Here is a 350,307-nt window from a genome sequence, read left to right as displayed (position 1 = left end):
CTTACCATTCCGAACAGGGAAGTTAAGCCCGTCTGCGCCGATGGTACTGCTACACCAAGTGGGAGAGTAGGTAGCCGCCTTCTTCGAAAGCCCCTTCACATCAAGTGAAGGGGCTTTTTTTATGAGGCGAATTCAATAGAAAATATTCAAATTACCTTTTTACTATATTTGAGTAAAATCAAAAGAATGTTTTTTAGGAATTGCACTCCACTACTTATTTCCTTTTTCTTACTTCTCTTTAGTTGTAAACAAGAATCGCCAACCGCCAAGAAAAAACCAAATGTTGTTTTTATACTAGTAGATGATTTAGGATTGATGGACTTAGGTATTACGGGAAGCAAGTATTACGAAACTCCCAACATAGACAGGCTGGCTAAAGATGGTATGATATTTACCCAAGGGTATGCAGCTAGTAGAGTATGTAGTCCATCGAGGGCAAGTATTATGACTGGAAAATTTACCGCAAGACATGGAATAACCGATTGGATAGGTGCAAAGACTGGAACCCAATGGCGAGACCATGGCAGGCATGACAGATTACTTCCCCCAGAATATATACATAATTTACCGAAAGAAGAAATAATCCTTGCCGAGGCAATGAAAAAGGCAGGTTACAAAACCTTTTATTCAGGAAAATGGCACCTGGGAAAAGAAGGATCATGGCCAGAGGACCACGGATTCGATATTAATGTTGGTGGATGGGACAAAGGGAGTCCGATTGGGGGCTACTTTTCACCTTGGGAAAACCCCAAATTGGAGAATCAAGTTGATGGCGAAAACCTTTCAATGCGTTTGGCAAAAGAGACGGCCTCATTTATAAAAAAGCATAAAGATTCTAGCTTTTTTGCTTTCCTTTCTTTTTATGCTGTCCATGGTCCTATTCAAACGACAAATTCCAAATGGAAGAAATACCGGGAAAAAGCAGTTAAAAGAGGAATAGCTGAAAGTGGTTATATAATGGAAACCGTACTGCCAATTCGACAAGAACAGGATAATCCAATTTATGCGGGACTAGTCGAAAGCATGGATGACGCTGTTGGAGTTGTTCTGGATGAGTTGAGAGATCAAGGTATAGATAATGAAACTATTGTGATATTTACATCAGACAATGGAGGAGTAGCTTCTGGTGATTCTTTTTCCACATCCAACCTGCCTCTAAGAGGAGGAAAAGGATATCAATGGGAAGGTGGAATTCGTGAACCGTATTTTATCAAAGTACCATGGTTAAGAAATAATGGAGCAGAAAATAACTATCCAGTGACAGGTGCGGATTTCTATCCTACAATTTTAGATTTAGCAGATATTGATTTGCTACCGAATCAGCATGTTGATGGTATTAGTTTAAAACCATTGTTGGAAGGGGAAAAAATAGCTCTAGAACGTCCTTTGTATTGGCATTATCCACATTATGGCAATCAAGGAGGCGAACCTTCATCTATTATACAAGAAAATGGGTGGAAGTTAATTCACTATTGGGAAGATAATAGGGAAGAACTTTACCAATTGAACACTGATATTGGAGAGAAGAACAACATTATTGAGTACCATTCTTCGGTTGCTCAGCGGATGAGCGAAAAATTGATAGCTTGGTTAAATGATGTTGATGCCAATAGGCCCACATTCGACCCTGAATTTAAAGAGAGGCTGGCTGAGCAGCGTCGCGATATGTTGGTGAATGAAAAATGGCCATCCTTGGAAAAAGATAGAATAAAAATACTTTCGGAAGATTTCAAACCAAATGGGGATTGGTGGGGAAGTCAATTGACGAAAGACTAATTATTTTTTTACACCCTTGGTAAATCTCCTTCTCCCTTAAAAGGTAAATATGATTCTCCCATTAGGAAAGTATCAATGTGATATGCTGCTTGTCTACCCTCTGAAATAGCCCAAACAATCAAAGATTGTCCTCTCCGTTGATCTCCGGCAACAAAAACACCGGGAACATTTGTCATGTAATTATTCTCGTACGCTCTAATATTCGTTCTTGCATCAGCTTCCAAACCTAATTGTTCTGCTATGGTCATTTCAGAACCTGTAAAGCCCATGGCCAATAGAGCTAATTCACATTTCCATTCTTTTTCTGTGCCTTCAACTTCTTTTAAAATAGGACGTTGACCAGCTTGTTTAATCCATTCAACTTCTGCGGTAATCAAGCCTTTAAGATTTCCATCTTTATCACCGATAAATTCCTTTGTGGAAATACTAAAAAAGCGTTCGGCTCCTTCTTTATGAGAAGAACTGGTTCTGAGTCGCATAGGCCAAAAAGGCCAAGGCTGACCTGCTGGACGCTCTTCCGTTGCCATGGGCATAATTTCAAAATTTGAAACTGATTTAGCACCATGGCGTATTGATGTTCCTATACAATCCGAACCTGTATCACCACCACCTATTACAATTACATCTTTATCTGTAGCGAGAATTTCATTTTCAAATTTCTTTACACCATCTACACGTCTATTGTTTTGAGGTAGAAAATCCATCGCTTGCACGACACCTTTTAAATTTGAACCTTTGATAGGCAGATTTCTTCGTACGGTTGCTCCCCCACAGAGAACAACAGCATCAAAATCATTTTTCAGTTCTTCTGCATTTACATCGACTCCAACGTGCACGCTGCATTTGAATTCGATACCCTCTTCTTCTAGAACCTTTAGTCTTCGGTCAATAACATGCTTTTCCATTTTGAAATCTGGAATTCCATAACGTAATAATCCACCAGGTTTTTCATCTCTTTCGAAAACGGTAACAGTATGTCCTGCTCTGTTTAATTGTTGGGCAGCTGCTAGCCCAGCTGGACCTGAACCTATAATAGCCACTTTCTTTTCTGTTCTGGTCGCCGGAGGCTGTGCGATAATCCATCCTTTTTCAAAAGCAGTTTCTACAATGTTTTTTTCAATATTTTCAATCGAAACAGGGTCTTCATTAATCCCTAAAACGCATGCCTCTTCACACGGTGCTGGGCATAACCTTCCTGTAAATTCTGGAAAGTTATTGGTTGAATGCAAGATGCCTGCAGCCTTTTCCCATTTTCCTCTGTAAACCGCATCATTAAAATCAGGAATCAGATTTCCTAAGGGGCAACCACTATGACAGAAGGGAATACCACAATCCATACATCGGGCGCCCTGCTCCTTAAGTTCCTTTTCTTTCATGGGAACGGTAAACTCCTTGTAATTTTTTACACGTTTATCAACGTCTTGGTAACTTTCTACTTTTCTATCGAATTCCAAAAATCCTGTTATCTTTCCCATGTTTCGATTTATATAGTTTGTAGTTTTTCTTCTTCTAAGCGAATCAATGCTTGACGATATTCTTCTGGGAATACCTTCACAAAATCAGGTAAACATTCTTCCCAGTTTTCAAGAATTCGTTGTGCTAGAGGGCTCATTGTGTAATTGTAATGGCTTTCAATTAATTCGCGCAATTGTTTGATATCTTGTTCCTCTTCAACCGCTAATAAATTCAAACCTTCTTTGCTGCAATTCTTTTCGAATGTTTTGTTCTTATCGTAAATGAAGGCGATTCCACCGCTCATGCCAGCACCAAAGTTTCGGCCTACTCCGCCTAGAATAACGGCAACTCCACCGGTCATATATTCACAACCATGGTCTCCTATACCCTCTACTACCGTTTTTGCCCCTGAATTACGGACACAAAAACGTTCACCTGCTTTTCCGTTTATATAGGCTCTTCCTGCAGTAGCTCCGTAAAGCGTAACGTTACCTGTAATAACATTTTCTTCGGGAACAATGGTTGATCCATCAGGAACTTTAATCACCAATTTGGCCCCAGATAAACCTTTTCCTAAATAGTCATTTGTATTTCCATTCACGGTCATTGTCAAACCTCTGGTAGCGAATGCTCCAAAACTCTGTCCTGCGGACCCTGTAAAGTTTAGGCGCAATGTGTTTATTGGCAGACCTTGAGCACCATATATTTTTGAAATCTCATTGCTGATTATAGCTCCAACCGCTCTATCTGTGTTACAAATAGGAAAATCTAAAACGGCTTTTTCTTTTCTAAACAAAGAAGGATTTGCCTTTTCGATAATTTCAAACTCAATGGATTTATCAACATCATGCACTTGCTTTTGCGTATTGTAGAATTTTGTTCCAGTAGGAACATCTACCTGATGTAAAATTGGAGTCAAGTCTATACCATTTGCCTTATAATGGTCAATAGCTTTTTTACGATCTAGTTTTTGAACTTGGCCTACCATTTCATTGACGGTTCTAAAACCAAGTTGAGCCATGATTTCTCGTAGTTCTTGAGCAACAAAATACATGTAGTTCACCACATGTTCTGGCTTGCCTTTAAATTTTTTACGCAATTCAGGATTCTGAGTGGCAATACCGACTGGGCAGGTGTTCAAATGGCAAACACGCATCATAATACAGCCAGAAGCAACCAACGGTGCTGTTGCAAAGCCAAATTCTTCTGCACCAAGTAGACAGGCAACTGCAACATCACGACCGGTTTTTAACTGTCCGTCGCATTCCAAAACAATTCGATTTCTCAAATCGTTCATTACCAAGGTTTGTTGGGCTTCAGCAATTCCTAGTTCCCATGGTAATCCTGCATGTTTTAAAGAGGTCAATGGTGAAGCTCCTGTTCCACCATCAAAACCGGAAACGAGAACAACATCTGCTTTCGCTTTTGCTACCCCTGCGGCAACAGTTCCAACCCCTATCTCAGAAACCAATTTCACATTGATTCTTGCCTCACGATTGGCAGATTTTAAATCAAAAATCAGTTGTGACAAATCCTCAATCGAATATATATCGTGATGTGGAGGAGGGGAAATTAGTCCTACATACGGAGTAGAGTTTCTTGTTTTCGCAATAGCAGGATTCACTTTGGGTCCTGGTAATTGACCTCCTTCACCCGGTTTGGCACCTTGTGCCATTTTTATCTGTATCTCTTTGGCATTGGTTAAGTAATCGGAAGTTACACCGAAACGTCCAGAGGCTACTTGCTTGATGGCACTATTTCGCCAATCACCTGTCGCATTTTTGTAAAATCGTTCAGCATCTTCACCACCTTCACCAGAATTACTTTTTCCACCAATTCTATTCATGGCAATGGCCAAATTCTCATGCGCTTCCTTGCTAATAGAGCCGTATGACATCGCTCCAGTTTTGAAGCGTTTTACGATTTCTGTCCAAGGTTCTACTTCATCTAAAGGAATTGGGTCATAATTTGAAAATTCAAACAATCCCCGAATGGTCATAAGATTTTTTGATTGCTCATTGACCATTTCTGAGAACTCCTTGTAACTATCTGTTTCATTACTTCGGACAGCCTTTTGAAGTTTCGCAACTGATAAGGGGTTGAACATGTGTTTCTCCCCGTCACGTCTCCATCTGTATTCACCACCCATAGGTACATCCAAATTGGCAGCGACCTCTTTCTTGGCAAATGCCTTAGCGTGACGTTTAGCAATCTCTTTCTCTATCTCATATAAGCCAATACCTTGAATTCGAGTTGGTGTATTAGGGAAGTATTTACCAACAACTTTGGTATTGATACCGATACACTCAAACAACTGAGACCCTCTGTAGGAGTTCAAAGTTGAGATACCTATCTTATTCATTACCTTGAGAATACCCTTGCCAATCGCCTTGTTGTAATTCTTAATCGCTTCGTCAAAAGTATACTCTGTAATGTCATGTTCCTCTATTTGCTCACCTATGATTTCATTTACCAAATAAGGATTGATTGCACTGGCACCAAAACCAAAAAGCAAGGCAAAATGATGTACTTCACGAGGTTCAGCTGATTCTATTATGATGCTCAGTTTTGAACGTTTTCCTAGTTTTTGTAATCCACTATTTACAAATGAACATGCTAACAAGGCAGGGATAGGCGCTTGTGTGCTACTAACATTTCTATCCGATAGAATAATTATGTTTGTTCCTTCGTCAACTGCTTTTTCGGCTTGTTTTAATATGGATTCCAATGCATCCTCCAAACCATTGTGGCCTCTTTCGATATCGTATAAAGTAGGAATGGATACTACTTTGTAATCCGGACTGGCATCATAATTCTTGATTTTATCCAAATCCTCTTTCGATATTACCGGATTCTGAATTTTCAATTTTCGGCAATGTAATTCCGAGAAATCGAAAATATTATGGTCGCTACCTAATGTAAGACTGATATCTGTTATCAATTCCTCGCGTATACCATCCAAAGGAGGATTAGTAACCTGTGCAAACAATTGCTTAAAGTAATTGTATATAAGCTGTGGTTGTTCTGAAAGGACTGCAATAGGTGTATCCGAACCCATCGAGCCAATCGGCTCTTTGGCTGTTTTTCCCATGGGAAGGATAATCGTATTGATGTCTTCAAGAGTATAACCAAAAGCAGCTTTTCTTTTGTCTAATGAAGCTTCTCCTAAGAATAACGGACAATCGTTATAGGGGATATCCTTTAAATGAACAAGATTCTCATCTAACCATTTTTGATATGGATGGCGCTTTGCAATCTCATCTTTTATTTCCTCATCGTTGATAATTCGACCCGCTTCCATATTTACCAAGAACATCTTACCTGGCTCCAGTCTTCCATGGAATTCTACATTTTCTGGAGCGATATCTACCACACCAACTTCCGATGACATAATAACATAATCATCTTTGGTTACGGTGTATCTTGAAGGTCGAAGTCCGTTTCTATCTAAAACGGCACCAATATAGTTTCCATCAGTAAAAGGAACTGATGCAGGCCCATCCCATGGCTCCATCATACAAGAGTGATATTCATAAAAAGCTCTTTTAGCTTCAGACATATCAGGATTTTTCTCCCATGCTTCTGGAACTAAAATCATCATTACTTCAGGCAACGAACGGCCTGTCATCAACAACAATTCTACAACCATATCCATAGTGGCAGAATCCGATTTCCCAGGAAGTATGACAGGAATGATATTTTTAATCTCTTCACCAAACCAATCGCTTTCCAATAATTCCTCTCTAGACCTCATTCTGGAGACATTGCCACGAAGTGTATTTATTTCCCCGTTATGGCACATGTATCTAAAGGGTTGGGCCAAATCCCATGTTGGGAAGGTATTCGTAGAGAATCTTTGGTGTACTAGAGAAAGTCTAGTAACAACCCGAGGGTCCATCAAATCTTTATAATAAAGGCTTATGTCTTTAGGCATCAACAAGCCTTTGAAAATGATAATTTTTGTCGAAAGACTAGGGACATAGAAAAAACCACTTTCCGAAAGTTTAGAATTGATAATGGTATGCTCAGTTACTTTTCTCGCAATGAAAATTTTTAAATTGAAATTGAACTCCTCTTGCTCAGCATTTTCTTTGGCAATGAAAAGTTGTTTAACGAAAGGCTCAGTTTCCATAGCAATCCTCCCAGGAACTGACCGGTTTACAGGAACATCCCTCCAGCCTAAAAGTTGAAGGCCTTGCTTTTCAATATTTTCTTCGAAGACATCGATGCAAAATTGACGTTGATTTTCTTTTTGAGGTAGAAAAACATTGCTAACGGCATACTGCCCGGGTTCTGGTAATTCAAAATCGCAAACCGAATTGAAAAAGTCATGGGGAATATCAATAAGAATTCCAGCGCCATCACCGGTCTTACCATCGGCACTTACCGCACCACGATGTTCTAACTTATCTAGAATCTCAAGTGCCTTGTGAATAATGTCATTCGATTTCTTTCCTTTCAAACTACAAATGAATCCTGCACCGCAGTTATCATGCTCAAATTCCGGTAGGTATAGCCCCTGTTTTTCTAGCCTCATAAATTATCGTATTTCTCCAAAAATAACCTTTTTGTTGAGCTATTTTTATCGATTTAAGTGAAATGAATAAAAATATTTAACGATATCAAATAATCGTTAAAAATTATGCAAATAAGGATTTTTCGATAGCTTAAATTATCAATCTGATAAATTTAAGTCATTCGGAGTCTATTTAAGATACATTTGAGGGGGTAAAAAGCCTTGATTATTGATTTATAACAAAAAACCCATGCAATAGTGTTGTCTTAACAGTATTATGATGAGTTTTAAACAGACCGCCCCTCCAAAAAGAGGGGCGGTCTGTTTAAAACTATAAAAACCTTTTTAATCTTTCAGAACACTTCTTGAAATTACAATTTTCTGTATTTCTGAAGTGCCTTCATAAATCTGCGTAATCTTGGCATCACGCATCAGTCGTTCCACATGATAGTCTTTTACAAAACCGTTACCGCCATGTATTTGTACCGCTTCAACTGTAGTTTCCATAGCAACTTGCGAGGCATATAGTTTTGCCATGGCCCCTGATAAGTCGTAGTTGTTGTCTTGGTCCTTATCCCATGCGGCTTTATAGACTAAATGTCTTGCGGCTTGAATTTGAGTATGCATATCGGCCAGCTTAAATGCAATGGCCTGATGGTTGCTAATTTCGGTACCAAAAGCTTTTCGTTCTTTGGAATATTTTAAGGCTAATTCATAAGCTCCTGCGGCAATACCCAAGGCTTGGGCGGCGATACCGATTCTTCCACCAGAAAGTGTTTTCATTGCGAATTTAAAGCCGAAGCCATCTTCGCCGATTCTATTTTCCTTAGGAACCTTGACATCATTAAATATTAAGGAATGTGTATCACTACCACGAATTCCCAACTTATTTTCCTTAGGGCCGATTTCAAATCCTTCAGCTCCTTTTTCTACGATTAGAGCATTGATCCCCTTATGTCCTTTTTCTTTATCGGTTTGGGCAATGACCAAATATACTTCTGCCGAGTTCCCATTGGTAATCCAGTTTTTGGTGCCATTGATTATATAATGGTCTCCTTTGTCAATTGCTGTAGTTTTTTGAGAAGTCGCGTCACTACCAGCCTCCGGTTCGGATAAACAAAAAGCTCCAATGATTTCGCCTGAGGCCAGACGTTTTAAATATTTCTCTTTTTGTTCTTCCGTGCCATAGGTTTCTAAGCCGTAACAAACCAAAGAGTTATTTACCGAAACGACTACAGAAGCTGAAGCGTCCACCTTTGAAAGTTCTTCCATAGCTATCACATAGGACATCGTGTCCATTCCGCTGCCATTATATTTTGGGTCTACCATCATTCCCATAAACCCGAGCTCCCCCATTTTTTTTATCTGTTCTGTAGGAAATCTTTGTTCATCATCTCTCTCAATAACTCCTGGGAGCAATTCATTTTGGGCAAAATCCCTTGCCGCTTCTTGTATCATTAGGTGTTCCTCCGAAAGTGAAAAATCCATAGCCAATATCTTTTGTGTTTTTCTTTTGGTAAAGATAAGGGTAAGATGGAAATTAAGTGATACAATTAGGTAGGTATTCGGGTTAAAAGTGACCCTTTTACAGGACGAAAAACTTTTAAACCCAGTGCAAATTTTTATATTTGTTACTTCGATTTTTCGTATCGATTAAATATAAAATTATGGACCAGCAGTAACCCCGTTTCGGGGAAAAGTAAAATTTCAAACGTAAAACGAATGAAAAGAATATCACATAATTTTATAAGTAACTTGTAATGAAGGAATTACTAAAAGCATACGAAAACAAACAGCCAGAAATCGTTTTTAATTGGAAAGACCCAGAAACTGAGGCAGAAGGTTGGACGGTCATTAATTCCCTGCGCGGAGGAGCTGCAGGTGGCGGAACCCGAATGCGTGAAGGTCTTGATATGAACGAAGTACTTTCTCTGGCCAAGACGATGGAGGTGAAGTTTACCGTATCAGGCCCCCCGATTGGTGGAGCGAAATCAGGAATAAATTTTAACCCCAACGATCCAAGAAAAAAGGGGGTTTTAGAACGTTGGTATAGGGCCGTGGCACCATTATTGAAAAACTATTATGGTACCGGTGGGGATTTAAATGTTGATGAAATTCATGAAGTCATCCCCATAACCGAAGATGCTGGTGTCTGGCACCCGCAGGAAGGAGTTTTTAATGGCCACTTCAAACCAACCGAAGCTGACAAAATTAACCGTATTGGTCAATTGAGAATGGGGGTCATTAAAGCTATCGAGACTGATAAATTTTCGCCTGGAGTAGGTAGAAAATATACTATCGCTGACATGATTACTGGCTATGGTGTAGCGGAAGCGGTTCGCCATTTCTATGATATCTATGGCGGCAATGTTGTCGGTAAAAAAGCTGTTATACAAGGCTTTGGAAATGTAGGTAGTGCAGCGGCTTATTATTTAGCGCAAATGGGTGCGAAGGTGGTTGGAATTATTGACAGGGCAGGAGGAGTAATAAATGAAGACGGTTTTAATTTTGAAGAGATTCAACGGTTTTTCTTGAATAAAAAAGGAAATAGTTTGATGGCCGATGCCAATCAGTTGATTCCCTTTGAGCAAATCAACGAACGTATTTGGAACTTACCTACAGAAATTTTTGTTCCTTGTGCCGCATCTCGATTGATTACTAAGGAGCAAATCACTCAAATGATTGATACAGGTTTAGAAGTGATTTCTTGTGGGGCTAATGTGCCTTTCGCAGATAAAGAAATCTTTTTCGGACCTATCATGGAATATACAGATGGAAGAGTAAGTCTTATTCCTGATTTTGTTAGCAACTGTGGAATGGCGAGGGTTTTTGCTTATTTTATGGAAAAAAGAGTAGGAATTGACGACGAATTGATATTTAAAGATACTTCTGATACCATTCGGAAAGCAATTTTAAATATCTTTAAGCAAAATCCTTCGAAAACTAATTTATGTAGCTCCGGATTTGAAATCGCACTGAAACAACTAATATAAACCAACCACTATATGGAATCAGCAATTATACTCGTATTCGTCCTCGGTTATTTGGCTATAACTCTTGAACACAATTTAAAAATCGATAAACTTATACCAGCCTTGGTCATGATGGCTATTTGTTGGGCGTTAATCGCTTTGGGTATAGATGGTTTCACAACATGGTTTGATTCGGGTGCACATGCGCTGGTCGACAATTTTGCTGGAATGGGGCATGAGGATAAACTTCATCTTATGGAGGAAACCTTACTGCATCACTTAGGTAAAACTGCTGAGATTTTGGTATTCCTTTTAGGAGCAATGACTATTGTTGAAATCATTGATTATTTTGACGGTTTCGCTACAATCAAAGGGTTTGTAAAGACCAAGAGTAAGAGTAAAATTCTTTGGATTTTCTGTATTCTTGCCTTCATCCTTTCCGCAATCATTGACAACCTTACCGCAACGATTGTTTTGATTTCAATTTTACAGAAAATCGTTAAAGAGCGAGATGTCCGTATATGGTATGCTGGCTTAATAATAATTGCAGCCAATGCGGGAGGTGCTTGGTCACCTATTGGTGATGTTACTACGACAATGTTATGGATTGGGAACAAAGTTTCGACTTTAAAATTAATTAGCTATCTATTGATTCCATCATTAATCTGCATGTTGGTTCCTGCTTTTATCGCTTCTTTTTTACCAGCGTTTAAGGGACAGTTGAATACTTCGAATGAGGAGGATACACCAGCTGGAAAACTAAGTGCTAGAATGTTATACCTAGGTTTAGGAGCAATCGTTTTCGTTCCCATTTTTAAAACGGTTACTCATTTACCTCCTTATGTTGGTATGATGCTATCTTTAGGTGTTGTAGCGACATTTGCCGAAATCTACAGTAAGAGTAAATTTAATATTAGTAGCGTTGATGATTCAGATGGAGAACATATGTCAGCGCATCATAGCCCGGTTCATAGCTCTTTGTCAAAAATTGAGTTGCCCAGTATTCTCTTTTTCTTGGGAATTCTTATGGCTGTAGCCGCTTTGGAATCACTAGGTCAACTCTTCGGATTTGCATCTTGGTTACAAGATAGTACACCGATGCTAGGAAGTGAAATGGCCGGTACACGCGTTTCTGATTTAGTAGTGCTTTTATTAGGTGTAGGTTCGGCAGTTATTGATAATGTTCCATTGGTCGCAGCGAGTTTGGGAATGTTCTCCGAAGCATTGGATGACCAACTATGGCATTTCATCGCTTATTCAGCTGGAACGGGTGGTAGTATGCTGATTATAGGCTCTGCTGCAGGGGTTGTTGCCATGGGTATGGAAAAGATTGATTTCTTCTGGTATTTAAAGAAGATTACATGGCTCGCCGCAATCGGATTTTTAGCTGGTGCAATTGTCTTTATTTTATTACGACAATTTATCTAAATCGTATACTTTTATCGATAAACTACCGTTATAAGGGCAACTATACACATTAAAGAATTCTATGTTATTATTCCAAGACCTTGCGCAAGATCCTGAAATGGGTGATGTGCTATCCGAAGAAAAAACACTCTCAGTAATTGATTTGATTTTTAATGGCGGTACTGGTAGTGTGGTTATCATATCAGTCCTTTTCATTATGTTATTTGTGGCATTATATATCTATTTTGAGCGCATTTTCGCCATCAAAGCGGCCTCCAAAATCGATAGTAACTTCATGAATCAAATACGTGACCATGTAAGTGGTGGTAAATTAGATGCAGCAAAAATGTTGTGCGCACAAACCGATTCACCTGTTGCTAGGTTGACAGAAAAAGGAATTTCCCGAATTGGAAAACCTTTAGATGATATCAATACGGCAATTGAAAATGCAGGTACCCTCGAAGTATATAAACTGGAGAAAAATGTTAGCATTTTGGCTACGGTTGCCGGAGCTGCCCCTATGATTGGTTTCTTAGGAACTGTAATTGGTATGATTTTAGCATTCCATGAAATGGCCACGAGTGGTGGACAAGCAGAAATGGGATCATTGGCCTCTGGTATCTATACCGCGATGACAACCACTGTTGCTGGTTTGATTGTTGGTATTATCGCTTATATCGGATATAATCACTTGGTGAATCGAACGGATAAAGTGGTACATAAGATGGAAGCCAATGCGGTTGATTTCTTAGATCTTTTGAACGAACCACTATAAGCTGGTATTATGAAGCTAAAGGGAAGAAATAAAGTGAGTCCTGACTTTAGTATGTCGTCAATGACAGATATTGTATTTCTGTTATTGATATTCTTCATGTTAACGGCAAACTCGCCAAACGCATTAGACTTGCTTTTGCCAAAAGCTAAAGGGAAGTCCACCAATACGCAAAATGTTTCCGTAAGTATCGATAAGAACTTGCAGTATTTTGTGAACAATGAAAGAATTAACGGAGACTATATAGAAATTGAATTAAAAAAGGCACTAGTAGGACAAGATAAACCCACAATTATTCTTAGGGCAGAAGAAAGCGTAGCTATTAAAGAAGCTGTAAACGTTATGGATATTGCCAATAGAAACAATTACAAAGTTATTTTGGCCGTGCGACCTAATTAGGTACGACCGCATGTCATTCTTAGATACGAGACACAAGAAAAAATCTTTTACACTCACAACACTTCTGTTGAGTGTACTACTCCTTGTACTTTTTTATATAGGACTTACCTATATGGACCCACCCATCGAAAACGGAATTTCCATAAACTTTGGAACAACTGATTTTGGTAAGGGAAGAGTGCAGCCAAAAGAGAAGATACGTTCAGAACCGGTAAACAAACCGCCTGTAGAACCTACAAAGCAGGAGGAAGTTAAGGAAGAGGTGGTAGAAGAAGAAGTTGTTGAAGAAATACCTGAAAAAAGCCAACCGAAAGAGGCGCCTTCTGAGAAAGTATTAACCAGAGAAAGTGAAGAAGCCATAAAAATCCGACAGGCAAAAGAAGCAAAAAAAAAGGCTGAAGATGCTGCAAAAGCAGAGCAACGAAGGAAGGAGGAGGCTGTTAAGAGGGAAAAAGCAAAAGCAGCCAAAATAGCACAACAAAAGAAGGAAGCGGAAGAAAGAGCCAGAAAAGAACAAGAAGCAAAAAAGAAGAAACTTGATGAGTTGATGGGCGGACTAAACAAGTCTGACGGAACGGCATCTGGTTCAGAAGGTGACGATGACCGAGCAGGAGATAAAGGTCAACCAGGTGGAGATCCGTATGCAACCAGTTATTATGGGAGTCCGGGCTCAGGAAGCGGTACCGGCGGTTACGGATTAAATGGACGCTCTCTAGTTCGAAAAGGAAAGGTACCTCAGGAATGTAATCAGGCCGGTAGAGTGGTGGTCAAGATTGTTGTAGATAGAAACGGTAATGTAATAAGTGCAACCCCTGGAGTAAAAGGAACAACCAATAATGATCCGTGTTTGCTAGAACCGGCAAAGAAAACCGCATTTAAGCATAAATGGAATTTAGATTCCAACGCACCTAGTTCTCAGGTAGGTTTTGTGGTCGTGAATTTCAAGTTAGGAGAGTGACCTACAAAGCGACTTTAGAGTGGATGTTCGGGCAACTTCCTATGTATCAAAAACTGGGAAAAAATGCACTTAATCACAAGCTTGATAAAATACTGCTGTTTTCACAACATTTGGGCAGTCCAGAGAAAAAATTTAAAAGCATTCATGTTGCTGGAACCAATGGAAAAGGGTCTAGCAGCCATATGCTCGCTTCGATTCTACAAGAAGCAGGTTATAAAGTCGGACTATATACCTCACCCCATTTAAAAGATTTTCGAGAGCGTATACGTATCAATGGAAAAACCATAGGTAAGAAATTTGTAGTAGACTTTATTTCAAAAAACAATTCATTTTTTGAGGATAATAAACTTTCGTTTTTTGAAATGACTGTTGGAATGGCTTTTGATTATTTCGCAAAAAAGAAAGTCGATATTGCTATAATTGAAGTGGGACTTGGAGGCCGATTTGATTCCACGAATATTATAACTCCCGAAGTTTCTCTAATTACCAATATAGGTATGGACCACACAGATATTCTTGGCGATACCTTGGGCAAAATCGCATTTGAAAAAGCAGGAATCATCAAAGAAGGAGTTCCTGTTATCATTAGTGAATATCAGGAAGAAATAGCTGAAGTCTTCCAAGAAATGGCCAAAATAAAAAAGTCAAAATTGGTTTTCGCCCGTAAAAAAGGCATAACCGAATTCAAAACTTCACTTTTAGGAAAATATCAATCTAAAAACATAAAAGGTGTGATTGGTGTTTTAGAAGCTCTGGAAGGATTTTCTGTAGAACAAAGGCACATCAAATCAGGATTAAAAAATGTGGTAAAAAACACAGGACTTTTAGGTAGATGGCAAGTTTTGCAAGATTCTCCTAAAATGATTTGTGATACAGCACATAATTACGAAGGGCTATCGCTCGTTTTGGACCAAATAGCAAATCAAATATTTGACAAGTTACACATTGTACTGGGTTTTGTAAAAGATAAAAACTTGGCTTCGGTTCTACTTTTGTTTCCAAAAGATGCGAGTTATTACTACTGTAAACCAGATATACAAAGGGGGCTTGATGCTAAGATTTTGAGAGATAAAGCAAATGATTTTGGTTTAAAAGGAGAAGTTTATGATTCTGTTTCAAATGCCCAAAAAGCTGCTTTAAATAACGCGAAAGAAAGTGATTTTATCTTAATAGGCGGCAGTAATTTTGTCGTGGCTGAGGTTCTATAATATTTTCTTATTTTTTCTTTTGGAGTAACTAAAACTATTCTATATTTGCAATCCCTTTTTAGGGCTCTTAGCTCAGTTGGTTCAGAGCACCTGCCTTACAAGCAGGGGGTCACTGGTTCGAATCCAGTAGGGCCCACAAAAAAAAGCTCCCGATTTATCGGGAGCTTTTTTCATTTAATCAATTCATTAGTTATTTGCGAACCAAATGTTTGGGAAAATCCTGAACTTTCTCACAACAAATTTGCTCCATTACCTGTTTCAATTGTGTTTTTAAAAGCGAAATGGTATGGTCACCTCCTTTATTTCCGAGAGCTGATACACCGTACATAAAAGAACGGCCCATAAAAGTGAATTTAGCCCCACTGGCAATGGTTCTAGCAATGTCTGGTCCAGAACGCATTCCACTATCCATCATAACTGTTATTTGATTTCCATAAGCTTTAGCAATTCTAGTAAGTGGTTTTATGGTTGATTCCCCAGCATCAAGTTGTCTGCCGCCGTGGTTTGATACAATGACGCCATCCAATCCCAAAGAAATTGCCCTTTCGACATCTGTTTCGGTTGCAACTCCTTTTAAGACCAATTTCCCTTTCCATAAATCTCGAATTGGTTTTATACGTTCCTCATTCAGCCTTCCAGAGAAAGTATAGTCCATGAATTTCCCCAATTGTTTTAAATCCAAATTTTTGGGCATGTAAGGTTTCAAAGTCTCAAAATTTGGTTGGCCATGTTTTAGGGTTTGCAGAGCCCAATTGGGTTTACCCAGTATTTGGAGTATATTCCTGAAGGACATTTTAGGTGGCATCGCTAGTCCGTTTCTAATGTCCCTTGGGCGAAATCCAAATGTAGGTACATCTGATAAAATAACTAGAACGGGACACTCAGCAGCCTCCGCTCTTTTGATAATATCATCACGCAAATGGGCCTCTTTTGGATGGTACAACTGAAACCAAGCTCTGCCCTCTGTAATTTCTGAAATTCGTTCTATACAACTCGTACTGACAGTACTTAGTATAAAGGGAATATTATGTTCAAATGCCGATTTTGCTAAGATTTCGGGGGAGTTTGGCCACATCATCCCCTGTAGCCCAACAGGAGCAATCCCAAATGGAGCGTCATAGGTATGACCAAATAGTTCGGTCTCTAATTTTGATTCTGTATGTTGATTAAGATAATAAGGCAGGAGTTCAACCTCTCTAATTTCAGCGGTATTCTTGCGCAGATTAATATCTTCATTACAGCCCCCATCCAAATATTCAAAGGCGAATTTCGGGATTCTACTTTTTGCTTTTTCCCTTAAATCCTCAACCGACGGATATCGGCTATCAAACTGAATTACCTTTTTACTTTTGGTCATATGGTTTTCTAACCTTCACCTATGATTACTTGAAGTTCTTCTTTACTTTCTTCCAATGATTTAGCATCTGCTGCCATAACTTTAGTTTCCCATAGGTACACTCTTTTCAGGCCTTCCATCTTTTCTAAATCCGACAGACAAGTATTGGTAACTCCAGTGCCATAAAGATTGAGTGCTTCTAAGTGTTTTAAATCTGTAAGAGCCGCGACACCCTTGTCGGTAATCAATGTCTTCTCCAATTGTAACCTTGTCAAATTCTCAAATTGAGAGATAATTACAAGTCCTTCATCCGTAACATTCGTTCTTGCCAGTGATAGCCACGTTATATGCTTGGCAGCCGGTTCAAGGCTTCTCAATTGTTCTGCAGTTAATTCTTTCCCTGAAAATTTTACGTCTAAAAGAGGATTATCCCCGCCTAAAACATTGACTGTAAAACCACTCTGTTCTAATGCCATAATTTGAACACTGTCTAAAGGAGCAATATTTACCATTTCATAATAGGGACGCGGATTTGTATCAAGATTATAGCGTCGCAGAAGGGTCGGTTTTACACTTTCAGCGACTTCAATATCACTGATTGCGGCATCTGGAGACGCACCTTGTTCTATCCACCATTCTACAATTTTTATTTCATCATAGGTTAATGGGTCACCTACAGGAGGCATAAATTTTATGTTTTTCTGCGGAAGTGTTATACGTCTAAATAACTCACTTTCTTCAACATTACTTGCTAAAAATGCAGGGCCTCCGTCACCGCCTACCAACATCGAATCAATCGAAGCCATATTCAATCCTCCTCGTTGCACTTCATTGTCGTGACAGGCAAAACATTTTTGTTGAAAAATGGGCATTACCAAATTATTGTATACCAAAACAGAATCAGCTTTCGAAAGGTCAGTTATTTCAGCCTTTTCGTTCAACATCATATTTCGAATTCCTTCTGGGGCATATTCAAATAAATATTCCTCGCCATGGGTTAGATTTCCTCCTAAATGACCTTCAAAAGAAATTAGGGCAATTAGCAATATGTTGGCACCTTGATGAACAAGGTTGGAATACTTTTCAGGATTTTTCTTAACCCACCATCCTGCAAAGGACAGAATTACGATTGCAATACCAATCCAGCGATGCAGAAATAGGTCATCTTCGAAGTATAAACCTGTTTCACCTAGCCACCATCCGCAGAAAGCGGCAAAAGCACCCCCAATTCCTCCTAAAAACCAGGCATAACCAATTAGGTTACTGAGTTTTTCAGTCTTACGAATGCGTTGGTACCATTCCATCAAAACACCCAAAATCAAAAAACCAATCGGTAAATGGACAAAAAGAGGATGAAAACGGCCTATAAAATTGGTAAAATCAAAGGCTAGGAATAGATTCATTTGCAGTAATTAGATACGATTTAATTTAATTGGATAGGTTTTTCCAGATGCCCATTGTGGCACATAAAGATTTTCATCATTGTCTACTAGAACATCATGCGGATTTCTGAAGGTTTTTCCATCAAAAAGAGGAGCAGTTAGTTTTCCATTCAAGTATTCTGGAGAACTTCCGCCAGGTAAGGAAATAACTTTGTTATTTTTGTCTAGCACAGCTATCATTCCATCCCAAGAGTCCCAGGTTTTGGTAACTATCACAGCGAAATATATGTTTTCTCCGTGAATTACAGGACGACAAATGGAACAACCTGGAAGCGAAATGGTTTCCAAATGTTTTCCATCCAAAGAGAAACGCTTGAATTCTTGACTAGCTCTAGACGTAATCAACAAAGTTGTGTTTGAGGCATCTCTAGTATCCAGAGTGATGCCATGACAACAATTGAATTGACCGTCTTCGGTTCCGCTGCCTCCAAAATGGTTCAAATACTCACCTTTGGCATTATAATGAATGATATAATTCTTACCATAGCCGTCGGCAACATAAAAATCACCATTGGGCATTATTGCGGTTTCAGTTGGTAAGAATTGGTCATCACTAGTATATCCTTCGACTTCTCTCGGACGGTTTAGCGTCATCATAATCTTTCCATCCAAAGTTGTTTTATGAACTTGATGGCTATCAGGATCAGTGATGAATAAAAATTGGTCGCTTCCCTCTCCTGCAATCGATAGCCCATGTGCTCCTGGGAATTCAGTTCCCCAAGAGGATAAAACCTTTCCTGACTTATCATAAATAATAATGTTATTGTTATCTGCGCCGGTCGTTGTCATAAAAATACGTCCTTGAGTATCCAATACCATTTCGTGGCAGTCATTCACGGGAATCTTCGAAGGGTCTTGTACGCCCCATTCCTTGTCAACGGTATATTTAAAAGCTCCATGGCCAACGATTTCTTTTTCACTTTTCGAGTGAATAATCCCAAAAGTATAATTTGGTAAAACAATTCCTGCCGTTGCAGCGGCAGCTGTTTTCTTTAGGAATTTTCTTCTATTTTGCATGGTCATATCTTTTTGGTTTTAAGCAAGTATTTCTTTCACAACTTCACCATGAACATCAGTAAGTCGGTATCGCCGACCTTGTGATTTGAAAGTAAGACGTTCATGGTCAACGCCCAATAAATGCATTAGTGTGGCTTGAAAATCATGGACATGAACGGGTCTTTGCACCACATTATATCCAAAATCATCTGTAGCTCCAATGGAGAATCCTTTTTTAATTCCGGCCCCAGCCATAAAAAGGGTAAAACATTTTGGATGATGATCTCGCCCGAAATTTGTGTCAGTCAACTGTCCTTGAGAATAATTAGTTCTTCCAAATTCCCCTCCCCAAATTACTAAGGTATCTTCTAATAATCCCCGTTGCTTCAAATCTGTAATTAAAGCAGCCGTAGCCTGATCGGTTTCTTTACATTGCACTTTAATTGCATTTGGTAAATTACCATGTTGATCCCAACCTTGATGATACAATTGTATGAACTTTACATCACGTTCAGCCAATCTTCTTGCAAGAAGGCAGTTCGCAGCAAAAGTGCCGGGCTTTCTACTATCTTCTCCATACATTTCGTAGGTCGCATCCGATTCATCGGAAGTATCCATGATTTCAGGTACCGAGGTCTGCATACGAAATGCCATTTCGTACTGCGCCATTCGTGCTAAAATTTCCGGATCGCCGACATCCTGATGATTTATCTTTTCGAGTTTTTGAAGTTGATCCAACTGTTCTCTTCTACTTACTCCATCAATTCCCGGAGGATTCGTTAAATACAGCACTGGATCTTTACCTGACCGAAACTGTACACCTTGATGCTGCGAGGGTAAAAAACCATTCCCCCAAGAACGGGAATATAAAGGTTGACCATATTTGTCTTTTGTAACTAAAACAACAAATTCAGGAAGATTCTTATTATCCGTACCTAAACCGTAGCTTACCCATGAACCCATGGAAGGTCTTCCCGGTAATTGCGACCCTGTTTGAAAGAATGTTACTGCAGGATCATGATTTATAGCCTCGGTATACATTGATTTGATAAAGCAAAGTTCATCAACGATTTTGGCAGTGTGTGGCATTAAATTACTCATCCAAGCGCCACTATCACCATGCTGCTTGAAGGTAAACGGTGATCCTGCAATAGGTAAGCTAGCTTGCCCTGAAGACATCCCAGTGAGTCGTTGACCTTGTTGAACGCTTTCCGGCAAATCTTGCCCATTCATCTTATTCAATAAGGGCTTATAATCAAACAGATCTAACTGAGAAGGTGCTCCACTTTGAAACAAATAGATTACACGTTTCACCTTTGCTGGAAAATGAGGTTTTCCCAATACGCCACCACCGTCATTCGGATTTAAAATCAATGATTTTTCCTTGGCAAATAAGCCCATCGGGTCAAGCATTGAAGCCAACGAAAGTGCTCCCATACCCAAACTTGTTTTGGTCAAGAAATCACGTCGCGAATAATTTTTATTTTCGTTATGAGTGCACATAATATTATCGCTTCATATAAGTTTCGTCATGATTCAACATTGTATTGGCTACTATCGTCAATGCAGCCGTTTTAACTTTGTCCAAGGCTTGGTCTACTTGTTTTTTACCAACGGAAAGCAAATCCTTAGCCTCCTTTGGTTTTTTACTGAAACGCGATGCCTGTTGATTATATAGTTCTTTTAATATCTCTTTTTCTTCTTCCTTAGGGTTGCGACTTACCGCAAGACGAAAGCCATATGCAATTTGATCATCCAAGGAATTTCCACCCTCTACTTGCATACGTTGTGCAAGTACTTTAGATGCCTCCACAAACTGAGTATCATTTAAAAGCACCAAAGCCTGTAGAGGTGTATTGGTATTTTCTCGTTTGACAATGCAAACTTCACGACTGGGAACATCAAATGCTGTCATCGCAGGATGTGGAGAGGTTCTTCTGATAAAAGTATAAAGTCCCCTTCGATAAAGGCTGTCCCCTTCAGACTCTTTGTAATTCAAAAGTTTATGAGAGAAGCTATTCTTCTCAATCCAAAGTTTACCAGGCTGGTATGGTTTGACACTTTCACCACCCAAATGCTGAACCAAAAGCCCACTTGCAGCAAGTGCATTATCGCGAATCATTTCAGCAGGCAAACGATAACTATTGCTTCTCGCCAAAAAGATATTGTTTGGGTCTTTTTCTTGCAGTTCTTTTGAGGATTCAGATGATTGCCTGTAGGTATGTGACATTACCATGGTTTTAAGCAGTGCCTTTACATCCCACCCACTTTCCATAAACTCAACTGCCAGCCAATCAATTAATTGTGGGTGAGTTGGCAAAGCACCTTGTACACCGAAATCTTGTGGAGTGCTTACCAAGCCGTTTCCAAATAGCATTTGCCAATAACGGTTTACAGTTACCCTAGCGGTAAGTGGATTATCATCGGAGAAAAGCCATTTTGAAAGCCCTAATCTATTTTTTGGATACTCATCAGGGAAGGTCGGAAGTACCTCAGGAGTCATCGCCTCAACTTCGTAAATGGGTTGGGTGTAGTCGCCACGGTCATACGCAAATGCTTGTCTTTTTTTAGGCATTTCTTCCATAACCATAACTTCCATGACGTTTTCCATCAATTCAAGTCGATTTACACGAAGCTTCTGGAGCTCTTTTTGAATGGCATCAACTTTTGGAGATTGATTGATGGAAAATTTCGCAACTAGATTTTTCGGTATGGGTTTAGCAGAAGATTCTTCTCCTATAAGAATCATCATCTCAGCCTCGCTTAACGCGCGATCATACAATCGGATTTCATCAAGAGCACCTTTAAATATGCCATTTTCTCCTGTAAAACCGCGATAACTCTTTGCAACTCTTACGGGTTGATTATAGACCGTATGTACGGCGGAACGAACTGTTTTAATCGATTTGTAGAGTTTATCATATGCAATCTCAGTATCTGTCTTTTTTCCATCAATAAATAGGGACAGCCCTTTCGCGTTTCCTGAACCATCATAGGAAAAGGCAACATGTTTCCATTCATTTACTTTAATAGAATCTTTTGATTTTACATGAATGTAGTTATGTGGAAGTGAGTGGATTAAACGAGCATTTAAATAGTTTAGGCTATCTAGGTAAAAATCCCATCCACGCCAAAAATTATTTTTTTCTCCCGAAGTACCAATGAGTTGTTGTGTTTTAAGCTTTTCGCGTTTGGAAGTATTCATCCAAAGAGCCCCAGAGAAAGCATCAGTAAATTCGAAATTGGGTACGTTCCTTAGAAATACATCATCATATTCTCCTGTAAACACTAATGCATTCCCTTTTTTTCCTTTAGTTAGTTCGGGCGCTTTTGAACTGGTAGCATGTTTGTTATTATCTACCCAGTAAGTATTTCCTTTTTTAGTTAATCTATCCAAAGGATAGTAATCAACTAGTCCATCAACTTTTATATTTTTCGGTAGGTCATTTATGTATGTATTTAAATCCGCTAGCTCTTTTTTGGTCAGTTGTAATTGTTTTTCTTTCGACTGAATAGATTCTTCAAGCGATTGTAACTTCTTTTCGGTTTGTTCATCCGGCAAGGCTAACATAGGACCGTAATTACCATCATCACCAGTCATGCCCAATTCTTTTACATTGTTGAAAAAGGCGGTTAATTGAAAATAATCTTTTTGGGAAATAGGATCGAACTTATGATCATGACAACGAGCGCAGGCAACAGTTAAGCCCATAAGAGCGGTGCCAACGGTTTCAGCCCTATCCCAAACATAATTTAGGCGAAATTCTTCCTCAATAGCTCCCCCTTCCGCGGTCATGGGATGATTTCTATTGAAGGCAGTGGCCAATTTTTGTTCTTTAGTGGCATCGGGTAAAAGATCACCAGCCAACTGCCATGTCACAAATTGGTCATAAGGCATATTCTCTTTAAACGAATTGATAACCCAATCACGCCAAGGCCACATTAATCGCCAGCCATCCGCATGCAGGCCATGGGAATCAGCATAGCGGGAAATATCTAACCAATCTACCGCGAGGCGTTCGGCAATTGCATCAGTTTCTAATAATCGGTCTACAACTTTTTCATAAGCTTCTGGGCTATTATCTTTTAGAAAAGCATCAATTTCTGATATGGTAGGAGGTAAGCCAGTGAGATCTATACTTACCCTTCGAATCAGCCTTTCTTTATTGACCTCAGGAGAAGGCTTAAATCCGTTTTGTTGAAGTTGTCTTTGTATGAAGTAATCAATTTCATTATTGGCCTTCCAAGCTACATTTTCTAATAGTCTGGATTCCGGTTTTACTGGTTTTGCGAAAGCCCAATGCGCTTTCCATTTAGCACCTTGTTCAATCCACTTAATAATCAAAGCCTTTTCCCTTGAGGAAAGGGTAAGGTTCGATTCAGGCGGTGGCATTTGAATTTCAGGGTCGTCACTTAAAATTCTATTAACACTCTCACTACTTCCTGATTTTCCTGAAACAAAAGCACGTTTACCACTTGCCAATTTTTTAAAAGCCTCTTCTTCTATATCTAAGCGGAGTCCCGCCTGACGGCTATTCGCATCTGGACCATGACAGCTATAACAACGGTCGGAAAGAATGGGTTTTACGTGGAAATTAAAATCTACTTCATCAGGTAGAGATTGGTATGCAACTTCTACTTCTTCAGGCATACTTGGACCGCAGGACAAGGCAAGCGTCATTAGGCAAAGTAATCCGATTTTGAGTATTTCAATATTTTTAGACATACCAGCCTAAAAATACATTTTTTTGGCCAATATGTGCGATATTCAACCTCGATAGCTCAAATCAGTTATCTTTTTGAACATTTGTGAGGAAGGGAGCAGGTTCCATCCGATTATTAGGAGTGAAAATATGAAGTTAAGCTGGGTTCAAATAAGTTTTCAGAATTCTAAATAAGTTTTACCTTAGCAGACTTTAAGGGGTTATTAGCTCAGTTGGTTTAGAGCGCTGCCTTGACAGGGCAGAGGTCACTGGTTCGAATCCAGTATAACCCACTTTTTTGTTCTTAGATAAAGTCCAGAAGACGTTCTAAGGCCATTCCTCTTGATCCTTTTATCAGTAAATCAGCTTCTTCCTTCAAAGGATGTTCCTTTAGGTAAGTTGCGGCAGAGTCAAATGACACGAATGTTTTCATAGAAGTTCTTACACCATTGAAATTCTCACCTATCAAATAAACATCGGCAAAATCACATTGTTTTGCCAAATCTGCAATGTTCTGATGTTCTTTAGAAGCAGTTTCACCCAACTCAAACATGTCACCTAAGAAAGCTATTTTATGTTTGCCCTCTATTTCTTTGAAATTTTCTAAAGCGGCCTTCATGCTTGTTGGATTCGCATTGTAGGCATCCAAAATAACCCGATGTCCGTTTTTTTCTAAAATTTGGGATCGATTATTTTCAGGGATGTATGATTCGATAGCATCCTTGACATCATTCATAGGAACTCCAAAGTATTTCCCTATGAGAACTGCAACCGCGCAATTTGTGAAATTGTAGCTCCCGATTAATTGGGAATTGATGCTAATATCTTCAGCTTTAATTTTCACAAAAGGATTTGCCCCCAAAAATTCAATCTTATAAAACTGATGCTTTTCTGTGCTAAAACCAAACTTCTTGATATAACTCCCTAACTTTTCAAGCTGTATGGGGTCATCTGCGTTCAGAAAAACATTTCGTTCATGAGATAGCAGATAATCGTACAACTCACTTTTCCCCTTGATTACACCTTCTTCACTTCCAAAGCCTTCTAGGTGGGCTTTTCCAAAGTTTGTAATGTATCCAAAATCTGGTTGCGCAATTCCACATAAAAATTCAATTTCCTTTTGATGATTGGCACCCATTTCTACAATCGCAATTTCAGTATCGTTTTGGATGGAAAGCAAAGTAAGTGGAACGCCTATATGGTTGTTGAGATTTCCAACTGTGGCAATGGTTTTATATCTTTTGGAGAGTACCACATTGATGAGTTCCTTGGTTGTAGTTTTACCATTGCTTCCAGTAAGGCTGATAACTTTTGCTGAAGATTGGTTTCGATGATATGTCGCTAATTCTTGAATCGTTTTCAAGACATCATCGACTAAAATATGCGCATCAGATTCAGCGTATTCTTTTTCATCAATAACTACATATTTGGCTCCTTTTTGTAGCGCATCCGAAGCAAATTTATTTCCATTGAAATTATCTCCCTTAAGGGCAAAGAAGATACAGTTTTCGGTAATTTTTCGGGTGTCGGTACAAACGTTGGGGAACTCCAAAAAAATGGAATGTAAATCGGCTATGTTCATAAAACAAAAGTATAAAAAAAGCCCCGACATAATTGTCAGGGCCTTCTATCTTTCTATAGCAAATTCTTATTTTGCTTTCTTACCTCTAGGAGTTTTGTTCTTTGTTTTTGACTTAGAACCTACTCTAGACATTGCACATCTAAAGCCAATGTAATCTGTAGCCATATACTGTGGCAAATATCTGCGTTGTGCAGGATCTAACCAATATGCTCTATCTCTCCATGAACCTCCTTTGAATACGCGGACCTCGTCGTTAATCAAAGTTGTTCTGTTGTTAGACTGGTCATACTGACGTGTTATTTTTCCTGCAGAATCACGCTCGACCTTATGTTTCGGTGAATCATACATTTTTCTTTGACTCTCCTCGTCTTCTTCGTCATTAAATTGGTCAAAGAATCTTGAAGAACCTGGGTCACCATCTCTGTAAGCTCTGTTATCGCTAGAGTCAAAGTTGGTTCTTAAATACGTTTCTTCCTCATCAACAGCAACCATTTTAATCTCACCTGGAAGGTTTACAGCTACTACTTTACCATTTGGTAGCGTGTCATAAACAACTGAGTCCCTTAAGATATTCACTTTACCATCTTCTCCAATTGCTGTTTTCATATAGATGTTACCTCTGTAGTAGTTGAAATCACTTACTTCATCATCAACAATTGGTCGGTATACATCAGAAACCCATTCAGCGACGTTCCCAGCCATATCATACAATCCAAGATCATTCGGCTTGTACGACATAACTTCTGCAGTAATATCGGCACCATCATCAGACCATCCTGCGATTCCTCCGTAATCACCTTTTCCTTGTTTGAAGTTAGCTAACTGGTCACCTCTACCAACACGTTGTCCGTTTCTCGTGTAGTCACCTTCCCAAGGATATTTTTTTCTTCCTCTGTAATTGTTGTACTCACGTGAACCTTGATTCGCCTGAGCAGCATATTCCCACTCAGTTTCAGTTGGTAATCTATATTCAGGCGAAATAATTCCTGTACTTCTATTTGCGAATGTGTTTACACTATCCTTTTTCATCTTCCCTTGTAAAGAATCGATTTGGCCATTGTAAACAGATTCAGGTCTGTTCAAATATGCCTCAGTACTAAAGGTACCTTCAACTTCACCAGATGCAGCTTTATATTTCGCTTCAGGAGCTAAATATCCTTCTTTTTCTAACAGTACCTCGTTGACACGATCTGTTCTCCATTCTGCAAATTGAGTAGCTTGAATCCAGTTTACACCAACCACAGGATATTCTGCATAAGCTGGGTGACGTAAGTAGTTATTTGTCATTGTTTCGTTGAAACCTAATCTGTTTCTCCAAACCAAGGTATCAGGTAAAGCACCTTTGTATATGTTCGTATATTTAGGATTTTCTGGAGGATAAACACTTTTCAAGTAATCTAAATATTCAAGGTACATCACATTCGTCACCTCAGTTTCGTCCATATAAAAAGATTGAACGTGTTGTGAAGTCGGTGTGTTATTCCAATCATGCATGACATCGTCTTGCACCTTACCTTTTGTGAAAGTACCTCCTTCAACGAACACTAGACCTGGGGCAGTTTCTTGCTCTTTAAAATCAGTGTTAAATTGGAAGCCACCTTCTTTATCATTTATTTTCCAACCTGTAGCTCTTGATACGCTCTTAGAAGAAGATGATTTTTTACAGCTGGTGACTGTAAAACCTCCTGCTATTACTACACAAGAAAGTACAACTTTGATAAACTGTTTTTTCATAATTAGGACTTGAGATTCAAATAAGTATACTACTTTTTAAGGTAGTTTGTGATTTGGATTTTGATTAAATTAAGTATCACTTTCGGCATATAAAACGACGATTTAGGCATAATATTTCATTGCTTTGAAAATATTTTTTAAATACCATTTAACCGCGTTATAGCCCATCAAGTAATGCTATTTAAAACCATAACGGCATAATTTTCTTTCTAGTATGGTTAACCTTTGCTTTTCTTAAGAGATTAAGCTTTGATAGATAATTACGACTAAGCCTGTTTATTTGGGTATTCATAAGAAGTTTTGGGTTTTTTCTGAACAGGAGTTGAAAATCTCAAAAATAATGGTGCTCTTATATAAGATATCCTCAAAATACCCGTTTACGTGTCATACAACCGACATATTTTGATGATCGTTGATCTTTGTAATAATTACCAATTAAACCTATTCTTTAAGAAATGAAGAAATTATCAATATTAGTTTTATTTGCCTTCGTATGTCAGTTATCAGCCCAAGATAACAATAGGGTAATTACAACCGCAGTTCCTTTTTTAACTATTGCAGCTGATGCAAGGTCTGCTGGTATGGCAGATATGGGTGTAGCAACTTCGGCTGATGCTTTCTCACAACAATGGAACCCTGCCAAATTTGCTTTTGCGGAACGAAAAATGGGAATAGGTGTTAGTTATACGCCATATTTAGAAAGTATCATTACCGATATTTCACTTTTAAACGCCACTTTTCATAATAAGATTGATGATCAAAGTGCTTTCGGAATTGGTATACGCTACTTTACACTCGGGGAGATTGAATTGCGACAGTTTGCAAATGACCCTGGTACTATAGCTAAGCCAAACGAATTGGCCCTGGATGGCTCATATTCTAGAAAACTTAGTGAGACCTTCTCAATGTCAGTAGGCGGCCGATATATTCGCTCTAACCTAAGACTCCCTCAAGATAATAATGTTGATTCCCAAGCTGCGAGTTCATTTGCAGTAGATGTGTCCGGTTTTTATCGTTCAAGAGAAAAGGCGTACAATAGTTTTGATGGCCGGTGGAGAGCTGGTTTCAATTTTTCCAACCTTGGTGGAAAAATTCAATATGATGCGGGTGGACAAGAAAATTTCTTGCCTGCTAATTTAGCAGCAGGATTTGGTTTTGATTTTATCCTAGACCAAGATAATGTAGTAGGAATTACAACACAGTTTAATAAATTATTAGTGCCAACACCTCAAGATTTTAATGGGGATGGTGTTTTAGATAGGGCTGACAACGACGAGTACCAAGCAATTGGGTTTTTCGAAGGCATCGGGAAGTCTTTCGGCGATGCACCTGATGGTTTCGGTGAGGAGTTAAAAGAATTTACCTGGGCACTTGGTGCTGAGTATACCTATCAAGATTCCTTTATGATTCGTACCGGATACTTTAATGAAAGCGAAGAGAAAGGATCTAGAAAGTATTTTACGCTTGGAGCTGGTTTTGCTTTCAAATCTGCACAGATTGATTTATCTTATTTGTTCTCCACTTCACAAGTACGTAATCCATTGGAGAATACATTACGCTTTTCACTTACCTTTAGTTTAGGAGAAGAGTATTTTAATGATTAAGGAAAACTATACAAATAAAACAAAACCTGCTTTCGAGTGGGTTTTGTTATTTTTAGCATCTACTTGTTTAAATTCAAGCAATGAAAAAACAGAACATCGCTTTCGAACTTGAGATTTATGAATCAATCGATGAGCTTCATGAGGTCGACCAAAAGTTGATGATAGTGGCAGTTGAAGCTCGAAAAAATGCTTATGCCCCCTATTCTAATTTTCAAGTTGGAGCGGCTTTGCTTTTAGAAAATGGAGAAGTTGTCATCGGTAACAATCAAGAGAATGCATCGTATCCATCAGGGTTATGTGCAGAGCGGGTTGCTATATTTCAAGCAGGGGCCAAATATCCTGGTGTTGTAATTATATCTATTGCGATTTCTGCAACTTCCATAAACTACAAAGTTGATACACCAGCAGCGCCATGTGGTAATTGTCGACAGTCGATTTCAGAATATGAAGTGAAACAAGACCAACCAATACAGATCTTAATGATGGGTGAAGTAGGTGAGGTTTTAAAGTGTAATTCAATTGCTGATATTCTTCCGCTTGCCTTCAATAATTCCTTTTTAAAATAGCTTCGGTTTTTAAGGGAAACATACATTTTTCTACGCCTTTGTTACAGACGTAATTTTCAATAAAGCTTTTTCTTCAATTTTTTCCCACTATTGATTTAATATGTATTTTTGTTTTTCGTTTCACCGAAATTTTACAAATACATTAATTGATGGAAAAAATCACCAAAGAGGTCTACTTAAAGTGGTACGAAGACATGTTGTTTTGGCGTAAGTTCGAAGATAAACTTGCAGCTGTATACATTCAACAAAAAGTCAGAGGATTTCTACACTTATACAATGGTCAGGAAGCTGTTTTAGCAGGGGCTTTACACGCCATGGACTTGACTAAAGACCGAATGATTACCGCGTATAGAAATCATGTCCAGCCAATTGGCATGGGAGTTGACCCTAAAGCAGTAATGGCTGAGTTATATGGTAAGGTTACAGGTACCTCCAAAGGAATGGGAGGCTCTATGCATATCTTCTCAAAAGAACACCGTTTTCACGGTGGTCATGGTATTGTTGGTGGTCAAATTCCATTAGGTGCTGGAATGGCATTTGGTGACAAATATGCAGGGAGAGATAATGTTACACTATGTTATATGGGTGACGGCGCAGTGAGGCAAGGTGCTTTTCATGAAGCCCTTAACCTCGCGATGCTTTGGCAATTACCCGTAGTTTTTATTTGTGAGAACAACGGATATGCCATGGGAACATCAGTTGAAAGAACTTCATATTCAACAGATATTTGGAAATTAGGTCTGGGTTACGAAATGCCTTGTGGACCTGTAGATGGAATGAACCCAGTTACGGTTGCTGAAGAAATGAGCAAAGCTATCGAGCGCGCTCGAAGTGGTGGCGGTCCAACTTTCTTAGAAATGAAAACCTATCGTTATAGAGGTCACTCTATGTCAGATGCCCAACATTATAGAACCAAAGCAGAAGTAGAGGAATACAAAAAAATCGACCCAATAACACAGGTTTTGGATATCATCAAAGAGAATGAATATGCTACGGAAGATGAAATCAAAGCGATTGACAAAGGGGTGAAAGCAAGAGTTGCCGAGTGCGAGAAATTTGCTGAGGAATCAGATTACCCGCCAGTACAACAATTGTACGATATGGTATACGAGCAAGAGGATTTTCCATTTGTAGAACATAAATAAGAGATAGATGGCGATAGTAGTAAATATGCCCCGTTTAAGTGATACCATGGAAGAAGGCACCGTTGCCGCTTGGTTGAAAAATGTGGGAGATAAAGTTGAAGAAGGTGATATTCTAGCTGAAATCGAAACCGATAAGGCTACAATGGAATTTGAATCCTTCAACGAAGGAACCTTATTACATATTGGTGTTGCCGAAGGTGATACCGCTCCGGTTGATGTTCTATTGGCAATTATCGGAGAAGAGGGTGAAGATATTTCAGGATTATTAAATGGAAGTGCTGCACCTGCGGAAGTAAAAGAAGAAACTGCGGTCCAAACGGAAGCTGTTTCAGAGGTTCCAGCTGCAAGTTCGGAAGCTGCCGAAATTCCGGAAGGTGTTGAGGTGATTACGATGCCTCGTTTAAGTGATACCATGGAGGAAGGTACTGTTGCTGCTTGGTTGAAAAAAGTTGGTGATACAGTTGAAGAAGGAGATATTCTTGCTGAAATCGAAACTGACAAGGCGACAATGGAGTTTGAGTCTTTTTACTCAGGTACTCTATTGTATATAGGTATTCAAGAAGGAGAATCTTCTCCTGTAGATGAGGTTCTAGCCGTAATCGGTCCAGCAGGAACTGATGTAGATGCAGTCCTAAACGGTAGCACAACTAGCACTGCTACAAGTGCTCCATCCGAAGAAAAGAAAACAGAAAAAGCTGTTGAAGCTAAAACGGAAGCCCCAGTAGCAAACGTTTCTGCAAATGACGGACAACGCATATTTGCATCGCCATTGGCAAAGAAAATGGCAAAAGACAAAGGTGTAAACCTAGCTGATGTAAAAGGCTCCGGAGACCATGGAAGAATCGTAAAGAAGGATATCGAGAATTATCAGCCCGCTGCGCAAACTGCTCCTCCGGTTGCCGCTACTCAAGAAGTGTCAACTAGCAATGCTCTCGCTGCCTCACCCATCATTAACCTTCCCGTTGGTCAAGAAGGCAGTGAAGAGGTGAAAAATTCGCAAATGCGTAAGGTGATTGCAAAACGACTTTCCGAATCAAAATTCACAGCTCCGCATTACTATTTGAATATCGAAGTTGATATGAGTAATGCTATCGCTTCCAGAAAGAAAATTAACGATTTGCCAGAAACTAAAGTTTCTTTCAATGATATGGTAGTTAAAGCCTGTGCGATGGCTTTGAAAAAACATCCGCAGGTAAATACAACTTGGGGTGATGCTGCTATGATTTATAACCAACATGTTCATATTGGTGTCGCTGTTGCCGTACCTGACGGATTGATGGTACCCGTATTAAAGTTTGCTGACCAAATGACATTGACGCAAATCGGAGCTTCTGTGAAAGATTTAGCTGGCAAGGCCAGAAATAAAAAGATTGCCCCAGCAGAAATGGAAGGGAGCACTTTTACGGTTTCTAACTTGGGTATGTTCGGTATTACTGATTTTACATCAATTATCAATCAACCGAACTCTGCAATTTTATCTGTAGGAGCAATTGTTGAAAAACCGGTTGTTCGAAATGGGGAAATCGTAGTTGGCAATACTATGAAAGTAACCTTGGCCTGCGACCATAGAACTGTAGATGGTGCGACTGGAGCGCAATTTTTATTGACGCTAAGAGCGTATTTAGAGAATCCGGTGACAATGTTGGCATAAGCTAGATTATTGGAAATAATAGTAAGAAGCATCCGTCTTTGGCGGATGCTTTTTTTATCTTTAAAGCTTTCTAAACCAGATATTATGAAGTACTGTTTTTATATGATTATTCTTTTGACTGTGGGGTGTAAATCGTTGCATGAACCAGCAACAAGCGAACGCATTGGTGAAATTATGAATTTCTTGGCTTCTGATGAGCTTCAAGGTCGAGAGGCCGGTACAGAGGGTATTGCATCCGCAGCAAATTATATTGAGACTATATTTAAGGAGAATAAAATAAAGCCCTACTTCAAAACATATAGAGATACGCTTACCAATTTCGATGGATTGGCCTATAACATGGTTGGTTTTATAGAAGGAAAGGATAAGGACTTGAAAAAAGAGTTTGTTATTCTTGGGGCTCACTATGACCATATTGGAAGAATAGAACCAAAAGACGGTGATGCAATTGCGAATGGGGCAAATGATAATGCTTCAGGTACGACTACCGTTCTGGAGCTTGCGCGCTATTTTGGAAATGCAAAAGCAAATAAGCGTAGCATTATTTTCGCTTTGTTTAGTGCGGAGGAAAAGGGACTTTTAGGTTCGAAGCACTTGGCGAAGAAATTAAAAGACACAGGACTCAATCTATATGCGATGTTGAATTTTGAAATGGTTGGTGTTCCACTTCAAGACAAAGACTATTTAATGTATCTAACGGGATATAACTTATCAAATTTAGCCGATATTAGTAATGAGTATTCAGAACAAACCGTGGCGGGATTCCTTCCAAAGGCAAAGGAATACAATTTATTTAATAGATCTGACAACGCTCCTTTTCATGAAATCTATAATGTGCCCTCCCACACTTATAGTACGTTTGACTTTACAAACTTCGACCATTACCATCAAGTAGGAGATGAGGCTGAAGCTATGGACTTTGGTCATATGGCAAACGTTGTCAACGTATTAATACCTGTAATGGAGGGTATTATCAATTCCCCAGAACAAGAAATAAAATACAACTAAATGGCAAATGTTATTGTTACAGGCTCTAGTAGAGGTATTGGATTTGAACTCGCTAAACTTTTTGCAGATGAAGGGCATCAAGTATTGGCCTTGTCGAGAAATGACAAACCAATCTCTGATTTAAATCATAAGAACATTATTTCCTTTCCTTTTGACCTTTCTAAGGAATCAGATTTGGATAAATTAGCAGACTTTCTTGAAAACTTGAAATCCGTTGATATTCTTATTAATAATGCTGGAAAGCTTTTGAATAAACCTTTTTTGGAAACTAGTACATCTGAATTTGAAGAGGTTTACAAGGTAAACGTATTCGGTGTGGCAAGTGTGACACAAGCTGTTCTGCCCAAAATGCCAAAAGATGGTCATGTAGTTACTATAAGTTCTATGGGAGGAGTACAAGGAAGTGTGAAATTTCCCGGACTCTCGGCATATAGCTCTAGCAAAGCCGCAGTTATCACATTGACGGAATTGTGGGCAGAAGAATTTAAAGAAACAGGTCCGTCTTTTAATGTACTGGCTTTGGGTGCCGTTCAGACCGAAATGCTTGAAGAAGCTTTTCCAGGTTATCAAGCCCCAACAACCGCTTTAGAAATGGCAAAATATATAAAAGGTTTTGCACTTACTGGAAATAAAATGTACAACGGAAAGTTGTTACAAGTCTCAAGCAGCACACCTTAGTGATATGAATCAGTTTCAAGAAGGAAGGCAATTAGTGAACCGCTGTACCCCTTGGCATCACTTGAAATGCGTTTACATTACGGGCAAAGAAGTTTTTAAGGATGGTAGGGAGGGAAAGTCTACAAGACATTGGTGGCGTATGTCATATATTGGGAGAGCATGTGTTGACCAATACGGTAAATTCTTAGGAACTATTTACGAAGCACTATTTGCCGTTCCTCATTATTTGGTAATGGGTGTCGCAAATCTTGTCGGTCTCGGGGTTTGTTTTTTTGGTAAAATAAAGACGGATTGATGAACACTTAGTTTTTAATAAAATATACTTTTTGAATCAAATCTAACTTCGGGAACTCTTCAAAATACTTTTCCCTGTTGGTGTATAATACATCCGTTTTTTGTGCTGAGTTACCGCCGTAACCAGAATAGATTTTTGAAACCACATCCATACCCTGAATTACTTTTCCAAATGCAGGAAATCCTACTACATCATTGTAATTAAGAGTATCTAGACGGGAGTTATCTTGTAGATTGATATACAAGTCGGTTGTTCTTGTTTCTTTACCGCCTCGGGCAAAGCTCAAAGTTCCTTTTTCGTTGCCTAAAATTACTTTTTCATCAGGTATCTTTAATCTATTCCAAGCTTTGGTAGCTGACGTATCACTATTCCCAAATTGAGCAACAAACTCAGGGACTACCCTATAAAAAACCCCATCATCAAAATACTTGTATTTCACCAATTGGTAAAAGCGGTCTGCCGCTTTTGGACTCCATTCCCGCTTCACTTCGATATCAAAAATCCCTTTGGTAGTTTCAAATCGCGCGATATAGGTTTTAGGAGCGATTTCTTTCGTCCATTTTGATTTGAATATGGCTGGGCTGCAACCAATTATCAAAGTCAGTAGTAATGCGATGCTTAATTTTTTCATCTCTGTAATTTGGAAATGCTGAAATGTTGAAGATACTATTTTCTAAATATAAATTTTACCATTCTCTGGATATGAATATAGGCAAACGAGTTTCTGACGTTTTTAAAATATAGTTCCATAATCTGCAAAAATGAGAGCCAAAAAAAGAATACAAGCATTTTAAAACCAGATATGTGTTTTATTCTATTGACTTTGTGCTTATTTTTAAAGAAAACATCTAGTATTCATGACTAGGACATTCACTTACACTGTTGTCATTATTTGTGTATTCTTTTTTACACAAAATGGCAATGCACAAAACCCTTTTGAAAAAGAAACTGATGTATTTGCAAACGCCGCAGATGCCGAAAAAATATACTTACAACTTTCCGGAACCACTTTTAATACTTCTGAAACCATTTGGTTCAAAGCAATAGTAACAAATGTATTTGACCATAAACCCACACAAAAAAGTGGTGTTCTTCATTTAGAGTTGATTGACCCACTGAATAAACGTATAGTAGACAAAAACCTTCTAAAGATAAATGGTGGTACCTCAAATGGATTTTTTCAATTGCATTCAAGTTACAGAGAGGGAAATTATATTATTAGAGCATACACGGAATGGAACAAAAACTTTGGTTCTGATTTTATTACTTCTGTACCCATCACGATATATCGGCTTCAAAATTTTGCTGGTAAACCCAACCCCATTCGAGATGTAGTATTTAGTAAAGACCTCACTTCCAATAAGTTTTCCATATCGTCCACCATTGCTGTTAATGAGTTGGACAGTCTTCATACTGGTGAAGCTGTACTTTATATGAATTGGAAAGGTGGTAAAGATTCTATTTTGATAAAGCAAAAAAGAAGGGAGCCTAATATCAATGTGCAACATAAAGTTTCTCTGAACATACCGATAATAAATTACAGGTTGAAGACCAATAATGAGGTATTCACAAAGTCAATAGTTCTAGACGATGAACACGGTTCACTACAATTTTTTCCTGAAGGAGGTTCTTTGGTAGAGGGTTTACAAAGTGTTGTTGGATTCAAGTATTTGAACTATCGAGGAAAGGGCATTGAGATCCAAGGAACGATTGAAGATGAAAACAATACGAAAGTTGCTGAATTCAAAAGTAACCCTTTAGGGATGGGCAAAGTAGTCCTAACCCCTGAAGCAGAAAAAACCTATTATGGTATTTTGACAACTAATAATGGGAATACATTTAAGTATGAATTGCCCAAGGCGAAAAAGATGGGTCAGGTTTTGAGCTTAATCCACAAAGAATCTGACAGGGAACTTAGAATTTGGAATAAGGAAAAAAATAGCGATAGTGTTTTCGTTAAGTTTTTTAATAGGGGCAAGAATCTTTTCTTTCTAAAGGCACGATTTGTAGGTGGAATGTTTTCTTATAAATTTCAACCAAAAGATTTACCCCAAGGTGTAATTGGACTCACAGTTTTCGATAAACACTTTAGACCTGTGGCGGAGCGTCATTTTTTTAATAAACTAAAAGAGGAAAATCTTGATATAATAGTTGAAACGGATAAGAATCACTATTCTGTTCGAGATAGCGTTCAAGTTTCCATGTCGACAAGGCTAAACAACCGACCCGTACCGTCATCAATATCTATTATGGCTGTCGACTCTAGTTATTTTTATAGCACCAATCTGGACAGAAATACTATTATCTCCTACTTTTTATTACAATCTGATATAAAGGGAACAGTTGAAAACCCAGCTTACTATTTTGAAAATAGCGAAAACTTGACCGAACTCGACTATTTGATGCTGTCCCAAGGTTGGACGAACTATAAATACAAGGATAAGAAAAAGCCGAGATCTTTTAACGCGGAAAATGGTTTGGAAGTCAAAGGCACTGTTTATGATATACAGAGCGTAAGTAAGAAGGGCAGACGAAAGAAAAATAAGTATGAGTTAAATATGCTTCTAATGGGTGAGACGAGTGAAGCTTATCTACAAGAGACCGACAGTACAGGGTACTTTAGGTTCGCATTAAACGATAGCTATGGTCTTGGCAGAAAGTATGTAATAGAACCTACTGATTCAAGCAACAAAAGTTCTGTCCTAAAGGTAAATATCAAAAAGTACGAAGCCCCAGAAATCGCATATGAATCGGAAAAAGTTATTGTTCCAATAGATAGTATTATCGAAAAGAAAATGATTCAAAAGATAGAACAAGATATAAAACTAGATCCTTATCTCTATGCAAATACCATAACCTTAAATGAAGTGGTTGTAAGTGATTATATAGTTACCCCGAAACGGGCAAAAATGGTAGAACTGCATGGGATACCCGATGTGGTAATTGATAGTCAAGAGTTGCTAAATAGACAAGAGAAATGGACAAACAATCTCTACAGATGGTTGCTTTTTAATTACCCAAAAGAGATACGAGTTGACCGTTTTGGCAGTGCGGCAGGATTCGAATTAGCTTATGTTTATGGAGCGGAGTGGACGTACGTGGTTATCGATGGTATTCCCATACATGAGCGAGACTATGGTCTTATCGGCAATATTCCAGTAAGAGCGGTTAAAAGTGCAGAAATCATTCGAAATACAAATACGGCAAATAGATACCACAGTCAAGTTTTTGATTGTGCACCAATATGTAATCCTCCCACTTTTCCTGCTATACTTGCCATTTACACCCATTCAGGCAAAGGCCTATCCGGTGCTTTTCCAAAATACAAAAAGACCAACCTAATCAATGCCACAGCTCCGCAATATTCTCCAATTCGCGAATACTATGTACCTCAATATACCGAACCTTCAAAAATAGATTGGGATGTTCCTGATAGACGAACACTGCTTTATTGGAAACCGAATATCGTTACCGATAGTAAAGGTCAGGCGAAAACAAGTTTTTTCAATAGTGATATAAGCGGTAAAATGGTAGTTATCTGTGAGGGAATTACATCAATTGGAAAAGTAGGATATTCAGAATTGTTTTATGAAGTCGAATAATCTCTCTGACAAAATTAAACTAAACCATGAAACATTATAAATGTATCATCTTTGATTGCGATGGAGTTTTAGTAGATAGTGAAGTGCTAGGAAATCAGGTCATGGTAGATTTAGCTAATGAATATGGAGCAAATATCAATCTTTCATTTGCTCTTGAAAATTTTAAAGGAGGTTTTTTGAAAGACTGCATTCAACAAATTGAATCTATAGTGGGTAAAGTATTACCAAAGGATTTTGAGCGTGAATACCGCAAACGCTCCTTTGAAATATTTAAAAACAATTTGCAGCCCGTAACTGGAGTAGAGGATGTTTTGAAAGAGTTGAATATTTCTTTTTGTGTTGCTTCAAGTGGCCCTCAAGAAAAAATAAGATTAAACCTAAAGACCACGGGGCTGTTATCCTATTTTAATGAAAATATTTTTAGTTGTTATGATATTGAAAAGTGGAAACCCGACCCTGCCGTCTTTCTTCACGCTGCCACGACAATGGGTTATACTCCTAAAGAATGTCTTGTAATTGAGGATACCCCTATTGGAGTCGAAGCTGCAAAGTCTGGAGGGTTTGATGTTTTCGGCTATTCCCCTAATGGTATCCAAGAAAATTTTCAGGATAATGTAGACAAAATATTTTATTCTATGGATGTACTTTTACCTATGATTTCCGGGAATCGCTAAACTTGAACTATTTTTGTGTTCAATGGATGATATCCTAAAAAAATACTTACCGGAAAGAGCGGTTGCTTCATGTCTTGAACTAATTCAGAATACCGAGGTCCACTTGAAAATCGTGAACGAAAGAGTTACACGCCATGGTGATTACCGCAGAATGCCAGATGGAAGACACCAAATTACGGTCAATGCTACTTTAAATAAGTATCGATTTTTGATTACACTAGTTCATGAGATTGCTCATTTAGCAGCTTTTGAAAAGTATGGTTGGCAAATAAAGCCCCATGGCAAAGAGTGGAAACATACCTTTCAACATTTGATGCTTCCTTTTATTCGGCCAGAAGTTTTTCCTCCAAAATTACTTCCCCTATTGGCGCGTCATTTTAGAAATCCCAAAGCAAGCAGCAGTACTGATGCACAGTTATCAGTAGCTTTGAAAAGCTATGATGAGCAACAAAGCGATAAATCCTACGTTTTTGAATTACCTTTGGGGAGTGTTTTTCGCCTTTACAATGGCAAAATCTATAAAAAAGGTAATCGGCGGGTGAAACGCTATGAGTGTGTTGAAATGGCTAGTGGTAAAATGTACTTGTTTCAACCCAATGCTGAGGTTGAGCTAATCAAGAGCTAGAATAGCAATTGATCGTAAAGTGTCATCCTAAGTGCAGTTGCAGGGTAACCTAATGCCGAATTTGAATTAATAACAAGTTGAATTGAAATAAGCAATGAACAAAAATTACTACGCAGTTTTAATGGCAGGTGGAGTTGGATCTCGATTTTGGCCGATAAGTACATCTAGTTACCCAAAACAGTTTCACGATATGCTGGGTACCGGTGACACTCTGATTCAGAAGACCTTTAAGCGATTGAATAAGTTTGTGCCGACTGAGAATATTTTGATTCTGACCAATGAGCGTTATAATGACTTGGTTTTAGAGCAATTGCCTTTGGTAAAACAGGAGCAAGTAGTTTTGGAGCCAGCGATGCGCAATACGGCACCTTGTATTTTATATGCAGCAATGAAGATTCAAAAAATGAACCCTGATGGAGTGATGATAGTTGCACCAAGTGATCACTGGATTGAAGATGAAGAAGCTTTTGCAAAGGATGTTACGACTTGTTTTGAAAAATGCCAGAAAGAAGAGGTGCTTTGTACTTTAGGTATAAAACCTTCCTTTCCGAATACGGGCTTTGGCTATATTGAATATGAAAGAGATAGTGAAGCCGGACTCAAGAAAGTGAATCAGTTTAGGGAAAAACCGGACTATGAAACGGCAAAAGAGTTTCTGGCACAAGGTAATTTTCTATGGAATGCGGGCATTTTTATGTGGAGTGTAAAAACTATAGTAAACGCCTTTGAAAAGTATCAAAAAGAACAATTCGACTTGTTTGAATCAGGAATGTATTGTTACAATACTGGTGAGGAATCAGCCTTTATTAAAGAAAACTATCCGAAGGCGGAAAATATTTCTATTGACTATGCCATACTAGAAAACTCTAAATCCATTTTTGTCCTTCCAGCTACTTTTGATTGGAACGATTTAGGTACGTGGGGTTCGCTTTATGATAAAATGAATGATGGAGAAACGGAAAACGCCGTGGTTGGGGCTCAAGTTCTGGCTGAAGACGCTTCCGGTAATATGATTCGTTCTCCCAAAGGCAAAGTCGTTGTCGTAGACGGATTAAATGATTATATTATTGTAGACAAAGAGGAAGTGCTTCTCATTTATCCCAAATCGAAAGAACAAGATATCAAACAAGTTTTAAACAAAGTAAAAGATACATTTGGAGACCAATATGCCTAACCATGAGTGAAGAATTAGAACCAGATAATTTATCACATTTAGAAGAACCTGTTGAAAGTAAAGAAGAAGTTAAGAAGGACTTTCAGGGATTGCTCGGAAGCACTAAAAAGTTTCTTGTCGAGCTCTTAGATATTAGGAGCAATACGGACCAAGATGCTACGAAGGAGGCTATCATCGCTGATATTCCAATGAAAGGGCATACCTCTTGGATTCTAATCTGCTCTATTTTTATTGCATCTGTTGGTTTGAATGCCAATTCAACGGCTGTGGTTATCGGTGCGATGTTAATTTCCCCTTTGATGGGACCTATTTTGGGTATGGGGATGTCTCTTGCGATTAATGATATTGATACCTTAAGAAGGTCACTTAAAAATTTGGCTGTAATGGTTGTTTTAAGTGTATTAACCGCCTTTTTATTTTTCTATGCCTTTCCTTTACAAGAGGAGTCTTCTGAGTTATTAGCCAGAACCAAACCAGATATTCGTGATGTATTAATTGCTTTTTTTGGTGGTCTAGCTTTGGTAATTGCCCGAGCCAAAAAAGGGACTATTGCTAGTGTGATTTTCGGGGTTGCAATTGCTACAGCTTTAATGCCTCCGTTGTGTACTGTAGGTTTTGGTTTAGCGATAGGGAGGTGGGATTATGCCGGAGGCGCTTTATTGCTTTTCGGAATAAACACCATATTTATCGCGTTGGCCACTTTTTTGGTTTTGAAAATATTACGTTTTCCTATGGTACGCTATGCAAATTCGGCCAGAAGAAGACTAATAGCGCGATTGGTTTCTTTAACGGCTTTGGCTGTAATGATTCCGGCCGGTTGGATTTTCTGGGGGGTTTATCAAGAATTCAAGTTTAAAAGTGATGCAAGTGCTTTTATTCAGGAAAATATTACTCCGTATAAATTCACCAAAGATGGTAGATTTTTGAAGGATTTATCGGTTTTACAATACAATCGCGATGAGCCTTCTGCCATTGAATTGATTTTTATGGGAAATGAAGGTGTGCCAGAGGGTGTTGTTGCTACCTGGAAAGCGAATATGAAATCATATGACGATTTAGAAGACAGTGAACTTAAGATTATTCAAGGCTCTCAGAGTGAACAAGGAAATCAAATTGAGATGATGGAAGAACTTTATAAATCTCAAAAGAATGAACTCTTAAGTAAAGATGAAAAAATTCGATTACTAGAATCTCAGTTGCAACGTTTGAATAAATTGAACGCAAAACAAATTCCATTTCAAGATATCAGCGCCGAGGCACAATCAAACTATGAGAACTTAGAGTATTTAGCTTTTTCAAATGCCATTCGAACAGATTTTAAAAAATTAGATACCGTCTCGGTTTTTGAGGCAAAATGGAAACGTGATGCGAAAAGGGTAGAAATTGTGAAAGACGCAAAGAAACTCCACAATTGGTTAAGAATACGATTAAAAGATAGTACGATATTATTAACTGAAATCATTCAAGATTGATGTTTTATCAATAAATATTGAATGATTTAATTCCGCTCTTCAATATACATCTGCCGTACCTTTTTGAAAAGTTCGGAGGAGTACACAAAATTAGTTACTGCTTCATTATCGGTTTTAAAAATTTCATGTTTTGTACCTTCCCATTCTTTGAGCCCGTCTTTGAGGAATAGTATTTTTTCCCCAATCTCCATCACCGAATTCATATCATGTGTATTGATAACAGTTGTAATATTATATTCCTCGGTAATCTCTTTGATAAGATTATCAATTACAATGGCGGTTCTTGGGTCTAATCCTGAATTAGGTTCATCACAGAACAAATATTGAGGATTCATAACAATAGCTCTAGCAATAGCCACCCTTTTTTGCATACCTCCTGAAATTTCTGATGGGTATTTATGATGCGCATCAACAAGATTGACCCTATTTAAAACAATATTCACGCGGTCTTCCATTTCAGACTTGGAGAGTTTTGTAAACATTTCGAGCGGAAACATTACGTTGCCCGCTACAGTGAGGCCGTCAAAAAGAGCGCTTCCTTGAAAAACCATGCCCATATCTTCCTTTAGCGCCCGTTGTTCTTGACTTGAGAGTTCCGAAAAGTTTTGTCCGTCATAACAGATTTTACCTTCAGTTGGTTCAAATAACCCTAATAAACACTTTAGGAAAACCGTTTTTCCTGATCCACTTTGTCCGATGATAAGATTCGTCTTTCCGGTATCAAAAGTAGTCGTTATTCCCTTTAAGATATGAGCATCATCAAAAGACTTATGTATGTTTTCTACTTCAATCATTAGGTAAGTAATAGTTGGGTTAGAACATAATTTGTGATAATAATGACCACACTCGTCCATACAAAGGAAGTTGTACTTGCCTTTCCGACCTCAAGAGCACCACCTTTCATATAAAATCCATGGTATGATGGAATTGTGGCTAACAGAAATGCGAATACAAAGGTCTTTATAAAAGAATACGTAACATGAAAAGGAATGAAATCCATAGTAACTCCTTCTACAAAATCTGCACTAGTAATAAACCCCCCAAAAACCCCAGCGAACCATCCACCGAAAATACCGACATACATAGCTACTGAAATGATGAATGGATATAACATCATGGCAACGATTTTTGGAAAAACAAGATAATTCAAGGCATTAACACCCATGACTTCAAGCGCATCTATTTGCTCTGTTACACGCATAGTACCTATACTAGAGGTAATAAAAGAACCCACTTTACCGGCCATGATTACAGAACAAAAAGTTGGTGCGAATTCTAAAATAATGGACTGACGTGTAGCAAAACCTATTAAGTTCTTTGGGATTAAATCGCTAGTAAGGTTCATGGCAGTTTGAATTGAAACAACCGCACCAATAAAAAAGGATATAAAAACAATAATACCTAACGACCCGAAGATGAGTTCATCTATCTCCTTGAGAATCAAATTCTTCATGATTCTCCATTTGGTAGGCTTTTTGAAAAGGTCAATGACCATAATCGCGTAGCCCCCAATATCAGTTAAATACTTCATCAAATGAAATTAGACATCTTGATGTAAAAATAAGAATAAAACATTCTCTTAACTGTGATTTAGATTTTAAAAGAGGTATTTTATTTACTTTTACTCTTTCAACAAATGGCAATATGCAAAAGAAAAATCAACTATTACTTGTAGTACTATGTCTCATTCTTTTCGGGACTCTGAATGGTTTCGGGCAAAAAAATCAAAAGAACAATGAGAATACCAATCTAAAGACTTCACCCAAGTTAGTAGTAGGCATTGTTGTGGATCAAATGCGATATGATTATCTCACTCGATTTTGGAACCATTTTGATGAAGGTGGATTTAAACGTTTGGTCAATGAGGGTTTCAATTGCAAGAACAATCATTTCAATTATGCACCTACAAGTACGGGCCCTGGGCATACTTCAGTGTATACTGGGGCGGCACCTGCGACTCATGGCGTGATAGGTAACAATTGGTACGACAAGGAAGCCGGTATCAGTGTTTATTGTGCTTCAGACGACCGTTATACATCTGTTGGTACTGCTTCGGAAGCAGGTAAAATGTCTCCACATAGAATGAACGTGACAACTATTACTGACGAGTTACGACTGCATACCCAAATGAGAGGAAAGACAGTTGCGGTTGCTTTAAAAGACCGAGGGGCAGTTTTGCCAGGTGGACATACAGCGAACGCGGCTTATTGGTTTCATGGAGCAGATGAAGGCGATTGGATTACAAGTACGTATTATATGCAGGAACTTCCAAAATGGGTAAATGATTTCAATGCCTCTGACGCGGTAGAAAAATATAAGAAGCCTTGGAATACGGCTAAGGTCATCAATACGTATTTGGAAAGTGGAAGTGACAATAATACCTATGAAGGATTATTTGAAACTGAAAAAACACCAACTTTCCCTCATAGCACGCCTAATCTTTTGGATAAGAAGAAAGATTTTGAGATTATAAAATATACTCCGTATGGTAATCGTATAACTACGGATTTTGCCCTTGCTGCTATAGAAGGCGAGGATTTAGGAAAGGATGAGGCAACCGACTTCTTAGCCATTAGTTATTCAAGTACCGATTATATTGGACATAAATTCGGTGTGAACTCGAAAGAAGTTCAGGATACTTACATTCAATTGGATGTCGATTTGCAAAATCTTCTTAATACTTTGGATAGAAAAGTAGGGAAAGACGAGTATACTGTTTTTCTTACCGCAGATCACGGAGCAATAGATGTACCTGCTTATTTAAGTGATCAAAAAATTCCTGCTGGCTATTTCGTTTATGATTCCATTAAACCAAAGTTCAATGCGTTTTTGCAATACAAATTTGGAACGGCCAATGTGGTTAAAAATTTCTCGAACTATCAATTCTTTTTAGATCATAAGGTGATTAAGAATATGGATATCGAAGTAGCTAAGGTGCAAGAAACCATTGCAAATGAATTGTTGAATTATAAAGGTATTGACCGTGTATATACAGGGCACCAGATGATGCAAAATAATTATACCAAGGGAATACCTTATATTCTCCAAAACGGATATAATCAAAAGCGTTCAGGTGATGTTTTGGTAGTCTTAAAACCAGGAGTTATAAGTTATCCAAGAACCGGTTCTACCCATGGGTCACCCCAGATTTATGATACCCATGTTCCCTTATTGTTTTATGGAAAGGGTATTCGGAAGGGAAGCATGGTTAATAGAACGGAAATCCCTGATATTGCTCCTACAATAGCTACACTTTTAGGTATTGCCTTTCCGAATGGAACAACGGGTGAACCTATCGCTGAGGTGCTGGAATAATAGATAGTTCATGAACAATCGTCCCATAGGTATTTTTGACTCGGGTGTTGGAGGAACTTCCATCTGGAAGGAAATCAACGGACTACTGTCCAATGAGGATACTATTTACCTAGCTGATAGTAAGAATGCTCCTTACGGGGAAAAATCCGAAGAGCAAATTTTACAATTGAGTATAAAGAACACCGAATTTTTGCTAGCAAAAGACTGTAAGTTAATTGTCGTTGCTTGTAACACGGCTACCACAAATGCTATATCCTATTTGCGGGAAAATTATGATGTGCCATTTATCGGAATTGAACCAGCGATAAAACCAGCTGCTTTACAATCACAGTCTAAAAAAGTGGGAGTTTTGGCAACAAAAGGGACTTTGTCCAGTAGCCTTTTTCATTATACTTCTAAAAATCATGCTTCGGGAATTCAGATAATCGAACAGGAGGGGACGGGTTTAGTAAAATTAATCGAAGCTGGTATGGCCAATAGCGCTATGAGTAAGCGTGTTCTTGAAATAAAATTGGCTCCAATGTTGGCTGCTGAAATTGATTACTTGGTTTTAGGATGTACACATTACCCATATCTGATTCCAGTTTTAAGGGAAATGCTTCCAGAAAACGTAAAAATCATAGATTCTGGTGAGGCGGTTGCAAGACAAACAAAATCAGTTTTAGAGCAAAATGGTTTGAGCAATCCATCCGAAGGAAAAGGAAAACATCATTTTTTCACAAATGCAGATGTTAGGATTTTGGAAAGCTTTCTGAAGGGAGAAAAGTCAAATGTGAAAACGGCATTTCTGGACTTCTAATTCTACCTGCGAACGTACGTTAAATAGGTAAAATCATATTGATGTTTCTCATCACGAGGATGGTACTCTTCTTCGATAAGTTCCCAATCATTCAAATCAATTTCAGGAAAAAAAGTATCTGCTTCAAAGGCTTTGTGAACCCGTGTAAGTTCAATTTTAGTAGCAAATTTTTCACCTTGTCGATAGATTTCACCTCCACCAATGATATAAGAGATTTCATCATTCTGCACTAGTTTTAATGCCGCTTCAATAGAGTGGACTACGATACACTCTTCAAAAGAAACAGTATACTCCTTATCTCGCGTAATGATGATATGGGTTCTATTTGGTAATGGCTTAGGAAAACTTTCAAAAGTCTTTCTTCCCATAATGATTTTATGACCCGTTGTAAGCTTTTTAAATCGCTTGAAATCATCGGGTAAATGCCACAATAAATCATTGTCTTTGCCTAGGGCATTGTTTTTTGAAGCAGCTGCTATCAAGGTTATGGTATTCACGGTATTGTATTGTATTTTTGGTTTGTACTATCGCAAAAAACAGACCAATTATATGTGTTGGTAAGACACTATCTATTTTATAGCATAAACTTACTCCTTTTTATTGATCTTAGAGAGTGGAAAATCGGTTTCAATTTCCTTTTGCAATTCTTTGATTTTTGTTCTTTGTTTGGCTACTAATTTTTCGCGTTGAGAACGTTCCCAGTCCTTTCCCATAAATTTTTGGGTGATAAAAACATTAAAGGCGTGAATTACGAAAAGAAAAGCCCAAAAGGTAATTGCCCAGATAAACCAATTATAGGTTTCACCATACTTCAAGATTTTATTTATGAGGATAAGAAAGACACTACCAATCAAAAAAATAACGAAATGTGTAAAAAGTCTTTTCTTTTGCTTGATTCGCTTCTGTGCAGTTTCAAGCAATTCGTGCTGTTCGAGATCTATTCCCGCGGTATTTTTATTTTTGGTGAGCATTCTATTGGCTAACTTTACGTATTAAAGATACCACAAAACACTTTTATCCTTCGTATGGAAAATATTCGAAAGCAATTCCCAATTTTAGGTCAATATATCTATGTAAACACTCCCGTTCTTGGTCCTATGTATGATGATCTACTGGATTGGCGGCAAGAGCGTGACCTTGATGTATTGATTCATGCTACGGAAATGCCTAAAAAACGAGGGCATCTTCTTGAAGAAACAAGAACGACGATTTCTGAAGTTTTTGAATGCAAGCAAGAAAATGTTGCCTTGATAAACAACTTTTCAACGGGAATGAATTTTTTGCTTGAGGGTTTAAGTGAATCTTCAAAAGTATTGGTCTTAGAAAATGATTACGCATCAGTAAATTGGCCTTTTGAACGGCGAGAATTTGAAATGCACTATGCAGTAATTGACGAAAATGTAGAAGATACGATCGCTGAAATTATAGAAAAAGAACAAATAAATGTAATGGCCTTTGCTATAGTGCATTGGCAAAACGGAATCAAAATAGACTTAGAATTCATAAAGCAATTAAAATCAAAATACCCTGACCTTTTGATTATTGCTGACGGGACACAATTTATGGGTACTCAAGAATTTAATTTTGAAAACTCAGGTATTGATGTTTTAGGGACAAGTGGTTATAAGTGGATGTTAGGTGGTTACGGAAATGGTTTTATGCTGTTTAGCGATTTTGCTGAACAGCGTATAGTGGTAAAGTCTATTGGTGATAATACCGCCAGTGTGACAATAAAACAAGAAGGCGCCATTCCTTTTGCAAAGTATTTTGAGCCAGGTCATTTATCAGGACATAGTTTTGGAAGCCTACAGTTTTCTCTTAACTTTTTTCAAGAAATAGGAATGTCTGCCATTACCACTCAAAATCAAGTTTTAAGCGAAAAAGCTATGTCTGTTTTTAGAGATATGAGTTTATTAGAAACTAAGGTGACCAAACGAAAATCACATAGCACCATATTTAATATTAAAGGTGATGATGCTCTTTTTCAATATCTCATTGACAATGGCGTAATGTGCGCCAAACGTGGAAATGGAATTCGGTTTGGATTTCATTTTTATAACACTATTGATGAGATTACCCAAATTGCCGAGCTTATTGAAAAACGATAGGCTCCTTTTGTTCCAATTTATGCATTACTTGGAATGAAGGAATCCTAAAAGTTGTATCGCAACATTTACTTACTTAAGAATTTAAGTCTGCTTTTTTTATCAAGGAGGTGTTAATTGTTATCTAAATATTACGAAATCGACAAAAATGATATTAGTCATTGTAAATGAGCGTTTTAATGCTTTAGATTTGCACTGAATTTAACCACAGTTAGGTCTAAAAATTTAGTATCATGGGAATAGCAAAACAGTATTTAAAAACAAAGCCGGTATGTAAAGTTACTTTTACAGTGCCAGCGGAAGAAGCAAAAAAAGTAACGGTAGTTGGCGATTTCAATAACTGGAAAGCAAACAAAGCAAGCACTTTGAAAAAGTTGAAAAACGGAACTTTTAAAGGTACTTTTGATTTGCCAAAGGAGAATGCTTACGAGTTTAAGTATATTATTGATGGTAATTACGTAAACGAAGCAGAAGCTGATCGTTACCAATGGAACGATTATGCAGGTTCTGAAAATGCAGTTTTAGAATTGTAGGAGGGACTTGAAAAAATTGAAGCCAAGGTGTTTATGACATCTTGGCTTTTTTATTTTAAAAAGTTTCTATTTTTGTACCGTAACCCCTTTCCAAAAGGCGACTCTTCCTTTGATGCCTTTAGCAAGTTCGCTCACCTCAGGATAGAACCAGGCCGCATCGGTATTTTCTTTTCCATCAACTATTAGAGAATAGTAATGTGCTTGCCCTTTCCAAGGGCAGGTAGTATGCGTTTCAGAACCTTTAAAGAATTCTTTCTTAATGCTATCAGCTGGAAAGTAATGATTGTTTTCTACAACAACGGTATCGTCACTTTCTGCTATTACGGTGTTATTCCAAATTGCTTTCATAAATAGGTTATTTATTGTTATTCTCGCGAAGGCGGGAATCTGTTATGCTCTTATAAATACGTAGTTCTTATACTGATTTTTCGAATCAGTAAATTGAGTTTCTACTTGTAAGCCTGACTTTTCAGCAAGCCATTCTATGGTTTTGTCGTCATATTTCTGAGAAATTTCAGTGTGAATAGTTTCCCATTGCGCAAATTCAACCTCTAAATCAAGTTTCTTTATCGCAATCACCTGTGTCTCTTTGGCCACCAAATAACTCTTGGCAGTACCAGTCTCAGGGTCATATACTTCCCAATGGAGGAATTTGTCTAAATCAAAGTTGCCCTCTAATTCGGAATTAATTCGTGTAAGCACATTTTTATTAAAAGCAGCTGTAATTCCTGTTGAATCATTATAAGCATCAAGTATGGTTTGCGGATTTTTCTTTTGGTCAAAACCAACAAAAAACAAATCATCTTTGTGCATAAGTTCTCGAACCTGTGTCAAAAAATCAATGGCCTGTGGATGTAGAAGGTTGCCAATATTAGACCCAAGAAAAAGAATCACCTTTTTTTCATCGGTAAGAGAAGCTATATTTTCTAAGGCTTCAAAATAGGTGCCTTGTTCCGGTTTAACAACTACTTCTGGAATTTCAGTCTTAAGGGAACTTGATAATTGGTCCAGCACATTTGGACTGATATCAATTGGGAGGTATTTAAAATTGGCTTTATTTTCAACCAGATTTTGTAATAAAATTTTGGTTTTCTTTCCGTCTCCCGCGCCAAGTTCAATGAGATTGAAACTTTCGGAATCCTTGGAAAAAAGCTGAGTTATTTTCTCGGTTTTAGTCGAAAAAATATCAAACTCCGCATCTGTAAGATAATATTCAGGCATATTCATAATATCCTGAAATAGTTTATCCCCTTTTTCGTCGTAAAAGTATTTTGAGGAAAGATGTTTGGGGTAATCGGTTAGTCCTGTATGAACTTCTTCCTCAAATGGAGTTTCAAATAGCGTTTCTGTTTGTTCTTGCATAAAAAATATGTCGTTCTTTCTGGTAAAACTATACGTTGTGGGGCTGAAATTATTTTGCCAATCGAAAACCGGTGAATTGCCAACGTAAATTGGTTTGGAAAAAGTTACGATAAGTTGATCTCGTATGTTTTATCGGAGTTGCTACCGAACCGCCTCGAAGTACTTTCTGATTTACCATGAATTTACCATTATATTCTCCTAAAGCACCATCGGCCTTGGTATAATTGGGATAAGGCAGGTAGGCGCTTTCCGTCCATTCCCATCGTTTTCCCCAGGGAAAGAATCGCTGGGCAGCTTCCCATTCAAATTCGGTGGGTAACCTACATCCTTTCCATTGAGCAAAAGCAAAAGCTTCGAAATAAGAGATATGAGTTATAGGGGCATCCAATTCTACTTTTTGTAATCCCTTTAGGGAATAATAATGCCAATCTCCGTTTATATCATGCCAATACAAAGGTGCTTCGATTTTGTTCTTCAAAACCCAATCCCAGCCCTCGGCATGCCAGAGGTCAAATTTCTTGTATCCTCCTGCAGAAATGAAATCTATATATTCTTGATTAGTAACCAGTTTATTGGATATCTCATAGGAATGTAAATAAACCTTATGTCTTCCTAATTCATTGTCATAACAGAAGTCTTCGGAATTGTGTCCGATTTCATAAATACCTTCTTCTAAAGAAATCCATTCTTGATGCTGTTTTTCTATGGGATGTTCTTGAAAATCATTTGAGTATGTAGGCAACAAAGGATTATTCCCGAGAATAAACTTGATATCGGTCAACAATAATTCTTGATGTTGTTTTTCGTGATGAATACCAATTTCAAGTACATCATGAAGATCCTGATTCTGGTTCTCAGAAAACAATTCCTTCATCGCCGAAGTCACATAATGGCGATAATCATATACTTTCTGGACAGACGGCCTAGATAGGTTTCCACGGTCAGAACGGACGACGCGTTTGCCTACGGTTTCATAGTAGCTATTAAAGACAAAAGAGAAATCTTCGTCGAAAATTTGATACCCTTTCGCATGGGTTTTGAGGATAAATTCCTCAAAAAACCATGTCGTATGCCCTAAATGCCATTTGGGGGGAGAAACATCGACAATGGGTTGCACCACATAATCTTCAATTTCTAAAGGGGTACAAATGTCTTCGGTATGTTTTCGGGTTTCTAGAAAGAAATCGAGTAGGGAATCGGTAAGAATCATTAAGACAATTTTACCCTAAAGATAAGAAAATGCCGATGTACGGAAAGTTTCTAAAGTTAAGAGCCTGTTAAACCGCAACAACCCCTTTGATATGTGGATGCGGGTGATAATCCAGAAGCGTGAAATCTTCAAATTTAAAATCGAAGATATCTTTTACTTCAGGATTCAGAATCATTTTAGGAAGTGCACGTGGTTCACGACCCAATTGCAATTCCACCTGTTCCATATGATTATTATAAATATGGGCATCGCCAAATGTATGGATAAATTCCCCTGCTTCATAACCACAGACTTGTGCCATCATCATCGTGAACAAGGCATAAGAAGCAATATTGAAAGGAACGCCTAAAAAGATATCGGCGCTTCGTTGATATAACTGACACGAAAGTTTCCCGTCCGCTACATAAAACTGAAAGAAAGCATGACAAGGTGGAAGTGCCGCTTTTCCATTCGCAACATTGTCGGAGAAAGATTTCGATGTATCAGGCAGTACGCTTGGGTTCCATGCAGAAACCAACATACGCCTGCTATTCGGGTTGCTTTTTAGGGAGGCAATTACTTCTTTGATTTGGTCAATTTCATCACCATTCCAGTTACGCCATTGATATCCATAAACGGGACCTAAATCTCCATTTTCATCGGCCCATTCATTCCAAATACGTACTCCGTTTTCTTGAAGGTATTTAACGTTGGTATCCCCCTTTAGAAACCACAATAATTCATAAACTATAGATTTCAAATGCAACTTCTTTGTCGTCACCATAGGAAAACCTTCGCTAAGGTCAAAACGCATTTGGTGTCCGAAAACGCTAACGGTTCCCGTACCTGTGCGGTCGCCTTTTTGGTTTCCGGTTTCTAGGACATGTTTAAGAAGATCATGATACTGTTTCATCGCGGTCTTTTTTGTGGATGACTAAAGTAGAAAAACGATGACTGAAAAGAAGTTTTTTTATACTGATTTTATCAAAAGGTTATCAACGAAGTTTAACCCAATATCATTCCAGCAATTGTTGCTGATAGTAGAGATGCAAGAGAGCCTCCTAATACAGCTTTTAAGCCAAATTCTGAAAGTGTTTTTCTTTGGCTAGGGGCAAGAGAACCGATTCCTCCAATTTGTATTCCGATTGAAGCAAAGTTTGCAAATCCGCAGAGCATATAAGTCGCCATGATTACTGATTTGTTGAAAGTGAAATGAGTTGTATTTGACATATTTTTAAGTTCAGCCAATTGTGTATAACCTACAAATTCGCTGGATGCCAGTTTGATGCCTAAAAGTTGTCCCATCAACATAATATCTTCTTTTGCAACACCTATTAACCACATTAGAGGAGCAAAAATAGTACCTAGTATAGCTTCTAGAGAAAGTTTGTCGTATGCTGAATTTTCAGCTACCCATTCATTAATAGATGTAATATCTCCAAACCAACCGAAAATTCCATTTAACATGGCAATAAAAGCAACAAATACAAGAAGCATAGCGCCTACATTTACGGCCAGTTTTAATCCTTCCGTGGTACCATTAGATATAGCATCCAAGAGATTAGAGCCTATCTTTTCATTCGAGACGCTGATATCCGTGTTAATAGATTCTGTTTGAGGGTAAAGTATTTTTGAAATTACAATTGCTCCGGGAGCAGCCATTACTGATGCTGCAATTAAATGCCTTGCAAATTCTAATCGCAGTTGTTCATCGTTACCTCCAAGAAAACCAATATAAGCTGCTAATACCCCTCCAGCAACCGTGGCCATTCCACCAATCATTACCAGAAGAATTTCCGATTTGTTCATCTTTTCTAAATAGGCTTTAATCATGAGGGGTGCCTCCGTTTGACCAAGAAAAATATTTCCCGCTACGGAAAGACCTTCGGCTCCAGAAATGCCTAATGATTTGGTTAGTAACCAAGCAAGACCCTTGACAACTTTTTGAATAATTCCTAAATAAAAAAGTACCGAAGTTAATGCAGAAAAGAATATTATAGTTGGGAGTATTTGAAAAGCAAAAATATACCCAATATTTGGGTTGTCGAGATTCAGAAGATTTCCCAATAAAAACTCACTTCCTGCAATCGTAAAATTCAATATTTCATTAAATATTTTACCAAGGAAAGAGAAAATATCTCTTACAAAAGGTATTTTTAAAATGCCAATTGCTAGCAATAACTGAATGCCTAAACCAATAGCCGCTGTTTTCCAATTGATTGCTTTTCTATTTGAACTAAATGCAATAGCAACTAATAAAAGAACTATCATTCCCAAAATTCCACGCCACAAACTACCGATGGAAAATCCCTCATTCGGATTTATTTTTTCAACATCATTACTGGCCGCAGTTTCAATTAAAGGCATAACCTCAGTATGAACACTATCTTGGGCAATCGATGGAAAGCAAATGAATAATACAAGCAGAAGAATCCATAGTCGGGTTTTCATAAATACTTGCGTTGATTGGTTTAGTTTCGTTTGGAAATCTCGTCCCGTAGTTTGGCAGCTTTTTCGTAATCTTCATTGGCCACTGCTTTGTCTAGCTCTTTATTCAGCTCATCTATGGTAAGCTCAGTGTAACCATCAGTAGCACCTTGTTCGATTTCAACAGTTTCCCCTTCCTGTAAGATTTCATCGACCATAATACTATCGTCATTCTCATCTTTGTCTTTATCCTTAGAAGAAAACTTCAAGAAGATTCCGGCCTTATCTAAAATCGTTTTGTAAGTAAAAATGGGCGCACTGAAACGCAACGCTAATGCTATGGCATCACTTGTGCGGGCATCAATAATTTCTTCAATCTTATCACGTTCGCAGATAATACTTGAGTAGAAGACCCCATCTACCAATTTATGAATAATGACCTGTTTGATAACAATATCAAATCGGTCAGAAAAGTTTTTGAATAAGTCATGAGTCAATGGTCGCGGGGGTTTGATTTCTTTTTCCAAAGCAATTGCAATGGATTGCGCTTCAAAAGCACCGATGACGATAGGAAGTTTTCGGTCTCCTTCAACTTCATTCAAAATAAGGGCATAAGCCCCATTTTGGGTTTGGCTATAGGATATACCTTTTATTTTTAACCGTACTAGACTCATAGACGTTTTAAACTAAGAAAGGCTGTTCAAACAAAAAGGGATGACCAATTAGTTTGAACAGCCCTTTATGAGGGGCAAATTAACAAAATTTAAGCGTTTTGCGCTTTAAATTCCTTTAATTTTTCGATAAGCTGTGGTACAACTTCGAAGGCATCACCCACAATACCATAATCAGCTGCTTTAAAGAAAGGAGCTTCCGGGTCTGTATTAATGACTACTTTTGTTTTCGAAGAACTTACTCCTGCTAAATGTTGAATCGCACCAGAAATTCCTATAGCAATATAAAGGTTACTGGCTACTGGTTTTCCCGTTTGACCTACGTGTTCTCCGTGAGGCCGCCATCCCAAGTCGGAAACTGGTTTCGAACATGCCGTTGCTGCGCCTAAAACATCAGCCAATTCTTCTATCATTCCCCAGTTTTCAGGACCTTTCAATCCTCTTCCTGCAGAAACAACGATATCGGCATCTGCAATAGTCGCTTTTCCAACTACCTTGTCAACTTCTACCGATTTTGTAGAGAAGTCGGCGTCGCTTAATGATGGACTAAAATCTTCAACTGAAACAGTATCTCCATTTTCGTGAGCACCAAAAGAATTATTTGAAACACCTATTATCTTTATGTCTGAACTGATTTTGGTGTGAGCGAAACCTTTGTTACTAAAAGCCGTTCGTTTCACCGTAAAGGGACTCGTTCCTTCCGGAGCAGCAACAACATTAGGAACGTAACCTGCTTTCAATTTTCCCGCAACCAAAGGAGCAAGAAACTTTGTATCTGTACTCGAACTTACAATGAGTACAGAAGCACCTTCTTTTGTTACAGCTTCACTTATCGCATTTGCATACGCCTTAGCGTTAAAGGTATTTAAGTTGTCACTGGAAACATTTAAAACTTTTGAAACCCCGTAGACGCCTAGACTATCATTCTCTGAACTATTGAACGAAATTGCAGTGACAGAAGTGCCTAATTGGTCAGCAACTGCTTTTGCATACGATGCAACCTCAAAAGCATTCTTCTTAAATTTTCCGTTTTCTGATTCTGTATATACTACTACTGACATAATTTTTTAGATTGCTTTTGCTTCGTTATGAAGAAGGTTAATTAAATCATCTACATTATCAACCAATTTGACAGCGCCTTTCGCAGCTGGCTTTTCGAATTTGGCATCTTGGGTAGCTTTGGCAGCATCAACAGGTTCAATTACGTTGAGCGCTTTTTTTCTTGCCATCATTATACCACGCATGTTAGGTATTCTCAAGTCACTCTCCTCAACCAAGCCTTTTTGACCACCTATTACTAAAGGTAGACTTGTGGAGATTTTTTCTTTTCCTCCATCTATTTCGCGCATGGCGGTTGCATTGTTTCCATCAACTTCCAGGCTGATGCAGGTATTTACAAAGTTCATATCAAGTAAAGTAGCCAAAATGCCAGGTACCATACCTCCATTATAATCAATTGATTCACGACCTGCGATAACCAAATCATATCCTCCATTTTTCACAACCTCTGCTAATTGCTGAGCTACAAAAAAACCATCTGTTGGTTCCGCATTTACGCGAATTGCTTCATCGGCACCAATGGCAAGTGCTTTTCTAATGGTGGGTTCAGTAGTCGGTCCTCCAACATTTGCCACATGAACCGTAGCACCTTGTTTTTCTTTAAACCACATGGCTCTTGTAAGCCCGAATTCATCATTAGGATTGATTACAAACTGTACTCCGTTGGTATCGAACTTTGTGTCACCATCGGTAAAATTTATTTTGGATGTTGTATCCGGTACATTACTAATACACACTAATATTTTCATAGATAAATAGTCTTTAAAAATGACCGCGCTAAGATAGGTATTAATTTCTGAATTTACTATGCATGCATAGTAAATTTTGTAACTTTTTTTGAATTGAAGCAGCAGTTTTTTGACATATATTTTCCTATTTTTGCGTGCGTTTTTAGTTCAAACAAGAAACCTATTTTATATGAAGACATTACAGTTCCGAGAAGCCGTTTGCGAGGCCATGTCAGAAGAAATGAGAAGAGACGAGTCCATTTACCTTATGGGCGAGGAAGTTGCCGAATATAATGGCGCTTACAAAGCTTCAAAAGGAATGCTAGATGAGTTTGGTGCGAAAAGAGTTATTGATACTCCCATCTCAGAACTTGGTTTTGCGGGAATTGGCGTAGGTTCTACAATGACTGGTAACCGACCTATCATAGAATTCATGACTTTCAATTTTGCCCTTGTTGGTATTGACCAGATTATTAATAATGCTGCTAAAATTCGTCAGATGTCTGGCGGACAGTTTCCTTGTCCTATTGTTTTTAGAGGTCCGACGGCTTCCGCTGGCCAATTGGCGGCAACGCATTCTCAGGCTTTTGAAAGTTGGTATGCAAATTGTCCTGGATTGAAAGTAGTGGTTCCCTCGAATCCGGCGGATGCGAAAGGTTTATTGAAATCAGCTATCCGTGATGACGATCCAGTTATTTTTATGGAATCTGAACAAATGTACGGTGACAAAGGAGAAGTTCCCGAAGGAGAATATACGATTCCATTAGGAGTGGCAGATATCCGAAGAGCTGGAACCGATGTAACTATCGTTTCCTTTGGAAAAATTATAAAAGAAGCGGATAAAGCCGCCGATGAACTTGAAAAAGAGGGCATCAGTTGTGAAATCATTGATTTACGTACCGTAAAACCGATGGATTACAATGCTATCTTAACATCGGTAAAGAAAACAAATAGATTGGTAATTCTAGAGGAAGCTTGGCCTTTTGGTAATGTTGCAACCGAGATTACCTTTCATGTGCAACAACATGCTTTCGACTATTTAGATGCTCCGATTCAGAAAATAAATACCGCAGATACACCTGCGCCTTATTCTCCTGTTTTATTGGCGGAATGGTTGCCAAATCATTCGGATGTCATAAACGCTGTTAAGAAAGTGTTATATAAGTAAGACAACTATTTTTGTAACGATACCTTTGCTTCGTCGACTTAAAGTTGGCGAAGCATTTTAATTTTAAAAGAATCAGGCTCCTTTATGCAACTGTTGTTAACATCTGCTGTATTTATGGTATAAACATTGGTACACTATTTGTTAAAGCAGTATCGAGAACATGAAAACCAAATGAAATATTTTCTTTTTAGCCTAGCGGTATTCTTTTCGGTAGTCGTTCATGCCCAAACTAAAGTAAGTGGTATGGTCATAGATGAGACTAGTGAACCCGTTGCTTTCGCCAATGTTATATTCAAAGATTCCAATGAGGGAACTATTACCAATGATAATGGTGTTTTTTATATGGAATCTGACAGTACTTACCAAACACTTATCATTTCGTTTATCGGCTATGAAGACCAAGAAATTTCTTTGACTTCAAAGGTGAATTACGATATGAAAATCACCATGGTCGAAGCCACTGAGCAGTTACAAGGAGTAACCGTTATTTCTGGGAAACAGTCCAAGAAGAACAACCCAGCAGTTGACATTTTGAAGAAGATATGGGCAAAAAAACGTATCAACGGACTGCGACGGTTTGACCAGTATGCGTACGATAAATACGAAAAGGTGGAGTTTGATTTGAATACTATCGATAGTGCCTTGATGAAGCGAAAGATTTTCAAGGGATTGGAATTTGTTTTTCAAGACCTAGATACTTCCCGAATAACCGGAAAGACCTACCTGCCGATTTTCTTGAATGAAACCTTCTCCACTGTACATGGAGATAATATCCTTAAAGAAGAGAAAGAAAACATACTAGGAAATAAAAACTCCGGTTTTGATAACAATCAGGCTATAATTGCTTTCGTCGCTGATTTATATCAAGAATATGATATCTACGACAACTACCTAAAGTTTTTTGATAAGAGTTTTACTAGCCCCCTATCTAGAACTGGGGTTGATACGTACAACTACGCATTACGTGATAGCGCCTATATCGATAACAAATGGTGTTACAATATTGTATACTATCCGAGACGTAAAAATGAATTGACTTTTAAGGGGGATTTTTGGGTAAATGATTCGACCTACGCTATAAAGAACATTAATCTTGAGGTAACTAAAAGTGCCAATATCAACTGGGTGAAGGAAATTTATATCGAACAGGAATTTGATGTGGTCAACGATTCTGTTTTTCTTTTGAAGCGCGATTATATGTTGAGTGATTTCAGTTTCCAGAAAAAGGAAAAATCACGAGGGGTATACGGTAAAAGAACAACCGTATTTGATAATTACAAGTTTGACGAGGAGAAGCCGAAGGAATTTTATAAGGCAGATAAAAACCCTTTTGATCCTCTGGATATCGTGCAAGATGATTCCTTTTGGGAAAAGAATCGATTAGAGGACTTGAATAAGGATGAATCCGGAATTTACAAACTGCTAGACACATTAAGAACGGTTCCAAAGTTTAAATCGTTCTACAATATAGCTAGTATCTTGGGTTCTGGCTATGTTGAAATCGACAAATGGGATATGGACATCGGCCGAGTTTATGATGTCTACGGATTTAATCAAGCCGAAGGACATCGCTTTCGACTCGGAGCAAGAACCTATAGAGGCCAAAATGACCTTTGGCGATTAGAAGGTTATGCTGCTTACGGATTTTCAGACCATAAATTTAAGCATGGTCTAGCAGGAAAGTTTTTATTGGATAGAAAAAGCAGACTGATTCTGTCCGGGGGAAATCGAAGGGATATTGAACAACTAGGCGTTAGTTTGACGGCAACCAATGATGTTTTGGGTAGAAGCATCGCTTCGTCTACAGTATTGACAGTTGGTGCAAATAATAGATTGACCAATATTAATCTGAGTGCAGCTAGCTTAGAAATGGAGCCCATTACTAACCTAAGAATTGGGGTAGGAGGTACTTTTCGGACTTTGAGTTCTGCGCTTCCCGATGATTTTAGTCTGGAATATATAGATGGAGATTCCCCAACGGGAATAGCATCAGAGATTCGACAATTTGATTTTAATGCCTTGCTGATTTATACTCCTGGTAAGAGAACCATAGGTTATGGCGTCGAACGTAGAGACATTAATGACAATTACAGTACTTTGTTATTAAAGTATACGAAAGGAATTGAAGGTGTTTGGGATAGTGACTTTGATTATAGTAAGCTTCAATTTTCCTATTCGCAACCTTGGCAAATAGGGGGTTTCGGAAGGCTTTTTAGCACCATAGAAGTCGGAAAGACCTTCGGAGAGGTTCCACTAGGGCTTTTAAATGTTATCCCAGGAAACCAGACAATTTTCTCAAATTACGGGACCTTTACAAATCTCGATTTTTATGAATTTGTAAGTGATACGTATGCATCATTGCATCTGCAGCATAATTTCAACGGACGCTTGTTTTCTAGAATTCCCTTTTTACGAAAGTTAGATCTTCGTGAGATTGTTGCCCTACGAGGAGTTTGGGGCGAACTCTCTGACGCCAATATCGCATTGAGCGCTCCGGCATCTATCAATACTCCCTTGCAAGCCCCATCTGATAGAATCTACTACGAGTATTCTGTGGGGGTTGGTAATATATTTAGAGTGTTGCGCATAGACTTTAATTTCAGAGGGAACTATTTAGACAGTCCGGCTGCAAGACCTTTCGGCATAACAGGAACTTTCGGATTTAGTTTTTAAAAGAGTCTCCCCTCTCCCATGAGGGGGATTAAGGGATGAGTGTACAAGCAGTAAAAGTCACACACTTATTTAACCTACATTTAATATAGATACCAATTCTCTAAACTGAGCGTTAGATTATCTTTGCACCCCTAAAAATAATAGCAATGTCTAAAAAAGAAATCACCTTTGATGTACTAGTTGAAATCCCAAAGGGAAGTAGAAACAAATATGAATATGATTTTACCTTAAATAAAATCAGGTTTGATAGAACCCTTTTCTCATCGATGATGTACCCTGGTGATTATGGGTTTATTCCAGAGACCTTGGCCCTCGATAAAGACCCTTTAGATGTTTTGGTCATGTGTACAGAGCCAACTTACCCAATGGTGGTTGTTGAGGTGAAGCCTATTGGAGTTTTTCATATGGCCGATGAAAAAGGACCAGATGAAAAAATAATCTGCGTGCCTGTTTCCGACCCAATATGGAATCAGAAGAATGACTTATCTGATTTAAACCCGCATAGAAAAAAAGAAATTGAGCATTTCTTCCAAGTTTATAAAGATTTGGAAAAAAAGAAGGTTGATGTTGGCGGCTGGGGAAATGCAGAGGAAGCTAGAAAAATTTACCATGAATGTGTAAAACGCTATGATGAAAGCGAGCATAAAAAGAAACGGACATTTACCATATAGGTAATTTTCACATGTTAAAAAGCCACTTTTACTAATAAAAGTGGCTTTTTTTATTCTATTTGATTTTAGTACTTTAGCAGCCGTTAAAAAAAACTTAAAAACAACTAAACAAAATGGAATTAGTAATTCAATTATTACCAGTATTTGGAGTAGTGGCTCTGCTTTTTGTATTTGTCAAGAACATGTGGGTTTCCAAGCAAGAAGTAGGTGACGACAAAATGGCAAGAATAGCAAAAAACATTGCGGATGGTGCCATGTCTTTTTTAAAGGCAGAGTATAAGATTCTTTCAATTTTTGTGGTAGCGGTAGCTATTCTTCTGTATTTCAAGGGAAGTAATGAAGTAGGATCAAACGGAATGGTTGCCGTATCATTCATAGTTGGGGCAATTTGTTCTGCTTTAGCAGGGTTTATTGGAATGAAAGTTGCCACCAAAGCCAACGTTAGAACAACGCAAGCTGCTAAAACTTCATTAGGAAAGGCCTTGGAAGTTGCTTTTGCCGGAGGTGCCGTTATGGGACTTGGTGTTGTAGGATTAGGTGTTTTAGGATTGAGCGGCTTATTCATGGCTTACCAGTCAATTTGGCCTGGTGCTGAAAACTTAGGTTTGGTATTGAATGTTCTTTCTGGATTTTCTTTGGGTGCATCTTCTATCGCACTTTTTGCTAGAGTTGGTGGAGGTATTTATACGAAAGCTGCCGATGTTGGTGCGGATTTAGTAGGTAAGGTTGAAGCAGGTATTCCTGAAGATCATCCTTTGAACCCTGCTACAATTGCAGATAATGTAGGTGATAATGTAGGTGATGTTGCCGGTATGGGTGCTGATTTATTTGAATCGTATGTAGGTTCTATAATAGGTACTATGGTATTGGGTGCATTTATTATCACTCCTGATTTTGCAGGTTTAGGTGCCGTATATCTTCCATTGGTATTAGCTGCGGTAGGTATTTTGATGTCTATAATCGGAACTTTCTTTGTAAGAGTTAAGGATGGTGGAAATCCGCAAACGGCATTGAATATTGGAGAACTTTTGTCAGCCGTACTTATGGTTGCTGCTTCATATTTTATTATTAATGCTTTAATTCCTGAAAGTGTTGAAGGATTACCTCATGGTGCAATGGGAATTTTTTGGGCCACAATAGCTGGTCTTGTTGCCGGTTTAGGTGTTGGGAAAATTACGGAATATTATACGGGTACAGGTACAAAACCAGTGAACTCAATTGTTGCACAATCTGAAACAGGGGCTGCTACAAATATTATTGCCGGTTTAGGTGTAGGTATGATGTCTACTATGATTCCAATTATATTGATTGCTGCGGCAATTTTAGTCTCGCATCACTTTGCAGGTTTATATGGTATAGCAATTGCTGCGGTAGGTATGTTAGCAAATACAGGTATTCAATTAGCTGTTGATGCATACGGACCAATTTCTGATAATGCCGGTGGTATTGCAGAGATGGCGGAATTAGATCCTGAAGTACGTGAGCGTACTGATAAGTTAGATGCTGTTGGTAATACAACTGCTGCAATAGGTAAAGGTTTCGCAATTGCTTCTGCTGCTTTGACTGCATTAGCTTTGTTTTCTGCCTTTATGAAAGTAGCAAACGTAAGTTCAATTGATGTATCACAGCCAAAAATTATGGCGGGATTATTAGTTGGTGGAATGCTTCCTTTTGTATTCTCTGCCTTGTCAATGAACGCCGTAGGTCGCGCTGCAATGGCCATGATTGAAGAAGTTCGTCGTCAGTTTAGAGATATTCCTCAATTAAAAGCTGCACTTGAAGTAATGAGAGCTGTTGATTCTGATATGTCAAAAGCTTCAGCTGAACAACGTGCTATTTTTGATGCAGCTGACGGAGTTGCTGAATACGACAAGTGTGTTGATATTTCTACAAAAGCATCTATCAAAGAAATGGTATTGCCAGGTTTATTGGCTATCGCTGTTCCTGTTGCTGTTGGATTTATCGGAGGAGCTGAAATGTTAGGTGGACTTCTTGCAGGTGTAACTACTTGTGGTGTGCTAATGGCAATCTTCCAATCAAACGCAGGTGGTGCATGGGATAATGCAAAAAAAATGATTGAATCTGACGGACGTAAAGGTTCTGACGCTCACAAAGCTGCCGTTGTTGGTGATACGGTAGGAGATCCATTTAAAGATACATCAGGTCCTTCTTTGAACATCCTTTTAAAGTTGATGTCTGTTGTAGCTTTAGTAATCGCGCCGAGTATTGCAATGAATGCCACGGGAGTTGCCGACTATGTGAATGACAAAGAAAAGGCAACGGTTGAAATTACCATGAATGTTGAAAGTGCTGATATGGCTGAAGCTACAATCACTACTACTTCAACGGTAAATGGTAAAGAAGTTTCTGAAAAGAAAATTTTAAAGGGAAGCGAAGCTGAGGTAAAAGCAGAGCTTGAAACTTTGGAAAATGCTTCAGTAAAAACGAATGGTGATAAAACTGAAATCACAGTCGAAAAGGAAGTCAATAAATAAAACTTCTTTTCTTAAGATATATTTAAAAACCATCAGCGAGTTAGCTGATGGTTTTTTGTTTTGGATAGTTTTTCTTCATAACAGTTTCCCTCTTAGAAAGGAGGGATTAAGGGAGGTGTAGTTCGTTGCGTTTGAAATTCAATACCCCAAATCAAAACCATTAGTATCAGCAATAGTTTTCCACTCCAAAGCAATATAAATTAGAACTAATATCACTACTAGTCCCAATACAAAGTACAAACCACTTTTTCGATTCAAATCTTTGTCTAAATTCTTTTTTGGTCTCATATTTTAGATTTAGCTGGATAAAAAAACCATCCCTCGGATAGCGGGATGGTTTTATAATGCTCAATGATTATGCCAATTACTTATTGAAGCTCGAAGGTGATTGGAATGCTAAAAGGCACTCTTACTGCATTCCCTCGTTGCTTACCTGGTATCATTTTTGGCAATTTGTTTATGATTCTTGTAGCTTCTGCACCCAAATTTTTATCGGGACTGCGGACTATTTGAACATTTCCAATATTCCCGTCTTTTTGTATGATAAAATGCATATGAACTTTACCTTGAATTCCCATTTCTTGGGCTATCTCAGGATATCTAAAAGTTTTCTTGATATGTCTTAACATTTTAGTATTAAAACATGCTCGTTTATTAGATGCATTTTCACAGCCAGGAAACACCGGCGCGTCTTCTACAAGGATAAAGGGGACATCTACTTCTTCCGGTACTATCTGAAAATCCAAATCTTCGAGTATAGCTACTTCCGTAGCCTGGTTTGGTTCTGGTAAATCGATGAATGATTCGATAATAGGGTCATCATCTTCCACAACTTTAATTTCCTTGGGCGCAACCGGAGGTGGTGGAGGTGGCGGAGGTGGTTCTAAACGAATAATTGGTACCTCCTCTACTAACTCTAAAATAATGTTTTCACTAACATCATATTCTTTTCCGTAAAACGTTTTCCATTCTAAAGCAACATATGTCAAAGCTAACACCATTACCATTCCTGCAGCAAAGAAAACTCCACTGCTTTTGTTCAAATCTTTCTTAGGATTCTTTTTTGCTTCCATAACCAACAGGTTTAGTTGCTCAATTTAAAAGTAATCGGAATTGCAAATGGAACCCGAACAGGAGTACCTCTTTGATTACCTGGCGTCATCTTAGGCAACTTACCGATGATTCGAGCAGCCTCTTTCTCCAAATTCTTATCTGGGCCACGCATTCTTACATTTCCAATGCTTCCATCTTTTTGAATCGTAAACATTACGCTGACTCTGCCTTGAACTCCCATTTCTTGCGCAATTTCAGGATAACGAAAGTTCTTGACAATGTGTTTTTGCATCATCGTATTGAAACAAGCGCGTTTGTCTTTTTCGTTCTCACATCCTGGAAAAACAGGCACATTTTCGATTACCGCAAACGGCACCTCAACATCGACGGGTTCCTCTTCAAATTGAACATCTTCTACTTCCATGACCTCTGTATCTTCATCACTTTCTGTTGATTCAATAACAGATTCTTCAACTTCTACTTCATCTTCAACGACTTCGATTACTTCAGGAGCAGCTTGTTGCTCTGGTGGTTTAGGTTGCTCTATTTCAAATAACTCTAACTCTTCAATCAGCTCTTCGTCAACATTTTGGGCGACATTTATGAATTCTGTTCCATAAAATGTTTTCCATTCTAGGGCAACATACGTAAGAGCAAGCACCATGGCTAGTCCAGCAGCAAAGAAAACACCGCTGCTTTTGTTCAAGTCTTTTTTTGGATTCTTTTTTACTTCCATCATTTAAGGTTTTTGTTCGCCAATTGGCGAAATGGTTTAACATTGAATCCTGAATTCATTTCAGGACCTTAATAGCGCTATACGAGTATCCGGAATTGATATAGCTAGTTTTTAGGCTTGTTAAATGTTTCAGATAAATCTAGCACAAGAAAAGTGCCGAAAGAATACGGAATGAGGGAACTTGGCTTTTCAATGAGCGAAAGGCGTTTTTCGGAAAGGGAAATAATTTTAGGAAATCGAAAATTTTCTACTTGAGGTAATCCAATGCAGTTTCAACCTCAATTTCATAAGGTGTCTTATCTTTTTCAAAACCCCGCGCGGTTAGTCCCTCGCCCTTTAAAACAATTTGTTGATTTTGAATCCGAATCCAGCTACCTTCTCGTAAACCTATAACGGGAATGTCATTGAATTGGTGAAATTCTTTGATTCGGGTTTCTCTGGTTTCCCCTTTGTGCTTTGAATTCGGAATAGGGTCTAAATAGTGCGGATTAATATTAAAGGGAACAATACCCAAAGTAGCAAAGCTAGGCGGGTATACAATGGGCATGTCGTTAGAAGTCCGTATACTTGGTCCGGCGATATTACTTCCGGCACTGGTCCCTAAATATGGAGTGCCACTGTTGATTACTTCCTGGAGTGCTGGAATCAGATTTTGATTATAAAGCTCTGACACCAAAACAAAAGAATTCCCGCCTCCAGTAAATATGCCTTCTGCATTGCGAATAGCTTGAACTGGATTTTCAAAGGTGTGGATTCCTCGAATGTGTTTCCCAATTTTTTGAAATGCGATTTCTGCTAAACTAGTGTATTCAGTGTAAGTTATTCCGCTAGGTCTTGCGTAGGGTATGAAAACTATCTCCTCTACTTCTTGGTAAAGATTTTTAAGAGAGTCAAAAAGATAATCTAAATAGGTGCCACCATAAATCGTAGATGTACTGGCAAGTAGGCTATTCACCATTTTAGAATAAACCGTTGATTTCGGCGTCGATTTTATTGATTATCTCACCTAAATCTTCTGGCTTGTCAACAAAATCCAAATCATCGACATCAATTACTAAAAGATTTCCCTTTTCATAACCATGAACCCATGCTTCGTAGCGTTCATTCAAACGACTCAGATAGTCGATTGAAATCGTATTTTCATATTCGCGACCGCGTTTATGTATCTGTTTAACTAGATTCGGAATTGAACTCCTTAAGTAAATCAACAAATCAGGCGGTTGAACCAAGCTTTCCATCAATTCAAAAAGGCTTGAGTAGTTGGTGAAATCGCGATTGGTCATTAAGCCCATCGCATGTAAATTCGGTGCAAATATATAGGCATCTTCATAAATCGTACGATCTTGAATAATACTTTTGCCCGATTCGCGTATTTTAAGAATTTGGCGGTAGCGATGGTTTAGGAAATAGATTTGAAGGTTGAAACTCCACCGTTCCATTTGGGTATAGAAATCATCTAGGTACGGATTATCGACAACATCTTCGAAGTGAGCTTCCCACTTATAATGTTTCGAAAGTAATTTTGTTAAAGTGGTTTTTCCTGCTCCGATGTTTCCCGCAACTGCAATGTGCATACCTATTTTTTAAAGGGTTGGTTGGTTTGTTTCAACAAAAATGTTGGGCATACAATATACGAATGATCTTGGGTTGGCGAAAGAAATCAGTGTTGAAATACTAGGTAAATAAGTTAATGTGATTTTTTCATCTTTACTTCTTGATTTTATTCCCAATAGCATAGAACTGGCAAAAGACAACTTTTCACATATGGTTTTTTATAAATCTTACAATAATGACTTTGGCAACGAAACTATTTTCCTATTTTTGTTACTATAAATAAGAGGAAGGATTTGACTGATTGCAACCTCATTAAAAATGCTAAAGCAGTTGATTATGCTCATCATAATTATACTACTCTAGTCATCTCCGTCAAGTTCTCGCTTTTTTAAAATAAAAAATATGTCGTATTTGTTTACTTCCGAATCCGTTAGTGAAGGACACCCAGATAAGGTTTCAGACCAGATTAGTGATGCTTTGCTTGATAATTTTTTAGCCTTTGACCCTGAGAGTAAAGTGGCTTGTGAAACTTTGGTTACCACAGGTCAAGTAGTTTTGGCGGGAGAAGTGAAAAGTAATACATATCTCGATGTTCAAAACATTGCCAGAGATGTCATTAATAAAATAGGATATACGAAAGGCGAGTATCAATTTAGCGGAGATTCTTGTGGTGTAATTTCCTTAATTCATGAGCAATCTCAAGATATCAACCAAGGAGTTGACAGAGGTTCTAAAGAGGAGCAAGGAGCCGGCGACCAAGGAATGATGTTTGGCTACGCTACCAAGGAAACAGAGAACTATATGCCTTTGGCTTTAGATATTTCACATAAAATCCTACAAGTATTAGCTGAATTACGAAGAGAAGGAAGCGAAATCGATTACCTGAGACCAGATGCTAAGTCGCAAGTAACTATTGAGTACTCTGATGATAATGTGCCTCAACGAATAGAGGCGATTGTTGTTTCAACCCAGCATGATGCTTTTGATGCTGATGACGAGAAAATGTTAGCGAAAATCAAATCGGATATTGTTTCAATTCTAATTCCGAGGGTGAAGGCACAATTACCTGTCGGAATTCAGGACTTGTTCGATGACCAAATTGTATATCATATCAATCCGACAGGAAAGTTTGTAATTGGAGGTCCTCACGGAGATACCGGTTTAACTGGCCGTAAAATCATTGTTGATACCTATGGAGGAAAAGGTGCTCATGGTGGTGGAGCTTTTAGCGGAAAAGACCCGAGCAAAGTAGATAGAAGTGCTGCTTATGCCTCTAGACATGTAGCTAAGAACTTAGTTGCTGCGGGAGTTTCTGATGAGATATTGGTACAGGTGAGTTATGCTATTGGGGTAGTTGAACCAACCTCTATTTTTGTTGATACCTATGGTACGGCAAATGTGGATTTGACCGATGGACAAATCGCTGATAAAGTGGCAGAGCTTTTTGATATGCGTCCTTTTGCGATTGAAGAAAGGTTGAAGTTGCGTAACCCAATTTACTTAGAAACTGCAGCGTATGGACATATGGGTAAGGAGCCTAAAACGGTTACTAAAGTATTTGAATCTCCGTATAACGGAAGAGTGGAAAAACAAGTTGAACTTTTTACTTGGGAAAAGCTTGATATGGTTGATGCCGTCAAGACTGCATTCGGTTTATAAAGAAAATTTCAAAACAGTTAGAAAGGGAATCCGGATAGGGTTCCCTTTTTTTTATTTTCGAGACTTACCGATCTTTAGTAGCTTTAGAGTCTAACTAAGTTTCAATTATGCCTAGATTTTTTAGAACTCTTACGATAGTTTTTCTTTCATTGACTTTTATGGTTACCTCATGTACGAAAACCACAAAGACTGAAAAGACTGAGGTTGTAGATACCTATGTTGCGGATAACTATACCAAACAAGAGGTAGCTATCGAAATGCGTGATGGTGTAAAATTGCATACGACCATATATTCGCCAAAGGATACTTCAAAAAAGTACCCAATCATTATGCAACGGACTCCCTACAGTTCAAGACCTTATGGTGAAGGTGAATTTAAGAAGCAAATCGCACCTAATATTCACATGATGAAAGAAGGCTACATCGTAGTCTATCAAGATGTTCGTGGGCGTTGGTTGAGCGAAGGGCATTATGAAAATATGCGCGCTTACATATCGAATAAAACTTCGGAAAAAGATGTTGATGAAAGCTCAGATACCTACGATACTATCGAATGGTTGGTAAACAATGTAAAAAACAACAATGGAAATGCTGGGATCTGGGGCATATCCTATCCTGGGTTCTATTCTACCTATGCAACAGTAGACGCCCACCCTGCCTTAAAAGCTGCCTCTCCGCAAGCAAGTATTGGTGATTTCTTTTTTGACGATTTTCATCACAACGGAGCCTATTTATTAAGCTATTTCAGAGCTACTTCGCTGTTTGGAACTCCAAGACCAAATGGCGATATGCCTATTGATACAGCTTGGTACAAATTACCTGATTTGCAGACTGAAGACCAATACCAGTTCTTTTTGGATAAGGGACCGCTTAAAAATCTAAACTCCTTTTTTGAATATGATTTAAAGGATGAAATCTCTATCGTGCCAGATGAGGAGACCGATGATTTCTTTTGGAATGAGCTCAAAGAGCACCCAAACTATGATGAGCTTTGGCAGAGTCGTGGCCTTATTCAGCACTTAAAAAATGTGAAATCTCATGTAGCCACTATGGTAGTAGGTGGATGGTTTGATGCAGAGGATTTATATGGTCCTTTGGAAACTTATAAGAACATTGAAAATTACAACGAAGGAAATTACAATACGATGGTCTTTGGCCCATGGGACCATGGCAGATGGTCAAAAAGAGATGGCCGTACCGTAGTTGGGAATTATTATTTTGGGGACGGAATCTCAGAATTTTTCCAGGAAAATATCGAGACAAAATTCTTCAATCATTTCTTAAAAGGACGTGGTGATATAAATAGCGGACTCCCAGAAGCCTATGTTTTTGATTCCGGTAGAAAGGAATGGAAACAGTACGATTCTTGGCCACCGGAAGGAACAGTAAAACAAGACATGTTCTTATCTGAAAATCAAGAACTGACTTCTGAATTGAAAAGTACAAAAGGCATTCAATTTATTAGTAATATCAAAAAGCCAGTCCCGTATTCCGAGGATGTAAAATCAGTTTTCACGCCTAGAAAATATATGACTGACGACCAACGTTTTGCAGCTCGCCGCTCTGATGTGTTAGTTTTTGAAACAGATGTTTTAGAAGAAGATTTGACTCTAGCAGGCGATATATTGGCTAAGCTAAAAGTGGCCACTACAGGAGATGCTGCTGATTGGATTGTGAAAGTTATTGACGTACACCCAGCTACAACGGAAACCAACGAAGAAATGCAAGACCATCTAAAAATGAGCAACTATCATTTGATGGTTCGAAGTGAAGTGCTTCGCGGACGATTCAGAAATAGTTTTACGAATCCCGAGCCTTTTGTTCCAAGTCAAAAAACAGATGTAACCATAAAACTTCAAGATGTTTTTCATACGATACAAAAGGGACATAAACTTCAAATTCAAGTGCAAAGTACCTGGTTTCCATTAATTGATTTGAATCCACAGACCTATGTGGAGAATATCTTTAAAGCTGACGAAGAGGATTTTAAGACGCAGACCCATACAGTTTTTACCGATTCTAGTATTGAATTCAGTATTTTATCCCACTAAAACACTAGGATTTTGTGAAATTATTCTAAATAATTAGGTTTTAAAATAATTCTGACTTTTATTTGTTCTCTCAAAGTTCAAACACGTATTGAATAGTTATCAAGAAAGGTGGAGGGATTAGACCCTTTGAAGCCTTAGCAACCCTTGACTCCCATAGTCGAGAAGGTGCTAAATTCTACCCTTTCCTGAACTCGTTTCAGGATATGTTGAATTCATTTCGACATTTTGGGCAGATAACGCAAAACAGATTGTACAAACAATCTATTCGCTTTCTTATAACTTTTTGATTTACCGCTTTACATGTCCGTGAAGATGGGTTTGACTTTTAATTATTTGTATAACAATTAAAAATCGAAAAATCATGAGTAATCCAAAATTGGCTACGAACGCCCTTCATGCTGGGCACGACACAACGCAAACAAGTGGTACAAGGGCAGTACCTATTTTTCAGTCCACATCCTATGTGTTCAATAACACGGACCATGCAGCGAATTTATTTTCGTTAGCGGAATTAGGCTTTATTTACACAAGGTTAAATAACCCAACCAATCAGATTTTACAAGAACGTTTGGCGGCAATTGAAGGCGGAGTTGGCGCCGTAGTTTTCGCCTCGGGTACAGCAGCTATCGCGACAGGATTAATGACTCTATTACGAGCAGGTGACCATATTGTGGCATCAAGCAGTTTGTATGGTGGGACTTTCAATTTATTAAATGTAACCTTACCAAGATTAGGTATAACAACCACTTTTGTAGACCCAGATGACCCAACTAACTTTGGAAAAGCAGTACAAGAAAATACAAGAGCCATATTCGTAGAATCTTTAGGAAATCCAAAATTAGATGTGCTAGACTTAAAAGGAATTTCTAAAGAAGCACAAGCCGCTAAAGTTCCTTTTATTGTTGACAATACGGTAGCTACACCGGGACTTCTAAATCCTATTGAGCATGGAGCCAATTTGGTGATTCATTCGTTGACTAAATATATTAATGGAAACGGTACCGCATTAGGCGGAGCAATTATAGATGCCGGAACTTTTGACTGGACGAACGGTAAATTCCCAGAATTCACTGAGCCGTCTGCTGGTTACCACGGTTTGGTATACAGCGAAGCTTTAGGTGCCGCAGCTTTTACCTTCAAATTGATTTTGGAAGGTTTACGAGATTTCGGAGGAGCATTGAGTCCGTTTAATGCATTTCAAATCATCCAAGGCTTAGAAACCCTGCCTATCCGAATTAAACAACATAGTGAGAACGCACTGGCCTTGGCAGAATGGTTACAAGATAGAAAAGAAGTAGCTTGGGTAAATTACCCAGGACTTAAAGGAGGGAAGTACTATGAGCTTGCTCAAGAATATTTACCGAAAGGTCAAAGTGGTTTGGTAACTTTCGGTGTAAAAGGTGGTTTTGAAGCTGCCAAGCAATTGACCGACGCAACGAAAGTATTTTCTTTATTAGCGAATATAGGAGATACAAAATCCTTAATCATTCACCCTTCTAGTACAACCCATCAACAACTGACGGAAGAACAGCAACTAAGCGCTGGAGTTTCACAAGATTTGATTCGTTTGTCAGTTGGATTGGAAGACATTTCTGATTTGAAAGAAGATTTAGAACAAGCTTTTGCGGCAATTGATAAATCAGTTTTAGCTTAAAATTTCTGTCACATCGAGCGGAATGGAAATGCGTTCCATAAAGATTCTCGACTCCGCTCGAACTGACAGTATTCACTTATTTGAAAATTGAAATGCTTCACCACCTAAAAATAAAAAATTACAAAACCATAAGTGGCGTAGTACAAGATATTGACTTGTCATACCAGCTTTTTGGTAAAGAGCTACATTCGGCCCCCATTGTTTTGGTAAATCACGCCCTCACAGGCAACTCCAACGTTACGGGAAAAGAGGGTTGGTGGTCTGCTTTAATTGGCGACGGAAAGTGTATTGACACAAAGAAATATACTATCCTATCCTTTAATATTCCCGGTAACGGACATGATAAGTTTGTTATTGAAAATTATAAAGATTTTGTAGCTGGCGATATTGCCCATATTTTTCTAAAAGGCCTAAAACAAATCGAAGTAGAACGGCTGTTTGCTATTATTGGTGGTTCTTTAGGAGGTGGTATCGCATGGGAGATGGCGGCTTTAAATCCTAACTTGACAGAGCATTTGATTCCGGTTGCTTCCGATTGGAAATCCACCGATTGGTTGATTGCGAATTGCCAGATTCAAGAGCAATTTTTAGTGAATTCCAAACAGCCTGTTCATGATGCCAGAATGCATGCAATGTTATGTTACCGTACTCCGGAATCTTTTAAAGAGCGTTTCAAACGCAGCACAAATGAAGAGCTTCAGGTTTTCAATGTAGAAAGTTGGTTGATGCATCATGGAGAGAAGTTGCAAGAGCGTTTTCAGCTTTCAGCTTATAAACTCATGAATCAGCTTTTAAAGACTATTGATGTTACAAGAGAGGGAAATGCCAATTTCAAGAAGCTCGAAAATAGCGACACCAATATTCATATCATTGGCGTAGATTCCGACCTCTTTTTTACTGCTAAGGAAAACAAAGAAACCTTTAAGCAAATTGCTCAGGCCAATAGTAATGTGACCTACGGCGAGATACAGTCGCTTCATGGACATGACGCTTTTTTGATTGAATTTGAACAATTACAAAAATTGCTTGATGAGGTTTTCAATGTAAATGGAAAATCAGGTAAAGTAAAGGTCTTGAAGTTTGGTGGCAAATCTTTGAGCAACGGCGAGGGAATAGGTCGAGTTTTAGAGATTATCACTTCAAAGGTAAAAGAGGGAGAGAATATCGCGGTGGTACTTTCGGCCCGTGAAAAAGGTACGGATCAGTTAGAAGCGATGCTCGAAAAAGCGGCAAAGGGCAAGGATTACATTAAAGATTTTGAAGCCTTCGAAAAATATCAGCAGCATACTTTCGGAAACGTTAATCTTTCAAAGGAATTTAAAGATTTAGCAAAGCTATTTGAGGGTGTTTCATTATTGGGGGATTACAGTCCTAAAATTAAAGATGAGGTTTTGGCCTATGGAGAGTTAATCTCAGGAAAATTACTAACCAAATTACTAATTGGTAAGGGAGTTAAGGCAAAATTCATCGATTCAAGAACTGTATTAAAAACAGATGATACTTTCGGTGATGCCAAGCTAATTGAAGGGACATCTAAGGAAAATGTATTATTGAAGTACAACAAGCTTTCCTTTGATGCCGTTCCTGTATTTACAGGCTTTATCGCTTCCACTTTGAACGGAGAAACCACAACCTTGGGAAGAAATGGAAGTAATTATTCCGCTGCGCTTTTAGCAAACTTCCTAGACGCCGAGGAGTTGCAGAATTACACTCATGTAGACGGAATTTTCACGGCCAACCCCGATTTTGTTTCAGAAGCAAAACGATTATCAAACCTATCTTATGAAGAAGCGAATGAGTTGGCCAATTTCGGAGCGACTATTCTTCATGCAAAAACGATTATTCCCTTAATTGAAAAAAATATTCCGCTGCGTATTCTCAATACCTTCAATGATGATAGTAAAGGTACTTTGATAAGTGCGAAGTCCAGTAAAGAAGGTATCAAATCACTTTCGATCATCGAAGATGTAGCCTTGGTAAATCTTGAGGGTAGGGGACTCCTAGGAAAAGTGGGAATCGATGCTCGAATTTTTAAAGCCCTTGAAGAGCGAAACATCAATGTTAGCATCATTTCCCAAGGTTCTTCGGAACGTGGAATTGGTCTGGTTGTCAATGAGAATAATGCACAAAAAGCGAAGCGAGCTTTGGAAAAGGAGTTCTCGAGAGACTTCAAATCCAAAGACATTAATATGATTACTGTAGTCAATGATGTTTCTGTGGTATCCATTGTTGGGCAAGATTTGAGTACGTTTCACAAACCATACAATGCCTTAATCAAAAATCAAATCATTCCTTTATTGTTTAATAATACGATCTCGGGAAAGAATGTGAGTTTAGTTCTGAAAAAGGCCGATTTGCATAAGGCTTTGAATGTAATGCACGGTCAAATCTTCGGAATTAGCAAGAAAGTAAACCTAGCAATTTTTGGACATGGAAATGTTGGTGGCACATTAATTGACCAGATATTAAAATCTTCTGAGACTATTGCAATACGAAAAGGAATTGATCTAAATGTATTTGCAATAGCTAATTCTCGGAAGCTTTTAATAAATAAAAAGGGTATACCAAAATCATGGAAATCAGCTATTGATACAAAAGGAATCGCATATAAAGTAGAAGACATCTTTGAATATGCAAAAGAGCACCATTTAGAAAACCTGATTGTGGTTGATAATACTGCCAGTGAGGATTTTGTAGCAAACTATTTTGATTTCGTGGAAAATGGTTTTGACTTGGTTTCCTCAAACAAAGTAGCAAATACGCTAGGTTTCGATTACTACCAGTTACTACGTGAAGAGTTGGTGAAAAATCAAAAGCAATATTTATATGAAACCAATGTGGGTGCAGGTTTGCCGCTAATTGATACCATTAAGCTATTGCACCTTTCAGGAGAGAATATCACAAGAATTAAAGGTGTTTTCTCAGGAAGCCTAAGTTATATTTTCAATACATTTTCGGAAGTCAATGCACCCTTTTCGCAAATCCTAAAGGATGCGATGCATCAAGGCTTTACCGAGCCAGACCCAAGGGAAGATTTATCAGGTAATGACGTGGGAAGGAAACTTTTGATTTTAGCAAGAGAACTTGATTTAAGCAATGAGTTTTCCGATATAAAAATCCAAAATTTGATTCCCGAGCAATTGCGAAAAGGAAAACCTGAACACTTCCTTAAAAATTTGGGGATGCTAGATGATAAGTTCAACGAAATCAAGAAGAACCAAAAAGAAGGTCATGTCTTGCGATATGTGGGAGACCTCCATGGTAACCTCCAAAAAGAGAAAGGATTGTTAGATGTCCAATTGATTTCCGTTCCTAAAGAAAGCGCTTTGGGGCAAGTAAAAGGTTCAGATTCAATAATTGAGATTTACACAGAATCGTATGAAGAAAACCCTCTGGTAATCCAAGGAGCAGGAGCAGGCGCCGCCGTAACCGCCAGAGGCGTCTTTGGTGATATCTTAAGAATAGCAGAAAAAGGGTGATAAAGGTAGGAGGTACAAAGTTAGAAATACGAAGTATACCAAATTTGAAACTAGACTTCCCCTCTTGCCAGGAGTGGTGAAACCGGGGTTTGTCCTAAGGAACAAGAAAATTTCCCCTTAAAAAACATTTGGAAAAATAATAAACAGATTCCTGTCTTCACAGGAATGAAAGTCAAAGAATGAGCAACAAATTCGAAACCAACGCCATAAGAACACAACTCGTGCGTTCACAAAACTTAGAACATTCAGTACCCTTGTACCTCACTTCGAGCTTTGTCTTTGAAGACGCAGAGGACATGCGTGCATCCTTCGCAGAGGAAAAGGAGCGAAATATCTATTCGAGATATTCAAACCCGAATTCATCGGAGTTTGTTGATAAAGTATGTCAAATGGAAGGTGCCGAAGCAGGATTCGCTTTTGCCTCAGGAATGGCAGCGGTATTTTCAACCTTCGCAGCATTATTGGAAAGTGGCGACCATATTTTATCCGCTAGAAGTATTTTTGGGTCGACGCATTCCTTGTTCAACAACTTCTTTCCCAAATGGAATATCTCACATACTTATTTTAAAATTGATGAACTAGAATCAGTTGAGCGTTTGATTACGACTCATACTAAGATTATTTATGCGGAGTCACCAACCAATCCGGGAGTTGATGTTTTGGACTTGGAAGCTTTAGGCAAAATTGCTAAAAAGCATAATTTAGTCTTAGTGATTGATAACTGTTTTGCTTCACCTTACTTGCAACAGCCCATTAAATTTGGTGCTGATTTGGTAATTCATTCCGGAACTAAATTAATGGATGGTCAAGGCAGAGTTCTTGCTGGAGTTACTGTTGGAACCGCAGAATTAATTGATAAAATATATCGCTTTTCGAGAATTACAGGTCCAGCGCTATCACCATTCAATGCTTGGGTACTTTCTAAAAGTTTGGAGACTTTGGCGGTTCGTGTCGACCGTCATTGTGAAAATGCACTTAAGTTAGCTGAATTTTTAGAGGGACATGAAAAAGTAAATTGGGTGCGCTATCCTTTTTTAAAATCACATCCGAAGTATGAAATCGCTAAAAAACAAATGAAGGCTGGCGGGTGCGTAGTTGCTTTCGAAGTCAAAGGCGGATTGGAAGCGGGTCAGAAATTCTTTGATTCCATTAAGCTCTTATCACTTTCAGCCAACTTGGGTGATTCAAGAAGTATAGTTACCCATCCTGCGTCGACAACACATAGTAAACTATCCACAGAAGAAAGAGCAGAAACAGGTATCACCGATGGAATGGTTCGCGTATCAGTTGGCCTTGAGCATGTTGATGATATTATTCGTGATATTCATCAGGCTTTGAGTTAGGAAAAGGATAACGAGATAGATAACATCTTCTTAGTACACCCCGTCCAGTTAATGGCTCTAAATCAGAACCATTAACTGGACGGGGTGTTTCATTTTATTAAGGAAATAATTCGCAAAAAACTTTGAATAAGTGTAACCTTATTAAAAAAGGATAGTCTTTAGGTTAGAAGGTTAAAAGTTCAAATAGGTATATATATTACTAATAATCAAATAGTTAAAGTATTTTCGATATTCGAACTCTTACTTGAAATGTTAAATAATCTATAAAATAGTACCTTTTTATACATAGTACTGTAACAAAATCAAAACTCCTTCGTCTAGTAAGTGTAAGTCAATTAAAAAACAACAATCAAAAAACAAAAATCATGAAAGCATCAATCACAAGAACAGTAACAGAATCAAAGTCAGGGCAGTATTTTTCTTCGTTAAGAAACAGTAAAAGAGCACAATGGGCTCAGTCAAGGAATTTTAATCGCTAAAACCTGTTGGAAAGAAAATAATTACAATTGAGACTCTAAAAAATACAGCTCGGTAATTTCAATTTTCTTTCTCTGGTAAATCGAAACATCTTTGTACCATCATTAAACAACAAACAATTTTAAAACATAGAAATTATGAAAGCATCAATCACAAGAACAGCAACAGAATCAAAATCAGGACAGTATTTTTCTTCGTTAAGAAACAGTAAAAGAGCGCAATGGGCTCAGTCCAGAAACTTTAATCGTTAATCACGACACAAAAAACAATCATCAACAACATCAAAAAACAAAAAATCATGAAAGCATCAATCAGAAGAACAGCAACAGAATCAAAAACAGGACAGTACTTTTCAACTTTTAGCAGCAGCAAAAGAGCGCAATGGGCTCAGTCCAGAAACTTTAATCGTTAATCACGACTCTGAAACAAGTTCAGGGCAAAAAAACAATCATCAACATCAAAAAACAAAATCATGAAAGCATCAATCACTAGAACAGCAACAGAATCAAAATCAGGACAGTATTTTTCTTCTTTAAGAAATAGTAAAAGAGCGCAATGGGCTCAGTCCAGGAACTTTAATCGCTAATCACGATTTGACAGTACATCAATCATCAAAAAACAGTCATGAGAACATTCATCAATCAATCACCCACAGAATCGAAAAGATTCCTGTTTCTTACCAAGCTACTGGAGCATAAGAAGTTTCGTTGTACGGAACAAGACTATAGTTTGCAATAAGAACTAAGCACAAATATTAAAGGGATACACTTCATCAATGTATCCCTTTTTTATTGATATGGGCTTACTTTCAGTTAGGATAATGATGATGTTTTTAGTCGAGGAAAATTATTTAATTGGTTTTAAAGCTCATTCTTATAAACCTTGCCATCTTTCATAATCAATTTAAGGTGTTTTTCTGGATGGGCGACAATTTCAATATCTTCAAGAGGATTGCCTTCGTAAATCAATAAATCTGCATATGCCCCGACCTCAATAACACCCAGTTTACCATCGGTGTAGGGATTTATTTTTCCTGAAAGGGAAAATAGACGTGCATTTTCTGAAGTAGCCTGTTTTAAGATTTCCAAAGGCGAAAACCATTTTGCTCGCGAAGTAAATTCGGTCAAGGCATATGATTCATAACCCAAATCCCCATAAGCATCGGAACCAAAGCCTACATTGATATCGTATTTTTTTGCTAATTTGAAAACAGTATCTGTTCCTTCTAGAACAGGTTTTATTTTTTTGTTTAAAGCATCAGGAATTTTATCGCTACCTGGCACCCAAAAACTTGCAGGCGTATCATTCCAGAAAGCTTGAGGCACCAACCAAGCATCTTTTTCTTTTATCAATTTTATAACTTCCTCGTTGAGAAGATGTCCGTGGTCTAAACATTTTACACCGGCATTTAAAGACCGAATGGCTCCTTTGGATTCATAAATATGAACCGCGACATAAGTATCCCAATCAGCAGCTGCTTGAACGGCAGCTTCTAATTCTTCGGTTGTGAATTGCACCGAATGAATCGGGTCAAAATCGGAAGCAATTCCTCCACCGGCCATTACTTTGAGTTGGGTAGCTCCCTTTCTTAAATTTTCACGAGAAGCCTTTAGTACTTCGGGCACTCCGTCAACAACAAAAGCCCAGCCAAGAGCAGTATCAGATGAATGCATTTGCCCGCCCGATAATGAAACACTTGGTTCGTTGGCGTTGCGAAAATCTCCATGCCCTGATGTCTGGCTGATATAGGCTCCTGAGGGATAAATACGTGGCCCAGGAATTAGGCCTTCATCCACCCCTCTTTTAATGCCAAAAACAGGACCTCCCAAATCTCGTACTGTGGTAAAACCTAGCATCAAAAAATTCTCCGCAGCTTTGGCTGTCCTGATTGATGTGTACATCCAATGAGCTTCATTTCTTGTTTCGTTATCACTCATAGTGGCGGATAAATGAACATGGGCATCTGACAGTCCCGGTATAAGTGTTTGGCCTCTACCATCAATTATGGTAGCTTCGTTAGATTCGGATATGTTTTTTCCTATTTTGGTAATCAAATTGTCCTGAATAAGAACATTTACATTTTTGTTGAGTTGATTGCTGGTGCCATCCCAGACATTTACATTTTTAATGAGAATTTTATTTTGAGAAAATCCGGAGTAGCTGATAGCTAAAAAAAGAAATAGAAGAACATTGGCTCTCATACAGTATTGGTTTTGGTTAGTACTTTGAAATCTAAGAAAGAAAGGTAACCATTTAGTTTAATAACTCAGTTTTTGCTTTTTCATCGCTCGTCTATAATTCATCGCTATAGCATCAAATTTCAAATGCAATTCTTCAGTAAAGTCAAAAGGCACTTGTTCGGGTCTCTGCGATTCAACTATACGTTTGTCTTGGTCGAATATTACTTGTTCAAACTCTTGTAAAACAGTATCTGGTTCCTCGTGGTCATAATTTCGCCCGATAATACAAAATCCTCGACATTTGTTGTTTGAGATAGGTTGCGAGGTAAAAAAGTACACCATGCCTTTTTCGCCGCCCCATCCTAACCGTAAAACAATGGTATAAGGTAGATGTAATTCATAATTACTTCTTCGTTCTGGTTTTACGACATCATCATTCGCAAAAATTGGAAAGTCATCACTGTTCGTTGCTTCAGGTCGAACGACGGAATAATGTAAAACAGAATCTTTTACGGTCACTTTACAATCAGGAACTTTGGGTCGCTCGGGATCTCCTAATAGTCCGGGGTGTACCCAGGGGAAATGTCCGAAATCAGTAAAATTTTCTACTTGTCTTGAGCTGTCGCTTTTCCAGTCAAACGGCCCTGTATTGACCAATTTCCAATTAGAACTTTCATATTCTGGTACATCCGGCAGGTCATATGCAGGTGCTGCTAAAGCAACCCAAACCAAGCCGAACTTTTCTTGACAATGATAAGCTGGAGTTTTTGCTTTTGGTGGAATAGCTACATCAGGATCCTGCGGAATCTTAACACAATCCCCTTTTTTATCAAATTGCCAAGCATGGTAGGGGCAAACTAAGCAATCATCTTTTATCCATCCTAAGGACAAAGCCGTGCCTCGATGGATACAAACATCCCTCATGGCATGAACCTCCCCATCGGAAGTTCGCCAAACGACTATAGGTTCATCTAATAGAAAAGTACCGAAAGGTTTGTCCGCTTCGATTTCGTTGCTGTATCCAACGGGGTGCCAGCAAGCGAAAAGTTTTTCTGGAAAAATTTTATGATTATAATTCATTATAATTTTTTACATGAGCATTTGCTCATGTAAAAATAAAAAACTCGTTATAATCCGCAAACTTTTATTTCTTTTGCTCCGACTAACTAAAAGAAGATGAAAAAAAGTGTAAAGAGAGAACGGTTTTTAGCGGTGGTATTAGGACTCATTCACAAAAAAGGTTTTAAGGCAACTACTGTCCGAGATATGGCACAAGAATTAAATTGCGAAGTCTCCAATGTCTATAATTATATTGATTCTAAGCAATCATTACTAGAGGAGTATCTTTTTGATGTTCAAAATAAATTTCTTATCGCTATTGACGCTATTTTAGATTCACGTTATTCTCCCGATGAAAAATTACGACATGTTATTTCTTCTTATATCCAAATTACTCTAAAGCACCCTTACGAACAAGCGTTACTTGTGAACGAATGGCGAAATTTAGAAGAACCACGACTTCAGGAATTTGTTGAACGTAGAATTTCGTATGAAAGCAAATTGCAACATATTATTAGGAATGGCATTGGGCACGGTCAGTTCAAAGTGCAAGATGAGGAATTGACAGCACAAACTATTTTGGCCACATTACGCTGGCTTCACAATAAACACCTTGATTCTAAATCTATCAGTAACCCAATGGAAATAGAAAAACAGTTGATGGATTTTATCTTCACTGGAATTTCAAGAAGGGTATAAACATTATGTGGACTCTAGTATTTGAACCCCTTTCTCTATTTTCGCTATCTTAGCTCTATGCTCTCTAAAAAAACAAAATACGGACTAAAGGCACTCGCTTTTTTAGCTTCACAGAAAGGGAAGGAACCTGTTCAGATTGCTGAAATAGCCAAACAGGAGAACATCTCTCAAAAGTTTTTAGAAAGTATTTTATTATCCTTAAGAAAGACAGGTTTTTTAGGCTCCAAAAAAGGAAAGGGTGGGGGATATTATCTTATTAAAGAGCCAAAAGAAGTTTTAATGACGGATATCATGCGTGTTTTGGAAGGTCCTATAGCAATGGTACCCTGTGTGAGTCTTAATTTCTACGAAAAGTGCGATGATTGCCCTAGTGAAGAAAATTGTTCGGTTCATATGTTAATGCTCAAAGTACGTGATAGTGCTTTGGAAGTATACCGCAACAATACCTTGGCTGACTTAATAGCATAACCCATTTTCGTAGCGGAAGGACCAGGAATCCTTCAAACTTCAATATCCCATCCCTTAAATCATATTTTTTATTGAGTATTTGGCAATAAAAACAATTAAATATTATTAATCTACTAAATCTATAGGTTAATAGTAATTTTATAATCCTTTTAACGTTTCGGAATAATAAATAATTCTATTTTTGAAATTCCTATTAAATCTATAGGATAATTTATTTTTAATATTCAGAATGATTTTAGACCAAATTTTACAACAAAAGCCAGCAAAGAAAAAGAGCTTCTCCGAAGACAAAAGCTCTGAGAAACCTATTCGAAGTGTTGCCAAAGCAGTGAGTTGGCGTATTATCGGAACATTAGATACTTTGTTGATTTCGTATCTGCTAACGGGCAAAGTAGTTTTGGCGGCTTCCATCGCTTCCATTGACTTTGTAACTAAAATGTTTCTCTATTTCTTTCATGAAAGACTTTGGAATAAAATCAACTGGGGTAAATAATAGAAGGTATGACATCGAACGAAGAACTAATTAGTACATTGAACATTAGATTCAGAGGTATATCACCCGAAGAAATTATTTCATGGGCTATCGGGAAAGCTAATAATCCTGTAGTTACTACGAATTTTCGTCCCTATGAGGTGGCCATTTTGAATGCCGTTTCCGAGGTTAAAAATGACATACCAGTAGTTTGGTGTGATACAGGTTATAATACCCCTAGCACTTATAAACATGCAGAAGAGTTAATTCGAAAATTAGGACTGAACATTGATTTATATGTTCCTAAGCAGACATCTGCTCATAGGGATACTACGATGGGAATACCGCAAATTGATGACCCGAGGCACGCTGAATTTACCGAACAGGTAAAATTAGAGCCATTTCGCAGAGCAATGCAAATTCATAAACCAGATGTTTGGTTTACGAATTTGCGAAAGGGACAAACAGCATTGCGCGATAGCCTAGACATTTTAAGTTTAAGCAAAGACGGAGTTTTGAAAGTGAGTCCATTTTATCACTGGAACGATACACAGCTAGATACCTATTTGAAGGACAGAAACCTCCCAAACGAGCACAACTATTTTGACCCGACCAAAGTGTTGGAAAATCGCGAATGCGGTTTACACACCTAATTTAATGGATAACAATTTTGAGCTTGAACCCTCCTACGACGGGCGGGCTTGATACTTGAATTTGAACTTTTATGAAAGACACATCACATATAAATCCACTTGAAAACGAAGCCATCTACATTTTTAGGGAAGTAGCCGCGCAGTTCGAGAAGCCCGTACTTTTATTTTCCGGAGGGAAAGATTCTATCACATTGGTACGACTGGCTCAAAAGGCATTTTGGCCAGCGAAAATACCCTTTCCCCTAATGCATATAGATACGGGCCATAACTTTCCGGAAACTATAGAGTTTCGAGATAGGTTAGTCAAGGAATTGGGATTGGAACTAATTGTTAGAAACGTACAAGATTCTATTGATGCGGGAAAAGTTAAAGAAGAATCAGGGAAATATTCAAGTCGTAACTCCCTTCAAACCACCACACTTTTAGATGCTATCGAAGAATTCAAATTTGATGCTTGTATTGGCGGTGCGCGAAGAGATGAAGAAAAAGCCCGTGCCAAAGAACGCATATTTTCAGTCCGAGATGATTTCGGGCTATGGGATGAAAAAAATCAAAGACCTGAACTTTTTGATATGCTGAACGGACAAATCGAATTAGGGCAAAACGTTCGGGTCTTTCCAATTTCCAACTGGACCGAATTAGACGTTTGGTCTTACATTGAAAAAGAAGGTATTGAAATTCCGTCTATCTATTTTGCACACAAGCGAAAGGTATTTTTAAGGGACGGATTGATTTGGTCACATTCTGATTATGTATTCCAAGAAGAAGATGAGGAAGTGTTGGAACGCATGGTGCGATTTAGAACGGTGGGAGATATGAGTTGCACTGCAGCCGTATTCTCAGAAGCGACTGATATCGAATCTGTAGTACAAGAAATACGAGATTCAACTATTTCTGAACGAGGAGCCCGAATCGATGACAAACGTTCAGAAGCTGCGATGGAAAAAAGAAAACAACAAGGATATTTTTAGTGAAAAGTAAACAGTATGAAGTGAACAGCTAAATGTTGTTTCCGGAGACTAATTACTTTTTACATAAGACTAGAAAAAATGGAAGTACTAAAGATAGCAACAGCAGGAAGTGTGGATGATGGTAAAAGTACCTTGATTGGAAGACTTTTATACGACACAAAATCACTGACAACTGATAAGTTGGAAGCGATTGAAAAGACAAGCAAACAAAAGGGGTACGATTATCTAGATTTCTCTTTGGCCACCGATGGTCTAGTCGCAGAACGGGAACAAGGAATCACAATTGATGTTGCCCATATATACTTTGCAACAAAGACAAAAAGCTATATCATAGCGGACACTCCTGGTCATGTAGAGTATACGCGAAACATGGTTACTGGAGCTTCTACTTCGCAAGCGGCCATTATTTTAATTGACGCGAGAAAAGGAGTGATAGAACAAACAAATCGCCATTTTTTTATAAACAACTTACTACGGGTTAAAGAGGTCGTAGTGGCGATTAATAAAATGGATTTGGTTGATTTTTCGGAAGAGAGATACAATGAAATTAAAGCAGATTTTGAGCAATTAATGGCTAAGCGTGATTATGAAGAGCAGAAAATTACTTTCATTCCCGTAAGTGCTTTGAAAGGTGATAATGTGGTTCATAAATCAGAGAATACGCCTTGGTATGAAGGCGAGACTTTATTAGAGCATTTAGAAGGTCTTGATATGGCGGCCGTATCAAATGTGGGAACACCAAGATTTCCTGTACAGTATGTAGTTCGTCCAAAGACAGAAGAGTTTCATGATTTTAGAGGTTTTGCGGGTAAAGTCTATGGTGGAGAATTGAGTGTAGGAGATGAGATGGTAGCGCTTCCTTCACAAACAAGATCTAAAATCAAAGACATTTATTTCTATGATAAGAAATATGAGACTGCCTCAAGGCGCTCTTCGGTTACCATTACCTTGGAAGATGAAATAAATGTGAGCAGAGGAGATATGTTGGTGAAAGTTGATGATTTGCCAACAATGGAAAAGCAATTCACCGCTACCATTTCTTGGATGGATTCGCAACAATTGTCTTCAGGAAGTAAATACATCGTCCAGCATGGTGTAAATAAAGTGCTGGCAAAAGTGGAAACTATTCATCATAAAATCAATCCTGACTATTCCGGAATTGATGAAAATGCAAATGACTTGGGCATGAATGATATTGCTCAGGTGACCTTTAAATTAAATAAGCCGATTTTTTACGATAAATTCAAGGAACATCGAACTAACGGTTCGTTTATTTTAATTGATACACAATCGAATAATACCGTTGGTGCGGGGTTTATTAGCTAGGTGTTGTATTGCAATCCCAAGCCTGTGGTGAGAGTTTTAAAGTAGAGGTTGGAATCTTTTTTATGAAATTAACAGTTTAATTATTCCTATTTAATCTATAGGAAAAATATAATTTAAATCTAGCGTCTTACGCCAGAGTCTAAAATTTAATTTGATGCAAAGTTTCAGAACAGAAATAGAAAATCCAGTAGTTGAAAAAGACATTCTTGAATTGGAACGTAAGATTAACGAGTTCCATAACGGGAAGCTGGACGAGGAGAAATTCCGAAGCCTTCGTTTGGCACGTGGGGTATATGGGCAGCGTCAACAAGGCGTTCAGATGATTCGAATTAAATTACCCTATGGAAAGGTTACATCAAAGCAGCTGAAGGGAATTTGCGATGTTTCTGATGAATACTCCACTGGGCGTTTGCATATTACCACACGACAAGATATTCAAATCCATTATGTGGACTTGGACCGAACTCCTGAACTATGGGCTCAATTGGAGAAAAATGAGGTTACCCTAAGAGAGGCCTGTGGAAATACAGTGCGTAACGTTACGGCAAGTGAAACAGCTGGTATTGATGTTGATGAACCTTTTGATGTCTCTCCGTATGCCGAGGCCCTATTTAAATATTTTCTTAGAAACCCTATAAGTCAAGAAATGGGAAGAAAATTCAAGGTTTCTTTTTCATCAAGTGATGCGGATACCGGACTCTCATATATGCACGATTTAGGTTTCATCGCTAAAACCAAAGATGGTGTTAAGGGCTTTAAAGTACTATTGGGCGGCGGATTAGGTTCGCAGCCAAGGCATGCCGATGTGCTATTCGAGTTTTTGAATTCCGATAAAATAATTCCTTTAATGGATGGTGTGATTCGCGTTTTTGACCGTTATGGCGAACGAAAGAGTAGGGCAAAAGCCAGAATGAAATTCCTTTTAAAAGATATTGGTCTTGAAGGATTTAAGAAGTTACTTGAAGAGGAACAAAATGCGGTTCCACACAAATCAATTCCTATTGATGCTTTGGCCTATCCTAGAGTAAAAATTTCAAAAGCGGTAGCACCTAAAGTAGAAATTGAGGATAAGGATGCCTTTGAAAAATGGAAATCCACCAATTTAATTCCCCAAAAACAAGGTGGTTTTGTCGCTATCGGAATCAAAGTTCTACTTGGTGATTTCTATACGGATAAAGCAAGGTTATTGGCAGACTTGGTGGAAAAGTATGCGGCTGGGGAGATTCGTTTATCCCTCCGACAGAACATTTTGATTCCCTACGTAAAGGAAGAATTAATTCCTTTTTTCTATACGGAATTAGCAAAATTAGGTTTCGTTGAAGCTGGTTACAATAAGGCTTTGGATATCACCGCATGTCCCGGAACGGACACTTGTAACCTAGGGATTGCCAGCAGCACTGGAATTGCCGAAGAACTGGAACGAATAATAAAAGCAGAATATCCTGAGTATATCAGCAATCCTGATGTGGTTATTAAGATTAGCGGCTGTATGAATGCCTGTGGGCAACACAACATGGCCAATATTGGATTTCAGGGCATGAGCATCAGAACCAAAGATAAATTGGTTGCTCCGGCATTGCAGGTATTGTTGGGGGGAGGAAATGATGGAAATGGAAATGGCCGTTTTGCAGACAAAGTGGTAAAAGTACCAAGTAAGAGAGGCCCAGAAGCATTACGTCTAATTCTTGATGATTTTAACGCCAATGGAAAAGGAAACACCTTTGCGGATTACTATGCAGAAAAGGGCGAGCATTATTTCTATGATTTTCTAAAACCATTAACAGCGATTGACAATTTGACTCAAGAAGATTTTATCGATTGGGGCAATAACGAAAAATATAAAAAGGAAATCGGAATTGGTGAATGTGCAGGTGTTGTTATTGATTTGATTGCGACGCTGCTATTGGAGAGCCAAGAAAAAATTCAAAATGCAGAAGAAACTTTTAACCAAGAGAAATGGGCCGCGAGTATTTTTCACAGCTACTCTTCCATGGTTAATTCGGCAAAAGCTTTGCTCACCGCTGAAAAGACCAAAACGAATACACACTCAAGTATTATTAAAGATTTTGATGAAAAATTCGTGAGATCGGGCAGAATTTCGTTGTCGGAAGGATTTGAAGAATTGGTCTTACAACTGAATAAAAATAAGCCTACAAAGGAATTTGCGACAAGCTATATGAAGGATGCAAAAACATTTTTAGGAAAGGTGGAGACATTTAGAAAATTGGATTTGGAATATGTATAAAACCCCAAAATTGACGGTAGTAGGTGCAGGTCCTGGCGATGTAGAACTCATTACGCTAAAGGCCATCAAAGCCTTGCAGAACGCTAGCGTGATTCTTTACGATGCTTTGGTGAACAAGGAATTATTGGAATACGCACCCCAAGCGGAACATATTTTTGTGGGGAAACGCAAGGGGTGCTACTCCTATCAACAAGAACAAATCAATGAGTTGATTGTAAGTCGGGCCAAAAGCCATGGCCATATCGTACGCTTAAAGGGAGGAGACCCTTTTGTTTTCGGACGAGGTGCCGAAGAACTGGAATACGCCGCTGAACAAGGACTAGAAGTGGAGATGGTTCCAGGAATATCATCTTGTCTTTCTGTACCGGCAGCACAAAACATTCCGGTGACCAAGCGTGATTCAGCGGAGAGTTTTTGGGTAATTACCGGGACGACGAAAGAGCATAAACTATCAAATGATGTTCGTCTGGCGGCAAAGTCAAGTGCGACGGTAGTTATTTTGATGGGAATGTCAAAACTCTCGCAAATTGTTGCCCTTTTTAAGAAAGAAGGAAAATCTGAAACACCTATTGCTATCATTCAAAATGGCACTAGAACGGATGAAAAAGTGGGAGTAGCTACAATAGCATCCATAGAAAAAGAAGTAGAACGGCAAGAATTGGCAAACCCAGCAATCATTATTGTCGGCGAAGTAGTTCGTCATCGTGAACGAATTTTAGAGATTCAAGAAAAGTATATTGAACCTGAACTAGTCCTTTGATTATGGAGAGAAACAATCTATATCCAGTTTTTCTAAAGACTTCAAATCTTCATATTCTGATAGTGGGCGGAGGAAATGTAGCCGAGGAAAAATTGACCTTTTTGACAAAGTCAAGTCCTGATGCTAAGGTTACTATGGTTTCTCCCATTTATCGAAAAGTAACAAGGCAATTGGCCTTACGGTTTGATGTAGAGTTAATTACTGATTCGTATCAAGCGAAATATTTGATGGGAAAGCATATGGTGATTGCAACTACCGATGTACCAGAAGTAAATATTCAGGTATATAACGATTGTAGGTCTTTTGATAAATTGGTAAATGTGGCAGATAACCCTCCTTATTGTGATTTTTATATGGGCGGAATAGTCACCAAAGGAAACGTGAAAATTGCCATTTCAACGAATGGAAAATCCCCTACAACGGCAAAAAGATTACGCCAGTTTTTTGAGGACGTTATTCCGGATGACATTACCAAAATGGTGCAAAATTTGAACGATTACAGAAAAACAATAAAGGGTGATTTTGAACAAAAAGTGGATAAAATGAACGAAATAACTCAAAAATTGGTTGAAAAAGTATAAAAAATGATAAAAACAGATATATTAATTATAGGCGCAGGTCCAACTGGACTCTTTACGGTTTTTGAAGCGGGATTACTAAAATTGAAATGCCATTTGATTGACGCTTTGCCACAACCGGGCGGACAATGTTCTGAAATCTATCCGAAGAAACCTATTTATGATATTCCTGCATTTCCAGAAATCTTGGCAGGTGATTTGGTAGATAATCTCATGGAACAAATAAAACCTTTTGAAGCAGGTTTTACTTTAGGAGAACGGGCGGAAACTTTAGAAAAGCAAACAGACGGGTCGTATATAGTTACAACAAACAAAGGTACAAAGCATCAAGCGCCCGTTGTTGTAATTGCTGGTGGTCTGGGTTCTTTTGAACCAAGAAAACCGCCTATCGAAAACATTCAAGATTTCGAAGACAAAGGAGTTGCCTATATAATTAAAGACCCAGAAGTATATCGAGATAAAAAGGTAGTTATCGCCGGTGGAGGTGATTCGGCCTTAGATTGGGCGATTTATCTAACCGATGTGGCTTCAGAAGTTTCCTTGGTGCACCGAAGAAATGAATTTCGTGGCGCATTGGACTCCGTGGAAAAAGCCTCCGAATTGGCAAAGTTGGGAAAAATCAAGTTATTCACTGAAGCACAAGTAAAAAAGCTTTACGGTGATGAACAGCTGGAAGCCGTTGTGGTAAAGCATAATGATTCTGATAAAGGTGAAAGCTATTTAGAAGTAGATAATTTCATTCCTCTTTTCGGACTGTCTCCAAAGTTAGGTCCTATAGGCAATTGGGGATTGGAAATAGAGAAAAATGCAATTAAGGTGAACAACGCTAAAGATTATCAGACAAATCTTCCTGGAGTATTCGCTATTGGTGATGTGAACACCTATGAAGGAAAGTTGAAGTTGATTCTTTCTGGTTTTCATGAAGCCGCAATAATGTGTCAGTATGCGTATCAGCTTATTAATCCGGGTAAACGCTATGTAATGAAGTATACCACAGTTGGCGGAGTTGAAGGTTTTGATGGCACGAAAAAGGAAGCTAAAAAAGAGGTTGTACAGAGTATTGCTTGAAAATTTGCTATGATTACCGGTTAGCTATTACCTCTAAGTCAATTTTTGATTTGGAGGTTTTTTTGTTCTGAATATGAGACCCAAAGTCAGAAATTCCAATAATTTTTTTTTACGTTCATAATTTACAAAAGGTTTTTCCGTTTAACATGAAATTGAAAAATGACGTAAAAAAAGAAAATTATGAACTGGTACTTAAAAGTATTAAAACAATATGCCGATTTCAGTGGTAGAGCTAGAAGACAGGAATACTGGATGTATACTCTATTCAACGCTATAATTGTTATCTCACTTGTTTTTTTATCCAGTATGCTTGGGGAAGCAGTAGGTGATTCTGAAGGTTTAATAATGATTCCCATGGTGCTATATATATTAGCAGTTTTTATTCCGACACTTGCTGTCGTAGTGAGGAGATTGCATGATCAAGACAAGAGCGGATGGTATATTTTAGTCCGTTTCATCCCTATTATCGGCCCAATTTGGTTATTGGTGCTATTGTGTACAGACGGTAGTCCAGGTCCAAATCAGTATGGTCCTGATCCTAAAAACCTACCCTCAGAAATAAATGATATTGGTGTTACTGAAGCCTAGATTAGCTGATAATCAGTATTTAACAAATTTTGCAAATTGATTTTTCAATAATATTTTCTTTTTTTCGTTCATAAATGATTATCCCAAATCCCTAAAACGAAATTTATGAATTGGTATTTAAAAGTATTAAAACAATACGCCGATTTTAACGGTAGAGCTAGAAGACAAGAATACTGGATGTTTTACCTGTTCAATTTTATTTTTAGCTTCCTTATTGGAATTATAGATGGCGCCCTTGGTATGGAGGAATTGGGTATAGGTACGGTATATAGTTTAGGTGTACTCATACCAACTATTGCGGCCGGTGTTCGCAGGATGCATGATCTCGGTAAGAGTGGCTGGTATATACTTATTCCCATTTACAACTTCATCCTACTCTGCACGGATGGGGAATATGGACCGAATCAATATGGCCCAGACCCTAAAAATCCGTACAATGAAATTGATGATATCGGTGTTTCGGAAGCCTAAACCTATTGATAATCAGCATTGGATTAAGTTTGTCTATTGATTTTCAATAATATTTCCTTTTATTCGTTAGTTAAATAATTAACCCAAACCCCTAAAAACTAAATTTATGAATTGGTATTTGAAAGTATTAAAACAATACGCTGATTTTAAAGGCAGAGCAAGAAGAAAAGAATATTGGATGTTTTTCTTATTCAACATTATTATTTCCTATGGAATTACATTCATAGCATTGGGGCTAGAGATGCCTGAACTTTCTATTGTTTCAACTATTTATTCTTTAGCGGTACTTATTCCTGGTATTGCAGTAGGAGTTAGGCGAATGCATGACGTTGGTAAGAGCGGATGGTATTTGTTAATCCCTATTTATAGCTTAATCTTGGCTTGCACAGATAGCGAAGAAGGACCTAATAAATGGGGCCCAAACCCTAAGAATCCAAATACCGAACTGGATGACATCGGTGTAGCAGAAGCATAAACTTTAAAATATAAAGTTTATATTAAAAAGGAGCGAAAGGCATATTTCGCTCCTTTTTGGTTTTACATATCCTTTGTGAAGTGGTTATAATCATTTATTATAGTCCGAATAAAGTTTTCAGTGGTAATATCAGGGTCTGGTCTTTCCTCTATTACATTGATGATTTTTTCCTTTAGTGTCAACATGGTTTTATGGTCTTTGTTCTTAATTGCTCGTAGAAAGTTTTCCTTAACGATTCTTACATCATTGTCAGATAGTTTAATAACCGAAAAATACGTTGGTTTATAGTCTTCCTTGATTTCCTGAAGGATAGTATTATTAATACCGATTTTATTTTTCAAGGTTATTACTGCTGTACCAGATGCCATTCCTCCTAGGCGTTGGTGTTTTTTAGAGATTCCAATGGCAACGAGGGCAGGAATACCCCAAAAAAGACTGATTTCCGCAAGTCGCATTGCCCATCGAATGAAGTAGTCTAAAAACGACGCACGATACCCATCTATTTTCACGACTCTGATATTGACTACTTTTTTTCCCAAAGTTTGCCCCATAAGAAGTGTTTCGGATACGATAGTGTAAAAAATAATTGGGGAACATATTAGTATCAATATCGCCATTACACTCCATGGGTCATTGGCGAAATCGTCTTCAATCATCCTATCTAATGGGTTAGAGGCTAGTGTAAAAAGAAAGGAAATAAAAAATAAATAAGCAATTTTGATAACTAGGTCAATAATATAAGCTAGAATACGTTCTCCTACTTCAGCAGCTTTAAAATTTATTGTTACGTTCTGAGTAGTGGTAATTTGTATTTCTGCCATTATATAATTTTATTTGTAGCGTATGAGGGAAGTGGCTTTTATCCGACAAAATAAAGAAAAATGGTTGCAATTTGAAAAAGCAATTTCTCAAAAGAAGATTGAAAATCCAGACCATCTTTCTGACCTATATCTGCATTTAATTAATGATTTAGCATACGCCCAAACTTACTACAAAAAGAGTAAACTTGTTGTCTATTTGAACAACTTGGCGGTAAATGTCTACCAAAAGATTTATTTGACCAAAAGGGAGGAATCGAATCTGCTGGTCTATTTTTTCACAGTAGACGTTCCCATACTGTTATATCGTTATCGCAGGTATTTGTTATATGCTTTTTTATTCTTTCTCACCGCCGTTGCCATTGGTGTTGTTTCCGCGGCCAACGACGATTCTTTTGTTCGCTTAATACTGGGAGACGCCTATGTGAATGAAACGCTTCAGAATATTGAAAATGGAGACCCTGTGGCTATCTACAAAGGAGGTAGCAACTGGGGAAGCTTTATTGGTATAACCTTCAATAACCTGAAAGTAGGGTTAACAGGATTTGCATGGGGCTTATCAGGAGGGGTAGGCACCGCATATATACTACTTCAAAACGGAATAATGGTAGGCGCTTTTCAGTATATGTTCGAAAAGCAGGATGTGCTATGGGAAAGCGCAAAAGGAATATGGATTCATGGCGCAATGGAAATTTTCGCAATTGTCATAGAGGGCGCAGCCGGTTTTATATTAGGAGCTAGTATTTTATTTCCAAAAACCTTTTCTAGGTTAGTATCCTTTAAAAGAGGAATGAGGGATGGAATAAAAATTGTTATAAGTACCTTCCCGTTTACTATTGCTGCAGGTTTTTTAGAAGGTTACATAACCAGATATTCTGATACAATGCCCAACTTTTTGGCATTATTTATCATTTTAGGAACCTTAGGTATTATCTCATATTACTATCTTATTTATCCCTTTCGAGTCAATAAAAAAATAACCAGTACTAGCTTTGAGAAATAAGACACCTTTTCTTTATGCATTTTGGTTTGCCCTGGGCATGGTAGTATCCAATGCGCAAGAAATTGAAGTGCCAGATGTACCAGAAGAGGTTCGAGTATTGCCGAATACCTTCAAAGAAAACTATACCGGCAAAGCCTATGATTATGTTGAAACCACTTCTTCACTAGCCCGTTTTAGAAGCTGGCTTGGTGACTTGTTTTCAAGTTGGTTTAGAATAGAAAGTGAAAGTGCGGGAAATATCATCAGTGTCTTTTATTACTTGTTTTGGATTTTGGTGATTTTATTGGTCATCTATTTGATTGTAAAGGTTGTTCTGAACAAGGAGATTAGGTGGATTTTCAAAAGAAACAAAGAAGAGACCCAAAACCTGAATTTTGATATTGGAGAGAATATACGTGAGGTAGATTTCAATAGTTTGATTTCCGAAGCGGTATCCAATGCAGATTATAGGTCGGCCATACGATACTATTATCTTTTTTTATTAAAGAAATTAGACCAATTTGAGGTCATAGACTATGATGCGCAAAAAACCACTTTTGATTATCAATTAGAAGTTGAGGGGTCAAAATACGCCCCTGGTTTTAGTAAGGCAACCTATTACTACACCTATATATGGTATGGTGAATTTAGCATAGATGAAGGCGAGTATAAGCAAACATCCTCCGTTTACAATGAACTTCTAAAACAGTTTAAAGGATGAACAGAAAAGGAATTTTAGTCTCCAGCTTTGTCATCTTAATGATTGTATTGGTCTTTGCCAATAGAAGTCATACCGTAAATTGGACTCCTACGTTTAATGAGTTTGAAACAAAGCCGATGGATACAAAGGTGTTTTTTGACCAGTTACCCTTTTGGTTTCAAGGAAAGTCAGTTAAGAAAATACATACTACATTTTACGAATATGATCAGTATTTAAGGGATCAACCAGTCGATTCTACTAAGAACTATATCAGCATCTCTAAACACTATGATATAGACAACACCTCTTTTGAAGCTTTGTTGGAATATGTTGCCTATGGAAATGATGCTTTTATTTCCGCGTACAGCTTTCCATATTACGTTAAAGATACCCTAGGTTTTAAAACTGCATTTGAGAATACCGATATCACGGAGACAGAGAATACATTGTTTTTTGAATTTGCTAAAGATTCATTAGTTTATACTTCAAAGATTCCAACCGGAACCTCATATGTGAAGGATAGTACTGCTGGAAAAAAACTAGGATACTTTATATCTGATAAAGGTAAAAAGAGAACCAATTTTGTTGGAATTCCGTATTACGATGGAATTTTTTACATACATACAGCTCCTGAGGTTTTTACCAATTACCAAATGTTAGAAGCATCTGATACGCGTTATGTAAGCACGGCTATTTCATATATGCCCCAAGTGCCTTTTCTTTTGGATAAAGCAGTAAAGACCAATCCCGAGATTAGCGACAGCACCTTGCGTTATATCATGTCCAAAGAACCCTTGAAATGGAGTTGGTACTTATTGCTATTGGCTCTAGCCCTTTTCATTTTCTTCAATGCAAAGCGTAGACAAAGAATAATTCCCATTATAGAGCCTCTAAAAAATACTACAACAGAATTTGTTCACACCGTTAGTAATTTGCATTATGAAGCAGCTGATTACAATGGTATTATTCAGAAAAAAATCATTCACTTCTTAGAGTCCATACGTAGCAAATACCATCTGTCGACCGAGAATTTGAATGAAGATTTTGTAAAGAAGCTAGCGTTGAAATCTGGTAACCAAGTAGAGCAGGTACAACAATTAGTTACTCTTATTTTGAAAATGAAATCGCATAATTTTATGACCAAAGAACCCCTAGTAAAACTTAATAAAGAGATAGAGAATTTCTACAACAAAGATAAAAATTAACCCATGGAAAATAATGATATTGAGTTTGGTAATCGGCTAGACCTAAGTGAATTACAAGCAAGTGTCCTTCAGATAAAAACAGAACTTTCTAAAGTAATTGTTGGGCAAAAACATCTAGTAAACCTATTGCTAACGGCTTTATTGGCCGAAGGCCATGTTTTATTGGAGGGTGCCCCCGGAGTTGCCAAGACCATTACAGCAAAATTATTGGCAAAGGCTTTGGCTGTAGATTTTAGTAGAATACAGTTTACTCCGGATCTTATGCCTTCAGATGTATTAGGGACTTCTATTTTTAATTTGAAGAAATCTGAATTCGAGTTTAAGAAGGGGCCTATATTTTCTAATATTGTTTTGGCTGATGAAATTAATCGGGCCCCCGCAAAAACGCAAGCTGCTTTATTTGAGGTAATGGAGGAAAGACAAGTAACCATGGATGGAGAGAAGTACCTATTGGATGCGCCTTATATCATATTGGCTACTCAAAATCCCATTGAGCAAGAAGGAACCTACAGATTACCTGAGGCGCAATTAGATCGTTTTCTTTTCAAAATAACTATTGATTATCCCAATTTGGAGGAAGAGGTGGAGATTATAACAAGAGAGCATGCCTTGAAAACAACAAAGTTGGAGCAAATTACCAGTAGTTTGAGTAAGGAGAAAATTGTGGCTTTTCAAGCTTTGATTTCTCAAATTATTGTTGAACCGCACCTCATAAAGTATATCGCAGAAATCATATTGAATACTCGTACGAACCCCTTTTTGTATTTAGGAGCCTCTCCTAGAGCCTCAATAGCGGTTTTAAAAGCCAGTAAGGCTTTTGCGGCGATAAACGGAAGGGACTTTGTAACTCCAGAAGATATAAAACAAATTGCAATTCCTGTATTGCAGCACCGTGTTATCATAACACCAGAAAGGGAAATGGAGGGGATTACTTCAACACAAATAATCAATGATATTCTACAGAGTGTTGAAATTCCAAAATAATTGGGTTTAATGGCAGAAACTAAAACATCAGAGGCTTCCAAAACTCTTCCCATAGTGCGGTTTTTTAAAGAATTATTTTTAAATAATCGTTTTTTCTATGTGATGTCCGGGATAATCGTACTCTTTATTCTTAGTTTTATCTATCCTGCTTTATTAGAGTTTGCAAAACTTTCCTGTCTTATTTTTCTGGTAGTTGTTATTGTAGATAGTCTTATTCTTTTCGGGACTAAAAAAGGAATCAAAGCGAACCGAATTCTACCTGAAAAGTTTTCTAACGGAGACCGTAATAAAGTTGCCATTGAGATTACTAATGGTTTTTCATTAAAGATGTCTTGCTTAATAATAGACGAACTGCCCTTCCAGTTTCAGCAACGTGATTTCAATCTAAATAGGGATATTCCTGCAAACTCAAAAGAGTCTATCTATTATGAAGTTGTCCCTAAGGAACGTGGCGAATATAAGTTTGGCGAATTGCATCTATTTGTTTCAAGTCGAATAGGCTTTGTAATGCGGAAGTTTTCCTTTGACGCTTCACAAATGGTAAAGACATATCCTAGTTTTTTACAGCTCAAGAAGTACGATTTAATTTCATTGAATCAATTTAATCTTCAGTTTGGAATAAAGAAAATCCGTAGAATTGGAAATTCATTCGAGTTTGAACAGATTAAAGATTATGTACAAGGTGACAACATAAAAGATATTAATTGGAAGGCGACAGCCAAACGCAATCAACTGATGGTGAATCAATTTCAAGATGAAAAGTCACAGCAGGTATACTCTGTTATTGACAAAGGCAGGGTAATGAAGATGCCATTTGAAGGGCTCAGTTTGCTGGATTATGCGATAAATTCAGCTCTGGTAATCAGTAGCGTAGTAGTCAGAAGGCATGACAAAGCTGGGGTTTTTTCATTTTCCAGAAAACCAGAAAATTTCGTTGTAGCTGAACGCAGAAATGCACAAATGAATTTAATACAAGAGTCACTTTATAATGTAAATACAGATTTTAGCGAATCCGATTTTGGCAATTTATACAGCTTGATAAAGCGAAAAGTAACTACAAGAAGTTTGTTATTGTTGTACACCAACTTTGCCAGCCTAGATGCGGTAAACAGACAGATTGGATATTTGAGAGCGATTAACAAAAGTCATTTGTTGGTAGTGGTATTTTTTAAAAACACAGAACTAGAACATCTCAAAAACGAAGAAGCAAATACTATTCAAGAGATTTTTGATAAAACCATTGCAGAAAAATTCAGCTATGACAAAAAATTAATAGCGGCTGAGTTAAATAAATATGGAATACAAACCATTTTGACCTCTCCGAGTAACCTTACCATAGATACCATAAATAAATACTTAGAAATAAAGGCGAAAGGTTTACTTTGATTCAATATCAATTTTTATCTGAATAACTTGGTTTTCATAAGCTTGTAGCTTTACTTTGCACTCAGTTCATACAAACATTGAAATCGTTATCAAGAAAGGTGGAGGGATTAGACCCTATGAAGCCTTAGCAACCCTTTAACTTTAAAGAAGGTGCTACATTCTACCTGTCCTGAACTCGTTTCAGGACCTTTTGAGTAAATTTAAAGGGTAAGGCAGATAACTAAGAAAGACATTTTGTCTTACACTTCTCCTTACTTGATAATTTATAAATCGAATACATAGTATTTGGAAATTTTTATGGTAAATATCAAGGACATATTAAAAGAACGAATTCTAGTTTTAGATGGCGCTATGGGCACTATGCTCCAACGTTACAAATTCACCGAAGAAGACTTCCGCGGAGAGCGGTTTAAACATTGGGAGCACCCACTGCAAGGAAATAACGACCTATTATCCTTGACTCAGCCAGAGGCCATTGCCGAAGTGCATCGCAAGTATTTTGCCGCCGGAGCGGATATTGTTGAAACGAATACCTTTTCAGGAACTACCATCGCCATGGCCGATTACCATATGGAAGATTTGGTCTATGAACTGAATTACGAGTCTGCGAAAATTGCAAAAAAGGTAGCCGATGAATTTACTGCTAGAGAATCTCATAAGCCAAGGTTTGTTGCGGGAAGTATGGGGCCGACAAACAAGACGGCAAGCATGTCGCCAGATGTAAATGATCCCGGATTCAGGGCGATTTCTTTTGATGAATTACGGATTGCGTACAAACAGCAAGCAGAAGCTTTGTTAGATGGAGGTTCAGATATTTTGCTTGTAGAAACCATTTTCGATACGTTAAATGCGAAGGCGGCCCTTTTTGCTATCGAAGAAGTCAAAGAAGAACGGAATATTGACGTTCCGATTATGGTCAGTGGTACGATTACAGATGCCTCTGGTAGAACCTTATCAGGTCAAACTGCCGAAGCATTTTTAATATCTATTTCTCATATCCCGATTTTGTCAGTAGGGTTTAATTGCGCCTTAGGAGCGAATCAATTGGTACCACATTTGGAGGTCTTATCTAGCAGAACGCTACATGCAATTTCCGCCCACCCCAATGCTGGGCTACCTAACGCGTTTGGAGAATACGATGAAACTCCTGAACAAATGGCAGCTCAAATCAAGGAATATGTGGAAAAAGGACTTGTAAATATTGTAGGAGGCTGTTGCGGAACAACTCCTGAGCATATTACTGCGATTGCTGACTTGGTGAAAAAGTATGATCCAAGGAACCTAATAGTTGAAAAAGTTTAAATGGCCGAACTCAAACCAAAATATTTAAAACTAAGTGGTCTTGAACCACTTGTGGTTACTCCTGAAACTAATTTTATAAATGTTGGGGAGCGGACGAATGTGGCAGGTTCCAAAAAATTCCTTCGCCTCATTAAAGAAGAAAAATTCGAAGAAGCTTTGGATGTAGCACGACATCAGGTAGAAGGTGGTGCCCAAATCATCGATATCAATATGGATGACGGACTCATCGATGGCAAAGAAGCAATGGTGAAGTTTTTGAATCTTGTTATTGCCGAACCAGATATTGCCCGTGTCCCGATTATGATTGATAGTTCAAAATGGGAAATCATAGAAGCGGGACTTCAAGTGGTGCAAGGCAAATGTGTGGTAAATTCCATTAGTCTAAAAGAAGGTGAGGAAGAGTTCATACGTCATGCAAAGCTCATAAAACGATACGGAGCTGCCGTAATTGTTATGGCATTTGATGAGGTAGGACAAGCGGATAATTATGAGCGACGGCTTGAAATTTCGAAACGCTCCTATGATATTTTGGTAGACAAAGTTGGTTTTCCTCCAGAGGATATCATTTTTGATCTGAATATTTTTCCTGTTGCTACGGGTATGGATGAGCACAAACTAAATGCGCTCGATTTTATAAACGCCACCAAATGGGTTCGCGATAACTTGCCCCATTGTAGTGTTAGTGGAGGCGTGAGTAATGTTTCTTTTTCATTTAGAGGCAACAATCCTGTACGAGAAGCGATGCATTCGGTGTTCTTATATCACGCGATTAAAGCCGGAATGAATATGGGTATTGTCAACCCGACGATGCTAGAAGTATATGATGATATTCCGAAAGACTTACTAGAGCATGTGGAAGATGTTATGCTCAATAGGCGTGATGATGCAACCGAAAGACTGCTTGATTTTGCAGAATCTGTTGTTGGAAAAGCTAAGGAGAGTAAAGTCGATTTATCTTGGCGTGAAGAGCCGTTACAAGAAAGAATAACTAGAGCATTAGTTAAAGGGATTGACCAATATATTGAGGAAGACGTAGAGGAAGCGAGACAAACAGCTGACAAACCCATTGAAGTTATCGAAGGCAATTTGATGACAGGAATGAATGTCGTAGGTGACCTCTTTGGAAGTGGAAAAATGTTCTTGCCGCAGGTAGTGAAATCTGCTCGAGTAATGAAAAAAGCAGTTGCTTACCTATTGCCATATATTGAAGAAGAGAAGTTGTTGAACCCGCAAGAAGGGGATTCTGATGGAGCAGGTAAAATATTGATGGCTACCGTAAAAGGTGATGTTCATGATATTGGAAAAAACATCGTAAGTGTAGTTTTGGCATGTAATAATTATGAGATTGTAGATTTGGGGGTAATGGTGCCACCAGAGAAAATTATCGCTTCTGCCATAGAACATAATGTAGATGTCATCGGTCTAAGTGGATTGATTACCCCATCATTGGATGAGATGGTACATTTGGCCAAAGAAATGGAACGTAAAAACTTTACGGTTCCTTTATTAATTGGCGGAGCTACTACAAGTAAAGCGCATACTGCGGTAAAGATAGACCCTCAGTATAGTCAGGCTGTTGTGCATGTAAACGACGCTTCCCGAGCGGTGACCGTTGTTGGTGATTTGTTACAGAAAGAAACATCCGATAGATATAAAAAATCCATCAAAGAAGATTACGATGTCTTTCGAGATAAATTTTTGAAACGCTCCGTTCAAAAGGAATACAAATCCATAGAAAAAGCGAGAGAGAATAAGTTTAAGATTGATTGGAATACTTCCGAAATCGTAAAGCCAAACCGTCTAGGAATTCAAATCATTGACGATATGGATATGGAAAAGCTTGTCCCGTTTATTGATTGGACACCTTTTTTCAGAAGTTGGGAGCTCCATGGAAAATACCCTGATATCCTAACGGATAATATAGTCGGCACCCAAGCAACCGATTTATTTGCGGATGCCCAAAAGATGTTGAAAGAAGTTTTATCGGAAAAGAAACTAAAGGCAAAAGCTATATTCGGATTATTCCCAGCGAATACAATCAATGACGATGATATCGAAGTAGGCCCTCTTTCTGTCAGTTCGAACGGCGTCGAGAACACAGAAAGTAACGAAAGATTTGTCTTCCGAACACTACGTCAACAATTACAAAGAAGAGAAGGTGTGCCTGATTATGCTTTGGCAGACTTTATAGCTCCCAAAGAAAGAAAGAAACAAGATTATATGGGTTGTTTCTGTGTGTCCACGGGATTTGGAACGGCAGAACTAGCGGCAGTTTATGAAAAAGAGCTGGACGATTACAGTTCCATAATGATAAAAGCATTAGCAGACCGTTTAGCGGAAGCGTTCGCAGAGTATTTACACAAAGAAGTACGCACCAAACATTGGGGTTATGCTGTAAACGAAGATTTAAGCAATGAAGATTTAATACAGGAATCGTATAAGGGAATTCGCCCAGCACCAGGTTATCCAGCTTGTCCTGACCATTTGGAGAAATTGACGATTTGGGAAATACTTCAAGTAGAAAAGAAAATAGGAGTAAAACTGACTGAAAGTTTAGCGATGTGGCCAGCAGCATCCGTTTCAGGGTACTATTTTGGTAATCTGGATGCTCGTTATTTCGGACTTGGAAAAATAAAAGAAGACCAGGTAGCTGATTTTGCGAATAGAAAAGGAATACCAATTGCTGAAGCCACAAAATGGTTGGCTCCTAATATTGCAGATGATTAATAGAATTTAGAAAAAGTATACATGAAGGTTACTGAACATATAGAAGCAGCCAAAGGAAAAACGTTGTTTTCCTTCGAGATTATTCCACCGGTCAAAGGTCGAAATATTCAAGAATTATACGATAATATCGACCCTTTGATGGAGTATAACCCTCCATTTATTGATGTCACTACTTCTCGTGAAGAGTACGTATATATAGACCGCTCAGGGCTTTTAGACAAAAAATTGACACGTATGCGCCCAGGGACGGTAGGTATCTGTGCATCGATTAAGCACAAGTATAATGTAGATACCGTTCCTCATGTTCTGTGCGGTGGATTTACCAAAGAGGAAACAGAATATTTACTTGTTGATTGCCACTATTTGGGAATCGAAAATGTAATGGCTTTACGAGGAGATGCCATGCGAGAAGAAAAATATTTTGAGCCAACCAAAGGTGGTCATCCTTTTGCAATCAATTTAGTGGAACAGATTCAAAACCTAAACTGTGGAAAGTACTTGCATGAAGTTATAGAAACGGATGATTGTGCAGATTTCTGTATCGGCGTGGCCGGATACCCAGAGAAACATTTGGAAGCACCATCCTTGAAATCAGATTTGAAGCGACTCAAAGAAAAGGTTGACGCCGGTGCCGATTACGTAGTAACGCAAATGTTCTTTGATAATCAGAAATACTTTGAATTTGTTGATGCGGCAAAAGATGCAGGAATCAATGTTCCTATCATTCCGGGAATCAAACCAATTGCTGTAAAACGACATTTACAACTTTTACCCCAGGTGTTTCGAATAGATTTACCGCAAGATTTGATTGATGCAGTAGATGATTGTGAGAATAACAAATCGGTTCGTCAAGTAGGCATTGAATGGGCAATTCAACAGTCAAAAGAATTGAAAGAGGCAGGTGTTCCGGTGTTACATTATTATTCCATGGGAAAATCAGACAACATTCAGGCGATTGCGAAAAGTCTATTTTAGACCCTTACCAAGAGTATAAAGTTTTCAAACTTCGTACCTCGTATTTCGAACTTCGTACTTACCTTTGATTTCCATGAACCTAAGGGTATTCCTACTTATCATATGCTTTACAGGATTTTGCTTTGGGCAGAATGACAATAAGCTATCCAACTACACCTTTGACGCGAACGCGTTTTACGGTTCTATCATATTGCATAATCCAGATATTAATCATTTGATTACCAAGCATCCTGAAGGTTTGATTTTTGCCTATAATCGAAAAACCTATGGTTCGGAAGATTGGGAGCAGTGGTACAACTACCCAGACTTGGGAGCTTCATTTATTTTTCAAAGGTCGAACAATCCCACTTTAGGCGATAATTTAGGATTGTACGCCCATTTCAATTTCTATTTTTTAAATCGTAATGTTCAACTTCGAATAGGGCAAGGGATTTCTTATGCTACGAACCCGTATGACAGAGTTAAAAATTTTAGAAATAATGCCTACGGGTCCAGATTATTAAGCTCCACTTTTCTAATGTTGAATTATCATAAGGAAAATATTTTTGAAGGTTTGGGTTTTAAAGCAGGAATCTCTGTTGTGCATTATTCAAATGCCAATGTAAAAGCACCAAATACATCAACAAATACTTTAGCGTTCAATGCCGGATTGACCTATACCTTAAAACAAGACGAGCCAAATTATATCAAACGAGAAAAGACAAAAATCACTGAGCCCTTTAAATATAATTTTGTTTTCCGATCGGGTATTAACGAGAGTGATGTTATTGGCTCAGGCCAGTTTCCGTTCTATATTGTTTCCGCTTATGCTGATAAACGTGTTGGAAGAAAAAGTGCATTTCAATTGGGAACCGATGTGTTTTTCAGTAATTTTTTAAAGGATTTGATTCGGTTTCAGTCGACCTCATTCCCTGAGAATAACGTTGCTGCAGATACAGATTATAAACGGGTCGGTGTTTTTGTCGGTCACGAACTGTTTATCAATAAATTATCCATTGAAACTCAATTGGGTTATTACGTATATTATCCGTTTGATTTTGAAGGGAAAGTATATAACCGCTTCAGTTTAAAAAGGTATTTCGGAGACAAGTTTTTTGGAGCGGTAAGCTTGAAGTCCCATGGAGCAGCGGCTGAAGCCGTTGAGTTTGGAGTAGGAATTAGATTGTAAAAGTTATGAGTTTATATTCAAAATTGAATTTCTGGTATTCCCCTTTTGAAGCGGGATTAAAGGGGATGTTATTGCGGCATGTAAGACGGTTATTACCGCTGCTATGTCTTTTCTTGACCTCATGCAATTCTGAATCCGCTCCAGACTGCTTCCAAAGTGCTGGAGACCTCGTTCGAGAAGAAGTTTCAGTTGCTGATTTTAATAAAATCACGGTTTTCGAAAACGTAGGCCTAGTATTAAAGCAAGGACCCGAAATCAAAGTTGAGATAGAGACAGGGGAAAATTTGCGCAATGAAGTTGAGGTGACGGTAGAAGATGGTCGTCTACTTTTGCGTAATACAAACGATTGCAATTACTTCCGTGAGTATGGTTTAACTAAAATCTATGTTACAGCGCCTAATATTGGGGAAATACGAAGTAGTACAGGTCTTAAAATAGAAAGTGATGGTGTACTTGCCTATCCGATTTTAAGGTTGATATCAGAAAGTTTTAATAATCCAGAAAGCGAAACCACAGATGGCGAGTTTGACCTTGAACTGGATACTGATGACGTCACGGCACTAGTAAATGGAATTGCCTATTTCAGGCTTCGTGGAAGAACCGAATTTTTTGGTGCCACCATAGCGGCCGGTGATTCCCGAATAGAGGCACAGAACTTAAGAGCTAATTTAGTAGATGTCGATCATCGTGGATCAAATGATATTCTTGTAAATCCGCAACAGGGAATTAAAGGTGAAATTCGTGGTACGGGTGACGTAATCAGTTTTAATGAGCCTTTTCTAATCCAGGTTGAGGAACTTTTCAAAGGAAAGTTGATTTTCAAAGATTAATCATATTCAAGTTGCTTTTATTTTGAATCCGATAACCAAATATTTAAAAAATCTTTTTGCTCGAAAGAGAGTAATAGGTGATACAACAGAACTTCAAGGCTTATTGAAGGCTGATGCTTTACTTAACAATTTGGTTAATGCAAGTAAAGTGCCGGGATTAGGCATTACAGTTTTGAAAGATGGAATGGCTGTACTTCAGAAAGGATATGGCTATGAAGATTTAGAGCATAAAACTCCGATAATTCCTAAGGAAACCATTTTTAGAATTGCAAGTGTTTCCAAACCAATTGCAGCAACAGCTCTGGCTTATATAGTGCTTGATGGTTTAATAGATTTGGATGCTTCCTTTTACGAATATGTGCCTTACTACCCAAAAAAACAATGGGACTTTACGATTCGTCAATTGGCAAGTCACACTGCAGGTGTTAGAGGGTATCAAGGCACCGAATACGGACTCAATAAACCATATTCCATAAAAGAGAGTATCGAAATTTTTAAAGATGATGACCTACTTTTCGAACCAGGAACGGACTATTTGTACAATAGTTTTGGTTGGGTTTTGATTTCTCTGGCCCTGCAGGAAGCCAGTGGTATTCCTTTTGAAGAATATGTGAAAGAAAAGGTTTTGAAGCCCTTGGGACTGGTAAATACATTTGCCGAATGTCACCCTGAGCGAAGTCGAAGGGCTTGGAACACAGAAACGGCTTCGACTGCGCTCAGCCTGACAATTTTCTACTCCAAAAACCGCCTAGGTTTCCGCAAAGCAATTCCCGTAAATAATTTCTACAAACTTGCCGGTGGCGGATATCTGTCCACAACTGAGGATATAGCCAAATTCGGGCAAGCCTATTTGGATGGTAAAATCTTAAACGAAGAAGTACTTTCCCCATTTTTGACTTCTGAAACGATTAACGGAAACAAAACCTACTACGGACTCGGCTGGCAGGTAAGTAAAGATAAAAAGGGAAGAAATTACTATGGGCATGTAGGCAATGGAGTAGGGGGGTATTCCAACTTTTTTGTATATCCGAAACAGCGGATGGTTTTTGCTATTCTAATCAATTGTACCAACCCGAATGTGCAAGAGGAATTAGATGAGGTAGTAGACGTTTTGATGTCTGAAACGAGCGAAGAAGCGTTTACTTAAGCTTCGATATTTTATCTTCTTTTCTAGTTTATTGGTATATTTAAGTTGTTTGCCATCAACACCTTATGAATAATGAGAAATTCGCTAGTTCTGTTAAGCGCCATCATCAGTTTTGCGGCTTGCAAGTCTGATAAAAAACACAAGTCCTCAGAAGATGCTACAAAGGCTACCATAGAACAACAAGCAATTAAGAAGATAGATGTTCATGCGCACTATAAGTATGAACGGGACTATCTGGCTGACTTCTTCAAAAAGTGGAATATGCAAGGTGTATTGGTTGATGTTTCCATTGCGGATTCTGTAGGTGTGAATAGAAGTTGGAAAGAATATCTAGACCATGTAAAAACCGAACCAGACTTGTTTTATCTCTGTTCTTCATTGATAGGAGTAGGCATTGACAATCCTGATTTTGCACAAAAATCTATTGAAAAATTAGAGCAGGAAATACGCTCTGGAGCACGAATGGTAAAAGTATGGAAGAACTTCGGAATGGTAACCAAAGATGCATCTGGAAAGTTTATCCAAATAGATGATTCACGCCTTCAACCCATTTGGGATTTTCTAAAAGAACGTAAAATTCCGGTAATGGCACATATTGGAGAACCTGTTCAAGCATGGCGACCCCTTGATGACCCAAATAACCCCCATTTTGGCTACTATACCGACCACCCCGAGTATCATGCGTATCAACACCCCGAAATACCATCCTATGAAATGATTATTACTGCGCGTGATAATTGGATTGAGAATAATCCCGGTTTAAAGATTTTATGCGCTCACCTGGGGAGTATGTCGCACGATGTTGATATGGTTGCCAAGCGTTTGGATAAATTCCCAAATATTTACGTGGAACCTGCAGCGCGCTTCGGTGATTTGGTTGGTCAAGATTCGGATAAGGTAAAGGCCTTCTTTGAAAAATACCAAGATCGAATTCTATTCGGAACGGACTATGGGACTTCAAGTCCACAAACTGAAAAGACAGCGGGTGAATTAAAGGGAGAGGAGCAAAACCTAGAAGAAAGTTATCGTCGGCTATGGACCTACTTAAGTACTGCAGATTCCTTGGCGTTGCGAGGGCAGAAAAATAGAGGTTTGGCGCTCTCTGAGCAGGTTTTGAAAAAGTTCTATTATCAGAACACTGCTGATTTTTTGAAGTTAAATTAGTGAAGAACTCCAAGGTTTCTTTATTGGGGAATTCGTATTTTAGTCAAGCTTATTGGCGGTCTATATGAAGAAATATTATCTGTTTGTCCAGCTGTTCTTAATCTGTTACGGTCTGCTTGCCCAAAACGGCATATCAGGATTTATTGACATAGAAAATGATGAGTTAGCTACAGAAATTCATTTATCGGAAATTGCTTTAGAAGATATTTCAGAGACGAATAAAGCGAAATACATTACTTCGACATCTATTGATGAGAACGGTTATTTCCAGTTCAGAAAAAGCCTAATTTCAAAGAAAGAGGCAATCTATCGACTGCACATCACTCGTTTCGAAAAAGCCTTGAGGGATACAATCCAAGTTGGTCAATTGTTTTTGCTTTCCAATCGGGATAGTATCCATTTTAAAAAGAGCAAAATGCCCTTTACTGAATATACCAATACTAGTTTGGCTGATAAAGAATGGCAAAAATTACTGCGGTTTGAACGTCAATTGCGAAAAACTGATTTAAAAAAAGAAGACAGTCTTTCCGAAGCATATATCGGTAGTCTGAAAATGTATACAAAGGATTCCCTTGAAATTCTCATGGTAAAGTTGATAGGCATCAAACAGCTTGATAATAAGGATTTGTTGGAGAAGGATATTGCCAAAAATTCGGACTACTACATAGCTCTGTTAGAAGAACTCAAGGAAAGTCATATCGAACGATCTGAGTATCTGTTTTTGGAAAACAAATTGGCTTTTTTAACAACAGAGGTGGCTGAAAGTAAATACGCGACCAGCAAGATTGTGATTCTTCTCTTAGGCTTGGTGGTGGCAGGTTTGCTATTCTTTGTTTTCCGATTGATACGAAGAAAAAACCAGCAGGCGATTGCTGACTTAAGCAAACAAGAAAAGAACATTCAAGGTCTTATTGTAGAGGGTAAGAGCAATAAAGAAATTGCTGGTGAACTCTTTATCAGCTTGAGTACGGTAAAAACTCATATTACCAATATTTATAGTAAGTTGCAGGTATCTAGTCGGCAAGAATTACTTCGAAAAGTAAAAAATTAGTACCGGTACTAGTACCTAAATCCTACCACCTAAGGTTCCATTTTTAATTGGTCTGAGAGTTCTTTGTAGAAAGAATTTCTGAATGACCAAGTTTGATTTTAGGCGATGGAATATCCTTTTAGGCTGGTCCGTTTTTGCAATTTCATTTATCGTATATGCCCTCACCGTAGAACCTACGGTTAGTTTTTGGGATGCTGGAGAGTATATCGCCAGCTCTGCAAAGCTTCAGGTGGCACACCCACCAGGGGCACCACTTTTACAAATGCTAGGAGCCTTCTTTGCTCTTTTCGCAACGGATAAATCACAGATAGCCTTAATGGTCAATTATGTTTCTGTGGTTTCAAGTGCTTTTACCATTCTATTTCTTTTCTGGACGATTACCAATTTGCTCCAAAATTTGACAAAAAAAACAAAGACAAGTTTAGAGAAAGACCTTGCGATTTTAGGAAGTGGTTTCATTGGTGCGTTGGCGTTTACGTTTTCCGATAGTTTTTGGTTCAATGCTACAGAGACCGAAGTCTATTCCACGGCAAGCTTACTGATGGCTTTGCTTTTATGGTTGGGATTGAAATGGACGGATGACCTGAATTCTCCCAGGAGCAATAAATGGTTACTGCTGATTTCATTTGTTGTGGGTCTTACTTTTGGAGTTCAATTTATGGGCTTTTTGGCGATTCCCTCCATAGTGCTGCTCTACTATTTTAAAAAGGATAAGACAGTCACGGCTGCAAAATTTATAGTTGCCAATATTGTCTCCGTAATTATCTTAATGCTCGTCTTCAAGTTTGCACTGACCTACGTACTTAAACTTTTTGGATGGAGCGAAGTTTTTTTTGTGAATTCCTTCGGATTACCCTTCAATTCAGGGAGTCTTATAATGGGCTTATTCATTGCAGCTTCTTTTTACTTTTTACTTCGTTACACCAGGAAAAAAGGATACAAAAAGGCAAACTTAATAGTTCTTTCCGTACTGTTTTTGTTTTTAGGATTTTCGTCTTGGCTATCACTTCCAATACGTGCTAGCGCAAAAACCGTTATTAACGAAAATGATCCTTCTGATGCACGTTCGCTGTTGGCTTACTTCAATCGTGAGCAATACCCGGCAACGGATAGCCCATTTTATGGCGCATATTACTCTGACAAATTCGCAAGTGAACATCCCGATAAGGATGACCGCCCTAAGTATGAAAGAGACGAAAAGATAGGCAGGTACACGATTGTAAATGAATATAAAGGTGCATTGCGAGGTTCAAGTGAAAAACATATGGGGTGGCTACCCCGGATGTGGAGCGAGCAAAACGCGGAGAACTACATGCGCTATTATGGGGTATTGAAATTCTCTATTAAACCTCAGTTTCGTAGTAATAAAGATTTGCAGTCCGCAGTAAAGAATATGCGACAAAAGTTGAGTGACGGTGAAGTCGATGTTGTTGGATATATCAAGTTTTTGACAGATATCAGTGATTATATTGATGTGCACCCACCCACGCTCGGGCAGAACATCGAATACCTCTTTCATTTTCAATTCGGCTATATGTACTGGCGCTATTTCATGTGGAATTTTACTGGAAGGCAAAACGATGAACAGGGGCGATTTGATGGCAATGGCGAATGGATTTCTGGCATAACAGTTTTAGACAGCTTACGTTTAGGTAGCCAAGAAAATTTACCAAAAGAGGTATTGGAAAATAAAGGAAGAAATACCTATTTCTTTTTCCCACTAGTATTGGGTTTAATAGGATTAGTTTTTCAACTGCAAAAAAACTGGAAGCAGTTTTGGGTACTTTTTGTTTTCTTTTTATTTACAGGATTGGCAATTCAATTCTATACGAATCCACCTATATTCCAACCTCGTGAAAGGGATTACTCGCTAGTAGGCTCTTTTTATATTTTTACCATTTGGATAGGCTTTGGTGTATACGGAATGTATGAGCAGCTTAAAAATTATGGCAAGCCAAGGACCATACTGCCAATTGTTCTTGTAGTTTGTTTTTTGGCCGTACCCTTCCTCTTGGCACAACAAAATTGGGACGACCATGACCGTTCAAATCGATATACGGCATTATCAATGGCCAAATCGTATTTAGATTCTACTGAGAAGGATGCGGGTTCTATCTTATTTACAATCGGAGATATTGATACTTTTCCACTTTGGTATGCGCAAGATATAGAAGGGTACCGTACTGATACACGTGTTGTAGTGACTACTTATTTTGGTACAGACTGGTATATCGAACAGATGAAACGCAAAGCCTATGAGAGTGAGCCAATTCCCTCACAGTTGACATATGATTTATATCGCTATGGTTCTCGAGATGCAATTTATTATGCCCATGTTACTGACAAACGTTGGTCGATTCAAGATTTTATGAAATGGGTGAGCAGTGATGCTCCTCAAACGAAGGTGAAAAGTCTTTTGGAGCAACAGGGGCGTGATATTAGCGGCTACTCCGATAGTTATTTGGATGCTGTTTTTTATCCTACCTATAAAATCCGTGTTCCAGTGAATAAGAAAAAAGTCTTGGAAACAGGATTGGTAAAAGCGAAGGATTCTGCAGAAATCGTTGACTATATTGATATTGATTTACCACAATCGGGAATTGGTAAATCAAGTCTTTTAATGTTGGATATTATAGCGAATAATGACTGGGAGCGCCCTATTTATTTTTCCGGTGGAAGTTTCGACGAACAAGAATATATATGGATGACGGACTATCTGCAACTAGATGGTCTAGTTTACAAATTAGTACCCATCAAAACTGAAACGGAAAGCATTTTTGACAAGGGACGTATTGATTCTGAATTGATGTACGATATTGTCAAAAAATGGGAATGGGGCAATTCTGGAAGTCCCGATATCTATCACGACCCTCAAACCAGAAAGCAAGGTGGCGTGACATACCGAATAACCCTAGCGCGCTTACTAGAAAAACTCTTGAAAGAAAAGAAAATCGAAAGGGCCAAAGAAGTAATTGAAATAGCGATGACGAACATTCCCGTAGAGCACTTCGAATTTTACACATATGTGGAACCTTTTTTTGATGGCTATTATAAAGTAGGTGAAACAACGAAGGCTAGAGATGTTTATTCCAAATTGAAAACCGTTTACCAAGCACAATTGTTCTATTATTCAGAAATGCCCCTTGATGAACAATACAAGAATTTCGAGGCTATTTATGGGGCTATAAGAGGGTATCAAAGAAACATTGATATTCTTTTGCAAAATGATAATACGGAATTGGCGGAAAAAGAAACCTCAGAATTCAACGAGCATATAAATAGATTTGGGCAATTTTTGGAATGATTTTAACTTTTTGTTTAACAAATAATAATTATCTTTAAACAAAAATTTATAACATGAAAAAATTAGTAGTTGCCATTTTATTTTTAGGTATGTGCACAACGAGTTTGAAAGCTCAGGAGATAACTGTTTTTACAGGAACTTGGGGACCTGAATTCTATCAAGACCAGAAGAAATTGAATTGGAAAGAAGTAGATGCTTTGATGATGGGAAATACAGTTTCTGAAATGCATTGGAAAAAATCGAAGAAGAACCTCTTAGGTACTATGGTATTTGGAGCGGTTAATTTCGGTGCCGGAATTTGGGCAATATCAAACGAAGTAAACAATAAACCATTAACTGAACCTGCAATTGCTTTCGGAGTAAGTGCTTTGATTGGTTCTATTTTCGGACAGTCAGCAATGAAAAACAAAAAGATGGCTATCTTAAAGTATAACGATAGTTTAGGTAAAGAAACTTCTTTTTACTTGGTGCCTACCAGCAATGAAAATGGACTAGGTTTGGCTTTGAAATTCTAAGACCGCAGGAATTACTTTTCTGTTTCCCCCTTAAAAGGATAAAGACTATTTTAGTAGTTATAGAACTACTACTATGAAGTACTTTGTCCTTTTTTTATGTATTCCATTTTTGCTTTCTTCTCAAAAAGATTCTGAGCTAGATAAGCTTTCCAGTAAGTATGCTAAAAAATCCTTTCCAATTCTTAAGGAGTTGTTAAGTATTCCAAACGATGCTTTTTATCCGGATGAAATAGAACGAAATGTGGTTTGGTGTGAATCAGCTTTTAACCAAAGAGGGTTTAGTACCCAACGAATTGAAACTTCCACAGTTCCTTTACTTTTAGCAGAGCGGATACACAAGAAAGCCAAAAAGACGGTTTTAATTTATTTGCAAATCGATGGGCAGCCTGTCGATAGTACTCGTTGGTTTCAGGAAAGTCCGTACAAACCAGTTCTAAAAAAGATGGACTCAGAAGATAAATGGGAGGTCATTGCTTGGGATATGATTAAGGATTATGAGGACGATTGGCGTGTGTTCGCACGTTCGGCCAGCGATGCCAAAGGTCCGGTTGCGATGTTCTTGGCTGCTTTGGATGCTGCTGCCGAAGCTAAAATAGTGCCCAACTACAATATCAAAGTCATTATGGATTTTGAAGAAGAAATGGGTTCTCCAAGGTTACCTGATGCGGTGGTTAACAATGCAGAATTGCTCAGTGCTGATATGCTCATTATTTATGATGGCCCCAGACATATTACCAATCGACCTACATTGACATTTGGAGCAAGAGGTATTGCGACCATACAGTTAACTACTTATGGTCCTTCTGTACCACAACACAGTGGCCATTTTGGGAACTACGTACCCAACCCAGCCTTACGTCTTTCAAAGTTGTTAGCTTCAATGAAAAATGAAGATGGTAAAGTAATTATCCCAGGTTTTTATGATGGAATAACTATTAATCCAGATACTGAAAAGATACTTAGAGCCGTACCTGATGATGAAGCTCAAATCAAGAAAAGGCTGCGGATTGTGGAAGCTGATAAAGTGGGTAGTTATTATCAGGAGGCAATCCAATATCCTTCATTAAACATTCGCGGTATGCAATCAGGTTGGATCGACGAGAAAGTCCGGACGATTATTCCTGGTTGGGCAAGAGCAGAAATCGATGTGCGATTAGTTCTGGAATCGGATCCAGAGCGACTGCTAGAACTCATAAAAAATCATGTCGCTAACCAAGGCTATTATGTAATTGACAAAGAGCCAACCGAGGAAGAACGCTTAAAACACAACAAGATAGCTACGTTTACATCTGAGATATCCTATCAATCGTTTCGTACCGATTTTGACTCTGAGGTGGGACTTTGGTTAAGAAGTGCTTTACAAAATGCCTTTGGCGAAGAAGCAATTATGATTCGTATGAGTGGGGGTTCCATTCCGATTTCTCCTTTTGTTACAACTTTGGGAGTTCCAGCGGTTACCGTTCCAACCGTGAATAGGGATAACAATCAACATAGTCCGAATGAGAATATCCGATTAGGCAACTATAGAGAAGGAATTAAAACGATGATTGCGATTTTGAAGGAAAAATTGTGACTCCCAAATTCTATACTTGTGGCGCAGATAATATGATTCAACGGTATATTTTAACAAAATGTAATCAAATCGAAAAAAAATCGATGAAAAAGGAGATTTTTAAATTTAATTCATACATTAGTCGCAGTTTAAGTGTATAATGACTAAGCAATATTTCTATAACGGATTCTTTTTTTACTTCTTTTTTAAGAGAGGTACAGGACTGTTATAGTATATTCAAGTTAGATATAATATAGAAGTCCTGCGAAAAGCAGGACTTTTTTTGTTCTCAAATTCTCTGAATTTGAGAACCCTGAATTTATTTCAGGGTCTATTGTAAATACTGGAGTAACTAAAGAGTATGAAATTGAAAGTAGCCATACAAGGAATTCAAGGTTCAAACCACCACCAAGTGGCAAAGGACTATTATGGGGATAACATTGAATTGGTAGAATGTTTATCATTTCATGGCTTGGTAGATCAATTGTTGGATGGCACGGCTGATAAGGGAATAATGGCAATTGAAAATTCTATTGCTGGCTCCATAATTCCCAATTATGCCCTTGTATATGACAAAGGTTTGCATATTATCGGTGAACATTATCTGAATATCCATCATCATCTCATGGTATATAAGGGTCAGGATTTACAAGATATAGAAGAGGTTCGTTCGCACCCTATGGCACTTTTACAATGTCGTGAATATCTAAAGACCAAACCGCATATAAAAATGGTTGAAGATGTAGATACCGCTGAGACTGCCAAGCAAATTCAAAAGCATGGTTTGAAAAATGTTGCGGCAATTGCGCCTAAGGTTGCAGCCGAGTTATATGATTTGGACATCGTAGCATCCGACATACAGACGATTAAGAATAATTCAACTCGATTTATCATTGTAAAAACTAAAAACAAGGAGCTTCCAAAGGAGGTTATTAACAAAGCATCCGTACGTTTTATAACTGACCACAAACGCGGTAGTTTGGCCGCTATGCTTAATGTTATGAGTGATTGCAATTTGAACTTGACGAAAATTCAAAGTCTTCCTATTATTGAGACCCCTTGGAAATATGCCTTTTTTGTTGATGTGACTTTTGAAGGTTATGCCAATTTTAAAAAAGCAAAAGCGCTGTTGAACATCATGTCAGAAGATTTTAAAGTATTGGGTGAATATAAAAATGCCAGAGAATGATACAGACGGCTGATAGACTTGAAACGGTTCAGGAATACTACTTCTCTAAAAAGTTACGAGAAGTACGCGGACTTATGGCCGATGGAAAACCGATAATCAATATGGGTATTGGGAGTCCTGATTTAGTCCCATCTACAGCCGTGATTAAAACAATTCAGAATGCAGTTAATGATTCCGGGGCACATCAATATCAGAGCTACCAAGGTTTGCCCGAATTACGGGAAGCGATTGCGAAATTCTATGCATCAAAATTTGGCGTCGAAGCAGATGCTACAACCGAAATTCTTCCGTTGATGGGTTCCAAAGAAGGTATCATGCATATTAGCATGGCTTTTTTGAATGAAGGAGATGAGGTGTTGATTCCGAATCCAGGTTATCCCACGTATACCGCTGTGAGCAAATTAGTTGGTGCCGTTCCGCAGTATTACGATTTGGTTGAAGATAAAGATTGGTTTCCTGATTTGGAGCAGTTAGGGAAAGAAGATTTATCCAAAGTAAAACTCATGTGGACGAGCTATCCACATATGCCAACAGGGGCAAAGGCTACTAAATTGCAGTTTGAAAAATTAATAGCTTTTGCACAACGGAATAATATCCTATTAATCAATGATAATCCATACAGTTTTGTTTTGAATGACAATCCGACAAGCATTCTCAACATAAATGGTGCTAAGGATGTTGCTTTAGAACTGAATTCCCTGAGTAAAACTTTTAACATGGCCGGATGGCGCGTGGGGATGGTTCTTGGGAATGAAAAAAACTTGAAGTCCATTCTGAAAGTAAAAAGCAATATGGATTCCGGAATGTTCTACGGAATTCAAAAAGGGGCTATTGCGGCTTTAGGAAGTACTCAAGATTGGTTTGACAATTTGAACAAGGTCTATTCAGGACGAAAGGAGTTGATGTTGCAATTGGTGAAAAAATTAGGATGTACTTATGATTCCACTTCCGTGGGAATGTTCATTTGGGCAAAGTTACCTTACGGTGTGCCATCCGCAGAAAAGTTTATTGACGATATTCTGTATGACAAAAATATTTTTATTACGCCGGGAACCATTTTCGGAAGCAATGGAGAAGGATATATACGATTTTCCTTATGTGTGCCCGAGGACAAGATTCAAGAAGCAATAGACAGGTTTTGATATGAACGTTTTTATAATCGGTATTGGATTAATAGGAGGGTCTTTCGCGAAGGACATTAAACGCATTATGCCGGAATCTAAGATTTATGGCATTGATGCCAACGATGCCCATTTAGAAGAAGCTTTTACTTTGAATCTTATTGATGTGAAATCAAACTATGAAGATTTAGGATTAGCCGATATGGTGATTGTATCTATTCCTGTAGATGTTTTGGTAACAGAGCTTCCCAAAATATTGGATGCTGTAAATGATGATTGTGTCGTTTTTGACGGCGGTTCTACAAAACAATTGATTTGCAAACAGTTGGATAATCATCCGAAGCGAAGAAATTATTTAGCAGCACACCCAATTGCAGGTACGGAATTTTCCGGCCCGTCGGCAGCTATTGAAGGTTTGTACGAAGGAAAGACGAATATCATTTGTGAGGTAGAAAAGACCGCTTTCAAATTGCAGGAAAGGGCCTTAGAGTTGTTCCAAAAGATGGGAATGCGAATTCGATATATGAATCCTGAGGCACATGATAAGCATATCGCTTATGTGTCGCATTTGTCGCATATCAGTTCATTTATGTTAGGGAAAACAGTAATTGAAAAAGAGAAAAACGAACGGGATATTTTTGATATGGCAGGGTCTGGTTTCGAAAGCACCGTGCGTTTGGCAAAAAGTTCACCAGCAATGTGGGCGCCTATTTTTGAACAGAATAAAAAGAATGTTGTAGAAACACTCGAGGAGTATATTCAAAATTTGGAAGAATTCAAACAAATGCTTTTAGAAAACGACTTTGAAGGCATTTATAATGAAATGAATAACACGAATAAGATTAAAGAAATATTAAACGGAATACCACTAAACAAAAAGTAATGGAGAATACAAAAGAAATGAGAACATGGTTGGATGATATGGGTTTAGACCATCCACTAGTGATAGCAGGGCCATGTAGTGCTGAAACCGAAGAACAGGTGTTAGGAATTGCGCATAGCCTAAAAGATACCGATGTCAATTACTACCGCGCAGGTATCTGGAAGCCTAGAACACGACCAGGAAACTTTGAAGGTGTTGGCGCCTTAGGTTTGAAATGGCTCCAAAAAGTAAAAACAGAAACAGGTTTAAAGACGGCCACAGAAGTAGCGAACCGTGCTCATGTAGAACTAGCTTTAGAACATGATATTGATTTGTTGTGGATTGGTGCACGCTCAACGGTGAGTCCGTTTATCATGCAAGAACTGGCTGATGCGTTGGCTGGTACCGACAAGATTGTTTTGGTAAAGAACCCAGTAAATCCTGATTTAGCGCTTTGGTTAGGGGGAATCGAACGTTTGCATACCGCTGGAATCAAGAAATTAGGAGCGATTCATAGAGGGTTTTCAACCTACGAAAAGTCGAAATACAGAAACATTCCAGAATGGCAATTGGCGATTGAGTTTCAGAATAAATTCCCTGATTTGCCATTAATCAATGACCCATCGCATATTACTGGAAAGCGCGATATGATTTTTGATGTTTCGCAAACTGCATTAGATTTGAATTTTGACGGATTGATGATTGAAACACATCACGACCCTGATAATGCTTGGAGTGATGCTGCGCAGCAAGTAACTCCGGATAGATTAGTTCAGATTATGAACGATTTGAAAATCAGAAAAGAATCAGACCCAGAAGCAGAATACAACAGCCAATTGAGTGGTTTAAGAGCTCAAATTGATGTTATTGACAATCAATTAATCGATACTATGGGTAAGCGAATGAAGGTTGCAGACAGTATTGGTAAATTAAAGAAAACCCGAAACGTAGCAGTATTACAGTCCAACCGTTGGAATGAGATTTTAGGAAAGATGATTCTTGAAGGCGAAACAAAAGGATTGAGCGAAGAGTTTGTACTTAAAATGTTTAAAGCGATTCACCAAGAGTCCATTAACCACCAGAATAAGATTGTAAAAGCATAAATAGAATACTCTGTCGATTCGAGCCGAGTCGAGAACCTTAGTTAGGAGGTATCTCGACTCTACTCGATGTGACAGTTATCTCAATCTTTCTTAAAAATATAACGAGTAATAAAAATACCTTGTCCATCGTCGCCCCCAGCATCCGCTTCAACACCGCTGGTTACAAATATGAGTTCCCATCCATCTTTTATCATGGAAGTTAATTTTGATGATATAACCGCATCGTTTGCGGCAATATTCTGAAAACGGATTCCAGCAATGTTGTAAAAATTAAGCAACTTGGTTTCCTCGAAATTCTTAACTCGAATATCACCTCTTTTTGATTTGTTTCTTGTGTTGTCCTCTTCGGTTTGCGTAGTAGTATATTCACCAAAATTCTTTTCCTCTTGGGCATCGACAATACGTGAACGGCCCAAACCATTGGGCACAATTGATTCTACACTAGTGACTACTTTGATTTGTTGTGCGTTAACTTCAAGGCTAACAAGCAAAACTAAGCTTGCAATAAGTACAATTTTCTTCATGATTTAATATTTATATGTTAGTATTTAAAGACAATAGGTTTGTGGAAGGGTTGCATCAAATTACAACTTTTTGAAGTCGTACAAATCATATACAGGATGTTACTACCCTCTGAAAGACAGTAATATAAAAGTATTGCTTTTCTTTGTAAACTAAATCTAATGAATGCGAGGGGTTGTCTATAAATCAACGGGAAGCTGGTACACTGTTAAAATCGAAGATGGTACGTTCTACGAATGTCGTATTAAAGGGAAATTTCGTATTCAAGGGATTAAAAGTACCAATCCAATTGCTGTGGGCGATGTTGTGGTATTTGAGATTGAAGAATTAGGTGATGCTACTGTCGGAACAATTTCTGCAATTGAGGAACGCAAGAATTATATTATCCGTAAGTCAGTGAATCTCTCTAAGCAAACACATATTATAGCAGCAAATCTAGACCGAGTTTTTTTATTGGTTACATTAAATAATCCGAAGACGTATGCTGTCTTTATTGATCGGTTTCTAGCTACTGCCGAAGCCTATGATATTCCTGTTATCCTACTTTTTAATAAAGTTGATACCTACGATGAAGAAGAATTACTAGAGGTAAAATATTTGGCTGCACTTTACCGAAGCATAGGTTATGAATGTATAGGAATATCGGCAACAACGGGAAAAAATGTAGATAAGGTTAAAGAGCTTATGATAGGAAAAACGAGCATGTTTGCGGGGCATTCGGGTGCTGGAAAATCTACTTTAGTCAATGCCTTAGAGAAAACCTTAGAACTCAAAACAAGGGAAATTTCCGAACAGCATTTGCAAGGGCAACATACAACCACTTTCGCCGAAATGTATGACTTGAGTTTCGATGCCCGGATTATTGATACGCCAGGGATCAAAGGTTTCGGAATTGTCGACATGGAGAAAGAAGAAATCGGAGATTACTTTCGAGAATTCTTTAAATTGAAAATTAATTGCAAGTTCAATAATTGCCTTCATTTAGATGAACCTAAATGTGCCGTAAAAGAGGCTCTGGATAATGATGAGGTGGCATGGAGTCGATACAAAAGCTATGTGCAAATGATTACAGGTGAAGAAGAGAATTATAGAATGGACATATACGGAGAGAAAAAGTGAGAGCGGTAATTCAAAGAGTTTCTAGGGCGAGTGTTACCGTTGAAGGAAAAATCACTTCAATAATCGAAACAGGATTACTTATTCTTTTGGGCATTGAAAATGAAGACTCCAAAGAAGATATAGAATGGCTTTCTCGTAAAATCGCCAATCTCCGTATTTTTAATGACCACGAGGGGGTGATGAATAAATCGATTCTTGAAATAAAGGGAGATGCTATTGTAGTGAGCCAGTTTACCTTGCATGCATCGACCAAAAAAGGGAATCGCCCTTCTTATCTAAAAGCAGCAAAACCGGAGGTTTCTATACCGCTGTACGAGAGCTTTGTGAAGCAGCTTAAAGCGGATTTAGGTAAGAATGTTGGGACCGGTATTTTTGGTGCGAATATGAAGGTAGATTTATTGAATGATGGCCCTGTTACTATTATAATAGACACAAAAAACAAGCAATAATGGATATACACGATTCTCAAAAGGCTGTAGACAATTGGATTAAAGAACACGGAGTTCGCTATTTCAATGAGCTCACCAACATGGCTCAACTTACCGAAGAAGTAGGAGAGGTAGCTCGTATTATTGCCCGTAGATACGGTGAGCAAAGTGAAAAAGAATCGGACAAAAATAAAGATTTAGGTGAAGAACTTGCTGATGTTCTGTTTGTTGTGTTATGTCTTGCAAATCAAACCGGAGTAGATCTTCAAGAAGCCTTTTATAAGAAACTTGACCTTAAAGCGAAGCGTGACCACGACCGGCACCACAATAACAAAAAGTTGAAATAGTGTTATCTTTGCCCCTTAATTTCGGTTGGTCCTTTGGATTGTTTTGATTTGCAGACTCCCGATATTTAGAAACCTTCAAAAGAGAACACAATCTTGAATTTATACCTATCTGGCCCGTCCAGCAAACTTCTAAAAGCAGCTATTCAAATTACAGGTTCTAAAAGTGAATCTAACCGTTCCTTATTGTTACGGGCATTATATTCAAATGTTACCATAAGCAACATCTCAAATTCTGATGATGCTGAGGTAATGGAAAAAGGTTTGAAAATTTCCAAAGGTATTGTCGATATTCACCATGCAGGTACTGCCATGCGTTTTCTTACGGGTTATTTTGCTTCACAAGAGAGCAAAGAAGTGGTATTGACAGGTTCGCAGCGAATGACCGAGAGGCCAGTTAAAGTTTTGGTTGATGCTTTAAGAAACTTAGGTGCCGATATTGAATATGAGAAGAATGATGGGTATCCACCAATTCGTATCAAAGGAAAGAAACTTAAAAATCATTCGGTGAGTCTTCCCGCTGATATTAGTAGTCAATATATCTCGTCTCTACTGCTAATCGCTCCGAGTTTAGAAAAGGGCTTAGAATTAAACTTGATTGGTAAAATTACTTCGGTGCCATATATAAAAATGACACTGGCACTTTTGAATGAGATTGGAGTCGAAACTTCCTTTGACGGGAATACGATTATAGTAACTCCAACAACTTCTGTAGAACCAACAAGTTTGGTCGTGGAATCTGATTGGAGTTCCGCATCTTATTTTTATAGTATTGTGGCACTTTCCGCCGTGGGTACGGTAATAAAATTATCAGCATACAAAAGGAATAGCCTACAAGGTGATAGTGTACTTTCGGAAATTTATCAGAAACTAGGAGTTTATACTGTTTTTGAAGAAAATACCATCATTTTGAGCAAAACAGCTGACCTGAAACCCGGCAACTTAAACCTTGAGCTTTCTGATGCACCTGACATAGCGCAAACTATTGCAGTCACTTGTTTTGGACTTGGAATTGGTTGTCATTTAACGGGCCTGCATACCCTTAAAATAAAAGAAACAGATCGTCTGGAAGCTTTGGACATTGAATTGTCGAAACTAGGGGCCAGTATTTCGGTTACAGATAAGGCGTTGACATTAGAACCTACCGAAAATATAACTGCCGATGTCGCTATTGACACCTATAATGACCACCGAATGGCTATGGCTTTTGCTCCTTTAGCCATGAAAACTACAATTATAGTCAATGATGCGGAGGTTGTCTCAAAATCATATCCTGATTACTGGAAGGACCTGAAACAACTGCAATTTTCTGTAAAAGAATTATAATCTGTATTTAATCCTTGTTTTACTTGACAACCCCTATCTCCGGGTCGTATATTTGCAGCCGAAAAAAAATAGAACTAAACCACTGTAAATGAAATTATCACACTTCAATTTTGAGCTTCCTGATAACTTGTTGGCGGAGTATCCTTCAGAAAATAGAGATGAATCCAAATTGATGGTAATCCATAGGGATTCTGGAAAAATTGAGCATAGAATGTTCAAGGATATGATTGACTATTTTGATGAAGATGATATTATGGTCATCAACAATACAAAAGTATTTCCGGCAAGGTTGTTTGGAAATAAGGAAAAAACAGGAGCGCGTATTGAAGTGTTTTTGCTTCGCGAGCTCAATGAAGAACAACGACTTTGGGATGTACTTGTAGATCCCGCAAGAAAAATACGTATTGGCAATAAATTGTATTTTGGAGACGATGAGACTTTGGTAGCAGAGGTCATTGATAATACCACTTCCAGAGGTAGAACATTACGATTTCTTTATGATGGTTCATATACCGACTTCCGAAGAAAATTGAAGGAATTGGGTGAAACACCATTACCTAAATACATTAAAAGGGATGTAGAGCCTGAAGATGAAGAACGTTACCAAACAATTTATGCCAAGCACGAAGGCGCTGTTGCAGCACCAACAGCTGGTCTACATTTTTCAAAACACCTTTTGAAGCGTTTAGAAATCAAAGGAGTTAAATTTGCGGAGCTTACCTTGCATGTTGGTTTAGGTACCTTTAATCCTGTTGAGGTTGAAGATCTTTCAAAACATAAAATGGATAGTGAGGAGTTGATTATTGATGAAAAAGCGACGGAAATTGTAAACAATGCCAAGGCAAATAAACGAAGAATTTGTGCGGTGGGTACTACTGCGATGAGAGGCTTAGAGAGTGCTGTATCTTCGCAACACACTTTGAATACTCATGATGGATGGACAAACAAGTTCATTTTCCCTCCTTATGATTTTAGTATTGCTAATGCCATGGTAACTAATTTCCACTTACCTAAGTCTACCTTACTAATGATGGTTTCTGCATTTATGGGACATGATCTGATGAAGAAAGCATATAAGGAAGCGATTTTAGAAAGCTATAAATTCTACTCGTATGGTGATGCGATGTTAATAATATAATTATATTCTTTCCTTGGAAGGAATCTTTAAAACCCCTCTTTACATTGGAAACAGCATAAAGAGGGATTTTTTTATCTATCCGCTAAGTGGAAACAAAAAAGAAAGACATACGTGCTTTAACCCGTGAGCAATTGCGTGATTTCTTCGTGAAAAACGGAGATAAGGCTTTTCGAGGGAATCAAGTGTATGAATGGCTTTGGCAGAAATCTGCACATTCTTTTGACGTGATGACTAACATTTCTAAGGAAACGCGGGATATGTTGGAAGCTAATTTTGTCATCAATCATATCAAGGTTGATGTGATGCAGCGCAGTACGGACGGGACTATTAAAAACGCAGTACGCCTACATGACGATTTAATTGTAGAATCTGTTTTGATTCCTACCAAAACAAGAACAACGGCTTGCGTTTCTAGTCAAGTAGGTTGCAGTTTAGATTGCAAGTTCTGCGCTACGGCGAGATTAAAACGCATGCGCAATTTGAACCCTGATGAGATATATGATCAGGTAGTGGCTATTGACAATGAAAGCCGATTATATTTTGACCGCCCGTTAAGCAATATCGTTTTTATGGGAATGGGAGAGCCTCTTATGAATTATAACAATGTGTTGAAAGCCATTGACAAGATTACTTCTAAAGACGGATTAGGAATTTCTCCGAAACGAATTACAGTTTCTACTTCAGGAGTTCCCAAGATGATACGAAAAATGGCAGATGAAGAAGTGAAATTTAATCTTGCCGTATCGCTTCATTCGGCAATAGATGATATTCGAACCTCGATTATGCCATTCAATGCAACGTTTACTTTGGCTGATCTTCGGGAAGCTTTAGCGTATTGGTATAGTAAAACAAAAAGCAGAATCACATACGAGTACGTAGTTTGGAAAGGAATCAATGATAGACAAAAAGATGTGGATGCTCTGGTGAATTTTTGCCGGTTTGCACCATCAAAAGTGAATTTGATTGAGTATAACCCCATTGATGACGGAGAATTTCAGCAAGCCTCGAATACCGCCATAGAAATGTACGTAAATGCTCTGGAGCGAAACAACATTATTGTAACCGTACGTCGCTCGAGAGGAAAAGATATAGATGCTGCCTGTGGGCAATTAGCTAATAAGACCTAGTGTTTTAGTACTAATTACTAAGGTGCAACGACTATTTACTCCCTCCTTTTGCCTAATTTTATACTTCCGAACAAAAGTATTGGCAAAACAGCATATGATTTGAAGATAGTATCGCAAATAAAAGATCCGATTCGCCCTGAAATGGAACTCTTTGAGTCAAAGTTTCGAGAGGCGATGTCTTCAAAAGTTGCACTTCTCAATCGAATTACCCATTACATTGTAAATAGGAAGGGGAAGCAGATGCGACCTATGTTCGTTTTTCTTACTGCAAAAATGCTCAACAATGGAGAGATAAATGATCGTACCTATCGCGGTGCTTCCGTAATTGAATTGATTCATACAGCTACTTTGGTACATGATGATGTGGTTGATGAAAGTAACAAACGTCGCGGATTCTTCTCTATAAATGCCTTGTGGAAAAACAAAATTGCCGTTTTAGTCGGAGACTATTTGCTTTCCAAAGGACTATTACTATCCATTGATTATGGAGATTTTGATTTATTACGTATTATTTCTGTCGCTGTTCGTGAGATGAGCGAGGGAGAGTTGTTACAGATTGAAAAAGCAAGACAATTAGATATTACAGAAGAGGTATACTATGATATTATCCGCCAGAAAACAGCAACTTTAATTGCCGCTTGCTGCGGATTAGGAGCTTGTTCAGTAAAACCCGACTCTGAAGATGTTGAAACATTTAGAAAATTCGGAGAACTATGCGGTATGGCGTTTCAAATAAAAGATGACCTTTTCGATTATGGAAGCACTGCAATAGGAAAACCCACTGGTATCGATATCAAAGAACAAAAAATGACGCTTCCATTGATTCATGTATTGAATATTTGTTCTAAGGATGAAAAGAAATGGCTGATAAACTCCGTAAAGAATTACAACAAAGACAAGAAGAGAGTCAAAGAGGTTATTGCCTTTGTAAAAGAAAAAGGCGGGTTAGACTACGCCGTTGAAAAAATGTTGGCCTACAAAAACCAAGCGTTAAGCTTACTAGGGGGCTATCCAAAGTCGGATTATAAAGATGCTTTGGAACTTATGGTCAATTATGTAGTTGACCGAAAAAAATAAATTTCTACTTTTTTTCCTTCTTGGGCAACGGACTTGAAATATTACGCGTCTATGCTAATAGAAGATAACCAAAACTGTTTTGAAGATTATACCATTCTATAAAAATGAGAAGCAGCTGATTAAAAAATCAGCATCTGGAAATCGAGAGGCACAGCAGCATCTTTACGAAAAGTATGCGCCCAAGATGCTAGGTGTATGCAGGCAATATATCAAGGATATTCATTTTGCCGAGGATGTTATGGTCAACGGTTTTGTAAAAGTTTTTACACATCTGGATAGTTTTCGATTTGATGGAAGTTTTGAAGGATGGATACGCAGGATTATGGTTCGAGAAAGTATTAGCCACCTGCGAAAGCGACAATTTGTGGTCTACGATGATAGTATTTATGATAGAACGGTATTGGAAAGCAGCCCTTCGTCTTCGGAATTGGATGTAGCGCATATTCAAAATTTGATTGACGCACTTCCAGAGGGATACAGAGCCGTATTTGTACTATTTGCTATTGAAGGCTATTCCCATGCGGAGATAGCAGATATGCTAAGCATTTCTGAAGGGACATCAAGATCGCAATTATTCAAATCAAGAAAAATGCTCAAGGAAAAATTAAAGCAACAAAATATTATAGGGTATGGCACCGAATAAATTTGAAAAACATATGAAGAAGCAGCTTCAGGAGCGAGAAATAAAGCCCTCTGCGAATGCCTGGGAGACCTTGTCCGAAAGACTAGATGCTGTTACTCCACAATCTAAAAGGAGAAATTATTTCTGGTATGGAATAGCCGCTAGCTTCATCGGATTTTTGATTATTTCTATTGTTTATTTTAATTCAAATAATGCTTTAAATGGTCCTGATGTAAAAGTGGCTGATACAGATGAAGAAACTATAGAAGCTAAAACAAATTCAGATTCAATTGATGATAGAAAAACCGAGGAAGTAATTGTTGAAAATGAAAAAAGTGAACTAGTTCCCAGTCAAGAGGTGGAAGCGGTAATTCGTAATGAGAATTCCGAATTAAGTAATCAGATTACTTCAGTAGCCAAAGTTGATAAGGTTGTTGGATCACTTAGCGAAAAAGCAATCAAAACAAACGATTTTAAAGAGGAAATTATCAATGATAAAATATTGGAAATAGTCGCTACTGTTGACTCCTTAGAACAGAATAACGCTGCTTTGACAGATGCTGAGGTAAACCATTTACTGCGAAATGCACAAGAAGAAATACTTCGAGACAAGCTTTTTAATCAAAATGGTTCAGTTGACGCGATGGCTTTGCTGACTGAAGTTGAGGACGAATTGGACAGATCCTTTAGAGATCAAATCTTCGAATCTTTAAGAACAGGGTTTTTAAAAGTACGTACGGCCGTTGCCGACCGCAACAAATAGATATTCATCAATCATTAATTCAGTCTCTATACACTCCTCTTAAATAAAGAGGGGTGGTAAGAGACATCTAAATCAAAATTATTATGAAAACGATTACAAGGTATTTTTTACTGCTTATCTTGACTTTAATGTCACAAAACCTAAGCGCGCAAGAGGAGCAGTATCAAAGGAAAATAGAGGTTCTTCAGAACCTAAAGGACGATATAGTCGCACAAGAAAAAAAGGCTTTGAAAGAGGAAGTAGAAACAATAAATGGGCAACTTGAAAATGAAGATATTACTGCTGAACAAGCCAAGGTTTTAAAAGAAGAAGCAGCTAAAAAGCATGCTTTGAATATTGAAAATAAGGTCGCTATTGTCGACAACAAAATTGCCCTTTTGAAACGTAATGAAGATGATGTTATAGCTATCGAAAAAACGGACCAGTATGATGATGATGGAATGTTCAAAATTGATGTGAATGGAGAACGTGTAGTATCTATCAATTCAAAAGACTGGAAGAAAGAAATAAAGTATGATCGTCGTACTTATGTTGACCCCGTAATTGCAGTTGGCTTTAACAATGCAATTATTGAGGGACAATCTTTAGAAGATTCTCCATATAAATTAGGAGGAAGTAGGTTTGTCGAATTGGGTTGGGCTTGGCGCACCCGCGTATTTAAGAATTCAAATTCACTTCGCTTGAGTTATGGAGTTTCCTTTCAATTTAATAGTTTGAAGCCAAAAAATAATCAGTATTTCGTTGTTGATGAAGGGGAAACTGAACTACAGGAGTTTGAGTTTGATTTAAGAAAGTCGAAGTTTCGTATGGACAACTTGGTGTTTCCTGTACACTTTGAATTTGGACCTTCAAAATTTAGCAAAACGGAAAAAAGAATTCGGTATTCTATTCGTAATCAATTTAGACTGGGTATCGGAGGATATGGAGGTTTCAACATAGGGTCTAGACAAAAACTAAAATATAAAAATGCGGAAGGCCGAAATGTAAAAGATAAACTCAAAGGTGGTTACGATACTTCTAGTTTTGTATACGGACTAAGTGCATATGTAGGTTTTGACGGAGTTCAACTTTATGCCAAATACGATTTGAATCCTATTTTCAGAAACGCTGCAGTCGAGCAAAGGAACATCTCATTAGGGGTAAGGTTTGATTTGGACTAATTTGAAAAACGCCTTAAAGCGGATTTCTTAAACGTCCACTCCGGAGTACGTAATTCTTTTAATATTTCAGAAACCCCATACCATGGACTCAAATCTATGTTATTGGGGTTTTTAAGCACCTGAATTTCCTGAGCCGGCATATAGCTTTGAGCCAGTAGAAAAACTTTTTCATTTGTAGTTTGATTGATGGCTATATCAACTATTATTACAGCATGCCCTGGAAAACCACCTTGAATGAAAACATCACCAATCTGCATTTCTTCAATGGAAACGGGTTTCATTTCTTTTTCCAAAGATGCGGTACCCGCATAGCTAAAAACCATTTCGAGATATTTCCAGAAGTCTTTGGGTGAATCGGAATGGTGAGAAGTTCGTTTCCAATCGACTTGGTTTCCCTTTACAATAATTCGTTTTCCCATTCGCCAGTTGGCGTAATCTGCTTTGAATCCGTTGGTAAAATTGAAATGAATACTATCGAACTTCTTATTTTGAAAAAGATATTCGGCCCTCAAGCGCATAACCGCATCTGCACACTGATGTAAATCTCTTTTCCCAATCGGTAAATCAACTACGGCGTCATAAACATTTCTATTCGGTTTAAGCTCACCGTTGTAGTAAGTGACTAGTGAACCGTTGGGTTTTAAAGGGAGGTTTCTAAGGTAAAATGAGAAGGAAGTACTATCCGAAGAAATTCTTGTATATCCTTTGGGTAAACTAAACCTTGTCATAATAGTGTTTCCATTAGTATTGATTTCTAAGGGAACATCCACCTTTGATACTAACCGTTCACCTTCAGGTGTTTTTTGTCGGCAAGTGTAAGACATCCAGCAAAGACATCCTAAAAAGAAAATTATTTGAAATTTAGAATTCATAAAAGTTCAAAACTAATAGTGACGCGGTATTCGCGCGTAACTAAGTAATCCATAGAGTAAAACCCATCAATCGTTTTTTGAAGATTATGGTCATCTATGATAAGAATACGGCCTAATTTTCTTTCAGTGCGTTCTGCGAGAGCGGAAGCCTTGTCTTGTGCATCAAGAAAAGCAGAATGTGCATAATCGGTCATCTGTTTTTTCGTCAATTCAGAAGTAAAGGTTGATTCCGATTTCATCACTCCATTTGATTTGACCATCAAGAATTTTTGTGCCATATCTAGGGAATCAGTAGCATATGAAATCACTGTCCCTTCTTTTTCATAACCCAATAGGGAATAAGAAAGAAGGTCTTCTTTAAGCTCGCCTTTTTGGGTTCCGGCAATGCCAGCATCTACCAATTTTTCAGCATAGGCGTCTTTTATTTCTTTTAGTGAAAGCTCTGAACCAGTCTCATACCCATCATAAATTACATTTTGAAGACTTACAATCATTTTTGTGGAATATGTGCCTTTTAAATCATATTCATGAATTCCCGTCACGGTAATTTTATCGGTTGTATGTTCCATTTTGAATTTTCCTGGTTAATGCTATTGTGTATTTTTTGGAGGAATAACTGATGAAAACCCTACAAGTTATACTAACCTGCAGAGTTTTCAATAAACAACCAACTAAAATTCGTTATTGCAATTCAAAGGAAACAGATATATAATAATCCCTTTTGTCCTTGGCGTTCCCATAGTACATAGATTCTGATATTTTCTTGGTATTCGTATCGCTTAGGTAAATAGCTTTGCCAATTGTTCTACCAATTTTTGCTGCAACAGCATTGGCTTTTGTTTTTGCATTGTCAAAAGCGGCCTTTGCAAACTCAGCCATTTGGGCATCTGTTAATTCCATCTCTAAGGTGGTATCTGAACGTGTTACCCCGATTGACTTCACATTTAGAAACTTCTGCATTTCCTCTAGAGAATTCGTTTTGAAAACGATGATAGTGCCCTCTTTCTCATATCCGAGAAGTGCGTAGTGTAAATTATCTTCCGTTATACGATCACTACTAATACCTACTTTGGCCAGTTTGTCTAAATAGCCCGATTTGACCTCAGACATACTCATGGTTTGTGAGTCGTAATAAACGTTGTTCAAACTAACTATCATTTTGCTTGAATACTCAGGACTTATGCTATAAGAGTGGGTCCCGTTGACGGTTATATTGTTTTGATAATTTTGAGCCATTGCTGTCATTGTTATAAGAACCATTGCTAAAGTTGCTACTACCTTTTTCATAGTGATAATTTTTAATTGTTGTTTTGATTTTCCAAACAGAAACTTTTCAACGTTTGGAGTTTAGATTATTAGTTAAAATTCTAACGTTTTATTTGATATAAACTTATGCCACCGTCCACATAAATGAGGCGACAATCATCCAAATGCCTACGATGATACCCACGATGCCTAATTTACCTTGTTTAGGAGCTATTTTTTGTCTTAATTCTTCAGCTTTTGCTTTCGCAGCTTCATTTTTGGAAAGGAATAATTTATTGATCAATCCTGAGCCTAACATAAACCCAAGTGCTGCCGATACAATATTTCCGACCAAAAGGGTAACCCACCAAATTGGAGCGATGCTCAACCAATTTAGGTTTAAGACTGCGGTAATAATTCCCCAAACTCCCCAAAAGCAGAAAACCAATCCTATCCATCCTTGATAGGGTTCTACTTTTTCTAATAATTCTTTTGCGTTTGGTTTTTTAGACAGTATCAATGATGGTACTGCGATAATGCTTAATAATATTAATGTAATTCCCCAGATCATAATTTTTGTTTTAAGGTTATTAAAAGGGTTTGTTATTCTTCGATACAAAGTTGCAGCAGTTTAGATGCTGATTTTACCCTTCTGCTAGCGAAAAAGCACTCCCTGAAAATGGGGGTGGGGTTTTACAAGGAATCAATTTATCTTATATTTACCGATACTGGTAATTGTACTCATTAATAAAGAAAGGACGAATTTGATTTCAAAATCCACCATAGACCAAGTATATGAAACAGCGCGCCTAGAAGAGGTGATAGGGGATTTTGTGCAATTGAAAAAGTCCGGATCGAATTTTAAAGGTTTGAGTCCGTTTACCGATGAACGTTCTCCGAGTTTTATGGTGTCTCCGGTAAAACAAATTTGGAAGGATTTCAGTAGTGGTAAAGGTGGAAATGTTGTCGCCTTTTTAATGGAACATGAGCATTTTACCTATCCGGAAGCCATCAAATACCTCGCAAAGAAATATAACATTGAAGTAGAAGAAACTGAACGGACTGACGAACAGAAGCAAGAGGCGAATGAACGCGAAAGTATGTACCTGGTTTCTGAATATGCACAGCAGTATTTTTCAGATATTTTATGGGAAAGCGAGTTAGGGAAGGCCATCGGACTTAGCTATTTCAAGGAAAGAGGTTTTACCGATGAGACCATTAAAAAGTTTCATTTGGGATACTGCTTAGATCAATGGGATGGATTTACCATGGCTGCCCTTGAAAACGGTTATCAGCTCAACTATCTCGAAAAAACAGGGTTGACAATCATCAAGGAAGATACTTCTAACCCTAATAACTCAAAAAAGTTTGACCGTTTTAAAGCACGGGTTATGTTTCCTATTCATTCCATGAGTGGGCGAGTTCTCGGTTTTGGAGGGCGAATTTTGACCAATGACAAAAAGGCGGCTAAATATTTAAACTCCCCAGAAAGCGATATTTACCATAAAAGTAAAGTGCTCTATGGCATCTATTATGCGAAACAGTCTATTGCCAAAGAGGACAATTGTTATTTAGTTGAGGGCTATACTGATGTAATTCAGTTTCACCAAAGAGGAATTGAAAATGTGGTCGCCTCTAGTGGAACAGCCTTGACACCCGAACAGATTCGACTCATAAATCGTTTGACCAAAAACATTACGGTACTATTTGATGGTGATGCTGCGGGACTGCGTGCTTCTTTGCGCGGAATCGATTTGATTTTGGAGCAGGGCATGAATGTAAAGGTCTGTACCTTTCCTGAAGGAGAAGATCCAGATAGCTTTGCCAAGAATAACGATTTAGAAGAGGTTCAAGAATATTTGAACTCAAATTCAAAGGACTTTATTCAATTCAAGGCAAACCTATTAGCTGAAGAAGCTGCTGACGACCCAATTAAGCGTGCGGATACGGTTCGTGATATTGTAAATAGTATTGCAAAGATTCCCGATGCAATAAAGCGGGAAATCTATATCCAGGAATGTGCCAATATTATGAAGGTTTCTGAGGGAGTTTTATTTAGTACCCTCGCTCAAATCGGAAAAAAGGACATTGCCGATGCTTCTAAAAAAGTAAAACAAGAGCAAAAAGCCTTTGATGTAGTAAAGAATGAAGTAGCGGTTGAAAAGGTAGATGTTCAATATGAACTAGAACGTAAAATAATCGAGATTCTATTACTATACGGAAAGGAAGAACAAGAATTTGAAGATTTAGTACTAAAGGAAAATGAAGAGGGTGATTTGATTTTGGAACCAGAATCACTAGAAATAAAGGTGTACGAAAAGATATTCTTGGATTTACAGGATGATGAAATTGAACTGACAAATGAAAAGTTTAGAAATATTTACCTTAAACTCATCGCTGAATTGAATGAGAAAGAAGATTTTACAGTAAGTACTTTTTTGGCCGATTTAGATCAGGAAATGGTTTCTGAAGTTTCTTCAATTATGATGGAAGAAGAGAAGTACGTTCTTCACGATTGGGCTCGCAAAGATATTTACCCGAAGGAAAAGGAAACCGTCATTTCGCAACTAGTGAGCGAGACCATATTGACCTTACGTTGCTATTTGATTAAAAAGAGAATGCAGACGCTACAAAAAGATACAGAAGATAAGAGCGAAGACAATCGGGAGACGCTAGAAGAAATTATGAATTACCTCCAATTGAACACTCTTTTGAATAGAAAATTAAATAGAGTTCTTTCTTAATAAAAAAATTGGAAATGATGTGTAAATAAAAAAGCCCAACTTGCGTCGGACTTTTTTATGAGACTTTTATCAAGCATTTTTAATATAATTCTAACGCTTTTGCTTGCTGTAAGAGGTCAACCATATTGTCGACGTTCAATTTCTTCATTAAACGTGCCTTGTACGTACTTACAGTCTTTTCATTCAAATTAAGGCCTTGGGCAACATCTTTGTTGCGTTTTCCGCTGGCTAACAATTTCAATACTTCAACTTCTCTTGTAGAGAGTTTTCTGAAGAATCGACGAGGTTTTTGCGTGCCTTCATCGAAAGCTAATCGCTGGGCAAGTTCATTTGTAATGAACATGTTACCTTCACTAACCTTTTTAACTGCTGATATGATATAATCAATATCAGAAGCTTTAGATAAGTAACCAAAAGCACCTGCTCTAATTGTGCTCAATGCGTAAACATCTTCCGATTGTCCACTGTACATCAACACTTTAATGTCTGGGTACTCTTTTTTGATTTTTCGTAGAGTAGCTATTCCATTAATTTCCGGAATATCCATCTCTAACATTACTACATCTGGAGTTACTTTTTCCAAACGCTCAAATAATTCGGCTGTGTTCGAAACAGCGTCCACGACCTGAAAACCGTTTGCGGAATCCAATACGTGTTTAACCCCCATCCTAATGATTGGGTGGTTGTCTGCAATTAGTACTTTAATCATTTTTGATTATGTTTTTGGGACAAAAAACCTTGGTTGCTCGGTCTGTCTATAATTACTGACACGCAATGTAAGGCTTAATTATCATATTCATGAACAAAAGTTGAATTTTTTTTACAAAAAACACAATTTTCGTGATTTTATTCGACTTAAACACAACTATTTAGGTCAAAACGCTAAATTAGTGTGCTTGGAATCTTACAAATAGGTATAGGAATCATCTTATGCATATTGGAAGAATTAAATCTTTTGTAGATTTTAAACACTTCTTTTTCCCTGCCTTCAAAATCATCTATTTTTTTATTTTGGTCGTCCATTTTCATCGCCCATTCCAATTCCGGATATGAAGCACCAATTTGGTCCTCATCAGTTCGGTCATCACCCCAAAGTCCGTCCGTGGGTGCGGCTTCCTGAATATCCTTGTTAATTCCTAAGAACTTTGCAATTTCATATACCTGAGATTTATATAAGTCCGCAATAGGGCTTAAATCAACCCCGCCATCTCCATACTTGGTGTAAAAACCTACTCCAAAGTCTTCAACTTTATTTCCAGTACCCGCTACAAGGTATCCTTTTAAGGCAGCAAAATAGTACAAAGTTGTCATTCTGAGTCGAGCGCGTGTATTGGCCAAAGACATAAAGCGGTCTTCTTCGTTTTTTACTGTAGGAATATTCGCAACAAAACTGTCGAAAACTGGAGTTAGATTTACAGGTTGACGCGATACATTGGGGAAATTTAATTGCAACCACTCAATATGTTTTGCGGCCCTCGTTTCCTGATTTGGAGCTTGATGAATTGGCATTTCTAAGCACAATAGTTCAAGACCTGTTTTGGCACAGAGTGTTGACGTTACTGCAGAATCTATACCTCCAGAAATACCAATGGTAAAACCTTTGATATTTGCATTTACTGCATATTCTTTAAGCCAATTGACAATATGGTCTACTACTTTTTCAGTTTGCATGGATCACTTGTTTATATAATCGATTAACTTTGTGCCTAAAAATAAACCGAACTAGTCTAATAATAAAATGATACGGAAATTACTTTTTATGAAAAGACCTATTTTTATCGTTTTGCTAATCTCACTTGCTTTTTTTGGATGTAATGATACGGACAAGGTAGAGGCCGAAATTGGCAAAATTCCTATAGAAGTAAATGTTTCGAGGTTTGATAGGGAGTTTGCATCAGCAGAATCAACAGACCTTCCAAAGTTAAAAGCTAAATATCCTTATTTATTCCCCGCACAGTACACCGATAGTGTTTGGGAAGCTAAACTTCGAGATACGATACAAATCGAACTTTTTGATGAGGTAGCGAAGGCCTTTCCAAATTTCGATGATGAATCTAAAGAACTAAAAAGCCTCTTTCAACATATCAAATATTATTTTCCTGAATTCGAGGAGCCTAGAGTCATTACCTTGACCAATGAAGTGCAGTATAATTATCGGGTTATTTTGGCTGATTCTTTATTATTGATAGGATTGGATAATTATTTGGGTCCTGAACACCATTTTTACGTTGATATTCAAAATTACATTTCCGAAGGATTGGATAAAAAGTATATAACAGCTGATGTTGCAGATAATTTTACGCGCAAAGTTGTACCTCGATTACGAGACCGAACTTTTTTAGCTGATATGATTTACTATGGAAAGCTTTTATACTTAAAGGATAAGTTATTGCCAACGGCAGATGACACCATTAAAATAGGATACACTCAAGACCAACTCGATTGGGCCATTGCTAACGAAGAACCCATTTGGAGAAACTTTATTGAGCAAGAACGTTTATATAGTACGGATGGTGAATTGCGATTGCGCTTTTTAGAACCAGCGCCTTTTTCAAAATTTGGATTGGAACTAATAGATAATGAGTCTCCTGGCCGAGTAGGCCAATATATAGGATGGCAAATTGTACGTGCCTTTATGGACAAAAATGAGATTACCCCGCAACAATTGTTAAATATACCGGCCGAGGAAATCTTTAAGAAAGCAAACTACAAGCCCACCAAATAATATCCTGCGGATATTAAATTTCAATAAATTAAATTCCAAATCCCAATAGATAATCCTGGGTAAAAAAAATACAGAATATTATGGCAGAGCTACATACTTCAGAAATCACTTTAACTGTTGGTTTGGATGAAAACCGCGTTCCGGAAACCCTCAATTGGTCCGCTCAGGATGGGGGAGTGGACAATGAAGAGGCAAAAGCAATGCTCTTATCGGTTTGGGATAGTAAAAACAAAGAATCTTTGAAAATTGATTTATGGACGAAAGATATGCCTGTCGATGAAATGAAAATCTTCTTTCATCAGACCCTGGTATCGCTTTCTGACACCTTTATGAAAGCTACACAAGATGAAAAAATGACCGCCCAGATGAAAGATTTCTGTGCATATTTTGCTGAGAAGTTGGAGTTGAGGTAACGGTCTTGGCTATGAGTAGTTGCGTCGGTTAGCATTTAACTTTGCAAGTGCGCACCGAGTTGGGAATTCCGCAGGAATTTCCAAAGTAAGCGAGAACAAGCAATTACTTATAGCCATTGTTGTACACTGGCCTTTTAATTATTTGTAAATTTATATGTTGCAATTGGTGCTGTTATTGGTCGTCTTTCTTTTTCTCCTGAATTTGAAACAGCCGAAATATAATATTCTATAGTTTCACCAGAATTATAATTCGGAATTTCAGCAGAGAAAAGGTTTTCTGTATCTGTTGGTGAAAGCGTAATAGTTTTCCATTCAGTTTCTCCTGCTATTCTCCATAATAGCTCATTTTTATTCTCAACTAAACCCTTTTTACTATAGTCGATTAATGTTGCGAATACTTTTTTCTTTTGATTTGAATCGACTTCAGGCGAAATTTTATTTACACTTATAAAAAGCATTTCTGGATTCCAAATTGCTCTTGTTCGGCAATGCAGGGCATCTCCATTATTCCAGCCATAAGTTCCGTAATGCTTTCTTAATTCTTCTGTTACGAAAGGTTCGTCATCCAAGGCGTATTTGAACCCTTTGATTTTATATCCTGGCATTACATCACTCCAAGTTTTTAATGCAATTGAATCTTGTGGTATATCAAAAAGCGGAACATAAACCGTTTTGTTTAAAATAAGAGAATTAGTATAAGCAGCCAAACGCTCCTCTTTATATCGTTCAGTCTTTATTTTTAATATTTTATAAGGATTATCATAAGGTGTTTTTAAAATCGAAAGCTCCTTGGTGACAATTTCATTGTAGATATCGTATAGTTCGTGGTCATTAGGTGGTTCTGCGACTAAAATAGTTTCTTCGTCTATAAGTTTTAGTAAGCAATCTATATGCTGAATTCCGTAAGTTTCAAAGTTAGAAATGATATTATATTTTTGAAAGCCTAGTAAAGAATCATTTAGTTTAAGAAAATTTTCACTGTCAATTCCGTGATATTTATTTTCATTGAGGATAATGCAAGTAGAGAAAGCTGTTCCCAATCCATCGGTCAATACACTTCCTCCTGTATTGTTAATAGGCAAATCCAAAATTTCAAAACCTAATTGTTCTGAAAGGGGAATTGTTGCATCATCATCAATTTGCGTTAGTTTTACTTTATTGTTTTCATCTTTATAGAGGAATTGCAATGAATCGTTACAAGCTAAACCAGTTACAGGTGTTGAATAAATGTATTTCCCATCTGCTAATTTGTACTCTTTTTTGTTTGTGAAAACTGCACTTGGTCCCCAATCTCTTGTCCACCATGCGTCAACTCCTTGTTTTGCATAAATAAAAGTTACATTTTCTGGATTTATGCGCCATTCTTTAAACCATTTTTCCGCTTCTTTTCGAGAGTCCTCATTTTCCACCATCGTAAATAGATGATTGTCATACGCTAGTTCGATTACCAATTTATGAGGAATACTCAATGGCCAAACAAATAATGTGCCTAAAGCTGGTTCCCATTCTGCAGCAGTTCTATTATTAAGCCCTTGTGAATAAAAATTGGGTTCAACTATTTCTGAATCCTTTTTGGAATTATTTGAACAGGAAAAGAGAAATAATAGGATTAATATTTTAAGATGATTTAATTTGTTCATAGTTTCTCTTTTGTTCGGCTTGTGTACAACTAGTGTATAAACGCAATAGTTCAAAAATCTCATAAACTTTATAGAAAAGCAATATAAATCGGTAACTACTGCGGTGTAAATGCTTACAAACAAGTACAAACGTTTTTAAATATTTAAATAAATCAAAAAGGCTAGTCTACACCTACCGTAATCGGCCATCCCTCAAACTGCTGAGCATCTTCTTTAGTAACATCAACATACCTTGGCCAACATTCAAAAGTCACCGTTTCTTTTTTCTTATCAAAAAGTATCAATCCGTATCCACCACCTTTTGATGGACTTTCAGGATTAACATAAGCCATCATACTAATTTTGTTATTAAAGCCATCTAAATAGTCGCCTGTCCAAGGTAAAGAAGTATTTGGGTTGGGGTTATCGCCGGCTTTTTCATCTTCGGGCCACCACCAGCGGCTGTAATAGTCATTTACTATTGCAGGAACTACAAAAGCCCAAGGGCCATCACCAAATTCATTGATGCCTTGTTTGATTACGGTTGCCAAATGTTGATCTCCAGCGATATGAACAGCATTTGCTTTTTGAATCAATGTCAAAGCTTTATTGCGGCCAGTCTGAGGCCAGCCGTTGGAGTCTAAATCGGCATGAAGGCGATTCTCAAGATTTCCATGAATATGGGCGCCTCCACAAAAACCAGTTTGGGAAAGAACTACTTTGATGGCTTCTTTGTTGGTATCTGCCCAATGCTCTAAAAATTGCAATTGACGGTCTCCTAATAAAGTAAGTCCGGGTAAATCTATTGAGGCAGGGTCGTATTCAGGATTCCGAATGTGGTCAGGTCGCGGACCTTGTTGCGGAATTTTTCCTTCAGGTCCTGATTTGAATTTTCGGTCTTCGAGAATGGCGAAGTCAACTCCGCCTAAAAGCAGATTTGTATAGTATACGCCAATGCCCCGCTCAACGGGAGTAGGGTCATACGGGTCGGGCAAATGAGCGGTTTGACAACGTTCTACCATTTTTACATACGCGGTATGATAACGGTAACCGCCATCGGGACTACCCTTGGTAACTGATAATTTTCCATTTTCTCCCCAAAGATTGCCTTGTCCTATATCGTGGTCATCCGGAATGGTGATTGCAGGGCGATTGCGAAAAGTTTCGCGAAACTGGAGTCCGAATTTCAACCAAGCAGCTGTATGTTCTGTATGGTCGTAGGATTGGTCTCCCGCAAAGAATATCAAATCGGGGTTTTGATAATTGATATTACGAACATAATTTTCACGCATGCCACGATCCTTGTTAGAATTGCAGGAAAGCGCTGCTATTGATATGGTTTCTTTGTCTGCGGGGTCTTTCCGAATCAATCCTTCAAATTGCGCTTTTTCGCCATGGCGAATCCGATATTTTATATCTTTTGTAGTATCCCAATTTTCAACTCGAAATAAAGCGGACCATCCGATATCATTGATTTGTTGTTTCTGGATTTCCTCCCAATTCCCATAATTCTCAATTTCCAAAAGTACCTCACGTGACTCATCTGGGTATAAGGGGTATAACTGCGCAGATAGCTTTAAGGTTTGGTTAGAAACGGTATAAATCCCAAAGGAAACTACACTATCCCTATCAACTTTCAAATTGATAATAGGATTGTCGGCTCGATTCCACCAATCATTAATCGCCAAGGTATCCACATTATCAAAAGGAGCTATAACTAGTGGGGTTTGTTCCTTTGGCTTTTCAGCCTTTTCGTTACATCCTAATATTAGTAATACTATCAAAATACATTTCAGTGTATTTTTCATATCAATTGGTTTTAAAGAGTTCTTCAGTATAATCTAGGAGTTCTATTCCGCCAGGCTTACCATGACCGGGCACAACCATCTTTAAATTGGGGTAATTCTTTTTTATGTTCTGAATGGTATTACTCCATTCTGTAACATTAGCATCTTCAAGATTTCCTTTTGAAGCATTTACTGTTTTTACCATGCAACCCCCATAAATCAGTTCCTCACTTGGAATGTAACTTACGATATTGTCTTTTGTATGGGCTTCCCCAAAATGTTTATTAATAATTGTAGCGCCACCTATTTCCAATTCGTTTTGAACTTTGAAACCTACTTGTGGTACGGTTTCGTTATCTTTTTTAGCCAATTCTATGGTTTCTTCATTGGCATAAGAAGGAATATTATGATTGTGAAAAACAGCAAGTCCCCCTAAACAATCAATATGAAAATGATTGACTACAATTGCTTTTGCAGTAGCTTTTTTTTCGTTAGCCAGCCATGCTATTAGCTCCTCTGATTCCTTATTATGGGTTGGCGTGTCAAACACTATGGCTTCATTATTTTTTATGAAAATAAGACCATTGCAGGCTACCTTACCAAAATCTTGGGTTTCCAGGTAGGAAACATGTCGGAAGACGTTTTCAGATAAAGGTATAATTTTTAGAATCTCAGAAGTGTAAGCTACGTCTGTTTTCTGTGACTTACACTGTAATTGAAACAGGATTAAGAAAAGGAGGAGATTGATGCTTTTAAGAGACATAAATTGTTTTTAAATAGTAAATAACTGGGCAAACCCGCCAGGCATTAAAAGGAAAATTAACTTTGATTTCGACGCAAGCGTCGGAGCATTTTAAACCTGCCCGTCCGGCAGGCGGGTCTCAATTATCGAGTAAAATGGTTTAATCCACTTTATCATAAATATATAGCTTTACCTTGCAAAAATAAAGGATACCAAATTGCAAAAACTAATTTTTATCTATAATGCCGATTCAGGAATACGAAATATGATTATGGATAGTGCACATAAAATATTTAGTCCTGATACCTATGAGTGCAGTCTTTGTGATATTACCTACGGGGCTTTTACCGAGAATTCGATTTGGAAAAAATTCAGAAAGGAGACTGATATTAAAATGGAGTTTTTGCATAAAGATGAATTTGCGAAGGCTTATGCTTCAAAGTTTGGGCACAAGTTTACTTTTCCAATAGTATTGAACGAAAGTGGAAAAGGGTTAGAGGTGTTCGTTAGAACTGAAGAGTTGAATGAAATGCAAAGTGCTGAGGATTTGATTACTTTAATTGGTGTGAGGTCCTATTTTTGAGGTTGATTAAAATGAGGTTTGATGCACGGTGCACGGTGTTGGATGCTCGATGTTTTATATTTTTTTATTAGATTTTGTTTCTGAAAGCTACCATCATATTCATAAGTTTATAGGCTTCATTGTAATATTTATTAAACTCCTTTAATTTTAAGTAATCCCTATTTTTAGCTTTATAAAGACAAGTCACTACCTCTGCTAACGACCTGATGGCATATCCCATAAATTTTCTAAATTCTGATTTTGACTGTAAAATAGAACCCTCAGAAATATTTAGGGCTATTGAGTCAGCAGCTCTCCGGATTTGAGAAGAAAGGTTATATATTTCTTTCTTTGGAAACTCTTCAGCCAAACCATTCATTTCCTCTCCCATTTTCATAGCATCCTGCCAAATGATGAGTTTTTCAAACTTAAATTTCATAGGAACTTCCATAAACACGAAAGTAGTATTTTTCCTATAAAAACATAAAATGTTTTTTTACTCCTTATTCGCCCTTCATAAACATCGAGCTTCGAGCTCAGAACATCAACCCTTTTTCTCTTTAAAGAACTGTAGATTAATTTCTTGAATAAAACTGAGCAATTCATCTCTTCCCGTACCATTGGAAGAAGAAGTGACGAAGTGTTGTGGAGCTTCCTCCCAAATACCATCGATTAACTCTTGTAAATAGTCGTCTACTTGCCTTTCAATCACTTTGGGTTTTAGTTTATCCGCCTTGGTAAATATGATGCAAAAGGGAATGCTGTTTTCGCCCATCCACTCCATAAATTCCATGTCTATCTTTTGGGGCTCATGTCGAATATCTACCAAAACAAAGGAACAGACCAATTGTTTTCGCTGTTCAAAATAATTGGTGATGTATTTTTGGAAAGTGTTTTTGTCTTTTTTCGAAACCCGCGCATAACCATAACCTGGCAAATCAACTAAAAACCAATTTTCATTGACTTTAAAATGGTTAATAAGCTGTGTTTTACCTGGTCTACCTGATGTTTTGGCTAAATGTTTGCGGTCCATCAGCATATTGATTAGTGAAGATTTCCCAACATTAGATCTTCCGATAAAAGCATATTCGGGTAATTTTTCTGAAGGACATTTGGTCACATCAGAATTACTCATTACAAAGTTGGCAGATTTGATTTTCACGACAGTGCTTGTATTGTGAGTAGATGAGAAGTCTATTTTTCTCCTAAGAAACCACGTTTTTCCAACCAGGCATCCAAAATAGTATTGAATTCTTCAGGATGTTCCATCATTGGAGCATGCCCACATTTTTTCATCCAAAATAAATCAGAATCGGGGAGGAGTTCGTGAAACAAGTCGGCTACGTCAGGTGGTGTAACCCCATCATTTTCTCCCCATATGATACACGTAGGTGTTTTCATTTTAGGCAAGTCTTTTGCCATATTATGCCTGATGGCACTTTTAGCAATGGCAAGGGTCTTTACAATTTTACTTCTATCGTTTACTGTGGCAAAAACTTCATCAACGATTTCCTTGGTCGCTACCGCGGGATCGTAAAAAACGTTTTGTGCCTTTTTCTTAATGAATTCGTAGTCACCCCTTCTTGGGTATCCATCACCCATAGCACTTTCATACAGTCCTGAACTTCCGGTAATCACCAGGGCCTTAACCATTTCAGGGTATAGTTTGGTGTGTAGAAGACCAATATGTCCGCCCAGCGAATTTCCTAATAGAATTACATCTTTCAACCCCTTGAACTCGATGAATTTTTCCAAAAACTTTGCGAATTGTTTCACATTGGTTTTCATCATTGGCATATCGTAAATCGGCAATTCAGGAATAAGAACCTTATATCCCTTCTTTGGAAAGTGATCAGTGACTCCATGAAAATTACTCAAGCCCCCCATAAGACCATGTAAAATGATAATAGGGGTTCCTTCCCCTATTTCAACATACTTGAATTTTCCTTCGGTAATTAGTTTTTCTTCCATTCAGGGGCACTTCTGTCGCTGCAGGCAAATATACGATTTCCCTTATTAAAAGCAGGCTTGGTTAGCTGGGGCAAAAGATAGCTGTTTTCTTTTGAAATGCAAGAAAGTGATTCGAAAATCGATTTTTCGAATGACAATTTTAGGTCATGTTTTGATGCAGTTCATCTAAAAAAGGTCGTTTTTTATAAGAAAGTGGTAAAATGTGGTAAAATGTGGTAATAAAATATATATATTTGAGTTATTAAATGAAAACCAAACTTTTAAGTGATCAATTTCATTGGAACATACGACTGCAAAGCCGATGCCAAAGGTAGGGTAATGTTACCTGTTGCCCTAAAAAATCAGATGGCGCCTGTTCTGAAAGAGGGATTTGTCATAAAAAGGTCCGTTTTTCAGCCTTGTTTGGAATTATATCCCATGGCGGAATGGAATCTTCTTATGCAGAAGATGAACAAGAAGAACCGCTTCAAAAAGAAGAACAATGATTTTATCAGACGTTTTTCTGCGGGAGTTAAAATGATAGAGATTGATGCTACCGGAAGGTTACTTATTCCGAAAAATTTAGTTGCGGTGGCAGGAATTGCAAAAGAAGTGGTTTTGAGCTCAGCAATAAACATTGTTGAGATATGGGATAAAGACAGCTACGAAAAAGTATTGGATGAAACGGCGGAGGACTTTGCAAGTTTAGCAGAGGAAGTGATGGGTGATGATGGCGATGACTCAGAAGATGTATCATAATCCGGTTTTATTGAAGGAGTCCGTTGATGGACTAGCAATAAAAACGGATGGAATATATGTTGATGTAACCTTTGGTGGCGGTGGCCATTCCAAGGAAATTCTGAAACGGCTCGGAGAGAAAGGCAAGTTGATTGCTTTTGATCAAGATGAAGATGCTTTGGCGAATGCTCTAGAGGATGATCGGTTTACACTGATCAATGAAAATTTCAGATACATCAAACAGTTTTTAAAGTTCTATGGCATTCGGAAGGTTGATGGAATCTTAGCCGATTTTGGTGTTTCATCACATCAATTTGATAAAGCGGAACGTGGGTTCTCAACACGTTTTGATGCGGATTTGGATATGCGTATGAGTAAGAAGAACCAAATATCCGCTTATGATGTGGTCAACAACTATGAATTTGAAGAATTACGGAATGTGTTGTTCAAATATGGTGATTTAAGAAGTGGTGGAGCAATGGCAAAAGCCATACTAGCTGAAAGAGAGGAGAGTCCTATTCAAACTACCGAACAATTGAAAGAAGCGTTGCGCCAATTTTTGCCCAAGTCAAAAGAGCATAAAATTTTAGCACAGGTCTACCAAGCCATTCGTATTGAGGTGAATCAGGAGATTGCGGTTATCGAGGAGTTTTTAATGCAAATTCCCGATTTATTAGATCAAGGCGGAAGATTAAGTGCTATCAGTTACCACTCCTTAGAAGACCGTCTAGTAAAACGGTTTATAAGAGCAGGTCAATTTGAAGGTGAACCTGAAAAAGATTTCTACGGAAATATTGATGTTCCGTTTAAAAAGGTAGGAGGCTTGATAGTTCCTTCAAGAGAAGAAATAAAAGTCAATAATAGAGCAAGAAGCGCAAAGTTGCGCATAGCAGAACGAATATAATTATGGTTAAAAAAGGAATCTTAGACATTTTGAAAGGAAAGTTTTTGGTGAGTGGTGATGCTCCCAAAAATTGGCTGTTTATCATATTCGTCTCCTTTCTAGCTGCGGTAATGATTGGTAGTTCGCATAGTGCGGATAAAAAGGTGCATCAAATTGCAGCTTTAAATGAAGAAGTGAAAGAATTGAATAGTGAATTCGTAGATGTGCGCTCCGATGTTCAAAAGTTAAAGTTGGAATCAAAAATAACTGAGGTGCTTCAAGAAAAAGAATTGTATCCCTCGGAAACTCCTCCAAAAAAAATTAAAGTAAAAGCAAAGAAAATAGAGTAGTGGCGGCAAGTGATAAAAAAATATTGACCCGTTTGTATGTGGTAGCCGGTGGCCTCTTCCTATTTGCCTGCGTTGTAGTTTTTAAGCTGGTCAGCATTCAAATGGTAAATGGTGAAAAGTACCGCGACCTTGCCGAAAAGCGAACTACAAAGATGTTTACGATTGCCCCGAATCGAGGTAATCTAATTTCAGATGATGGTAGTTTGTTGGCAACCTCCGTTTCCCGATATACTATTCGATTTGATGCGGTTACGGTAAAAAAAGAAGATTTTCAAGAAAACATAAAACCTCTTTCGGCAAAATTATCAGAGTTGTTGGGTAAACCAACGTCACATTATCAACAGATCTTACGGAAGGCCAAAGCAAACAAAAATCGCTACACCTTAATTGCCCGGAATTTAGATTACTCCGATTACATGGAAGTGAAGAAATTCCCTCTTTTTAATAAAGGGCCATATAAAGGCGGACTAATCGTCGAACAAAAAACCGTCCGCGAACATCCGTTAGGGAAAATCGCTGAGCGAAGTGTTGGTTATGAAAATGTTGATGAAAACGGTTACTATAGTGGAGTTGGTCTTGAACGCGCTTTTGGAGAATACCTACGCGGGATAGAGGGAAAACGCCTAAAACAAAAAATAGCGAAAGGGCAATGGAAGCCTATTGGGTGGGACAATATAGTAGAACCCAAGGATGGTTATGATTTGATTTCAACAATTGATATCAATATCCAGGATATTGCACATCATGCTTTGCTCGGTCAATTGGAAAAATACAAGGCAGATCATGGTTCTGTCATTGTAATGGAGCGAGAGACGGGAGAAGTCAAAGCGATTTCCAATCTTGGAATTACGAAAGAGGGGAAATATTATGAGCGCCTAAATTATGCCATAGGTGAATCGCACGAACCAGGTTCTACTTTTAAATTAATGAACCTAGTTGCCGCTTTAGAAGATAAGATAATAGATACGAGTTCGGTAAAAGATACGGGTAAGGGATCTTGGAAAATATATAGACATCGGGTAAAAGACACAAAACATGGTGGTCATGGTAAAATTTCAATGGCAAAGGCATTTGAAGTTTCTTCCAATGTCGCATTTGCTCAAATGGTCCACGAGGGTTATAAAGAGAAACCTTCAAGATATGTGAATCGGTTAATGAGCATGAATCTGGGCAAAGAAATCGGCCTCCCCATTAAAGGTGAAGGAAAGCCCCTAATACGTTATCCTGGTGACAAGGGCTGGTCAGGTCTCTCCTTGGCACAAATGGCTTATGGTTATGAGGTATCTATGACGCCGCTTCAAACATTGACATTTTATAATGCCATTGCAAATGATGGGGTAATGGTAAAACCGCGAATGATAAAAGAAGTGAAAGAGTGGAACAAGACTATTCAAAAGTTTGATAAGGAAATTATCAATCCTTCAGTCTGTTCTAGGGAAACGGCTAAGCAAGTGCAGCAATTATTAAAGAATGTAGTTGAGAAAAAGCATGGTACAGGTCATCGTATGTATTCTCCTAATTTTTCCATGGCCGGAAAAACAGGTACTGCTCAGAAAAACTATCAAGACAAAACCAGTGATAAATTCGGATATATTTCCACGTTTGCCGGATATTTTCCAGCAGATGAGCCTAAGTATTCTTGTATCGTGGTGATTCACGAACCTGATAAAAGTGTGGGCTATTATGGTGCGGATGTTTCTGGTCCGGTTTTTAAATCGATTGCCCAAAAAGTATACGCCACATCACCCTTGGTTGATGAGGTCGATATGTTTCAGGCTAAATATGCAGGTTTGGATAATGCCTATCAAGAATATTTTGCAGAAGCACAAAAGAAACATAGCAAAGTGCCCAATGTAAAAGGAATGAGCGGAATGGATGCAGTTTCCATTTTAGAAAACTTGGGCTTGCAAGTAGAGATTAAAGGGAATGGAAAGGTCAAAAAACAATCCGTCTCTCATGGTACGGATATTAAAAAATCTAAAAAAATAGTGCTCGAATTATCGTGAAGTTGCTGAAAGATATATTATATGGAGTTGGTCTTAGGGCAGTAAGTGGCTCTACAAATGTCATGGTCAACGAAATTCATTTTGACTCTCGAAATGTCAAGATGGACGATGTCTTTATTGCTGTTCGCGGAACGATTACTGACGGACATAAATATATTGAAAAGGCAATCAACTCTGGGGCAAAAGCTATTGTTTGTGAGGAGCTTCCGGAACAGCTGGTCAATGAAATCACGTATGTAGAAGTTCATGATTCGAACCAAGCCTTAGCGATAATGGCTTCCAATTTTTACGACAATCCATCTAAAAATTTAAGACTAGTAGGTACAACAGGTACCAATGGAAAAACAACCGTCAGTAGTTTGTTGTATCAGTTGTTTAAAAAGGCAGGTTACAAGGTTGGTTTGCTTTCAACCATAAAGATAATGGTTGATGATACAGAATATAAGACAAGTCATACTACACCAGATCCTTTGGTTATAAACAAACATTTGAGTTTGATGAACGAGGCAGGGGTGGAATTCTGTTTTATGGAAGTAAGCTCACACGGTATTCATCAAAAAAGAACGGAAGGGTTAGTCTTCGAAGGGGCGATTTTCACGAATCTGTCTCACGATCATCTAGACTACCATAATACCTTTGCCGAATATAGGGATACTAAAAAGCAGTTGTTCGATAGCCTCTCCAAAAAGGCATTTGCTTTAACCAATATTGATGATAAGAATGGTTTAATAATGCTGCAGAACACAGTGGCAAGAAAGAAAACCTATGCTCTAAAAAATTATGCCGATTACCGTGCTCAAATATTGGAGAATCAGTTTGATGGTCAATTGTTGAAAATTGATGACAACGAACTTTGGTCTAAGTTAATTGGTCATTTCAATGCCTATAATATGTTAGCGATTTACGCTACGGCAGACTTATTAGGGTTGGAAAAATTAGAGATTTTAAGATTGTTAAGTGAATTGGAAAACGTTGATGGGCGATTCCAATATTTTATATCGAAAGAGAAAATTACAGCAATAGTCGATTATGCCCATACACCGGACGCGCTAAAAAATGTGCTTGAAACTATCAACACATTGAGAACTGGAAATGAAAACGTCATCACCGTTGTGGGGTGTGGTGGCGATAGAGACAGATCTAAGCGGCCGGTTATGGGTCATATCGCTTCAGAAATGAGCAACAAGGCAATTTTTACCTCAGATAATCCCCGTACAGAGTCCCCGGCGACTATTATCGAGGAGATGGAAGGTGGTGTCGAGCCTCAAAATGTAAAAAAAATACTATCCGTAGAAAATAGAAAACAAGCAATTAAAACTGCTTGTCAACTCGCTTCTGCCAATGATATTATTCTAGTGGCAGGTAAGGGCCATGAGACCTATCAAGAGACGAACGGTGAGCGTATCGATTTTGATGATTTTAAAATGGTAAAAGATTTTTTGAAAAGTCTTGATAAGTAGAATAAAGAAAAGAGAGTAAAGATAAAAAATGTCACCCTGAAGCAGTTGAAGGGCTACAAAGCTAAAAGAGAGTAATGCTATACTATCTATTCGAGTATTTAGAAACACAATACCAAGTGCCTGGGGCTAGTTTGTTCCAGTTCACAACGTTTCGTGCGGCTATGGCAATCTTATTTTCTTTGATTATTGCTACGGTTTATGGAAAGCGTATTATCCTCTTTTTACAGAAAAAACAAATTGGAGAGACCGTTCGTGATTTAGGCCTTGATGGTCAAAAGCAGAAAGCCGGAACTCCAACTATGGGTGGGTTAATTATCATTTTGGCGACTTTGATTCCGGTGTTGCTTTTTACAAAATTGGATAATATTTATATCATTCTGTTAATTGCAGCTACCGTCTGGATGGGTGTTATTGGCTTTCTAGATGATTATATAAAGGTATTCCGTAAAAATAAAGAAGGACTCAAAGGGCGGTTTAAGATTTTAGGTCAAATTGGTCTCGGTCTTATCGTTGGTGCTACGCTTTATTTTCATCCCGAGGTGACTATGCGCGAGCATAGCAAAACTATAATTACAGAACAATTTACAGTTGAAGAAGTAAGGGGCCAAGAAATCAAATCCACCATGACAACAGTTCCTTTTTTCAAAAATAACGAATTTGATTACGGAGATTTAATTGGTTGGGCTGGTGATGGAGCTAAGGAATATGCATGGTTGATTTTCATTCCCATAATTATTCTAATTGTCGCAGGTGTATCTAATGGTGCGAATTTAACAGACGGTATTGATGGACTTGCCGCTGGAAGTTCGGCAATAATCGTGTTTACTCTTGGTGTTTTTGCCTTAGTTTCTGGTAATATTTTCTTCTCGGAATATCTAGATGTCATGTATATACCCGGTTCTGGAGAGCTGTTGGTTTTCGTAAGCGCATTTGTAGGATCCTTAGTCGGATTTTTATGGTACAATACCTTCCCTGCGCAAGTATTTATGGGCGATACGGGTAGTTTGACTATTGGTGGTATTATCGCGGTTTTGGCAATAATCTTGAGAAAAGAATTACTGATTCCGGTGTTATGCGGAATCTTTTTTGCCGAGTCGCTTTCCGTGATGTTACAGGTGGGATATTTCAAATACACACGAAAGAAATTCGGAGAAGGAAGACGCATTTTTTTAATGTCACCCGTACATCATCATTTTCAGAAGAAAGGATATCACGAAAGCAAGATAGTAACTCGCTTCTGGATTGTCGGTATTTTCTTGGCAATCATGACTATAGTGACACTAAAAATCCGCTAGTATGAAGCGATTGGTAGTGCTTGGTGGAGGTGAAAGCGGAGTTGGTACGGCCATTTTAGGGAAAAAGAAAGGATACGAAGTTTTTGTATCCGACAAGGGAAAGATTAAAGACAAGTATAAAAAAGTTCTTGAACATTTTGAGATTGATTGGGAGGATGAAACCCATACAGAAGATAAGATTCTCAATGCCGATTTGGTAATGAAGAGTCCGGGTATTCCTGATACGGTTCCATTAGTAGTGCAGCTTACGAATAAAGGGATTTCAGTGATTTCTGAGATTGAATTTGCATCTAGATATACAGATGCAACCATCATAGGAATAACCGGAAGCAATGGTAAAACCACTACAACGATGTTGACAAATCATATTTTTAAACAAGGTGGATTGAACGTCGGTATGGCGGGCAACATTGGTGATAGTTATGCGAAAATGGTTGCTGAAAACGATTTTGATTCCTACGTTTTGGAAATCAGCAGTTTTCAATTGGACGGTATAAAGGATTTCAGACCGCATATAGCAATCCTCACCAACATTACACCGGATCATTTAGATCGGTATGAGTATCAATTTGAAAACTATATCGCATCTAAATTCAGGATTGCCGAAAATCAGAAAAGTGAAGATTATCTGATTTATGATGCGGATGATGAAGTAATTGTGAATTGGTTAAAACACCATCCCGTTCAATCCAAATTGATGCCTTTTTCCATCCAAAGAGAAGTGGAGGAAGGTGCATATCTCGAGAACAACGACATAATAATAACAACTAATAACGATAGCATTCAAATGACGACAGACCATTTAGCACTAGAGGGAAAACACAACTTGAAAAATACAATGGCAGCTTCAATGGCGGCGAAGCTTGTTAGTATTCGAAAGGAAACTATTCGAGAGAGCATCATGAATTTTCAGGGAGCTCCACATCGATTAGAGAAAGTGCTGAAAATCGGACATGTTCAATATATCAATGATTCAAAGGCCACAAATGTAAATGCCACATTTTATGCCTTGGATAGTATGAGTGCCCCCACAGTTTGGATTGTTGGCGGTGTCGATAAAGGCAATGATTATAAAGAATTGATGCCATTGGTTCGTGAAAAAGTGAAGGCAATTATTTGTTTGGGAATGGATAATTCCAAAATAAAAGATGCTTTTGGTAATGTGGTGGACCTTATGGTTGAAACCTTCGCCATGGAGGAAGCTATTAAGGTTGCCTATAAAATTGCAGAACGCGGTGATACGGTTTTATTGTCGCCTGCCTGCGCCAGTTTTGACCTTTTTGATAATTACGAGGACCGTGGAAATCAATTTAAAGAAGCGATTAAAAATTTATAATACGTGTTAGCATTATTTAAAAATATAAACGGAGATAAAGCACTTTGGGCAGTTGTTGCCTTATTAGGCCTATTCTCTTTTTTACCTGTTTATAGTGCTAGTAGCAACTTGGTATATGTTGTAGGCAACGGCACACCAATTGGTCATTTGGTAAAACATGCCGTCTTTTTAATTTTTGGCTTCGGGATTATATATGGTATACACAGAATTCCAACACACTTTTTCAAAGGCTTGTCATTGATTGCCATGCCAATTGTAATCGTGTTGCTTGTAATCACTTTATTTCAGGGTTCTTCCGTAGATGGAACCAATGCCAGCCGATGGATTCGCTTGCCTTTTGTGAAGTTTCAGACATCCACTTTAGCGGCGGTTGTGCTTATGATTTATGTGGCACGGTATCTTACAAAAATCAAAGATGAAGCGATTAACTTCAAGGAGAGCATTGTGCCTTTGTGGCTTCCTGTATTTGCAGTGGTTGGTTTGATTCTACCTGCTAACTTTTCTACTGCTGGAATCATATTTACTATGGTTCTTGTACTATGTTTTATTGGGGGTTATCCTTTTAAATACCTAATGGGAATTGTTGGGTCTGGACTATTAGCACTGACATTCTTTATTCTAGTGGCCAAAGCCTTCCCAGATGCTTTTGCAAACCGTGTTGATACTTGGGAAAATAGGTTCGAGAATTTCATGAATGGAGAGGATACCGAAGCTGATTACCAAATCGAAAAAGCAAAGATTGCTATAGCAACAGGTGGAATTGTTGGGAAGGGAGCTGGGAAAAGTGTACAGAAAAATTTTCTACCACAGAGTTCTTCGGATTTTATTTATGCCATTATCGTCGAAGAATATGGATTGGTTGGAGGTGTGGTGTTAATGCTGTTTTTCTTGTTCCTATTGTTTCGAATCGTGGTAATTGCCAATGGCAGTCCCACAACTTTTGGAACCTTACTGGCGCTTGCTGTGGGTTTACCTATCATATTTCAAGCAATGATAAATATGGCTGTTGCTGTTGAGTTGTTTCCTGTTACGGGACAGAACTTACCCTTAATCAGTAGCGGTGGAACATCCGCATGGATGACCTGTCTTGCTATTGGAATAGTTCTTAGCGTAAGTAATAAACAACATAGAAAGAGTAAATCGAATTTGAATATTAATGAAACCAATCCTTTAGAAATATTAAGTGGGCAGCTATAGGTTTATTCTTTCTGGAGGTGGTACAGGCGGGCATATTTATCCCGCGATTGCGATAGCAAATGAGTTGAAAAAGAGGCATCCGGATGCTGAGTTTCTTTTTGTGGGAGCTGAGGATAGAATGGAGATGGAGAAAGTGCCTTTGGCAGGATATAAAATTATTGGATTGGAAATTTCAGGGTTTCAACGAAAGTTGACCCTAAAGAATTTGTCATTCCCTTTTAAAGTGATAAAAAGTTTGAGAAAAGCTGGTAAAATCGTTTCCGAGTTCAAACCTGATGTCGTCATTGGCACAGGTGGGTTTGCCAGTGGTCCGGTTTTACGGGTGGCTTCAGGTAGAGGTATTCCATGCCTGTTGCAAGAACAAAACTCATATGCAGGAGTGACCAATAAACTTTTAAAAAATAAGGTTGCCAAAGTATGTGTGGCCTATGATGGTATGGAGAAGTTTTTTCCGGCAGCTAAGATTATAAAGACGGGTAATCCCATTCGAGCAAGTTTAGCTGAAATGAAAGTGGATAAATCTCAAGCCGCGGGCTTTTTTATGTTGAACCCCAGAACGCCAACAGTATTAGTTTTGGGGGGCAGTTTAGGCGCACGAAGAATAAATCAATTGATTGAAGACGAATTGACATTCTTCAAGAAGTTCGGTATTCAGATCATATGGCAATGTGGCAAACTATATTATGATGACTATAAGAAGTATAGTTCCGATTTAGTGAAAGTGGAGGACTTTTTAAACCGTATGGACTTTGCTTACACCGCTGCGGATATTATTATTTCAAGGGCAGGAGCGGGCTCGGTCTCCGAACTCAGCGTGGTTGGGAAGCCTACCATTTTTATTCCTTCACCAACTGTGGCAGAAGACCATCAGACCAAAAATGCGCAGGCTTTGGTTGATAAGAATGCGGCTGTCATGCTAAAAGAAGAGAACTTGGACGATGATTTTGAGACCGTCTTTTGTGAAATTTTTGATGCGCAGGAAAGGCAACAAGAGTTGAGTGAAAATTTTAAGAAAATGGCATTACCAAAAGCCACAGAACATATAGTTGACGAAATTGAAAAGTTATTGAATTAGCCAAAGGTTAGTGCGCCTTCCTCTCCCCAAGGGAAGGTAGCTTCTAACTTAACTTTAAAGAACAAGAACATTGTAAAATGAATTTGAAAAGCATACATAAGGTCTACTTCATAGGTATCGGAGGCATCGGTATGTCTGCTCTAGCCCGCTATTTCAAGTTCATAAAAAAGAATGTTGCAGGCTACGATAAAACGGAAACTCCCTTAACAAGGGAATTGACAAAATTGGGAATCGATATTCACTATCATGATAAAGTAGAATTGATTTCTCCGGAATACTTTGATTCAGATACCACTTTAGTGGTGTATACTCCTGCAGTCCCCAATACCCATATTGAATATCAATACTTTTTAAATGCCGGATTCGATATCAAAAAACGATCGGAAGTACTGGGATTAATCACTAAGGATACCTTCTGTTTTGCCGTTGCAGGAACTCACGGAAAAACCACAACTTCAAGTATTCTAGCACATTTGCTAAAAGAAACTGGCACTCCGTTGACGGCATTTCTCGGAGGTATTTCAGAGGATTTCAACAGCAATTTTTTATTAGAAGGAACTGAGTTTTCAGTAGTAGAAGCGGACGAATTTGATCGTTCTTTTTTAAGACTGTCGCCAAATGTAGCCTGTGTTACCTCAATGGATGCAGATCATTTGGATATCTATGGCAGTGGTGAGGAATTGCACAAATCCTTCAGGGATTTTACTAACCGTCTTAAACCAGGCGGAAAATTATTCGTGCGAAAGGGGTTGCCTTTAGAGGGCATAACCTATGGAATAGAAGATGGTTCCGACTACTGTATTACAAATTTAAGAATTGAACATGGCACCTACATATTTGATTTGAACACTCCTGAAGCTACCCTATCAGGAGTTAAGTTCAATAAACCTGGAAGGCATAATTTATTGAATGGTTTAGTAGCTTTTGCGATGGCGGTGGAATCAAATTCCCCCGCTCACCGCCTAGCTGAAGCACTAGAAACTTTTAAAGGGGTGCAGCGTCGATTTTCGTACAAAATTAAGAATGATGATTTTGTTTTTATTGATGATTATGCGCATCACCCGACAGAAATCAATGCAGTTTATGATGCAATTTCTGAGATGCATCCCGATAAAAAAGTGCTGGCGATTTTTCAGCCACATTTGTTTTCAAGGACTAAAGATTTTGCTGATGATTTCGCAGAAAGCCTGTCAAAATTCGATGCGATTATCCTATTGGATATCTATCCGGCAAGAGAATTACCTATGGAAGGAATCACTTCTGAATGGTTGTTGGGAAAAATAGAAAATCCGAAGAAAAAAATAGTTCAAAAAGAAGAATTAATTGAAGAAATAAAAAGACAAAATCCTGAATTACTGGTCACTATGGGCGCTGGTGATATAGGATTGGAAGTGCCTAAATTAAAAAAAGAATTAGAGTATGCGAATTAATTGGAATTACATAAAGATAATTGCCTTGTTGGTAGTAGTAACGGGGCTTTATGCATTTTCGAATCATAGGAGTGATGTTAAGAAAATCAATGAAATAAACATTGAATTCGTTGGTAGTCAGAACCTTTACATAACTGAAGCTATGGTTAATAAATTGTTAATACAAAATTACGGTAGCTTCAAAAATGTGCCCAAAGAAAAATTAGTTTTGAATAAGATCGAAAAAATCATTGAGACCAATAAAATGGTCAAAAATGCACAAGTTTATCTAACCATTGATGGTGAACTTGAAGCAAGAATTGAGCAGCGTAAGCCAATCGGAAGAATAGAAGGAGAAAGTAAATTTTATTTGGACGAAGATGGTAAACGCATGCCTTTATCTATGAGTCATTCGGCAAGAGTGCCCATTATTACGGGTAATGTTACAGGTAAAAGTTTAGAAGATGTCTATGAAATTTTGAAGTATATCAATGAGGATCAGTTCCTTAGGAAAAATGTAATCGGCATTCATGTCGAAGATGTGGATAAATACCAACTGCGTTTTCGAATGGAGCAGTTTACGGTCCATTTAGGAGGAATTGACGGTTTGGAAGAAAAGTTTAACAATTTTAAAGCTTTTTATACCAAAGCGAACAGAGATAAAACTTTAGACAATTATAACATCGTCAGCTTAGAATTCAACAACCAAGTAGTGTGCACTAAAATATAAATCAATCAAATGGAACAGGGAAAATATTCAGTCGGTCTTGACATAGGAACTACGAAAATCGTCGCCATCATCGGTAGGGAAAATGAGTATGGCAAAATTGAGGTTTTAGGTATTGGTAAATCGAAAAGTTTAGGTGTTCACCGTGGAGTAGTGAACAATATCACTCAGACAATTAAGTCGATTCAACAGGCTGTTGAAGAGGCGGAAGTAAATTCTGGATTGAAAATTGGATCTGTTGTGGTCGGTATTGCGGGGCAGCATATTAGAAGCTTGCATCACAGTGACTATATTACACGAGCAGATTCTGAAGAAGTTATTAATGAGGATGATTTAGATAAATTGTGTAATCAAGTATATAAGTTGGTTATGCTTCCAGGGGAAGAAATTATCCATGTTTTACCTCAGGAATATAAAGTAGATGGCCAAGCAGAAATCAAACAGCCGATTGGAATGTATGGTGGACGATTGGAAGCTAATTTTCATGTTGTGGTTGGTCAGGTATCCTCAATTAAAAATGTAGCACGCTGTATTAAAAGTGCCGGATTGGATTTAGGAAACATTACCCTAGAGCCCCTAGCATCTTCTGAAGCTGTATTGAGTCAAGAAGAGAAGGAAGCCGGTGTTGCATTGATTGATATAGGAGGTGGTACTACGGATTTAGCAATTTTCAAAGACGGAATCATTAGACATACCGCAGTTATTCCATTTGGCGGAGGAGTCATTACGGAAGACATTAAAGAAGGGTGTTCCATTATCGAAAAGCAAGCTGAACTTTTAAAAATGAAGTTCGGTTCTGCCTGGCCAGGAGAGAATAAGGATAATGAGATTGTTTCAATACCTGGTTTAAGAGGTAGAGAGCCGAAGGAAATCACTTTGAAGAATCTTTCCAAGATTATACATGCAAGGGTTGTAGAAATCATCGAGCAAGTATATGTGGAGATTAAAAATTACGGTCACGAAGAACAGAAGAAGAAATTAATTGCAGGTATCGTCCTTACGGGTGGTGGAAGTCAATTAAAGCACCTCAAGCAGTTGGTGGAATACATCACCGGAATGGATACTCGTATCGGTTATCCGAATGAGCATTTGGCCGGAGATTCAGATGAGGCGGTTGCAAGCCCGTTGTATGCAACGGCAGTTGGTCTTTTGATGAATGCTATTCGAAACGAAGGCAAAGAGCAAACAACTGAGGAAGAAGAAATGGAATTTGCTGAAGAAGAAGCTGTACTTGCAGGTCATGAAGGTGATACACAAACTGCATCCAAAGTTAGAAAAGAACGTAAATCAGTATTTGATAAATGGTCTGAAAAGTTGAAAGACTTTTTAGATAACGCAGAATAAAGGTCCTAATAGTAAGAAAAGAATTCACCCATAAACCAGTAATAAAAATAGTATGAGCAACAACACGGAATTTGAAGGAATAGCTTTCGATTTGCCCAAAAATCAAAGCAATGTAATAAAGGTCATCGGAGTAGGTGGTGGTGGTAGCAATGCCATTAATCATATGTTTCAGGCAGGAATCAACGGTGTTGATTTTGTAATCTTGAATACGGACTCTCAAGCATTGACAAATAGTTCTGTACCTAATAAAATTCAATTAGGGGTTTCCCTTACGGAAGGACTTGGTGCTGGCGCCAATCCTGAAGTTGGAGAGCAGGCGGCGATTGAAAGTACAGAAGAAATCAAAGGAATGTTGGATGTTACCACAAAAATGGTATTCATAACTGCCGGAATGGGTGGGGGGACAGGTACTGGTGCTGCTCCCGTTATTGCTAAAATGGCTAAGGAGATGGATATTTTAACTGTGGGAATCGTTACGATGCCATTTCAGTTTGAAGGAAAAATGCGATGCCAACAAGCTCAGTTGGGTATCGAAAGACTTCGAAACAATGTGGATTCTTTAATTGTAATCAATAATAACAAGCTTAGGGAAGTTTACGGAAATCTAGGCTTTAAAGCTGGATTCTCGAAAGCAGATGAGGTTTTAGCTACTGCTGCTCGTGGAATTGCTGAAGTTATTACACATCACTATACACAAAACATCGATTTACGTGATGCTAAAACGGTACTGTCGAATAGTGGTACTGCTATCATGGGCTCTGCAATCGCTACAGGTTCATCAAGAGCAAACGAAGCTATTATGAAAGCTTTGGATTCTCCATTATTGAATGATAATAAGATTACCGGAGCAAAGAACGTACTATTACTTATCGTTTCAGGTTCTCAAGAAATCACGATTGACGAGATTGGAGAAATCAATGATCACATACAAACAGAAGCCGGTCATGGCGCTAACATCATTATGGGTGTTGGTGAGGATGAAGACTTGGGTGAATCAATTGCGGTTACTGTTATTGCAACGGGTTTTGATGTAGATCAACAAGATGATATCGTAAATAGTGAAGCAAAGAAAATTATACATACCCTTGAAGAAGGTCAAAAGGCGGTTCAAGATTTGACTCCAAAAAATATCGTTCATCAATTGATTGAGGAAGAAGAGGTTGTTCAAGAGCCAATTCTGAAGCATACCCTAACCGATGATTTAGATGAATACGACTTGATTCCGACTACAAACTATATTCGGAATTTCAATGTTTTCTATGAAGAAGTTGTTGAAGAAGTAGCAGTTGAAAATGTGTCTGAGGATGATTTCATTATTATCGACTCAACTAAGTTACATGATATTGATGTCGTTGACCATGAAGTAGTCTCCAGCGGCAAGGAAGTTGAAGAAGACCAATTTGCGATGAGTTTTGAATTACCTATTGTAACGCCTAATGAGGAAGAAAAGGAAGATGAGAATGTTATTATGTTCGACCTATCCGAAGATGTGAGTGATATGGATGTCAATGATCATATTGAGGTGATTCCTGTTTTAGAGTATAATAAGGAAGGTGAGACACGCTATAGTTTGGACGATTATATGGAGTTGGAAAACCAGCTAACCGGAGCTAAATCTAAAGCTGAGGAGTTCGAGCCAAAGATTGTTGAAGATGAATTGGTTTTTGAGAAGAGAGTAGTTGCTGAGGAAACAAGTGAAACAGTAAAGGAAATCGACCCAATGGAAACACCCCTTGAGGAGTTACTAAAGGAGAGAGCTGATGAAAGAAGAAGAAAATTAAAGGACTTCAACTATAAGTTTCAGAACAGTCTGAGTAATATTGATGAAATAGAAAAAGAACCGGCTTATAAGCGTCAAGGTGTTGATTTAGACAATACACCTGCTGAAAAAAAGGTGTCTCGAACGACGCTGAGCGAAGATAGCAATGATGAAATTCAATTACGTTCGAATAACTCTTTCCTACATGACAATGTAGACTAACTCAATTAGTGCTACTCCACTACTTAAACCCGGAAGTAAGTTTTACTTTCGGGTTTATTTTTTATCTTCGCAATCCGAAAAAACAATTAAGTTATGGGCTTACAACAGCAAGTAATGGAAAAGATGAAGGAAGCAATGAAAGCCAAAGACAAGGTGGCTTTAGAATCGTTACGAGCAATCAAATCCGCTTTGTTGCTGGCAAGTACTGAAGCTGGATCTGATGGGGAAATGAGCGAGCAAGCAGAGATACAGTTAGTGCAGAAGTTGGTGAAACAACGTAAGGATAGTGCAGCCATTTTTATTGAGCAAGGACGACAAGATTTAGCCGATCCCGAATTAGCTCAGATAGGTGTTATTGAGCAGTTTTTGCCAGAACAGATGTCTGAGGAGGAGGTAGAAAAAATAGTAGTTGAAACAATCGCCTCGACTGGCGCAGAAGGAATGAAAGACATGGGAAAAGTAATGGGAATCGTTTCCAAAAAATTAGCTGGACAAGCTGATGGGAAGACGATTTCGACTATTGTTAAAATTAAATTGATGTAATAAAACGGCCGCGTGGCGCAACTGAATAGCGCATCAGATTTCGGCTCTGAGGGTTGGGGGTTTGAATCCCTTCGCGGTCACAAAAGGGTCTTGCTTAGCAAGACCTTTTTTTAATTTCAAGTATATTTTCTACGTTAATAATTTGAGAAGCCGGTATGATTTCACTCAATTTTTTAATCTTAATGTCCTTCCCTTAGCAGGGGAGGACCAAATATGACGCACTTTTTGTTATACAAAAAAACCTCCTATTTCCAGGAGGCTTTTAACCAAAATAATTAACAACCAAATCGTCCCTTTTGACATCCTACTGGCAAAAGGGTGATACTTTAATTCTATAATTTTAATTTTATAAACACTTCATGTGTTCCTTGGGATGCAGCTTGTACAGGGCTGTCATATGCCGATTCGTAGGCATAGCCTAGATCTACCCACTCGGCTACATTGAATAGGAATAGCCCTCCAAAGCCTTCGTCTAATCTATAGAGCCCTCCTAGTTCGATACGGTCTTTTATTCTGATAGCAGCGGTAAAGTTGTAGCTCCGTTACGTGCTGCAACCGTAACATCTGCAGAAGATGGTCCATTTATCGTTCTACGTGATGCTTTGAATTTAACATCATAAGTAAGTCCTGCTATGGTGTTAACATCTTGATATCCTTGTGAACCTAAATCAACTTCTAAAACCTTGTTTGCTCCATTTGTTCCGCCATACGTTGTTTCAGGACCGGTTTCAAAACCTAAGGTTCCAGTAGAAGTCCAAAATGTGGTTGCATTGTCAAATCCCGCATCATTTGCTAAATCTGCAGACACACTTATCGAGAAATCCTCTAAATCTTCAGGTGTGGTATCTCCGATAATTGGAATAGAAATTGTACCTGATGTACTGCCTTGCGGAATAGTAATTCGATCTCCGGGTACGATATAGTCCGTTCCTTCGGTAGCCGTATTTGCCGTGATATCATACAGAATGGTCACTCCACCAACAGGAGCTGCAGAAGGTAGCGTTACCGTTAGAACTGCATTAGAGCTACCGGAATTTCCTTCGATTATCGAGATATCTTCTACTGTTGCCTGTGCAAAAAGCGATGTGTTTCCTAAAAAAAGTGAAAAAATTATAATTGCTAGTAGCTTGTAAAATTGCTTCATCATGGTAAATTTGGGTTTCCTTCAAAAATTTAATAGATGACAATAACTTACTTTTATGTAGTATAATTCTTACAAATGTTGTGTAATGATGATGTTTTGTTGTGAAAGCATCGATTATGTGTGTGGTTGTTTGGGTGAAAGGGGTTGTTGGATGGTTGGATTGTGGGATGGATGCTTGAAGCTCGATGCTCGATGCTCGGTGCGCGAAGTCGGATTGTTGGACTATTGGATTTTTCGAAGAATAGATTATTGAGTATTTGCTACCCCAAGCTCTATGGAGCGGTTCTTCATTTGTGGGATTTTCTGGACGAAACTGCGACTTGAAAAATATTTAAATACAAAAAACGGATTGGTGAGCCCATCCGTTTTTTGTACTCTTGAAATAGAAGTGTTTTCTTATTTTGCGTTTAGGGGGATGATTTTGAAAATGGAATCATCGCCTTTGGTCATGTTTTCTGATAGGGCTTGGAATGCTTCTGCTTCGGGGTCGTTTTCATTCCAGTCTATTCTTCCTTTGTTGAAATCTGTATAATAGGCATCCCAAGTTGGGTATTTTTCTCTTGCAAGAGGCAGAACTTCTTGTGTCATGCTAATCACTTCGTCTTTACTTAAATATCCTGCCGCGTAACCCATACAGGCATTGTTTACGATACGTGCATAATCCCACGCTTTGAATTCGTGTTCTCTGGTTTTTAAATCCTGAATTGTTTCTACAAGAGAGGCTTTATTGGTTACGTCCCACATTTCTCTAAACATACTTTTGATACCCGCTGCTTGTGATTTTTCAAACGGAAATTCTAGAATTTCTTTATAGCCGCTAACTAAATCAGCATTGCTCGTATAGCCTGCATCACTCATCATAGATTTTACTTCATCTGCGCCGCCATATCCATTAAAGAAATAAATTCCGCCAAGCATAAAACCGCTCAGTTGTTCATCTTTTATCTGTGAATCTGAAGAGCCACAAGATGTTATTACTAAGGCAAAAAGGATGGCGAATACAGTTATAGAAGTTTTTTTTAATACATTCATTTTTTTGTGGTTTTTAAAGGTTATTTACTCGTATTATTTGCAATTCAACTAAAGCCTCTTTAGAAAGGGACAAGGTCTTCAGGTAGTTTAGATATTGGACTGATTATTTCAGTTGGTGTTTCACTAATTTTTCTGAAAGCACAAAACTTTTCTAATATTGTATCAACTTTCATGAGATCTTTTTGATTATCATATGACTTAAGAAATATTCTTTTTCTTGAATCTATACAAATGCTAATTTTCCCAATGGTAGCTGTCAACTCCGCATGAAGTTCTCCATCTTTCCAAACATTTTGGTTTGTAATAACCTGGTAATTATACATTCCTAAAATCTGTAGTAAATCTTTTAAGAATTCGATATGCTCATTTACTAAATCAAACTGAATATATGATTGCCCTTGGTCATTTGTAAAAAGGGAATACGTATAAAGAGTTTTCATAGGAATTGGAGGTTTAGGATTTATATCCCCGCAAGGGTATCATCTTTGATTTTCTGATAGTCCAATTCATCTATAAAGAAGCCATCTACTACTTCACGAATATGTACTGCCTGCAATGTGGAATTGGCGGTTTTGTATTCCGTTTGAATTAGTTCCTTTGCAGGAAATGTTTCGCAATACAATTCGGCTCCATCGGCATTAACAACTTTAATGGTTGCGGTACTCTCTAAAATAGTTTTTCCTGAAAGAGTAAGGTAGGCTAAATCACTATGATGCATTCCGGAAAAAGGTTTGATGGCAGAACTTTGCAAAAGAACATCTGACTTTAAAATTGATACTTGTTTTGGAATTTCGGTCATCTTTTTATCATTGCTACAAGAGATAAAAAAAACTGCAGTTGCGAATAAAAGGGCTTTTAGTTTCATAGTTGTTGTGTGTTATTGTTTTACACTTCAAAGATGAAGTAAAGGCTAAGGTAGAAGTAGGCTTAAAAACGTGAAATGGGACTAGCTGTTTTCAGGGGGGATTTAACCGAGTTAGGATAATTCGAAATTTGTGTTCCTAGGGTAACCACCCCGCCCTGCGGGCACCCCTCCTTGAAAAAGGGGGACCTGAAGAAAGTGGATTTTTAAGAAATCGGAGTTCTAAGAATCCAAAAGGCCCATTTTGATGGCATGTTTGGTGAGGCCGGCTAGGTTTTTTACTTGTAGTTTTGAGATAAGGTTTTTGCGGTAGCTTTCGATGGTGTGCTTGCTCAAGAAAAGTGTATCTGCGATTTCTTGTGTGGTGTTCTCCTCGGCGATAAGTTTTAATACTTCTTTTTCGCGTTCGGTCAGATTTACCTCTTCTTGTTTTTTATTTTCGAACATGGCGTCGGTATAGGCTCTTTTGATTTCGGCCGAAAAGTATTTTTCACCTTTTATGATAGTGCGAATGGCATCTAAAAGCTCATCTTTTTCTGCATTTTTTGGTACATAGCCATCGACATTATTGCGGATGAGTTTATCAATCATTTGCCCATCAATATGCATACTTACCACCAAGGTTTTTAAAGAAGGGTATTTCTCTTTGACAATCTTGTTCAATTCAATACCGTCCATTTCTGGCATGGTTAAATCGGTAACTAAAAGGTTTAAATCATCAACTCCGTTGATGTCTAAGTATTTTACTACTTGCGCACCATTTTTGAAGGTAGTTGTTACCGAGAATTCAGGTGCATCTTTTAAGATGCTCATGAGTCCGTCAATAAACATTTTATGGTCGTCGGCGATTATTAGATTGTAGTTCATGATTCTTTGGTTTTTATGGGAATTTCTATAGACACCACCGTTCCACGTTCTAGCGTAGAATCGATATGCAAAATTCCGGATAATTCTTTTATTCTGTTTTTTATATTTTGAAAACCTATGCCATCGGAAGAAGTTGTCGTTTTAAAGCCCTTTCCGTTATCCTCAAACAAAAGGGAAAGTTCGTTCTCGATGAGACTCAAATGAATATCCACTCTTGATGCGGCAGCATGTTTTAGGGTATTGGTCATTAACTCTTGAATAATCTTATAGATTTCCATCAGATGCTTTTCGTCAATAGCATTGATTTCCTTTTCTGGATGCGGATGGAAAGCTACTTCCAATTCTCCTGTATTTGAAATGGATTTGATGTATTCCTTAATTAATTGGGTAAAAGCATTTTCCTTAAATTTCTTAGGAATCAATGTATGTGAAATATCACGTACTAGCTGATAGGTTTCATCAATTTGTCCTGTTAAGGACTTTAGTTTTTCCGAATCCCCTTCCATACTGGCGAACTGCAGTTTAATTCCGGCAAGATTTCCACCAATACTATCATGTAGTTCTTGAGCAATTCGTTTGCGTTCTTCATCTTGCCCTTCAATAGAAGCTTTGATTAAATTCAGTTCTTGCTCTTGCTTCAAAGACTCCACTTTTTGGGTATTGATTTCCTCTTGTTTTTTTGCTAATTCACTCTGTGCTTGAATCTTTTGATAGTAAACATATAGCAAGGCCATAACTGGTATCAGGATAATTAAGAAACCAATTAGAAAAGCATTTTTAATCGTTTTTTGTCTTTTTAATTCGGCCTCTCGCACCAATTTTCCCTCTTCCAATTCTACGATTTCTTTTTCTTTTTCTAAGGTTTCGTATTGAATTTCAAGCTCTTTGATAATGGCCTTTTGCTGCTTGGAATTCTTTGCGCCAACCACTTGAAATAGTTGTGTTATTACGGCGTAGGCATTTTTATAATCCTCAAGTCTGGCATAACTTCGGGCCTGAACGCTGAGCGCATCTTTTTGAAATTCAAGATTCTCACGATCAATGGCGTTGATGTAGGCAAAACTCAAGGCGATATTGGCGGTTTCATACATGCCTTCTTTATAATAAAGCTTGCCTAAAAGTAAAGACCCTTCAAAATAGATGGCGGTATAGCCTTCTTTTAAAGCGCGTTCGCGAATATCTTCATAATCGGTAAAGGCTTTTCCAAGGTCATCATTGGCTTCCGCTAATTTTGCTTGTTCAAGGCTTACGGTTAACTCCATTTCTAAATCACTAAAATCAATGGACATTTTTAAGGCCTCATCATAATAGTTTCTCGCTTGGTCGTAATCCTCTTTTTTCAAATAGGCATTTCCTAATACCACAAGAACTTGATTGGTGGTTTTAGTAAACTCAGTACTGAATTGAGGTAAGGATTCTTCAAGTATGGAAATGGCTTTGTCTGTATCCCCTTTTGCCAAATACGCCTTAGCGAGACCTAACTTATTTTTGTATTCGTAGGCTCTGAAATTTCCTTCCTTTGCTGATTGAACGCCTTTGATATGCCATTTGGTTGAGTTTTCTAGAAGTCCGTTGAATGCATTTCCAACTCCCATGAAATAATGGGCTTTGGCAAATTCGCGGTTTTTTTCTTCTTCAGTTTTATCCCAATTTCCCAATTCCTTTTCATAGAGATTGGCATATTTTAGAATAGAATCAGTTTCTCCCTTTTTAATGTACGCCTCGGCAAACTGTTCAAAAATGGAAAAACGCTGTACTCCGAATGAAGCTTTCTTCAATTCTTTATAATAGGGTTCCAGTGATTTTTGTTTGGTATTCGGAATAGTAGAAAAGGTAATGCGCTTTGTTTCTTGGACTGTATCAGTTTCTGTATTTTGAGAGAAGACAGAGGCCGTAAAAAGACAAAGCCAACCCAACATAACTATTTTATTAGCACGCATTTTAGTATATGAAAAATTTGGTTCCTTTCTCAGAGGTATTTTTTTTGTTTGGTAATCAACTTGGTTTGTATTGAGGAACTAATAGTTCTTCTCAATGTACAAAATTAGCCTTTTAGCTATAACGCAAATACGCACATAATAGTGAATATGCACCCCCTGAAAACCGTGATATTCTAAAATTAGGGACTTTTTTCCCAGGATTGTTTTGCTCGGATATGCTTCACAATAATCTTTGCATGAATACGAGAGTTCTCGATAAACCATTTATGCGTTTCCATTCCACCGCAAATAACACCCGCTAAATAGAGTCCGGAAACATTACTCTCCATAGTGTCCGGATTGTAATTCGGAAGCTTTTTTTTATCTTCTGAAAGTTCAATACCCATTTTTTCTAAAAATTCGAAGTTGGGCATATAACCAGTTAGAGCCAAAACAAAATCATTTTCAAGGGTCATTTCACCGTTAGGAGATGCAATGATGATTTCATCTTCCTTGATTTCTTTTACCGTGGAATTGTAATAGGCCTTTATACTGCCTTCCTCAATACGGTTAATAATATCAGGACGTACCCAATATTTTACGCGCTTACCAACTTCGGGTCCACGAATAATCAAAGAGACTTCTGAACCTTTTCGGTAGCATTCCAATGCAGCATCAATCGCGGAATTACTAGCACCGATAACGGCGAGCTTCTGACTCGCATAAAAATGAGGGTTGTTGTAGTAATGTGAAACTTTGGGCAAATCTTCTCCCGGAACCTTCAAAGTATTTGGCAAATCATAAAAACCAGTTGCCAAGACGACATTCGAAGCGGTGTAGGTTCCTTTGTCCGAAACAATTGTAAATAAATCATCAGATTCACTGACACTTTCGACTTTTTCAAAAAGATGAATGTTCAACTTGTTCGAGGTGACAATTCTTCGGTAATATTCCAAAGCTTCATCGCGTTTTGGCTTTGCTTCGTTGCTGATAAAGGGAATATCATCGATTTCCAATTTTTCCGAAGAAGAGAAAAACTGCATGTTTGAAGGATAGTTGAAAAGGGAGTTGACAATCGGTCCTTTTTCGATAATAAGATAGTTCAGGCCTTTCTTTTGGGCTTCTAAACCGCAAGCGATTCCTATGGGGCCACCTCCAATAATAACAAGGTCGAATGATTTCATTACCCTGCAATTGCTTTTAAATCTAGAATGGTCTGGGTCGGGTTTGCGCTTTTGAAAACAAAGCTGCCTGCAACTAAAACATCAGCGCCGGCATCTGTTAAAGATTTCGCATTTAAGGACGTAACACCACCATCAATTTCAATTAAAGTACTAGCGCCTTTTCGTTGAATCATTGCTTTCAATTGCTTTACTTTCTCATAGGTGTTCTCAATAAATGATTGTCCCCCAAAACCTGGGTTCACACTCATCAAACAAACCACATCGATATCTTGAATGGTATCTTCCAATAAAGCAACACTTGTATGTGGATTCAAAGCCACTCCAGCTTTCATGCCCTCCGCTTTTATCGCTTGTAGCGTTCTGTGTAAATGCGTGCATGCTTCGTAGTGCACACTAAGTACGTCAGCGCCTAACTCCGAAAAAGTCTTTATGTAGCGGTCTGGGTCCACAATCATCAAATGCACATCCAAGGGTTTTGCGGCGTGTTTGGCTATTGCTTTTACGACAGGCATTCCGTAGGAAATATTCGGAACGAAAAGACCGTCCATGACATCAATATGATGCCAATCAGCTTCACTTTGGTTGACCATTTCAACGTCGCGTTGCAGATTACCAAAATCGGCGGCCAGGAGGGAAGGGGCTATTTTTGTACTCATTATATAGAATCTTCAGAATTCAATACAAAAGTACGTAATTGGATGGCTATGGAATATACCTGAAATCAATAGATTTAAGTTTATTCCTTAAAGTATTCAATGATATCGCCTTCAGCTGCGATGTAGCCGAAGGAATTCTAAGACTTGCTCTCAACTAAACTGCTCATCATTTCCTTTGCTTTTTCCTTATCATCATTATAGAAATACCAATTGGCAATTCCATAAAGTATGGCATCGTTGGAAGGACTTCCCGTTTTCGTCTGTAAAAGGGTATCCACAGGAATCAGGCCTTTATATAGTTTACAGAGTTCATGATAGCTTTGATTTTCAATGACATCCATTTTAACTTCAATTGGTTCCAGCATTTTAGTAGCCAATATTGAATCTCCGAGGCGTTGTTGTATCATATAAAGCCAGTGCGTACTTGAAACGATATTATCAGGAAGTTTTCCTGAAGCTCTACATTTAGTATAAGCTTCAAATGCTTTTTCGTAATCATGTGTCAGGTAATAGGCTAATCCCAAGTGATACCAAATATTGCCGTGTAGAGTGCTTACAGGAATATTCATTGCATTGGGCATTCCGTCAGGTTCGATTTCATTTTCAGTCCCTTCGATTAGTTGACCTGCTTTTTCTAAATCGGCGATGGCCTTATCAAATTTTCGCAGGGAGATATAACGGTGACCACGATGTCGATATAACTTTGCATCCTTGGGAAACTTCTTGATTCCCTTAGTGTATATGGCTATGGCATCTTCGTACTTTCCTAAATATGCCGTTCTTCTACCATACCAGATTATCTTATCTACATCATCGGGATTTGTCTCATAATCCTCTTTGGCTATAGTGTATTGACCCAATGATTTTTCGTAAGGTTCTGGCAAGATGATTTCTTTGCCCAAAGGCGTTATAAAATCTATCTGAGGTTCGGCGGAAGTGACCTCCTCTTTTTTTGCTTCCCGACAGCTAGAGTGAACGAGCAATACTAGTAGAACTATTCCGAGCTTTTTCATGTGAGTTTTGATTATATTTTTTCCGCAATAACTTCCACCATCAAACAGGGGCATATGGTTGCTCCATCAATTTTTTCTAATTCTTCCAAATCAAGAAGTGCTTCATTAACTTCTTCTGGAGTAAGATATTTTTGGGGAATGAGTCGCGGAAAATAGCTTTGAAAAAAGGTTTTTGGCCATTGCCAGACACCGTTTTTTGGAGTGGCTATTTTTGCCATGGGTCTAAGGCCAATTACTTTCATGCCAATTTCAGGAAGTATAGTTGGCAAATGTCTTCCTATATCAATTTCATTATCTGAATCTTTAAAACTTTTTAAAGCCATACAAATAGCTTTGGCTAGCGCTTCTTTTCTGGGTTCAGTTTGCAGCAACCCCCAATCATAGTATTCTTGAATAACCATTCTACCGCCAGGTTTCAATGCCGTAGAAACTTTTTTAAGTATTTCCTTTGGGTTTGGAATCCATGCCAAGGCCCACCTACAATACATGGCATCTAAGCTATTCGGTTGCAATTTCATTTCGCCGAAATCACCATGAATTGTTTCAATATTGAGATTGTATTGTTGGGCAATGGAATCTAAGAATTTGATGTACTTCTCTGATTTATCGATTGCGATTACCTTACCTTTCTCACCTGCTAGAAACGAAAGTTCTTTGGTGCAATATCCTGGTCCGCAACCTAAATCAAGAAATGTTTGTCCTGCACTAAAATTTGCCAGACGCCATCCACGCTGTGCTTCTTCCGCCCAGACTTGGTGTTGCACCCCTAATCTGAAAAGTTCTTCTTCATCCGCTCCTAAAATGTATGCTTTTTCTTCTGTCAAAACCTGTATTTAGTTAAATGTCTTTTATAGTAATTGATGGCCACCATATAAATAGTCCATATCTGGTTTTTCGGTGGCAAAGTAATGTACCCAAATATACACATGGCAAAAGCCACTCGCCAATAAAGCAGCCGAAGAGTTAAAAGCAATTGCAATTCCCCAGAACATTAAAAATCCAAAAACGTACATACTATTTCCAGAATATTTGAACATACATTTTTTGACTAATGGCATGTTTCGATAATTCAAATCGAAGTGGTCTCCACCAGCGGCCCTAATAAAACCGAAATATTTATTGACACTATACATCGCGTAAATAGCGGGTACAAGAAGTGCTATAGCAACTATTATTCGAGGGACTAGACCTAGTCCTAAACTTTCGCCATCGGCCCATGCCAAAAGTAGCACAAGAATTGGTCTCGCTACCAGCAATACAAAGAAGATGATTAAATAGTTTGTAAATCCGATGGAGTTGCTAACTGCCTTTGATTTTAGTTCTATCCTCCAGCCAATCCATACAAAAACTTGATGTGCAATAGGAACACCTATAGATAACCAAAATAGAACAGGAAACGGCTGGCCTATTTTCACCCACAAGAACCAGGTCAATGGCAAAAGTAATATCAGGACAGCAAAATGTAGAAGCTGGCCCGACCATAAACTAGGTGGTTGATGGTTATTCATTATTGGATTTTTTCGGAATAGACTTCATGACTTTCATCACCACCTGCCTGTAAATATGCGAAAAGGTCCTTTATCTCTTTCGGGTTTAAACGGTTTAGGAGACCTGATGGCATGGGTGAAAGCGGAGAAGGTTCCCTTTTGGAAATATTCTCTTTGGCAACATCTACCGTATAACTTTCATTAAATGGATTGGGCATTACTATAACTGTACCATCATTCTCCGATTTGATACGTCCTGATATTTTTTTGCCATCTTTTAAATGAAACAAAGTATTGGCATACTGATCGGAGATTTCATCATTGGGACTATACGTGGCAAAGAGCATTTCATAATTATTAAATTTGGTATGCGCTTGGGTCAAATCTGGACCAACACCAGCTCCTTCGCCTCGAATTCTATGACATAGCACGCACATTCCTGCTTGAAAAGCACGTTTTCCTTTTTTGTAATCGACTTGGTAATCTGCCAATTCATCGCCCCAAACCAATTGCCCAATTTCTCTCCCACCATATTCATTTCCTGGACCAATAGGCTGAGGTAACTCGGCAATTGCCGTTGAAGGAGAATAAACTCCTGACATTTCTTGAAAATATTCTTTCTGATCGTCAGGAACATTCTTCATAGCCGCCAAACGAATATTTTCCATACCTGGTTTAAAACTCAATCCGCCTTTTGAATTTAGTACATCGTAAAACCAATTAAAATATTTTTCACGAGCTTCCTTAGTCCAACCCTTATCCGCATGGCTCAAAAGGACTCCGTAGTAAATGGCTTCACTTGGCGGCATTTTGTCTAGAATTTCGCGAATCAACGGCCCATATTGTTCGCTACGTTCCGTGATTTCCTCGGAAAGGAAGTCTTTGGAAAGCGTTGTACCTTCTTTGGTATGTTTGTCGAGTAGGGCTACTAATTCTTCTGTAATTCCGTCAGCATCCAGGTATAATAATAGTTGTCCTAATTCACGATTTACCTCGTCGCTGTCGTTGGGAAAGTGAGATTTCAGAGCCTGTACGGTATTTTCGGTATTGAATTCAGGTTTGCCCATTCGAATAAAATTAAGCTGATACGCACGTAATAAAGCAACTTGTTGTTCAAATTGTAGTTTTGATAGATTTATACTATTGAGTTTTTTGATAACACCCTGCTGTTCCTTTTTCTCAATCCTCTTTGACATAACTATGCTAGATTCAATAATCTTAATGGGATCTTTTTCTGCAAAAAATCTGTGTACCCAATAGGTAGAATAATCTTTTTCTAAAGCGATTCTTGCTGCATAGCGAATATAACGATCTTCGTGATTTAGATTTGCCCAAGCTAGTTGAATAAGTTCAGATGATTTTGATTTTCCTGAATGATACTTTTCAAGACTCCTACGCAATTTCCTTAGTTCCCCGGTCTTTGTATCAACAATGGCTTCACGTTCTTTGGAATCAGAACCTGTATACCGAAGTCGGAATAAATGTGAGTCGATTCTTCGTCCTCCCGAGGCAAAATATAGATTACCATCAGCACCGGCAATCATATCGGTAAGGGGCAGGGGAGTACCCGAAAGAAATTCTTTGCGTTCTGCTGTATAACTACTTCCCTTTGGTTTTAAGTCGGCAAAATATAGGGTTCCGAAACTCCAATCCATTACGAAGATTCCGTTTTTATAAGTTCCTGGGAAATCCAATTCAGCGCCTGAAAGGACCGCCGTAGGCGAACCTTGTTCGAGATTGTGCACTGCGGGTAAGGCATCTGGATAATAGGCCGGCCATTTTCCTGAACCCGTACGCCAACCATATTCACTACCACTTGTTACATGACAGATTCTTGTAGGGCGGTACCAGGGCATTCCGATATCCCATTCCATATCGGCGTCATAAGCGAAAAGTTCTCCATCTTCATTGAAAGCTATATCAAATGGATTTCGGTACCCAGCAGAGATTAATTCCCAATCGGTTCCCTCGGGATTAAACTTGCAGATCCATCCCCCTGGTGCTTTTATGTCGTTGGCATGTCCACGTGCATCTAAATAGGGTTTAAATAAATTGTCTTCCCCCCAGTTGGTTGGTAGTCGGCTGTTTTCTTTTACTACATTGGGAACTAAAGTGTGATTTCCTGCGATGAAATAAATTTCTTTTCCGTCTGGTGAAAGTACAAAACTATGCGGGCCATGTTCGCCGGCACCATCAAGTTTAAGAAGCATTTCCACCTTGTCTAATCTACCATCATGATTGTTATCGGTTATTCGGTAAATGCCACTACCGTTTTCTTCTTCATCTGGCACATCGTCCTTCCATCTTTTATTTACGGCAACATATAGACTATTAAAAGCCCATAGCATACCATGCGCTTCCCCAATTTCCAAGTCAAGGGCATTCACATTTTCCAGTTTTAATTTCTGACCGATTGCAGGAGGATTGAAATAATAAATTTTTCCGTATTGGTCGCAAGCATATATGATATCATTTGGGCCCTGAGCCAAAGCTACCCATGAACCTTGTTCGTTCGCGCTTGGTTGGTAGAGGTCTTCTAAAATAAAACCTTCTGGGAGGTTAAACGCGATTTCTTTGTTTTGCTCTTCGGATGCTGTTTCGGTTGTATCATTTTTACAGGAAAGTAAAACACAGTTTAAAGCTAGTAGTACGGCGAGAATTTTATTCATGATGCTAGGAATGAGAGGTTTCCTATAAAAATAGTGAAAACTAGGGTAGCAAAAACAGGGTGGTCAAAATTGATACGGATTGTTGAAGAAGTGATTTATCGAAGACTTTTTAAACCTTCATAAACTGCAATACCAACAGCATTTGCCAAGTTCAAACTGCGAATGTGTTCGCTATATAAAGGTATATTGTAAAGCTTGTCTTGGTTACTTTGAATAATTTCGTTGGATAGCCCAACCGATTCTTTTCCGAAAACCAAGAACATATCATCTTCAAAGTCAATTGACCAATGGTCCTGATTTCCGTGGCTTGAGAAATAGACCAATTTTTTTTCGCTATGGATTTTGTAAAACTCGGCAACACTTTCGTAGATAAAAAGGGAAATATGTTTCCAATAGTCCAATCCGGCACGTCTAAGTCTAGAATCGCTCAATTCAAATCCGAAGGGTTTTACTAGATGTAATCTAGAGCCGGTAGCCAATGCTAATCTGCCAATATTACCTGTATTATTGGGAATTTCTGGTTCTATAAGAACAATATTAAACGCCATTATTTTTTGATGGATTGCAAGTATAAATGTTCTACTTTTTCTCGTGCCCAAGGAGTTTTCCTAAGAAATTTCAAACTAGACTTAATGGAAGGATTACTTTTAAAGCAATTTATATTTACTTGTCTGGCAAGGTCTTCCCATGTGTAGTTTTGTGTAAGGTATTCTAAGATGTCAACCAACTTTACTCCATGAAGTGGATTATTGGGTTGTTCCTGTTTTTTATCCATGGAAATGAAAATACATAAATATTACTATCTTAGACTGCTACTTGTACCTTAAATTTGTCTACTTTCTTTACAGCTTTCACTGAATCTATAAAATGAAAAAACTCCGGTAATCAGCCGGAGTTTATTCATCAATCAAAAAACGAACAGTCATGATAAACTGTTGTTACTTTCAAAATTACAATTTATATGCCAAATTTCCAATTTAAGGAGATTTTAACAGGTAAATCGTAGAAATTCTATGCTATACTGTACTATCCGAGATAAGTTTTCAAGATTTTACTTCTTGAAGTATGCTTTAATCTGCGGATTGCCTTCTCTTTAATTTGACGAACTCTTTCTCTTGTAAGGTCAAAAGTTTCACCAATTTCTTCTAAAGTCATAGAATGCTGTCCGGCCAAACCAAAGTATAGGCGAATAACATCTGCTTCTCTAGGCGTTAAAGTTTCTAAGGCCCGTTCGATTTCAGTACGTAAAGATTCGTGCAATAATTCACGATCAGGGTTAGGAGATTCACCACTACGAAGTACATCATAAAGGTTAGAATCTTCACCAGCAATCAATGGGGCATCCATCGATACGTGACGACCTGAATTTTTCAATGATTGTTTTACGTCCTCAACCGTCATATCTAATTCTTTTGCAATTTCTTCCGGCGAAGGCATACGTTCATGCGCTTGCTCTAAGAAGGCAAAAGTTTTATTAATCTTGTTGATTGAACCAATTTTGTTCAATGGTAAACGAACAATACGCGATTGTTCAGCTAAAGCCTGTAAGATAGATTGGCGAATCCACCATACGGCGTAAGAGATAAATTTGAAACCACGGGTTTCATCAAAACGTTGTGCCGCTTTAATCAATCCTAAGTTTCCTTCATTGATTAAATCTGGCAGAGTAAGGCCTTGGTTTTGGTACTGCTTTGCAACCGATACTACGAATCGAAGATTGGCTTTGGTAAGTTTTTCAAGAGCGATCTGGTCGCCTGCCTTGATACGTTGTGCCAATTCTACTTCTTCATCTGCAGTAATCAAGTCAACCTTGCCGATTTCTTGCAAGTACTTGTCCAAAGATGCGGTCTCTCTATTAGTGACCTGTTTTGTAATCTTAAGCTGTCTCATTTTCGGGGATTAAATTCATAATTTAATAGACTGCATATACTTATACGTACAATTCTTCAAAATGTTACAAAACCGTAAAAAAAAGTTTATTTATCGGTTAAACGGTACAAAAAAGCCCCAACTGAATAGTTGAGGCTTCCATATTGAATTGAGAAAAGGGTTTAATCTCTTCTAGGTTTACGATCTCTATTGCGATCGTTTCTACGGTCATTATTACGTGGTGGTCTTTCAACATAACCTTCAGGTTTTGGCAAAAGCGCCTTGCGCGATACTTTTTCCTTACGTGTACGTTTGTCTAAACCAAAGTACTTCACATCAAACACATCTCCCATGTTTACCACATCTGAAACATTTTCTGTGCGTTCCCAAGCCAATTCAGATACATGTAACAATACTTCGTTGCCAGGAGCATCTTGATATTCCACTACAGCACCAAAATCCAACATCTTGATAACCTTTACTTCGTAAACGCTACCAACTTCTGGTTTGAACATTATTGAATCGACTTTTGCTAAGACAGCATCGATTCCATCTTGGTCCGTTCCTAAAATTTCAACAATTCCTTCTTCAGTAACAGGATCTTCATTAATAACGATGGTCGTTCCAGTTTCTTTCTGAAGTTCTTGAATCACTTTTCCACCAGGTCCAATAAGGGCGCCAATGAATTCATTTGGAATGCGGCGCGTTATCATCTTAGGAGCATAGCTCTTAACATCTGCATTAGGTGCGGCAATCGTATCCGTTAATTTTTCCAAGATATGCAAACGTCCTTCACGGGCTTGCTTCAAGGCGTTTACAAGAATCTCGTAAGACAATCCTTTTACCTTGATGTCCATTTGACATGCTGTAATACCGTCTGCGGTACCCGTTACTTTAAAGTCCATATCACCTAAGTGATCTTCATCACCTAAGATATCAGAAAGAACAGCATACTTTCCAGAATCAGCGTCAGAAATTAATCCCATTGCAATACCGGAAACGGGTTTTTTCAATTGAACACCGGCATCCATAAGAGCCATAGTTCCTGAACAAACCGTAGCCATAGAAGAAGAACCGTTAGATTCCAATACCTCAGATACAACTCTTACCGTGTATGGACAATCTTCAGGCACCATTCCTTTAAGTGCACGTTGTGCTAAGTTACCGTGACCAACCTCTCTACGCGATGTTCCACGAATAGGTCTTGCTTCACCCGTACAGAAAGGAGGAAAATTATAATGTAAATAGAAACGCTCTTCACCTTCTTGCGATGGCATGTCTATTTGGTTGGCATCTCTAGATGTTCCTAAAGTTACGGTTGCCAAGGCTTGAGTTTCTCCACGTGTAAAGATAGATGAGCCATGAACAGATGGTAGGTAATCTACCTCACACCATATTGGTCTGATTTCGTCGGTCTTACGACCATCTAAACGCTGACCTTCATTTAAGGTAAGATCACGAATTGCAGCTTTTTCAGCAGCGCGATAATATTTGGAAACCAATCCACCATAGTCTTCTAATTCTTCTTCAGAAAAAGTAGCTTTGATTTCTTCTTTTATTTCAGAGAACGCTGCACTTCTTTCGTGCTTTGCGGATCCTGCTTTTGCAATGGCATATACTTTATCGTATGCCATGTCATGTACTTTCTTAGCTAAATCTTCGTCTGACCTTTCTTCTGGATACTCGCGTGTATCTTTCTTTCCGAAAGCTTCAGCTAATCTCAATTGAGCAGCACACTGTACTTTAATTGCTTCATGAGCAAATTTGATGGCTTCTGTCATTTCCTCCTCGGAAATTTCATCCATCTCACCTTCAACCATCATTACAGAATCAGCGGAGGCACCTATCATCATATCGATGTCAGATTCTGCTAACTGTGCTAAGGTTGGATTGATAATGAATTCACCATTAACGCGGCCTACTCTTGCTTCGGAGATTGCACACTCAAATGGGAAATCGGACAATTGAATCGCGGCAGATGCAGCCAAACCGGCCATAGCGTCTGGCATAACGTCTGGGTCATGAGACATCAATTGAATCATCACCTGAGTTTCAGAGTGATAATCTTTTGGGAATAATGGACGTAATACACGATCCACTAAACGCATAGTCAATACTTCACCATCACTTGGTCTCGCTTCTCTTTTGAAGAATCCCCCTGGATAACGACCAGCAGCGGCAAATTTTTCGCGGTAGTCTACCGTTAATGGAAGGAAATCAACATCTTTCTGATCGTAGTTAGATACTACGGTACACAAGAGCATACATTTTCCTGATTGAACAACAACAGAACCATGTGCCTGTTTCGCTAATTTTCCGGTTTCGATAGAAATTTCCCTACCGTCACCAAGGTCTATGACCTCTCTAAATACTTTTGGAATCATAAAATTGATTTGTATCCGCCAATGGGCGGACTGTTAAACAATGGTCATCCGGATGTTGAGACCGGAAGGTTGTGTTGTTGTGTGTGCTGAAAGCACTTGACCAATGAAAAACTGTGTGCAGCTTTTAGTTTTGCCTTAAATTGTTAAGGACTTTATATAAAAGTAGGGGCTGAAAATTTTTCAGCCCCTACCATTTTATTTTCTAATACCTAATTCTTTGATGAGCTCACGATATTTTACAATATCTTTTTTCATCATATAATCTAGAAGGCTTCTTCTTTTACCTACCAATTTTACCAAAGAACGTTCTGTGTTAAAATCTTTATGGTTTTTTTTAAGATGCCCGGTCAGGTGATTGATACGGTGTGTAAACAATGCGATTTGACCTTCAGTAGAACCTGTGTTCTCTGCTTTTCCGCCGTGTTTCTTAAAGATTTCGGCTTTTACTTCTTTCGTTAAGTACATGCAAATATTATTGTAAATGATTATTATGTATCTGACTGATTTTCAATCAGGCTGCAAAGATAAAAATATTTTTCCGATGAGCACCCTTCCTATAGTGATTTTTAGCTGTCAATTAAACCTTTTTCAGATACGATCGTCTTAAACCCATAACCTTTTAAATAAATTTGTTATGAAAAAAAGCCTCACAAAGATGGACTTTTTAAGTTTGTCCCTATTGTCAATTGCGTTATTAATTTCATGTAACAAAAACGAAGAAACTTCCGAACTTGAAAGTTCTGAACCAATAACGGCAACAGAACTTAAAACAAGTGATGAAGCCGAGCTTATCTCTGATGAGATAACCAGTATTGCAGAAGACTTGTACGCGGTGGACGAGATACAAGCTACTTCTAAAAGTTTTTATCAATCAGATTATCTACCCGAATGTGTTACAATTACCACTGTCGTTACCGATACTTCTAAAGAGAGAACCATTGATTTTGGTGAGGGATGTGAATTGCGAAATGGCAATGTGCTTAGTGGAATTATTCATCTGAGTTATCTAAAGGATATGGAAATAGCTACGAAAACACTAAACCTTTCTTTGGAAAATTTCACTTACAACGGTGTTGCGGTTGAAGGAAATGCGACTGTTGAACGGATGCGTTCCAATGCAAATGGTAATCCACAATCAGATGCCATATCTCAGTTTAATGGAGTTTGGCCTGACGGAGATACGGCAAACTTTAGTGCTAACAGAACCCGCGAGTGGATTGAAGGTTACGGCTCTGGTTTTTGGGGAGATAATGTTTTCCTTATTACAGGAAGCGCAAGCTATACAGGAAAACTAGGAAATGTATTTCAAAAAGAAATTACATCTCCGTTGAGAAGAGAATGGTCTTGCAGATTCATAGTGAGTGGTGTTCTTGCTATTTCAAGAAATGGCTCTACTGCAACTGTTGATTTTGGAGATGGGTCTTGTGATTCTGTAGGTATATTGACTTCTCCTGATGGTGAATCAACTGAAATTCAGTTGAGACGTTTTTTTAAGAAGTAAAGTCTTATGGTATCTAGCGCAAAGGCTGTTAAAAAGTTCGCTTTTTAACAGCTTTTTTATTTTCAAAAAGCACAACCAGTAGGGAGTGGATCGGTTTCTTCTAAACTTTTGGCAAATTCAACATCTAAGTCCTCAGAACTGAATCCATTGGAAACGGAACCTTTAAAAACTTTGCTTCCGTAGCTTGTTGTATTCATATGGGCTCTGATATAAACCTCTGTGTCTTCCGAAATCGCTACTGGTCCACCAGCGCGGGTAAAAGGCTGCTCATTGACATGGCTGTGGGCAAGAATTCTTCGGTACAAAAGATTTCCATCTAAATCAATGACTTCCCACCAGTCGGTATATTGATTGCAACCCAAATCAGGACTTGAAATCGTTACACTAAAAGTATATTGATTGGCGCCACCCGAGACGGAAACATCCGTCACTTCAGCAACTCCTTCTGTCGTCTCTTGCATTTCCTCTTCTTCCATTCCGAAATTTGGGTCTACCGTATTATCAGTTGAGGAACAACAGGTCATCCACAGAACCAAAAGAATTAGGAAAGAAGATATGGACAGCTTCATAAGTGTATGTTATTTAAATATTTAATCGCTACTTGCAACAATTCATTACAAGTAGCGATTAAAAATATTTTCAATACGAATATGCTAGCTAGCCGAACGAACCGGATTATTTTGAATCAAATCGATATACAAGTTGATTTTCTTTTTCAAATCTCGACGATGCGATATGAAATCTAAGAAACCATGTTCTTTCAAGAATTCCGAAGATTGAAAACCTTCTGGAAGGTCTTTTCCTGTAGTGTCTTTTACAATTCGGGGTCCGGCAAAGCCTATCAAGGCACCTGGTTCAGCAATATTAATATCACCCAACATGGCATAGGAAGCAGTTGTTCCACCAGTAGTTGGATCTGTGCAAAGTGAAATATATGGAAGTTTTGCTTCCGCTAGTTGCGCTAGTTTTGCTGATGTTTTTGCTAATTGCATTAGAGACAATGCTGCTTCCATCATTCGTGCCCCTCCTGATTTAGAAATCATTACAAATGGAACCTTCTTTTTGATGGCGTGATCAATACCACGAGCAATTTTTTCTCCAACAACACTTCCCATTGAACCTCCTATGAAGTTAAAATCCATACAAGAGATAACAATATCTTTTCCCTGTGATTTTCCGAATCCGGTCCTAACGGCGTCTTTAAGTCCGGTTTTCTTTTGCGCGGCTTTTAGTCTGTCATCATATTTTTTGGTATCCTCAAATTTCAGTGGGTCCTTTGATGTCAACTTTGCATCAAGTTCTTTGAATTTATTGTCGTCAAAAAGAATTTCGAAATATTCCTTGCTGCCAATACGAACATGGTAATCATCCTCTGGACTAACGTAAAAGTTTTTTGCTAAATCTTCAGATTCTACAATCTTTCCGGTAGGTGATTTGTACCAAAGACCTTTCGGCGTGTCTTTCTTTTCTTCGGTCGCTGTTTGTATTCCTTTCTCTTTTCGCTTAAACCATGCTGACATATCTGCTCAATTTAGATTTGGAAATTTACAAAAAAATTAAAGCGTATTTACATTGTTTAAGTCTTCGAAGGCTTTTTTCAGACGGTCAATAAATGACTTTTCACCTTCACGTAACCAAACCCTTGGGTCGTATTTTTTCTTGTTAGGCTCATCCGCACCCTCAGGATTTCCTATCTGTGACTGTAAATAATCTTTGTTGTCTTGGATATAATCTCTAACTCCTGCAAGAAAAGCATATTGTAAATCAGTATCAATGTTCATTTTGATTACTCCGTAGCTAATACCTTCGCGAATTTCTTCAACTGTAGAACCAGAACCACCATGAAAAACAAAATCAATATGGTTATGCTCTACGCCGTATTTTTCTGAAACATACTCTTGTGAGTTTTTCAAAATTTTAGGTGTCAATTTTACGTTTCCAGGTTTGTAAACTCCGTGAACATTACCAAAAGCGGCGGCAACCGTAAATCTCGGGCTTACCTTTGAAAGTTCCTCATATGCATAAGCTACTTCTTCTGGTTGCGTATACAATTTTGAATCATCAACATCAGAATTGTCAACTCCGTCTTCCTCACCGCCAGTAATTCCCAGTTCGATTTCAAGGGTCATATTCATCTTTGCCATTCTTTCTAAATACGACTTACAGATTTCGATGTTCTCCTCAATAGGCTCTTCAGATAGGTCAATCATGTGAGAGCTAAATAACGACTTACCAGTCTCGACAAAGTATTTTTCACTAGCATCTAGTAGTCCGTCAATCCAAGGAAGGAGTTTTTTAGCGCAGTGATCTGTATGTAAAATTACCGTTGCACCATAAGCTTCAGCTAGTTGATGTACGTGTTTTGCTCCTGCAACAGCGCCCTGAATGGCTGCATTTTGGTTTTCATTGGATAGACCTTTACCTGCATTGAATTGTGCGCCTCCATTCGAAAATTGAATAATCACTGGTGCATTCAAAGCAGCAGCAGTTTCCAGTACTCCATTAATGGTATCTGAACCGATTACATTTACCGCAGGTAGAGCAAAGCCCTTTTCTTTAGCATAGTTGAAAATCTCTTGAACTTCATCACCTGTTGCAACTCCTGGTTTTATATTATGACCCATAATTTTTTATCGTTTGTTTGAACGTTTTAATTGGGGAGCAAAAGTAAGAAAATAAACAAGGCTTAAAAAAGTTGAATTCAAAAAAACAACTTATTCGATTGATATTGTTTCAGATATTAAATGTCCTTTTTCTGAAAAACCTTGAATTGAAAAAATTAACTTTCTATTCTTGTATTTCTTGGGTATTTTAAAATCGACTTCTCCCTTATCATCAATTTTAATGGATGGTTTCCAATCAACTTCAAACATATTTGGAAATCTCGATTGATGGATTTCATTCAACGGTGTATAATACTTTTTGGGATGGTCATAACCATTTTCAATCACGAATTTATCAAAAAGTTCTTCGATATTTTTTTGGTAACCCTTAGTTGTGAAAACCTGGTAAACAGTAGTTCCATATAATCTACCCTCTAATTTGCCCTCAATCATTGTTGGAGAGTCTGTTACCATGACGTGGGCAACATTTTTCATTGATAAGCTCAATGAGGTCAATTCATCAGGATAAAATAATCGACCATCTATCAACAAAAGAGCTTCTTTCTTATTGGGCGCTTCTAAGTAAGGGTCTAAAGGGTTAGTCTCATTTAGACGGGCCCCGTTAGCTTGTAAAAAAGAAATCAAATCATGTTCATAATTTTGGAAGACTTCTCGAATACGCACCTCTCTATATTTACCAATATCCCGAACCAATGGCTTGTATTTTTCAATCAATTTTCTCCTTCTTAAGTAGCTTTCACTACGCTTTTTTTCAGTAATAATCGCCTCGTCGAGCACTATGGTACCATTAGAGGGTATAATTGTCTCAGGTATATCTGGACTAGGATTAAGTTCCTTAGGTTTTACCAGAGTATTGTTTTTTACATTCGGGTGTTTTTTTTCAAGCGGTATTTTTGGCTTCTCAAGGCTATCATATTTTATTCTTCCCGGCTTTATTATTTTACCTGCATTATCGATAAAAGCAAGCTTGGTCGTATCTTTTTTAAATAGTAAAAGGTTGTTGAAATTAAAACTAAGGTCATTTTTCAAGGCTACCTTGTCAATAATTTGAAAATTGTCACGAATCAACGCAATGGAATCGTATTTGACCGACGATTCTATTTTGCCTCTTAAATCAAAACCATATTCAAATTTATATAAGGGTTTCGATTTGAGTTTTGATATTTTCTCGGGAAGGCTGTATTGAGTCCATCCTTGAGTTAGGAGTAATAAATCTAGATGTTCTTTTCTTTTTTTGTTTTCCGAATTAAAGTAATACGAAGGTTTTTCGATGTATCCTTTTAAGAATGGGGTCAGTAGAAAGGCGGTTTTTATATTCTGTTCTTCATTGCGAAGGGAATTTGGAGAGAATATCGAAATACTCAGGTTTGCCTTTGGTAATTCTCTTCCGCCACGGAGGTTAAGTTTGTAAGCTAAAGAATCATTTTCTTGACTTATTGGCGTTATCAGAACATCAGTCCTTTTTTCTTTTAGTTCAACAAAGAATTTACGTTCGGCAATAGGTTTTTTTTCTTTGAACAAGGTTACTGTATTTACGCCATCAAAAAATAGGTCTTTTTTCATTTGGATTCTTCCTGTCAACGAATCGAATCTTGTTAGGGAAAACAAATCTGAAACCCTATCGTCTTGACGAAACAAAAGACTGTAGTTTGAAAGATCTTTACTATTAAGAGTTCTTTCATTGGTTTTTAAATAAACTTCTACATAATTGTTTTCAATGTTTTCCAGATGAAGGGCAATTCCTTTTCTTTTTGCCACTGGTATTTCAATGGTTAAAATAGTGTCTTTAAAAACGACTTCTGCGTAATATTTTTCGTCTTCTCTATATTGGAAGGTACATCTAGTCATTCCCAAATGCTGACTTTTGAAACTAGCAATTGTTTTCCTCAATTTATTACGAATCTGCCCTTCATAATCACAACCAAAACCATTTAATAGGGCCTTGATTCCAATTCTATTTTCAATACCTTCCAAGAGGTAGCCACCTTCCGGTAAGATTTGAATATCATATTGGTTTTCAATAGGGGCAATGGATTGTTTAGAGTTGTCTTTGAGTACTTGTATTTTTTGTATGTAATAATAGTCATCTCCAAAATTTCTCATATAATTAGTATACCCTTGAATGTAATAAACGCCTTCACCTACGGCGTTATTTAATTCAAATTGCCCTAGACCTATACCTTCTTCAATTAAGACAGTCTTTGAATAAATTGCCAATCCTTGGTGGTCTAATAGGTTTACATATAATTTGGTAGTTTGAATTGAGGGATGATTAATTGTATCCGCAACATACGCCTTGAACCAAATAGTATCGTCTTGAAAATATGAAGTTTTATTGGTGTGGATAAAAACCTTTTCTTTTAGAATCGAGCTTTTATTTAGAACCCTGAAATTTTCGCTCAGGCTTTGTTGAGCTGCCACCGCAAATGAAAAGAAAAATAACAAGGCAACCCATGTAAGTTTCATCTATTAATTTCTTTGATAAGATATCGATTATACCTTTAAAATACTAAAAAGGATAGTTGATACCAACTTGTAAGATGGGAGCAAAATCAGAATCATTGAACCATCTTCTTGAGGATGCCAACCCAGGGTTGTATGTTTTAAATGCCAAATCACCACGAACTACAAAATATGTGAAGTCATAGCGAATGCCGAACCCTGTACCCAAAGCTATATCTTTTAAAGATTCTATTCCATTAAATGTGGCTTCGGGATCGTCAACGTTGTCTAAAACATTCCAGATATTGCCTGCATCAGCGAAAAGGGCTCCCTTGAAATTTCCAGCAATCGGAAAACGATATTCCAAATTTAAAGCAAGTTTTAGATTGGCCTCATTAAAATCGTTAGCTGCATTTGTTCTTCCAGGACCCAACTCGTAGGGTCGCCAAGCGCGATTATCATTCGCACCACCAGCAAAATAACTTCGAACAAAAGGAATGTTATCTGAATTCCCAAAGGGTATGGCAATACCTAAGAAACTACGAAAGGCCAAGACATTGGACTTAGAAAGGTCCCAATATTTGACATAATCAAATTCTGTTTTTACATACTGAGAATAGGGTACATCAAAGACTAAAAGGTCATTGTCTTCCTCCAAAAGACCATTGTCTTCTTGGTCAAAAGGAATAATATAAGATAGGGCTGAAAGAAAATTTCCTGCACTTTCAATTTTAAACCTAAACTGTGAAAAACTGTTATCGGTTACTCCGGTTCTATTTGTCGTGTTAAAGGTATAATTGCTCGAAAAAATGAGGTTGTTTTCAGTCAACCTAACTTCTCTTTCTGAAATACTTTTAACATCATTGAAATTTTGTTGACTAAATTCATCATCTCCTGTTCCTACAGGAATTGTTCCTTGTAAAACATCCCGGATGAACCCAGTTGTTCCTGCGTCCTCCGGATTTACAACATCAACAGGAGTAGTTAAATCGTCATTGGAATCAAAATAAGCAGGATTCACCAGAGCTCTTCTTTGGTTGGCAATTTGATTTAGGCGATTGTAGGTATTGTTATATTGTTCAAAAAACCGGTCTGTGTTTTTGTTGTTGACAAATTGAATATTCAGAAGTTCAAAATTGTTCTTTTTGAATTCGGTAGGTGTCCAATTGTACCCTAAAATGGTATTAAAGGTTTGTTTATCCAAACCAATGTTTTTTTGAAAGCTGGTACCCAAAGACAAATTCGTTTGGGGTAACATGTAGTTCGGTATTATTTTGTCTGTGTTAATTATCGGAAACCAAATTCTTGGAAAGCTTAAATTAGCATCAGCGCCTATTTCTGAAAATGAGTTTTCAACTACATCTCCACTCAATAATCCAAAAGTGCCATAACCTGATAAGCTTAGATTTTCTGCACCTTTGAATACGTTTCTGATTAAAAGGGAAAGTCCGACCCCTATGCCTATTTTTCGGCGGTTTGAAGTAGTAACTTCTAAATTTGGAGCAAATGTATATTTAGGTTTGGTAGCTAAGTATATGTTGCTGGTTAAATAGGTTCTTGTACTGTCCTCTACAAAAGTTAAGCTGGGGTACTTGAAAACATTCAAACTTGTCATTTGCCGAAGTGTTCGAATGCGATCTATATCGCGGTACAAACTGTCTTTTTTAAAGAAAATAGCATTGGTTAGCGTTTTTGGTTTGAAGCGTAACTTGTCTCTATAGTAAATAGTGTAGTCACCAAATCGTTCAAATTTAAGTTCCCCCTCACTATCATCAGAAAGGTAATCGGTATATACATTGATTTTATCAAATTTAAAGACCTTGTACTCTTGAGTGGTTACCGAACTTTCATCTCTTTTTTTTAGGTCGTCGATTTTGAGTGCAATATCCATTTTAGTGTCATTTCCAACTTGGGCAGTATCTGCAATGACGTCAAATTTGATAGAGCTTTCTTGAAAATCATACACCCCTCGATTTCTAAAAATTCTGTTTAAACGCTCACGTTCCTTATTAAAATTATCTAGGTCAAATTGCTGACCCGGTTTCACCTCGGAGTCCGCTTTTACCAAATTGTAAATTGAATCAATGGCGCTAGAAGTAATTTTATGCGCTAGAGAATCTAACATGTATGGGTCACCCAAATCTATATTGTAATGAACTTCGACTCTTTGTTTCCGCTTTAAAAAATCAATATCGTAATTGGTGGTATTATTGAAATACCCCTTTGTGTTGTAATAGGCCTTTAGGCGTTCCAGTGTTTTTCTGGTTAGGGTAGTATCTAAAATTGCAGGTGCTTCACCAATCTTTTTTAGCCATTCACTTAATCCTTTTACCATAAAGGATTCACCTAAACGATTGACTTGTTTTTCAGATAAGAAATTTGTTAATCGTTGTTTTCTTTTAGGTTTTTTTAGAAGCCAATTTTGATATGAAGAATCTGGATTAGGTTTTGCTAAATTATAGAGATTCAATCGCAAAGGATACCCTAGTAAATCACTATTTGGTTCTTGAATAATGAGACCTTCAATGTCTTCACTAACCACTTTTATGCTGTCTGCCCAAATGGTATTGCGTTTAATCAACAGCTCATCATCATCAACCCTTTTCAAGGAGTTGCAAGAGGTGATTGCCAAGGCTATCAATAATAAGCTTATTTTAGCAGAACTTTTTTTAGTGGGCAAAAGGGTCCTCATAGAAATCAAAAATACATTAAAAAACACATTAATGGAATGCTTGTTAAAAGCCAAATAAAATTGATACGAAGCTTACAACAAAAAAAGTACCGAAATCAACACGGACTATTTTTTGTTGAAGGAAAAAAGACGGTCAATGAGCTTTTAGATTCTGATTATACCCCGCATTCCGTCTTTAGTACTGACCCAAAAGTTTTTGATGTTCCAAATGATATTTTAACGGAAGTTACCTTAACTGATTTAAAACAAATGAGTACTCTTAAGAATCCAAATGGCGTGCTCGGGATTTTTCATATACCTGAAAAGGAACAGGTAGAGTTTAAAGATTGGATTGTTGTTCTTGATGATATCCGTGACCCGGGAAATCTTGGGACTATTATACGACTTTGTGATTGGTTTGGAATACATGATTTGGTTTGTTCCCAAAATACTGTCGACTGTTATAATCCTAAAGTTTTGCAGGCTACAATGGGTTCTATTTCAAGGGTCAATATATCCTATAGGAATCTGCCCGATTTTTTGAAGGATTCTAAGATTCCCATCTATGGAGCTTTTATGGATGGGGTATCGGTATACCAAAACAAACTTCCTGAAAAAGGAATTATTATCTTAGGCAACGAAGGAAATGGTATTTCTTCTGAAGTTGAAACTATGGTATCGGAGAAAGTATCAATTCCACAATATGGAAACAGCACTACCGAGAGTCTTAATGTAGCTACCGCGACGGCTATTTTGTTAAATGAAATCCGTAGGGCTTAGAGCGAGTATTATTCAAAGGTAAAGTTGATAAACAATCCCCTTGTTCTAAGGGCGTCAATATTGCCGGTCCAAGGACTATTTGCGTCATTATCAGGTACAAGTTCGTCAGTAATGGCGAAAACCCCACGAATTGACGGAGTGAATTTGAAGTACTCTAAATAAAAATCAATTCCGAAACCTAGTTCATAATTATATACCCATTTGGTCATTCGAAAGGTGCCTGACGAATTATCATCCAAACTACTTTCGTTACTTCCCAAATTGAGTGAGGCAGAACCGCCACCAATGATGAACGGTTTGAAATTTCCTAGACGTCTGGTGCTAACTTTTAAAAGTAAGGGAAAGTTGATGTATGTAGATTTTACTTCCCTAAGGGCATCTTGTTCCACATCAAATCCTGGAAAACCAAGGGTTCTAAGGTTATATGCCAATCCTGGTTCAAAACGAAGATCTAAAAATTCATTCAGGCGCATTTCACCAATTAGACCAACAGTAAACCCCAAGGACTTATCCACTAGAATATCACGGTCATTGTTTTTGTAGTCGAATTTGAAATCATATTGATTGATTCCAAGATAGTATCCGTAATTCAAGAACTTCTTGTCTTTGTTCTCAATATTAAGGACAGGCTTTTCGTTAAATTGTGCGGTTAAAGGCAGCGTAAGGAGAAATATCCCCATGAAAAGAAAAAACAATCGCTTCATTTAGTTGAATTATAAGAGTCTAAACACTTGTCTAAATCAATTAGGCTTTTGTCGCTACATAAATAGATGCTACTCCAAAGGTTTGTGGTTTATTCTCTACCTCTATAAACCCGATTTTGCGCAAAATATTGTTGAAATTTTCGCCGTGAGGAAAAACAGCTGCCGATTCAGATAAATAGGTATAGGCGGAACGATCTTTTGAAAAAAGTCGTCCCACAAAAGGAAGTATGTATTTACAATGAAAATTATAGCCTTGTTTATATGGAGTCTTAGTGGGTACAGAGGTTTCAAGAATTACGAAAGTCCCAGAAGGCTTGAGAACACGATGAATTTCAGACAATCCCTTTTCCAAGGTTTCAAAATTGCGAACTCCGAAAGCTACGGTAACCGCATCAAAGGTATTTTCTTCAAAAGAAAGATTTTCACTATCGCCAACTATCATTTCAATAGTTTCATGCAGCTTTTTGTCGTTAACCTTATTTTTTCCAACTTCAAGCATGCCCGGAGAAATATCCAACCCTACTATTTTTTCGGCTCCTGTTTCAACCATTTTTATAGCTAAATCACCTGTTCCTGTTGCAATATCTAGGATAGATTGTGGCTTTTTCTTTTTTAATATAGCAACAACACGTCTACGCCATTTTAAGTCGATTCCAAAAGAAATCACTCGGTTTAGGCCATCATAATTTTTGGAAATCGTGTCGAACATTTTAGTTACTTGTTCTTTTTTTCCAAGTTCAGAATCTTTATAAGGTGTTACTTTTTTGGCCATTAATAGCAATTTATTTTGCAAAGATAAGATATAACACTTCATTGCAGTTGATTCTTAATGCACAATAAAGTGTTTGACCTTTAGTTTAATACTTGTGTAAATGCAGTGGTGAGGTGATAAAATTTGCGTAATTTTGCTTTGCAGATCTTTGCAAACTTTTCTCAAAATGAGCTGTAAAAAAGCCAAGGTGTCTCAAAAGATACTTCTTTCTGAGTTGAGGCGGTTATCCAAAACTGCTTCCAAACAACAATAGTAATATTCGATGAAAATTATAATTGCTGGTGCTGGCGAGGTAGGTTTCCATTTGGCAAAACTACTTTCTTACGAATCACAAGACATTACATTGATCGATTCAGATAAAGAGAGTTTGACATATGCCGATAATCATTTAGATATTCGTGTTTTGCGTGGTGATGCTACTTCGATTTCAGTCTTGAAAGACGCACGTGTGGAAAGTTCAGATTTAGTGATTGGTGTTACTTCATCTGAAACTACCAATATCACCTTGTGTATGTTGGCCAAACAATTGGGATGTCAACAAACGATTGCACGAATTTCAAATACTGAATTTATAGATTGTAAGGATACCATCAGGTTTGACGAATTGGGCATTGATGAATTGATTTCCCCTGAAGAGTTGGCAGCCACTGAAATTCAACTGCTCTTAAATAAATCTGCTTTTAACGATACTTTCGAGTTTGAAGAAGGGCAATTGATTATGGTTGGTGTGTCTCTTCCAAAATCAGCTCCTTTTGTGGGTAAGATGGTAAAAGAAGCTGCGACAATTTTTCCTGAGCTTCACTTCATGCCTATAGCCTTAAAACGTTCAGGCACTCAATATACCGTGATACCAAGAGGTGATACAGTCTTTAAGGAAGGAGATCAGGTGTACTTCATTACCGTTAAAGAAGGTGTAGATGAGCTTTACAAGCTTACCGGAAAGAAAAAAGAAGAGATTAAAAACGTTATGATTTTAGGCGGGAGTAAAGTCGGCTTTAAGGCTGCTCGTGATCTTTGTGCCAAGAAATTTAATGTTAAGCTGATTGAAAAGGATAAGGAAAAGGCTTTTGATTTGGCCGATGATCTTCCCGCGGCCTTGGTTATCAATGGAGATGGACGCAATGTAGAGTTGCTAGAAGAAGAAAGCCTTGAATCAATGGATGCTTTCATTGCGGTTACTGGGAATTCTGAGACCAATATTATGTCTTGTCTGGTTGCAAAATCGAAACACATCAAAAAGACAATAGCCCTAGTTGAGAATATGGATTATTTTCAACTCTCACATTCCATAGGTATTGATACCTTAATCAACAAAAAGTTACTTGCGGCAAATAATATTTTCAGACATATTCGAAAAGGCGATGTTGTTGCCTCAATGCGTTTGAATAATTTGAATGCGGAAATATTGGAGTTTGTTGTGAAATCAGGCTCTAAGGTGACAGGCAATATAATTAGAAACCTAAATTTTCCAAAAGAAGCAACAATTGGGGGTGTTGTTCGCGATGGTCAGGGCGTCATTGCTCTTGGTGGATTTGAAATACAGGCTGGCGACCGTGTTGTAGTTTGCTGTCTACCTGATGCTATTGCCAAAATAGAAAGACTATTCTTTTAACATGCGACTTAATTCTAGAATCATCCTTCATATTATGGGCTTACTGCTGTTGGTCAATGGTGGGTTCATGCTCATCGCGGCCTTGGTAAGTCTTATTTATAAAGACGGGTCGACTTTAGATATTACCTTAGCCGCGATAAGTACGATGTTTTCCGGAATGCTTTTTATGTTCGCAACTAGAAAACATAAGAAGGAAGTACAGCGCAAAGAAGGGTATATAATTGTGACTTTTGGCTGGATTGTAATGTCCCTTTCAGGGATGTTGCCCTATCTTTTTACAGGTGCGATACCAGGAGTAACCAACGCTTTTTTCGAAACTATTTCTGGCTACACAACAACTGGAGCTTCCATTGTTGATGACATTGAAGCGCTGCCGGAAGGAATTTTACTTTGGCGAAGTCTTACACATTGGATTGGGGGTATGGGTATTATTGTCTTGGCTATTGCCATTTTACCGTTGTTAGGTATTGGTGGAATGCAACTATTTGCGGCCGAAGCTCCTGGACCAAGTGCGGATAAATTGCATCCAAGAATTACCGATACCGCAAAACGTTTATGGCTCATCTACGTAGGATATACGGCTGCTGAAACTCTCTTGTTAAGCGTCGCAGGCATGTCCTTTTTTGATGCTATTAACCATTCTCTCGCGACATTATCTACAGGTGGTTTTTCAACTAAAAACGCAAGTTTGGCACATTGGAATGATACACCGGCCATTCAATATATTGTCATTCTTTTTATGTTTTTGGCAGGAGGTAACTTCGTATTGAGCTATTTTGCTTTTAAAGGTAAAGTACAACGGGTGCTTCGTGATGAAGAATTTAGATTTTACGCCGGTTTTGTGATTGTGTTTACCGCTTTGGTTGGACTTATGGTGTACACACAAGCAAATGTGCCAGTTTCTGAAATACATCCTATGGTTATGGGTGAAGGTGAAAGTTCATTTCGACATGGTTTATTTCAAGTGGTTGCTGTGATTACGACCACAGGATTTGTGACTGCAGATTTCACAAGCTGGACGCCCTTCTTAACTATCCTTTTCTTTGGATTATTTTTCTTAGGAGGTTCTGCTGGTTCAACTGCAGGAGGTATAAAAGTGATGCGCCATTTACTCATAATCAAAAATGGCTTGTTAGAATTCAAAAGAACACTTCATCCGAATGCTATTATACCAGTGCGCTACAATGACAAGACAGTGAAGGAGCATATTGTTTATAACATTATTGCTTTTTTTGTGCTCTATATGCTACTCTTTATAATTGGCGCACTAGTTCTAGGTCTTTTAGGATTGGATTTTGAATCGGCTATTGGAGGGGCGGCTTCGTCCTTAGGAAATGTAGGTCCTGCTTTGGGCAGTTTGAATCCGGTAAGTAACTTTAATAGCTTGCCTGATGCGGGTAAATGGTGGTGTGGTTTCTTAATGCTTGCGGGTAGGCTCGAACTCTTTACAGTATTGATTTTATTAACCCCTTATTTCTGGAGACGTACTTAGTGATAATGAGTTGCGAATTTAGTCTTCAGGCAAGGCATCGAATTCTCTTCTACGTTCACCAAACCAGGCCTGCATGGCTTCTGGGGATTTCATCAAGTTTTGCATGTTATTCATAGCTTCAAGATGTGCAGCGTCGCCTTTTTGAAACATTTCCATACCATGTTTTTTGCTGAGTTCGGCCATTTCTTCAAAAGTGTCTGCTTGAAATTTGGTATCGCATGCTCCTCCGAGCTGATTACAAGTCATCGTCTTCATCGTTTTGGTATTAGGTTCAATAGGTTGGTTTAAAGTTACTTAGAATTTAATTGAAATCTAAGAACTGCCTGTGATTTTTATTATGGATTTTGGTCTACAATTAAAATGCTAACACAGATTTATCATGAAAATGACGATTTAGGCTAAAGCTTTTTTTATTCTAGAAACCGCTTCGCGAATCTCTTTTTCAGAAGCCGCATACGAAATACGTATACAATCTGGATTTCCAAAAGCATCACCCGTAACTGTTGCCACATTTGCATTTTCCAATAAGTACATTGCGAAATCAGAAGCGTTGTTGATGGTGGTTCCATTTAAGGTTTTTCCAAAGTACGCTTTGATATCCGGGAAGACATAAAACGCACCTTCCGGTTCGTTACTTTTAAATCCTTCGATACTGTTTAATAATTCTAGAATTAGGGTTCTCCTTCCTTTGAATTCGTCAACCATAAATTGTACACGTCTTGGCGACTCTGTCAAAGCCATGATGACAGCGCGTTGAGCGATACAATTGGCCCCACTGGTAACTTGGCCCTGTAGTTTGTTACAAGCTCTAGCAATATAAGTAGGAGCGCCGATATAACCAATACGCCATCCGGTCATAGCGAAGGCTTTAGCAACTCCGTTTACCGTAACAGTTCTATCATACATATCATCAAACCCGGCCATTGAAGCATGGGTAGTAACTCCGTAGTTAATATGTTCGTAAATCTCATCACTAACAACGATAATCTGAGGATGCTTCTGTAAAATATCGGCCAACGCTCTTAATTCTTCTTGACTATATATTGAACCGCTTGGGTTGCAGGGAGAGCTATACCAAAGCATTTTAGTTTTAGGAGTAATTTCGGCCTCTAGTTGTGCAGGGGTCATTTTAAAATCAGTATCTATTGAGGTAGCTACTTCAACAGGGACTCCGCCAGCCAATTTTACAATATCGCTATAACTAACCCAATAAGGACAAGGCAAAATCACTTCATCACCATCATTCAGAACTACTTGAGCAACATTGTATAATGCTTGTTTCGCTCCGGTAGAAACAACTAACTGAGAGCGGTCATAGGTCAAGCCATTATCTCTTTTGAATTTGGTAATGATTGCGTCTTTCAAATCAACATAGCCATCCACTGGGGTGTATGAATTGTAATCATCATTTACCGCTTGAATAGCAGCGTCTTTAATATAATCGGGAGTGTTGAAATCGGGTTCACCTAAACTGAGTCCGATGATATCTTTTCCTGCAGCTCTTAACTCACGGGCTTTCGCTGCCATTTCGAGGGTTGCGGATGGAGTGACACTGTTAATCCTATCTGATAGTTGGTTGCTCATTAGAGTGCGAGTTTAAAATGCACAACAAAATTAAAACAATTACAATTCTTTGCAGCCGGAAAACAACATTGATTATTAACTATTTGTAGGCAGTTTGTGAATAGCGTAAAAACAAGTAGCTCAATAGTCGTAATTCAGCTTTTTTAAATGTCTGAAGGGATTATTGAGCTACAATAAAGTTGCTTTATAAATACAGTTATACTTGTAAAGCAGGCTGTTTTCCTAATTCTTTCAAATGCTTAAAATGAGAAAGAATAGCTTTTCGCGTAGTTTTATATTCGTTGTACGGTAAGTTAAATTCCTTTGCGGTTTCCTTTACTATTTTGGAAATCTTGGTGTAGTGAACGTGACTGATATTCGGAAAAATATGATGTTCCACCTGATGATTTAATCCTCCCGTAAACCAGTTTACAATCTTATTTTTTGTACCAAAGTTTACCGTTGTAAATAATTGGTGAATAGCCCATGTGTTTTTCATAGTTCCACTTTCATCAGGTAGTGGCGTTTGAGCATCGTCCACAATATGTGCTAGTTGAAATGTCACACTTAATATGACGCCAGCTACATAGTGCATGATAAAGAAACCAAGAAGAACCTTCCACCAAGCAATATCAACGAATATCAGAGGGAGTACAATCCAAATTGTCACATACAATAACTTGGTAATTACTAAAGTGCTCCAATTCACTGCAGGACTCGGAAGTTTACCATAAGAGAGTTTGCGTTTCGTGTAACGGTACATTTGTAAAAAGTCCGTAGTAATTGCCCAATTAAAAGTCAATAATCCGTAGAGAAATACCGAGTAAATATGTTGGAATTTGTGATGTTTTTGCCATTCCGCATGTTTTGAAAAACGAAGAATGCGACCCGCTTCCATATCTTCATCATGCTCGTGAATGTTGGTATAGGTATGGTGCAATACGTTGTGTTGTACTTGCCAATTGTATACATTTCCGGCTAAGATATAGATGCTACTTCCCATCAATTTATTGACCCATTTTTTATTGGAATACGAACCGTGATTACCATCGTGCATTACATTCATGCCAACACCGGCCATACCTACTCCCATAAGAATAGTTAGCAATAAATTGGCCCAAGTAGGAAGACCTAAAGTCAAGATGAGAAAGTAAGGTGTTAAGAAAATTGCGAACATGATAACGGTCTTTAGATGCAATCTCCAATTCCCAGTTTTCTTTAATTTATTTTCTTTGAAATAATCATTAACTCTTTTGTTCAAAGTTTTAAAAAACTGTGCAGAATCTTTTCTGGAAAATCGAACGGTAGTCTGGTTCATACTAAGCGTAATTTTTTACAAAGGTAAGGCAATAGAATCCCTATTTATCTGAATACTTTCCCAAAAAAAGAAAATATTAGTGCCTGTGAATATACTATTTTTGTTCAAATTTTAATTCGGATGGGGGTAGAAATAGTGTTAAAATATTTTCCTGATATAACTGAGGAGCAAAAAGAGCAATTTGGTCAATTAGAAAATCTTTATAAAGACTGGAATCAGAAAATCAATGTGGTTTCTCGAAAAGATATTGATGAACTCTACCTGCGACATGTATTACACTCCCTTGGAATAGCAAAAATTCAACAGTTTTTACCTGGAAGCGAAATTTTAGATGTCGGAACAGGTGGTGGTTTTCCAGGAATCCCCTTAGCTATTTTATTTCCTGCAACACATTTTACACTTGTTGATTCGATTGGAAAGAAGATAAAGGTAGTAGAGGAAGTGGTAGAAGGTTTGGGAATTACAAATATTACTCCTATAAATTCTAGAGTAGAGGACATTTCGACTGCGCTCAAAGTGACAAATGCCCAGTTTGATTTTATCGTCAGTAGAGCTGTTGCTGCAATGCCTACATTTACACATTGGGTTAAAGGAAAAATCAAAAAAGAATCAATTCACGAAAGACGCAATGGGATCTTATATCTAAAAGGGGGTGACCTCTCCGAAGAATTAAAAGATTATAGAACCGCTCAAATTTTTGATTTGCCCAACTTTTTTGAGGAAGAGTTCTTCGAAACGAAAAAGGTGGTTTATTTGCCTCAAAAATTCAAAGGCTAGTAGTTTCTGTAGATCTACTTGTTCAGTAAAATTATCAGCTCGTCAAATAATTGGCAAAAAGATTATCGGTTGTAGAGGGTTTCTTATTTTTCCTCAATTCGCTTTCCTTCGCGAAAAGCTCCATTTTTGTCCCCAATTTCCCATTTGCTAATTTTTCCGAAGGTAGTAGCATCAGCATCTTGTACTAGAGAATCTTTATAATAAACAAAGTGCTTATCCTTGATATACGAGGAGTTTTCTATGATTTCTACTTCTCGGTAATCCAAATCCTTTAATTGTGTTCCTCTATAAAAAACCCTTTCGCCGATTTGTATAAATGCATAGCTTAGTTGCGATATTTCTTCATTAGGGTTTCTGGGTATAGTTACCAGTTTTGTCTCATCCTGAGATGGATAAGTAACACTAAAAACCTTTGAGCTATCCGCCGCGAAATTGCCTTCATCAAAAACTTCAAATGAGTTGAGGTCAGCCTTGATAGATTCAAAATTTTCGTAGTAATGGAAGTAAACTCTGTTGATATCTTTGCTGAAGTAGTCATTTATGTTTTTAAAACTGGCATAGTCCACATCGATTAATGCATTTTTGTAAAAATGGTTTTGTTTGTCTTTTCCCCAATCCCAATTTAAACGTACATAAGTTTTAGGGTCGGCATGTTCAATTTTTTCAAATTTTGCAAAAGTCTTCTCAGTGCTGTACACTTTTTCAAAAGCATAAACATACTTTTTGTCAAAACCAATATGTTCCATGAAATCCCCTTTCTTTATGTGAAAGGACTCCAAATCCACCTTACCTGCTTCAACAGGGTTTTCCATAAAATATACTTGATTTCTATCTCGGCTTATAAATCGATTTAAAACCTCAAAACTCTCAACGTCGGCATTCATGGGCGAGTTACCCAGTTCAAACCAATTCCCCATTGGACTGTAGCGAATGTCGCTTTTCTCATTATTGTAATAGTGATTATCCGATTTTTCCACATCTACAGGTTCACCTAGTGGGCTACAGGCATGTGCCAGCCATAGTAGTGGAGCAAAAAACACTTTTATTAAAGTCTTCATCATGTGATGGTTACAAACATCTTACCCAAATGTTTGGTTGATTAAATTTAACGGTAAATAGATGAATAGATTGCATAAAAAAAGCCTCCTACTTATTACAAAGAGGAGGCTTTTTTAAACAAATCTTAGTTATTTACTCCAAGGTGGAACAACACCATTAGAACGAGCATAAGCAATTAATTGCCCTTTGTGTTCACCGTTGTGTTCCATCATGGCTAGAAGTCCGCCAAGTTTGTTCATTTTGGCAAAACCAAAATCAACTTCTTCATTTAAGGCAGCAGTTTCTACTTCTACAATTTTCTCAAGAACAAAGGCATTTGATTTTTTCAAAGCAGCTATGATGTTCTCTTTGCCTGTAATTTTACCTAAGTTCATCATATCAACATCCTCAGGTGGGGCAAAACCCATTTTAGAGGCTAAAAAGTAATTTCCTCCAGCAACATGCAAAAGAGCCTCACCTACCGAGTTTACACCTTCCATTGGTCTCCAGTCGTACTGCTCTTCTGAAAAGGCCTCAGCTAATTGTATGACTTGGGCTTGATTGCCGGTTAATACTGCCTGAATGGTAGTCTGTGCAAGGTTGTCTTGCGCTTGCATGCCATAAAACGATAGTGTCAAAATTGACATTAGTAAAAATTTCATTTTCATTTTAGTGTTTTTAAATTAAAAAATCAGTTACCTGAGGAAACTTACCAAATGTAATGAAATATTCAATGTTAACGTGCTTGGCTAGTTTTATTGTTCTTCACAAAGAGCTTAAAAATCTATGTTACAAACGAAGTTTTTGGGTTTCCAAATAATTACCTTATTTCGGATATCATCAAACCCGATGGGATTATCTTGTGTGTTAATCATAGTTCCTTCGCAATTGAAAAAAGGAATGGCCTTGTCAACAAAGGGGTTGCAATCTTCATAAACAAAAATATCTTCACCGTTGAATTCGGCTTGAATGATATAGCAATATTTCATGTCTTCATTAGGGTTCGCTTTTCTTCTCTCAATCTCAGTCCTCAACCATTCTAATTCTTGTATAGGATTATTTACGCCACAGGCTGGCATAATGGTGTCATCATTGTCCGAACAAGAAAGAAGTACAAACAAAATATAGAATAATGGTATAATAGTTTTCTTCAAAAAGATTTGTTTTAATACAGAAGAGATGAAAAAACAGAAAAAGGTTGCGCTTAAAGCCCTATACGCTCCCTATTTGGTGGCGCCACGTTCCTTATTAATTTTGGGAGTAAATGATGTGCGACGCGGCTTTTGACATTTTTCTGTAGTCATGCCCTACCTCTGGAACAATCTCTATTTCCCAATTGAAATTAAACTGGTGTAGGTTAGCAAAGGCTTTGGCTTGCTTGTAAAAATATTGGGCCCTTTCCAATCTGTGCAAGCCCTGTTTATCAGCTGTTTCTGAGCGCAACAAAGTCCCCCTAACTTCATGTTGGTTATCAAGTTCGCCCACAAGAATAATTAATCTTTTTTCGAATGCAAGTTTTAGGTCTTGACTTTTTATCCTTGTATTCTTTAAACCAAAAGGTAATTGCGAGTCGAAATTTGGTAACGTATAGAAACCTGAATTTGTTGAGATAATCTGATTTACTTTAGTGCTTTGACCGAATAGTGCCAAACGATGCAGAATTTGACCTCCGGCTGAATGCCCGAAAAGGTCATACTTATTTTGGGTAGATTTGGTGGCTTTTTTGACTAAATCGAAAATGCGATCAAAATCTTTGAAAATCCACTCATCTTGCTTTGGATTGACCTTAAAGGAAAGTTTACTTTCATCAATTTTTACCATATTCGAGTTCTTTACGAATTCTAGGCTCCTATCTAAATTTAAATCGCTTATCAGTCCGCAAAGATGATAGTTTTCAAAAGGGTAGTCTTTTTCTTGGTATTCCGGAGAAAGAATGAGTATTCCCTGTTTTTCAGCCTCATCTATCCAAGTATCGCGATATGCATTAGCATTTCTACCGGCTCCTGGAATTACAATCAACACTTTTGAATTTGAATTAAAAGTTTTTGGTTTATAGTAAAAAATTTGAATTGATTTATCCTTTTTGCTCTTTCCTCCCTCAATTAAAAATGTGCCTGAACCCTCCGTAATAGTAACCTCGTTCAAAATTAAAAATTCCTTTTTCTTAACTAGCGCCATGGCGCAATTTGTACAGGTGCCACTTGTTGTAAAGGTCAAAGCATCACAATTTAAATCGCAGGGAGGGCAAACATAAATCTGCGCCTGATTTTTGCAGGAGAATAAAAGTATCAAGAATACGACGTTTATAATTTTCATCTGTTAGAATTTCCTTAACGACTTAATTGAGTTTTGAATATACCTCCCCTTTTTGAGCTAAGGAATATCCGATAACTTGTCCACTTTCATTTCTTTTGAAGAAAACAGGCTCATTACGTACATCTGAGAAAACATCTCCATTTTCATGATAGACGGGGAAAGAAGTTTCATTGATGATGGCATTGAGGTCTTTTGTTTTGGAGTTGTAGACCAGATTGAATTGACTTCCGTTTTTGTATTCGTACCGACCTTCAAATTCCTTTAAAGCCTCCGAAGAAATAGTAACCTTATAAGGATTGTCTTCTGCCAACACCAAACCGTTACCAAGTTGCCAGTTATCGTATTCCATATAATAGGCTGTTCTTTTAGCAGCATTTACACCCTGCAGTTTTGCAACCAGGTGTAACGCACCATCAATACCAGCGGATATTCCTGCTGTGGTTATAACATTGCCATTATCTACGAAGCGTACATTTTTTCTAACAATGATTTTGGAATAGTTATTCGTCAAATCTTCAAGGGCATCATGAAAAGTAGTTGCTGTTTTACCGTCTAATATTCCCGCTTCTGCCAGTACAAAAGCACCAGTGCATACCGAAAAATGATGGGTTACTTTTTTTTGATTTTTCACCCATTGTATGACTTCGGTGTTTTGGGATGCTGCAGGGGAATTGCCTCCAAAAAATGCCAAAATATCTGCTTCCGGAGCATTCTCAATGCTATAATCCGGGGTAATGGTTAAAACCCCTTGAGATGTAATAGGTTTTTGATTCGCCGATACAATAAAAACCTTGTACCCGGCATATACAAACACTTCCATGGGGCCAGCGAAATCTAAGACTTCAACACCATCTTGTAAATAAAAAGCAATTGTTTTTGCAAGGTCTTTGCGAACTAAAACCATATTACAGTGTGTGCAAATGCCTTTCTCCTGATATTCGAAGTTATCACAAGATTGCTTGCAAGGTGGGCAAATATAAGTGTTGGATAGCGGAATTATGTTTTGTGCATTAGCAGGAAGAACTGTGCATAGTACTATTACGATTTTGAATAGCGATTTCATGAATTATCGTTTTTCGATTTGTCTCAAAGTTATGTCATGAGTGGCACCAAGGAAAGGACAACAATACGCAGTATTGGGACATATACACTTATGGTATGGAATGAAGTTCGGAGGAATGCTTTTTTAGCAAAGACCTAAGCTGGTTTGAGCTCTTTAATCCACAAGCAGTGGCAACAGTATTTACCTTTGCGCCTTCTGAAAGTAGTTTTAAAGCTAGCTCAACACGAAGTTTTTGTACATATGAACCAATTGAGATACCAGTTGTTTTTTTGAAGAGTCGGGTCAGATTTCTAGGGCTCATATGAACATCTTCTGCCAAAACTTCGATATGCTGTTTTTTAGAGATATTTTGTATCAATGACTCCTGAACTTGATGAATACGCGTTTCGATATGATTTCGGTATTGTAGAAACATGCTTAGTTGAGGATCACTTTCCGTTCTACGAAGATAGATTACTACTTCTTTGGCTATTTTAGCGGCAAATACTGTACCATAGATTTCTTCTAATATATAAAGCGCAAGATCAATACCGGAAGATACTCCTGCACTGGAATATATAGTGTTATGATGAACTAGTAATCTGTTTGAGAGCAACTTTGCTTTTGGGAATCTTTTTTGAAAATCATCAAAGTATTTCCAATGGGTCGTACAGTTTTTTTCATCTAAAAGACCGGCAAAGGCTAAGAGGTAAGCTCCAGTACAAACGGCACATATCTTAGCTTTTTGGCTTGCTTGATTTCGCAACCAAGTAAAGAAAGATTGTTTGTTTTTAATGAAATCCTGGGCAAAAAGGAGATTTGATTCTAGTCCTGGTACAAATAGAATATCATTTTGGGTCAATTCAAAACGATTAAAGGGCTGTAATTTTCCCATGGAAAGACCAGCGCTTGAAACAACTTCTGTTTTCTGGTCGATGCTTAAATAATAAATCTCAATATTAGAGCCATAGGTATTGGCTTCATAAAACAAGTGTGCAGGACCTGTAATATCTAAAAGTTGTACTTCAGGGGGTACAAGAAAGAATGCCCGAATAAGTTCGTTAAACATATGTTATAAAAATACCCGTAATTCCTTAAATCCAAAGAATTACGGGTAAATAATAGTAGAATTATAGATTACCCTAAAAACGGATACCTATAATCTTCAGGAGTTACAAATGTCTCCTTAATAAGTCTCGGAGAAACCCATCGTAATAAATTCTGCGCAGATCCAGCTTTGTCATTGGTTCCTGAGGCTCTAGCACCTCCAAATGGTTGCTGGCCAACAACGGCCCCTGTTGGTTTGTCATTGATATAGAAGTTGCCAGCACAATTTTGTAGTGCCTTAGTAGCTTCGTCAATAGCGTATCTGTCTGTGGAAAGAACAGCACCAGTTAATGCGTATTCTGAGGTTTCATCAACCAATTTTAAGGTCTTGCCCCAGTTTTTATCATCGTATACATATATCGTTACAACGGGACCGAAAAGTTCGGTCTCCATAGTTGTGTATTTTGGGTCTGTAGTTACGATAACGGTTGGTTCGATAAAATAACCTTTTGATTTGTCGTAATTACCACCAACAAGAATCTTGGCTTTCTTATCCTTTTTGGCTTGGTCAATATACTTTGCCAATTTGTCAAAAGAGCCTTCGTGAATCACGGCCGTAATGAAGTTCGACATATCTTCAGGTGATCCTGGAGGGTTGAAAGATTCAACGTCTTTTTTCACCAATTCCAGAATTCGCTTTGACTTAGACTTTGGAAGATATACACGTGAGGCAGCACTACATTTTTGTCCTTGAAATTCAAATGCTCCACGCACAATGGCCGTTGCTACTTGTTTCGGATTGGCTGATGAATGTGCCAAGATAAAATCCTTTCCACCGGTCTCACCAACGATTCTTGGGTAGGTTTTGTAAGTATGGATATTGTTTCCGATTTGTTTCCATAATTCTTTAAAAACGTGTGTTGAGCCAGTAAAGTGTATTCCTGAGAAATCTGGACTGGCCAATACCGTTTTTGTTATCATTATTGGGTCACCGTAGACAACATTTATTACACCGTCAGGAAGTCCAGCTTCTTTGAATACATCAACAATTACTTTTGCGGAAAAGATTTGACTATCGCTTGGCTTCCATACAACAACATTACCCATCATCGCTGCACTTGCTGGAAGATTTCCTGCGATAGCAGTAAAGTTAAAAGGAGTGATGGCATATACAAAACCCTCAAGTGGGCGATATTCAACTCTGTTCCAAATACCTTCTGCAGAATCAGGTTGTTCCTCATAAATTTGGGACATATATTCCACATTGAACCTGAGAAAATCAATAAATTCACAAGCCGCATCAATCTCAGCTTGGTGAATGGTTTTTGACTGGGCAATCATGGTAGCTGCATTGATTTTTGCACGATAAGGTCCGGCAATCAATTCTGCTGCTTTTAGAAAAATCGCTGCTCTTTGCTCCCAGGTTAAGTTGGCCCATGCGTCTCTTGCTTTTAAAGCGGTGTCGATTGCTTCGGTAACATGTGATTTATTGGCAATATGATATTTACCTACTTTATGCTTATGGTCGTGTGGAGGAGACATCGGTTTTGTCCTTCCCGACTTCACTTTCTTCTTGCCTATGTACATAGGTACTTCAACAGTTCCGTTGTAGTATGCTTTATATTGTTTAAGAACAGCGTCGCGTTCAGGAGTGCCCGGAGCGTAGCTTTTTATAGGTTCATTAAATGCAGTTGGTACTTGAAAAAAACCTTTTCCCATGGAGATAAATTTTTAAAATTTGAACTGGGCAAAGGTACGGAACCTTTGTTGTTTTTATAACAGAAACAACGAAAGAAGTTTGATATTTGAATTTGAGATTTTCTAGTTCAATGCGAATGGTGCACTAAACTTAAAAGTAGGAATGTACACTCTGAATTTCTCAGTGGAACTAAAATTTACCATATTATAGTAACCTCTCATAGCTCCTATAGGAGATGCCAAAAGACACCCTGAATTATAGGTGTGCGACTCGCCAGGTTTGATAACTGGTTTCTTACCAATTACACCTTCACCATCTAAAACTTCCATTTCGTTTAGTGCATCAAAGATTTCCCAATGACGTGAAGTTAATTGTACTGAATCTTTACTTTGATTCTCAATAGTGATTGTATACCCAAAGGCAAAGTGCATCTTGTAGTTCTTGAAGAAGGTGCCCTCAAAACTGGTATTGACTGAAACTTTTATGCCTTTTGTAACCTGTGTAATCATATTGCTTTTGTTCTAATAGGTAAATGCACTTCCTACCAATAAAATAACCGTTGCGAACATGGCTAAAATAAAGAAAATAGTATTTAGAAATACATATTTAACAATAGTTTTAAAAAATCCTTGTTTGTAGAACATCTTCATTGATAAAAACAGATAGACACCAAAAATCAAAAAGAAAAGCCATCCTGTAAATATGTTAAAAATAGAATCTACTAAAAAGCTAATTATGAGCAAGATAAACAACAATGATTGAATATGAAAGCCAAAGATAAGATGTTCGGTAAAGGTGTGTTTTTTTCGGATGTATGCTAACCAAATGAAAAAAGCGAACACAGGAAGGAAGAAAAAAATGACAAAAGGTAGACGTGAAATTACACTGCTTAAAAAACTGCCTGGTTGTTGTTTGAACCTATAAACACTTTTTGCAGCATTAAAAGCATATTGATTTTCACGAGAATCATCAATTTCATAATCAGGCGGAATCTCATCAAAACCATAAATATCCTTTTTTTCTAATAAGACAGTAAAGAATTCCCTTTTTGCACCAAACCTCTCTAGAAATGGTTTTTTCTTCAATTTGTTGAGATGCAAAGTTGGATCAGCCATCATAATAGAATCTCTTCTGTTAATGTTGGGAATAACATTAAGCGTATCTAAGGTTCTTAATAGTTCTCTGTCATCATTTTTTATTTCAATTGAATCTAGCTTTATTATTTCATCTGAAATATTGACTGAACTTATTTTATCGAAAAAGCTACTTTGTTTCCCAGCCCCATATTTGTCTAAATCAGAAATATTGTTGCTGAAGTTTATCATCAGAAAATAGATAATGGAAAGGCTTAATAAAAAGCGAAAAGGATTGGTGTACGAAACCCGTTTCCCTTTAATATAATCATGAGTTATTTTACCTGGTTTTGTTAGAAGCGCTGTAAACGTTTTAAGCAATCGAGAATCATAGGAAATCAAACTAGCAAAAAACTCATCAATAAAGTCTTTTAAGCTTAATTTCTTGGTGCTATTGGCTTGTGAGCAGTTGGGGCAGTATTTGTCGCTAACATCTAAAGGATGGCTACAGTTGGTGCATTCTACTCCGCGATATTGAAGTCCGTAACGACCTTTTTGCTTGAGTATTGGTTTGTTTTCCATCAGTGATTTTTGACGGTCAAATATACATTTTTGCTAGACGCTAATTGCTGATATTTCTTGAATTTGCGGAGCCAATACCAATGATGCTATCATAGAGATCTCCGAAATTGCGATAGTAGACTAAAACCAAATAGTTGTTTTCAGTAAAATGAAAGTTGCCGGATACTGTATTTAAATCAATCACATCGTCTTCACGCTTGATAACATATTTGTAATTATAAAACCCCTGCTTCATCATTACAATCCCTTCCATCAAACCAGTGTCTTCATTGTAGGTCATTTTGTTTTCATCGGTAAGAGCATAGTTATTGTGCTTTCCAAAAACATATACTTCATCTAAAGCCAACTCCTCTGCATAAGGTAGTTTGAAATGAATATTGGTGTATTCTGCTTCGCGAGAAATATCATCTCCCTGAAGTGTTCTAATTACAAAATCTCCATTTATATCTGGGTAGTAATTGTAAGGAATGCTGAATCGATAACGGTCTCTAAATAAATGATGGTGATAAATATCTTCTAGCTCAATATGAGAAATTACCGATGTTGGGGCTCGAAGGTCTTTCGTGTCAAAATTTAGAAATTCATTGCCGCCAAAAAAACTAGTTTCCTTATCGTATTTATATACTAACTCATTCCCTATGGTGAATTGAGGTGGCACATCGTAAATGGCTGTTGGCCAATGGTAATTCTGCAGAATGGCTATTTTCACTTCCTTTTTCGGATTTACCAATCGAAAACTGGAGGCATTAACATTAATGTGAACTACTTGTTTTTCGTTCAGATATTTGAAATCACGTGAGCGCTTTACAATTGCACCAACCTGAACGACATCATTGTAGACCACAAACCTTCTAGAAAATTGAAGCTCGTAGCTATCATTGTAAATTTCAATGACAAAATTTCCAGTAACTTTCAATCGAACATTCTCGTTGGGAATGGTCAATCTGTAATTTGAATAGGGTTGAAGGGTATTGTAGCTGTTGCCATAGTCAATGATACGTTGATTGTCAACACCGGTTAGATATTGTGATTTTAAAAGTTGCGAGGGTGTCCAGTCGTAATCACAATGCACTATTTTATAATAATAGTCTTGTTCATTGGCTAAGATATCATCAAATTCGAGTCGAATTTGCTCACCGATTTTGACTATAGGAAACTGATCTTCCGTAGGGCCTTTGAAAATAATCGATTTGATATTCTCTGGTGGATTTAACTCTTCCTGTACCTGTGCGAAAAGTGATGTTGCGAAGAGTAAAAAGAATATTTGTTTAAGGCTTGAGCGCATTTAGGGACTATTTTTTAAACAAAGGTAAACAAAAAGCATACCTAAAAAATTAAGCTCGTTGTAATGCCCAAATTTATAGGCAATAATTATGAAAACAAGCGTTTAAGTATTAGTTTTGCACCAAATTTAGATAACTTAAAGGTCTATATTATATGTCTAAAGACATCAGAATTAAAAAAGGCTTGAATATCAACCTTGTTGGCGCTGCCGAACAAACTACTTCAAAAGCCGTTTTAAGTAATGTTTACGCAATTAATCTAAACGATTTTCACGGAATAACCCCTAAAATGTTAGTGAAACAGGGTGCTGAGGTAAAAGCCGGCGAAGCTCTTTTTTACAATAAGAACATTGAAGATATGTTATTCGTTTCTCCGGTAAGTGGGGAGTTGATAGAAATCGAAAGAGGTGCTAGGAGACGCATTTTGACGCTTAAGATTTTGGCTGATAAAACGCAGTCTAATCTAGAGCATTCAAAATTTGATGTAAATAGTTCGTCCGCACAACAGATTAAAGCGCATTTGCAGAGGTCAGGCTGTTGGCCTTTTATAAAGCAAAGACCTTATGATGTAATTGCAAATCCTGATACGACGCCAAAAGCAATTTTCATTTCTGGATATGCAACTGCACCTTTAGCTGCTGACCCAAATTATGTTTTACAGGGTAAGGAAGCTGAATTGCAAGCTGCTATTTCTGCTTTAGCGAAGTTGACTCCTGGAAAAGTTCATGTCTCTGTCGGTAAAACAGGAAGTTCGCCACTAGCTGGTTTGAACGGAATCGAATTGCACAAAGTTTCTGGACCGCATCCTGCAGGATTGGTTGGAACACAAATAAATAAGATAGACCCAATCAATAAAGGAGAATTAGTCTGGACAGTTTCTCCTCAAGATTTGGTAATTATCGGAGAGCTCTTACTTACCGGAATTTATAACCCTGAGCGTATCGTTGCTTTGGCAGGTTCTTCAGTAAAAGCTCCGAAATACTACAGAACAAAAATAGGAACTGAAGTGGCCACTTTTCTTTATGCTAGCGGTGTAAATGGTGAGAATTTCCGTGTGATTAATGGCGATGTATTGACAGGTTCTAAAAGTAGTCAAGATGGTTATTTAGGGCATTATAATAATACGGTTACTGCAATTCCCGAAGGAGATGATTATGATTTCTTCGGATGGAACAAGCCTATTTTCAATAAAATATCGGCAACAAGAGCTTTGACCTTTTCTTGGTTACAGCCCAAAAAGAAGTATGATTTAAATACAAACACAAATGGCGAACACAGAGCTTTTGTGTTAACCGGACAGTTTGAAAAAGTTTTTCCGTTAGATATCTATCCGATGCAATTGTTAAAAGCTTGCATGTACAAAGATTTGGATGAGATGGAGCAACTTGGCTTATACGAAGTGGCACCTGAAGATTTTTCATTGACGGAATTTGTTGACGTATCTAAGCAACCGCATCAGCAAATAATTCGTGAAGGACTTGATTTATTACAACAAGAAATAGGATAAGAGATGGGTTTAAAAAGCAAAATGCATGACTTGAAAATGAAGTATAAGGGCAAAAAGATGGCTCCGGCAATCAATGCTTTTCATACTTTTTTATATACTCCTGATGAGACAACGCATTCTGGCTCCCACGTTCGTGGTGCCGATGATTTAAAGCGGACCATGAATACGGTAATTATGGCCCTAGTGCCTGTTTTGTTGTTCTCTGTTTTCAATGCAGGGTATCAGCATTATTCAGCTATCAATGGTTTTCCGGAGAACTTCTCCTTATTGGAGCATTTCATTACTTGGGATAATGCATGGATTGGTATCATTAAAATATTACCATTACTAGCAGTTTCATACGGAGTCGGACTTCTAGTAGAATTTATTTTCGCTGTTATAAAAGGTCACGAAGTAGAAGAAGGCTATTTAGTTACTGGAATCTTGGTCCCGCTAATTGTCCCAATTGACACTCCACTTTGGATGTTGGCCGTTGCTGTTGTTTTTGGTGTAGTCATCGGAAAAGAGGTTTTTGGAGGTACAGGAATGAATATTTTGAATCCTGCATTGACGATTCGTGCTTTCTTGTTTTTTGCTTATCCTACATGGATGAGTGGTGACAAAGTTTGGGTACATGAAGCTCGTGAGCGTTCAGAGGCGATTCTAGCAGGAGCCTCTAATATTGATGCTATTTCTGGAGAAACGGTTTTAGGATACCTAGCTCAAAACAATGGAGCTGCCATGGAAGCCAAATATAGTGTTATGGATATGTTCTACGGATTTATTCCTGGTTCAGTAGGTGAAACACCAACCCTATTGATTTTACTCGGTGGTCTCTTTTTGATCTTCAGCAAAATAGCGAGCTGGAGAATTATGCTAAGTGCCGTATTAGGTTCTTTGGTAATGGGACTTATTTTTAATGGAGTAGTAGATCAAGGTTGGATTACTGAAACAAGCAAATTCCACGGATTGATGAGTTTCGAATATTGGCAACATCTAATTGTTGGTGGTCTGGCCTTCGGTATTGTCTACATGGCAACTGACCCTGTAACGGGTGCTCAAACCAATCGTGGAAAATGGATTTATGGTTTCTTTATCGGATTCCTTTCCGTAATGATTCGTGTCTTTAACCCAGCATATCCAGAGGGAGTTTTCTTGGCAATTTTATTGATGAACGTCTTCGCACCGACCATTGATCATTATGTCATCCGCGGGAACGTCAAGCGAAGAATGAAACGATTACAAAACGCAGTTATCCATCCTAAAGATTCTGATGGAAAAGCTGCAGAACTTCAAGCAGAAACAGTTTAGTTATGGCAATCAATACAGATAAAAATAGTTACACCGTAGTTTTTGCAGCCGTTATGGTTGTTGTAGTCGGCTCCATACTGGCTTTTTTGGCCTCTTATTTAAGGCCAACCATTGCGGAAAACGAACGTTTTGAAAAGCAGCAAAACATTCTTTACGCCATGGGTGTAAATGAAAACGGCGATGATGTTGGAGCGGTAAATTTCGTACCTAAAGAAATCGTTGAGTCAGAATTTGCCAATTACATTAAAGAACAGTTGGTGATTGAAGGTGGTAAAATCACCGAAAATAAGGATGCTTATTTAATCGACTTAAAGAAGCAATTGGCAGCTAAAAAGAAGGGGCAGCCTTACAAACTTCCAGTTTTCATAGGGGAGAAGCAGAGCAAGAAATTTTATATTATCCCGATGTACGGAAAGGGATTATGGGATGCCATTTGGGGCTTCGTAGCTTTGGATGAAACCATGACCGTACAAGGTGTGTATTTCGACCATAAAGGAGAAACACCAGGCTTGGGTGCCAATATCAAAATGCGCTATTTCATGGATGACTTCTCAGGAGAAAGTATTTTGAAAGGAACTCAATATGCAGGTATTGCAGTTGCTAAAGGTAATAACGACCCTTTGAATAAAGACAAAGACGATAATGAAGTTGATGCGCTAGCTGGTGCCACTATTACTGGTAATGGCGTTTCTGCAATGATTAAGGAGAGCGTGAACTTATACAAACCCTATTTAGAAGAAATAAGAGCAAAATAGTTATGGGACTACTTTCAAAAAAGGATGCAAATCTAATTCTAGATCCACTTGCGGATAATAATCCAATTACAATTCAGGTATTGGGTATTTGTTCTGCATTGGCGATTACAGCTGAACTACAGGCGTCATTGGTTATGGCGATTGCTGTAATTTTCGTTCTCGGTGTGGGTAATGTGGTAATCTCTTTGATGCGGAATATTATTCCATCGAAGATTCGAATAATTGTGCAATTGATCGTAGTTGCCACACTGGTGATTATTGTTGACCAGGTTTTAAAAGCTTTCGCTTATGAACTCAGCAAAACGCTTGCCGTTTTCGTTGGACTGATTATTACAAACTGTATCATTATGGGTCGTTTTGAAGCCTTTGCTTTGGCAAACGGACCTTGGAAGTCTTTTCTGGATGGTATAGGTAATGCGCTAGGATATGGCGTTATCTTAATATTGGTAGGGTTCTTCAGAGAGCTTCTAGGTTCAGGAACCTTATTTGGAATCCCCGTTTTAGGAGACCCAATCGCAAAAACTGGTTTATACGCAACGGGTTATGAGAATAATGGATTTATGATTATTCCACCAGCTGCACTAATCGTAGTTGGAATTATCATATGGGTACAACGTACAAAAAACCCGGCCTTAGTAGAAGAAAATTAATTAGCGATTTAAGCTTAAAGTTATGATGGAACATATTGAATTATTTTTTAAATCCATTTTCATTGACAACATGGTATTTGCCGTCTTCTTGGGAATGTGTTCTTACTTGGCAGTTTCCAAAAAAGTAGCTACTGCAGTAGGTTTAGGAGCAGCTGTAATTTTCGTTTTAGCCGTAACGGTTCCTTTGAACTGGTTGTTAGACAAGTATTTATTACAAGATGGTGCCTTGGTTTGGTTAGGAGAAGAATATGCGGATTACAACCTAGGTTTCCTATCATTTATCTTGTTCATTGCTACGATTGCAACAATGGTTCAGTTGGTTGAGATTGTAGTAGAGAAGTTCTCTCCGTCACTTTACAATTCCCTTGGGATATTTTTACCACTGATTGCGGTAAACTGTGCAATTTTAGGTGGTTCTTTATTTATGCAGGCAAGAGAAATTGAAACTTTGGGCTTGGCATTAAATTACGGAGTAAGTTCTGGTATTGGATGGTTTTTAGCAATTCTGGCAATTGCGGCGATTCGCGAAAAGATTAGATACTCAAATGTGCCAGCCCCTCTTAGAGGTTTGGGAATCACATTTATCATTACAGGTTTAATGGGTATCGGTTTCCAGAGTTTTGGAGGAATGTTGACAGGTGGTGATGAAGCTCCTGCTGAAGTTGAGGACACAACAGTCCAAACTATTGAGGAAGAGAAAAAAGAAGATTTAAAAGAAATCGACGGAAAAGAGGTTTCTTATAACGATGCAATAAATAAGTAAGTATGATTTTTTTAGTTGCAAGTACAGGTGGAACTATCCTAATTACCGTAGTAGCATTTTTATTGATTTTAATGCTACTAGTAGCGGGACTATTATTCACCAAGCAAAAACTTTCTCCATCAGGCCCCGTAACGGTCACAATCAACGGTGAAAAGAAAATTGAAGTAAGTTCAGGAAGTTCACTACTTACCACTTTGGGAAATCAAAAAGTATTCTTGCCTTCTGCTTGTGGAGGAGGTGGAACTTGTATCCAGTGTGAATGCCATGTACTATCGGGCGGGGGAGAAGCACTTCCGACTGAGACGCCACACTTTTCTAAAAGAGAATTAAATCAAGGTGCTCGCTTGGCTTGCCAGGTGAAAGTAAAACAGGATATGGAAATTACCATTCCTGAAGAGGTATTTGGTATCAAGAAATGGCCAGCGAAAGTAGTTCGTAACTACAATGTAGCATCTTTTATCAAGGAATTTGTTGTTGAGATTCCTGAAGATATGGGTTACAAGGCTGGTGGATATATTCAAATCGAAATTCCGCAATGTGAAGTGAAATTCGCAGACATGGATATTACTGCACACCCAGAAGAACACGATACTCCAGATAAATTCCAAGCGGAATGGGATAAGTTCAATTTGTGGCCGCTAGTTATGAAGAACCCTGAAACGGTCGAGAGAGCCTATTCAATGGCTTCTTTTCCAGCGGAAGGCAGAGAGATTATGTTGAATGTTCGTATTGCAACGCCACCATGGGATCGTTCTAAAAACGGTTGGATGGATGTGAATCCTGGTGTGGCCTCTTCGTATATCTTCGGATTAAAAGAAGGTGATGATGTTGTGATTTCTGGTCCTTATGGTGAATTTTTCATCAATGAATCTGATTCAGAAATGTTGTATGTAGGTGGTGGTGCTGGTATGGCACCCATGCGTTCACACTTATACCACTTGTTCAAAACCTTAAAAACGAATAGAAAAGTTACCTATTGGTATGGTGGTCGTTCCAAACGAGAACTGTTTTATTTAGACCATTTTTATCAATTAGAAAAAGACTTTCCGAACTTCAAGTTCTATTTGGCACTCTCTGAGCCTATGGAAGAGGATAATTGGAAAGTGAAAGAGAACATAGATGCGCCTGGTGATGGTTTCGTGGGATTTATACACAATTGTGTAATTGACAATTATTTGAATCACCACGAGTCTCCTGAGGATATTGAGCTGTATTTCTGTGGTCCGCCATTAATGAACAAAGCTGTTCAGAAAATGGGTGAGGATTTCGGAATTCCAGATGAGCATATCCGATTCGATGATTTCGGCGGCTAGGCCCTAAAGGCCATTTAATTATTTCCAATCTTTCCGGATAGGAAAATAAAAAACATTAAAAAACCGATATTTTAATATCGGTTTTTTTGTCCCCCTCCATTAAAAGGAGGTTTTAAAGGAGGTGTAAAATGCAACCACTAACAGAGCAGGAACTTCATAACTTGGCCATGAATATTGTTGGAAAACAATTGGAAGAAGCTGGGTATGAATTTTTGGCTATTAATAGCGAGCTCAAGAAAAATCCCCAGTTTGTTTGTACCAAAGATAAAAAGTTGAGTTTTGTGGTTGTGAAAAGTATCGAATATCCTGGAGATCCAAAGGATATGGAATTCTTTCGTGCAGATTTGAATAAGATGAGAGATCATGCGCTAAATTTTGAAGCAGATACTTTTTACGCCGGAGTCGGTTTGGTGAATGCATCCGATTACAATTTGCCGGTTTATTTGAATGAGGAATACATAGTTGATTATGATGGATTGGTTAAAATATAGTTGTCATTCCGGTGCAGGAGGGAATCTGTTGATTCTACTCATTGTTTTTCTTTTAGGTTCTTGCACCCCAGAAGAGCTCAAAATCTACAAAAACCAAAACGTAGGAGGAGCCTTAGGTACCTCCTATAGTGTTATTTACTTAGCTAGTGAAGAACTGGACTATCAAAAAGAAATAGATTCCGTATTTGCTGTAGTCAACAAATCCATGTCCACCTATATTCCTGATTCAGATATTTCAAAAATAAATCGGGGTGATTCAACAGTTGTAGTTGATGAAATGTTTCAAGAAGTATTTGAATTATCGAAAGAGATTTATAAAAAGACCAATGGTTATTTCGACCCAACCGTTGGCACTTTAGTGAATGCATGGGGTTTTGGTCCGGGAAAACAAATTTCCTTAGACAGTACGCGTGTAGATAGTTTAATGCAGTTTGTAGGATTTGATAAAGTCAGATTAACTCCTGAGAAAACTATCAGTAAGAAAAATTTGAATATCCATTTTGATTTTAATGCTGTTGCCAAAGGATATGCCATAGATCGTTTAGCCATTTTAATGAATAAAAAAGGAATTCTGAATTATCTGATAGAAGTCGGGGGAGAGGTAGTAGCGAAAGGAGAAAATATTGCTAGTAAAAGAGCTTGGGGAATTGCAGTTCAAGACCCTGAGGTAGAGAGTTCCAAAATTTCAATACATCTAAAAGATAGGGCTATGGCATCTTCTGGTAATTATAGAAAATTCAGAGTAGATTCAATCACTGGAAAAAAATATGTTCATACTATTAATCCAAAAACAGGATTCACTAAAAACGGGAATACCTTGGCAGTGAATATTTTGGCCAACACGTGTGCAGAGGCAGATGCTTATGCCACTGCTTTCATGGCTATGGACTTAGTTGATAGCATCAAATTTTTAACCAACCAGAGAACAATTGATGCATACGTAATTTATCTTGATGAAAAAGGAGAAACCCAAGAGTTCATGACGACAGGATTTAAAAAAGTGATTATGGAATAGTTATTTTTTAACCAATGGAATTATCTCTCCTTTGGCCAATCGGTACTTTTCAATTTCTTCTGCTGGCATAGTAGCTGTATAATCTACCTCTTCTACTTCAAACCCCACACTTCTTAGTTTATTAAAATAATCTCGTCCGTAAATTCGCACATGATCGTATTGGCCGAAGATTTTGGCTCTTTCTTTTTTATCAGTGATGGAGTCATCTTCAAAAGTGGTTTCTCTCTTCAAGTCCTGCGGAATTTGAAAAATGCCCCATCCGCCTGGTTTTAAAATTCGATAGAGTTCCTGCATTGCTTTCGTGTCATCGGGAATATGTTCCAAAACATGATTGCAAAAAATAACATCAAAGGTATTATCCTTAAAGGGAAGGTTACAGATGTCAGCTTTTACATCTGCAAGAGGAGAATTCAAATCAGTAGTAGTATAGTCTAAGTTTTTTAGTTTTCTGAACCTTTTGTAAAAAGCTTGCTCAGGGGCAAAATGCAAAACTTTTAAGGTAACCGTAAAAAAATCGGTTTTGTTTTTTAAGAAGAGCCATAACAAACGATGGCGCTCGAGAGATAGGGTAGAGGGTGATAAAACATTTTCCCTAGGACTTTCATAACCATAAGGTAAAAAACTTTTGAACTGCTTTTCATCTATTGGATCAATATGATTCTTTCCCCGCATAGAAAAAGCTAGGATTGGTCTCGCTAAATAGCTTAGTTTAATCAATAAAGGTCTCGGAATAGTATTCAGGATGTATTTGAAAAGGTTCTTCATCCTAGTATGCTTCTAGAGCTGAAGTTTTTTCTGGCGGAATTCTTCTTCCTCACCACTTTCTATACCAAGTGCATCATAAACATATTGGAAAGTGGATAATAATTCTGGTTTCCCGCCTACCAAAGCTACATTATGCTCAAAGTGCGCGCTAGGTTTTCCATCTGCAGTAAGAATAGTCCAACCGTCCTTTAATTGTTTGATACGACGTGTTCCCAAATTTATCATAGGCTCAATTGCAACTACCATTCCTTCCACAAACTTTTTCCCTCTTCCTCTTTTTCCGTAATTGGGCATTTCAGGGTCTTCGTGCATTTTACGTCCTAGTCCATGACCTACCAATTCACGTACAACACCATACCCATGATCTTCGGTATATTTTTGAATTGCATAACCAACATCTTGAACACGATTACCTTTTTTGAATTGGCGAATACCAACATAAAGAGACTCCTTAGTGATATCAAGTAACTTTTTGGTTTCCGGGGCTACTTCGCCCACTTCAAAAGTATAAGCATGATCTCCGTAGAACTCATTTTTCAAAACACCACAATCAATAGAGATGATATCACCCTCAACAAGAGGAGTGTCATTTGGAATGCCATGCACCACCTGAGCATTCGGACTCATACAAAGTGAGTTCGGAAAGTCATACAGTCCTAAAAAGCCTGGTACACCACCATGGTCTCTTATAAAGGTTTCGGCTAGTGCATCTAGCTGCAATGTTGTTACCCCTGGTTTAACCTCTTTAGCCAGCATTCCCAAGGTTTTGGAAACGATTAAGGCGCTTTCACGCATCAATTCTATTTCTTCAGCTGTTTTTACGATAATCATAGTCGGCAAAGGTAAAGTTTTTGCAAGAAATGCCTACACCAATGGTTTTTGTGTCATGGCCTCTGGTTGTGGAACGCCCATCAACTTTAGAATTGTTGGGGCAACATCCCCTAAAACTCCATCTTTGATTTCTTTCAATTCCTTATCCACTAAAATAAGAGGAACAGGATTGGTAGTATGCGCAGTATGTGGAGAACCATCAGGATTTATCATAGTTTCACAGTTGCCATGGTCGGCAATTAACAAGGTAGTATACCCATGCTTTAAACCTGTCGTTATTACTTTTTTGACACAAGTGTCGACAGCTTCACAAGCTTTGATAGCTGCTTGCATTGACCCCGTATGACCTACCATATCTCCGTTGGCAAAGTTTAAACATACAAAATCAGTAGTTTCTTTTTCTAGCTCAGTGGTCAAGGCATCCGTTAATTCAAAAGCAGCCATTTCTGGTTTTAAATCATAGGTAGCCACTTTTGGGGAATTTTTTAATATTCTTGATTCCCCTTCAAAAGGTTCTTCTCTTCCTCCAGAAAAGAAAAATGTAACATGAGGATATTTCTCGGTTTCAGCAATTCTAATCTGTGTTTTATTCGCTTTTTCTAGTACCTCACCAAGGGTTTCTTCAATATTATCTTTGTTGAAGATAACTTTAATGCCTTTGAAAGCATCACTATAGTTAGTGATGGTTACATAGTATAGTTCTATTTTTTTAGTGTTGTATTCTGGGAAATCACTTTGATTTAACATTTCTGTTAACTCCCGACCTCTATCTGTTCTAAAGTTGAAAAAGATAATTACATCATCTTTTTGAATAGTAGCTACAGGCAAATTGTTTTCAGTAAGAATTAGAGGCTTGATAAACTCGTCCGTGACATCGGCATCATAACTGGCCTGAATTGACTCAGTGGCATTTGATGTTTTTGTTCCAAATCCATTGACCAAAGCATCATAGGCTAGGTGGACACGTTCCCAACGGTTATCTCTATCCATGGCATAATACCGGCCTGTTATAGAAGCTAACTTCGTATTTGTATCAGCAATATAGTTTTCTAAATCAGAAACATACCCTTTGCCAGATTTGGGGTCCACATCTCTACCATCTGTAAAAGCATGCACAAAAGAATTTACTCCAGCATTATTTGCGGCGTCAATAAACCCTCTTAAGTGACTGGTATGTGCATGTACGCCTCCATCACTTAGTAAGCCTAAAAAGTGGACATTTTTATTGTTGTCGGAAGCATATTGAAGTGCATCAACTAGTTCTTTTTCATCTTTTAAGGTATCCTGTTCAATAGCTAAATTGATTTTTGCTAAATCTTGATATACAATACGGCCTGCACCTAAATTCATATGACCAACTTCGCTATTACCCATCTGACCCTCTGGTAAACCAACATGCAAGCCGTCTGTCCGCAATTGAGCATTAGGGTATTTGGTATATAACCCATCTATAAAAGATGTATTGGCATTGTCTATGGCGGAAACCTTGGGATCTGGAGATTTACCCCATCCATCCAAAATCATCAATATTACTTTTTTGTTCATTTCGATTTCTATTGTAATATCAAAAATACCACGATTTGACTTGTATCGCTACTAATTGGAAGAGCTTTTTGGTGTTTCGTTAGCACTTTTGTCAAGTCTTAAATAAATCTGAATAAATTTCCGCTAGATGTTAAACTTTAGTTATTTAACTGTTAATCGTGAAACAAAAACCTATAGACAAAGTCTATATTTATATAATCATAATTTATTCATCAATCTAAATTCACTCATCATGAAAAAAACGATTTTGACTGCTGTGGCATTTTGTATGCTATTGGTAACAGATGCGGTTGCCAAAAATGAAACAAGTAACACTAATGCGGATGTTACGGAACTAATTGTAAAAAAGGAATTGAGTACTTTTTGTAAAGCAATTATGAAAGGTGATATTAATACTGTGGAACGTTTAATTGAACTCGGGGAAGATTTGAATGCTAAGTCTCTCGGAATGACACCTGCTATTTTTGCAGCTCGTTATAATAAGGCCGAGATTTTGGAAGTGTTAATTAGCAATGGAGCAGACCTTACCCTTAAATGTAATAAAGGTTGGACGATTGTGAAACATGCGAAACTCTCGAATGCAAAAGAAGTACTCGAAGTACTTAAAAATACTGTTTGATAGCTAGAATGTTTATTCATCAATCAAAAAACCCGTTAACCATAAGGCAAACGGGTTTTTATCTTATAATCAATTCAATTAGTGTTCAAGTAAAAGAGCGATTCGTGTTTTATTCAGAAATCCCAACCGTTTAGTGCTCTATCAGTTAAAGCATAAACCGCCATAAAAATCATGATAGCACAAAATACAGAGTATGCCTTTAACAATAGAACTAACGCAGCTGGTTTACAGCCTTCAAAGGCCTGTGAATAGAGATTGCTGAAGTGTGATAGTGTTCCCATTATAGTTTTATTAAAATACTGAAACGAACTCAGTAAAAATTATTAATGAAAGCTATAAGGGTTAAATTTGAGACGGTGTAAAGATGCTGGGAATAACAAAGATAGGAAAAAACTACCCAGTCAACTTGCAGTTTGTCGAATTTAACGTTACGATTGTCCTTGATACTTTGCTATCGCTTCTTTTATTTTCTGGATTCTATTCTCGGGATCTGGATGCGTACTTTGAAATTCAGGTACACGATTTGGTCCAGCGGCGGCTTTTAAAATTTTCATTACCTCTATCATTTCATTCGGATTGTAGCCAGATTGAATCATAAAAAGAACGCCTAATTCGTCACTTTCCAATTCGTCACCACGCCCATTTTTAAGTAATGTATTTTGGCCGATACTGCCTACAACGTTGCCTATGTCTCCAGCACCTACAGTGGCTCCCATGGTTGCGGTTCTCCAAAATTCACTTGCAGCAATACGTTCTGCTGAATGTCTTCCAATGACATGACCTATTTCATGACCTAATACTCCCGCTAATTGCTCCTCATTCAATTGTTTGAATAGGGCATACGTAATAAAGCATTGCCCTCCAGGAAGTGCAAAGGCATTGATTGTTCTATCGTCAGCTAATAAATGAAAGTCATATTTATATGGAGTCTCACGGGCAATACTATTTTGCACGAGTTTTCGTCCTACTTGATCAACATAAGCTTGTAGGCGCTCATCAGGATATAAACCGCCATGCTGCTGCTGAATTTGAGGCATACTTTGCAATCCTATGGCAATTTCTTGGTCAGGCGACATGGTAATATGCTGAGACCTTCCCGTATACTCGTTTTGTTCGGTATTGTTACATTTCTTAATAAAGGCAAAGGCAACAATGGCTAGGCCAATAAAGATTCGAATCTTCCAACTTCCTCTGTTCATGGTAGTGTAGTGTTATTAACAGAAAGGAAGGTACAAAAAAGCTGTAAAAGTCCTAGAGAAGTTCTTTATTTATGTCTAAAATATTGTTCTGAATGTAGGTTCGAATAAATCCGTTGGTGAAGTGCTCACTACCTAAAAAGGTTTCTTTTTCTAAAAGTTGAAGAATGTTTTTTCTTCGAAACTCAGTTAACATCGGCACAGAAAGAGGGGCAAAGCTATAATGCCAAGGTTCGTATTTGAAACCTTTTCTTTTTGAGTCATCAGTATAAACAAGATGAAAATCAAAGGTTTTTGAGTTTTCATCCATCCATTTTTTGAAATTCTCGTAGGGCCCACCTGCCCCAAACTTAGAAGGAACCAATACATCTCCTTCTGCTTTAGGATATCCATCGATAATATCAACATCAGTTCCCCAATGGTGTCTGCTTGTTCCTGGTATAGTAGAATACTCTATTATTTTGTCAATGGCAGCCATGGGCTCCATTCCATCTTCTTCAGTATATCGCTCAAATTTTCGCTCAAAAATTGCCTCTTGGCGCCCAAAATTTCTGTAACTGGAAACTACTTTTAAGTCAATACCATCACCGTAAGCTGCTTTCTTCATTTCAACAAAAGCATCGTGGGCTTCCGCTCGTAGATTGATGTCTTTTCCATAAAGTTCAATATCGGCTTTTCCCATTAGCTCGAGAATAGAGTATTCAAAATCCTTGTTTGCCGCGAGTGCTAAACTAGGGGCAAGAGCAATGGCTAATCCTGAAATACTACTCTTTTTAATAAATGATCTACGTTCCATAGGGTTTTCTTTAGCTGTTGTAGCGAATAATACAAAAACGTTGCCAATTACGGTTTATTTTAAAGATAGTCAATTACTGGGATTAGATTTTTCTTTTTTATTGGTTTTATTCCTGCTCGATATACAAATACCCTTGATGCTTCAAATTAATATCATATAAGTTTATGATATAGAAATAAACTCCCGCAGGAAGTTTTTTACTTGAATTAACAATGTTCTTTACGTTCGCTCTTCCATTGAACAAATTAGTATAATTGTCCTCTTCGTAAACACTTCGACCCCACCTATTAAAAATTCTCAACTTGTTATTTGGGGATAGTGAAACTACATCAAAATGTAAGTAGTCATTAACTCCATCTCCATTGGGAGTTAACAAATAATTATCTAAATCAGCAGTAGCTAAGCTTAAACTACCTCCAAAGGTAATTATCGAATAATCATTGGGTAAAAATGTATCGGAAGTTATCTCACCGGTTTCGAAATCTCCTGAGGAATCAGTATTCCCTAAATCTTCCCAAATTGCCAAAGAAGTATTCCATCCAACTATTCTAATATTACTTAAATCATCAAGAAATCTCGAAAGATTACTCTCGGAATCCCAAGTAAGTGTAACTTTTGAAGGAATAGCAGCATCTATATCCCAAAACTCTTCGTTACTGATTGCGAGAAGTATATCTGTTCTATTTTCAGTGTTGAAACTGATATCAAATGTCGTCGGGTTGTTCGGGTTTTCTCTGAAATAGGCCGATTTAGCAGAATTATTAGTATTTGTAGAGGTTAATTTCAAAGGCCTTAATTGTTGATCTACGCCGATAGGAAATATGAAATCTTGTTTTGAAGTAAGCGCTGCGTACCCGTCCACTTTGATTAAATTGTCTTCACCATTATAAAATGAATCATTTATGTAATCGAGATTAATGTCAAGAAGATTTCGTGGTGTTACAACATCACCTAAAATAAAATTGGTATTGTTTGTAACGCCAACCCCTATTTCTAGGTAGAGGTCTTTATTAACCATAATTTCCATATCAAGAAAAATAGGTCTAAATGCTCCAGAGATGATTATACTTTCATTGCTAAAAAATCCTGCAATGCCTTGATTATCATCGGTAGTTCCGTCATTGATTAGATCATGGTGAAAACCTACCGCACCCATGTCATGAATTTTTAGAAATCCATAATTGTGAAGTGCTTCTTGGGCTTTTAACCCGTGAAACATAGTTACACCTAAGACAATGAAGTAAAGTTTTTTCATAGATTCCAAAATGTAATTTGATTTTCTTCTATAGCTTCAATTTGGTCGTCTTCAAGTCCGACTTTGTACATAATTATTTCGGCAAAACGCGTTGTGCTGCCTTGAGAAGGTGTATTAATGCTATTCTGTATCGCTGCACCAAGGCCAAAATTAAAAGTGAGGTTACAAGACTGATTATTTGGAAAATTCCCATTTACTTTTTGAACTCCGCCTAAACGGAGTATTGTCCTATCTGTGTTTGTATTTAAAGGATTATCGCGACGAACGAAAGAATACTGATCCCAGATAGTTAAGCTACCTGGGTTTGTTGAATGGGTTGGGAGATTATTTGCAAAAGACCGCGGATTATTACAGCAATATCCTGGGTCGAAATAGCATTGTTCGTTATTCCAATTGATATGCACTAACCAACGTTCTCCTCCTGAAATTACCCCAAAGGGTATCTGAGATCTATCAGTGGCATAGAAAACACCCAAAACGCTTCCATTTTTACCTGATTCTGTAAGGTTTTGAAAGTTTTCAGGTACGATAAGCAAATCATTACCATCACCTGCCCAATAGGGTTGTACGGCATCTGGAATGAATCTTGGTTGACGAAAAGTTGTGTTTTGAAATGCATCTCGCCCGATACCACTTTGGTCATACCATGTTGCTACGAATACATTTGCCCCATTTCGCCAATTGTTAATGGCTTCTATATCCACCCTATCATTATCACTACAAAAGAAATCCATTTCTGAATTATCACTTGCGCGGCGCAAACGTATTAAAGGTCCATTATAATCAGACACCAAAATACGTAATCCAAAGGCAAAACTGATATCTTCGAGTTTGTCATCAAGGAGATGACCGGGTGCTATTGAAGGAAATAGGTTATAATTTTCAACTTGTGCTGAGATACGTGTTAGTTGTAGTAGAAAAAAGAATAGAAACAATTTTTTCATAACTACTATTTTTTTAGGTCTCCTGTAAGGTGAAAAGTATCAGATGCTGTGCAGATTAATCCAACACCAGCATTTTTTCCTGCGGTTTTAAATCTGGATAATCGATTTTCTATGGTAACTCCGGACCCTCCTCTTATGGTTACTTGACCATCACCAATTTGATAGACACTGATGTTGTATCCCACAGATAAACCGCTCGGTATCGTCAAACTTACATCGGTGGCACTATCAAAAACAAAAACTTTTCCAGCATCAATTGCGGTTATTTGATAATTAGCGGTTTTATTTTCCACCAATGCATTTCCTTCTACTTCAAGGCGTAGCCAATTGATACCATCGAATTCATAAATACGTTTATCATCGGTATTAAAAACCAATGACCCTTCTGTTTCCGTTGTAATATTGAGCATCTCCGCGGAGGTCGCAGAAGAAATGTTTACTAAAAGTTCTGGGTCAATTTGTGCCATTCCGCAACGAACACTACCAACTATTAATACTAAAAAAAGAAACTTTTTCATGCTATAAATCTAAAATGGTGAACATGAACTCCCCATCAAATCTGGCTCTATCACTACCTCCGTTATCATTATCTCCAATGATAACATCAAAAAATGTGGTGTTTTGATTGTTATATGAGATTCCTGGGTCATCGTTTCCTGCACCACCGCGGCCTAATTGAGATACTTGAATGATATAATTTGCATCGCTAACTAAACCTGCTGGTAAGGTGATTCGATAGTAACCGCGACTTAAACGATTCACGGTTACCCCTGTTGTCATACGAATTGCCACACCACCTGCAGATACCTTTCCTATTGCCTTTATTGGATTGATATTACTCGTCCATTCCGTTCCTGTTGCCGTTGCGGTTAAAACCTGGCCTACAGTTCCTGCAGAATCGTTTTCATCAAGTAACTGTCCACCCAAATCTATAGTTTCATTGATGATCACAGTAGTGTTGCCAGCCGTTTCATCAATATTCATGGCCTCTATTCCCCCTACACTAAATCCTATTTCATCAGCTGCAGGTCTAAATAAACCTGTGTTTATGTCATTTGAAAATCGGTAAGAGGGGTCACCGGCAGTACCATTGGAATTGAGAACGCCCTGAGTTAGGGTCGCTCCGGCAACCTCTAATTTATTGGTGGGCGAATTTGTACCGACACCTAATCTATTATTTGTATTATCCCAAAAAAGTTGGGAATTATCTTCTGTTGGAGTACCATCGGTTCCAGCAAAGAAAATAGACCCTGTAGTGCCAATATGCGCAATGTCTTTCCAGACCGTTCCGTCATAGACTTTGGTTTCTCCAACGGTAGTGTCGAACCAGATATCGTCTTCAATGGGATTGGTTGGAGCTATTGCCGCTGTAGTGACAACATTATTTCTTACTGTAATTAATGTCCCCTTATTGTCAATAACCGTTTCCTCTTGGGAATGGCCCACCACTTGAATTAAAAGAACAAGTAGACCAAAAAAGAGCTTTCTGGAAATTAGAATGTGATTCAGTTTTGACATTGGTATTTGTTATCCTTATTATCAAAATAGAGTTGATAAACCGGGATTTTAAAATTCAAAGGGTTTATACGGTCTTATTTACATCCGGAATATATTTTAGGGAATACTCTTCCTAAAATATATTCCACACATAAATTAGTTAACCATTTATCTTGAGCGGCCTAATTATTTGACATATTGGACTTCAATAACATCGTTTTCGAAAAGAGACCAATCATTTGGAATCGCCGTTTGTGGTACTAAAGTCACAGTCGATCCAGCTACGGTATAATCTAAGTTCGCTATCAATTTCGCTCCGTTACGATATACCCATACTTTACTAAACTCTGGCAAAACTGGTGCTCCGGTAAGTAGAAAATCTGGGGCTGCAACTTGAGCTGCTGTTGTAGTAAAAGCTTGGTGACCGCTATCTAACAAATCAGTAGCTAACAGTTTTTTGGTTTCACCAGTTGCTTCATCACGAACCAAGATGGCATATCCAGTCCCGGTCGCCGTTGCTGAAGTTGATGCGTCTGTCGCATCCGTAGAAGCGTTCTCGGTTGCGGTATCTACCAAAGGAATACCATCAATGGCAAAAACATTACCGTCAACATCGATAATAGTCCCATTGGTCAACGTACCACCTAATTGCCACGTTGTGGTTGTAACGTCATCAGTGGTATTCGAAAGCATTGTAATACCATTTGCCGATTGCAAGTACTTAATAGTACCCTTGTTATCGATTACTCTAACGGCTCCGTTAAGAACCGTAGTTCCGGGTACGATATCCGCTTCTTTTGCGATATCTCCTGTAGTTGTTTGTGCATTTGCAAGACCAAATGTCAACATGGCGATTGCAAATACGCCTAATTTTGCTAGTTTTTGATAATTTAAAATTCTCATGATAAAGGGGTTTATTTAATAATTATTGTTTAATAAAATTGTACGATTCTGATTTCATCATTTTGATAACAGAACACAGGGGCTTGCAATTCGATAGTAGTATTGTCAATTATGGTGTAGCCTAATTTTACTCCGTTACGATACACGTTTATTTTTTTTGAACTTGTAATTAAGAGGGGAGGCGTAAATTGTGTTTGACCCTCATTAGCGATAATCAGAATCTCATCTTGTTGTAAAAATGCTGAAACTGATGTTTTTCGTAAAACTCCAGTAGCTGGTTCCACCGTAACAATCGGATTGTTGTTATCAATGACTTCTTCCAATCCAGCTATGGCTAGTGTATTATTGGTATCTGTAGTAATTTCAGTAGGTTTGGTCAAAGAACCGCCTAATTCAAAAACATTGTTTTGAGTTTCACTAAGTCCGTTTGTTGTAGAAACCGTTTGGTCAATCCAAGTTGTGCCATTGTAAGTGAAAATATTGCCAGATACTTGGTCTATATAAATGTCACCTGCAAGAGCATCTGTTATTGTAGTGTTGTTCGGAATACCTGTTCCCGTTCTAGGGTTTTTAGTGATAGGTAGCCAAGCGGTTCCATCCCACACATTAACTTTATTATCTGTCTCATCAAGCCATAAATCACCAATTCCCGGAGCTGAAGGTGCTACCAGTGCTGAAGTAACTGAAATTTCAGAATTGCAAAGACTTTTCCATGTGGCTCCCTCGAAAACGAAAATACATTTGAGATCCGTATTATAGACCAGAGCACCATTTAAAGGCGCTATGTCATTCATCTCAGCATCTGTTAAACGCGTAATAACTAGTGCTTTGTTGCGGCTTTCGAGCTCAAGTATAGAACTACCATCAATGGTGTTGATATTATCACCCACTTTAACCTGCCCAATAGCGCAGGCAGAAGTTATCATAAAAATGAGGAATAGAAATCTGTTAAAGTTCATTTGGCGTAAGTAGTTCCTAATATGAACAAAGCTAACAGGAGAGCTATGGCTGAGAAATTATATGTTGTCTAGACTTAGGTAATTGTTGTGAATACTACAATTATTGTAGTATAAAACTTACAAATATGTCTTATTATGTCTTGAATTCAAAGTTTTGAAGTGATAGATTCTTCGTTTTTAATACCGCAATTACGGTATTTAGCAGAATTCTTATCGTGCTAAATAAAGGAATCCTTGAAAATCTAGGTCAATGTCATCCAAAGAGAGAATATAGAAATAAACCCCAGTAGGAAGCCCCTTATCCTTTGCAATCACAAAATTACTTGTTGTCGCAAAACCATTGAATTCATTTGTGTAGTTGTTCATTTCAAAAACCTTCAGACCATAACGGTCAAAAATTTGAATTGAATTGTTAGGTGATAAATCAGTCTCTGGGATTACTAAAGAATCATTTATACCATCTCCATTGGGTGTCACCAAAAAGTTATCTGGATTAATCAGTTCGGTAGCTTCTCCTAAACTATCCCCAAATGTAATCACCTCATAATCATCCGGTATAAAACTAACGGAACTAACAAAGCCTTGCGAAAGGTCACCAACGGCACCATTGGTTCCGATACTGACCCATTGACTGCTTGATTTTCGCCAGCCCACGATGCCCAGTCGGGTTACATCCGTTACCAAAGCTCCTATATTACTACGATCATTCCATGTAATTTGAATGGTCGAGGGTACGCTACCTTCCAAACGCCAAAATTCAGTGGTGCTGATAGCACCCAAACTGGCCACTTTAGTATTGGTGTTAAAACCATTTGGAAAGGTCGACGGACTACTAGGGTCTTCAAAAAAGTAAGCACATTTTGCAAAAGTATTTACCGCGGTAGAATTTAGAACCAATTGTCGTAGTTGAGTTGCATCACCCACAGGGAACGTAAAATTCTGTTGATTACTGATGGCTGCATAGCCATCTACTTTTGAGATATCGCCGCTACCATTGTTGGTCGCATTTTGTAAGAAGTTGAGGTAATTGTCCGTTTGTGCTCTTGGAGTATTGAAGTTACCAATGATAAAATTGGTATTGTTACTTGAATTCAAACTCGTATTCAAAGTCACGTTATCAGGGTTTGAAATCTCCAAGTCAAAGAAAGTTGTAGCAAAAGCACCAGAAACATTCAGCGGTAAATCACCATAAAAACCGGCTAACCCTAAATTTTCATCAAAAGACCCGTCATTGATGAGGTCAATATGAAAACCCATTTGACCTTGGTCATGAATTTGCATATTGCCAGAGTTGTATAGGGCGGTTTGGGCGTTTGTACATATTGCCCAGAAACCGATAATTATGTGAAGTACTTTTCTCATGTTTCTTCTATGGGTTGAATATTGTATAAAACCACGTGGCATTAGAAGGAGTTGGTACGCCTGCAATAAATTCATAAATCTGAACCGAAAAGTCTGTGGCGGTTTGACTAGTTATTTGCAACAATATTGGGTTACCTGCGGTATTTTCGACAACACTAGTATTTATGATATAGTTTGTTGAAGTTTGTCCAGTAACTGTTATGGTATATGCCCCAGCGGTTCCTGTAACAGCTAGAATTTTACCTTGTTGAGCAGCTCCCGTGGAATTAGCCCAATCGGTCCCAGTTGATGTTGCAGTAAGCACTTGCCCAGGACTTCCGGCGACATTACTTTCATCTAGCAATTGCCCATCAAGTTCTAAACTTTGGTTTATCACGACTTTTGAACTTGCCCCAAGTTGTTGAATGGATGCGGCTTCAATAGTCCCAACGGAGAATCCAATTTCATCTGCTGCTCGCCAAAACATTCCAGTATCAGTATCACCACTAAATCGATACGAAGGGTTGTTATTATCTCCATCAGAATTTAATATTCCTTCACTCCGAATAGCTCCAGCAACATGTAATTTGTTTTGAGGTGGATTAGCTCCATTACCAATCCCTACTCTACCAAGACCGGAAAATACAAGACTTTGCGTATTATTAGGTATTTCGTAGGTTCTTACTAAATCAGTGGCAGTTTGTGAGAGATTTGCATTCGAAAGGTTGCTGCCTGCGTTATCATCAACGTATTTTTTTGTGGCAACTTCTTGATCAGCTGTAGGGTCAATCACGTTGGTTATTTTGAATCCCCCCATATTTATATCGGCTGTAGCATTTGCAAATCCACTTAGGGGGATAGCAGCTTTATCAAGCATATTGTTTTCTATTGCATTTGCTTGTATTGTTAATTCTCCGGTATTATCTATTAATGCATCGCCGGACATAGGTACGCTGATTGCCTGATTTGAAACATTTCCAACATATATATTTCCATCTGTAAGAGTGGGTGCTCCGGAGTTATCAGTACCTAATTCCCAGGTCATAGATGTGTTATTCCATTTGATTACTTGATTATCAGCCGTTCCTACTGGGACTGTAGTTTCGTTAAAGTCTTTCCATTCAATTGCTCCTGAATCTTTATCAGTAGTTAAAACCTGTGTAGTAGGGTCTACTGCTGGAAGAGTGGCGGGCTTTATTCTTAATTGGTCGGACATTAATTCTATCGTCGAATCATCTACATTTACATTATAACCTACTGTAGTACCATAATCTGACAATCCATCATTTATATCAGTGTCCGATACAGCTCCAGTAGGAGTTACCCATTGTACGCCCGCACCTGTCGAGCTTAGTACTTGATTTGCAGTGCCGAGACCAGTTCCAGGCCCTGTGCCTTCAACTTCAATGCCTCCATATAGAACAATATCTTTGTTGCTTTTGACTGTAAATGCTTTATCATTTAGTTCGGCATTTGAAGTATCTGCATTCGCATCATTTAAAAAATGAAAATCACCTATACCTTGACCTCCGGTGTTTTGAAAGGCAAGGGCGCCTTTACCATGAGCTAAACCACCACCAGTTGAAAACAATATTGCGGTTGAACTACTACCATTAGTATTATTTTGAACCTGCATAGGGTACGAGAGACCTCCAAATACATTATCTACAACCTGCATCTTCACTTCGTTGTTAAAGGTGGCACCGTCCAAACCAACTCCAAGTGCGCCATAGGCCGTTCCAAAAACTACTCTTGCCTCATAATCCCATACCAAACTTGGACTTGAGTTTGTAGGATGAAAAGCCTGTGTTGGATTACCACTAGCATCGGCCAGAAATATGGATTTAGCAGCACCTGTATGACCCGCATTTACTCCTACTTCCCATCCACCTGCACCAGCGTTTAAGGTTGTATTCCATTTGATGATGTCTCCATCTGCAGTAGCACCCATATCATTGAGGTCTTCGGCAAGTATAGTTGCGTTTTCTATTTTAGTTGTTGTAATAGCATCATCCGCTACGGTATATTCATCGCCGGTTACACCAGTTCCTGAAATGGTATTTGGGTCGAAAAGTGCTGTCCCCCCACTAGGTGGTAAGTCCGCCCAAGCCGTTCCTGTTGCTGTTGTGGTTAAAACTTGATTAACCGTCGCCGAAGGTTCAATTTTTATAGGAGTGACGTTACCATCTAAGATTTTTGTGGTTATAATTCCATCATCTGCCACAGTGTATTCATCGCCGGCTACTCCAGTTCCTGAAATGGTGTTGGCATCGAAAAGAGCTGATCCTCCACTTGGGGGTAAGTTGGCCCATACTACGTCTCCAGTAGCGTCTGTACTAAGAAATTGTCCATTAGTCGCTGAGGGTTCAATCTTAAACTCATTTCCAAGTGTTCCGTCTCCTGTTAGCGTAATACCATCTACCAACTCAGTAGAACCTCCAGTTCCCCCGGCACTTGAAGGTGCCCATATACCTCCAGCACCATCCCAAGCTAGTACTTGCCCGTCAGTAGCAGCCATTTGTGCTAAGTCTTCTCCGAGAATCGTAGCATTTGCAATTTCTGTAGTTGATATTCCACCTGCGGGTACACTTAGTTGTGATGCTATTGCAGCGCCTGTTCCCACAATGGTTAAACCATCCGTTAGCACCCCACCGCTCGTGGCAGGCGGTAACTCGGCCCATACAACATCACCAGCAGTGTCTGTTTGAAGAAACCACCCATTAGTTCCTGAAGGTGCAATTTCAAAAGGATCTACCGCAGTTCCTGCACCAATTAGAGTTTGGCCATCTACCACTTCAGTACTTCCAGCTCCACCTGCAAGCGAGCTTAAATCAACCGTAGCTGGATTACCACCTTCAATTCCTATTGATAATACGTTCATGGCATCCAAAGTAACTGGCCCAATATTCTGGTCATCAGAACCTCCAGCAGATATTAAGGGGCCTATATCAATAGTTCCAGCTGTACTTGTTAGTCCTATTTCTGTGCCAGTTAGTGTTAAATTTTGAATTTCATTAGCGGAACTCTGATCATCGTCCATGGCAATGGCATCAGCATTATCCATAATATCCATCAATAAATTGGTGTCATCGTAAAAAGCGGCTCCATTCGCATCCGATGAAATTGCATTACCTGGATCACCACTAACTACATTTACATCTCCAGCAGTGATATACCCAGCATCATTATTAAAGGCACTTACCCCAAAATTATCATTGTCTAAGGCAAATGCACCAACCGAGTTTTCCGATAATTTTTCCTGTGTAATGGAAAAATCTTGTAGTTTACCGGGGCCAAGTGAACCATCCTGAATGTCAACCCCATTAATTCCGCCATCAACTATCTGTTCACTGCGTATGCTATTAGGTGCTACTTCTAAATTATCTCCAGTAGCGGTTGGTGTGATTACAATTGTAGGTTGTGTATTTACAATAGGATCTGCGGTTAAAGGACCACCTGTTCCAACACCGCCCCCGATATTCACCCACTGTGTTCCGTTGTAATAGTGGACGCTTTGTAAATCTGTATTAAAACATAAAGCTCCCTCGCTAGGAACAATAGCGTTCATTTGTGCAGTTGTTACCCGAGTAATAACTAAAACCTTGTCTGTACTTTCAAGTTCTAAAACGGAAGAAGGATCAATGTTTTGCGGGTTGTCACCAATTTTAACTTGCGCACTTAGACTAGCCGCCGCAAAAAAAGTGATAAGTAGGAATAAAGAAGTGTTTCTCATAGGAACAAGGGGTGTTACGTTGAGCTAATCAACAAAAATATAATTATACATCAACAAACCTTATTTTACTAGGTCAAATGTACTCTGAACAGGATAAACAACCGATGAAAATCCTTGAAATAAGATTTTTAGCAAAAGTTCGCAATTTCTTACTTTAAGATTCTCCATGATATACGTGTACAAATTAACAAAAGTTTAGTGGTGTCGGTTTTTTTTAGACCTAAACTTATATTTTCTTTATAACCATTTAAAACTAAAATACCCTACGCGCTAAAGACCTAATTTATTTGGCTGGTGTACTAGAAAATTTAAAATATGAAACAAGTTTTACTTTTCGCTTTAGTGATTTTCTTTTCAACCCCCATATGGTCACAAGACGATGGTCGGGTCATCTTACGGGGTAAAGTGCTGTATCGCAACGTAAATGTCCCTAATGAAAATGTCATTAACGCCACCTCTGAAATGGCGACGATTACCAATACGAATGGGGAGTATCAAATTCGCGTCAAAGTGGGAGATGAACTTGTTTTTTCTGCTTTGAACTACCAAATTGAAATTGTGGAGATTACCGAGGAAATCTTGAAGAACAATCGATTGGTTATTGAGGTTAACGAAAAAGTTACGGAGCTTGAAGAAGTAGTGGTTACGCCGGAGCAACAGGAGCGATTTTTAGCAGCTAAAAACAAGATTCTAAAGGAGGAATTCGAATACGAAATAGACCGGTCTTCCGAAGTGGAAAATATTGCACTTTCTCAATCGGAACGAGGCTTGCAAAACGGATTGAATTTTGTTGGAATTTACAAAGCATTGGCAAAAGCGCTTAAGAGAAACAAAACAGAGGAAAAAGCGCCGTTAAGTATTAGCGATGTTATGCGTCAAGTGTATGACGATGAGTTTTTTGTAATGGATTTACAACTTCCGCAAGATAAAATAGATGCGTTTTTGTTTTATTGCGATACCAAAATGCCCGCACAATCTCTTTTGAAAAAGGAAAATGAGTTCGAGTTAATCGAATTTTTGGTAACCCACAGTGAAACCTTCCGTCAAGAATTAGATGAAAAGGAGTAAGCTTCTTCTTTTGGCTTTTTTGTTAATCTCGGCTTCACTTGGAGCACAATCGCTCTTTTCAAAAAAACTTGAAGGTAGAGTATATAGTAAAGACGGTGATGTCGCTGCAACCACTGTTCAGAATATTTCAACCAATAGAGCCACCATAACGGATATTGATGGATTCTTTCAGATTGCCGCAAACCTAAATGATACGTTGGTTTTTTCTGCGGTTCAATTCAAAAAAAAGGAAATTGTAATATCACGTGAAATTTTGCAACAGCGCATTTTGAATGTCACCATGGAAGATGCCCTGACCAAATTGGACGAGGTAGTGGTTACACCCTACAACTTAACCGGTGATATAACCAAAGATATTGATATCATAAAAACTGACGCTGTTGTTACATCGTCTACTTTAGGTTTACCGAATGCCTATGTACTTCCTATAACCCAGGCTGAACGACAGTTATTTGAAGCTACCTCAGGTTCTGGATTAATTCCTTTGAACCCAATTTTAAACGGAATAAGTGGGAGAACCAAGATGCTAAAAAAGCGAATTGCTCGAAATAAATTGTATTCTCGAACCGAGCGTGTAAAAGAGTTTTATGCAGATTCTTTGTTTCGGACAGACCTTAAAATTCCGGAAGAAAAAATAGATGACCTTTTGTATTTCTGCGAGGTTGACTCCGATTTTCAGACAGTTGTCGATACACATGACCGACTCAAAATCTGGGAATTCATCCGTAAAAAAAGCATTATTTATCGTGAAAACAATGATTTCGACTGAGTTGTTCTTTTCACTCTTTAAATAGTTTCTATTGCGTATTCCTAACAAAGACTTTCTTTTTCTGTTGTTGTCTCTTTTTGCAATGAATTTAAGCGCCCAAGAATATAGTTCTGAAATCGAAGGTCGTGTATATAGTAAAAATGGTGATGTGGCAGCAACACATGTGTCGAACGTTACTCAAAATCGTGGTACGATTACAGATGTAAACGGGTTTTTTGATATTTCGGTAAAATTGAATGACACTCTTATTTTTTCAGCGGTTCAATTCAAGAAAAAGGAACTTGTGGTAACATTAGAAATTCTAAACACTAAAAGATTAGAAGTTTTTCTTGAGGAAGTACTAACGCAACTGAGTGAGGTCGTGGTAACTCCTTACAATCTAACCGGAGATATAAATCGTGATGCTAAGAGACTAAAAATAGACCCTATTATCACTTCCTCCACTTTGGGCCTGCCCAATGCTTATGTGAAACCCAAAACCAAAAATGAAAGGAGACTAGCGGAAGCCGATAGTGGGAAATTTATTGAAGGAGCGAGCTATAAACTTGATTCTACTTTCAACCCAATGATAGTTATTAATCTGCATAAGATTCTAAATAGGGTAACAGGAAGAACACAAACGTTAAAAAAATATGTGGCGATTGATAAGGAGATTGTTCTATTGAATACAGTGAAACGATCGTATCACGATTCCATCTACCAACAGGAACTTAAAATACCTAAAGAGAGAATAAATGATTTTATGAATTTTTGTGAAGTAGATTCACTTTATACTGAAGTTGTGGAGTCGAATGATATTTTGCGACTTTGGGAGTTTCTAGAACGGAATAGTCTTGTGTATCGAAAAAACAACCAGCTCGATTGAATTGCATCTTGGCATACCATTTGCTTATTTTTGGAGAATTAAGAAATTGAAATGAAACAATTGAAAAAGGGACTTCTTATTTTACTATTACCACTGCTTGCGTTTACTACAGTACATAAATTTTATGTGAGCGTTACCAATATCGGTTACTCTGAAAAAGATGATGCTTTGCAAATCACAACGCGGATTTTTATCGATGATCTAGAGGCGGTTTTGTTGGAGCGTTATGATATTACCGCAAAATTAGCTACAAATGAGGAATCGAAGCTTGCCGATGAATACTTGGAAAAGTATTTACGACAGAAGTTTCAAATTGAAATAGATGGTGAGAACAAAACCTATGAACTTATCGGCAGAAAATATGACAATGATGTTTGCATTTTTTATCTCGAGCTTACCAAGATTCAATTATCTTCGGTAAAATCCATCCAAATACAAAACGAAATCCTTACAGACCTTTTTGATGAACAACAGAACGTTGTTCATTTTAAAATCAATGGGAATAAGAAAAGCTTCGTCCTCCTAAAATCCGATACTAAAGGAATGTTAAAACTGTAACAATTCTTAAGGCTTTCTTAAAAAACCTTTATTTTTCACGCTGCTAAAAACTATTTCAAATGATGACTAAAATCAAGTATTGTTTCGCATCGCTATTGTTTCTTTTCGGTGCAATGGTAACTGCTCAAGAAAATTCCCCCAAAGAAAGAGAAGGAGGGCATACCAATCAAAGTAAGTTCAAACAGCTTTATGAGGAGTTTTCCACTCCCAACACCTATCGTTCCGCTTCCGGTGCACCGGGTCCTGATTACTACCAGCAACAGGCCAATTATAAAATGGATATTGAATTAGATGATAAAAACCATAGAATTTATGGTGAAGAAACGATCACTTACATTAATAACTCCCCTGACGACCTTGAATTTTTATGGGTGCAATTAGATCAAAATATTCGAACGAAAGATTCTAAGGCATTACTTAAAAATGGGAGCAAAGTAAAAACTGAGGAAACCGTTGAGAATTTTGCTAAAAAATATGTAAACCCAAAGTTTGATGGAGGGTTTAATATTGAACACGTCAAAGATGCTTCGGGAAATGCTTTGCCTTATACAATAAGCTTCACTATGATGCGAATAGATTTGCCTAAACCTCTAAAAAGTAAGGAGCAAATGTCTTTTTCTATCAAATGGGATTATAACGTTGTAAACCATGTGGTGGATAGGGCTCGTTCGGGTTATGAAGAATTTGCAGATGGTAATAGAGCTTATGTAATTGCCCAGTTTTTTCCTAGAATGGCCGTCTACAATGATGTGGAAGGATGGCAAAATCATCAGTTCTGGGGCAATGGAGAATTTGCGCTAAATTTTGGAGACTATGATGTTAATATTACTGTTCCTGCAGATCATATATTAGATGCTACAGGAACACTTCAAAATAGAAAAGAGGTTTTTTCAAAAGAAATGATGAAGCGTTATGAGCAAGCCAAAAAATCATATGAAAAACCTGTAATAATTGTTACGCAAGAGGAAGCTGAAGAAGCTTCTAAAAGCTTTTCTAAGAAGAAAAAGACTTGGAAGTTCTCTGCCAAAAATGTTCGGGATTACGGATTTGCAACTTCAAGAAGATTTATTTGGGACATGCAGGCCGTGAAAATGAGCAACAAAGATGTTATGGCGGTTTCAATGTACCCACCCGAAGGGAACCCACTATGGGAGGAATATTCCACTAAGGCGGTAGCACATACATTGAGATCATATTCATCTCATACATTTGATTATCCTTATCCGAAAGCAATTTCGGTACACGCAAAAAATCAAGGAATGGAATACCCTATGATTTGCTGGAACTATGGTAGACCAAATCCTGACGGTACTTATTCTGACCGTGTTAAATACGGAATGATAAGCGTAATTATTCATGAAGTTGGACACAATTACTTCCCGATGATTGTAAATTCTGACGAGCGTCAGTGGGGATGGATGGATGAAGGTCTTGATACTTTCATGCAATATATGGCTGAACAGGAATTTGGAGAAGCTTACCCGGAAGCGGTTGCCCCGAATAAAGCATATCCGTCAAGAAGAGGAGCTCCGTCAAAAATAGTTCCTTACATGAGTGGTGATCAAAACGCGATTTCACCAATTATGTCCAATCCTGAGAATGTTTATAAATTAGGTCCAAATGCCTATGGTAAACCTGCTACGGCTCTGAATATTCTTCGCGAAACTGTAATGGGAAGAGAATTATTCGATCACGCATTTAAAACCTATTCAAAACGATGGATGTTTAAACACCCGACACCGGAAGACTTTTTCCGTACGATGGAGGAAGCATCTGCGGTTGATTTGGATTATTATTGGAGAGGATGGTTCTACACCACTGACTATGTTGACATAGGGGTTAAGAATTTAAAGAAATATCAGGTAGCGAATAGACCTGCAACTGGTGATTTGTTATCCAAAGTGATTTTGGTAGAAGAGGGAAGTGCTGATTTTGACCCTAATTTGAATGGTAAAGCTGCTTCTGAAACTTCTAAGACCTTAAAAGAGTTCATGATGGATAATATGACTGCTGAAGAAAGATCAGCAGTAAAAGATCCAAAATACATTTATGAAATTACCTATGACAAGCCAGGTGGAATACCAATGCCATTGATTGTTGAGTATACATATGCTGATGGTACGACGGAGAACATTACCTATCCTGCAGAAATATGGAGAAAAAATGACAAAGAAGTTAGTGTTGTTGTGTCCTCTCAAAAAGAACTTACGGGGGTTATCGTAGACCCTAAGGCAGAAACGGCCGATATCGATACTACAAATAATGGTTGGCCAAGAAAAGAAGAGAAGAGTGATTTTGATAAGATGAAAGAAAAGATTAAAGGGTAGAATAGTCTTTAAAGCAATAAAAAGCCCTGTGTAAACCAGGGCTTTTTTTCAGTAAGATGAGTTGGTAAACTTGCTTATATTTGTAATATGTACTGGATGCATTTTTTATTTATTAGTGGGGGTGAGATATTTTTTATCATGTTTATTGTGGTGATGGTTTTTGGTGCAGATAAAATCCCCGGAATTGCCAAGGGTCTGGGTAAAGGTATGCGCCAATTAAAAGATGCTACAGAAGATATCAAACAAGAGATTCAAAGAAGTGCCGAAAAACAAGGAATCGATACTACTATCGTTTCAGATATAAAAAAGGATATCGATGATGTGAAAGGCAATTTGACCTCAGGCCTTTCCAAAGAAATCAATGAAGTAAAGGATGGCGTAGAGAAGTTTTCGGGTTCTATTAAACGAAAATAGAATGTTCGAAAAATTAGTAGAATGGGATAAGCAAACGCTCATCTATCTCAATAATCTAGGCTCTGAACAGTTTGATGCCTTTTGGCTTATAACGACAAATTTCCTTACTTGGATACCACTTTTTCTTTTTATAATTATCCTGCTTTATCGAATGTACAAACCTAAAGAAGGCTTTTGGGTTTTCCTTTCATTTCTGTCAATGTTGATTGTAGTTACGGGGGTCATATTTTTTACAAAAGAATATTTTGGCCGTTTAAGACCAGTCAATGATTCCAGTCTTAATAATCTTTTACGGGTATTGATCAAACCTTCGGATTATAGCTTTATATCTGGTCATGCCGCTAGCTCATTTGCCATAACTACACTTGCAGCTTTGTATCTTAAAAAAGAAACTAAGTGGATTTTTTTGTTGTTATTGTGGCCCATACTTTTCTCCTTCAGCCGGATGTACCTTGGGGTACATTATCCGCTTGATATTTTGTCTGGAATGTTGGTCGGAACTTTTTTTGCATGGATGTTCTATACGATGCACCAAAAATTTAGAGCACCCTACATAATGTGATTCCATCTCGAATGGGTAGCAAAACGGTTTCTACTCTCGAATCTTCTTTTAATTTTTTATTATAATCCAAAAGCACCTTAGTGGCTTTGTCTTTAGGGTCTAGTGGTTCCACAACTTTGCCCGACCACAATACATTATCAGAAAGGATAACGCTTCCCGGTCTCGTTTTTTGAATAGCGGCCTCAAAATAGGCATCATAGCTTTTCTTTTCAGCGTCTATAAATACCAGGTCGAAAATCATATCCAATTTTGGAATAATAGCTAAGGCATCACCTGTATGTTGAATGATTTGATTTCCATAGCCACTTTTATCAAAATATTTCCGCTGAAGTGAAGTCAACTCTTCATTAACATCAATGGTGTGGAGTTGTCCATCTTTTTGAAGTCCTTCGGCCAAACAGATGGCCGAATAACCGGTGTAGGTTCCAATTTCCAATATATTCTTCGGATAGATTAGTTTAGAGAGCATGCTTAAAACCCTACCCTGAAAATGTCCCGTAATCATTCGCGGTTGAATGACTTTTAAGTGTGTCTCTCGAGTTAATTCCTGTAATAATTCGGGCTCGTTTTCCGAGTTATCTTTGATATAATTGTCTAATGCGTCTGACAAAAAATGCATGGTGTATTTTTCCGTAAATATAGTACTTTAGAGTATTGACAATTAGTTATAAATGTATGAGTGATTTTATAGTACGTACCGCCAAACTTGAAGACTTAGCAGTTTTATTAGAATTTGAGCAAGGGATAATAGAAGCAGAACGCCCGATGGATCTGACTTTGGCACCTGACCCTATTTCCTATTACGATATTTCTGAACTCATACGGTCTGAGGAAGCTGAGGTAATTGTGGTTGAATACAATTCTAAGGTCATTGCTTCCGGCTACGCCAAAATCAAAAGAGCACTGCCATACTTACGCCATGAATCTTACTCTTATTTAGGTTTTATGTTCACTGAACCAGATTTTCGTGGAAAAGGAGTGAATAGACTAATTGTTGATGAATTAAAAAAATGGTCAATCGCAAAGGGACTTCAAGAAATAAGACTCACAGTTTACGATGATAACCCAGGAGCGATAAAGGCCTATGAAAAAGTAGGATTTAAAAAGCATCTTATCGAAATGCGGCTAACTGAATCCGATGATATTTAGCTTCTTTAAATCAATATTGAAGTCGTAAATTTGAATAAAAAGCTACAATGCCCTTTCAAAATACTTTAGAGTTTGCCAAAAAATTAGATGCTGAGGATAAAATTCACCAGTATCGCGATGAATTTCATTTTCCTAAAGTGAACGGAAAGCAGGTAATCTATTTTACAGGAAATTCGTTAGGTCTTCAACCAAAACGTACTAGAGAGTTTGTCGATGAGGTTATGAAGGACTGGGAAGAACTGGCGGTAGAAGGACATTTTCATAGCGAAAAACCATGGTGGGATTATCATGAAAGACTCGCAGCACCTTTAGCAAAAGTGGTTGGTGCGAAAACAGCGGAGGTTACTGTAATGAATACCCTGACAGTAAACCTGCATTTGCTGATGGTTTCTTTTTACAGACCAACTTCAACACGTTATAAAATTATTTGTGAGGAAAAGGCCTTCCCCTCAGATCAGTACATGTTTCAAAGTCAAGTTAAATTCCATGGATTGAATCCTGATGATGCTATTGTTGAAATCAAAAAAAGAAATGGCGAAAATCACTGGAGAACCGAAGATATTGTTTCTAAAATAAATGAAGTCGGGGATGAGCTGGCTTTGGTTCTTATCGGGGGAGTCAATTATTATACGGGCCAGGTTTTTGATATGGAAAGCATAACCCGAGCAGGAAAATCTGCAGGAGCATTTGTAGGCTGGGATTTAGCCCACGCAGTTGGAAACGTAGAACTAAAACTCCATGATTGGGATGCGGACTTTGCCGCATGGTGTAGTTATAAATACATGAACAGTGGTCCTGGCAATGCTTCCGGGGTTTTTATCAATGAACGTCACTTAGGAAAAGATGATATCCCAAGGTTCGAAGGCTGGTGGGGTACGAAGAAAGAAACACGGTTCTTGATGAAACCTGAATTCGAACCGATGGAAAATGCCGATGCTTGGCAAATTAGTAATGTTCCTGTACTTTCAGTTGCTCCCTATTTGGCTTCCCTTGAAATGTTTGAAGAAGTGGGTATGCCCACTTTGATTGAAAAGCGCAATAAAATTGTATCCTATTTGGAATTCGTACTCCATGAAATCGATAAAGAAGTTGAGAGTACATTTGAAATTATAACCTCAGAAGATAGAGGTTGTCAGCTTTCAGTTTTTCTTCACGGACAAGGTAGACCTTTATTCGACTATTTGATGAAAAATGGAGTGATTACAGATTGGCGTGAACCCAATGTTATTCGTTTGGCTCCTGCACCCTTCTATTGCTCTTTTGAAGATATGTATCGTTTTGGCCAGATTCTAAAAGCGGGTATTTTGAAAAAATAAGATTTATTTTCTCAGAATTTCTTCTTGATTTTTTATATTTCCATTCTTATCTTCTTATAATCAATTAGTTATAGCTGTATCTTATTCTAATCGAATTTTTTCTTTGAAAATCGAAGAACATATACTTGATTTGATTCGATCTAACACCGATTTTTCTGCGTATCTATTTATAGAAAATGTACCAAGCACTTCATCGTACTTTTTCCGACCACCCCAATTTTAGATACATTTAGGAAGTTCTATAATTACTCGATAATCGAGCTCTTAATACTTTGTGGCTTGTCTTGACACTATAAGGTCTTTTCTTTTCGAAAGTCTCGTGGGCATGGCGCGAAGTTGTTTATTGAAAAAATTTAACCCCAAAATTAAGATGAACATGAAAACTAAAATTAAAAAGATGAAACGTACGAAAAGAATTTTACCACTTTTACTGATGGCTTTAGTATTTGCACTGTTTTTCGGGGCATGCGATACAGATCCTGATATTCTTGATTCTGAAACAGCTTTAGAAGATGAAGAAGTAGCTGTTGATCAAGAAACGAAATTCATCACTAAATACTTTTTAGGCGATGCTGTGAAAGTCCAATTGGAGGAAGATGGAACTTATAGTTTAGGCGGTAGTGATGCGCGCCTTTTTGAGGAGCAATTGTCTGATACGCCTGATGCTTTTGAAGAAAATCCAGAGCCTCAAGATGACCGTACTGCCCTTGCTATTGGTGGGGGTATTCGAAAATGGACCAACAGTACGATTGTGTACCGTATTTCAGGATTGAGCTCATCTGTTCGGTCAGAACTTCAAAAGTCTTTTAACGAATGGACAAGCAAAACCAATGTACGTTTTAAAGAGCGAACTAACGAGTCAAATTATGTGACTATTTCTTCTTCGGGTTCAAACAGTAATTCAGGAGTGGCAACTTTAGGAATGAATGGCTCAAGAGGTTTTATTCGTTTAGGAACCCGTGCAACGGCAGTTGTTATTATCCATGAAATTGGACATACGCTTGGCTATATTCATGAACAGAATAGGCGTGATAGAGATAATTATGTAATAGTTAATTTTCAGAACATCCAGAACAATGCGGTGGACCAATTTTATAAAAGTAATTCTGCGACATTGTTAACTGGTCAACTTGATATCAACTCGACTATGATGTACGGCAGTTATACATTTAGCAAAAATGGGCGACCAACGATAACTGATTTGAATGGTAATGTTTTACCAAGAAGACAGGCAAGAATATCGGCTTTGGACATTCAAGGTACTAATTCTATCTACCCGCCAGCTGGTAATGACCCAGACGGTGATACCAATTCGTGCAATGAGGTAGAGGAATGGTCACCAAGAAAAAGATACTTTGTAGGTGACCGTGTTACCTATCGTGGTAGTTTGTATGAGCGGGATTTCACCAGATGGAATTTCATAAAACAATGTGGATAATATAAACCAGGGGTTATGCTTTAATAAACATTTTAATTTCAGACCTTATTGATACCTTTAAGACCGTCTTTTTTGGCGGTCTTTTTGTTTTTCTATTCTTGGTTTCAATTATCTTAGCTTTCCTTAAACCAAACTTCTAATGAAATCCCTGCGGTTAATTCTTTCAAATCCACGATATTTTGGTCCGGCCTGGGTTTTTGCTAGTTTGAATATTTTATTTGGCACATGGGCTATTTATATTCCAACCGTAAAAGAGACTTTAGAAATTGATAAGTCCGAATTGGGTATTGCTATTTTCTTCTTATCGCTTGGTGTATTTACCGTTTTTCCGGTGGCATCTACAATTATTAATCGTATAGGAGTCGGCAAGGCAACCTGGTATGGCGTGTTATGCAGCTGTGCAGCTGCAATGTTACCTTTACTTGCGCCAAGTTATTATACCCTGATGGCTGGCCTGTTTCTCTTTGGAGCTTCTAATGGCTTTACGGATATCGCCATGAATACTTTGGTCACTGAGGTCGAAAAAAAAGATAATGCAAAGTTCATGTCTGCCGCTCATGGCTTTTTTAGTTTGGGAGGAGTGCTTGCTGGGCTCGGTAGCTTTTTGATTGGTCCTTTGGATAACCCCGTTTTACATATGGGATTCGCTGTAGCCCTAGTATTGATAGTGAATATAATTTTCCATAAAAAATTTCAAGATGTTGTAGCAGCAACCATTGAAAAGGAAGCTTTTAGTCTTAAATTATTCAAACCATTTTTGTTATTGGGATTGATTTCTTTTATCGCCATGGGAAGCGAAGGCGCTATAGTCGATTGGAGTGGATTATATCTCAAGGAAATCAGTATTGCACCGGAAGCAATTTGGGGAGCGGGATTTTTAGGATTTCAAATTACCATGACTTTAGGTCGATTTTTAGGAGACGGAATCAGTTCGAAAATAGGTTCTATCAAAATGGTCGCCTTTGGAACTCTTCTTGTATTAGCAGGTTACGGGTTAGTCCTATCTACAAATATGTATTTGGCTATTTTAGGGTTTTCGTTAAGCGGATTGGGTTTTTCGGTTATGGTTCCCGAGGTATTTCGTATCGGGGGCAACGTAAAGGGTTTTGAATCTTCGCAGGGAATTTCCTTTATAGCAGGTTCAGGCTATGCTGGGTTTCTTTGCGCACCCCCTATTTTAGGTCAAATAGCGGATAATTCTTCTCTAGTAACCTGTTTTTGGGTATTGTTGTTTTGTGCGCTATTTATTTTAGGAGCTACATTTGTTTTACAGAATAAGAAAGTTTAATTCATGTTACTTTTCACCTTGAATTCTTTGTTTTCTTCCCCCATTCTTTTGATGAATTCTTGCATTTCTTCTGTTAGTAAAAGTTGGTTTTGAGAATTCCAATAGTCGGCATTGTAGCGGTGTTTAAGTTTAAAAATATCCTTATGTTCATTGACATTACTTTTGATATCATTCCTTCCAAAGCTTTTTGAGGTGGTTAGAATAATGCGCATTTCATAGACATTAGTATAGGAGTTATTCGGTCCTGAGACTTCAACTTTTCCCTCTCTTTTTCCAGAATTCATAAAGTATAAACCTATGTTTGGGTCTTCCTTAAAAAAAATAGATACCTTATTCTCTAGTAGTCGAGATTCAATTCTCTTTGATTTTTCTTTTTCTGAATGGAATGGAATTACCTTTGCATTAAAAAATAAGATAGCATTGTCTAAACTATTAATAATGTAGTGGCCGAATGTCCTGCCGCTTGTTTCAGGAAGATTTGATTTGAAATCTACGCGGGTTTTTAGTTCATCAACTGATGGTTGTTCTGTTACTTCAAAATCAGGTCCCATAGCATTTAGCCGAACAAATTCCTTGAAAATATTGTGAAATGACGGAAAGATAAAATAAGTATCATCCTCATCTTTTGACACCCCTATTTTGCGCATGTTTTGAATCTCCACCTCAAAGTCCTTCTTCTCAAGCTCAAGATTACCTGCGTAAATCGAGGTTTTTCTTCTCAGACGACCTTGTACATCTTGTAACCTAACAATTTCATTGTTCTTCTTTAGTAATGTCCTTAAAAAGAAAGTTTCCGTATGAGGTTCTAGCAAGTAATTTGTGGCTACGGAATCTTTTATTCTATCATAAATTGTTTTTGCGTTTGTAACAACTACTTCATTTAATTCAAAAACACTTTTGTTTAGAAAAAGGGTGTCCTTAAGTTGATCAAAAGTTGTTTTAAACGTTTTGTATCCAATTCTGTAAAATACGATGGAGTCTAGCGACGTAGAAAATGCATATCGACCCTCCTCATTACTAATGGTAAAATCTTTCCCATTGTAAATATTTACAAATTCAATTGGTTCCTTGGTCTCTGAATCAAGAAGGAAACCCTCATGTTGATTTTGAGAAAAACAAATAGAAAGCGATAGGAAAAAAAAGAGTAATGCAAATTTCATTGGATGGTTTTGTTCGTATTCTAAAACAAATAACATGCCAATTAGTTCACTTCAACCCCAGTAAAATATAATTTAAAACTACCTTCAGCCATTTTATGCATCGTGGCGATGTTGAGCCCGTTTATCATTTCGTAATCTTCAAATGAGGTAATCATTGAAGGTTCAGCTTGATTCGACTTGCGAAAAACCCACTCTTGAATTATCAAATCATCCCCCAAATAAAAATCATAAGCATCTCCCGGGGTATAGCCCCCTTCATTGCCGTAAACTATTGTAAGTTTCTGCATTGTTTTCTTACTTATAGGTGCTTCCGCTTCCATAGAGTGTGTGTGCGTAATGTTGTCAGCATCCCAAACCAATTGATAAGGGGCAAGTAACCAGAACTTGTCATTTATAAAACCTCCATTGGTCTTAAACGCAACACTATCCATATTGGCCCAATTATAGCTGATAGTTCCTTCAGCTGATGTCGCTGAAATGTCGTTGGTTTTAGGTTTCCATGTCCAATCTCTTTCGAAATGTGTTGTGTCGCGATCTACATTAAAGGTAAATTTGATTTCTTCAACGTTTGCCCAATTATCAAATCCGTGAGCATTCGCAACTTTTTGTAGAATAGTCTCTTCCTGTGTGGTTTTAGAAACTATAAAACCTGATGCTGAGACTAAAATGACAAGTGAAACGAATATTATTTTTTTCATGGTTCTCGAATTTCATCAAAGATACATTCTTAAGGCATTTTTTCCTCTGAAAATTTAAATATAAAGAGACAACCTTGTCATTTTGAAGCAAAAACTCTTTTCTAAAGTTTATTTTGGAAGGATTATTTGTTCTTAGTGATTACAGAGTTAAGAATCGGGTCATTACCACCCCTTTTGATTTGAACAATAGGAAATTCGATTCTTTCGCTCATCTCAAACTCCTTATTTGTACAGTCTGAATTGTCGTCACAACCGTTGATTGATTTTCTTTTTCCGAAGCCCTGATATGAGTCAATATTGTTTTCTGAGACACCATTTGCAATCAAATAGTCGTGAATTGATTTTGCCCTTTGGGTAGATAATAAATCATTGTCAATATGACTTCCTAAAGGAAGTGTGTGTGCTTCAATACGAATTACCATATTAGGATAGTTATCAGTCAAAAGATTTACTACTTTATCTAGTTCTAAAGCCGCATCAGCTCGAATATTACTTTGACCATAGTAAAATTTTAGTTTATTTAATCCAGCTAGCACCTTCAAATCTAATACAGGTTCTAAAGCAATATTTTGAGAAATTTCCCTAACCTTCTTAGGCACTTCATGGCATTTGACTTGTATTGATTTGTTCGAATGTGTTTTTCGGTTAACTTCAATCCTGTAATTACTATCGCGATTAATAAAAGTTTTATAACGCCCGTATTTATCAGTTAACAATTCTGCAATTATCTTGTTACTAGTTTGATTTCGAATCGTAACATTTACACTATCTAAAGCTTTTTTGTTAATTACATCGGTAACAATACCTTCAATGGCCAAAGAAGGAACGAACATAAATTTATAGATATCATCACTTCCTAATCCACCATCTCGATTAGAACTGATATAGCCGGTATTACCTGAATCATGTTCGAAGTAACCGAAATCATCGGCAGGCGAATTTATTGGGCTTCCTAAATTTGTAATTCCTATTATTTTGTTTTCCTTGTTTAAAACAGTTGAGAATATATCTAACATACCAAACCCAACATGTCCATCCGAGGTGAAAAAAAGATGTCCCTCTTTATCCATAAAGGGAAACATTTCATTACCTGATGTATTAATAATCGGACCTGCATTTTTAGGTTGACCGATTCCACCTCTTTTATGAATTGGTGCGTAATAAATATCTGACCCGCCATAACCTCCTGGTCTATCGGAAGTGAAATAAAGTCGTTTTCCATCTGATGTTACAAATGGATGTCCAGTCGAATAGTGTTCACTATTAATAGGCAGGTCTTGGTTTACTTTCCATTTTCCCGAAGATTTAATAGCACTGAAAATTTTTAAATTTAACCTAGCGTCTACATCTTTTTTCTTTTTTTTCTTAAAGTAGTTTTTACCCTTAAATCTGAAGTACTTATTACCGGTAAAATAAAGAACCGTCTCTTTTTTATGATTTAAGGAGAACACCATTGAACTTTCATGATAGTCTGAATTAACATTTCCAGGTAATGGTATGGGTTTAGCTAGAGGATCATTCTCTTTTATCATGAAAATATCTAGCCAAGGTTCTCCATTCCAACCATATAATGCTACTTTTTTATTGTTTGTTCGAGCTGATGTGAAATATAAGTTGTCACCATTTACGAAAGCCCCAAAATCACTGTAGGTCGAATTGAAATCAACAGCTTCAACCTCGTAATGGTTTCCTTTATTGTAAGCTATCGGAGCGAGAGATCCATTCTGCAGAAATGTTTTTACCCGTACATCCTTGTTTCCATGTTTGTCATATTTTTTCAACCAAGTCTCTGCACCTTTTTTATCACCCATATTGTACAAAGCCATACCATACATAAAATAGAAATCAGGAGGCGGCGGTGTTGCTGATAGAACGGCCACTTTTAGGTGTGGTATGGCCTTTTCGACATTTCGCATCTTCAAATGACATTCTGCAAGCCTTTGATTTGCATAGTCGGTGTTCTTACCACTATTTAGAAGTTTTTCATATACAGGAATGGCCTCCGCATAGAACAATTCACTAAAAAGGTAATCGGCTTTTTCCTGTAAATTATCTTGTGCTAAACTACTCTGTACTGAAACCAATAAGGTAAAGAGGAAGATTCTCTTTATAATTATTTTCATAATGTTTGTTCTGGTTCTAGTTGAAAGTGTCTTTTGTATTAAGGACGAGACACTTGCAACTGTCCCATAAAGAAAAACCAAAGCCCAAAGGCTATAAAATTTAGCCGTTATATGGTTCTATTATTCGGTCTTTTTACCTCTAAAGAAATGTTGCGTACTTCTTTATTTAGAATTTTTAGTAGGGAAAATGTTTTAAGAGTTAGAAAATCAGCTTATTATGAAGTGAATTCTTAGGTATTTGAAAAACGAAATGTATCAATTGTGCTGAGATAATTAGAATATTATTTTTCCCAAATAATTGATTAATTTTGAAGTTCAACAAGAAATATAAAAATGGGTTCGAAAAAAGGAAAAATACAAGAAGCTATAGACGAAAAAATGCTAGAAGAACGTAAAGTTTTTCTTTGGGGCATGGTTGATGATGATACAGCGAAGCATGTAATAGATCGTTTGTTGTATTTAGATATGCAAAATAATAAAGAGATTCAATTATATATCAATAGTCCTGGAGGGTATGTTACCTCTGGATTTGCGATGTATGATACGATAAAATCATTGAAAAGTCCTGTTTCTACAATTTGCACAGGTTTAGCTGCTTCAATGGGTTCTATTCTTTTATCCGTAGGAAAAAAAGGAAGACGTTTTATTCAACCACATGCTCAAGTCATGATTCACCAGCCAAGTGGTGGCGCTAGGGGACAAGCTTCAAATATTGAAATTCAGGCGAAGGAAATCATAAAGACAAAAGAGCTTAGTGCTAGAATTTTAGCTGACAACTGCGGACAAGATTATGAACGTGTGATGAAAGATTTTGACCGTGATTATTGGATGGGCGCTGAAGAGTCTATTAAATATGGAATTGTAGACGGTATTTTGGAGTAGTATCGCCTTGTCAAGAATATAAAAGCCCTTTTCAAAACATTGAAAAGGGCTTTTTGGTTGGTTATTTTTTCTCTTAGAAGAAACGAGGTGATTTTATTCCGCCCAATCTTTTTATTGGTAATTCGTAAATCAATATAATCTCATGGGTTCCTCCAGTATATGGTCTAATATCTGATGTTGGAAGGTCGTAGGCGTAGCCTAATCGAAAAGAATTTGAAATTTGATAGTCGGCTAGTACTCCAAAGCTGTCGGCGTCATTAAATCGGTATGATGCTCCTAGCCACAACTTATCGAAGAATAAGAAACTTCCCGTAACGTCATAGGTTGCTGGTGCTCCATTGGTGATTTTAGCGATTGCAGTCGTTTTGAATTTGGTATCTCTTCCAACGTCAAAAACAATTCCTCCAATAGTGTAGTAGCTGTTACGTTCGATAGCAGCAAATTCCCCTTGATTTAAATCTGTATTCAAAAGACGGGGAGAAGAAAGCCCTATGTACCACATTCGGCTACTAACATAAATTCCCGCTCCAAAATTGGGATTCCATTGCGTAAAACCTTCACTAAAAAAGGGGTCGTTAATATCAGGTGTGTTCAAATCATAGTTGGTGACACCGCCATTTAATCCGAAGGACATATTCACTGTTCTGCTCAATGGAACAGTGTAAGATACATTTGCGTAAACGTAATTGGTACTTTCATCTCCTAAATTATCGTTGATATAGGAAAGCCCTAAACCAACTCTACTATACTTAACAGGAGAGTGAATAGACAAGGTGCTCGTGGTTGGATTACCTTCAATTCCAGCCCATTGATTTCGATGAAGACCTGTAATATTTAAAGTTTCTCTACTTCCTGCATAAGCCGGATTTACAGACATCGTATTGTAAACATACTGCGTAAATTGGGGCAATTGTTGAGCTCCTGCCGCTGTTGCGACAAAGAATATCAGTATGGCTATAATTTTTTTCATTTCTAACATTTGGGATTTTACTTATCGGATCCAATATAGATGTACCCATTTACAGGTTGTATTTCTGGATCAGATAAGGAAATCATATAATAGTAGGTGCCTGTCGGAAGAATACCCGAACCGCCAAAGGACCCAGTTGGCGCATACCCGCCCCAATCATTACTGTAATCATTAGATTCAAAGACCTTCGTTCCCCATCTATTAAATACCATAACCTGATAGGTATAACCACAATCTTCAAGACCAGTGATTTCGAAATAGTCATTTATGCCATCACCATTTACAGTTATAGTTTTTGATACAACTAAATCATTTATATCACATGGTAAACAATCTGCATTTACATTTATTATATAGTCCGCATAGAATTTACAAGAAGTATCGGTAGACTCGTAGGAAATAAGATATTCTCCCAGTTCAAGATTCATAGGTTCAAAAAGGCTTCCATTTAGGATAACATCACCTTGATTAACTATGAAATTTCCAGTCCTATCAAAGTTAGTTGGCAAAGAATTCAACAAATCTATTGCGTCATCGCCTGTACAAATATCGATTGTAATTGTTTCTCTTTCTAGCTGCATTACAAAGATTATTTGCTGAAAAGAAGCAGTATTGCCACAAGAATCTGTAACATTCCATGTGCGTACAACCATATAATCATCGATTCCCACCGTAAATTCTTCAACTTCGGTAAAATCTACAGTATAATTACCACAACCTCCAGTAAATACTAAGGTTGGCACCTCTGGTAAAGCTTCTCCGCACATTATGGTATGTTCTTCAATGTAAGGTTCGACCATAATTTCGGCCATATCATCATCGTTGATCGTTCCGTTTGCAGCGTTTGTTGTATTGCCATCTACAAAACCTATTCCTAGATTTGATTGAATGTTGGATAGAATAAGTCCAAACCCTTCTGTAGGCTCACTTGCCATGTCATCGGTAATGGGCACCTGAATATCCAAAGAATTAACCGTAGGTGTAAAGGTCAATGTCCCCGAAGTCGTTGTAAAGTCCCCTGGATTAAGGGCGGTACCCTCATTGGTGGTGTAATCCACGGTCACGTTTTCGGAGATGGCCCCGGTAAGGGTCACGGTATACACCGCAAAGGCGTCGGTTCCCTCGGTAACTACTACATTGGTGTTCGTAAAAGCTATTCCATCGCCAGGGTTGGCATCGTCATCGTTGATGGTAGTATTGGCCGTATCGGGACCAACGATACCCAATCCAAGATTGGACTGTACATTTGAAAGTACAACAGTAAAGTTTTCACTAACCTCGATGATATTATCGTCGGTAATGGGCACCTGAATATCCAAAGAACCTACTGTTGGAGTAAATGTAAGTGTACCGGTTGTAGTCACAAAGTCCCCTGGATTAAGGGCGGTACCCTCATTGGTGGTGTAATCCACGGTCACGTTTTCGGAGATGGCCCCGGTAAGGGTCACGGTATACACCGCAAAGGCGTCGGTTCCCTCGGTAACTACTACATTGGTGTTCGTAAAAGCTATTCCATCGCCAGGGTTGGCATCGTCATCGTTGATGGTGCCGTTGGCGGTGTTGGTGGTATTTCCATCCACGAATCCGATTCCCAGGTTCGATTGGATGTTGGAAAGTGTTACGGAGAAATTCTCCTGCACTTCGATGATATTGTCGTCGGTAATGGGCACTTGTATGTCCAAAGAACCTACTGTTGGAGTAAATGTAAGTGTACCGGAAGTCGTTGTAAAGTCCCCTGGATTAAGGGCGGTACCTTCATTGGTAGTGTAATCCACGGTCACGTTTTCGGAGATGGCCCCGGTAAGGGTCACGGTATACACCGCAAAGGCGTCGGTTCCCTCGGTAACTACTACGTTCGTATTGGTAAATGCTATTCCATCGCCAGGGTTGGCATCGTCATCGTTAATGGTAGTATTGGCCGTATCGGGACCAACGATACCCAATCCAAGATTGGACTGTACATTTGAAAGTACAACGGTAAAGTTTTCACTAACCTCGATTACGGCATCATCGGTAATGGGCACCTGAATATCCAAAGAACCCACAGTTGGTGTAAATGTAAGTGTACCGGTTGTAGTCACAAAGTCCCCTGGATTAATGGCGGTACCTTCATTGGTGGTGTAATCCACGGTCACGTTTTCGGAGATGGCCCCGGTAAGGGTCACGGTATACACCGCAAAGGCGTCGGTTCCCTCGGTAACTACTACATTGGTGTTCGTAAAAGCTATTCCGTCACCAGGGTTGGCATCGTCATCGTTGATGGTGCCGTTGGCGGTGTTGGTGGTATTTCCATCCACGAATCCGATTCCCAGGTTCGATTGTATGTTGGAAAGTGTTATTGAAAAGTCTTCCTGTACCTCGATTACGGCATCATCGGTAATGGGCACCTGAATATCCAAAGAATTAACCGTAGGTGTAAAGGTCAATGTCCCCGAAGTTGTTGTGAAGTCCCCTGGATTAAGGGCGGTACCCTCATTGGTGGTGTAATCGACGGTCACGTTTTCGGAGATGGCCCCGGTAAGGGTCACGGTATACACCGCAAAGGCGTCGGTTCCCTCGGTAACTACTACGTTCGTATTGGTAAATGCTATTCCATCGCCAGGGTTGGCATCGTCATCGTTAATGGTAGTATTGGCCGTATCGGGACCAACGATACCCAATCCAAGATTGGACTGTACATTTGAAAGTACAACGGTAAAGTTTTCACTAACCTCGATGATATTGTCGTCGGTAATGGGCACCTGAATGTCCAAAGAACCTACTGTTGGCGTAAACGTAAGTGTACCGGTTGTAGTCACAAAGTCCCCTGGATTAAGGGCGGTGCCCTCATTGGTGGTGTAATCCACGGTCACGTTTTCGGAGATGGCTCCGGTAAGGGTCACGGTATACACCGCAAAGGCGTCGGTTCCCTCGGTAACTACTACGTTCGTATTGGTAAATGCTATTCCATCGCCAGGGTTGGCATCGTCATCGTTAATGGTAGTATTGGCCGTATCGGGACCAACGATACCCAATCCAAGATTGGACTGTACATTTGAAAGTACAACGGTAAAGTTTTCACTAACCTCGATGATATTGTCGTCGGTAATGGGCACTTGTATGTCCAAAGAACCTACTGTTGGTGTAAATGTAAGTGTACCGGTTGTAGTCACAAAGTCCTCTGGATTAAGGGCGGTACCTTCATTGGTCGCGTAATCCACGGTCACGTTTTCGGAGATGGCCCCGGTAAGGGTCACGGTATACACCGCAAAGGCGTCGGTTCCCTCGGTAACTACTACATTGGTGTTCGTAAAAGCTATTCCATCGCCAGGGTTGGCATCGTCATCGTTGATGGTGCCGTTGGCCGTGTTGGTGGTATTTCCATCCACGAAACTGATTCCCAGATTTGAAACAATGTTCGAAAGTACAACGGTAAAGTTTTCGGTATTCTCGATTATTGAGTCATCAGTAATGGGCACTTGAATATCGAAAGAACCTACTGTTGGTGTAAAGGTCAATGTACCTGAAGTGGTTGTAAAGTCACCTGGATTAAGGGCAGTACCTTCATTGGTGGTGTAATCCACGGTCACGTTTTCAGAGATAGCACCGGTAAGTGTCACGGTATACACCGCAAAGGCGTCGGTTCCCTCGTTAACTACTACATTGGTGTTCGTAAAAGCTATTCCGTTACCAGTAACAAGGTCATTATCTAGAATTGAGCCTCTAGCTGTATCATCCAAGAGAGTAATATTTGCTATGGAAGAGGCAGTTATGTCGAATGTTTCAGTAACTTCTATAATACTATCATCTAAGGCGGGAATATCAAAGGAAGTATTTCCGGTTCCCGTAGGAACGGTGAACGTATTTGCAAGTGCATAATCACTCGCTGAGGCGGTAATATTGGTATATGCTAGGTTTAAAATAGCATCCTCCGCAAGTAAGTGTGAAGATGAAATATTAAAAACTATATTATCTCCTTCTGTTGCTGAACCATCACCTATAGATAGTACTGGTGTTACGTAAAGAAAAGTAGGGTCATGGTTCCCTATACCGCATATATCAACCGTACCAGAACTTAAGGTTCCGACAGTATTAGGGTTTGTTTCACCCGTAAAAGTTGCCAGGGCTTGTAGACCTATTGCAGCACTACAAGTAACGCACTCATTGTTGATGAAAAGATTAAAATCTAGTTCATATTCTGGGTCATCGGTATCGGTATAGCCATCTTCTACGAAAAAACGTAATTCTCTTGTTGCATTGTCAAAGTTATAGGTAACACCTGGCGGTAACGGTTCTGTATTGAGAAATTCTACCTGTGGAGGAAGTGTAAGTGCAATCTCTAGATTTTGAATATTATCGTTTCCGACGTTTTTTATACGAATTTCTACGGGAGCATTGTCACCCGGATCAAAGTTGGACCCGATTACATTAGTCGTAAAACTTAAGGCTCCTAAGCTTGGTTCAAAGACTTCAACGCTAATCCCCATTAAGTACAAGGAATATAAATCACCGCTAGAAGTCATTTTTATAGTAGTTGAGGTCTGATTGTTATCTATGAGCTTGTTACCATTGTTTTTTAACTCAAAATGACCTGCATCAAAACCAAGCGTATTCGTACTTGCAGGATTTCGATTTAAAAAGTCATTCCCATCAACTGTAATACTACTTCTAAAGAAGTTATTTTCATCTCTAACACTGGTCGAAATCCCTTGAAAAACTCCGTCGGTATCTTCAATTCGCAATTGATCATCAAAAAGACTTCGATCACCATCAATAGAACCAAATAAAATATTTGCATTTACTTTTCCATTTGGGACCGTTTGAAATCCATTAAAATTGACATCATAATTATTAAATCCTCCAGCAGTATGCACAATGGCAAAGCCATCAAATAGAGTAACATTACGTTTGACTAAGTCTGGACTTTCATATACGAAAATGATTTGCCATCCACCGGTAACGCCTGCGTTATTGTTGTTGTGCGAGTATAGTGACCCTTCTGTCGCTTTTAAGTTTGCTACCTGATATGTGCCAAAAGGATTAGCGAGTGCATTTACCACATCGGTAATATCTTTTACAGCTGCATAACCGTCATTTTGGTAGTGGTCAGGCCGTCCTTGGTACATGACATCATCTGCGGTAATTGTAGTATAAGTTGATTCTCCTGGAAGCATCAACATGATGTCTCTGTAGTCCCATACAGGTTCAGGATTTCCATCACCAGTAATATTCCCATTATCGATACCGTACTCTTTGTCGGCAGCTGACCAATAGAGATATGCCTTGTTTATCGTAAGACATGGGCTAGAAGGGGATGGGTTTGCAAAATTGGCACTGCTAGAGTTAAAAGTACTTGGATCAGAATCGATATCAACAAAAACCCTTAGGTTATCTTGATTGTTTTCACCTCCTATATATGAATTTGTGGGATGTGCTGAGGTGACGTTATTGGCAATCATAGTCATATCACCATTGATTGCTTCAGAATATCTTGGAGTAAAGGGAGTCTCTAGTTGAGCGAATGCCGCAAATGATAGTAGCATAGTTCCCACATAAAGAATTGATTTCAGGTATTTTGTCTTAGAAGTAATATTGCACATAAGCATACCTTTTGTAACCTTACATAACAATGAATAGAGAAAATAAAATCTTACTGCGGAGTAAAAATTATAGTATTTGCCATTGCATTGCAGTTGTGTTGATTTCTTGAAAATGTTAAATAGGTTAAATTTACTTGGTCAAAGAACGGCATAAGACACTCTATATTGCTTATTAAATAGTTTAAAACCTCAATATTTAGGGTAACTGACAGAGAATTCGACCATGTGTAAGAATTGTAAGACGTAGGAAAAAGGGAAATTTTTTTAACATCTCGGTAAAGTGTAGAAAAACTGCCATGAAGCAATGCGCATCGGAAGTTCTAATGGCTTGAATATTAAAGTAATAGCAAAAGAAAAGTCCTTCACAAACCTAATGTGAAGGACTTTTTTGGATATATATAGACGCTCTCGCGGAATGTTTATCTATTTACGATATTAAAGCTGCTATTGGATGATGTTAGAGCGTTAAAATTGTAATAAATTCTAGCCAAAAATACTTTTCTGTTATGTTAGACCTATTTAAGGACAGTTCCTTACAAGAGAAACCTATTTTTATTAACTTTAAATTCTATTCCACAAACTACGAATAGATATATGTCGCAAACTTCTAAAAACATTGCCATCATAGGATCTGGGTTAGTAGGTTCTTTATTAGCAATATACCTCAAAAGACATGGTCACTCCATAACTGTTTTTGATCGTCGTCCAGACATTCGTAATATTGAATTTTCGGGTCGTTCAATCAATCTTGCCATGAGCAATAGAGGTTGGAAATCACTGCGAGAGGTTGGGCTTGAAACTGAAATTAAAAAGATTGCCATTCCTTTAGATAAAAGGGCAATGCATCTTGTTGGTCAAACTGAGTATTATCAAAAATACGGTAAAGAAGGAGAGGCTATTTGGTCAATATCCAGAGGGGTTTTAAATCGAAAAATGATTGATTTGGCTGAAAATGCTGGGGTGATTTTCAAGTTTGAGGAAAAAGTTTGGGATGTTGACCTACCAGAGGCTAAACTATACACTGGTGATACTGAAAAAGGGCATTGGGAAGAATATCAATTCAATCTTGTCTTTGGGTGCGATGGCGCCTTTTCAAGAGTACGTCATAAGATGCAAAGGCGCAGTCGCTTTGACTATTCACAAGATTTTATCGATGTAGGATACAAAGAGCTGACCATTCCTGCTAATACAGATGGCACACATAAACTTGATAAAAACTCATTTCATATTTGGCCTCGAGGCAAATTCATGTTGATTGCCATGCCCAATTTAGATGGTAGTTTTACTTGTACACTTTTTATGCCTTTTGAAGGAGAAGTTTCCTTTGAAATCCTAAAAACCAAAGAACAGGCGAAATCTTTCTTTTTAACTTATTTTCCTAATGTAATGCAAGTTATGGATGATTTGTTGTTGGATTTTTTCAAAAATCCAACAAGCGCCATGGTAACCATGAAATGCTACCCGTGGACGTATTGGGACAAGGTTGCCTTGGTAGGTGATTCGGCACACGCTGTAGTTCCTTTTTACGGACAAGGTATGAATGCGGGCTTTGAAGATATTAATGTGCTAAATCAAATTATCGAAAAGCATGGAGATGATTGGGAAGCTATTTTTCAAGAATATCAAAAGGAGCGAAAACCAAATGCAGATGCAATTGCAGAATTGAGTTATCGCAATTTTTTAGAGATGAGCAGTAAAACAGCGGACCCTAAATTTCTATTGCAGAAGAAGATTGAAAAACTTTTCGCAGCTAGGCACCCCGAAAAATGGATTCCCGCCTATTCTCGTGTTACTTTTTCCGATCAGCCGTATTCAGAAGCACTTGCCTTAGGAGATGCTCAGGAAGCTATTATGCAAAAAGTAATGGAAATACCGGAAATTGAGTCGAAATGGGATAGTAAGGAGATAGAAGATACAATATTAAGCCTGCTCTAATCTATTTTCCTTGTGTCGCTCATTTCAGTCTTGCGCATGGGCATACTATCTATCAATTCAATAATCTCTGAAGTATGTACTATAAATTCCTCTTTTAATTTAGTTGTACCATCTTTCCCGATAAGTACTAAGCCTTCAAAGTCCGAGAGTCCGTATTTGGTTATTATCGAATCGGCTTGCAGCTCTGTCTTTGTAAGCATTCCATCATATACTCCTTTATTATTAACTAAAAACAAGACTACTTCCCTTTCGAGCAGTTGTTGAGCATTTGATTTTAGCCGTTTGAGCTGTGCTTGTAACCAATCAGAATTTAGATCTGTGTCTTTTAGAAGAATAACACGATTTTTCCATTGATAGCTATCCAAATCCTGCGACAATACCTTTGATGAGGACATAAAAAACAATAAAACCAGAAAAGGTGCTATAACTCGCATGAAACTTTTTAAGTGTTGTTATAAAATTAAATAAAAAAAGCCATTCGCTTGAAAACGAATGGCTATGAGTTTTTCAAGGTCAATTAGCTTTACAATTTAGCAAACATCTTTTGCATTTTCTCCTGCTCCTCTTCAGCTAAAACTGGGTCAACTAATATTCTACCACTATGCTCGTCAGTAATAATTTTCTTTCTAGAAGCAATTTCTACCTGAACCTGAGGAGGAATGGTAAAGAAAGAACCACCTGAAGCTCCCCTTTCGATAGGTACAACTGCTAAACCGTTCTTCACGTTCTTTCGAATTCGTATATAAGCTTTCACTAAACGCTCTTCTATGTCCTTTTGAAACTTTTCAGATTTTCCTAAAAGTGCTTTTTCTTCCTTTTCAGTTTCAGCTAAAATCGCATTTAATTCACTCTTCTTGTGCTTCAAATGTGTTTCTCTTTCGCCCAAACGCTCTTTGGTTTCGGCAATAACCACTTTCTTTTGTTCTATTTGAGCTTTGAATTCTTTAATGTTCTTTTCTGCCAATTGAATTTCTAATTCTTGAAATTCCAATTCCTTAGTAATGGAATTGAATTCACGACTATTGCGAACATTCTTTTGTTGTTCAGTATACTTTTTAATCAATGCTTTTGACTCATCGATTAAATTCTTCTTAGCTGTAATTTCAAAGTTGATAGTCTCAACATCAGTCTTTAACTTATCCATTCTAGTCTTAAGACCCAATACATCATCTTCAAGATCTTCAACTTCTAAAGGAAGTTCACCGCGAACGTTGCGAATTTCATCAACTCTAGAGTCGATTAATTGCAAATCGTACAACGCTCTTAACTTGTCTTCTACAGTTGCTTCTGCTTTTTTTGCCATATCTATAAATACTTGATTGGATTGGTTTTACTTTCCGCTAACCGGACTGCAAAATTAGGAATTTTTTTCGTAAGATAATCAACTAAAAGGTTTTTTGTAAACTGCTCAGTTTCATAGTGTCCGATATCTGCAATAACAATCTGGTCTTCCGCTTCGTAAAATTGATGGTACTTTATGTCAGCAGTTATAAAAACATCAGCTCCCGCTGCCTTTGCGGCCGAAATAGCAAAAGCACCACTACCCCCTAAAACAGCGATTTTTTGAACCGATTTCCCTATTAGATTGGAGTGTCGAATACCAGAAGCATGCATGGTTTTCTTTACATGGTTCAGAAAAGGCATTTCTTCCATCGGATTTTTTAAGGTTCCAATCATTCCCATGCCGATATGTTGATTGGTGTTTTCTAGGGAATAAACCTCGAAAGCTACCTCGTCATACGGATGATTTTTAAACAAGGCGTTCAACACTTTCCCTTCCTGTGATTTTTGATAGGTCACATGAATTTGCGTCTCTTTTTCGAAGTGAATTTCACCAATATTTCCCTTAACGGGATTAGCATCTGTTTCAGCTTGAAAACTTCCGGTGCCTTCATTGACAAAACTACAATGGCTGTAATTTCCAATGTTTCCCGCCCCAGCTTCGAAAAGTGCATTTTTCAAAATTTCAGCATCTGCCTCCGGAACGTATGTAGTTAATTTTTTAATAGTCCGTTTTTGTGGAATCAATATTTCTGGATTTTCAATCCCTAGTACTTCACAAATTTTTGCATTGACTCCATCTTTACTATTATCGAGGGCCGTATGCATACTATAGATGGTAATGTTATTTTTTATTGCTTTTATGACAACTCTTTCCACATAGGTCTTTCCGGTTATCTTTTTGAGTCCGCTAAAAATGATAGGGTGGAAGCTAACGATAAGATTACAATTGTTTTCAATTGCCTCATCTACAACATTTTCCAGAGTATCTAAAGTTACCAGAATTCCTGAAACTTCAATGTTGGTGTCACCAACTAGAAGTCCCACATTATCAAAATCCTCCGCGTAGGCTAAAGGTGCTAATTCTTCAAGTATATCGGTAACTTCTTTTACTAGCATTCTCGTGAATTTTAAGATGGTAAAGATAAAATATTATATTTTCGCTTAGATGTGGCTCCTTAGAAAAGTACTTTTCCCTGTTTCCTTAGTATATGGCTTGGTAGTGTATCTGCGAAACCGGTGTTATGATTGGGGTTTGTTTCCATCAGAATCGTATCAAACACCAATCATTTGTATTGGTAATTTGAATGTAGGCGGAACTGGAAAAACACCAATGGTGGAACTGCTCATTTCCTTGCTGCAGGAAAAGTACAAAGTTGCAGTGTTAAGTCGAGGTTATAGAAGAAAATCTAGAGGATTTGTTTTAGCGAATGCCGATAGTACGGTGAATGATTTGGGCGACGAGCCTTATCAAATACATATGAAATTTAAAAATATTCAGGTTGCAGTGGACGCAGATCGTCAAAATGGAATAGCCCTTTTGGAGAAGGATGTGAAACCTGATGTTATTCTTATGGATGATGCTTTTCAGCATCGAAAGGTAAAACCCGGCTTCTCGATTTTACTGACAGCTTTCGATAGCTTATACACTTCAGATTGGTATTTGCCTAGTGGAAACCTTCGAGATAGCAGGAGGGAGGCAAGACGAGCAGATATCTTGGTAGTGACCAAAAATCCTCTTGAAAGTACTTATGCCGAACACATCAAAATCAAACATAAGTTAGGACCAAAACCACACCAAAAAACATTGTTCAGTTATTTGGATTATGATAGGAATCTGCAAGGAAATAGGGAGTTAAAACATATTGATGATTTAAAGGGGAAGAAAATTACATTAGTGACTGGTATCGCTAATCCTAATCCATTAACTTTCTTTCTAGAAGAAAACGGAATTTTATTTGAACACTTGTCCTTTAAAGACCATCATAATTTTAATGTACAGGAAATTGAAATGATAAAGTCAAAACCAAATGTTCTGACAACCGAGAAGGATTTTGTAAGATTGAAAAATGACGTTACTTGTAACTATATTGAAATAAAACATCTCTTTTTTGACCAGGGGCTGGATGAATTAAAAACGGACTTGGAAGAATTTATGAGCCAGTACTCTTAACTCTTTTATTGAAAATATTCTCGCCAATTTTTTGATAGAAAACTTCTGGTTTGAAAGGTTTTGTTACCACGTCATTACAACCTGCAGCATAAAAACTCTCTAAACTATCATCAAGAGAAATTGCGGTAAGCGCAATAATAGGTGTGCTGATATCAAATTTTCGAATGCGAATGGTTGCCTCTTCCCCGCTGATACCAGGCATATGAATATCCATTAAAATAGCATCGTAGCTATTTGTTTCTGCCATTTCCACAGCTTCAATTCCGTTATTTGCGATATCACTTGTCATCTCTTTTTTAGATAACATCTTTTTAGTAATGACCTGGTTAATTTTGTTATCCTCTACAATTAGAAGGTGTAAGCCTTTGAATTCAAAATCTTGTTGTGTGATTTCAAAGGGAATATCGTCAACAATGCTGTCCTTGCTCTTAAGCTCAAGTTCGAAAAAGAAGGAGCTTCCTTTTCCTAATTCACTCTCAAGTTGAATCTTACTGTCAAATAAACCAAGAAGACTTTTTACAATGGTAAGACCTAAACCAGTTCCGCCATATTCTCTGTTAATTTGAATGGAACCTTGTTCGAAGCCTTCAAATATGCTGTCCTGTTTTTCCTTGGAGATACCAATACCGGTATCAGCTACTTCGAAGTAAAGAGTCACATCCTCCTCTTCTTTTTTCATAAGCTTGGCAACAACCTTTACTTCCCCATCTTTGGTAAATTTTAGTGCATTACCCACCAAGTTCATGAATACCTGCGAAAGCTTAATGGGGTCACTCATCAAATGACTTGGAATGTTTTCATCATAATCCAGAGTAATTTTTGTCCTGTTGGACTTTGCGCTCTGTTGTAGTGAATCGATAACCTCCTGCAGTGTTCTTTTTAGATTGAAATCTATATTTAATGGCTCTAATTTGTCAGCATCGATTTTGTTGATTTGAAGAATATCATTGATGAAATTTAGCAGGTAGTCCCCTGAAAATTTGAGAGCCTTTAGATGTTCTTGTTGATTTTTACTTGGGTTTTCTTCCAGTAATAAGTGTGTTAGACCAGTTACTGCATATAGCGGAGTTCGAAGCTCATGACTTACGGTAGACAAGAAATTAGTTTTAGCTTCCATGGCACTTACGGCCGCATCTCTTGCTCCTTGAAGCTCGCTATTCTTGGTTTGAAGTAAATCGTTTGTTTTTAATTTTATCTGATTATTTCGATAGAGAGAGACTGCCAAAAGTGAAATGATAATTAAAAATGCTGAAACAAGAATCACGATAATTTCAGATCTGTTTGTCTCATCAGTTAAATCTTCGATTTCTTTGTCCTGTTTATCTATGGTATCACTCATGAAATCGAACTGAATTTTGTTTGCTGTTTTGGCTTCGGTTCTAATTTTTTCAGCATTGAATATAGAATCTCTAAGGTCTAATAGGTTTTTGTAGTTGTTGCTAGATAAATCATAGCGCTCCATACTTTCATAAACCTGTGTTAGAAGCTCATTGGCTTCCTTAACTTCTTTGTCAAAGCTATTTTCTGAAGCTATTCGCAGTGCGCTCTCACCATTAATAGCGCCTTCCTCATAATTTTCGGTCTTTAAATTCAACAAAGACATGCCTAGATGTGCTCTAGTCGCTAAGTACTCTTTTTCGTAAACATCCGTATTTACAATTAAAGAATTGAAATTTTTCGATGCGATATCATATTTTTCGAGATCGACATATATAATTCCTTCAAGCAAGAGGATATTGTTGAAAAAATTACGGTCATTATTGAGCTGTTTTGCCTCATCAAGCATAAATATAGCTTGAAACTTATTGTTTCTTTTATAGAGCATTATAGCTTCTATGTATTTGAATATGGCATCGCCGTACGGGTATTCTATATCTTCCAAAAGCCCTTTAGAACGGTCCCAAAAAATTTCAGCACCATCTTGTTTGTCTAATTCTAGAAATAGAATAGCTTGTTTTTGATAGCTATCTATCAAAAGCTTTTTATCGTCCTTTCGCTCAGCTAGTTCCTCTGCCTTTTTCAATGATGAAAGTGCAAGATCAAGTTTATTTTGATTTTTGAGAGTTCTGGCCTGTTCAAAATACAGACTTACACTATCAGTGGCAGTACTATCAATTTGAGCTTGAAGAAAGGGTGCAACGGCAAGAAATACTAATAAAACTAGTATTGCGGGTGTTTTGATATGTAATGCTAAAAATTTCAAACGTATTTTTTAGAAACCAATAAATTGATTGAATCAATTATTCTGCTACTATAGCCTGTTTCATTATCGTACCATCCTATTATTTTGACCATTTTACCTATGACCGAAGTCATCTGTGAATCAAACGTACAAGAATAATAACTATTGTTTATATCTACGGATACAATTGGGTCTTGGGTGTAAAAAAGTACGCTTTTGAGCTCGTTCTTCGAAATTCTTTCAAAAGTATCATTAATTTCCTGAATACTTGTAGGTTTTTTAACATTGAATGTGATATCTGTGAGAGATCCATTCGCAACTGGAACTCGAATACCACAACCACCTATTACATCACTTAAATCAGGAAAAATCTTTGTTAAGGCCTTTGCTGCGCCAGTGGTTGTTGGTACAATGGACTGTGATGCCGCTCTAGCTCTTCTCAGGTCCCTATGGGGTTGATCATGCAAGCTTTGGTCGGTTGTATAGGAATGTATGGTTGTGATATATGCTTGTTCAATTCCACAAAGGTCATTAATGACCTTTATCATAGGGGCTGCATTGTTTGTTGTACAGGAAGCATTAGATATGATATTATCTTCTTCGCCAATGATATCCTCGTTAATACCATGAATCAGCATTTTTATATCATCATCAGCCGGTGGAACAGACAGAATCACTTTTTTCGCTCCATTTTTAAGATGATACCCAAGCTTTTCCTTAGTTTTAAACTTTCCAGTACACTCAATAACAATATCTACCTTATGAGCTGCCCAATTGATATTTTCTAGGGATTTTTCATTGAGAAACGCTATGCTATTTCCGTTGACAACAATACTATTATCCGTAAAGTCAATTTTTTGATTTGAAACTCCGTGTATACTATCATACTTTAGAAGGTGGGCCATTGTTCTAGAATCCGCCAAATCATTGATAGCAACCACTTGTAGGTGTTTATGCTCGTTCAGCAATCGGAAAACTGTTCGTCCAATTCTGCCGAAACCATTTATGCCTATCGTTGTCTTGCTCATAAATAAATTTGATTTCAACAGGGAAGATAACTAACAAAAATCTATTAGTTAATATGCTTATGCGCCTTGTAAGATGAGCGAACTAGTGCTCCGCTTTCTACATGGCGGAAGCCCATTTTTAAGCCTAATTCCTCGTATTTTTTAAATTGCTCTGGTAGTATGAATTCTTTGACGGGTAAATGTTTTTTTGAAGGTTGTAGATATTGACCAATGGTAACAACATCTACGTTTGCTTTTCGCAGGTCTTCCATGGTTTCGATTACTTCTTCTTCCAATTCACCAAGACCTAGCATAATACCTGATTTTGTTCGGTTGACACCTTCACCTAGGTATCGTAATACTTCTAAGCTGCGCTCGTATTTTGCTTGGATTCGGACTTCACGTGTTAAACGTTTTACGGTTTCCATGTTATGGGAAACTACTTCAGGCTGTACTTCGATAATACGGTCGATATGTCTTTCAATTCCCTGAAAGTCAGGAATTAACGTCTCAAGTGTGGTTTCGGGGTTCATTCTTCGGATAGCCTTAACGGTTTCTGCCCAAATGATGGATCCCATATCCTTTAAATCGTCTCGGTCCACAGAAGTGACAACAGCATGTTTAATGCCCATTATTTTGATGGAACGTGCTACTTTTTCTGGTTCTGCCCAATCTACGTCTTCGGGTCTTCCAGTTTTTACACCACAAAAGCCACAGGAGCGGGTGCAGACATTTCCTAAAATCATGAATGTGGCCGTTCCTTCACCCCAGCATTCGCCCATATTAGGACAACTGCCCGAAGTACAAATGGTATGTAAATCGTATTTTTCTACTAATCCTCTTAGCTGCGTGTACTTTTTACCTGTAGGCAGTTTAACGCGAAGCCACTTCGGTTTTCCTTTAGGAGGAAGAACACTCTTTAAAGTATCAGTACTCATAGTCAAATTTTAAACAAATATACGAACTAAATCAAGGATTATATTATGGGAAAACTCATAATGATTTCACTGCTTTTGAGGTAAAAGTCAACTTTACGAAGATAAAAATCACAATATGAAAACCCCAAATTCCAACTCTAAGTAAGTATTCTCTTTTTGGAATTTGGAATTTTAGAAAAGCCTAAGCTTTTTTATTGATCACTTCAGCAAGTAGTTTCTTTGCTCGAAGCAGTTTTACCTTTACATTATTAATAGGTTCGTTAAGCTCCGTCGCGATCGCTGCATAGCTTAATTCATTAAAAAAGCGAAGATTTATAACTTCTTGGTAATGCGGTTTTAATTGCTTGATATGTTGTAAAAGCGTCGCAAGGTTTTGTTCTGTAATAAGACGGTCCTCAGCTGTTGGAGCGTCGTCAAGCACTTTTTTTACGGCTTCGTTACCTCCCCAAGAATCTAAAACGCTCCGCTTTCTTTTACGAACTAGGTCGATATGAATATTCTTCGAAATGGTAATTAGCCAAGTTTTAAACTCATACGCACTGTTGTAGGTACTTAGTTTATCAAAAGCTTTAGAGAAAGTTTGAACGGTGATATCTTCAGCGTCGTTCTCATTTTCAGTTCGTTTTAGTTGGAATCCGTAGACGTCATTCCAGAAGGTGTCGAGCAAATTACTAAAAGCGATTTGGCTTCCGGCTTTTGCTTTGGCAATGGTTTCTTGAATAGTGTTCTCAATTTTATCCAAAAGTAATACTGCTATAAAATGGCAAGCTCAATACTATTGCAGTTCAGGAGCCGCATCTTTTCTACAATCTTGTTCGCTAGGCAGTTTCCCACACATACCACAAGCTTCTCCATCTTGATTTAAAAAAGGACTCTGACTGGCGCAGGTACCTGCAAATTTTCCGTCTTTCTTAGACCAAATTTTTATGGCAATTCCCGCAAAAGCGAGTGCTAATAATCCAATCGTTAATAATACAAGTTTCATCCGTTCTGAATTCGATATTAATTTAGACGTAATAGGCCATTGAAAATTACATTTACGTCTAGTACAAAGGTATAAAAATAAAGCCCCGAAAACGGGGCTTTAGAACTTCATTGTTAATCCTTTCTAGTAAGCTATATTTGCTACAATATTTTCAACGGTAGGTGTTTCATTACCACCCAAAGGTTCGATTGTAATATAACCTACAGCCTCCTTCCCGTAAGGAAGTTCCATTAAGTTATCTTGACTTTGCGCTTCTTTGATGACACCTAGATTTACCATTTCACCATTTACCTCAGCCCACATCTGAAAACATTGGTCTTCGGGAAGATTTGGCAACTTGCTAACATTGATGTAAGAAAGTTTTTTGACAGGGTTAACATAAGCCACTGCTTTCAATTCTTTTGCTTTCCTATTACCGCTTACATTGTATTTTTTGGTATTCTTATTCTGTAATACAATGAATTGGTTCCTCATATCTTCTAAACCAGCCTTCATATCTTCTTTCAAAAGCTCAATCTGGTTTGTAACCATTTCATTCTCTTGTTGAAGACTTTGATTCTGATTGTAGAAGAAATATGCAGCTGTAGCACATAAGAATGCTGTAAAACTTGCTGCGACAGCATATTGGAAGAACCTCTTTCTTCCTGCTTTTTCGCCTCTAATTCTTAAAAGAATCTTTTCTTTTAGTCCTTCAGGAGTTTTTACGGCATGTAGCTTGGCAAAAGCCTCTAGATTCTCTTGGAGCTCATCAAATTCCTTTGCTACTTCAGGGTACATTGCAATGTATCGCTCTACTTGAAATGATTCCTCATTTGTAGTATTACCTAATAGATACTTCTCAAGAAGATCGGTATCTAGGAATATGCGTATTTTTTCTTTCATTTGTTTTGTTTTGTCCCTTACGGGAATACTTTACATAAAAACACTCATTAAAAGTGCTAACATGGCAGTTGGGTTGTAAATCTTTTTTAACTCGCGTAAGCCGATTTTTAATCGGGACTTAATCGTTCCAAGTGGAATATCCAGCTCGTCGCTAGCCTCTTGTTGGGTCATTCCCTGAAAAAATAAGGCATCAAGCACAATTTGATACTTTTCTTCTATTTTTTCAAGATTCTCGCGAACGTCAATTAAATCGGGCCGAATACCTTCGACACCTAGATTATATACGTCAGAAACATCCATTTGGATTTCCTTATCCGATTTTGTGTTTACACTTCTTAATTTATCAATAGCAGTGTTTCTTGTAATTCGAAAGAGCCATGTAAATAATTTTGCTTTCGAGGGGTCGTAGGAGTCAGATTTTTTCCAGATTTTCACAAAACTTTCTTGTAAAACGTCTTGAGCCAATTCATCGTTTCGAACCACCTTGTGAGCAACACCATATAGGGTGTCGCCATAATTTTCATACAGTAATGATATTGCTTTTTCGTTGCGTTCTTGAAGCAGCTCAACGATCGTTTTTTCTAGTAGTGTGCTCATAAATTGTGTTAGGTTCGAAAAAAAATTCAGCTTGGGGCATCCAATTTAATCATCTCTACCGTATATAGGTAAACGCTAATTTATAAAATTGATTGTTAAGTTAGTGTTTCTAAGATTTTAATTAGATAAATGTGTAGCTGGTAACTATACATTTAGTTTTTGGTTAGTTTGGTTTGGTATAACCCTCGTTACTTGTAGCGGGGGTTATTTTATGATATTGACCTCCGGTATAATTCGAATATCAAATTTGTCCTCGACCGCTGCTATTATTTTGTGTGCTAAATCTAAAATCTCTCTTCCACTGGCATCGTCGTAATTGACCAACACTAAAGCTTGGTTTTTATGAACTCCGGCATGGCCAAAGCGTTTTCCCTTGAATCCGCATTGTTCAATAAGCCATCCTGCCGGTATTTTATATGCCTCCTCTGAAACTTTGTAAAAAGGTGCATGGGGATGATGCGCAGCGAATTTTTCAAATACCTGTTTAGAAACTACCGGATTTTTAAAGAAACTACCACTATTCCCTAATTCAGCTGGGTCGGGAAGTTTGCTTTGCCGAATGTCAATCACAGCATTCGAAACATCTTTTATAGTCGGATGAGCTACTTTTTGTTTTTCTAGTTCTTGTTCAATAGCTCCATAGGATGTATTTAAACTATGATTTCTTTTCGACAATTTAAAAGTAACCGAGGTAATAATGTATTTTCCTTTGCCTTCATTCTTGAAATAGGAATCACGATAGCCGAATTGGCAGTCTGCTTTGCTAAAGGTTTGTATGTCTTGTGTAGCGATTTCCATCGCTTCACAACTTTCGAAAGTATCTTTTAGTTCAACGCCGTAAGCACCAATATTTTGAATGGGTGCTGTACCTGTATTTCCGGGGATTAATGACATGTTTTCCAATCCCCCAAAACCATGCTCAAGGGTCCAAAGAACCATTTGATGCCAGTTTTCACCTGCCATGACCTTTAAAATGACATGATCTTCCGTTTCAGAGAGGATTTCCTTGCCCTTAATATTGATGTGTACTACCAAAGCGGCAATATCTTGGGTAATCAGCATATTACTTCCACCACTGATGATAAACTTCTCAGGATATTCATCCATCCGAAGAACAGCTTTCAAATCATCAACTGTATTTACCTGACAGAAGAACTTCGCTTTAGCTGAAATGCCAAACGTATTGTACTTTTTTAAGGAAATGTCTTGTTGGACGATCATCAACCTATATAACTCTTAAGGGCCACCTTTAGTATGTTTACAGCGCGCTTTAAACTTTCTTTTTCAAGAACATAGGCGATTCTGATTTGATTTTTGCCTAATCCTTTGGTAGCATAAAATCCGGCGGCAGGTGCTACCATGACAGTTTCATTATCCAATCTAAAATCTTCTAATAACCATTGTGCAAAATCTTCGGCATCTTCTATGGGCAATTCAGCGATACAATAAAATGCACCTTTTGGCCTAGCTACTCTTACACCTTCAATTTTTTCAAGTTCGTCGATAAGCAAGTTGCGGCGTTCTACATATTCTGTTTTGACTTCATCAAAATAGTCTTGTGTAGTTTCCAAAGCGGCTTCTGCGGCAATTTGTGCATAAGTTGGCGGAGATAAGCGTGCCTGAGCAAACTTCAGGGCCGTTTTGATGACTTCTTTGTTTCTGGTTACTAAACAACCGATGCGCGCACCACACATGCTGTAGCGTTTTGAAACGGAATCGACAATAATGGCATGTTCTTCCAATCCAGCTTCCTGCAAAATGGAATAGTGTTCTACACCGTCGTACGTAAATTCGCGATAAACCTCGTCTGCGACTAAAAACAGATTGCTTTTTTTTACAATGGCCGCTAGTTTTTGTAATTCTTCTTTGCTATACAGATATCCGGTGGGATTCCCAGGATTACAAATCAATATCGCTTTTGTCTTCGGAGTTATCAGTTTTTCAAATTCTTCAATAGGAGGCAATGCGAAATTATTTTCTATTCGCGAAACAACAGGAACCACTGTAACTCCCGAGCTAGTAGCGAATCCGTTGTAATTTGCATAGAAAGGCTCAGGAATTATAATTTCGTTCTCCGCATCGGCAATGCTTCCCATGACGAAAGAAAGCGCCTCTGAACCTCCAGTAGTTACGATTATATCATCTGCAGAAACGTGAATATCATTTTTAGCATAATATCCTGCTAATTTCTCACGATACGTTTCTGAACCCTCGGTTCGACTATAGGCCAAAACATCAATAGTATTGTTACGCACTGCATCAAGGGCGACTTGAGGTGTTTTTATGTCAGGTTGACCAATGTTCAAGTGGAGCACTTTTGCGCCTCTTTTTTTTGCTGCTTCAGCAAAGGGAACCAGTTTACGTATAGGTGATTCGGGCATATGAAGCCCTTTTTGGGATATGGTAGGCATTTCAGGATTCTTTTCAACAAAAATCGGGAATAGTAACGGAGTAGACAATAGAAAAGAGTTCATATTGTTGCTTTAGCAGAGTGTTAAATTCCAGACACGCACTTAAAATAATTGTAACTTAAGGAACAAGATTAATTTTAGAATACGCCATTGCGAAAAAAAATAGTACATATCACCCTGATTTTGTGTTGCTTTTCATTTGTTGCATCAGCACAATATTTCGATTTGCCCAATGGGAAGAAATTCGAGAAGGTCAAATTTCAATTGATTAATAACGTAATTGTTATTCCGTTAGAGGTTAATGGTGCCGAACTTTCATTTATACTTGATTCTGGAGTAAGTACACCTATTCTTTTTAATCTTGCCGAGCAAGACTCGATTCAAATAAACCAAGTTTCCGAGGTTACAATTCGAGGCCTGGGTGGAGGTGACCCAATTCAGGCCTTGAGCTCACGGAATAATATGTTCCGAATGGGCTCAGCTATGAATCCAAGTCAGGAGTTGTATGTGGTTCTAGACGAGTCCCTTAATTTTTCACCATCACTTGGAATTCCCGTACACGGCATTATTGGATATGATTTATTTCGTGACTTTGTGGTCGAGATTAATTATAATGCGGAGCATATTAAATTTCATAATCCTGAGTTGTATAATAATAGGCGGCATAAGAAAAGCCAAACACTTTCTTTAACAATTCTAAAGAAGAAGGCTTATGTTGATGGATCAGTTGTCCTCAACGACTCTGAGGAAGTCCCAATTCGAATGCTTTTGGATACAGGAAGTAGTGATGCTATTTGGTTATTTGAAAATGAAATTATTGGTATACCTGCTAAGAATTATGATGATTTTCTGGGAAGAGGGCTTGCTGGAGATATATATGGAAAACGGACTAAAGTTCGAAGCATTAAGATTGGAGATTTTGTTATTGAAGATGCGAAAACCGCTTTTCCGGACCAATCATCCTTTAGCGGAATTAAGAATTTAGGCAATAGAAATGGAAGTCTGGGCGGTGAGGTTTTAAAACGATTCAATTTTGTTTTTGACTATGGAAATAGGACTATATCACTCCGAAAAAACGGGAATTTCAAATCCCCTTTTCAGTACAATTTAAGTGGCATTGACCTGCAACATAGTGGGGTTAGGTACATTGCTGAAAGTATTGCTGACCCTAGTGGTATTGTGAAACAAAATGAATCGGTGACCTACAGTAATGTTCAGATTCTTATGGAAAATCAAACCCGCTTAAGTCTGGTTCCTGAAATTGTTGTTTCTGGTATTCGGGCCGGAAGTCCTGCTGAGAGTGCTGGTTTGCAAGAAGGGGATGTTATTTTGGCTGTTAACGGCAAGAGTGTCCATACATATAAGCTGCAACAAATTCTACATATGCTGAATGCGAAAAAGGGAAAACGTATTCGTGTACTCATTGAACGAGCCAATTCTGATAAGCTTATTACGTATGTGCTAAAGGATGTGTTCCCCGAAAAACCTTGATATCCTCGCCCTCTCCAGAAACGACTATAGGCGGATTTTTGCCCACAAAAAAACCTCAACAGTACTGTTGAGGTTTTACATGTGATTTCTGATTCTTGTTATTTACCGTCTATAGCTTTAATTTCTCCTTTAATCTTCAAAACCTTTGTTGGCGTATCAGCATTAGAGATAACTGTAATGGCCTTTCTGATGGGTCCGACCCTGTTCGTGTCATATTTCACTTGTATCTCACCAGTTTTCCCAGGCAAAATTGGGGCCTCTGGCTTCTTTGGAATGGTACATCCACAGCTAGAGCTAACCTTGCTTATAATCAACGGAGCGTCTCCTGTATTTGTAAATTCGAATACACGAACACCATCTGCACCTTTAGCAATTTCACCGTAATCTACGGTTTCCGTTTTAAATTCAATTTTCGCGGCCGCATCCTGTGCAGTCATTGTAAATCCTAGTAGGCCGACAAATAATACGAGTACTATTTTTTTCATCTTTTTTGTTTTGGGTGAATCTCAAAAGTAAATGTTTTTAATGAACCTCCAAAATTCTTTTGTTATATACTAACGTTAGCTATTTTTGTTTCGTATTTGATTTTCGATAAATGCGAATATTTAACAAACGCCTTTATTGGTGCGTTTTTCGTACCGCCAACAGTTAGACAAAAACCGTTCCAAAAAATGGAAATTCCTTCTAAATATGACCCTCAAAATGCTGAAAATCGCTGGTATGACTACTGGATGCAGCATAAGTACTTTCATTCTACACCTGATGACCGCGAGCCGTATACGATCGTAATACCGCCACCAAATGTCACAGGAGTACTGCATATGGGGCATATGTTGAACAATACCATTCAAGATTTATTAACGCGCAGAGCCCGTATGATGGGCAAAAACGCATGTTGGGTACCAGGTATGGATCATGCCTCAATTGCTACTGAAGCCAAAGTTGTGGCTAAATTGAAGGAAGAAGGTGTCAATAAGTCAGATTTGACCCGTGAGGAGTTCTTAAAACATGCCTGGGAATGGACAGACAAGTACGGCGGTGTAATTTTAGAACAGCTGAAAAAGCTAGGTTGCTCGTGTGATTGGGACCGTACGGCCTTTACTATGGATGAAGAACGTTACGCAAGTGTTATCAAGGTTTTTGTTGATTTATTTAACAAAGGTCAGATTTACAGAGGCTATCGTATGGTAAATTGGGATCCTGAGGCACAAACCACACTTTCTGATGAGGAAGTGATTTATGAAGAGAAACAGGGACTTTTATACTATTTAGAGTACCAAATTGAAGGTTCTGACGAAAAAGTTACGATTGCCACTACGCGGCCTGAAACGATTTTGGGTGATACGGCCATTTGTATTAACCCAAATGATGAGCGTTTTCAGCATTTGAAGGGAAAAAAGGCGATTGTTCCCATCTGTAATCGGGTGATTCCGATTATTGAAGATGATTATGTGGATATTGAGTTTGGTACCGGATGTTTAAAAGTTACGCCTGCTCACGATATCAATGATAAGGCTTTAGGAGAAAAACATAAGCTAGAAACTATCGATATATTTAATGCCGATGCCAGTTTGAATTCCTTTGGAATGCATTACGAAGGGAAAGACCGCTTTGTAGTTCGAAATGAAATTTCAAAAGAACTAGAAGAAAAGGGTATTCTGGTTAAGAAAGAGCAGTACATGAATAATGTTGGTACCTCAGAACGTACCAAAGCGGTTATAGAACCTCGATTATCTGACCAATGGTTCTTGAAAATGGAAGACTTGGTAAAACCTGCAATAAAGGGGGTTTTAGGAAGTGATGAAATCAAGTTCTTTCCGAAAAAGTTTGAAAATACCTACCGTCACTGGATGGAAAACATCCGTGATTGGAATATTTCGCGCCAACTTTGGTGGGGGCAACAAATTCCTGCCTATTATTTCGGTGACGGACAAGATGATTTCGTTGTTGCTGAAACCAAAGAGTACGCATTGCATTTGGCAAATGAAAAACTTTCTGTCACTTCGAGCGGAATCGAGAAGACTTTGACTATAGATGACCTAAAACAAGATGAAGACGTTCTAGACACCTGGTTTTCTTCATGGCTATGGCCGATGAGCGTTTTTGGTGGAATTACGGACCCTGATAACGAAGAAGTAAACTATTACTATCCAACCAATGATTTGGTGACGGGTCCAGATATTATTTTCTTTTGGGTAGCTCGTATGATTATCTCTGGATATGAATATCGCGATGCAAGACCCTTTGAAAATGTATATTTTACGGGCTTGGTTCGCGACAAGCAGCGTCGTAAAATGTCGAAGTCCTTAGGAAATTCTCCGGATGCCTTAGAATTAATAAAGCAATATGGTGCAGACGGAGTCCGTGTAGGTTTATTGTTGAGTTCTGCGGCTGGAAATGACCTGATGTTTGATGAAGACTTATGCCAACAAGGAAAGAATTTCGCGAATAAGATATGGAACGGTTTCCGTTTGGTAAAAGGATGGGAAGTTGCAGAATTACCACAACCTGAAGCTTCAAAAATGGGAATCGCCTGGTACGAATCAAAATTCAATCAGACTCTAGCAGAGATAGAAGACCACTTTAGCAAATACCGAATTTCAGATGCTTTGATGGCAATCTATAAATTGGTATGGGATGATTACAGTTCTTCTTTGCTTGAAATTATCAAACCCGCCTACCAACAACCTATTGATAAAATAACCTTTGACCAAGTCAGTCATATTTTCGAGCAGAATTTAAAACTGCTTCATCCGTTTATGCCCTTCCTTACAGAAGAAGTTTGGCAGCACATTGCTGTGCGAACTCCTAAAGACGCTTTGATTATCGCAGAATGGCCAAAAGTTGGTGCGATTGATACTGGTTTAATTAATGGATATGAATTTGCAGATGGCGTTATTTCCGGTATTCGTACGATTCGAAAGGAAAAGAATATTCCTATGAAAGAAGCCTTAGAAGTTTCGGTCATGAATGAGCAAAAAGCTACCAATGATTGGGATGCTGTTATTCAAAAGCTAACTAATGTTTCTGAAATCTCTTATGTAAATACTGCTGTAGATGGAGCTTTGTCATTTCGAGTGAAAGCGAACGAATACTTTATTCCAATCAGTGGAGCAATTGATATAGAAGCTGAAATTGCTAAAATTCAAGAGGAGTTGAAATACACCAAAGGCTTTTTAACTTCTGTACAAAAGAAACTTTCAAATGAACGTTTTGTAAATAATGCGCCAGAGCAAGTGATTGCGACAGAACGAAAGAAGCAAGCCGATGCGGAGGCAAAGATTGAAACCTTGGAAAAGAGTTTGGCTAGTTTGGAGTAAAATAATTTTATATGACGAACCTCGGTACCAAAAAACTATTTCTAATTGATGGTATTGGCGCACTTGTATCTGCCCTATTTTTAGGTGTTGTCCTAGTCTGGTTAGAAGATAGGATTGGTTTGCCCATTAAGGTTCTGTATTTTCTAGCAATTCTACCTGTTTTCTTTGCTATCTATTCCTTTAGTTGCTATTTCTTCAAAGATAATAGCAAACCTTTTTTAAAAGGTATAGCTACTCTGAACCTTTTGTACTGCTTTTTAACAATAGGCCTTCTTTTTCTCTACGATCATAACCTTACCTTTTTAGGTTGGACCTATTTTATTGCTGAATTGATAGTTCTTGTCATTTTGATATGGCTGGAATTTAAAGCGAGTTCAAAAAATACGCAGGGGTAGGAGAAACCAAAAAATTGTGTATTTTTAATCCCATGAATATCAAAAAAATACTCGGTTTAGTACTTACCTTATTAGGTATTGGGGGATTAATTTATACAGCGATTCTATATGTTAATGGCTCGGGTGAGTTTAAGATATTGGCAGTATATGGTATACTCGGTGCTATTTTCTTCTTTTCAGGTATGGGCTTGATTAAGCGTTTGGGAAGTTCTAACGAATAAAGCTTTCAAATATGGACAATCAAAAGCTAAGATTTTGAAAATCCATACTAGTACTTCAGAAGACCTTCGAGAAATCTTCCGCCTCTATGGTTTAGCGACCGAATACCAGAAAACAATCTATCCTAAAAATACCTGGCCCTCTTTTGAACGTGAACTGGTCGAAACTGAGATTCAAGAGCAAAGGCAATTTAAAATGGTCGTCGAGAATCAGATTGCATGCGTTTGGGCCATCACCTTTGCGGATCCTCAGATTTGGGAAGAACGTGATAAAGACCCATCCATTTATATCCATAGAATAGCTACGAATCCAGATTTTCGCGGGCGACAATATGTAAAAGAAATAGTGGAGTGGGCAAGGGGCTATGCGGAATCCAACCAAAAAAGATTCATCCGTTTGGATACTTGTGGTAATAATCAAAAATTAATCAAACATTATACAAGCTGTGGATTTGATTTCTTGGAGATTGTTCGGTTAACGAACACGGATGCACTCCCCGGTCATTATCAAGGCGCTGATGTGTGTCTTTTTGAAATCAAACTAAATGTCGGATGATAGATGAAATAATCGGATCGATAGTCGCAGAATTTGGTCCTCTTTCCCTAGAAGCCATAGATGATATTAAAAGAGTAGGACAAATACGGAAAGTAAACCGAGGGGATATTTTGGTGAGAGAGGGTGAGTATTCGTATGAGTTATACTATATAGCCAAGGGTGGTGCACGCGCGTATTACCTAAAAGACGGTAAAACAATTACCGATTGGTTTGCCTTTGAAAATGACTTCATCTCTTCCATAGTAAGTTTTTTTCTCGGCGTGCCCAGTCAACATTACATAGAGATTCTAGAAGACACCACTTTTATGGTATTGCAGCTTAAAGATATTGAAGTGCTCTGCGATAAATATCATGATTTTGAAAGGTTGGCGCGAATGAGCACTACAAAAACCATGCTTCAGCTGCAACAACGTATTGTTAGCTTGCAATTCAAATCTTCAAAGGAACGTTATGATAGCTTGCTTGAAAGATATCCACAAATTGAGTTACGTGCCCCTTTAGGTGACATTGCCTCCTATTTGGGTATAACACAAGAAACTTTGAGCCGAATTCGGAACCCGAAAAACGGAATTTGATTTATATCAAAGGAAAGCTTCTTTTGCCCATCTACCTTTGGAAAAAAAGAAGATGAATACCATTCTTATCATAGCTAACGTACTCGTTTTATTTACTTTTATCATCCATACTTTTGGTGGAGATGGTAGTTATAGAAAAATTGAACCTAAACCGGATAGTCCAAAACGACTTCGTATATTTTGGACGATGGGTCGAGGCGCATTTCATATCGTTTCCATTGATTTTTTATTTGCTACCATTGGTTTGGCCCTAATAAATTTCACCGATTATTTTGAAGAGCCAAGGCTCTTATTATATCTGTTAGCCCTTTACTTTCTGGGCTACGGAATTGCCTTTTTATTTACATTGATTATCTCTAAAAAGTTTTCAAACATCTATTTAAAGATGTGGCAATGGCTATTGATGCTGGTTATTGCCGGACTTATTTATTGGGGCAATTCGATTCTGTAGAGAATAAAAATAAAACTTATGAAGATAGTACTTATCAACGGTCATCCAGATAAAGAAAGTTATAATTACGCACTAGCTGTTTCTTATGTGAAAGGAGCCAAAAATTCAGGTGCTGAAGTTCGGGAAATTCATGTTGGGGAGTTGGAATTTAACCCCAATTTACAATTTGGTTATCGCAAACGTACCGAATTGGAACCCGATTTGTTACAAGCACAAGAAAGTATAAAATGGGCAGATCATATTGTCTGGATATACCCAGTTTGGTGGGGTTCTGTTCCAGCCCTTATGAAAGGGTTCTTAGACCGCGTGCTACTTCCGGGTTTTGCTTTCAAAAAACGTGAAGGTTCCGTTTGGTGGGATAAATACTTAACCGGAAAAACATCACGCATCATATGCACTATGGACCAACCTACTTGGTACTATAGATGGATGAATGGTCGACCAAGCCACATAGCCATGAAAAAGTTGACGATGAACTTTATAGGAATACGAAAGGTACGTATTACTTCAATTGGACCTTTGCGACTTTCAAAGGAAGAGTTCCGGAAAAAATGGCTAACTAAGGTGGAGAAGTTGGGTTTTCAAAATAGATAGCTTCTGATATTCTCCTTTTAAGCTATTACATGGGTATGGTATCTACTTTTGTTGGGATACTATCTTTCACGACTGGTTTTTCTCCATAAAATGGTAACAATTTGTATTTATCTGCAAAACGACCGCCCAAATCTTCATCGGTCGGTGTTTTTACCAAAACCGTATTCCATTTTCCTTCAATGCTGATATAGCGCTGATGAACACCATCTAAATATGGCATGGCAGACAAACAGTCTTCAACAACATCAATGATAACTTTGCGTTCTGAAGGTTTTATTCCCTTTAAATCTTTAATTCCCAATAAAACTAAAATTCGGTTCTCTTGTATAACACTAAAATATTCAATCTTGTCCGTATCAATTCCACTTTGAATATCATAATCGATACAGTCTTTCAGTGCTATTGAAACGGAATCCTTATCACCCTTTAAGACGGGACTTATTTTTTTGATATCGTTTTCGAGCAATTCCATTCTAGGGTCTTTGTTGGTCAAGTTTTTTGGTTTTTTATTTGATCCATAGTATACGCCTATTAGAGATAAACCAAATGTGAGTAAAAAGAAGCCAACCAATAGAATGCAACCTATACCCTGCCATATTGGTCTTTTTGCAGGGTTAATTTCATTTTCTTTATGTAGTGCGGCTTTCATTTCTGGAGTAAATTGATGCTGTGCGTAGGTTTTTTTACAATGAGAACATTCCGCTACATTCGTCTTGAACAGTGGAATAATTGGAATCCAAAAAAAATGAAAATACTTGCTAAAGGTTGAAACAATAAATGAATCTTTAGTTTCACAATACGAACAAGTAGTCCTACTTATTTTGCGGTCTTTAATTTTTGAAGCTCGGGTACCAAAAAAGAAAATCATAGGGTTGGTTTTAAATACTAAATATAATTAACTAAGAATCAATGTTCATTATTGTCAAAACTAGGTAACCTACCAAACTGTTGAATCCCCTTTTTCAGGGAATTTGCTATCTTTAGGAAAATTACGATATCATGAAAAATCTATTTTTGACCTGTTTAACATTATCCATGTTTACATCTTGTGCGCAAGGGGAAAAGCCCGAAATAATGCCGAAGGAAATCCAGATAAAAACGGCATTGCTGCCCGCGCCGGACGATAAAAAGGAGGGAGCCATGGTCTATGGTTATGATGAAGATGGAGAAGTAGTCGTCCTTCGCCAGGGGACTAATGATTTGGTATGTTTGGCTGATAACCCCTATAACAAGGGTATAAGTGTTTCCTGTTATTTTAAAGATTTGGATCCTTTTATGAAACGAGGGCGCGATCTTAAGAAAGAGGGCAAGGAAACCATGGAGGTACGAAAAATTAGGGGAGAAGAAGTTGCTTCCGGAAACTTGAAAATGCCTGAGTCACCTAGTATGATGTACATTTTCTATGGCACGGAGGAAACCTATGACAAAACTACTGGTGTAATCGGTGATGGTAAATTTCGATATGTGATTTATACTCCTTTTGCCACCACAGAGTCAACAGGATTACCGTTAAAACCTCACGCCAAGGGAATGCCCTGGTTGATGGACCCTGGCACGCACCGCGCTCATATTATGGTGGGGCCAAATTAATATATTTTTACTTTATGGAAACCTACGCGAAAGCTCTATTATATGCCATTCCTTTTTTCATGCTTCTTTTGGCTTTTGAAATTCTCTACGGCTATTTCATAAAGAACCAGAAATACAAAGTAATGGATACGGTCTCGAGTATCAGCTCGGGCTTTACCAATATTCTGAAAGATTCGCTGGGATTAGGCGTGTTTTTGATCACCTATCCATATTTGCTTGATAATCTGGCGTTTATGAAAATTGAAGCGACCTGGCTAGTTTGGTTAGTAGCTTTTATCGCTATTGATTTTGCCGGGTATTGGAATCATAGGTTAAGTCATAAAATTAATTTCTTTTGGAATCAGCATGTCATACATCACAGTAGTGAAGAATTTAATTTAGCCTGTGCGCTAAGACAATCCGTTTCGAATTTGTTGGGTTATTTTCCTTTTTTGCTCATTCCTGCTGCTTTAGTAGGAGTGCCCAACGAAGTCATTGCTATTTTGGCTCCCATTCATTTGTTCGCTCAATTTTGGTACCATACACAGCATATTGGTAAGCTCGGGTGGTTTGAATATATCATCATCACTCCTTCACAGCATCGGGTTCATCACGCGATAAATCCTGAGTATATCGACAAGAATTTGGGACAGATTCTCTCCGTTTGGGATAGAATATTTGGCACCTTTCAAGAAGAACTTGATAATGTACCACCTCAATACGGAGTTTTGAAACCTGCAGCTACCTGGAATCCTGTTCTTATCAATTTTCAACATATCTGGCGCCTGATTAAAGATGCTTGGCGCACCAATAGTTTATGGGATAAAGTCCGTATTTGGTTTATGCCTACAGGTTGGCGCCCTGATGATGTAAAAGAGAAATACCCAATTCCCATTATCGAAGATGTGTATCGATTTGAGCGATATACAACGCCAAGTTCGAAAGTTTTAAATGGTTATTCGATTTTTCAACTCTTCGCAACTTTGGGATTCTTACTATTTATGTTTTACAACTATTCAAATATTGGATTTGAAGGTTTGCTGATTTTTGGCGCTTTTGTTTTTATTGGTATCTATGGATATACGACTTTAATGGACCGAACAAAATACGCTGTTTGGATTGAAATTTTTAGAGGCTTGGCCGGAATAGCTTTAATTTTTGTAACCAAAGATTGGTTTGGTATAAACGACTATATCGCTTCCGGAAGTCTTCTTGTAATCGCTTATTTTGTAATTACCATTTGTGCGGGAATATATTTCACATACATTGAAAAGGATGAAGTGAATACTCAAGTAGCGGTCTAGCTACCTATTTATATGAACTTTAGTTTCTTCAAAATGCAAATACCAAAATTTGATAATATGAAAAAGTATACCCTTATTTCATTTCTTGTTTTGTCTTTCTTAAGATTGACTGCTCAAGATAAAACCATTACAGAAAATGCATTAATCGGAGAACATATGTTTGGAGTCCAGTTTATATGGGATGGTTATGGTTCTGCGGAAATATCAAGAAATGAGAAGAGGGAACTTATTATAAAAGGGGAACAGTATTCGAGCAACAGAGAGGAATATGTTTTGCTTGATGGAAAGGTTACCGTAATTGATGAAAAGAATTTTATGGTTACGGGGCATTTAAAACTTTTCACAGAAGGCTGCTGTGGACTTTTAGACAGAGATATAACTTACACTTTTCGGAAAACTGGAAGCCGTAAATACTGGCGTTTAAAAGAACGAGAGGATCTTTGCAGTCAATATACCTGCGCCTATTACATGGATATTTTTGAATAAACCCAAAAAAGTGGCAACGACTTCTTAAGTTTGTGTATCCAACGTAAAATATATGAGACCTTATATTCTAGCTGAGACCAATTGGGAGGCGCTTAAAGATGCTAAATTCGATTTAGCAATTCTACCATGGGGCGCCACCGAAGCCCATAACTATCATTTGCCCTACGCTACCGATAATATTCAAGCGGATCATATGGTCGCTGAATCAGCAAAAGTAGCTTGGGAAAAAGGAGGTAAAGTAATCGTTTTACCAACAATTCCTTTTGGAGTAAATACAGGTCAATCTGATATTTATTTGGATATTAATCTGAATCCAAGTACGCAGTTGGCGATGTTGACCGATATTGTTGAAGTTTTAAATCGTCAAGGAATCTACAAGTTGTTGATTCATAATGGTCATGGAGGAAACAATTTCAAACCCTTGATTCGAGAACTCGGACTGAAATTTCCAAAAATGTTTATCAGCCTTTCTTTTTTCCCTGGAGCACTTGATAAGTATTCTTATTTCGAAGAAAAAGGAGACCATGCAGATGAGATGGAAACAAGTCTTATGTTGTATTTAAGACCTGATTTAGTTTTGCCCCGAGATAAGTGGGGTGATGGAAAAGATAAAAAGTACAAAATCAAAGCTTTTTCCGAAGGATGGATGTGGGCCGAACGAAAATGGTCTGAAATAAGTGAGGATACAGGAGTGGGAAATCCTCATAAATCAAGTGCTGAAAAGGGAGAACTATTTTTTAAAGACCTAACCCAAAAAATGGGGGAGTTGTTTTATGAAATTTGTCAAGCAGATTTAGATAATTTATATGAGTAGATTAGGAAGTTTTGATTTCCTTTTTAACCAATTTCACATATTCTTTCATAGCTTTTTCGCGACCAATGTTCTTTGCCTGAATAAGGGCATTTGCTTTAAAAGCATTGATTAGGGGAGTTCTACTTCCTGGATGGTTTTTATTCTTTTTGGCAATTTTGTAGTATGCATATAATTTTAAGAGCAAATCTGCAGGTAATGGCTCGGTGTAAGTATTTACGTATTCCACGGCAGCCTTAAAATCCTTTTTTAATTTTTCACCCTTCATTATCTTTTTTGGTAATACATGCGGCAATGCAAGTTTTTGCGCCAACTACATGCTGGTCTAATTTTACAGCCACGGCACAATCTAAAGGTAAGAATAAGTCAACTCTTGAGCCAAACTTTATAAATCCGGCATCTTCTCCTTGCTGCACACTTTCACCCTCTTCAGCATAATTAATAATGCGTCGGGCCATTGCTCCGGCTATTTGACGGTATAGAATTTCACCAAATTTGGGAGTATTAATCACAACCGTAGTTCTCTCATTATCGGTACTTGATTTGGGATGCCATGCTACCAAGTATTTTCCAGGGTGATATTTAGAATACTTCACTGTTCCGCTTGCGGGATAACGCGTAACATGTACGTTGATTGGAGACATGAAGATGGAAACCTGTCGTCTTTTATCCTTGAAATATTCAGTTTCCTCAACTTCTTCAATGACGACAACCTTGCCGTCCACTGGTGCTAATATTTCATCAAAATCAAGTTTGACAGTCCGTTTAGGATTTCTAAAAAATTGGAGAATAAGAACAAGAATTACAATGCTTCCAATTTGCAAGGCCAGTCGCAGCCATGGAATATCAATATAGTATTGAGCTACCAATACGACGGCACAAACTATAAAAAATGTAGTTAATATTATTTTTTGGCCCTCTTTATGAAACATATGCAAAAATATTTAGAGTTAAATACGCAAAAGGTGCTGCAAATACAAGACTGTCTAAGCGATCCAGCATTCCTCCGTGTCCGGGTAAAATGGCGCCACTATCCTTTACGCCGGCAATCCTCTTGAATTTCGATTCGACCAAATCTCCCAAACTTCCGGCAACGACAATTACACCCGCTAAAATCATCCATTGTGTTGTATTTATAATTGGTTCGTATTGTCCCATGATGTAGGCGGCAACTAAAGCAAATATAAACCCCCCTAAAGTACCTTCAATAGTTTTCTTGGGGGAAACTATTGAATATAGTTTGGTTCTTCCTAAAGTTGAACCGACTAAATAGGCAAAAGAATCATTTACCCAAATTAATATAAAAATACCCATAATTAGAAGCTTTGCAAACTCGTTATCCTTATAAGGAATCATTGTTAGAAAAATGCAGCCACCACCAATATAGAATAAGCCAATGATGAATTTTTGAAGCGTACTGAAGTTATTCTCCTTTTTAGAAAATAAATATGCTAATAAAGCAAAATTAATTGTCAGAGTAAGAAACATCAAAAGATTGATGAGTATTTTATCATTAACAAAAACTTGGTCTGGTACTAGATAAATGAATATCCACCACAAAGCCAAATAGGCAATAAAAATATGATATCCTTTAAGTTGAACTAGCCTTTTGTATTCATATAGACAGGCCAAACCAAAAGTCATAAAAAGAAAGTCAAAAGCATCGGAGTTCAGAAAAACTGCGGATAAGAGTAAAACAATATAAACAGCTCCTGTTAATGCTCGTCTTAGAACTTCCTTCATCTTATAAATCTTCCAGAAGTAATAGATAGAGGTTCTTTGAGCTACTTCCATAGGTCAGGAAGTCATCTGAATTTTCTTCGTTTGCCTGAAAATGTTTTAGAGTAGTAATATTTGCTGGAATGCTATGCCCGTATTTTTTCTTTATTTTTTTCAGTCCCTCTCCTATTGATTCTACCAGTTGACTTGTAGTGGCAAAGACGATAACATTAGCTGGTATTTCATGCAATTTTTTCTCGTTCAACTGATTTGAACACACTAAGATAGACCCGTTCTGAGCTATCAAGTGTTCGCAAGTGGTGAAAAACACCTCGCTGTCCTTTGCCTTTTTTGTAAAGAGAATACCTTCTTTAGAGAACTTATCCTCAAGAGAAGTATTCATAACAAAGAAGGGATGATTTTGCCAATTATTCTCATCAAGAATGTTTTTCAAGGCCTGAGAAATTTCTTTTGAGGAATCACAGTATAAGAACTTCCCTCCGTTTTTTCTGAAATGAATAGTGAACTTTTCGTCAATCGGAATATTCAAATCTGGCATATGCAGGCCTCTGGTCTCCGCAGTTTCTTTGGAAACCTTCTTTTTACCTCCGCCAAATAACTTATCAAATAACCCCATTAATGATACAACTCTAGCTATTTTTTTGGTGCTTATCTAAAAACGTTAAATGTAATTATTTATTTTCTATTGAACTTCCTTTGAAGTCATGTCCTCATCTATATCTGCAGCTGTCCTCTCCGTTAAGGCTTCTCCGTTCGCACTCAGTTCTTCCTCACCAGCAAAAGGTCTTTTTCCAAATATTTTTTCAAGATCTTCTTTGAATATTACCTCTTTCTCCAATAACCTTTCGGCCAAAGTAGTCAGCTTGTCTTTATGCTCTGTCAATACCTCGATAGCTCTTTGATATTGCGCTTCGATAATTTTTGAGATTTCTTCGTCGATTTTTTGGGCAGTTTCTTCACTATATGGCTTTGAGAAACCGTATGAATCCTGACCGGAAGAATCATAATAAGTTAGGTTTCCTATTTCGTCATTGAGCCCATAAACCGTTACCATAGCTCTTGCTTGCTTGGTAACTTTTTCTAAATCACTTAAGGCACCTGTGGAAATTTTATTAAAAATTACCTTTTCAGCAGCTCTACCTCCTAAAGTAGCACACATCTCATCCAGCATTTGTTCAGGACGAACAATCAATCTTTCTTCAGGTAGGTACCATGCCGCACCTAAGGATTGTCCTCGAGGTACAATCGTAACCTTTACTAAAGGAGCGGCATGTTCTAACATCCAACTCGTGGTGGCGTGCCCTGCTTCATGATAGGCTATAGTCTTCTTCTCACCGGGAGTGATAATCTTATTCTTTTTTTCAAGTCCACCTACAATTCTGTCAACAGCATCTAAGAAATCTTGTTTCGTAACGGCTTTCTTTTCTTTACGTGCTGCAATCAGTGCAGCTTCATTACAAACATTGGCTATATCTGCACCAGAAAACCCAGGAGTTTGTCTAGCCAAGAAATCTAGGTCTAATGTCTCCGCAGTTTTAATTGGCCTTAAGTGTACTTCGAATATTTCTTTCCGTTCTCTAATATCCGGTAAGTCAACATAAATCTGTCTGTCGAATCGACCAGCACGCATTAGGGCTTTATCTAAAACATCTGCTCGGTTAGTGGCTGCCAGTACAATTACATTGGTATTTGTTCCGAAACCATCCATCTCCGTTAAGAGTTGATTTAGGGTGTTTTCTCGCTCATCATTTGAGCCCGTAAAATTGTTCTTACCTCTTGCTCGACCAATCGCATCAATTTCGTCGATAAAGATTATCGCGGGAGACTTGTCCTTGGCTTGCTTAAATAAATCACGCACTCTTGAGGCACCAACTCCAACAAACATTTCAACGAAGTCTGAACCTGATAAAGAGAAGAAAGGTACTTTCGCCTCACCAGCGACGGCTTTCGCCAATAAAGTTTTACCAGTTCCTGGAGGTCCTACTAATAAGGCTCCTTTTGGGATTTTTCCTCCTAAAGAGGTGTACTTATCAGGATTTCTCAAGAACTCTACAATTTCCTCAACTTCTTCCTTTGCACCCTCTAAGCCAGCTACGTCTTTAAAAGAAGTACGAGTATCAGTTTTCTCGTCGAATAGTTTTGCCTTTGATTTGCCAATATTGAAAATCTGACCACCAGCACCGCCGCCGCCGCCGCCGGACATTCTTCGCATTAAGAAAATCCAGATACCGATAATTAGAATAAACGGTAATGTATTTATCAAAATATTGATGAATACATTATCGTCTGTATCAAATTTGACGATTGTATCGAGGTTATTCTCGCTTTTTATTTTTTTGATGTCATCTTCAAAGTTTTTTTGATCCCCGAACTTGACATTGTATTGCGGTGCATTGGTATTCAAAAATGCAGGTTTGCCAGATACGTCTTTATGGACTTCTTTGGTAAGTGCTTCTTCTGTTAAAAAGATTTTGGCCTGTCTTGCATTGTTGATTACCAAAATTTTGTCGACATCCCCATTTCTAAGAAACTCATGAAGCTCTGAAGTGGTTGTCTCAGAGGTATTATTGAAGCTGCTGCTTCCAACAAATTGGAAACCAATGATTACAACTGCGATTAATCCGTAAATCCACCACGAGTTGAATTTTGGTTTTTTTGAATTTGTATCGTTATTATCTTTAGCCATTATTTTTTTTTACTGATTTACGCTACTTTCTATTTCGGTGAACTTTGCATCTCCCCATAGACCTTCTATATCATAGAACTCTCTAATCTGTTTTTGGAAGACATGAACTACAACATTTACGTAATCCATAAGAACCCATTCTGAATTGTCTTGACCTTCTATATGCCAAGGTTTATCTTTGATAGCTTTGCTAACTGTTTTTTGGATTGAACCGACGATAGCGTTCACTTGAGTGTTGGAAGTACCATTACAAATTATAAAGTAGTCACAAACGGTATTTTCAATTTCCCTTAAATCGAGTAAAACAATGTCATGTCCTTTTACATCTTCAATGCCTTGTAAAATTAATGAGATTAACTCGTCTGCGCTAGCTTTTCCTTTCTGCATTCAAAATTGTTAGTTTGTACAAAGTTATTATTTTTTTGTTCTTTTAGCCCTAGTTTTTAAGAATAGATTATCATTATTACAAGGGGATTTATATGCTTATAGTCAAACTTGATGCCACGGACTCAACAAACCGATACTTAAAAGAGCTTTTGTTGTCTGAGGAAGCGGAAGATTTTACCGTTGTTACGGCCAAAGAGCAACTACACGGCCGCGGCCAAAGAGGTGCTAAATGGGAATCCGAATCTGGTAAGAATCTCACTATTAGTGTTTTAAAAAAATTTAAACAATTCCCCATTTCGAATCAGTTTATGCTGAATGTTTGTGTTTCTCTAGCAGTTTTAGATACCCTAAATGGGTTGCGGATCCCAGATTTGACAGTGAAATGGCCAAACGACATTCTGTCAGGCACTTCAAAAATATGTGGAATTCTTATTGAGAACATGCTTAATGGCAGCCAAATTCAGACTTCTATAATCGGAGTTGGCCTTAATGTAAACCAACAGACGTTCAATACCCTATCTAACGCTTCATCATTAAAATTGTTGTTGGGGCGAACGCTTAATCTTGAGGAAGTTTTGCATCAAGTTTTGAATAATCTAAAAACAAACTTTCTAAGACTTGAAGAGGGCCTCAACAATGAGCTTTGGCGGAGGTATGAAAGCAAATTATTTCGAAAAGATAAACCTTCCACTTTTAAGGATGCTCAAGGAAATTTATTTATGGGATTTATACGTAAAATATCACCTCAAGGGAAATTAGTAGTCGAACTTGAAGATGCTGTTTTTCAGGAGTTTGATTTAAAAGAAATAAAACTACAGTATTAGACTTTGGCCAAATTCCCTGAAAGGGTACCCATGAAATTCGTAATGGGTGATTTAATCATCATCGCCATCATGGCATTGAACTCCCCGGTGAAACTTAAAACTACCTCAGATTTGGTTTCTTCCAAGGATTTAATATCGGCCTTCAGGGTAAACGGAAGTTTTTCACTTGCCGCACCTAGAATCAGTTGACTGAATTCTGTCTGCTTTTTGCGCTCTAAAACGATTTCAGGCATACCTTTGAGTGCGAAAAGAAATCGGTTTTCATTGATTACTTCGAATTTATCAATGTTCTCAGGCATTAATTGTTCGAAGTTTTTGAGGTCGGTAAGAAATTCAAAAACTTCCTTAGTACTTTTATTTATTATTGAGTTAGGGGCTTCTATAAACATATCAGGGTTTCCATTCGGATGGATTTGTTCTCCAATCCATTAAAGTATTCAATTGTTCTTCTTTGATGTAACCAGATTCCGCGGCTCTTTCAGTCAAATGGCTATAATCGCTTAAAGTATGTAAATCTATATTTTTTTGTTCAAAATTTGTTGTAGCGATATCAAATCCATACGTGAAAATAGCAAGCATACCTTTGATGTTGGCGCCATGACTCTCCAAAGCATCAACAGCATTCAAGCTGCTTTTACCAGTACTTATCAAATCTTCGATTACAACTACACTTTGGTTTTCTTCGAGCTTACCTTCTATTTTATTCTGTCTTCCATGAGCTTTTGCCTCGGGTCTAACATAAATAAAAGGCAATCCCAGATATTCGGCCACTAACATACCAATACCGATTGCTCCAGTAGCAACTCCGGCAATGACATCAGGTTTTCCGTAAAGAGCTTCAACTTGTTTGCCCATTTCTTCTCGAACATAGTTTCGTATCGTTGGATAAGAAAGTATAATTCTATTGTCGCAATATATTGGGGATTTCCATCCAGAAGCCCAAGTAAAAGGGTTTTCAGGTTCCAATTTAATTGCATTAATTTGTAGGAGAAGTTCGGCGGTTTTTTTTGCCGTGTCTTTGTTCAAAATCATACCGCAAATGTATAAAGTTTTTGTCAATGAGCGCCCTCTCATTTTAACAAATAAACTCTCCGAAACGGCAAACGGTGATTATTTTTTACTAAATGGTAATGCAATTCAAGAGGCGATTGATGCACTTCGAAAAAAGAAGCTAAGGGAAGCATACATTTACCACCCGAACCACGAGGAAATTCTAAAAAAGTTCACTAAGAAAATTCCTTTGGAAGTTGCCGCTGGAGGTGTGGTGACCAATAAAGAAGGCAAGGTTCTTTTCATCTATAGAAATGATAAATGGGATCTCCCAAAAGGGAAATTGGACAAGGGGGAAACCGTTGAAGAGTGTGCTCTACGCGAAGTAGAGGAAGAAACAGGAGTAAAGAAACTCAAAATCGAAAACTTTCTGCAAACTACCTATCATGTTTTTAAGCGAAACGGAACTTACAAACTAAAGGAAGTACATTGGTATGCCATGAAGACTTCCTATAAGGGAAAGCTTAAAGGACAGAAGAACGAAGGTATTGAAAGAGTAAAATGGAAGGGGCCTAAGAAAATTGAAAAAGCTTTACAAAACTCCTATATCAATATTAAGATTCTTTTTGGGCATTGATTTTAACTAAGTTTTAAGAAAGGCGGGAGGTTTATGATTTTAAGTGAACCAGATATTAATTATCAAAAAATAGATAAACTATTAGGAGAACCAATTCGATTTAATTGGAGAAACCCTAAAACAGTTGGTAGCCCAGGACTTTATTTAAAATCTTTCATAATTAAAACAGAAGGATTCGAAAGTATCAAAATAGATTCCAAGTGCAATTTCGAAAAGAGAACCGAAGGACTTATTGTACATACAAACTATTCTAATAAGCGCAGTCTAATTCTGGTTACAGCAAGGGAAATAAATGAAATTATTATTACAAAGGGGAAGGAAAAAATTACACCAATTCCGTTTTATCTGATGTGGATATTACTTAAACTGGGTGTTTCTATTAGAACGGCAAGGCATTTTGATTTGAGAGGACGTCAGTATTCAATTCAACCTATGAAATTGAAAATAGAAACGAGTAGTTATACAATTGAGTGTATCGCAAATGGGTATTTATTTGAAAGGCAGCAGCAATTTTTTAAAGGTCTTCGATATGGCAACAAAATTAAATTTGTTTCTGTTTAGTTATTTCTTCAAAACGCGATAAACAGGATATTGCAAATGGGCCGCTTCATAGTGCTCTGAACGTTTGAAAAGCCAATCCAGTTGTGCGTACCAGTTTTGGGCAAAGTCCTGATCTGATTGTTTTTTAAGTTCAAAGTATTCTTTTAATTCTGCGTTTTCCTTTAGCATTTGCAAGGCTTCATCCTCGAAGACATAGGGCGAAAAACCTTCTTTTTGCTGAAGAATTACATCGAAGAAATTCCAGTTGAAAAAAGAGTCTTTAGCTTCGGGTTCTAAAGTCTCCAGTAAGTATCGAATGCCTATTTGGTCTGTTGGAACGAGAATATCTCCCTCGGAAAAGGCGATTATTTTCACAGTGCTTTCAACCTTAGTGTCATAGTGAGGATAATGTCCCTCATAAGGTCGTCTTTGTGTTTTGTAATCCCCTATACGATATGATTCCACAGTAACAGTACTATCTTCATCTAAAACGGAATATTCGATTGCATTTAGTTCAAGACGATCAATGATTTTATCCCACCCTTTTTTGATGATATAAGCTTCTGGAATTTCAACCGAATCAGATGGTTTGAAGTAATTTTGATAAGTAACCTCTTTGGTAAAAGGTCTCGTTCTGTCATATTTTAATCTATTTAGACCTGTGACTTGGCTTATCAAAGTGTCGGCTTCAAAACCTTTGAAATTTAAAATTGACGATTTTGTAGTGTCGATGTCCCATGCTACAGGATAGTGCTCCCAGTTTAGATGTCTAGTACTTGCGTTTTTTCGAAGCTCTTTTATTTTGTCTCCATCTTTTTCTGCAATGGCAATCATTTTGTTCATTAGATGATAAGTGCCTTCAACACGTTGTTTGTAGGGCTTTAACATGTGGGTTTCTACCATCATTCCAAGGGTATTCCATAAGGTAGTATACCCTGTGGAGTATCTTGGGTAATCCATGAATTGAGAAAAACCTTTTTCAGGAACCTGGTTGAATACATTTACGTAAGGAGTGATGTCCCATTCCATATCGGCAAGGCTTTTTTCCAGCTGCGGCATCATTTCACCATTCAGATAGCCACCTAATTCTTCACCTAATTTATTGTGTTGTGTAAAAAGATGAGTTAAAGTGTATTGATAGTCGGCCCCATTGCTCACATGATTGTCAATAAATATATCCGGATTAGCTAAATGAAAAATCCGTGCAAAGGTTTTGGCATTTTTGGTATCCGCTTTAATGAAGTCTCGGTTCAAATCGTAGTTCTGGGTATTCCCTCTAAAGCCGTATGATTTAGGCCCGTTTTGGTTGGCTCTGGTGTTGCTATTTCTATTTAGAGCACCACCAACATTATAGACAGGAATCGTAACCAAAACCGTATTCTTTGGAGGATTGATTTTGCCAACAGCCAAATCTCGGTATAGGAGCATCGTAGCATCGATACCATCACTTTCGCCCGGGTGAATACCATTATTTATTAAAATAATAATTTTCTCATCAGCTATCTTTTTAAGATTGAAGTCACCATCAACATTAAAGGTAACCATGTGAAGAGGATTACCACTATCGGTATTTCCAATGGTTTGAATGTTTATTTCAGGGAATTCTTTTGCCAATTGAATATAGAAATCAATAACCTGTAAATAGGTTGCAGTCTCTTCACCCTCCGTTGTTTCAAAATACGTAGGAAAATTGACAGTCCTGTCCTCCGTTTCCGTTTCACAGGTAATTAAAAGAAAAAGCAATATTGGTATTAAAACAAACTTTGAGGCTTTCATCTAGAAACGTTACATGAATATTAGAGCGACGTAAAACTAATCAAAATATAGCTATTAGGAATCTTAAGCCACTTTGGTTATTTCGGCAATTTCCTGTTTCCTAATAGGTTTGTGATTGTAAGTAACGGTATGATGTGTTTGACCTTTATATAGATTCCAGTTTTGTTCGTCTGTGCTATCAATTGATGATGTTATAATATTGATGCGTACTTTGTTTGTAATAGGAAGGGCAATAAATTCCTCTAGAAATTGCCATCCATCCATGATAGGCATATTGATATCCAAGAAAATCACTTCTGGAACTTGTTGACCATCAAATATCATGTCCTTAATACCATCAATGGCAATTTTTCCATTTTCGAAAGTATTTATGGTGCTGTAAGAAACCAATGAATCGAGCATTTTCCGCATTCCAAATACAGTTATCGGGTCATCATCTATTATACAGATGGAGTTAATCTTTGTCATTGAAGTATATTTTAAATGTAGTGCCCTGGCCGACCTTGCTGTCAACTGTCACTTTTCCTCGCATAGCCTCTATTTGATTTTTTGTTATATAGAGACCAATGCCCTTTGCGTCTTTGTTGTTGTGGAACGTTTTGTACATTCCAAAGAGTTTTTCGCCATACTTGTCTAAATCAATACCTAGACCATTGTCTTCGATATGAAGCACTGTATAATTTCCTTCAACCGTTGCACTCAATTTGATAAATGAATCTCGTTCTGGTGAACGATATTTAATGCCATTGGTCATAAAATTCGTCAGAATACTATCGATATAAGCAGGAACTACTCTTACCTTAATATGGTCTTTAATTGTATTGATAACTTTGATTTTATGTTTTTCTAGCTCAGCACCTAAGTTTTGTTGGACAGCCTCTATTTTCTTACTGATTTGAATATATTTTTTTTGTAAACTCGTGTTAGTAGTGATGTGAACTACCTCATTTAAATTGTCGAGCGTCTCTAATAAGTTATCAGAAGCGTCAAGGAGCATTTGCATGATTTTTTCCTTTTCAGGTTCTGATTTTTCAGATGCTAGGAAGTCCAAAAGCATTGAAAAATTTGCACTATGAGATCTTAGATTATGAGAAACGATATGAGCGAAATTGATAAGTTTTTCGTTTTGAGATGAAGTAACATCAATCAACTTCCGAAGTTCGATTTCTTTCTGTTTGATGTCCGAAATGTTCATTCTGATACTGACAAGGCCATACGCATGTTCATCGGTGTCAATTAGTGGAATTTTAGAAATCAAATAGGTACTTAAGTCACCATTTTCCTCTTTGTGGTTGACCTCTTTTCGAAGAATCGGTTTGCGGTCTCGCATTACAGATAAATCATCTTTTCTGGTAATTTCTGCTCTGGCTTTATCGAAGAAACTGAAATCATCTTTTCCTATGATTTCTTTCTCCGTCTGAACATTGCAGAAATCCATTTCAGATTTGTTGACCAAAATTCTGCGTGATTCAAGGTCCTTGATACTAACACTTAAAGGCAAGTTATCAATAAGGGTGCGTAAAAGGCGTTGATTTTCTTTAGTTCTTACCTCATTCAAATGACGCTCGTTAATGTTCTGTATGGTGCCTACCATACCAGAAAATTTCCCTTTTTTATAAAGAGGTTTTCCAGATACAATTACCCATATCTCATTCCCTTTTGCCGTAATCAGTTGCAGTTTTTCGCTGAATGGGACTTCTTTGGTAATTGCTCTGTTGACAGTCATTGAAATGGTATTTCTGCTATGACCTAGCTTATAGAAATTCGAGGTTTCTATAAAGTTTGGAATGTAGTCATCTGCTACTTCATGAATTCCCTTGGTACGACTATCCCAGAACATTTTATCCTCGGCAAGATTGTAATCCCAGAAACCTATTTCAGCCATATCCGAAATATCTTCTGATATGATTTCTAGTTTTTCTAGTTTGGTTTCAGTGGAAACACGAAGTGTGATATCTTCCGCTTGTAAGATGGTACCAATTATGTTTTCGTTTTCGTCATACCATGGCGTGCTGTGCAACTCAAACCATTTTTTGTTTCCATTTTTATTCTGGTGACTCTCTGTTAAAGTTAAATTTGGTAGCCCTTTTAAGCATTGCGAAATGCTCTTTTGCCATTCGGGGTTAGAATTCTTAAAAAGTGAAATAATGTTCTTGCCAATAGCTACAGAATTGTACAATTCGAAGTCATTTAACCATTTATCGGACATATACACGATTGCCTTTCGTTTGTCAACGAAAACCGTTGCCTTAGGCAGTTGTTTGATTAGATAATTGTTGGTGGATTTTTGACTTCCTTTCAACATATTGTTGTATTTTCCTACAATAATAAGTTGAATTTTGAATGAATCTTAATTTATGTTGTGAATTACGCGAATGTAGTGGTATTCTTCATTTTTTATATGGAAAACTTATCAGATGTTAAGGTTTTCATTATGTAATTTCCTACGAAAAAAGTTGATATATCGAGGAAACTCTATTTTACAATTACTGTTGAAGGAACCAGACCGGTATAATCGCCACCGTTGCGAATAACATCACGAACTATTGATGAACTTATGAATGATTTGCCAGATGATGTTAGCAGAAATACGGTCTCAATTTCGGTTAGTGAGCGATTTGTATGGGCAATGGCTTTTTCGAACTCAAAATCAGCAGGATTTCTTAAACCTCTAAGAATAAAGTTGGCATCTACTTTTTTGCAAAAATCGACAGTGAGTCCCCGATAGGTTTGTACTTTAATTTTAGGTTCATCTTTAAAAGCCTCGGTTATAAATCGCATACGCTCTTCTAAAGAAAACATATACTTTTTATCTGCATTAACACCTATCGCGATAACCAACTCATCGAAAAGAGTGATACCTCTTTGTATAATATCATGATGACCTAAGGTTAAGGGGTCAAAGGAACCTGGAAAAATTGCGCGTCTCATTGTTTAATTTTTTGCTAATCGCTTATCGCTTTGACATAAAACGGATTGCGACACTAGCATATAAAGTTACCCTTTTTTGGCAAACGCTTCGATGATAGCGCTCTCAAATAGTTGTGAAAGGGATATGCCTGCTTCCTCCGCTTGTTGTGGAAGAAGACTCTGTTCGGTAAGCCCTGGCGTTGTATTCATCTCCAGCATATAGGGTTCGTCACCAATGAATATGAATTCACTGCGAGAATACCCGGTCATCTTTAAAATATCATAGGCTTTTTGCGCCATGGCCACTACCTTTTTTTCTTGTACTTTGGATATTCTAGCCGGAGTAATTTCGGTAGACTTACCCTCATATTTAGCTTCATAATCGAAGAAGTCATTATATGTAACTATTTCTGTAATAGGAAGCACTTTTGTTTTTCCTTCATATTTGATGACTCCAACAGATACTTCGGTTCCATCTAAGAATGCTTCTATAATGATTTCATCATCTTCTTTATATGCATTTTCGATAGCAGTTTTCAAATCTTTTCTGTCGTAAACTTTTGAAATTCCAAAACTGCTTCCTGCTTTATTGGCTTTCACAAAACATGGCAATCCTACTTTTGCAACAATGGCATCTTCATTAATTTCATCACCCAAGTTTAAGTAAAAGGATTCAGCGCTCGGAATTCCATAAGGTTTTAAAACACTTAATAAATCTCGCTTATTGAACGTTAGGGCCGATTGATAATAGTCGCATGAAGTCTGTGGAATACCTAATAGTTTAAAATAGGCTTGCATCAAACCATCTTCACCAGGAGTGCCATGTATCGCATTAAAGACACAATCGAATTTAAGAACTTCACTGTTGATATACACTGAAAAGTCATCACGATTTATGGGATGTTCATTTTCTTCGCTATCCACATAAACCCATTTATCTTTAGATATAAGTACTCGAAAAGCTTCGAATTTATCGGGATCTAAATATTTGAACACCACATTTCCACTTTTTATAGAAATGTCAAACTCGCTAGAATAACCGCCCATAATAATGGCAATTCTTTTTTTCATTTACTGAAGATAAATTGTTTGTTCGAAAAGCTTTGTTTCAAAAGTATAATTAATAATTAATAATTGCTTTAGGCCTTAGTTAAAAAGCTTTCTTTGAACTGCTCATTTTTTAATGCTATTGTTGACAACTTTAATTATCATCTCATTTCCTATCTTTGTTCAGATAAATTTGACCGATGAGAAATTTTTTTAGCTTTTTAAAAAGTAAAAGTTTTTTTATTCAACTAGGCTTAGCTGTTTTGGCAGTCGTTGTTTTAGTATTTATTCTTTTGAGCTGGTTAAATAGTACCACAAATCACGGTGAATTTGTTGAAGTTCCCGATTTTTCGAAGATGTCGGTGATGGAGATGCGAGAAGCCGTTGAAGAAGCTGATTTGAGATATGAGGTCTTAGATTCTGCAAATTTTAATCCTGATTATCCACGTTTTTCAATCATTGAACAGAATCCCCCAGCTGGTAATAAGGTGAAAGAAAACCGTAAAATTTATTTCACGGTAAATCCATCAGGATACAAAAAAGTAACCATACCTAATGTCATTCAAGTGACTCAGCGCAATGCTGCTTCAATGTTACGTGCTGTCGGTTTAGATGTTCAACGGGTTACGTACATTGACCAAATTGGTAAGAATATGGTGTACTATATAAAGCACAAAGGAAAACAAGTGAAACCCGGGGATAAACTACCCAAAACTTCAAAGGTAGAGCTAGTTTGTGGCAATGGTCGTGTTGAAAAACGCGCAGAGGATAATGCTGATTCTGAATAGCAATGGGACCAGACAATAGTCCTGGGCTTCAAGAGGACGAACTTTATGAACATCATAGAATTTTAGCCCCAAACGGCCAGAAACCCCTTCGCGTTGATAAGTTTTTGATGAATTTTATTGAGAATGCAACTAGAAACAAAATACAACAAGCAGCAAGAGATGGCAATGTTTGGGTTAATGGCGCTGCTGTTAAGCAGAATTATAAGGTAAAGGCTGGCGACGAGGTGAAAGTGATGTTTGAACATCCGCCTCATGAATTTTTATTGGTACCTGAAGATATTCCATTGGACATTATTTATGAAGATGACGCCTTATTGGTCGTAAACAAACCAGCAGGAATGGTCGTGCATCCGGGGCACGGTAATTACTCAGGAACACTAATTAATGCCTTATTACACCACACGGAAAACCTTGCTTTAAATAGTAATGAAAGACCCGGTTTGGTACATCGGATTGACAAAGATACATCGGGCTTGTTGGTCGTTGCAAAGACCGAAGCGGCTATGACACACCTCTCCAAGCAGTTTTTTGATAAGACCTCAGAGCGTGAATATGTGGCCTTAGTTTGGGGGAATATTGAAGACGATGAAGGCAGAATTGAAGGTAATATTGCAAGACACCCAAAAAACAGATTGCAAATGCATGTTTTTCCTGAAGGAGATGAGGGAAAAGAAGCGGTCACCTATTTTAAAGTGCTAGAACGATTGGGCTATGTAACTCTTGTTTCCTGTAAACTGGAAACCGGAAGAACTCACCAAATAAGAGTTCACATGAAATATATTGGACATACGCTTTTCAATGATGAACGCTATGGAGGTGAAAAAATATTAAAGGGCACTACGTTTACCAAGTACAGACAGTTTGTTGAAAATGCGTTTAAGATTCTTCCACGCCAAGCACTTCATGCAAAGACCTTAGGCTTTGTGCATCCTGTTACAAAAAAGATGATGCGTTTTGATTCAGAATTACCCGAAGATATGATGCATTGTATCGAAAAGTGGCGGCAATATGCCCAAAATAGCACTTAAAGATTTAAGTTTGAGTATGTTCCCTAAAATCATCTTTGTTGCTTTTGTTTTTGCAGGTTTCATGGCTTTGAGTAGTTGCGGTATGTCGGCAAATGACCAAAAGGCCCTTTCTAATTCTGGAGAAACGATCACGGATACCATTTTCTTAGATAGTATTCCTAATAAGAGGATTGAAATTGATTCTTCCAAAATCGCATTTGGTTTTGATTTTCCCGTAGGGAAACCAGATGCTAAAGGATATTACGATTACCAAGGTTTTACCAAAAACAATCATTTGGGTGAAGATTGGAATGGAGTAGGTGGCAGCAATACCGATTTAGGAGATACCATTTATGCTATCGGAAATGGACAAGTAACCTACGCGGAGGACTTCGGTGGTGGTTGGGGGAATACCGTGCGCATTGTACATGAATTACCAAATGGAAGTAAGTACGAATCGGTTTATGCTCACTGCGATACTATTTTGACAATTGCAAATGCTTGGGTTATCAAGGGAGATCACATCGGAACCATTGGCACTGCACATGGGCAATATTTAGCACATTTACATTTAGAAATCCGAGAAGAAGTTGGTCTTCCCATTGGCAATGGCTATTCAACTGATACCACAGGATATGTCAATCCTACGGCATTTATAACAGCAAACCGTCAAATCAGTAATGAAATAGACGATGTTTCGACCAAAAATCAGTAATATCGATTTTCGTAATGAGGGTATTGAAAAGTCCTTTTTATAGAAATAGGCAATCCCGAAAATTGGCATTATTTTTATCCTATCAAATAGTTACAGATGAAAATCGTTATCTCTCCTGCAAAATCGTTGGACTATGAAAGTAAGCTTCCAACCAAAAAATATACTCAGCCCCAATTTCTTGAGCAATCTGAAAAGCTAAATAAGGTTTTAGCAAAGAAAAAACCCAAGACCTTATCTAAATTAATGTCTATTTCAGATAATTTAGCCCAGCTGAATTGGGAAAGAAATCAGCAGTTTTCTATTCCGTTTACCACTGCAAATGCCCGCCCTGCAGTTTATGCCTTCAATGGAGATGTATATCAGGGTTTAGATGCTGCCACGATTTCGGAAGATAAACTAGATAATCTTCAAGATACCTTACGAATTTTATCTGGACTATATGGCATATTGAAGCCCCTCGATTTAATTCAACCCTATCGGTTAGAGATGGGAACCAAGTTAAAAGTAGGCCGTAAAAAGAATTTATATGAATTCTGGAAAAAAGACCTTACCGCTCATTTGAATGATGAATTGGAAGACGGAGAACTTTTTGTAAATCTTGCTAGTAACGAATATTTTGGGGCTGTTGATGAAAAGGCATTGAAAGTACCAGTGATAACTCCTATTTTCAAAGACTGGAAGAACGATAAGCTGAAAATCATAAGTTTCTTTGCAAAAAAAGCTAGGGGTTCTATGGTACGTTATATTATTGATACCAATGCCAAAACTTTAGAGGATATCAAAGGTTTTAATTTGGACGATTACATGTTTAGTAAAGAGCATACGCTTAAAGAGAATCAACCTGTATTTATTAGATAGAATAATTTTAGAAAGTACTCGTTTTATAAGTATCGAACTTGTCTAAAGGTGTACTTATGAAGTTTTTGGTTTCTATTCTAATTTGTTTTTCTGTTGTCTTGTTTTCATGTACTGACCGCGACGACAAACTTGAAGGCGTACAAATACGAGTTCAAAATACGACAAGTACTTCATTTACAGAGATTGGTATTGATTCTTTGGTTTTTTCAGATATTCAATCTGGTCGCACAGTGTTTTACCAACAATATAATGGAGACGTTCTTCCAAGTAATGTAATTCTGACTACAGATTCATTATCCACAACTGTCGCCGTAGATAACACCTTCGAAATCGATTCTACTATTTTAAACCTTTTTACATATAAAATCAAAAGTATGTCTGAAGGTGAAAATGCAACTATTGAGATTTTAAAGGATTAAATCATTTCTTCTTTTTAAAAGTTTTCCTTTTAGCTGCAATAGCAACCGGCTTTGCTTTTCGAGGTCTTCTTACCCCATAAGATTTATTTGCGATTTTTCCTCTTCTTGACTTTTTATCACCTCTACCCATAATAAATGTTATTTATTTTCCTTCCCATTCCTGTGCCGAAATTTTTTCTGTTAAGACGGGAATCTGTTAATTAAATATTTGACTTTCTGTAAGTTACTAAATAGAAGCTAGAAAGCCAATGCACGTCTTTCTTAGAGCTTTTGCCGAATTAAAAGGAAATATGGCTTCAGAACAGCAAGAAGTTGCTATTTTAGAAACATGTATTTTTACCTTATCCTAGCCTTACAGGGTTATTGCGTTTACCATTGCTATACAAATCGAAATCAATACTATTGGATTCTTGCCATAATATTCCTGCCAGTAATTGGATCGCTCATTTATTTATTCATGAACGTTATTCAAAAACAAGATATTGATAAAGTGCAACAAGGATTGACAGCTGTCATTAATCCAAGTAAAAAGATTATTGACCTGGAAAAAAGTTTTAGGTTTGCCGCGACTTTTGAAAATCAGGTCGCTTTGGCAGATGCATACCTAGAAGCGGAGCACTTTGAAAAAGCAATTGAAAACTATGAAGCATCTTTGAAGGATGTTTTTAAGGAGGATTTTTATGTCATTTCAAGATTACAGGAAGCACACTATTTCTCTTCGGAATTTGATAAGGCAAAGGAATATGCTGAACGAATTAAAGACCATCAGAAGTTTGAAAAATCAAGAGCTTCTTTTTTATATGCCTTAACATTAGAAAAGGAAGGTAGCGTCGAGGCAGCAGAAACACGTCTGAAAACTTTTGATGCCCCTTACGCTAGATATCAAGAAAGACTTGAATTAGCCAAATTTTTTATTCGTAATACCAAAACAACCGAGGCAAGAGACCTTCTTTATGAAATTGTGACCGAATCGGAGGGTATGTCAAAAACAAGCCATCGTCAAAATCGGGTTTTAATTAAAAAAGCCAAAGACCTATTGGCATCTGGTTTTTAATGTTTCTCCATACACACCCATATGAACCTTTTTTGTTTCAGGAAGCAACAAAGCTTATTGTTGGTACCTTGCCGCCACCTAGGTTTACCAAAAGAGAGCTCAAAGACGATGATGTAGACTTTTGTTACGGAAGTAGAAACGGACAATTATGGCCAATTCTAGATAGAATTTTCAATCTGAATTTGAAATATGAGACCACAGAATTTGCAGCGAAGCAACGAAAGGATTTTCTTTTGAAATATAAAATCGGGGTTTGTGATATTGTAGCAAGCGCAGAACGTGATAAGATAGATGCTTCTGATTTGGGAATGCGGAATATTAAACTAAGGAACCTAGTTGACTATTTACACGCATATAATAAGGTAGACACACTTTTGTTTACAGGAGGAAATAGTAAAAACGGTCCAGAGTATTTTTTTAGGAAGCATTTAAAAGAACATGAAATTCAACTAAAAGTGGTCTCCGACATAGTACCAAGAATTCATGAATTTGAACTACCTATTTCAAACAGACTCATTAGAACAGTCTCTCTAACTGCACCTTCCGGAGCTGCTAACAGAGCCGTTGGAAGCATGGATCTTTATAAGAAACTAAAGAATGAAAACCCTGATTTTAATACTTTAGATTTTAGGGTGATGCAGTATAGACCTTTTTTTAAGAGTTAATCATATCAGAAGGAGATTCCCGCCTTCGCGGGAATGAAAAAGAAAAACCTATTCAACTAAAAAGAGCTCAGTCAATTAAGACCAAGCTCTTTTACGAGAACACTATATGAAAATGAAAAAATTTTAATTCGTTTTTATTACATAGTAAAAGTACCTTCATCTTATACCTTTACATAATTATTGTTGTGAACTGTGTTTGTTTTGTGGTGTAGCTTGTTTTTTTTGTGATTTCAAATGTTTTCAGACTAGCAATTCCCTAATAATAGCGATATTTGAGGTTCACTTTATGAATCTTTTTTACTCGGATTTTCCCAATTTCAAATAGAATTATGCAGCAGTCAGAGCGTTTAGTAGAATTTAAAAAATCGGTTAATAACAAGTTCAATGTATATAATAGCTTGTTTTTGAATTTACCATATCGAAATATCGAAAATGTAGGTATGCTAATTCCTTTGATGTTAGACCAATGTCAAAAAGGATTACAGTCAGGAAAAAATCCGAAGGAAATACTGGAGGCCTTTTTTCAAAACTTCGTCAATATTGAATCTGAGGAAGAACGCATTGATTTTATGTTTCGCATCATTCAGTATGTTGAACGCCAAGTGGTTCTTTATGATAGTGTTGAGGACGCTGCCTTTCCGAAATTGCATGAGCATTCAAGTTCTTTATCTATTAAAGACTATTTTCAACTGGTAGACAAGAATAAAAGCTGGGATAAAATTACAGACCAACTCTCAAATTTTAGCGCGCGAATTGTTCTAACGGCTCATCCGACTCAGTTTTATACACCCGCCATTTTAGATATTATAGCGAATCTGAGGTCTTTGATATTAGAAGATAAGATTGATGAAATTGATGTCGCTCTCCAGCAGTTGGGTTTAACCTCTTTAATCAACGCTAAGAAGCCGACACCTTTAGATGAGGCAAAGAATATTATTTACATTCTTAGAAACGTGTATTACGAGGCTGTTGGTGATTTGTATTCGTATATCAAAAACAATGTAGGGGAGCATAATTTCGAAAATCATAATATTATGAAGCTGGGCTTTTGGCCCGGTGGAGACCGAGATGGAAATCCATTTGTTACGGCAGACATTACAAATGATGTTGCCGATGAGCTTCGTGTGAACCTGATGAAGTGCTATTATAATGATTTGAAAGTATTGCAAAAGAAATTGACTTTCAAGGAATTACAAGGTTCAATAACCCAATTGAGGAATAATCTATATACTGCCATGTTCAATCCTAAAAAGACGGTTGGATATGAAGATATAATTGGCCCTTTATTGGATATCCATGAAGGATTAATATCAAAATACCACGGATTGTATCTGAAAGACTTGGATCAGCTCATTGATAAAGTCAAAATATTCAAAACACATTTCGCGACTTTAGACATTCGGCAAGACCATAGTCAGCATTATTTGACGGTTGAAACGATTTTAAAGAAACATAAAGTGATTACAGAAAGTTTAGATGAGCTTTCACAAGAAGAATTACAAGAGTTGTTATTACAGAAGAATTTCAAAGTTTCAGCTGATGACTTCGATGAAGGTATTGTAAAAGATACTTTGAACAATATTTCCCAATTAAAAAGCATTCAACAAAAGAATGGTGAGGAAGGTTGTAACCGCTATATTATAAGCAATTCGGAAGATATCTTTTCAATACTTTTTGTTTACGGACTTTTTCGATGGTGCGGATGGAAATCAGAGGAAATCACCTTTGATATTGTTCCACTTTTTGAAACTATGATAGGTATGGATGGTGCTGAGGCCACCATGCAGCATATGTTTGATTTACCAGAATATAGAAGTCATTTAAAAAGAAGAAATGATACCCAAACCATTATGCTTGGTTTCTCTGACGGAACAAAAGATGGGGGGTATTTAAAAGCAAATTGGTCAATCTTAAAAACTAAGGAAACCTTGTCTTCGGTCTGTGGAAAGAATGACATTAAGGCTATTTTCTTTGATGGTCGTGGAGGTCCGCCAGCAAGAGGCGGTGGTAAAACACATCGTTTTTATGCAGCCCAAACAAAGGATGTTGCGAACAATGAAATTCAATTAACCATTCAAGGGCAAACAATTACGAGTACTTACGGAACCAAAGAACAATTCAAATACAATTGCGAGCAATTATTGACGGCTGGTTTGTCAAATAATATTTTTGGAAAGGAAAATGTAATTTCTTCTGAACAAAGAAAATTGATTGAAGAACTTTCCGAGTTAAGTTTTGAGAAGTATGATGCCTTAAAGCATCATAAGAATTTTATGCCCTACTTGGAAAATCGTAGTACACTCAAGTACTATACGAAAGCAAATATTGGTAGTCGCCCAGGAAAACGAGGTAACAAAGCCAAACTGGAATTAAGCGACCTTCGTGCCATATCGTTTGTAGGCTCTTGGAGTCAATTGAAACAGAATGTGCCTGGTTATTTTGGTATCGGTTCTGCTTTAGAAACGATGAAGAATCAAGGTAGGTTAGAGGAAGTCAAAACGCTTTTCAAAGAAGTACCTTTCTTTAAAGCATTGATGTTAAATAGTATGATGTCGTTATCAAAATGCTATTTTGAATTGACAAGCTACATGAAAGAGGATGCGGAGTATGGAGAATTTTGGATGATTCTTCATGCTGAATATCTTTTGTCTAAAGAAATGCTATTGGAGATTTCTGATATGGATATTCTAATGGAGCGTGAAGCCGTCTCTAGAGAATCAATCAAAATTCGTGAGAATATCGTACTACCCTTATTAGTTATTCAACAGTACGCATTGCAAAAAATTGGGAGTAGTTCCAAACATAAAGAACTTTACGAAAAGATTGTAACACGCTCGCTATATGGAAATATTAATGCGAGTCGTAATTCCGCCTAAAAAGTTAATTTTTGTAGTATTTGCTTTTTCTGCTTGCTAAGTTTTGGTACTGTTTTTGATGCTTTAAATTTGAAATTCTCTCTATCAATAAAAGCTAATCCAAGGGGCTATGAAAGGTAAAATTCTGATTTTTATTTTATTTACTTTTTTGTCTAATTCAGTTGCAATCGCTCAAAACGATAACCTCAAAACGGTCAAGGTCAAAGGCCTTGTTACAAATGCTCAGGGCGTCCCAATCAAAAAGGGTGATGTATTTGTTGATTCTTTAAAAACAGGGGTACGCACAAATAAAAGAGGAGAGTATAAATTGCGTGTTCCCGTTAAATCCAATTTCATTAGTATTTATTCCGAAGAATATGGAATACAAACCATGGTTTACAATGGTGAAGGAATAGTCAATTTTGCCTTTCCTGAAAAAGGTGAAGTAAAAACAAAAAATGAACTTTCTAAGTTGGGCTATATTTTCGATGTAGAAGCATTCAGAAATATGGGTAAAAAGAGCTTTTCTGAGTATACCGATATTTTTCAAATAATTAGGGAAAAGTTTTCTGGTGTTAGAATTGAGGGGAATACAATATATGTAAGAGGTATTATTAGTTTAGATGGCAATCAAACTCCATTGTTTGTTGTTGACGGTAATTATGTTAATAGTATTGCAAATATAAACCCTGATGAGTTGAAATCCATAGATCTTTTAAAAGGTGAAGAAGCCTCTATTTACGGAGCCAGAGGCGCTGCGGGTGTTTTCGTTATTAGCTTGAAATAAGGTTATACTCGATAATCAAGACCCGCCTGCCGATCGGGCAGGTTTAAAATGTTCCGAACCTTGCGTCGAAATCAATGTTAATTTTCCATTCAATGCCTCGCGAGATTGCCCTTAGGTTATTTACTTCGCAAAAACTTTTAGCTCGGCACCCATTCCGTAGTTTCTATGACCTGTTTGAATCAACTTTGACTTAGCATTATACGATTCATCAAAAATCTGCCATTTTTTATTGTTCAAAAAAATGCGCCTTACGTACGTATGCTGACCAGCCAATTTATCTGAAAAAGGGAGTAGGGGGCGAAAAGAAGTAGATATTTTCTGAACCCCTCTGGCGGTTTTGATTTCCCGGTATTGTTTGGTTTGTGCCAAGCGCCCTTTTGCGTTCGCATAGCCCAATACTTGTAGTGATACAAAGATTCCATCCTCAGGAATGTAAATTGATTTTGAAGAAAGATTCAATTCAAAAACCTTGTCTTCCTTTTCATTTACGGAAAAAACTACATTTTCATATCCAATTGGTTCTCCTGGAAAAGAATTATTGTTTTCATAGAAGTTCACTCTGAATATGGTGGCAAACTTTCCTTTTCCTTTAGACTTATATTTAGATTCCGCATTAATGGGAAGCAACAGTTTTGAAATTTGAGTTGGTTCACCCTCATAGCGTTTAAACAAAACAGCAACCTCACTTTCTACAGTAGGAAGCCAGGACGCGAATATATCAGAATGTGAAACAGGTTTACGTTTTCGTAATTTGAATTTTCCATTTTTTGGGGCCGAAACAATTACTTCATTTAATTGGGAAACTTCTGGCTTCAGTGAAATGATTTCCGGTAAATTGATAGTTAAAATTGCTTTTTCAGCGTATCCCATTGCCGAGATGAAAAGTGTGTCTACATCACTATATTTTTCCCTAGAAAAGGAGAAGCGCCCATCTTCGTCTGCAAAATTCCCCAAGCCATTACCAAATGAAATCGTTGCAAAAGGAATTGGTTCTTGATTCAAGGAGTCGGCAATGGTGACGGTTTGTGCAATTGTAAAATTGACAAAAAGTATAAAAAGAGTCAGGAACGAAAATTTCATAGAAATCGGCTTCATACTTATGAAACGAAAAGAAAGCGGGTAAAGTACCCGCTCTATATTTTGTGTGTGCAATTTTTAGCTAATTGCTTTAAGCAATTTTTTTCCGCCATTCCAGCTGCAAGTACCGTCGCTAGTTTGAAAAGTTTGGCCTCCATAACGCAGTACATAAGTATCAACCGTTGAACATCCTCCTGTGTGTAATGCTTGAAGTTGAAGTTCGAAGGTTCTAAATGCTTCGATGTCTTCCTCCGTAAGGGTTTTCGAAAAGTCCGGATAACTAACTGTCAATACACCTTCTTCATTCTTAATTATTATGGTTTGTCGTGTTCCACCAAAGCAGCCAACAGAGGTAATTTCAATGGAGTAACTCTCACCATTTTGAAGTGATTCTATTATTGTTGTCGTGGGTTCTTGTTCTGAATCCAATTGAATAAATGCCGAGGCCGAATTTATTGTAAAAATTGAAAGAAGAAGTATGATAAAGTAATTTTTTGCTTTCATATGTTCAATGAAAAATCAATAATTATGCCGTTTTTTTTTTGATGCCTCTCCAATACAAAAGACTTCATAAAAACAACAATGTGACAAAAACCTACATTTTTGTACTCAGTAATCCGTAGAAAACTTTAATCCCGTAAGCAATCTGCCCAATTTTTAAATTCTCATCGGGGCTGTGTTGATTGTTATCGGGATTAACCATGGGAACAATAAAAGCTGGTATTTTCAATTCATTGATAAAAGGTGAGATAGGCACGGTACCTCCCATAATTCGGATTTGGACCACATCTTCTTCAAAACTATTCTTTATAACATTTAGCAAAAATTCACCATAAGGATTGCTCAAATCCGTTCGGAAAGCATCGGTAACACCACGTTCGGTAATGGTCATTATTTTGTCGTGAGCCATTCGTTGTTCTCTAGTGGGAATGGTATCCATAAGATAAAAACCTTGTTTTTCAATGTGCTTCTTTACCAACTCTTTCAATCGTGAACCATCACTTTCTGGTACCAATCTTAAATCTAATTCAGCTGTAGCACTTTCAGGAATTATCGTTCGTGCTTTGTCTCCAACCCAACCTGAACCTAAACCTCTAATATTCAACGAAGGGTATTGTAAAGATTCTTGATAAAATCCACCTACTTTTTCAGGGGTCTTAATTGCTAAATTGGAATTAATGATTGTTGCATTGTCCGGTACACTTTTTAGCACGCTCATGGCAGTTTCGTCAATTGTAATTCCGTCGTAGTATCCATCAATAGTCACTCTACCGTCGATATCTTTCATACCAGCCAAAACTTGTGCAAGCTGAAACCCGGGATTCGGAGCGTAATTGCCATAGTGACCACTATGCTGTGGCTTGATTGGACCATGTGTGGTTAAAGAAAGCGTTGTAATTCCCCTACAACCGTATACCACTGTAGGTTTTCCAGAAACATGAACTGGACCATCGTTGATGACCAGAAAATCTGCTTCTAATAATTCACGATACTCTTTTACTGCTTTAGGTAGCGGTTTACTTCCTTTTTCCTCTTCACTATCTAAAATTACTTTTACGTTAAACGGAATTTCCTGTCCGTTCTCTTGCAATAAATCAATTGCGCTTAAGAACATTACAATGGGGCCTTTATCATCGGAAGTTGAACGACCGAACAGTCGCCAATCGTAATTGATGTCTTCATTCAAATCTTCGAATACTTGGCTTTTCCAACCATCGCCATCAGGAGATTTTAACACTACTTCATATGGATTCGGTTGATTCCATTTTGCAGGATCAACTGATTGTCCATCCAAGTGCATGTAGAACAAGATAGTGGGCTTGTTGTCTTCCATTGGAAGGGAAGCGAAAAATAGTGATTCGCCCGCCGTAGGAAGTTGAGAAGAGTTAAATCCTCTAGCATTGAAATTCTTCTCGAGCCACGTCAAATTTCGATTGATATCGGCGTGTTCTAATGCATCGTTTGGAATTTTTACAAAGCTGCGAATTTCGTTGATAGCCTGACGCACTTGTCTTTTTAACTGTGCTTCCTCTTGTGCTGTCGCGCTAAATAGGATAAAAAAGGAAAATATAAAAAGTACTTTTTTCATTCGAATTTTAGATTGAATTACGAACTTTAAAAGTAAGGATAATTGGTAGATTACGATTTGCTTTAACTCAGTAAAATCGAATTAAAAGCTATACCCGAAACCAAAGTAAGCCCATTCTGCTAAACCAACACCAGTTCTAAACACAAACCCTTTTGTTATTTGCTTGCGATATCCAATTGTTATTGAAGGGTAGAAAGTACTTTCGTCGGAAGCACCAAATGGGTTAGAAGCGCTAATTATATTCTTGGTATCCATAAAATAACCTAAACCAAGAGCAAGTTCAAAGTGATTTTTACCTTGTCCCGTCAGTGCTGTGACCCCTAAACCAAACAGGTTACCGGTACCACCATTACTACCACTAAAATCGATTCCAAAATTCCCTCCTGCCTTGGCAGTCAAATAATACGATTTGAAGAATCCATTATCCGACTGTTTTAAAAGTCGATCATAGGAAATATGACCCGAATTAAGCGCAATTGCAGTTCCCAGGGAGCCATGAATTACATTTTTTGGAGCTTCAAAAACCGAATTATTTTGAGAGAACGTGTTTACTGATAAAAGGGTGAGCAAAATAAACAGAGAAAATTTTTTCATTGTCAATTTTTAAGAATTAAAGATAGAACAGCTCAAACCTATAAATCCCTTCTTTTTAGTAATAAAATTAAAGTAGTATTAACTTTTGATACTTTTTGCAAAACTGCCAATTCCTGCTACTCCATTAGTAGTCAAATGCTTAATAAAAGCAGAGCCTATAATTGCTCCTTTTGCATTTTTTGTAGCTTGTTGAAAAGTCTCAGAATCTTTAATTCCAAAACCCACGATTTGCGGATTTTTAAGATTCATATGTGCAATACGTTCAAAGTATTTGGTTTGTACATTTCCAAAACCTGACTTGGAACCTGTCACGCTTGCTGAGCTTACCATGTAGATGAATCCATTGGAAGCGGTATCGATTTGACGGATTCTCTCATCACTTGTTTGAGGTGTAATTAGGAAAACATTCACGAGTCCATATTTTTCAATAGTGGCTTTGTAGTTGTCCTCATAAACATCTAAGGGTAAATCTGGCATGATAATTCCGTCGATACCAATTTCATGGCATTTTTTGCAGAAAGCCTCAACTCCATATTGTAACATGGGGTTGAAATAGCCCATAACAATCAATGGAATTGAAACCGATTTTCGAATGTCTTTTAATTGTTCAAAGAGTTTTTCGGTGGTCATTCCATTTTTCAATGCGGCAGTAGAGCTATCTTGAATGGTTGGGCCGTCAGCTAAAGGGTCGCTAAAGGGCAAACCAATTTCAATCATATCTACACCGTTTTTTTCTAAATCTTGAATGATTTTAACGGTATCGTTAAGCGCTGGATATCCCGCTGTGAAATATATGGAGAGGAGTTTTCCTTGTGAGTTTAGTTTTTCGTTTATTCTGTTCATTAACACTGTTTTTTGTCATTCCCGCGAAGGCGGGAATCTGTCCTAGTTGCCTGATTTCCTACTTTAATGCGGGAATCTGTTTCTTAATCTCCTAACATTCAAGAAAGGTCTTCCCAGTCTGGATTCATATCATTTATGAGATTCTCTTTCCATTGCCGTCTCCAGCCTTTTATTAGTTTCTCTCTTTTGTTAGCGTTATTCACATATTGCGTTTTTTCAAAATAGACTAGTTTGTGTGCGCTATATTTTTTTGTGAACCCTTTATTATCTTTTGATTGATGTTGTTCTAGTCTCAATTTCAGATTATTTGTCATTCCTACATACAATACCGTATGATTTTTGTTGGTTAATATGCAGATATAATACCGTTTCATTTCATAAGCATTCTGCTTGCTTCGAGGGATTCCCGCCTTCGCGGGAATGAAAAATTATTTTAACCCGAAATAGTCAATGTAGGTGTTGAGGTCCTTATCCCCACGCCCTGAAAGACTAATAACCACTACGTCATCCGGTTTGAATTTCTTGTGGTCAAAAATGGCAAATGCATGTCCGGTTTCAATCGCCGGAATAATTCCTTCTAATTGTGAAAGTTCTAGTCCTGCAGTCATGGCTTCATCATCTGTCGCAGAATAGAATTCCGCTCTGCCAGACTTATGCAAATGCGAGTGCATGGGTCCGACGCCTGGGTAATCCAATCCTGCAGAGATGGAATACGGTTCTGTAATCTGCCCATCAGCAGTTTGCATCAACATGGTTTTACAGCCATGTATAATACCGACTTTTCCTAAAGCGGAAGTAGCTGCACTTTCGCCTGTTTCAACTCCTTTACCAGCAGCTTCAACTGCAATAATACCAACTTCGGGTTCGTCTAAAAAATGATAATAGGTCCCTGCGGCATTACTTCCTCCGCCAATACAAGCAACCACATAATCTGGATTTTCACGTCCTTCTTTTTCTTTCAATTGCCATTTTATTTCTTCAGAGATAACAGACTGAAAACGCGTCACCATATCAGGGTAGGGGTGTGGGCCAATGGCTGAACCAATGATATAATGTGTATCCACGGGATTATTTATCCAGTCGCGAATGGCTTCATTAGTAGCGTCTTTGAGGGTACGACTCCCTGAAAATGCTGGTCGTACCTTGGCTCCTAGCATCTTCATTCGCGCTACATTGGGTGCTTGACGAGCAATATCGATTTCCCCCATGTAGACAATACATTCCATACCCATGAGGGCACAAACTGTTGCCGTGGCGACACCATGTTGACCAGCACCAGTTTCAGCAATAATTCTTGTTTTTCCCAATTTTTGAGCCATTAGAATCTGACCAATGGTATTGTTCACTTTATGCGCTCCGGTATGATTTAAATCTTCTCGTTTTAAATAGATTTTGCATCCATGCTTTTCAGATAGTCTTTTTGCAAAATAGAGTGGAGAAGGTCGTCCTACATAATCTTTGAGTAGTTGATTGAATTCCTTTTTAAAGGATTCTTCGTACATGACATCCAAATATTTTTGCCGTAACTCTTCTACATTTGGATAGAGCATTTCTGGAATAAAAGCGCCACCAAATTCTCCGTAATATCCTTTTTCGTCTGCGTGGTACATAACAATTTATTTTCATTCCTGCGAAGGCAGGAATCTGTTCAACTCTGACCTAAGGTCTTTTTAAATTCTTTCAATTTTTCAATATTCTTCAACCCTGGTTCATCTTCAAATTTGCTGTTCACGTCGATAACATGACAATACTGGGCTTCAGGTCGTTTCATAAATTCTTTGATGGAATCTGTTTCTTCTAATCCTATACCTCCGCTTAAGAAATAAGGTTTTGTAGAGGGATAATCTTTCAATACTTCCCAATTAAAGACATAGCCATTTCCTCCCGGAAGCTTTCCTTTGGTATCAAACAAATAGAAATCACAAACATCTTCGAAATGCTTCAACTGACCAAAGTCGAAATCATCTTTGATTGAAAATACTTTGATGATTTTAATTTGTGGAATTTGCTTCTTTAGTTGGTCGCAAAAAGCAGGACTTTCATTTCCATGAAGTTGTACTAACAACAAACCATACTTCTTTACTTTTTCTGCAATCACCACTATTCTTTCGTCTACAAAAACACCAACCTTCTTTACGCCATGCGGTATCGAGGGTAAATCTCCTTGAAAAAAGCGTTTGGAAGGTTCCCAAAAAATAAATCCTAAATAATCGGGTCGCAAGGCAGCAACGTCGGAGGTATTTTTATTCATACCGCAGACTTTGAGCTTTAGCTCTGCCAAATTTTTGGTGATCGGCATTTCGTCCTTGTTGGTATAATAATAGTCCATTCGTCACTTTAATTTTTGAATGAATTCTAGGGCACTTTTTCCTGGATTATCTGTCTTCATAAAGTTTTCTCCAATCAAAAACCCTTGATAACCATATGGTTTCAAATCTTTAATTGCTTCGATAGAGCTGATGCCGCTTTCAGAAACCTTTACAAAATCATCAGGAATCAATTTCGAAAGTGTTTTGCTTGTTTCCAAACTCACTTCGAAAGTCTTTAGGTTTCGATTATTCACACCCAACAAGTCTAAACTTGGCATAATAGATTTATGTAACTCCTCTTTATTATGAACTTCCAGTAATACGTTTAGATTCAGGCTTTTCGCGAGTTCAGAGAAGGTCTTGATTTCTTCTTTGGATAAAACCGCAGCTATTAGTAAAATTACATCCGCCCCATGGGCTTTCGCTTCTAAAATTTGATATTCATCAATGATAAATTCTTTACGCAGTAAAGGCATATCAACGGAAGCTCTGGCCAGCTGTAAATCTTCCAATGAGCCCCCAAAATACTTGATGTCGGTTAAAACGCTCATACCGCATACTCCCGCTTTTTGATAGCCTTTAGCTACTTGTCCTACATTGGTATTTTGGTTGATCGTCCCTTTAGATGGAGAGCGTCTTTTATGTTCAGCGATAATTCCTGTTTGGCTATTGCGTAAAGAATTGGCCAAAGAGAAAGTTTCTCTACCGAACAAGACAGAAGACTCCAATTGTTGTATAGGGATTAGTGATTTTTTCAAATCAACTTCTTTGTATTTGTCCGCTACTATTTTGTCTAGAATGTTCATTTGCTTAATTCTTGGAGTTTCCGAAGAGCTTTCAGTCCATTGCCATTTAAAAGAGACTCCTTAGCTTTTTCAAAGCCATTTTTCAAACTATTGTTCTCGACCGTTGAGATTGCAACTCCCGCGTTAGCACAAACCACATTATTTTGCGCTTCAGTGCCTTTACCCTGCAAAACATTCATGAAAATTTGGGCGGATTCTTCAATGCTATCTCCGCCAACAATTTCCGATTGTTCGATGGATGGAACTCCGAAATCGGAAGGGCTAATCATTCCTTCAGAATTGTTGGAAATCGTTTTTGTATTTCCTGTCAAGGATATTTCATCATAACCGTCTAATGCATGCAGCACTGTAAAATTTTTATTGGTGTTTTGATAGAGATAACCATACATACGGGCCAACTCTAAGTTAAAAACGCCCACCATCTGATTCTTAGGAAAGGCAGGATTTACCATCGGACCCAACATATTGAAAAAAGTCTTTACGCCTAATTCTCTACGAATTGGTGCCACATTTTTCATTGCTGGATGGAATAGGGGAGCGTGCAAAACGCAAATTCCCGCCTCATCAATGGACTTCTCTAAAAAATCCGCTTCATTACTGAATTTGATTCCCAGGAATTCCATTACATTACTGCTTCCACATTTTGAGGAAACTCCGTAATTACCATGTTTGGTTACTTTCACACCTGCGCCAGCTGTTACAAAGGAAGCTAAAGTTGAAATATTAAAAGTGTCTTTTCCATCACCACCCGTACCACATAAATCTATAGGGTTATAGGCTGATAAATCGACAGCTAGGCACAATTCCAAGAGAGCATCACGAAAGCCTTCCAATTCTTCAATGGTGATGCTTCGCATCATATAAACAGTAAGAAAGGCCGCAATTTGACTTGTGTTGTAATCACCTTTGGCTATATTGACCAAAATCTGTTTAGCATCTTCTTTTGAGAGGATGTCATGATTGATTAGTTTGTTTAAAGTCTGTTTCATTTTTTTAACCAGTTTTCAAGAATCTTTTTTCCTTCAGGAGTCAAAACAGACTCGGGATGAAATTGTACCGCGCAGACATCGTATTCTTTATGGCGAAGAGACATTACTTGTCCGTTTTCGTCGAAAGATGTGGCTTCCAAAACTTCAGGAAGCTCTGGATTTACGACCCATGAATGGTATCTGCCTACTTCGATTTCCTTGGGCATTCCTTCAAACAAAATGTCATCATTTACGATGTTTATTTTCGTTGCGATACCATGATAAACTTCATCTAAATTTATCAATGAACCACCAAAAACTTCTCCAATCGCTTGTTGTCCTAAACAGACGCCAAAAATACTTTTAGTTGGTGCATATCTTGCAATGATTTCCTTCAGAAGTCCGGCCTCATCGGGAATTCCGGGTCCGGGGGAGAGTACGATTTTATCGAAGGCATCGACTTCATCTAAAGTCAATTGGTCGTTTCGTTTCACGATTACTTCACAATCTAAATCCTCTAAATAATGGACTAGATTATACGTGAAACTATCGTAGTTGTCTATAACTAATATCTTCTTCATCTTAAATCGTTTCAGCAATTTCAAGGGCTTTTGTCAAAGCACCTAGTTTGTTATAGGTTTCTTGCAATTCGTCATCAGCATCGGAAGCAGCCACTAAACCTGCACCAGCCTGATAGTGTAATTCATGATTTTTACTGAGAAAGGTTCGAATCATAATCGCATGATTGAAATTTCCTTTGAAATCCATGAACCCGATGGCGCCGCCATAATAACCTCGACTTGTTTTTTCGTATTTTTCAATGAGCTGCATTGCCATATGTTTTGGTGCACCGCTTAATGTTCCGGCAGGGAAAGTATCGGCCACAACTTTCATTGTGGGAATGGCCTTCTTCTTTTTTCCGGTAACTTTCGAAACTAGATGTATGACATGGGAGAAGAACTGCACTTCTCTATAGTTCGTTACTTCGACCATGCTTCCGTTGCGACTTAAATCGTTACGTGCCAAATCCACTAACATTACATGCTCACTGTTTTCTTTGTCATCTTCAGTCAATTGTTTGGCGAGGATGGCATCTTGTTCATCGTTTCCGGTACGCTTGAAAGTCCCGGCGATAGGATGGATTTCAGCGATTCCCTCTTTGACAATAAGTTGTGCCTCGGGAGAACTTCCGAAGATTTTAAAATCCCCGTAATCAAAGTAAAACAAGTATGGTGATGGATTTATAGAACGCAATGCCCGATATACATTGAACTCATCGCCCTTAAACCCTTGGGAAAACCTGCGGGAGAGCACCAATTGAAATACATCTCCGCGTTGACAATGCTTCTTGGCCAGTTCTACATGTTCTTTGTATTCTTCATCCTTCAGATTGGAAGTTTTATTTCCATCCAAAGAAAAATTATAAGATGCAAAATTCTTGACATTTAGAATCTGCTCGATATCCGAAATGTTATTTTCAGATTCAAAACAATGCGCAAAAATATACGCCTCATTTTTAAAATGATTAATCGCGATTATGTTTTGATAAACGGCATAATAAATATCCGGAATCTTAACCGAATTCTCTTTCTTTGAAAGCTTCACATCTTCATAATATCGGACGGCGTCATAGGACATATAACCGAAAAGTCCGTTATCAATGAATTTAAAATCACCTTTTCCACTATCAAATCGTTGACTAAAATTGTGAATAATATCTACCACATTGGTTTGATCTTCAATTTGAATTTCATCCGAAGAACCATCAGGAAATTGCTGAGTAACCATTTCATTCTCTACTTTTATTGAAGCAATTGGATTGCAGCAGATATAGGAAAAACTATTGTCGTTCGCATGATAGTCGCTACTTTCAAGAAGAATACTATTTGGAAAACGGTCTCTGATTTTCAAGTATACACTGACGGGCGTGATAGTATCCGCTAGAATTTTCTTGTGGTGTGATGTTAAATTAAATTTCATGTGATTCTATAAAATGAGTAAGGCTTGTCGTGATGACAAGCCTTATATAGTTTTACTACAATGATGCTTAGCTCACGATATCTGTCGAGAGTTGTTCCACCACCAAGTATTTCTGTTTCTTTTTTTCATTGGTCCAAATATAGAAATCATTTTTATAATCACCAATATGGTTTGGAATAAAAACAAAAAAGCCTGCACTCGTTACAAATGCAGGCTGCTTAACTGTGAGGTTAAGTCTAGTTAAAATTCTAAATCTACAACAAGGTCAAACTCGTCATAGATAGCTTTGTCTGCGGCCGCACCAAAAAGAGTTGAACCGTATTTTACGTCGTAATTTGTTCTGTCTACTTTTAAAGTTGCCGTCGCCTTGCTTCCATAAACCGATACGTCGAAGGTGACCGCTTTGGTGATACCTTTAATGGTCAAGTCGCCTGTAACTTTATATGAGTTCTTTCCAGAAGCTTCTACCCCTGTAAACTTCAGCGAAGAGGTTGAATGATTAGCTGTGTCAAAGAAATCGGCTGAATTTAGATGACCATCTAATTTTCCTTTGGACTCACCTTCCAAATCTTCGGTATTGATGGTTGCCATATCAACGGTGAATTCTCCACCTGTTAATTTACCTTCATCAAACATAAGTGCACCGGATTTCAATGCGATACTTCCGTAATGAGAACCTGTTACTTTATAGGCTTTCCAGGTTACTTTACTGGTTTCAGTGTTCACTTCTTTCTTTTCCTCTACTATAGGCCCTGTAGCGGTTGCAGTAAATCCAAATACCAATGCGAATGCTAAACTTAATACTCCTTTTTTCATGATTTTAATTTAAATGTAATGAATAATTAGTGTTTCTATTTTAAAATTTATTTAACAATGTGTTTAGTTGTTCCAATTCTTTCTTAGATATGTTTTCTAAAATTGACTTTTCGGCTTTGATCATAGCAGAGTCTATCTTTTTTAGAATATTTCTCCCTTCTGTGGTAATACTGATTTCTACTTTTCTTCTGTTTGAAGGACAAATAATTCTATCTACGAAGCCCTTTAGAATCAGCTTATCTACAAGACGTGTTGTATTACTCATTTTAGTGACCATTCTTTCATTTAAAGTAGAAAGATTGGCTGGTTTTTCGTTTTGTCCCCTTAGAATTCGCAATACATTGAATTGTTGCAGTGAAACATCAAAAGGTTTTAAAGCTTTTGAAATAGACTCATTGATTTTATTGTTGACCAACATAAAATGAATAATCGTTCGTCTTTCTAGTGGGATTTTCTTTTCCGTTTTTATGATTTGCTCAACATTCATGTTATTACAACAATTGTATATACAAATGTATAAGTAATTTTCACTCCTCAAAATAATAATTGAATAAAGTTTTGTTAAAAAAGATAGGATGAATTTGGTACGGAAATTGTAATTTTGAAAGAGATAATAAAATAATATTTTATGGCAGATTTATCGCAAGAAGAATGGGTAGCTCAATTGGCAAAAGATGAGAATTCATTTATACTAGACGTTCGCACTGAAGATGAGGTGGCAGAAGGTCATATACCTAATATGAACAATATAGATATACATCTAGGTCAGGGTTTTTTAGACGAACTTGAAAAATTGGACAAGTCGAAAAACTACTATGTTTATTGTCGTTCAGGCGGTAGAAGTGGTCAGGCTTGTGCAATCATGAACAGCGTTGGCTTTGAAAATGCCTATAACCTTGAAGGGGGTTTTATGAATTGGGAAGGTGAAGTAGCTGAATAACAATATTTAAAATACAGTTTTTTCCTACATTTATTTTTTCTTTTACTTTAGTGCGAAACAATAACCTTAATTTTCGTGCGCGAAGACCTTCTTCATTTCATTTGGAAATACAAAAAACTGCAACTTACAGATTTGCTAACTACAAGTGGCCAATCTATTGTTTTAATTGATGTGGGTTTACACAACCACTTGGCAGGTCCTGATTTTTTTAACGCAAAAGCTAATATCGCAAACCAGCTATGGGCCGGAAACGTTGAAATACATATCAAAGCATCTGATTGGTATTTACATAAACACGAAGAAGATTCTAATTACGACAATGTCATTTTACATGTGGTTTGGGAGGATGATGCTACCGTTTTCAGAAAGGATAATTCTGAAATCCCCACCTTGGAATTGAAAAATTACATTTCTAGGGAATTACTAATGGCTTATAAAAACCTATTTGATAAAAGGCAAAAAACCTTTGTCAATTGTGAAAAGGATATCGCTCAAGTCGATTCCTTTGTATTTCAAAATTGGATCGAACGACTATTCTTTGAAAGGCTAGAACGAAAATCAGAATTCGTTCTTTCGCTCTTAAAGAATTCAAAAAATAACTGGGAGCAGGTTTTGTTTTCACTACTTTTAAAGAACTTTGGGCTTAAAACCAACGGAGAAGCTTTTTTAAGTCTATCATATGCTTTGGATTTTTCAGTGGTTCGAAAATTACAATCCGACGTGCTCCAATTGGAAAGTGTTTTCTTCGGAATGGCACATTTACTGAATGATGAAACTATTTTAGATACCTACTACATTCAATTAAAAAAAGAATACCAATATGCACAGCATAAATTTGATTTAAAGAATGAGGGGGTCATAAAACCCGAGTTCTTTAAGCTGCGACCGCCTAATTTTCCCACTATTCGGCTTTCTCAATTGGCGAAGTTATATGCGGTACATCAAAACGTATTTAATAAAGTAATCCATGCCCATTCCATTGATGAGTTGTATTCACTTTTTGATATTTCTGCAAATATCTACTGGGATAATCATTTTACTTTTGGAAAGTCCTCCAAAAAAAGTCCCAAAAGACTAACAAAGAAGTTCATTGATTTATTGATAATTAACTCCGTTCTACCTCTAAAATTTTGCTATGCAAGGCACCTAGGGAAGGATCCTAACGAATCTATTATCAGCATTATTTCTAATATTAAAAGGGAAGATAATTCCATCATTTCCAACTTCAAAAATCATGGGGTTACAGTTAAAAATGCAAGAGATACTCAGGCCATACTTCAACTATACACGGAATACTGTACCAAGAATAAATGCTTGGAATGTGCGGTAGGTAATACGTTATTACAGGGAAATGTTTAATTTTAGCCTGTGAACTTGTTCTACACTCTACTTTATTACTTTCAAAAGCGCGGTTTCGAAGTATGTCGGCGAATTGCCGAACGTTTGGGTATTCGGGCTCGCGTTGTCAGAACATCATTTATTTATCTTACGTTTGTAACCATTGGTTTTGGTTTCGCGCTTTATTTGTTTCTAGCATTTTGGTTGAAAATCAAAGACCTTATTTACACCAAAAGAACTTCTGTTTTTGACCTATAAAAATGATTAAACTTTCCCGGTCTAAAATATACCTTGCCATAATTCTGCTACATGCAGTTGTGCTTATTGGTGTTTTAGGGTATCGATTTTTGGCAGATTATACATGGACCGATGCGCTTTATATGACGGTAATCACTATGGCTACCGTTGGCTTCAAGGAAGTCCAGCCATTAGACGATACAGCTAAAATTTTTACAGTATTTTTAATTTTAGCCAGTGTTTTCATACTTGGTTTTGCAATCGCTGTACTAACCGAATATCTTTTAGGAAGAAATTCCCTTCAACTTTTAAAAAAGAAAAGAGTGAAAAATAAAATCAAAAGCTTATCGAATCATGTTGTAGTTTGCGGTTACGGTCGTAATGGAATGCAAGCTGCAGAGCGCTTAAATGCTTATAATAGACCTTTTGTGGTAATTGAAAAGAATAGAGATGTTGTTGAAAAATATGAAAATGATACTTGGTTTATAGAAGGAGATGCGAGCGATGACGAAGTATTGAAGGAAGCAGGTATTGATAAAGCACAATATCTAATTGCTGCAATGCCCGATGATGCGGCGAATTTGTTTGTGGTGCTTTCTGCACGGCAATTGAATCAAAAGCTATTTATAATTAGCAGGGCTTCCCTTGCGACATCACAGAAAAAACTATTTTTGGCGGGCGCCAACAAAGTCATTATGCCTGATAAAATAGGAGGAGACCATATGGCTTCTTTAGTGGTAATGCCTGATTTAATTACTTTTATGGACAAACTTTCGATGGAAGGAGAGCATACTACAAATCTAGAGGAAGTGGCTATAGAAGATTTTGCAGATCAGATAGATTGCAGTTCAATCAGAGATTTAGACCTGAGACAAAAAACCGGATGTACAATCATTGGCTATATCGCTCCCGACGGTGATTACATCATTAATCCCGAAGCTGATTTAGAGCTTCAGCCAAAGAGTAAAGTAATTGTTCTCGGAAGACCCGAGCAGATTAAGAAACTGAACGAGATGTTTCATATCGACTAAGTTAATTTAACACTATTGTTTGATTGTGTTGCTTATTTTTATGATATTGTTGCCTTTCAAAATTGCCTAAGAATCAAACAGGCTGTAAACTAAACCAAACTTTCAAATTATGAAGTATAAACTTCTTACCCTTTTTACATTGTTGTTTACCCCTTTTATTAGTATTGCTCAAGAGACCTCAGAAATGGGACTCGATGAAAGAATTAATGCTTGGTTCGAGCCCATTACTGCAGTTTGGGAAGGTATTGTTTTTTGGCAAGTGCCGGGCACTGGCATTCCTCTTGTAGTTATTATTCTTGTATTAGGGGCTACTTTTTTCACCATCTATTTTGGATTTATAAATATTCGAAAATTTCCGTTGGCAATTAATGTCGTTCGCGGAAAGTATGATGATGTTGAATCTCCAGAGGGTCATGGAGTCGAAAAAGCTGAAGTCAACATTGTAGATGGCGATTTGCCCGATACCATACGTGATGAAAGTGAAGAAGGCGAAGTAAGTCATTTTCAGGCCTTGGCAACCGCAGTTTCTGGTACTGTAGGTTTAGGAAACATTGCAGGTGTGGCATTAGCGATTGCAATTGGAGGACCTGGTGCTACGTTTTGGATGATTCTTTGTGGATTGCTAAGTATGTCTACAAAATTTGTAGAATGTACTTTGGGTGTTCAATATAGAGATGTAGGTGATGATGGTACCGTTTACGGCGGTCCTATGTACTATCTGTCACGAGGTTTAAAGGAAAGAGGTTTCACCGGTTTAGGTAAGGTTCTTGCTATAGTTTTTGCAGTGCTTTGTGTTGGTGCTTCTTTTGGAGGAGGTAATGCTGTGCAATCCAACCAAGCCGCAGAACAATTAATAGGTATGATGGGTCTAGAAGGTGGTTCTTCAGGTTTCATTATAGGTATAGTACTCGCAATCGTTGTCGGAATAGTTATTATTGGTGGTATTAAAAGAATTGCCCAGGTAACAGAGAAAATTGTTCCTTTTATGGCAGCTATTTATGCAATAGCTTGCTTGATTGTAATTTTCGCAAACTTCTCTTATATCGATGATGCTTTCGGGCTTATATTTAAAGGTGCTTTTACACCTGAAGCTGGCTTAGGTGGTTTATTCGGAGTTCTAATAGTAGGTTTCAGAAGAGCAGTTTTCTCTAATGAAGCTGGTGCCGGTTCAGCCGCAATTGCCCATTCAGCGGTGAAAACGAAATACTCGGCTAGTGAAGGTATAGTTGCTTTGTTAGAGCCTTTTATCGATACAGTGGTCATCTGTACAATGACGGCGCTAGTAATAATTTTCTTTAACAGTGGTGGGGCTTTTGAATATGGTGGTGATGGCGCAGGTCAAGTATTGATTGATGGCGCTAACGTTGGCGGTGTTACCTTGACATCTATGGCTTTCCAATCGGTTATTCCTTGGTTTCCTTATGTCTTGACACTTGCGGTATTACTTTTTGCGATTTCAACTATGATTTCTTGGTCTTATTACGGACTTCAATCTTGGAAATATTTATTCGGTCGAAGTAAAGTAGCAGATCTCTGCTACAAAGTATTATTCATAGCATTTATTATAATTGGTGCCTCCGCTTCGATGGGAGCTGTATTTGCCTTTTCGGATGCTATGATACTTGCATTGGTCTTTCCAAATATGATTGGTTTGATGATATTGTTCCCTGTAGTTAAAAAGGAACTTAATCGTTATTTAGATGCGATTAAAAAATCATAAATAGAACCTTTTGAAAAACTTCAAATCCCACTTCAGGTTCAACAAACAGGAGCGAAGTGGGATTTTCTATTTACTCCTGATTATTCTTCTGCTCCAAGTTGGGTATTTTGTTTTTCGATTTCTTCCTATAGAGAAATCAACGAATTCTTTTACCGCTGATATGAAAATGCAGGCGATGATTAATGTTTTAAAGGAGAATTCACTTCGGAAGGATACGGTTAAGGTATTTCCATTCAACCCTAACTTCATCACAGATTATAAAGGTTACACTTTAGGAATGTCCGTTGAGGAAATCGATAGACTACATGCTTTTCGTGCAACAGCTAAGTATATTAACACGCCTGAAGACTTTCAGAAAGTAACTCAAGTTTCAGATTCTTTGTTAATGACATTCGCTCCTTTCTTCAAGTTTCCTGAATGGACAAAAAAGAGTGAGCAGTACTCAGTAAGAAGTGAACGGAAACCAAAATCTAACGATAAGGCTTTTGAAATTAAGGACCTAAATGTCGCAACTGCCGAAGACTTAAAAGCAATAAACGGTATTGGCGAAAAGTTATCTGCGAGAATCGTAAAATTTCGAGATAGATTGGGTGGGTTTTTAGTAGACGAACAATTGTATGATGTTTACGGATTAGAACCAAATATTGCAAAGCAGGCTTTGACCAGATTTAAAGTGTTTAACAAACCAGTGATTCAAAAAATCAATATCAACACTTCGTCCGCACATGAAATCAGCTCGTTAGTATATATAAAGTATGCCATTGCGCTAGAAATTGTGTCTTTTCGGGAAGCTAATGGCAATTTTTCAAACTTAAACGAATTGGAAAATATTCTCGATTTACCCTCGGAAAAGATTGATAGAATAGCATTATATTTGTCCCTATAAAAAGAATGCTATGCAAAGCATGTACTTCACTGAAGAACATCAATTATTTAGAGAAAGCCTTAAAGAATTTTTAAAAAAAGAAGTTTCCCCACATATTGAAAAATGGGAGGAGACAGGAACTATCGATTCCTTTATCTGGAAGAAGTTTGGAGAGATGGGGTATTTTGGTTTGGCTACACCGGAATCTGATGGAGGCTTGGGCTTAGATTTATTTTATACCGTTATTTTTCTAGAAGAATTGCAAAAGATAAACTCAGGCGGTTTCGCTGCTGCTATATGGGCCCACGCTTATTTGGCGATGACTCACTTGAATAAAAATGCAGGGGAACATTTACGAAAAGAATATTTGGAGCCTAGTGTTTTAGGTGAGAAAATAGGCTGTTTGGGTGTGAGTGAACCATTCGGAGGTAGTGATGTAGCAGGTATGCGTACTACGGCAATTAAAGAAGGTCATGCCTATCTTTTAAATGGATCGAAAACTTTTATTACCAATGGGGTTTATTGCGACTATATGATTGTTGCTGCGAAAACAGATGCTTCTGCTGGTAATAAGGGAATTACAATTTTTGTTGTAGATAGAAACAGTGAAGGAGTTTCAGCCAACAAGCTTAATAAGTTAGGTTGGAGAGCTTCGGATACTGCGGAATTAGCTTTTGATAATGTTACAGTACCTGCCGCCAATATTCTTGGCGAAGAAGGAAAAGGCTTTACTTATATAATGGAAGCCTTTGCTCTTGAGCGTTTGGTAATGGGAATTAATGCGCATGCTAGAGCCGATTATGCTTTGGAATATGCACTTCAATATATGTCTGAACGCGAAACCTTTGGAAAAAAAATCAATCAATATCAGGCCTTAAGACATCGTATTGCTGATTTATATGCGGATATGGATATTTGTCGTGAGTATAACTATTCAGTTGCCTACAAAATGGAACGGGGTGAATATGTTGTGAAAGAAGCTACGATATCAAAGCTGCGATCTACTAAAATGGCAGATGAGGTCGCCTATGAATGCTTACAATTTTTAGGGGGTTATGGTTATATTGAAGATTATCCTATGGCTAGATTGCTTCGTGATAGTCGTCTTGGACCAATCGGGGGCGGGACTTCAGAGATACTTCGCGAGATCATAGCTAAAATTGTCATAGACAAAAAAGAATATAAGGCTCCTAAAAGCTAATCACATTTTTTATAAAATAGTTTTAAATATATTTATTCATATTTGGTTGCCAGTTGTAAATTAGTTTCTATCTTTGCACCCCTAATCACTAAAGAAAGGAGGTTGTAGCCCATGTTAATAATACCAATTAAAGAAGGAGAAAACATCGATAGAGCTTTAAAGCGCTTCAAGCGAAAGTTCGATAAAACAGGTACAATGCGTCAATTGCGTAAGCGACAAGCATTCACAAAACCTTCAGTAGCTCGCAGAGCTCAAATTCAAAAAGCACAATATATTCAAGGTTTAAGAGATCAAGAAGAAATATAGTTTTCTGATATTCTTATTTTTAGATATTTTAAATCCCGCTAATAGCGGGATTTTTTTTGTTATATCATTTTTCGGTATCCTTCCTACGAAGTTGTGAATCTGTTTATGTTGCCTTAAGAGTTTATTTCCCTCAAAACTTTCCTAACTTTGATATATGTCTTCACTTGAATCTTTCATTTCCTATTTGTCCTTAGAAAAGAATTACTCCGCTCATACCGTGAGGGCATATCAAAAGGATATTGAGGAGTTTACTTCTTTTTGTGAGATGGAGTATGATTTAGACCAAATTGATACTGTTGATTACTCTATAATTCGCAGTTGGATAGTTACTTTAGTGAATACATCTATTTCAAATCGAACCATAAATCGCAAGGTTGCTTCTTTAAAAGCCTTCTATCGTTTTTTACAAAGAATAGAAAAGATTACTTCGAATCCGTTGTCAAAGCACAAAGCTTTAAAAACATCTAAGAAGATTGAGGTTCCTTTTTCTGAAATGGAAATGGACAATGTTTTAAAGCAGATTACATTCGAAGATGACTTTGAAGGACGGCGCGACAAGTTGATTATTGAGCTTCTTTATACAACAGGAATCCGTAGAGCAGAGTTGATTAATCTGAAACTAACAGATTTAGATTTGGACAGAAATACAATTATAGTTTTAGGCAAAAGAAACAAAGAGCGAATTGTACCACTGCTGGTCTCTACGAAAAAGTTATTTCTAGCCTATTTCGACAAACGGAAAGACTTAGAAGGCTTATTCGATGAAAGGTTTGTTTTCTTGTCAAAAGCTGGGGTTAAAATCTATGAAACACTTGTCTACAGAGTAATAAATAAGTACCTTAGTGAAGTGTCATCGAAAGTAAAAAAGAGTCCTCATATCTTGAGGCACACCTTTGCGACACATCTGCTCAATAAAGGAGCAGACTTGAATTCAGTTAAGGAATTGCTAGGACATTCTAGTTTAGCATCAACTCAGGTTTATACTCATAATAGTATTGCTGAACTCAAAAAAGTGCATCTGGCCTCGCATCCAAGGAGTAAAAAATAGGTTTTCTTCTTTTATTCTAATTGTTTAACTTTTAAAACCCAAAGTATGAAGGTAAACGCTCAATCAGTAAATTTTAATGCCGACACTAAGCTTATCCAATTTGTTCAAAATCGTTTAGATAAGTTGGAAACATTTTATGATAAAGTCATTAGTTCAGACGTGTATCTTAAAGTTGAAAATACGAGTTCGAAAGAAAATAAAATTGCAGAAATAAAATTGAATATTCCTAGAGATAAATTTGTAATTAAAAAACAATGTAAATCCTTTGAAGAAGCTGTGGATTCGGCCTGTAATTCTTTGGAAAGAAAACTAAAAAAAAGAAAGGAAAAATTACGAGTAAATAGTTGATTAAAATTTTCAATATTTTGTTTTGTTTAAACAAATAAATATATACATTTGCAGTCCGTTAGAAATAGCGGACTTTTTTATGCGTAAAAAAGTTAAAAAGCCGATGTAGCTCAGCTGGCTAGAGCAGCTGATTTGTAATCAGCAGGTCGTGGGTTCGAGTCCCTCTATCGGCTCTTTTAGAGAGAAAGTTCATAACAATATTGATATATTTTAAAGAGGGGGAGATACTCAAGCGGCCAACGAGGGCAGACTGTAAATCTGCTGACTACGTCTTCGCAGGTTCGAATCCTGCTCTCCCCACATCTTTAATATAAACCAAGAATTTCAGAATATTTTTTGAGATTCAAAAAAATGCGAGAGTAGCTCAGTTGGTAGAGCGTCAGCCTTCCAAGCTGAATGTCGCCGGTTCGAACCCGGTCTCTCGCTCTAAATGAGTTTGCGTTTGTGGTCTAGAGGTTTGATATTTTTTGACCTCGAACTCAAAAAGCCGACGTAGCTCAGGGGTAGAGCGTTTCCTTGGTAAGGAAGAGGTCACGGGTTCAATTCCCGTCGTTGGCTCTATTAGTTGACAAATTTGTACACACACTAATATAAACATAAGATTAAAATTCATTAAAAATGGCAAAGGAAACTTTTGATCGTTCCAAACCGCACTTAAATATTGGTACAATTGGACACGTCGATCACGGAAAAACTACATTGACTGCAGCTATTACTACGGTATTGGCAAACGCAGGGTTATCAGAACTTAGAAGTTTTGAATCTATTGACAATGCTCCTGAGGAGAAAGAAAGAGGTATTACAATTAATACTTCACATGTAGAGTACTCTACTGCTAATCGTCACTATGCACACGTTGATTGTCCTGGTCACGCGGATTACGTTAAGAACATGGTTACTGGTGCTGCTCAAATGGACGGTGCTATTCTTGTTGTTGCTGCTACCGATGGTCCTATGCCACAAACTCGTGAGCACATCCTTTTAGGTCGCCAGGTTGGTATTCCTAGAATTGTTGTTTTCATGAACAAAGTTGACATGGTTGATGATGAAGAGCTTTTAGAGCTTGTTGAAATGGAAATCAGAGAATTACTTTCTTTTTATGAGTATGATGGTGACAACGGACCTGTTGTTGCTGGTTCTGCTTTAGGTGCACTTAACGGTGAGCAAAAGTGGGTTGATACAGTAATGAAGTTGATGGAAGAAGTTGATGCTTGGATTGAACTTCCAAAAAGAGATGTTGAAAAAGATTTCTTAATGCCTGTTGAAGATGTATTTACCATTACTGGTCGTGGTACTGTTGCAACTGGTCGTATAGAAACAGGTGTTGCCAACACAGGTGATGCTGTTGATATCATTGGGATGGGTGCTGAGAAATTAGCTTCTACTGTAACTGGTGTTGAGATGTTCCGAAAGATTTTGGATAGAGGTGAGGCTGGAGATAACGTAGGTATCTTATTGAGAGGTATTGAAAAGTCTGATATCAAAAGAGGGATGGTAATCTGTAAGCCAGGTTCTGTTAAGCCACATGCTAAATTTGAAGCTGAGGTTTATATTTTGAAAAAAGAAGAAGGTGGTCGTCATACACCATTCCATAATAACTATCGTCCACAGTTCTATGTTAGAACTACGGATGTTACAGGTACTATCAATCTGCCTTCTGGAGTTGAAATGGTTATGCCTGGAGATAATCTTACTATTACTGTTGATTTATTGTCTCCAATTGCGTTGAGCGAAGGACTTCGTTTTGCAATCCGTGAAGGTGGTAGAACAGTAGGTGCTGGTCAGGTTACTAAGATTTTAGATTAAGATCTTTTTAAAGTAATATACATTAAGGGTGTCCGCCAACAGGCGGATACCTTTCAATGTAAATATAAACGGGTGTAGCTCAGTTGGTAGAGCACTGGTCTCCAAAACCAGGTGTCGGGAGTTCGAGTCTCTCCTCCCGTGCCAAAAAATAGATTAGTATGTTGACATATATAAGAGAATCAGTTGAGGAACTGAGAAATAATGTTACGTTGCCGTCAAGAGCAGAATCTTCTAACTTGATGGTTGTTGTGGCTGTTTTCTCTATCCTTTTTGCTCTTGCAACCTGGGGTGTAGATACCGTTTTTAGTGAATTGATCAAACTATATTTCGATAACGTATTAAACTAAGCCAAAGTCCTATGTCAGAAGTATTGGAGAAAAAATGGTACGTGGTAAGAGCAGTAAGCGGCCAAGAAAATAAAATCAAAGGATATATCGAAAGCGAGGTATCCCGTCTTGGTTTTTCTGACTATTTAGAGGATGTTTTGGTGCCTACTGAAAAAGTAGTGCAGATTAGAAATGGAAAGAAGATTAACAAGGAAAGAGTTTATTTTCCTGGTTATATAATGATAAAGGCAAACTTGGGCGGTGAAATGATTCACATTATTCGTTCCATTACAAACGTAATTGGATTTTTAGGTGAAACCAAAGGAGGTGACCCTGTTCCATTGCGTAAGTCTGAAGTGAATAGAATGCTTGGTAAAGTAGATGAATTGGCAGTGAACACGGATAGTGTTGCTATTCCATTTGTCTTTGGCGAGACAGTTAAGGTAATTGATGGACCTTTCAATGGTTTTAACGGAACTGTTGAAAAGATCAACGAAGAAAAGCGTAAGCTTGAGGTAATGGTTAAGATTTTCGGAAGAAAAACGCCATTGGAATTGAGCTATATGCAGGTAGAAAAGATTTAAAGAAATTGTTACATATTTAAAAGTTGTGTTGCTTCCAATTGACACACTTTCAATTTAATTTTAAACAATGGCAAAAGAAGTAGGTAAAGTAGTTAAACTACAAGTTAGGGGAGGTGCAGCGAATCCATCGCCACCGGTTGGACCCGCCTTAGGTGCTGCCGGCGTTAACATCATGGAGTTCTGTAAGCAGTTTAATGCTCGTACGCAGGATAAACCAGGTAAGGTTTTACCAGTTGTTATCACCGTCTATAAAGACAAGTCGTTTGACTTCGTTGTAAAAACACCGCCAGCGGCAGTTCAATTGATGGAAGCAGCTAAGATTAAAAAAGGATCTGGCGAACCTAACCGAGTGAAACTAGGTAGTGTATCTTGGGATCAAATCAAGACTATAGCTGAAGATAAAATGGTAGACCTTAATGCGTTTACTGTTGAATCTGCTATGAGTATGGTTGCAGGTACTGCACGTTCAATGGGTATGAAGGTAGCCGGAAAACGACCTTTTTAAAATCTTATAAAGCAATTTAAATGGCAAAGTTAACGAAGAAGCAAAAAGAAGCTCATTCAAAAATAGAGAAAGATAAACTTTACTCTGTGGACGAAGCTTCCGCTTTGATAAAAGAGATAACCAATACAAAATTTGACGCATCTGTTGATTTAGCGGTTCGTTTGGGTGTAGATCCAAGAAAAGCTAATCAAATGGTTCGTGGGGTTGTTACCCTTCCACATGGAACAGGTAAAGATGTAAAAGTTTTGGCTTTGGTAACACCAGATAAAGAAGCAGAGGCTAAAGAGGCTGGTGCTGATTTTGTTGGATTACAAGAATATTTGGATAAAATTAAAGCCGGTTGGACAGATGTTGATGTTATCATCACCATGCCAAGTGTAATGGGTAAATTAGGACCTTTAGGACGTGTTTTAGGACCAAGAGGATTGATGCCTAATCCAAAAACAGGAACGGTTACAATGGATGTTGCGAAGGCAGTATCTGATGTCAAATCTGGTAAGATTGATTTCAAAGTAGATAAAACAGGTATAGTTCATACCGCAATTGGTAAGGCATCTTTTTCGGCAGACAAAATTGCTGGAAATGCACGCGAGTTATTAGAGACTTTGAACAAATTGAAGCCTACATCATCTAAAGGTGTTTACATGAAGAGCGTTTTCATGTCAAGTACCATGAGTCCAAGTGTTCAGTTAGATCCAAAGACAATTTAATAACCGGTAGTTAAAAGTTATAAGTATGACAAGAGAAGAAAAAGCAACGGTTATAGAAGATTTAACTACGCAGTTGGCGGAGAATTCTACGATTTACTTGGCGGATATTTCTGGCCTAGATGCTCTTAACACTTCTGATTTAAGAAGAGCTTGCTTCAAAGCAAACGTTAAGCTTGCGGTAGTTAAAAATACCTTGCTTGCGAAAGCAATGGAAGCTTCTGATAAAGAATTTGGTGAACTTCCTGAAGTGTTGAAAGGAAATACTTCTTTAATGTTCGCTGAGGTAGGAAATGCTCCTGCAAAATTAATAAAGAACTTTAGAAAGAAAGCGGATAAGCCTCTTTTAAAAGGAGCCTTTGTTGAGGAAGCAATTTATATTGGTGATGAAAACTTAGATACACTAGTTAGTATCAAGTCTAAAGAAGAAATGATTGGAGAAATCATAGGATTACTTCAATCTCCTGCTAAGAATGTTATTTCCGGATTAAAATCTGGTGGTAGTAAACTTTCAGGAATTTTGAAAACATTATCAGAAAAAGAATAGTACGCACTAAAAACAATTATATTTTAAAAATTTATTAAACGATAGTAAAAATGGCAGATTTAAAAGATTTCGCAGAACAGTTGGTTAACTTAACCGTAAAAGAGGTTAATGAATTAGCTGATATATTAAAAGATGAGTATGGTATAGAGCCTGCAGCTGCTGCTGTTGCTGTTGCTGCTGGTGGCGGTGCCGCTGGTGGTGGAGAAGCCGCAGAGGAAAAGTCAGAATTTGACGTAATTTTAACTGCTGCTGGTGGTTCAAAATTAGCAGTTGTTAAATTGGTTAAGGAATTGACTGGTTTAGGATTGAAAGATGCTAAAGACATCGTTGATAGCGCACCAAAAGCCGTTAAGGAAGGTGTTGCTAAAGACGAAGCTGAAGGAATCAAAAAATCTTTAGAAGAAGCAGGAGCGGAAGTTGAGCTTAAATAATAGCGACAACATATAGCACTTTTGGTTTAGGTCTTTCCACGCTTCAGCGAGGTCAGACCTAAACCTATTTTATACACTTAGCGAAGTATATAAAGTCATATACAACCCAAAAGTTTAGTATTCACTATCAAATACTGTCCATAGATGTTCACAAACACTACTGAAAGAATAAATTTTGCATCCGCTAAGAACACACCGGAATATCCGGATTTCTTGGACATCCAGATTAAATCATTTCAAGACTTTTTTCAACTTGAGACGAAATCTGACGAAAGAGGAGATGAAGGTTTGTACAATACCTTCCAAGAGAATTTCCCAATTACTGATACCAGAAACCAGTTTGTATTGGAGTTTTTGGATTACTTCATTGACCCGCCTAGATATTCTATCCAAGAATGTATCGAGCGTGGTTTGACTTATAGCGTACCACTAAAGGCTAGGCTGAAGCTTTACTGTACCGATCCTGAGCACGAAGATTTTGAAACTATTGTTCAAGATGTGTATTTAGGAACAATTCCTTATATGACCCCATCTGGTACATTCGTAATAAATGGCGCTGAGCGTGTAGTGGTTTCTCAATTACACCGTTCACCAGGGGTTTTCTTTGGACAATCTTTCCATGCAAATGGAACTAAGTTATATTCGGCAAGGGTAATTCCTTTTAAAGGTTCTTGGATTGAATTTGCTACTGATATCAATGGCGTTATGTATGCTTACATTGATAGAAAGAAAAAATTACCTGTTACAACCTTGTTCAGGGCTATTGGCTTTGAGCGTGATAAGGATATCTTGGAAATCTTTGACCTCTCCGAAGAGGTAAAAGTTTCTAATGCAGGTTTGAAAAAAGTTTTAGGTCGAAAATTGGCGGCTAGAGTCTTGAACACTTGGCATGAAGATTTTGTTGATGAAGATACAGGTGAAGTTGTATCTATCGAAAGAAATGAAATCGTATTAGATCGCGATACAATTTTAGAGAAAGAGCACATTGCAGAGATTATGGAGGCCGATGTGAAAACTGTCCTTCTTCATAAAGAAAATAATGCGCAGTCTGACTACGCAATTATTCATAATACATTACAAAAAGACCCTACGAACTCTGAGAAGGAGGCCGTGGAACATATATACCGTCAATTACGTAATGCAGAACCGCCTGATGAGGAGACTGCTCGTGGTATAATTGACAAATTGTTCTTCTCAGATCAACGTTACAACTTAGGTGAAGTCGGACGTTATAGAATGAATAAGAAATTACAGTTAGATATCGGAATGGACAAGCAGGTCTTGACCAAAGAAGATATCATTACTATTATCAAGTATTTGATTGAGCTGATTAACTCCAAGGCAGAGATTGATGATATTGATCACCTTTCAAACCGTCGAGTACGTACTGTAGGTGAGCAGTTGTCTTCTCAGTTCGGAGTTGGTCTAGCGCGAATGGCAAGAACTATTCGTGAACGTATGAACGTTCGAGATAATGAAGTGTTTACACCGATTGATTTAATTAATGCAAAGACTTTGTCTTCCGTTATTAATTCTTTCTTCGGAACAAACCAGTTATCTCAGTTTATGGATCAAACAAATCCATTAGCGGAGATTACGCACAAGAGAAGATTATCAGCATTGGGACCAGGCGGACTTTCAAGAGAAAGAGCAGGTTTTGAAGTTCGTGATGTTCACTATACACACTATGGAAGACTTTGTCCGATTGAAACACCGGAGGGTCCGAATATTGGTTTAATTTCTTCTTTGGCTGTTTTTGCTAAGGTGAACCCAATGGGTTTTCTAGAAACTCCGTATCGTAAGGTTGATAAAACCAAGGTAAACACAAAGGAGTATGTTTACTTAAGTGCTGAGGAGGAAGAGGGAATGAAAATTGCGCAAGCAAACATCCCTATGAAAGATAATGGGCAAATTGATAGCGAGAAGGTGATTGCTCGCGAAGAAGGAGATTTTCCAGTAGTTGACCCATCAGAAATTAACTATACTGATGTTGCTCCAAATCAAATTGCATCGATTTCAGCCTCATTGATTCCTTTCTTGGAACATGATGATGCGAATCGTGCTTTGATGGGGTCAAACATGATGCGTCAGGCGGTTCCATTATTAAAACCACAGTCTCCGATTGTTGGTACAGGTTTGGAGCGTCAAGTTGCATCTGATTCTCGTGTATTGATTAATGCAGAGGGTGATGGGGTTATTGAATATGTTGATGCTCAGAAAATAACGGTAAAGTATAAGAGAACGGATGCTGAGAGATTAGTAAGTTTTGAAGAAGATTCAAAATCTTATAAATTGGTGAAGTTTAGAAAAACAAACCAAGGTACAAGCATCAACTTGAAACCAATCGTTCAAAAAGGCGATAAGGTTAAGAAAGGTCAAGTCCTTTGTGAAGGATATGCAACTGAAAAAGGTGAATTAGCATTAGGTAGAAACCTTACTGTTGCCTTCATGCCTTGGAAAGGATATAACTTTGAAGATGCGATTGTAATTTCTGAAAAAGTAGTTCGTGAGGATATCTTTACTTCGATTCATGTTGATGAATATTCTTTGGATGTTCGTGATACAAAATTAGGAGCTGAAGAATTGACGCATGACATTCCTAATGTTTCTGAGGAGGCAACCAAAGACCTTGACGAAAATGGAATGATTCGTATCGGTGCAGAAGTGAAACCTGGAGACATATTAATAGGTAAGATTACTCCGAAAGGAGAGTCGGATCCAACTCCGGAAGAAAAACTACTTCGGGCTATTTTCGGTGATAAGGCGGGTGATGTAAAAGATGCATCGTTAAAAGCTTCTCCTTCTTTAAGAGGTGTTGTTATCGAAAAGAAATTGTTCTCTCGTTCTATTAAAGATAAGCGCAAGCGTTCTGAAGATAAGGAGGCAATTACAACACTTGAGTTGGAATATGAAGTGAAGTTTGAGCAACTGAAAGATATTTTGGTTGAGAAGCTATTCTCTATTATTAACGGAAAAACATCACAAGGTGTCTTAAATGATTTGGGAGAGGAAGTACTTCCTAAAGGTAAGAAGTACACGATGAAAATGTTAAACGCTGTTGATGATTTCGCTCATTTAGTAGGTGGAAGCTGGACAACTGATAAAGCTACAAATGCTTCTGTTGCTGATTTACTTCATAACTACAAGATTAAATTGAACGATCTTCAAGGAAACTTGAGGAGAGATAAGTTTACCATCTCTGTAGGTGATGAATTACCAGCAGGAATTATAAAGCTGGCTAAAGTATACGTTGCTAAAAAACGTAAACTGAAAGTTGGTGATAAGATGGCAGGTCGTCACGGAAACAAGGGTATTGTTTCTAGAATTGTACGTCAAGAGGATATGCCTTTCTTAGAAGATGGAACTCCAGTTGATATCGTATTGAATCCTTTAGGTGTACCATCTCGTATGAACATCGGTCAAATTTATGAAACCGTTCTTGGTTGGGCAGGTTTGAAATTAGGTAAGAAGTTCGGAACGCCAATTTTCGATGGTGCAACCCTAGATGAAATCAATGCCTATACTGATGAAGCAGGTATTCCGAGATTTGGACATACCTATCTTTATGATGGTGGAACAGGTCAACGTTTTGATCAACCTGCAACCGTGGGTGTGATTTATATGTTGAAGCTAGGTCACATGGTAGACGATAAGATGCACGCACGTTCAATAGGTCCTTACTCTTTAATTACACAACAACCATTAGGTGGTAAAGCACAATTTGGTGGTCAGCGTTTTGGAGAAATGGAAGTTTGGGCATTAGAAGCATATGGTGCTTCTGCTACCCTAAGAGAAATATTGACGGTAAAATCTGATGACGTAATTGGTAGAGCTAAGACCTACGAATCAATTGTCAAAGGAGAGACCATGCCAGAGCCTGGTTTACCAGAATCTTTCAATGTATTGATGCACGAACTTAAAGGTTTAGGTTTGGATATTAGACTTGAAGAGTAGGTAATACCGGTTTTGAACACTATTTAGAATAACACATTAAAATTATCACCATAGAATTATGGCAAGAATAAACGATAATACACCGCAAAAAAGGTTTGATAAGATTTCAATCGGTTTGGCATCTCCAGAAGCAATTTTGGCTGAGTCAAGAGGTGAGGTTTTGAAACCTGAAACTATTAACTACAGAACTCACAAGCCCGAACGTGACGGACTATTCTGTGAGCGTATTTTTGGTCCTGTAAAGGATTACGAGTGTGCTTGTGGAAAGTATAAGCGAATCCGTTACCGCGGTATTGTTTGTGACCGTTGTGGTGTGGAGGTTACCGAAAAGAAAGTACGTCGCGATAGAGTGGGGCATATCAATTTGGTTGTTCCTGTTGCTCATATCTGGTACTTCCGTTCATTACCAAATAAAATAGGGTACTTGTTAGGTCTTCCATCTAAGAAGTTAGACATGATTATTTACTACGAAAGATACGTAGTAATTCAGCCAGGTATTGCAAAAGGTCCTGAAGGGGAAGAAATCAATAAGATGGATTTCCTAACGGAAGAAGAGTACTTGAATATCATCGAGGAAATTCCGCAGGAAAATCAATATTTAGATGACACCGACCCAAATAAGTTTATCGCTAAAATGGGTGCGGAGTGTTTAATTGATCTTTTAGCTAGAATAGACCTTAAAGATTTATCATTTAGCTTACGTCATAAAGCGAATACTGAAACTTCAAAGCAACGTAAAACTGAGGCTTTAAAACGTCTTCAAGTTGTTGAGGCATTGCGCGAATCTCAGGAGAATCGTGAAAATAATCCAGAGTGGATGATTATGAAAGTAATTCCCGTTATTCCACCTGAATTACGTCCTTTAGTACCACTAGATGGTGGTCGTTTCGCTACTTCAGATTTAAATGACCTTTATAGAAGAGTTATTATTCGTAATAATCGTTTGAAAAGATTGGTTGAAATCAAGGCACCAGAAGTTATTCTTAGAAATGAGAAGCGTATGCTACAGGAAGCTGTTGATTCACTTTTCGATAATACCCGTAAAGCATCTGCAGTTAAAACGGAATCAAACCGTCCATTGAAATCACTTTCAGATTCATTGAAAGGTAAGCAAGGTCGTTTCCGTCAGAACTTATTAGGTAAGCGTGTGGATTATTCTGCTCGTTCGGTAATTGTTGTTGGTCCTGAATTGAAATTATTCGAATGTGGACTTCCTAAAGATATGGCTGCTGAACTTTATAAGCCTTTTGTTATCCGTAAGCTGATTGAAAGGGGTATTGTCAAGACTGTTAAATCTGCCAAGAAAATTATTGATAAGAAAGAGCCTGTAGTATGGGATATCCTTGAAAATGTATTGAAAGGACACCCTGTGTTACTAAACCGTGCTCCTACATTACACCGTTTGGGTATTCAAGCGTTCCAGCCAAAACTTATTGAAGGTAAGGCGATTCGTTTACACCCATTGGTTTGTACTGCATTTAATGCGGATTTTGATGGTGACCAGATGGCTGTACACCTTCCGTTAGGACCAGAGGCTATTTTAGAGGCACAACTTTTAATGTTGGCATCACATAATATTTTGAACCCTGCAAATGGTTCACCTATCACTGTTCCTTCTCAGGATATGGTCTTGGGTCTATATTATATGACTAAAGAAAGAAAATCAACTACTGAAGTACCTATTTTAGGTGAAGGATTGACGTTCTATTCCGCTGAAGAAGTTATCATTGCGCTTAATGAAGGAATGGTAAGTCTTAATGCAGGTATTAAAGTTAGGGCGAAAGACTTTAACGAAGAAGGTGAATTGGTGTATAAAGTGATACCAACTACGGTAGGTAGAGTTTTATTCAATACCGAAGTGCCAGAAGCTGCTGGATATATCAATGATGTATTGAATAAGAAGTCTTTGAGAGATATTATAGGTGGAATACTAGCTGTTACTGATGTACCAACTACCGCCGCATTCTTGGACAAGATTAAGACTATGGGATACGAATTCGCATTCAAAGGTGGATTGTCCTTTAGTTTAGGAGATATTATTATTCCACAGGAGAAGCATGAGATGATTGCCGATGCAAACGGACAAGTTGATGGAATTATGGCCAACTACAATATGGGTCTTATTACCAACAACGAGCGCTACAATCAGGTAATTGATGTTTGGACATCAACGAATGCCCAGCTTACTGAATTAGCGATGAAGCGTATACGCGAAGACCAACAGGGATTCAACTCGGTATATATGATGCTTGATTCTGGTGCAAGGGGTTCGAAAGAGCAGATTCGTCAGTTGACAGGTATGCGTGGATTGATGGCTAAGCCTAAAAAATCGACTGCGGGAGGTGGTGAAATTATCGAAAACCCGATTCTTTCAAACTTTAAAGAGGGTCTTTCGATTTTGGAATACTTTATATCAACACACGGTGCTCGTAAAGGTTTGGCAGATACCGCATTAAAAACGGCAGATGCAGGGTATTTAACACGTCGTTTGGTTGATGTTTCTCAAGATGTCATTGTAAATATCACGGATTGCGAGACACTAAGGGGTGTTGAAGTTTCTGCTTTGAAAAAGAACGAAGAGGTTGTTGAATCTCTAGGAGCTCGTATTTTAGGTAGAGTTTCTTTACATGATGTATACAATCCATTGACAGAAGAACAATTACTTTCTGCTGGTCAAGAAATAATGGAAGCTGATGCCAAGCGTATAGAAGAATCCCCTGTTGAGAAGGTTGAAGTGCGTTCGGCATTGACATGTGAAGCTCCCAAAGGAATTTGTGCACAATGTTATGGTAGAAACCTTTCTACTAACAAAATGGTTCAAAGAGGTGAAGCTGTAGGTGTTGTTGCTGCACAGTCGATTGGAGAACCAGGTACACAGCTTACCTTACGTACCTTCCACGTAGGTGGTATTGCTGGTAACATTTCTGAAGAGAATAAACTTGAAGCCAAGTTTGACGGTGTTGCTGAGATAGAAGATCTTAGAACTGTTAATGGCGAAGATAGTGATGGCAATAAAGCGGTAATCGTTATTTCTAGAACTTCCGAATTAAAAGTAGTAGATCCTAAAACAGGTATTACTTTAAGTACAAATAACATTCCTTACGGTTCTCAAATCTCTATTAAGAATGGAGCCAAAGTGAAGAAAGGTGATGTAATTTGTTCTTGGGATCCGTACAACGGTGTTATTGTTTCAGAATTCCCTGGAAAGATTGCTTATGAAAACATTGATCAAGGGGTAACCTATCAAGTTGAGATTGATGAGCAAACCGGTTTCCAAGAGAAAGTAATTTCTGAATCTAGAAACAAGAAGTTAATTCCAACACTATTAATTCAGGATAGTAAAGGAGAAACCTTACGTTCATATAATTTACCAGTTGGTTCGCACATCATGGTAGACGACGGTGATAAAATCAAAGAAGGTAAAATTTTGGTTAAGATTCCACGTAAATCGGCTAAAGCAGGTGATATTACAGGTGGTCTTCCAAGAGTTACTGAATTGTTTGAAGCTCGTAACCCATCTAATCCAGCAGTGGTATCTGAGATCGATGGTGTTGTTTCTTTCGGAAAAATCAAGAGAGGTAACCGTGAGATTATCATTGAATCAAAACTTGGTGAAATCAAGAAATACTTGGTGAAACTTTCGAATCAAATCTTAGTTCAAGAGAATGATTACGTTCGTGCCGGTATGCCACTTTCTGATGGCTCAATTACTCCTGAAGATATTCTTTCTATTAAAGGCCCATCTGCTGTTCAACAGTATTTGGTGAACGAGGTACAGGAAGTATATCGTCTACAAGGTGTTAAAATTAATGACAAGCACTTTGAAGTAGTGGTAAGACAGATGATGCGTAAAGTACGTGTTCAAGATCCAGGCGATACTATCTTCTTAGAGAATCAATTGATTCATAAGGATGATTTCATTAGAGAAAATGATGAAATCTACGGAAAGAAAGTAGTTGAAGACGCCGGAGAATCGGAAAACCTTAAAGCTGGGCAAATTATTACAGCTCGTGAATTAAGAGATGAAAATTCTATTTTGAAGCGTTCTGATAAAAACTTGGTTACCGCTAAGGATGCAGTTGCTGCAACAGCAACTCCAATACTTCAAGGTATTACAAGAGCGTCATTACAGACCAAATCATTTATCTCTGCAGCGTCCTTCCAGGAAACTACTAAGGTATTAAACGAAGCTGCGGTTAGCGGTAAGGTAGATACATTAGAAGGCCTGAAAGAGAATGTAATTGTTGGGCACAAAATACCAGCGGGTACAGGAATGCGAGATTATGATTCTATAATCGTTGGCTCGAAAGAGGAATACGACGAAATCATGGCGCGTAAAGAAGCTTTAAAATTCTAAATTGTAACAAACCCTGATAAGTGATTATCAGGGTTTATTTTTTTAAATCATATGGCGGACAAAGACCAAAAACAAAAGCAAATCAATATTGAATTGGATGAAAAAATGGCAGAAGGAATTTATTCTAATCTTGCCATTATAAATCACTCCGTTTCTGAATTCGTGGTCGATTTCATTAGCATGATGCCCGGAGCACCGAAGGCAAAGGTGAAGAGTAGAATCGTTTTGACGCCCCAGCACGCAAAGAAGTTTTTAAAAGCCCTTAGCGATAACGTAAATAGATTTGAGAAAGCTCATGGCACTATTAAAGATTATGAGCAACCTCCAATTCCAATGAATTTTGGCCCAACAGGGGAAGCTTAAAAATTAAAAAGCCGTTTGTTTTAACAAACGGCTTTTTAATTTTTAGCAATCAGTAATCATTCAAACTCCGATACAAAATGCAATTTCACAGATGGGTATTTCGACTGTGTCATCTGTAATGAAAATTGAGAATCTGCTAAAAACACCAATTGCCCTCTTTTATCTTTTGCTAAGAATTTTGACTTTACTCTTTGAAATTCCTTGAATTCATCATTTTTAGGGTCATCAGGATCCACCCAACAGGCCTTATATACTGGAAAATTCTCATATGAGCACTTTGCACCATATTCATGCTCTAAACGATACTGTATGACTTCAAATTGGAGTGCACCAACAGTACCAACTACTTTCCTTCCATTTAGCTCTAATGTGAAGAGCTGAGCCACGCCTTCATCCATTAACTGGTCTATCCCTTTGTAAAGTTGCTTAGACTTCATAGGGTCCGCGTTGTTAATATATCTAAAGTGTTCAGGTGAGAAACTCGGTATTCCTTTATAATGCAATTGTTCGCCTTCCGTTAAGGTATCTCCAATTTTGAAATTGCCCGTGTCATGAAGGCCTACGATATCACCGGGGTATGAGATATCAACAATTTCTTTTTTCTCAGCAAAAAAGGCATTCGGACTAGAAAATTTTAATTTCTTAGCCTGACGAACATGAAGGTAGGGTTTGTTTCGTTCAAAAGTTCCTGAAACGATTTTAACAAAGGCCAATCTATCTCGGTGCTTCGGATCCATATTGGCATGGATTTTAAAGACGAATCCAGTAAGTTCTTTTTCATTGGCCTCTACCAAACGTTCTTCGGCCATTTTGGGCCGGGGAGCTGGAGCAATTTCAACGAAGCAATCTAACAATTCACGTACGCCAAAATTGTTCAAAGCTGATCCAAAAAAAACAGGATGTTGTTCGCCTTCGAGGTAGGCGTTTTTGTCAAACTGTGGGTATACACCATTTACCAGTTCCAAATCATCTCTAAGTGTTTCTGCAGCGGAACTCCCTATAATATCCTCTAAATCAGAATTTTCAATATTGTCAAAGGCTATAGTTTCTTCAATATTCTTTTTACTATCACCACTAAAAAGATTGATGTTCTTCTCATAGATATTATAGATTCCCTTGAAATCATATCCCATCCCGATAGGAAAACTTAAAGGTGTTACTGAAAGGCCTAATTTCTGCTCTAGATCATCTAGCAGGTCGAAAGCATCTTTCCCTTCCCTATCTAATTTATTGATGAAGACAATTATAGGAATATTCCTCATGCGACAAACTTCAACTAATTTTTCCGTTTGCGTTTCAACACCTTTTGCAACATCAATAACTACTATTACACTATCTACGGCAGTTAAGGTTCGAAAAGTGTCTTCAGCAAAATCTTTGTGACCAGGTGTATCTAAGATGTTGATTTTCTTCTCTTTATAAATAAAGGCTAAAACAGAAGTTGCTACAGAAATACCACGTTGCCGTTCAATTTCCATAAAATCGCTAGTTGCCGTTTTCTTGATTTTATTGTTTTTGACCGCCCCTGCTTCCTGTATGGCTCCCCCAAATAAAAGTAATTTTTCCGTTAGAGTAGTTTTACCTGCATCTGGGTGAGATATGATGCCGAAAGTTCTTCTTTTTGCTATTTCTGTTTGAAAATCCATCCAAAAAATTTGTGCAAAAATACACTAAATAATTAGTTCGAATTATTCATTTACCAGTTGTTTATTATGTTGAAAATGAAATTGGTAGATCGAAGAATGCTAATTTTCCATGAAAAACTGCTTATACCTTAGGTCGATAATATCGGGCCGTTGTCGATATATAAAAAAATAAATAGTCTTTTTATGGAATACTTTCGTATCTAAATAAGCGTTTAAAAAAGGTGTATCGAGCGTTTTGACGAATTATTCTGTGTTTGAAAGACATTTGATAATATATGCTTTCAAAAGAATTTGAAGATTGAAATATTAGGTATAACTTGCACAACTAGTACGAATTTGTCCCATCAATTCTTACCTGTAAAACCTTGATTGCCATGGTGATTAGTAAACCTTAATTACTGACACTTATGGAACCTATTACGACCAAAGTTTTGCGAAATTTAGTAGCAAAACAGTCCCAAACATTTGCAATAGTTCTTGCACTTTTATTATCAATCTCTGTCTTAAAGGCGAGTAACCCCTTAGATATATCTATCGAGGATGTAAAACCTGTTTACTTCAATGATGATTGCGAACCATTAGAAGTAGTAGAAATACTAGCATCTGATTTCGGTTTCCCAAATAACGTGTTGGATGGTAGCCTGTCTGCCACCGATGTAGATTTAAGTGCCAAATGGGGCCTACCTGCAGGTAGTGTTCTAGTAAGCGTTAGTGGTGCTAGCACCAAAAGTTTTGGAGGTCTTTTTGAGGTTAACAACGGGGTTCCGGTAACCTTTTCTTTTTCAGGAACTGTTCCTGTAATGTCAGTTGTGGAACATTCACCATTGGTTGATGCCTTACACAAAGATGGTATTATTGCTCTGGACAATGTTGAATATGTTTTGACTAATACATCGCTTCCAGTAGGGGTAGTCTCTGACAATGTTGGCAACAACTATTTTGTAGAGAATACCACTGACAAAGCGATAAATGGTTCTAACCGATATGTATGGGAATCACAAGAAGCTGTTACCCAAATACAATTTTATACAACTTCAGATAGACTCATAAACGGAATTCGTTTGAGATTACAACCCTTGGATTGTACAGATACAGATGGCGATGGAGTTCCCGATACGGCAGATTTGGATGACGACAACGATGGTATTTTGGATTCGGTGGAAGACCCTAATATTGATGGTGATAATGACCCGTTGACCAATCCATTGGACACTGATGAGGACGGAATACCCAACCATTTGGATATCGATTCTGATGACGATGGTATTCCTGATAATGTGGAAGCACAAACAACAGAAGGGTATATTGCCCCGAATGAGGATGATGAGGCTACTTATGAGGCCAATAATGGTTTGAATTCAGCTTACCCTGATGGCTTGACACCGAACAACCATGATGGCGAGGATACTCCCGATTATATAGATTTGGACAGCGATAATGATACGGTTCCAGATAATAATGAAGGAAACGACTTTAACTTTGACGGTATTCCAGACCAAGTTTATACGGGTACTGATACTGATGGCGATGGTTTGGACGATGGTTACGAAGGAAGCGACATCAACGATAGTTTTGATGTAAACGATGAGATTGATGACCCGGCCAATGATTTGCCAGATACAGACGGTACCGAAGATGTGAACTATCGCGACATTGATGACGATGGTGATGGTATAAACACACCGGACGAAGATGTTGATGGAGACGGTGACCCGACCAATGATGATTCCGATGGCGACGGCACCCCTGATTATTTGGATAATAATACCGATGTGGATACAGATGGCGATGGAGTTCCCGATACAGCAGATTTGGATGACGACAACGATGGTATTTTGGATTCGGTGGAAGACCCTAATATTGACGGTGATAATGACCCGTTGACCAATCCATTGGACACTGATGACGATGGAATACCCAACCATTTGGATATCGATTCTGATGACGATGGTATTCCTGATAATGTGGAAGCACAAACAACAGAAGGGTATATTGCCCCGAATGAGGATGATGAGGCTACTTATGAGGCCAATAATGGTTTGAATTCAGCTTACCCTGATGGCTTGACACCGAACAACCATGATGGCGAGGATACTCCCGATTATATAGATTTGGACAGCGATAATGATACGGTTCCAGATAATAATGAAGGAAACGACTTTAACTTTGACGGTATTCCAGACCAAGTTTATACGGGTACTGATACTGATGGCGATGGTTTGGACGATGGTTACGAAGGAAGCGACATCAACGATAGTTTTGATGTAAACGATGAGATTGATGACCCGGCCAATGATTTGCCAGATACAGACGGTACCGAAGATGTGAACTATCGCGACATTGATGACGATGGTGATGGTATAAACACACCGGACGAAGATGTTGATGGAGACGGTGACCCGACCAATGATGATTCCGATGGCGACGGCACCCCTGATTATTTGGATAATGATACCGATGTGGATACAGATGGCGATGGTGTTCCTGATTTAGTGGATTTGGATGATGATAATGATGGCATTCGAGATTTAGTAGAAGATCCAAACCTTGATGGTGATAATGACCCGTTGACCAATCCATTGGACACTGATGGCGATGGATTTCCAAATCATCTGGACATCGATGCCGATAATGATGGCATTCCAGATAATGTTGAGGCACAAACAACCGCTGACTACATTCCGCCAAACGATGACGATGAGGCTACGTATGCAGCCAATGATGGGGTTAATTCAGCCTATATTAAGAGCCTCGAACCGGTAAATACCGACGGGGAAGATGTTCCCGATTATATAGATTTGGACAGCGATAATGATACGGTTCCAGATAATAATGAAGGAAACGACTTTAACTTTGATGGTATTCCAGATCAGGATTTTACGGGCACCGATACAGATGGCGACGGTTTGGACGATGGTTATGAAGGAAGCGATATAAACGATGGTTTTGATGTAAACGATGAAATCGATGACCCCGCAAATGATTTGCCTGATACAGACGGTACCGAAGATGTAAATTATCGAGATATCGATGATGATGGTGATGAAATCAATACCATTGATGAAGATGCTGACGGCGATGGCGACCCGACCAATGATGATACAGATGGCGATGGCATCCCAGATTATTTAGATCCTACTGATGATAGTCCAGATGAGCCTATTGAAGTTAATCAAATGGTAACACCAAATGGAGATGGTAAGAATGACTTTCTGTTCATTAGAGGCTTAGATAAAGTGCAAAGCAGTACTTTACGCATTTTTAATAGATGGGGAGTTGCGGTCTATGAAGGCGAAAATTACAACAATCAGAATAATGTGTTTGATGGTAGATCAAGGGGAAGGAATACGCTGAGCGTTGATAACTATTTACCAGCAGGCATATATTTTTATATCTTTGATTATACTACTATAGAGGGAGAAAGCAAGACGGATAGCGAGTACCTTTATATAAGCAAATAACGCAAACACTACCATGAATCTAAAAAAGAACGTACTACTAGTTGCATTTCTAGCTTTTATTTCAACTGTAGGAGATTTAACTGCCCAACAAGATGCTCAGTATACCCAGTATATGTTTAACACCATGAGTGTTAACCCTGCCTATGCCGGTTCAAGGGGCCAGTTTAGTGCAGCTGCATTATATCGCTCGCAGTGGGTAGGTCTAGCTGGTGCACCAGAAACCTTTACTTTGAATTTGCATTCTCCTATTAGAAATAGCAAACTTGGATACGGTGTGTCGGTTGTTCAAGATAACATAGGTGATGGGGTGGTGTCTGAAACATATTTGGACGCTGTGTTGTCTTACACTATAGATGTATCATTGGAAGGTAAGTTATCGTTTGGACTAAAAGCTGGAGGAAACATACTAAACCTAGATTTCAACGCGCTTCGTAATTTTGACGTCGAACCCGTAAGTGTTGATAATATAGAGAATCGATTTTCGCCCAATGTGGGCTTAGGAATCTATTACCATACTAATAAATTCTACGCGGGTTTATCAGCCCCAAATTTATTACAGACCGAACATTTTGACAATTCACAGACTGCGTCCAACTCAGTTCAATTTCTATCTAAGGAAAGAATTAACTTTTATTTAATCACAGGGTATGTGTTTGACTTAAGCGGTAATTTAAAATTTAAACCGGCCCTATTGACCAAGGTAGTTGGCGGAGCCCCGTTACAAATAGATGCTTCTGCAAGCTTCTTGTTTAATGATAGATTTTCCTTTGGAGCTGCGTATAGATGGGATGCTGCCTTAAGCGGATTGGTTGGATTTCAGATAACGGATCAGTTGATGTTAGGTTTGGCCTACGATCGCGAAACAACGGAATTAGGAGGTACACAATTTAATGATGGATCATTTGAGGTATTCTTGCGATTCGAACTTGTAAAGTCTTTCCAAAAGTTGGTATCACCTCGTTTCTTCTAAAAACCGCTAACCATGACAAAAAGAACACTACTACCACTAAGCATTTTTATCTTTTTCCTTGGATTTATAGGTCATGCTCAGGTAGATAAGTCAGCTTCCAAGCAAGAACGCCTTGTAACCAAAGCAGATGAGCAATATCAGAATTATTCCTTTAGTCCGGCAATCGACATTTATAAGAGAATTTTAGACAAAGGCTATACATCAGCCGATTTATTGAAAAAACTAGGTAATTCATATTATTTCAATGCCAACTATAATGAAGCTGCAAAAATATACAAGAGGCTGGTTCTAGAATTTCCTTCTGATGTTTCTCCAGAATATTTCTTTAGATATTCTCAAACTTTAAAGAGTCTAGGAGATTATGAAAACGCTAACTTGGCAATGTCCAAGTTCATTGAAATGACTTCTGAAGATGCTAGAGCAAAGGCATTTGAAGGGGAAAAGGACTATTTAGGGGATATTGAAAAAAACTCGGGGAGATATAATCTGACCCCTTTTGCTTATAATTCACCTTATTCTGATTTCGCCCCATCATTTTACAAAGAAGGTGTCATATTTTCTTCGGACAGAGATACAGGAAACCTGGCTAGATATCGCCATACATGGAATTCAAAAGACTTTCTGGATTTATACAAGGTCAATGTTGATAGTGTATCCATGGATGATGTTGTGAAGTTTGGTGACAAGCTGAATACGAGATTACACGAATCAACTTCAATTACTACCAAGGATGGTGAAACCCTTTATTTCACACGTAACAATTATGTTGAAGGTAAGTATGTAAAGGATGAAGAGGGAGTTATTCGATTAAAGATTTTTAAGGCAACCTTAAAAGATGGTATTTGGACTGATATAGAAGAGTTGCCATTTAATAGTGATAAATATTCTGTGGCTCATCCCGCTTTAAGCAAGGATGAGAAAACACTTTATTTTGCGTCAGATATGAAGGGTACCTTTGGTGAATCAGATATTTTCAAAGTTGCTATTAATAAAGATGGCACTTTTGGAACCCCCATAAACTTGGGAACCAATATAAACACTGAGGCTAGAGAAACTTTCCCATTCGTTACAAGTGAAGATGTTTTATACATGTCTTCAGATGGTCATCCAGGTTTGGGTGGTTTAGATGTATTTGCCACAAATATCAAGAACGGCAAGTATGATGGGGCAATAGTAAATGTTGGAGAGCCTGTGAACAGCAAAATGGACGACTTCACCTTCATTTTCAACGAAGAATCCAGAAAAGGATTCTTTGCTTCCAATAGGGCTGGCGGTCTGGGAGCGGATGATATTTATGCTCTTGTCGAGACTATTCCTTTAAAACTTGAATGTGAACAACAAATTACAGGTACCGTTCGTGATAGGATAACGAATGAAGTTTTAGTGGGTGCCACTGTAAAAGTTATTGATGAGAATAATGACGAAATATTATCAACAATAACAGATTCCGAGGGCAATTATAGCTTAACCTTGGACTGTTACAAAGGTAATTTTGTCAGAGCACTTACCCAAGGTTATGTCCCATCTGAAGAATATTTGGAGAAATCAGATTCAAAACCAAAGATTATAGATTTCTATCTTGAAAGAGATAAGGTTACCGCAGGTTTTGGTGATGATTTGGCTAAACTACTGCAGTTAAGCACTATTTATTTTGATTTTGATAAATATAATATCCGTAAGGATTCTGAACTTGAAGTGGAAAAAGTCATTGCCGCTATGGAAAAATATCCAAGCCTTAAAGTTAAAGTAAACTCACATACGGATAGCAGAGGTAGAGATTCTTATAATTTATGGTTATCCCAAAAACGAGCGGAATCGACTGTCAATTATATGATATCAAAAGGTATCGCCAAAGAACGTCTTCAAGGCGAAGGTTTTGGTGAAACGAAATTGATGAACAACTGTTCAAATGGTGTTAAATGTTCCGCCGCGGATCATGAATTGAATCGTAGGTCAGAGTTTATTATCTTAGAATAATTTCATCAATTTTGTACTACAAAAAGATTAAAAAGGAAGCTTAACTATAGCTTCCTTTTCTTATTTCAAAAAATCAGTGACTTTCTTTTTTCAGTACGTTTCGGATGTATTTGACTTTTCTTTCACACCTTTTTTTGATTCTTTCATAGCCATATTCCAATAGTACACAACATATGTTGGGTAGAATAGTGTATTCCGTCTATTTTTGGTTAGTACAAGATTGAAGTACCCTAAATGAAACCTACCAGACCAAAATTTCAATTTTTTTTGCTGCTTACATTTTTTGCATTTGTGAGCACATTATCATTTGCTCAGGCTACGATTACAATAGATGTTGTTTGGCCTAGCTGGGCCGAGGAAAATAGAGTATTGCTAAGAAATTCCTCGAACACTACTTTGGGCACAGTATGTATGCCAACAAACTGTTTCACAACTGACTTTTCGAACGACACGTACACTGGCTCTCAGTCGTTTCCGGGCATCCCATTCGGCACAAATTACTACATTAGAATGGAAGATGGTTGGGGAGATGGATGGAACGGGGCTTCTTCAGTCACTGTTAGACAAGATGGTGTAATAATATTGACGTCAGATCTAACAGTACCCTTACTTGATGTGAGTTTTGATATTTTAGCACCAACACCCACTCTTGATGTAACAGATGTCGCGATTGACGAAAATAATGGTCCTGCAGTATTTACAGTGGAGCATATTGGTGCTTCTGCATCGGGTTCTTTTAGTGCTAATTATTCTATTACTGCAGGTTCAGCTACCCAGGGGGTTGACTATAGTACAAGTTCTGGACTCTATACTGGAACGTTAAATTTTAATGGGACCGTCGGTGATACAGAGCAAATAACAGTTTTGATCACCAATGATTTTGATTTTGAGCCTAACGAAACCTATACAATTCAATTTACCTCGGTAACCGATGTTTCCGTAGATATTACAGATACTGCTACCGGTACGATAAATAACGATGATGTTGAAGCCGTAATTCTAATTGATAATGAAACGGAAACGGAAGATTCTGGTTCAATGATATTTACAGCCACTCATACTGGAGGTGATAGGCCAGCATCTTTTACCGTTGATTATGTAATCACTGCAGGAACAGCAAGTGAGGGGGTCGATTATACTACAGGATCTGGTTTTTATACTGGTACATTGAGTTTTGATGGTACAGCAAGTGACACCGATGTAATAACGATATCGATTACGGATGATTCCTTTTTTGAAACATCTGAAAATTTTACAATTAGTTTCACCAGCAGCACTGATGGCAACGTAAATATTGCAGATACCGCTACAGGTACAATTGACGATGATGAAATTATCTTAAACGACCAACCATTGACTTTGTTTGAACAAATTAATGGCTATTATGATTATGCAGTAACCGGTGGTACTTTTAGGACTCAATCAAATGGTGTCAACGCATGTACTATTACAAATACCTCTTCTGCGACAGGATTGACAACAACAGTACCTGGTACGGGCACTATTGAAAGGGCCTACTTAATATGGGCGCATTCAAACCCCACTCCCGACACTAATGTAACATTCCAAGGGCAGAGTGTAGAAGCGCAATTGGTGAATTCGTATTTACACTCCGGCAACCGGGACTTTTACGGTATGGTGGCCGATGTGACCACCATAATAGATGCCACCCCTAATGTGAATACGACAACTTTTACCGTAACAAACCTTACGATTGATAATTCAGCTACATATTGTAATAGTGCAACAGTTTTAGGAGGCTGGTCCTTATTAGTTTTTTATGAAGAGTTATCGTTACCTGCGGTAACCATTAACTTTTATAATGGTTTTGATGGGGGGTCTGATGCAGTATCTACGTTTACACTTTCAGGTTTTTATGCTATCGGATCAGCGGGATCAAAAACTTCTGTATTATCCTGGGAGGGGGATGATACCTTGGCCAACAATGAAAATCTTCAATTTATCACAACTTCAGCTGGAACAAACACGCTAAGTGGGGATGGTGGTCAAACAGGTACCAATCCATTTAACTCCACAATTTATGATAATACGGCTGCTCCTGTTGTCAATAATTCAAATATATATGGGGTTGATTTGGACACCTATGACGTTTCTACTTTTCTGCAACAAGGTGAATCTTCAGCCACCACAAGGGTTCAGGTAGGGCAAGATTTGGTAATCATGAACTCCGTTTTGCTCAAAGTACCATCGAATTTGATTACAGGTACCGTTTTCGAGGATGTCAATTATGGTGGAGGCAATGGTAGAGATTTAGCAGCTTCATCCGGAGTTCCTATTCCAGGTACTACCGTCGAACTTTACGATAATGCAGGAAATCTTTTCGATACACAAACAACAGATGTCAATGGTGCATTTGCCTTTGGAGGTATGGCTGATGGAAGTTATAGCTTAAGAGCTGTAAATAGTACGGTTCGATCTACTAGATCTGGAGGTAGCACTTGTACATCATGTGTGCCGGTACAAACCTTCAGAACTAATTTCGGGTCAAGTACCTTAACTGGAGTCACCACCGAAATTGGTGGTGCAAATCCTGCAGGTGTTGACACGATCGTTGGTGTTTTAACGGGAGCTCAATCCGTCGCTTCCGTATCGATAAGCAGTGAAGGAGCCATTGGAATGGATTTCGGTTTCAACTTTAATACCATTGTAAACACCAACGAGGATGGCCAGGGATCACTTGAACAATTTATTGTTAATGCCAATACTTTAAATGCCTCAGGAATTGATATTGTTACAAATAGTATTTTTGACCCCGTAGCTGGTGATGATACCTCGATATTCATGATTCCACCAACATCCGACCCCTTAGGACGGACGGCTGATAGCAATTTTGCAAGTGGTTATTTCGATATTAGTATTTCAAATGGAAGTCCTTTGAGCGCCATAACTGGCCCAAATATTGTTATAGATGGAAGAACGCAAACAGCATATTCGGGTGACACAAATTCAGGCACGATAGGAGCCGGTGGAACAGCGGTTGGTACGTCAAGTACTAATCTTCAGAATTTTGAATTACCTGAAATTCAAGTACATAGAAGTAATGGTGATGTCTTTCAGATTCAAGGTGACAATGATGTAATACGTAATCTTGCGATTTATGCAGACCAAAGGACAGCAATTTTATTTGATGATGGCAGCGGTAGTACAGTTTCCAACTCCCTTATTGGTGTAAATGCGCTAGGGGTCAATGCTGGCATCTCCCCCTATGGTGTTGAAATAGAGGGTACAACTGTTACCAATCTTTTTGTTGAATCGAATTACATTGCAACGACTACGAATGCAGGGGTTTTCGTAAATGGAGGAACCGGAACAAAAACAATTCAAGGAAATCATATATTCAATATTGGTGATAATCCTTGTGACCTTGGTATAGACATCCGAAATGGTTCGAATGGTGTTCTCATTCAAAATAATCTTATTGAAGATTCGCAAGGAATAGGTGTGAAATCAACTGGAGGCTCCGGTGGGGTTGATATTCTTGAAAATACAATTACGGGTTCAGGACAAAATACAGGTACTTGTGTTGGTAACCCCGGTGATTTCGGTATTTCAATGATTGGTAGCAACAATCAAGTGGTGAATAATGTCATCTATGATAACGGTGGTGCTGGTTTAGTTTTAAATGGCTCTAACACCTCTGGAAACCTTATTTCGAGAAACTCCTTTTATAATAATGGAACCAATGGTGATGCCCTAGGTATTGATCTAAACGGAGATGGAGTCACATTAAACGATTCTGGAGATGGAGATAGCGGCCCAAATGGCTTACTAAATTTTCCAATAATTCAAACAGCCTACAAATCAGGTTCGAACGTTGTTGTCTCTGGTTGGTCAAGACCTGGTGCTACGATTGAGTTTTTTCTGACTGATGTCAATCAAGGCACAGCTACCTTGGGTGATAATCAATTAGGACTTTCCGCAGATTATGGAGAAGGTCAAGTGTTTTTAGCTACCTTGGTTGAGGGTAGTGGTTCTGATACGGATTCTGGGACCTCATTCTATTTCGATGATGATAGTAATACAGATAATACCAATAAATTCAGCTTCACTTTCGCAGTACCTCCTGGCGTATTATTAGGAGATGATCTTACAGCAACAGCAACAATAGCAAATTCTACTTCTGAGTTTTCACCCTTCAGCAAATTGAAGGCCTTTACGGTTATTACAAACAGAAGAATCACCTATCGCGTAAAGAAAGATTAGCCCTTTTCTTACAAAAAATAACTATAAATCACTGATTTATAGGGTGTTGTTATAGTTGTAAACCTCCATTATAATAACGGAAAACCTCAACTTTCTCTTGCTAGATGATGTTATAATAGACCTTCACAACATTTTTTTTATCACTTTTAAGCCATCCAATATCTTAGAACTTAATTAAACTGGGAGCGGTTCTATTGACTTTCCTTGGTCTAAGTCCCAAAAAATGAATTCTATACAACCATCGAAGTTTCCTCAGAACAACATGGATAGGATACTCCTATATTTTATGTTGATGGCTTCTTTTATGGCTACTTCTCAAACTACGTTTATTGAAAGTGCGACGGCGCACGGACTTAATATTTCAGGTAATAAGGACGGGGGGCATGCTTGGTCTGATTTTGATCGTGATGGGGACCTCGATGTATTGGTATTAGAAAACACCAATTCTAAAAGTTACCTTATGCGTAATAATTCCGGAACCTATTCGAATGTTCAAGCCACTTTAGCTCCTGGCATGTTGAGTTCCGCTGCTGAACGCCAAGCTGTCTGGGGAGATTTAAACAATGACGGGCGCCCAGATTTCATGATAGGATCGCACGGTAATACAAACAGTAATCCAGCTTTTCAGATTTTCATTCAGAATCAAGATGGTTCCTTTGGTGATGGAAAAGGAGGTTATACCCCAATAACTGTAGGTCGGAGTGGTTATACAATAAATATTAATCCAATTAATGCTGAGGGAGCGGGTTTCTTCGATTTTGAGGGCGATGGTGATTTAGACATCTTTTTTGATAGCCATAACTATGGTATTGAACTATTAAGGAACAATTATATCAGTCATATTTCACATACGATAATAAACCCTCCGGCGACTAGTATGTTTACCCACATTACCACAGGTAATGGCAATGGGGTCGTTAATTTTGGGCTAAATCAATTTGCCAGCGATGGAGATTATGGCACAGCAGCGGATGTAGATGATGATGGATGGGTAGATATTTTCATGCGTAAAAGAAATGAAAACGATTTTTTTCTTAATCAAGGAGGTGTTTTCTCAAACGGTTCTGATTTGGCGCAAGCGCACAATAATAACAAAGGTGGTAACGGGTTATGGGATCTCGATAATGACGGAGACTTAGATGCAGTTTGGACAGAAAACGATCTTACCCAAATATTTAGGAATGACGGCCCGGGTGTTTGGACTGCCCTGGGGGCGACTGTTTTCCCTGGCCTACCCCAACCTTCTAACACGAATCAAGGTAATTCAAACGCAAGTATAGATGCCTTGGCTGGAGGTGACATTGATAATGATGGGGATATCGATATAATCTTAGTAGGAAATAATCGAAGTTATCTGTATATCAATCAATTAAATAGCCCAACCCCTGCACCAGGAGTGATAGGTAGTGGAGCTGCAATGACATTTAGTTTGGATCCCCAAACATTTAATTCCAGCAACGGTGAGGGTACCACGATGGTCGATTTTGATGATGATGGTGACTTGGATATTTATATGAGCATAAGCGGCACAAATCGATTATATGTAAATCAGCTACCTGTTGCTAATCGAAATAACCACTTGATGGTGAATGTTTCAGAAGATAGAAATGCCGATGGATCCACCGGTGGTTTTGCTGGAAGAACAGCTATCGGCACCAATGTTTTGATACGTGATTGTGATGGAAACATTATTAGCGGACTTCGGCAAGTTAATGGTGTATTCGGACATGGAACTCAACAACCGGAAGAAGTACACTTTGGTTTACCACTAGGTGAAAATCAGACCTATTTAATTGAAGTACATTACCCCAATTTTTATGACCCAATCGATGGTTTTACCCGCCTGATTGCTACTGGGATAGCTCAACCGAGTCTAATTGCCGGAACCAATCATTATACACTTACCACTACGGATGCCGAATCTTTGCAAAATGAAAACGCTCCCGTAGCCAATGATGACTTTGAAACGGTATCTTATGGAACAGCAGTTTCGGTTCAGATTAATCTTTTTGACAATGATTCTGAACCTGATGGAGAAAATTTCTACATTGAAAGCATAGTTCAACCAGCAATAGGTTCGGTAACAATAGATGATGCGGATAATGGGTTAGTGACCTATACATACAGCGCAGGTATACCTTTTCCTGGAGCCACTTTCGATTATACAATTTCTGATGCTCAGGTCACTTTATGTCCAAGTGCAGGCTTATCAGATAGTGCCACAGTGACCATTGATGAGCCCTGCGCCGACCCCACAGGAGTAGATACTGATGGAGATGGAATAAACGATGTATGTGATTTAGATGATGATAACGATGGTATTTTAGATACGGTTGAACGAGCGAAAACAGTATTATGGGTAACACAAGGGACACCTGAAACAGAAGAACAAAATACAATTGATAAACTGACAGCACTCGGTTATACTGTGACCGTTGTAGATGATAACGTAGGTGGGAATGCAAATGATTTTTCAGTCACCTTTTTGTACGAGGATGTTAATAGCGGCACCGCCTATGCTAACGTAGCCAATCTATCAACTACTACAAACGGGGTAATTACCAGTGAGAATGCCCTTTTTGACGAAATTTTAGGTACATCAGGTGCCACTGGAAATACAAATACCAATTTCATAAATATTACCGATAACACCCATCCAATAACCTCAAATTTACCTTTGGGTAACTATGATGTTGGCGATGCTGCTTTCTATGTGAATAATGTAGTATCTGGTCAAAAATTAGGAAATCATCCAAATGGACAAGCGGTATTGATAGTATGGGAAGAAGGAGATGCAATGGATACTGGAATTGCCCCTGGAAGAAGAACCGTGTTGCCATTAACAAATAGTACTGGGGGCTTTAACTCGAATGGTGAGGACCTTTTGGTAAATGCCATTATTTGGACAGGAAATATTGATACGGATGAGGACGGAATAGCTGATCATTTAGATTCTGATAGTGACGCTGACGGCTGTAATGACGCTATTGAGGCGTATTCAAATTTGTCTGCAGATCCCGATAGTAACGATTATTATGGTACTGGAAATCCACCGCCTGTAAATACCGATGGAACTGTTGTAGCTGCCAGTTATCAAACGCCCGCAGACAATGATTCCAACGGAACTTATGATTTTCAGGAAGCGGGAACGGCTCCTTCCATTAGTTCTCAACCTGCAAATCTTACTATTTGCCCTGGTTGCAGCGGTACTTTTTCAGTTACTGCAAGTAATTCAGATGGGTATCAATGGCAAACATTTAATGGAACATCTTGGGTAGATTTGACCGATTCTGGCATCCATTCTGGTACAACAACGAGTACATTAAATATTACAAATGCCACTCCATCAGATAATGGAAATCAATATCGAGTTCTTGTCTCTAATTCACTTTTCATCTGTACTACCATAATTTCTAATACAACAATCTTAACTGTAAATGTATCATCGGTTATTACGAATCGGAGAATCACATATAGGGTTAAAATGAACTAGTCTCGAATCATTTAGAACACTCTTTTTGGCAGTTCTTACAAGTGATTTTTCCTACATATAATAGTTGTGAACTTACTGATATACAATGCTTAATCGACCAATGAAACATTCAAAAACCTCAACTTTTATGACCTATACATTACATTTTAACGGTTACACAACATTTATTTTCCAATGGGGGTCTTAAGGTTATTTTTGTAAAGTGTAATTAAACCATTCAACCAAATATGGTTTTAATCACAACCCAAAGTATGAATAACTTAACCGAACTCAACCAAGGTTTTCGTCCAGAAAACAAGATGGCATTTAGAATGCAATTACATTCTCTTTCCCATGGTACATGTTCTTTTGCGAACGTGATTTCCGTTAACTATTCAGCTTAGTACAATTTTCAAGAAAGCCGTCAGGTCTTTATTGAAGGATAACAATGAAAAAAATTAAGTAGACAATACAATTTCTAAGTAAAGTAATGGTCATGAAGAAAATAATTGTAGTACTAACTTTTCTAATATCAGGTTTGGCATTTGCCCAAACCACGGTCACATTAGAAGATCAATGTAATTGCGAGGTTCTCAGCGGAACTGCGGTTACAACACCAGGAATGGTTACTCCGGCAGGAGCCGATACTGGCGACATCTACGTTAACACCAATACTGGGACTATCTATTTTTGGGATGGTGATTCTTGGGAGCTGACCTCTTCCGATGATCAACAACTTCAAAACTTTGCTTTTGATTCTTTGACTAATCTACTTTCACTTGAAATAGAAAATGGAAATATCGTTACAGTAGACTTATCTTCTCTTGACCAAACTGCAGCGGATGTTTCTTATGATAATGCGACATCCGGCTTAACGGCAACGGATGTACAGGCGGCGATCGATGAGATCAATGCAGCAGCGGGAACCGTGGCTTTGACCGACAACCTTGACGGTACATATACCTTTACGGATGCCGCAGGCGGGACCGTACTTATTACCGATACTTCATTGTCCACTATGTCTGCTCCGGTCAACGGGGTTTACACGTATACGGATGAGAGCGGGGCAACCCAGACCATCGATACGAACGCGAGTTCGAACCCTTATGACAATACGACATCGGGCTTAACGGCAACGGATGTACAGGCGGCGATCGATGAGATCAATGCAGCGGCGGGAA

The 350,307-nt window shown here is 37.9% G+C and carries 316 protein-coding genes, 8 tRNA genes, 1 rRNA gene, 1 pseudogene and 2 riboswitches; of the genes and pseudogenes, 181 read left to right on the top strand and 145 right to left on the bottom strand.

The genetic code is table 11. The annotated features are described in order from the left end of the window. Both rrf and FEE95_RS17045 read left to right on the top strand, forming a co-directional pair. Window positions 1-83, top strand: a 5S ribosomal RNA gene (gene rrf, locus FEE95_RS22530); the annotation flags it as partial. A gap of 103 nt (window positions 84-186) precedes the next feature. After that, entirely contained in the window at window positions 187-1,776 is a 1,590-nt protein-coding gene (locus FEE95_RS17045; RefSeq protein ID WP_138659184.1) for a sulfatase, read from the top strand. Between the two features lie 8 nt (window positions 1,777-1,784). On the opposite strand, the gene FEE95_RS17040 is transcribed toward FEE95_RS17045, so the two are convergent. From FEE95_RS17040 to FEE95_RS17030, 3 genes are all read right to left on the bottom strand, one after another. Continuing rightward, window positions 1,785-3,251, bottom strand: a complete 1,467-nt coding sequence (locus FEE95_RS17040; RefSeq protein WP_138659183.1) for a glutamate synthase subunit beta — start codon at window positions 3,249-3,251, stop codon at window positions 1,785-1,787. An 8-nt stretch (window positions 3,252-3,259) separates the two neighbouring features. Next, window positions 3,260-7,768, bottom strand: a complete 4,509-nt coding sequence (gene gltB / locus FEE95_RS17035) for a glutamate synthase large subunit (RefSeq protein WP_138659182.1) — start codon at window positions 7,766-7,768, stop codon at window positions 3,260-3,262. A gap of 324 nt (window positions 7,769-8,092) precedes the next feature. Beyond that, entirely contained in the window at window positions 8,093-9,235 is a 1,143-nt protein-coding gene (locus tag FEE95_RS17030) for an acyl-CoA dehydrogenase family protein (RefSeq protein ID WP_138659181.1), read from the bottom strand. Between the two features lie 272 nt (window positions 9,236-9,507). Here FEE95_RS17030 and FEE95_RS17025 point away from each other — a divergent pair, with 272 nt between their 5' ends. The 7 genes from FEE95_RS17025 (at window position 9,508) to FEE95_RS16995 (ending at window position 15,599) form a co-directional block, all read left to right on the top strand. Then, the gene (locus tag FEE95_RS17025; protein WP_138659180.1) at window positions 9,508-10,740 is read left to right on the top strand and encodes a Glu/Leu/Phe/Val dehydrogenase dimerization domain-containing protein; all 1,233 of its coding nucleotides are present in this window, start codon (window positions 9,508-9,510) and stop codon (window positions 10,738-10,740) included. Between the two features lie 12 nt (window positions 10,741-10,752). Then, window positions 10,753-12,147, top strand: coding sequence for a sodium:proton antiporter NhaD (gene nhaD, locus FEE95_RS17020; RefSeq protein ID WP_138659179.1), 1,395 nt, complete (start codon window positions 10,753-10,755; stop codon window positions 12,145-12,147). 61 nt (window positions 12,148-12,208) lie between these two features. Beyond that, a complete protein-coding gene (locus tag FEE95_RS17015; protein ID WP_138659178.1) occupies window positions 12,209-12,901 on the top strand; it encodes a MotA/TolQ/ExbB proton channel family protein in 693 nt (230 codons plus the stop codon). 9 nt (window positions 12,902-12,910) lie between these two features. Further along, complete coding sequence (locus FEE95_RS17010) at window positions 12,911-13,297, top strand: ExbD/TolR family protein (protein ID WP_138659177.1); 387 nt, start codon at window positions 12,911-12,913, stop codon at window positions 13,295-13,297. A 10-nt stretch (window positions 13,298-13,307) separates the two neighbouring features. Further along, window positions 13,308-14,255: an energy transducer TonB gene (locus FEE95_RS17005; protein ID WP_138659176.1), complete on the top strand. Its 948-nt coding sequence runs from the start codon at window positions 13,308-13,310 to the stop codon at window positions 14,253-14,255. Then, the gene (locus FEE95_RS17000; RefSeq protein WP_138659175.1) at window positions 14,252-15,463 is read left to right on the top strand and encodes a bifunctional folylpolyglutamate synthase/dihydrofolate synthase; all 1,212 of its coding nucleotides are present in this window, start codon (window positions 14,252-14,254) and stop codon (window positions 15,461-15,463) included. Before FEE95_RS17005 ends, FEE95_RS17000 begins: the two co-directional genes overlap by 4 nt. Before the next feature lie 61 nt (window positions 15,464-15,524). Continuing rightward, window positions 15,525-15,599 (top strand) — tRNA-Val (locus tag FEE95_RS16995). 54 nt (window positions 15,600-15,653) lie between these two features. On the opposite strand, the gene FEE95_RS16990 is transcribed toward FEE95_RS16995, so the two are convergent. From FEE95_RS16990 to FEE95_RS16970, 5 genes are read right to left on the bottom strand one after another with little or no spacing between them, the layout of a single operon-like run. Continuing rightward, window positions 15,654-16,820: an alpha-hydroxy acid oxidase gene (locus FEE95_RS16990; protein ID WP_138659174.1), complete on the bottom strand. Its 1,167-nt coding sequence runs from the start codon at window positions 16,818-16,820 to the stop codon at window positions 15,654-15,656. A gap of 8 nt (window positions 16,821-16,828) precedes the next feature. Then, window positions 16,829-18,202 (bottom strand): c-type cytochrome domain-containing protein, encoded by a 1,374-nt coding sequence (locus tag FEE95_RS16985; RefSeq protein ID WP_138659173.1) that lies wholly within the window; start codon window positions 18,200-18,202, stop codon window positions 16,829-16,831. A gap of 9 nt (window positions 18,203-18,211) precedes the next feature. Next, entirely contained in the window at window positions 18,212-19,258 is a 1,047-nt protein-coding gene (locus FEE95_RS16980; RefSeq protein WP_212748450.1) for a twin-arginine translocation signal domain-containing protein, read from the bottom strand. A gap of 18 nt (window positions 19,259-19,276) precedes the next feature. Then, a complete protein-coding gene (locus FEE95_RS16975) occupies window positions 19,277-20,740 on the bottom strand; it encodes a DUF1501 domain-containing protein (protein WP_238474608.1) in 1,464 nt (487 codons plus the stop codon). A 4-nt stretch (window positions 20,741-20,744) separates the two neighbouring features. Beyond that, window positions 20,745-23,963 (bottom strand): DUF1553 domain-containing protein, encoded by a 3,219-nt coding sequence (locus FEE95_RS16970; protein WP_238474607.1) that lies wholly within the window; start codon window positions 23,961-23,963, stop codon window positions 20,745-20,747. A gap of 195 nt (window positions 23,964-24,158) precedes the next feature. Here FEE95_RS16970 and FEE95_RS16965 point away from each other — a divergent pair. Next, window positions 24,159-24,233: transfer RNA gene (locus FEE95_RS16965), tRNA-Val, on the top strand. Window positions 24,234-24,244: 11 nt separating this feature from the next. Here the strand turns inward: FEE95_RS16965 and FEE95_RS16960 are convergent. Both FEE95_RS16960 and gldJ read right to left on the bottom strand, forming a co-directional pair. Next, the gene (locus tag FEE95_RS16960; protein WP_138659171.1) at window positions 24,245-25,522 is read right to left on the bottom strand and encodes a UDP-N-acetylmuramoyl-tripeptide--D-alanyl-D-alanine ligase; all 1,278 of its coding nucleotides are present in this window, start codon (window positions 25,520-25,522) and stop codon (window positions 24,245-24,247) included. Between the two features lie 66 nt (window positions 25,523-25,588). Further along, a complete protein-coding gene (gldJ, locus tag FEE95_RS16955; RefSeq protein ID WP_138659170.1) occupies window positions 25,589-27,256 on the bottom strand; it encodes a gliding motility lipoprotein GldJ in 1,668 nt (555 codons plus the stop codon). A 455-nt stretch (window positions 27,257-27,711) separates the two neighbouring features. Between gldJ and porV the strand changes: the two genes are divergently transcribed. From porV to FEE95_RS16920, 7 genes are all read left to right on the top strand, one after another. Then, the gene (gene porV, locus FEE95_RS16950; protein ID WP_138659169.1) at window positions 27,712-28,860 is read left to right on the top strand and encodes a type IX secretion system outer membrane channel protein PorV; all 1,149 of its coding nucleotides are present in this window, start codon (window positions 27,712-27,714) and stop codon (window positions 28,858-28,860) included. 80 nt (window positions 28,861-28,940) lie between these two features. Further along, the gene (gene cdd, locus FEE95_RS16945) at window positions 28,941-29,426 is read left to right on the top strand and encodes a cytidine deaminase (RefSeq protein ID WP_138659168.1); all 486 of its coding nucleotides are present in this window, start codon (window positions 28,941-28,943) and stop codon (window positions 29,424-29,426) included. A 149-nt stretch (window positions 29,427-29,575) separates the two neighbouring features. After that, window positions 29,576-30,571 carry a pyruvate dehydrogenase (acetyl-transferring) E1 component subunit alpha gene (pdhA, locus tag FEE95_RS16940; RefSeq protein ID WP_138659167.1) on the top strand — a complete coding sequence of 332 codons (996 nt, stop codon included), beginning with the start codon at window positions 29,576-29,578 and terminating at the stop codon, window positions 30,569-30,571. A 7-nt stretch (window positions 30,572-30,578) separates the two neighbouring features. Continuing rightward, the gene (locus FEE95_RS16935; protein ID WP_138659166.1) at window positions 30,579-32,222 is read left to right on the top strand and encodes a pyruvate dehydrogenase complex dihydrolipoamide acetyltransferase; all 1,644 of its coding nucleotides are present in this window, start codon (window positions 30,579-30,581) and stop codon (window positions 32,220-32,222) included. Between the two features lie 84 nt (window positions 32,223-32,306). After that, window positions 32,307-33,230 (top strand): M28 family metallopeptidase, encoded by a 924-nt coding sequence (locus tag FEE95_RS16930; protein ID WP_138659165.1) that lies wholly within the window; start codon window positions 32,307-32,309, stop codon window positions 33,228-33,230. After that, window positions 33,231-33,908 carry an SDR family NAD(P)-dependent oxidoreductase gene (locus tag FEE95_RS16925; protein ID WP_138659164.1) on the top strand — a complete coding sequence of 226 codons (678 nt, stop codon included), beginning with the start codon at window positions 33,231-33,233 and terminating at the stop codon, window positions 33,906-33,908. It abuts the gene before it with no gap. Window positions 33,909-33,912: 4 nt separating this feature from the next. Beyond that, entirely contained in the window at window positions 33,913-34,203 is a 291-nt protein-coding gene (locus tag FEE95_RS16920; protein WP_138659163.1) for a hypothetical protein, read from the top strand. 7 nt (window positions 34,204-34,210) lie between these two features. Here the strand turns inward: FEE95_RS16920 and FEE95_RS16915 are convergent, their stop codons facing one another. Then, complete coding sequence (locus FEE95_RS16915; RefSeq protein WP_138659162.1) at window positions 34,211-34,834, bottom strand: peptidylprolyl isomerase; 624 nt, start codon at window positions 34,832-34,834, stop codon at window positions 34,211-34,213. A 226-nt stretch (window positions 34,835-35,060) separates the two neighbouring features. Between FEE95_RS16915 and FEE95_RS16910 the strand changes: the two genes are divergently transcribed. The 5 genes from FEE95_RS16910 (at window position 35,061) to FEE95_RS16890 (ending at window position 41,750) form a co-directional block, all read left to right on the top strand. Next, a complete protein-coding gene (locus FEE95_RS16910) occupies window positions 35,061-37,805 on the top strand; it encodes a hypothetical protein (protein ID WP_138659161.1) in 2,745 nt (914 codons plus the stop codon). Window positions 37,806-37,831: 26 nt separating this feature from the next. Then, window positions 37,832-38,479 carry an HAD family hydrolase gene (locus FEE95_RS16905; protein WP_138659160.1) on the top strand — a complete coding sequence of 216 codons (648 nt, stop codon included), beginning with the start codon at window positions 37,832-37,834 and terminating at the stop codon, window positions 38,477-38,479. A 22-nt stretch (window positions 38,480-38,501) separates the two neighbouring features. Then, window positions 38,502-39,104, top strand: coding sequence for a SprT-like domain-containing protein (locus tag FEE95_RS16900; protein WP_138659159.1), 603 nt, complete (start codon window positions 38,502-38,504; stop codon window positions 39,102-39,104). A gap of 94 nt (window positions 39,105-39,198) precedes the next feature. Next, window positions 39,199-40,278, top strand: a complete 1,080-nt coding sequence (locus FEE95_RS16895; protein WP_138659158.1) for a mannose-1-phosphate guanylyltransferase — start codon at window positions 39,199-39,201, stop codon at window positions 40,276-40,278. A 2-nt stretch (window positions 40,279-40,280) separates the two neighbouring features. After that, complete coding sequence (locus FEE95_RS16890; RefSeq protein ID WP_138659157.1) at window positions 40,281-41,750, top strand: DUF389 domain-containing protein; 1,470 nt, start codon at window positions 40,281-40,283, stop codon at window positions 41,748-41,750. Window positions 41,751-41,776: 26 nt separating this feature from the next. Here the strand turns inward: FEE95_RS16890 and FEE95_RS16885 are convergent, their stop codons facing one another. Then, window positions 41,777-42,544 (bottom strand): ABC transporter ATP-binding protein, encoded by a 768-nt coding sequence (locus tag FEE95_RS16885; RefSeq protein WP_138659156.1) that lies wholly within the window; start codon window positions 42,542-42,544, stop codon window positions 41,777-41,779. Further along, on the bottom strand, window positions 42,544-43,281 hold the full coding sequence (locus tag FEE95_RS16880; protein WP_138659155.1) for an MlaE family ABC transporter permease: 738 nt from the start codon (window positions 43,279-43,281) through the stop codon (window positions 42,544-42,546). Before FEE95_RS16880 ends, FEE95_RS16885 begins: the two co-directional genes overlap by 1 nt. Before the next feature lie 113 nt (window positions 43,282-43,394). Between FEE95_RS16880 and pafA the strand changes: the two genes are divergently transcribed. Both pafA and murI read left to right on the top strand, forming a co-directional pair. Next, window positions 43,395-45,065, top strand: a complete 1,671-nt coding sequence (gene pafA / locus FEE95_RS16875; RefSeq protein ID WP_138659154.1) for an alkaline phosphatase PafA — start codon at window positions 43,395-43,397, stop codon at window positions 45,063-45,065. A gap of 10 nt (window positions 45,066-45,075) precedes the next feature. Continuing rightward, window positions 45,076-45,864: a glutamate racemase gene (gene murI / locus FEE95_RS16870; RefSeq protein ID WP_138659153.1), complete on the top strand. Its 789-nt coding sequence runs from the start codon at window positions 45,076-45,078 to the stop codon at window positions 45,862-45,864. Window positions 45,865-45,866: 2 nt separating this feature from the next. Here the strand turns inward: murI and FEE95_RS16865 are convergent, their stop codons facing one another. Together FEE95_RS16865 and FEE95_RS16860 are read right to left on the bottom strand one after the other, a co-directional pair. After that, a complete protein-coding gene (locus FEE95_RS16865) occupies window positions 45,867-46,361 on the bottom strand; it encodes a dihydrofolate reductase (protein WP_238474606.1) in 495 nt (164 codons plus the stop codon). A gap of 90 nt (window positions 46,362-46,451) precedes the next feature. Next, window positions 46,452-46,835, bottom strand: a complete 384-nt coding sequence (locus FEE95_RS16860; protein WP_138659152.1) for a 2TM domain-containing protein — start codon at window positions 46,833-46,835, stop codon at window positions 46,452-46,454. Window positions 46,836-46,889: 54 nt separating this feature from the next. On the opposite strand from FEE95_RS16860, the gene FEE95_RS16855 reads away from it, so the two are divergent. Beyond that, complete coding sequence (locus FEE95_RS16855) at window positions 46,890-47,972, top strand: aminotransferase class V-fold PLP-dependent enzyme (protein ID WP_138659151.1); 1,083 nt, start codon at window positions 46,890-46,892, stop codon at window positions 47,970-47,972. A gap of 230 nt (window positions 47,973-48,202) precedes the next feature. Then, window positions 48,203-48,502, top strand: a complete 300-nt coding sequence (locus FEE95_RS16850) for an isoamylase early set domain-containing protein (protein WP_138659150.1) — start codon at window positions 48,203-48,205, stop codon at window positions 48,500-48,502. Between the two features lie 66 nt (window positions 48,503-48,568). On the opposite strand, the gene FEE95_RS16845 is transcribed toward FEE95_RS16850, so the two are convergent. The 8 genes from FEE95_RS16845 to FEE95_RS16810 all read right to left on the bottom strand — a co-directional run bounded on the left by FEE95_RS16845 (window position 48,569) and on the right by FEE95_RS16810 (window position 55,959). Next, window positions 48,569-48,850 (bottom strand): DUF427 domain-containing protein, encoded by a 282-nt coding sequence (locus tag FEE95_RS16845; RefSeq protein ID WP_138659149.1) that lies wholly within the window; start codon window positions 48,848-48,850, stop codon window positions 48,569-48,571. A gap of 42 nt (window positions 48,851-48,892) precedes the next feature. After that, window positions 48,893-49,864, bottom strand: a complete 972-nt coding sequence (gene egtD / locus FEE95_RS16840) for an L-histidine N(alpha)-methyltransferase (protein ID WP_138659148.1) — start codon at window positions 49,862-49,864, stop codon at window positions 48,893-48,895. 49 nt (window positions 49,865-49,913) lie between these two features. Then, window positions 49,914-51,074: an ergothioneine biosynthesis protein EgtB gene (gene egtB / locus FEE95_RS16835; RefSeq protein WP_138659147.1), complete on the bottom strand. Its 1,161-nt coding sequence runs from the start codon at window positions 51,072-51,074 to the stop codon at window positions 49,914-49,916. Window positions 51,075-51,141: 67 nt separating this feature from the next. Beyond that, window positions 51,142-51,966, bottom strand: a complete 825-nt coding sequence (locus FEE95_RS16830; protein WP_138659146.1) for a thymidylate synthase — start codon at window positions 51,964-51,966, stop codon at window positions 51,142-51,144. 92 nt (window positions 51,967-52,058) lie between these two features. Beyond that, complete coding sequence (locus FEE95_RS16825) at window positions 52,059-53,504, bottom strand: NupC/NupG family nucleoside CNT transporter (RefSeq protein ID WP_138659145.1); 1,446 nt, start codon at window positions 53,502-53,504, stop codon at window positions 52,059-52,061. Window positions 53,505-53,524: 20 nt separating this feature from the next. Further along, complete coding sequence (locus tag FEE95_RS16820) at window positions 53,525-54,154, bottom strand: bifunctional nuclease family protein (protein ID WP_138659144.1); 630 nt, start codon at window positions 54,152-54,154, stop codon at window positions 53,525-53,527. Window positions 54,155-54,243: 89 nt separating this feature from the next. Further along, complete coding sequence (locus tag FEE95_RS16815) at window positions 54,244-55,212, bottom strand: electron transfer flavoprotein subunit alpha/FixB family protein (protein WP_138659143.1); 969 nt, start codon at window positions 55,210-55,212, stop codon at window positions 54,244-54,246. Window positions 55,213-55,218: 6 nt separating this feature from the next. Beyond that, window positions 55,219-55,959 carry an electron transfer flavoprotein subunit beta/FixA family protein gene (locus FEE95_RS16810; RefSeq protein WP_138659142.1) on the bottom strand — a complete coding sequence of 247 codons (741 nt, stop codon included), beginning with the start codon at window positions 55,957-55,959 and terminating at the stop codon, window positions 55,219-55,221. Between the two features lie 169 nt (window positions 55,960-56,128). On the opposite strand from FEE95_RS16810, the gene FEE95_RS16805 reads away from it, so the two are divergent. The 4 genes from FEE95_RS16805 (at window position 56,129) to FEE95_RS16790 (ending at window position 62,945) form a co-directional block, all read left to right on the top strand. Continuing rightward, a complete protein-coding gene (locus FEE95_RS16805) occupies window positions 56,129-57,106 on the top strand; it encodes a pyruvate dehydrogenase complex E1 component subunit beta (protein ID WP_138659141.1) in 978 nt (325 codons plus the stop codon). A gap of 171 nt (window positions 57,107-57,277) precedes the next feature. Then, window positions 57,278-59,779 carry a DUF5686 family protein gene (locus FEE95_RS16800; RefSeq protein WP_138659140.1) on the top strand — a complete coding sequence of 834 codons (2,502 nt, stop codon included), beginning with the start codon at window positions 57,278-57,280 and terminating at the stop codon, window positions 59,777-59,779. A gap of 146 nt (window positions 59,780-59,925) precedes the next feature. Beyond that, window positions 59,926-60,450, top strand: coding sequence for an inorganic diphosphatase (locus FEE95_RS16795; protein ID WP_138659139.1), 525 nt, complete (start codon window positions 59,926-59,928; stop codon window positions 60,448-60,450). A 113-nt stretch (window positions 60,451-60,563) separates the two neighbouring features. Next, window positions 60,564-62,945 (top strand): sodium-translocating pyrophosphatase, encoded by a 2,382-nt coding sequence (locus FEE95_RS16790; protein ID WP_138659138.1) that lies wholly within the window; start codon window positions 60,564-60,566, stop codon window positions 62,943-62,945. A gap of 138 nt (window positions 62,946-63,083) precedes the next feature. Here FEE95_RS16790 and FEE95_RS22180 read toward each other — a convergent pair whose 3' ends face one another. From FEE95_RS22180 to FEE95_RS16770, 5 genes are all read right to left on the bottom strand, one after another. Beyond that, window positions 63,084-63,233, bottom strand: a complete 150-nt coding sequence (locus FEE95_RS22180) for a hypothetical protein (RefSeq protein ID WP_171037074.1) — start codon at window positions 63,231-63,233, stop codon at window positions 63,084-63,086. A gap of 80 nt (window positions 63,234-63,313) precedes the next feature. Continuing rightward, window positions 63,314-64,018 carry an energy transducer TonB gene (locus FEE95_RS16785; protein WP_138659137.1) on the bottom strand — a complete coding sequence of 235 codons (705 nt, stop codon included), beginning with the start codon at window positions 64,016-64,018 and terminating at the stop codon, window positions 63,314-63,316. An 11-nt stretch (window positions 64,019-64,029) separates the two neighbouring features. Further along, a complete protein-coding gene (locus FEE95_RS16780; RefSeq protein ID WP_138659228.1) occupies window positions 64,030-64,734 on the bottom strand; it encodes an energy transducer TonB in 705 nt (234 codons plus the stop codon). A 247-nt stretch (window positions 64,735-64,981) separates the two neighbouring features. Next, window positions 64,982-65,692: a dipeptidase PepE gene (gene pepE, locus FEE95_RS16775; protein ID WP_138659136.1), complete on the bottom strand. Its 711-nt coding sequence runs from the start codon at window positions 65,690-65,692 to the stop codon at window positions 64,982-64,984. A gap of 1 nt (window position 65,693) precedes the next feature. After that, on the bottom strand, window positions 65,694-66,308 hold the full coding sequence (locus tag FEE95_RS16770) for a deoxynucleoside kinase (protein ID WP_138659135.1): 615 nt from the start codon (window positions 66,306-66,308) through the stop codon (window positions 65,694-65,696). 382 nt (window positions 66,309-66,690) lie between these two features. Between FEE95_RS16770 and metK the strand changes: the two genes are divergently transcribed. The 5 genes from metK to FEE95_RS16745 all read left to right on the top strand — a co-directional run bounded on the left by metK (window position 66,691) and on the right by FEE95_RS16745 (window position 76,474). Next, window positions 66,691-67,947 carry a methionine adenosyltransferase gene (gene metK, locus FEE95_RS16765; protein WP_138659134.1) on the top strand — a complete coding sequence of 419 codons (1,257 nt, stop codon included), beginning with the start codon at window positions 66,691-66,693 and terminating at the stop codon, window positions 67,945-67,947. Window positions 67,948-68,054: 107 nt separating this feature from the next. Then, window positions 68,055-69,998: a CocE/NonD family hydrolase gene (locus FEE95_RS16760; protein ID WP_171037073.1), complete on the top strand. Its 1,944-nt coding sequence runs from the start codon at window positions 68,055-68,057 to the stop codon at window positions 69,996-69,998. Window positions 69,999-70,091: 93 nt separating this feature from the next. Continuing rightward, window positions 70,092-70,211, top strand: a riboswitch (SAM riboswitch). 148 nt (window positions 70,212-70,359) lie between these two features. After that, the gene (locus tag FEE95_RS16755) at window positions 70,360-71,652 is read left to right on the top strand and encodes an O-acetylhomoserine aminocarboxypropyltransferase/cysteine synthase family protein (protein WP_138659133.1); all 1,293 of its coding nucleotides are present in this window, start codon (window positions 70,360-70,362) and stop codon (window positions 71,650-71,652) included. Window positions 71,653-71,744: 92 nt separating this feature from the next. Beyond that, on the top strand, window positions 71,745-75,131 hold the full coding sequence (gene thrA, locus FEE95_RS16750; RefSeq protein WP_138659132.1) for a bifunctional aspartate kinase/homoserine dehydrogenase I: 3,387 nt from the start codon (window positions 71,745-71,747) through the stop codon (window positions 75,129-75,131). Window positions 75,132-75,310: 179 nt separating this feature from the next. Beyond that, window positions 75,311-76,474, top strand: coding sequence for a trans-sulfuration enzyme family protein (locus FEE95_RS16745; protein WP_138659131.1), 1,164 nt, complete (start codon window positions 75,311-75,313; stop codon window positions 76,472-76,474). Between the two features lie 1,337 nt (window positions 76,475-77,811). Here the strand turns inward: FEE95_RS16745 and FEE95_RS16740 are convergent. Together FEE95_RS16740 and FEE95_RS16735 are read right to left on the bottom strand one after the other, a co-directional pair. Beyond that, on the bottom strand, window positions 77,812-79,152 hold the full coding sequence (locus FEE95_RS16740; RefSeq protein ID WP_138659130.1) for a metal-dependent hydrolase family protein: 1,341 nt from the start codon (window positions 79,150-79,152) through the stop codon (window positions 77,812-77,814). A gap of 57 nt (window positions 79,153-79,209) precedes the next feature. After that, complete coding sequence (locus FEE95_RS16735) at window positions 79,210-80,211, bottom strand: aromatic ring-hydroxylating dioxygenase subunit alpha (RefSeq protein WP_138659129.1); 1,002 nt, start codon at window positions 80,209-80,211, stop codon at window positions 79,210-79,212. A 96-nt stretch (window positions 80,212-80,307) separates the two neighbouring features. On the opposite strand from FEE95_RS16735, the gene FEE95_RS16730 reads away from it, so the two are divergent. The 13 genes from FEE95_RS16730 (at window position 80,308) to FEE95_RS16670 (ending at window position 90,964) form a co-directional block, all read left to right on the top strand. Continuing rightward, a complete protein-coding gene (locus FEE95_RS16730; RefSeq protein ID WP_138659128.1) occupies window positions 80,308-80,889 on the top strand; it encodes a TetR/AcrR family transcriptional regulator in 582 nt (193 codons plus the stop codon). 57 nt (window positions 80,890-80,946) lie between these two features. Beyond that, window positions 80,947-81,357 (top strand): RrF2 family transcriptional regulator, encoded by a 411-nt coding sequence (locus FEE95_RS16725; protein ID WP_138659127.1) that lies wholly within the window; start codon window positions 80,947-80,949, stop codon window positions 81,355-81,357. A gap of 229 nt (window positions 81,358-81,586) precedes the next feature. Further along, window positions 81,587-81,850, top strand: coding sequence for a DUF2061 domain-containing protein (locus FEE95_RS16720; protein ID WP_138659126.1), 264 nt, complete (start codon window positions 81,587-81,589; stop codon window positions 81,848-81,850). Window positions 81,851-81,858: 8 nt separating this feature from the next. Further along, entirely contained in the window at window positions 81,859-82,482 is a 624-nt protein-coding gene (locus FEE95_RS16715) for a phosphoadenosine phosphosulfate reductase domain-containing protein (protein ID WP_138659125.1), read from the top strand. A 71-nt stretch (window positions 82,483-82,553) separates the two neighbouring features. After that, window positions 82,554-83,453, top strand: a complete 900-nt coding sequence (gene cysD / locus FEE95_RS16710; protein ID WP_138659124.1) for a sulfate adenylyltransferase subunit CysD — start codon at window positions 82,554-82,556, stop codon at window positions 83,451-83,453. Between the two features lie 78 nt (window positions 83,454-83,531). After that, window positions 83,532-84,779: a sulfate adenylyltransferase subunit 1 gene (locus FEE95_RS16705; protein WP_138659123.1), complete on the top strand. Its 1,248-nt coding sequence runs from the start codon at window positions 83,532-83,534 to the stop codon at window positions 84,777-84,779. A 154-nt stretch (window positions 84,780-84,933) separates the two neighbouring features. Further along, window positions 84,934-87,024, top strand: coding sequence for a HEPN domain-containing protein (locus tag FEE95_RS16700; RefSeq protein WP_138659122.1), 2,091 nt, complete (start codon window positions 84,934-84,936; stop codon window positions 87,022-87,024). Further along, a complete protein-coding gene (gene cobA / locus FEE95_RS16695; RefSeq protein WP_138659121.1) occupies window positions 87,017-87,784 on the top strand; it encodes a uroporphyrinogen-III C-methyltransferase in 768 nt (255 codons plus the stop codon). Before FEE95_RS16700 ends, cobA begins: the two co-directional genes overlap by 8 nt. Before the next feature lie 2 nt (window positions 87,785-87,786). Beyond that, window positions 87,787-88,365 (top strand): precorrin-2 dehydrogenase/sirohydrochlorin ferrochelatase family protein, encoded by a 579-nt coding sequence (locus FEE95_RS16690; RefSeq protein WP_138659120.1) that lies wholly within the window; start codon window positions 87,787-87,789, stop codon window positions 88,363-88,365. Window positions 88,366-88,368: 3 nt separating this feature from the next. Further along, window positions 88,369-89,430: an NAD(P)/FAD-dependent oxidoreductase gene (locus FEE95_RS16685; protein WP_138659119.1), complete on the top strand. Its 1,062-nt coding sequence runs from the start codon at window positions 88,369-88,371 to the stop codon at window positions 89,428-89,430. A 180-nt stretch (window positions 89,431-89,610) separates the two neighbouring features. After that, the gene (locus tag FEE95_RS16680; protein ID WP_138659118.1) at window positions 89,611-90,018 is read left to right on the top strand and encodes a DUF805 domain-containing protein; all 408 of its coding nucleotides are present in this window, start codon (window positions 89,611-89,613) and stop codon (window positions 90,016-90,018) included. A gap of 105 nt (window positions 90,019-90,123) precedes the next feature. Then, on the top strand, window positions 90,124-90,489 hold the full coding sequence (locus tag FEE95_RS16675; protein ID WP_138659117.1) for a DUF805 domain-containing protein: 366 nt from the start codon (window positions 90,124-90,126) through the stop codon (window positions 90,487-90,489). A gap of 106 nt (window positions 90,490-90,595) precedes the next feature. Further along, window positions 90,596-90,964, top strand: coding sequence for a DUF805 domain-containing protein (locus FEE95_RS16670; RefSeq protein ID WP_138659116.1), 369 nt, complete (start codon window positions 90,596-90,598; stop codon window positions 90,962-90,964). 62 nt (window positions 90,965-91,026) lie between these two features. On the opposite strand, the gene FEE95_RS16665 is transcribed toward FEE95_RS16670, so the two are convergent. Then, window positions 91,027-91,785: an RDD family protein gene (locus FEE95_RS16665; protein WP_138659115.1), complete on the bottom strand. Its 759-nt coding sequence runs from the start codon at window positions 91,783-91,785 to the stop codon at window positions 91,027-91,029. Window positions 91,786-91,807: 22 nt separating this feature from the next. Between FEE95_RS16665 and FEE95_RS16660 the strand changes: the two genes are divergently transcribed. The 20 genes from FEE95_RS16660 to FEE95_RS16565 all read left to right on the top strand — a co-directional run bounded on the left by FEE95_RS16660 (window position 91,808) and on the right by FEE95_RS16565 (window position 117,049). Further along, on the top strand, window positions 91,808-92,785 hold the full coding sequence (locus FEE95_RS16660; RefSeq protein WP_138659114.1) for a stage II sporulation protein M: 978 nt from the start codon (window positions 91,808-91,810) through the stop codon (window positions 92,783-92,785). Beyond that, on the top strand, window positions 92,775-93,485 hold the full coding sequence (locus tag FEE95_RS16655) for a hypothetical protein (RefSeq protein WP_138659113.1): 711 nt from the start codon (window positions 92,775-92,777) through the stop codon (window positions 93,483-93,485). Before FEE95_RS16660 ends, FEE95_RS16655 begins: the two co-directional genes overlap by 11 nt. Further along, window positions 93,482-94,669 (top strand): hypothetical protein, encoded by a 1,188-nt coding sequence (locus FEE95_RS16650; protein WP_138659112.1) that lies wholly within the window; start codon window positions 93,482-93,484, stop codon window positions 94,667-94,669. The genes FEE95_RS16655 and FEE95_RS16650 overlap by 4 nt, the downstream gene beginning before the upstream one ends. A 3-nt stretch (window positions 94,670-94,672) precedes the next feature. Then, window positions 94,673-95,653, top strand: coding sequence for an AAA family ATPase (locus FEE95_RS16645; protein WP_138659111.1), 981 nt, complete (start codon window positions 94,673-94,675; stop codon window positions 95,651-95,653). Window positions 95,654-95,662: 9 nt separating this feature from the next. Next, window positions 95,663-97,039 (top strand): DUF58 domain-containing protein, encoded by a 1,377-nt coding sequence (locus tag FEE95_RS16640; RefSeq protein ID WP_138659110.1) that lies wholly within the window; start codon window positions 95,663-95,665, stop codon window positions 97,037-97,039. 83 nt (window positions 97,040-97,122) lie between these two features. Further along, window positions 97,123-97,253: riboswitch (SAM riboswitch) on the top strand. 83 nt (window positions 97,254-97,336) lie between these two features. Further along, window positions 97,337-98,341 carry a homocysteine S-methyltransferase family protein gene (locus FEE95_RS16635; RefSeq protein WP_138659109.1) on the top strand — a complete coding sequence of 335 codons (1,005 nt, stop codon included), beginning with the start codon at window positions 97,337-97,339 and terminating at the stop codon, window positions 98,339-98,341. Next, complete coding sequence (metH, locus tag FEE95_RS16630; protein ID WP_138659108.1) at window positions 98,342-101,068, top strand: methionine synthase; 2,727 nt, start codon at window positions 98,342-98,344, stop codon at window positions 101,066-101,068. It begins immediately after the preceding gene. A gap of 21 nt (window positions 101,069-101,089) precedes the next feature. Beyond that, on the top strand, window positions 101,090-102,043 hold the full coding sequence (metF, locus tag FEE95_RS16625; protein WP_138659107.1) for a methylenetetrahydrofolate reductase [NAD(P)H]: 954 nt from the start codon (window positions 101,090-101,092) through the stop codon (window positions 102,041-102,043). A 73-nt stretch (window positions 102,044-102,116) separates the two neighbouring features. Then, window positions 102,117-103,211 carry an acyloxyacyl hydrolase gene (locus tag FEE95_RS16620; RefSeq protein ID WP_138659106.1) on the top strand — a complete coding sequence of 365 codons (1,095 nt, stop codon included), beginning with the start codon at window positions 102,117-102,119 and terminating at the stop codon, window positions 103,209-103,211. Window positions 103,212-103,216: 5 nt separating this feature from the next. Then, a complete protein-coding gene (locus tag FEE95_RS16615; protein ID WP_238474605.1) occupies window positions 103,217-104,041 on the top strand; it encodes a head GIN domain-containing protein in 825 nt (274 codons plus the stop codon). 22 nt (window positions 104,042-104,063) lie between these two features. Next, window positions 104,064-105,188 (top strand): serine hydrolase domain-containing protein, encoded by a 1,125-nt coding sequence (locus FEE95_RS16610; RefSeq protein WP_238474604.1) that lies wholly within the window; start codon window positions 104,064-104,066, stop codon window positions 105,186-105,188. A 72-nt stretch (window positions 105,189-105,260) separates the two neighbouring features. Continuing rightward, the gene (locus FEE95_RS16605) at window positions 105,261-106,352 is read left to right on the top strand and encodes an amidohydrolase family protein (protein ID WP_138659105.1); all 1,092 of its coding nucleotides are present in this window, start codon (window positions 105,261-105,263) and stop codon (window positions 106,350-106,352) included. 64 nt (window positions 106,353-106,416) lie between these two features. After that, on the top strand, window positions 106,417-107,403 hold the full coding sequence (locus FEE95_RS22480; protein ID WP_317129259.1) for a helix-turn-helix domain-containing protein: 987 nt from the start codon (window positions 106,417-106,419) through the stop codon (window positions 107,401-107,403). Between the two features lie 82 nt (window positions 107,404-107,485). Next, the gene (locus tag FEE95_RS16595; protein WP_138659104.1) at window positions 107,486-110,707 is read left to right on the top strand and encodes a DUF2723 domain-containing protein; all 3,222 of its coding nucleotides are present in this window, start codon (window positions 107,486-107,488) and stop codon (window positions 110,705-110,707) included. Window positions 110,708-110,760: 53 nt separating this feature from the next. Next, window positions 110,761-111,222, top strand: coding sequence for a hypothetical protein (locus FEE95_RS16590; protein WP_138659103.1), 462 nt, complete (start codon window positions 110,761-110,763; stop codon window positions 111,220-111,222). A 73-nt stretch (window positions 111,223-111,295) separates the two neighbouring features. Then, on the top strand, window positions 111,296-112,795 hold the full coding sequence (locus FEE95_RS16585) for a M20/M25/M40 family metallo-hydrolase (RefSeq protein ID WP_138659102.1): 1,500 nt from the start codon (window positions 111,296-111,298) through the stop codon (window positions 112,793-112,795). Between the two features lie 340 nt (window positions 112,796-113,135). Next, a complete protein-coding gene (locus FEE95_RS16580; protein WP_138659101.1) occupies window positions 113,136-113,963 on the top strand; it encodes a prephenate dehydratase in 828 nt (275 codons plus the stop codon). Next, a complete protein-coding gene (locus FEE95_RS16575; RefSeq protein WP_138659100.1) occupies window positions 113,960-115,105 on the top strand; it encodes a pyridoxal phosphate-dependent aminotransferase in 1,146 nt (381 codons plus the stop codon). Before FEE95_RS16580 ends, FEE95_RS16575 begins: the two co-directional genes overlap by 4 nt. 1 nt (window position 115,106) lies before the next feature. Beyond that, entirely contained in the window at window positions 115,107-115,967 is an 861-nt protein-coding gene (locus FEE95_RS16570; RefSeq protein ID WP_138659099.1) for a prephenate dehydrogenase, read from the top strand. Beyond that, window positions 115,967-117,049, top strand: a complete 1,083-nt coding sequence (locus FEE95_RS16565; protein WP_138659098.1) for a bifunctional 3-deoxy-7-phosphoheptulonate synthase/chorismate mutase type II — start codon at window positions 115,967-115,969, stop codon at window positions 117,047-117,049. Before FEE95_RS16570 ends, FEE95_RS16565 begins: the two co-directional genes overlap by 1 nt. A gap of 80 nt (window positions 117,050-117,129) precedes the next feature. On the opposite strand, the gene FEE95_RS16560 is transcribed toward FEE95_RS16565, so the two are convergent. Beyond that, on the bottom strand, window positions 117,130-117,573 hold the full coding sequence (locus FEE95_RS16560) for a hypothetical protein (RefSeq protein ID WP_138659097.1): 444 nt from the start codon (window positions 117,571-117,573) through the stop codon (window positions 117,130-117,132). A 163-nt stretch (window positions 117,574-117,736) separates the two neighbouring features. On the opposite strand from FEE95_RS16560, the gene rsgA reads away from it, so the two are divergent. From rsgA to FEE95_RS16510, 10 genes are all read left to right on the top strand, one after another. Further along, a complete protein-coding gene (gene rsgA, locus FEE95_RS16555; protein WP_138659096.1) occupies window positions 117,737-118,690 on the top strand; it encodes a ribosome small subunit-dependent GTPase A in 954 nt (317 codons plus the stop codon). Then, window positions 118,687-119,139: a D-aminoacyl-tRNA deacylase gene (gene dtd, locus FEE95_RS16550; protein ID WP_138659095.1), complete on the top strand. Its 453-nt coding sequence runs from the start codon at window positions 118,687-118,689 to the stop codon at window positions 119,137-119,139. Before rsgA ends, dtd begins: the two co-directional genes overlap by 4 nt. Beyond that, on the top strand, window positions 119,139-119,465 hold the full coding sequence (locus FEE95_RS16545) for a nucleotide pyrophosphohydrolase (protein WP_138659094.1): 327 nt from the start codon (window positions 119,139-119,141) through the stop codon (window positions 119,463-119,465). Before dtd ends, FEE95_RS16545 begins: the two co-directional genes overlap by 1 nt. A 93-nt stretch (window positions 119,466-119,558) precedes the next feature. Further along, the gene (locus FEE95_RS16540; RefSeq protein WP_138659093.1) at window positions 119,559-120,788 is read left to right on the top strand and encodes a 3-phosphoshikimate 1-carboxyvinyltransferase; all 1,230 of its coding nucleotides are present in this window, start codon (window positions 119,559-119,561) and stop codon (window positions 120,786-120,788) included. Window positions 120,789-120,876: 88 nt separating this feature from the next. Further along, window positions 120,877-121,926, top strand: coding sequence for a tRNA preQ1(34) S-adenosylmethionine ribosyltransferase-isomerase QueA (gene queA / locus FEE95_RS16535; RefSeq protein WP_138659092.1), 1,050 nt, complete (start codon window positions 120,877-120,879; stop codon window positions 121,924-121,926). An 86-nt stretch (window positions 121,927-122,012) separates the two neighbouring features. Next, a complete protein-coding gene (gene rlmN / locus FEE95_RS16530; protein ID WP_138659091.1) occupies window positions 122,013-123,053 on the top strand; it encodes a dual-specificity RNA methyltransferase RlmN in 1,041 nt (346 codons plus the stop codon). 99 nt (window positions 123,054-123,152) lie between these two features. Next, the gene (locus FEE95_RS16525) at window positions 123,153-124,130 is read left to right on the top strand and encodes a polyprenyl synthetase family protein (protein WP_138659090.1); all 978 of its coding nucleotides are present in this window, start codon (window positions 123,153-123,155) and stop codon (window positions 124,128-124,130) included. Window positions 124,131-124,209: 79 nt separating this feature from the next. Then, window positions 124,210-124,773, top strand: coding sequence for an RNA polymerase sigma factor (locus FEE95_RS16520; RefSeq protein ID WP_138659089.1), 564 nt, complete (start codon window positions 124,210-124,212; stop codon window positions 124,771-124,773). Continuing rightward, window positions 124,760-125,515 carry a hypothetical protein gene (locus tag FEE95_RS16515; RefSeq protein ID WP_138659088.1) on the top strand — a complete coding sequence of 252 codons (756 nt, stop codon included), beginning with the start codon at window positions 124,760-124,762 and terminating at the stop codon, window positions 125,513-125,515. Before FEE95_RS16520 ends, FEE95_RS16515 begins: the two co-directional genes overlap by 14 nt. Window positions 125,516-125,598: 83 nt before the next feature. Then, window positions 125,599-126,675, top strand: a complete 1,077-nt coding sequence (locus tag FEE95_RS16510) for a porin family protein (RefSeq protein ID WP_138659087.1) — start codon at window positions 125,599-125,601, stop codon at window positions 126,673-126,675. Here the strand turns inward: FEE95_RS16510 and FEE95_RS16505 are convergent. The 4 genes from FEE95_RS16505 to FEE95_RS16490 all read right to left on the bottom strand — a co-directional run bounded on the left by FEE95_RS16505 (window position 126,672) and on the right by FEE95_RS16490 (window position 129,363). Next, window positions 126,672-127,547 carry a DUF4846 domain-containing protein gene (locus FEE95_RS16505; RefSeq protein ID WP_238474603.1) on the bottom strand — a complete coding sequence of 292 codons (876 nt, stop codon included), beginning with the start codon at window positions 127,545-127,547 and terminating at the stop codon, window positions 126,672-126,674. The two genes, FEE95_RS16510 and FEE95_RS16505, sit on opposite strands and share 4 nt — an antisense overlap. Beyond that, window positions 127,544-128,116, bottom strand: a complete 573-nt coding sequence (locus FEE95_RS16500) for a hypothetical protein (RefSeq protein ID WP_138659086.1) — start codon at window positions 128,114-128,116, stop codon at window positions 127,544-127,546. Before FEE95_RS16500 ends, FEE95_RS16505 begins: the two co-directional genes overlap by 4 nt. A 112-nt stretch (window positions 128,117-128,228) precedes the next feature. Then, a complete protein-coding gene (locus FEE95_RS16495; protein ID WP_138659085.1) occupies window positions 128,229-128,834 on the bottom strand; it encodes an SIMPL domain-containing protein in 606 nt (201 codons plus the stop codon). Between the two features lie 103 nt (window positions 128,835-128,937). Then, complete coding sequence (locus tag FEE95_RS16490) at window positions 128,938-129,363, bottom strand: hypothetical protein (RefSeq protein WP_138659084.1); 426 nt, start codon at window positions 129,361-129,363, stop codon at window positions 128,938-128,940. A 193-nt stretch (window positions 129,364-129,556) separates the two neighbouring features. Between FEE95_RS16490 and dnaG the strand changes: the two genes are divergently transcribed. Next, entirely contained in the window at window positions 129,557-131,536 is a 1,980-nt protein-coding gene (gene dnaG / locus FEE95_RS16485) for a DNA primase (RefSeq protein ID WP_138659083.1), read from the top strand. A 79-nt stretch (window positions 131,537-131,615) separates the two neighbouring features. Here dnaG and FEE95_RS16480 read toward each other — a convergent pair whose 3' ends face one another. Both FEE95_RS16480 and nadE read right to left on the bottom strand, forming a co-directional pair. Further along, a complete protein-coding gene (locus tag FEE95_RS16480; RefSeq protein ID WP_138659082.1) occupies window positions 131,616-132,245 on the bottom strand; it encodes a response regulator in 630 nt (209 codons plus the stop codon). A 173-nt stretch (window positions 132,246-132,418) separates the two neighbouring features. Continuing rightward, the gene (nadE, locus tag FEE95_RS16475) at window positions 132,419-133,207 is read right to left on the bottom strand and encodes an NAD(+) synthase (RefSeq protein ID WP_138659081.1); all 789 of its coding nucleotides are present in this window, start codon (window positions 133,205-133,207) and stop codon (window positions 132,419-132,421) included. An 88-nt stretch (window positions 133,208-133,295) separates the two neighbouring features. Between nadE and gldB the strand changes: the two genes are divergently transcribed. Both gldB and gldC read left to right on the top strand, forming a co-directional pair. Beyond that, complete coding sequence (gldB, locus tag FEE95_RS16470) at window positions 133,296-134,261, top strand: gliding motility lipoprotein GldB (protein ID WP_138659080.1); 966 nt, start codon at window positions 133,296-133,298, stop codon at window positions 134,259-134,261. A gap of 80 nt (window positions 134,262-134,341) precedes the next feature. Further along, the gene (gldC, locus tag FEE95_RS16465) at window positions 134,342-134,674 is read left to right on the top strand and encodes a gliding motility protein GldC (protein ID WP_138659079.1); all 333 of its coding nucleotides are present in this window, start codon (window positions 134,342-134,344) and stop codon (window positions 134,672-134,674) included. 134 nt (window positions 134,675-134,808) lie between these two features. Here the strand turns inward: gldC and FEE95_RS16460 are convergent, their stop codons facing one another. From FEE95_RS16460 to bla, 3 genes are all read right to left on the bottom strand, one after another. Continuing rightward, entirely contained in the window at window positions 134,809-136,314 is a 1,506-nt protein-coding gene (locus FEE95_RS16460; RefSeq protein ID WP_171037072.1) for an agmatine deiminase family protein, read from the bottom strand. 161 nt (window positions 136,315-136,475) lie between these two features. Further along, a complete protein-coding gene (locus FEE95_RS16455) occupies window positions 136,476-138,101 on the bottom strand; it encodes an alkaline phosphatase D family protein (RefSeq protein WP_138659077.1) in 1,626 nt (541 codons plus the stop codon). Window position 138,102: 1 nt separating this feature from the next. Further along, on the bottom strand, window positions 138,103-138,843 hold the full coding sequence (gene bla / locus FEE95_RS16450; RefSeq protein WP_138659076.1) for a subclass B1 metallo-beta-lactamase: 741 nt from the start codon (window positions 138,841-138,843) through the stop codon (window positions 138,103-138,105). 196 nt (window positions 138,844-139,039) lie between these two features. Here bla and FEE95_RS16445 point away from each other — a divergent pair, with 196 nt between their 5' ends. Continuing rightward, a complete protein-coding gene (locus FEE95_RS16445; RefSeq protein WP_212748449.1) occupies window positions 139,040-139,405 on the top strand; it encodes a GTPase in 366 nt (121 codons plus the stop codon). 67 nt (window positions 139,406-139,472) lie between these two features. Here FEE95_RS16445 and FEE95_RS16440 read toward each other — a convergent pair whose 3' ends face one another. From FEE95_RS16440 to FEE95_RS16430, 3 genes are all read right to left on the bottom strand, one after another. Beyond that, window positions 139,473-139,823, bottom strand: a complete 351-nt coding sequence (locus FEE95_RS16440) for a four helix bundle protein (RefSeq protein WP_138659075.1) — start codon at window positions 139,821-139,823, stop codon at window positions 139,473-139,475. Window positions 139,824-139,928: 105 nt separating this feature from the next. After that, the gene (yihA, locus tag FEE95_RS16435; protein WP_138659074.1) at window positions 139,929-140,546 is read right to left on the bottom strand and encodes a ribosome biogenesis GTP-binding protein YihA/YsxC; all 618 of its coding nucleotides are present in this window, start codon (window positions 140,544-140,546) and stop codon (window positions 139,929-139,931) included. 32 nt (window positions 140,547-140,578) lie between these two features. Continuing rightward, window positions 140,579-141,355 (bottom strand): alpha/beta fold hydrolase, encoded by a 777-nt coding sequence (locus tag FEE95_RS16430; RefSeq protein ID WP_138659073.1) that lies wholly within the window; start codon window positions 141,353-141,355, stop codon window positions 140,579-140,581. Window positions 141,356-141,619: 264 nt separating this feature from the next. Here FEE95_RS16430 and mraZ point away from each other — a divergent pair, with 264 nt between their 5' ends. From mraZ to FEE95_RS16355, 15 genes are all read left to right on the top strand, one after another. Next, a complete protein-coding gene (gene mraZ, locus FEE95_RS16425; RefSeq protein ID WP_138659072.1) occupies window positions 141,620-142,093 on the top strand; it encodes a division/cell wall cluster transcriptional repressor MraZ in 474 nt (157 codons plus the stop codon). Continuing rightward, window positions 142,071-142,976, top strand: a complete 906-nt coding sequence (rsmH, locus tag FEE95_RS16420) for a 16S rRNA (cytosine(1402)-N(4))-methyltransferase RsmH (RefSeq protein WP_238474610.1) — start codon at window positions 142,071-142,073, stop codon at window positions 142,974-142,976. Before mraZ ends, rsmH begins: the two co-directional genes overlap by 23 nt. Window positions 142,977-142,978: 2 nt before the next feature. Continuing rightward, the gene (locus FEE95_RS16415; RefSeq protein WP_138659071.1) at window positions 142,979-143,305 is read left to right on the top strand and encodes an FtsL-like putative cell division protein; all 327 of its coding nucleotides are present in this window, start codon (window positions 142,979-142,981) and stop codon (window positions 143,303-143,305) included. Beyond that, window positions 143,305-145,311: a penicillin-binding protein gene (locus FEE95_RS16410; protein ID WP_138659070.1), complete on the top strand. Its 2,007-nt coding sequence runs from the start codon at window positions 143,305-143,307 to the stop codon at window positions 145,309-145,311. Before FEE95_RS16415 ends, FEE95_RS16410 begins: the two co-directional genes overlap by 1 nt. Next, complete coding sequence (locus FEE95_RS16405; protein ID WP_138659069.1) at window positions 145,308-146,771, top strand: UDP-N-acetylmuramoyl-L-alanyl-D-glutamate--2,6-diaminopimelate ligase; 1,464 nt, start codon at window positions 145,308-145,310, stop codon at window positions 146,769-146,771. The genes FEE95_RS16410 and FEE95_RS16405 overlap by 4 nt, the downstream gene beginning before the upstream one ends. A 74-nt stretch (window positions 146,772-146,845) precedes the next feature. Continuing rightward, window positions 146,846-148,066, top strand: a complete 1,221-nt coding sequence (gene mraY, locus FEE95_RS16400) for a phospho-N-acetylmuramoyl-pentapeptide-transferase (RefSeq protein ID WP_138659068.1) — start codon at window positions 146,846-146,848, stop codon at window positions 148,064-148,066. Window position 148,067: 1 nt separating this feature from the next. Further along, a complete protein-coding gene (murD, locus tag FEE95_RS16395; RefSeq protein ID WP_138659067.1) occupies window positions 148,068-149,402 on the top strand; it encodes a UDP-N-acetylmuramoyl-L-alanine--D-glutamate ligase in 1,335 nt (444 codons plus the stop codon). A 3-nt stretch (window positions 149,403-149,405) separates the two neighbouring features. Then, window positions 149,406-150,599, top strand: coding sequence for an FtsW/RodA/SpoVE family cell cycle protein (locus tag FEE95_RS16390; RefSeq protein ID WP_138659066.1), 1,194 nt, complete (start codon window positions 149,406-149,408; stop codon window positions 150,597-150,599). Beyond that, window positions 150,586-151,674 carry an undecaprenyldiphospho-muramoylpentapeptide beta-N-acetylglucosaminyltransferase gene (murG, locus tag FEE95_RS16385; RefSeq protein ID WP_138659065.1) on the top strand — a complete coding sequence of 363 codons (1,089 nt, stop codon included), beginning with the start codon at window positions 150,586-150,588 and terminating at the stop codon, window positions 151,672-151,674. Before FEE95_RS16390 ends, murG begins: the two co-directional genes overlap by 14 nt. Window positions 151,675-151,751: 77 nt before the next feature. After that, window positions 151,752-153,104: a UDP-N-acetylmuramate--L-alanine ligase gene (gene murC, locus FEE95_RS16380; protein ID WP_138659064.1), complete on the top strand. Its 1,353-nt coding sequence runs from the start codon at window positions 151,752-151,754 to the stop codon at window positions 153,102-153,104. Continuing rightward, a complete protein-coding gene (locus FEE95_RS16375) occupies window positions 153,094-153,813 on the top strand; it encodes a cell division protein FtsQ/DivIB (RefSeq protein WP_138659063.1) in 720 nt (239 codons plus the stop codon). The genes murC and FEE95_RS16375 overlap by 11 nt, the downstream gene beginning before the upstream one ends. Window positions 153,814-153,822: 9 nt before the next feature. Then, window positions 153,823-155,154 (top strand): cell division protein FtsA, encoded by a 1,332-nt coding sequence (gene ftsA, locus FEE95_RS16370; protein WP_138659062.1) that lies wholly within the window; start codon window positions 153,823-153,825, stop codon window positions 155,152-155,154. A gap of 52 nt (window positions 155,155-155,206) precedes the next feature. Continuing rightward, entirely contained in the window at window positions 155,207-157,135 is a 1,929-nt protein-coding gene (ftsZ, locus tag FEE95_RS16365) for a cell division protein FtsZ (RefSeq protein ID WP_138659061.1), read from the top strand. Window positions 157,136-157,228: 93 nt separating this feature from the next. Continuing rightward, window positions 157,229-157,678: a GatB/YqeY domain-containing protein gene (locus FEE95_RS16360; protein ID WP_138659060.1), complete on the top strand. Its 450-nt coding sequence runs from the start codon at window positions 157,229-157,231 to the stop codon at window positions 157,676-157,678. Between the two features lie 6 nt (window positions 157,679-157,684). Then, a tRNA-Arg gene (locus tag FEE95_RS16355) sits at window positions 157,685-157,758 on the top strand. Between the two features lie 252 nt (window positions 157,759-158,010). Here the strand turns inward: FEE95_RS16355 and FEE95_RS22510 are convergent. The 18 genes from FEE95_RS22510 to rpsO form a co-directional block, all read right to left on the bottom strand. Continuing rightward, on the bottom strand, window positions 158,011-158,178 hold the full coding sequence (locus FEE95_RS22510) for a type IX secretion system membrane protein PorP/SprF (protein WP_394347958.1): 168 nt from the start codon (window positions 158,176-158,178) through the stop codon (window positions 158,011-158,013). An 8-nt stretch (window positions 158,179-158,186) separates the two neighbouring features. Continuing rightward, window positions 158,187-158,825 carry a Calx-beta domain-containing protein gene (locus FEE95_RS16345; protein ID WP_138659059.1) on the bottom strand — a complete coding sequence of 213 codons (639 nt, stop codon included), beginning with the start codon at window positions 158,823-158,825 and terminating at the stop codon, window positions 158,187-158,189. A gap of 393 nt (window positions 158,826-159,218) precedes the next feature. After that, on the bottom strand, window positions 159,219-159,854 hold the full coding sequence (locus FEE95_RS16340; RefSeq protein ID WP_138659058.1) for a DUF1266 domain-containing protein: 636 nt from the start codon (window positions 159,852-159,854) through the stop codon (window positions 159,219-159,221). Window positions 159,855-159,913: 59 nt separating this feature from the next. Further along, window positions 159,914-160,294, bottom strand: coding sequence for a hypothetical protein (locus tag FEE95_RS16335; protein ID WP_138659057.1), 381 nt, complete (start codon window positions 160,292-160,294; stop codon window positions 159,914-159,916). A 20-nt stretch (window positions 160,295-160,314) separates the two neighbouring features. Beyond that, window positions 160,315-160,719: a hypothetical protein gene (locus FEE95_RS16330; RefSeq protein ID WP_138659056.1), complete on the bottom strand. Its 405-nt coding sequence runs from the start codon at window positions 160,717-160,719 to the stop codon at window positions 160,315-160,317. 219 nt (window positions 160,720-160,938) lie between these two features. Next, a complete protein-coding gene (locus FEE95_RS16325; protein WP_138659055.1) occupies window positions 160,939-161,583 on the bottom strand; it encodes a response regulator in 645 nt (214 codons plus the stop codon). After that, window positions 161,580-163,523: a tetratricopeptide repeat-containing sensor histidine kinase gene (locus tag FEE95_RS16320; RefSeq protein WP_138659054.1), complete on the bottom strand. Its 1,944-nt coding sequence runs from the start codon at window positions 163,521-163,523 to the stop codon at window positions 161,580-161,582. The genes FEE95_RS16325 and FEE95_RS16320 overlap by 4 nt, the downstream gene beginning before the upstream one ends. Before the next feature lie 179 nt (window positions 163,524-163,702). Next, window positions 163,703-164,686 (bottom strand): YpdA family putative bacillithiol disulfide reductase, encoded by a 984-nt coding sequence (locus tag FEE95_RS16315; protein WP_138659053.1) that lies wholly within the window; start codon window positions 164,684-164,686, stop codon window positions 163,703-163,705. Then, entirely contained in the window at window positions 164,686-165,345 is a 660-nt protein-coding gene (gene rpe / locus FEE95_RS16310) for a ribulose-phosphate 3-epimerase (protein WP_138659052.1), read from the bottom strand. The genes FEE95_RS16315 and rpe overlap by 1 nt, the downstream gene beginning before the upstream one ends. Window positions 165,346-165,479: 134 nt before the next feature. Beyond that, on the bottom strand, window positions 165,480-166,355 hold the full coding sequence (locus FEE95_RS16305; RefSeq protein ID WP_171037071.1) for a tetratricopeptide repeat protein: 876 nt from the start codon (window positions 166,353-166,355) through the stop codon (window positions 165,480-165,482). A gap of 11 nt (window positions 166,356-166,366) precedes the next feature. Further along, window positions 166,367-167,179 carry a methyltransferase domain-containing protein gene (locus tag FEE95_RS16300; protein WP_171037070.1) on the bottom strand — a complete coding sequence of 271 codons (813 nt, stop codon included), beginning with the start codon at window positions 167,177-167,179 and terminating at the stop codon, window positions 166,367-166,369. A gap of 24 nt (window positions 167,180-167,203) precedes the next feature. Then, a complete protein-coding gene (locus FEE95_RS16295; RefSeq protein ID WP_138659049.1) occupies window positions 167,204-167,863 on the bottom strand; it encodes a methyltransferase in 660 nt (219 codons plus the stop codon). Further along, complete coding sequence (locus FEE95_RS16290) at window positions 167,863-170,511, bottom strand: c-type cytochrome (RefSeq protein ID WP_138659048.1); 2,649 nt, start codon at window positions 170,509-170,511, stop codon at window positions 167,863-167,865. The genes FEE95_RS16295 and FEE95_RS16290 overlap by 1 nt, the downstream gene beginning before the upstream one ends. 95 nt (window positions 170,512-170,606) lie before the next feature. Next, entirely contained in the window at window positions 170,607-171,059 is a 453-nt protein-coding gene (locus FEE95_RS16285; RefSeq protein WP_138659047.1) for a tRNA (cytidine(34)-2'-O)-methyltransferase, read from the bottom strand. After that, on the bottom strand, window positions 171,059-171,286 hold the full coding sequence (locus FEE95_RS16280) for a VF530 family protein (RefSeq protein ID WP_138659046.1): 228 nt from the start codon (window positions 171,284-171,286) through the stop codon (window positions 171,059-171,061). The genes FEE95_RS16285 and FEE95_RS16280 overlap by 1 nt, the downstream gene beginning before the upstream one ends. 251 nt (window positions 171,287-171,537) lie before the next feature. After that, window positions 171,538-172,401: a sigma-70 family RNA polymerase sigma factor gene (locus FEE95_RS16275; protein WP_138659045.1), complete on the bottom strand. Its 864-nt coding sequence runs from the start codon at window positions 172,399-172,401 to the stop codon at window positions 171,538-171,540. Between the two features lie 161 nt (window positions 172,402-172,562). Further along, complete coding sequence (locus FEE95_RS16270; RefSeq protein WP_138659044.1) at window positions 172,563-174,764, bottom strand: polyribonucleotide nucleotidyltransferase; 2,202 nt, start codon at window positions 174,762-174,764, stop codon at window positions 172,563-172,565. A 195-nt stretch (window positions 174,765-174,959) separates the two neighbouring features. Continuing rightward, window positions 174,960-175,229: a 30S ribosomal protein S15 gene (gene rpsO / locus FEE95_RS16265; protein ID WP_138659043.1), complete on the bottom strand. Its 270-nt coding sequence runs from the start codon at window positions 175,227-175,229 to the stop codon at window positions 174,960-174,962. A gap of 169 nt (window positions 175,230-175,398) precedes the next feature. Between rpsO and FEE95_RS16260 the strand changes: the two genes are divergently transcribed. After that, window positions 175,399-176,265 (top strand): hypothetical protein, encoded by an 867-nt coding sequence (locus FEE95_RS16260; RefSeq protein WP_138659042.1) that lies wholly within the window; start codon window positions 175,399-175,401, stop codon window positions 176,263-176,265. 62 nt (window positions 176,266-176,327) lie between these two features. Here FEE95_RS16260 and FEE95_RS16255 read toward each other — a convergent pair whose 3' ends face one another. The 5 genes from FEE95_RS16255 to tamL all read right to left on the bottom strand — a co-directional run bounded on the left by FEE95_RS16255 (window position 176,328) and on the right by tamL (window position 184,023). Then, window positions 176,328-176,834 (bottom strand): hypothetical protein, encoded by a 507-nt coding sequence (locus FEE95_RS16255; RefSeq protein WP_138659041.1) that lies wholly within the window; start codon window positions 176,832-176,834, stop codon window positions 176,328-176,330. Between the two features lie 84 nt (window positions 176,835-176,918). After that, window positions 176,919-177,785, bottom strand: a complete 867-nt coding sequence (accD, locus tag FEE95_RS16250; protein ID WP_138659040.1) for an acetyl-CoA carboxylase, carboxyltransferase subunit beta — start codon at window positions 177,783-177,785, stop codon at window positions 176,919-176,921. 36 nt (window positions 177,786-177,821) lie between these two features. Continuing rightward, window positions 177,822-178,889: a class II fructose-bisphosphate aldolase gene (gene fbaA / locus FEE95_RS16245; RefSeq protein ID WP_138659039.1), complete on the bottom strand. Its 1,068-nt coding sequence runs from the start codon at window positions 178,887-178,889 to the stop codon at window positions 177,822-177,824. Window positions 178,890-178,979: 90 nt separating this feature from the next. After that, window positions 178,980-181,355 carry a hypothetical protein gene (locus FEE95_RS16240; RefSeq protein WP_138659038.1) on the bottom strand — a complete coding sequence of 792 codons (2,376 nt, stop codon included), beginning with the start codon at window positions 181,353-181,355 and terminating at the stop codon, window positions 178,980-178,982. A 43-nt stretch (window positions 181,356-181,398) separates the two neighbouring features. Then, window positions 181,399-184,023: a translocation and assembly module lipoprotein TamL gene (tamL, locus tag FEE95_RS16235; RefSeq protein WP_138659037.1), complete on the bottom strand. Its 2,625-nt coding sequence runs from the start codon at window positions 184,021-184,023 to the stop codon at window positions 181,399-181,401. Between the two features lie 36 nt (window positions 184,024-184,059). Between tamL and FEE95_RS16230 the strand changes: the two genes are divergently transcribed. Continuing rightward, window positions 184,060-184,782, top strand: coding sequence for a TrmH family RNA methyltransferase (locus tag FEE95_RS16230; RefSeq protein WP_138659036.1), 723 nt, complete (start codon window positions 184,060-184,062; stop codon window positions 184,780-184,782). A gap of 8 nt (window positions 184,783-184,790) precedes the next feature. Here the strand turns inward: FEE95_RS16230 and porT are convergent, their stop codons facing one another. Then, on the bottom strand, window positions 184,791-185,486 hold the full coding sequence (porT, locus tag FEE95_RS16225) for a type IX secretion/gliding motility protein PorT/SprT (protein WP_138659035.1): 696 nt from the start codon (window positions 185,484-185,486) through the stop codon (window positions 184,791-184,793). Window positions 185,487-185,526: 40 nt separating this feature from the next. Further along, a complete protein-coding gene (gene ubiE, locus FEE95_RS16220) occupies window positions 185,527-186,258 on the bottom strand; it encodes a bifunctional demethylmenaquinone methyltransferase/2-methoxy-6-polyprenyl-1,4-benzoquinol methylase UbiE (RefSeq protein WP_138659034.1) in 732 nt (243 codons plus the stop codon). Window positions 186,259-186,520: 262 nt separating this feature from the next. Between ubiE and trkA the strand changes: the two genes are divergently transcribed. Beyond that, window positions 186,521-187,870 (top strand): Trk system potassium transporter TrkA, encoded by a 1,350-nt coding sequence (gene trkA, locus FEE95_RS16215; protein WP_138659033.1) that lies wholly within the window; start codon window positions 186,521-186,523, stop codon window positions 187,868-187,870. A 1-nt stretch (window position 187,871) separates the two neighbouring features. Next, window positions 187,872-189,362, top strand: a complete 1,491-nt coding sequence (locus FEE95_RS16210; RefSeq protein ID WP_138659032.1) for a TrkH family potassium uptake protein — start codon at window positions 187,872-187,874, stop codon at window positions 189,360-189,362. Window positions 189,363-189,380: 18 nt separating this feature from the next. Here the strand turns inward: FEE95_RS16210 and FEE95_RS16205 are convergent, their stop codons facing one another. The 3 genes from FEE95_RS16205 to FEE95_RS16195 all read right to left on the bottom strand — a co-directional run bounded on the left by FEE95_RS16205 (window position 189,381) and on the right by FEE95_RS16195 (window position 192,243). Further along, window positions 189,381-189,617 (bottom strand): DUF1059 domain-containing protein, encoded by a 237-nt coding sequence (locus FEE95_RS16205; RefSeq protein ID WP_138659031.1) that lies wholly within the window; start codon window positions 189,615-189,617, stop codon window positions 189,381-189,383. Between the two features lie 138 nt (window positions 189,618-189,755). Further along, window positions 189,756-190,946: a pyridoxal phosphate-dependent aminotransferase gene (locus FEE95_RS16200; protein ID WP_138659030.1), complete on the bottom strand. Its 1,191-nt coding sequence runs from the start codon at window positions 190,944-190,946 to the stop codon at window positions 189,756-189,758. Window positions 190,947-191,142: 196 nt separating this feature from the next. Beyond that, window positions 191,143-192,243, bottom strand: a complete 1,101-nt coding sequence (locus FEE95_RS16195; protein WP_138659029.1) for a fatty acid desaturase family protein — start codon at window positions 192,241-192,243, stop codon at window positions 191,143-191,145. A gap of 120 nt (window positions 192,244-192,363) precedes the next feature. Between FEE95_RS16195 and rsmG the strand changes: the two genes are divergently transcribed. Beyond that, a complete protein-coding gene (gene rsmG / locus FEE95_RS16190) occupies window positions 192,364-193,020 on the top strand; it encodes a 16S rRNA (guanine(527)-N(7))-methyltransferase RsmG (RefSeq protein WP_138659028.1) in 657 nt (218 codons plus the stop codon). An 83-nt stretch (window positions 193,021-193,103) separates the two neighbouring features. Here rsmG and FEE95_RS16185 read toward each other — a convergent pair whose 3' ends face one another. The 10 genes from FEE95_RS16185 to FEE95_RS16140 all read right to left on the bottom strand — a co-directional run bounded on the left by FEE95_RS16185 (window position 193,104) and on the right by FEE95_RS16140 (window position 203,102). Beyond that, window positions 193,104-194,081, bottom strand: a complete 978-nt coding sequence (locus FEE95_RS16185; protein ID WP_138659027.1) for a DKNYY domain-containing protein — start codon at window positions 194,079-194,081, stop codon at window positions 193,104-193,106. Window positions 194,082-194,207: 126 nt separating this feature from the next. After that, on the bottom strand, window positions 194,208-194,726 hold the full coding sequence (locus FEE95_RS16180; RefSeq protein WP_238474602.1) for a DinB family protein: 519 nt from the start codon (window positions 194,724-194,726) through the stop codon (window positions 194,208-194,210). A 108-nt stretch (window positions 194,727-194,834) separates the two neighbouring features. After that, entirely contained in the window at window positions 194,835-195,212 is a 378-nt protein-coding gene (locus FEE95_RS16175; RefSeq protein WP_138659026.1) for a hypothetical protein, read from the bottom strand. A 94-nt stretch (window positions 195,213-195,306) separates the two neighbouring features. Beyond that, window positions 195,307-196,374: a hypothetical protein gene (locus tag FEE95_RS16170; RefSeq protein ID WP_212748448.1), complete on the bottom strand. Its 1,068-nt coding sequence runs from the start codon at window positions 196,372-196,374 to the stop codon at window positions 195,307-195,309. Window positions 196,375-196,396: 22 nt separating this feature from the next. After that, window positions 196,397-197,437, bottom strand: a complete 1,041-nt coding sequence (locus FEE95_RS16165; RefSeq protein WP_138659025.1) for a DJ-1/PfpI family protein — start codon at window positions 197,435-197,437, stop codon at window positions 196,397-196,399. Window positions 197,438-197,525: 88 nt separating this feature from the next. Continuing rightward, the gene (locus FEE95_RS16160; protein WP_138659024.1) at window positions 197,526-198,485 is read right to left on the bottom strand and encodes a GlxA family transcriptional regulator; all 960 of its coding nucleotides are present in this window, start codon (window positions 198,483-198,485) and stop codon (window positions 197,526-197,528) included. 68 nt (window positions 198,486-198,553) lie between these two features. Further along, window positions 198,554-200,182 carry an L-glutamate gamma-semialdehyde dehydrogenase gene (gene pruA / locus FEE95_RS16155; protein ID WP_138659023.1) on the bottom strand — a complete coding sequence of 543 codons (1,629 nt, stop codon included), beginning with the start codon at window positions 200,180-200,182 and terminating at the stop codon, window positions 198,554-198,556. A 102-nt stretch (window positions 200,183-200,284) separates the two neighbouring features. Continuing rightward, the gene (apaG, locus tag FEE95_RS16150; protein WP_138659022.1) at window positions 200,285-200,671 is read right to left on the bottom strand and encodes a Co2+/Mg2+ efflux protein ApaG; all 387 of its coding nucleotides are present in this window, start codon (window positions 200,669-200,671) and stop codon (window positions 200,285-200,287) included. Window positions 200,672-200,683: 12 nt separating this feature from the next. Beyond that, the gene (locus tag FEE95_RS16145; RefSeq protein ID WP_138659021.1) at window positions 200,684-201,817 is read right to left on the bottom strand and encodes a DUF3667 domain-containing protein; all 1,134 of its coding nucleotides are present in this window, start codon (window positions 201,815-201,817) and stop codon (window positions 200,684-200,686) included. A gap of 40 nt (window positions 201,818-201,857) precedes the next feature. Further along, window positions 201,858-203,102, bottom strand: coding sequence for a type IX secretion system plug protein (locus tag FEE95_RS16140; protein ID WP_138659020.1), 1,245 nt, complete (start codon window positions 203,100-203,102; stop codon window positions 201,858-201,860). 152 nt (window positions 203,103-203,254) lie between these two features. On the opposite strand from FEE95_RS16140, the gene FEE95_RS16135 reads away from it, so the two are divergent. From FEE95_RS16135 to FEE95_RS16100, 8 genes are all read left to right on the top strand, one after another. Continuing rightward, window positions 203,255-204,607 (top strand): Na(+)-translocating NADH-quinone reductase subunit A, encoded by a 1,353-nt coding sequence (locus FEE95_RS16135; protein WP_138659019.1) that lies wholly within the window; start codon window positions 203,255-203,257, stop codon window positions 204,605-204,607. A 3-nt stretch (window positions 204,608-204,610) separates the two neighbouring features. After that, window positions 204,611-205,897 carry an NADH:ubiquinone reductase (Na(+)-transporting) subunit B gene (locus tag FEE95_RS16130; protein ID WP_138659018.1) on the top strand — a complete coding sequence of 429 codons (1,287 nt, stop codon included), beginning with the start codon at window positions 204,611-204,613 and terminating at the stop codon, window positions 205,895-205,897. Between the two features lie 2 nt (window positions 205,898-205,899). After that, window positions 205,900-206,652 (top strand): Na(+)-translocating NADH-quinone reductase subunit C, encoded by a 753-nt coding sequence (locus FEE95_RS16125; RefSeq protein ID WP_138659017.1) that lies wholly within the window; start codon window positions 205,900-205,902, stop codon window positions 206,650-206,652. Window positions 206,653-206,654: 2 nt separating this feature from the next. Next, window positions 206,655-207,302 carry an NADH:ubiquinone reductase (Na(+)-transporting) subunit D gene (locus FEE95_RS16120; RefSeq protein WP_138659016.1) on the top strand — a complete coding sequence of 216 codons (648 nt, stop codon included), beginning with the start codon at window positions 206,655-206,657 and terminating at the stop codon, window positions 207,300-207,302. A 22-nt stretch (window positions 207,303-207,324) separates the two neighbouring features. Further along, window positions 207,325-208,065 (top strand): NADH:ubiquinone reductase (Na(+)-transporting) subunit E, encoded by a 741-nt coding sequence (gene nqrE, locus FEE95_RS16115; RefSeq protein ID WP_138659015.1) that lies wholly within the window; start codon window positions 207,325-207,327, stop codon window positions 208,063-208,065. 5 nt (window positions 208,066-208,070) lie between these two features. Beyond that, window positions 208,071-209,378: an NADH:ubiquinone reductase (Na(+)-transporting) subunit F gene (gene nqrF / locus FEE95_RS16110; RefSeq protein ID WP_138659217.1), complete on the top strand. Its 1,308-nt coding sequence runs from the start codon at window positions 208,071-208,073 to the stop codon at window positions 209,376-209,378. Between the two features lie 128 nt (window positions 209,379-209,506). Continuing rightward, a complete protein-coding gene (locus FEE95_RS16105) occupies window positions 209,507-209,869 on the top strand; it encodes a Na(+)-translocating NADH-quinone reductase subunit F (RefSeq protein ID WP_138659014.1) in 363 nt (120 codons plus the stop codon). After that, window positions 209,847-210,884, top strand: a complete 1,038-nt coding sequence (locus FEE95_RS16100) for an FAD:protein FMN transferase (protein ID WP_238474601.1) — start codon at window positions 209,847-209,849, stop codon at window positions 210,882-210,884. The genes FEE95_RS16105 and FEE95_RS16100 overlap by 23 nt, the downstream gene beginning before the upstream one ends. Here FEE95_RS16100 and FEE95_RS16095 read toward each other — a convergent pair whose 3' ends face one another. Genes FEE95_RS16095 through gpmI form a run of 3 tightly spaced genes read right to left on the bottom strand, consistent with a single transcriptional unit; the run spans window position 210,885 to window position 214,025 of the window. Next, window positions 210,885-211,649 carry a class I SAM-dependent methyltransferase gene (locus FEE95_RS16095; protein WP_138659013.1) on the bottom strand — a complete coding sequence of 255 codons (765 nt, stop codon included), beginning with the start codon at window positions 211,647-211,649 and terminating at the stop codon, window positions 210,885-210,887. A 12-nt stretch (window positions 211,650-211,661) separates the two neighbouring features. After that, window positions 211,662-212,480, bottom strand: a complete 819-nt coding sequence (map, locus tag FEE95_RS16090) for a type I methionyl aminopeptidase (RefSeq protein ID WP_138659012.1) — start codon at window positions 212,478-212,480, stop codon at window positions 211,662-211,664. 33 nt (window positions 212,481-212,513) lie between these two features. After that, on the bottom strand, window positions 212,514-214,025 hold the full coding sequence (gpmI, locus tag FEE95_RS16085) for a 2,3-bisphosphoglycerate-independent phosphoglycerate mutase (RefSeq protein WP_138659011.1): 1,512 nt from the start codon (window positions 214,023-214,025) through the stop codon (window positions 212,514-212,516). A 232-nt stretch (window positions 214,026-214,257) separates the two neighbouring features. Between gpmI and FEE95_RS16080 the strand changes: the two genes are divergently transcribed. Beyond that, window positions 214,258-214,644: an ankyrin repeat domain-containing protein gene (locus tag FEE95_RS16080; RefSeq protein WP_138659010.1), complete on the top strand. Its 387-nt coding sequence runs from the start codon at window positions 214,258-214,260 to the stop codon at window positions 214,642-214,644. A gap of 113 nt (window positions 214,645-214,757) precedes the next feature. On the opposite strand, the gene FEE95_RS22175 is transcribed toward FEE95_RS16080, so the two are convergent. The 11 genes from FEE95_RS22175 to FEE95_RS16030 all read right to left on the bottom strand — a co-directional run bounded on the left by FEE95_RS22175 (window position 214,758) and on the right by FEE95_RS16030 (window position 227,268). After that, window positions 214,758-214,925, bottom strand: a complete 168-nt coding sequence (locus tag FEE95_RS22175) for a DUF6747 family protein (RefSeq protein WP_171037068.1) — start codon at window positions 214,923-214,925, stop codon at window positions 214,758-214,760. Between the two features lie 147 nt (window positions 214,926-215,072). After that, window positions 215,073-215,843 (bottom strand): M48 family metalloprotease, encoded by a 771-nt coding sequence (locus FEE95_RS16075; protein WP_138659009.1) that lies wholly within the window; start codon window positions 215,841-215,843, stop codon window positions 215,073-215,075. 52 nt (window positions 215,844-215,895) lie between these two features. Then, window positions 215,896-216,636 (bottom strand): M15 family metallopeptidase, encoded by a 741-nt coding sequence (locus FEE95_RS16070; RefSeq protein WP_138659008.1) that lies wholly within the window; start codon window positions 216,634-216,636, stop codon window positions 215,896-215,898. A gap of 106 nt (window positions 216,637-216,742) precedes the next feature. Next, the gene (locus FEE95_RS16065; RefSeq protein WP_138659007.1) at window positions 216,743-217,891 is read right to left on the bottom strand and encodes a gliding motility-associated C-terminal domain-containing protein; all 1,149 of its coding nucleotides are present in this window, start codon (window positions 217,889-217,891) and stop codon (window positions 216,743-216,745) included. Further along, window positions 217,888-218,835 carry an arabinofuranosidase catalytic domain-containing protein gene (locus tag FEE95_RS16060; protein ID WP_138659006.1) on the bottom strand — a complete coding sequence of 316 codons (948 nt, stop codon included), beginning with the start codon at window positions 218,833-218,835 and terminating at the stop codon, window positions 217,888-217,890. Before FEE95_RS16060 ends, FEE95_RS16065 begins: the two co-directional genes overlap by 4 nt. Before the next feature lie 5 nt (window positions 218,836-218,840). Next, window positions 218,841-219,353, bottom strand: a complete 513-nt coding sequence (locus tag FEE95_RS16055; RefSeq protein WP_138659005.1) for a hypothetical protein — start codon at window positions 219,351-219,353, stop codon at window positions 218,841-218,843. Window position 219,354: 1 nt separating this feature from the next. After that, window positions 219,355-220,353 carry a hypothetical protein gene (locus FEE95_RS16050; protein ID WP_138659004.1) on the bottom strand — a complete coding sequence of 333 codons (999 nt, stop codon included), beginning with the start codon at window positions 220,351-220,353 and terminating at the stop codon, window positions 219,355-219,357. 165 nt (window positions 220,354-220,518) lie between these two features. Beyond that, the gene (locus tag FEE95_RS16045) at window positions 220,519-221,235 is read right to left on the bottom strand and encodes a hypothetical protein (RefSeq protein WP_138659003.1); all 717 of its coding nucleotides are present in this window, start codon (window positions 221,233-221,235) and stop codon (window positions 220,519-220,521) included. A gap of 29 nt (window positions 221,236-221,264) precedes the next feature. Next, a complete protein-coding gene (locus FEE95_RS16040) occupies window positions 221,265-222,194 on the bottom strand; it encodes a hypothetical protein (protein WP_138659002.1) in 930 nt (309 codons plus the stop codon). A gap of 210 nt (window positions 222,195-222,404) precedes the next feature. After that, the gene (locus FEE95_RS16035) at window positions 222,405-223,556 is read right to left on the bottom strand and encodes a gliding motility-associated C-terminal domain-containing protein (RefSeq protein ID WP_138659001.1); all 1,152 of its coding nucleotides are present in this window, start codon (window positions 223,554-223,556) and stop codon (window positions 222,405-222,407) included. A 7-nt stretch (window positions 223,557-223,563) separates the two neighbouring features. Continuing rightward, window positions 223,564-227,268 (bottom strand): beta strand repeat-containing protein, encoded by a 3,705-nt coding sequence (locus tag FEE95_RS16030; RefSeq protein ID WP_138659000.1) that lies wholly within the window; start codon window positions 227,266-227,268, stop codon window positions 223,564-223,566. Between the two features lie 315 nt (window positions 227,269-227,583). Between FEE95_RS16030 and FEE95_RS16025 the strand changes: the two genes are divergently transcribed. The 7 genes from FEE95_RS16025 to FEE95_RS15995 all read left to right on the top strand — a co-directional run bounded on the left by FEE95_RS16025 (window position 227,584) and on the right by FEE95_RS15995 (window position 233,831). Then, entirely contained in the window at window positions 227,584-228,336 is a 753-nt protein-coding gene (locus FEE95_RS16025; protein WP_138658999.1) for a carboxypeptidase-like regulatory domain-containing protein, read from the top strand. Beyond that, complete coding sequence (locus FEE95_RS16020) at window positions 228,323-229,105, top strand: carboxypeptidase-like regulatory domain-containing protein (protein ID WP_138658998.1); 783 nt, start codon at window positions 228,323-228,325, stop codon at window positions 229,103-229,105. Before FEE95_RS16025 ends, FEE95_RS16020 begins: the two co-directional genes overlap by 14 nt. 31 nt (window positions 229,106-229,136) lie before the next feature. Further along, entirely contained in the window at window positions 229,137-229,970 is an 834-nt protein-coding gene (locus tag FEE95_RS16015) for a carboxypeptidase-like regulatory domain-containing protein (RefSeq protein ID WP_238474600.1), read from the top strand. Window positions 229,971-230,021: 51 nt separating this feature from the next. Beyond that, window positions 230,022-230,528, top strand: coding sequence for a DUF6702 family protein (locus FEE95_RS16010; protein ID WP_138658997.1), 507 nt, complete (start codon window positions 230,022-230,024; stop codon window positions 230,526-230,528). Between the two features lie 62 nt (window positions 230,529-230,590). Continuing rightward, window positions 230,591-232,855, top strand: coding sequence for a M1 family metallopeptidase (locus FEE95_RS16005; protein WP_138659214.1), 2,265 nt, complete (start codon window positions 230,591-230,593; stop codon window positions 232,853-232,855). 87 nt (window positions 232,856-232,942) lie between these two features. Further along, entirely contained in the window at window positions 232,943-233,269 is a 327-nt protein-coding gene (locus FEE95_RS16000) for a Sec-independent protein translocase subunit TatA/TatB (protein ID WP_138658996.1), read from the top strand. A gap of 1 nt (window position 233,270) precedes the next feature. Next, on the top strand, window positions 233,271-233,831 hold the full coding sequence (locus FEE95_RS15995) for a phosphatase PAP2 family protein (protein ID WP_138658995.1): 561 nt from the start codon (window positions 233,271-233,273) through the stop codon (window positions 233,829-233,831). On the opposite strand, the gene FEE95_RS15990 is transcribed toward FEE95_RS15995, so the two are convergent. Next, window positions 233,809-234,450: an O-methyltransferase gene (locus FEE95_RS15990; protein WP_138658994.1), complete on the bottom strand. Its 642-nt coding sequence runs from the start codon at window positions 234,448-234,450 to the stop codon at window positions 233,809-233,811. The genes FEE95_RS15995 and FEE95_RS15990 overlap by 23 nt on opposite strands. Window positions 234,451-234,506: 56 nt before the next feature. Between FEE95_RS15990 and FEE95_RS15985 the strand changes: the two genes are divergently transcribed. From FEE95_RS15985 to FEE95_RS15970, 4 genes are all read left to right on the top strand, one after another. After that, entirely contained in the window at window positions 234,507-234,980 is a 474-nt protein-coding gene (locus tag FEE95_RS15985; protein WP_138658993.1) for a GNAT family N-acetyltransferase, read from the top strand. Between the two features lie 47 nt (window positions 234,981-235,027). Beyond that, the gene (kynU, locus tag FEE95_RS15980) at window positions 235,028-236,296 is read left to right on the top strand and encodes a kynureninase (RefSeq protein WP_138658992.1); all 1,269 of its coding nucleotides are present in this window, start codon (window positions 235,028-235,030) and stop codon (window positions 236,294-236,296) included. A gap of 397 nt (window positions 236,297-236,693) precedes the next feature. Further along, window positions 236,694-237,734, top strand: a complete 1,041-nt coding sequence (locus FEE95_RS15975) for a M12 family metallopeptidase (RefSeq protein WP_171037067.1) — start codon at window positions 236,694-236,696, stop codon at window positions 237,732-237,734. Between the two features lie 139 nt (window positions 237,735-237,873). Continuing rightward, a complete protein-coding gene (locus FEE95_RS15970; protein ID WP_138658990.1) occupies window positions 237,874-239,022 on the top strand; it encodes an MFS transporter in 1,149 nt (382 codons plus the stop codon). Here FEE95_RS15970 and FEE95_RS15965 read toward each other — a convergent pair. The 3 genes from FEE95_RS15965 to FEE95_RS15955 all read right to left on the bottom strand — a co-directional run bounded on the left by FEE95_RS15965 (window position 239,019) and on the right by FEE95_RS15955 (window position 243,003). Then, a complete protein-coding gene (locus tag FEE95_RS15965; RefSeq protein ID WP_138658989.1) occupies window positions 239,019-240,182 on the bottom strand; it encodes a carboxypeptidase-like regulatory domain-containing protein in 1,164 nt (387 codons plus the stop codon). The two genes, FEE95_RS15970 and FEE95_RS15965, sit on opposite strands and share 4 nt — an antisense overlap. 41 nt (window positions 240,183-240,223) lie before the next feature. Next, a complete protein-coding gene (locus tag FEE95_RS15960; RefSeq protein WP_138658988.1) occupies window positions 240,224-240,880 on the bottom strand; it encodes a hypothetical protein in 657 nt (218 codons plus the stop codon). 122 nt (window positions 240,881-241,002) lie between these two features. Then, complete coding sequence (locus tag FEE95_RS15955) at window positions 241,003-243,003, bottom strand: OmpA family protein (RefSeq protein ID WP_138658987.1); 2,001 nt, start codon at window positions 243,001-243,003, stop codon at window positions 241,003-241,005. 333 nt (window positions 243,004-243,336) lie between these two features. Here FEE95_RS15955 and FEE95_RS15950 point away from each other — a divergent pair, with 333 nt between their 5' ends. Next, a complete protein-coding gene (locus tag FEE95_RS15950; protein ID WP_138658986.1) occupies window positions 243,337-243,885 on the top strand; it encodes a ClpP family protease in 549 nt (182 codons plus the stop codon). Window positions 243,886-243,958: 73 nt separating this feature from the next. Here FEE95_RS15950 and FEE95_RS15945 read toward each other — a convergent pair whose 3' ends face one another. Beyond that, window positions 243,959-244,855, bottom strand: coding sequence for a PorP/SprF family type IX secretion system membrane protein (locus tag FEE95_RS15945; RefSeq protein ID WP_138658985.1), 897 nt, complete (start codon window positions 244,853-244,855; stop codon window positions 243,959-243,961). A 17-nt stretch (window positions 244,856-244,872) separates the two neighbouring features. Beyond that, the gene (locus FEE95_RS15940; RefSeq protein ID WP_171037066.1) at window positions 244,873-250,434 is read right to left on the bottom strand and encodes a Calx-beta domain-containing protein; all 5,562 of its coding nucleotides are present in this window, start codon (window positions 250,432-250,434) and stop codon (window positions 244,873-244,875) included. Window positions 250,435-251,028: 594 nt separating this feature from the next. Here FEE95_RS15940 and FEE95_RS15935 point away from each other — a divergent pair. Next, on the top strand, window positions 251,029-252,369 hold the full coding sequence (locus FEE95_RS15935) for an FAD-dependent oxidoreductase (RefSeq protein WP_138658983.1): 1,341 nt from the start codon (window positions 251,029-251,031) through the stop codon (window positions 252,367-252,369). On the opposite strand, the gene FEE95_RS15930 is transcribed toward FEE95_RS15935, so the two are convergent. The 3 genes from FEE95_RS15930 to FEE95_RS15920 form a co-directional block, all read right to left on the bottom strand. Continuing rightward, window positions 252,366-252,803 carry a DUF4174 domain-containing protein gene (locus tag FEE95_RS15930; protein WP_138658982.1) on the bottom strand — a complete coding sequence of 146 codons (438 nt, stop codon included), beginning with the start codon at window positions 252,801-252,803 and terminating at the stop codon, window positions 252,366-252,368. The genes FEE95_RS15935 and FEE95_RS15930 overlap by 4 nt on opposite strands. Window positions 252,804-252,892: 89 nt before the next feature. Continuing rightward, window positions 252,893-253,672: a zinc ribbon domain-containing protein gene (locus tag FEE95_RS15925; RefSeq protein WP_138658981.1), complete on the bottom strand. Its 780-nt coding sequence runs from the start codon at window positions 253,670-253,672 to the stop codon at window positions 252,893-252,895. A gap of 2 nt (window positions 253,673-253,674) precedes the next feature. Beyond that, window positions 253,675-254,769 carry a Nif3-like dinuclear metal center hexameric protein gene (locus FEE95_RS15920; RefSeq protein WP_138658980.1) on the bottom strand — a complete coding sequence of 365 codons (1,095 nt, stop codon included), beginning with the start codon at window positions 254,767-254,769 and terminating at the stop codon, window positions 253,675-253,677. Between the two features lie 49 nt (window positions 254,770-254,818). On the opposite strand from FEE95_RS15920, the gene lpxK reads away from it, so the two are divergent. Beyond that, entirely contained in the window at window positions 254,819-255,823 is a 1,005-nt protein-coding gene (gene lpxK / locus FEE95_RS15915; protein WP_138658979.1) for a tetraacyldisaccharide 4'-kinase, read from the top strand. Here the strand turns inward: lpxK and FEE95_RS15910 are convergent. The 9 genes from FEE95_RS15910 to FEE95_RS15870 form a co-directional block, all read right to left on the bottom strand. Further along, the gene (locus FEE95_RS15910; RefSeq protein WP_238474599.1) at window positions 255,804-258,026 is read right to left on the bottom strand and encodes a tetratricopeptide repeat-containing hybrid sensor histidine kinase/response regulator; all 2,223 of its coding nucleotides are present in this window, start codon (window positions 258,024-258,026) and stop codon (window positions 255,804-255,806) included. The two genes, lpxK and FEE95_RS15910, sit on opposite strands and share 20 nt — an antisense overlap. Continuing rightward, window positions 258,023-259,033 carry a type I glyceraldehyde-3-phosphate dehydrogenase gene (gene gap, locus FEE95_RS15905; RefSeq protein ID WP_138658978.1) on the bottom strand — a complete coding sequence of 337 codons (1,011 nt, stop codon included), beginning with the start codon at window positions 259,031-259,033 and terminating at the stop codon, window positions 258,023-258,025. The genes FEE95_RS15910 and gap overlap by 4 nt, the downstream gene beginning before the upstream one ends. Before the next feature lie 44 nt (window positions 259,034-259,077). Continuing rightward, window positions 259,078-259,950 carry a lipoyl synthase gene (gene lipA / locus FEE95_RS15900; RefSeq protein WP_138658977.1) on the bottom strand — a complete coding sequence of 291 codons (873 nt, stop codon included), beginning with the start codon at window positions 259,948-259,950 and terminating at the stop codon, window positions 259,078-259,080. Window positions 259,951-260,131: 181 nt separating this feature from the next. After that, complete coding sequence (locus tag FEE95_RS15895; protein WP_138658976.1) at window positions 260,132-260,692, bottom strand: RNA polymerase sigma factor; 561 nt, start codon at window positions 260,690-260,692, stop codon at window positions 260,132-260,134. A 33-nt stretch (window positions 260,693-260,725) separates the two neighbouring features. Then, complete coding sequence (locus tag FEE95_RS15890) at window positions 260,726-260,935, bottom strand: membrane or secreted protein (protein WP_138658975.1); 210 nt, start codon at window positions 260,933-260,935, stop codon at window positions 260,726-260,728. 123 nt (window positions 260,936-261,058) lie between these two features. Then, entirely contained in the window at window positions 261,059-261,817 is a 759-nt protein-coding gene (locus FEE95_RS15885) for an anti-sigma factor (protein WP_138658974.1), read from the bottom strand. Window positions 261,818-261,847: 30 nt separating this feature from the next. Continuing rightward, complete coding sequence (locus tag FEE95_RS15880) at window positions 261,848-262,414, bottom strand: RNA polymerase sigma factor (protein ID WP_138658973.1); 567 nt, start codon at window positions 262,412-262,414, stop codon at window positions 261,848-261,850. Between the two features lie 204 nt (window positions 262,415-262,618). Then, a complete protein-coding gene (gene murB, locus FEE95_RS15875) occupies window positions 262,619-263,635 on the bottom strand; it encodes a UDP-N-acetylmuramate dehydrogenase (RefSeq protein WP_138659212.1) in 1,017 nt (338 codons plus the stop codon). Then, window positions 263,635-264,825: a pyridoxal phosphate-dependent aminotransferase gene (locus FEE95_RS15870; RefSeq protein ID WP_138659211.1), complete on the bottom strand. Its 1,191-nt coding sequence runs from the start codon at window positions 264,823-264,825 to the stop codon at window positions 263,635-263,637. The genes murB and FEE95_RS15870 overlap by 1 nt, the downstream gene beginning before the upstream one ends. 150 nt (window positions 264,826-264,975) lie before the next feature. Between FEE95_RS15870 and FEE95_RS15865 the strand changes: the two genes are divergently transcribed. Further along, window positions 264,976-266,316: an aspartyl protease family protein gene (locus FEE95_RS15865; RefSeq protein WP_238474598.1), complete on the top strand. Its 1,341-nt coding sequence runs from the start codon at window positions 264,976-264,978 to the stop codon at window positions 266,314-266,316. 98 nt (window positions 266,317-266,414) lie between these two features. Here the strand turns inward: FEE95_RS15865 and FEE95_RS15860 are convergent, their stop codons facing one another. After that, window positions 266,415-266,801, bottom strand: coding sequence for a DUF1573 domain-containing protein (locus tag FEE95_RS15860; protein WP_138658972.1), 387 nt, complete (start codon window positions 266,799-266,801; stop codon window positions 266,415-266,417). Window positions 266,802-266,987: 186 nt separating this feature from the next. Between FEE95_RS15860 and FEE95_RS15855 the strand changes: the two genes are divergently transcribed. Genes FEE95_RS15855 through FEE95_RS15825 form a run of 7 tightly spaced genes read left to right on the top strand, consistent with a single transcriptional unit; the run spans window position 266,988 to window position 272,425 of the window. Beyond that, entirely contained in the window at window positions 266,988-269,636 is a 2,649-nt protein-coding gene (locus tag FEE95_RS15855) for a valine--tRNA ligase (RefSeq protein ID WP_138658971.1), read from the top strand. A gap of 11 nt (window positions 269,637-269,647) precedes the next feature. Next, window positions 269,648-270,031 carry a hypothetical protein gene (locus FEE95_RS15850; protein WP_138658970.1) on the top strand — a complete coding sequence of 128 codons (384 nt, stop codon included), beginning with the start codon at window positions 269,648-269,650 and terminating at the stop codon, window positions 270,029-270,031. 32 nt (window positions 270,032-270,063) lie between these two features. Then, the gene (locus FEE95_RS15845; RefSeq protein ID WP_138659209.1) at window positions 270,064-270,252 is read left to right on the top strand and encodes a hypothetical protein; all 189 of its coding nucleotides are present in this window, start codon (window positions 270,064-270,066) and stop codon (window positions 270,250-270,252) included. A 34-nt stretch (window positions 270,253-270,286) separates the two neighbouring features. Next, window positions 270,287-270,805, top strand: a complete 519-nt coding sequence (locus tag FEE95_RS15840) for a GNAT family N-acetyltransferase (RefSeq protein ID WP_138658969.1) — start codon at window positions 270,287-270,289, stop codon at window positions 270,803-270,805. Beyond that, window positions 270,802-271,380: a Crp/Fnr family transcriptional regulator gene (locus FEE95_RS15835; protein ID WP_138658968.1), complete on the top strand. Its 579-nt coding sequence runs from the start codon at window positions 270,802-270,804 to the stop codon at window positions 271,378-271,380. Before FEE95_RS15840 ends, FEE95_RS15835 begins: the two co-directional genes overlap by 4 nt. Window positions 271,381-271,432: 52 nt before the next feature. Next, the gene (locus FEE95_RS15830) at window positions 271,433-271,831 is read left to right on the top strand and encodes a hypothetical protein (protein WP_138658967.1); all 399 of its coding nucleotides are present in this window, start codon (window positions 271,433-271,435) and stop codon (window positions 271,829-271,831) included. A gap of 18 nt (window positions 271,832-271,849) precedes the next feature. Continuing rightward, window positions 271,850-272,425 (top strand): NAD(P)H-dependent oxidoreductase, encoded by a 576-nt coding sequence (locus FEE95_RS15825; protein ID WP_138658966.1) that lies wholly within the window; start codon window positions 271,850-271,852, stop codon window positions 272,423-272,425. 25 nt (window positions 272,426-272,450) lie between these two features. Here the strand turns inward: FEE95_RS15825 and FEE95_RS15820 are convergent, their stop codons facing one another. Beyond that, on the bottom strand, window positions 272,451-273,293 hold the full coding sequence (locus FEE95_RS15820) for a zinc-ribbon domain-containing protein (RefSeq protein ID WP_138658965.1): 843 nt from the start codon (window positions 273,291-273,293) through the stop codon (window positions 272,451-272,453). 131 nt (window positions 273,294-273,424) lie between these two features. Here FEE95_RS15820 and FEE95_RS15815 point away from each other — a divergent pair, with 131 nt between their 5' ends. From FEE95_RS15815 to FEE95_RS15800, 4 genes are read left to right on the top strand one after another with little or no spacing between them, the layout of a single operon-like run. Continuing rightward, complete coding sequence (locus tag FEE95_RS15815; protein ID WP_138658964.1) at window positions 273,425-274,015, top strand: hypothetical protein; 591 nt, start codon at window positions 273,425-273,427, stop codon at window positions 274,013-274,015. Between the two features lie 14 nt (window positions 274,016-274,029). Further along, on the top strand, window positions 274,030-275,298 hold the full coding sequence (locus FEE95_RS15810) for a sterol desaturase family protein (RefSeq protein ID WP_138658963.1): 1,269 nt from the start codon (window positions 274,030-274,032) through the stop codon (window positions 275,296-275,298). Between the two features lie 57 nt (window positions 275,299-275,355). Further along, window positions 275,356-275,784: a hypothetical protein gene (locus tag FEE95_RS15805; RefSeq protein WP_138658962.1), complete on the top strand. Its 429-nt coding sequence runs from the start codon at window positions 275,356-275,358 to the stop codon at window positions 275,782-275,784. A gap of 52 nt (window positions 275,785-275,836) precedes the next feature. Next, window positions 275,837-276,598, top strand: coding sequence for a creatininase family protein (locus tag FEE95_RS15800; protein WP_138658961.1), 762 nt, complete (start codon window positions 275,837-275,839; stop codon window positions 276,596-276,598). A 1-nt stretch (window position 276,599) separates the two neighbouring features. Here the strand turns inward: FEE95_RS15800 and FEE95_RS15795 are convergent, their stop codons facing one another. From FEE95_RS15795 to rsfS, 6 genes are all read right to left on the bottom strand, one after another. Beyond that, window positions 276,600-276,863 carry an acyl-CoA-binding protein gene (locus tag FEE95_RS15795; protein ID WP_138658960.1) on the bottom strand — a complete coding sequence of 88 codons (264 nt, stop codon included), beginning with the start codon at window positions 276,861-276,863 and terminating at the stop codon, window positions 276,600-276,602. Further along, window positions 276,853-277,527: a phosphatidylserine decarboxylase family protein gene (locus FEE95_RS15790; RefSeq protein ID WP_138658959.1), complete on the bottom strand. Its 675-nt coding sequence runs from the start codon at window positions 277,525-277,527 to the stop codon at window positions 276,853-276,855. Before FEE95_RS15790 ends, FEE95_RS15795 begins: the two co-directional genes overlap by 11 nt. After that, complete coding sequence (locus tag FEE95_RS15785; RefSeq protein ID WP_138658958.1) at window positions 277,517-278,338, bottom strand: phosphatidate cytidylyltransferase; 822 nt, start codon at window positions 278,336-278,338, stop codon at window positions 277,517-277,519. The genes FEE95_RS15790 and FEE95_RS15785 overlap by 11 nt, the downstream gene beginning before the upstream one ends. Before the next feature lies 1 nt (window position 278,339). Beyond that, window positions 278,340-278,951, bottom strand: a complete 612-nt coding sequence (locus tag FEE95_RS15780) for an LUD domain-containing protein (RefSeq protein WP_138658957.1) — start codon at window positions 278,949-278,951, stop codon at window positions 278,340-278,342. A gap of 66 nt (window positions 278,952-279,017) precedes the next feature. Beyond that, complete coding sequence (gene ftsH / locus FEE95_RS15775) at window positions 279,018-281,021, bottom strand: ATP-dependent zinc metalloprotease FtsH (RefSeq protein ID WP_138658956.1); 2,004 nt, start codon at window positions 281,019-281,021, stop codon at window positions 279,018-279,020. Between the two features lie 9 nt (window positions 281,022-281,030). Next, window positions 281,031-281,408 (bottom strand): ribosome silencing factor, encoded by a 378-nt coding sequence (gene rsfS / locus FEE95_RS15770; protein ID WP_138658955.1) that lies wholly within the window; start codon window positions 281,406-281,408, stop codon window positions 281,031-281,033. Between the two features lie 92 nt (window positions 281,409-281,500). Between rsfS and FEE95_RS15765 the strand changes: the two genes are divergently transcribed. Continuing rightward, on the top strand, window positions 281,501-282,232 hold the full coding sequence (locus FEE95_RS15765) for a biotin--[acetyl-CoA-carboxylase] ligase (RefSeq protein WP_138658954.1): 732 nt from the start codon (window positions 281,501-281,503) through the stop codon (window positions 282,230-282,232). Here FEE95_RS15765 and FEE95_RS15760 read toward each other — a convergent pair. After that, window positions 282,229-282,621 carry an SRPBCC family protein gene (locus FEE95_RS15760; protein ID WP_138658953.1) on the bottom strand — a complete coding sequence of 131 codons (393 nt, stop codon included), beginning with the start codon at window positions 282,619-282,621 and terminating at the stop codon, window positions 282,229-282,231. The two genes, FEE95_RS15765 and FEE95_RS15760, sit on opposite strands and share 4 nt — an antisense overlap. Before the next feature lies 1 nt (window position 282,622). Then, a complete protein-coding gene (gene pyrE / locus FEE95_RS15755; RefSeq protein ID WP_138658952.1) occupies window positions 282,623-283,264 on the bottom strand; it encodes an orotate phosphoribosyltransferase in 642 nt (213 codons plus the stop codon). 7 nt (window positions 283,265-283,271) lie between these two features. Here pyrE and FEE95_RS15750 point away from each other — a divergent pair, with 7 nt between their 5' ends. Together FEE95_RS15750 and FEE95_RS15745 are read left to right on the top strand one after the other, a co-directional pair. Then, window positions 283,272-283,859: an NUDIX hydrolase gene (locus tag FEE95_RS15750; RefSeq protein WP_138658951.1), complete on the top strand. Its 588-nt coding sequence runs from the start codon at window positions 283,272-283,274 to the stop codon at window positions 283,857-283,859. 33 nt (window positions 283,860-283,892) lie between these two features. After that, entirely contained in the window at window positions 283,893-284,420 is a 528-nt protein-coding gene (locus FEE95_RS15745; RefSeq protein ID WP_138658950.1) for a hypothetical protein, read from the top strand. Here FEE95_RS15745 and FEE95_RS15740 read toward each other — a convergent pair whose 3' ends face one another. The 5 genes from FEE95_RS15740 to FEE95_RS15720 form a co-directional block, all read right to left on the bottom strand. After that, on the bottom strand, window positions 284,421-286,175 hold the full coding sequence (locus FEE95_RS15740; protein ID WP_138658949.1) for a M14 family metallopeptidase: 1,755 nt from the start codon (window positions 286,173-286,175) through the stop codon (window positions 284,421-284,423). 63 nt (window positions 286,176-286,238) lie between these two features. Next, window positions 286,239-286,643, bottom strand: coding sequence for a response regulator (locus tag FEE95_RS15735; protein ID WP_138658948.1), 405 nt, complete (start codon window positions 286,641-286,643; stop codon window positions 286,239-286,241). Continuing rightward, complete coding sequence (locus tag FEE95_RS15730) at window positions 286,630-288,480, bottom strand: PAS domain-containing sensor histidine kinase (RefSeq protein ID WP_138658947.1); 1,851 nt, start codon at window positions 288,478-288,480, stop codon at window positions 286,630-286,632. The genes FEE95_RS15735 and FEE95_RS15730 overlap by 14 nt, the downstream gene beginning before the upstream one ends. 170 nt (window positions 288,481-288,650) lie before the next feature. Beyond that, window positions 288,651-289,106, bottom strand: a complete 456-nt coding sequence (coaD, locus tag FEE95_RS15725; protein ID WP_138658946.1) for a pantetheine-phosphate adenylyltransferase — start codon at window positions 289,104-289,106, stop codon at window positions 288,651-288,653. A 66-nt stretch (window positions 289,107-289,172) separates the two neighbouring features. Next, the gene (locus FEE95_RS15720; RefSeq protein ID WP_138658945.1) at window positions 289,173-290,156 is read right to left on the bottom strand and encodes a D-alanine--D-alanine ligase; all 984 of its coding nucleotides are present in this window, start codon (window positions 290,154-290,156) and stop codon (window positions 289,173-289,175) included. A 176-nt stretch (window positions 290,157-290,332) separates the two neighbouring features. Here FEE95_RS15720 and FEE95_RS15715 point away from each other — a divergent pair, with 176 nt between their 5' ends. The 5 genes from FEE95_RS15715 to FEE95_RS15695 all read left to right on the top strand — a co-directional run bounded on the left by FEE95_RS15715 (window position 290,333) and on the right by FEE95_RS15695 (window position 293,919). Next, window positions 290,333-290,920, top strand: coding sequence for a PASTA domain-containing protein (locus FEE95_RS15715; RefSeq protein WP_138658944.1), 588 nt, complete (start codon window positions 290,333-290,335; stop codon window positions 290,918-290,920). Between the two features lie 2 nt (window positions 290,921-290,922). Beyond that, window positions 290,923-291,948, top strand: a complete 1,026-nt coding sequence (locus tag FEE95_RS15710) for an RluA family pseudouridine synthase (protein WP_138658943.1) — start codon at window positions 290,923-290,925, stop codon at window positions 291,946-291,948. Next, on the top strand, window positions 291,929-292,642 hold the full coding sequence (locus tag FEE95_RS15705; RefSeq protein ID WP_238474597.1) for a M23 family metallopeptidase: 714 nt from the start codon (window positions 291,929-291,931) through the stop codon (window positions 292,640-292,642). Before FEE95_RS15710 ends, FEE95_RS15705 begins: the two co-directional genes overlap by 20 nt. Window positions 292,643-292,738: 96 nt before the next feature. Continuing rightward, on the top strand, window positions 292,739-293,500 hold the full coding sequence (gene yaaA / locus FEE95_RS15700; RefSeq protein WP_138658942.1) for a peroxide stress protein YaaA: 762 nt from the start codon (window positions 292,739-292,741) through the stop codon (window positions 293,498-293,500). A gap of 56 nt (window positions 293,501-293,556) precedes the next feature. Beyond that, window positions 293,557-293,919 (top strand): hypothetical protein, encoded by a 363-nt coding sequence (locus tag FEE95_RS15695; RefSeq protein WP_138658941.1) that lies wholly within the window; start codon window positions 293,557-293,559, stop codon window positions 293,917-293,919. Between the two features lies 1 nt (window position 293,920). On the opposite strand, the gene FEE95_RS15690 is transcribed toward FEE95_RS15695, so the two are convergent. After that, complete coding sequence (locus FEE95_RS15690; RefSeq protein WP_138658940.1) at window positions 293,921-294,049, bottom strand: 30S ribosomal protein THX; 129 nt, start codon at window positions 294,047-294,049, stop codon at window positions 293,921-293,923. 198 nt (window positions 294,050-294,247) lie between these two features. On the opposite strand from FEE95_RS15690, the pseudogene FEE95_RS22505 reads away from it, so the two are divergent. The 5 genes and pseudogenes from FEE95_RS22505 to FEE95_RS15670 all read left to right on the top strand — a co-directional run. Beyond that, window positions 294,248-294,376 (top strand): annotated as a pseudogene (locus tag FEE95_RS22505) (PLDc N-terminal domain-containing protein); the annotation flags it as partial. Continuing rightward, complete coding sequence (locus FEE95_RS15685; protein WP_171037065.1) at window positions 294,377-294,973, top strand: hypothetical protein; 597 nt, start codon at window positions 294,377-294,379, stop codon at window positions 294,971-294,973. Next, complete coding sequence (locus FEE95_RS15680) at window positions 294,973-295,638, top strand: uracil-DNA glycosylase family protein (protein WP_138658938.1); 666 nt, start codon at window positions 294,973-294,975, stop codon at window positions 295,636-295,638. Before FEE95_RS15685 ends, FEE95_RS15680 begins: the two co-directional genes overlap by 1 nt. A gap of 329 nt (window positions 295,639-295,967) precedes the next feature. Continuing rightward, entirely contained in the window at window positions 295,968-298,514 is a 2,547-nt protein-coding gene (locus FEE95_RS15675; RefSeq protein ID WP_138658937.1) for a phosphoenolpyruvate carboxylase, read from the top strand. A gap of 109 nt (window positions 298,515-298,623) precedes the next feature. Beyond that, window positions 298,624-299,280 (top strand): TonB-dependent receptor plug domain-containing protein, encoded by a 657-nt coding sequence (locus FEE95_RS15670; protein WP_138658936.1) that lies wholly within the window; start codon window positions 298,624-298,626, stop codon window positions 299,278-299,280. Window positions 299,281-299,400: 120 nt separating this feature from the next. On the opposite strand, the gene FEE95_RS15665 is transcribed toward FEE95_RS15670, so the two are convergent. The 14 genes from FEE95_RS15665 to FEE95_RS15600 all read right to left on the bottom strand — a co-directional run bounded on the left by FEE95_RS15665 (window position 299,401) and on the right by FEE95_RS15600 (window position 311,249). Next, window positions 299,401-300,360, bottom strand: coding sequence for a carboxypeptidase-like regulatory domain-containing protein (locus FEE95_RS15665; RefSeq protein ID WP_171037064.1), 960 nt, complete (start codon window positions 300,358-300,360; stop codon window positions 299,401-299,403). A gap of 75 nt (window positions 300,361-300,435) precedes the next feature. Further along, entirely contained in the window at window positions 300,436-300,861 is a 426-nt protein-coding gene (locus tag FEE95_RS15660) for a hypothetical protein (protein WP_138658934.1), read from the bottom strand. 91 nt (window positions 300,862-300,952) lie between these two features. Then, on the bottom strand, window positions 300,953-302,446 hold the full coding sequence (locus FEE95_RS15655; RefSeq protein WP_138658933.1) for a M20/M25/M40 family metallo-hydrolase: 1,494 nt from the start codon (window positions 302,444-302,446) through the stop codon (window positions 300,953-300,955). 81 nt (window positions 302,447-302,527) lie between these two features. After that, complete coding sequence (locus tag FEE95_RS15650) at window positions 302,528-303,040, bottom strand: hypothetical protein (RefSeq protein ID WP_138658932.1); 513 nt, start codon at window positions 303,038-303,040, stop codon at window positions 302,528-302,530. Window positions 303,041-303,118: 78 nt separating this feature from the next. Then, the gene (trpA, locus tag FEE95_RS15645) at window positions 303,119-303,883 is read right to left on the bottom strand and encodes a tryptophan synthase subunit alpha (protein ID WP_138658931.1); all 765 of its coding nucleotides are present in this window, start codon (window positions 303,881-303,883) and stop codon (window positions 303,119-303,121) included. A 98-nt stretch (window positions 303,884-303,981) separates the two neighbouring features. After that, complete coding sequence (locus tag FEE95_RS15640) at window positions 303,982-304,257, bottom strand: GIY-YIG nuclease family protein (protein WP_138658930.1); 276 nt, start codon at window positions 304,255-304,257, stop codon at window positions 303,982-303,984. A gap of 54 nt (window positions 304,258-304,311) precedes the next feature. Beyond that, window positions 304,312-305,493, bottom strand: a complete 1,182-nt coding sequence (gene trpB / locus FEE95_RS15635; protein WP_138658929.1) for a tryptophan synthase subunit beta — start codon at window positions 305,491-305,493, stop codon at window positions 304,312-304,314. A 38-nt stretch (window positions 305,494-305,531) separates the two neighbouring features. Then, window positions 305,532-306,212, bottom strand: coding sequence for a phosphoribosylanthranilate isomerase (locus FEE95_RS15630; RefSeq protein ID WP_238474596.1), 681 nt, complete (start codon window positions 306,210-306,212; stop codon window positions 305,532-305,534). A gap of 3 nt (window positions 306,213-306,215) precedes the next feature. Continuing rightward, window positions 306,216-306,998: an indole-3-glycerol phosphate synthase TrpC gene (gene trpC / locus FEE95_RS15625; RefSeq protein ID WP_138658928.1), complete on the bottom strand. Its 783-nt coding sequence runs from the start codon at window positions 306,996-306,998 to the stop codon at window positions 306,216-306,218. Beyond that, complete coding sequence (gene trpD, locus FEE95_RS15620) at window positions 306,995-307,987, bottom strand: anthranilate phosphoribosyltransferase (RefSeq protein ID WP_138658927.1); 993 nt, start codon at window positions 307,985-307,987, stop codon at window positions 306,995-306,997. Before trpD ends, trpC begins: the two co-directional genes overlap by 4 nt. Then, entirely contained in the window at window positions 307,984-308,547 is a 564-nt protein-coding gene (locus tag FEE95_RS15615) for an anthranilate synthase component II (protein ID WP_138658926.1), read from the bottom strand. Before FEE95_RS15615 ends, trpD begins: the two co-directional genes overlap by 4 nt. A gap of 1 nt (window position 308,548) precedes the next feature. Next, window positions 308,549-309,946 (bottom strand): anthranilate synthase component I family protein, encoded by a 1,398-nt coding sequence (locus FEE95_RS15610; protein ID WP_138658925.1) that lies wholly within the window; start codon window positions 309,944-309,946, stop codon window positions 308,549-308,551. 240 nt (window positions 309,947-310,186) lie between these two features. After that, window positions 310,187-310,762, bottom strand: a complete 576-nt coding sequence (locus FEE95_RS15605) for a YceI family protein (RefSeq protein WP_138658924.1) — start codon at window positions 310,760-310,762, stop codon at window positions 310,187-310,189. Between the two features lie 40 nt (window positions 310,763-310,802). After that, the gene (locus FEE95_RS15600; protein ID WP_138658923.1) at window positions 310,803-311,249 is read right to left on the bottom strand and encodes a MarR family winged helix-turn-helix transcriptional regulator; all 447 of its coding nucleotides are present in this window, start codon (window positions 311,247-311,249) and stop codon (window positions 310,803-310,805) included. A gap of 141 nt (window positions 311,250-311,390) precedes the next feature. Here FEE95_RS15600 and FEE95_RS15595 point away from each other — a divergent pair, with 141 nt between their 5' ends. From FEE95_RS15595 to FEE95_RS15475, 25 genes are all read left to right on the top strand, one after another. Then, the gene (locus FEE95_RS15595; RefSeq protein WP_138658922.1) at window positions 311,391-311,702 is read left to right on the top strand and encodes a rhodanese-like domain-containing protein; all 312 of its coding nucleotides are present in this window, start codon (window positions 311,391-311,393) and stop codon (window positions 311,700-311,702) included. Between the two features lie 75 nt (window positions 311,703-311,777). Further along, the gene (locus tag FEE95_RS15590; RefSeq protein ID WP_138658921.1) at window positions 311,778-313,061 is read left to right on the top strand and encodes a DUF2851 family protein; all 1,284 of its coding nucleotides are present in this window, start codon (window positions 311,778-311,780) and stop codon (window positions 313,059-313,061) included. 9 nt (window positions 313,062-313,070) lie between these two features. Beyond that, on the top strand, window positions 313,071-313,298 hold the full coding sequence (locus tag FEE95_RS22340) for a PspC domain-containing protein (protein ID WP_138658920.1): 228 nt from the start codon (window positions 313,071-313,073) through the stop codon (window positions 313,296-313,298). A gap of 2 nt (window positions 313,299-313,300) precedes the next feature. Further along, the gene (locus tag FEE95_RS15580; RefSeq protein ID WP_138658919.1) at window positions 313,301-314,308 is read left to right on the top strand and encodes a potassium channel family protein; all 1,008 of its coding nucleotides are present in this window, start codon (window positions 313,301-313,303) and stop codon (window positions 314,306-314,308) included. 109 nt (window positions 314,309-314,417) lie between these two features. Beyond that, complete coding sequence (locus tag FEE95_RS15575) at window positions 314,418-316,028, top strand: alanine/glycine:cation symporter family protein (protein WP_138658918.1); 1,611 nt, start codon at window positions 314,418-314,420, stop codon at window positions 316,026-316,028. A gap of 10 nt (window positions 316,029-316,038) precedes the next feature. Continuing rightward, a complete protein-coding gene (locus FEE95_RS15570; protein ID WP_138658917.1) occupies window positions 316,039-316,914 on the top strand; it encodes a ComEA family DNA-binding protein in 876 nt (291 codons plus the stop codon). Window positions 316,915-316,924: 10 nt separating this feature from the next. Continuing rightward, window positions 316,925-318,094: an acyl-CoA dehydrogenase family protein gene (locus FEE95_RS15565; protein ID WP_138658916.1), complete on the top strand. Its 1,170-nt coding sequence runs from the start codon at window positions 316,925-316,927 to the stop codon at window positions 318,092-318,094. 111 nt (window positions 318,095-318,205) lie between these two features. Beyond that, a complete protein-coding gene (gene rpsU / locus FEE95_RS15560; protein ID WP_138658915.1) occupies window positions 318,206-318,400 on the top strand; it encodes a 30S ribosomal protein S21 in 195 nt (64 codons plus the stop codon). A gap of 154 nt (window positions 318,401-318,554) precedes the next feature. Next, window positions 318,555-319,448, top strand: coding sequence for a tyrosine-type recombinase/integrase (locus FEE95_RS15555; RefSeq protein WP_138658914.1), 894 nt, complete (start codon window positions 318,555-318,557; stop codon window positions 319,446-319,448). Window positions 319,449-319,493: 45 nt separating this feature from the next. Continuing rightward, window positions 319,494-319,796, top strand: a complete 303-nt coding sequence (hpf, locus tag FEE95_RS15550) for a ribosome hibernation-promoting factor, HPF/YfiA family (protein WP_138658913.1) — start codon at window positions 319,494-319,496, stop codon at window positions 319,794-319,796. Window positions 319,797-319,895: 99 nt separating this feature from the next. Continuing rightward, window positions 319,896-319,969 (top strand) — tRNA-Thr (locus tag FEE95_RS15545). A 45-nt stretch (window positions 319,970-320,014) separates the two neighbouring features. Then, window positions 320,015-320,096 (top strand) — tRNA-Tyr (locus FEE95_RS15540). A 53-nt stretch (window positions 320,097-320,149) separates the two neighbouring features. Next, window positions 320,150-320,222 (top strand) — tRNA-Gly (locus FEE95_RS15535). Between the two features lie 60 nt (window positions 320,223-320,282). Next, window positions 320,283-320,354 (top strand) — tRNA-Thr (locus FEE95_RS15530). Between the two features lie 60 nt (window positions 320,355-320,414). After that, window positions 320,415-321,602: an elongation factor Tu gene (gene tuf / locus FEE95_RS15525; RefSeq protein ID WP_138658912.1), complete on the top strand. Its 1,188-nt coding sequence runs from the start codon at window positions 320,415-320,417 to the stop codon at window positions 321,600-321,602. Window positions 321,603-321,670: 68 nt separating this feature from the next. Then, a tRNA-Trp gene (locus FEE95_RS15520) sits at window positions 321,671-321,746 on the top strand. Between the two features lie 14 nt (window positions 321,747-321,760). Beyond that, window positions 321,761-321,949: a preprotein translocase subunit SecE gene (gene secE, locus FEE95_RS15515; RefSeq protein ID WP_138658911.1), complete on the top strand. Its 189-nt coding sequence runs from the start codon at window positions 321,761-321,763 to the stop codon at window positions 321,947-321,949. Window positions 321,950-321,960: 11 nt separating this feature from the next. Next, entirely contained in the window at window positions 321,961-322,512 is a 552-nt protein-coding gene (nusG, locus tag FEE95_RS15510) for a transcription termination/antitermination protein NusG (protein WP_138658910.1), read from the top strand. Between the two features lie 67 nt (window positions 322,513-322,579). Continuing rightward, window positions 322,580-323,017, top strand: a complete 438-nt coding sequence (gene rplK, locus FEE95_RS15505) for a 50S ribosomal protein L11 (protein ID WP_138658909.1) — start codon at window positions 322,580-322,582, stop codon at window positions 323,015-323,017. Window positions 323,018-323,037: 20 nt separating this feature from the next. Further along, window positions 323,038-323,727 carry a 50S ribosomal protein L1 gene (gene rplA, locus FEE95_RS15500; RefSeq protein ID WP_138658908.1) on the top strand — a complete coding sequence of 230 codons (690 nt, stop codon included), beginning with the start codon at window positions 323,038-323,040 and terminating at the stop codon, window positions 323,725-323,727. Between the two features lie 25 nt (window positions 323,728-323,752). Next, the gene (rplJ, locus tag FEE95_RS15495; protein WP_138658907.1) at window positions 323,753-324,271 is read left to right on the top strand and encodes a 50S ribosomal protein L10; all 519 of its coding nucleotides are present in this window, start codon (window positions 323,753-323,755) and stop codon (window positions 324,269-324,271) included. A gap of 50 nt (window positions 324,272-324,321) precedes the next feature. Further along, entirely contained in the window at window positions 324,322-324,702 is a 381-nt protein-coding gene (rplL, locus tag FEE95_RS15490; protein WP_138658906.1) for a 50S ribosomal protein L7/L12, read from the top strand. 144 nt (window positions 324,703-324,846) lie between these two features. Beyond that, window positions 324,847-328,656, top strand: coding sequence for a DNA-directed RNA polymerase subunit beta (gene rpoB, locus FEE95_RS15485; RefSeq protein WP_138658905.1), 3,810 nt, complete (start codon window positions 324,847-324,849; stop codon window positions 328,654-328,656). A 58-nt stretch (window positions 328,657-328,714) separates the two neighbouring features. Next, window positions 328,715-333,013 (top strand): DNA-directed RNA polymerase subunit beta', encoded by a 4,299-nt coding sequence (gene rpoC / locus FEE95_RS15480; protein ID WP_138658904.1) that lies wholly within the window; start codon window positions 328,715-328,717, stop codon window positions 333,011-333,013. Between the two features lie 51 nt (window positions 333,014-333,064). Further along, window positions 333,065-333,376 (top strand): DUF3467 domain-containing protein, encoded by a 312-nt coding sequence (locus FEE95_RS15475; protein ID WP_138658903.1) that lies wholly within the window; start codon window positions 333,065-333,067, stop codon window positions 333,374-333,376. 56 nt (window positions 333,377-333,432) lie between these two features. On the opposite strand, the gene FEE95_RS15470 is transcribed toward FEE95_RS15475, so the two are convergent. Continuing rightward, window positions 333,433-335,022 (bottom strand): peptide chain release factor 3, encoded by a 1,590-nt coding sequence (locus FEE95_RS15470; protein ID WP_138658902.1) that lies wholly within the window; start codon window positions 335,020-335,022, stop codon window positions 333,433-333,435. Window positions 335,023-335,429: 407 nt separating this feature from the next. Between FEE95_RS15470 and FEE95_RS15465 the strand changes: the two genes are divergently transcribed. The 6 genes from FEE95_RS15465 to FEE95_RS22250 form a co-directional block, all read left to right on the top strand. After that, complete coding sequence (locus tag FEE95_RS15465; protein WP_138658901.1) at window positions 335,430-338,483, top strand: gliding motility-associated C-terminal domain-containing protein; 3,054 nt, start codon at window positions 335,430-335,432, stop codon at window positions 338,481-338,483. 13 nt (window positions 338,484-338,496) lie between these two features. After that, a complete protein-coding gene (locus tag FEE95_RS15460) occupies window positions 338,497-339,453 on the top strand; it encodes a PorP/SprF family type IX secretion system membrane protein (protein WP_138658900.1) in 957 nt (318 codons plus the stop codon). Between the two features lie 12 nt (window positions 339,454-339,465). After that, window positions 339,466-341,430 carry an OmpA family protein gene (locus FEE95_RS15455; RefSeq protein ID WP_138658899.1) on the top strand — a complete coding sequence of 655 codons (1,965 nt, stop codon included), beginning with the start codon at window positions 339,466-339,468 and terminating at the stop codon, window positions 341,428-341,430. Window positions 341,431-341,721: 291 nt separating this feature from the next. Continuing rightward, window positions 341,722-345,654 carry a beta strand repeat-containing protein gene (locus FEE95_RS15450; RefSeq protein ID WP_171037063.1) on the top strand — a complete coding sequence of 1,311 codons (3,933 nt, stop codon included), beginning with the start codon at window positions 341,722-341,724 and terminating at the stop codon, window positions 345,652-345,654. 223 nt (window positions 345,655-345,877) lie between these two features. Further along, window positions 345,878-349,147, top strand: coding sequence for an FG-GAP-like repeat-containing protein (locus FEE95_RS15445; RefSeq protein WP_138658897.1), 3,270 nt, complete (start codon window positions 345,878-345,880; stop codon window positions 349,145-349,147). 475 nt (window positions 349,148-349,622) lie between these two features. Further along, a partial coding sequence (locus FEE95_RS22250) for a hypothetical protein (protein WP_212748447.1) occupies window positions 349,623-350,307 on the top strand: 685 nt, incomplete at its 3' end.

Source organism: Maribacter algarum (ex Zhang et al. 2020) (genome assembly GCF_005885635.1).
Classification (GTDB): Bacteria; Bacteroidota; Bacteroidia; order Flavobacteriales; family Flavobacteriaceae; genus Maribacter_C; species Maribacter_C algarum.
Note: the sequence above shows the minus strand (reverse complement) of the source record. Positions and strands in the feature narration are given on the sequence as shown.

Coding starts and splice junctions, on each gene's coding strand:
- FEE95_RS17045 (WP_138659184.1), top strand. CDS start 187: ATGTTTTTTAGGAATTGCACTCCACTACTTATTTCCTTTTTCTTACTT.
- FEE95_RS17040 (WP_138659183.1), bottom strand. CDS start 3,251: ATGGGAAAGATAACAGGATTTTTGGAATTCGATAGAAAAGTAGAAAGT.
- gltB (WP_138659182.1), bottom strand. CDS start 7,768: ATGAGGCTAGAAAAACAGGGGCTATACCTACCGGAATTTGAGCATGAT.
- FEE95_RS17030 (WP_138659181.1), bottom strand. CDS start 9,235: ATGGATTTTTCACTTTCGGAGGAACACCTAATGATACAAGAAGCGGCA.
- FEE95_RS17025 (WP_138659180.1), top strand. CDS start 9,508: ATGAAGGAATTACTAAAAGCATACGAAAACAAACAGCCAGAAATCGTT.
- nhaD (WP_138659179.1), top strand. CDS start 10,753: ATGGAATCAGCAATTATACTCGTATTCGTCCTCGGTTATTTGGCTATA.
- FEE95_RS17015 (WP_138659178.1), top strand. CDS start 12,209: ATGTTATTATTCCAAGACCTTGCGCAAGATCCTGAAATGGGTGATGTG.
- FEE95_RS17010 (WP_138659177.1), top strand. CDS start 12,911: ATGAAGCTAAAGGGAAGAAATAAAGTGAGTCCTGACTTTAGTATGTCG.
- FEE95_RS17005 (WP_138659176.1), top strand. CDS start 13,308: ATGTCATTCTTAGATACGAGACACAAGAAAAAATCTTTTACACTCACA.
- FEE95_RS16990 (WP_138659174.1), bottom strand. CDS start 16,820: ATGACCAAAAGTAAAAAGGTAATTCAGTTTGATAGCCGATATCCGTCG.
- FEE95_RS16985 (WP_138659173.1), bottom strand. CDS start 18,202: ATGAATCTATTCCTAGCCTTTGATTTTACCAATTTTATAGGCCGTTTT.
- FEE95_RS16980 (WP_212748450.1), bottom strand. CDS start 19,258: ATGCAAAATAGAAGAAAATTCCTAAAGAAAACAGCTGCCGCTGCAACG.
- FEE95_RS16975 (WP_238474608.1), bottom strand. CDS start 20,740: ATGTGCACTCATAACGAAAATAAAAATTATTCGCGACGTGATTTCTTG.
- FEE95_RS16970 (WP_238474607.1), bottom strand. CDS start 23,963: ATGTCTAAAAATATTGAAATACTCAAAATCGGATTACTTTGCCTAATG.
- FEE95_RS16960 (WP_138659171.1), bottom strand. CDS start 25,522: ATGAACATAGCCGATTTACATTCCATTTTTTTGGAGTTCCCCAACGTT.
- gldJ (WP_138659170.1), bottom strand. CDS start 27,256: ATGAAAAAACAGTTTATCAAAGTTGTACTTTCTTGTGTAGTAATAGCA.
- porV (WP_138659169.1), top strand. CDS start 27,712: ATGAAGAAATTATCAATATTAGTTTTATTTGCCTTCGTATGTCAGTTA.
- cdd (WP_138659168.1), top strand. CDS start 28,941: ATGAAAAAACAGAACATCGCTTTCGAACTTGAGATTTATGAATCAATC.
- pdhA (WP_138659167.1), top strand. CDS start 29,576: ATGGAAAAAATCACCAAAGAGGTCTACTTAAAGTGGTACGAAGACATG.
- FEE95_RS16935 (WP_138659166.1), top strand. CDS start 30,579: ATGGCGATAGTAGTAAATATGCCCCGTTTAAGTGATACCATGGAAGAA.
- FEE95_RS16930 (WP_138659165.1), top strand. CDS start 32,307: ATGAAGTACTGTTTTTATATGATTATTCTTTTGACTGTGGGGTGTAAA.
- FEE95_RS16925 (WP_138659164.1), top strand. CDS start 33,231: ATGGCAAATGTTATTGTTACAGGCTCTAGTAGAGGTATTGGATTTGAA.
- FEE95_RS16920 (WP_138659163.1), top strand. CDS start 33,913: ATGAATCAGTTTCAAGAAGGAAGGCAATTAGTGAACCGCTGTACCCCT.
- FEE95_RS16915 (WP_138659162.1), bottom strand. CDS start 34,834: ATGAAAAAATTAAGCATCGCATTACTACTGACTTTGATAATTGGTTGC.
- FEE95_RS16910 (WP_138659161.1), top strand. CDS start 35,061: ATGACTAGGACATTCACTTACACTGTTGTCATTATTTGTGTATTCTTT.
- FEE95_RS16905 (WP_138659160.1), top strand. CDS start 37,832: ATGAAACATTATAAATGTATCATCTTTGATTGCGATGGAGTTTTAGTA.
- FEE95_RS16900 (WP_138659159.1), top strand. CDS start 38,502: ATGGATGATATCCTAAAAAAATACTTACCGGAAAGAGCGGTTGCTTCA.
- FEE95_RS16895 (WP_138659158.1), top strand. CDS start 39,199: ATGAACAAAAATTACTACGCAGTTTTAATGGCAGGTGGAGTTGGATCT.
- FEE95_RS16890 (WP_138659157.1), top strand. CDS start 40,281: ATGAGTGAAGAATTAGAACCAGATAATTTATCACATTTAGAAGAACCT.
- FEE95_RS16885 (WP_138659156.1), bottom strand. CDS start 42,544: ATGATTGAAGTAGAAAACATACATAAGTCTTTTGATGATGCTCATATC.
- FEE95_RS16880 (WP_138659155.1), bottom strand. CDS start 43,281: ATGAAGTATTTAACTGATATTGGGGGCTACGCGATTATGGTCATTGAC.
- pafA (WP_138659154.1), top strand. CDS start 43,395: ATGCAAAAGAAAAATCAACTATTACTTGTAGTACTATGTCTCATTCTT.
- murI (WP_138659153.1), top strand. CDS start 45,076: ATGAACAATCGTCCCATAGGTATTTTTGACTCGGGTGTTGGAGGAACT.
- FEE95_RS16860 (WP_138659152.1), bottom strand. CDS start 46,835: ATGCTCACCAAAAATAAAAATACCGCGGGAATAGATCTCGAACAGCAC.
- FEE95_RS16855 (WP_138659151.1), top strand. CDS start 46,890: ATGGAAAATATTCGAAAGCAATTCCCAATTTTAGGTCAATATATCTAT.
- FEE95_RS16850 (WP_138659150.1), top strand. CDS start 48,203: ATGGGAATAGCAAAACAGTATTTAAAAACAAAGCCGGTATGTAAAGTT.
- FEE95_RS16845 (WP_138659149.1), bottom strand. CDS start 48,850: ATGAAAGCAATTTGGAATAACACCGTAATAGCAGAAAGTGACGATACC.
- egtD (WP_138659148.1), bottom strand. CDS start 49,864: ATGCAAGAACAAACAGAAACGCTATTTGAAACTCCATTTGAGGAAGAA.
- egtB (WP_138659147.1), bottom strand. CDS start 51,074: ATGATTCTTACCGATTCCCTACTCGATTTCTTTCTAGAAACCCGAAAA.
- FEE95_RS16830 (WP_138659146.1), bottom strand. CDS start 51,966: ATGAAACAGTATCATGATCTTCTTAAACATGTCCTAGAAACCGGAAAC.
- FEE95_RS16825 (WP_138659145.1), bottom strand. CDS start 53,504: ATGAAAACCCGACTATGGATTCTTCTGCTTGTATTATTCATTTGCTTT.
- FEE95_RS16820 (WP_138659144.1), bottom strand. CDS start 54,154: ATGAGTCTAGTACGGTTAAAAATAAAAGGTATATCCTATAGCCAAACC.
- FEE95_RS16815 (WP_138659143.1), bottom strand. CDS start 55,212: ATGTCAGTAGTAGTATATACAGAATCAGAAAACGGAAAATTTAAGAAG.
- FEE95_RS16810 (WP_138659142.1), bottom strand. CDS start 55,959: ATGAAAATATTAGTGTGTATTAGTAATGTACCGGATACAACATCCAAA.
- FEE95_RS16805 (WP_138659141.1), top strand. CDS start 56,129: ATGAAGACATTACAGTTCCGAGAAGCCGTTTGCGAGGCCATGTCAGAA.
- FEE95_RS16800 (WP_138659140.1), top strand. CDS start 57,278: ATGAAATATTTTCTTTTTAGCCTAGCGGTATTCTTTTCGGTAGTCGTT.
- FEE95_RS16795 (WP_138659139.1), top strand. CDS start 59,926: ATGTCTAAAAAAGAAATCACCTTTGATGTACTAGTTGAAATCCCAAAG.
- FEE95_RS16790 (WP_138659138.1), top strand. CDS start 60,564: ATGGAATTAGTAATTCAATTATTACCAGTATTTGGAGTAGTGGCTCTG.
- FEE95_RS22180 (WP_171037074.1), bottom strand. CDS start 63,233: ATGAGACCAAAAAAGAATTTAGACAAAGATTTGAATCGAAAAAGTGGT.
- FEE95_RS16785 (WP_138659137.1), bottom strand. CDS start 64,018: ATGGAAGCAAAAAAGAATCCTAAGAAAGATTTGAACAAAAGCAGTGGA.
- FEE95_RS16780 (WP_138659228.1), bottom strand. CDS start 64,734: ATGGAAGTAAAAAAGAATCCAAAAAAAGACTTGAACAAAAGCAGCGGT.
- pepE (WP_138659136.1), bottom strand. CDS start 65,692: ATGGTGAATAGCCTACTTGCCAGTACATCTACGATTTATGGTGGCACC.
- FEE95_RS16770 (WP_138659135.1), bottom strand. CDS start 66,308: ATGCACATTGCAGTTGCGGGAAACATCGGAGCAGGAAAAACCACTTTA.
- metK (WP_138659134.1), top strand. CDS start 66,691: ATGTCGTATTTGTTTACTTCCGAATCCGTTAGTGAAGGACACCCAGAT.
- FEE95_RS16760 (WP_171037073.1), top strand. CDS start 68,055: ATGCCTAGATTTTTTAGAACTCTTACGATAGTTTTTCTTTCATTGACT.
- FEE95_RS16755 (WP_138659133.1), top strand. CDS start 70,360: ATGAGTAATCCAAAATTGGCTACGAACGCCCTTCATGCTGGGCACGAC.
- thrA (WP_138659132.1), top strand. CDS start 71,745: ATGCTTCACCACCTAAAAATAAAAAATTACAAAACCATAAGTGGCGTA.
- FEE95_RS16745 (WP_138659131.1), top strand. CDS start 75,311: ATGAGCAACAAATTCGAAACCAACGCCATAAGAACACAACTCGTGCGT.
- FEE95_RS16740 (WP_138659130.1), bottom strand. CDS start 79,152: ATGAGAGCCAATGTTCTTCTATTTCTTTTTTTAGCTATCAGCTACTCC.
- FEE95_RS16735 (WP_138659129.1), bottom strand. CDS start 80,211: ATGAATTATAATCATAAAATTTTTCCAGAAAAACTTTTCGCTTGCTGG.
- FEE95_RS16730 (WP_138659128.1), top strand. CDS start 80,308: ATGAAAAAAAGTGTAAAGAGAGAACGGTTTTTAGCGGTGGTATTAGGA.
- FEE95_RS16725 (WP_138659127.1), top strand. CDS start 80,947: ATGCTCTCTAAAAAAACAAAATACGGACTAAAGGCACTCGCTTTTTTA.
- FEE95_RS16720 (WP_138659126.1), top strand. CDS start 81,587: ATGATTTTAGACCAAATTTTACAACAAAAGCCAGCAAAGAAAAAGAGC.
- FEE95_RS16715 (WP_138659125.1), top strand. CDS start 81,859: ATGACATCGAACGAAGAACTAATTAGTACATTGAACATTAGATTCAGA.
- cysD (WP_138659124.1), top strand. CDS start 82,554: ATGAAAGACACATCACATATAAATCCACTTGAAAACGAAGCCATCTAC.
- FEE95_RS16705 (WP_138659123.1), top strand. CDS start 83,532: ATGGAAGTACTAAAGATAGCAACAGCAGGAAGTGTGGATGATGGTAAA.
- FEE95_RS16700 (WP_138659122.1), top strand. CDS start 84,934: ATGCAAAGTTTCAGAACAGAAATAGAAAATCCAGTAGTTGAAAAAGAC.
- cobA (WP_138659121.1), top strand. CDS start 87,017: ATGTATAAAACCCCAAAATTGACGGTAGTAGGTGCAGGTCCTGGCGAT.
- FEE95_RS16690 (WP_138659120.1), top strand. CDS start 87,787: ATGGAGAGAAACAATCTATATCCAGTTTTTCTAAAGACTTCAAATCTT.
- FEE95_RS16685 (WP_138659119.1), top strand. CDS start 88,369: ATGATAAAAACAGATATATTAATTATAGGCGCAGGTCCAACTGGACTC.
- FEE95_RS16680 (WP_138659118.1), top strand. CDS start 89,611: ATGAACTGGTACTTAAAAGTATTAAAACAATATGCCGATTTCAGTGGT.
- FEE95_RS16675 (WP_138659117.1), top strand. CDS start 90,124: ATGAATTGGTATTTAAAAGTATTAAAACAATACGCCGATTTTAACGGT.
- FEE95_RS16670 (WP_138659116.1), top strand. CDS start 90,596: ATGAATTGGTATTTGAAAGTATTAAAACAATACGCTGATTTTAAAGGC.
- FEE95_RS16665 (WP_138659115.1), bottom strand. CDS start 91,785: ATGGCAGAAATACAAATTACCACTACTCAGAACGTAACAATAAATTTT.
- FEE95_RS16660 (WP_138659114.1), top strand. CDS start 91,808: ATGAGGGAAGTGGCTTTTATCCGACAAAATAAAGAAAAATGGTTGCAA.
- FEE95_RS16650 (WP_138659112.1), top strand. CDS start 93,482: ATGAACAGAAAAGGAATTTTAGTCTCCAGCTTTGTCATCTTAATGATT.
- FEE95_RS16645 (WP_138659111.1), top strand. CDS start 94,673: ATGGAAAATAATGATATTGAGTTTGGTAATCGGCTAGACCTAAGTGAA.
- FEE95_RS16640 (WP_138659110.1), top strand. CDS start 95,663: ATGGCAGAAACTAAAACATCAGAGGCTTCCAAAACTCTTCCCATAGTG.
- FEE95_RS16635 (WP_138659109.1), top strand. CDS start 97,337: ATGGTAAATATCAAGGACATATTAAAAGAACGAATTCTAGTTTTAGAT.
- metH (WP_138659108.1), top strand. CDS start 98,342: ATGGCCGAACTCAAACCAAAATATTTAAAACTAAGTGGTCTTGAACCA.
- metF (WP_138659107.1), top strand. CDS start 101,090: ATGAAGGTTACTGAACATATAGAAGCAGCCAAAGGAAAAACGTTGTTT.
- FEE95_RS16620 (WP_138659106.1), top strand. CDS start 102,117: ATGAACCTAAGGGTATTCCTACTTATCATATGCTTTACAGGATTTTGC.
- FEE95_RS16615 (WP_238474605.1), top strand. CDS start 103,217: ATGAGTTTATATTCAAAATTGAATTTCTGGTATTCCCCTTTTGAAGCG.
- FEE95_RS16605 (WP_138659105.1), top strand. CDS start 105,261: ATGAGAAATTCGCTAGTTCTGTTAAGCGCCATCATCAGTTTTGCGGCT.
- FEE95_RS22480 (WP_317129259.1), top strand. CDS start 106,417: ATGAAGAAATATTATCTGTTTGTCCAGCTGTTCTTAATCTGTTACGGT.
- FEE95_RS16595 (WP_138659104.1), top strand. CDS start 107,486: ATGACCAAGTTTGATTTTAGGCGATGGAATATCCTTTTAGGCTGGTCC.
- FEE95_RS16590 (WP_138659103.1), top strand. CDS start 110,761: ATGAAAAAATTAGTAGTTGCCATTTTATTTTTAGGTATGTGCACAACG.
- FEE95_RS16585 (WP_138659102.1), top strand. CDS start 111,296: ATGAAGTACTTTGTCCTTTTTTTATGTATTCCATTTTTGCTTTCTTCT.
- FEE95_RS16580 (WP_138659101.1), top strand. CDS start 113,136: ATGAAATTGAAAGTAGCCATACAAGGAATTCAAGGTTCAAACCACCAC.
- FEE95_RS16575 (WP_138659100.1), top strand. CDS start 113,960: ATGATACAGACGGCTGATAGACTTGAAACGGTTCAGGAATACTACTTC.
- FEE95_RS16570 (WP_138659099.1), top strand. CDS start 115,107: ATGAACGTTTTTATAATCGGTATTGGATTAATAGGAGGGTCTTTCGCG.
- FEE95_RS16565 (WP_138659098.1), top strand. CDS start 115,967: ATGGAGAATACAAAAGAAATGAGAACATGGTTGGATGATATGGGTTTA.
- FEE95_RS16560 (WP_138659097.1), bottom strand. CDS start 117,573: ATGAAGAAAATTGTACTTATTGCAAGCTTAGTTTTGCTTGTTAGCCTT.
- rsgA (WP_138659096.1), top strand. CDS start 117,737: ATGCGAGGGGTTGTCTATAAATCAACGGGAAGCTGGTACACTGTTAAA.
- FEE95_RS16545 (WP_138659094.1), top strand. CDS start 119,139: ATGGATATACACGATTCTCAAAAGGCTGTAGACAATTGGATTAAAGAA.
- queA (WP_138659092.1), top strand. CDS start 120,877: ATGAAATTATCACACTTCAATTTTGAGCTTCCTGATAACTTGTTGGCG.
- FEE95_RS16515 (WP_138659088.1), top strand. CDS start 124,760: ATGGCACCGAATAAATTTGAAAAACATATGAAGAAGCAGCTTCAGGAG.
- FEE95_RS16510 (WP_138659087.1), top strand. CDS start 125,599: ATGAAAACGATTACAAGGTATTTTTTACTGCTTATCTTGACTTTAATG.
- FEE95_RS16505 (WP_238474603.1), bottom strand. CDS start 127,547: ATGAATTCTAAATTTCAAATAATTTTCTTTTTAGGATGTCTTTGCTGG.
- FEE95_RS16500 (WP_138659086.1), bottom strand. CDS start 128,116: ATGGAACATACAACCGATAAAATTACCGTGACGGGAATTCATGAATAT.
- FEE95_RS16495 (WP_138659085.1), bottom strand. CDS start 128,834: ATGAAAAAGGTAGTAGCAACTTTAGCAATGGTTCTTATAACAATGACA.
- FEE95_RS16490 (WP_138659084.1), bottom strand. CDS start 129,363: ATGATCTGGGGAATTACATTAATATTATTAAGCATTATCGCAGTACCA.
- FEE95_RS16480 (WP_138659082.1), bottom strand. CDS start 132,245: ATGATTAAAGTACTAATTGCAGACAACCACCCAATCATTAGGATGGGG.
- nadE (WP_138659081.1), bottom strand. CDS start 133,207: ATGCAAACTGAAAAAGTAGTAGACCATATTGTCAATTGGCTTAAAGAA.
- gldB (WP_138659080.1), top strand. CDS start 133,296: ATGAAAAGACCTATTTTTATCGTTTTGCTAATCTCACTTGCTTTTTTT.
- gldC (WP_138659079.1), top strand. CDS start 134,342: ATGGCAGAGCTACATACTTCAGAAATCACTTTAACTGTTGGTTTGGAT.
- FEE95_RS16460 (WP_171037072.1), bottom strand. CDS start 136,314: ATGAACAAATTAAATCATCTTAAAATATTAATCCTATTATTTCTCTTT.
- FEE95_RS16455 (WP_138659077.1), bottom strand. CDS start 138,101: ATGAAAAATACACTGAAATGTATTTTGATAGTATTACTAATATTAGGA.
- bla (WP_138659076.1), bottom strand. CDS start 138,843: ATGTCTCTTAAAAGCATCAATCTCCTCCTTTTCTTAATCCTGTTTCAA.
- FEE95_RS16440 (WP_138659075.1), bottom strand. CDS start 139,823: ATGAAATTTAAGTTTGAAAAACTCATCATTTGGCAGGATGCTATGAAA.
- FEE95_RS16430 (WP_138659073.1), bottom strand. CDS start 141,355: ATGGAAGAAAAACTAATTACCGAAGGAAAATTCAAGTATGTTGAAATA.
- rsmH (WP_238474610.1), top strand. CDS start 142,071: ATGACTCAGAAGATGTATCATAATCCGGTTTTATTGAAGGAGTCCGTT.
- FEE95_RS16415 (WP_138659071.1), top strand. CDS start 142,979: ATGGTTAAAAAAGGAATCTTAGACATTTTGAAAGGAAAGTTTTTGGTG.
- mraY (WP_138659068.1), top strand. CDS start 146,846: ATGCTATACTATCTATTCGAGTATTTAGAAACACAATACCAAGTGCCT.
- murD (WP_138659067.1), top strand. CDS start 148,068: ATGAAGCGATTGGTAGTGCTTGGTGGAGGTGAAAGCGGAGTTGGTACG.
- murC (WP_138659064.1), top strand. CDS start 151,752: ATGAATTTGAAAAGCATACATAAGGTCTACTTCATAGGTATCGGAGGC.
- FEE95_RS16375 (WP_138659063.1), top strand. CDS start 153,094: ATGCGAATTAATTGGAATTACATAAAGATAATTGCCTTGTTGGTAGTA.
- ftsA (WP_138659062.1), top strand. CDS start 153,823: ATGGAACAGGGAAAATATTCAGTCGGTCTTGACATAGGAACTACGAAA.
- ftsZ (WP_138659061.1), top strand. CDS start 155,207: ATGAGCAACAACACGGAATTTGAAGGAATAGCTTTCGATTTGCCCAAA.
- FEE95_RS16360 (WP_138659060.1), top strand. CDS start 157,229: ATGGGCTTACAACAGCAAGTAATGGAAAAGATGAAGGAAGCAATGAAA.
- FEE95_RS16345 (WP_138659059.1), bottom strand. CDS start 158,825: ATGATGAAGCAATTTTACAAGCTACTAGCAATTATAATTTTTTCACTT.
- FEE95_RS16340 (WP_138659058.1), bottom strand. CDS start 159,854: ATGAATGTATTAAAAAAAACTTCTATAACTGTATTCGCCATCCTTTTT.
- FEE95_RS16335 (WP_138659057.1), bottom strand. CDS start 160,294: ATGAAAACTCTTTATACGTATTCCCTTTTTACAAATGACCAAGGGCAA.
- FEE95_RS16330 (WP_138659056.1), bottom strand. CDS start 160,719: ATGAAACTAAAAGCCCTTTTATTCGCAACTGCAGTTTTTTTTATCTCT.
- FEE95_RS16325 (WP_138659055.1), bottom strand. CDS start 161,583: ATGAACTACAATCTAATAATCGCCGACGACCATAAAATGTTTATTGAC.
- FEE95_RS16320 (WP_138659054.1), bottom strand. CDS start 163,523: ATGCGTGCTAATAAAATAGTTATGTTGGGTTGGCTTTGTCTTTTTACG.
- FEE95_RS16315 (WP_138659053.1), bottom strand. CDS start 164,686: ATGAAATCATTCGACCTTGTTATTATTGGAGGTGGCCCCATAGGAATC.
- FEE95_RS16305 (WP_171037071.1), bottom strand. CDS start 166,355: ATGAAAAAGCTCGGAATAGTTCTACTAGTATTGCTCGTTCACTCTAGC.
- FEE95_RS16295 (WP_138659049.1), bottom strand. CDS start 167,863: ATGAATAACCATCAACCACCTAGTTTATGGTCGGGCCAGCTTCTACAT.
- FEE95_RS16290 (WP_138659048.1), bottom strand. CDS start 170,511: ATGAATAAAATTCTCGCCGTACTACTAGCTTTAAACTGTGTTTTACTT.
- FEE95_RS16285 (WP_138659047.1), bottom strand. CDS start 171,059: ATGGCGTTTAATATTGTTCTTATAGAACCAGAAATTCCCAATAATACA.
- FEE95_RS16280 (WP_138659046.1), bottom strand. CDS start 171,286: ATGGATAAAAAACAGGAACAACCCAATAATCCACTTCATGGAGTAAAG.
- FEE95_RS16275 (WP_138659045.1), bottom strand. CDS start 172,401: ATGAGACAGCTTAAGATTACAAAACAGGTCACTAATAGAGAGACCGCA.
- FEE95_RS16270 (WP_138659044.1), bottom strand. CDS start 174,764: ATGATTCCAAAAGTATTTAGAGAGGTCATAGACCTTGGTGACGGTAGG.
- rpsO (WP_138659043.1), bottom strand. CDS start 175,229: ATGTACTTAACGAAAGAAGTAAAAGCCGAAATCTTTAAGAAACACGGC.
- FEE95_RS16260 (WP_138659042.1), top strand. CDS start 175,399: ATGAAAAAAAGCCTCACAAAGATGGACTTTTTAAGTTTGTCCCTATTG.
- FEE95_RS16255 (WP_138659041.1), bottom strand. CDS start 176,834: ATGAAGCTGTCCATATCTTCTTTCCTAATTCTTTTGGTTCTGTGGATG.
- accD (WP_138659040.1), bottom strand. CDS start 177,785: ATGTCAGCATGGTTTAAGCGAAAAGAGAAAGGAATACAAACAGCGACC.
- fbaA (WP_138659039.1), bottom strand. CDS start 178,889: ATGGGTCATAATATAAAACCAGGAGTTGCAACAGGTGATGAAGTTCAA.
- FEE95_RS16240 (WP_138659038.1), bottom strand. CDS start 181,355: ATGAAACTTACATGGGTTGCCTTGTTATTTTTCTTTTCATTTGCGGTG.
- tamL (WP_138659037.1), bottom strand. CDS start 184,023: ATGAGGACCCTTTTGCCCACTAAAAAAAGTTCTGCTAAAATAAGCTTA.
- FEE95_RS16230 (WP_138659036.1), top strand. CDS start 184,060: ATGCTTGTTAAAAGCCAAATAAAATTGATACGAAGCTTACAACAAAAA.
- porT (WP_138659035.1), bottom strand. CDS start 185,486: ATGAAGCGATTGTTTTTTCTTTTCATGGGGATATTTCTCCTTACGCTG.
- ubiE (WP_138659034.1), bottom strand. CDS start 186,258: ATGGCCAAAAAAGTAACACCTTATAAAGATTCTGAACTTGGAAAAAAA.
- trkA (WP_138659033.1), top strand. CDS start 186,521: ATGAAAATTATAATTGCTGGTGCTGGCGAGGTAGGTTTCCATTTGGCA.
- FEE95_RS16210 (WP_138659032.1), top strand. CDS start 187,872: ATGCGACTTAATTCTAGAATCATCCTTCATATTATGGGCTTACTGCTG.
- FEE95_RS16205 (WP_138659031.1), bottom strand. CDS start 189,617: ATGAAGACGATGACTTGTAATCAGCTCGGAGGAGCATGCGATACCAAA.
- FEE95_RS16200 (WP_138659030.1), bottom strand. CDS start 190,946: ATGAGCAACCAACTATCAGATAGGATTAACAGTGTCACTCCATCCGCA.
- FEE95_RS16195 (WP_138659029.1), bottom strand. CDS start 192,243: ATGAACCAGACTACCGTTCGATTTTCCAGAAAAGATTCTGCACAGTTT.
- rsmG (WP_138659028.1), top strand. CDS start 192,364: ATGGGGGTAGAAATAGTGTTAAAATATTTTCCTGATATAACTGAGGAG.
- FEE95_RS16185 (WP_138659027.1), bottom strand. CDS start 194,081: ATGATGAAGACTTTAATAAAAGTGTTTTTTGCTCCACTACTATGGCTG.
- FEE95_RS16180 (WP_238474602.1), bottom strand. CDS start 194,726: ATGAAAATGAAATTTTTACTAATGTCAATTTTGACACTATCGTTTTAT.
- FEE95_RS16170 (WP_212748448.1), bottom strand. CDS start 196,374: ATGAAAATTATAAACGTCGTATTCTTGATACTTTTATTCTCCTGCAAA.
- FEE95_RS16165 (WP_138659025.1), bottom strand. CDS start 197,437: ATGAAATCGCTATTCAAAATCGTAATAGTACTATGCACAGTTCTTCCT.
- FEE95_RS16160 (WP_138659024.1), bottom strand. CDS start 198,485: ATGTTTAACGAACTTATTCGGGCATTCTTTCTTGTACCCCCTGAAGTA.
- pruA (WP_138659023.1), bottom strand. CDS start 200,182: ATGGGAAAAGGTTTTTTTCAAGTACCAACTGCATTTAATGAACCTATA.
- apaG (WP_138659022.1), bottom strand. CDS start 200,671: ATGATTACACAGGTTACAAAAGGCATAAAAGTTTCAGTCAATACCAGT.
- FEE95_RS16145 (WP_138659021.1), bottom strand. CDS start 201,817: ATGGAAAACAAACCAATACTCAAGCAAAAAGGTCGTTACGGACTTCAA.
- FEE95_RS16140 (WP_138659020.1), bottom strand. CDS start 203,102: ATGCGCTCAAGCCTTAAACAAATATTCTTTTTACTCTTCGCAACATCA.
- FEE95_RS16135 (WP_138659019.1), top strand. CDS start 203,255: ATGTCTAAAGACATCAGAATTAAAAAAGGCTTGAATATCAACCTTGTT.
- FEE95_RS16130 (WP_138659018.1), top strand. CDS start 204,611: ATGGGTTTAAAAAGCAAAATGCATGACTTGAAAATGAAGTATAAGGGC.
- FEE95_RS16125 (WP_138659017.1), top strand. CDS start 205,900: ATGGCAATCAATACAGATAAAAATAGTTACACCGTAGTTTTTGCAGCC.
- FEE95_RS16120 (WP_138659016.1), top strand. CDS start 206,655: ATGGGACTACTTTCAAAAAAGGATGCAAATCTAATTCTAGATCCACTT.
- nqrE (WP_138659015.1), top strand. CDS start 207,325: ATGATGGAACATATTGAATTATTTTTTAAATCCATTTTCATTGACAAC.
- FEE95_RS16105 (WP_138659014.1), top strand. CDS start 209,507: ATGCAACCACTAACAGAGCAGGAACTTCATAACTTGGCCATGAATATT.
- FEE95_RS16100 (WP_238474601.1), top strand. CDS start 209,847: ATGATGGATTGGTTAAAATATAGTTGTCATTCCGGTGCAGGAGGGAAT.
- FEE95_RS16095 (WP_138659013.1), bottom strand. CDS start 211,649: ATGAAGAACCTTTTCAAATACATCCTGAATACTATTCCGAGACCTTTA.
- map (WP_138659012.1), bottom strand. CDS start 212,480: ATGATTATCGTAAAAACAGCTGAAGAAATAGAATTGATGCGTGAAAGC.
- gpmI (WP_138659011.1), bottom strand. CDS start 214,025: ATGAACAAAAAAGTAATATTGATGATTTTGGATGGATGGGGTAAATCT.
- FEE95_RS16080 (WP_138659010.1), top strand. CDS start 214,258: ATGAAAAAAACGATTTTGACTGCTGTGGCATTTTGTATGCTATTGGTA.
- FEE95_RS22175 (WP_171037068.1), bottom strand. CDS start 214,925: ATGGGAACACTATCACACTTCAGCAATCTCTATTCACAGGCCTTTGAA.
- FEE95_RS16075 (WP_138659009.1), bottom strand. CDS start 215,843: ATGAACAGAGGAAGTTGGAAGATTCGAATCTTTATTGGCCTAGCCATT.
- FEE95_RS16070 (WP_138659008.1), bottom strand. CDS start 216,636: ATGGAACGTAGATCATTTATTAAAAAGAGTAGTATTTCAGGATTAGCC.
- FEE95_RS16065 (WP_138659007.1), bottom strand. CDS start 217,891: ATGAAAAAACTTTACTTCATTGTCTTAGGTGTAACTATGTTTCACGGG.
- FEE95_RS16060 (WP_138659006.1), bottom strand. CDS start 218,835: ATGAAAAAATTGTTTCTATTCTTTTTTCTACTACAACTAACACGTATC.
- FEE95_RS16055 (WP_138659005.1), bottom strand. CDS start 219,353: ATGAAAAAGTTTCTTTTTTTAGTATTAATAGTTGGTAGTGTTCGTTGC.
- FEE95_RS16050 (WP_138659004.1), bottom strand. CDS start 220,353: ATGTCAAAACTGAATCACATTCTAATTTCCAGAAAGCTCTTTTTTGGT.
- FEE95_RS16045 (WP_138659003.1), bottom strand. CDS start 221,235: ATGAGAATTTTAAATTATCAAAAACTAGCAAAATTAGGCGTATTTGCA.
- FEE95_RS16040 (WP_138659002.1), bottom strand. CDS start 222,194: ATGAACTTTAACAGATTTCTATTCCTCATTTTTATGATAACTTCTGCC.
- FEE95_RS16035 (WP_138659001.1), bottom strand. CDS start 223,556: ATGAGAAAAGTACTTCACATAATTATCGGTTTCTGGGCAATATGTACA.
- FEE95_RS16030 (WP_138659000.1), bottom strand. CDS start 227,268: ATGAGAAACACTTCTTTATTCCTACTTATCACTTTTTTTGCGGCGGCT.
- FEE95_RS16025 (WP_138658999.1), top strand. CDS start 227,584: ATGAAACAAGTTTTACTTTTCGCTTTAGTGATTTTCTTTTCAACCCCC.
- FEE95_RS16020 (WP_138658998.1), top strand. CDS start 228,323: ATGAAAAGGAGTAAGCTTCTTCTTTTGGCTTTTTTGTTAATCTCGGCT.
- FEE95_RS16010 (WP_138658997.1), top strand. CDS start 230,022: ATGAAACAATTGAAAAAGGGACTTCTTATTTTACTATTACCACTGCTT.
- FEE95_RS16005 (WP_138659214.1), top strand. CDS start 230,591: ATGACTAAAATCAAGTATTGTTTCGCATCGCTATTGTTTCTTTTCGGT.
- FEE95_RS16000 (WP_138658996.1), top strand. CDS start 232,943: ATGTACTGGATGCATTTTTTATTTATTAGTGGGGGTGAGATATTTTTT.
- FEE95_RS15995 (WP_138658995.1), top strand. CDS start 233,271: ATGTTCGAAAAATTAGTAGAATGGGATAAGCAAACGCTCATCTATCTC.
- FEE95_RS15990 (WP_138658994.1), bottom strand. CDS start 234,450: ATGCATTTTTTGTCAGACGCATTAGACAATTATATCAAAGATAACTCG.
- FEE95_RS15985 (WP_138658993.1), top strand. CDS start 234,507: ATGAGTGATTTTATAGTACGTACCGCCAAACTTGAAGACTTAGCAGTT.
- kynU (WP_138658992.1), top strand. CDS start 235,028: ATGCCCTTTCAAAATACTTTAGAGTTTGCCAAAAAATTAGATGCTGAG.
- FEE95_RS15975 (WP_171037067.1), top strand. CDS start 236,694: ATGAAACGTACGAAAAGAATTTTACCACTTTTACTGATGGCTTTAGTA.
- FEE95_RS15970 (WP_138658990.1), top strand. CDS start 237,874: ATGAAATCCCTGCGGTTAATTCTTTCAAATCCACGATATTTTGGTCCG.
- FEE95_RS15965 (WP_138658989.1), bottom strand. CDS start 240,182: ATGAAATTTGCATTACTCTTTTTTTTCCTATCGCTTTCTATTTGTTTT.
- FEE95_RS15960 (WP_138658988.1), bottom strand. CDS start 240,880: ATGAAAAAAATAATATTCGTTTCACTTGTCATTTTAGTCTCAGCATCA.
- FEE95_RS15955 (WP_138658987.1), bottom strand. CDS start 243,003: ATGAAAATAATTATAAAGAGAATCTTCCTCTTTACCTTATTGGTTTCA.
- FEE95_RS15950 (WP_138658986.1), top strand. CDS start 243,337: ATGGGTTCGAAAAAAGGAAAAATACAAGAAGCTATAGACGAAAAAATG.
- FEE95_RS15945 (WP_138658985.1), bottom strand. CDS start 244,855: ATGAAAAAAATTATAGCCATACTGATATTCTTTGTCGCAACAGCGGCA.
- FEE95_RS15940 (WP_171037066.1), bottom strand. CDS start 250,434: ATGTGCAATATTACTTCTAAGACAAAATACCTGAAATCAATTCTTTAT.
- FEE95_RS15935 (WP_138658983.1), top strand. CDS start 251,029: ATGTCGCAAACTTCTAAAAACATTGCCATCATAGGATCTGGGTTAGTA.
- FEE95_RS15930 (WP_138658982.1), bottom strand. CDS start 252,803: ATGCGAGTTATAGCACCTTTTCTGGTTTTATTGTTTTTTATGTCCTCA.
- FEE95_RS15925 (WP_138658981.1), bottom strand. CDS start 253,672: ATGGCAAAAAAAGCAGAAGCAACTGTAGAAGACAAGTTAAGAGCGTTG.
- FEE95_RS15920 (WP_138658980.1), bottom strand. CDS start 254,769: ATGCTAGTAAAAGAAGTTACCGATATACTTGAAGAATTAGCACCTTTA.
- lpxK (WP_138658979.1), top strand. CDS start 254,819: ATGTGGCTCCTTAGAAAAGTACTTTTCCCTGTTTCCTTAGTATATGGC.
- gap (WP_138658978.1), bottom strand. CDS start 259,033: ATGAGCAAGACAACGATAGGCATAAATGGTTTCGGCAGAATTGGACGA.
- lipA (WP_138658977.1), bottom strand. CDS start 259,950: ATGAGTACTGATACTTTAAAGAGTGTTCTTCCTCCTAAAGGAAAACCG.
- FEE95_RS15890 (WP_138658975.1), bottom strand. CDS start 260,935: ATGAAACTTGTATTATTAACGATTGGATTATTAGCACTCGCTTTTGCG.
- FEE95_RS15885 (WP_138658974.1), bottom strand. CDS start 261,817: ATGAAAGAAAAAATACGCATATTCCTAGATACCGATCTTCTTGAGAAG.
- FEE95_RS15880 (WP_138658973.1), bottom strand. CDS start 262,414: ATGAGCACACTACTAGAAAAAACGATCGTTGAGCTGCTTCAAGAACGC.
- murB (WP_138659212.1), bottom strand. CDS start 263,635: ATGATCGTCCAACAAGACATTTCCTTAAAAAAGTACAATACGTTTGGC.
- FEE95_RS15870 (WP_138659211.1), bottom strand. CDS start 264,825: ATGCCTACCATATCCCAAAAAGGGCTTCATATGCCCGAATCACCTATA.
- FEE95_RS15860 (WP_138658972.1), bottom strand. CDS start 266,801: ATGAAAAAAATAGTACTCGTATTATTTGTCGGCCTACTAGGATTTACA.
- FEE95_RS15855 (WP_138658971.1), top strand. CDS start 266,988: ATGGAAATTCCTTCTAAATATGACCCTCAAAATGCTGAAAATCGCTGG.
- FEE95_RS15850 (WP_138658970.1), top strand. CDS start 269,648: ATGACGAACCTCGGTACCAAAAAACTATTTCTAATTGATGGTATTGGC.
- FEE95_RS15845 (WP_138659209.1), top strand. CDS start 270,064: ATGAATATCAAAAAAATACTCGGTTTAGTACTTACCTTATTAGGTATT.
- FEE95_RS15835 (WP_138658968.1), top strand. CDS start 270,802: ATGATAGATGAAATAATCGGATCGATAGTCGCAGAATTTGGTCCTCTT.
- FEE95_RS15830 (WP_138658967.1), top strand. CDS start 271,433: ATGAATACCATTCTTATCATAGCTAACGTACTCGTTTTATTTACTTTT.
- FEE95_RS15825 (WP_138658966.1), top strand. CDS start 271,850: ATGAAGATAGTACTTATCAACGGTCATCCAGATAAAGAAAGTTATAAT.
- FEE95_RS15820 (WP_138658965.1), bottom strand. CDS start 273,293: ATGATTTTCTTTTTTGGTACCCGAGCTTCAAAAATTAAAGACCGCAAA.
- FEE95_RS15815 (WP_138658964.1), top strand. CDS start 273,425: ATGAAAAATCTATTTTTGACCTGTTTAACATTATCCATGTTTACATCT.
- FEE95_RS15810 (WP_138658963.1), top strand. CDS start 274,030: ATGGAAACCTACGCGAAAGCTCTATTATATGCCATTCCTTTTTTCATG.
- FEE95_RS15805 (WP_138658962.1), top strand. CDS start 275,356: ATGAAAAAGTATACCCTTATTTCATTTCTTGTTTTGTCTTTCTTAAGA.
- FEE95_RS15800 (WP_138658961.1), top strand. CDS start 275,837: ATGAGACCTTATATTCTAGCTGAGACCAATTGGGAGGCGCTTAAAGAT.
- FEE95_RS15795 (WP_138658960.1), bottom strand. CDS start 276,863: ATGAAGGGTGAAAAATTAAAAAAGGATTTTAAGGCTGCCGTGGAATAC.
- FEE95_RS15790 (WP_138658959.1), bottom strand. CDS start 277,527: ATGTTTCATAAAGAGGGCCAAAAAATAATATTAACTACATTTTTTATA.
- FEE95_RS15785 (WP_138658958.1), bottom strand. CDS start 278,338: ATGAAGGAAGTTCTAAGACGAGCATTAACAGGAGCTGTTTATATTGTT.
- FEE95_RS15780 (WP_138658957.1), bottom strand. CDS start 278,951: ATGGGGTTATTTGATAAGTTATTTGGCGGAGGTAAAAAGAAGGTTTCC.
- ftsH (WP_138658956.1), bottom strand. CDS start 281,021: ATGGCTAAAGATAATAACGATACAAATTCAAAAAAACCAAAATTCAAC.
- rsfS (WP_138658955.1), bottom strand. CDS start 281,408: ATGCAGAAAGGAAAAGCTAGCGCAGACGAGTTAATCTCATTAATTTTA.
- FEE95_RS15765 (WP_138658954.1), top strand. CDS start 281,501: ATGCTTATAGTCAAACTTGATGCCACGGACTCAACAAACCGATACTTA.
- FEE95_RS15760 (WP_138658953.1), bottom strand. CDS start 282,621: ATGTTTATAGAAGCCCCTAACTCAATAATAAATAAAAGTACTAAGGAA.
- pyrE (WP_138658952.1), bottom strand. CDS start 283,264: ATGATTTTGAACAAAGACACGGCAAAAAAAACCGCCGAACTTCTCCTA.
- FEE95_RS15750 (WP_138658951.1), top strand. CDS start 283,272: ATGTATAAAGTTTTTGTCAATGAGCGCCCTCTCATTTTAACAAATAAA.
- FEE95_RS15745 (WP_138658950.1), top strand. CDS start 283,893: ATGATTTTAAGTGAACCAGATATTAATTATCAAAAAATAGATAAACTA.
- FEE95_RS15740 (WP_138658949.1), bottom strand. CDS start 286,175: ATGAAAGCCTCAAAGTTTGTTTTAATACCAATATTGCTTTTTCTTTTA.
- FEE95_RS15735 (WP_138658948.1), bottom strand. CDS start 286,643: ATGACAAAGATTAACTCCATCTGTATAATAGATGATGACCCGATAACT.
- FEE95_RS15730 (WP_138658947.1), bottom strand. CDS start 288,480: ATGTTGAAAGGAAGTCAAAAATCCACCAACAATTATCTAATCAAACAA.
- coaD (WP_138658946.1), bottom strand. CDS start 289,106: ATGAGACGCGCAATTTTTCCAGGTTCCTTTGACCCCTTAACCTTAGGT.
- FEE95_RS15720 (WP_138658945.1), bottom strand. CDS start 290,156: ATGAAAAAAAGAATTGCCATTATTATGGGCGGTTATTCTAGCGAGTTT.
- FEE95_RS15715 (WP_138658944.1), top strand. CDS start 290,333: ATGAGAAATTTTTTTAGCTTTTTAAAAAGTAAAAGTTTTTTTATTCAA.
- FEE95_RS15710 (WP_138658943.1), top strand. CDS start 290,923: ATGGGACCAGACAATAGTCCTGGGCTTCAAGAGGACGAACTTTATGAA.
- FEE95_RS15705 (WP_238474597.1), top strand. CDS start 291,929: ATGCCCAAAATAGCACTTAAAGATTTAAGTTTGAGTATGTTCCCTAAA.
- yaaA (WP_138658942.1), top strand. CDS start 292,739: ATGAAAATCGTTATCTCTCCTGCAAAATCGTTGGACTATGAAAGTAAG.
- FEE95_RS15695 (WP_138658941.1), top strand. CDS start 293,557: ATGAAGTTTTTGGTTTCTATTCTAATTTGTTTTTCTGTTGTCTTGTTT.
- FEE95_RS15690 (WP_138658940.1), bottom strand. CDS start 294,049: ATGGGTAGAGGTGATAAAAAGTCAAGAAGAGGAAAAATCGCAAATAAA.
- FEE95_RS15685 (WP_171037065.1), top strand. CDS start 294,377: ATGAACGTTATTCAAAAACAAGATATTGATAAAGTGCAACAAGGATTG.
- FEE95_RS15680 (WP_138658938.1), top strand. CDS start 294,973: ATGTTTCTCCATACACACCCATATGAACCTTTTTTGTTTCAGGAAGCA.
- FEE95_RS15675 (WP_138658937.1), top strand. CDS start 295,968: ATGCAGCAGTCAGAGCGTTTAGTAGAATTTAAAAAATCGGTTAATAAC.
- FEE95_RS15670 (WP_138658936.1), top strand. CDS start 298,624: ATGAAAGGTAAAATTCTGATTTTTATTTTATTTACTTTTTTGTCTAAT.
- FEE95_RS15665 (WP_171037064.1), bottom strand. CDS start 300,360: ATGAAATTTTCGTTCCTGACTCTTTTTATACTTTTTGTCAATTTTACA.
- FEE95_RS15660 (WP_138658934.1), bottom strand. CDS start 300,861: ATGAAAGCAAAAAATTACTTTATCATACTTCTTCTTTCAATTTTTACA.
- FEE95_RS15655 (WP_138658933.1), bottom strand. CDS start 302,446: ATGAAAAAAGTACTTTTTATATTTTCCTTTTTTATCCTATTTAGCGCG.
- FEE95_RS15650 (WP_138658932.1), bottom strand. CDS start 303,040: ATGAAAAAATTTTCTCTGTTTATTTTGCTCACCCTTTTATCAGTAAAC.
- trpA (WP_138658931.1), bottom strand. CDS start 303,883: ATGAACAGAATAAACGAAAAACTAAACTCACAAGGAAAACTCCTCTCC.
- FEE95_RS15640 (WP_138658930.1), bottom strand. CDS start 304,257: ATGAAACGGTATTATATCTGCATATTAACCAACAAAAATCATACGGTA.
- trpB (WP_138658929.1), bottom strand. CDS start 305,493: ATGTACCACGCAGACGAAAAAGGATATTACGGAGAATTTGGTGGCGCT.
- FEE95_RS15630 (WP_238474596.1), bottom strand. CDS start 306,212: ATGGACTATTATTATACCAACAAGGACGAAATGCCGATCACCAAAAAT.
- trpC (WP_138658928.1), bottom strand. CDS start 306,998: ATGAACATTCTAGACAAAATAGTAGCGGACAAATACAAAGAAGTTGAT.
- trpD (WP_138658927.1), bottom strand. CDS start 307,987: ATGAAACAGACTTTAAACAAACTAATCAATCATGACATCCTCTCAAAA.
- FEE95_RS15615 (WP_138658926.1), bottom strand. CDS start 308,547: ATGAAGAAGATATTAGTTATAGACAACTACGATAGTTTCACGTATAAT.
- FEE95_RS15610 (WP_138658925.1), bottom strand. CDS start 309,946: ATGAAATTTAATTTAACATCACACCACAAGAAAATTCTAGCGGATACT.
- FEE95_RS15605 (WP_138658924.1), bottom strand. CDS start 310,762: ATGAAAAAAGGAGTATTAAGTTTAGCATTCGCATTGGTATTTGGATTT.
- FEE95_RS15600 (WP_138658923.1), bottom strand. CDS start 311,249: ATGAATGTTGAGCAAATCATAAAAACGGAAAAGAAAATCCCACTAGAA.
- FEE95_RS15595 (WP_138658922.1), top strand. CDS start 311,391: ATGGCAGATTTATCGCAAGAAGAATGGGTAGCTCAATTGGCAAAAGAT.
- FEE95_RS15580 (WP_138658919.1), top strand. CDS start 313,301: ATGATTAAACTTTCCCGGTCTAAAATATACCTTGCCATAATTCTGCTA.
- FEE95_RS15575 (WP_138658918.1), top strand. CDS start 314,418: ATGAAGTATAAACTTCTTACCCTTTTTACATTGTTGTTTACCCCTTTT.
- FEE95_RS15565 (WP_138658916.1), top strand. CDS start 316,925: ATGCAAAGCATGTACTTCACTGAAGAACATCAATTATTTAGAGAAAGC.
- rpsU (WP_138658915.1), top strand. CDS start 318,206: ATGTTAATAATACCAATTAAAGAAGGAGAAAACATCGATAGAGCTTTA.
- FEE95_RS15555 (WP_138658914.1), top strand. CDS start 318,555: ATGTCTTCACTTGAATCTTTCATTTCCTATTTGTCCTTAGAAAAGAAT.
- hpf (WP_138658913.1), top strand. CDS start 319,494: ATGAAGGTAAACGCTCAATCAGTAAATTTTAATGCCGACACTAAGCTT.
- tuf (WP_138658912.1), top strand. CDS start 320,415: ATGGCAAAGGAAACTTTTGATCGTTCCAAACCGCACTTAAATATTGGT.
- secE (WP_138658911.1), top strand. CDS start 321,761: ATGTTGACATATATAAGAGAATCAGTTGAGGAACTGAGAAATAATGTT.
- nusG (WP_138658910.1), top strand. CDS start 321,961: ATGTCAGAAGTATTGGAGAAAAAATGGTACGTGGTAAGAGCAGTAAGC.
- rplK (WP_138658909.1), top strand. CDS start 322,580: ATGGCAAAAGAAGTAGGTAAAGTAGTTAAACTACAAGTTAGGGGAGGT.
- rplA (WP_138658908.1), top strand. CDS start 323,038: ATGGCAAAGTTAACGAAGAAGCAAAAAGAAGCTCATTCAAAAATAGAG.
- rplJ (WP_138658907.1), top strand. CDS start 323,753: ATGACAAGAGAAGAAAAAGCAACGGTTATAGAAGATTTAACTACGCAG.
- rplL (WP_138658906.1), top strand. CDS start 324,322: ATGGCAGATTTAAAAGATTTCGCAGAACAGTTGGTTAACTTAACCGTA.
- rpoB (WP_138658905.1), top strand. CDS start 324,847: ATGTTCACAAACACTACTGAAAGAATAAATTTTGCATCCGCTAAGAAC.
- rpoC (WP_138658904.1), top strand. CDS start 328,715: ATGGCAAGAATAAACGATAATACACCGCAAAAAAGGTTTGATAAGATT.
- FEE95_RS15475 (WP_138658903.1), top strand. CDS start 333,065: ATGGCGGACAAAGACCAAAAACAAAAGCAAATCAATATTGAATTGGAT.
- FEE95_RS15470 (WP_138658902.1), bottom strand. CDS start 335,022: ATGGATTTTCAAACAGAAATAGCAAAAAGAAGAACTTTCGGCATCATA.
- FEE95_RS15465 (WP_138658901.1), top strand. CDS start 335,430: ATGGAACCTATTACGACCAAAGTTTTGCGAAATTTAGTAGCAAAACAG.
- FEE95_RS15460 (WP_138658900.1), top strand. CDS start 338,497: ATGAATCTAAAAAAGAACGTACTACTAGTTGCATTTCTAGCTTTTATT.
- FEE95_RS15455 (WP_138658899.1), top strand. CDS start 339,466: ATGACAAAAAGAACACTACTACCACTAAGCATTTTTATCTTTTTCCTT.
- FEE95_RS15445 (WP_138658897.1), top strand. CDS start 345,878: ATGAATTCTATACAACCATCGAAGTTTCCTCAGAACAACATGGATAGG.